Source organism: Fontibacterium abundans (SeqCode) (genome assembly GCF_965235095.1).
In the GTDB taxonomy this organism is placed as follows: Bacteria; Pseudomonadota; Alphaproteobacteria; order Pelagibacterales; family Pelagibacteraceae; genus Fontibacterium; species Fontibacterium abundans.
In genome coordinates this window covers 222,672-681,465 of the sequence record NZ_OZ249405.1, presented here as the reverse complement: position 1 = coordinate 681,465, position 458,794 = coordinate 222,672, and the positions used below count along the sequence as shown (strand labels likewise).

Here is a 458,794-nt window from a genome sequence, read left to right as displayed (position 1 = left end):
AGTCACGGTTTCCGTACTTCATAAAGTAAGTAAAATCAGCGTGTCCTGGTCTAAATTTATCTTTAATACTTTCATAATCTCTAGACTTAGTATCCTCATTAAAGATGATCATTGAAATAGGAGTTCCAGTAGTTTTTCCTTGAAACACTCCAGATAATATTTGCACCTGATCTTTCTCTTTTCTTTGAGTTACGAATTTTGACTGACCAGGTCTTCTTTTGTTTAATTCGATTTGAATGTCTTTTTCAGAAATGGCAATATTTGGAGGACAACCATCAACTACACAACCGATTGCTGGACCATGGGATTCTCCCCATGTAGTAAATCTAAATAGCTTTCCAAAAGTATTAAATGACATTAAATATATTTTATAGGGTATTTTTAGTTATTTATGAATCAAAAAAAATATAAAACAAACAAACTTGGACTGAATACGTGTTTTCTTGATAAGAAAAATCCATTTGAGCTATTCAAGGCATGGATGACTAAAGCAAAAAAAACAGAAATTAATGATCCAAATGCTCTAGCGCTTGCAACAGTGAATCGTAACAAACAACCATCTGTTCGTATGGTTCTTTTAAAGGGATTAACAAATGCAGAGTTTATTTTTTATACAAATTTAAAAAGTAAAAAAAGCAGCGAATTAAAAAGCAATCCAAAAGCTTCTATGTGCTTTCATTGGAAAAGTATAAGAAGACAAATAAGAGTTGATGGAACTATTAAAAAAGTTTCAAATAAAGCTGCTGACCAATATTTTAATACAAGACCTTATGGGAGTAGAATTGGCGCATGGGCATCGATACAATCAACTCCTATGGAATCTAAGTTAGATTTAATTAAAAGAATTGAAGAATATAAAAAAAAGTTTCCAATTCATAAAAAAGTTCCAAGACCCTCCCATTGGTCTGGTTGGGCTCTAAAAGCAAATGAAGTTGAATTTTGGTTAGACGGCAATAATAGAATTCATGAAAGACTTAGATATAAAAAATCTGGGTCTAGATGGATAAAAGAAATTTTATATCCTTAAATTTTTATAGATAAATGCAAAACATACTAGATCCTGCAATTTTATTTTTTATCTTTGGAGTTTTTGCAGGCGCTGTTAAATCTAATTTAGAAATCCCTCCAGCAATTACAAAATTTTTATCATTATATCTTTTAATGGCCCTAGGTTTAAAAGGTGGATTTGCTTTACAAAAATCAGGATTAACAATTGATATAGCAAAAACTTTATCTATTGCTGTTATGCTTGCAATTGTAATTCCCATTCTTGGATATTATTTTCTAAAAAAAAAATTAAATAGTTATGACTCAGCAGCAATTGCAGCAACGTATGGTTCAGTAAGCGCTGTTACTTTCATTACTGCCAGTCAATTTTTAGATCAAAACCAAATTACTTATGGAGGACATATGGCAGCAGCAATGGCGCTAATGGAATCTCCCGCAATTATTCTTGCTGTTATTTTAGCAAGTGCTGCAAAATCTAATAAAAAACAAAACTCCCTAAGTTTGCTGCACAAATCTTTTACTGATGGAGCACAATTACTTTTAATCGGAGCAATGATCGTAGGTCTTTTTGCTGGTGCCACAGGAGAGAGAATTATGGCACCTTTCTCAATTGATTTATTTAAGGGGATGCTTGCATTCTTTTTATTAGATATGGGATTGATGGTTGCTAAAAATTTTAAACAAGTTTTAAACAAACCTATTTATGTTTTGGTCTATGGAGTATTTGCACCGCCTATCCATGCTTTATTAGCTTTATTAATATGCAAGATTGCTGGTGTTGATTTAGGCGAGACAATTCTTTTAATGATTTTATCTGCTAGCGCTTCGTACATTGCGGTACCAGCAGCATTAAAATATGCATTACCACAGGCAAATCCATCACTTTATTTTGGAATGTCACTAGGATTAACATTTCCAATAAATATTATAATTGGAATTCCACTTTACACTTATATTGCTAAATTATTTTTTTAGAAGATAAAATTTTAAGATTATTTAACTCGGATATAAATTTTATCAAAACCTTTATTTAAATTTTTAAATATTCCGGATTTTTTGGCTCTCATTAAAAGTTCTTCGTTAATTCCACCTTTGGTTTGAAATTCTTTAACCATTTTATCTATTGAATAATTAGAATTTTTTAAAAGCTCATTATTTAACGCTCTAAATAAATAATTTATATATTCTTTTGATTTATTTTGATTAATTCCATTTTTTACAAACCATTTATGAGCGGTATTAAATATCTCAAGATATGTTGCCATAAACGAAGTCATTACCCACAACTTTTTATTTTCCTTTTCATTGCTTGTAGAAATAACTTTTCCAAGTTTATTAAAAAATTTTTCAATGGTTTTATTCTTTGGGTATACAATAATAGGTCCAAGATTATATTTAATCATCGGAAGAGGAGCTATTTTAAATATTTGTTTAGCAGGGAATATTATTTTTTTAAGTTCTTGGTTATGAATTGTAGACATAAAGTTCAAAACTATGTGATTTTTTTTAAACTTTAATTTTTTTAATATCTGCTTTCCAACATTTGGAGTGATAGAAAGCACAACCCAATTAGATTTATCTAATACATCTTGATTAGATTTTGCAATTTTGATTTTTTTAAATTTATTTCTTAAAGAGTTAGTATTTTGTCTGTTTTTTGGAGAAAGAATAATCTCTTTAATGTTTATTTTTGTATTAAAAATTCCCTCAATAACTGAAGTTGCTATCTTTCCAACACCAATAAAACCTAATTTCATATTTTTAAAAACTTGTTTAAATTAGATATACTACTCTTAGGTGTAATTATATGATTAGTAAAACTTTTGTTTTCCACAGCATTATATTTATTACTATGATTCAAATTGACTTTTAACATCGCTTAAAGGAATATTGGATTCGTAGGGAAGAGACCTCTCGTAGGCACCGAAGGAGCAACAGCCCAGGAAACTCTCAGGTAAAAGGACCTTACAATTATATAACTCTGGAAAGAAAGTTTGAAACTTCACCGACGGAGCAACACTCTCAGGTAAACATACAGATGGGCCGCTTAAATTAGGAGTTATATAATATTTATGAGTGCGGCTAATACAGAATTAAAACAAACTGGTAAAACTTCGCTATACGAATTTCATAAAAATTCTGGCGCTAAACTTGTAAATTTTGCAGGTTATGAAATGCCCATTCAATATCAAGATGGGATTATTCAAGAGCATACACATACAAGAAATTCTATAGGAATTTTTGACGTTTCGCACATGGGTCAATTAAAGATAGAGTGTAGCAGCAGTATTTTTCCTTATCTTGAAAAAATAATTCCATTAGACTTTTCTGCAATTGAAAATAATCAATCTAAATATTCATTTCTACTAAATGAAAAAGGTGGAATCGAAGATGATTTAATTGTAACCAAGGTTGATACAGGAATTAAGATTGTACTGAATGCAGCATGCAAAGATAATGACGCGAAAATTATTAAAGATTCAATAGGCGAGGGCTTTACTGCCGTTCTAAGAGATGATTTATCGTTAATTGCAATTCAAGGACCCAAAGCAGTAGATGCTATGGAAAAAATTTTTAAAGATATTTCAAAACTTAATTTTATGTACGGAAATTATTTTGAATATAATAAGAAAAAAATTTTTATAACAAGATCAGGGTATACAGGCGAGGATGGTTTTGAAGTTTCTATAAAAAATGAAGATGTTCAAGAATTAACACAAGATATTATGAGAGTGTCTGATGCTAAACTAATAGGACTTGGTGCAAGAGACTCATTAAGATTGGAGGCCGGACTTTGTTTATATGGTCATGATATTGATACCAAAACTACCCCGGTTGAAGGTGCTTTGTCTTGGGCAATTCCTAAAACAAAAAAAGAAAAAGGTGGATTTTTAGGAGACAAAATAATTTTAGATCAAATTAAAAACAAACCTAAAAAAATTAGGGTTGGAATAAAACCAGAAGGTAAAATTATTGCAAGAGAAGGAACAAAAATTTTCTCAAACGATCAAAAAGAAATAGGACATGTGACTAGCGGAGGTTTCGGCCCAAGCGTGAACGGACCGATTGCTATGGGATATGTTGATTATGATCAATCAAAAGAGGGCACAAAAGTAATCTTGAAAGTTAGAGAAAATATGGTGCAAGGAGTTATTAGCAAACTTCCTTTTTATAAAAAAAGTTACGTAAAAAATTGAATATGACTGAAAAAAAATACTCAAAGAAGCATGAATGGCTAGAAGTGAATGGTAGCGTTGCAACAGTTGGAATTACTGCGCATGCAGTTTCTCAGTTAGGAGATATTGTATTTGCAGAAGTTCCTGCTGCAGGAAAATCTTTTAAAAAAGACGATCCAGCTGCAGTTGTTGAATCTGTAAAAGCCGCAAGTGATGTTTACTCGCCACTTACAGGAGATATCAAAGAGTCTAATCAGGCAATAGTTACAGATCCATCACTTGTAAATAAAGATCCAGAAAGTTCAGGTTGGTTTTTTAAAATTACAATAAAAGATCAGAATGAACTTAAAGATCTAATGAACAAGAGTGATTATGAAAAATATGCAACAGAAAACCCAAATTAATGAAAGATCTAACTAATTCCAAAGAATTTATAGGACGCCATATAGGTCCATCAGATGAGCATATAAAGACTATGCTTTCTTATTTAAATGTAAAATCATTAGATGAGCTGATTAAAAAAATTGTCCCAGACAGAATTTTAGAAAAAGAAGAATTAAAATTAGATGAGGCTATTTCAGAAGATAAAGCTCTTAAATTGTTAAAGCAGATTGTTCAAAAGAATAAAATTTATAAAAATTATCTAGGAGCAGGTTATTATGGAACCATCACTCCAAATGTTATTTTAAGAAACATTTTAGAGAACCCAGGCTGGTATACTGCTTATACACCTTATCAGCCAGAAGTTGCTCAAGGAAGATTAGAAATGTTATTAAATTTTCAGCAAATGATTATTGATCTTACAAAAATGGATATTGCAAATGCATCCTTACTTGATGAAGGGACCGCGGCAGCTGAAGCCGTAGGTTTATGTCAAAGAATTAATCCTGATAATTTAAATAAAATTTTTATTTCTAACAAATGTAATATCCAAACAATTGATGTTGTTAAAACTAGAGCTGAACCGTTTGGTCTTGAAATTATTGTAGGAGACAATGATGAGGATCTTACAAAACTAGATAATTTGTTATGCGCAATTGTTCAGTATCCAGATTCTCTTGGCAGTATTTATAACTTAAAAGAAATTATTGATATTATTCATAATAAAAAAGGTAAAGCCATTGTTGTAACTGATTTACTTGCCTTAACATTAATTAAGCCGCCAGGAGAAATGGGTGCTGATATTGTAGTTGGAAATTCACAAAGATTTGGTGTGCCTATGGGTTACGGCGGACCTCATGCAGCTTTTTTTGCAACAAAAGATGAATTTAAAAGAGCAATGCCAGGAAGGATTATTGGCGTATCGGTTGATAGAAAAAATAAACAAGCTTTGAGAATGGCTCTGCAAACTCGTGAGCAACATATAAGAAGAGAAAAAGCAACAAGCAATATTTGCACCGCTCAAGCTTTACTTTCTATTATGGCCGTAGCTTATGGAATTTATCATGGACCGGAAGGTATTAAAAAAATAGCGGAACGTACTGCTGGAATTGCAAATTTATTTGCAGAAGTAATACAAAAAAATAATTTTAAAATAGTTTCTCAAAATTATTTTGATACCGTAACTATATTTACAGGAGATGAAACAGGGGAATTTTATAAAAAAGCTTTAGCTAAAAAAATTAATATTAGAAAATTAAAAGATTTAATAAGTATTTCATTTGATGAAACTTCAGAAATTAGTGATCTAAAGGATTTATTTGAAGTATTTGGGATTAATGAAAAAATATCTAACGAGACTAAAATTGATCAGATTTCAAAAGATTTTTTAAGAACATCAAAATATTTAACACACGAAGTGTTCAATTCTTACCATTCTGAAACTGAAATGCTTCGTTACTTAAAGCGTCTAGAAGATAAGGATATCGCATTAAATAGATCAATGATTGCTTTAGGTTCTTGCACTATGAAATTAAACGCAGTTGCAGAGATGATTCCAGTAACTTGGCCTGAATTTGGAGCGCTTCACCCATTCGCTCCAGTAGATCAGGCGGAAGGTTATCATTTTATGTTTAATGATTTATCAAAAATGCTTTCTGAAATTACAGGTTTTAGCGGGATTTCCCTTCAACCTAATGCAGGCGCTCAAGGAGAATATGCAGGTTTAATGGTTATTAGAAAATATCATTTATCTAGAGGTGAAAAAAATAGAAATGTTTGTCTTATTCCAAGCTCAGCTCACGGTACAAATCCAGCAAGCGCGCAAATGGCTGGAATGAAAGTTGTGGTTATTAATTGCGATAAAGATGGCAATGTTGATTTTGAAGATCTTAAAAAGAAAGCGGCTGAACACTCAAAAGATTTAGCGGCTTTAATGGTAACATACCCATCAACTCATGGAGTGTTCGAAGAACAAATTACTGATATTTGCAAAATTATTCATGACAACGGCGGAAAGGTTTACATGGATGGAGCAAATCTAAATGCACTTGTTGGAATTGCTAAGCCTGGAAAATTTGGACCTGATGTTTGCCATATGAACTTGCACAAAACATTTTGCATTCCTCATGGCGGAGGAGGACCAGGAATGGGTCCTATAGGAGTTAGTAAGCATTTAGAGAAATTTTTACCAAACCATCAGGTTATAAAACAAAATTCAGGACCAAGCACAGGTATGGGCGCAGTGTCAGCTGCTCCATGGGGAAGCGCTAGTATTCTTCCAATCTCATGGATGTATATAAAAATGATGGGGGCAGAAGGCCTTAAAAAAGCAACGCAAGTTGCAATATTAAGTGCAAACTATATGTCAAAAAAATTAGCAGAACAATTTAGCACTTTGTACAAAGGTAAAAATGGTTTTGTTGCTCATGAGTGTATTATTGATTTAAGACCTATTAAGACAGAGACAGGAGTAAGCGAAGAAGATATTGCGAAAAGATTAATTGATTATGGTTTTCATGCACCAACTATGTCTTGGCCAGTTGCTGGAACTTTGATGGTTGAGCCTACAGAGAGTGAGAGCTTAAATGAATTAAATAGATTTTGTGAAGCATTAATTAATATTAAAAAAGAAATTAACATGGTTAAAAATAAATTATTTGATACGAACGACAATCCACTTAAAAATGCCCCACATACATTCCTTGAACTTTCAGCAGATGTTTGGGAGCACAAGTATACAAGGGAACAAGCGGCATTTCCGCTACAGTATTTAAAAGCTAATAAATACTGGTCCCCAGTTTCAAGAGTAGATAATGTTTATGGAGATAGAAATCTTGTTTGTAGTTGTCCAAGTTTAGAGAGTTATAGAGAGGAAGCTGCCTAGTTGAAGCTGGAATTGCTTTATAATCCTGGCAATGTGCTTTGCGATTTTCTCAAAATAAAAGATGATCATAAATTTATTTTAAGAGTTTTTGTAAATTTAACTTATTACGGACATATATTAGCAGCGATTTCATTATTTTACGTTAAGGCAACTAGTTAATAATGAAAAAAAATAAATCAGAATCTAAAGGTTATCTAAGTTTATTTACAATTGTTGTAGCTACTTTTTTAATAACTTTTCCAGCAGGATTTGTAACAAGAGCAGCATTAGATCCTTGGTATTATAATTTAGTAAAACCAGCATTTAATCCTCCCAATTGGATTTTTGGACCAGTGTGGACACTACTTTATATAATGATGTCAGTTGCAGCTTGGCTTGCTTATAAAAAAAGCAAACATTCAAATAAAATTTTAACAGTATATTTTGTTCACTTATTAATTAACGCAAGTTGGAGTTATGTATTTTTTTATTATAAGCAAATTTTTCTTGCGAGCTTTATAATCTCAATCATTATTTTTTTTATTTTATATTTGATGGTTTTGTATTCTAAGTACAGCAAGCCTTCCGTTTTATTAATGCTTCCTTATTTTGCCTGGTCGACGTTTGCTCTATATTTAAATAGCACAATTTATATTCTTAATTCGACCTATTAATTAAATAAAAAGATAGCTCTTGAAGTTTTTTTTTAATATCAGAATCTTTAAATATATTTAAAGAGTCGGATGATACATTTGAAAAATGCTCCGCTCTTTTTTTGCAAATTGTAATCACATCATATTTTTGCATTAATAACAAAACTTTACTTAACTCTTCCGCAGTTCTTATTTCTTGAGTAAAATATTTTTTTATTTGTTCTCTTTCAGTTTCATTTGATTTTTGGAATAAGATAATTATTGGTAAGGTAATTTTGCCTTCATAAAAATCATTACCAATATCTTTCCCAAATACTTTAGTAGAATTGTAGTCTAAAATATCATCACTGATTTGAAATACGATACCAAGATTAACTCCATATGATTGTAATGCTTTTTTTTCATTATCAGATTTATTTGCAAGACAACCACCCACTTTCATTGCTGCTCCAAATAATGAAGCTGTTTTTTGAGTCACGATATTCAAATAAACTTGTTCAGTGATATCTACTTCGTTTTTATGTTGAAGCTGAAGTACTTCACCTTGCGCAATTTCTGCAGATACATTTGATAACAGTTTTAAAATTTCTAAAGAACCAACATCAACCATAATTTCAAAACATCTACTCAAGAAATAATCACCAACTAAAATAGAAGGTTGATTTCCCCAAATAATATTTGAAGTTTTTTTACCTCTTCTTACTGAGCTGTTATCGATAACGTCGTCATGTAGTAAAGTTGCGCTATGAATAAGCTCAACACAAGCAGCTAAATGAATATTGTGTTCACTCTTGTATTCAGTAATTTTAGAGCTTGCTAAAGTCAGTATAGATCTTAATCTTTTTCCTCCAGAACCTAATTGATATAGTGTCATTTTCCCAATTAGATCTACCTCGCTTGATAATTTTAATTTAGTAAATTCTTCAACTTTATCTAAATCATTATTAAATATTTCCTTAAGAGAATCGTAAGGAGTTTTTTTCTGAAATTTTTCTAGTTGTACGATATTATTTTTCACGAGGCGTTTGTAGCATTAATAAATATAAAGTATTATTAAATTTTTACTCTGGAATACTGATAATAAACGTTTAAAAGATATGAAATAAATATGTTTTCTTTTTTTAAATCAAAACCAACAGTTTCTCTAATCAGATTAAATGGAGTTATAGGCAATGTAGGCAGATTTAGCCAAGGCATGAGCTATGCTAGTCAAAGCGATATTATTAAAAAAGCCTTTGCTTTAAAGAATATTAAAGCAGTAGTGATTTCTATTAATTCACCAGGAGGATCGCCAGTTCAGTCCAATCTTTTATATGATCTTATTCGATCCGAAGCTGATGATAAAAAAGTAAAAGTAATTACCTATGCCGAAGATGTGGCGGCTTCAGGTGGATATATGCTGATGTGCGCAGGAGATGAAATTTATGCAAACGCTAATTCTATTGTTGGATCTATTGGAGTAATTTATTCGGCATTTGGATTTCAAGAGTTAATAAAAAAAATTGGTGTGCAAAGAAGAGTGCATACTGCAGGTGAAAGTAAAAGTATTTTAGATCCATTTTTAGAAGAAAAAAAAGAAGATGTAGAAAAGTTAAAATCTTTGCAAAAAGATTTGCATGATGAATTTATTAATTTAGTTAAGAAAAGCAGAAAAGATAAATTAAAATCTGAGAATCATTCAATGTTGTTCTCAGGTGAGTTTTGGTCTGGAAAAAAATCATTACAACTTGGTTTAATTGATGGAGTTGGAACTTTACAAGAAATTTTAAAAGAAAAATTCGGCAAAGATCTTAAAGTTAAAAAATTTGAAGCAGCGCAAAGTTGGTTAAAAAGAAAACTTTCCTCACAATTACCAGGATCGTATTCAGAAGTTATAAATGAACTGGAAGTAAGATCGATCTGGAACAAATATGGCTTATAAAAATGGCTGCTAAAAAGACATTAAATAAAAAAAAAGTTATAACAAAAAAAAAAGTTGTAACTAAAAATAAATCTAAACCACAAGATTTGTCTTTTCAGGAAGTTATATTTAAATTACAAAAATTTTGGTCTGATTATGGTTGTGTTGTGATGCAGCCTTACGATATGGAGGTTGGGGCCGGCACTTTTCATCCTGCAACAACATTAAGATCTTTAGGACCTAAACCTTGGAAAGCAGCTTATGTTCAGCCTTCAAGAAGACCAACAGATGGTCGTTATGGAGACAATCCAAATAGACTTCAACATTATTATCAATTTCAAGTTTTAATCAAACCATCACCGGAGAATGTTCAGAGTCTTTATCTTAGAAGCTTAAGTGCACTTGGAATAAATTATAAAGAGCATGATATTCGTTTTGTAGAAGATGATTGGGAAAGTCCAACATTAGGAGCTTCAGGACTGGGATGGGAAGTCTGGTGTGATGGAATGGAGATTACTCAATTTACTTACTTTCAACAAATGGCAGGTTTTGAATGTAAACCAGTCTCAGCCGAAATTACTTATGGCCTTGAGAGAATTACAATGTTCATTCAAGGAGTAGATAGTGTATTTGACATCAGATGGAATAATGAAGGAGTTAAATATGGAGATGTTTATAAACGTAATGAAAAAGAATTTTCAGCATACAATTTTGAATTTGCAAACACAGACAATCTTCTAAAATCATTTGCGATGGCAGAAGGTGAATGTCAGAATTTATTATCTAAAAATTTAGCTCTGCCTGCTTATGATCAGTGTTTAAAAGCCAGCCATATCTTTAATACTTTAGACGCAAGAGGAGTTATATCAGTTACGGAAAGAGCTGGATTTATTAACAAAATTAGAACTCTTGTTAAGGGTACAGCGGAAGTTTGGTTAAAGAACTCTGACTAATGTCTGACTTATTATTAGAATTATATTCTGAAGAAATACCACCTACATTACAAGAAGATGCCAAGAATAATATCACTGAAAATTTTACTTCGTTTTTCGAAAAGTATGATTTTAAAAAAGTTGTAAGCGAAATTTATTCAACACCAAAAAGATTAATTTTTTATTATAGTAATTTACCAGCAAATATTAAAACTGAAGCCAAAGTTTTAAGAGGTCCAAAAGTTGGAGCACCAGAACAGGCTATACAAGGATTTATTAAATCAAATAATTTAGATCCAAAAGATATTTACGAAGAAGAAACAGACAAGGGAAAGTTTATATTTGCAAAAACGCAAAAAAGAGAAATACCAGTTGTTGAGGAAATTAAGAAAAATATTCCCCATTTTTTAAATGGTCTACAATGGAGAAAAAAAATGCGTTGGGGCAGTCATGATCTTTCTTGGGGCAGGCCTTTAAAATCAATTTTATGTTTATTTGATAAGCAAACTATTCCATTTAATTTTTTTCATTTAACATCAACAAATATAACTTATGTGGATGGTCCATTAGAAGATAAGGCCGTTGTTGTTAAAGATTATAGTCATTTTAAAAAAATATTAACTGATAAAAGAATTACCTTTGATAACGCAGAAAGAGAAAAATTAATTACTAAAAATATTCAATCATTTCTTAAAAAGAATGATTGTGAATTAGAAATTAATAATAAACTACTAAAACAAGTTATTAATCTTGTAGAAGATCCAATTGTTCTAAAAGGATCATTTTTAAAAGATTTTTTAAAATTACCAGAAGAACTTCTTATTTTAACAATGCAGTATCATCAAAGATATTTTCCAATGCGCTCTACTAATAATCATAAATTAATAAATAATTTTATTGTTGTTGCAAATAAAGAAGATATTAAAAATAAAATAATAAAAGGAAATGAGAGAGTCCTTACTGCTCGTTTGTCAGATGCAAAATTTTTCTGGGAAAAAAATAAAGGCCAAAATTTAGTAAAACAAGTAAGTAAACTTAAAGGAATTACTTTTTATCAAAGCCTAGGCTCACTTCATGACAAAACACAAAGAATAAGAGTTTTGGCATCTTTCATTGCAGATATTGTTAATTGTAAAAAAGATGATGCTGAAATAGCAGCTTCAATTTGCAAAGCAGATTTAGTTTCAGATTTAGTCGGAGAATATCCAGAGCTTCAGGGAGTTCTTGGAAAGTATTTTGCAGTAGAGCAAGGTTTTAGTTTAGAAATTGCAAATGCAATCTCTGATCATTATTTACCAGTTGGACCAGAAGATAGAGTACCAAAAGAAAAAATTTCTATTGCCGTTGCGCTTGCTGATAAGATTGACAATTTAGTTGGTTTCTTCGGTATCAATGAAAAACCAACAAGTTCAAAAGATCCTTACGCATTAAGAAGATCAGCCCTTGGTATTCTTAGAATAGTAATAGAAAATAGAATTTCTATCTCATTAAAAGAATTAATTAATAACTCGAAAAACTCATATCTTACACAAAGAGTGAACATGCAAAACCTTAAGTTTACTGAGGAAATTTTAGCTTTTGTGTCAGACCGATTTAAAAACTTACTTAAGGATCAAAAAATTAGACCTGATGTTATTGAATCTGTTTTATTCAACAGTAGATCCGATGATTATTATTCTTTGTTTACTAAAATTAAAAATTTAAACAAAGTAGTTAAAAGTGAAGACGGACAAAATGTTATTGCAGTTTATAAAAGATGTACAAATATTTTAGAGCAATCAAAAAAAGATCTTAAACAAGAATTATTTGGAGATCCCGAGACTGTTTTATTTAAACATAATGAAGAGAATTTTTTATTAGAAAAAATAAATGAAATTAGAGAGCATTATACAACTCCTGCACGATTAAGAACTGTAGAGCAGACGATGGGTTTGTTAGCTGGGACAAAAGGTTTTGTTGATAAGTTTTTTGATAATGTAAAAGTTAATGATGAAAATGAACAGATCAAAAAGAACAGACTAGAGTTATTATTCCTATTATGTAAAACTTTTGATAGTTTTGCTGACTTTTCAAAATTTGAGGTTTAGAAAAAATGCCAAAGTGGGTTTATCAGTTTAATAATTCAAACTGCGAAGGAACTGTATCGCAAAAACCTCTTCTAGGAGGAAAAGGAGCAAATCTTGCGGAGATGGGTAAATTAGGACTGCCTGTTCCTCCGGGATTTACAATTACAACAGAAGTTTGCACTGAGTTTTATAAAAATAATCAAAAATATCCAGACGATCTAAAAATTCAAGTAGAGGATGCCGTAAGAAATATTGAAAAAATTTTAGGAAAAAATTTCGGTGACGTTAATAATCCTTTATTAGTATCAGTCAGATCAGGCGCAAGAGTTTCGATGCCTGGAATGATGGATACTGTTTTAAATTTAGGACTGAATGACAAAACAGTTTTAGGATTAATTAAAAAAACTAATAACGAAACATTTGCTTATGATAGCTACAGACGCTTTATTCAAATGTATAGCAACGTTGTTCTTGAAGTAGATCATCATAATTTTGAGGATTTGCTTGATAATTATAAGTTAACAAAAGGCGTATTATCAGACACAGAACTTAAAGCCGAAGATTGGAAAACAATTGTTGGTAATTATAAAGACATTGTAAAAAAAAATACAAAAAAAGATTTTCCTCAAGACTCCCATGAACAATTATGGGGAGCGATAAGCGCTGTATTTCAATCTTGGCAAAATCAAAGAGCAAAAACATACAGGAGATTAAATAATATTCCTGAGGAGTGGGGCACAGCAGTCAATATTCAATCCATGGTGTTTGGTAATATGGGTAACGATTGTGCAACGGGTGTTGCATTTACAAGAAACCCATCCACAGGAGAAAATAGTTTTTATGGAGAATACTTAATTAATGCTCAAGGTGAAGATGTTGTTGCAGGAATACGGACACCAAGAAATATTACTAAAAAAGCAAGAATGGAGTCATCTTCTGAGGATTTGTCATTAGAAGAAACAATGCCTGAAGCATTTGCAGAACTTACAAAAATTTATAAAAAATTAGAAATTCACTATCGTGATATGCAAGATATTGAATTTACTATTGAGAATAAGAAGCTTTGGATGTTACAGACAAGATCTGGAAAAAGAACTGCAAAAGCTTCAATTAAGATTGCAGTAGATATGGTTAGTGAAAAATTAATCACAAAAGACGAGGCGTTACTTAGAATTGATCCAAAAATTTTAGACACACTTCTTCATCCAACTTTAGATCCAATAGCTAAAAAAAATGTAATAGCAAAGGGACTTCCAGCATCACCGGGAGCTGCAACAGGAAAGGTTACTTTTAATGCAGATGACGCTGAGCAAATGAAGGCAAATAATCAAAATACTATTTTAGTTCGAGTTGAAACATCACCAGAAGATATTCACGGAATGCACGCTGCTGTTGGAATTTTAACTTGCAGAGGAGGAATGACAAGTCATGCCGCCGTTGTTGCAAGAGGTATGGGGAGACCCTGTGTTTCGGGAGCTGGAAATATAAAAATAGATTATGCGGCCAAGTTTTTCAAAGTAGATAACACTGAAGTTAAAGAGGGGGACATTATAACAATCGATGGCTCAACAGGCGAAGTTATGCTTGGAGAAGTTAAGACAATTAATCCAGACATCTCTGGAGATTTTTCTCAGATGATGAAATGGGCAGATGAAGTTAGAACTTTAAAAATTAGAGCAAACGCTGAAACCCCATTAGATTCTCGAACTGCAAGAGGATTTGGTGCAGAAGGAATTGGACTTTGCAGAACAGAACATATGTTTTTTGATGAAGAAAGAATTTTATATGTAAGACAGATGATCCTTTCAAAAACTAAAGAAGATCGTCTAAGAGCTTTAGATAAAATTTTACCTTTTCAAAGAAAAGATTTTGTAGAAATTTTTACAATTATGAAAGGTCTTCCAGTTACGGTTAGATTACTAGACCCGCCATTACATGAATTTTTACCAAAAACGGAAAAAGAAATTGATATTGTTGCAAAATCTTTAAAAATTCATTCAAGTGAAATTAAAAATAGAATTAATTATTTACATGAAGAAAATCCTATGTTGGGTCATAGAGGTTGTCGTTTAGCAATTTCTTTTCCTGAAATTTATGAAATGCAATGTCGAGCAATTTTTGAAGCGTTATATGAGTTACAAAAACAAAAAGTTGAAGCGGTAATTCCAGAAATTATGATTCCACTTGTTGCAACAGAAAGAGAAATTGAAATTTTAAGAGGATTGGTTGATCGCATTGCGCAAGAAGTTCAAAAAAATAATAATTTTAAAGTAGATTATTTAGTAGGTACTATGATTGAGCTTCCAAGAGCCGCTCTTAATGCAAAAAATATTGCAAAACATGCAGATTTTTTTAGTTTTGGAACAAATGATTTAACACAGACAACACTTGGTATATCTAGAGACGACTCTGGTAAATTTCTAGATGACTATGTTGAAAATAAAATATTTAAAATTGACCCATTTGTAAGTATCGATCAAGATGGAGTGGGTGAGCTTATAAAACTTGCATGTTCACGAGGACTTGAGGCAAAAAAAAATATCAAACTTGGAATTTGTGGTGAGCATGGTGGAGATCCAGATTCTATAGATTTTTGTCATAGAGCCGGATTACATTATGTATCTTGTTCGCCATACAGAGTTCCAATTGCAAGATTGTCTGCTGCACAAGCAAGCATAAGGGCTAAAAAATAAATCGAGTCTTATAAATTTAAGATAAATTCTTAACTAACAGAACTACGCATAGGTTAGTTATGTAGTTTGTTTAAAAATCTTTGATTTACTTGGGTATTTAAAAATCTTTATTAAGAATGAAGGCTTTTCCTTGTCAAAAATACATTTACAGAAAGTCTTAAATTAAATACTTTCGCCGCCAATTAACTTAACAACAAGTAAAACAAATGAAAACTATACTAGCAACAATCGTAAGTATGTTCTTATTCGTATCTTTTGCAAACGCTCAAGCTAAATCTTGCGCTGATTTAATAAAAGGTTACGATGTAGCAGTAAAAACAGCAAAATTAGATGCAGCAGCAACTAAAAAAGCTGGTGATCTAAGAAAAAAAGCTGGTGATGCACTAGCAGCTAAAAAAGAAGCTGATTGCGTTAAATCAATCAACGCCGCTTCTGCTGTTCTAGCTCCGGCTAAGAAGTAAGCATTTTTTTTTAAAGTGCTAACTTTTAGTTAGCACTTTAAAAATCTCCCTCCTCTAAATTCCTCAAAATAATAAAGTATCTCAAACTGAAATACAAAAATCGAAATTATTTTAATTTAATTGATAGTTTATTTTTTAGAATTGATATAAATTTTAGTAATGTTCGACATACCAATTCAATTTATAGCTTCATTTATATTTGCTATTGCAATTGTACACACATTTTCAGTAAAATTTTTTAAGAGTTTAGCCCACAAATATTCCAAACATGAAAAAATATTACATATGCTTGGAGAGGTGGAGATTGTATTTGGTTTTTGGGCAATAATTCTTGTTTTATTTTTTTTTATTTCATCTGGTAAAAATGACGTAGTTAATTATTTAAACAACCAAAGTTATGTTGAGCCATTATTTGTTTTTGTAATTATGGTTATTGCTGCCAGCAAACCAATATTAGATTTTTCTTTAACATGCGTTAAACAGATCTCTAAATTATTGCCCATAAACCATTCTCTTCGACTTTTTTTTGTGACAATGACATTTGTGCCTCTTCTAGGTTCTTTTATTACCGAACCTGCCGCAATGACTTTAGCAGCATTAATTCTTAAAGAGCATTTTTATTCAAAGAATATTTCTAATAAATTTAAATACGGAATTATCGGAACTCTATTTGTAAATGTTAGTATAGGAGGTGCAATGACCCCCTTCGCTGCACCACCCATATTAATGGTTGCCGCTAAATGGAATTGGGATTTAATGTTTATGCTGACCACATTTGGCTGGAGAACTGCTCTTGCTGTCTTTGCTAATAGTTTAATTTTGACAATAATATTTAGAAAAGAGTTAATTAAAATTAAAAATTTAAATATAAAAGAAAATAATACTCCTTTTTTTATTTTATTTATTCATTTAATTTTACTAATTGGCGTTATTTTTTTTGTTCATGATTTAATTATTTTTTTAGGAATTTTTATAATTTTTCTTGGAATAGCTTCTTCTTACGATCGGTTTCAGAATAAACTAATTTTAAAAGAGGCTTTTTTAGTTTCTCTATTTTTAGCTGGCTTAGTAATTTTAGGGGGTCTACAAAAATGGTGGTTACAACCCTTGTTAAATAAACTAAGTCCAGATCAAATTTATTATGCAGCAGTTGCTTTGACTGCAATAACAGACAATGCTGCTCTTACTTACCTTGGCTCTTTAGTCGACGGCCTTTCAGATCAATTTAAGTATGCATTGGCTGCAGGAGCAATAACTGGTGGAGGATTAACGGTTATTGCAAACGCTCCTAATCCAGCAGGTTACTCTATTCTAAGTAAAAATTTTTATGGGAATACTATTAGCCCTTTGTATTTGTTTTTATCTGCTTTGGGACCTACGATTGTTGCAATTATTTGTTATAAAATTATATAAATAGCGGAATAATTTTTCTAAGACTTATTATTATAATAAGACAGCCAACAACTGTTAAAATCATTTTAATACTCATTTTTGAAGTAGCTTTTGCAGCATAAGGAGCTATTAAAAAACCACCAATTATAAGGCCAGCTAATGCTTCCCAGTCTGTAATTTTAACAAAAAATAAAAAAGTAGTTGCTGATGCTAAATTAATAAAAAACTCAGAAGCATTAACAGTTCCAATAATTTTTTTTGGCAACATTTTCCCACCCAACAAACTTGTTGTGACAACAGGACCCCAGCCACCTCCACCAGCGCCATCCACAAACCCACCGGTTACCGCAAGAGGAATAACAGCAGAATTTTTTTGTTTAAATTGTAATTTTATTTTTGAATAGGCTTTTGAAATTAGAAATATTCCCATAAATAATAGATAAATAGATATCACGATTGATAAATACGGAATCTTAACTTTAGTTATTATTAAAGCTCCAAGAATAGAGCCAATGATTCCAGGTATTAGAAGTTTTTTAAATAATTTAGTGTCAACATTCCCAATTTTCCAGTGATTTAATCCAGAGGATCCCGAGACAAAAATTTCAGCTATATGAATGTAAGCAACAGCTTTAACAGGTGAAATTCCATAACCTAATAAAAAAGCTGTGCCTGTTACTCCATAAGCCATTCCCAAGCTACCATCAATTAATGCAGCAATCGATCCAAACAATAAAGCCCAGAAAAATAAATCACCATTAAAAGGTGTCGCATCTATTCCTCGATAATAGGTTAACATTGTTATCGCAGAGATAATTAATAGGCCAAATAAAATTTTAAATACTTTATTGCTCATTATATAAATTTATTATTTTCCAAATAATGTTATTAGTTAATAAGTATGTTTCAAGTGTTAGATAAATTTAGGCAGCCAATATTTGTGTTAATTGCAGGTTCAGTTCTACTTGCGCTTGCATTTGGAATTAGACACTCTTTTGGAATTTTTTTAATTCCTGTTAGCGAAAAAAATCTATGGGGTAGAGAAGTGTTTGCAATGGGTCTTGCTTTTCAAAATTTAATGTGGGGAATTTGGCAGCCTTTTACCGGTAGAATTTCTGACAAGGTAGGAGCTGGCGTTGTCGTAGTTGTTGGAAGCATTCTTTATTCTCTAGGTTTATTTTTAATGGGATTTCTTACAACTAAAACAGGATTTGTCATTGCATCGGGCATTTTAGGAATTGGAATATCAGGAGTTACATTTCCAATATTTGGAGCAATAAGCAGATCTGTAACACCAGAGAAAAGAAGTGTTTCAATTGGAATTGCAATGTCGAGCGCATCCCTTGGACAATTTATAATGTTACCCGCATCGTTAGTATTATTGCAAAGTTTTGGACCAGCTTTAGCCTTTGGTATTTTATCTGTGCTTACACTTATAATGTTAGTTCTTGCAGTTCCTATGTTTGAAAAACCAATTCAACAGACAGCCACTCAAGATTTGTCATTAAGAGAAATATTAACAGAGGCCTTTAGTCATAAAGGTTTCTGGTTGTTATGCTTTGGTTTTTTTGTATGTGGTTTTCATATTCTTTTTATTATGACTCATGCACCAGCATTTTTAATTGATAAGGGTCTATCACCACAAATTGGGACTATTGTATTAGCTTTAATAGGACTATTTAATATTTTTGGAACTTATTACGCAGGATTTTTAGGTGCCAAGATTAGAAAGCCTTTACTCTTAAGTTCTATTTATGCATCACGTGCAGTAATTATTTTAATTTTTATTTTATTTCCTGTTTCAAATTTAACAGCTTATGTATTTGCTGCTCTAATGGGAGTGCTTTGGCTTTCAACAATTCCACTAACTCAAGGAACGATTACAACAGTCTTTGGTGTTAAAAATATGAGTATGCTTTATGGAATTGCTTTTTTATTTCATCAAGTTGGAGCTTTTTTAGGTGGTTGGTTGGGAGGCAAAGTTTATGATGTGACAGGCTCTTATGATATTGTTTGGTATATATCAATTGCACTTGGGGTATTAGGGGCAGTCATTAATTATCCAATTGAAGAAAAAACTATAGCAAGATTAGAAAGACAAGCGGCATGAAAAAATCAATATTTTTTATATGGGTAGGTTTTGTTTTATTTCTTTTGGCAGTTACTTATTCTTATCAAACTAAAGGTATGGAGTTGTACTTTTTAATTTCTAAACTTTGTTATTAATTATTTTTTATTATTTTCAACCCAAGATAAAAATATAAAGAATAGAATAGTTCCAACTATTCCAACAACGAAGAGTATAAGCCCTGTAATTAAACTCATAAATTATTTATTATTGTTTCGGTATGAATGTATTTATAATATCTGAATAATTAATTTTTAAATATTCAACAAACTCTTCTAAAAGACTAAAGAAATCAGCAAAGTCAGGATTTTTATTAAGTATATACTCTCTATTTTCAAAGCTAAAAACTATACTAATTATAGAAATAACCATAATAGTTAAAAAAATTTTTGTATAATTTATTTTGCCTTTGTTTTCATATTTAATTGGAACATAGTTTTTGCTAGGCTTTTCTTTTATTGTTTTTTGATTTTTAGCTTTTTCTTCCTCCTCCTCTTGTATTTGGTTTTCTTTTAAAACTTTAAATTCTTCAGAACTTGCTGGTTCCTGAAACCATTTTTGATCACAAACCCCACATTGAACTACTCGACCATTAATACCAATTTCCTCAGCTTTAACTGCAAATTTATATTTTTTACAAGCGCACTCAATAATCATTTAAAAATAATACGGTTTAATATTAAAATATCTTTAGCATTATTTACTACTAATAAATCATATTTTTTTTTCATCTCATTTTCTTTTTTAGATTCTAGATTGTCTACTAATTTTTTTGCACTATCATTTTCTACATAAATTTCATTTATAATTTTTTTTGCTGGGCTTTGAAGAGATTTAACTTTTAAAATATTATCTACAGCACTTAAAATATCTTTTACAGGAATTTCGTTCGCAATTTTTTTATTTGACTCTTGTGCAGATTTAACTTTTAAAATGTCATCTACGGCATTTAAGATGTCTTTTACTGAGTAATCTTGCTTCATATATAAAATACAATTAATTCTTAATAATATTCAAATTTCTAACGTATAATTTTTAATTATTTTTATAACAAATCTTTTTAACACGGGTGTTTATGAACTATTTTTTAGTCTTAGAATGCTTGCTAATGCTTCTGTTCATAATGTAGTCCATCATTGCAAGAAGCACTCCACTAACAACAAAAGTCAGGTGAACGACAACATATAAAATAATAGTATCTTTTGAATATTTATCTAAATTCATAAATATTTTCAGTAAATGAATACCAGAAATAGCAACGATTGAAGAAATTAATTTAATTTTTAAATCTGTAAAATCTACATGACCCATCCATTGAGGTTTATCTTCGTGATCATCTATATGAATTTTAGAAACGAAATTTTCATAGCCTGAAAAAATAACAATAATTAATAAATTTGCAGCAAGTGAAATGTCAACGAGACTTAGTATAAAAAGCAAAACGCCCGCAATATCGGTTTGATGAATGATTGTAAAAAAGTGAACTATTTCTCTACCAAATTCATAAAGCAAAACTAATAAACTTAAAGACAAGCCCAAGTAAAATGGAGCAAGTATCCAGCGTGATGCAAATATTGTTTTTTCTAACAAAACTTCAACTCTTTTCATAAAACTTTTATTTTTATTTAATTTTTTAAGAATTATAACATTAATAAATGCTTGCTAAACTCTTGTATTCATTATTTAATCGGATTTTATAATTTATGCCATCAGTAATTTTAAGAGATACGAAACTACAAGGTAATATTAGTGAAAATAGCAGCATTACTTTAGATGGAGTGCTATTAGGCAATATTAAAGCTGAAGAAGTTATCATTAAAGAAAATGGAAATGTTACAGGCAATATTTCAACAGATCATAATATTGAAGTTGGTGGCCAAGTAACTGGAGATCTTTCATCAGATAAAATTCATTTAAATAGTACCGCTAAAGTTAAAGGAAAATTATTCCATAGAAATTTAGTTATTGATGAGGGCGCTCAATTAGAAATTGCAGCTTCAACAAGAAAAAAAATAACTAGCAACAATAAAAATTAATAATGTTTTTTAAATTAGATAAAAAATTACAAAATCAAATTGATGGCTTTTCGCATTTGGGAGAAACATTGCGTTTCGATGGAGAGATAGATTGCAAAGGTGAAATTGAAATTGCTGGAAAAGTAAAAGGGAATATCAAAGCAAAAATATTAAGAATATTAGAAACCGGAAGCGTTAAAGGTCAAGTCCAGGCAGAAAAAATTGAGATTCTAGGTCATATGGTTGGAAATATAGAATCTGAAAATATCCACGTTGGAGAAAATGGTGTTGTAAGAGGAGATATTCATTTTTTTAATAATTTAAGTGTTGCAAATGGCGCTGATATCTTTGGTCATATTCAAAAAATTAAAAAAGACAAAGTCAAAAGATCAGATACTGACAAAGTTAAGTATCTAGAACATGATAAAAAGGCTTCCTAATCAAATTTTGTGAAACAAAGCCAAATTTATCTTCAATAAAGCTTTAAATAAGCCTGTTAACTGATAAAGGTTATATTTTATTATTAATTAATTTTATTAAATTTTTACTTACAACTTTCCCCAAACTTAAATGATTAACTTTGAAGGCTTTAGCCTTTCACAAAACTTAAAAAATTCATTAGCGCGAATGAATTTTACAGCGCCAACTCCTATTCAAGTAAGTTCTATACCGCTTGCCTTGGAAGGGCGGGACATTTTAGGTTCAGCGCAAACTGGAACTGGAAAAACAGCAGCCTTTAGTATTCCATTAGTTGAGCTGTTGAGTAGATCAAAGCAAGGTTCGGCTCTAGTATTGACACCAACACGTGAGCTTGCAAACCAAGTGATTGCAGTAATTATTCAGTTACTTGGAAAAAGTAATCCAATCAAAGCAGCATGTTTAATTGGAGGAGAGTCGATGCATAAACAATTAGGACAACTTAAATCACGTCCAAGAATTATCGTAGGAACTCCAGGTAGAATTAATGATCACTTAGATAGAAAATCATTAAAATTATCAGATACAGGTTTTTTAGTTTTAGATGAAACAGATCGCATGCTCGATATGGGTTTTGGAATTCAAATTGATAGAATACTAAAATACCTACCAGTAAAAAAACAAACATTAATGTTTTCAGCAACGCTACCTGAAGAGATTGTTAGAATGTCAGCTAAATATTTAAAAAATCCAGAAAGAGTTTCTATGGGAGCAACGAATGTGCCATCCATAAAAATTAAACAAGAAGTTATCCATATAAAACAAGAGCAAAAATATCAGGAATTAATTAAGCAATTACAAGAAAGAACTGGCTCAATTTTAGTATTTGTTAAAACTAAACATAATTCAAAAAATTTAGCAGCTAAGCTTTGTAAAGAAAAATTCAAAGCAGATGCTTTGCATGGAAATCTAAGACAAAGCAAAAGAACAACTGTTATGAGCGCTTTTAGAAATAAGAAATTTACAATACTTGTTGCAACAGATATCGCCGCAAGAGGTCTTGATGTTCCTCACATTGAACATGTTATCAATTACGACCTCCCTCAAGTTGCTGAAGATTATATTCACCGCATGGGCAGAACTGCCAGAGCAGGAGCCGAGGGTTCCTCTTTATCCTTTATTACTAATAGTGATAGAGAAAAATGGAATGCTATTGAGAGATTGTTAGATCCTACTAAAAAGAAAGAAAACTTTTCTAAAGGCAGAAGTGGAAGTGGTGGATTCCAAAGAGATTATAAAAATAAAAGAAGAGGAGGGGGCGGAAGAGACAGAAATAGACGAGGTGGAGGAAGTAGCAGACCAATTTTTGGCGGCAACAGATCATCAGAAGGGTTTAGAGGAGATAAGCCAACAGAAAGATCTCGAGACAATAAGCACGCAGATAGATTTAGAGGAAGTAGACATTCAGAAGGATTTAAGCCTAAAAATATTGAAGCTTTTAAAGAATATAAACCAAGAGAAGGTGGTGAAAAAGATTACAGAAGAAAAAGTGAAAGAGAAAAGCCTAAATTTTTTAGTAAAAAATCAAAAGAATTCAAAGATAGAGATTTCAATACAGGTAATAAAAAAAAATATAAGAATAAAGAATCTTTCAATTAAAAAAAAGTTTAGTCTTATCAATTAATGGACAAATACATAATTTATATTGGGTTCTTTTCTGGCTTTTGTACAACAGTTGCCTTTGTTCCGCAGGCTTATAAAGTTTGGAAAACTAAAAGCACTAAAGATATTTCTTTATGGATGTTTTTAATATTTACAACTGGAGTTGCAAGTTGGTTAGTTTATGGAGTGTTAACTAATAATTTACCTATAATATTTGCAAATATTGTAACTTTATTTTTAGCATTTTTAATTTTAGTTGCAAAAATTAAATTTAATTAAAGTTAAGGGAAATATCTAGATTTTGAGGACTGTGGGTCAGTCTACCAATTGAAATTCTATTAACGCCTGTCTTTGCGTAATCAAGAATATTTTTATCATTAATATTACCAGAAGCTTCAGTTTCATATTTATTACCAACTATACTTAAGGCTTTTTTAATTTCATCTGGTTTCATATTGTCTAATAGCAATCTATTAAAATTAAGCGTTTGAATATTTTCTAATTGACCTAGAGTGTCAACCTCTACTGTTATGATTTTTCCGCTTCTGTTTAATCTCAAAGCACTCTGAACGAGATCAAATATATTTTGTGATGCAGAAATATGATTGTCTTTTATAAAGATTTCATCAAATAAATTAAATCTATTATTCGTACCACCCCCGAGAGTTACAGCGTATTTTTGAATAGCTCTCAGTGTTGGCAGTGTTTTTCTAGTGCAACAAATTTTTGTTTTATATTCTTTAACTAGGTTAACGTAATAATGAGTTTTTGTTGCAATGCCTGATATTAAGCCTAAAAAATTAATTGCTGTTCTTTCTGATTTTAAAATAGAACCAGTTAGTCCTTTAATTTCAGCAATAATATCACCTTTTTTTATAAAAGATCCTTCTTGAATTTTTTTTTTAAATTTTGTCTTTTTATCAATTTGCTTAAAAGCTTCATCTGCAAAATCTAATCCACCAATAATCCCATCTTCATTTGCAATAATTTTTGCAGAAGTAATAGAATTTTTATTTACTAAAAGATCAGTCGTGATGTCTTTTTGCGCTTGATCTTCAAATAAAGAAGCGCCTACAATGCTTTTAATATAACCGCTGGTAATAAGTTTTGATTTAGACATTTGTTTAAGCGACTTTTTCTATGTATTCTTTTTTATTTAAAAATTCCTGCATTTCTTTCAATGTAATTCGTTTTCTAAATAAAAATTTGTCATTTGATTTTGGATAATCACTTCTAAAATGAGCTCCTCTGCTTTCTTTTCTCAAGTAGGCTGAATAAGTAATTAATCTTGATACTAAAATCATATCTTTAAGTTTTGCTGACAAATCTTTCGCTTCTCTTTCTATTCTATCAATTTCAATAAATGCTTTTCTAAGTTTTTGTTCATTTCTATAAACACCTACTAAATCACTCATGATATTTCTAAGCTGCCAAATATATTTTTTTGCTCTAATTCGAGATGATGTTTTTTCTTTTGGTAAATATTTTTGAAAATTAATATTTTTATCTTCGGTGTTATTAAGCACTTCAGAATTAATAGAGTTTGCTATTCTTTTTCCAAAAACAAAAGCCTCAAGCAGTGAATTGGAAGCAAGTCTATTTGCTCCATGAGCGCCAGTTGAAGAAACCTCACCACATGCCCAAAGTCCTTTAATAGATGATTTTCCATTTTCATCAACGAACACACCTCCCATATGATAATGAGCGGCAGGAGTTACAGGTATTTTTTCTTTAGTAAAATCAATATTAGCTTTTTTTAAAAAATTATAAGCACTTGGAAACATTGTTTCTAGTTGCTCATTTGAGAATTTTCGGCAATCCAAGAATGTTGAATGCCCAAGATCTTTTAATCTTTGTAGTTCACGAGCAACAATATCACGTGGAGCAAGATCTCCGCTTGGATGAATTAATTTCATAAACTGACTATCATTTTCATCAACTAATTTAGCACCATCTCCTCTAAGAGCTTCAGTTAACAAAGGAGTTGGATCAAGCCCAACATCCATTCCTGTTGGGTGAAATTGAACAAATTCCATATCAGAGAGAATTGCACCAGCGCGGGCTGCCATTGCAATGCCTTCACCGTAAATATCTCTTGGATTTGTAGTATGTTCATAAATACTACCAAGGCCTCCTGTCGCAAGAACAACATTAGGGGCTTTAAAAAATGTAAAATTATCAACTATATTCTTTCCAATATGACGACCAATTAAACCAATGACTTTATTATTTTCAGTTATAATTTCGTCAACGGTAACATCTTCTAAAATAGTAATGTTTTCTAACTTTTGAATGTTATTTATCAAAGTTTTTATAATTTCTCTTCCTGAACTATCACCGTTTACTTTGAGCACTCTACGTCTGCTATGAGCCGCCTCTTGAGACATTAAAAAATTTTTAAGATGATCTTTGTCAAAATTAACTCCTTTTTCTTCTAGAAATTTAATAATAGAAGAAGCTTCTTCAGTTATAATTTTAACAATTTTTTCATCACTTAATCCTGAACTTGCTTTAATTGTGTCTTCAAAGTGAATTTTTGGACTATCATCTTTACCAACGGCTGCAGCAATCCCTCCTTGCGCCCAAGCACTTGATGAAGCTTCACCTAATTTTTTTTTAGAAATTAAAGTAACTTTTCTAGGATAAAGACATATAGCAGTCATTAATCCAGAAATTCCAGATCCAATAACAATAACGTCAGTAGTATGTAAACTTTCCATTAAGCAAGACTAGATTGGCGACCAACTTTAATCATACGCTCAATAGGAAGTCTTGCTTTATCTATAATAGATTTATTAATCAAAACTTCATTTGTTTCATTCATTAAGCAATCGTAGATTTTTGGCAATTGTATTTTTTTCATATAAGGACATAAATTACATGGTCTAACAAAATTTGTTTCGGGATTTTCTACTTGAACGTTGTCGCTCATTGAGCACTCTGTAACTAAAAATACATTTTTAGGTTTGTTGTTTTTAACATATTGAATCATTCCAGATGTTGAACCAGTAAAATCAGAAGCTTTAATAACATCAGGAGGACATTCAGGATGGGAAACAATAACTAAATCAGGATAATTCTTTCTAAGTTGATTTAATTCTTCAGCTGTAAATTGTTCATGAACCATGCAAGTTCCATGCCAAGGAATAATTTTAACTTTAGTTTGTGAGGCAACATATTTTGCAAGATAGACATCAGGTAAAAATATAACCTCTTTTACCCCTAAAGATTCGACAACTTTTACACCATTAGCTGAAGTGCAGCAGACATCTGTTTCAGCTTTAACCTCAGCAGACGTATTAACATAAGTAACTACTGGAACGCCTGGATATTGTTTTTTTAATTTTCTAACATCTTCTGCAGTAATAGATTCTGCAAGTGAGCATCCTGCATTCATATCTGGAATAAGAACTTTTTTATTAGGAGACATTATTTTTGCAGTCTCAGCCATAAAGTGAACACCTGCCATAATAATAATATCTGCTTTAGTTTTTCCAGCCTCAATTGCTAGGGTTAAAGAGTCACCAATAATATCAGCGACTCCATGATAAATTTCTGGTGTTTGATAGTTGTGCGCTAAAATAACGGCATTCTTCTTTTTTTTAAGTTCATTAATTTTATAAATATAGGGAGCATGCAGAGGCCATTCTAATGCTGGTACAACAGATTTTATTTTTTGGTAAATACCCGCGGTATTTTTTTCAATTTCTTTTGTAAATTCTAACTGAGAACTCATAAATTTTTATAATTTATAAATGATAATTGACTAAGTTATTATAGTAAAATTAATATTTAAATTAGTTAAAACAGCGCTATTTGCTTAGATAACCATCCAGTTTGGGATATTAATTTTTATACAAGCCGTTTCTGTTTTTAACTCTTTGCCTATAATTAAATTTTTACTCTCCTTATTAATTTTGATTAATGCAAAAGGAAATAAATCGTCTATTAAAACTTTTCCAATTTCTTCATTGTCTAAAGTAATTTTTTGACCTTCTATAACTTTTCCATTTACAGTTTGTAATGCAAATAATCTTTTATTGACCTTATTTTTTAAATACATTCGAGCAGTATTTTCCTGACCAATGTAGCATCCCTTTTTTTGATCTATTCCATTTAGTTCTAGAAAGTTAGCCTCAAGAGAAAATAATTGATTTTGCAATTTTTGAATGTCTTTACATGGAACTCCCAAATCAAATAGTTTTTTCTCTAACAAATATTTTTCATTAGATTGCTCAATATTTAAATCACTCAAAAATTCTTTAATTTTAGATTGCTCTATAATTGCTCTTGCTAAAGTATTTTTTATTCTTGGGTCTTCAAAAATTAGGTAATTTTTATAATTTATTAGATTTAATTTATTAACGTTAAGGCTTTTAAATTTTACAAACGGTATATCAATGCTCACTAAATTATTTTCAATTTTAATTTCTACTTTAGATCTTAATTTGTAATTATATAGTTTATTGAATAGTTCTTTTATAAGCTCGCTATTACATTCAATTAAAAAAATATTTTTTGTTTTTAAAATAATAAATTCAAATAAAAATTTTCCTTGGGGGGTTAATAATGAAGCAAATATACTATTATTATCCGTTACTTTTTTAATATCATTAGAAATAATATTTTGAATAAAATCGATGCTATCTTCACCTTTAACAATAATAAAACCTTTTAAAGTTATATAAGCTTTATTTGTTTCCATTATTGTACGTTTATCTACTTTGGTGTATTAAATTTTAGATGTCCAATATATATGATTTAATTATAAAAAACGGCAACTGTTTTATAAATAACAATCTCACCCAAACTGATATTGGAATTAAAGATAATCAAATTATTAAAATAGGCTTAATCAATGAAGGCGCAGATAAAGTTCTTGATGCGAAAGGCCTTACAATTATTCCAGGCGCGATAGACACTCAGGTTCACTTTAGAGAACCAGGCAATCCAGACAAAGAAGATTTAGAGAGTGGTAGCAAGGCTGCAATTTTAGGCGGAATTACATCTGTCTTTGAAATGCCTAACACTAACCCAGCCACTGATAATTTTGAAAGATTTCAAGATAAATTAGATCGAGCAAAAAATAGAATGTATTGCAATTACGCATTTTATTTTGGAGCAACAGAGAATAACTTTGAGTTTATAAAACAAACTACAAACCTAGCAGGATGTTGCGGAATCAAAATGTTTATAGGTTCATCAACTGGAACTTTGCTTGTAAAAAAAGACGAAGCTATTGAAGAAGTTATTAGAATAAGTCCAAGAGTTGTTTCAATCCACTCTGAAGACGATGATTTATTACAAAAGAAAAAAGTTTTAATCGAAAAAGGGAATGTAAAGACCCATCCTGTCTGGAGAGATTCAGAAGTTGCATTAACTTCTACTAAAAAAGTAGTTGGTTTTGCTAACAAACATAAGAAAAGAATACATATTTTACATGTGTCTTCTAAAGAAGAAGCAGATTTTTTAGCAAATAATAAAAAATATGTAACTGTTGAAACAACTCCGCAATTCTTAACTTTATTTGCTCCTGATTGTTATGAGGAGCTTGGAACTTTGGCGCAGATGAATCCTCCAATAAGAACAAAGGACCATCAAGATGTTTTATGGAAACGTCTGTTAGATGGAACCGTTGACGTTCTTGGATCGGATCATGCTCCCCATACATTAAAAGAAAAACAAAAACTATATCCTGAAAGCCCGTCTGGTTTGACAGGTGTTCAGACTATGCTTCCTATTATGCTAGATCATGTAAATAATAAAAAACTTACATTTCAAAGACTAGTCGAATTATTAAGTATTAATCCTTGTAAAATTTTTAATATAAAAAAAAGAGGAGAGATCAAAGAAGGGTATTATGCGGATCTCACTGTTATTGATATGAACTTAAATTTTAAAATTACCAATGATTGGATTGCAAGCAGATGTGGATGGACGCCATTTAATAATAAAACCGTAAAAGGTTTTCCGGTTGGAACTATTGTTAATGGCAAGATTGCTTCTTGGGATCAAAAGATTATTGATACTAAATTTGGCAAACCTTTAGAATTCTAATTTTTAATTATTCCAGCTTCAATCAAAGATGATTTAATTTCATCTAGAATAAGTGGATCATCAATAGTTGCTGGCATTTTATAAGGAACTTGATCAGCTATTTTACCAACCGTTCCTCTTAAAATTTTTCCAGATCTTGTTTTTGGAAGTCTTTTTACAACAACTATATTTTTAAAAGCAGCCACAGGTCCAATTTTATCTCTAATCATTTGAATGCATTCTTTTGAAATATCTTCAGGCTTTTTTGTTACTCCGGATTTTAAAACAATTAAACCAAGAGGTATTTGACCCTTTAAATTATCAGCAATCCCAAGCACCGCACATTCTGCAACACTAGTATTTTCAGATAATATTTCTTCCATTGAACCAGTTGAAAGCCTATGTCCTGCAACGTTAATAATGTCGTCAGTTCTAGACATTATCCACACATATCTATCTTCATCAATGTGTCCCGCATCATAAGTTTTGTAGTAACCCTGATAAGGATCCATGTAGTTTTCTTTATATCTTTTGTCCGCTTTCCATAATGTTGGAAAAGTTCCTGGAGGAAGAGGTAATTTTACTACTACATCACCCATTTCAGATGGTTTAGCTTGTGTTCCGTCAGGTTTTAAAATTTGAATATTATAACCAGGAACTGCTTTGCCGGCAGAACCATATTTTGTTTCAAACAAACCAAAACCTGCGCAATTTGCGCTTATTGCCCATCCAGTTTCGGTTTGCCACCAATGATCTATTACTGGTTTTTTTAATAAATTTTCAGCCCATTTAATTGTATCTGAGTCAGCTCTCTCTCCTGCTAAAAATAATATTTCAAATTTAGATAAATCATATTTTTTAAAAAATTTTCCTTCGGGGTCTTCTTTTTTTATAGCTCTAAAAGCAGTAGGTGCAGTAAATAATGATTTAACTTTATGTTCTGATATTACTCTCCAAAAAGAACCAGCATCAGGAGTTCCGACAGGTTTTCCTTCATATAATATTGTTGTACATCCATGAAACAATGGCCCATAAACAATATAAGAGTGACCGACAACCCAACCTATATCACTTGCTGACCACCAAATATCACCAGAGTTAATATTGTAAATATTTTTCATTGACCATTTTAAGGCAACGATATGACCACCAATATCTCTTACAATGCCTTTTGGAGTTCCTGTTGTTCCAGAAGTATAAAGTATGTAAGCAGGATCGTTAGCGTCCGTATGCTCACAATCAATTTCTTTTGCATTTTTTACAAAATCTTGCCAAGAAATATCATTAACGCCTAATTCAACAGAATTATTTTCTCTTTGAAAAATTACGCACTTTTTTGGTTTAAGGGTTGCAAGTTTTATAGCTTCATCTAAAAGCGGTTTGTACTGAACTGTTCTTCCAGGTTCAAAACCACAGGAAGCAGAAATAATTAATTTTGCTTCACAGTCATTTATTCTTGCAGCAAGTTCGCTTGCCGCAAATCCCCCAAACACAACTGAATGAACAGCGCCTATTCTGGCGCAGGCAAGCATAGCAAAAACTGCCTCAGGGATCATAGGCATATAAATAATTATACGATCACCTTTTTTTATTCCAAAATCTTTTAGTGCTCCCGCAAAAGTAGAGACTATTTTTTTAACCTCAGAATAACTAAATGTAATTTTTTTAGAAGTAACAGGGCTATCATAAATGATAGCTGTTCGAGATCCATTTCCCTCTTCAACATGTCTATCAACCGCATTAAAACATGTATTAATTTTTCCTTCGGGAAACCAACGATAAAAAGGAGGGTTAGAACTGTCTAAAACTTTTTTATAAGGTGAAAACCATCTAACATCTTTTGCAGCCTCATCCCAAAATTTTTCAGGATCTGTAATCGACGCTTTATATAAATTTTCGTATTTATTACTCAATTTTTCCCCAACCATTATTAAATTAATTTAATAGTAAACCAAAAGATATGTAGTTTCAAAGCTAAGAATTTAGAGTTATTAAAGTCTCACTCTTTCGATTTTTGATATTTTAATATTTTCCGCAATGTAATGTAAGATTATATGGGGAAGTGTTAACGAAGCTAAGCCAATAAAAATAATTTTCTCAATCGAGTTTTCAAGAAAGTCGAATTTTATTAAAAAAAAAAAACTAATAAATAAAATAAAAAAAGTTATTAAAGTCAAAAATAATGATTGTTTAATAAATATTTGAAAGCCTCTAAATAAATTTGGATTGAGTTCATTAGAAATTAGAAGAATATTTTTAAGAGAATGCATGAAACAAAAATATAAAGTAAATGCAACAATCGGAGTAAATAAATAAAATATAATTATTATTAAAAAAATTTCAAAAATAATTGAAGAAAAATCATTTCTATTTAATTTTTTTTTAAAATAAAAATATAAATAAAACAGTGACTGCATTAGTAAATTTAGTATTAAAATAAATTTTATATAATTATTAGATAACAGCACGTAATCTTTTGAAAAAAGAATTGTATTAAAAATTAAGTTAGTTTTTTCAAAATTAAAAAATAACGGTAAAAGTATAATTAATGAACCTTTTAAGAAAAAAATAAATAAATTGATCTTGTATTTTTTATCTAAATAGATCTCCAAATCTTCTTTCCCAAAATGCAAAGAAGACACAGTTAAAAAAATTATTAGTGAGATTAATGGATTTAAATACCAAATTAAAAAAACTAAAATAGCTAATGCGATGTAAACAAAATAAAAAATAAATTTCCATTTTTTATATTTATTAAAAAATAATTTTTCACCAGCTTTTCCATCGTATGCTCCGTGAGAGACGCCAACTGTTGCTATTAATAGAAAACAAAAAATATATATGTATGTAGATGGTAAATCTAAAAAAAAATTAATTACAGCTAAAATACAAATTAAGAATAAAAAAAAAAAATTAATGTTATTAAAATATTTTTTTAAATTATAATTCATCTATTAAAAATTTAATAATTTTTTAAAAAAAATTAATTTAGGCATACTTAAAATTATTTTTATATCTTGAATAAAACTACTATTATTAGATAAAAAATTTACAATATCTTTTGCATTGTTTTTTTTAAAAAGTCTAAAAAAAATTTTGTGCATATTTCCTTTTTCCTCAAGCAAAACTTTAATAAATATCTTATCCAAAAAGTTATATTTTGATTGTATTTGAGTATTGCTAATAATTTGATTTTTAATTAACTTTTGTACTAATTCTTTTGTAAATTTTTGAATATTTAGGAATGTGTAACCAGTGCTTTTTCTTGTAAGATTTGCTGCGGCTCCAATTTTTATTACCTTTTTATAGCCTGTCTTTTGCTGATAGTGAAACATTGGTATGGAGCCCATTTCATTGTAGCCAAAAGTATATTCTTTTTTATAATTTAAATTCTTTTGAATATATTCATTAATCTCTGAAATATATTGATCTTTTGTATAGTTTTGTTGATCCGAAATCCAAGTTGTCTCAATAAATATTTTGTTGTCACTCAGAGGCAGAGTGTAAAAAAAATGCGTCCAATTACCTTGCTCACAATTAAAGTCCATAAGAGTAGGGTTTCTATTTAAATTTATATTTTCTTTAAAATTTACTTCGCAACCATAGAAGTGCTGATAGATCTTAGCGTCACTACGGTTGTTAATTTTTAATGAACTGTCAAAAACTAAATTTGTCTTAAATAGCTCATTTTTACTTTTGATTATTATTTGATCATTTTCTTCACTAATTTCATCGACGGTATGGTCTAAAAATAATTTAATATTTTTATTATCACTTATACTTTTTAATATTTTATTATAAAATTTTTCACTATCCACGGATTGATAAGTAAATTCTCTGCAGTCTAAAATTATTTCCTCATTACCTTTAACTATTACCTTATCCCATTGATTTAATAGACAGTCAGAAAATGAATGTTCAAAAACATTCCAATATGACCAAATTTTATCTTTGCTAAATTGCTTTCTTTTGTCAAAAATTGCACAGGTTTTATTTTTTAAAATATTACTTTTATTCATTTCGTATAAAAGAGAAAGGCCAGAACAACCCGCTCCTATAATTATAAAATCGTAGTTATTCATTAAGAATTGTTAATTTAATATTTAAAATTAAAGATAAAAGATGTTTTTAAAGTAATAAATAATTTTTCAAAAAAACCAACATATATTCTAGAATTAAAATATTTATTTAAATTGCTATTAATAATTTTTACTCCAATTCTTTGATATAATGAACTTGCAAGAAATATTGGAAATCTAATTGCCCGTGGTAAATATTTAATTCCATTATTGCCACTTTTATAAAATTTTTCAGACATAATAATAATTTTAGTAATAGCTGCAAACAATTTACTTCGATCAAAATTTTCATTAACTATGTCTTTCACTTTAATATTTTGTCTAAAAAATTTTTGAGGTAAATAAATTCTTCCTAATTTTGCATCTGTAACCACATCTCTTGCAATATTAGTTAATTGCATGGCTATTCCAAGATCAATTGCATGCTTTATTGCTTTAGGATGAGTTGTGCTAAATATATGAGCCATCATTGCCCCCACAGTGCCGGCCACATAATATGAATATTTAATTATTTCTTCTTTAGATTTAATTTTTACAGTTTTTGTATCTAATTTTATTCCGTAAAATAAGTCATTAATAAATTTATTTGGAATATTATATTTAATTTGAATTTTTTTAAATTGATTAATAATTATATTTTTAGATTTTACATTTGAATACTTTTTTATAAATTTATTAATTTTACTCTTTGAATTCTTATTATTATCAACAAGATCATCTGCAATTCTGCAAAAGGCATAAAGAATTGAACAGTCCGCAAATATATCTTTTTTTAAAAATTTACCTGCCCAATAAAATGATTTTCCATAATGTTTTATATAAAATTCTAATTTCATAGAATCTTAGGAACAATTCTGTCTAAAATTTTAGCAGAGGATAAAACACCTGGAATTCCAGCCCCTGGATGCGTTCCTGCACCAACAAAGAATAAGCCTTCATATATTTCAGATTTATTGTGAAATCTAAAGTAGGCAGACTGTGAGAATAGTGGTTGAATTGAAAATCCTGATCCGTGAAGTGTTCTGAGTTCTTTCTCAAAGTAGTCAGGCGTGATGTAAAAATCATTTTCTATATATTCTTCAATATTAGGCAATAAAGTTGAGCTTAATTTTTTTATTATTATTTTTTTAAATTTCTCTGCTTCTTCATTCCATTTTATTTTAGATAAGTTATTTGGAACCGGCACCAATACATAAAAACAATCTCTATCTTTTGGAGCCATAGTAGGATCTGTTGCTGTTGGTCTATGAAGATAATAACTTATATCGTCAGTTAATACTTTTTCTTCAAAAATTTTATTTAATAAATCTTTATACGTATCTCCAAAATAAATTGTGTGGTGCTCAACATCATTATATTTCTTTTTAGATCCAAAATAGTAAACAAATAATCCCATTGAATAATTCATTCTTTTTATTTTTTTTTCAAATAAAAATGTATTTTGTTTTTCATCTAATAAATATTTATACACAAATGGAGGATCCGCATTACAAACAACAATTTCTGCATTAATTGTTTTATTGCTTTTAGTTATAACTCCAGAAATCTTTTTTTTGTCTGTTATTATTTTGATTACCTCATCATTTTTAATAATTTTAACTCCAATTTCATTCATTAGTTTTTCCAGTCCAGTAATAATTTTTCCTGTGCCGCCTAAAGCATAATGAACTCCCCATTTTTTTTCTAAAAATAAAATTAATGCATAAATTGAAGTTGTTGAAAATGGGTTTCCACCAACTAAAAGAGGATGGACACTGAAAATTTTTCTTAACTTTTCGTTTTTTAAAAATTTAGATACAAATTTATATACAGAAAGATAACTCTTAAGAATTAACAAAGCAGGTATTTGTTTTAACATAAAAAAGAAATTAGAGAACGGTTTGTCTGCCAACTCTAAATAGCCTTTATTAAATATTTTCTCTGAAAATTTTAGTAATTTCTCAAATCCAACAATATCTTTAGAATCAACTTTTGATATTTCTGATAAATTGGTTTTATGATTATCAGTATAATTAAATTTGGATAAATCACTGAATATAAATTGGTACCAAGTTTTTAATGGTACAATTTTTACATAATCATTAATATTTTTTTTAAAAAGTAAAAATAGTTCTTCAATAAGATACGGAGCCGTTATTACGGTAGGACCAGCGTCAAATGTGTATCCATTTTTATAAAATGTTCTTGCTCTTCCCCCTAAATCAGAATTTTTTTCAATCAAAGTGACATCATAATTCATGGCTCTCAATCTAATTGCCGATGCAATTCCTCCAAAACCTGAACCTATAATTATTGCTTTTTTGCTCATTTACTTACTGATTCATTAATACTTCTATTTTAACGCTAATTATAACTGTAAAAACGTTTGAAAATCATTGATTTAATTAAATTTAATTTTCTTTTAAAAAATACCAAATTACTTTAGTTTTAGCCTCACTTAAATTAACAAACAGAGGATTTAATGAAAACAACTCTTCTACAATCTAGTGATATTACTGGAATTACATTCTGGTTAATATCAATGGCCTTGTTAGCTAGTACGTTTTTCTTTTTCATAGAAAGAAATTCAGTAAAAGCTTCTTGGAGAACGTCAATGACTTTATCAGGTCTAGTTACAGGTATTGCATTTGTGCATTACATGTACATGAGAGAAGTCTGGGTAAGCACAGGTACATCACCAACAGTATTTAGATATATTGATTGGTTATTAACAGTTCCGTTATTAATGATTGAATTTTACTTTATTCTTTCAGCTGTAAAAAAAGTTTCTTCAGGAATTTTTTGGAGATTATTTTTAGGAACATTAGTTATGTTAGTAGGCGGATATCTTGGCGAAGCTGGATATATGAATATTAACGCTGGTTTTATTATTGGTATGGCCGGATGGATTTTCATTTTATATGAAATTTTCTCAGGTGAAGCTGGTCGTGAAGCAGCAAGACTATCAGGTGCCGCAAAAGATTGTTTTGAATTCTGTAAATGGATTGTAACAATCGGTTGGTCTGTATACCCATTAGGATATCTTTTTGGTTATATGACAGGTTCTGCAAATGAGGTTACTTTAAACCTTGTTTACAACTTGGCAGACTTTATTAATAAAATATTATTTGGTTTAGTTATTTACAAAACTGCAGCAAGCTTAACGCCTGCTGGAAGTAAGTAATAATAATTAACTAATTTTTAAAAAGGCCCTCAAGATTTTCTTGGGGGCCTTTTTTATTTAAGCTAATAAAATTCTTATTTAAAAGCAAATTGCTATCTTTATAAGTAATCCCATTTTTAAAATCTTTTTTTAGGAAATAAGCACCATCAAGATCTAAAAAATTACAATACTTTGCAAGTGTTAAGGCAGGAATAATCGATAACGACGAACTGACCATACATCCTAATAAAATTTTTTTATTTTTTGTTTTTAAAAATTTAATAATTTCAAGACTTTTACTTAAGCCACCAAATTTATCTAATTTTAGGTTTATTACCTGGTAGTACTTTAAAATTTTATTTTTATTGTTAATGTGAAAAGACTCATCGGCGCAAAATAATATTTTTGTTTTAATATTTACAAGTTTATAGTCTAAGCCATATTTAAATGGTTGTTCTATAATAATTACATTTAATTTTTCTAAATCTTTAATAATTTTTTTTAATAGTATAAAATTTAAACCTTCATTAGCATCAATTATTATCTTTGATTTAGGACATTTTTTATTTATAAATTTAATCGTCTTTAAAATGTTATTTTTATTAACTTTTACTTTAATAAAATTAACATTTTTAAATTTATGAATTATTTTCTCAAGCTTTTCTTGGCCAAATATAGGAATGGTAATTGAAGTTTGGTATTTTTTACTTAAATAATTTTTTTCATTTTTTTTTATGTTAAGGTGTTTAAAAGCTAATTCTAGAGCTGTTCTTAAGGATAAATATTTAATTTCTTGAAGTCTATTTTGTCTAATTAGTCGTGTGATCTCATATTCATTGTTTTTTAAATGTAAAAATATTTTTTCTTGAGTTTCTCCATATCTTTTGTAAGGAACGCATTCTGCAAAACCGCTTCTATCGTTTTCTGTAAGCTTTATTATTATCGTTTTTATGAATTTTTTGTTTTCTCTTGATATTCTAAAAGAATCTTTTAAAAAAAATTTTTTTTTAACAAATTGTAATTTTAAAAACATAAATTCACTGTTATATGATCTAAGGTTTTTAATTTAATGCCAAAAATTACTTATATAGAACATAACGGAAAAGAACATCAAATAGAAATGCCAGTTGGTTATTCAATAATGGAAGGGGCCATAAAACATTCTGTTCCAGGTATTGATGCTGATTGCGGTGGTTCTTGCGCTTGTGCAACTTGTCATGTTTATGTTGATGATAATTTTTTAAACAAAATTCCAAAGGCCCAAGAGTCAGAGCAAGATATGATTGATTTTGTTCAAGACGCAGACAAGTCGAGCAGACTAAGTTGCCAGATTATTATTACAAATGATCTTGATGGTATAGTAGTCAGGATGCCAAAAAAACAAAGTTAATATGACAATTAAAACCGACGCTGTAATCATTGGGGCAGGACCTGTTGGATTGTTTTCAGTTTTTGAACTTGGTATTTTAGGTCTTAACGCTCATGTTATTGATAATTTAGATAAAATAGGCGGACAGTGTATAGAGCTTTATCCTGACAAACCCATTTATGACATCCCCGGAGTTCCAGATTGCACAGGAGAGGATCTTATAAAAAATTTATCTGCACAAATAAAACCCTTTAAACCAGAGTTTCATCTTAACCAAAGAGTTAACGAATTAAAAAAAAATAATAAATTATGGCAGGTTATTACAAGCGATAATAAAATTTTTGAAACACCTAATATTATTATAGCTGGTGGAGTTGGGTCTTTCGAGCCTAGAAAAGTAGATATTAAAAATGCTGAGAAATTTGAAGGAAAAGGTTTTTACTATTCCGTTAAAGACAAATCTAAATTTAAAGATCAAACAGTTGCTATATTTGGAGGAGGAGATTCGGCTCTAGATTGGACTTTAGAGTTATCAAATATCGCAAAAAAAGTTTATTTAGTTCATAGAAGAGATGATTTTAAGGGAGCGCCGCATACATTAAATAAGATTAAAGAAATTGCTAAATCAGGAAAAATTGAAATTAAAACCTTTTATCAACTCAAAGGAATTAATGGAGATATAAAATTAGAAAATATTGAAATACAAAAAAATAATGAAGCAATGGAAGTTTTAAAAATAGACTCAGTAATAGCTTTTTTTGGACTTAAGATGGAACTTGGTCCAATTGCAAATTGGGGATTAAATTTAGAAGAGAAATCTATTTTAGTTAATACAAAAAATTTTCAAACTAATGAGGAGGGTATCTTTGCTATTGGAGATATTTGTGCTTATCCCGGAAAGCTTAAGTTAATTCTATCTGGATTTCATGAAGGCGCTTTAGCAGCTAGAGAATGTTTTGCTAGAGCAAGACCAAATGAGAATTTTGTTTTTCAATATACAACATCATCCACCCAGATACATAAACGCTTAGGAATTAAATAGTTCTTTTTTAAGAAGAGTTTTTTTCGTAAAGAAAAAAAAGAGTGAAGATAATTAATGTATTAGCTATAGCCACTGGCAACAAAAGTAATAAAAAAGTGTTTTTAAAAAAATAAAATATCAACGTTGAATATATTAAGAATAATATAGACAATCTAATAGTGACCTCTTTTCTAAAGGTTGAGATGATCAGCAGAGAATGTCTAATAAGTTTTAAAAAACTCATTTTAGTAGGACCGTGATATCTAACTCCTCTTATTGAGGGTATATCTGTTTTGTTTTTTATAAATTTAGCAACAGTTCCAGAAAAACTTATAAAAAGATTTTTATTAGAAACTATTAAATTTAAATCTTGCTTAGGAATGCACATAAAATTTCCAAATTTTATTGAATAACCAGTAAGAACTAGAGTTAAAATTTTATGCAAATGATAAGATAATTTAAAAAATGCACTTTCAGAACGTTTAATGCGATTTGCAGTAATAGTTACAGAAGGAATTTCAATAGATTTTAATATTAATTCTTTTACTTCTTCAGGTCTATCTTCACCATCTCCATCCATAACAATTAGATAATCAAAATCGTTTTTTTTACTTAAATAATTAATTCCACTAGCAATACTTTTGCCATGACCAACATTTTTTGAATTTTTAATTATTTCTATGTCCGCAAATGAATGAAACTCTATTTTTTTATCTAATAATTCCGTCGAACAATCATCAATTATTAAAATCTTTATATGACCAAGATTATTAATTTTTAAATCATGTATCTTGCTTAAAAGATTAAAAAGAGATTCCCAGTCATTAAAAACTGGAATTAAAATTTTATAAGTTTTCATTTATTTAGAAAATAAAACATACATCATGATTGTCTATTTTTTTATATACAATATTTTTAATATTTATATTTTTTCGATTACATAAATTTGGACCAATATCCTTCGCAATAATAACTGCTGGCTTTTTATAAAAATTATTATTCTCTTCCAAAAAGACTTTTGGTCTATTACTTAAGTGATAAGATAAATTTCCAGCATACCATTCTGAAAATCCAACATTAGATATTTCGTCTTTAGAAAAAGCTTTCCAATCTTTTTCAATTTGTAATGCTATTTTTTTCCCTTCATAACCGGTTCTTGAATCATTATATATTGATCTTAAGGAATATAATGTTGGCGATACGATTAAGAATATTATTAATAAAATATTAAAACTTTTTAATTTTTTTAAATTAATACTATCTTGATATAAAAATATAAAAAAAACTCCAACTAAAGAATAAAATGGAATCATCCACATTGTTCTTATTCTAGAGCCCGTAACCATTGAGGTTATTAAAATTAAAAAGAAAGGAAGTAAAAAAGAAAATAATAAAAAAATAAATTTTTGATTATCAAAAGGTAGTTTAATTTTTATTTTTTTTATTAGTAAATAAATTAATAAAAGAAATGGCAATAAGATCAAAATTTGACTCATTAAGAATTTAAAAGGATTTAACAAATGATTGTAAATATTAAATTCATTTAACCCTCCGCGTTTAAGAGCGTAATAAATAGTAGTAAAATCATTTTGGATTAACCACTGAAAATGAGGAGCTGTTATTAAGAAAAAAATTAGTACCGTATATAAAAAATTAAAATTAATTTTTTTTCTAATAAAAAAAATATAAATTAAATAAAAAAATAGAGATATTAATAAATATGCAAAAATATACTTTGTTAAAAAACCAAGAGCAGAAAAAGTGCCTAAGAAAATCCAGTCCGCAATTTTATTATTTTTTATAGATTTAAGAAAAAAATATATCGTCCCAATCCACAAAGGTATTTGGCAAATATTTACGTTAAATTGAGGCGTCTCAAATGTGTAAAAAGCAATACCTTCTATTGTTAAAACAGATAAAAGAATTTGAATTTTTTTTTTTAAAAAAAATGAAGACAGTTTCCATAAAAATATAAAAGAAATGACAATAAATATTTGGCTTAATAAATAATAAACCCAATCTTTGTTCCCAAAAATTTTAAAAAACAAACCTGGAATCCATGCGCTTAAAGGCGGATGTTTATTGTAACCTAAGTCAAAATCTTGTCCCCATGCCAACGCTTCAATTACATCTAAGGGTAAATTTTTATTAGAAAAATACGGTACGAGGGTCCAAATAATTAAATGATAAAGACATAATAGATAAAAAATTTTTTTTTCTTTACCAGGTTGTATCATTAGTGATGATTTAATTGATTCAATGCAACTTGACACTATAAAAAAGGCACTTATATTCACCCATCCTAATGGCTACAAAGTTACCAAAAAATTACACACCCAGCGCTAAAGAAAAGTACATGTGCGCAAAACATAAAGAGTATTTCAGAAGAGTTTTGGAAGAATGGAAGAAAGAGTTAGCTCTTCAAAATGATAAAATACTTTTTAATGAATTGGATGATAACGATACTTCCGCTGATGTTGTTGACCAAGCAACTTCGCAAACAGGTAAAGCTATCGAGATGAGAACAGTAAATCGAAATAAAAAACTTATTTCTAAAATAGATAAAGCTGTTAAAAAAATTAAAGACGATACTTATGGTTACTGTGAAGAGACAGGTGAAGAAATAGGTTTAAAGAGATTAATAGCCAGACCAATAGCAACTTTGACTGTTGAAGCTCAAGAACGACACGAGAGAGAAGAAAAAATATTCGCAGACAGTTAGGAAACTAGAGGAATCTTTTCTCCTAAATTTTCAGGATCATAACCTTTTATAACAGCGGGTCTTTTAGAAATTTCTTCGTACCATCTAGATAAGTTCTTATATTTTTTAATTCCAATCCCATGCCATTCATGACGACATAACCATGGAAAAGTCGCGATATCAGCAATTGTATATTCATCGCATGCTAAATATTTATTCTTACTAAGCTGCACATCTAAATATTCATAAATCTTCTTTGCAAGTTCTAAAAATCTATTTTCAGCATACTCGCTTTTACCTTTGTTAAATTTATAAAAATAATGAAGCTGACCCAACATAGGTCCAACAAAACTTACTTGAACCATTAACCATTCATTAATATTTTTCTCATATTTTTGAGGGTAAAATTTAAAATTATTTTTTTTAGCTAGAAAAATTAATATAGCACCAGATTCAAAAACAGTTTCTTGATTGTCAATTATAACTGGAATTTTATTTAAAGGACTTATTTTTAAAAAGTTTTCTGAGAATTGTTCGTTATTAGTAATATCAATTCTAGTTAATTTATATTTTAACTCTAGTTCCTCTAAAAGAATGGAAATTTTTCTACCATTAGGTGTTGGGTAATAAAACAACTCAATCATATAAGCTATTTGTTTTATTTAAATAGTTTATATAAGTACATATGAAAAAAATTTTGTATTTTTATAGTGTTGCATCTCCATTTGCTTATCTTGGAAACAAAAGATTAATAGAAATTTCAAAGAAATATTCAGCGGAAATTATTGAAAAACCAATTGATTTAGTAGGAAAAGTTTTTGTCGCAACAGGAGGAGTTCCTGTGCCACAGAGACATATTTCAAGACAAAACTATAGACTATTAGAATTAAAAAGATGGGGAGAGTTTTTGAATATAAAAATTAATCAAAAACCAAAATTTTTTCCTCCCAAAGATCCTCACACACCAACACTGTTTTGTTTAGCAAGTATTGATATGGGAATTAAAATGGAATTTGGTTTTAAAGTTTTAGAACAATTGTGGGCACAAGAAAATGATATTTCAAATTTAGAAACACTAAAATTAATAGCAAGTGAGTTAAAAATTAATTTTGAAGATTTAAATAAATTGGCAATGTCAGATAAAATTAAAAAAATTTATGAAGCTAACACCCAAGAAGCTATCAAAATGAATATATTTGGAGTTCCAACTTATGTTTATAATAATGAAATGTTCTGGGGTCAGGATAGACTAGAGTTATTAGAGCATTCTTTAAAAAAAAATTAAAATTCTTTTTTGATGAAGGAAAGTTTAATTAATAAACTTAATAAACTAAAAAATTCTTTTTTTATAAAAGAAAATTTAAATAAAAATTTTAAAAATATTTACTTAAAGATTGCAGAATTAATTTTCCTAAAAAAAGCTTCTTTAAGAAAACCTTTAATTATTGGTTTAGCTGGAGGACAAGGTTCAGGAAAAACAACATTTGCCCAGTTTTTAAAATTAATTTTAGAGGATAGATACAATTTAAAAACAATGTCAGTTTCCATTGATGATATTTATAAAACTAAGAAGGAAAGAATAAAAATATCAAAAAAAATAAATAAACTATTTCTTATAAGAGGAGTTCCGGGAACTCATGACGTTAATTTTTTAAATAAGTTTTTTACTGCAATAAAAAAAAATTCTCTTAATAAATATTTTTTAATTCCAAAATTTGATAAATCCATAGATGATAGATTGCCAAAAAACAAATGGCATTATGTAGATAAAAAAATAGATATATTTATATTAGAAGGATGGTGCGTAGGAGCTAGAGCTGAAGAGAATAATCGTAATTTAAAAAGACCTATTAACAAATTAGAGGCCTCAGAAGATAAAAATTTCAAATGGAGATTTAATGTTAATCATCAATTAAAGAATGATTATAAAGAATTATTTTCATTTATTGATTTAATGATTTATTTAAAAGTTCCAAATTTTAATAAAGTTTTAACCTGGAGAGGTCTGCAAGAGAAAAAATTAGCTTATTCAAGAAAAAATATATCTAAGAATAAAAATAAAATAATGTCAGAGAGTGAAATTAAAAGATTTATAATGTTTTATGAGAGAATAACTAAAAAGATGCTCATAGATATGCCTAAATTTGCTGATATAATTGTACCCATTAGTTCAAACCATCAACCTAAAAAAATTATATTAAACTAGATGAGTTTTTTTAAAAAATTTTATTTTTTAATTTTTTTTATAAGCACGAGTGCTTATGCAGTTGAAAATATTAATAAATCTTTAATAGCTGCCTACTTAAACAATCCAAAACTTAACGCTGAAAGAGAAAGAACTAAAGCTGTTGATGAGAATTTAGTTCAAGCTTTTAGCGCGTTTAAACCAACCGTTACTATCTCTGCTTATAAAAGTGATACTGATAGTTCTAAAATAACAACTTCAACAGGTTCTTCTTCACCTTCAACTAATGCTCAGACAACTGCAAAATCAATTACCATTGAACAAAAAATATTTAATTTTGATGATATGTATAATTATCAAAAAGAAAAAAGTTCCGTTGAAATAGCTAGATATACTTTAAAAAAAGTAGAACAAGATGTTCTTCTAGAAGCAGTGGAAGCTTATACGGGAACACTTCTTGCTCAAAAGAAAGTTATTTTTAGTAAAGAAAATCTAGACTTGTCTGAAAAGCAAGTTGAATTAGATAAAAGTAGGTTGGAGCGAGGCATAATTACAATTTCTGACTTGGCACAATCAGAAAGTTCATTGGCGGCAGCACAATCTAATTTATTAAACGCTGAAAATGAATTGCTGATTACTAAAAAGAATTTTAAAAATATTGTAGGTTATGATCCTGTAGATTTAGAAGAAATAAATAATTTAAATTTAACTTTACCTAAATCTTTAGAAGAAACTTCAGTATTTGCACAAAAAGAAAATCCTATTTTAAAGATTTCCGAATTCTCTCTTAAAAAAGCTGAAGACGAACATAAAATAGCTATAGCTGAACTTTCCCCAACGTTTAGCTTGTCATTGGACATAACTGATTATGACGGCTACAGTTCAAGCGTAGACAAAACAAAACAATCAGTTGCAAAAGCACAAGCTTCAATTCCTCTTTATCAAGGAGGAAAGCAGACCTCATTAATTATACAAAAGAGATCTTTGTTAGATAGCGCTGAATTAGATCTGCAAACTTCTAAAAATATTGTGGATAGAGATTCTTATTCTGCATGGTCTAATTTTAAACTTGCAATTAGTAATTTTGAATTAACAAAGTTAAGAGTAAAAGCATCCGAAATTGCTTACGAAGGTATTATTCAAGAGTATGAGACTGGATCAAGATCAACATTGGATGTCATTACATCAAGATCTACATTGCTTGAATCAAGAGTAAATAATGCAATTTCTGATAAGGACAGAATTGTTTCTCAATTTAAGCTTTTGTCTTCAGTAGGTAATCTTACTGCAAAAAATTTAGCTTTAGAGACAAAACTTTACGATCCTAACAATTATCCAAATAAGAGCTGGATAAGACATATTTTTTAGTAAAAAATACATATATTTCAACTATTTATTAATATAATTGAATAAAAGAACAAAATGTGTACATTTGTTTTATTGAGTCGTTAGACAATAAATTAAATTAAAAAGGAATAAAATGACTAAAAACACACTTAAAGTAGTAAATACAGAGAAGACAGAAGATAAAAAAGAAAAGCAAAAAGCATTAGACGCCGCGATAAGTCAGATAGATCAAAATTACGGAAAAGGCTCTGTAATGAGACTAGGGCAGTCTAGAGTTCTTGATATTGAATCTATATCAACTGGATCATTAGGATTAGATCTTGCACTTGGAATTGGTGGTCTTCCAAAAAGTAGAATTGTCGAAATTTATGGACCAGAGTCATCTGGAAAAACTACTCTATCATTACAGGTTATTGCTGAAGCGCAAAAAAAAGGTGGAATTTGTGCATTCATTGATGCGGAGCACGCTCTTGATCCTGTTTATGCAAAAAAATTAGGTGTTAACACAACTGAATTATTAATTTCTCAACCAGATACAGGCGAACAAGCACTTGAGATCGCAGACACTTTAGTTAGATCGGGATCTATTTCTGTTCTAGTTGTAGATTCTGTGGCCGCTTTAACACCTAGAGCAGAGCTAGAAGGAGAAATGGGAGATCATCATATGGGATTACAAGCTCGATTAATGAGTCAGGCTCTAAGAAAGTTAACAGGCTCAGTTTCTAAGACAAACACTATGATTATTTTTATTAATCAAATAAGAATGAAAATAGGAGTTATGTTTGGTAGCCCAGAAACAACTGCTGGAGGAAACGCGCTTAAATTTTATTCGTCTGTAAGATTAGACATTAGAAGAATAGGAGCAATTAAAGACAAAGAAGAGATAATTGGTAACCAAACACGAGTTAAGGTTGTAAAAAATAAAGTTGCCCCTCCATTTAAAGTAGTTGAGTTTGATATTATGTATGGTGAAGGCATTAGCAAACTGGGAGAAGTTGTTGATTTAGCAGCAAAAGCAAATATTATAGAAAAAGCTGGAGCATGGTATTCCTATAAAGGCGAAAAAGTAGGACAAGGTAGAGAAAATGTTAAGCAATACCTAAAGCTAAATCCAAAGATTGCAGCTGAGATTGAAATGGCAGTTAGAACAAATGCTAAACTAATTTCAGAAAAATTAAGTGATCATTCAGAGAATATTCCTGAAGAAAAAGAAGACAAGAAAGAAGATAATTAAGCTTAGTAAATCTAAAGATAAATATTCCTAATACGTTAATTAAAGGCGCTTTTAAAAAGGCGCCTTTAGCATTCTAGACATATATATAAAAAGTTGTATCTATAAGTAGATGGGTACAAAAACACTTACAGAATGTAGAAGCACTTTTAAGAATTTTTTTGCAAAAAATTCTCATCAGGTAGTAGATTCTAGTCCTTTAGTTCCACAAAACGATCCAACATTAATGTTTACCAACTCAGGAATGGTTCAGTTTAAAAATGTTTTTACAGGTTTAGAAAAACTTCCTTTTAAGAGAGCAACAACTTCTCAAAAATGCGTTAGAGCTGGAGGGAAACATAACGATTTAGAAAATGTAGGTTACACGCCGCGACACCATACTTTTTTTGAGATGCTTGGAAATTTTTCATTTGGAGATTATTTTAAAGAATCCGCAATTAAGTTTGCTTGGGAATTAATTACTAAAGACTATGGAATTTCTAAAGAAAAGCTAACAGTAACGGTTTTTCACGAAGATGATGAGGCATTTAATTTATGGAAAAAAATTGCAGGCTTGCACGATAGTCGAATTATAAGAATTAAAACAAATGATAATTTTTGGTCTATGGGAGACACAGGCCCTTGTGGTCCTTGTTCTGAGATTTTTTATGATCATGGAGAACACCTAAAAGGAGGGCCTCCTGGTTCTGTAGATCAAGATGGAAATAGATTTGTAGAAATTTGGAATCTTGTATTTATGCAATTTGAACAAATTTCAAAAGATAAAAGAGTTAATTTACCAAAACCATCGGTGGATACAGGGATGGGGCTAGAGAGGATCGCAGCAGTATTGCAGGGCACTCATGATAATTATCAAATAGATTTATTTAAAAATATAATTAGGTCAGCAGAAAATTATGTTAATATAAAAGTTTCAGATAAAAATATACCCAGCTACAGAGTTATTGCTGATCACTTAAGAGCAACAGCATTTTTAATAGCAGATGGAGTTCTACCTTCAAATGAAGGAAGAGGATATGTTCTAAGAAGAATTATGCGAAGAGCTATGCGTCATGCATTTACTTTGGGTTCAGATTTACCAGTTCTTTATAAAGTTCTTCCAACTCTTATCTCAGAAATGAGCTCTGAATATCCAGAACTGAAAAGAGCAGATTCTTTAATTTCTGAAAATTTAAAGTTAGAGGAAGAAAGATTTTCTATAATGCTTAAAAACGGAATGAAAATATTAAATACAGAAATTAGTAATATAAAAAATAATAAACTTTCAGGAGAATTAGCTTTTAAATTATATGACACATATGGATTTCCGTTAGATCTTACTCAGGATTTTTTAAAAGATAAAAAGATATCCGTAGATGAAGATCAATTTAATATTTTAATGTTAGAAAGTAAAAAAATTGCTAGAGCTTCATGGAAAGGTTCTGGCTCAGATCAAACTTCAAAAATATGGTTTGAACTTAAGGAAAAGTGCGGTCCTACGGAATTTTTAGGTTACAATTCAGAAGCTTCGCAAGGAGTTATTTTATCAATAGTTAATGTTGATAAAGAAATTGATAGTTCAAATAAAAATTTAGATTTAGCTCTTATCTTAAATCAAACTATATTTTATGGTGAGTCTGGAGGACAGGTCGGAGATAAAGGTTATATTTCTAATAATAATTTTAAATTTGAAGTAACAGATACAAAAAAAATGTTTGGTGATCTTTATATCCACTATGGAAAACTTATTTCAGGAGAGATTAAAAAGGGCGATCAGGCAGATCTTAAGATCGATTCAGTTAAAAGACAGAACATTAGGGCCAATCATTCAGCAACACATTTACTTCATGAATCATTAAGAAGAATCCTTGGAAAGCATGTTGCTCAAAAAGGATCGTACGTTGGTCCAGATAGATTAAGATTTGATTTTAGTCATAACAAACCAATAACCGATGAAGAAATGATCAAGATTAATGATTGCGTTAATAAAATTATTGAACAAAAATCTGATGTTCAAACTAGACTTATGACTCCAAAAGCTGCTGTGACTGAAGGAGCGTTGGCATTATTTGGTGAAAAATACGGAGAAGAGGTAAGAGTTTTAACAATGGGCACTGATGACAATAAAGCTTTTTCCATAGAATTGTGTGGTGGAACACATGTTAAAAATACACATGAAATTGGAAGATTTTCAGTTGTGAGTCAGTCTCCAGTTGCAGCAGGAGTAAGAAGAGTTGAGGCTTTAAGAGATGCTCAATTAGCAGAGTACTTAAAAAACAGAGCAAATGAAAAAGATGAAATCAATCAAAGCAAAATAGCTCAAATAAATGAATTAGAAAAAAAAATAAAAGATTTAGGAGGCAATATTAATGAAATTAAAGAAGAAGATTTTTCAGCAAGAACCATAGTTTTAAAAAAAATTTTAGAGGATTTAGAAGTTAAAAATATATTATTAGATAAGAGTAAAAATACAATTAAAGATATTAACCACAATAAAATTAGCATCAGATTTCAAAAATTATTAGATTATCCAGTAAAAAGAATTCAGAATTTTATTGAAGAACAAAGAAAACAATCAATTAAACAAATCATTATTTTATATTCTGTAAATGATGGAAAAGTTACGGTAGCAGTTGGAGTAACCAATGATTTAATTAATGAATATGATGCTTCAAAATTAGCTAAAGAAATAGGAGTAATTTTAGGTGGAAAAGGTGGAGGCGGAAGAAAAGATTTTGCTCAAGCTAGCGGTGGCGCAAATAGTTCGAAAATCGAAAGTTCTTTTGAAGAAATTTTAAAAAAAATTAATTAATTTAATTCTTTTTTAAGATTAGAATTTATAGTTTCTAAAAATTCAGTTGTAGTTTGATATTTTTCATCTTTATTAATTAAAACAGCAAGATCTTTTGTCATATATCCTTTTTCTACGCTGGCAACACAAACTTTTTCTAAAGTATTAGAAAATTTTATTAATTCGCTATTTCCATCCAACTTTCCTCTATGTGCTAGTCCTCGTGTCCACGCAAAAATAGAAGCTATAGGATTTGTAGATGTTTGTTTTCCTTTTTGATGTTCTCTATAATGTCTAGTTACAGTTCCATGAGCAGCTTCAGCCTCAACAGTTTTTCCATCAGGAGTCATTAATACACTAGTCATTAAACCCAAAGACCCAAAACCTTGAGCAACAGTATCTGACTGAACATCACCATCATAATTTTTACAAGCCCAAACATATTTTCCACTCCACTTCATAGCGCATGCAACCATGTCATCTATTAATCTGTGCTCATAAGTGATTCCGATTTCATTAAATTTTGATTTAAATTCTTTTTCATAAACTTCTTGGAAAAGATCTTTAAATCTCCCATCGTAAGCTTTTAGGATTGTATTCTTTGTAGATAAATAAACTGGCCATTTTCTTAAAATTCCATAATTCATACATGCTCTTGCAAAATCTCTTATTGAATCATCTAAGTTATACATAGCAAGCGCAACACCTGGACTTGTAAAATTAAAAACTTCATGCTCAATTATTTGTTTATTATCTTCTGAAATCCATTGAATTTTAAGTTTACCCTTTCCTGGAACTTTAAAATCTGTTGCTTTGTATTGATCTCCAAAAGAATGTCTTCCAATCACTATAGGATCTGTCCAAGAAGGAACTAATTTTGGAATATTTTTACAAATAATAGGCTCTCTAAATATAGTCCCGCCTAATATATTTCTGATAGTCCCATTTGGAGACTTCCACATTTTTTTAAGATTAAATTCTTTTACTCTTTCTTCATCTGGAGTGATTGTTGCGCACTTAACTCCAACACCATACTTCTTAATTGCATTAGCAGAATCAATTGTTATCTGATCGTCAGTTTTATCTCTACTTTCCATGCCCAAATCAAAATATTTAAGGTCTATATCAAGATAAGGTAGTATTAGTTTTTGCTTAATAAAATCCCAAATAATCCTTGTCATTTCATCGCCATCAAGCTCAACAACAGGATTTTTTACTTTAATTTTTGACATAATTTTTTTGATATTAATAAAAAATATTTTTATATAGTATGTTTTTAACTAATTAAATAATTATGTTAGATATTATTTTTCCACCAATTCATAGAGAAGGTTATAGAATGCTAGTAATAGCAGTGATAGTTACTATGCTATTAATTTTAATTAACAAACTTTTAGGCGTTATTGGATTTATTTTAACAATTTGGGTTTATTATTTTTTTAGAGATCCAGAAAGATATCCTATTAACGATGATAGTTTTTTAGTTAGCCCAGCTGACGGAGTGATAAGTCTAATAGTAAATGTTAGAGGTCCAAAAGAACTTAATATGGAAAATAAAGAATATCAAAGAGTGAGCGTGTTTATGAATGTTTTTAATTGCCATGTTAACAGAGTTCCTATTACCGGAATAATAGATGAAATATTTTATAAACCAGGAAAATTTATTGACGCTTCTTTAGATAAGGCTAGTGAGGACAATGAAAGAAATTTAATTAAATATTCTAATAACTCAGGGAAAACTTTTGCAATTGTTCAGATAGCGGGTTTGGTAGCGCGAAGAATTGTTTGTGAAGTCAAACAAGGTCAAAATTTAAAACAGGGCGATAGAATTGGAATTATAAGATTTGGTAGCAGAGTTGATCTTTATTTTGACAGTGATTACAAACTTTTAGCAAAACAAGGACAGACGGTAGTTGCTGGAGAAAGCTTACTAGCAAAAATTTAGATAATATATTTTTTAAAATGATCCACCCGAGATATGTAATTCCAAGTATTATAAGTATTTTAGGTTTATGTGTTGGTATTAGTTCAATTAAGTTTGCTCTTAATTCTCAATTTGATTATGCGGTAATAGCAATTACTATTGCGTCAATCATCGACACAATAGATGGAAGAATTGCAAGATTAATAAAAGGAACTTCAAAATTTGGTGCCGAATTAGATTCATTAATTGATTTTATTAATTTTGGAGTAGCGCCAGCAATCACAGTTTATATATGGATTTTAAAGGACTTGGGGAATGCTGGTTGGTTATTAGTTTTATTTCACTCAGTTGCATGTTGTTTAAGGTTGGCAAGATTTAATTTAGGATCAAAAACAATTAATGAGAAATGGAGAGAAAATTTCTTTACAGGAGTTCCATCGCCAGCAGGAGCGGGAATATTGCTATTACCATTAATTTTATCATTAAGTGATTTTTCGTCTAATTATGATTATAAAAAAATAGCTATAATTTTTATAATAGCTTCAACTTTTTTAATGATTAGCAAAATTCCAACTTATTCACTAAAGGGAATTAAAGTAAGTAGACCTTTCTTGATTTTTTTATTGTTATTAATTGCTGCCTATTTTGGCTCGTTAATCAATTATCCTTTTAACACCCTTTTAGCCACAGGTTGCTTTTATTTATCATTAATACCAATTAGTTTTGTACATTTTAAAATTATAAAAAAGCGATCTTCAAAAGCCACTGATAGCTTGATTTCTGAAGACTTTATTTAAAGGCAAGTTTTAGATTATTTCTTTTTCAAGCAAGTCAATTTGCTCAATAATAATTTTTGGCGAAATTAAATTTACATTTTTGGAATTGAATAATTTTTGACTACTTAAAATTTTGATATTATTTGCTTTTGGGGCAAATTTATCGGATGAGGTTGGACCAAATATTGTAATCATAGGAATATTAGCTAAAGAGAGTAAATGCATAACGCCATTATCAATTGAGATTGCGTAGTCCATCCTTTTTGCCAATAAGATTAATAAACATGGATCGTTTAAATTGCTATTGAATTCAGGAAAAATAATATCTTTTAATTTGCTTTCCAGTTCTTCTTTAAGTTTGAAATGTTTTTTTTCAATTAAAAAGACAGGTTTTTTGTTAATAGATAAGAGATATTTCGCCACATCTACAATATAACTAAGTGGTAATTTTTTTTCTCTATATAAATTTCCTTGGGTTATAGAAATTCCAACATATTTATTGCTCGGTAACAATCTATTTGCCTCATCAAAGTACAATTTTTTTATTAAATTTATATTATATTTCTTTAAAATAAACTTATTATCATTCAAGACATTTATGTAATTTGCAATTCTGTAAATAATATTTTTTTCTTTATTATCTATTTTAATCTTAGGTTGTAAAAAAAAATTATTAAATGTACTAGAAATAAAAATATTATGAGGTATCTTTTTTAAAATTATCGTATTCCTTAATTTAGATTGCAAATCTATAATTATATCAAAAAAAATATTATTTTCTTTTATTAATGAATTTAATTGAAAATAATGTTTTAACCTAAATCCAAAGTACATCAATTTAATTGGAGTTTTTTTTACAAAATTTAAGTTTAATTCTTTTAAAGTGTTGTCAAATAAATTGTTTTGATGAGCCTGTAGAAGGTAAATTTCATGATCTGTGTAATGTTCATGTAAAGACACTAATAAATTTATAATTTGAATTGTGTCGCCGATTCCCCCGCCAGAATTATATATTAATATTTTTTTCAATTGTTTATTAATTTGTTTTCAAAATATTCTTTTAGTGTAATTGTTTACTCAATTCCATATGGATAAAATACATAATAAAAAATTAAAAAAAAGTTCAAAACTTTGGATATCAAGACAAAATAATGACTTTTATGTTAAAGAAGCAAAAACAAAAGGATACAGATCTAGGTCTGCTTTTAAACTTATAGAAATTAATAAAAAATTTAAGTTTTTAAAGAACAATTTAAATATTATGGACTTGGGGAGTGCACCAGGAGGGTGGTCGCAAGTTTGTTCTGAGTTTAATAAAAATGGGAAAAACCTATCCATAGATATTTTAGCTATGGATAAAATAGATAATATTTTTTTTTATAAGAAAGATTTTAATGAAAATGATTTTTTAGATTTTGTTAATAATTTTTTTGATCAAAATAAAGTTGATATTGTATTGTCAGATATGGCTGTTAATACAACAGGAAACAAAGACTTAGATGCAATTAAAACCAATTCTATAGCTTTAGATGTCGTCAATTTATCTAGAGTTATTTTGAAACCAAAATCTTCTCTATTAGTAAAAATTTTTTGTGGAAAAGATGAAAATATTCTAATTAAAAACGCTAAAGATTCCTTTAAAAATATAGAAAGAATTAAACCAGATTCCAGTAGAAAAGAATCTAGAGAAATGTATTTATTATGTAGAGATTTAAAAACTATTTGACTTCAGGTTTTTAATATAATAAATTTATACATGGAAATCCCCGAAGCATTAACTTTTGATGATGTCTTACTCGAGCCAAGACATTCTTCTGTTTTACCTAAAGAGACTATAGTTTCTACTCAATTATCATCAACTGTATCACTTGGAATACCCCTTATTGCTTCTGCAATGGACACAGTTTCAGAATATAAATTGGCAATAGCTATGGCTCAATCAGGTGGTATGGCATGTATTCATAAAAATATGACTATAGAAGAACAGGTTAACCAAATTAAATTAGTTAAAAGATTTGAATCTGGGATGGTTATAGATCCTATTACGATTGATTCTGAAGCCTCGTTGTTTGAGGCAACAGAGTTAATGAAAAATCATAAAATATCTGGAATCTTAGTTGTTAACAAAAATCTTAAATTAGTTGGAATTTTAACCAATCGAGACGTTAGATTTGTAAATGATAAAAAAATTAAAGTTAAAGATTTAATGACCAAAGAACTGGTTACTGCAAAAGTTGGAACATCCTTAACTGAAGCAAAAAAAATCTTGTTTAAAAACAAAATAGAAAAATTAATCATCGTAGATAATAATTTTAAATGCAAAGGCCTTATTACTGTCAAAGATATTCAGAAATCCCAGATTTATCCTGAGGCAGCCAAAGATAAAAACGGATCATTGGTAGTCGCTGCGGCAGTCGGAACTGGACAAGAAAGTTTTCAAAGAGCAGAGCAGTTAGCAGAAGCCGGAGCAGATGTAATCGTTTTAGATACAGCTCATGGGCATTCAGTTTCTGTTTTAAAAACATTAGAGAGAATAAAAAAAAATATTAAGACAACGATAATAGCTGGAAATATAGCTACAGCTGAAGGAGCAAAAGCATTGGTTGATCATGGAGCTGATGCAGTAAAAGTGGGTATAGGACCAGGATCAATTTGTACTACAAGAATTGTTGCTGGAGTAGGCGTGCCTCAATTTACAGCAATATATAATGTTGCAAAATCAATAAAGAATAAAAAAATTAAAATAATAGCTGATGGTGGAATAAGATATTCCGGTGATATTGCTAAAGCCATAGGCGCAGGAGCGGATGCTGTAATGATAGGATCACTATTTGCAGGAACAGAAGAAAGTCCAGGAGATGTTTTTTATTACCAAGGCAGAAGTTACAAATCTTATAGAGGTATGGGCTCTATTGGAGCGATGTCGAGAGGATCCGCTGATAGATATTTCCAACAAGAAATTAATGATTCATTAAAACTTGTACCAGAGGGAATTGAAGGTAGAGTTCCTTATAAAGGACCTGTGAGAGCAGTTATTCATCAACTTATTGGAGGATTAAAAGCTTCGATGGGCTATGTTGGCGCTAAAAATATTTTAGAGTTAAAGAAAAAAGCAAAATTTGTTAAAATTACAAATTCAGGATTAAAGGAAAGTCATGTGCACGATATACAAATTACAAAGCAGTCGCCCAATTATCCATTTGAAAGTTAATTATGAAAAAATATTTACAATATTTTTTATCCATTTTTATTTGTTCATTAGCCCTAAAAAGTTTTGCTGCAAATCCTGATTATTTTAATCAAGGGATGAAGTTTTTTAATCAAAATAATTATAAGGAAGCAAAATATTATTTCGAAAAAGACATTGTATTTAATACTAAGAATGAGAAATCATATTTACATTTGTCAAAAATATCAGCGATTAATAAAGATAATAATCAACAAAAAAATTATTTAGATACAGTTTTAGTTTTAAATCCAAAAAATGAAGAGGCTTTATATTTAAAAATCTTACTAAATATTGAGGAAGGTGATTTCAAGAAGGCCCAAGAAAGTAATTTAGTTTTCTCAAAAGTATGTAAAGAATTATGTTCGAAGAAGAACGATTTATCGAAAATGATAATAATCGATAAGAAACAATGAAAGATATTTCGTATACAGATAAAATAGTAATAATAGATTTCGGATCACAAACTACACAACTTATTGCTCGAAGAATTAGAGAGCTAGGCGTCTATTGTGAAATTATCAGTTGTTATAAAACTAAAGATTTAAGAAATGAATTTAATTTAAAAGGAATTATTCTATCGGGCGGTCCTTTATCAATTACCAAAACGTCATACTTAGGAATTTCAAAACAAATATTAAATTTTAACAAACCTATTCTAGGTATCTGTTACGGACATCAATTGTTAGCCAAAGAATTTGGAGGCATTGTTAAAAATTACAAAAAAAGTGAATTTGGAAGATGTGATATTTTTAGTAACAAAAATTCAATTTTAACAAAAGATTTTTTTAACAAAGATAAAAAAACGCAAGTATGGATGAATCATACCGACGTAGTAACAAAAATACCCAAGGGTTTTCAAGGAGTTGCCTCAAGTGAAGATTATAAATATACGATTATACAAAATCTAAGTAAAAAAATATTTGGAATTCAATTTCATCCAGAAGTAATTCATACTACTAACGGTAATATTTTATTTAAGAATTTTTTATTTAATATTTGTAAATTAAAGAAAAATTGGAATTCTAAAAATCAGATAAATTATTTAATAAAAAATATTAAAAAAGAGGTTGGTGATCAGAATATTTTATGTGCTTTATCCGGAGGCGTTGATAGCAGTGTTTTAGCTGCCTTACTATACAAGGCTATTGGAAAAAAATTGCATTGTTTTTTCATAAACACAGGACTATTAAGAAAAAATGAAGAATTAGAAGTAATTAATGTCTTTAAAAAAAATTATAAAGTAAAATTAAATTATGTAGATGCGTCTTCAATTTTTTTAAATGCTCTAAAAAATGTTACTGATCCCGAAACCAAGAGAAAAATTATTGGCAAAGTTTTTATAAAAATTTTTGAAAGAGAATCTAAAAAATTTAAAAAAATTAAATATTTAGCGCAAGGAACGTTATACCCTGATGTTATTGAGAGCCAAAGCCACCATGGGGGACCTTCCTCTGTAATTAAATCACATCATAATGTTGGGGGCTTGCCCAAAAAAATCAAATTCAAATTAATTGAACCTTTTAGGGAGCTATTTAAAGATGAGGTCAGAAAAATAGGTCTTAGCCTAAAGTTATCTAAAGAAATCATCTTTAGACATCCTTTTCCAGGTCCTGGTTTAGCAATTAGAATTCCTGGAAAAGTTGATAAGATTAAAGTTAAAATTTTACAAGAGGCCGATATTATTTTTATTAATGAATTAAAAAAAAGAAATCTTTATAAAAAGATTTGGCAAGCCTTTACTGTGCTTTTACCAGTAAAAACGGTAGGGGTGATGGGAGATTCTAAGACATATGAATTTGTCTGTTCATTAAGAGCAGTTACTTCGCAAGACGGAATGACGGCCGATTTTTACAATTTTAAAAATAGAGATCTAGCAGAAATTTCTAATAAAATTATCAACAATGTAAAGGGCATTAATAGAGTTGTTTATGATATTACTTCAAAACCACCAGCAACAATTGAATGGGAGTAAGATTTGTGAAAAAAAAATTAACAGTAAATAATATTAAACTAAAAAAATTTAGAAAACCGCTAGTTTGTTTAACAGCATATACAACGCCAATGGCTGAGATTTTGGATAAATATTGTGATGTAATTCTAGTGGGAGATTCATTAGGAATGGTGTTGCACGGAATGAAATCTACAAGAGAAGTTACATTAGATATGATGATTATGCATGGCAAAGCAGTAAGTAGAGGAGTAAGCAATAGTTTACTAGTCGTAGATATGCCAATTGGAACTTATGAAAAAAATCCTAAGATCGCCTTAAAGAATGCAAAAAAAATTATGAAAGAAACAAATTGTGATGCTGTTAAAGTTGAAGGAGGAGTTAAAGTTTATAAAACCATAAAATATTTGGTTGATAATAATATACCAGTTATGGGGCATGTAGGTTTGTTGCCCCAAAGTGTAAGAAAAAAAAAAGATTATCGAGTTAAAGGAAAAAATAATTTAAGTTTTAATCAAATTATCAAAGATTCTATTTTTATAGAAAAAGCAGGAGCTTTTTCAGTGGTTGTGGAATGTGTCATTAAAAATTTAGCAGATAAAATTAATCAAAGTATAAAAATTCCAACTATAGGAATAGGTGCATCAAATAAATGTGATGGACAAATTTTAGTTACAGAAGATCTTCTGGGATTTTCAGAAAAGCCTCCTAAATTTGTTAAAATGTATGATAATTTTAAGGAAAGAACTGAGATTTGTATAAAAAAATTTGTAAAAGATTTAAAAAATAATAATTTTCCAAATATTAAAAATATGTATCAAATTTCATGAATCAAATCTTTAACGAAATAGACGAAGATTTAAAACAAGATAGATTTATAAATTTTTTCAAAAAATATAAATTTATAATTATTATCATTCTATCTTTAGTTTTATTATCAATAGTTTTTGTAGTTAGTAAAAATATTATTTTTGAAAATAGAGCAAAAAAATATACGCAAGAATATGTAGTAATTTTAAGTCTTATTAATGATAAAAAAATAGATGAAGCTAAAAAAAGACTAGAAATTTTAAAAGATTCTAAAATTAATTTATACAAAGTATTAGCAATTTCCAAATTACTAGAGTTAACGAAAGAAAATAAAAATGAACAAATTTCAATTTTAGATTATGCAATTAAGTCTAATATAGAGAAAAATGATAAAGATTTATTTAAAATTAAGAAAGCCTTGTTAGCTTTTGATAATTTAGACGAACAGCAATTTTTAAACTTATTAAATCCAGCTGATTTTAAAAATTCTCCATGGAGAGTTTTGTCATTAGAAATATTAGGTGATTTTTATTTAAGCAAAGGACAAAAAATTAAAGCAAAAGATATTTATGATCAGGCATTAAAAATTTCAGATATTCCTGAAATTTTTAAAAAAGATCTTGCAAAAAAAATTAAAGAAATAAAATAAATGAAATTATTTTTAATATTTTTATCCCTATTTATTTTTTCTTGTTCAACTAACAAAGATAAAAAAGTTGATCTTGAGATCTTTAAAAAACAAGGAGAAAAAATAAATGTTTTTGAAGTAAGCAATGTTTTTGATAAGGAAGTTGATTCCAAATCTGTATTGCAATTAAATCAACCTCAGCTAAATACAAAATGGTCTTATGAGCATTTTTCTTCTAATAATTTTTATGATCATTTTATTTATGAAGGAAAATTTCAGGATATTTTTAAAAAAAATATAGGCGATTATATAAATAAAAATAATGATAGTGGCTCATTATTAGTATTTCAAAATTTTGTATTTTTTAGTGATGAGAAAGGTAAAATTTATAAATTTGATACGATTAGTCAAAAAATAATTTGGGAACTAAAAATATACGAAAGCACTTATAATAATTATCCTAAAAATATTGCATTGTTTTTAAATGGAGATTTTTTATTTGCAGCTGATAATTTAGGATTTATTTATTCAATTGATACTCAAACAGGAAAAACGATTTGGCAACAAAATTACGGCATTCCATTTTCATCGCATCTCAATTTTCATAAAGGTGTTTTGTATGTTGTAAATCAAAACAGTCGTCTTTATGCTTTTAATCCATTAGATGGTCAAAAAATATGGAGTTTTGAATCATTGTCTGGTTTAATAAAACCAACTAGATCTAGCAATATTTCCTTACATGATAATAAACTATTATTCTCTAATGACATTGGAGATATTACCGCAATTGATTTAAATCAGCAGGTTATTACCTGGACAAAAAATATTTTATCTCAAAATAGTATTTCTAATAATTTAGTTTTTAAAATTTCTAATATTCTAATTGATAAAAAAGATGTTTATGTTTCTTCTAATAGTGGCGATCTGTTTAATTTGAACCTGGAAACAGGAGAAATAAAGTGGTCTCAAAAACTATCTTCAATTCAAAATCACATTAGTACAGATAAATATTTGTTTGTATTAACAGAAAATGGTTTTGTTATTTCTTTTAATAAAATAAATGGAAATATTTTATGGTCCTTAAACCTCACTAAGTTCTCCAAAAATAATAAAGTAGCTCTAGATTATTATGGATTACTATTAGCATCCAATCATTTATATGCGACATCATCAAATGGAGATATTTATAAAATATCAGCAAACGACGGAAAGTATATTTCTCACAAAAAAATTAACAATGACCTATCAAGGGCACCAATTATTGTTGATAATAAATTGTTAATCCTTAATCGTTCTTCAGAATTAATAATACTTAATTAATGGATAAAATATCATCAGGAGTTATTACTCTTGCAATAGTAGGAAAGCCTAATGTAGGTAAATCTACTTTTTTTAATAGAGTTTTAAATAAAGACTTATCACCTGTTAGTGAAATTCCAGGAACAACAAAAGACCTTTTTATAGATAATGTTTCTTATAAAAATAGAACTTTTAAATTAATTGATTCCGGTGGATTAAAAAGAAAAGGAAAATCGAAATCTGATGAACAACAATATATTACAAAAGAAAGCTTAAAGGCAATTTATCTTGCAGATGTCGTTTTGTTTATGATTGAAGCTGATAAAGAGTTTACAAAAACTGACAAACAAATTTGTAGATTAGTATTAGATAAAGGCAAAGGCTTAATTTTTGTTATTAATAAAATTGATTTAGTTGATGAGTTAAAAAAAATCAAAAATGAATATATTTATTATATAAAAAATCTATTTTCTGATGCTTTATTAGCAGATCCATTTAGCATTTGTTCTTTAAAATTAGAATTTCCAAAAAAAATATTTGATGAAGTAATTAGCATACATTCACGTTTAAGAAAAAATTATGACAATAAAGATTTAAATCAAGCTTTGCAGGAGGCATTAAATAAGAACAAAATACCTGTGTATTCAAGATTTCGTCCAAAAATAAAATATATTAAACAAGTAAGCACTAGACCAATTATTTTTAAAATTTTTGGAAATCAAGCCAATAAACTTTCGTTAGATTATCAAAAATATTTAGCAAAAAGCTTAAGTAAAAAATTTAATATTAAGGGTTTTAAAATTTTTTTAAGATTTGTTAGTGCAGAAAATCCTTTTAAATCTAATAAATATTAAACTATCTAATATTACTTAGCAGAGACAATTGATTGTCTTTTACGCTTCTATTTGACTGATCAAGAGGAGGTATTGGATAATCACCTGTAAAATAATGATCCGTAAACTCTGGATTTGCATTGTTACGTTTTTCGTAACCCATTGCTTTGTAAATTCCATCTATAGATAAGAATTTCAAAGTTTTAACGCCAATATACTTAGTCATTTCATCTAACGACATATTAGAAGCTAAAAGCTGATCTTTATCTGGAGTATCAATTCCATAGTAGTCTGGATACATGATAGGAGGGCAAGATATTCTCATATGCACTTCTTTTGCCCCAGCATCGTACATCATCTGAACTATTTTTTTAGACGTATTTCCTCTTACTATTGAATCGTCTATTAAAATTATTCTTTTGTTTTTAACCAAAGATGAGTTTGGATTATGTTTTAATTTAACGCCTAATTGTCGAATTTGTTGCGTAGGCTCAATGAAGGTTCTTCCTACATAGTGATTTCTTATCAATCCTAATTCAAAAGGAATTTTAGATTCTCTTGAATACCCTATTGCAGCAGGGACCCCAGAATCAGGAACTGCAGAAACTATATCGGCTTCTACATGAGATTCTTTTGCTAATTGTTCGCCGAAATTTTTTCTAAATTCATAAACACTTTTTCCAGACATTAAACTGTCTGGTCTTGCAAAGTATATATATTCAAATATGCACGGACGTGCTTTCATTTTAGGGAATGGCTTAATGCTTTCCACTCCATCATTTGTTATAATTACAATTTCTCCATTTTCGATTTCACGAACAAAAGTGGCTCCAATAATATCTAATGCACATGTTTCAGAAGCTAGGACATATGATTTTTTTAATTTACCAAGCACCAAAGGTCTTATTCCATAAGGATCTCTTACGCCGATTAACTTTTTATTTGTTAACATAACAAGGGCATACCCACCTTGTATTTGAAACAAAGAGTCTATTATTTTATCTATAGTTTTTAATCTTTTTGAGCGAGCTATTAGCTGAACTATTGTTTCTGTGTCAGATGTGGTTTGAAATATAGCTCCATCTTTAATCATCTTTTCTCTTAACATTATTGAATTAGTAAGATTTCCATTATGTGCGATGCTAATTCCGCCAGTATATAGGTCTGCAAAGAAGGGCTGTATATTTCTTAAAACAGGTGCACCAGTCGTAGAATAACGATTATGACCTATCGCAAAATTTCCTGGAAGTTTTTCGATAGTAGTTTCTTTTGTGAAGTTGTCACCGACCAGTCCTAATCTTCTTTCAGAAAAATAATTTTTACCATCGTAAGAAACAATACCGCAAGATTCTTGACCTCGATGTTGCAAAGAATGTAGCCCCAGAGCAGTTAAAGCAGAAGCATCAATATGATCAAAGATTCCAAAAACACCACACTCTTCTTTTAATTTGTCAGCGTTTAGATCAATTAACATAAAAATTATTTTTTTAATTTCTTTTTCGTCTTATCGATGTATTCGTCACTAAATAGAATTTTTTCGTCAAATAATTTTCGTCCATATTCAATAGCATTGTAAGAAGACCCGTTTTTGAGATAGGGAGGCCACTTATCATATAGGTAAATATAATTAGATAGACTCAGTATTATAACACAATAAAAGTACCCCGTAATCCCTCCAAAAATAAAACCAAATAATTTATCAATTCCTCCTAAACCGGCCCATTTTAAAGATTTTCCCATCGCTTTGCCCAAGACTATAATTAAGAATAGGCTTAATAAAAATACAGTTACGCCAGCTACTGTTCGAGCTGTCGATTCATTTTCAATTATTTCACTAACATAAGGCAGAGCGTATGGAATTGAAAATTTTGCTATTATAAAAGCAATGATCCATTTTAAAAAATAAATCAAACTCAATACAAATCCTTTTTTAAGTGAAGATATTAAATTAAAGAGAATTATTATAGCTACAATGACATCAAATATATTTATTTTATTGGATTGAAAAAAATTTAAAAAATTATCCATTCTTAAATGGTTTTATAATTGCAATTAACTGTGGCATTAAAGTTAACACAAGCGTCATAGCTGTTAACATTGCTAAACCAGTAAAAATTCCAAAATAAATCGAAGGGATAAAGTTAGAAAATATTAATATTGAAAATCCAAAGACTATAGTTAATGAGGCATTGACTATCGCCTTGCCAACAGATTTGTGACAAATTTCAATAGTTTTTTTATAATTTTTGTTTTTTTTGTATTCTTCTCTAAAGCGATAAATGTAGTGAATGCTATTATCAATAGCTATTCCAACGGTAATAGATGCAATAGTTATTGTCATCATATCCAAAGGAATATTAAATAACCCTAAACTTCCTAAAATAAATAAAGCGGCAGTAAAATTTGGAATCGCAGCCACAATAGACCAAGATAATGATTTAAATAATATTAACAGTAAAATAAAAATCCCCGCAAAGGTTATTCCTAAAGTTTTAATTTGTGAATCAAATAAACTTTGCAGCAAGTTATTAAATATTACTAATATTCCTGTAATTTTAAATTCATCTTTATTAAGCTTTAATTTTTCTTCTAAGTCTTTTTGAATTTTTATTAAAAGTTCTTTTCTATTAAGATTGGGGTTAGAATCTATTATTCTAAGTGAAATTCTTGCTTCATTATTTTCAATTGAAACATAAGGCGTAACTATACTTTTTTTGATATCTTCAGGTAATTTACTATATAAAATTGCCATTTCTAGAGGTCCTAATTTTTTATTATCATTAATCTTTTCACCTAATTGTAAAACTGAATAAAAAGATAAAACTTTCCCTATCTCAGGCAATGTTTCTAAATATTGATGAACATTAATAATGTTATTTACTCTAAAATTAGTAAACCAATAACTATCTTTGTATTCATTTGAGTCAGAGCCTTGAAAAAAATCATCATCATTCTTGTTGCTCTTACTGTCTGAGTCTTTAAATTTTAAAATAATTTCTAAAGGAGTCGTGCCACCTAATTTTTCATCAATTAACTTCATACCTTGATATATTTCAGTTTTTTTATCAAAGTAGTTAATAAAACTATTTTCAACTTTTAATTTTGTCAGTCCATAAATACTTAAAATTAAAATAATTGATGAAAATGCCAAAACTAAAAATCGTTGATTTAAACCTATAGAGCAAAATATCTGTGCTAATTTTGATTCTTTACTTTCGTGAATGGGCGTTGCTTTTGGTTTAAATTTAATAATTAAATAAGGTAGCAAAATCATTGATACAAATAACGAAATAAATAAACCAAGAGTCATCATCCATCCAAAATCTATAACTGGTTTAATATCGCAAAAAATAAGTGATAAGAATGCAAATGCAGTTGTTAAAACCGCATACAGTATTGGGGTAAAAATTTTTGTTGTAGTTAGATAAGTAAGATAATTTTCTTTTTTTTTTGGAAATTCTGCTTGCAGCTGTTTATATCTTTCAACGTAGTGAATATTTATTTCCATTGTAAGAATAAGCATTATCGAAATAAAATTAGAAGATATTACTGTTACCTTCCAATTTAAATAACCTAACATTCCAACCATTATAGCAATAGATAAAAGACAACTTAGAAGCGGGAAGATTACCCATCGAATGTCTCTAAAAATAAACCATAAAGTTATTATAATAAAAATAAAAACACCTGAACCGAAAACAGTGATGTCCTTTTTTATAAAAGATATCAAGTCATCGGCTATCATAGGGATTCCAGAAAGATTAATATCTGCTATGTTTTTATATTTTGAAATATGCGATCTAATCTCAATATTATAAAATTCTAAATTTTTATTATGTTCTTTTTTAAGTTTTTCTAAAATTTTATTGTGGGCCTCAAAGTCTTTTAAATCTTTTTCTGAAAGTTTATTATTCTGTTGTTTGTCTAGAAAATTTTTATTTGTTTTTAGAGCAGATAAATATTCTTTATTATCTTTAATATAGACAACAATACCAAAAGTTGTGGCCTCTTCATTTATTATTAATTTTTTATATACCGGACTATTTTTTAATTCATTTAAAGCTCTATTAATTTCAATGCCTGGTGTAACTATGTATTGAATATTTTTAATCTTTTCTATTAAGGGTAGATCAGAACTTTCAAATAAAGGAGCATTTAAAACACTTATGCTTTTGCTTACCCATTTTATATTATTAATTTCATTAACAAATTTTTTTAATTCATTAAGACTTTCCTCATTAATTTTTTTTTTAGGAGAATATGTAATTACAAAAAAATCTTCAGATGAATAACGTTCATTTACAGATCTTAAGTAATTTAGATCAGGATCATTTTCCAACAACAAAGAATCTGCTGATGCGTCTAACTGAAAATTTTTTGCATTATAAACAGAAAACGAAAATATTATTATTAATGCAACAAGTATTAATTTAGGTCTTTCTAAAAATTTTTTATAAAGTTGATTTATAAAATTCATTTTTAATTAATGTACACTCTTTCACATCTTTCAGAGACGGATGTAATAATATCATAAGGAGAAGTTTCAGACACTTTTGCAAAACCATCTAAATTTAAATTTTTCCCAAACACTTCTAAATAATTCCCAATTTTAATTTTATTTTTAACTCTAGTAACATCAACTATCATTAAATCCATGGATATTCTTGCGATCATTGGAAGTTTGATATTTTTATAAAATACATGGCCTATATTTGATATTTTGATTTTAACACCATCAGCATATCCAAGGGGAATGGTAGCTGTTACTATATTTTTTTTTGCTTTGTAGCTTTGATTGTAACCTGCGGTCTCACCTTTTTTAAGACGATTTATTTGAATAACAGGAGATGTCAAAGAGACTACATTTTTTAATCTTTTATTAAAAAATAATTTTCCACCATATAAAGCAATTCCGGGTCTCACTATATCAAAATGATATTCTTTTCCTAAAAATATCCCCCCTGAAGCAGCTAGACTGAATTTACAATTTGGAAAATTAAACATTGATTTTATTTTTAAAAATCTATTTTTTTGAATCATGTTATATTTACTTTTTTTCTCATCAGCGCTTGCAAGGTGAGTATATATTATAACTTCTTTAAATTTTTTAATTATTGATCGTTCGTTATATATTTTTAAAATTTCTTCATCCTGCATTCCAGATCTGCACATTCCTGTATCAACTTGAATAGCTAATTTATTAAAAGATTTTTTTTTATTTAAAAAATTTGTCCATTTTTTAAATTGTTCATAAGTATTAAGAATAGGTATAAATTTATTTTTAAAGAATATCTGTTCTTCATTTTTGTTTAATCCATTTGCTACATAAATATTAATATTTGATATATTTTTTTTTATTTTTATGGCTTCAGAGATATTTGCAACCCAGAAATCTTTACATTTATTTTTAATTAAAAATTTTGCAATTTGGACATCGCCAAGACCATAAGCATTAGCTTTAATAACTGGACAAATAGACGTTTTTGAAAATTTTTTGATAATATTAAGATTATTTTTAATATTATTTAAATTTATAGTTAATTTTGAATGCGAATATTGCATTCATGGTTAATTATCAAATTTTATATTATTTGCATCTTTAAACTTAGTATAAGCGCTTTCAAACTCTAAATTAATTATACCTGTAGGGCCATGTCTTTGTTTACCAATTATTACTAGTGCCTGATTGTGGACTTGGCTCATTTTTTCTTGCCATGTTATATGTTCTGCCGTTCCAGCTTGAGGTTCGCTTTTCTCTAAATAATATTCTGGTCGATATACAAACATAACTACATCGGCATCTTGCTCGATAGAACCAGACTCTCTTAGATCTGATAGTTGAGGTCGTTTATCATCTCTTTGCTCAACAGCACGAGATAATTGAGACAAAGCTAAAACAGGAACACTTAGTTCCTTTGCTAGAGCTTTTAGACCTTGAGTTATTTCTCCAATTTCTTGAACTCTACCTTCGTATTTAAAATTTCCAGTAGTCATTAGCTGTATATAGTCGACTACAATTAAATCTAAACCATGAAGTCTTTTAATTCTTCGTGCTCTATTTGCTAATGTAGAAATTTTAATTGCAGGGGTTTCATCGATATAAAGTGGAAGATCATTAATATTTTTTGAAGCTTCGATAAATTTTTCTAAATCTTCCTGAGTAATTTTTCCTCTTCTTATATCATTTGATCTAATTCTTGATTGTTCAGCTAATATTCTAGTTGATAATTGCTCAGATGACATTTCTAAAGAAAAAAAAGCAACAGAAGACTTTCCTTCTTTTTTTTCCATAATTTTTTTTGCAGCATGAAAAGCGATGTTAGTTGCAAGAGCAGTCTTTCCCATAGAAGGTCTTCCAGCGATGATAACTAGATCTCCTTTGTGCATTCCACCAAGCCTTTCATCTAAATCACGAAGACCTGTTGGCACTCCAACTATACCTTCGTCATTCTTAAAGGCACGCATGGCCATATCGACAGTTTCGCCAAGAGCTTTTTCAAACGACATATATGATCTGTCAAATTTGCCTCGTTCAGCAAGATCAAAAAGTTTTTTTTCTGTTCCTTCTATTAATTGTTCAGCCGTATATTCTAAATTTTTATTATTAGCCTCTGTTAATGTGTTCTCAGATAATTCAATCAGTTTTCTTCTCAAATGAAGATCATAAATTACTTTAGCATAGTCTTTAGCTTGAAAAGCAGAAGTGGAAAGTCTCGTAAGTTTTGCAATATATTCATTGCCACCTAATTCTTTTAATGACTGTTCATTTTCTAGATAATTTTTTAAAGTGATTGGACTTGCAAGTAACCCCTTGCTGATTAATTTATTTAAATAATGAAATATTTTTTGATGAACTGGATCAAAAAATATATTTTCATTAACAATAGTAGAGATTTCGTCAAATATTTCGTTATTTACTAGGATTGATCCTAATATTATTTGTTCAGCCTCTATATTGTTGGGTAATTCTTTAGTGGTATTTAAAATTCTAATATTTTCCGCGCTCATGGAAACATTTAAATTTATTTAAGTTATGAGTATAGAATAATTTTTTACTCTTATGATGTGGATAAGTTAATAACTTTGCAGTTAAACTATTTTTTCAACCGAAACAACTTTTACTTTTATTGAAGCCTGAACATCTGCATGTAAATTTATTATTACTATATAGTCACCAATTTTTTTAATTTGCTCTTTAAGCTCAATCATATTTGCTGAAATATTTTTAAAATTATGTGTTTCTAAATTTTGGATAATTTCTTTTATCGTTAGAGAACCGTATAAGGCTCCTCCCTCCATTGAATTTTTAGTGATTTTTAATTCAAATTTATCAATTTCTTTTTGAATTTTTACAGCGTCATTTTTTAAATCATTATTTTTTTTGTTTAGTTCATCTTTTCTTTTTTCAAAAATAGCTAAATTTTCTTTTGACGCTACTAGCGCTTTGTTTTTTTTTAAAAGATAATTTCTAGCAAAACCATTAGCAACTTTTACCTTGCTACCAATTTTTCCTAATTTTTTAATATTTTCTAAAAGTATAACTTCCATAATTAATCCGCTACAAATGGTAATAAAGCTAATATTCTAGCTTTTTTTATTTCATTAGATAACTCTTTTTGTTTTGCATAACAAACCGAAGTTATTCTACTAGGTAACATCTTTCCAGTCTCAGATATGTATTTTTGTAATAACTTTAAATTTTTGTAATTAATTACAGGAGCATCTTTCCCACTTAAAGGACAGTCTCTAGTAAATTTAGTGGTCGCTTTTTGAAAAAGCATTAAATTTGAATTATTATTCTTTTTAGTTTTTTTAATATTTTTTCTTTTCATTATTTACTCTCCTCTTTTTGAACTAATTCTGAATTTTCTTCAGGTATATTTTTTATTCTAATAGTCATAAATCTTAAAATATTTGAATCAATTCTTTCAATCTTTTCTAGCTCTTGAATAGCTGTTGGCTCTCCAGAAAAGTATAAATTTGTATAATAACCTTTCTTAAAATTTTTAATCGGGTAAGCTAATTGTCTAAGTCCCCAATTTTCTTTCTTTTCAATCTTTCCTTTATTTTTTTTTATTAGATCTTCAATTTTTTGATGTAGATCAGAAAGGTCTTTATTATTTAAGCTTTGAGAAGCTATGTAGGTATGTTCGTAATAATTCATTCTATCTTTTGGTTGCTTTTAATTAGCATCCCAACCTTAATATTAAAGTCGAGAAAGTCAGGGCAATATATAATTTTTTTTTTTTTAATACAACAGTGTTAATTTTGTTATAATTACTTACTTAATTATGAAAGCAATCGTATTTCCAGGGCAGGGCTCTCAGTATGTTGGTATGGGAAAAGATTTTTATGACACTTTTAGCGAAGCTAAAGAGGTCTTTCATGAGGTTGATGATGCTTTAGGTTTTAAATTATCAAATATTATTTTAAATGGACCTAAAGAAACCTTAGACCTTACGGAAAACACTCAGCCAGCCATAATGACTGTAGGAGTTGCTATTTACAAAACTTTAAAAAAACAAAAAATAAAAGATTTAAAAGACTATAGTTTTTTTGCAGGTCATTCTTTGGGTGAATACACCTCATTGATTTGCTCAAACTCTTTAACTTTAAAAGATGGTGCTAAAATTTTAAAAGAAAGAGGAAAATCGATGCAAGAAGCGGTTCCAGTAAATGTTGGAGTTATGGCAGCTGTATTAGGTGCGGAAGTAGATTTGATAAATGAAGTGATAAATAAAAATAAATCTAGTGATGGAGTTGCTGAAATTTCAAATGATAATTGTCCAGGTCAGATAGTTATAAGCGGAAATAAAGATAAGATTAATAAAATAGTAGAGGATCTTAAAAACACCTATAGTAAAAAAGCAATATTATTACCAGTAAGCGCTCCATTTCATTGTTCTTTAATGCAACCTTCAGCGGATAAGATGAGTCAAATTTTAATAAAAACAAATTTTTCACAGCCAGAAATCAATATTGTTTCTAATGTTACAGCCAAGACAATTGATAACTTTAAAGAAATACCTTCTTTACTTACAAAACAAATTACCCATCACGTTAGATGGAGAGAATCTGTAGATTTTATGGCAAAAAATAGTGTAAAGCATTTTATTGAAATAGGGCCGGGAAAAGCATTAACAGGCATGATAAAAAGAATAGGAAAAGAACTTACAACAACTACAATTGATAATATAATTCAATTCAATGAATTTAATTAATTTAAAAAATAAAAAAGTTTTTATAACTGGAGGCACCGCCGGAATTGGACTGTCTATTTTAGAGAGCTTTTATAAATTAGAAGCTGATATATTTACTATCGGAACAAATGTAGAGAATCTTAAAACTATACAAAGTAATTTTCCAAAAATTAAAACTTCTAATTTTAACTTAGAAAATCATCAAAAGATTGAAGAGTTAGTTAAAGAAGCAAAAGAGAAATTAGGAGGATTGGACATAGTCATTAATAATGCCGGCGTCACAAAAGACAATCTTGCAATTAGAATGTCAGATGAAGAATGGAATAAAGTAATTAACATAAATTTAACTGCTGTTTTTTTGATTTGTAAATATTCTATTAAAGCAATGATGAAACAAGATTCAGGATCTATAATTAATATTAGTTCAATAGTTGGTCATACAGGAAATTTTGGACAGGCTAACTATTCAAGTGCTAAGGCAGGAATAGTAGCAATGTCAAAAAGTCTTGCAAAAGAATATGCGAAAAAAAATATTAGAGTAAATTGCATATCACCAGGTTTTATTGATACAAAGATGACTAAAAATATTAATGAAGAATTTAAAAAAAAACTTATAGAAAATATACCAATGGGAAAATTAGGTACTGGTAACGACATTGCTAATTGCGCTCTTTTCTTAGCTTCTGATCTTTCTAGTTATATTACAGGCGAAACCATCCATGTTAATGGTGGAATGTATATGGCTTGATTTATTTAATTTATTCATTTATTGAAAGAATCATTAATAATTAAGGGAGTTTAAAAAATGAGTGATGTTGCAGTAAAAGTAAAAAAAATTATCGTAGAACACTTAGGTGTTGATGAAGCTAAGGTTACAGATGAAGCTAGTTTTATTGACGATTTGGGCGCAGACAGTTTAGATACCGTAGAGTTAGTAATGGCGTTTGAAGAAGAATTTGGCTCTGAAATATCAGATTCAGAGGCTGAAAAAATACTAACAGTAGGTGACGCAATTAGATTTATTGAGAACAATCCCGCTAAGTAGTTCTTTTGATTTTAAAATCAAAAAGAGGTTTAATTTTAATATTATCCTCCCCTTCAGGGGCGGGGAAAACAACGCTTGCTAAAAAAATTCAAGATAGCGATAGTAATTTTAAAATATCAATTTCTTATACAACCAGAACTCCAAGGCCAAACGAAATAGATGGTGTAGATTATAATTTTGTTGATGTTAATAAATTTCAAGAACTGTCTAATCAAAATAAATTTTTAGAGCAGGCAAAAGTATTTGGAAACTATTACGGCACTTTAAAAGGACCAATAGAAGATAGTTTGGTTCAGGGAAAAGATTATTTATTTGATATTGATTGGCAAGGAACAGAACAGGTTAAAAAAATAATGCCATTAGATATTGTTCCAGTATTTATTTTACCACCCAGCATTATTGATTTAGAAAATAGACTTAAAAAAAGAGAAGAAAAAAATAAAGAATTAGTTGATCAAAGGATGAAAATGGCAAAAGATGAGATTAACCATTGGAAAGATTATAAATATGTTGTGGTAAACAAAGAAGTAGAAAATTGTTTTGAACAAATTACCAAAATAATTAAAATTGAAAGAGAATTAAGATCTACTTTTAATTAAATCCACTAATTTATAGTAAAAACTAAAATCTAGATTTTCTGGTCTTAAATTTTTAATATTATCAAAATCTATAATTTTAAGCTCTTTTTCATTAAGTAATTTTTTAAGAGTTTTAGAAATCATTTTTCTTTTAGTATTAAATATAACTTTTGTTAGATCTGACAAAATGTCTAAATCATTTAATTTAAAATTAGTTTTTTTTTTTGGAGTGAAAGATAGTACTGAAGAATCAACTTTTGGCTCAGGATTAAATTCTTTTTTGGAAATATTAAAATGAAATTTAACATCTAACCTGGCATCAGTTAGTATAGATATTCTTCCATATTTTTTATTATTAGAGGTCGCTACAATTCGCTCTGCAACTTCCTTTTGAAACATTAAAATCATTTGATCATAAAAAGGAGGCCACGGATCAGAGTAAATCCATTTAATTAATAATTTTAGGGAAATGTTATAAGGAAGATTGCCATAAATTATTGAATTTTTTTTAAAAACACTCCTTTCATCAAAAGTTAAAGCGTCAGAAATTTTATAATTAAAATGTTTGTAATTATTTTTAATTTTATCTAAATAATTACTTAAATCTTTATCAAACTCGATTGCAAAAATTTCTTTTGGATTTTTTTTTAGCAATTCTTCAGTTAAATTACCAGTACCGGGTCCTACCTCAATTATATTAGTATTCTTTTCAACGTTACCTATGTCTGCAATTTTTTTTATTATTTCTTTATTAATTAAAAAATTTTGACCAAGTTTCTTTTTATGCTTAAACATTATATTGAGAAAAAAACTTTATTGCTTTCTTAAAGCTTTTTGGATCCGCAACCCCTTTTCCTATAATTTCCGTACCAACCCCATGATCTGGAGAAATTCTTAGAAATGGTAAACCAATTGTAATATTTATAGCATCATAATTAAATTTAGTTTTGAAAGTTGTTAGAATTTGATCATGATAGTGACCGATTAAGACATCAATTTTTAATTTAGCTCTTTGTAAAAAACTAGTATCGGGTGAAAGTGGACCTATTATTGGATATCTTTTTCTAAGTTTTTTTATTGCTGGTATAATTATTCTTTTTTCTTCATTTCCTATATATCCATTTTCTCCATTATGCGGATTTAGACCAAGAATGCCGATTTTAAATTTTTTCCTTTTAATAGTTTTTAAATAAAAATTATTTATATTTTTGCACGCTTTCTCAATTTTTTTATATGTAATATCTTTATAAACTTTTTTTATAGGAATATGGGTTGTTAAAGGTAGAACAGAAAAAGCTTCATTAAACAAAAGCATATTTTCTTTGTTTTTGTTATTAGTTTTATCTGCAATATATTCGGTAATTCCATTGTATCTATTTTTTGTAAATTTCGACTTATTAATTGGGAGGTTAATAAGCCCACAAGCTAATTTTCTTTTAAGCAAGAGCACTGCACATTCAAAGCATTTTTTGACAAATGTATCTGATTTATTAGTTTTTAGATCAAAAGGTTTTGATTGCTTATAATCTATATTAATAAAATTAAATTTTACTTTTGGTAAATTGTCTATTTTAGATAATCTAAAATTTATATTTTTTTTAAAATTTAAATAATTTGCCTGTTTTTTTAATAGTGAATAGTTTCCAATGATTATGAAATTTAATTTTGTCCTTTTTATATAATTAATTGATTTAAGAAAAATTTCAGAGGAAATACTATTAGGCTCTCCTAGAACAATTATAATATTTTTTTTCACAGAAATTTAATTAAATATTTTTTTTTACTCTTTTCTAGATGAGTGGCTGAGTACTTGTTTAAAAGTTTGTTTTGTTCAGTAATAATTAGTTGTCGTTTCAATTTTTCATCATCTACAGAATTGTTTTGTTCTTTTTCTAGTTCTTTGTTAACTTCTGTTAAATTAACATTAAGTCTACTTTCATACATCTGCCTAACTAATTTTGACCACTTCATATCAATTTTTATTATATTTTTTAAATAATCTTTCTCTATTTCATTTTGATTATAGAAAGAATTGAGAATTTCATTATTAATTTTAATTCTTTCTAAGTAATTATATAAGCTAATTTCGATTTCCTTTTCTGAAACTTCAATTTTAAAGTAATTTGTTTCTATATCTTTGATTTTTCTATCTATTAAACTATTAACAATTTCTTTTTTTAATAGCTCTGGATTATTAGCAGTTTGATCTTTGTTAATAAATTTTAAAAAATTAATTTCTTTATTTATATCAAGGTCCGTAATTATTGAATTATCAATAGAAACTATTACGTTATTAGTTAATTGTTTTGCTTTAGAGTTAGTTAAAAAAAATACAAAAAATATTAGTAAAAAAATTTTTTTACCCATTTATTTTTAGAATTATTGTATTCCAGCAATTGAAGGCAATATATTTGATGTTGTATAATTATCTCCAAATGGTAGCAATGTTACTCCAAAAAAGACACTAGTTGCTGGCTTTAAGTCTTTATCTGATGAGTAGTTTTTTTGTAAATAAAAACCATATCTTATGCATTCATTTTCATTCTCAATTCCTAATTTATGAGAATTAGTTAAATCTGTTTTTAGATTTCTATCAGTTGAAATTGTTAATTTAGTGTTATCAGTTAAATACGAAGTCAAATTTGCTTTTGCGTATCTTTCATTTCCAATGTGACTATTTTTTTCATAGAAATTAAAATTAATTTCACCTTGTTTTAAAAAAGTTTTTAAATTTATATCATTATAATAAATATGCTTAAAGCTATTATCTAATGTGTTTTTAAGAGTTACATCAAAATTTCCTGGACTTAAATAAGTTGCCTTGGTTACCAAATCAGAGTTTTTATTTTGAAGAGAAGATTTTGTAGGCATATCAGGATCTTCATTGAATTTTATAACCTGACCTATTGAAATTCCAGCTTCAGCTGGTTTATTTTTATTTATATTTTTTTCTTTCCACACCCAGTCTAAGCCAATGTTAAAAGAGAAGTCTTTTTCAATTAATTCATCTGAGTTCATTCTATTTATTGAGAATAAATTATCAGTATTCAAAGATGTATCGTTAGATTTTGCATTAGTCATTTTTCCAGGAGAATAACGAGTAAGTATTCTAGGTATTAAATATTGTTCAGATTCTTTTGATAACTTGGCAAATGGTAGTGACGTATCAAGACCTACCACTGGATTAATTTGACTATTCAGGTTTTCATTTGGATTTCTGTAATCAGAATAGTAGTTAATATTATTAATTTTTGTAAGAAATTTATATCCAATACCAAGATTTGTATTGTAAGATTCTGCTGTCGAATAATCTAAATTGTTAATAAAAGTTGTTTTATTTTGATTAGTGCTTGTATTTAAACTCTTAAAATTTGTACTAAAATTTAGACCGTTATTATTAAGCAAATTGTATTTTAAATAAATAATTTCCGGCAAAAGATATTCGTATTGGTCAGAAGATTTTGAAGTACTAATATTTTGATACGCAGCTGTTTTGAAATTTAGACTTTCATTTTTTCCAAAAGAATTAAGATATATTTCATTAGTTAATTTTGTTTCATCTTCTTTTACAAGATTTCTTTTAAATCCATCAAAAGTAGAATTTATTTTATTAACTCTTAAATAAGTTGGATTATTTACTCTCTGAAATTTTGCGTTAAATTCACTTTGATCTAAAACTTTGTCTGTAAAATTAAGATTTAAATTACCATATAAATGACGTCTTGAACCGTCAGTTTGTGATGCAGTTATTTCTTTGTAACCTTCGGTAAAGCCAGCTTCAATTGACAAATCTCCGTTTTTATATTTTTCTCTGTACTCGCCTAACAATAAAGGATTTTGTCTAAAATAATAAACAGGACTAACTGTAAAATCAGCTGATTGAGATATTGGATAAAAATAAGGAGTTTTAATTGTAGCTCCAATATCTGAGCTTAACGAAGAAAATGATGGAGCTAAAAAACCAGCCTCTCTTTTTACACTTGGGTCAGGGTGTGAAAAATAAGGAGTATATAAAATTGGAACATTGTTTAAATCTAAAGTTGCATTTTTATAAGTAATTTTTTTATTTTCTTTATCATGAGTTACTAAATTTGCGTTTAGGTTCCAATAAGGACACCCTTCCTTCTCATTTGTAGATTTACATGATGTAAATTTTCCATCTTTAATTATTGTTATATTGTCTTTTATACTTACCTCTTTTCCAGAAAGTCGTGGTTCTATAAATTCATTAAACTTATCCTTAGACTGAAATTTTTCTTTGTTAAGATCAGAGCTAAGATTGTATCCAATGATTTCATTAAATTTATCGTCAGCTTTTAGTTTACTGAAATAATAAATATTTTTATAATTATCTAAAAACTTTACTTTATTTTCAGCAGAAATAATTTTTTTTTCTAAATCGTATTCAAAATTGTCAGCAGTTAGAGTTCTGTTTTTGTTGTCAGAAAATTTCGAATTTCCAAAAGTTTTTAAAAGTTGATTTGCCTTATTATATAAAATTTTATCAGCGGAGATTTGTTTTCCTTCTTGATTTTTAGCTACTACATTTCCTATAGCCTCAATAATATTGTTATCCTGAGAATACGTTAATTTATCTGCAGAAAAATTATAAATATCTTTCTGCTGCGTATAAACAATATTGGCTTTTAAAAAAAATATTCCAAAAAATAATATAAAAACAATTTTATTTTGCATTAACTTGAGTAATTCCAACTAAATTTATTAAAATTATGAGAAATATAGGTATCCATACTGAAAAATCCACAGATATTATCCCTGATTTAGCTATTGTTATTGATAAATCATTTAGAAAATAAATTATTATGCTTATTATTACTCCGTAGCTTCCATATTTGAGGTAATTAGAAGTTTTTCCTAAATTAATAATCATCAATCCAGAAAGTATAGACATGGCTAATAAGTAAATAGGAAAGGATATTAACTTTTGATACCTGATTCTAAGGTCTATAGTTGAGTATCCTTTATCTTCTAATATCGACATCTCTTTGTTGATGTCCAGCAAGGAAGTAGTATCAGTATTTTTGTATACATTTTTTAGTTCGCTAATATTTACATTACTTATGTAATTATAATTATTTAAATAATTCTCTTTATTACTTTTTTTATTTGAAGAGATAATATGAACTTTATTAAGTTGCCAATTTTTATCTTTTATAAATCCCTCAGTGGCATCAATTCTTTTAATGAAATTATTAGAAGAGTCATAGTTATAAATAGTAATTTGACTTACTGCTGAGAAATCTTTATTAATTTTTTCTATTCTTATTATATTTTTTTCTTTTTCATTTTTATCAAGAATCCATATTCCAGTTTCATTAACAAATACTAAATTTTTTGTCTCATTATATTCGGACCTTAAATCTTCATAGTATCTCAACATTGAGGAAGAGAAGGGCACAATTAAAAATACAATTATATATCCAATAACAAATGAAGTTAAAGCAGGGATTAATATAATTTGTATATTTGAATAACCCATCACTCTTAATGAAATAACTTCATTATGATTATAAATTTTTAAATAAAAAACAATTCCGCCAAATAAAACTATAAAAGGAAATAAATTTATTAATACATTGGGTATTTTTAATATTGTAAATATTATAAAAAATATAAATTTAAGATCTTTTTTTGATTTAAAAAAATTAAATTCATCCAGCAAATTAATCAAAAGAACAATTGAAAGCATCACCACTATAACAACTAATAAACTCTTAATATATTCATTGATTATGTACCTGTTTATTGATTTTAGCATTTATGATTTAATATTTTCTCTATTAAGAAAGTAATTTAATAAAACCCAATTTATTATTAAAAATAAAAAAGGAGTGACGTATAAAAATAGACTTGCATATAATTTTTTTGAACTAAGATCCAATAATATTTCACTAATTATTATAATTGCAATCCCATAAGCAAAAATTATTATTTTCAGAAAATTATTATTTATAACCTCTTTGTTTGTTATAATTAAAAAACACGCCAATAAAACTAATGAAGGAATAAATAAAGGCATTATAATTCTATCATTTAGCTCACCAACTATATTAGTGAGCTGTGAATCATTTTTGTTATTGAGTCTTTTTATTAATTCAAAAAAAAACATTTCGTTAAACTTATAATACTCTAATGTTTTTTTATTATATTGACTTAGATCAAGTGTTGTTTTGTCAAAATCTAATATAGAAATTTTTTTATCTTTTCGTTCTTCTTGAATACTACCTTCAACAAGAACAAGTAAATTTTTATTATTCTCATTAACAACAACGCCAGATTTTGCTATTATTGTTTTTTTTATATCTTCACTATCTTCAAATAAAATAATATCTTCAAGTTCATTAATCTGATTTTTTTTCCCGACATAAATAGTTATTTTTTTAAGAGGATTGTTAAAATTATTTTGTTTTAATAAAGGCCCAATGGCCCCAACTCCAGTATTTAAAAGCAGATGTCTTGAATAATTAGAAAAATATGGAACTATAAAACATCTGACAATTACTAGTATTACTATAAGTATAACGGATGATCTTATTAAGTAGTTTATAAATTTCTTTTTTTCTAAACCTGAAAACCAAAGTGCCCGAAGCTCGTTATGATCTTCAAATTTTGAAATTGTTACGACAAAAGATATAAAAAATATTATTAAAGATATTTTTGAAAAATATTTTGGTATTATCGATAAGATGTATAAAAAATAAGTTTTAATTGAATTGCCATCTTCACCAATCAAATCTAGCAGTCTAACAGCTTGAGTGATCCAAATAATAAGTCCAAATGCAAGGAGAATAGAAAAATAGTTCTTTAAAAACTCTTGTATAAAATAGTATCCCAACTTGTTTTTTTTCATTTTGATATGTATATGATCTTATATCACTATGTTAGATTTAAAGATAATTCCAAATGTAAATAATAACTCAGATTTTTATATTTTTTTCTGTGAAAAGAATTTTTCTTTTAATTTTAAAAAACTATCATTCATTGATATAAATTATAAAGAAATTAATTCTCTTTTGTTAAAAAATAAAGATGAAGATTATTTTGTTTTTAATTACCATAGCTCAAAACCAAAAAAAATTATTTTTATAAATCAAAAAGATAATAAAGACGAATTTAAGAATCAAAATATTGGCGGCAAGGTTATTAGCGAAATTAAATCAGCAAAAGAAATTAATGTTATTTTTTCTAATGAAAATAAATCCTTAGAAAATTATTATTTTAATTTTTTTTTAGGGTGTTTTTTAAAAAAATATTCTTTTACAAAATATAAAACAATTTTTAAAAAAAATGAAAATGCAAAAGAAATAATAAATCTCTTAATTACTTCATCAAATAAAAATTTTTTTATTAAGATTAAAAATAATATTGAAAATATTATTAATGGAGTTTTTTTAACAAGAGACCTAGTTTCTGAACCTCCAAATTATTTAAATCCAGAAAGATTTGTTTCTGAAATTAAAAAACTTTCTAAACTAGGTCTTAAAGTAGATGTTTTTGATTATTCAAAAATGAAAAAAATTGGAATGAACGCTTTATTAGGTGTTTCTCAAGGAAGTAAAAATTTACCTTATTTTGTAACTATTGCATGGAAGCCAAGTAATTCAAAAAATAAAAAACCACTTTCTTTTATTGGAAAAGGAGTTTGTTTTGATACCGGTGGCATTTCTTTAAAACCAGCTAAATTCATGGAGGATATGAAATATGATATGGCCGGAGCTGGAGCCGTTGTTGGTTTGATGAAAACTTTAGCTCTTAGAAAGTCAAAATCTTACGTTGTTGGAGCAGTTGCGTTAGTTGAGAATATGCCCGGTGGTTCAGCTCAAAGACCCGGTGATATTGTAAAATCCTACTCTGGCAAAACAATTGAAGTTTTAAATACAGATGCTGAAGGAAGATTAATACTTGCGGATGCAATTTATTATATCGATGAACAGTATAAGCCGGAATTAATAGTTGATTTAGCAACTCTTACAGGAGCGATAGTCGTTTCTTTGGGGAGTGAGTATGCGGGTTTATTTTCTAATAATGATAAGTTGTCAGAAAAATTAATTAAAGCAGGAGAAATCGAAAATGAAAAACTTTGGAGATTTCCATTACATAAAAACTACGACAAGTTAATGGACTCAAAAATTGCAGACATTCAGAATATTAATTATTCAGGAGGAGCGGGGTCTATTACAGCAGCTCAATTTTTACAGAGATTTTTAAAGAACAGTACTCCTTGGGCTCATTTAGATATCGCTGGCATGGCTTGGACAAAGAAAGATTTAGAAACTATACCAACAGGAGCAACTGGTTATGGCGTTAAATTATTAAATAAATTTGTAGAAAAGTATTACGAATAATATGGAAAAGACTTTATCAATAATTAAACCCGATGCTGTTGAAAGAAATGTGATTGGTCAAATAGTCAGTATTTTTGAAAAAAATTCTTTAACAATTCATTCAATTAAGAAAATTAACTTATCTAAAAAAATGGCTGAAGAATTTTATTTTGTTCATAAAGAAAGACCATTTTTTAATGACCTTTGCACTTATATGAGTTCAGGTCCGGTTGTGGTTATGGTGTTAGAAGGTGACAATGCCGTTCTTAAAAATAGAGAAATTATGGGAGCAACAAACCCCAAAGATGCAGCTAAAGGAACTATAAGAAATTTATACGGTATTTCTTTAGATAAAAATTCAGTTCATGGTTCTGATAGTAAAGAAAACGCAAAAATAGAGATCGATTTTTTCTTTAAAGAATAGTTTTTAAACTATTTTACTACAAACGATATCTACTGCTTTTGGATAAATTATATGCTCCGCCTTTAAAACTCTTTTTGCTAGAGAATTTGGTTTGTCTTTTTTAAGAATTTTAACTTTTGTTTGTAATATTTTTTTACCAGAATCAAGTTTTGCGGTTACGTAATGAACGGTAGATCCTGCATATTTATCACCCGCTTTTATAGCTCTTTCATGAGTGTTTAAGCCTTTGTATTTTGGAAGAAGCGAAGGATGAATATTAATAATTTTAAATTTACAATTTTTAATAAACTCTTTTGATAAAATTCTCATAAAGCCTGCTAGGCATAATAAATTAATTTTATTTTTTTTTAGATAGCTAAAAGCTCTTTTTTCAAACTGAGTTTTTTTTTTCTCTATTGCGTAATTTATAATTTTATTTTTTTTAGCATATTTCAATCCTTTGGCTTCTTTTTTATTAGAAATAACTAATTTGATTTTCCAATTAGTATTATTTTTTTTAGAGTATTTAATTAATTCTTTTAAGTTAGAACCTCTACCAGAAATAAAAACGCCAACATTAATATTTCCAGTTAACTTTTTCATTTAATATAATTTTATTATTATTATTACTCTTTATTACGGTTCCTATTTCATAAGGCTTTGACGACTTATTAAAAACATTAAATATTTTTTTATAATTTTTTTTATCTGCAATTATGCAAAAGCCGACACCGCAGTTAAACGTTTTAAGCATTTCATGATCATGAACACCATTTGATTTAATCCATTTTGTAACTTTATTCGGTCTAATTTTTGAAAGATCTATTACTGCGGTATAATTATTAGGAATTACTCTAGGTAAATTCTCAATAATTCCCCCACCCGTGATATGAGCGCAGCCTTTAATTAATTTCATGCTGTGCAGTTTTAATATTTCTTTAACGTAAATTTTAGTAGGTGTTAAAAGTTCTTTGTATAATTTTTTATTATTTTTAACTTTAATTTTTTTATCTTTCAAAATTTTTCTTATTAAAGAATATCCATTAGAATGAGCTCCTGTTGAAGGCACTCCTAATATTATGTCCCCATGTTTAATTGAATTCCCAGTGATAACATTTTGTTTTCCAACAATCCCAACAGCAAAGCCAGCTAAATCAAAAGAATCTCCTGTGTATACCCCAGGCATTTCTGCCGTCTCACCACCGGATAAAGAACAGCCAGCAATTCTGCACCCTTTTGCAATCCCAGATAATATTTGCTTATATTTTTTTTCAATAACTTTTGGAATTGCAATATAGTCTAAAAAGACAACAGGTTTTGCACCTTGTACAATTAAATCATTTACGCACATTGCAACTAAATCAATACCGATCGTCCTAAAATCATTTAGATGATTTGCCATTTCTAGCTTAGTTCCAACCCCATCAGTTGAAGTTACAATAAGAGGGTTTTTAATTTTATACTGCCCTAGATCAAATACTGATCCAAAGCCTCCTATGTTCTTAAAGTTTTTAATTTCACTTCCTTTAATTTTTGTGGATTTTGATAATTTAGAAATAAACTTAACTAGATTTGTGGTTTTTTCGATATCTACACCACTTTTAAGATAGGTAAAATTTGAATTATTCATTAAAAAAATATTAACACTTCAGCAATACACTTGTTTTCTTATTTTACAATCAGTTTTTAAATAAGATTTTTTATAAAAATAATGTAGTTTTATGTTTTTTTATGAAAGATCAAATAGTTTTTAAATTTCCAGATAAAAGTTTTTATTATGAGGAAGATTTTTGTATAGGAGAAAATAATTACGAAGCTTACAAATTAATAAAAGAATGGCCAAATTGGACTTTTAAAGGAATCAATATTTATGGTCCAAAAAAATCAGGTAAATCTTATCTGACAAAAATTTTCTCTGACAAAACTGATTCTAAAGTTTTTGAAGGAGGAAGTATTAATAAAGATAATTTGAACTCAATACTAAATCAAAAAGTTTTGATTATAGAAAATATAGAATTATTTAATGATGAGGTTTTGTTTCAAACGACTTTAAATGATTTTATAAGTAAAAATAAATTTATCTATTTAACTTCAAACAAATTAGCGGGAAGCCTTTCTTTTAAATTAAAAGATTTAATTTCACGCTTAAACTCATTAGTATCGGTTGGAATCACTAATCCTTCCGATGATTTGTTCTCTCAGATTTTAACGAAGATGCTATCTGATAAACAAATTAATATTACTACGAAAGAAGTTAATTTTATTTTAAAAAATATTGAGAGAAGTTATGATGCTGCCTCAAAGTTTGTTAAAAACTTAGATGAATTGTCCTTGTTATATAAAAAAAAAATAAATACAAAAATTATTAATCAAGCATTAGCTAATATCAGTTAACTTTATTAAAAGTTTTTTTAAAATTAGCAATTAGTTTAGTTAAATTTTTAATTTCAATATTATTTAGATTTTTAGAATTAATAAAATTTCCCTCATTTTTTATATTACTTATAATTTCCTTATCAGAAAAAACCCAATTTTTCGGTAGATTTATTTTTTTTGCTATTTTATTTCTAAAATTTATTATTTTAATAAATTTTTTATTTTTTAAAATATCGTTTCCTAATTTCTTCTTAAATATTATAGGATAATCTTCATGAGAAATTTTAAAAATTTCTTTTTTAATAAGTTTATTAAATAATTTTACTTTATTCTTTCTAACTAATTTATTATTTAATTTATTAAAAATTATTTTTAGATAATAAACGTCATTTATTAAGTAATTAATTCTCTCATTATTAATTGGCCTTTTTAGCCAATCTTCTTTCTGTAACGACTTGTCTAAACTAATCTTACAAAAATCTTGGACTAATTTTTTATAAGAAGGAGCCTCATGATAACCATTAAGTAAAGCCGCCATCTGTGTATCAAAAACACTAAATAATATTTTTTTAACTAAAGATAAGAATATTTCTAAATCCTGCCTGCAAGAATGAATTACTAAGGTAATATTTTTTTTATTTAAAAATTTAAATATTTTTTTGAAGTTAATATTTTTTTCTAAACAATCAATAATGCCAATATTTTTTCCATCAAAAATAACTATTACAGATATAATAGCTTTATAAGTTGATCTTCTTTCAAATTCTGTATCAAAGAAAAATTTTTTATTATTTTTAATCTTTGTAATAAAGTGATCTAGTTCTTTATTGTTTTTAATAAATGAGAAATTATGATTGTTTTTTTTGAACATTAACTGTATCTCAATTTATTATTAAAAAGGCTGGTTTGATTTGAATAAATATAGAACTCACAATTGCGCAGAACTTACAATTAATAATATTGGTAAGCAAACTATTCTGTCTGGGTGGATTCATAAAAAGAGAGATCATGGTCATTTATTATTTATTGATTTACGAGATCACTATGGAATGACTCAGTGTGTTATTGATAATAAAAATGAATATTTTTCAGCACTAGAAAAAATAAAATTAGAAACAGTTGTACGAATAGAAGGAGAGGTTGTTGCAAGAACTCCAGAGACGATTAATAAAGAACTTTCAACGGGCTCAATAGAGGTCTTAATTAAAAGTTTTAATGTTTTAGGCTCAACAAAAGAACTCCCTTTGCCCGTTTTTAGTGACCAAGAATATGCAGAAGAAATAAGATTGAAGTATCGTTATTTGGATTTGAGAAGAAAAAAATTACATCAAAATATTATTTTAAGATCTAATGTGATTTCATTTATTAGAAAAAAAATGGAGAGCCTTGGTTTTTTAGAATATCAAACCCCAATTTTAACCTCTTCTAGTCCAGAAGGAGCAAGAGATTTTTTAGTTCCGAGCAGATTAAATCCTGGAAAGTTTTACGCGCTCCCACAAGCGCCTCAACAATTTAAGCAATTAATAATGGTATCTGGTTTTGATAAGTATTTTCAAATTGCACCATGTTTTAGAGATGAAGACGCAAGAGCAGACAGAAGTCCAGGCGAATTTTACCAATTAGATATTGAGATGTCTTTCGTTGAACAAGAAGATGTTTTTCAAGTAGTTGAGCCGTTACTTCATGAGGTTTTTACAAAATTTAACAAAGGTTATTCAGTTAGCAAAACTCCTTTTAAAAGATTTAAATATAAAGATGCAATGTTAAAGTTTGGAACAGATAAGCCAGACTTAAGAAATCCAATTGAAATTAATGACGTCACTGAAATTTTCGAAAGAGAAGATGTTAAATTAGAAATATTTAAAAAGTTAATACAAAAAAAATCAGTTGTAAGATGTATGGTTGCAAAAAATGTATCTTCTAAACCAAGAAGCTTTTTTGATAATTTAGATAAAGGAGCCAAAACCGAAGGGGCTTCAGGATTAGGCTATATTATTCTTGAAAGTAATAATGGGAAATTAGAAGGTAAAGGACCTATAGCTAAATTCTTCTCTGAGGATGCAATAAACACTTTATGTAAAAAAATTAATGCTGTAGGCGGTGATGCTATATTCTTCGTATGTGATGTTAAGAAAAATGCTGAAAAATTTTCAGCGTGGGCAAGAACCGAGATTGCAAAAAATTTAGAATTAATAAAAGATAACGTATTTGAATTTTGCTGGGTCACTGATTATCCAATGTTCGAATATAATGAAATTGATAAGAAAATCGATTTTAGTCATAACCCATTTTCTATGCCACAAACACCCATAGATTTAATCGATAAAACGGACCCATTGGAATTGCTGGCTTACCAGTACGATATTGTTTGTAATGGGATCGAACTCTCATCTGGAGCAATTAGAAACCACGTTCCAGAATTAATGTATAAATTATTTAAAATAGCAGGTTATTCAAAAGAAGAAGTTGATAATAAATTTAGCGGCATGATTAATGCTTTATCTTATGGCGCACCACCACACGGGGGAATAGCACCTGGAATCGATAGAATTATAATGCTGTTGGCTGGTGAGAAAAATATAAGAGAAGTTACTATGTTCCCGTTAAATCAAAATGCTCAAGATTTAATGATGAATGCTCCCTCGGATGTTTCAGAAAAACAATTAAAAGAATTAAATATTAAATTAGTTAAAAAAGACTAATTTATTTTTTTGCTCTTAATATTTAATCTAATATTACTTAGATCTACCAATTTTTCTTTGTACTGATTTCTTAAGAAACCTTTGCTCGTAATATTTTTAAGAACGTCAATAAGCTGAGCATTTTCTTCAGAGTCTTCTGCCTGATCAGTTTTTTTAATAGAAGGAGTGTGCGCAAGATCTTCTCTTCCAAGATAAGAAATTGCAAGTTCTCTAAATAGATAATCTAAAATCGAAGAAGCTGATAAAATTCTATCATTACCTTTAACTTTTCCAGACGGTTCAAATTTAGTGTTAATGAAAGCATCAACATATTCTTCTAGTGGAACCCCATACTGCAAACCCAATGATATTGCGATTGCAAAATTATTCATTAAAGATCTTACAAGTTCACCTTCTTTATTCGTATCAATAAATATTTCACCAACTCTGCCATCGTCATATTCGCCGATATGCAAATAAACTTTATGATCACCAATCATAGCTTTTTGGATATAGCCTTTTCTGCGATCAGGCATTTTTCTTCTTTCACTGAAAGCTTTGTTTTCAATGGACAAAGATGAAGTTTTGTTATCTTTAATATTATTAAAAATAGTAGAAGTTATATCTTCACTAATTTTTTGACTGGAAATTTCCTTAAGTTCCTGCTCTTTGCTTTGAGTTTTATTAGACTGTATTTCAGCTAGTGATTTAGTTTTTCTTTTATTAAATTTAACGTCTAAAACCTCAACTTTTCCGTCTTTTCTACTATCAATCTCTTGAAGAGCTTCGTTAGTTAATTCTTGTAAATTATGTGTAATTTTAAATAAGCAGGTATAAAAACTTTCAGCAATATATTTAGACATTTTTTGATTCTTAAAAAAATTATTGATTTTAAATCACTATTTTAATCTGTAATAAGTGTCTAGTTAAAAACAGACAACTTGAAATAGAAAACTTTTGTGGATATCTTAAAATATAAATTTTTTAATGATTAAATTTCTTAAAATTATTTTTACTTGGTGGAATGGTCAGACTATTGGAACATTTTTAAATACACTTTTTTTTGGAAAACTTGTTGGTATCGATGATTCTAAAAATAAATATTATGTGGATAGTAAAGATAGAAGATGGGTTATCTTTAATACAGAAGTAGAAGCTACCAAAATTCCACCAGAGTGGCATGCATGGATACATCATTTAATTAAAGATGTTCCAACTAAGGCTGAATTTTCAAAATATGAATGGCAGAAAGATCATCAACAAAATAAGACAGGAACTAAAGAAGCCTATAGTCCTAATAAATATAAGGTACAGACAAAAGCCGATTATGAAAGTTGGCGTCCTTAAAACTAATAGAACTTAGTTTTAGATAGCCAATTAACGTCATATTTTGAATTAATAAAATCTTCATTTCTTAATATTTTTTTATGAAGATCTATTGTTGTGCTTACTCCTTCAATAACAAATTCATCTAAAGATCTTTTTAATCTAGAAATCGCAGAGGCTCTATCTCTGCCATGACAAATAAGTTTTGCAACTAAACTGTCATAATAAGGCGGAATTTTACATCCTTGAAACACGCAACTATCAACTCTTGTTCCTGGACCTGAGGGTTGATTATAAGTTTTTATTGTTCCAGCACTTGGTAAAAAATCTTTACTTGGATCTTCAGCATTTATTCTACATTCAATAGCATGACCAAAAAAAATAATATCTTTTTGCTGTAAATTTAATTTACCCGTTGAGGCTATTTCAATTTGTCGTTTAACAAGATCAATTCCAGTTACTTCTTCTGTAACAGGATGTTCTACTTGTAATCTTGTATTCATCTCTAAAAAATAAAATTTTCCTTTGTCATAAATAAATTCAAGAGTTCCAGCTCCTTCATAGCCAAGTTTTGAAATAGCATTTACAGAAACATCCAGTAAGTATTTTCTTTGTTCATCATTAATAACTGGACAAGGACTTTCCTCTATTATTTTTTGATATCTTCTTTGAACGGAGCAGTCTCTTTCTCCTAAATGAACTGTATTATCTTTGCCGTCTGATAAAATTTGAACTTCAATATGTCTTGGGTTTTCAAAAAACTTTTCAATAAAAACTTCGTCATTATTGAAGAATTTCTTAGCTTCTGTTTGTGCAATTTTAATATTTTCTTCTAATTTATCTTCAGAATGAACAATTCTCATCCCTTTACCACCACCACCACCAGCAGCTTTAATAAGTACTGGAAAACCAATTTCTTTAGATATTTTTATTGCTTCACTAATATCTTTTATTCCAGTTTCAGAACCAGACACAATTGGAAGTCCTAAACTTTTTGCTATTTTTTTAGCTTCAATTTTATCACCCATTTTTCTAATAAGCTCAGAGCTTGGACCTATAAACTTTATTTTGTGTTGTTCTAAAATTTCTGCAAATTTATAGTTTTCAGAAAGAAATCCGTAACCAGGATGAACTGCATCAGCGCCCGTGATCTCTATTGCTGATATTAAAGATGGAATATTTAAATAACTATCTTGAGCTTTTTGAGATCCAATACATATACTTTCATCAGCTAACCTTACATGCATAGACTCATTGTCAGCAGTTGAGTGCACAGCAACTGTTGCTATCTCAAGTTCTTTACAAGCTCGTATTACCCGTACGGCTATTTCGCCTCTATTTGCTATAAGTATTTTTTTAATCATTTACTCGACTAGGATTAAGTCCTGATCAAATTCTACCGCTTCACCATCGGTAACTAATATTTTCTTAACCATTCCATCTTTAGTAGATGGAACATGGTTCATAGTTTTCATTGCCTCGATAATAATAATTGTTTGCCCTTTTTTAATATTAGCACCAACTGTTACAAATGGTTTTGCGCCAGGTTCTGGAGCTAAATAAGCAGTTCCAACCATAGGTGATTTTATAATATTAGCTTTATTAATATTGTCAGCAGCAACAGGCGAAGAAACAGAAGAAGATGATCTTGGTTGATTACTAGTAGATACTATCTGTTCATGAACAACACCTTTGCTAGATTTGCTAACTTTATACTTTACGTTATTTTCAGAATATTCAATCTCAGTTAGATTGAATTCATCTAAATAATCAGAAAGTTCTTTAATAATTTTTTTATCTATTTTCATTATTTATTATCTTTAATTATTTTTTTAATAGCGTCTATTGCTAAAATATACCCATAAGATCCTAAACCACAAATTAGACCATTAACAGCTCCGCTAATCAATGATTTATGACGAAATTCCTCTCTGTGAAAGATATTAGAAATATGAATTTCTATTTTAGGTATTTTAACAAGATTTAAAGCGTCTAATATTGCAATAGATGTATGAGTAAAAGCTGCGGCATTAATTATTAGGCCATCAAATTTATCTCTAGATTTTTGAATTTTAGTTACGATCTCACCTTCAATATTAGATTGAAAAAAATCTATTTTAATTTTATTTTTTTTAGCATGCTCTTTACAATTTTTTTCAATCGATTTAAGAGTTTCTTTGCCATAAATCTTTGGTTCTCTTTCGCCTAAAAGATTAAGATTTGGACCGTTAATAATTACTATATTCATAAAAGAAAATGATATGTTATAATTTAAAAATAGCTTAAATCCAACATGATACAAATCATTTTGAATGGAAAACCTCATAATATAAAAGAAAAAACTAATATAATTTCTTTATTAGAGGCATTGTCGCTTTCAGAAAAAAAAGTAGCTATAGAAATTAATGAAGAAGTGTTGCCAAGAGATAATTATGCTAAAAAAATTTTATCAGCTAAAGATCGAGTTGAAATTGTTCATTTTATAGGAGGTGGTTAATTGGAAGATCTAATTATTTCTGGAAAAAAATATAAGTCACGTCTTATTCTTGGCACAGGAAAATATAAAAGTTTTGAAGAAACTGCAAAAGCGATTAAAGCCGCTGAAGTGGAAATTGTAACTGTTGCAGTAAGAAGAGTGAATGTTACAAACCCAAAAGAACCAATGTTGGTTGATTTTTTAGATCCCAAAAAGATTACTTATCTTCCAAATACTGCTGGCTGTTATACAGCTGAAGAAGCCTTGCGAACTTTAAGATTAGCTAGAGATGCCGGAGGTTGGAATCTTATAAAGTTAGAAGTGCTTGGTGATAAAGAAACTTTATATCCAAATATGATTGAAACTATAGAGGCTTTAAAGGTTTTAAAAAAAGAAAATTTTGAAGTTATGGTTTACTCTTCAGACGACCCTATACTTTGTAAACAATTGGAAGATATGGGCGCTGCAGCTATTATGCCTTTAGGATCATTAATAGGATCTGGAAGAGGAATTCAAAATAGATTTAATATCTCAATTATTAAGACCCAGTCTAAAGTGCCAGTTATTGTTGATGCTGGCATAGGGTGTGCATCAGATGCAGCTATAGCAATGGAATTAGGCTGCGATGGAGTTTTAGTTAACACTGCAGTAGCGGAGGCTAAAAATCCAATCTTAATGGCTGAAGCCATGAAGGATGCGGTGATAGCTGGAAGAAAATCCTTTATTGCAGGAAGGATTAAAAAGAAAGTAACCGCAAATCCATCAAGTCCATTTGAAGGACTTATTGAGTAATTAACTTATTTCTTTACCTGGTGAAGCTTCCTTCTTTTTAGGTCTTTTATTGTCTTTAAATCTATTTTTATTAAAGAATTTTTTTCTTTTACCCTTATAGCCATCATGTTTTTTTTTATCGATGCTATCCTCTTTTTTTTCTAAACTCTCTTTAACATCCTGTTTAGTGGAGTTTTCAGTTTTTTCTTTTAGTTCAGTTTTTTCTTTAGGCGAAATATCTTCTTTAACTTCTGTGCCATTAAACTCACTAATTATTTTCTTTTTAGCATCATAAAAACTAAACAAAAATTCTTGGCTTAAAAATTCAGCATTTTGAACTAAATTAATTTTAAATTTATATTTGTCTTTAAAAAATTTAAGTTCAGTTGAATAAGTATTATTTAAAATATCAATTATTTTTTTAGATAAACACACATCTATAATTTTAATTTTTTCATCACTGAATGCTCGTTCTTCTAATAATTTAAGAATTTTAAGCGCAAATGAATCAACGGATAACTGAATTTCCCATTTAATAGAGCTTTCTCTTAATCTTTGTCTTGTCATTTCAAGAAGACCAAAATTACTTATTCTTCCAAATTGAATTCTTGCTTTATCATTTTTTAATGACTCTCTTAATTTTCTTTCAACCAACCTTTTATTGGAATAATTTTCCATATCGATAAAATCGATAACAATAAGACCAGCTAAATCTCTTAACTTAACTTGTCTTGCGATCTCTTCCGCCGCTTCTAGATTGTTTGTTAAAGCTGTTTTTTCAACATTTCTTTCCCTAGTGGATCTACCAGAGTTAATATCGATCGAAACCAAAGCCTCAGTTGGACTTATAATTATATAACCACCGGATTTTAATTCTATTCTAGGTTCAAAAATTGAATTTAAATATTTTTCAATATTGTAATGATGAAATATAGGAATCTTACCTTTATATTTTACAACGTTTTTTACATGAGCACTTGAGATTTTTTTTGCATATTTTTTTGCAGCCTCGAATGCTTTATCACCATCAACAATAATACTATCAATGTCTTTGCTGTAAAAATCTCTAATTGCTCTGGCAATCAAATCTTCTTCTTCATGAATTGCACTTGGAGCAATAGATTTTAAAGTGTTCTTTCTTATCTCTTCCCAAGTGCCTAATAAGTTTGTTAAATCATCTTTAATCTCATTTTTAGTTTTGTTTGCACCAGCGGTTCTAATGATTAATCCCATTGTTTTTGGAAGTTCTATGTCATTAATAATTTCTTTCATTTTTTTTCTATCACTAGAGCTATAAATTTTTCTAGAAATCCCACCACCTTTTGCTGTGTTTGGCATTAACACAATGTATTTGCCAGCAAGTGATATAAAAGTTGTTAAAGCTGCACCTTTTTTTCCACGCTCTTCTTTTACGATTTGAATTAAAACTATTTGTCCAGGCTTAATTACTTCTTGAATACGATATCTTTTAAATCTGTAAAAACTTCTGTTATTTTTAGGCTTGTCTTCAACGTGATTTTCTTCATTTGAATCACTTTCTTCATTAGAAACTTTGTTTCCAATACTCTCTTCATCTTGATCTCCATTAGATGAATATTTATCTTGTAAATTAATATCTTCACCTTGTTCAGCGTGCTCGACAATTTCTTTATCGTTTTCTTCTAAAAGTTTTGCTCTAGCTTCTTCTTCTTCTTTTTTAATACGATCTTTGTCAGCTTGAGGGATTTGATAATAATCTGATTGAATATCGTTAAATGCTAAAAATCCATGTCTTTCGTTTCCGAAATCCACAAACGCAGCTTGCAAAGATGGTTCTATTCTACTTACTTTACCTAAGTAGATGTTTCCTTTTAGATTTTTGCGATGAATATTTTCATATTCATATTCTTCAATTCCATTATTGGACTTGATAGCAATTCTAGTTTCTTCTGGATGCGAAGCATCGATAAGTAATTCCTTAGACATAATAATAAATTCCTAAATTTTTGATTAATTTTTAATGACATAAAATTCATTTGTTTTCTTAACTATTATATAAACATCTTTGTTAAAATATCTATTTAAATCTTAATAATTAAAGCAAATCGATGTAGAAGTTGTTTAGTTATTTAATAAATAAATCGTAAAAACTGATTTTTTAAAATGATAGAAGTTAAAAATATTGCTGAAAAAATAGGAAAATCCTTAGATAACATAAGGGGGTATCTTTGATAAAAATCAGGTTGATAAAAAAATCTCAGATCTAACAACGCAAACAGAGCTTCAAGATTTCTGGAGCAATCAAAAAAATGCAGAAAAAGTAATCAAAGATAGAAATTTTTTATTAGAAATAAAAAATAACTATGATTTTATTTCTAAAGAGCATGTAGATAATAAGGATCTTCTAGATATTGCCATTAAAGAAAATGATGAAGTTTTAGCTAAAGACTTAAATAAATCATTTGAAAGTAATTTAGAAAAATTAAAAAAAATTGAACTTCTTTGTTTTCTATCCAATGAAAATGATACTTTAGACGCGTATGTTGAAATACATGCAGGAGCTGGAGGGACTGAAAGTCAAGATTGGGCCGAAATGTTAAGAAGAATGTATTCAAGATGGGCTGAAAAGAATAATTTTAAAGTTGAACTCATTCATGAAAGCAGAGGAGAAGAAGCAGGAATAAAATCATCAACGATTAAAATAACAGGGCAGTTTATTTACGGATGGTTAAAAGGAGAATCTGGAGTTCATCGTCTAGTTCGAATCTCTCCATTTGATTCAGGCGCAAGAAGACACACAAGTTTTGCAAGTGCATGGATTTACCCTGTCGTAAATGAAGATGTAAATATTGAAATTTTAGAAAAAGACATTCGAATAGATACTTTTAGATCCAGTGGTGCAGGTGGACAGCACGTCAATACAACTGATAGCGCTATTAGAATAACTCATATTGCAACAGGAATAGTTGTTCAGTGTCAAAATGAAAGATCGCAACATAAAAATAAAGAAACAGCAATGAACATGTTAAAAGCTAGGCTTTATGAACTAGAGATGCAGAAAAAACAAAAAGTCTCAGATAATCTAGAAAGCTCTAAAAAAGAAATAGGATGGGGAAGTCAAATTAGAAATTATGTTTTGCAACCTTATCAGCTTGTTAAAGATAATAGAACTAATATTGAAGTAACAAATCCAGAAAAGGTATTAGATGGAGATATTTCTGTATTTTTAGAAGCTTCCGTTTATCAAGGAATTCATTAATGGTTAGAAGAAATAAAATTTTATTAATTATATTAGCAATCTTTATAGCGCTTATTGCTTTTTTATCTTTTGGATTTCAAACTTCTAATTTTAACGATCTTATTCAAAAAAAATTTAATGATCAGTACAAGAAAATTAAATTAGAGTTTAAAGATACAAGAGTAAGTTTAGATATTAGAGATTTTGCTGTTAAGTTTAGTCTTAATGACCCAAAAATTTACCATAAAGGCGATCTTACAAATATTTACCAAACTAATTTTGGCGTTGATATTTTTTCAGCAATTAAAGGTAATTACAATCCAAAATTTATAGAAGTAAAGTTTTCAGAAAATTCATTTGAAAGAAGTATTAATTTAATTCGCGATGTTTTTTTAGAAGATAACCAGAAAAGTTACTTTGATAATAAAGTTAAGAAAGGATTTATCAAAGGCGATTTAAAAATATACAACGAAGATACTGTAAAAATTGAGTTTTTAGGCAGTATTAAAGACACCTCTTTTGTTATCTCAAATGAATTACCTGAGTTTCAAAATATTAATGCAGATATCGAATTTAAAAATAAAGAGTTAAATATTAATATTTCATCAGGATCTGCAGTAGGTTTAAATTTTGATAAGTCTAAAATTTCTATAAATGAAACGTCAGATTCTTATAAAGCCTCTCTTGATCTAAATTTAAATGGAAAATTTAATTCATTAAAAGAATTTAAAAATTTAAAGATAGCAGCCTTAGAGGATATCACTAAAAATATAGAAAAATTATCATTCTCAACTACAGCTAATAATAAAATCGATATTGAGTTTGATAAAAAAGGAAATCTTCTTAATACGTCAGTCAAAGGTAAGGCTGATATTGTAAATCTGGAATTAGATTTGCTACAAAGCGCCTATCCCAATGTCTTAGATGACAAAAATAGAAAGTTTAAAAATGGAAAATTTAAAGCAGAATTTGATAAGACAAATGTTTCTGTTAATGGAATAATTTTTAATCAAAATGATTCATTAGATTTAAAAATAAATTCTGACCTTAATAAAAAAACTTCCAAGATTAATATAATTTCAGATGTAAATTTTGTTAATTGGCAAAAAGTATTTAAACCAGAATATATTAAAGGCTCTTCAAAGTTATATATCCAGTTAAATACTAATAAAGATCAATATTATTTTGATACTCGAATAGATATTAAAAAAAGCTTAATTAATTTTACCCCAATTAATTTTAATAAATTATTAAATGACGACGGTCAGATACTTTTGAAAGGTGAGATTAAAAAAAATACCTCAGTTTTAGAAAAAGTTACAATTAATGCTGGTAAAAATAATATTGAATTATTTGATATAAACTTTGATGAGTATTTTTCTATAACTTCTCTTAATAGTATTACGGTCAATACTGATAAAAGTAATTTTAAAATAACCTCATCAAAAAAAAGCAATATTAATCACATAGAAATTACAGGAAAAAGATTAGATGCGAAATATATTATAGATAGCCTAACAAGCTCTACACCATCAACGTTAGTTTCAAAAAAATTTAACGGAACTATTAGCGCTAATTTAGATACCGTAGACACCGGAACAAATGACGATATTAGAGATTTTAATTTAACCGGCACTATCTTAAAAGGAAAATTTGCAAAGCTAGATGCAAATGGAATTTTTTCTAATAAAGAAAAAATTACCATTAAAATTAGCAAAAATAAAAACGGCAATATTGCAACATATATGCTCTCAGATAGAGCAAGACCGTTTATTGCAGGCTTTAGTTTTATAAAAGGATTTGAAAAAGGAAAATTAGAATTTACATCTGAAGATTTAAGCGCAACTTCATCTAAAGGAAAAATTATTATTACTGATTTTAGAATTAAAGAAATACCTGTACTTGCACAAATATTGTCACTTGCTTCTGTTACAGGAATTTTAGACACATTAAAAGGAGAAGGAATTCGTTTTGACAATACTGTTATCGTTTATGAAAATGATGAAAAATTTTTTACCTTTAAAGATTTTTATGGAACAGGACCGTCTCTTGGATTTATTGTTGAGGGCAGAATTAACAACGAATATCACTTTGTAAGCTTGGATGGAAATATAATTCCTGCCTATGAAGTTAATCGTCTTTTATCAAATATTCCAATACTAGGGCAGATTTTAACTGGTAAAAGTGGTGATGGAGTTTTTGGTGTAAGTTTTAAAATTAAAGGCAAAGATAACAACTTTGAAACTACAATAAATCCAGTTCGGACAATTACACCAAGATTTGTTCAGAGATTTGTAGATATATTTAGATCTTCTAAATAGCTTCAATTAATACGTGCTGCTTTTTTCCAAATGAAACTTTAATAACTTTTTCACCATTAAAATCTTCTTTAGTAACTGTTTTTTTTTCATCAGTTACAATTTCATTATTAATTCGATAGCCTTTATTTGCAATATTCCTTCTGTATTCACCATTCGATTTTGCAAAGTTAATTTTAATAATTAAATCATTAAAAGAAATACCATTACTTAAATCTGATTTTTTAACTTCAATTTTTGGAAGATCATCGCCAAAGGATTTATCTTCAAAAGTCTTTTTAGAAGTAGCTTCAGCATTTGAAGATGCTTTTTCACCATGAAGAATTTTCGTTGCTTCATTTGCAAGGATAACTTTAAAATCATTAATATTTCTGGATTTATTATTTTCAAAATTAGAAATCTCATCTAAGGGAAGCTCAGTGAATAATCTTAAATATTTAAATACATCAGCATCATTTACATTTCTCCAAAACTGCCAGTATTCATAAGGAGAAGTTTGTTTTTCATCTAACCACACAGCGCCTTTTTCAGTTTTACCCATTTTAGCGCCAGAGCTTGTTGTAATAAGCGGTGTAGTTAAACCATAAGATTCTTTTGCATTCACTCTTCTTATTAATTCAATTCCGTTAATAATATTTCCCCATTGATCAGATCCACCTATTTGAAGGATGCAATCATTTTTATTATTAAGCTCAAGAAAGTCATAAGCTTGTAAGATCATGTAATTAAATTCTAAAAAACTTAAAGATTGCTCTCTATCTAGTCTAAGTTTAACGCTATCAAAGGTTAACATTTTATTAATAGTAAAATGTTTTCCGTAATCTCTTAAAAAATTTATATAATTAATTTTAGTGAGCCATTTTTCATTATTTAAAAAAACAAATTTATTACTACCTTTACCGCTTAAAAATTTATTAAAAACTTTTTTAATACCAGAAGTATTTTTCTTAATTTCTGCACTTGTTAGAATTTTTCTACTCTCTTCTTTTCCAGAAGGATCACCGACCATAGTAGTACCTCCTCCTAATAAAACGATTGGTGTGTGACCAAATTGTTGAAACAGTCTAAGACACATGATTTGTACTAAGCTGCCAACATGTAGACTTGGTGAGGTACAATCAAAACCGATATACAATTTAATTTTTTTATTATCTAAGAGTTTATTTAGATTATCTAAATCAGTGCACTGATTAAAATATCCTCGTTGTTGAAAGGTTTTGATAAGATTCTGATTCATTCAATAAGATAGTATTATACAAAATTAAATAATATTAAATCTATATAAAATGAGTAAATACATTTCTTTAGGAACCATGAGTGGTACTTCCATGGATGGAATTGATCTTTCTATTATAAATTCTGATGGAGAAACGAACACTTCTGTTATTGATAATTTTTTTTTCGAATACAGTTCTGATTTTAAAAAAGAATTAATAAATATTAGAAAAGAAGTTTTGCAAAAGGACGATTTAACATTGAAAAAAGCACTTATTAACGACTTATCGAGAAAGATTACATTGCTTCATGTTGAGGCTATTCAGGAATTTTTAAAAAAGAACTCCACAATCAAATTAGATTTAATTGGTTATCATGGTCACACATTGATTCATAAACCTGAGCAGGGGTTTACATTTCAATTAGGAAATCCTGAATTGATGGCACAGTTATTAAAAACTAAAGTTATCTTTAATTTTAGAGATAACGATATTAAAAACAAAGGACAAGGCGCACCCTTAGTCACTCTTTATCATGGACAAATTTTAAAAAATCTAAACTTAATAAATAACGGGGTGATTATAAATATCGGAGGGATTGCAAATGGAAGTTATTTTGAAAATTTAGTTATTCATTCAAATGATATCGGACCTGGAAACTGTCTATTAGATCAATGGATTAGACTAAATTCAAAAGACTTAGAGTTTGATAGGGAAGGAAATATTTCAGAAAAAGGTGAAGTTAATACATTAATGCAAGAAGATTTTCTAAATCATTATATTTATCACGATAAAAAAAAATCATTAGATATTACTGATTTCAACATTGCTCAATTTCGAGGCCTAAAATTAGAAGATGGTGCAGCCACACTTGTAAGCGTAACTGCAAATTTAATTGCAAACTTCATTAAAAATATAAAAGAAAAAAAAGATAAAATTATATTAGCAGGAGGAGGAAGAAAAAATAAAACTTTAATTAAATTTTTATCTAAAATTTTAAATGTTAATGTTGAATCTATAGATCAGTATAAACTTGCTGGTGACTTTATTGAATCACAAGCGTTTGCTTATCTTGCAATAAGAAGTTTAGAGGAAAAACATTTATCACTTCCAACAACAACTGGAGTAAGTAAACCGGTAACAGGTGGGATTGTTTATTCTAATTAAAATCTAGATTCTTTTTTAATATACTTTTCTATAGCACCACAAAATTCCTTATCTTTTCCTGCAAAGAAGTGATTAGCACCTTCTATTTTAACAAAATCTACATTGATACTTTTTTGATTTTTAAGTTTAGTTTCCAAAGTCTTCGTCGCATCGGGTGGAACTAATTGATCATTAGATGAATACAAAACCATACCAGATGATGGACAGGGTGCTAAAAAATTAAAGTCATAAATATTTGGCTGCGGACAAACTGCTATAAATCTATAAATCTCAGGTCTTCTCATTAGTAATTGCATACAAATTAAAGAACCAAATGAAAAACCAACAATCCAACTTTCATTCGTATTAGGATTTTGTCTTTGTATCCAATCTAAAACTGCTGCTGCATCAGATAATTCTCCCTGACCATTATCAAATTTACCTTCACTCTTGCCAACGCCTCTAAAATTAAAACGACATACTGAAAATCCATTTTTAAGAAATGTATGAAACGCATTATAAACAACTTTGTTATTCATAGTTCCGCCGTACTCAGGATGAGGATGAAGAATTAGAACGGTTGGTGCTGTTGAGTTTTTCCCTTGAACGTATTTAGCTTCTAGTTTTCCGTCTGGTCCATTAATAAAAGTTCCTGCTGGATTAACTACGCTCATAGAATTTTGAAGAATTATTATTTTAACAAGCGGCTCTTATACCATAAAAGCAATTGAGTTTTGGTTTTTTTTTAAAGTTGACTAAATTAGTAGGAATAGCTAAATTTATTGAAAATTAATCATTAATTTACAATGAAACTAACAGCAAAAGGTAGATACGCTGTAATGGCGATGGCTGATCTTGCTACTTTTAATAAGCAGCAAAAACCAGTTAGTCTGAACGATATTTCAATGAGACAGGGTATTTCCCTTTCTTTTCTAGAGCAACTTTTTTTAAAATTAAAAAAGAAAGAATTAGTTACGAGCGTTAGAGGAAATCTAGGAGGTTACAAACTTTCAAGAGATCCAAATAAAATTTATCTCTCATCAGTTATTGAAGCAGTAAATGAAGATATAAAAACAACAAAGTGTAAACTAAAATCAAAAAAAGGCTGCACAGGGAAAACAACTAAATGTGTCACACATAACCTTTGGGACGGTCTATCAAAACATATTAATAATTATTTTACATCCGTTACTTTACTAGATGTATTAGAGAATAAAATTCCAAGAAATGTTCCATTTGAAAACTCAATAAATCAATCACAAGGAATGAATAGATGATTTATTTTGATTATAATGCCACAGCACCATTACATAAGAATGTAATTAAAAAAATCCAAAGTTTAAAATTTGAAGAATTTGGCAATCCTTCCTCAGTTCATAAAATCGGCAGAAATTCTAAAAAAATTGTCGAAGAAGTTAGAAGAAATATTTTGTGTATTTTAAAAGCAAAAAATTATGAACTTATTTTTACAAGTGGGGCTACAGAATCTAACAATTTAGCTATTAAAGGGTTTATTAAAAAAAATAATATTAAAACTATTTATTCACTTGAGACCGAGCATGCATCAGTCATCGATGTTGTTAAAAGTTTAGATATAGAAAAGAAATTCTTTAAAACAAATTCGAATGGTACGGTTAATTTAAAAGAAATTGAAGAAGTACTTTCAAAACAAACAAATCCATTTTTAGTTAGTATTATGTTTGCTAATAATGAGTCTGGAATTATTCATCCTATCAATGAAATATCTAAAATTGTTAAAAATTATAAAGGGATTATTCATTGTGACGGAGTTCAAAGTCTTGGTAAAATTGAAATAGATTTAGATACTCTTGATGTAGATTTGTTTTCAATTTCATCTCATAAAATAGGAGGACCTACAGGAATTGGTGCTTTATTAATTAACAATAGAAACAATATAACTCCAGAAATTATAGGTGGTGGCCAAGAAAAGAATTTAAGATCTGGAACAGAGAACTTTCTTGGAATTTTAGGTTTTGGTGAGGCTATCAGTGAAGTTAACAATTTAACTAAAATTTGTAATTCAGAAATTAAAAATAATAGAGATTTATTAGAGACGAATTTAAAAAAATTATCGAATGAAATTAAAATCTTTGGTGAAGATACGGATAGATTAGGAAACACTTGTTACTTTGCTTATCCTTCAATGACGAGTGAAAACCAAGTGATCGCTCTTGATCAAAAAGGAATTTGTGTAAGTTCAGGCGCCGCTTGTTCGTCTGGAAAAGTTGAACCTTCCCATGTTTTAAAAGCAATGAAGGTTGATGATAAATATATTCATTCAGCCATTAGAGTGAGCTTAGGTTGGGATTCTACTAAAGAGCAAATTGAGACTTTCTTTAGTGTTTGGAAATCAGATTGTTTTAAAAATGGAGCATTAAATGTCAGATAATCTAATCCAAGAACAAATTAAGCAGGACTATGCTTATGGATTTGTAACGGATGTTGAATCTGAAAGAGCTCCAAAGGGTCTTAATAAAGAAGTCATTCAGTTTATCTCTAAACAAAAGAAGGAGCCGCAATGGTTGCTTGAGTGGAGATTAAAAGCATTTGAGAGATTACAATCAATGACAGAACCAAACTGGCAAAAACCTCAGTATCCTAAAATTGATTATCAGGCTTTATATTATTACTCAGCTCCAAAAGGTTTTAAAGAAGGACCAAAGTCATTAGATGAAATTGATCCTGAAATTAAAAAGACATATGAAAAATTAGGCATTCCTCTTAATGAACAAAAAAGATTAGCTGGAGTTGCAGTTGATGCCGTATTCGACTCTGTTTCTGTTGCAACAACTTTTAAAAAGAAATTAGAAGATATTGGAATTATTTTCTGTTCAATTTCTGAAGCAGTACAAAAACATCCAGATCTTGTTAAAAAATATTTAGGTTCAGTTATTCCCTTAACAGATCATTACTTTGCAACTTTAAATTCAGCAGTATTTACGGACGGTTCATTTGTATACATTCCAGAAGGCGTTAGATGCCCAATGGAACTATCAACATACTTTAGGATTAATGCATCAAATACAGGTCAGTTTGAAAGAACTTTAATTATTGCAGATAAAGGCAGTTACGTAAGTTATTTAGAAGGCTGCACTGCACCCATGAGAGATGAAAATCAACTTCATGCAGCAAACGTTGAGCTAGTAGCTCTAGATGATGCAGAGATTAAATATTCAACAGTTCAAAACTGGTATCCAGGAGATAAAGAAGGAAAAGGCGGAATTTATAACTTTGTAACAAAAAGAGGAATTTGTAAGGGGAAAAATTCTAAAATTTCTTGGACACAAGTTGAAACGGGTTCAGCAATCACTTGGAAATATCCAAGCTGTATTTTACAAGGCGATAATTCATCTGGTGAATTTTATTCAATTGCAATTACAAATAATTATCAAAAAGCAGATACAGGAACTAAAATGATTCACCTTGGCAAAAACACTAAGAGCAGAATTATTTCAAAGGGAATTTCCGCAGGTCATGCTGATAATACTTACAGAGGTCTTGTAAGCATTCATTCAAAAGCTAGTAATTCTAAAAATTATACTCAGTGTGATTCATTATTAGTTGGAAATTTATGTGGCGCGCACACAGTTCCTTATATTGATAATAAAAATTCAACATCAACAACAGAACATGAGGCAACTACATCTAAGATTAGTGAAGAACAATTATTTTACTGTAAGCAAAGAGGTTTAAATCAAGAAGAGGCTGTAAGTTTAATCGTAAATGGTTTTTGTAAAGAAGTACTACAACAACTTCCTATGGAATTTGCTGTAGAGGCACAAAAATTAGTTAGCATCAGCTTAGAAGGGAGTGTTGGATAATGTTAAGTATTGAAAAATTAAATGTAAGCGTAGGTGATAAAAAAATCTTAGAAGATTTTAATCTTAAGATTGGTAAAGGCGAAGTTCATGCCATTATGGGACCGAATGGATCAGGAAAAAGCACACTTTCATACGTATTAGCAGGTAAAGATGGTTATGAAGTTGATGGAAAGATTATGTTTAAGAACGAAAACATTGTCGAACTTCCAGCCGATGAAAGAGCACAGAAGGGAATATTTTTAGCATTCCAATACCCAATAGAAATCCCAGGGGTATTTATGAATAATTTTTTAAAAACATCTCTAAATGCAGTTAAAAAAGCAAAAGGGCAAAAAGAAGTCGATGTAGTTGAGTTCTTATCTTTAGTTAAACAACACGCTAAAAAACTTGGAATTAAAGATGAGCAATTAGGCAGAGCTTTAAACGTTGGTTTCTCAGGTGGAGAGAAAAAACGCAATGAAGTTTTGCAAATGTCACTACTAGAACCAGATCTTGCAATATTAGATGAAACAGATTCAGGACTAGACATTGATGCGCTAAAAGTTGTTGCAGATGGAGTGAATGCTCTAAGATCACCTAATAGATCTTTCTTAATCATTACTCACTACCAAAGATTATTGGATTATATCAAACCAGATTTTGTGCATGTTATGGTGAATGGGACTATTGTTAAAACGGGTTGTTCTAAACTTGCTCAAGAGCTTGATAAGATTGGTTATAAGGAATTTCAAAAAGCAATCTAACCAACATGAACACTATTACTGACATTAAAGAGGTAAGCGAATTAAGAGCGCTTAGTTTAAACCTTTTTAATAAACATGGTTATCCAACTAGAAAAGATGAGGATTGGAAACAATCTCAACTAAATTATTTTTTAGAAAATAATAAACAACTTGAAATTTATAAAACTAATAACGATTCTATTAATGAAGAAGTTTTTGAAAACTTTAAACATAATAAAATTATTATAGTAAACGGATTGGTTCAAAAAACAGAATTTCAAGAAAAAGATAAAGATAAATTAATCATCACTACAATTGATGAATATTATAAAAAAAATAATAAGCATCTATCAAAATTATTCAGTAATAAAAAAAATCCACTTATAGCCGCTAATAACGCTTTAGCCACATCTGGTTTTTATTTGGAAATTATAGATAATTTATATTTGCCAATTATTATTTATCATCAATACAATTCAAAAGTTGATCAAAAGCAATTGCATCAAAAAAATTACATTTTAATAAATAAAAATTCAAAAGCATCAGTTTTTGAAAAATTTACAAATGAAAACAAAAAAACGTTTATTAGCATCAACACGAATATTGATGTTGAACAAAATTCGCATATTAAAAATTATATTCTAAATTCTAATAACACTGAAAATTGTATTTACAGGTTTAAGAAAGTTAATATTGCAGCAAGCGCCAATTATGAAAGTTTTATATTTTCAAATATTATCAAAACAATCAGAGATGAAGTTGAGATTAATCTAAATAAATCTTTAGCTGAATGTTATTTATACTACACGCAGTTCTTAAAAAATAATGAAGATCATGAGATCAAAGTTAAAATTAATCACTTAGCAGAAAACACACAGAGCTATCAGTTTTCAAAAAGTATTATTGATGGAACTGCCAAAGGTGTTTATCAGGGTAAAATATTTGTCGATCAAATAGCTCAAAAGACTAATGGTTATCAGTTAATTAAAAGTGTTCTTTTGTCTGATCAGTGCACATTTCATTCAAAGCCTGAACTTGAAATTTATGCTGATGACGTCAAATGTAGCCATGGTTCATCATCTACATCGTTAAATAAAGATGAGTTATTTTATTTGATGGCAAGAGGTATTCCAGAAGTCCAAGCTAAAAGATTAATCGTTCAAGGCTTCTTATCTGAAGTAGTTGAAAAAATTTCAGATGAAAATTTTAAGAATTATTTCCTTAAAAAAACTGAAGATATGTTGTCATGAATTTAAAGGATATTAAAAGTCAATTTCCAATATTTAAATCTAATAAAAATTTAATTTATTTTGATACTGCAAATTCAGCGCAAAAACCCATTCAGGTTATTGATGCATTAGAGGATTTTTATAAAAACCATTACGCAAATATTGGCAGAGCCGTTTATGGCCTTGCAGCAAGAGCAACTGCAGACTTTGAAAGCACTAGAGAGACAATTAAAGAATTTGTTAATGGTACAGAAGGTGAGATCGTTTTTACTAAAAATTCAACAGAATCATTGAACTTAGTAGCTCATTGTTTTGGTAAATTTTTAAAAGAGGGGGATGAGATCATATTAACTGAGGCTGAGCATCACTCTAATTATGTTCCTTGGCATTTTTTAAGAAAAAAAAAGGTAAATATAAAATTTATTCCAATCAATGAAGATGGAGAAGTGGAAGTTAATAAATTAACTTCACTCATTACTAATAAGACAAAAATTATTAGTGTTATTCACATATCCAATGTTACAGGCCTTACAACAGATCTTAAAAAAATAATTTCAATTGCCAAAGCTAAAAAGATACCCGTTTGTATCGACGGTACACAAGCAGTTGCTCACAGCCATGTAGATCTTAAAGATTTAGATTGCGATTTTTATGCATTCTCAAGTCATAAAATTTACGGACCAACAGGGGTTGGGATTTTATATATGAAGAATAAATGGATTGAACAATTTGAACCATTCAATGGTGGAGGCGGGATGATTCAAAATGTTGATACTAAAAATATAACTTATGCATCGGGTGTTAGTAAATTTGAAGCTGGGTCTTTAGCATCCGTAGAAGTAATTGCTCTAAAACAAGCAGTCAAATTTGTTAAAGATATAAAAGTTAAAAATATTATAAGTCATGAACAAAGTTTAGCGTCCTATGCACTAGAGAAAATTAGTAAATTTAACGATGTAGAATTTGTTGGCCGTCCTTCAAATAAAGGAAGCGTATTTTCATTTAATATTAAAGGTGTTCACGCTCATGATGCATCAACAGTTTTTGATGAAGATAATATCGCTGTAAGAGCAGGACATCACTGCTGTCAAATTCTTCATAAAAAGATGAAAATTGGATCATCACTTAGAATGTCTTTTGGTGTTTATAATAATAAGCAAGATATTGATGCTTTATGTGAGAGCATCAAGAAGTGTAAAAAAATATTTAAATTAAAATAATGGACTTAACAGAACTTTATCAAGACTTGATATTAGACCACGGTAAAAAGCCAAGAAACTTTGGTAAATGTAATAAATTTAATCATGATGCAGAAGGGCATAATCCTTTGTGCGGAGATAACATTCATGTGTATTTAAGTTTAGATGCTGAAAAAAAAGTAAAAGATATTTCATTTGAAGGTTCAGGTTGCGCCATATCAGTCGCATCTTCCTCTATTATGACAGAGATCGTTAAAGGAAAAACAGAAAAACAAGCTCGTGAATTATTAAATGCATTTTTTAAAATGATTAAAGAAGGACAGGAAATAAAAAAAGCAGGCTTATCCGAAGATGAACATATTAAATTTTCATCACTTGCAGGAGTTGGTAGATTTCCAATGAGAGTAAAATGTGCAACTTTATCTTGGCATACTTTAAAAGCAGCATTAGATGATGAAAAAAAACCAATTAATTCAGAAATAATTGACTAATGGATAATTCTCAAAAAATTGACGAAATAAAAGATAAATTAAAGACCATCTTTGATCCTGAAATACCCGTTGATATTTATGAGTTAGGTCTTATTTATGATGTAAGGCTTAAGGATAAGAATTGCGAAATCGACATGACGCTGACTTCTCCAAATTGCCCTGAAGCTCAAAGTATTCCTAATAATGTCAGGAAAGCTGTTGAAAGTTTAGGACATTACGATGAAGTGGTGGTTCGAATTGTTTGGGATCCGCCGTGGGATAAGAGTAAAATGTCGGAAGTTGCAAAACTAGCTTTAAACGTATGACAAAACAATTAATCACAATTTCAGATAACGCTGCAAAGCGTATTAAAGAAATTCTAAGTAATGCTGAGAGCGGCGTAAAAGGTGTTCGTGTTTCTGTAAAATCTGGAGGATGTGCTGGGATGGAATACGAGATGACTTATCTTAAAGAAACTATTCCAAATGATGAAGTGGTTAAAGATAATAACGTTGAAGTATTTATTGATCCAAAAGCTATTATGTATTTGCTTGGAACTAAGATGGATTACAAAGAAGATAAATTCTCATCATCTTTTGTCTTTAACAATCCTAATGAAACTGAACGTTGTGGCTGCGGAGAATCTTTTAAAATTTAAATTGTTCAGCTAAGTTTCTCTCTTTTAGTCCAAATTTTTTATCGTACAACAGTCTAAAAGTTTTATTTTTATTTAAATAAATATTCACATTTAAAACATGACGAAATTCAACATTGTCGGCAACAACGCTTACTGGCCTTTTTTTAGGATCTAAATTTTTAATAGAAACTTTTGCATTATTGTTAATACTAGCACCACGCCAACCCCTAGGTTTAAAAGGAGAAATAGGTGTAAGTGCTAAAAGATTAGATTCTAAATCTAATACAGGACCTCGTGCTGATAAATTATATGCAGTGCTTCCTGCAGGCGTTGCAACAAGCGTACCATCACAAATAATTTCTTTCATTCTAACTTTGTTATCAATCTTAATTTCAAGCTTTGCAGCCTGACGGGTCTCTCTAAAAACAGATACTTCATTTACAGCAATGGCTGTTTTAATTTTACCATTCTTATTCTTTGCATACATTTCAAGGGGATGAAGTTCTGCAATATTGGCTTTATTAATTTTGTTAATTAGATCTTTCTCATCGAATTTATTTAATAAAAAACCACGATTACCTTTATTCATTCCATAAAAAGGAATTTTATATTTTTGATATTTTTTAAGTGAAGCGAGCATAAAACCATCACCGCCCAGTACAATGAATACATCCGAATCATTGATTGGATAATTTTTATATTTTTTAATAATAGATCTTTTTGCAGCCTGCGCGTTTGGACTTGAGTCCGCAATTACGTGAATTTTATTATACGATCTATGCATTTGTGAAAAATTTAAAATCCTTTAATAACTAAGCTAATGTACCATTTAAATATTACTGAGGCATTTAAAAAATATACTAAGAAACACAGCCTTCAGAAAAACGTAAATCAGGAAGATTTAATCAAAACTTTAGACACTTTAACGGAGCAATTAAAACCATCATTTTTAAAGTCAGTCACTAGTATTTTTCAAAGCAAAAAACCCAAAGGATTTTATCTGTATGGTGATGTAGGTGCTGGAAAAACTATGATTGTTAATTTCTTTTTAGAATATTTAAATCACCCAAGAGTACTTAAGACTCATTTTAATAAGTTTATGGTGGATATTCACAATAAACTTCATAAGTTAAAAAACGAAAGTAATCCCTTACCTAAAATCGTTAAAACTTTTAAAAAAGACTTCGATATTATTTTCTTTGATGAATTTCAAATAACTAACATTGCAGATGCAATGATCCTTGGAAAGTTATTAGAACAATTTTTCTCTAATAATATTTTCATCATTACAACATCTAACGTTAAACCTGATGATTTGTATTTAGGTGGACTACAAAGAGATCAATTTCTTCCATACATTGAAAATATTAAAGATAACACTTTAGTTTACTCATTAAATTCAGGAAAAGATTACCGCGAACTTTATTTAAATAAACAGAATAGGTTTTTTATCGTTAAAGACTCACAAACTAAAAAGAACTTTAACCAAGTACTGTTCAACGTCTTAAGCGGTAAACAATTTAAAACTAAAGAGATAGAAATAAAGGGGAGAAAATTAATCATTGATAATTATGTCTCAGGCATTGCAAAGTTTGATTTTAAAGACTTATGCTTTCAAACTTATGGGTCAGAGGATTACATAGAGATTTGTAAAATTACCAAAATTTTCTTTATTGAAAATATTCCAAATTTTACAGACGAACTGATCAATGAACAGTACCGATTTATAAATCTAATCGATATTATTTATGACAATCAATTAAGCTTAGTTGCAACCGCAACAGTTCCAATCAACCAGCTTACTAGTAGCACAAAACTACAAAAAGTATTTCAAAGAACCCTAAGTCGATTAAATGAATTAACTAGAAGTAATTAGATAATAATTTAAAAGAAATTTACATTAATGCGAAATTTAGTCCTTTTTATAAGCACCTTAATTTGCTGGTCTCCTACTTGGTATTTAATCAAATTTCAGTTTGGGGTCGTAGATCCGTTAATTTCAATTTTTTACCGTTTCTTTATAGCAAGTATTATTGTCTTTATTTTTTTAATACTTTCTAAAAAAAAAATGTCATTCAATCCTCACCAACATTTATCGTTTTTACTTTTAGGGGTAACTTTATTTTCCCTGAACTACATATTCTTCTATCTAGCAAATACATATTTAATTAGTGGAATTGTGACCATCGCTTTTTCAACGATTTTAATAATGAATATACTGGGAGAGAGAATTTATTTTAAAATTAAAAGCTCAAAAGAAACTTTATTTGCTGCAGGATTTGGAATTGTTGGAATTTTAATCATCTTTGGAAATGAATTATTAAATTTTAAATTAGAAGATAAAACTCACATTGGAATTATTTTATCTTTTATTGCAACATTTTGGGCATCGACCGGCAACTTAATTCATCAAAAAAACTCTAAAGATAAAATTCCATTTATTCAGTCTATTGCCTATGGAATGTTTTATGGATCATTATTTACTCTCATCGTTGCAAAATTTAGAGGTGCAGAAATTATTTTTGATAATTCAATTTCTTATATTTTATCATTTTTATATTTATCGATTATCGGTTCAGTTGTTGCTTTTTATTTATATTTAAAATTATTAGACAACATTGGTTCAGCTCGAGCAGGGTACATTGGTGTTATTATGCCAATTATTGCTTTAATTATTTCAACCATTTTTGAAGGTCTACAATGGACTAATAATTTAATTATCGGTCTACCCGTATTGATCTTTGGTTGCGTTCTAATCCTAAATCAAAAATCAAAAAAAATTTCTAGTAGTAACCATTAAACTTTGCGCAAAAAAAGCTATTACTTTACCAAAAACTAAAGATGATTTTTTAACAGCAGGAATTGGTTATGTTGCTAAAAATATAGATGAGAAATCTGATTTAAATTTTAACTTCTTTTACACTCAATCAACAAATAACAGTTTAAATTCAAGTCTGTTTTCAATCTCCTATAATAAAACTTTTTAATTAAAATTATTCCTTAATTTTACCCTTAAATAGTGAGTTTTTGAGTTTTATATAAATTAAATAATGTTTGTTTTTATATTTGAAGTTATGTACTAAAATCTTCTTTTTGCTAAATGCCCTAATAGCTCAATTGGTAGAGCAACTGATTTGTAATCAGTAGGTTTGCGGTTCAAGTCCGTATTAGGGCACCATCTTCAGCGCTTAAACGTAGACCTCATTGCAAATCTAAAACAAAAAGTTCCTAAAATTACACCACCATAGACAATCAGTAGCGGATAAAAATCATGATTAGCTAGCGCTGCATACCAAGGAGCAAGAGCGAGTATGAATGGAAAAAATATTAATCCTAAAAAAGCAATGATGGGACCAAAGACTTCTTTCACTACATCAAAGCAAATAAATAAACCCCAAAACGCAGTAACTACGTAGATTAATATTCCAACAAGAAAAAGTGGGCTTAGGCTTATTGCTTTAAATCGAGGTCTAAATGTTTCGTTATTATTAATTCGTTCAGCTTCTACTTCTTTAACTTCAATAATTTCTTTTTCTTTATTGTCAGACAATTTTAATTAAGGAATTAAAACAGCAGGGCCTGTTAATTTTCTAGCCTCTAATTCTTCATGCGCTGTAACAGCATCTTTAAGTGCAAATTTTTTAAATATTTTAATTTTAAATTTATTTGTTTTGATTGCCTCAAATACAGTGTTTGCACTGTTTACTAATTCTTCTCTAGTAACTGTATAATGAGCAATAGATGGACGTGTGAAAAACAATCCCTTTGGTGCGATATGTTTTTTAGGATCAACTTTATCAACTAATCCTGAGGCATTACCAAAAGAAACCATAGTTCCACGAATTGCTAAACATTCAATAGATTCTTCAAATGTTTTAGCGCCGACACCATCGTAAACAACATCTAACATTTTGCCATTTGTAATTTCTTTAACTTTTTGTGAAAAACTTTCCTTTGAATAATTAATTACAAAATCACATCCATTTTCTTTTGCAATTGCAACTTTTTCTTCTGAACCAACTGTTCCAATAACTTTACATCCTAATGATTTTGCCCACTGACACAATACTTGTCCAACGCCGCCAGCTGCCGCATGATATAAAATAAATTGATCTTTTTTAACTTTATAAGCTCTATGAAGAAGATATTCAGATGTAATTCCTTTAAGCATAATACACGATGCAATTTCATCAGAAATATAATCTGGAATTTTTACTAATTTTTCTTGAGGGTAAACTTGTTTTTCTGAATACGATCCTGGAGGGGCTGCAGCATGAGCAACACGATCGCCAACTTTAAATTCTTTTACATCAGATCCAATTTCCTCAATTACTCCAGCAGCTTCAAGCCCAATACCGTTTGGTAGAGGTAGCGGGTAGGTTCCAGATCTATGATAAACGTCTATGTAATTTAAACCGATTGCTTGATTCTTAATTAAAACTTCATTTGGAGCTAGCTTTTTAAGCTCAACATCAACAAACTTCATTACGTTTGCATTGCCGGTTTCTGTAATTCTGATTGCTTTAACCATTTTTATTATTATTATTAGAACATATTTTTCTTATGATAAAAACAATATTTCTATCACTTTTACTTATATTTTCTTTCAATACTGTTAATGTGAGAGCAGCAGATTCTGGTCCTCCTCCTGAAGTTATAAAAAAAACAAACCCAACTTATGCTGAAGCAAAAACTTTAATTAAAAGTAAGAAGTTTGATAAAGCAGTTGTAATGTTAGAGGAGCTATTAAAAGATAGTAAAAACTCTAGTAACCCTGATATTTTAAATGACTACGCTTATTCATTAAGAAATTTAAAACAATACGATAAAGCTGAAAAATTTTACCTAGCGGCTCTTAAAATTAATCCAAAACATGCTGGTGCTAATGAGTATTTAGGAGAACTTTATCTTCAAACTAAACGACCTGAAGAGGCTAAAAAAAGATTAGAAGTTCTAAAAACTTGTAATTGCGAAGAATATAAAGAATTGAAAGAAAAAATCGAAAAGTACAAATAATTTCCTCTTAATAACCCCTTTAAAAACAATAATTTTTACTTAAAAATCTATTCACAGTTGTGTCAAATTGAATGTTTGGTTGTTTTTATTCTTATTATATAAGAATGGCCAATGTTCTTCGAATACTTACAGAATTACTTAACTATTTTAATCTTTTTGTTCGTAGCAATTGGAATTGGAATAGCCTTCATCGTCGTTAACTTTCTGTGTGCGCCAAGTAAACCCGATGCTGAAAAATTATCAGCATATGAGTGCGGATTTGAACCTTTTGGAGACTCGCGAATGAAGTTTGATGTACGTTTTTATTTAGTTTCTATTCTTTTTATTATTTTTGATCTTGAGGTGGCATTTCTTTTTCCTTGGGCAATTACTTTAGGTCAAATCGGTTCGTTAGGTTTTTGGTCAATGATGCTTTTCATTGGAACGTTAACAGTTGGATTTGTTTATGAGTGGAAAAAAGGAGCTTTAGATTGGGAATGATACAAAATAAATTAGATCAAGTTCCAGAAGAATTTAAAGAGCTCGCAAAGGAGTTTACTGAAAAAGGTTTTATTACCACTTCAAGCGAAAATTTAATTAATTGGGCAAGAACAGGATCATTACACTGGATGACATTCGGTCTTGCATGTTGTGCCGTTGAAATGATGCAAACATCTATGCCTCGATATGATCTTGAGCGTTTTGGAGCAGCTCCTCGAGCGTCCCCAAGACAATCAGATGTTATGATCGTTGCAGGAACTTTAACAAATAAAATGGCTCCAGCTCTTCGTAAAGTTTACGATCAGATGCCAGAACCGCGTTATGTTATTTCAATGGGAAGCTGCGCTAATGGTGGTGGCTATTACCACTATTCTTATGCAGTAGTTAGAGGTTGCGACCGAGTAGTTCCAGTTGATGTCTATGTTCCAGGCTGCCCTCCATCTGCGGAAGCTTTGTTGTATGGAATATTACAATTACAAAAGAAGATTAGAAGAGAAGGGACGATCGAGCGATAATCATGCAAAAAGTAAATCTGGATACAAATTTAAAAAGTGAATTTAAATCTTTAAATATTACTGAAAATTTTTCAGAGCCAGTTTTAGAGGTATCTACAGAGGAGTTACCAGGTTTATTAGTTTATCTAAGAGATAATAAAAATTTAAGATTTAGACAGCTCATAGATATTTTAGGTGTTGATTATCCAAAACGAGTTAACAGATTTGATGTTATCTATTTATTATTAAGTCACGAATTTAATAACCGAATTACAGTTAAGACTTCTGTAAAATTAGATGAGGCTTTACCAAGTGTGGTGCCTATTTTTCCAGTAGCTAATTGGTTTGAAAGAGAAGCTTTTGATATGTACGGGATTAAATTTACAAACCACCCAGATCTTAGAAGAATTCTAACCGACTACGAATTTGAAGGCTATCCACTTAGAAAAGATTTCCCTTTATCTGGTCATACCGAGGTTAGATATGATGATGAGCTTAAAAAAGTTGTCTATGAACCAGTAAAATTATCGCAAGCTTACAGAGATTTTGATTTTGAGTCCCCATGGGAAGGCACAAAATACATTAAAAAAGAAACGGACAAAAGGTAATGGCAAAAGAAACAAAAACCATGAATCTAAACTTTGGTCCACAGCATCCTGCTGCGCACGGAGTATTAAGATTAATTCTTGAGCTAGATGGTGAAGTTATTGAAAGAGCAGATCCACATATTGGATTGCTTCATCGAGGAACAGAAAAATTAATTGAAAACAAAACTTACACTCAAGCCGTTCCTTACTTTGATAGATTAGATTACGTTGCGCCAATGAACCAAGAGCATGCATTCGCTCTTGCGATTGAAAAATTATTAGACATTAAAGTTCCGCCACGAGGAAGTCATATTCGAGTAATTTTTTGTGAGATCGGAAGAATTCTAAGTCACATTTTAAATATTACAACCCAAGCACTGGATGTTGGTGCATTAACTCCTTCTCTTTGGGGATTTGAAGAGAGAGAAAAGTTAATGGTGTTTTATGAAAGAGTTTCAGGATCTCGTTTGCATGCAAACTATTTTAGACCAGGTGGAGTTCACCAAGATTTTCCAGTTGGACTTAAAGAAGATATTTTAGATTTTTGCAAAAATTTTCCAAAAGTAATTGATGATTTGGAAAATCTATTAACTGACAACAGAATTTTTAAACAAAGAAACGTTGATATTGGAATTGTAAGTCCGCAAGACGCGGTTGCACATGGTTTTTCTGGTGTGATGCTAAGAGGATCTGGAATTGCTTGGGATCTAAGAAGATCACAACCTTATGAAGGATATGACAAATTTAAATTCAAAATTCCTATTGGAAAAAATGGAGATTGTTACGATCGTTATCTTTGCAGAATTGAAGAGATGCGCGAGAGTACAAAAATTATAATTGAAGCAATAAAAAGTCTTCCAGAAGGTCCTGTAATGACAACAGATGGTAAAGTATCACCTCCATCAAGAGCTGCTATGAAAAAATCTATGGAAGCTTTAATTCATCACTTTAAATTATTTACAGAAGGTTATCACGTTCCAAAAGGCGAAGTGTATGCTTGTGTTGAGGCACCAAAGGGAGAGTTTGGAGTTTATTTAATTGCAGACGGTTCTAACAAGCCTTATCGATGCAAAATTAAAGCACCAGGTTTTGCGCACTTACAAGCAATGGATTATGTAGTTAAAGGACATATGCTAGCAGACGTTCCTGCCGTACTTGGTTCAATGGACATTGTGTTTGGGGAAATTGATCGATGAGTGGAAAGCACGTTGCAAAAGATCAGCCGACTACATTTGAGTTTAATGAAGTTAATCTGAAACGAATTCAGGAAATTTTAAAAAAATATCCCCCAGAGCGAAAAAAGAGTGCAGTAATGCCACTTTTAGATCTAGCACAAAGACAGCATGATAATTGGATACCAAATGCTGCGATTAAAAAAATAGGTGAGATTTTAGAAGTTCCGTACATAAAAATTTATGAAGTTGCAACTTTCTACACGATGTACAATTTAGCGCCGGTTGGAAAATACTTTATACAGGTTTGCACAACATCTCCATGTATGATCAGAGGATCTGGCAAAATTGTTAACCTTTGTAAAAAACATATTTCAGAAAAAGAAGGAAAACTAAGCGATGATCAAAAAGCATCTTGGATTGAAGTTGAATGTTTAGGTGCATGCGTGAGCGCTCCGATGATGCAAATCAATGATGATTTTTACGAAGATCTAACTGAAGAAACAGCAACTAAAATTTTTGAAGGAATTAAAAGCGATAAATTACCAAAACATGGATCACAAAAAGGTCGAGTAGGTTTCGAGCCAAACAAACGATTAACATTAGTTAAAAATTAAATGCTACAGGATAAAGATAGAATATTTACAAATTTATACGGAGACTTTGGTCGTGATATTAAATCTGCAAAAGCTCGTGGTGATTGGAAAGATACAAAAGAGATTATTGCAAAGGGTAAAGACTGGATCATAAATGAAGTTAAACTTTCAGAACTTCGAGGCCGTGGTGGCGCTGGATTTCCAACAGGAATGAAATGGTCCTTTGCTCCAAAAGAAGTAAAACCAGGTCGACCTCATTATTTAGTTATTAACGCCGATGAGTCAGAGCCTGGAACTTGTAAAGATAGAGATATTTTAAGATTTGAACCACAAAAATTAATTGAGGGTTGTTTAATTGCATCTTACGCTGTGAATGCTAACGCTTGTTACGTTTACATTCGAGGTGAGTATCTTCAAGAAAGTAAAATTTTACAAGAAGCAATTGATGAAGCTTATAATGAAGGTTTACTCGGTAAAAATGCTTGCGGCACTGGTTTTGATTTAGATATTCATATTCATCTTGGTGCAGGTGCTTATATTTGTGGAGAAGAAACTGCATTACTTGAAAGCTTAGAAGGAAATAAAGGTCAGCCAAGATTAAAACCACCTTTTCCAGCTTTAATAGGTCTTTATGGATGTCCAACCATTGTAAACAATGTTGAAACGATTGCAGTGGTTCCAACAATATTAAGAAGAGGCGGAAAATGGTTTGCAGGATTTGGTAGACCTAAAAATACGGGTACAAAAATTTTCTGTATTTCTGGAAACGTAAACAATCCATGTAACGTTGAAGAAGAAATGGGAATTCCTTTAAAAGATTTAATTGAAAAACATGCAGGTGGAGTAATTGGTGGATGGGATAATTTACAAGCAGTCATACCAGGCGGATCATCAATGCCATTACTTAGCAAAAGTATTTGCGAGACTATAAAAATGGATTTTGACTCTTTAGTTGAAGCTAAAAGTGGCCTTGGCACTGCTGGAATTGTCGTAATCGATAAGTCGCAAGATATTGTTAAAGTCATAGCCAGAATTGCGAGATTTTATAAACATGAAAGCTGCGGACAATGTACTCCATGCAGAGAAGGTTCTGGTTGGATGTGGAGAATGTTAGAGAGAATTGCAAAAGGGGATGCGGAGGTTGCTGAATTAGACATGTTAATGGATGTGACTAAACAAATTGAAGGTCACACGATTTGCGCATTTGGTGAAGGATCTTCTTGGCCAGTTCAAGGTTTATTAAGACACTTTAGAACCGAGATGGAAGAAAGATTAACTCATAAGAAAAATATATAGATGCCAAAAGTTAAAGTAGATGGAATTGAAGTAGAAGTGCCACAGGGTGCAACGGTACTGCAAGCTTGTGAAGTTGCTGGAAAAGAAATTCCAAGATTTTGTTATCACGAAAGATTATCTATCGCTGGTAATTGCAGAATGTGTTTAGTGGAGATGGAAAAATCTCCAAAGCCTGTAGCATCTTGTGCAATGCCAGTAGCAGATGGGCAGGTAATTTATACAAATACCGAGTTGGTAAAAAAAGCAAGACAAGGCGTGATGGAGTTTTTGCTTATCAATCACCCTCTAGATTGTCCTATTTGTGATCAAGGTGGTGAGTGCGATCTTCAAGATCAGTCAATGAAGTATGGAGTTGATAAATCTCGATACGAACTAAACAAAAGATCTGTAAAAGAAAAATATATGGGACCGTTAATTAAAACGGTTATGACAAGATGTATTCATTGTACTCGTTGCGTTCGATTTGCAGAAGAGATTGCAGGCGTACCAGAAATTGGTGCGATTAATCGTGGTGAGAATATGGAGATTACAACTTATTTAGAAAAAACTTTAGATTCAGAGTTATCTGCAAACGTAATTGATCTTTGTCCAGTTGGTGCATTAACTTCAAAACCATATGCTTTTGAAGCAAGGCCTTGGGAATTAACAAAGACCGAAAGCATTGATGTAATGGATGCAGTTGGTTCTAATATTCGTGTAGATACAAAAGGTTGGGAAGTTAAAAGAATTTTACCAAGAATAAATGATGAAATTAATGAAGAGTGGCTTAGTGATAAATCTCGTTATGCTTGCGATGGATTATTAAAAAATCGATTAGATACCCCTTACATTAAAGTAGATGGCAAACTTAAAGCTTGTAGCTGGGATGATGCCTTTAAATTTATTGCTGAAAACACAAAAGGTTTTACTGGAGATAAAGTTTTTGGAGCGGTTGGCGATTTAGTTGATGTTGAAACTATGTACATGTTTAAGAAATTCTTCAAAGATGTTTTATCTTCAGACAATATAGATTTTAGACAGACTAATTATTTTATCGACCCGTCACACAAAGTTAACTACTTATTCAACACATCTATTGCTCGTTTAGAGGAAGCTGATTTGGTAGTTTTAGTTGGAACTAATCCAAGATTAGAGGCGACCATCTTAAATGCTAGAATTAGAAAGGCTTATGTAGCTAGAAAAACTAAGGTTTATTCTATTGGTGATGTGGGTGATCTTACTTATCCGCATGAAAATGTTGGTTCATCACTCTCGGCAATCGGTGACATTTTAGCAAAAAATGGAAAAATTTATAACAGTCTTAAATCTGCAAAGAAGCCAGTATTTATTATTGGTGAATCTGGATTAAGTCCAAACGGTGAGTATGTTTTAGAAAGCATAAAGAAGATTTTAAAAGATAATAATTTTTTAAATAAGGATTGGAATGGTTTAAATATTCTTCATCAAAACGCATCAAGTGTTGGAGCGATATATTTAAATTTACTTAAATCTAATTTTTTAGAAGATTTAAATAATGACACTTTAAAAGTAGTTTATCTTTTAGGAGCTGATCAAATTAAAGTTAAACCTGTTAATAAATTTATAATTTATCAAGGAACACATGGTGGATTAAATAGTAAAATTGCAGATGTGATTTTACCAGGAGCTGCTTATACAGAAAAACAAGGTTTGTATGTGAACACTGAAGGCAGAGTTCAAGATGCTAATAAAGCAAGTTTCCCTCCAGGAAATGCTAAAGAAGATTGGAAAATACTTAGAGCATTGTCTGATATTTTCAAAAAAACAATTGATATTAATTCTCATCAAATTTTAAGAGAAAATTTATTCAAAGAGTATCCGATATTTAAAGAAGTAGATGAGTTACCTAAATCTGAAATCGATAGTCTAATTTTTAAAAATGTCACTCCAGTAAATGGCAATATTAAAATTGCTGACTTTGATTTTTATTTCTCAAATATTATTGCAGCTTCATCAAAGACAATGGATGAATGTAAAAAAGCTAAACAAATTTTACAAAAGACAGGAACAGATAATTAATGTTTTTAGAATATTTAAATATAGTCTTGTATGATCTTTTGAAGATTGCAGCTCTTGTCGTTCCAGTTTTAATTGCTGTTGCAATGATTGTTTGGGTTGATCGAAGAGTGTGGGGTGCTGTTCAACTTAGAAAAGGACCTAACGTTGTTGGACCATTTGGTTTATTTCAAACTTTAGCAGATGCACTTAAATATATTTTTAAAGAAGTAATTATTCCAATTCATGCAAACAAAGTAATTTTTATAATTGCTCCAATTGTTACAATGTCGTTAGCACTAATCGCTTGGGCAGTTATTCCTTTTAGTGAGACGCTAGTGCTTGCAAATATTAATGTTGGAATTTTATATATCTTCGCTGTGTCCTCTCTTGGTGTATATGGAATTATTATGGCTGGATGGGCTTCAAACTCTAAGTATCCATTTTTAGGAGCACTAAGATCTGCGGCGCAGATGGTTTCATATGAAGTGTCCATTGGGCTTATAATAATAAATGTGTTGTTGTGCGCGGGTTCTTTAAATTTGGTTGATATCGTTCTTGCTCAAAAGAATATTTGGTACGCCATCCCATTATTCCCAATGTTTGTTATCTTTTTTATCTCCGCATTAGCTGAAACAAACAGACCTCCATTTGATTTACCAGAGGCTGAGGCTGAACTTGTTGCTGGATATCAAACTGAATATTCAGGAATGATGTACGCATTATTCTGGTTAGGTGAATATGCAAATATTTTATTATTATGCGCCCTTGGTTCTGTTTTATTTTTAGGTGGTTGGTTATCTCCAATTGACGCCTATCCTTTTAATGCAATTCCATCACCACTTTGGTTAATTTTTAAAATACTGTTCTTATTTATTTTATTTGCTCTGGTTAAAGCAATTGTGCCACGTTACCGTTATGATCAACTTATGAGATTAGGTTGGAAAGTATTTTTACCATTCTCATTGTTCTGGGTTGTTTTGACGGCGTCGTTTTTATATTTTTTTAACTTATTGCCAAAATGAAAATAAAATTTTCTAGAATATTAAAAATTATTTTTTTATCAGAGTTTGTTAAAAGTCTTTATCTTGCTTTTATTTATATATTTAAAAGAAGAGCAACAGTTAACTATCCTTTTGAAAAAGGTCCTATCAGTCCAAGATTTAGGGGTGAACATGCATTGAGACGATATCCAGATGGCGAAGAGAGATGTATTGCATGTAAATTATGCGAAGCAGTTTGTCCTGCTCAAGCAATCACAATTGAAGCTGAACCTAGAGAAGATGGATCTAGAAGAACAACAAGATACGACATCGATATGTTAAAATGTATTTACTGTGGGCTGTGCCAAGAGTCTTGTCCGGTGGATGCAATTGTTCAAGGGCCTAATTTTGAATTTGCAACAGAGACACGAGAAGAACTTTATTACAATAAAGAAAAACTTTTAGAAAATGGCGACAAGTGGGAAAAAGAATTAGCTCACAACATTAAAGTAGATAAATCTTTCAGATGATAGCGCACGCAATAATATTTTATTTACTTTCCTCAGTAGCTATTCTTTCAAGCCTTATGGTTATTTCTTCAAAAAATACTGTGCATTCCGTTTTCTTTTTAATTTTAGCATTCGTTAATGTTTCTTGTTTATTCATTATGATCGGAGCCGAATTTGTCGGAATGATTTTACTTATTGTTTATGTGGGAGCCGTTGCGGTTTTATTTTTATTCGTCGTGATGATGTTAGAGGGAAATTTTATAAAAGTTAAACAAGGGTTCTTGCAATATATGCCATTTGGTTTTTTTATCGCCTTAGTAATATTTTTTGAATTAATTATTATTATTGGAAGTTGGCAGTTTAGACCTGAATTTATTAAAACTGCAAAAATTGCTTATGATGTAAAAGAAACAAACACTGTTCAGATTGGAAAATTACTTTACACCGATTATTTCTTACCATTCCAACTTTCAGGAATAGTACTTTTAGTTGCTATGATAGGCGCTATTTTACTCACTTTTAGACGTAGAGATAATCTTAAGAGACAAGACATTTTAAAGCAGTCGTCTCGTGAGAGAGAAGACTCAATTGAGCTTGTAGATGTTGAAAGTAACAAGGGAGTAAAAGTTAATGATTGAAATTACTCTAGCTCACTACCTATTTTTATCTGCAAGCATTTTTACCTTAGGAGTGTTTGGGATTTTCGTTAATCGTAAAAACGTAATTGTAATTTTAATGTCTATTGAATTAATTTTGCTTTCAGTAAATATTAATATGGTCGCTTTCTCTGTTTATTTGCAAAATATAACAGGTCAGATTTTTACTCTCTTTATATTAACTGTTGCAGCAGCTGAGGCTGCAATTGGTCTTGCTATTCTTGTGGTTTTCTTCCGAAACAGAGGATCTATCCAGGTAGAAGATATTAATTCAATGAAAGGTTAAATGCTTTATTTAATCTTATTTTTACCTTTACTTGGATCTTTCATTTCAGCTTTTTTTTACAAAAAGATTGGTGATCGAACTTGTCAGATTATAACTTCTGCATTCGTTGTAACTGGAGCAATTCTTTCTTTAATTATTTTACTTGAAACAATTAAAACTGGAAAAGTTTATGAGTATCCAATTCTTAACTGGATTACATCTGGATCATTAAAATTGCATTGGTCTATTTATGTAGATTCACTTACAGCCGTGATGCTTGTTGTTGTAAATTCAGTTTCAGCTTTAGTTCATATTTATTCAATTGGTTATATGAGTCACGATCCTCATAAACCAAGATTTATGTCTTACCTTTCTCTTTTCACATTTATGATGTTATCGCTAATTACGGCTGATAACTTTTTACAACTATTCTTTGGTTGGGAAGGAGTTGGACTTGCATCTTACTTGTTAATTGGTTTCTGGTTTAAAAAAGAATCTGCAAACAATGCTTCCATGAAGGCTTTTATTGTAAACAGAGTAGGGGATCTCGGTTTATTAATTGCAATGTTTTTAATTTTCAAAACTTTTGGAACTTTAAATTTCAGTGAAGTTTTTTCACAAGCAGCAGATCAGTCTAAAAATTCAATTAAGATCTTTGGTGGTGAATACAATTTAATTACAACGATTTGTGTATTCTTATTTATTGGTGCAATGGGCAAATCTGCTCAAATTTTTCTTCATACTTGGCTTCCTGATGCCATGGAAGGACCAACGCCAGTATCGGCATTAATTCATGCCGCGACCATGGTTACAGCTGGTGTTTTCTTAGTTGCAAGATGCTCACCTTTATTTGAGTATTCTCAATACGCTTTAAACTTAGTAGCTTTTGTTGGCGCAACAACTGCAATCTTTGCAGCCTCAATTGCAATCGTTCAAACAGATATAAAGAGAATTATTGCTTACTCTACATGCAGTCAGCTTGGTTATATGTTTTTTGCAGCAGGAATGGGTGCTTATAACGTTGCTATATTTCACTTATTTACGCACGCTTTTTTTAAAGCTCTTTTATTTTTAGGGGCAGGCTCAGTAATTCACGCATTTCATGATGAACAAAATATAGAAAAGATGGGCGGAGTTTGGAAAAAAATTCCTCTAACTTACGCTCTAATGTTAATCGGAACACTTGCTTTAACGGGATTTCCACTGCTTGCAGGATTTTATTCTAAAGATGCAATTATAGAGTCTGCTTATTTTTCTAAAAGTTTGTTTGCAGGTTATGCATTTGTAATTGGCCTTACCACTGCATTTATAACATCCATTTATTCATGGAGATTAATTTTTAAAACTTTCCATGGAAAATATAACAATACAATGAGTTTTGAAAAAGTTCATGAGTCAGGACCGGTAATGCTTATTCCGTTATTCTTGCTTGCGCTTGGCGCAATATTTTCAGGTTATGTGTTTCATGGAATATTTATTGGAGAGAATACACAGTTTTGGGGTAAGGCAATATTTTTCTTAAAACAAACAGCACATGGTCATCCACCGCTGTGGTTACTAATTTTAATTCCAACATTAGTAATTTTAGCAATTCCTCTATCATTTATTTTATTCTTAAAGAGAAAAGATATCGTTGAGGGCTTTATTAACACCAATAGGCCATTTTATAATTTTTTAGTTAAGAAATGGTACTTTGATGAACTTTACGATTTATTGTTTGTTAAAAGTTTTAGAGGCATTGGAACATTCTTGTGGCAAAGGGGTGATGTCAAAATAATTGATGCTTATGGACCAGATGGAGTTGCAAAAGTTGTAAAAAATTTATCAGATAGAGCAAGTAGCATTCAGTCAGGTTACTTATACCACTACGCAACAGTAATTTTAGTTGGCGTAATATTAATCGTATCTTTTTTAATTATTATCTAACATGAATTTTCCAATTTTATCATTCTTAACTTTCTTCCCATTAGTTGGAGTTATTTTTATTTTACTAAGACGAGGAAGTGATGAAGTCGTTGAGCGTTCATCAAAGAATATTTCAATTTTAGTATCAGTTATTAATTTTATTGTTTCATTATTCTTGTGGAGTAAATTTGATCCAACTAATCCTGGTTTTCAATTTGTTGAAGAAACTCAATGGATTAAAAATTTTGTTTCATACAAAATGGGTGTTGATGGAATTTCAATATTTTTAGTTTTGCTTACGACTTTTATTTCCCCACTTTGCATTTTTGCATCGATCAATAGTTTAAAGAAAAGAATTAAAGAATTTTTAATTGCGATCTTGATCATGCAGACTTTTATGATTGGGGTATTCTGTGCTTTAGATTTATTCTTATTCTTCCTATTCTTTGAAGGCGGACTAATTCCAATGTTTTTAATTATTGGCATCTGGGGTGGAGAAAGACGTGTTTATTCTGCTTTAAAGTTCTTTTTATATACGTTTTTAGGCTCAATTTTCATGCTGATTGCAATTATCGCCATCTATTGGAACATGAATACTTTAGATCTGGTTAAATTAACGGAGTTAAAAATTCCTGAAAATTTACAATACTGGATGTGGTTAGGTTTTTTTATTTCTCTAGCCGTTAAACTTCCAATGTGGCCATTCCATACATGGTTACCAGATGCCCACGTTGAGGCGCCAACAGCAGGCTCAGTAATACTTGCTGCAATCTTGCTTAAAATTTCAGGTTATGGATTTATTAGATTTTCACTTGGATTATTTCCAATTGCCTCTCATTATTTTGCGAACTTCGTATTTGTCTTGAGTGTCATTGCAATAATTTATGCATCTTTTGTAGCGCTGATGCAAAAAGATATGAAAAAGCTAATTGCCTATTCATCAGTAGCTCATATGGGTTATGTTACCATTGGAATCTTCTCATTTACTAAACAGGGGATAGATGGCGCGATTTTTCAAATGATTAGCCATGGATTAATTTCTTCATCATTATTCTTGTGTGTTGGCGTTTTGTACGATCGCGTGCACAGCAGATTAATTGAAGACTATTCAGGTGTTGTAAACATTATGCCAAAATTTGCTTTAGTATTTATATTCTCATCCCTTGCAAATGTGGGTCTTCCAGGCACAAGTGGATTTGTCGGAGAGTTTTTAACTTTGATTGGAACTTTTAAAGTAAATTACATTGTGGCCATACTTGCAGCAACAGGAGTAATATTGTCTGCTGCTTATTCATTATGGTTATGCAAACGAGTTGTGTTTGGAGAATTTAAAGTTAACAATCATAGTGAAAAATTATTAGACTTAGATGCAACAGAAATAGTAATTTTATTTATGCTAATGATTTTAACAATTGTATTTGGAGTTTATCCTAATTTAATTTTAGAACCAATTTCATCTTCAGTAGATTTAGTTGTTAAAAATATGGGAGCTATCAAATGAAAAATATTATTCCAGAATTAGTTATATTATTAAGCTCATTCTCTTTATTAATTGCTGGAGTTTTTTCTAAAACTTTTAATAAAATAATAAATTATATTATTATTGTATTGCTAGCCGCTCTAATTTTCGTTGTTTATTTTAACTTTGATTCATCTGTTACCTTGTTCGGTAACAGTTACACTATTGATCCGTTATCGAATTTTATGAAGATTTTAGTTTTGATTTCAGTTTTATTTACAATGTTAATTTCAAACGCTTATCTTGAAAGATTAAAGATTGCGAAATTTGAGTATCCAATCATTCTATTGCTATCCACACTTGGAATGTTTGTAATGATTAGTGCTAACAACTTAATTGTTTTCTATTTAGGACTAGAGCTTCAGTCTTTATGCCTTTATGTGCTTGCAGCCATTAACACTAAGTCTCTCAAATCTTCAGAAGCTGGCTTAAAATACTTTGTTTTAGGCTCTTTATCTTCAGGTCTCTTATTATATGGATGTTCTTTAGTTTACGGATTCACAGGTTCAGTTGATTATTCAGAAATAGCCAAAGTCGCAACCGAGCAGAGTGGTGCTTTAAAATTTGGTTTAGTTTTTATTCTTTGTGGTATTGCATTTAAAATATCAGCAGTACCATTTCATATGTGGGCTCCAGATGTTTATGAAGGATCACCTACATCCGTTACAACATTCTTTGCTATGGCCCCAAAAGTTGCAGCTATTGCAGCATTGATAAAATTTTTAAACGTTCCTTATGCAAACTTCATAAGTGAATGGAGAACAGTTGTTATCGTTCTATCAATTGCATCAATGTTCCTAGGCGCTGTTGCTGCAATAGGTCAAAGCAATTTAAAACGTCTAATGGCTTATAGCTCAATCGGTCATGTCGGTTTTATTCTTGCAGGTCTTGCCATTGCAACACCCGAGTCATTAAGCGCAGTTTTAGTTTATTTAGTTATTTATGTGTTTATGAATATTGGAGTGTTTGCTTGCATTATGTCTTTAAATCGAAATGGAGTTTATTTTGAAAATATTTCTGATCTATCAGGACTTTCAAAACATCATCCACTTATAGCAATTTGTTTAACAATATTAACATTCTCTTTGGCAGGGATTCCTCCTCTTGCAGGATTCTTTGCAAAATTTTATATTTTCTTAGCGATCATACAGCAAAAAATTTATTATCTTGCTGTTGTCGGATTATTATCCGCTGTGATTGCTGCATTTTATTATCTTCGAATTATAAAAGTTATTTATTTCGATGCCGCTAAAGAAAGTTACGATAAAAATTCTAGTTATGGTGTGAAATTTTCACTTATCGTTTCAACAGTTGTTGTATTATTTTATTTCATTGATCCATCCACACTTAATACAATCGTAGAAAGTATTACAAAAAATATAAAATAAATGAGTCTGCCTATTTTTAATTTTACGAAAATAGAGAGCACCAATGATTTTGCTAGATCATTAATTACCAAACATAAAATTTTTAAAGGAATTGTTATTGCTGACGAACAAACAAAAGGTCGAGGCAGATATGGTAATCAATGGAGTTCGCCAAAAGGAAATTTATATTTTACTATTTTCTTTCCAATTTTAAGATCTAATTTAAAAAAAATTCAGTTTCTTGTTCAATTGCAAATTAGAAATATCTTAAAAAGTTATAATATTAAAAACGTTACTTTAAAGTGGCCTAATGACCTTTATATTAATAACAAGAAGGTAAGTGGAATTTTACAAGAAAGTATTGTCTTTGGTAAGTTTTTTTTAATTGTTGGGATTGGTATTAATGTAAAATCTTCTCCAAAGATTAAAAAATATCCAACGACTTATTTAAATAAAGAAACAAAGAAAAAAATTAACTTAAAAGAACTAGTGGAAAACCTTAAAAAAGCTTTTGTAAGTAATATTATTGATAAAAAATTTTCATTAAAAAAAATCGCTAAAGATTGGAATAAATATGCTTTTAATAAAAATAAGTTTATAAATTTCAAAATAAACAATAAGATTTATAAGGGTATCTTTAAGGGTATTAATAACAACGGTGCTTTGATTTTAGAGCACAATAATCACAAAGATTATTTTACGCATGGTAGTTTAGTTTGAATTATTTAATCATCGACATCGGTAATACGAATATTGATTTTGTTAATTTTAATAAATTAACGAATAAGTATTCTAATAAATTTACAATAGATACTTCTGATATATTAGAAGGTCGTCTTGGTTCTATTAATAAGAAAATTAAAAAAAATTTCTATCAAGGCGCTCTATCCTCAAGCGTTGTTCCTAATGCATTTAATAATTTAAAAAAAATGTTAAAGGAAAAAAATATACACCTTAATGAAATTAAAGATCGACATCTTAATCTTCCTATTAAACTTAAACTAAGCAAACCAAAACAAGTTGGTTCAGATAGAGTTGTAAATGCTATTGCTGCATTTAAAATTTATAAAAAAAATTCAATCATTATTGATTTTGGAACAGCGACAACTTTTGATGTTATAGTTCAAAATAGTTACATTGGCGGAATGATTACACCGGGTATTAATTTATCACTAAAAGTTTTAGAAGAAGCAACGGCTAAGCTTCCTTTAATTAAATTAAAGAAAACTAATAAATACATAGGAAAAGATACAGTCAGCGCAATTAATAACGGTATGTATTGGGGCTATATTGGTTTAATTAAGGAACTTGTGCAAAAAATTATTAAAGAAACTAAAAAGAAGTATCTAGTTATTTTTACTGGAGGACTTGCTAATATTTTCTTTTCTTCATTTCCATTCAAAGACAAAGTTATCGATCAGCAGATTACCTTAAAAGGAATAGCTGAAACTTTAAAATTTAATTTAAAAAATATTTAATGGCTAAAGGTGGACAGGAATTAGTATATTGCTCATTAGGTGGAGCAGGTGAGATTGGAATGAATTTGAATTTATTTGGCTATGGAAAGCCAGGTGAATACAAATGGATTATCGTTGATATTGGCGTTACTTTTTCTGATGATAATATTCCAGGTATTGAAGTCATCCTTCCCAATCCAGAGTTTATTGCAAACCAAAAAGAGAATTTATTAGGGATAGTTTTAACACATGCTCATGAGGATCACGTTGGTGCAATTGCGCATTTGTGGCCTATGCTCGAGTGTCCAATTTACGCAACTCCATTTACAGCCGCAATTGTTAGAGAAAAATTTAAAGAAAAAAAAATTAATATCGGGAGTCATTTAAAAATTGTTAAATTAGGTGGTAACGTAAAACTAGGGGCTTTTGATATTGATTACGTTACACTTACTCATTCTATTTTAGAACCTAATGGACTTGCGATCACAACACCTGAAGGTGTTGTTTTACATACAGCAGATTGGAAGATCGATGAGGATCCTTTAATTGGAGAAAAAACTGATGTTAAAAAATTAACAGAGCTTGGAAAAAAAGGTGTACTTGCAATGGTTTGCGACTCCACTAACATTTTTAATCTTGGATCATCAGGCTCAGAAAGCTTAGTAAGAACAGGTCTTTTAACTGTTTTAGAGAAGATGAAAAACAGGATCGTTATTACATCTTTTGCATCGAACGTTGCAAGAATGGAAACAGTTTTCAAAGTTGCAGAAAAAATTGGAAGACATGTTTGTTTAGTTGGAAGATCTATGAATAGAATTTACGAACTAGCAAGACAGTGTAATTATTTACAAGACATTAAAGTTCCAATTGACGTTAGAGATTCAAAAAAAATGCCAAAAAATAAAATGGTATTTCTTTGCACGGGCTCACAAGGCGAGCAAAGAGCAGCTTTAGCAAGAATTGCAAACGGAACTCATCCAGATCTTCACCTTGAAAAAGATGATAACGTTATTTTTTCTTCTCGAATTATTCCTGGAAACGAAAAGAGATTATATAAAATTTTTAATGATTTTTCTAAAAGTGAAATCAATGTTTTATCAGAAGAAAATTCTATGATTCACGTATCAGGTCATCCAGCCCGTGAAGACTTAAAAAAAATGTATAATTGGGTAAAACCCAAAATATTAATTCCAGTTCATGGTGAACAAAGACATATGGCCGAGCATATTAATTTTGCAAAAGAAATGGGGGTCAAGTTTCCAATTAAAGTAAGTAATGGTGAGATTATAAGACTTGCACCAGGTGAACCCCAAGTAGTTGATAAAGTGACATGGGGTAGAGTTTATTTAGATGGTAAAGTTTTAATTGATAATGACTCTCCAGTTTTAAAAGAGAGAAGAAATATGGCTGCAAATGGTTATATGGAGATTACAGTTTTAATTTCTAAGAACGGTCAGATAAAAAATAATCCAATCATTACTTTAAAAGGAATTCCTTTTATCGAAGAAGATGCAAGTGAGATTGAGTATGATTTAGAAGATGTAGTAATGGATACTTGTAAAAGTTTTAATTTAAATAATTCAAAACAAGAAAAGAATTTAATCGATACTTTAAAAGGTAATTGTAGAAAATTAATCAACGATAAATCTGGAAAAAAACCCTTCGTAAATATAAATTTAGTTAGATTTTAGTTTATGTCGATTACAGGTGGCATTATTATTTATGTAAATCTGTGGATGATCATATTTTTTATGGTGTTGCCTTTTGGAATTACTAATCAAATTGATTCTCCAGATTATCAAAAAGGTACTGATCCTGGAGCTCCAGTTGAATCTAGAATGAAAAAAAAGATTTTAATAACCACACTTATATCAACCGTTATTTTCTCTTTAATATTAGTAGTAGACCAATTAGATTTGTTTAAAATTAGAAAAATATTATTTTAATGCTGATTTCAAAGTTATTTTTTCCCGTTCTCAGAGAAGTCTCAGCTGACGCTAAATTAAAATCACATCAAATAATGCTTAAAGCTGGAATGATCAGACAAAGTGCTGCAGGTATTTATTCTTGGCTGCCATTGGGGCTTAAAGTTTTAAAGAAGATTGAACAAGTTGTTAGAGAAGAGCAGAACAACGTAGGCGCACAAGAAATGCTAATGCCAACCATTCAATCAGCAGATATTTGGAAAGAAAGCGGCAGATACAATGATTATGGACAGGAAATGCTTAGAATTAAAGACCGAGGAGATAGAGAGTTATTATACGGACCAACTAACGAAGAACTTGTTACAGAAATTTTTCGAGATAACGTTAAATCCTATAAATCATTACCATTAATTCTTTATCATATTCAGTGGAAGTTTAGAGACGAGATTAGACCAAGATTTGGTGTAATGCGTTGCAGAGAATTCTTAATGAAAGATTCTTACTCTTTTGATCTTACCAAAGAAGATGCAATCAAATCTTATAATAAAATGTTTTATGCATACCTTAGAACGTTTACTAGATTAGAATTAAAAGCATTACCTCTTAGAGCAAGCTCAGGACCAATTGGTGGAGATGCTTCTCATGAATTTATTATCTTAGCAGACACAGGCGAGAGCCAAGTTTATTTAGATAAATCATTACTTGATATAGATGTTAATAGCTTTGATAGTTCTGAAGCTTCAATTAACAAAATGATTACAGCATTTTCAACTCCGTATAGCGCAACAGATGAAAAACATTCTGAAAAAGAATTTAATGAAAAAGTTTCAAAAGACAAACAGTTAGCAACTAAAGGAATAGAAGTAGGTCATATATTTTATTTTGGAAATAAATACTCACAACCCATGAAAGCAAACGTTCTAAACAAAGAAGGCAAGAATGTTAATGTTGAGATGGGATCTTACGGAATTGGAGTTTCAAGACTCGTTGCTGCAGTTATTGAAGCAAAATGTATTGAAGGAGTTATGAAGTGGCCGCTTGTGATTTCTCCATTTGATATTGCAATTATCCCACTTAACAATAAATCTGATACTGTTCCTTTGGATAAAGCTCGTAAAATTTATGAAACTTTAAAGAGCAATTCCATTGATGCTATTTTAGATGACACTTTAGAAAGTCCATCAAGTAAATTTAAAAACTTTGATTTAATGGGCGTTCCTTATCAAATTATTATCGGCTCAAAAAGTAGTGATGATAAATTAGAATTTAAAGAGTTAAATGCAAAAACAGAAATGTTAACAATTGAAGAAATAATTAAAAAAATAAAAAAATTAAAAGGTTAAATTGATTTCCGCTGCTGAGTTATTAATAATAAAAAATTATATTCGATCAAAAAAAAAAGATAGTTTTTTAAAAATTATCTCAATTTTCTCTTTTCTTGGAATATCTATAGGTGTTGCAACTCTGATCATTGTTATGTCAGTAATGAATGGGTTTCGAGCCGAACTGTTTGATAAACTTTTAAAGTTTAATCCTCATATAATTGTTCATTCTGTTGGTAACGATGAATTGAGTATTCCAAAATTAACTCAGTTTTTTAATGAAAGAAAAATTGAAGTTAAAAGCATTAGAAAAGTTATTAAAGCTCAAGGATTGTTAGTTTCAGAAAGAACTAATTCTGGGATTGGAATTATTGGAATTAATAAAGAGGATTTGCTTAAAGACGAGTTTATCAAGGAGCTATCTGGTTATACGAAGGGCTCAGTTATAATTGGAAATGCACTGGCGGATAAGCTTGGGATTGCAAAAAATAATAAGATTAACGTACTTTCGGCTAATAATATTTCAACTCCGTTTGGAAAATTGCCTCAACAATTTACCTTTAAAGTAGCCTCAACATTTTCAAGTGGAGTGTCAGAGTTAGATTATAACTATGTCTTTATTCCCTATAACGATGCTTTAGAATTTATAAAAAATAATAAAAATCTTATTTCAGTAGATATTAAAATTAAGGACGTTAATAACGTTGATCTTTATAAAAAAGATCTACAGAAAAATTTTCAAAATTATTATTTCACAACTTGGATAGATAATAATCAAACATTTTTTGATGCATTGTTAGTTGAGCGTAATGTGATGTTTATTATTTTAACTCTTATTATCATTGTTGCAGCATTTAATATCGTAACGGGCATGACGATCTTGGTTAAAAACAAAACAAAAGAGATTGCAATTTTTAATACCCTTGGAATGTCAAAGTTTTCAATTTCAAAGATTTTTTTTATCATGGGATCTTTTATTGGAATTAGTGGAACAATATTTGGAGTAATTTTGGGTGTAGTTTTTGCTCATAACATTGAAGCCATTAGACAGTTTGTAAGCTTTGTTTTTCAAGTAAGAGTTTTTCCTCCTGAAATTTATTTTTTGAGTAAGATGCCTTCATTGATTGATTACAAGTCCGTTCTTATTATCTGTTTCTTCTCAGTACTAATTACATTCGTTGCAAGTTTATATCCTGCAATTTCAGCATCTAAACTTAATCCAATCAAAGGATTAAAATATGACTGATAATTTTTTAAAGTTAAAAAATATTCAAAAGAAATACATAGACGCTAGTAAAAATATTCAAGTTTTGAATGGTGTTAATTTATCTTTAAGTAAAAATAACATAGTTTCATTAATCGGACCTTCTGGTTCTGGAAAATCAACACTTTTACATATTTTGGGATTACTTGAGACAGTTGATCAGGGTGAGTATTTTTTTAATGATGTTAATTTAATTAATTTGAAGGATGATAAAAAAACAATTTATAGAAGAAAGAGTATTTCAATAGTTTATCAATTTAATAATTTAATTTCTGATCTACGTGCAGTTGATAATGTTATTCTTCCTTTACTAATTAATAATTTAGATAAGAATGAATCTTTTAAAAAAGCAGAAAGTTTACTTACAAAACTTGGGTTAAAAGAAAGATTAAATCATTACCCTCATGAATTGTCAGGCGGGGAACAGCAGCGTGTTGCAATCGCTAGAGCTTTAATAAATGAACCTGAGCTTATTCTAGCAGATGAACCAACTGGTAATTTAGACAGCAAAACTGCAAACGAAGTCTTTGAAATACTTTTAAGTTTAAAATCAAAAGAAAGATTAATTGTTTTTGCAACTCACAATAGAGAATTGTCAGATAAAGCAGATATTCAGTTAGCTATTCAAGATTCTAATGTTAGAATTTTGAAATAGAAAAATGAGTCTCAAAGATATTACTTTTAACCACTTTAAAATTCACACTCAGTACTCAATCTGTGAAGGAGCAGTTAAAATTGAAGAGCTAGCAAAGTATGCAAAACTTTCAAAATTTTTATCCCTTGGGATATCTGACTCTTATAATTTAAGTGGAGCTTTAGAGTTTTCAGAAGAGCTATCAAAAGCAGGTGTTCATCCAATTATTGGCACTCAGCTTAATATAAAGACTGACAATATTATCGGTAAAGTCTCTCTAATTGCAAAGAATGAGATAGGTTACAAAAATTTATTAAAACTTTCCTCTAAATCCTATCTAGATATTAACGCAACTGATGCGCCCCATTGTTCAATTAAAGACTTGTTAGACTATAGTAGTGGGCTCTTTGTTTTGTTAGGTGGAAATCATACTTTAACTTCTCAACTTATTCTTAACAATCAGGATAAAATATTTTTAAATAACGTAAGTAAATTAAAGTCTGTATTTAAAGATAATCTTTTTTTTGAAATACAAAGGCATAATGAAGCTAATGAAGGTAGAATAGAAAATTTTTTAATAGCCAATTCAAAGTCTTTAAAAGTTCCAATTATAGCCTCACAAGAAGTTTTTTATATTCATCAAGACATGTATGAAGCGCATGATGCATATATTTGTATTGGTCAAAAAGCTTATGTGGAGGATAAAAATAGAATTAGTTATTCAGATCAGCATTATCTTAAGAGCAATGAAGAAATGCTTAAATTGTTTGCTGATTTACCTGATGCTTTAGAAAACAATCATAATTTAAGATTTCAATGTCTTTATCGACCACTACCAAGCAAACCTTTACTTCCAAACTTTACATCAACCTCTTCGACTGAAAAAAATGTCGAGGTTGTTCTTCAAGAATTAGCTCAAAAAGGATTAGAGGTTAGATTAAAGGAAGTTATTTTAAAAAATATAAATGATCCTAAACAGATTGAAGAAACAAAGAAGATTTATGTAGATAGATTAAATTACGAAGTGAAAATGATTAACCAGATGAAGTTTTCTGGTTATTTCTTAATTGTTTCTGATTATATTTTGTGGGCTAAAAATAATAACATTCCTGTAGGACCAGGAAGGGGATCGGGAGCCGGATCTTTGGTTGCTTGGGCATTATCTATAACTGAATTAGACCCAATTAAATTTGGATTAATCTTTGAACGTTTTTTAAATCCAGATCGAATTTCAATTCCAGATTTTGATATCGATTTTTGTCAGGAAGATCGAGATAAAGTAATTAATTATGTAAAAAATAAATATAAAGGTGGAGTTGCGCAAATTATTACATTTGGAAAATTACAAGCTAGAATGGCAATCCGTGACATTGGTCGTGTTATTGGCCTTCCTTATAGCGTAGTAGATTCTCTTTCAAAAATGATCCCATTTGATCCGTCACGTCCTCTTTCGTTACAAGAGTCTGTTGCACTTGAGCCAAGAATTCAAGAGGCGCAAAAAAATGATGTTAAGATTGATAAATTAATTAAATTAGCAATTAAACTTGAAGGACTTTATAGAAATATTGCAACACATGCTGCCGGTATAGTTATTGCAGACAGACAAATTGAAGAGATCGTTCCTCTGTATAAAGATTTTGGTTCAGAAAATGATATTCCAGTAACACAATTTGATATGAAGTGGTCTGAGAATGCTGGACTTGTTAAGTTCGATTTTTTAGGTCTCAAAACTCTTACGGTTATTAAAAAAACAGTAAATTCTCTTAAAGAAAATAACATTAATATAAATTTAAAAGATCTCCCTCTTGACGATCCTAAAACTTTTGAACTTTTATGTTCTGGCGAAACTATGGGTGTGTTCCAGTTAGAAAGCGCTGGAATGAGAGAGGTTTTAAAGCAAATGAAGCCTAATAAATTTGAAGATATTATTGCATTAGTTGCTCTTTTTAGGCCAGGTCCGATGCAGAATATTTCCAAATACAATAATTGTAAGCATGGAATAGAAAAGCCTGATTACCTTCATCCTAAAATCGAACATATTCTAAAAGAGACTTACGGAGTTATTATTTATCAAGAACAAGTGATGCAGATTGCTCAATCTCTTTCAGGATTTTCAGCTGGAAAAGCCGATATTTTAAGAAAAGCCATGGGTAAGAAAAAATCAGCAGAAATGGAAAGACAGAAGAAAGATTTTATTGAAGGCGCTGTTAAAAATGGAATTACCAAAGATCAAGCCGTTTACATATTTCAGTTAGTTGAAAAATTTGCACAGTACGGATTTAATAAAAGTCACGCCGCAGCTTATGCATTGATTGCCTATCAAACTGCTTATTTAAAAACTCACTATCCTTTCTACTTTGTAGCGGCTTCAATGAATTTGGATTTAGCTAATACAGATAAATTAAATGAGTTTTACGAAGAGTTAAAACGATTAAAGATTGATGTGGTTTTGCCATCTATCAACGAATCTTTCGCAGACTTTGTTGTAAGAGATAATAAAGTTTATTATGCATTAGCAGCAATTAAAGCAGTGGGCTATGAATCTGTTAATCAAATAATTACTGATAGAAAAAATAACGGTTCATTTAAATCTTTAGAAGACTTTATATTAAGAATTGACTCAAAATTAATTAATAAACTTCAAATGGAGGGATTAATTAAGTCTGGAGCTTTTGATTGTTTAGAGAGTAATCGTAAATTTTTATTCGACGCTGTTCCTGAGATTATTAAGATTTCTAAAAATTATAAAGAATCAAATCTATTACAAGATAGTTTATTTGGTAATGATAAAAATAGTAAACTTCCATCCTTAGAAAATTTTGTAAACAAAAAAGAATTTTGGAATCAAAATGAAAAAATGAAAAATGAGTTTGAATCGATTGGTTTTTTTATTAGCGAACACCCACTATTAAATTATGAAAAAGTTTTAAAAACTTATAATGTTAAAAGATTTTCTGACATTTCTGAAAATGATTTAAATAGAGAGTTTGTTCTTTCGGGCACTTTAATGGCTGTCCAAGAAAAAAAAACTGCCAAAGGACAACCGTTTGCAATTATTAAATTAAGCGACCTTAGTAGAATGTATGAGCTTTTTATTTTTTCAGAAATCTTACTTGCTAATAGAGACAAGATGCTTCCGGGAAATTCTTTCTTAATTAATATTGTTAAAGAAAAAATGACTAATGGAACAACAAGATTAACTACTAGAAAATTAACTGAAATTAATTCTATTAAAGAAGCAAAGATTAATAATGCTGAAATTGTTATTAAAAATTTAGAAAGTATAAATGAGCTGAAGAAAATTTTAAAAGACAGTGGAGATACCAAAGTTTTAATTCGAGTGAATTCTAAAGATAAAAACTATGCGTTTAATCTTAAAACTAACAAATTAATTGATGCTTCTATACTCAGCGTTTTAAATAGCTCAGGTTTTGAGTGTAAAATTCACTAGTATTAACTTGTGTTTTTCCCAGATTTTAATATAAAACCATAAAAAATTCGCACACAGTTGTGGGTAGCAATACCCCCCGGTCCAATAAAGGCAGAAACTGTGGTGGAAATAACCGGAGAAAAAAATGAACATACCTGCTGCGTCTGTAAAAGAGCTTTTAGAAGCTGGCGTACACTTAGGTCACAAGACGTTTAGATGGAACCCAAAAATGAAGAAATTTATTTTTGGAGAAAAAAATTCAATTCACATTATTGATTTACTTCAAACAGTTAAATTACTTAATAATGCAATGCTAGAAATGCACAAGTGTGTAGCTTCTGGTGGTAAAATTTTATTCGTTTCAACAAAGAAACAAGCAAGCGAGTTGATTGCTGAAGTTGCTAAAGAAACTGGACAATTTTTTGTTAATCATAGATGGCCAGGCGGAATGTTGACCAACTGGAAGACTATTAGTAATTCAATTAGAAGATTAAAAAAACTTACCGAAGAACTTAATAAAGAGAATAAAGGCTTTACAAAAAAAGAGCTTATTAAGATGAGCCTTGAGCGTGATAAATTAAATAGATCATTAGGCGGAATAGCAGACATGAGAGGCGTTCCTAATATGTTATTTGTTATAGATACAAATATTGAATCTTTGGCAATTGCAGAGGCTAGAAAATTAAAAATTCCAATCGTTGCTATTGTTGATAGTAATTCAAATCCTGACGATATTGATTTTCCAATCCCGGGTAATGATGATGCAAGAAGATCAATTAATCTTTATTGCGATTTAGCTAAAAAAACTATTTTAGATGCAAAACAGAATATTAAAATAGTTGAGCCAGTTGAGGAAGAAAAACCCAAAAAAGCAGCTAAAGAAACTTCAAAAGTTAAAGTAAAAATAGTTTCTCAGAACAAAGAAGAAGCTTTAAAAAATTAAAAAGTTTATTCAATGTCTGACAATTTAACAAAAGTTAAAGAACTTAGAGAATTAACAGGAGCGGGTATTCAAGATTGCAAAACTGCCTTATCAGAGAATAATTTTGATATTGAAAAGTCAATTGAATATTTACGTAAAAAAGGAATATCAAAAGCCGCTAAAAAATCATCACGAGATGCAGCTGAAGGATTAGCTGTAATTGCATCAAATAACTCTAAAGCTTGTATATTAGAAATTAATTCTGAAACGGACTTTGTTGCAAAGAATAATGAGTTCATAAACTTTTGTTTAGAAGTTTCTAAAATTGCACTAGCGAATAATTTTAATTTAGAAACTTTATCTAATGCAAAAATTAATAATATTTTAATAAAAGATGCATTAGTTAATTTAATCGCAAAGATTGGTGAGAATATTAAAATCAGAAGAATTGCCTACATAGAAAATTCTAAAGGAGTTGTTGCTAATTACATCCACAATCAACAAAGTGAAAATATGGGAAAGATTGGTGTTTTAATTTCAATAGATTGTGAGAATAAAAGTAAAGAAGTTTTAGATTTTTCAAGAAAAGTTTGTATGCATATTGCAGCTATGTCACCAATGTCTCTATCAGAGAAAGACTTGAGTATTGATTTTGTTAATAAAGAAAAAGAAATTTTAAAAGAAGAACTTAAAAATCAGGGTAAAAAAGAAGATATGATTGATAAAATATTAGTTGGAAAATTAAAAAAAGTTATATCTGATAACACTTTAATGGGTCAAAAATGGATACATAATCAAGAAATTACAGTCGAGCAGGCCGTTGTTGATTTTGGAAAAGAAATTAAACAGAGTTTAGTTATTAAATCTTTTATAAAATATAAAGTTGGTGAAGGCATAGAAGTTAAAAAAACTGACTTTAACGAAGAAGTGAAGTCATTAGCAGGAGCTTAAAATGATTATTAAAAAAATAGAAGAGAGAATGAATTTATCTCTCGGTTCATATTCAAAAGAGTTATCGACTATTAGAACAGGTAGAGCAAATCCTAAAATGCTAGATGGTGTTAGGGTAGAAGTTTATGGTCAAAAAATGCCAATAAGCCAACTGGCAACCGTTTCCATTCCAGAACCACAAATGATCAATGTTCAAGTTTGGGATAAAGCAAATGTTAGTGCCGTGGATCAAGCTATTAGAACTTCGGATTTAAACTTAAATCCACTTGTAGATGGACAATTATTGAGAATTGCCATTCCAAAGTTAACAGAAGAAAGAAGAAAAGAATTAATAAAAATCTTAAAAACTATAGCTGAAAAAGCAAAAGTGGCCATAAGAAATATTAGAAGAGATTCTTTAGAAGAGTTAAAAAAAGAACAAAAAGATAATAATTTAAGCGAAGATGATTTAAAGAAAAATTCTAACGAAGTTCAGAAAATTACAGATCTAAAAATTGCTGAAATTGATAAAAAATTAAGTGAAAAAGAAGTTGAAATCTTAAAAGTATGATTTTGCCATCCCATATCGCCATTATCATGGATGGCAATGGTCGTTGGGGTTTAAAAAATTATAATGATCGAAATAAAGGCCATTATCACGGACTTCAAAACATTAATAAAGTAATTGAGCATTGCATTAAGTTAAAAATTAAATATTTAACTCTTTACACTTTTTCAACAGAAAATTGGAATAGACCAAAGAAAGAAATAAATTACCTTTTTTATTTATTTAAATATTTTTACAAAAAAAATTTTAATAAATTAAATAAAAATAATATTAGAATAAAGTTTATTGGAGATTTAATAAATATCCCAAAAGACTTAATACCTATCATCAAAAAGATTCAAGAAAAAACTAAAAAAAATAATGCCATAACAGTTGTTTTTGCTTTTAATTATGGAGCAAAATCTGAATTAGTAAATGCTTTTAAAAATATTTTAAAAAATAAAAATAAAACAATTAACGAAGAGTTAGTTTCCGATAACTTGTACACAAAAAACATACCTGATCCTGACATCCTTATAAGAACTGGTGGAGAAAAAAGATTAAGCAATTTTCTGTTATGGCAACTTTCGTATGCAGAATTATTTTTTTCAGATAAAAATTGGCCTGATTTTAGTTTTTCAGATTTAAAAAGAATTGTTGGAAAATTTACTAGTATAAAAAGAAAATTTGGAGGTTTAAATGAGTAATTTTAAAAAGAGATTTATTATCTCTTTATTGGCATTTCCAATTATTTATAGTCTGCTCTACCAAAAAATATTCTCTAATATATTGATAGTAATAGTTTGTTTATTTTGTGTTTATGAATGGCATAAAATTTTTAAAAAAAAAAATTATATTTACTTATTTGGATTGGTAATTTTATCAGTTTTTTTTCTTTCAATAATAATAATTTATAATTTACAAGATTTTAATTTAAAATTTTTATGGTTAATTCTTATAGCCTGGCTGACGGATATAGGAGGTTATATATTTGGAAAATTATTTGGTGGTCCAAAATTAATTAAAATTAGTCCTAACAAAACATGGTCGGGAGCATTTGGCTCATTAATTTTAAGTCAATTTGCTTGTTTAATTTTTTTCTTAGATTCTAATTATAAATTAAATTTTAATATTTTTTTTTATCAGATTTTATTATCAATCATTGGGCAATTCGGTGATATTTTGATGTCGTATATAAAAAGACTTAATAATAAAAAAGATACTTCTAATTTTATTCCAGGACATGGAGGATTTTTAGATAGAGTAGATGGATTAATCTGGATATTTATTTTTGGATATTTTTTAATATGAGGAAGAAAAAAATTTGTATTTTAGGCTCAACTGGAAGTATAGGTCGAACGACTTTAGAAATTATTTTAAAAAATAAAAAAGACTTTGATGTAGTTTTATTAAGCGGTAATAATAATGTTGAACTACTCATTTCGCAGGCAAAAAAATTTAAGCCAAAATATGTTTATTCAAATAATTTTTTTTTTAAAGAAAAATTAAAAACTTTCTGTAAAAATAATAATATTTATTTTATCGATGATTTAAATTCATTAAAAAAAATAAAATTCGATGTAACAATAGCAGCTATTTCCGGTATGGCTGGTCTCTTACCGACAATTAATATTATTAAATTTTCAAAAAAAATTTTAATTGCAAATAAAGAAAGTATTATTTGTGGATGGAAATTTATTTTAAAAGAATTAAAAAAACATCATTGCAATTTTACACCAATTGACTCAGAACATTTTTCAATACTGAATTTAATTGAGAATAAAAATTTAAATTCTGTTAAATATATTTATCTTACAGCATCCGGTGGACCTTTTTTTGAAAAAAAAGTTAATTTAAATAAAGTTACTCCTGCCCAAGCAGCAAAACATCCAAATTGGAAAATGGGTAAAAAAATATCAATAGACTCAGCTAATCTAATGAATAAAGTCTTAGAGGTAATAGAGGCTTCTTTAATATTTAATCTACCAATTAATAAATTTAAAATAATAATACACCCTCAGTCCTTAATTCATGCAATTATTGAATTCAAAAATGGCCTTTCATCTATGCTGTATCATTACAATGATATGAAAATACCAATTACTAATTCTTTGTATAATAATTTTTATAATTATAAAAATAATGATCATAAATTTTTATCTCAAAATAAATTAACTTTTATTGAAGCGAATTCAAAAAAAAATCCTTCACTTAAAATTTTAAATTTAAATAATGTCCTTAATGAAAATGGTTTTATTTTAATTAATGCCCTTAATGAAATTTTAGTTCAAAAATTTTTGAAAAATAAGATAACTTTTCCTGATATAACCAACAAATTGATAGGAATTTTAAATACTAATAACGTTAAAAATTACTTAAAAAATCATCAGATTCGACATATAAATGACGTCTTTAAAGTGTATAACTTCAGTAGGAGCATAGTAAATTGATAAGATTTATAATTATATTTTTAATAGTATTAACAAACGTTACGTTTGCTGAAATTAAAAAAATTAACATCGTTGGAAATGCAAGAGTTAGTTCAGCTACCATAGAGTCATTAGTTGATAAAAAAATAAGCAATATAGACTCTATCTATATAAATAATCTTACCAAAAAAATTTATGATACGGACTTCTTTGCTGATGTAAAAATTTCATTTAATCAAGATGCACTAACTATAAATGTCATCGAAAATCCTATAGTTAATTTTTTTTATATAAATGGAGTTAAAGATAGTGATTTAGACCAGGTAAATAAAATTATAACTTTAAAAGAAAATAGTATCTTTTCCAGTTCTAAATTAAAAAAAGACATTGAAGCAACTAGAGAATTTTTAAACGCGTCAGGCTATTATCAAGCTTCAATTACTCCTGAAGTAATTAAAATTGATAATAATCAAATAAATTTAATAGTTAATATTGATAAAAAAGAAATTTCAAAAATTAATAATATTTATTTTATAGGGAATAAATATTTCAGCAACAGTCAATTATTAGATGTAATCACTTCGACAGAAGACGGCTGGTGGAAAATTTTTTCATCATCAGCTCTGAGTGAGCAAAGAATTGAGTATGATAAACAACTTCTAAAAGATTTTTATAAGTCAAAATCATTTTATGATGCTCAAATAGAAAGTGCATTCGCAAGTATCGATAAAAATAATAAATTTACTTTAACTTACTCAATTAATTCTGGAAAAAAATATAAGTTTGGTGATTATGATATAAAAGTTTCTGGTCTAGTTCTCAAAGAAGAGGATATTAATGAAGTTAAAAATATTTCTAATAAGTTGTTAAAAAATGAATTTTACTCACCTCTAACAATAAATAAAATTAATAAACAAATAACAGACTTTTTAGAGACTAAAAGGTACGGCAATTTTGAAATTAATATCCAGGATTTAAAAGCAGCCGATGATAAAATTAATATTATTGTACAACTAAACGAGGGCCAAAAATCAATCGTTAATAAAATAAACATTAAAGGCAATACAATTACTGAAGAAAAAGTGATTAGAGATAATTTAATTATTTCAGAAGGAGATCAATTAAATTCATCTAAAGTAAAAAAATCTATTGATAATGTAAAATCAAAACAATTATTTAGTAAAGTTGATTATAAAATAGAAGATTCTGAAAAGAAAAATTTTAAAGATTTAAATTTATTTGTCAAAGAACAGCCAACTGGCAGCATTAGCGCAGGAGTTGGTTACGGTTCAAATGGTGGTTTGTTCGAAGCATCTATAAATGAGAGAAATTTTTTAGGCCAAGGCATCAATTTAAATTTCACCGGAAGACTTTCTAGCGACGAAATAAAGGGAGAACTCTCGTATGTTGATCCAAACTATTTAAATTCTAACAAAGAATTAGCTGCATCACTATTCTCAGTCGTTGATGATTATGAAAACTCAGGCTATCAAAACAAAAGTGCAGGCACTAGATTTGCAACAAAATATGAAATTTATGAAGATATTTTTTTTAGACCAAATTTAGGAGTTCAGTTTGATAGATTAGAAGTAACTGGAAATGCATCTAGTCTACTAAGAAGTAGACAAGGGGATTTTACTACAACTTCACTTGGATATAATTTTTTATATGATCAACGTGATTCAAAATTTAACCCGACATCTGGATCTATAATTTATTTTGATCAAAATATTGCAACTTTTTTTAGTGATATCCCAACAATTCAAACAGGCGTTGGAGCCACTTTTTACAAAGAGTTGTTAAGCGATAAATTTATAGGTTCAGCAAAAGCAAAACTAGCAAATGTTGTGGCGTTTAACGATAAGGATGTTAAATTATCTGATCGAATTTTTTCATCAACGAGCGATTTAAGAGGTTTTGAACAAAGAGGCGTGGGTCCTGTAGATAGCGGTGACCATATCGGAGGAAATAATTTAGCTACTTTAAGTTTAAAATCAACTTTTCCAAATCCAATACCAGAAAACTTAAGAGCTACCACTTTTTTATTTTTAGACATGGGTAACGTTTGGGGAGCGGATTATTCCAGTTTAATTTCTGATAGCTCAAAATTAAGAACATCAACAGGTATTGCTTTGGATTTAGTGAGTCCAATTGGTCCACTAAGTTTTACTTATAGTATTCCATTGTCTAAAGCTACTACCGACAAAGAGCAAAATTTCTTATTTAATATCGGTTCGAGTTTTTAGATTTATTTAAATTTTTAATGAATAAAATTTTTTTTAAAAAATCAAAAAAATTTATTTTTATTAAAGATATTTATAATATTTGTAATTATTCAGAAAATAAATTCTACAATCAAAAAATATTTGGAGTTAATAATATTTACGATGCAAAAGTCGGAGATGTTACTTTTTTTAATGACCTTAAATACGAAAATGATATTAAAATTAGTAAAGCTTCAGCATGTATTGTAAACAAAAAGTTAGCTCAATACTTAAATAAAAACACTATACCAATTATTTCTCAAAATCCATTATTAGACTTCTATAAAACAGTTATTATTTTTTACCCAGATTCATCAACCGACAATGAGAGAGTTATAAATTTAAAAAATAAAAAACAATTTTTAAAAAAAAATATTTCAATAGGAGAAAATTCCTTAATTGACAAAAGCGCAAGCATTGGCAAAGATACAAATGTTGGTAATAACGTTATTATTAAACATAATGTTCACATAGGTAAAAATTGTAAAATCGGATCCAATGTTATAATTGAAAATGCACTTTTAGGAGATAATATAATTATAAAATCAGGTACTTTAATTGGGCAGACAGGTTTTGGTTTTAATTTTGAAAAAAAGAAAAGAATTAAATTTCCTCATATAGGTAGAGTTATTATTGAAAACGATGTTTTGATAGGTTCTTTTTGTACTATTGATAGAGGTTCATTGACCGATACAGTTATTGGCGAATTTACTTCTATTGATAACCAGGTTCAAATTGCACACAATGTTAAAATTGGAAACCATTGTATGATTGCAGCGCAAGCAGGAATAGCCGGGAGCACAATAATTGGTAATAATGTAAAAATAGGAGGACAAACTGGAATTTCAGGTCATTTATCTATAGGCAATAATGTTAAAATAGGTGGAAAAAGCGGTGTCATCGCTGATATTGATGATAATCAAACCGTAATGGGTTATCCAGCTAAAAGTATAAGAGATTTTTTAACTAATAAGAAATAATGAATTTAAAAAAAGAAATAAATAAAGAAGAGATAGAAACCTTAATACCTCATAGAAAACCGTTTTTATTAATTGATAAATTAACAGATATTGTTCCAATGATTTCTGCAACAGGAGTTATGAATATTAAAAAAACGGATTTTTTCTTTAATGGTCATTTCCCAGGACAACCCGTAATGCCAGGCGTTTTAATAGTAGAGGCTTTTGGACAAAGCGCTGCAGCTTTAACTGCTTATAGCCTAGATCCTGCAATTGTTAAAAATAAATTAGTTTATTTGATGACAGTTAATAATGCGAGATTTAGAAATCCTGTAATGCCAGAATGTGAACTAAAACTAAAAGTTGAAGCAATTAGATCAAAAGGAAAAGTTTGGAAATATAAAGGTATAGCAATGGTTAATGATAAAATTATGGCAGACTCAGAGTGGATGGCAACGATAGTTGATAGAAAAGATTGATGATAAGCGATAAGGCAATTATAGATGCAAATTCTAAATTAGAATCTTCAGTAGAAGTTGGGCCTTTTAGTATTGTTGGCAAAGAAGTAAAAATTGGAAAAAATGTAAAAATACTATCTCACGTAGTTATAACAGGAGATACATCTATATCAGATGATTGTAAGATTTATTCTTTTGCTTCTATAGGCAGCGCTCCACAAGATTTAAAATTCAAAGGAGAAAAAACAAAACTTATAATAGGAAAGAAAAATAAAATTAGAGAGCATGTTACAATAAACCCTGGCACCGAACATGGTGGTGGAATTACAAAGATAGGTGATAATTGTTTATTTATGATTTCATCACATATCGCGCATGATTGCAAAATTGGAAATAATGTTATTATCGCAAATAATGTTGCTATAGCTGGTCACGTTGAAATAGACGATGATGTTATAATAGGTGGTAATTCTGCAGTACAACAATTTACCAGAATTGGAAAATTAGCAATGATAGGAGGAATGACAGGAGTTGAAAAAGATGTAATTCCTTACGGTCTTGTTACTGGAAATAGATCACATTTAGATGGAATAAATATAATAGGATTAAAAAGAGCAGGATATTCCTCTGAGGAAATAAATGGACTAAACCAAGCTGTTAAGTTGATTTTTTCAAACACTCTTTTAAAAAAAGGAATAGAAGAATCTAAAAAATTTTCTAATTTTAAAACAGTATGTGACGTTATAAGTTTTCTAGAAAAAAGTGAAAAAAGACCAATTTGCAGACCTCTATAATAAATGCTTGGATTAATAGTTGGAGAATCAGATTTACCTAGATTTTTAATAAATAAATTATTAAAAAAAAAATTAGAATTTTTAATATTAGATTTAACTAAATCTAATATTTATAAAAAATATAAAAATTCTTATAGCTTAAAAATAACAGAACTTGGAAAAGCTATTTCGATATTAAAGAAAAATAATTGCAAAAATATTATTTTTATAGGTAAAGTGAAGAGACCAGAAATTTCGCTTTTAAAATTTGATAGAAAAGCTTTATTCTATCTTCCTAGATTATTTACAGCATTTAAAAAAGGAGATGGAAATATTTTAAAAGAAATTATTAAAATTTTTAATGAGCATAAAATATCTGTTGTAAATAGTATGAAATTTACACCAGAATTAATTTTTCAGGAGAAAAGCATTAATAAAGTAAAAATAAATAATTCGGACAAAAGCAGTATAACCAAAGGAGTTAATATTATTAAGTCGTTAAGTAAATTTGATATTGGACAATCGGTTGTAGTAAATAATGGCTACGTCCTTGCAATAGAAGGACCCGAAGGAACTGACGAAACTATAAAAAGATCATCACATTTGTCAAAAAAATATAAATTAAAAGATAAGTCAATTTTGATTAAATTTCCAAAATCAAACCAAGATCTCAGAGTAGATCTGCCAACAATAGGTTTGGACACTATTAAAAATTGCATTAAAGCAAATATTAAAGGTATTGCTGTAAAAAAATCTCAAAACATTATCTTAAATAAAGATAAAATTATAAATTTAACTAAAAAAAATAATTTTTTTATTATTTCTTTATAAATTGATTAAAAAAATATTTATCATTACCGGAGAATCTTCAGGTGACAAAATTGGGTCTCTAATTATTAAGAAATTGAAGGAAAAAAATTTAGACATTCAATTCTTAGCTATAGGAGGAGAAAATATTAAATCAGAAAAAATTGATTGTATATTTGATATAAAGGACGTTTCTTATATGGGATTTATTGATGTTTTAAAGAATATATTTTCAATCAAAGCTAAAATTAGCTTAACTGTAAAAAAAATATTAGAATTTAATCCTGACATTATTTTTTCAATCGATTCTCCTGATTTTTCTTTTAGGATTTTAAATAAAGTCAAAAATGTTAATAATAAAATTAAAACAATACATTTAGTTGCACCGCAAGTTTGGGCGTGGAGAGAAAATAGAAAAAAAATATTGTACAAATTTATTGATCATTTGCTTTTGCTATTTCCTTTTGAAAAAAAATATTTTGATGGATTTATTAGAAGCTCATTTGTTGGACATCCTTTTTTTGATTTTTCCGTATTTAAAATAGGTAAAGCAGAAGTTAAAAATAAAAAGTATTTTACATTTTGCCCTGGAAGTAGGAATTCGGAATTAAAAACATTTATGCCAATATTTATCGAAGTAATTAAAAAAATAAATTTAAATAATAATTTTACATTTCATATACCGACTTCTGAAAATAATAAGCATTTAATTAATGACTATTTGCAAATGTCTAAAATAGATAATTTTATTATTACTACTAGTGAAAAAGAAAAAAACTTTTATATGAGAGATTCAATTTTAACTATTTCTAAGTCTGGAACAATCACTTTAGATATCTGTAAGAACCAATGTCCATTAATTGTTGTCTACAAAACATCATGGTTTAATTATTTGTTAATTAAACCTTTTGTTAAAACAAAATTTGGTAATATTCTAAATATTATTGCTCAGAAGGAAATAATACCTGAACTAATACAGGAAAAATGTAATTCAAATGAAATCTATAATAAAGCCAAAGAATTTATTGATAACGAGATATTAAGGAAAGATTTAGTCGTTGAATATACTAAAATTTTGCAGACAATAATTGTTCCTGACAGTCTTGAGAAAATATCTAATTATGTAATCGAATAGCCATTATCTTTTAGCAATATCTATAAAATCTCTTTTGTCTTTACCGAGATATAATTGTCTAGGTCTGCTTAATTTATTTGATGGATCAGAGTACATTTCTTTCCAATGAGCAATCCAACCAGAGGTTCTAGCAACAGCGAACAAAACAACAAACATTTCAGTAGAAAACCCCATGGCGCTTAAGGTTATTCCAGAATAAAAATCTATATTAGGATATAATTTTTTTTGAACAAAATAGTCGTCATTTAATGCTATTTTTTCTAGTTCTATAGCCACTTTTAGCAACTCATCATCTTTCTTGCCCATAACCTCAAGAACTTCATGACATGCCTTTTGCATTACTTTAGCTCTTGGATCATAATTTTTATAAACTCTATGTCCAAATCCCATTAATCTGAAATTGTCATTTGGATCTTTTGCTCGTTTTATGAATTCTGGAATATTTTTAACACTACCAATTTTTTTTAACATATTTAAAGCCGCCTCATTAGCCCCACCATGCAAAGGACCCCAAAGAGCTGAAAAGCCAGAAGCTATAGAAGCAAAAGGATTGACACCAGAAGAAGCTGCAAGTCTAACTGTTGAAGTAGAAGCATTTTGTTCATGATCTGCATGAAGTATAAATATTTTTTCTAGCGCATCTGAGATTACTTTATTAACTTTGTATTTCTGAGCTGGGACAGAAAAACACATATTCAAAAAATTCTCACAATAATTCAAATCATTATCAGGATATACAAATGGTTGACCAATTGAATATTTGTAAGCCATAGCAGCTAAAGTTGGAACTTTAGCTATCATTCTTCTTGCTGATATTTCTCTTTCTTTTGGATCGTTAACGTTAGCTGAGTCTGCATAAAAAGCAGATAAAGCTCCCACTACACCAAGCATCATAGCCATAGGATGACCACCACGTCTAAAGCCATTGTAAAAAGATCTGATTTGTTCATGAACCATTGTGTGATTTTTTATGGCATCAGAAAATTCACTGAATTGATCTTTGGTTGGAAGTTCACCTTTGATTAATAGATAAGCAACTTCCAAAAATGAACTTTTTTCAGATAATTTTTCAATTTCATATCCTCTATATAAAAGAGTACCTTTGTCACCATCAATGTAGCAAATATTAGATTGGCAGCTTGCAGTAGAAGTAAAACCGGGATCGAAAGTAAAGTGACCAGTATTTTTATAAAGATCACGAACATCAATTACTGAAGGGCCAACCGTACCTTTTTTAACAGGAAGCTCGTATTTTTTACCGTCTATTTCTATGAAACATTTGTCAGACATAAAATTTAGTTATCAGTTTTTAATATTTTTGTCTATTTTTGAAAAGAATAGCTCTATTCGGTTTAAAAATTCATTTAAACCTAAGGAACTAGCTATATCATATATGGCTGGACCATATTCAGAACCTGTTAATATAATTCTTAAAGGTTGACCAAGATCTTTAAAATTAATTTTTTCAGTTTCTATAATTTTATCAAAAATATTTTTTAAATAATCTTTACTGATATCTTTATCTTTTTTTATTAGAGAGTAGATGTGTTTTATAATAGTTAATTTAGATTTGTCTATTTTTTGCATCTGATCTTCTTTTACTTCATAAGAAAATATATATTTTGAGTTATTATATATATCTTCTAATGATTTTGATTTATTTTTTAAAAAAGATAAATTTATTTTAATTATTTCATGAAATTGTTTTGGAATTTTTTCTTTGTACAATTCAGAATAATGAATTAATTTTTCTAATAATATTTCATCATTAGTTGATTTTATATAAAACTCATTGATAGATTTAATTCTATCAAAATCTAATTTTGATGGAGACTTTCCAATATTTTTTAAATTAAAAAATTCTATACTTTCTTCTTCTGAAAAAATTTCTTTATCTTTATAAGACCATCCTAGTCTCAATAAATAATTTCTTAAAGCCTCTGGTAAAATACCTATTTTTTTATAATCTTCTACAGTCGACGCATCATCTCTTTTTGATAATTTTTTTCCTTCTTTCGAATGAATTAAAGGTATGTGTGCGTATTCTGGTATTTTCCATTCCATGCTTTCAAATATTTGAATTTGTTTAAAAGCATTTATTTTATGATCGTCACCTCTTATTACATGAGAAATTTTCATTTGATAATCGTCAACTGCAGCGGATAAATTATAAGTAGGCTTTTTGTCTTTTCTTAAAATAACAAAATCTTCTATTGTACTATTATTAATTTCAACGTTACCCTGAACTAAATCTTTTAGCATTGTCTTTCCTTCCATCTTTGATTTAAATCTAAGAACAAAAGGTTTGTTACTGACTTCTTCCAGAATATTTCTACATTTTTTACTGTAAGTGTAAGGAATTTTTTTCTCGAGATATAATTTTTTTTCTTCCTCTAGCTCTTTTTCAGTGCAATAGCATTTATAGGCGTGTCCATTTTTCAATAGAATATTAGCGACATTTATATGAGATTCTACGTTTTTTGATTGAATATATGGTTCTTCATCCCAATTTATTTCTAGCCATTTAAGAGTTGAGATGATTTGTTCGTAGTACTCATTTTTTGATCTTTGAACATCAGTATCTTCTATTCTTAATAAGAATTTGCCTTTTTGATTTTTTGAAAATAACCAATTAAATAAAGCTGTTCTCGCTCCTCCAATATGTAAATTTCCAGTCGGTGAGGGTGCAAAACGCGTGATAACTTTTGGAATAATATTCATTAGTTCTAAAGATTACAGAACTAATATTATTTATTTAAATTAGTAAATTAAAATTTTCTATATAAAGAGGCTAAAACACCCTGTATTTTTACTCTTTCATTATTGTAAATTTTTGTCTCATAAGCAGGATTGGCGCTTTCCAAGGCAATTGAAGGTCCTTTTTTTCGCATTCTTTTTAGAGTTGCTTCATGGTCATCAATTAAAGCTACAACTATTTTTCCACTCTCAGCAATATTAGTTTTTTTAATTATAACATAATCTCCAGTATTAATACCGGCCTCTATCATCGAATCTCCTTCAACTTTTAATGCAAAATATTCATTTGATCCTAAGAAACTTTTTGATAAAGGCAAACTCTCAGTTTGATTTTCTAATGCTTCAATAGGGGCTCCAGCTGCAATTTTACCAAGTACAGGTATAAAAACCTCTTCATCTTCTATTTTATTAAGATCTAAGCCACCTTTAATAATCTTAGGAGAAAAATTATTATACAGATCTTGAGCTCCAGCATTTTCAGGAAGTTTAATAACTTCAAGAGCTCTTGCTTTGTGAGGCAATCTTTTAATAAATCCTCTTTCTTCAAGGGCCGAAATAAGTCTATGAATTCCTGATTTTGATTTAAGATTTAATGACATGCGCATTTCGTCATAAGAAGGCGATATGCCAGTACGTTTTAATTTTTCATTAATAAAAATTAATAAATTTTTTTGTTTTTTAGTTAGCATAAGAACAAAACCTAAACATATCTCGTTCTATTTAAGTTCTTATTAAGATACAATGCTGATAAAGTACTGAAATATATGTATATTTTATAAAAAAGATCTTATTTTATTTTTAATATTGTTAGATTTTATTAGTGATTCGCCAATCAAGAAAGTTCTAATATTTGTCTTTTTGCAAATATGAAGAATATCCTTTTTAGAAGCAATACCACTTTCAGATACAACTATCCGATTTTTTAAATTAAATTTTTTGTATAAATTAATCGTATTATTTATGTCTGTAGCAAAAGTTTTTAAATTACGATTATTAATTCCAATGATGCTTTTTTTTAAACTTAAAGCAAAACTCATCTCCCTATCATCATGAACCTCTACTATTGTATCCATTCCACATTTATTAGCAGCATCATATAATTCCTTCGCTAGATTTTCTTTTACAGCAGATAATAAAATTAAAATACAATCTGCTCCATAAAATTTTGCTTCATAAATTTGAAAAGGATCTATAAAAAAGTCTTTAGCTAGAATTGGTATTTTATATTTAGTTTTGATTTGTTTTATAAAATTTTTGTTACCTAAAAAAAATTTATCCTCGGTTAATACCGATAAACACGTTGCGCCTCCCTTAACGTATTGTTTGGCTATATTAATAGGATTAAAGTTTTTTGTTAAAATTCCTTTTGACGGACTAGCTTTTTTTATTTCCGCTATAATTGAAATTTTATTATTTTTAAGATTATTTATTATTTTAGATTTAAAATTAGATTTTTTATTTTGATTTAAAATTAATATATTATTTTTTTTATCAGTAATAATTTTTTTTTTTTTATAATTAATAATTTTATTTAAAATATTCATTATTTATTTAATTGGTTAATCTTCTTAATAACATCACCTGATAGCAAGTAACTTTTTGTCCTATAATAGGCTTTTTGCAAGTTATTTTCCTTTTCAGCAATTACTAGGCCAGCTGCAGCATTTAAAGCTACAATTTCTAAAAAAGCATTATGTTTTCCATTAAAAATTTCAATTATTTTTTTACTATTATAATTTGCATCCTTGCCAAGAATTGATTTAAAACTATATTTTCTTTTAATTAAAGATTTTGGATTAATAACAAAACTTCTTATTTTTTTTTTATTTAATTCATAAACTTTAGTTTTATTAAAAATAGATATTTCATCTAAACCTTCATTACTGTGAAACACCCATGCTTTTTTATGACCTAAACTTTTTAAAACTTTTATGTAAGGAATTAATAAATTTTTATCAAAGATTCCAATAATTTGTCTCTTAACCAACCCTGGATTTATTAGAGGACCTAAAAGATTAAAAATCGTTTTAAAAGGAAGATTTTTTCTAACAGAAGTGACATTTTTCATTGCTAAGTGATAATTTGGCGCAAATAAAAAAATGAAATTATCCTTATTTATTTTATTTTCTAAATTTTTTTTATTTTCTAATATATTAATTCCTAGTTTTTCTAAAACATCTGCTGACCCGCATTTTGACGTTACTGATCTATTTCCATGCTTCACCACATTAACTCCTAAGCCAGCCAATACAATTGCAGCAGCTGTTGAAATATTAAGAGTATGCTTTCCATCGCCTCCTGTACCACAAGTATCCATTGAGTTTTTTGGAACTTTGACCCTAATTAGTTTTTTTCTTAGAATTTTTGCAGCAGATAAAATGGTTTTATAGTTGAAACCATTTCTAGTTATTAAAGTTAATATTGCAGATATTAAATTTTCATTAATTTCAGCATTGATAATTTTATTAAATAAAAGATTTAATTCTGAGTCAGTCAAATCTTTATTAAGAATTAATTTAGTTATTAAATTTTTTATGTTCATTTTATTTTTAAAAAGTTTTTAAAAATTTCATCTCCAAAGCTTGTTTTAATACTTTCAGGATGAAATTGAATACCATAAAGATGATATTCTTTATGATTTATAGCCATAATAACATTATCTTCAGTTTTTGCCGAAATCTCAAAATCTTCATTTAGTGTTTTATTATCAATTATAAGACTATGATATCTAGTTGCATAAAAATTTTTAGGAATTTTATTAAAAAGTTTTGAACCATTGTGAATAATTTTGCTTAATTTTCCATGCATTATAATCTTTGCTTTTTTAATTACACCACCAAAAGCAGCACCTATAATTTGATGGCCAAGACAAATTCCTAAAATAGGAATTTTTTTATAAAATTTTTTGACAACATTTATACAGATGCCGGAACTATTAGGATGGCCTGGACCAGGCGATATAACAATTTTATCAAATTTCTTTTTCGAAATTTGCTCTAAAGATATTTTATCATTTCTGTAAACTTCAACTTTTGAACCTAATTCTGATAAAGAATGAAAAATATTGTAAGTAAAACTATCGTAATTATCTATTAAGAGTATTTTTTTCATTTATTTAGCCGCCTCAAATAATGCTTTAGCTTTATTAACTGTTTCTTTGTATTCATTTAAGGGAATACTATCAGCGACAATTCCAGCTCCTGATTGCACATAGATTTTATTATCAATAATTAAAGCAGTTCTTAAAGCAATGCATGTATCCATTTCTTTATTAGGGGTGAAATATCCAATGCCACCAGCATATAATTTTCTTTTTGACATTTCTAAATCATCAATAATTTCCATCGCTCTGATTTTTGGCGCACCCGAAACAGTGCCTGCTGGAAAACCAGAAAATAAAGTGTCTAATAATGAATTTTTCTTATCAAAATCGCCAACAACATTTGAAACGATATGCATAACATGAGAGTATTTTTCAATTTTAAAACTTTGATCAACTTTTACAGTTCCAATTTTTGAAACTTTACCAACATCATTTCGTCCAAGATCAAGCAACATAAGATGTTCAGAAATTTCTTTTTTATCATTAAGAAGTTCTTTTTGAAATTTATTGTCTTCTTTAAAATTTCTTCCTCTAGGCCTAGTCCCTGCAATAGGTCTAATGGTAATTTTATTATCTCTTACTCTCACTAATATCTCGGGACTACTACCTGCTATTTTAAAATTATCGAAATTAAAAAAGAACATAAAAGGAGATGGATTTAATATTCTTAATTTTTTATAAAAATTAATAGGCGTTTTATTTAATATACTTTTAAATCTTTGACTTAATACAACCTGAAATATCTCTCCATTATTTATTAATTCTTTTGCTTTTGATATAGAATTTAAAAAAGAATTTTTGCTAACATTGCTTATTATTTTATTTTTTTTCTTATTTTTATTTAAATGTTCTTTTGAGTTATAAGTATTATTAATCTTAGCGACAAATTTATTTATTTCATCGCATTTTAATAAATATAATTTTTTTAAATTTTTAATATTTTTTAAACTATAAATATTTTGAATGAAAAATATTTTGTTTTTTTCATTATCGTGAATGATTATTAGTTGTGGACGTATCAATTTTACATCTGGAATTTTTAAGTCGTCTTTACAATTATTTGGAATTTTTTCTTTAAATCTAATGATGTCATAACTAAAATAACCAGCCAACATAGCTGACATCATGGGTAATTTTTTTGAAGTTTTAAAATGAAAATTGTTAATTAATTTATTTAAATAATTGTATGGATTTTTTTTTATTGTTATTTTTCTATTATTTGTGTTTTGAATAATACGATTGTTTTTAGTTTCGATCATAAGATCTGGATTAAAACCAAATATAGTGTACCGACCTCTAATTTTAACTTTTTCAACAGATTCAAATATAAAACTATCTTTATTTAAGGAGACTAATTTAATTAATTTCTCAATTGTTTCTAATTTTGGTTTAGTTTTAATTGCGTAAATTTGTGAAAAATTTTTTTTTTTTAAATTTTTTTTAAATTCATTAAAAGTAGAAAAGATCATTTTTTAAATATCTTTTAGATAATTGTTTAATTGTTTTTCATTAATTGTTATTTTATAATTTTTCCTGAGAAAATCTTCATATAAAATATTTATTTTATTTTGTAATGCTATTTCTGAAATTTTTTTATTATTAGGAATAAATCCAGAAATTGATTCTGTAATTAATTTTTTTTTAATATTTTTATTAATTTGCTCTTCAAGAATTTTTGAATTTATATTTCTCTCTAATAAAAACTTTTCATACTTAGTTCTTGAAAAAACCTCTTTGTCTTTAAATTCTTGACTACTTTTAATCTCTATTGCTATCGTTGTGTCATCAATAAAAACCCCTAGTTTCTTTGCATGAATTTTTAAAAGTTTTTCCGATACAATATTAGATATAGCAAGTATGTGAATATTTTTTTTAATCGCAATTTTTTCAGATTCAATATTATTATTTTTAACTATTTTATTAAATTCTTTTAAGAATTGATTAAAAGATATTTCTTCGCCATCAATTGCTGCAACAGTATTGTTATAACCTGATCTAAAAAAATCATTTATGCCCCAGAATGCAAAGCTTAAAGCAATCAATAATATAAAAAATTTAGCTATTATTGTTTCTGAGAATTTTCTTAAGGATGATAACATTTACTATTTTAAATAATGATTATTTTAGTTTAGATATAACTGATTTATGAACAAAACTATATATTTCATTGCCAATTGGAAAATGAACGGAAATCATAATTCTATTAGTGAAATAGAAAGAGTTCTTAATTTTTTTAAAAAAAATACAATTTATAAATTTAAAAAAATTATATTTTGTCCACCTTCAAATTTATTAACTTTTTTTAGAATAAAAATAAAAAGTAAATTAATAGATTTTGGAGCCCAAGATATTAGCAAGATAAATCTAAACAATGGTCCGTATACAGGACAGTTAAGTGCAAAGATGTTAAAAGATTCAGGAGCCAACTATGTTATTATTGGCCATTCAGAAAAAAGATTAATAGACGAAGATTTTAAAACTATTAAGGAAAAAATAAATATTTCTTTAAAAAATAAGCTAAAAATTATTTTTTGTATTGGTGAAAATCTTTCACAAAAAAATAAAGGATCATCATTGAATGTTTTAAAAAAACAAATTTTAAGTTCTTTGGATGTAAACAAAATTAATTTTAATAATTTAATTATTGCCTACGAACCAATTTGGTCAATTGGAACTGGAATTGTTCCCACCAACAACTATTTAGATAAAATTTATAGAAATTTAAAAAAATTTTTAAAAGAAAAATACAAGGTTAATTCACCTATAATGCTATATGGAGGATCTGTAACCACAGATAATGTTGCAACTTTAGGTAAGATTGGTTTAATATCAGGTTTTTTAATTGGAGGAGCGTCATTAAAAAGCAAAAGCTTTATTAAGATTATAAAAAATTACTTTAAATAATTTATGCAAACTTTATTATTAATAATTCACATTACTATTGCTGTTCTTTTGATTGGATCAGTATTGCTTCAAAAATCAGATGGTGGAGCTTTAGGAATAGGAGGTAATAGCGACAATCTAATGTCATCTAGATCAGCTGGAAATTTTTTGACTAAATTTACTGCAATAGTCGCATTTTTATTTATTTTAACAAGCATTTCTCTTACGCTTATTAATAAAAAAGATATTTCTCAAAAATCTATTATTGATAAGATTGAGCAATTAGATAAAAAAAATAACAATTCTCAACCAAAAATTCCAAATTCAAAATAATTTAGTTTACTATTTTCTTTGTGATTATTGTTAAATAATCTATAATAAACTTCCATGGTCCGTTTTATTTTTGTTACCGGCGGCGTGGTCTCCTCTCTTGGCAAGGGTATTGCTTCTGCTTCTATAGCTACGTTATTACAATCTAGAGGATACAAAGTAAGAATTAGAAAATTAGATCCTTACTTAAATATAGATCCAGGCACAATGAATCCTTATGAACATGGAGAAGTCTATGTAACTGAAGATGGAGCCGAAACTGATCTTGATCTTGGACATTACGAAAGGTTTACAGAAATAAATTCAAAAAAATCAGATAATATTACTACAGGTAAAATTTATCAGAATATAATAACTAAAGAAAGAAATGGTGATTATAAAGGATCAACAGTTCAAATTATTCCGCATGTTACAGATGAAATAAAAAAATTTATTACTAGTGATTTAACTAATGAAAATTTTGTAATTTGCGAAATAGGAGGAACAGTAGGAGATATTGAAAGTCTGCCATTTTTAGAAGCTATAAGGCAGTATTCAAATGAAGTTGGAAGTAAAAATTGTTTATTTATTCATTTGACGTTAGTTCCTTATATTAAAAGTGCAGCTGAATTAAAAACAAAGCCAACACAACATTCCGTAAAAGAATTAAGAAGCATAGGTATTCAGCCTGATATGATTTTATGTCGTTCTGAAAGTTTAATTCCTAATGAGGAAAAAGCTAAAATCGCACTATTTTGCAATGTAGAAAAATCAAATGTATTCCAATCTATTGATGTTAAATCAATTTATGAAGTTCCAATTAAATATCAAGAAGAAGGATTAGATAAAAAAATATTAGACCACTTTGGAATTATTAATAAAAAAACTCCGATATTAGAGAATTGGAAATCTTTTAATAAAAAACTTAGTAGTAAAAAAAATAATGTTAAAATTTCTATTGTAGGTAAATACACGCATTTAAAGGATGCTTATAAATCTTTGAATGAAGCTTTAATTCATGCTTCGGTTTACAATAATATTAATTTAGATCTTAATTGGATTGAGTCTTCTGATATTAAAAATTTAAAAGATTTAGAAAATAAATTAGGAAAAACAAATGGAATTTTGATACCAGGAGGTTTTGGAAAACGTGGTGTTGAAGGTAAAATTTTATCTGTATATTTAGCAAGGACTAAAAAAATTCCTTTTTTCGGAATTTGTTTTGGAATGCAAATAGCAGTTATAGAGCTTGCAAGAAATTTATTGGGTCTAAAAAATTCAAATTCTACAGAATTATCCAAGACTAAACATCCCGTAGTTTGTCTTATGGAAGAATGGATAAAAGGAAAAAAAATTTTAAAAGGGGAAAAGTATAAAATTGGTGGTTCAATGAGATTAGGTTCATACCCTGCAAAAGTTAAAAAAGATTCATTGCTTTATAAAATTTATAGCAACAAGAGCCTAATTCATGAAAGACATAGACATAGATATGAAGTAAATAGTTCATATAAATCAATGTTAGAAAAAAAAGGTGTTATATTTTCAGCTAATTCACCAGACGGAAAGTTACCAGAAGCCATAGAACTTAAAGATCATCCTTGGTTTGTTGGTGTTCAGTTTCATCCGGAGCTAAAATCAAGACCATTTTCCCCTCATAAAATATTTATATCTTTCATTAACGCCGCTATTAAAAATAAAAATTTAAATTGATGAAAAATAAAATTGTTAAAATTAAAAAATTAAATTTGGGTAATGACCTTCCTTTAACTTTAATTGCCGGACCTTGCCAAATTGAAAGCAAAGATCATTGTCATATGATTGCTTCAAAAATTAAAGAAATAACTAGTAAATTGAAGATCGGATTTATTTTTAAGAGTTCTTTCGACAAAGCCAATAGAACAAGTTTAAAATCTAAAAGAGGCGTAGGACTTGATAAATCTTTATCTATATTTGACTACATTTCAAAAGATTTAGATGTTCCTATATTGACCGATGTTCATAATGAAGAACAATGCAAAATAGTTTCCGAAGTTGTTGATGTCATACAAATACCAGCTTTTTTATGCAGACAAACAGACCTATTGGTTGCCGCTGCCAAAACAAATAAAGTAGTTAATGTTAAAAAAGGACAATTCTTAGCTCCTTGGGACATGAAGAATGTTATTAAAAAAATAGAAGAAAGCGGAAATGATAAAATATTAATTACAGAAAGAGGTGTCAGTTTTGGATACAACACATTAGTCTCTGACATGCGTTCATTATCAATTTTAGCAGATTTTGGTTATCCAGTGGTTTATGACGCCACTCATTCCGTTCAACAGCCTGGAGGCAAAGGAGATAGCAGCGGTGGAGAAAGACAATTTGTTAGTTCATTATCAAGAGCTGCCGTTGCAGTTGGAGTTTCTACAATTTTTCTAGAAACACATAATGATCCAGACAAAGCACCTTCTGATGGGGCAAATATGATCCCACTTAGCAGTCTAGAGAACTTGCTTAAGGATTTAATAGGAATAGATAAATTAATTAAGTCAAAATAATAATGTCAGTTATTAAAAAAGTTAAAGCAAGACAGGTTTTTGACAGCAGAGGTTTTCCAACAGTAGAAGCAGAAGTCATATTAGCCAATGGCTCTATAGGCCAATCAATAGTTCCGTCAGGTGCCTCTACTGGATCTTACGAGGCTCATGAACTTAGAGACCAAAGTAAAGAGTATTTAAAAAAAGGTGTTTTAGACGCTGTAAAGAATATTAATATAGAAATTAATAGAGCAATTATAGGCTTATCCGTTTTGGATCAAAAAAAAATAGATAATCTTTTAATTAAACTCGATGGAACTGAAAGTAAAAAAAGATTAGGAGCTAATGCTACTTTGGGAGTTTCTATCGCGAACGCTAAAGCAGCCGCAGCATATAATGATATCCCATTATATAAATATTTAGGTGGTAACAATAAAAACAAATTACCATTTCCAATGTTAAATATAATTAATGGAGGAGCTCACGCAAATAACTCTCTGCAAATACAAGAGTTCATGATTAGGCCTGATGGCGCAAAATCTTTTAAAGACTGTTTAAGAATGTCTTTTTTGGTTATTCAAAATTTAAAAGAAGAATTAAAATTAAAAAAATTTAATACCAATCTTGGCGATGAAGGTGGCTTTGCTCCTTCATTTGATAGCGATGAAAAAGCAATAGAATATATAATTAAAGCAGTTAAAAAATCAGGTTTAAAAATAGGCAGAGATATTAATATATGTTTAGATGTTGCTGCAAACGAGCTTTATAGTTCTGGAAAATATAAAATTAAAGAAGACAAAAAAGCTGTGACTTCAGAAGAATTGATTAATTATTATAAAAAATTATGCAATAAATTTCCAATTGTTTCTATAGAAGATCCAGTTTTTGAAGACGATTGGAATGTTTGGAAAAAATTGACAAAAGAGTTAGGAAAAAAAATTCAGATTGTGGGCGATGATTTATTTGTAACTAATTTAATTCGTTTAAAAAAGGGCGTTAAGGAATTAGCTGCCAATGCAATTTTAATTAAACCAAACCAAATTGGTACAGTTACAGAAACTTTAGAAGTTATCAATTTTGCTAAAAAAAATAATTTTTACACAATCATTTCTCATAGATCTGGGGATAGTGAAGATACTTTCATTGCTGATTTAGCTGTAGCAACTGAATCTTCTCAAATTAAAACCGGATCTTTAGCAAGATCTGAAAGAGTTGCAAAATATAATAGGCTATTAAGAATAGAAGAGGAGATTGGAAAAAAATCTGAAATGTCAAAATTAAAATGAATAATTTAGTTATTTTATTTTCCGAAAAAAAATTTTTTTTTATAATTCTTTTATTAATTTTATATATTGTTTTTAATTTCTTTGGTGGCGATAGAGGTCTTATTGAATACTTTAAAAAGAAAATATTATTAAAAGAGTTTCAAGAAAAAAATTTAGAAATTACAAAAGAAATTAATTTTTTAACAAAAAAAAATGATTTTTTATCTGTGAACATAAATAAAGATTATTTAGATGAAATATATAGAGATTATTTTGTGTTGGGAAAAAAGGGCGAAAAGATTTATATTATTAATCAAAAATGAAAGCCAGACATCCTGAGAAAGTTAATAATATTGACAATCCAATTCAAAAAAAACCAGCCTGGATTAGAGTAAAAGCTAGCTACTCCCAAGAATATATAGAGACTAAAAATATTCTTAAAAAAAATAATCTTATTACAGTTTGTGAAGAAGCTTCCTGTCCTAATATTAATGAATGTTGGAGTAAAAAACATGCCACATTTATGATTATGGGTGATACCTGCACTAGAGCTTGTGCTTTTTGTAATGTTAAAACAGGTATTCCTCAAACATTAGATCTTCTTGAGCCTAAAAAAATTGCACAAAGTGTTAAGGATTTAAATTTATTACATGTAGTTATAACATCAGTTGATAGAGATGATTTAGAAGATGGGGGTGCAAAACATTTCGCAAACGTTATTTCTGAAATTAAGCAATATAACAATAAGACAACAATTGAAGTTTTAACGCCTGATTTTTTAAGAAAAGGGGACGTTTATAAAATTGTTGCAGACGCAAAGCCTGATGTTTTTAATCATAATTTAGAAACTATCCCTCGACTTTATTTAAAAGTAAGACCTGGTTCTCGTTATTTTCAATCTTTAGATTTATTGAAGAAAGTTAAAGATTATGATTCAACAATTTTCACTAAATCAGGTCTAATGGTGGGGTTAGGCGAAACTAAAGAAGAGATCATGCAGGTTATGGATGACTTAAGAGTAGCAGGAGTGGACTTTTTGACTATTGGGCAGTATTTGCAACCGAGCACAAAACATTATCCGATAAAAAATTTTATAACTCCTGAGGAGTTTGAAAGTTATAAATTAATCGCTGAAGGAAAAGGTTTTTTATTAGTTTCCTCAAGTCCATTAACAAGATCCTCTTATCATGCGTCAGAAGATTTTGATGTTTTAAAAAAAAAAAGAATTAACAAACTAATTTAAATTGCCAGTTAAAAAAATTACAAAAAAATTTAATTATTCTAGAAAAGATCTTATAGAATTAGTTTTAAAAATTGATGATTATAAATTTTTTTTACCCTGGTGTATAAATTCAAAAATTTTAACAATTGAAAAAAATAAGGGAGACTTGAAAATTATAGCGGATTTAGATATAGGCTTTAAGTCTTTTAGAGAAATTTATACTAGCGAAGTAATTTATAATAATCAAAATTCAAAAATTGCAGTAACGTCTATAAACGGAAATATTAAAAAATTAATAAATATTTGGGAATTTGAAGAAATTGACAAAAAATCTTGTAATGTAGTTTTTTTTATAGATATCGAATTAAAAAATCCTATTATTAATATTTTATTTAGTAAGTTTTTTAATTATGGTTTTGAAAAAATTTTAAATTCTTTTGAGCAAAGAGCCAAAGAAACTATAAAATTTTAATATGATTTTCTAATAATTTAATAGTTTCTATTAAAGTTTTATTTTGTACATTTGTTCTTGATAAATTTTTATTAAAATTAAACTTTGTTATTTCTATTTTTTTTTGGCTACACATACCTACGTAAACCAGTCCTATTGGTTTTTTTTTAGTACCACCATCTGGACCGGCAATACCTGTTACGGATATTGCAATATTCGTTTTGGAAATTTTAAATAAATTTTTGCACATCTCTTTGCATGTTTCCGCACTTACTGATCCATACTTTGTTAAAGTTTTTCGTTTTACTTTAAGAAAGTTAAGCTTTGATTTATTTGAATAAGTAACGGCCCCAATTTCAAAATATTTTGATGCACCAGAAATTTTAGTTAAGTTATAACTAATTAGCCCGCCTGTGCAGGATTCTGCTACTGAAATTTTAATTTTATTTTTTTTTAGAATTGTTGTTAGGTTTTTTATTTTCTTATTTATATGCATAAATAAATGATTAAAAATGTATATATTCCAGCGATAATATCATCCATTATTACACCAGTCGCATTTTTAATTTTTAAATCAAAATAACTTGCTGGCCATGGTTTGCTAATATCAAAAAGTCTGAATAATAAAAAAGATAGTATTATTAAAAAAAAATTATTTCCACATATAAGAAGGGGTATTGATTGCCCGATTAATTCATCTACAACAATTTCTTTTGGATCCGATGATGAAAAAGATTGATTTAATGTTTTATTTAAAAAGTAGAATGAATAAAATAAAACAAGAATAATAAAAAATAAAAAAAAAATAGTATTAAGATAATTATAAAAGAGATAATAAATAATTATAGTAATAAGTGATGCCATCGTTCCTGGAAGAGGTAAAAAACCAATTCCAAACAAAGTAAAAATTTTTTTATTAAGATTAATTATTTGATACAGATGATATTACCTCGCAAGCAATAGCTTTGTTTTTTCCAATATTACCAAGTCTATCAGTTGTCTTTCCTTTTACACTTATTTGTTTTTCACTGATATCACAAATTTTAGAAAGATTATTTGATATAATTTTTTTATATTTTTTAAGATTTGGTTGTTGAGCAATAATATTAATATCAATATTGTTAATTTTAATATTTTTAATTTTTAGTAGATTAATGATTTCTTTTAAAAAAAAAGTTGATCTTTTATTTTTAAATTTTTTATTATTTGGAAACAGAGTTCCTATATCACCCAACTTTTTAGACCCCAAAAGAGAATCTATTAATGCATGAATCACAGGGTCACCATCAGAATGCCCAACTGTCCCCATTGAATAAGGGATGTGTATTCCTCCTAAGTACAATTTATAATTTTTCTCTAATTTATGAATGTCATAGCCAATTCCATAGGAAATATTTTGATCATTAATTATATCGTGTTTAATAGTAATTTTAATATTATTATGGTCACCCAGAATTTTTTTAACTGCTAAATTTTTATAAAAAAATAAAGAAGACTCGTCACTAAATTTTTTATTTTTATATTCTTTGTGTAAAAAAAATATTTTCTTATAAGAAAAACATTGAGGTGTTTGAATAGAAAGCACTTTTTTTCTGTCTAAAATTTTATTTTTAAAAACTATTGTGTCAGTATTTGATATGCAAGGAATTACAGCTTCATTTTTTTTAGAAAACTTAATAATTTTATTAATTAGTTTTTTTTTTAAAAATGGTCTTGCCGCATCATGTATTAAAACTTTTTTATAATTACCGCTTTTCAATTTTGAAAGAGCAAGAAATACTGAATCCTTCCTTTCTTTTCCACCCTGAATTATTGTAACTTTTTTATTTTTATAAACCTGGTTTTTAAATTTTTTAAATTGTTGCTTGTTAATTACCAAAATTATCTTTTTTATTGAGCTTATTTCAGAAAATATTTTAATAGAGTAATTTATTATTAATTCATTATCAAATAATGTATATTGCTTTGGTACAGTTTTTGAATATCTATGACCTTTGCCAGCAGCTAGAATTATAGCGCAGTAACTCATAAAAAAATGATTAAAAAAATATTAACTTCAAATTTACTTTTATACATTAGTACTTTTCTTTCAATCATTTTTGGAATTTTCACCCTTTATACATTTTCCGGAACAAGTTTTATTCAGTTAAATGAAAATAACATTCAGGTTCTATTAATAATAAACATATTCATCATATGTATTTTGCTTTTCTTAATTATTAGAAAACTCATAGTTTTTTTTTATAAGTCTAAAGAAATCACGGGATTAAGTACAAATTTAAATTTTATAAAATATTTTATTTTTGTAACAGCCGCACCTTCAATTTTTGTAGCTGTATTTTCTTTAATGCTTTTTAACCTTGGTATTGAAAAGTGGTTTGATAAAAAAGTTAATGATGTTGTAAATAATTCAGTTGAAGTTGCTAGAAATTATCTTGAAGAGAATCAGAGCTCTATAAAAGGAGAAATTTTGGCAATGGCAAACGATCTAAATCGTAATTTTAATCTATATTCTGAAAATAAACAAATATTTCAAAATTATTTTGATCAACAAACTAGATTTAGAAAAATTGAAGAATCTTATTTGATAAATAAAGATGGTCTTCTTTTATTTTCAACATCCTTCAGTAATAAGAATAATTTTATTGCACCTTTAAAAACTTTTATTGATATGGCTCAAAATGGACAAACCATATTAATCTCCGATGCAAATAAAAATCAAACTAATGCTTTAGTAAAATTAAGCAATAATGAGAATATTTTTTTATATACAATTAGATATGTTGATCCTGAGACTGTTAATTTTTTAAAAAATACTGGAGAAGCCTCTACATTCTACTATAAATTAAAATCAAACAGCCTTGGACTCCAAATTACTTTCGCTGCTGTTTATATCGTAATAGTTAGTTCGCTAATTTTGTTATCAAGTATGTATGCTATTAACATAGCTAATAAAATTTCAAGACCAATTATTAAATTAATTTTTGCAGCAAAAGAAGTCTCTATTGGAAATTTAGATGTTAAATTAAAAGATGAAGAAGAAGATGATGATTTTAAAAAATTATATCTAACATTTAATATAATGACTCAAGAAATACAGGCGCAAAAAAATAAAATTGCTTTATCAGAAAGATATCAGGCATGGGAAATGGTAGCAAAAAAACTTGCACATGAAATTAAGAATCCGTTAACACCAATTACACTTTCATTAGAGAGAATTAAAGACAGGTACTCTAAACAAATTAATATCGATAAGGCTGATTTTGAAAATTATTTAAATATAATATCTAGGCAAGTTGAGGATATAGGAAAGTTAGCAAATGAGTTTTCAGATTTTGCTAGAATGCCAAATCCCATTAAAAAATCTAATAATTTAAAAAAACTTATAGCAGATAGTATAAGTTTATATAAATTATCTGAAAAAAAAGTAATTTTTAATTTAGATTATAGTAGCACCTATGATGTATTTAAATTCGATCTAAATCAGATTTCTAGGGTTTTGATTAATATTATTAAAAATTCATTAGAATCTATTCATGAAAAACAAGAATTAGATAAAAATTTACAAGGGAAAATAAATATATTGGTCGAAAATAATAATGATTTTATTTATATTATAATTGAAGACAATGGCGTTGGTTTTAAGACAACACCAAAAGATTTAATAGTCCCTTTAACCACAACAAAACAACGTGGATCAGGACTGGGATTATCAATAGTATCTAAAATATTACATGAGCATGGTGGCGATTTAAATTTTATAGAAAAAAGTAATGGAGCTAAAATTAAATTAAGTATTAAGATTAATTAATGAGAAATGAAATTTTATTAATTGACGATGAAAAAGACATAAGATTTGCCGTTCATGAAATCTTAAAAGAAAATAATTTTTTTGTTCGAGAAGCTGACACTGTTGAAAAAGCATTATCGGAAATAAAAAAAAAATTACCAGATTTAGTAATATTGGATGTTTTGTTAGATGAAAAAAATAGAGACGGGATAGACATTTTAAAATTTATCAAATCAATTGATGCTGACGTTCCTGTTATTATGATTTCAGGTCATGCAAATATTAAAATTGCAGTTGATTCAATAAAGCTTGGAGCTTTTGAATTCTTAGAAAAGCCTTTTAATAAAGACAGGTTATTAAATTTTGTTAATAGAGCAATTGAAACCTCTTCTTTAAAAAAAGAAAACAAGTCTTTAAAAAAAAATCTTTATTCATCAAATGAACTAATTGGGAACTCATCTACAATAATAAAATTAAGAAATGCTATAGATAAATTTTCAAAAACAGATAGTCGTATTTTAATCTCTGGACCCGCCGGATCAGGAAAAGAATTGGTTTGCAGACTTATTCATGAAGGCTCGTTAAGATCCGATAATTCATTTAAAGTAATTAATGGAGCTATTTTAGACCCAAGTCATTTTGATTTTGAATTATTTGGTTCAGAAAATAATGACAAAATTGTCACAGGAGTTTTTGAAAAATCAAATAATGGAACATTATTAATTGATAATATTTCTGATGTTCCATTAGAAACTCAAGGTAAAATTTTGAGAGTTTTATCTGATCAAAAATTTCATAGAGTAAATGGAGCCAATGAAATTAGCGTAAACATAAGGGTCATTTGTTCAACTAGCAAAAATTTAAAAGATGAGATTGCGCATGGCAATTTTAGAGAAGATCTTTTTCATAGAATAAATGTCATTCCAATAGAAATTCCTTATTTGAAGGATGTAAAAGAAGATATCCCTTTTTTAATTGAATATTTTGTTAAAAGAATTTCAGTCAGCAACGGTTTAAAACCAATTTTTATAAATTCAAAAAATACAGTTTTTTATGATTATGATTGGCCAGGAAATGTAAGAGAATTAAGAAATTTAATTGAAAGAGTTGTTATATTAGCTTCAGGCAAAGATGAGGATGTAGATAAAATCTTGTCAGAATCTTTAAAAATTTCATCAGTTAAAGAACATAATAATGAAGATGCATTTCAATTTCCATTAAAAGAGGCCAGAGAAAAATTTGAAAAAAATTATCTTGAAATTCAACTCAATAGACATAATGGAAATGTTTCGAAAACTGCAGATTATATTGGTATGGAAAGAAGTGCTTTACATAGAAAACTAAAATCTTTAGGTATTAATTAATCATGACATTTAAAGTTGCAATTAATGGATTTGGTAGAATTGGAAGGACAATTTTAAGAGCTCATTACGAAAATAAAAAAAAACATGGCTTAGAAATTGTCGCAGTAAATGGGTCGGGTAATGCAGAGGATAATGCTCATTTATTAAAATATGATTCTACACATGGAAAGTTTAATGAAGATGTTTCTTCAAAAGAAAATTTTATTTTTATTAATAAAGATAAAATTGAAATTTTAAATAAGAAAGATCCAAAAAATTTACCCTCTTGGAAAGACTTAGATGTCGATTTAGTTTTAGAATGTACAGGTCGCTTTACTTCAAGAGACGATGCTCAATTACATATTAAAGCAGGTGCAAAAAAGGTTCTAATTTCTGGACCTGGATATTCACCGGGAACAGGAAAAGAAGTCGACGCAACAATTGTATATGGGGTTAATCATAAAATATTAAAAAAAAATCATGCAATTATCTCTAATGCTTCTTGCACTACTAATTGTTTGGCTCCAATTGCAAAAGTATTAAATGACAGTATAGGAATTGAATCCGGCATCATGAATACAATTCATGCATATACAAATGATCAAGTATTAAATGACGCTTATCACAATGATTTACGAAGAGCACGAGCTGCAGCTTTATCGATGATACCAACAAAGACTGGTGCCGCAACTTCTATTGGATTGGTTATACCTGAATTAGAAGGTAAATTAGACGGATTGTCAGTAAGAGTTCCAACTAATAATGTTTCTTTAGTAGATCTGACTTTTGTAGCAAAGAAAAAAACATCAGCTAAAGATATTAATGAAATTATTAAAGCCGCAGCAAAGAGTAGGTATGCAGATATTATTCAATACAATACTGAACAATTGGTATCCATAGATTTTAATCACAACCCATATTCTTGTATTTTTGACTCAACTCAAACAAGAGTATCAAGCGACGGTAAACTAGCTAAAGTATTGGCGTGGTATGATAATGAATGGGGTTTTTCAAATCGAATGCTAGATACTTCTATTGCTTTAATGAATGCGTAAATCATTAACAAATTGATTAAAAAAAAATAATTGTTAAAACTACTTTAAATTTAGTTGCGCCCTTAGCTCAGCTGGATAGAGCATCGGTTTTCTAATACTAAATTTTTAAAATCTCGGACGCTCTTCACAACACACCACAACTCCCAACAGCAACAAAATCAACAACAATTCACAAAAGGTGAATCTTTTTTGCATAGTTTATTATATACTTGGATCCATAAAACTACTTGTAAGACTAGAGGATTTAGAAATTATGAATACCATTGAAAAACCCAAGACGGTTGCCGCAATTAAAATATTAAAATTTCAAGATGCTGCAATAGAAAAACTCAATCTAGTTGAGGACGATTTTTCTTATATAGACAGGGAAACTCAAACGATTAAATTTAAAAAACAAATCTATATTCCCTTTGATGTAAGCAAGAACACACATTTAAAAGGTTTAAAGTTATGCATATTTAAAAATACAAATACAAAAAGTTTTGTAGTTCAATTTTGGCAGGATAACAAAGCCAAATATCATGTCCTAGGAAAATATATACCAGGGTTATTTACAACAAAACATTGTTCAGAAAAATTATTTGAATTAGTTAAAGCCCACACTGACAATGGTTTATGGATTAAAAATCCTCTACTTACTGAAAAAGAACGCAGACGAGTAATAAATATTGATCAGATAGAAACAGCGCAAAATAAAACATTATGTGAAGCAATAGAGGAATATCTAAAAGCAGGAATGCCTAAAATAAAAAGAGGTGGATATCTTTCTGCAAGATCAGCTAAAAGTATGGCGGTTTATTTAATTGGATATAATAAAAGGTTTAATGTTTTAAAATTTCAGCCAACATTAAATAATGATTTAGAAATCATCTTTAAGCCAAGAATGTGGGGGAAAAGAGGACAACGAAAGAACTCAAACCCAACAAATTTTGATGAATTGTTTAAGAAATATCCTCCAGGAATAGAGGAACATATACAAAGCAAAAAAGTGTTTGATAGATCAATCTATGACTCTCAATGGGGTAAGAAATTATTAAAAGATTTTACGCATGGAGATATTCGTAGAATGCTTTCTAAATATTCATATGGAACACAAAAACACTTAATAGCTTGTATAAATTATGTATGGGCACATATGGTTAAGAGCGGTTATCTTGGGGATAGTCCTCCAAAGAATCCAACAATAGATTACAATATTAATAAGGAAAGAATTAAGGAAAATCCAAAGACTATTAATAAAAAAGTTATTTATTCTAAAGAGGAATCCAAAATCATTTGGCAGCATTTAGTAAGAGAAGATGTTAGAGCAAAGTTTCCATTTGGTGCTGAATGCCTTGCTTTAATGCTGTTGTCTGGCCTACGGGAGCAAGAGGCCATTCGCATTCGAAAAATAGATGTTCAAAAAAAAGAAAACATAATTGTAATCAAAGTTTCAAAATTAGGCACAGCACAATCAATAATTATCACCCCAAGTATCAGATTAGTTTTGAATATGATTGATGAAATTGCGAAACGACCCGGCTATCAATGGGTAAATTTTGTTCCATGGCTATTTTGTACTCCCAATTTCAGAACAAAAGATTTTGAGGTTTATAAAGACACTGATCAAGGAAAAAACTACATCAATTCAGCTGCAACAGCATTTAAACATACAAGAAGATGTTGGAACTATGTAAAAGCAGAGATATTAAAAATTTATCCAGATTTTAAAGGATCGCCAAAAAACTTTAGAAAAAACTATGCTAGCGCAACACAGAAGATTACAAAAAACTCTAGTGATACAATAAGATTAACAAGACATACACAAGCAGCAACACTAGAGAGATTTTATATTGGAGAAGATCAGTCATATAATGCAGAAATTGCAAACAAGGTAGATTCAGAATTTTTTGATTTTGCAAAACTAGCAGTTGTTTAAATAAGAACCAATATCTGATATTCATAATAGCGATTTAGTTATTATGATGAATAAAGATTTTCTTAAAAGAATTAAAATGCCGTACCCGGCAAAATTAAAACAACAATGGGGAGCTTTTCAAAAATTTTGGTATTATAGTTATTTTAAAAAGAACGAACATTTATTAGGTAAAGTTATACATATTGAGGGCGCTCCAAATCCAAGTAGATTTAATAAAAGAAAATTATGCGCATATATAACTGAACAAGATGATGTCTTTTACAACCAATGGCGTATTCATCACAGTAAAAAAAAGACTTACAACCCCATCGACCAAGCAAGAAAACTTTATATAATTGCAAAACAGAAAAATAAAGCATTAGGACAAGTAGTTTTTCCATTAAAACATTTCATAGGATCAGGTTTGGTTGGAATATTAGCTAGACAAATTCCTAATAACGGTTTTGCTGTGCTGCACAAAAAAGTCGCCAATGGAAAAAAATTCTCATCAGCGACCAAAAAATAAGTCCAATTTTCTGTAAACAAATATTTAGTTGAAATAATATTCAATCAGTAAAAAAAATTTACTAGATTTAGTATTATGAATAGCATTTATATAACCTTAAAGCCGTTAGCAGACAGACTTGGAATAAGTCATCGCACGCTTGAAAAGATTATCATTAAAGAAATTAAAAAATGTAATCAGGCTCCAAGATATCAACTCCCCCACGCTAGGTCCTATTTATATATTTTTGAAGAATTTCACCCTTGGTTTCAGAAGTTATTAAAATTAGCAGAAGTTAAGAAGGTTAAGAAAAAGCAATCATCAAATCCAATAGACCTTTTTAAGCACCAAAAACTTACAAAACTAAATGGAGCTATGCATGGACGACAATAAAAAATTAGCAAAAGAAACTTTAAGGGAACTAAAAGCTGCAAAAGAGCGATACACCAAAGACGGCAATAAATGTCCGGTTGAACTTGATCACAGAATTAAAATGTATGCTGGTGGACTTGTAAAAGATCCAATGGATTTTGATAGAGAGATAAGACACATCACAACAGCATTAATCATAGAAGAAAATGACTATAAATATAATCCAGCAATAGGAAAATTCGTTAATGGAAGAGATGAGACAGCTTCAATGAAAGATGCTGTTAAAGAAAATGATCTTAATGACAAAAAACGAAAAGAACTTGGGTACAAAATCCCGGATTATCGCAAGAAAGATCGTCTAGCCGCTGTAAACATCGTACTAGGTAGACCACCAGAATATATTGAACCAAAACCAGAGATAAAGCTATTTACACCAAGACCTACTGAGGTAGATCCAAGAAGTGTAGATGAAATTATTAGAGAACGAATTCAAATAAAAAATAACTCAAGGGGCCTTGCAGCTTTAGTAGGAAAAAAAATTATATGATTAATTACGCTGAATATTTTAATGAAGAAAATTTAAAAGACTGCACGATTGAAGAATTACGATCAATTATAGATGGTTTAGTTGCGAGATTGGATCATGATCAAATGCTGCATAATGAGTCCTTAATAGATAAGCGGTGGTTTAGAGAAAGATTAAAAGAAGACACACATAAATTTGAATGGAAAGAGCGTTATTGGAAAGATCAAATCAAGTCTCTTCAAGTTGAACTTTCACTAGCAAAAAAAATGACAAGAAACAAAAAGGATACAGTAAATTAAATGAGCATAGATAAAATTTTAAAAGCTTACAAATTTCGGGCAAATCCAAAGTACTTGCGAAAGGATTTCATTGTGCCTCTATTCACCGGAACAGAACCAGAGATTGAGCCAGAAAAACTAGAGGAACATTTGTTAAATGAAAAAAAGAAAAATGAGAGCAAAGAATAAAATGTGCGATGGACGAAAATATATATCAATAAGCATCAAAGCTGATGTTTATGACATACTCTGTCATTTATCTAAAAAAGTAGTGCCGGGTACACAGTTGTCTATTCCTAAAGTTATTGAAGTTATCACCCGAAAAGCAAATCCTGAAAAAATAGAATTTAAGAAGGATGATCAATGATAACAGAATTAGTACAAAGATTTGCAAAAGCTTATCAAAGCAATGATATATTTTATATAGCCGAAAAAAATGGCTTAACTAAAAAAACTCCAGGCGGTACAAAAGAACTCTATGACTACACAAGATTATTTCAAAAGCTCAATGATCAAGATTATGAGAAGCATATTAGAGGTGAGAAATACTTAACTTTAGTCCCATTAAGACCGGATGGAACATGTAATTGGGGCGCAATTGATGTCGATACTTATGATAAATCTTTCATAGATCAAATAATTATAAAGTCAGAAAAAACACCTTTAATTCCTGTAATTTCAGCAAGTGGTGGATTGCATTTATATATTCATTCAAAGCAATTCATTCCAGCAGATCTGATGAGATTAACGTTAAGAAAATTAGCAGCTTCAGTTGGGCTAAATAAAGTTGAAATATTTCCAAAACAAAGTGATTTGAAAAGCGGTAAAAATGTTGGCAATGGAATAAAATTAACTTGCTACAAAACAGATCAAGAAAAATTATCTAAACATTTAAGTTTAATTGAAAGCAAAGCACAGGATGAAGATTACTTTATCTCATTTAAGAATTTAAATAAACCAGAGGAACAGCCCAAAGAGGAGTCCAAAGAAACTAAAGTAGATACGAATGATCTTAATGAAATCATTAAAAACCTTAAAAACAAGAAAGATCATAGTAGAGGCGGGGATGTAGATAATCATTTAGTAGATTTTATATCCGTTGCAGTAGGACTAAATTTTACCGACAAAGAAATTAGAAAAAGATTATCAGTAGTCAAAAGCGAAATTATGCAAGGCAGTAATGCTACTAAATTTGGCAATTTTGAAAAATATATAAATATTAGAATAAATAATTTTAGAAAAAACTATTCTATTCAAGATCCGGATACAGCTAGAAAGGATTTCTTAAATAATGTTGTTTACCTAAAAGATACGACTAACTATTTTGATAAGAAAAATAATAAGATTTATAAGCCCGATGCAATAAAAGTAGGTTTTTCTAAAGAATTAGCTGTTGCAGATGCAATTAAGTTTTTTAAAGATAGCAGGGATAGAGTTCTATGTGAGAATTTTAAATATAGGCCACAACAATACGATCCTAATGAACAAATAATCATAGTAGATAAACTTAAATATATTAACAAATACAGACCTTACGATCTTGAACCAGAATATGATCAAGATGTAAGTTTATTCTTAAAATTAGTTGAGCATGTAATACCAGAAGAAATCGTAAGAGAATTTTTTTTAGATTTTATTTGCTACCATTATCAGTATCCAGGAGAGAAAATTAGATTTGCATTCATATTACAAACAAGTGAATTTCAAATTGGTAAGGGATCAATTTGGTATGGGATTAAAAATACTTTAGGCGATAACGTTAAGAAGGTTGATATTGAAGAGTCATTAGATAAGGCAAAACAATTTCTAACTGATCGACAGCTTGTATTAATTGACGAAATGAAGAGCAAAGGAGACTGGGATGAAAGGGAAGAGATATTAAATAAATTTAAACTATTTATTACAGAAGAAGAGCATAGCAGTAGAAAATTATATGTAGATTATGACACAATCAAAGATAGCTGCACTAATTTTATGTTTTTTACGAATTACAAAGATGCAATTGTACTGCCAGAAAATGAGACTAGATATGCTGTTTATCATAGTAAAGCAAAAAGAACGGATGATGATTTTTATTCTAATTACCATGAATGGATTGCATCAAGTAAAGGCAAGAGAGCTTTATTAGGTTTTTTTAAAAGCAGAAAAATATCAGAAACATTTAATCCTAAAGGCGTTGCACCAAGGTGGGATTCATTGAGAGAAATGTCATTGGCTGGGGAAAAAACTTTAGATCAAGTTTTAAGAAGTTTATATGATCAGATGTTACCCCCATTTGAGGATGATAGAAGAATAATATCTTCCACTTGGTTAGATATGTGGTGTAAAAAAAATCATATTAAAGTCCCACGACTAAATAACATTGCTTACTTTTTAGAAAAAATAGGCGGAATAAATAAAGGCCAGATCACAATAGAATATAATAATAATTACTTTAGACCAACGCTCTGGATCATTAGACATAATGATTTAATTAAAGATTATTCAAACGAACAAATAGGTAAGGAATTTTTAGATAGATATATTACAGATAAGCTAACCTACAAAATTCAAATGTTTGGCGAGGCAGAAGTTAAAGATGGGTGGCAACGATGAAAAAACAATCAGCAGCATCAAAAGGTAGAAGATTACAAAATATTATTAGAAGCAAGATACTCAAGACGTTTAAACACTTACGAAAAAGCGATTTAAGGATTGCAAGAATTGGGGAAACAGGTGCTGATGTTAAATTAAGTAGAGTTGCAGCTAAATTTTTTCCTTATTCAGTAGAGTGCAAATCTCAACAAAAAATGAAACTTGTCTACCAATATTATGCACAAGCAGCAAAACACACAAAAAATCAGCCGGTGTTATTTATTAAAATGAATAAACGACCGATACTAACAATCATTGATGCTAACCACTTTTTCAACTTGGTTAGCGTAGAAAAAGATTAAGGGCTCTAGATAAAGAAAAAACTAACCTGATAAGCTAACTATGCTAATTTATATAAAGTTTTATTTTATGATTGAGGGAGGCAGGCGGCAATAAAAAGTTAGGGAGTTTAGAAAAATAGGTTAGTTAGGTTAGTTAGGTTAGCAGCGTCCGTTTTTGTCTTGTCATTGTTGTTGAAGATTCTTTGAAATGGTAACCTTAAATTATGGATAAAATATTTAAATTCACATCTAAAGAATTTGCTAAAGACCTTGGTATTACTGTTGAATGTTTATATTCCAGGATTAGAAGAGGCAGTTACCAGGGCCAATATATTTCAAAAAATAATAAGCTCTTCTTCAAGAAGATGCGTCCATCTAACCCCGATCAACGTCTCAATGACAACAAATCTCCCGCCGCTAGCCGCCCGTTGCCTGTCAAAAATACTACATTCAGAACACGACGAAGGGGGATTGTAGCAGCAGGTGGCAAGACTAAATATCCAAATTATGCGTTCCAGCAGCATAATGAAATTAAGATGTTAGCCAGATTAAAAGGCAAGGTATCAGAAGAGGTTATTAATGAAATTACTCCAGCAACAATAAAACTGGCTCAAGAAAAGTTATACCAGGATAAACAACGAAGATTTTATGAAAGTGTTAAACCGGTTAGAAACTATGGATCTGGTATTTATAACGCAAAAGCAGCAGCACCCAAATATAAAGCCATTGGTGAACCTATTAGAAGAGATGATGATACAAGGAATTGGGTGCATGATCTGCCTGGAAAACCTAAAACTTATTATTAGCGCTTTACCGTCTGCAAAGGGTTATTAAAATTAAGATAATATTCATTATAAATATTTATGAATATCGTCTTTAAAAAAGGAAAAAAAATGATTTTTAAGATATAATAAGGTAAACTTTATTAAAAATTAATAAAAAAAAAGCAATTTAAATTATTTAATGTTAGTAATGTAATATTAATGAACATAATTAGGATTATTTTATCAATTATTTTTTTGTTATCCGGTGGAGCAAAACTTGCAAGTTTGCAATTTGAAATTCTAGCATTTGAACGCTGGGGTTATCCTTTATGGTTTATGTATTTTATTGGAGCCGTAGAGGTAATCGGTGGAATTTGTTTATTGCTAAATTGGTTAGCAGCTTTAGCTTCTGCAGGATTAGCCGCTATGATGGTTGGCGCTCTAGTAACTCATATCAAATTTAATGAATGGGGCATGCTTGCTGTAGCAACTACTATTTTTATCATGCTAGTTTTTTTCGCAGTGCGTAACAATCAAGATATTTTTAAATTTTTCAAAAAATAAGATGAATTATTTTCATCAATATGGTATTAATAATATTAAAGAATTACTCAAAAAAGCAACTTAATTAATGTTAATACCAAGAACAGCTGTCCCAAATCTAATCTTTCCAACGTTACAACATGGGGAATTTGATCTTAGTAAAAATGCAAAAAATAAATTTAATTTAATAGTTTTTTATCGAGGTCTTCATTGTCCACTTTGTGCAAACTATTTAGCTGAATTATCTAATTTAACTGAAGAATTTAAAAAACGAGATGTTAAAATTATTATTTTATCGTCAGATGAAAAAGATCGAACTCAACAAATGGCTGATAAAATTAAAGTAAATCGTGAATGTGTGTTTGGTTATAATCTTAAATTAACGGATGCTAAAAAATGGGGATTATATATTTCAGAAGGTCGAGGAAAAACATCTATAGGGATCGAAGAGCCTGCAAAATTTTCTGAACCTGGTGTTTTTATTATTAGAGACGATCAAACACTTTATTATGGCAGCACACAAACAATGCCATTTGCACGACCTATATTTAAAGATCTACTAGGTGCAATTGATTTTGCAATTAGCAAGAATTATCCTGCAAGAGGCGAATACACAGGCTCCGTTTAATTTTTAAATTTTTAATTTATGAAAGTTTAAGTTATTCATGAATAAAATTTCTATTCAGTTAAGGAGTAATAAACTTATTATCATAGGTGGTATTTACTCTAATATTGAAGCATTTAATAAATTTTTAAGTATTGCCCAAAAGCCAATTTATAAAAATATTCCAATTATTAATACTGGTGATATCTTTGCTTATTTTTCAGAACCCAATAAAGCAATTGATCTAGTTAGGAAAAATAAAATTATATCGATCATGGGAAACTGTGAAGAATCTATTGCTTTTGATGCAGAGGATTGCGGGTGTGGTTTTAAAAAGAATAGTGCCTGTGATCTACTAACTTCACAGTGGTTTCCATATTCAAAAAATAATATTTCAATAAAAAATAAGCAGTGGCTTAAACAGCTGCCTTATCAAATTGTCCTAAACTATAAATCTAAAAAATATTTGGTATGCCATGGATCTCCAAGAAAGATTAATGAATTCATCTTGCCCTCTACTAGTAAAAATATTATTCAAAATCTATCCATAAACTATGATGGAGTAATAGCTGGACACTGTGGCATTCCATTTACAAGGTATTTAAAAAATAGCTTTTGGCATAACAGCGGAGCAATCGGTTTACCTCCTAATGATGGAACTAAGAAAGGTTGGTTTTCAATAATTGATTTGAGCAACAGCAAAATTGAACATAAATCATTTACTTATAATCACTTAACTACTTTTAAAAAGATGATGAAAATTAAGTTAAATGTACATTATGCTAAAACGTTAAAAACAGGTTACTGGCCAAGTACTGATATTTTTAAAAAGTATGATTTGGAAATTTTAAAAAAACCTATACCTAGTAAAGGAATTATTCAAAATCAAATTTATAATAGTATTCATTAAACTTGCCCCTTAAACTTTTGGAACAAAGGTTAGACCTGCTCCATTATTACAATAACGTTTTCCAGTTGGTGGCGGTCCATCATTAAATACATGGCCTTGATGCCCTTCACAAACTGCACAATGATACTCAGTTCTTGGCAGCAATAACTTAAAATCTAATTTAGTTGCGATAACATTTGGATAGTGTTCAAAGAATGAAGGCCAGCCTGTGCCACTGTCATATTTCATCTTACTATTAAATAAAGCAGTCTTACAGCCAGCACAAAGATATTCACCTTGTCGTTTTTCATTATCTAAAGGACTGGTATAAGGATGTTCCGTTCCCTCTTGTCTTAAGATGTAATATTGATCGGCCGTTAAAATCTTCTTCCATTCCTTATTGGTCTTTATGACTTTGTTAATTTCTTTAGCAAGGGCCTGAAGGGACACAAAGGGTAATAATAAGATAAAAGTAAGTAGCTTTATAAATTTTCTTTTTTTCATTCTAAATGTTAATGTAACTTATGTGGCTTAAGTTTGAAAATAGTCAATTGCCGCTCCTAACTAGGATAATTCTATTCTTCCAAAGAAAGAAGTTTGGTTTTGATCTCAATCCAACAAAGGCGTGGGGTGTGGTGCCAAGACTGATGCTTGGTATGAATTTCTTCTTCAAGTTAATAGCAAGTAAAAGTTCTAAAATCGATGCGAGCTTACGAACACTTATTTCAGTTAGGATTTCACAAATTAATAACTGCGAATTTTGTATTGATATGAATAGTCATTTGTTCTTTGAAAGTAAGGGCGAAACTGAAAAGATTAATCAGTTAAAGAATTGGCAAGAATGTAATGTTTATTCACTAAAAGAAAAGGTCGCTCTTGAATATGCAGAAACTATAACCATTACAGGCCGATCTGTTTCTCAAGAATTACAAACAAAGTTACTGGAACATTTTAAAAAAGAAGAAATTATTGAACTTACAGCAATCATTGCCTATCAAAACCTATCTAGTAAATTTAATAGCGCACTCGATATCAAGCCTAATGGTTTTTGTGAAATTGACAAATCTAAGTAAAAATTTTCTCATTTACTTTTAAAAAATTAAGTAACTTTTTTTGCTCATCGCTTAAACTAGTCTCAGCAATTTTTAACTTCTCATAAACTTTTTGCAAATCTAAAATCACATCAACATCAGTAAAAACTTTCTTTGCAATTTCAATGTTGTAAAGACATTCCGTCAAAGTTTGCATAACGGATGTGGTTGAGGATTTAACTTTGCTCAAACATTCAATTATCTTTTCATCATTACTAATCATAAAGCAAAAGCCACCATCTTTTGTTGAAAAAAAATACGAACCTCTTTCTAATCTTATTGATAATGCCTGATCTAATTCACCAACCTTTAATGATGGAATATCTGATCCGAGTAGAGCAACTTTACCAACGGTCTTTAACGAAAGTTCACTTACTTCACTCATAATTAAGTTTAGGCCTTGATCCTGATTAATAAATTTACCTTTATACATACCACTCAAAGAATTTAACTTTTCTTCATCAACTTCTTTACAAACTTTTATTAAATGAATCTCTTTTTTTTGCTTTAATTGTCTCAAATTTGCATTTGTAATTTCAATAAAATTTTCATTTAATTCATTTACAAATTGATCATTCAACTTTTCTCTCAGCCTTGATTTGCTCTCATTTGACTTTGGATCCTTTAAAAATATTCCAAGAATAATAGTTTTTTTTACTTGGTAAAATTTAATTGCCTGAAGAATTGTCTTCCATAAAGTTTTTAAACTTTGATAAATTTTTTTATTTTCATATTTGATAGCGGAGGTGATAATTTTTTTATTGATGATGTTAAGTTTAATATTTAAGGATTTTATTCGCCAAATAAACTCATGATCTTCACCTAAAGATAAATTCTCATCAAATCCTCCAGCAAAATTAAATAACTTTTTACTCATTAAAAAAGATTGATCGCCAAAGGGAATGCCAAAGGTTTTTGTTCTAAAATTAGCTCCAGCAGCAATCCACCAACAATTTGACTGATCAAACGCAAGTAAAAATGTACTTACACTAAATTCATCAACTCCCATCACATCCATTAATTGAATGTGCTCAATGTTTGAATCTAAATGAAGAAACCATAAGTTTTTACAATTTGAAAGACTTGCTCCTTTATTTAAAGCCTTCGCCCTTGATGAGCTTTTTAATAAATGAAATTGATCAACTTGAAGTTTTGCTGATTTTATAAATTCATTAGTCTCATCGCTAACGATGATGATTTCACAACCTTTAAACTTTTCCTTTAATTGCTTTATAAGTTTGAAATCATTTTCACGTCTTGCAACGGGAATGATGATGCTAAGATCCATTATTTACGAATGAACAAGTCCCTTATCGTTCCAATACTAACAAACCAATAAAGCCTTAATTTATTCCAAAAGCCTTTTCTTTTTTTAAGCAGATAATACTGGTCAATACCACACTCGGTCTTGATGAACTTATTAATTTTGTCTTTTGAATCTTTCATAAATTCTTTTTGTTATTATAGGCAAAAGTCCAAGGGCTGAGAATGAAATAATAACATTTAAAGTTAAGATATCTTTTACATCATTGATTTGTGAAAGCTGAACGCCTGCATTTACAAATAAAATTGTGGCAGGCAACATGCCTAATTGAGAAATCCAATAAAAATTAGTCCACTTCATATGTGTTAAGCCAAAAGTTAAGTTGATGACAAAGAAAGGAAAAATCGGACTTAAGCGCAAAAATAATAAGTAAAGCAATCCTTCATCTTTAATTCCTTGATTAATTTTACCCAAATATTTTTGATATTTTCCTTGGACATAATCTTTAAACAAATACCTTGAGAGTAAAAAACATAATGTTGATCCAATGGTGCTTGCAAATGAAGTTAGGATGACTCCAGGTAAAAGACCAAAAAGCGCTCCAGCAAGTAACGTTTTTAATAATGAAATAGGAAGGGCAAGTGCAGTGACAACAATGTAGGTTATAAAAAAAATAAAATAATAAAAAAATGAGTTTGCGTCGATGAGTAACTGTAATTCCTGATATCGTTGTTTGATTACTTCAAGGCTTAAAACGTCATCATAGTTAAATCCAACAATGACAATAATAAGAAATAAAAATAAAAAAATGATGATCTTTTTGTTTAACTGCAACTTGATCCTCCAAGAACACAAAACTTTGAGCAATGAGGATGATTTAGATAAATTCTTTGCATAGATGATTTTAAAGATGAACCAAGATCAAAAGCTTCATCATAAGGAAGTAAAGTGCAGGCTATTACAGATAGTTTCTCATTTCCTTTTTTCTTCACAATCATTCGAGATGAAGAACACATCACAGTTTTTGGATTTTTATTTAAGATTGACCAACATTCGGTTGTAATCTCTGGGGTATCTTTTTTAACATCCATTTCGGTAAAAGTGACCAGATCCTTCATTGAATAAGCATCCATGGGCAATTGATTTTTTAAAATAAATTTAGCAAATGCTTTTCTGGTATCTTCTTCACTTTCGCCCCACATTAAACGTGTTGCTAAGCTCATCTTAAAACCATTATCCCGCAACCATCTTAATCCTTCCATCATCGGCTCATAACTATTAGCTCCTCTTATCTGTTCATGTTTTAATTGATCAACATGATCGATTGAAATCCTAAAAGTTAATCTATCTCTATCTATCATTAAAATTTCTTTCTTTTTATTTAACATGGGCTTCATGGCATTCGTTAACACCAGTACATCTAATCCTTGTTTAACTGCATGGGTTAACATTTTAGGAAAATCTTTATTCATGAAGGGTTCGCCTCCTGTAAAACCTATTTCAGATAAACAAAATCGCTCTTGTTTTGCCTCATTCATCATCGTTAAATATTCAGCAAAGCTTAAATAAGAAAGACGATCATTAGTTGGGCTGCTTTCGATATAGCAATTTTTGCAAGTTAAATTACATAAAGTTCCGGTATTAAACCAAAGGGTTTTAAGATCTTGTGCTTCGATGAAAGCTCTTGCTTTACCATCTGCAGTTAATTTTAAGTTATTAAATTTCATTTATTTAAAACTCTTCCAGCAATATTAGATAAATTTTTAATTGTCTCTTTTGTCCAAACTTTTTTATCAGTAATGATTGCAACATCTAAACAATGATTGGCAGGATCTTTTGCATCAATATCTTCTTCAAAGGACATTAAAACTTCTGCCACAACTTTTTTTGCTTTTTCTGCATTACTTAATAAAGTTTTAATCACTTGCGCCACCGAAACAGCCTCATGGTCTGGGTGCCAACAATCAAAATCAGTAACCATTGCAATGGTTGCGTAACGAATTTCAGCCTCTCTTGCTAACTTTGCCTCTGGCATATTAGTCATTCCAATAACATCTAACCCCCAGCTTCTATAAAGATTAGATTCTGCAAGGGTTGAAAATTGTGGCCCTTCCATTACCAAATAAGTCCCGCCCTTTTGAAAAGGTATATTTAATTTTTTCAATATTTTCTCACACGTTTTCATAAGGCCTAGACTTGTGGGTTTTGCCATGGAAACGTGGGCGACAATTTCTTTATCAAAAAAAGTGTTAACCCTTGCAAATGTTCTATCAATAAATTGATCAATTATTACAAATTTTCCAGGCTCTAAGCTTTCTTTCAATGAACCAACTGCTGACATGGAAAGAATATCTGTAACGCCCAGTTGTTTTAAAGCATCTATATTTGCTCTAAAATTAATGTTGGATGGATTAATTTTATGCTCTCTGCCATGTCGTGGTAAAAAAAAAATTTCTTTACCCTTCAGTTTTGCTTGTAAAATTTCATCGGAAGGGCTTCCCCATGGCGTATTTACTTTTATCCATTTAGAATCTTCTAGCCCCTCCATATTATAAAGGCCACTTCCACCAATAATTCCTAATTTGCTCATGACTTTTTTTAAAATAAATTATAACATAACTGTCAAGTATTACTAATTATCCAAAAAAAAAGGATCTTGTTCAGAGATACTACTACTTTGCTTGAATATAAAAAAGCTTTTCGATATGCTATTAAAAAAGTACAGATGATTAGCAAAAACATTTCTCTATTTGCTAATATCTTGATTATTAACTTTGTTATTTTTATTAATTTATGAAAGCTTACATCATTCATGAAAATGATGAGTGGACTTTACCACTCAAAGAACAATTGCAAAAACTATCAGTGCCCTTTGAAGATTGGCATATGGCAAAGGTAAATTTAGATACTGCATCTGTTCCACCTGTTGGAGTTTTTTATAATCGTATGAGCGCTTCTTCACATTCCAGAGGTCACCGTTTTGCTCCTGAATATACAGCGGTAATTTTAAATTGGTTATCAGCCCACAATAGAAGAATTATCAATGGTGAAAATGCTTTAGCTTTAGAAATTAGCAAATCTCTTCAGTATAAAAAATTAAATGAGCATAATATTAAAACCCCAAAATCTATTTTCTGTTCAGGAAAAGAAAGCATTTTATCTGCTGCAGATCATTTTACTAAACCTTTCATAACTAAACATAATCGCGCTGGACGAGGCCTTGGAGTTAAACTATTTCAAAATAAAGCTGAATTAGAAAAGTATGTAACTGGAAATCAGTTTGAAGAGTCCATTGACGGGATTACTATTCTGCAAGAGTTTATTGAAGCGGATCCAAAAGTAATTACTCGTATTGAGTTTATTGATTCAAAATTTTATTACGCAGTGCAAGTTGATGCCAGCGATAGCTTTGAATTATGCCCAGCTGATGCATGTAATGTTGAAGAACAGTTTTGCCCGACGAATGCTGACGGTAGTAAATTTATGATCGTTAAAGATTATAAAGATCCAATCATTAAAAAATATGAAAACTTCTTAAAGGCAAACCATATTGAAGTTGCAGGGATTGAATATATCAATGATAGAAATGGCGTTAGTTACACATATGATGTGAATACTAATACTAACTATAATTCGCTTGCTGAGAAAAAAACAACTTTATTGGGAATGAGAATGATTGCAGAACTTCTTAAAGTTGAACTAAATAAATTAAAAAAAAATTTTAATTAAATTTTTTTTAAAGTAAGTCGCGCATATCAACAGCTTATCTTAATTTTTTAATGTAGTATCCTTTTAGTAAGACTTTCAATAACTCCATTTATCCAGCAAAATCAAAGAAAATTGAAATTTTTTTACAAATTAAATAGTTTTTTTAATATTTTATTTTGATAATCATCAATATAACAAAATAATTTACTACTAAACGACCTTAAATTGTTAATTATTAACTTATTTTTCTCTAAATATTGATTTAATTAGAATTAAATACTATTTCAAATCCACTAAAAGCTAAAATAAATTTAACAATAAAAAAGGTAAAAAATGAAAAAAATAATAACAACAATATTCTTTGTCTTCTTTTCAACATCGGTGTTTTCTGCTGAGCCATTGGTTGATGCAACATGGGTAAATAAAAATTTAAATAATAAAAATGTTTTTGTATTAGATATCAGAAATAAAATTGATGGTGGATCGTATGAAACATTCAAAAAAGCACATATACCAGGTTCCGTACATTCAGATTACTTAACAGCTGGATGGAGAGCTACTGTTAATGGTGTGGTTGGACAATTTCCAGGAAAAAAACCATTAGAAAAGTTAGTGGGAGGTCTTGGTATTGATAACACAAAACATGTTATTATTGTTTATGGTGGCGTGGACTCAACTGACTTTGGAAGTGCAGCAAGAATTTATTGGACTTTTAAAACATTAGGCCATGAAAATGTTTCTATTTTAAATGGAGGATTTAAGTCTTGGCAAAAAGCTGGTTACAAGGTTGAGGCTGGAGAAAATATACTTAAACCAAAAACTTATACAGCGACAATTAACAAAAAATATACCGCTTCATACACTGAAGTTAAAAACGCAAAAAAAGAAACAAATGGTATTTGCTTAATTGATGCTCGTCCTAGTGTATTTTTTACAGGTGAAACAAAGCATCCTGATTTAAAAATAGCAGGGAGAATTCCTGATGCAATTAATATAGAAGAGAGCAAAACGATTAGCGATGATGGTTTTATTAAGTCAAAAGAAGAAATTTTGAAATTATATGACCAAGCTCAAATCAAAGATTTCAAAGGTTATATAACTTATTGTAATACAGGTCACTGGGCGGCCACTGTTTGGTTTGCCTTGAATCAAGTTGCAAATATTCCTGATGTCAAAGTATATGACGGTTCTTGGGCTCATTGGGAGCAAAACCCTAAGAATAAAGTTATAAAAGGATAATTTTAATCTTTAAAGAAAATGCGGGCAATTTAGATTTGTCCGCATTATAATTTAACGTACATATCTTTTATGATTGCACAAAGAAGAACTGAAACACCTATTGTTCTATTTGGTTTAATTTTTTCATTATTATTTTCATACCTGACTTATTCAACTATAGGCTTGCGTCACTTCCTAGTCCTCCTAATAGGAATTGGCTTGGGGTTTACTTTATATAAATCTGCCTTTGGATTTACTTGGGGATGGAGAAATTTTATTGAAAAGAAAAATAGCAGTGGTTTACGAGCTCAATTTTTAATGCTTGCATTAGCAGTAATTATTTTCTCTTTTTTTATTGGTAAAAAAAGCTTTTTTTATGATGGATTGATTGTTGGCGCTATTGCACCTGTTAGTCTTTCGGTAGTGATTGGTTCTTTAATGTTTGGTTTTGCTATGCAATTAGGTGGTGGCTGTGGATCTGGAACATTATTCACTGCAGGAAGTGGCAATGTCAAAATGGCTATTACTTTAATTTTTTTTATTATTGGTTCATTAGCGGGAACGTATCATTTTATTTTTTGGTCTTCGTTGCCGTCTCTTGGAACGATTTCTTTATTAAATAATTATACGGTATCAAATACTCTGTTAATTCAATTAAGTTTGCTTACATTTCTTTATGTTGTTGTTTTTACGATAGATAAAAAAAATAATAAAAGTGTTAATCATAATAATATTTTTAAATTTACATCTTCTAACTTATTAAGAGATCCTTGGCCCTTATTTGCAGGATCAGTACTGCTTGTCTTTTTTAGTTTTTTAATGCTGCATGCTGCCGGTCATCCTTGGTCGGTTACTTTTTCTTTTGGCTTGTGGGGAGCAAAAATTGCTTCACTTTTCGGCATTGATATTGCTTCTTGGGATTATTGGCAATTATCATACCCTGCCATTGCTTTGGAAAATAGTTTGCTTGCAGATCCAACTACAGTTTCTAATTTGGGAATTATCTTAGGCGCTTTAATAGCATCCGCTTTAGCTGGAAATTTTATAAATCAAGCCCCCATAAATAAAAAATTAATATACGCAGCAGTTATAGGAGGTTTTTTTATGGGTTATGGAGCAAGACTTTCTTTTGGCTGCAATATTGGAGCTCTTTTTGGTGGCATAGCATCAGGAAGCATGCATGGATGGGTTTGGTTTTTGTTTGCATTTATTGGCTCTTACTTTGGTGTCAAAGCTAGAAAGTTTTTTTACTAATGAAAAATATAATTTATCTTATTGCCTTGGCTACTTTTTTTATCGTGATTATTTATGAGCATAATTACAGAGGTGTTGCATATAACCCATTGTTTCATAAAGAAGGCGAAACTTCTGGATCGACTATAAATGCTATGCCTTGTGGTTTAGGCGGTTCTCACGACCATAAACATTAGAAAACCAAAAAGTCCAGAAGCAGCAAGAGTTAACCTAGTCGCTGAAACCAAATTTCATAACTTATTTTAAGGTATTCCCTGGACTAGATAATCAGTTCTATAATCCATATTATAAAAGACATTCATAATAGTAATAAGTCTCCTGGGAGCGTCTAAATCCGCTCCCAGGTTTAAAATTTATGGCCCAGGAACAAAAGAAAATTAATCCAATAGATGATGCAATAAGCTTGTTCTTAAAACAGCAAAAGGATTACGAAGAATACTTAAAGAAGCTTCGGGAAGATGTTGATAAAGGATCGCCAAGAGAAAAACTCAAAAGTGGTGGTAAAGTTGTTTCAATCGGATCGTTGATGGATCGACCGATGTACACACCAAATCCTAATCAAAATAATATTAATACTGCTAGACAAATCCTCTATGCCCGTCGCTCGTTTCAAAAAGGGGGTAGCACGAACGTAGATGAAAGAATCAAGGAGCTAGAATATACAATCAAGTTGATACTACCGGCTATTAGAGATCAAGAAGGGGCTGATCTTTATGAGAGAGCCAAAGAAGAATTAGAGCTATTAAAGTTACAAAAAAAGTCATTCTAAAAAAATTTTCTACAAAATTTTTAGGTCATCAATTTATTTCAAGATAAGTATTTCATGCCTACCCATGTCTGTTTCTTTGTCTAAAGGTAAGGTTTTAGGTACCATATTTAAAAAAAGGGGGTTTGATGATTGTAAGTGATAGACATTTTAGGATGCCTTTAGGATCCATAAATAAGGCCTTATACAACCTTAACGAGTCAGAACAATAAGCGAATTAGCTACGCAAAAAGCTATGTATTAGATTCAGAAATTGGGTTATTCAACTATGACAAACGCTACATAAAATATTAGAAAAAATATAAGGACTAGAGGAATACTAGAGGAATTTGTATTTTTTTAGTTATTGTTATTACATACAATGCTAATAAGTGGCGGAAATACTAACCAGCGCCCTTAGCTCAGCTGGATAGAGCATCGGTTTTCTAAACCGAGGGTCAGAGGTTCGAATCCTTTAGGGCGCGCCAATTTTATAAATTATGGCTAAAATTTTAATTTTAGGAGCAGGCTCAATGAGCACCGCTTTTGCTTTTCCTTGTAGCGATAATAACCATCAAGTTTCAATTGTAGGCACTCATTTAGAAGATAATTTTATTGATATTATTAAAGCTAATAAGAATGTTCATCCAGCATTAAAATCTAAAATTCCAAGTAATGTTAAACTTTACAAATTTAATAGCTTTAATGATTTGTTAAAAAAAGCTGATCTAATAGTTATAGGTGTTAGCTCAAAAGGGATTCATTGGGCATCTGAGCAATTAACTAGCATTAGAAATAATCAACAAATTTTAATTTTAACAAAAGGATTGCATGTTAATAAAAAAAATCGTTACGAGGTTTATCCAGATACTATTAAAAATTTTTTAATTAAAAAAGGCGTTAAAAGTTTCAAAATTTCTGTTGCAGCAGGACCTTGTTTAGCATCAGACTTATCTAACAGAGTTCTTACAAATGTTATTTTTGCAAACAAAGATATTTCTGTTGTTCGAAATTTATCTAAAATTTTATCTACATCTTATTATAAAATTAAATATTCAAACGACGTAAAGGGCGTTGCTGCTTGCGGGGGGATTAAAAATATTTATGCAATGATAGTTGGAACGTCCATGGGTATTAATTTAAAAAATCAAAATGATAATAAAAATCTTAACACCGCAGCTGCTTTATTTAACCAGTCAGTAAAAGAAATGTGTCATTTTATTAAAAAAATAGGAGGCCAAGAATCTACTGTAATGAATTTAGCCGGCGTTGGTGACTTATATGTCAGCTGCACAGGCGGTAGAAATTCAAAAATGGGAAAATTTATTGGTATGGGCATGACATATAAAAATGCAAAAAAAATTAAAATGCCTAAAGACACAGTTGAAGGAGCTGACTTAATTTTTGATATTGGAAATAAAATTATTAAAGATTTCAAAGTTAAAGAACTACCGTTAATCACTACTTTTATAAAGGCTCTACTTAAAAACACTAAATTTAAAATCGATAAAAAACTTTTTTCATAAGTGTTAGAAAAGTTTTTTGTTTATATGATTGCAAATCTAAGTAATAAAAAAATTATTACTTACGTAGGGTGGACAAATAATTTAAAAAAAAGACTTCAGTTACACAATAGTGGCAAGGGAGCTAAATTTACTCGAGGTAGAAAATGGATCTTAATTTTTAAAAAAAAAATGCTTTCAAAAAAAAATGCTATGCAATTTGAATATAAATTAAAAAAAGATCGTAAAATTCGAAAAGATATAATTACGAAGTATATTCGCACAACCTCTAATTGTTTATTGATATAATACCCTTTTAAGTCAATTTGTAATTAAGTATAAATCCACAATTAAACTTAACTAAAAAAAAAGATGAAAAAAAATAGTATAAATTCATTTGCAGTTTTAGCTTTTGTTGTAACTTTTATTTTTACAACTTTTAATGCTAATGCAAATCAAACTAGAGAAAATGTAATTAAACGTGGATCGCTTAATTGCGGAGTTTCTCAAGGTGTTCCAGGATTTTCTAATGCTGATGCATCAGGAAAATGGGCAGGTATCGACGTTGATTTTTGTAGAGCTATAGCTGCTGCTATACTTGGAGATGCTAATAAAGTTAAATTTACCCCTCTAAGTGCAAAAGATAGATTTGAAGTATTAAAAGCTGGAGATATCGACGTTCTAGCAAGAAATACAACATGGACTCTATCTAGAGATGGTGGACTTGCTTTAGATTTTATTGGAACTAATTTCTACGATGGACAAGGTTTCATGGTTAGAAAAGCCGCTAATATTAATTCAGCAAAAAAACTTAACAACGTAAAAGTTTGCGTAGAAACAGGAACTACTACTGAGTTAAACTTAAGAGATTATTTTAAAGCAAATAAACTTAAGTATGAACCAGTAGCCTTTACAAAGTCTGATGAAGCGGTTGCTGCATATGATGCTGGGCGTTGCGATGTTTACACTACTGACAAATCAGGATTAGCTGCGAATAGAACAAAAACTAAAAATCCCGCTGACCATATAATTTTGCCAGAAACAATTTCTAAAGAACCATTAGGACCTGTTGTAAGAGGTAATGATGAAAACTGGGCAAACATTACAAGATGGACTCTTAACGTAATGATCGAAGCTGAAGAGTTAGGCATTACAAAAGCTAATGTTGATACTTTAAAATCAACTGACAATCCTGCAATCAAAAGATTGTTAGGACTTGAAGGTGAAACTGGTAAAAATCTTAGCTTAAATAATGAGTGGAGCTACAACATAATTAAACAAGTAGGTAATTATGGAGAAAGCTACCAAGCTAACGTTGGTCCAAAAACACCAGTTGGTTTAGCAAGAGGACTGAATCAATTGTGGACAAAGGGTGGTATTTTATACGCACCTCCAGTAAGATAATTTCTTAAAATTTATAAAAGGGCCGGTTAATTATCGGCCCTTTTTTTTTAAGTTAAACATATGTTTTTAAGTTCTGAATTTAAAACTTCTCTTAAAAAAAATTTACAACTACCCAATTTAATTCCTCAAGTTTTATTATTATTATTTTTCTTCTTTGTTATTTATTTTTTCGCAAATAATGCGCAAATGAATATGAAAGCTAGAAATATGAGTTCTGGTTTTGATTTTCTAGGTACTAATTCAGGTTTTGATATTCAATTTAGTCTTATTGATTACGATGGTTCCTCAAGTTATGGCAGGGCTTACCTTGTTGGTTTACTGAACACATTGTTAGTAGCTTTTTTTGGAATATTTTTTGCAACTATACTTGGATTTATTATCGGAGTTTCTAGACTTTCTTCAAATTGGATAATTAATAGATTGTCATTAATATATGTAGAATTATTTAGAAATTTACCCTTAATTTTGCAGATTTTTTTTTGGTATTTTACAGTTTTAAGATCATTACCAAGCACAGAAAAAAGTTTAATAATATTTAATTTTTTAATTATTAATTTACAGGGTTTTTACATTCCAAAATTTATTTTCACTAATTCGCACTATATATTTTATGGAATTATTTTTGCTCTACTTACAATCTTTTTAATCAAGTATTACGCCAATAAAATGTTTTATGAGCAGGCAAAAGTTATTCCTGTTTTTAAAATTTCTTTACTATTAATTGTAGTATTACCTGTAGTTTTTTCTATGATTGGTGGAGTGGTAGTTAACATTGAGTATCCAAAACTAGTTAAAAATTTTGGTATTTTTAATTATTTAGGTGGTGTTAAATTAATTCCAGAATTTTTAGCATTAGTATTTGCTCTTTCCTTATATACCTCTGCATTTATAGCAGAAAATGTTAGAGCTGGAATTTTGGCAGTCAACAAAGGACAAAAAGAAGCAGCTAAATCTTTAGGTCTTAATAACTCGCAATCGCTTAATTTAATAGTAATCCCACAAGCTTTAAGAGTTATTATTCCTCCAACAACTAATCAGTATTTAAATCTTACAAAAAATTCTTCATTAGCTGCAGCTATAGGGTATCCAGATTTAACCGGTGCTTTTGCAGGAACTGCATTGTCACAGACTGGTAAAGCAATTGAAATTATATTTATTGTTATGATGACTTATTTAACGATCAGTTTGTTAATCTCACTTATTTTAAATTGGTATAATAAAAAAATTGCATTAGTTGAAAGATAAAAAATGATTAAAGAAAATATAAAAAATTGGCTAAAAGTAAATTTGTTTTCAAATTGGTATAATTCTATAATTTCATTGTTTGTTTTGTTTTTTATCTTGTCGATAATTCCTTCTTTTATAGATTGGGCAATTATCAAAGCTACTTTTATTGGAAAAACAAAAACAGATTGTAAAGCAGGAGGGGCTTGCTGGGTTTTTATTAGCGTTTGGTTTGAAAAATTTATTTATGGATTTTATCCAGACAAACAGCTTTGGAGAGTTAATTTAGCTTTTGTAATTTTATTTTTAACAGTTATAAGTGCTTTTTTTGTAAAGCCAAAAGTAAAACCATTCATATTATTTTTTTTAATTTTTATTTTTCCAATAATAGGATTTGTTCTAATCCATGGAGGATTTGGTTTGGAGAATGTTGAAACCAGAGTTTGGGGAGGACTTTCTTTGACATTCATGTTGACTTTTTTTGGAATTTTATTCGCATTCCCTTTAGGAGTTTTGTTAGCTTTAGGAAAAAGGTCTGAGTTGCCAGTCATTAAATATTTTTGCATTGCTTTTGTTGAGTTTTGGAGAGGAATACCTTTGATCACTGTTCTTTTTGCTGCTGCAATTATGTTCCCATTGCTTTTACCAGCCAATACTAATGTTGATAAATTATTAAGAGTTGCAATTGGTCTAGCTATATTTGAATCTGCCTATGTGGCTGAGGTAATTAGAGGAGGCCTTCAATCTTTACCAAAAGGTCAGTATGAAGCTGCAAAATCGTTAGGCATGAGTTACTGGAAGATGAACTTTCTAATCATACTGCCTCAAGCTATTAAGACAGTAATCCCAGGTCTTACGAACACTTTTATCGCATTATTTAAGGATACACCTTTAATTATATTAGTTGGTTTGCTCGAACTTTTGGGAATGGTGAATTTAGCAAAATCTAACTCATATTGGCTTGGAATGGCTGTAGAAGGATATATTTTTGTTGGAATAATTTTTTGGTTTTTTTCATATTTATTAAGTAGATATACTCAAAGTTTAGAAAAAAAATTTAGCACGGAAAAACATTAATGAGCGAAAAAATTATAGAATTTAAAAATGTAAATAAATGGTATGGAAAATTTCATGCTCTTAAGGATATAAATTTATTTGTAAATAAAGGAGAAAAAGTAATTATCTGTGGTCCGTCAGGTTCTGGAAAATCAACTTTGATTAGATGCATAAATGGACTTGAGCAGCATCAAGATGGAAGCATAATCGTAGAGGGGATTGAACTAGACAACACATTAAAAAATATTGATAAAATAAGAGGGGATGTTGGAATGGTTTTTCAACAGTTTAATTTATTTCCTCATCTTACAATTTTAGATAATTGCGCATTGGCTCCAGCATGGGTTAAAAAAGTTCCAAAAAAAAAGAGCGAAGAAATCGCTATGGAATATTTAAAAAAAGTTAAAATTTCAGAACAAGCCAATAAATATCCTGGGCAATTGTCAGGAGGGCAACAGCAAAGAGCCGCAATAGCAAGAGCTTTGTGCATGCAACCAAAAATTATGTTGTTTGATGAGCCTACCTCAGCTTTAGATGCCGAAATGATAAAAGAAGTTTTAGATATTATGACTGATCTAGCAAAAGCTGGAATGACAATGGTTGTTGTTTCTCATGAAATGGGATTTGCCAAAACTGTTGCTGACAGAGTTGTCTTTATGGATGAAGGAAAAATAATCGAAACCAAAAAAACAAAAGATTTTTTTGAAAACCCAGAGAATGATAGAACTAAACTTTTTTTAAGCCAAATACTTCGTTGATTTTAATGTTTCGTTTTTTTTTAATATTAATTTTTTCTATATTTTTTTCAGCTAACTTAAACGCTCATGCTGATCATAATAAAGATTTAAATAAAATTGAATTTGATATTTACAGAAATAAAGAAAAAGTTGGCCACCATAAAGTTACTTTTACTAATAAGAATGGTTTTAAAGAGATATCAACAGATGTATTTTTTGACATTAAGTTATTAGGAGTTTCTATTTACAAATATCACTCTCTAGGAAAAGAAATTTATAAAGGTAATAAATTAATTGAATTTAAATCAAAAACAAAAGATGGAAACCATAATGATTATTGCAATATTACAACTGCAACTAATGGCGAGTATAATTTTGATGGTACAACGGAAGGAAAATTTTTTAAATATTCTTCTAAAAAAGATTTTTCGTTAGGAACTTGGTGGAATCATGATGTTTTAATAAATAATAATTTTGTATTAGGCCAAAGCTGTAGAACCACAGAAACAAAAATAACTTTTTTAAATAAAGAAGAAAGACAGATTAATAATAAAAAAAAAATTGTTCAGTTTTTCAATGTCAAAGGAGAAGATATTGATGTTAAAATAGGTTTTACAGACAATACATTTCAATGGGTTTCAATGGATTTTTCTCTTAAAGGAGAATGGAACTATCAGCTAAAGACTTTAAATTAGAGACTTTAAATAATTTTTTTTAAATAAAATTGACTGACGTCAGTATGCCCTGTGTCAAACCCTGTTTCACAATAACTTAAATAATAATTCCATAAATTTTTAAATTTTTCATCAAACCCAATTTTTGAAATATCATTCCAGGAGTTATTGAAATTTTCTTTCCAAATTCTTAATGTTTTTGCATAGTCTTTTCCAAAAGATTTTTCTTCATATAATTCAAAATTATTTTCTTTAAATAATTTATATAAAATTTTTTTTGAGGGAAGTACGCCACCAGGGAAAATATATTTTTGAATAAAATCTACTTGATTAATATAATTTGAATATTCATCATCATTAATTGTTATTATTTGAAAACAAGCTTTGCCATTTTTTTTTAGTACTTGATTTAAAGTTTTAAAATAAATATCCCAATATTTTTTTCCAACAGCTTCAAACATTTCTATAGAAACAATCTTGTCATAATAATTAATAGAATCTAATTTCCTGTAATCTTTAAAAATAATTTTTGAATTATTGTTTAAGTTATTATCTTTTATTAGATTATTAACGTAAGAAAATTGTTGTTCACTAATTGTTAAACCATCGATTTGAGATTTGGTCATTTCATTATTTCTTTTTATAAAACCACCCCATCCTGAACCAACTTCAAGAACGATATCAGAAGACCTGATATCTAAATTTTTTATAATGATATCATATTTATTATTTTGAGATGTTGGTAAATCATTAGTATTGTTAAGAAAAATTCCAGAAGAATAAGTCATAGAAGTGTCTAGCCAGAAAGAATAAAATTTATTACCAAGATCGTAATGGTAATGAATATTCTTTCTTGCTTGATTGATAGAATTTGATTTTAAAATAAATTTTATTTTCTCTACAAATGTTGTAAAATAATTATCAGCCCAATTTTTTTTTTTAATCTGTTGATTTTTTAATAATATTTTTAGTAAATTTGTTAAATTAGAAGTTTCCCATTTATTATTTATGTATGACTCAGCAAATCCAAGCTCACCCCTAAGAAACAAGTCTTTAAAAAAAGAATTATTTTTAATTAAAATATTAGAACTTAAATTTCCTTCTTTAGCTTTAAAAATCTTTTCATAAGAATTTTTGAAATTAACCTTTATTTCACCCCATTTAATATCTTGAAGTTTAAAATCTAAATATCTTTTAAATAAACTATCCATGAAAAGATACTGTATCATTATTTTTTTGTGGTTTAGAAAAAAAAGTTTTTTGTTTATTAAAAATTTTAATTGCCTGATAATGTATAAGTATCATAATTTTTTGTGCAAAAAATACATTCTTAATAAGATTGTAAATTAAGGAAAGACTATTAAGAGCAAAAGTTTTTGAAGAAATACCAGTTTTAAGAATTATTTGATTCTTTTTGTACACATCTATATTTAATAAAAAATTATTTTTATTATTTATTAAATAAAATTTATATCCTAAATTCATTTGTAAAAAAGGGGAAACATAAAATTTTTTTTTTAATTCAGAGTATATTTTGTTTGAATTCTTTTTTATTTTGATAAAATAACAATGTTGTTCATGATGTGTGTTTTTTACTTCATAACAAATATATTTAATTTCTTTTTTATCATTTTTGCATAAATAAATAGAAATTGGATTAAATACGTAACCAAGAAATGAAGGCGTGCAGTATAAGTATACAGTGTAATTTTTTTTATCTTTAAATTTTTTCGCAATATTCCTTAATATAAAGTTTTTTGGATTACTATTTTCATTTCTTTCACCATGATCCTTAAAAAAAAAGCTAAATAGATTGAATGAGTTAATAGAAAATAATAATAACTTATTTATATTATTTATTTCATCTAAATTAATCAGAATTGATAATGTTTTGTACTTAAACTGATGATTATATGGAAAAATCCTATTATGAAATACGCTACCAAGTTGAAGGGAACTTTGCATTACAACAAATAATTTGTAACATTTTTTGCTGACACAACACCGTCTTCATGAAAACCATATCCACACCAGGCACCACAGTAATAAATGTTTTTATGACCTTGGATTTCTTGTAATTTTTTAAAGGTAAACTCTTTGTTATGCTTGAACACAGGATGACTATATTTAATTTTTTTAATTATTTTATTTTTATTTATTAAATTATTTGAATTTATAGAGACGAAATAATCTTTTTTACATTTTAGATTTTGTAAATAATTCATCCAGTAAGTTAATCTTGCAGCATTGTCTTTAGTTTTAATAAAATTCCAACTTGACCAATTATATTTATTTTTTGGCATTAATGATGAATCGGTGTGCAAGCATGCATCATTAACCTGATAATCCACTAAAGATAATATTTTTTTATGTTTTTTAAAATTATTAGGAAGTATTTTGCATATTTCATTAGTGTGGTTAGCAAAGATTAAATAATCATAATTTATTAATTTATTTTTAATGTTAATTTGAATTTTATTTTTATTAATTTTAATCGATTTTAAATTGCTGTTTAAGAAAAATTTAATATCAGATAATTCTATAATTTTTTTAATATATTTATTGCTGCCAAGTTTAATCACTTTCCATTGCGGTCTAAAAAATAAATTAACCAAACCATGGTTAACAAAAAATTTTATCAGAAAATGTGTTTTATAATCCCTAATTTTATTTATAGGGTTAGACCAAATCGATGCACACATTGGGTATAAATAATATTTTTTAAACTCTTCGCTGAAATTAAATTTTTTTAGAAAAGCATCAATTTTTATTTTTAGAAAAGATTTTTCATTAAATTTAGCTAAAATATTAAATTTTATTATACCTATAATAATTTTAAAAAACTTTATGGAAAAAAAATTTCTATTTTTAAAAATAACACTATTAAGATTTTTTCCTGACCATTCAAAATTTTCATAGGGATAATTTACAGAAAAACTCATGTTTGTATTTTCTGAATCTACATTCAGTTCTTTTAACAAGTTTATAAAATTCGGATAGGTTTTGTTATTAAAAACTATAAATCCACTATCAATAAAATATTTTTTATTATTTTCAATTATTTCATGAGTATGAGTGTGGCCACCAATATATGAATTTTTTTCATAAATATGAATTTCATATTTTTTACTCAACTCAAATCCTGCAGTCATACCCGATACGCCGCTTCCTATAATAGCAATTTTTTTTTTCATTTCTTTAGATCTTGAAAAGCTTTTAACGCTGAATTTCTTGCTTCTTCATGTTTAACAATTGGAAATGGATATGTTTTTCCTATTATAATATTTTTTTCCATTTGCAATTCTTCAGGCATTTCCCATGGCTTGTGTAAAAATTCATTAGGTAAATTATTTAATTCAGGACACCATTTTTTTATATAATTACCATTCGAGTCAAATTTTTCACCCTGCAAGATTGGATTAAAAATTCTAAAGTACGGTGCGGCATCAGCTCCTGTTCCAGCAACCCACTGCCAACCAGCGACATTATTTGCAATATTGAAATCTAGAAGTGTATTTCTAAAATGTTTTTCTCCTTCCATCCAATGGATCCTTAAATGTTTTACTAAAAAAGAGGCTACAATCATTCTAACTCTATTATGCATCCATCCAGTTTCGTAAAGTTCTCTCATTCCAGCATCAACAATTGGATATCCCGTTAATCCTTTTTTCCATTTTAATAATAGTTTTTCATTTTTATTCCATTTGAAATTATTAAAATCTTTTCTAAGATTATTCTTTTCCATTTCAGGAAAATTATGAAGTAATGAATGACAAAATTCTCTCCAGCCAATTTCATTAATATATTTTCTATAACCGATTTTTTTATTTTTAATTTCTAAACATTTTTGCATTATTTTATGAACTGAAATTTGTCCAAACTTTAAGTATGGTGATAATTTTGAAGTACCCTCTATTGATGGAATATCTCTATCAATTGCGTAGTTTTCAATGCTTTTATTTATAAAATTATTTAATATTTTTTCTGCATTTTCCTCGCCTGGTTCCCAATATTTTTCAAATTTTTTATACCAATGTTTTTTTGGATATATAGCTTGAATATTTTTATTTTTTTTTAAATCATGATTGCAATTTTTATATTTTTTATCATCAAATTTATGATTATTTCTTAGAAAGTTTTGTTCAGCTTTTTTCCAATAATGAGTAAAGACTTTAAATGGAGTTCCATCGTCTTTTTTAATTTTTTCAACTGGATTAAGTAAATTAGCCTCAAACTCTTTATAAAAAACATTATTTTCTTTTAAGATTTTTTTAATACCCTCTTCGGTAATGTTATCATTCACATGACAAGACTTATTCCAGTAAATACGATTAAAAGAGTTGTTGGATATTAACTTCTTAAAGGTTTTTGATGTATTTTCATGAATTACGTCAAGTGAAATATTTAAATTTACTAATTTTTTTTGAAAAATTTCTAGAGATTTAGCAAGCCACCATTTTTGAGATTCACACGAAAGGTATGTTTCTTCTTCATATATATATATCGCAAGTTTTTCTTTATTATCGTCTTCAATTAAGGCCTTTAAAGCTTGATTATTTGATATTCTAAAATCATCTTTGAGCCAAACAAAAGAACATGACATTATATTTATTTTTTTTAATTTTATGACTTGATTTCTTATTTAAAAATAAGTTTAATCAGATTTTATTATTTAAATAAAGGGATCAATGTCACTAGAATTGAATCAACATTTAGGAAAACAACTAAGAGCAAGAAGATCTTCTCTTGGTCTTACTCAAACTCAAGTTGCAAGAGCAATCAACGTTACATTTCAACAAATTCAAAAATATGAAAAAGGGACTAATGGAGTTAGCTCTAGTAGATTGTTACAATTAGCTAATTTTTTAAAAGTTCCTGTAAAATATTTTTTTGAAGAGTTCAAAGATTTTCAAAATTTAGACTCGCAAGCGAAAGGTGATAATTCTTTAGAGACTTTCGTAAGCAAATTATCAGAAGTTGAAAAAGAAAAACTTTTGCACATTTTAAATTCAAATAAAAAGTTATCAAAAACTGCTTAGTTATTTTTGGCTCCCCGAGCAGGACTCGAACCTGCGACCAATTGATTAACAGTCAACTGCTCTACCAACTGAGCTATCGGGGAATAAAAAAAGCACAATACGATTTTTTTTTTTAAAAACAATATTAATTTGGAGGCCACGCCCAGAATCGAACTGGGATACAAGGATTTGCAGTCCTCTGCGTAACCATTCCGCCACGTGGCCATATTTTTTCTGTATTATTTTATAATAGCTATCGTGTATATATATTTAGTTTTCTAAACTCGCAAATATTATGCAACACAGTACGCGAAAATTAAATATGATTGAGAGCCAATTAAGGCCCAATAATATTATAGATGAAAATTTAATTGCTGCTTTTGAGAAAGTACAACAAGAAGATTTTTTACCAGATTCATTACAAAACTTATCTTATATAGACGATCATATAAAATTCTCTAAAAGTAGTTTTATTTTAAAACCGCTTATCTTCGCAAAATTTTTGAATATTATAAAACCAGATTTGTCAGATGTTATTTTAGAAGTAGGTTCTGGAGGTGGGTACACAACTTCTATTTTGGCTAATTTAGTTAATTCTGTTTATTCAATTGAGCAAGACAAAAACATATACGACTTAACAATAAAAAATATAAAAAATAGTAAAAACACAAATGTTAATGTTTTGTTTTCTAATTATAGGCAACTTAATATTTTGGAGCTTAAATTTAATAAAATTATTGTTAATGGAACAGTAAATGCAGATCCTTTGAATTTATTGGACAAACTAAATGTTAATGGAAAACTAATATGTATTTTAAAAGATGAATCTTCTTCAAATATTTATCTTTTTAACAAAAAACCAATTGGTTATGAAAAATTAAAAATTATGAATGCAAGCTCACCTGTTTTAATTAATTACATCGATAAAGAAGAATTTAATTTTTAATGTTAGAAGAAAATTATAATCATTTAGATATTGAAGATAAAATTTATACTTTTTGGGAAAGTAACAAATTATTCGAGCCTAAAAAAAATAATAAAAAAAAATATTTTTCAATAGTAATACCACCGCCCAATGTAACCGGTAATTTACACATGGGGCATGCTCTTAACAATTCTATTCAAGATTTATTAGTTAGATTTTATAGATTAAAAGGTTATGAAACTTTATGGCAACCAGGAACTGATCATGCGGGCATTGCAACAGAACTTGTTGTTGAAAAAAGACTTAATGAAAAAAACCAATCAAAAAATACATTAGGAAGAGAGAAGTTTCTCAAAGAAGTTTGGAACTGGAAAGAACATTCTGGAAATCTAATCATAAACCAACTTAAAAAATTAGGATCTTCATGCGATTGGTCGCAAACTAGATTTACTATGGACAAAAATATGTCCGAAGCAGTGGTAAAAGTTTTTTTAGAATTACATAAAAAAAAACTTATTTATAAGGATTTTAAACTATCTAATTGGGATCCAGTATTAAAAACTGCAATTTCTGATTTAGAAGTAGTGCAAAAAGAAGTAGAGGGAAAACTTTACTATATTAAATATTTTATTAATAAAAATGACTTTATAATTATAGCCACTACTAGACCAGAAACAATATTTGCCGATACTGCAATTGCTGTTAACCCTAAAGATAAAAAGTTTAAAAAATTAATTAATAAATATGCAAAAATTCCAATTATAGATAGGCAAATTAAAATAATCTCAGATGATTATGCCGATCCAAACCAAGGATCTGGAGCTGTAAAAATTACTCCTGCACATGATTTTAATGATTATGAAGTTGGATTGAGGCATGATTTAGAAAAAATTAATATTTTAGAATCTGACGGAAGATTGAATAAAAATTGTCCTCAAAAGTATCATGGACTAGATCGATTTGAAGCAAGAAAATTAATAATAGAAGATTTAAAATTAATTAATGCTTTAGAGAAAGAAGAAAAAATAAAACATAACGTTCCTTACGGTGATAGATCAAATTCTATTATCGAACCTTATCTTACAGAACAATGGTTTTTAAATGTTAAAAAAATGTCAGTTGAAGCTTTAAAAGCTGTAAAAAATAAAAAAACTATTTTTTTCCCTGACACGTGGACAAAAACTTATAATTTATGGCTAAAAGATATTCGTCCATGGTGCATTTCTAGACAGATTTGGTGGGGTCATCAAATTCCTATTTGGTATGGAAGTGATGGAAGGATTTTTCCAGCAAAGGATCGAAATGACGCTCAAAAACAAGCTGATAAATTTTATAAAAAGAAAAATTGTTCAATTAATCAAGATAACAATGTTTTAGATACTTGGTTTTCATCAGCTTTATGGCCATTTGCAAGTCTAGGTTGGCCTAAAAAAACTTATAATTTTAAAAGATTTTACAAAACTTCAGTTTTAGTAACCGGTTTTGATATTTTATTTTTTTGGGTGGCTAGGATGATGATGATGGGATTGTTTGTGACCAAAAAAGTTCCTTTTGATAAAGTTTATATACATGCTCTGGTTAGAGATGAGCATGGTCAAAAAATGTCCAAATCAAAAGGCAATGTTATTGATCCTTTAGATTTAATAAAAAAATATGGAGCAGACGCTTTAAGATTTACTTTAATGTCGATGGCATCACCAGGTCGAGATGTAAAGCTGTCAGAAGAAAGAGTTAAAGGCTATAGGAATTTTTTAACTAAAATTTGGAACGTATCTAAATTTTGCGATTTTAATAAATGCAATCTTGATATTAAAATTGATAGCAAAGAAGTGAAATTAGAAATTAATCAATGGATTATCAATGAATATATTCATGCAAAAAATAATATCGACAATCATATAAAAAATTTTAGATTTGATGAAGCATCTAAAGAGATTTATAATTTTGTTTGGAATATATTTTGTGACTGGTATTTAGAATTTTCAAAGTCAATTTTTTATTCTGATAATCAAAGTCAAATAAAAGAAACAAAAAAAGTTTTTGGGTTCATATTTTCAAATATTCTTTTAACTCTTCACCCGTTTATACCCTTTATTACTGAAGAACTTTGGAATAGATTGAAATTTTCTGACTTCTATAAAAGTCCTTTAATTAATTTTAATTCTGACAATGAAATTAAGTTAATAAAAAATGATAATATTGAACTCATTAATTGGCTAATTAAACTTGTTGGCTTGATAAGATCCACAAAAGTTATTTTGCAAGTTTCCCCAGGTAATTTTGTAGATGTTTGCATTGATCATCTGCCTAAAGATAAAAAAAATTTTTTAGAAAGAAATTTTTTAATTTTTAAGAAAGCTTCTAGAGTTGAAAATTATTTTAAAAAAGATGATAAAAACGATAATATATTGCCAGCTTATTTAGATGGAGATGCAATTTTAATTAAATTTTCAACAGAAATCTCCTTAAAAGATCAAATTATTAAAGTAAAAGAGAAAATAAATTTAGTAAAAAACACTATCAGTATAACAAAAAATAAACTTTCTAATAAATCTTTTATAAATAAGGCCCCAAAAGATATAGTTGATAAGGAAAAAGATATTTTAAAGAAATTAGTAAATGATTTAAATCAATTAGAAAGTATAATATCTATTAAAAATTAATTATGAAATTTGATAAATCAAAATTACCAAGTCGTCATACTACAGTGGGGCCAGATAGAGCTCCCCATAGATCTTTTTATTATGCAATGAATTTAAAAAAAAGTGACATTGCAAAACCGTTTGTTGGAGTTGTTTCAACTTGGAATGAAGCTGCACCTTGTAATATTACTTTAATGAGACAAGCTCAATCTGCAAAAAAAGGTGTTTTTGATAATAGTGGAACGCCAAGAGAATTTTGTACAATTACAGTAACTGATGGAATTGCAATGGGTCACGAAGGAATGAAGTCATCATTAATATCTAGAGAAATAATTGCAGATTCAACAGAACTAACAGTTAGAGGTCACTGCTATGATGCATTAGTGGGTTTGGCAGGATGCGATAAATCTTTGCCAGGACTAATGATGGCAATGTGTAGATTAAATGTGCCTAGTGTTTTTATTTATGGCGGATCTATATTGCCAGGAAAATTTAAAGGTAAAGATGTAACAGTCGTTGATGTTTTCGAAGCTGTTGGAAAACATTCTAATAAACAAATGTCTGATGAAGATTTAGAGGAATTAGAAATTAATGCATGTCCAAGCGCAGGTGCTTGCGGAGGGCAGTTTACAGCTAATACAATGGCATGCGTTTCTGAAGCTATCGGTTTGGCATTACCATATTCATCAGGAACACCGGCTCCATATGAAGAAAGAGATAAATATGCTTACGCAAGTGGTCAGGCAGTAATGTCTTTATTAAAAAAAAACATCAGACCCAGAGATATTGTTACACTTAAATCATTACAAAATGCCGCAACTATTGTGGCTGCCACCGGCGGATCAACAAACGCCGCTCTTCACCTTCCAGCAATCGCAAATGAATGTGGAATTAAATTTGATCTTATGGATGTAGCAAAAATTTTTAAAAAAACTCCGTACTTAGCAGATTTAAAACCAGGCGGGAAATATGTTGCAAAAGACATGTTCGAAGCCGGAGGAGTTCCTATGTTGCTTAAAACCTTGCTAGATGGAGGCTACTTGCATGGCGATTGTTTGACTGTCACAGGAGAGACAATGAAGAAAAATTTACAAAATGTTAAATTTAACAATAATCAAGATGTAATGAGACCTTATAATAAACCACTTTCAAAAACCGGTGGCGTTGTAGGTCTTAAAGGAAATTTAGCACCTGAAGGAGCAATTGTTAAGGTTGCTGGAATGAAAACATTAAAATTTGAAGGAAAAGCTTTATGCTTTAATAGTGAAGAAGAAGCTTTTAAAGCAGTTCAAAATCGAAAATACAAAGAAGGGGATGTCATAGTTATTAGATATGAAGGGCCAAGAGGAGGTCCTGGAATGCGTGAAATGCTTTCTACTACTGCTGCTATTTACGGTCAGGGAATGGGAGAAAAAGTAGCATTAGTTACTGATGGAAGATTTTCAGGAGCAACTAGAGGCTTTTGTGTTGGGCATGTTGGTCCGGAGGCATTTAATGGCGGTCCATTAGCGTTGTTAAAAAATGGAGATAAAATAATTATTGATGCTAATAAAGGAACTATAGATGTTAAAATTTCTAATTCAGAGTTACAGAAAAGAAAAAAATCTTGGAAAAATATAAAACCTCATTTTACATCAGGAACTCTTTGGAAATATGCTCAGTCTGTTGGATCTACAAAAGATGGAGCAGTAACACATCCAGGTGGTTTTAATGAAAAAAATTGCTACGCAGATATTTGAGGAATAATTGTTTCTAACAATTCTAAATATAATACTTCCAGTCATATTTGTAATTTTTATTGGTTATTTATGGAATATCTATAACAAAGATTTTAATATCGTTGCTGTAACTAAACTTGCTTCAAATATCGCTTTACCTTGTTTAATTTATGATTCTATAACTAGGACTAATTTAACTATAAATATTTTTTTTAAAATTTTTACCTCAGCTTTTTTAGTTTTGGCTCTTGGATTCTTATTTGGATATATCTTTATAAAAATTTTTAAACTCCCATCTGTAAAATTAACAACTCCAATAATGCATCCTAACAGTGGCAATATGGGTCTCCCGCTTGCTTTATTAACCTTCGGCAATGAAGGTCTTGCGTTAGCGGCTGGTTTTGCTTCTATTGTTATGGTTAGTCATTTTACAGCCAATACTGCAATTTCATCAGGAAATTATTCTATAAAAAAAATACTATTAAGTCCTGTTCTATTGTCGTTAATATTTTCACTTATTATTTTATTTTACAAAATTGAAATGCCAAGTTTTATCAATAATTTTACTAAAATTTTGTCAGGACTTGTTATTCCTTTAGTTTTGCTGGCATTAGGAATGTCGCTCACTAAAATTAATATTAAAAATTTAAAAATAGGTTTGTTAATTGGTATTTTTAAAATTATTAGTGGTCCAATTATTGGATTGTTGGTAGTTTATTTATTAAATCTAGATGGCATTGTAGCTAAAGTTGTAATATTACAATCAACTATGCCCGCAGCTATATTGACATACTTAATAGCCTCTGAAAATAATTCATATAGTCAAGAAATTGGCGTAGCTGTTTTTGTATCAACCATTGCTTCCATTATTTCAATACCAGTTATTTTATTTTTTATAATATGATGAAAATTAAACCAATTATTCTATGTGGAGGAGAAGGAACGAGATTATGGCCAGAATCTAGGAAGAAACATCCGAAACAATTTATTAAAATTAATGGAAAAAGCTTATTAAAACATGCGATAGATAGAGTTACAGGAGTAAATTTTGACCCGATTACAATTTGCTCAAATTATAATTTTTTAGACCAAATTAAAGAGGAAACAAAAAATATAAATTGTAAAATTTACGTTGAACCCGATAAGAAAAATACAGCACCAGCAATACTTGCGGCCTTAAATGATGATGATTTAATTTTTTATCAACCCGTATTAATCATTTCATCTGATCACATAATTGAAAAAAAAATAGCATTTCAGAAACAAATAAAAAAACTTTCTAATTATTTGGATATGTATAAAATTTTTATTTTTGGGGTTAAGCCTGATTATCCAGAAACAGGCTATGGTTACTTATATTCAAAAAAAATTAATAAAAGTTTTAACAAAGTTGTTAAGTTTATTGAGAAGCCTAATTTAAATAGAGCAAAAAAATTAATTAAAAATAATAATTATCTTTGGAATTCTGGCATGTTTCTTTCAAATAAATCAGCATTACTAAATGAATTTTCTATTTTACAAAATAAATTGGCTCTACAAGTTTGCGATTCTTATATTAATGCAAAAAATACAAACCACATTGTGAAACTAGATAATAAATACTATTCAAAAATAAAATCTATTTCTTTTGATCATGCCATCTTAGAAAAATCCAAAAATGTCTTCTCTACAAAACTCTTAAGTGATTGGAAAGATGTAGGTAGCTGGATACAAAAATGGGAAATCGAAAAAAAAGATAAAGATAATAATTATATAAAAGGAAATATTTTTAAGGATAATGTTAAAAATTCTTATATTTCTTCTAATAGAACTATTGTGGCTAGTAATTTAAAAAATGTACTTGCGGTTGATAATCATGACGTTCTTTACCTTTCTGATCTTAAAAATAATAATCTTAAAAATCTTTATCCTATAATTAATAAAAAATTTCCAAAAATTACAGACCAGCATACAACAACTCAAAGACCCTGGGGGCAATTTACAAACATATTTGTTAGTAAAAATTTTCAAGTAAAAGAATTAATTGTAAATCCTGGAGCAATTCTTAGTCTTCAAAAACATAAATATAGATCTGAAAATTGGGTTGTAGTTGAGGGTAAAGCCAATGTTACCCTGAATAAGAAAAATATATCTTTAAATAAGTCAGATTCTATTTTTATACCTCAAGGAGCAGTTCATCGAATTGAAAATAGACAAAAAAGTGTTTTAAAAATTATAGAGGTTCAAACAGGTAGCTATTTAGGGGAAGATGATATTATTCGTATCAAAGATATTTACGGTAGAGCCTAAGCTAAAGTTAATTTGATAGGAGCATGATCAGAAGGTCTTTCTAGGGCCCTTAAATATTTATCGATAGTTACGTCTTTGATTAAATAACTAATATTTTTTGATAATAAAAAATGATCAATTCTTAATCCTTTGTTTTTTTCAAATGATCCATATTGATAATCCCAGAATGTATAATTTTTTGGTTCTTTATTAATTAATCTAAAAGCATCTTCATAACCCTCGTTTAATATCTTTCTAAAAAATTTTCTTATTTCGATTCTATACAGAGCATCATTTTCCCAGTCCTCTGGATTGTAAACATCATCCTCATTTGGAATAATATTAAAATCTCCACCGATTATTATCTTATTTTTTAATTTATTTTGATTCACTAAAAATTTTTCAAAAGATTTTAGCCATTTAATTTTGTACTGATATTTATCAGTGTCTACAGGATTTCCATTTGGAACATAGACACAAATAATTTTTATTAATTCTTTTTTATAATTTATATCAACAGAAATAGATCGTGATTGTTCTTGCAAATCATTAACAATATTAAAATTTATATTATTTATTTTCTGATTATAAATAATAGCAACTCCATTGTATGATTTTTGCCCATGCACTTCACTTTCATACCCAATTTCTTTTAATTCTGAGTATGGAAAATTTTTATTTTCAGTTTTAATTTCTTGAAGAAGTAGAAAGTTGGGCTTGTTTTTTTTAAGATATTCAAGAATGTGATTTAATCTTACTCTTACAGAATTAACATTCCAGCTACTTATTATCATTAAACAGAGAAAGAGCTCCCACATCCGCATGACGCTGTGGCTTTAGGATTTATAATTTTAAAAGTATTTTCAATTAATTTCTCAGAGAAATCTAGCATCGATCCTTCAATAAAAGTAAAAGAGGATTTATCTATTAGAACATTTTCAAGAATTATATCATCTTCATTTTTTTTGTTATCTGTCGAGAAATGATATTTGTAACCAGAACAACCTCCGCCTTTGACTTCAATTCTAAAAAACTTATTAATATTTTCTTTCTCTAAAAGATTTTCTATCTTTTTTTTAGCTTTATCTGTAATGGTAAAATTATTGGTCATTCAATTTTATGTTTATTATTAATATATGTCTGGAGTTGATAATTACAATAAGTTATTAGTTAAATTTTCTTCTAATAATTCTAATTATTTAGGAAGACAATTTGGAGACAAAAAAAACTTATACAGATCATTTTATCAAAGAGACAGAGATAGAATTATACACTCAACTTCGTTTAGAAGATTAAAATATAAAACACAGGTTTTTGTATATGATGAAGGAGATCATTACAGAACAAGACTTACTCATACTTTAGAAGTATCACAAATATCAAGATCAATTTCCAGATATTTAAAATTAAATGAAGATTTATCCGAAGCTATAAGTTTAGCTCATGATCTTGGTCATCCACCCTTTGGTCATGCGGGGGAAAAAATTTTAGATTATTGCATTAGAGAGCATGGCGGTTTTAATCATAATATTCATTCGATACGTTTGGTTACAGAATTAGAAAAAGCCTATCAAAAATTTGATGGTTTAAATTTATCCATAAATACAATAGACGGAATTGTTAAGCATAATGGTCCAAATTATTTAGTAAAAGAAAATTTAGATCTTTTGCCAAATTTAAATAAAATTAAAAAAATTAATTTTTATAATCAGTCATCTTTAGAATCTCAGATTAGCGCTTTGTCTGATGATATTGCTTATAATAATCATGATATTGACGATGGTATTAGAGCAGGCTTGTTTTCAATTAATGATATTAAAGATTTGCCTATTATAGGAGAGATTATAAAAAAAAAGAATAAACAATTTAAAAATGAAAAATTATTAAGAAATGAGATTATAAGATCAATAATTAATTTTATGGTTACAGACTTAATTTTAAATACAAATAAAAAAATTAAAAAATTAAAAATTAAAACAATCGAAGATGTTTATAAGTCCACTGATTTTATAGTTAGTTTTTCGCCAAAGCTCATTAATGCAAATAATCAAATTCGTGAATTTTTGAGATTAAATATGTATGAAAATAAATCTGTTAAAGAAATGACAAACAAGGCAGAAAAAATAATAAAAAATTTATACATATATTTAATTAAAAATAATAAAAAATTTATACTTCCTGATCTTAAAAAGAAATGGGGGCTTGAAAGATCAGTATCAGATTTCATTGCCGGTATGACAGATAAATTTGCTATTGATTTATACAATAAAATAAAATGAATATTTTTATTAATTATAAAATAAAACTAAGTGATTTTTTTAAAACTTTAGAAAAAAAAAATATTATTAAATTGCCAAAAAAATTTGATAATTTTTCAGTAGAAATTCCTAAAATAAAAACTCATGGTGATTTTAGCACAAATGCACCAATGATTTTTGCAAAAGAAAATAATCTAAATCCTATTGATCTAGCAACTATTATTAAAAAAGAATTAGAGGGTAAATTTAAAGAGATTATAAAAATTGAGGTAGCCAAACCTGGATTTTTAAATTTTTTTTTTGATAAAACTTTTTGGTATGATTTTATATTATCTATAGATGTTAACTTTGGAAAAAGTCAAAATTTAGAATCTAAAAATATTTTAATTGAATATGTTTCTGCAAATCCAACCGGACCCTTACATGTTGGACACTGTAGAGGTGCTGTATTTGGTGATATTTTAGCAAACCTATTAAGTTTTGTCGGAAATAAAGTTGTTAAAGAATATTACATTAATGATTATGGAAATCAAATTAATCAATTTGTTAAATCAGTTTATTTTAGAGTATTAGAAATAAAAAATAATACTTTATTTCCCAGTGATCAAGATCTCTATCCCGGTGAATATGTTATTGATATAGCTAAAAATATTCTAAAAAAAAATAAATTACCTAATTTTAATAATTACGATTTAATTTTTAATGATCTTAAGAATTTATGCATAGAAGAGGCCATGAATTTAATAAAGAACGATTTAAAAAAACTAGGGATTGTTCATGATAATTTTGTATCTGAAAATTATATTGTTAATCAAAATTTAGTAGAAAAAGCTTTAGATATTCTCAAGAATAAAAATTATGTATATGAAGGAATTTTAGAAAAACCCAAGGGTAATGAAGTTGATGATTGGGAGCCTAGAAAGCAAATCTTATTTCAGTCTACTAAATTTGGAGATGATACAGACAGAGCATTAAAAAAATCAGATGGCACCTGGACTTACTTTGCAAATGATGTTGCTTATCATCTTAATAAAATAGAAAGAAAATTTGATTTACTTATAAACGTACTCGGCGCCGATCATGCTGGTTATTTAAAGAGACAAGCTTCATGTGTTTCTGCTTTATCGGAAAACAAACAGCAAATTATTTCTAAAGTTTGTCAGTTAGTAAAGTTATTTAAATCTGGAAATCAATTAAAGATGTCTAAAAGAGCAGGGGATTTTATAACTGCTAGCGATCTCATAAGTGAAGTTGGTAAAGATTCGGTAAGATTTATGATGATATACAGAAGTAATGACTCTCAGTTGGATTTTGATTTTGATCTAGTTACTGATCATTCAAAAGAAAATCCAGTATTTTATGTCCAATATGCTCACGCTAGAATTTGTTCTTTATTTAGAAAAAATAAATATGAAATTAATAATGAAAAAAAATTGAATTTAGTTTCTCTTAATCAGGAAATTGAAATTGATATAATTAAAAAAATAGCAGAATGGCCAAAATGTTTGGAGTTATCAGCATATCATTTAGAGCCTCACAGAGTACCATTTTACTTGTATGAATTAGCAAGTTTATTTCATACTTACTGGAACTCTGGAAATGAGAATGATAATTTAAAAATTTTAAATGAAAAACAACCTGAGCTTCAGTTTGCAAGATTATTCTTAATTAATAAAATACAATTAGTTTTAAAAAGCGGTTTAGATATTTTAAATGTTACTGCCTCGGTTGAGATGTGATTGATTTAATGAAAAAAAAATTTATTAATTTGATATCTTTTTTTCTTGTTCTTTCTTTTTTAGTTATTTGTTTTGTTTATTATAATTCAAATACATTTGTTAAAAATATAGATAAAAATAGAGAAAATTATTTGATTTATTTAAACTCGTATATTGAAAAATTAGATAAAATTAGCTCATCCTCTGATTTTAAAAAAAGAATAGATAACGAAGAGTTTTTTAAAAAAATTTACAAACAAAAACAATATTGGGAACTAATAAAATAAAATTTTGAAAACACACGCAATTATATTTGGAATTAATGGTTTTAAATTAAATTTAAAAGAAATTTATTTTTTTAAAAAATACAAACCATGGGGAATAATATTATTTTCTAGAAATATTAATAATCTAGATCAAGTTAGAAATTTAACTTCCAGTATAAGAGAACTTTTTAAAGATAAAAATTTTCCAATATTAATCGATCAAGAAGGAGGCAAGGTTAATCGTTTTAGGAAAATTATTAATCTTGATAAATATAATGCCAAGTATTTTGGTGATATTTATAAAAATAATAAAGAATTTTATTCAAAATTTAGTAAATTTCTTAAAATTAATATTTCTATTTTAAAATATTGCGGCATTAATATAAATACAGTTCCAGTTCTTGATTTATTTAATGAAGATAAAAAAAGCGTTATTGGAAATAGAGCTTTTTCAAAAAAATTTAATATTGTTATAAAATTATCAAAATATTTAATAAATTCTTATAAAAATTCAGGACTTGGAACTATTATCAAGCATATCCCTGGACATGGCTGCACCAATATAGATTCTCATTTTCATCTACCGATAGTGAGTTTTTCCTTGGATTATTTAAAAAAAAATGATTTTAGAACATTTAAAAAAGTAAATAGTTATTTAGCAATGACAGCGCATATTGTTTATGAAAAATTAGACTCAGACAAATGCGCCACTCAATCAAAAAAAATAATTAAAGATATAATTAGAAAGTATCTAAATTTTAGAGGAATATTGATGTCCGATGATATTTGTATGAAAGCTTTATCTGGCGGAATTGTTAAAAATGCTAAATTAAGTCTAGATGCAGGCTGCAATTTATTGTTACATTGCAGTGGAAATATAGATGAAATGAAGAAACTGTCTCAAGTTGTGCCAGAAATTGATAATTTTACCTACAAAATAACACAAAAGGTTAAGGCAAATTTTAATAAATTTAACTAAAGAATCAGTTAAATAAATTAAATGGAAAGCATAGTTGAATTAAAACCTCTTTCGGTTGAGCAGCGCGATCAAGTTGGAGATAAATTTAATTTGAACATAGATAATTACGAAGGTCCTTTGGAGCTGCTTTTAGATTTAGCTAAATCTCAAAAAGTTGATCTTATGAAGATTTCCATTGTTCAGTTAGCTGACGAATATTTAAAATTTATTAATAATATAAAAAAAAATTTAGAATTAGCTGCTGATTTTTTAGTTATGGCAACATGGCTTGCTTATTTAAAATCTAGATTGTTATTACCTGATGATTTTGAGGATGATTTTTCAGCTGTTCAAATGGCCGAAAAACTTAAATTGCAATTAAGAAAATTAGAGGCAATTAGATTTCTTTCTGACAAACTTGTTTCGCAGAAACAATTAGGACGAGATATTTTTACAAAAGGTATTCGCGAAGGTATTAAAAAGATTTCCACCTCTAAATATGCGGTTTCTCTTTATGAACTTATCAAATCTTATGCTGAAATAAAAAGAAAACAAAATTTTTCTATTATGAATATTTCAAAGTTGCCTGTCTATACAATGGAAGAGGCTATAAAAAAAATTACAAGTTTACTTAAAGAATTAACCGACTGGAGAGATATTAAAGATGTGGTTCCGGGATCATTCTCAGGTTCAAAAAATTTAAAAAAATCAGGTTTAGCAGGAACATTTGCAGGAAGTTTAGAATTAGTCAGAGAGGGAAAATTATCAATTATGCAAAAAAAAATTTTTGATAAAATATTAATTAAAGCTAGATAATGATGTTGAATAAAAATAAAGATGCAAAAAGATTGGTAGAGGCTATTTTATTTGCAGCTGATGAACCATTAGATATTGAAACAATTAAATCTAAAATTGAACTAAATGTTGATGTTTTAAAAATTTTAAAAGAATTACAATCGGAATTTATTGAAAGAGGTATTAATCTTTATGAAATTTCCAACAAATGGTCTTTTAGAACTGCTGAGAACTTATCAAAAAAAATTGCAAGTGAAGTTATTCAGCAAAGAAAGTTATCAAAAGCAACAATAGAGACTTTAGCAATTATTGCATATCATCAACCGGTTACGCGTTCTGAAATTGAAGAGATTAGAGGGGTTTCATTTAGCACCGGAACTTTAGAAATATTATTTGAACTTGGATGGGTAAAACCACAGGGCCGAAAGGAAATACCTGGAAAACCTTTATTATACGTTACAACAGACAATTTTTTAAGTCATTTTAATTTAAAATCATTATCTGATTTGCCAAACTCTGAAGAGTTGGCTTCAGCCGGTTTAATTGATAGTCGTTTGGATAGATCAATATTTGGAACTAATAAGTTTGCTAAAGATGATTTAGATAAACAATCTAAAGAAGACATTTTTACCAATATAGACGACATGCTTTCTGAAACTTTAAATCAAAAAGATAATTAATTATTTGTAAAAAAATTTATTTAATATATAAATTTACTTATGGGTTTAAGTTTTTGGCACATAATTATCGTTGTAATAGTAGTTGTCCTTTTGTTTGGCAGAGGAAAAATTTCTGACTTAATGGGTGACGTTGCTAAAGGTATTAAAAGTTTTAAAAAAGGCATGTCTGATGATCAGTCATCAGACAATAAAGACCCTAAAGATAAAGATAAAGATCAAAATTCTAAGTCAAATCACTAAAATAATTTATGCCACAAATAGGGTGGTCAGAAATTTTAGTCATCATTCTAGTTGCTATTATAGTTATTGGACCAAAAGATCTTCCTGTCGTTCTTAGAAAATTTATTCAAATAAAAAATGGAATAAAAAATTATGTTAATTCTTTTCAAAAAGGAATTGATGATATTGTTCAGGAACAAGAAAAAGATATAAAAAAAATAATAGATATTAACCCTGAAGAAAAAAATAAAAAGAAAACAGAAAAAATTTAATTTTTATTTTTATGAGTGACAATAATAACGATCAAAATCAATCAAGTGTAACAGAGCATCTTTTAGAACTAAGATCTCGTATAATAAAAAGTCTTATTTTTTTTACGTTAGCTTTTATAATTTCTTACATGAATGCAGATAAAATATATGATTTTTTATTACAACCATACGTTAAGGCTTTAGGAGAGGGGCAGATTGGAACTAAAAGATTAATTTTTACAGCATTACAGGAAACTTTTATTACCTATTTAAAATTATCTTTTTTTTCTGCTCTCTTTTTTTCTTTTCCTGTTTTTTTAATTCAAATTTGGAAATTCATAGCACCTGGATTATATCAAAATGAAAAAAAAGCGATTTTACCTTTTATTGTTGCAACACCAGTTCTTTTTATAACCGGTGCCTTATTGGCGTATTATTTTATAATGCCATTGGCTATTAAGTTTTTTTTATCATTTGAAACTTTAAGCACGCAAACAAGTATGCCAATACAATTAGAAGCAAGAGTAAGCGAGTATCTTTCATTAATAATGGTTTTTATGATTGCCTTTGGCCTTAGTTTTGAATTGCCAGTGTTACTAATTTTACTAGCAACTGTTGGTTTTGTTGATTCCAAATATTTATCCGAAAGAAGAAGATATGTTATTGTTATTATATTTATAGTTGCAGCAGTTATTACACCTCCAGACCCAATTAGTCAGATAGGATTAGCCATTCCATTGATGTTTTTATATGAAATATCTATTTTAATTATAAAATATTTAGAAAAAAGTAAAAAATGATAAATCTTAAAAATTTAAGAGAAAACCCGTCCATCTATAAAAAAAAATATAAAGAAAGATTTATAAAAAATCCAGATCAATTGGTAGATGAAATTATTTCTTTAGATTCTTCTATAAGACAAATTTTAGAAAAACAGCAAAAATTACAAGAAGAGAGAAATAAAATATCTAAGGAATTGTCTAACTCTAAGGATAAGAAGAATGAACAATTCTTATCTTTATCTAAAAAAGTTTTAAATATTAAGAATGATATTGATGGTTATGAGAAAAATCTTTCTGAACAAAAACAAAAAATAAATAATATTCTTCATAATTTGCCAAATATACACTTAGATGATGTTCCAGTTGGTCAAGATAGCAAAAGTAATAAAGAGATAAAAAAATTTGGTAATATTAAAAATTTTAATTTTAAAATTAAGTCCCATGATGAGATTGGTTTAGAGAGAGACCTTATAGACTTTGATACCGCAACTAAAATTTCAGGGGCTAGGTATGTAATAACAAAAGGCAATATTGCTAGATTAGAAAGAGCCTTAATTAATTTTATGATTGATACGCACGTTAAAGAATTTGAATATTTAGAAATGAATGTTCCAATAATTGTTAATGAAGAATCAATGTTTGGAACTGGTCAGTTGCCAAAATTTTCTAAAGAGCAATTTTCTTTAAATGATGGCTCATGGTTAATACCAACGGCTGAAGTGTCCCTTACTAATATTGTTAGAGATAAAATTTTAAATTATGAGGATTTGCCACTTAGATATGTTGCGGCTACACCGTGCTTTAGAGCTGAAGCTGGTGCTGCTGGAAAAGATACAAAGGGCATAATGAGGCAACATCAATTTTACAAAGTTGAACTAGTAAGTATTGTAAAACCGGAAGATAAAAAAAATGAACTTGAAAGACTTACTAATTGCGCAGAAACCATACTCAAAAAATTAGAAATACCCTATAGAGTTGTTTTGCTTTCATCTGGTGATATGGGTTTTAGCGCAGAAAAAACTTATGATCTTGAGGCATGGATACCATCTCAAAATAATTATAGAGAAATATCTAGCTGCTCCTCTTGTGGTCAATTTCAGGCAAATAGGATGATGGCGCGTTTTAAAGATTTAGAAAAAAAAATTGACTATGTTGCTACATTAAATGGTTCTGGACTCGCTATAGGAAGAACATTGATTGCTATAATAGAAAATAATCAAAATGAAGATGGTTCAATTAACATTCCTGCAGTTTTACATAATTATATGAGCGGGATAAAAACAATTTAATTTATATATAAATTCAAAAGCTAAAAAAATTATTGTATTTAATCAGCATCTAGTATAATCAACTGGAATATGTCAGCATCTGGTTTCGCACAATTTATTCCTTTAATATTAATATTTGTAATTTTTTATTTCTTATTAATTAGACCTCAGCAAAAAAGAGTTGCTGAACATAAGTTAATGATTTCAAAGCTGACTAGAGGAGATACAGTTGTTACAGCAGGTGGAATTGTAGGAAAAATTTCACGAATTATTGATGATGAAAAAGCAGAATTAGAAATTGCTGATAACGTTAATGTTAAAATTATAAGATCCACTATCTCACAAGTATTATCTAAATCCGAAACTAAATAAATTAGTAGTGTTAAATTTTTCCAGATTAAAAATTGGATTTATTATTTTTTCGATTTTATTTTTTTTCTATATTTTTTTAGGAAATTTTAACTTTACAAATAAAACTAATTTATTTTTAGATAAAAAAGTAAATCTAGGTCTAGATCTTCAAGGTGGTTCATATTTACTATTAGAAATTGATATGAACCCTCTAATTAATAAAAAATTAGAAGAAAAAGTAGTTGATTTAAAAAAAAAATTTAATGAAAAAAAATTAGATTTTAAAAATTTAAATATTTTAAATAATAAAATTACTTTTGAAATAAAAAATAGCTCTCAAAAAGATATTGCTATTAATATAATTAATAAGACAAATAATGAGGAAAATCTTTTTTCTAGAATTAACAAAAATAATATAGAAAATTCTAATAAAGATTTTGTTTATAAGATTGAAAAAGATGTATTCATTTTACAATTTAATGAAGAGCATATTAAGCTTCTAAAAAAGGATGCAATCAATCAATCTATAGAAATAGTAAGAAAAAGAGTTGACCAACTTGGTACGAAAGAACCGACTATTCAGCAGAAAGGAGAGAATAGAATAATTGTAGAACTACCAGGATTGTCTGACCCATCTACTTTTAAAAATATACTTGGAAAAACTGCACAATTAAATTTTAAGTTTATAAAAACTGGTAACAGCTCTGGTGACAATCTAGGTTTTGAGAAAGTTAAAAATAAATTTGACGGTTTATTTATTGAAGTGGAGAAAAGATTGATTGTGTCTGGTGAAAATTTAACCGATGCACAACCAGGTTTTGATAGACAAACAAATCAATCTATTGTTAGTTTTAAGTTTGATAACATAGGAGCTAAGAAATTTGCTAATGCTACAAAAGATAATGTGGGTAGGCCTCTTGCTATTATTCTAGATAATGAAATTTTAAGTTCACCAGTTATTAGAGAGCCTATACTAACCGGTAGCGGACAAATATCTGGAGGATTTACAGTTGAGGAAGCTAATCAGTTAGCTATTTTATTAAGAGCTGGAGCCTTGCCAGCACCAATGAAGATTATAGAAGAAAGGACAGTAGGTGCCGATCTAGGCAAAGACTCTATTCGTTATGGAATTATATCTTTTATTGCAGGTTTCTTACTTGCGTTTATTTATATGGTGTACGCGTATAAATTATTTGGAATTTTCGCAAATATTTCTCTCTTATTAAATATTGTAATTTTAATTTCAGTTTTATCTATATTTGGATCTACTTTGACTTTGCCTGGTATAGCTGGAATTGTTCTAACTGTTGGTATGGCTATTGATACTAACGTGATAATTTATGAAAGAGCAAAGGAAGAATTAAAAATTGAAAAATCTAATATTATCGCTTTTGATATTGCTTACAAAAAATCATTATTAACTATTATTGATTCAAATTTAACAACATTAATCGCTGGCATTATTTTATTTTATTTAGGTAATGGACCTGTAAAAGGATTTGCTGTTACACTATGTGTTGGATTAATAACTTCATTTTTCACAGCTTTTACTGTTAGCAGATTAATGGTTTCAAAATATCTGATGAACAATAAATTTAAAGTTATAAATATTTAAAATGACTAATTTTAATTTTTTAAAGTATAAAAATTTTTTTCTACTACTTTCTTTTTTTTTAATTTTAGCTTCAATTATCTTAGTATTTACTAAGGGATTAGATTTTGGAGTTGATTTTAAAGGCGGCACGACAATTGAAATCCGACTGGAAAAAAAGATTGAAATAGAAAAGATCAGAAATTCATTATCAAAACTTAAAATTAATAATTATTCAGTTAAAGAATTTGGAACTGAAAATGACTTTTTAATTTCTACTGATAATAGTATTTCGCCAAATGATATAAAAAATTTTATTGAAAAGGATTTAAATGAAAAAATTGCAATTAGAAAAGTAGAAACAGTCGGCCCAAAAGTTGGATCTGAATTGATTAAATCCGCTATTTATTCAGTTTTACTATGTTTTGTTGCAATATTTTTTTATTTATGGTTTCGTTTTGAGTGGCAATTTAGCTTCGGTGGAATAGCTGCTCTTTTTCATGATACAATTATCACTGTAGGAGTATTTTCACTTTTAGGATTGCAATTTGATCTTACTATTGTTGCTGCTTTATTGACTATTATTGGCTACTCAATCAATGACACAGTTATTATTTATGATCGAATTAGAGAGAATTTAAAAAAAGATAGTACTTCCGAATTGTCGATTTTAGTTAATGAATCATTAAACAATACTCTTTCCCGTACATTAAAAACTTCTGGTACAACACTTTTGTCTATTGTTGCTGTATTAATTTTTGGAGGAGAGGTTCTCAGAGGGTTTGCTTTTGCAATAACTTTTGGAATTATAATAGGAACTTATTCTTCAATTTACATAGCATCGCCTATAGTTATGTTTTTTAAAGTCAAAAGAGACTGGTCTGTAAAAGTTGATAATACGCCTTAATAAAGATTTTGCGCTATAACCATTGTCAAAAGCATTGGAATAGACAAGAAAGTGTTTGTTCTAGATACTAGCATTGCAATTCTTGCTGACTTAGCTTTTGTTTCAGGATCGCATTCAACAATTCCTAAAGCTCTTTTTTGATTTGGCCAAATTATAAACCAAACGTTAAAAGCCATAATTATCCCAAGCCACATACCAATTCCTATTGTTATGTTTTTAGGACTTCCTTTAAACACTAATGCTTCATGAACGTAACCATTTAAGTAAGCCGTTATCAATCCTGTAATAATTGTCGATAGGGCAGCCCAACGAAACCAAAATAAAGCTGTTGGAGCAATTACTTTGCCAATGGCAGGTTTTTGTTCGTCAGGAATTTTTGGCATACTAGGTATTTGAACAAAATTAAAATACCACAATAATCCTATCCACATAATTCCAGACACAACGTGTAAATATCTAAATATGGCGCTCCAAAAGTATCTATCATTTGTCCATCCGTCGTTAATATAAAATAGAACACCAAAGAAAATTAAAGTAGCAATAACAGAGCTCAAAATAGTTTTTGGAAGAGACTGAAGAATATTACTGATTCCCATATTTCAACAATAACATAAAAAATAATTTTTTAAGCACTCTTTTTTGAAATATTTTTAGATAGAATTTTCTTTAAAAATTCACCAGTATAACTCCCTTTTACAAGCGAAACGTCTTCCGGAGTACCTTCAGCTATAATTTTTCCACCTTTTACGCCTCCTTCAGGACCCATATCAATGATCCAGTCAGCAGTTTTTATTACATCCAAATTATGTTCTATAACTATAACTGTGTTTCCTTTGTTAACAAAAGTATGAAGAACTTCTAATAATTTTTTAACATCATGAACATGCAAGCCAGTTGTTGGTTCATCAAGTATATAAATAGTTCTTCCTGTTGCTCTTTTTGATAATTCTTTTGCTAGTTTAATTCTTTGAGCTTCTCCACCAGAGAGAGTTGTAGCCTGTTGACCAATTTTTATATAACCAAGCCCAACTTTTTGTAGCGTTAAAAGCTTGTCTCTTATTGAAGATATATTTTCAAAAAAATCTACACCTTCATCAACAGTCATATTTAAAACATCAGCAATATTTTTATCTTTAAATCTTATTTCTAAAGTTTCCCTATTATATCTATTACCTTTACAGACATCACATTGAACATAAACGTCGGGTAAAAAATGCATTTCATAGGTAATTACTCCATCGCCTTCACAGGCTTCGCATCTACCTCCTTTGACGTTAAAAGAAAATCTTCCAGGCTTATAACCTCTTGCTTTCGAATCTGGCAAATTAACAAACCACTCTCTTATAACAGTGAATGCTCCTGAGTATGTTGCAGGATTAGATCTTGGCGTCCTACCGATAGGAGATTGATCAATATCGATTATTTTATCTAAATATTCATAGCCCTGAATACCCTTAAAAGGTTTAGGCATATTTTTTGTTATAGTTTTATTAATCATTAAATTTAATGCTCTATAAAGAGTATGAAGAACAAATGTTGATTTACCGCTTCCAGAAACTCCTGTTACTGCTGTAAAAGTTCCAAGAGGAATTTTTGCTGTAACGTTTTGTAAATTATTTCCAGTTGCTCCGCTCAAAGTTAAATATCTCCCGTCTTTTGCTTTTCTTCTTATTTGTGGGATAGAAATATATTTTTTACCGGATAAATATTGTCCAGTTATGCTATTTTCATTTTGCTTAATTTCAGAAGGGGTTCCCGATGCGATAATTTCTCCTCCTTCAGTTCCAGCTCCTGGTCCAAGATCAATAATATAATCAGAGCTAAGCATTGCCTCTTCATCATGCTCCACAACTATAACTGTATTACCTAGGTCTCTTAATCTTTTGAGAGCATTTAAAAGTTTAATATTATCTTTTTGATGTAATCCTATTGATGGTTCATCTAAAACATAAAGAACACCTGTTAAACCTGAGCCAATTTGTGAAGCTAATCTTATTCTTTGAGATTCCCCACCTGATAATGTTCCAGACGATCTTGACAAATTTAAATAATCAAGACCCACATTTATTAAAAAACTTAATCTTTCATTAATTTCTTTTAAAATATGCACTGAAATTTTATTTTCTTTGTCGGTTAAATGGTTATGAAGATTAGAAAACCAATCATATGCATTTTGAATAGACATCCTAGAAACTTCGCTAATATTTAGTTCTTTTATTTTTACCGATAGGGCCTCTTCTTTAAGTCTCATTCCTTTACATCTTTCGCATTCAGTTTCGTTTTGAAATTGGGAAATTTCTTCTCTTTTCCAGTCACTATCGGTCTCTAGATATTTTCTTTCTAAATTATTTACTACTCCTTCAAAAGATTTTTTGCTTGAATATTTTTCATATCCATCATCATAAGAAAATTTAATTTCTTCTTCTCCCGATCCGTACAAAATAACATCTTGAATTTTTTTTGGTAAATCTCTCCATGGTGTTTCTAAAGAAAAATCATAATGTTTTCCTAATGAAGATAAGGTTTGAGCATAATACAAAGTTGAACTTGACGACCAAGGGATAATAGCTCCATCTATTAAAGTTTTTTTATCATTAGGAACTACTAATTTTGGATCTATATAAAGATCAACTCCAATTCCTTCGCATTCTGGACACGCTCCATAGGGACTATTGAAAGAGAATAGTCTTGGTTCTATTTCTTCTATAGTGAAACCACTTTCTGGACATGCAAATTTTGAAGAAAATACTATTTTTTCATTTTTCCTAAATTCTTTTGGAAGATTTTCATTCGTAAATTCAACATAAACTAGACCGTCGGATAAAGATAAAGTTGTTTCAATACTTTCTGCAATTCTTTGTTGTTCTTTTTTGTCATTAATAAAACCATCAACATATATATCTATATCGTGTTTTATGTTTTTATTTAAAGTAGGCGACTGATCAATTTCATAAATTTTTCCATCGATTCTTGCTTTTTGAAAACCTCTTTTTTTGTATCCAAGTAATTCTTTTTTATATTCACCTTTTCTGCCTCTAACTACAGGCGCATAGATTTGAATCTTAGATTGCTTGGGTAGATCTAAAATTCGGTCTACCATTTCTGAGACTGTTTGTGACTTAATAGGTTTTCCAGTGAACGGTGAATAAGGAATACCAACTCTCGCGTACAAAACGCGCATGTAGTCATAAATTTCAGTAACAGTTGCAACAATTGATCTTGGATTTTTTGAAGTAGTTTTCTGTTCTATAGATATTGCTGGAGAAAGACCTTCAATTAAATCAACATCTGGTTTTCTCATGCGGTCTAAAAATTGACGAGCATAAGCTGACAAACTTTCAACGTATCTTCTTTGTCCTTCAGCATAGATTGTATCAAACGCTAAAGATGACTTTCCAGATCCAGATAATCCAGTAATAGTTATTAATTTATCTCTTGGAATCTCTACTGAAATATTTTTTAAATTATGCTCTCTAGCACCTTTAATAACGATTTTTGTGACAGTATTACTCATCTTTTTAGTAAATTTTATTCTTTTAATTTGATTAGTCTGATATAATAAACATCTAATTCTTAGTTCAAAAAAAGATCTATATTATGGCGGGCAGTTTAAATAAAGTTTTATTAATTGGCAGACTTGGGAACGATCCTGAAATCAAACAAATGCAAAATGGAAAAAGTGTTGCAAGATTAAGCGTTGCAACTTCAGAAAGCTGGAAAGATAAGAATACTGGAGAAAAAAAAGAAAAAACTGAATGGCATCGAGTTGTTATTTTTAATGAAGGTTTAGTAGGTGTTGTTCAGAAATACTTAAAAAAGGGAGCACAAGTTTACATAGAAGGTCAGTTAAATACCAATAAGTATACCGATAGCAGCGGACAGGAAAAATATAGCACGCAAATTGTTCTGCAGGGTTACAGTTCGTCTCTTACAATGCTGGATGGAAAGAATTCTTCATCTGGAGATGGCAAAAAATTAGAAAGTAGCCAGTTACCATCTGATGATATGCCTGACATTTCACAAGATCCAGACGATAAAGTTCCTTTTTAAATTTACTTCATGAGTGAAGATTTAAATAAAGAAAATTCAATAAATAAAAAATACAATTCAGTTCAAATCGTTGATGAGATGAAAACCTCATACTTATCATATGCGATGAGCGTTATCATAAGTAGAGCTTTGCCTGATGCAAGAGATGGATTAAAGCCTGTTCATAGAAGAATTATCTATGCAATGTACAAAGGTGGGTACGACTGGTCTAAACAATTTAGAAAATCAGCAAGAGTAGTTGGAGATGTAATTGGTAAATATCACCCACACGGCGATCAGGCTGTTTATGATGCCTTGGTAAGATTAGCTCAAGATTTTTCAATGAGTGTAAAGTTATTAGATGGACAAGGAAATTTTGGCTCTATGGACGGTGATAGAGCTGCTGCAATGCGTTATACTGAGACAAGGTTAGCAAAAATTTCGGAATATTTAGTTGCTGATATTGAAAAAAATACAATCGATTATCAAAATAATTACGACGATACTGAATTAGAGCCCACTGTGCTACCAGCTCAATTTCCAAATTTATTAGTAAATGGAGCGGGCGGTATAGCTGTTGGAATGGCAACAAATATTCCACCTCATAATCTTGGTGAAATTATCGATGGAACGCTTGCTTACATTGATAACAATGAAATTTCTATTGATGAATTAATTAAACTTATTCCAGGACCTGATTTTCCAACAGGTGGCCTGATAATAGGAAAAGACGTAATCAAAACAGGATATAAAACTGGAAGAGGGTCCATAAAAATAAGAGGAGAGATTGAAACCGAAGAAGAAAAAAAAGACAAAACTTTAGTTGTGATTAAATCAGTGCCATTTCAAACAAACAAATCATTATTAATAGAAAAAATTGCTCTTTTAGTGAGAGAAAAAAAAATTGAAGGCATATCAGACATTAGGGATGAGTCTAATAAAGAGGGTGTAAGAATAGTTATTGATTTAAAAAGAGGAGTATCAAGCGAAGTAATTATTAATCAACTTTACAAATATTCACCTATTGAATCATCTTTTGGATTTAACACTCTTGCAATTCTTAACGGGAAACCAGAACTGTTAAATCTAAAACAATTTATAAAAATTTTTGTAGAGTTTAGAGAAAAAGTTTTAATTAAAAGAACTTTATTTGATTTAAAGAAAGCTAAAGATAGAGTTCATATTTTAATTGGATTGTTTATAGCCATAGAAAACATTGATGAAATTATAGCTATTATTCGTAAATCTAAAAATCCATTTGAGGCAAAAACTACACTTCAAAATAAGTCATGGAGTTTTAAAAAATCAAAAATTAACAAAGATGTTTTAGACGTTAGTGATTTATCTAATAAAGATGAATACCGTCTATCCGATCATCAAGTTAAAGCAATTTTAGAATTAAGACTTCAAAAACTTACAGCAATTGGACATGAAGAGATCAATCTAGAAATTGCAGAGCTTTATAAGCTTATAGTTCAATACAAAAAAATTCTTAATGACCGAAATGCTTTGTTAACCCAGATCAAAGAGGAGCTTAAAGATATAAAGTCAAAGTTTGCAACTCCTAGAAAAACTAAAATTATAAATCAGGTTGGAACTTTTGATATTGAAGATGTGGTTCAGAAAGAAGATGTGATTATTACAATCACTAATAAAGGATATATTAAAAGAAGTCCTTTAAGTTCAATTAGAGTTCAAAAAAGAGGTGGTAAGGGAAAAACAGGAATAACGACAAGAGATGAAGATTTTGTAAGTCAAATATTTACTGCGAATACTCTTACACCAATTCTTTTCTTTTCATCCAAAGGTATCGTTTATAAATTAAAAGCGTGGAAAATTCCTGAGGGTTCTAATCAATCAAAAGGAAAAGCTCTTCATAGTATTCTTCCCTTAAAAGAAGGTCACGTAATCACATCGATTATGCCTTTACCAAGTGATGAGTCTTTATGGGCAAAAATGAAAATTATATTTGCTACTGCTAATGGAAAAATTAGAAAAAATAGCCTTTTAGATTTTGAAAGCATTCAGCAAAGCGGTAAAATTGCAATGAAATTAGAAGATAACGATTCAATTGTTGGTATTAAAATTTTAGATGATGATGATGATTTTTTATTAAGCTCAGAAAAAGGAAAATCATTAAGAGTTCAATCGAAAAAATTAAGATTATTTAAAGGAAGGTCATCTAAAGGAATAAAAGGAATGTCTTTAAAAAAAGATGATAAAATTATTTCATTATCAATTTTAGAGAGTGTAAAAATAACATCTGAAGAAGCAAAGTCATATATAAAAGCATCTAGATTAGAAAAAGACGCTGAGGAAACTCCAGATGATGAAAATGAAACAACTAAAATTGTAGCATTATCAAAAAAACAAATTGAAGAATTTAAAAATAAAGAACAATATATTTTAACCGTAACAGAAAATGGTTATGGAAAACGATCTTCTGCTTATGAATACAGAGTAAGTGGTAGAGGAGGACAGGGAATTATTAATATTATAAGCTCAGAAAGAAATGGTGGTGTTGCCTCAACATTCACAATTAATCACGAAGATCAAATTATGCTGATTACTGATAAAGGACAGATGATTAGATGCAACGTTAAAGATATTAGAATAACTGGTAGAAATACTCAGGGTGTTAGAATTTTTAATCTTTCTGACGATGAAAAAGTTGTTTCTGCTGCCAGAGTAGAAGACTCTTCAGAGGAAAATAATTAATGTTTCAAAGAGCTAAGATTTATCAGCCTGTAAAAACAGCAATGCAATCAGGTAAGGCTAGAACTAAATTTTGGGTTTTAGAATTTACAAAATCTAATTCTAACAAGGATTTTGTAATGGGATGGACGTCATCATCAAATACTGGAGAACAAATTAAGTTAAAATTTGAAACTCAAGAACAGGCTGTTGCTTATGCTAAAGAAAACAATATTTTATTCGATCTAACAAATCATAAAAAAAATAAGCTTATAATCAAAGCTTATGCTGACAATTTTTTAAATAATGTTTAAAAGTTTTTTTTTAAACAAAAAATGGATTTTGTGGTCTTGGGGTGGGGGACTGTTATTAATTTTTTCATTATTAATCCAAGTCTCAATAACCGTTCAAATAAATGAATGGTACAAAGGTTTTTATGATTTATTACAAAATGCTACAAAAAGTAATATTTCAGAATTTTGGAATAAAATTTATGTTTTTTGTTACCTGGCATTTCCGTATGTGATATTGGCAACTTTTACAGGATTTTTTACGAGAGTTTATTCTTTACGTTGGCGTGAGGCTATAACTTTTGACTACATCCCATTATGGAAAAACAGCCTTGAAAACGTAGAAGGTGCCTCACAAAGAATTCAAGAAGATACAAGTAGATTTGCAAAAATTGTAGAAAGTTTAGGTCTTCAAGTAATCAGAGGTATTATGACTTTAATTGCTTTTATACCTATACTTTGGGGGCTTTCTTCTGGAATCCAAATAGATTTTTTAAAACAATTTCCAGGGTCTTTAGTTTGGGTTTCTCTATTTGTTAGTTTAGGAGGATTGATAATTAGCTGGTTTGTTGGAATTAAATTACCAGGTCTTGAATATAATAATCAAAGAGTAGAAGCGTCATTTCGAAAAGAATTAGTATATGGAGAAGATGACAGATTAAAATATGCAAAACCTGACACCGTATTTGAATTATTTTCAGGAATTAAATTTAACTACCACAGACTTTTTTATAATTACGGTTACTTTGATGTATGGGTTAATTTATACGATCAATTTATGGTTATTGTGCCATATTTAGTGATGGCTCCAAGTTTATTTTCAGGTGTAATTACACTTGGTGTTATAGTTCAGGTGTCTAATGCATTTCAAAGAGTACATAATAGTTTTTCCTTATTCATTCATCAATGGACAACAATTACCGAATTAAGATCTATTCATAAAAGATTAGGTGAGTTTGAAATCGCGATTGGTTATAAAAAGAATTAACCAGTATCTATTATATTTAATATTTTATCTTTTTTAAAAAATTTAAGAAGTGTACTAAACTTATCGATTGATAAATTTGCTTGAGTATAAAAATCTGTTTCTTGTTTAGCTAACTCAAAAAGATGAGAGTGGTACATTGGATCCGCTACGATAAAATCTTTTTCACCGCTTTGTTTGTAACCAATAATATCTCCAAATCCTCTTATTTTCAGGTCCTGCTCGGATATATAAAATCCATCATTAGATTCTTTAAGAATTTTAAGTCTTTTTTTACCATTCTCGCTTATTGATTTTGAATATATTAGAATGCATTCACCATCTTCAATTCCTCTTCCGACCCTTCCTCTTAACTGATGCAGTTGAGCAAGCCCAAATCTTTCCGAATTTTCTATTATAATTGTATTTGCGTTTTGATTATCGACGCCAACTTCGACTACAGTTGTTGATATTAATATTGAAAATTGTTTATCTAAAAAATCCTTCATTACTTTAATTTTTTCTTCATTCTTTAAATTTCCATGCATTACGGCAACATTTTCAGGAAAACATTTTTTTAGATATTCAAATCTTTCTAAAACCGGAGTTAGCTTAACTTTTTGACTCTCTTCAATTAAAGGACAAATCCAATAAACTTGCTGCTTATTTTCAATTTTATTTTTTATTAAATTAATTAAATCAGGTATTTTATTTTCAGAAATAATATTTGTTATAATTTTAGTTTTTTTAAATGGTTTTTCTCTAAGAGTAGAAATATCCATGTCCCCATAAGTTGATAAAATTAAAGTTCTAGGTATCGGCGTTGCGCTCATTAACAGCACATCACAGTTCGTTCCTCCTTTTTCCGAAAGATTTATTCTTTGTTTGACACCAAATTTATGCTGCTCATCTATGATGATTAATCCTAAATTATTAAATGAAACGCTTTCTTGAAATAAGGAATGCGTACCTATTAAAAAATTAATTTTTCCATCAAAAAGCTCTTTTTTAATTTCAATTTGTCTTTTTTTATTTACACCGCCACTTAAAATTTCAACTTTTATATCAAGACCTTGAGTAATTGATTTAATCAAATTTAAATGCTGGGTAGCTAATATATCAGTTGGGCACATTAAAGCCACTTGAAAACCAGAGGCCACAACATTTAATCCTGAAATAATTGAAATTATAGTTTTACCAGAACCTACATCGCCCTGAAGCAGTCTTAACATTTTCTTGTCTTTTTTTAGACTATCTTCAATTTCTTCAATAATATCTTGCTGAGCTTTTGTTAGAGTAAAAGATAAATTTTTAATTATTTTTAATTTATATTCTGAAGAGAAAACTTTAGGTTTTTTATAAATAGATAAGTTTTTTTTCTTAATTTGAGAAAAAATTAATAAATTAGAAAATATTTCATCAAAAGATATTCTCTCGTATGCTAAAGAATTTTTATCTAAATCTTCTAATTTTTTTGGATTGTGTAGTTGAATTAGTGAATCTTTAAAACTAGTCCATTTATTATTTTTTATTACAAAGTCTCTGTGCCATTCCAGAACATCAGGAATATCTTTGGTAATATTTTCATAAATTTTATTTATAGTTTTGTTAGATATGCCTTTTAATGAACTATAAGTTGGCATTATTTTGCTAACTTTTTCCTCATTATTGACTGAGGTAATGTAGTCAGGATTAGTTATTTGATACTTATTTTTATAAAAATTTACCTTTCCGCTAATAATGACCTCGCTATTAAGAGGCAATATTTCTTTAACGTAATTTTCTCTTGAATTAAAAAAAACAATATTAATCTCCCCAGTATCATCAAAGCATTGAACGGTATTTGGAAGTCTTCTTATTCTTGGAAAGTTATGTTTTTTTACTTTAACAAAAATTGTACTAATTTTTCCTATTTCTAGGTTGTTTAAATTGGGACAATGAGTTCTATCAATCAAACCATAGGGAAAATTAAAAATTAGATCAATATTAGATTCTATTTTTTTTTCATTAAATAATTTCTGTATTTTTGGTCCTATTCCTTTTATTTTGGAAATTGGATTAAAAAAAAAATTAAAATTTTTTTCGATCATTTAAAGACTTGGTTTCAATTAAGATATATATAGTAGATATGAACAATTTAATAAAAAAACTTTTATATAGATCTAATCACAGAGGAACTAAAGAAATGGATTTACTAATTGGTGGATTTGCTAATGAAAACTTAAAAATATTAAGTCCTGAAGAATTGAAAGAATTCGAACTTATATTAAATTTTACTGATAAAGAATTAAGTTCTTGGTTAGTTGATAATAAGAAAAATATAGATTTGGAAAACTTTTCTATATCCAAAAAAATTAAACAATTTAAGTTACAATTTTAAATTTTTATAGAATCAAATTTGCTAATATTCCAAAAAAATGGCGGAGAGGGTGGGATTTGAACCCACGAACGAGTTGCCCCGTTGCTAGTTTTCAAGACTAGTGCTTTCAACCGCTCAGCCACCTCTCCTTGATTAATGACTTTAAATGTAGGCTATGTTAAAAAAAAGTAATGAATATTTACCTTAAATTTAAAATATTTCTAATTATTTATTTATTTGTAATATTTAATCCCAATATTTCATTAGCAAATGAAAAATTTAATGAATGGTTAGTTGGTTTTAAAGGTAGAGCTATCTCCCAAGGTGTCTCAAAAGAAACAGTTGATACTGCACTAAAAAATGCAAAATTTTTAGAGAGAATTGTTGCATTAGATAGAAAGCAGCCTGAGTTTTTTGAGAAAACTTACGAATATTTAAAAAAAAGAGTGGATGAAAAAAGAATACAGGCAGCAAGAAATCTCTTAAAAGAAAATTCACTTTTACTTGAGAAAGTCAGTGCTAAATTTAAAGTTGATAAAGAAATTCTTGTTTCTTTGTGGGGTATAGAGACAAATTTTGGGGTTAACAAAGGAAAGGTGGATATAATTTCTGCTTTATCGACTCTGTCATTTGATAATCGACGATCGGAATACTTTGAAAAAGAATTAATTATACTTTTAAAATTAATCGATAATAAAACTTTAAAATATGAGAGCTTATATGGCTCGTGGGCTGGAGCAATTGGTAATTTTCAATTCATGCCCTCGACAATTCTAAAGCACGGAATAAATTTTGATGAAGTTGCTGATATTGATTTGATTAACTCATTTCAAGATTCTCTTGCTTCAGCAGCAAATTACTTAAAAACAATAGGATGGATTGAAAAAGATAAATGGGGATTTGAAATTAAAATAAATAAAAATTTTGATAACAGTTTAATTAATTTAGATTCAAGAAATCTTAAAAATAAAATTTCTATTGCTCAATTAAAATTATTAGGTTTTAAAAATAAAAATGATAGTGAGATTGTGTACGAGGATAAAAAAGAAGGTTGGTTGATAAGACCTGATGGTGAAGATGGTCCGATCTACATTGTGTTTGATAATTTTTTAAGGTTATTAGAATGGAATAGATCTTTGCGATTTGCAATAACTGTTGGAACTCTTTCAGACAAAATAAAAAAGTAAAATGAGAAATAAGCTAATAGTTTTATTTTTTATTTTAATTACATCCTGTCAAACTTTCTCAACTTATGAAAACAATAATACTTATGAAAAAATAGGTTTTGCAGAATTTACTAAGAATGACGAAGTAATACATCGAAATATTACGCCAAATAGCAAAGTTAAAATTACTAATTTGTTAACTAAAAAAAGCTTAGTTGTAGAAGTTAATAAAAATTCAAATTTCAAAAAAGAAAGGGAAATTATCATTCCTAGTAAATACATGGATTTATTGGAGTTAAACTATAATTTACCCATAGTAAAAATTGAATCTCTTAGAACAAATAAAACTTTTATGGCCGATATTGCTAAAATTTTTGATGAAGAAAAAAAAATTACTCAAAATGTAGAGATAAAAAATGTTGATATTATCGATTTGTCTAAAAATAATTCTTCAAAAAAAAACAATTTAAATAAATTAATAATTTATTATGGTGATTTTACTTTTAAAAATTCAGCCTTAGATATGGTAAACTTATTAAAAAAAGAAATAAAAAATCTTAATCCAACTGTTATTCAGGTTAATAAAAAATTCAGAGTAAAAGTCGCAACTATTAATGATATCAGTGAATTTGATATTTTTTTTAACAAAATAGTTAATACTAAGTTTGATAATTATAATATAATCGTTGAATGATTTTTAAGAATTTTTTTATTTTAGTATTTATTGTATTAGGTTTTGCCTCAACTTCTTATTCTCAAATAATTATTCCAGATAAAGTTAAGCAAGGAATTGTCATAGATCACTCTAGTGGGGCGGTATTAGCTGAAAAAAATGCTGATCAAAAAATATCTCCTGCTTCTATGACAAAAATCATGACAGCTGTTGTTGTGTTTGACCAACTTAAGAATAAAAAAATTAAACTTACAGATCAATTTACTGTTTCTAAAAAAGCTCGAAATGCAACTAGATCAGGTGAATCTACCATGTTCTTAGTTCCAGGGGATAAAGTTTCAATTGAAGATTTATTAAGAGGGGTAATTATTGTATCAGGCGTTGATGCTTCTATTGTTTTAGCAGAAGGCATATCTGGAACCGAAGAGCAATTTGCAAATTTAATGAATGAAAAAGCTAAACAAATAAATATGGTTAATACAAACTTTAGCAATTCTTCTGGAACATATAGCCAAGATAATTATTCTACGGTAAGGGATATGGCTTTATTGTCGTCTTATTTAATCAATAACTATTCTCAATATTATAAATATTTTAAGGAAAAAGATTTTGCGTGGGCTAGATCAGGTGGCAATCCAGTTAAACAGGAAAATAGAAACGTGTTACTTTCTATGGATGAAGGAGTTGATGGGATAAAAACAGGGCATTTAAAAGATAGCAAGTATTCAATTGCAGTTACAAAGAAAAAAGACAACAGAAGAATAATAGCAGTAATTAGTGGCCTACCCACAATGTTTTCAAGAGCAGAATCTTCGAAACTATTATTGAATGGCGCTTTCAATAAAATTGATCTTGTGAAAATTTCTTATGATAAAGATAAATTTAGAATAAAAATATGGAATGGAAGCTCTTCTTATTTAGATGTTAAGGGCGCAAACAAAGATGGTATTTTTGTTAACCTGCCAAAAAATTTAAAGAATCCAAAAATTAGAATGGAATTAGAATATGAATATCCTGTGCAATTACCTATAAAAAAATTTGAGAAGGTGGCAGTCCTTAGAGTTTATAATAATAAAGAACTTATTGATGCTAAAGATTTATTTGCCCAAAAAGACATAACTGATAAAAATATATTTTTTAAAGGCATTCAAAATATCAATCATTACCTATGGCAATAAAAAAATCGTTTTTTATCTGCTTTGAAGGGGTTGAAGGCTCTGGAAAATCAACACAGGCAAAATTATTATATAAATTTATAAAAAACAAAATTACTAAAAATGTAATTTTAACCAGAGAACCAGGTGGTACCTTATTTTCAGAAAAAATAAGAAATTTAATGTTAGATAAAAAAACAAACATTAGCCCGTTAACAGAATTTTTTTTATTAATGGCGGCTAGAAATGAACATATAATTAGTAAAATAAATTTTTATCTTAAAAAAAATTTTATTATAATTTGCGATAGATTTTTTTACTCAACATTAGCATACCAACATTACTTGGAAGGTATGGATAAAAAATTTATCTTTAGTATTCAAAAGAAAATTTTTAATAAAGTTCATCCAGATATTACTTTTTTGATCGATTTAAATAAAAAAGAATCTAAAGTTAGAATAAATAAACGAGCAAAAAAAACTAATAGATTTGACAAACTTTCAAGTTATCGTTTTAATAAAATCAGGAATGGTTTCATAAAAATTTCAAAAATGTACAAAAATAAAATAGTTTTAATTAAGGGTAACAAGTCTCTTAATGAAATTCAGAATGAAATTAATACAAAAACTTTAAAAATATTAAATGCAAGATTATAATTTTATAAATATTGAAACTCTTAATAAATATCAAAGATTTTTATACGGTCATGACGATTTATTTAAAAAACTTTCTAATCTTTTTGAAAAAAATAAATTACCTAACAAAATTATATTTAATGGTAGTGACGGAGTAGGGAAGGCAACATTTATTTACCATTTAATTAACTACATATTATCTAGTAAAGAAAATGATCCTTACGACTTAAAAGCTAAAGAAATTATAGAAAGTAATAAGAGTTACTTAGATTTAATTAATAATATTAATTTTAACTTTAAACATTTAAAAGTTGATGATTTTAAAAAAATAATCAGCATAGAAGAAACAAGAGAAATTATAAATTTCTTTAACAAATCATCTATAAACAATAAGCCTAAAATATTTTTTTTAGAAGGCGCAGAAAATCTTAATAAAAATTCATCAAATTCAATTTTAAAAGTATTAGAGGAACTTCCTGAAAACAATTATTTTTTTATATCATATCTTGAAAATAAATTCTTACTCGAAACAATTAAATCTAGATGTTTTAATTGTAGGCTTTTTATAAATTCAAAAGAGAATACATCAATTAAAGAAAAATTAATGTCTCAGTTTAATACAAATAATACGATTATTAAAAATTTTACCCCAGGTACAAATCTAAAAATGAATATTCTGTTTAATGAATTGAACATTTATGAGAAAAATTTTTCTACAAAAATTTTAACTATGCAAAATTTTTACTTAGAAGAAAAATATAATAAAATATTGGATTTAATGCACATATATATTGAAAATTATTTTGCTATTAACTTAGAGAGTAATAATTTTTTTAAAAATTTTCGAATAAGAAATAAAATTAACAATATTATTTATAATATCAATTCAATTAACAATGAAATAAAAGCTAGCTTTTATGAAATAAATCTCTTACTTGGCATTAAATAATGAAAAATTATTATCTCACTACTCCTATATATTATCCCTCAGCAAAACCACATATGGGTCATGCGTATTCAAGTATATCTGCAGACGTTATTGCCAGATTTAAAAGGCTAGAAGGTTACAATGTTAATTTTTTAACTGGTACAGATGAACATGGTCTAAAAATACAAAGAGCTGCAGAGCTTCAAAAAAAGAACCCGAAAGATTTTTGTGATGAAATCTCTCAAAACTTTATAGAACTTGCAAAAAAGTTAAATCTTACAAATACAGATTTTATTAGAACCACTGAGAACAGACATAAAGAAACTGTTTCCAAACTATGGAATATTCTTGAAGAGAAAAAAGAAATTTATATTTCTAAATATTCTGGCTGGTATTCCGTATCTGATGAAGCATTTTACGCAGAAGATGAAATAGAAATTAAGTCAGATATTAAAATCTCTAAAATTTCAGGATCAAAAGTTGAATGGATGGAAGAAGAATCTTATTTTTTTAGACTTTCGAAATGGCAAGATCCTTTACTAAAATATTATGCCGATAATCCTGAATTTATTGCTCCAACTAGTAGAAAGAATGAAGTTATTAGCTTTGTTAAAAGCGGCTTAAGAGATCTTTCAATAAGCAGAACATCTTTTAAATGGGGGATACCCGTACCAAATAATAATAAACACATAATTTACGTATGGCTTGATGCTCTAACTAATTACATTAGTGCTTTAGATTATTTTGAGAAGAATAATAAGAATCAATTTTGGCCAGCAGACGTTCATATAATAGGTAAAGATATTATAAGATTTCACTGTGTTTATTGGCCAGCTTTTTTATTAGCAGCTGGGATCAGGCCTCCAAAAAAAGTTTTTGCTCATGGTTGGATACTTTCTGGAGAAGAAAAGATGTCTAAATCAAAGGGAAATATTTTAGATCCTTTGGAAATTATTGAAAGTTATGGATTAGATGAAATTAGATACTATTTAATGAAGGAGGTTATTTATGGAGAGGATGGAAAAATAACTCCAGAAAACTTGATCAATTGCATTAACAGTGATTTGGCTAACAATGTTGGAAATTTATATCAAAGGATAAGTTCAATTGTTCATAATAAATTAAATTCTGTAATTCCAAAGTGCTCCCCTAAAGAAAATGTAGACTTAAAAATATTAAACTTAGTTGAGGAGAATTTAGATTCTTTAATCAAAACATTTAATAATCTTGAAATACATAATTACCTAAAAAATATTATTCAGTTATGTTCAGAAGTTAATAAGTATGTAAATGATTCTGCTCCGTGGTCTATAAAAGAAGATAATATAGAAAAAAGAAACGTTATTATATATGCCGTTTTAGAATTTATAAGAAAAATATCAATTTTACTTCAACCAATCATACCCGAAAAAACTAAAATAATATTAGATTCTTTAAGCATAATTGATGATGAGAGATTTATTAAAAATATAAGTAAAAATTTTTCTTTAAAACAAGATTTAAAAATTGAAAAGATAAATATTCTATTTAAAAAACAATGATTATAGACTCTCATTGTCATCTTGATTATGACCCCTTGGTTAATAATATTGACCAGGTATTATTAAATGCCAAAAAAAATAATATTTCACAACTATTAACTATTGGAACTGGTTTAAAAAGCTCAAAAAAAGTTTTAGAAATAGTTAAAAAGTACGAAAATATTTATGGAGCAATTGGAATTCATCCAAATTCAACTAGTAATAACCTAAATGATCTTAACGAACTTATAAATATTAAGAAAAAAAGTAAAAAGATAATTGCTTTTGGTGAAACTGGTCTAGATTATTTTTACAAAAGAAGTGAAAAAAAAGATCAATTGTACTCATTTGAAAAACATATTCAATTTGCAATTAGTGAAAGAGTTCCTGTTATCATTCACACAAGGGATGCTGACGAAGATACCATTTCAATTATTAAACAGTATCTTGGTAGAACAAAATTTTTAATACACTGCTTTACTGGTAATTTAGATTTTGCAAAAAACTTATTAGATCTTGAGTGTTTAATTTCCTTCAGCGGTATAATCACTTTTAAAAAATCTACAGATCTTAGAAGTGTAGTCAAATATGTTCCTATGGAAAAAATGTTAATTGAAACAGACTCTCCTTATCTTAGCCCCGATCCATTGAGAGGCAAAACTAATGAGCCAGCTAATGTTAAAATTGTTGCTGAAAATATTGCAATTATTAAAGGAATTACTCTAGATGAAGTTGCAAATTTAACAACTAAAAATTTCAAAAACTTTTTCTTTAATGAACAAAACTGAAGTAACTATATTAGGGTGTGGAAGTTCATTGGGAGTTCCACGAATAGACGGTTATTGGGGCAAAGCTAATAAAAAAAATCCTAAAAATTACAGAACAAGATGTTCTATATTTGTAAAATATAAAAATATTAATGTTATTGTCGATACTTCTCCAGACATAAAAAATCAAATGTTGAAGAATGGCATTAAAAAAATTGATGCTGTAATTTACACTCATGAACATGCGGATCAAACTCATGGAATTAATGAATTAAGACCAATATTTTGGTTAAATAAAAAAAAAATAGATGTTTATTCTGACAAAAAGACATCATCTTTTTTATTTAAATCTTTTAATTATCTTTTTTTTAAAAAAAGTAAATATTATGAGCCAATTCTTAATAATAAAATTATTAAAAATAAAATTGTTATAAAAAAAAATAAAAACTCAATTAGATTTGATCCAATAAGAGTTTCTCATGGAGATATTAACGCAAATGGGTATTTATTTAATGGAATTGTCTATATTAGCGACTGCAGCAGTATTTCTAAAGAGAATTTAAAGAAAATATTAAATCCAAATTTACTTATTATTGATTGTTTAAAATTTAAAAAACATGCGACTCATCTTAATTTTAAAAAAAGCTTATTTTATATTAATAAAATTAAACCAAAAAAAACTATATTAACTAATCTACATAGTGATATTGATTATTCTACTTTTAAAAAAAAATTAAAGATGATTTCAAATAAAATAATGCCTGCCTTTGATGGTTTAAAAATTAAAATTTAATCTAATAATGAATATAAATATAATTTTACCTTACAAAGAAACTTATTCTGACAAAATAGCAGGGGCTGTTTCGCTTTTAATAGCTGAGGTTAAAAAAAGAAGTAAATTTAAAAAAAAAATTAAAATATTTGGGTCTATAAATCTAGAAAAACCATTAACTAAAGATTATATCAGCTGCGATCTTTCAAAAAAACCTTTTTATTATATATTTGGTAGAACTTCTTTTTATTTAGAAAATATAAAAAAAAAAATATCAAAAAAAAAATCAATAATTGAAATACACAATAGACCGCAAGCCGCTAATTTTTTTTTAAATAATAATAATAATAATAAAATAATACTATATTATCACAACGATCCCTTAACATTGCGTGGCTCTAAGTATGCTTATCAAAGAATATATTTGTTAAAAAATTTAGATAAATTAATATTTGTAAGTGAATGGACAAAAAGACAATTCTTTAAAGATCTGCAAGTCAAAGATTCTGAAAAATGCTTTGTTATATATCCTGGAACTACTGTCGCAAAAAAAATTCCTAAAAAAAAAAATAATATAATTTTTGCGGGAAAGTTAAATGAATCTAAAGGCTATAATATATTTAAAAATATAATTTCAGAAATTTTAAAAAAAAATAAATCTTGGTCATGTGATATAGTTGGGGACGATCCAAGACATTACAATAAAATAGATCATCCAAAAATTAATTATCATGGATGGTTACCTTATGATAAAACTATGAAAATTTTCGAAAAATCTAAAATCGCAGTTATTCCATCGACCTGGAATGAGCCACTAGGTAGAACTGCTATAGAAGCGGCTTCTAGGGGCTGCGTATCAATAATTTCTAAAAAGGGTGGGTTAATAGAAACTAATAGACATGGTCTGTTCTTAAATTACGTTACTAAAGAAGAGCTTTATAATAAATTACAAAAAATTATAAAATCTCCATCTTTGATAAATATTTACAGTAAAAAAACTTTAAAAGAATTTAAACATTCAATTAATAAAACAATTAACCAGATAAATATTATTTATAAAGAACTTGAATGAAAAATTTAAAAATATTACATATTACAGATTTCCATTTTAGACACAGTTCTAGATTATATTACTCAACAGCAAGAAAATTAAATAATGGTTTTATTAGAAATAATTTTTATGTTAATGAATTAAGCGAAAGAGACTTTGAAAAGAAATTTTTCTTTTTTGATAAAAAAAATTATAATAAAAAAATTATTGAAATTGTAGAAAATCTAGATCCAGCAATTATTATTCTTGGTCATTGTTCAAGAATAAATTTTAAAACGTTTGAATATATTAAAAAAATTCATCCTAATATTAAAATAGCTCAATGGTATGTAGATTCTTTAATTCCAACAGGGCCAGATTACAGCTCACACTTAAATACATTCAATAAGTACGTTCCATTTGTAGACTGTTCCTTTGTTACAAGTGATCCTTTGTCATTAAAATTTTATAATAAAAAAAATAAAAATATTTTTTACATTCCTAATCCAAGCGATATATCAATTGATAATCTTAAAGTTGATCAAATTACTAATAATATTTATGATATATTTGTTGCTTTAAGTCACGGACAGCACAGAGCTACTTTAAAAAAATTTTATAAAGATGAGCGTGAAGATTTTATTATAAAATTAAAAAAAAATTTACCAGATATCATTTTTGATAGTTATGGTACAGATAACAATCAACCTGTTTGGGGTGATCAATATTATAAGAGATTAAGTCAATCAAAAATGGCATTAAATTTAAGTAGAGGTTTGCCCTTCAAATGGTACTCGAGCGATAGAATATCCTCATTTATTCCAAATGGGATTACAACTTTTATTGATAGAGCAACTAAACTTGACGATTTTTTTTCTGATGATGAAGTTGTGTTTTATAAAAATATCAAAGATTTAGGCAATCTATTACATGAATTAAAAAATAATGATAAAAAAAGAAGAAGTATCGGTCAAAAAGGAAGGGTAAAATATAATACTCACTTTAATAGTACCAAGGTTGCAAAATTTATTTTTGAAAAAACTCTAAATTTAAAATTATCTGAAAAATATTATTGGGATAAATAAAATTATATTTTTATATTATTTAAAGCATTATTTTTAAATAAATTTGACTCTTTTATATACCTTCTAACCATAGATGTCGTTTTATGACCGGTCATATTCATAATACTTTTTTCATCGGCTCCATGATCAGCAGCTACAGTTGCAAAACCAGACCTTAAACTATGTCCTGAGTATTTTTTTGGATCAAAGCCAGCTTTTAGTAAATATTTTTTAATTAAGATAGAAACCATTTTATCTGAAATATCAAAAACTAATGAGTTATTTTTATACTTATTCATTTCAATCCATTTTTTTATAGAGACAACTGGGCAAAAATTTTTATCTTTAAAATAGGGGATGGCTTTAGTTATTCCTTCACCTGACTGGTCAGTTTTTGATCGTTTGATAAATATTTTCAATCCTTCTTTTGTGAACTCTAAATCCTCAAACTCAATACTAACTAATTCAGATCTTCTAAATCCTCCTGAAAATCCTATCAGGATTAAAGCTTTGTCTCTAGCTTTTCTATTTTCAGTTTTTTCTATTTTTTCTATTACATTAATAATTTCTTTTAATTCATTAATTAAAATTGGATTTTTAGATTTCTGGAATACACCCTTCTTTCTTTGAATTCCCATTAGGTTTTCAATAATAAGAGGATGTTTAATATCTATATAGTGCCCTTTAATTTTATGGATTACGCTAATAGAAGCTAATCTTCGTTTTAATGTGCTTACCTTTGAATTTGACGAAAGGTGAGTTATATAAAAGGATACAATTTTAGGATCTGCTGGTAATGGCTTAAAATTGTTTTTTTTACAAAAATCTACAAAGTGATTAAAATCAGACTTGTAAGCTCTAATTGTATTTGCTGATTTAGAAGATCTAATATTATCTAAAGTTTCTAATTCTATAGAACTGATATCTTTGACTATATTTGACATAAATTTCCGATAACCATTAATTATCGGAACTATTAATACAACCAAAAATTGATGTCAATATCTCTCAAAACAGTTATTTATCATTATAATGCTCCTTAAATTCAATAACTTTGAACTTAAGCTTAATCTAGATAACTCTCAAACAGCACTCAAATTAGCCAAATTAAGCTCATTTAAAGCCCAAATAAACACTTGGGGAGAAGAGATTTACTTCGAGACCACTAATCTAGGCATTAAACCAGATAAAAACGCTAGAGATATAGTCACTTTTGGTGAAGTTGCTTATTGGTGCGAAGGCAATTCAATAGTTATTGGCTTTGGAAAAACACCAGTTTCCATAGAAAATGAGATAAGACTAGTCTCAAAAGTCAATGTTTTCGCTACTTTTAGCACATCCACAAAAATACTTAATAACATTAAAAAGCTTAATAATAATGATAAGTTAAGTATCATAATTTAATTAGTTAAGTTTTCATAAAAAGATATATAAAACATATATTTAGTTATAGTACTTAAAGTATCACTTTATATTATAGTAACTATTTAAAATACAGTTAATAATAATGTCTTTTTGGTTTTTCTATCCTCCATTCTTGAGTGCTGCCTAATCTGCCCTTATTGATAGGCTCAAAAGGATTAACCCAACCTCCATAAATAGACCAATCTTTCTTAGGTGTTGTAAAGTTGAATTTAATCTCTTTCTTCTTTGACTTTTCAAGCTCATTTTCAAGTTGAGCCTCACGTTCAGCTTCACGCTTCTTTTGGTAAGCATATAAATCATCATAAGAAGTATCAATCTTTTTAACTTCCTCCTTTGATTCAGAAAATTCAAAGACAGGTTTTTTAGCTTTTTTTCCAGTCATTGATTCATACAAAGCAGGATCGTTAACTTCCAAATAAGGTCCCCATTTTTCAATTAATTGATTATGAGTATCTTTTATGAGCTGATTAAAAGTTGGCTTTGTTTTGACACGGCCATCACTTTTATAACGAGGATTGTTTAAAAAACCCCTTCTATTCCGCCCATAATAGCTGATTTTAGAGTCAGATATATTTCTCATTTTTTCTCTCCTTTTCTTCTTCTTTTTTGTACTTTTAAAAGAAGATCTTCAAACAATTGAACTCTACTAATTAATCTTCCCTCAATTGTATTCAACTTCAACAAGGAACTTCCAGCATTGGAATCTCTTGTGAACGCCACACCAATTAAGGATTGATTTTTTAGAACTTTATTCTGATCACCTTCTTTAAAATCAGAATGAGTTATTTTATCTGAGGCTTTAGGTTTGTAAGAGTCTGCATCAAATTCTAGAATTTCATTTCCATAAATTCCTGTTTCAATGACACTTACCCTCCTTAATCTCCATAATAACTCTACAAGCTTTATGAAAATTTCCTCCTCGTACGCTCCAAACGGTTCGTACACTTTAAACATGCTATTTTTGAAAGTATTAAATTCTTCAATACTTTCGCCAATAATCACATGTTTTTCTGCTGTTAAGCCATGAGATAAAGCATTGCCACTAACCTTCTCTTTTCCAGATACAGTTCTAGGGCCAGTACTCTTCTTGGCATTTTCTCTATTAGCTCTAACTTTATTGTTAGAGATTACTTTTAGTTTCGGCATAGTTTCTCCTTAATAATTAAATCCAAACGCGCAACCCACGTGGCTAACGCTTTCGCGATCAAAATGTTTAGTAATTTATGGGCCACCAAAAACTGGCGAAAATTTAAGGCCGCATAGTTTGGAGTAACTATGTAACTAAAGCTAAAAGTAATTTAGCAATAAATTCATGATATACCGCTAACTACCTCTGTGTCAACACCATCAAAAAGTATTAATTTTCAATGATAATTTCAAATATCATATAGGATTTTATAGCATGAAATATTTATCTTAAAATAAATTGATGAACTAAAAAATAATAAAAACTTTTTTAGAATGACTTTTTTATAGCTTTAATAACTCAAATTCCTATTTTGCTATTTCATAAAGATCAGATTTTTTCTTAAGAAATTTTTTACTAAGGATAATCTTCTTCGACTTACGGGAATAGATTTACCATTCGACAACATCAAAACATTTTGTAATTTTTTCTTTATAATTTTCTCAATATATTTGAGGTTAACCCAAAAAGAACGATGTGTTTGAATTCCAATTAAGTCTACTGGTAATTCTGAAATTGCATCTTTTAAGTTATGTAAAATTAGTATTTCACCTTTTAACGTAACAACTCTGATGTAATGCAACTCTGACATTAAATAAATGATTTCTGTACCAATTTTATCAGAGAATTTAGCTAAAAATTCATTTTTGCTTACAGAATCAAATGTTTTCCATAATTTTGGAGTTTGTTCAGATGGTATTAGCTTAACTTGTTCGAAAGCTGGTATTTTTGAAAAATTAAAATTTAATATTCTAGGCGCATTAATTGCTACCCAAGTTAAAATTGCTGTAGGGAAAAGACTACCTATTTCATTAATAACAATCGTATAACTTTCTGATAGGTTTCTAAATTTTGACCAGTCATCAAGACCAGTTACGTAATCAATTGCTAGACCAAAAGGAAGAAAGAAAAAACATCCGATTAATCCGGAAAGTAATATTTTATACCAATCATTGAGGTGATCAAAAATCTGTATTTTCTGAAGTTTTATGTGAATAATAATAAAAGTAGGAACTAGTATGCTAATTTGAACAGTCCATATTAAAAGTCGTAATCCAAACTCAACACCTAGGGTGCCTGCTGGATTAAGAAATGTGAAGAGTAATATTAAAAAAACACTTACCCAAAAAAAATATTTTTGAGTTGATCTATTATTAATAATCATTGTATTTCAAGCTCACAGAGCTTAATAAACATGAATGTAATTTTAACCGATAAATAAGACTAAATACATTATTTTATTTAACCCAGAAAACTATAAGTATACTAGGGGAAATCCCCCATAAAAAATCTTGCTACAGTGCCTTACAAACTATCAAATTAAAATTTATAGCTCAATCCAATTGCCAAGGATAAAGGATCATAATCTACGTTTCTGAGTTCTCCAGAACCATTTTCTCTTTTCAGATTAATACTATCTACTCGTACATAACGAAGACCTGCGTCAAGATCAATTTTTTTTGTAAGAGTGTATGTAATGCCTGTCATAAACTGATATGCCATTTCATTATTTTTGGAATATGAATATTCAACTCCTCCATTTACTAAATCTAAATCAATTTCCTGTACATAGCCCAAACCTGCACCAATGTAAGGACGTAAATTAGTTTGAGGTATAGTGTCAAAAGTATACTTACCATTTACAAAGAAAATATTTGATGCAAAATTTCCATCATTAAAACTAGTTCCATCGGAGAAATTAGTTTTTGAATCATTTGATCTATAATCCCATGCAAGTTCAACTGAAAGATTGTTGGTGTAATTGTAACCCACTGAGCCTCCAGCCATAAAACCATTATCATTATTAATTGTCCCAGTAGTTACACCAGGAACGCCTGTCTGCTCAATAGATTGATCACCCATAGTAGATATTCCACCATAAAGTTTTACGGACCATTTGCCTGTATCGTCAGCAAATGCAACATTAGAAATTAGTGTTGAAATAGTTAAGATTATCCCAATTTTTTTTAACATTAATATAGTTCTTTTAAATTATTAAAATCCAAATTAATGCTAAAGGTTGGAGAAGACAATTCGAAATGCACTAATGGTCAAAGATTTGCACCAACGGACATGCGTAGGTATAAAATACTTATCTTAAAATAAATTTAAGAATATATGGACTATTACCTTTAGTGGGTGTGAAAAACTTTTATCAATTCCTGGCAATTATTTTAACTCGCCTACAGCTCCAGCTGAAATTATAAATTTTATAGCATCCTCAAAATTCATGTTTAAGAAAATTATATCTTTTTTAGGTACTAAAATTAAAAAACCGCTAGTTGGGTTTGGTGTTGTAGGTATAAAAATAACTGATAAATTATCAGTAATCTTTGGTGATATAGGTTTTCCCATTTCATTGGTTGCAAATCCAACTGCCCATGAACCAGGTCTTGGAAATTCAACGAGAACTACTTTTTTATTAGCCGTTCCATCGTCTTGAAAGCTTTTTGTGAGTTGAGTAACTCCTGAATAAATTGAGCGAACAATAGGTATTCTTTCTAGTAAATTTTTACCTAACAGTAAAAACTGTTTTCCAAAATAAGATAAGGAAATCATACCAATAAAAATAGTAATAATAAGGGCTATAAATATTTCTAATCCTGGTATTTGAAATGGAAGATACTTGTTTGGATTTAGAGCATCTGGAACTATCTTTGAAAAAAGATCAATAACAAGAATTGTTAAATATCCAGTAATAAGTATTGGTATTAATGTGACTATTCCTGCTAAAAAATAATTTCTGATCTTTGTAATTATAGACGATTTCATGATAAACTAATTACAATTAACATTTTGTTGTCTAAATTCACAAGTAAAATATTTAAAATTTAATGAATATAAATAGGAGAGACTTTTTATCCCTAACTGGCTGCTGTTGCGGTGGCTTTTTATTAGCAGGCTGTTCTACTGCGCCTATTACAGGAAGACAACAATTTACAATATTGCCCGAGTCTATGATTAACAGCCAAGCTATTGGTGCCTATAAACAAGTTAAAGAAAAAGCCAAATTAATTGAAGATAAAGATCAATTAGGTCCAATTATTTCTGTTGGTCAAAGAATTGAAAAAGCAATTAAACATTATTTTAAGAGTAAAAATTTAAAAGATCCGACGGAAAATTATGCCTGGGAATATATTTTAATAAATGACCCAAAAACATTAAATGCATGGTGTATGCCGGGTGGTAAAATTGCATTTTATTCTGGAATATTAGAAGTAACAAAAGATGAAAACGGATTAGCAGCTGTGATGGGTCATGAAATTGCGCATGCGGTTGCAAGACATTCGCTTGAAAGAGCTAGCGCTGCTCTTGCTGTAAATGTTGGAACATTAGCAGTAGATATTGCATTAGGTGGAGCAATTTCTAGAACGAGAAATACTGTTGGTCAAACAACTGGAATGGATATCGTCCAACTTGGAATTTTTAATCCATTTAGTAGATATCAAGAGTCTGAAGCTGATTACCTTGGGGTCATATTTGCAAACTTAGCTGGTTACGATCCGTCTGGAGCAGTTCAGTTATGGGAGAGAATGCAGGAGAAAATGAAAGGAAAAGAGCCGCCACAATTTTTGAGCACCCACCCTTCTTCTGGTAACAGAATAAATGATCTAAGATTATTAATACCCAAAGTGAAAATTGAGTATCCTAAAATACAAAATCTCTAATTTTTAAAATACAATAAATGGTGAGCCCGACAAGATTTGAACTTGTGACCCATTCCTTAAAAGGGAATTGCTCTACCAACTGAGCTACGGGCCCATTAATGCAAGGTTTTATATAGTTTAAACCGAGTTTGAAAGCAATTTTTTAATTAACTTCATTAAACAATTCGAAGTGTTTTTTATAGAATTCTTCAAATTTATTTTCTTTTATTGCCTGTCTAATTTTCTTCATTAAGTCCTGGTAAAAGGCAATATTATGCCAAGTAAGAAGCATCGACCCAAGTATCTCATTTGAGTTCACTAAATGATTTAAATAATTTTTAGAATAAGAATTGGACGCTGGACAATCAATGGACTTATCTAAAGGATCTTCATCTTTAGCGTACTTAGCATTTCTAATATTTACTTTTCCATTCCAAGTAAATGCAAGCCCTGTCCTCCCCGATCTTGTTGGTAAAACACAATCAAACATATCTATCCCTCTTTTTACTGCTCCTAAAATATCCTGTGGCATACCAACACCCATTAAATAATGAGGTTTATCTTTAGGCAGAATATCTTGTACGGCTTCAACAGCTTCAAACATCTCAGCCTGGTTTTCACCAACAGCAAGACCTCCTAATGCATATCCATCAAAGCCAATATCTATTAATTTTTTTAAACATTCTTTTCTAAGATCTGGAAAAATTCCACCCTGCGTTATTCCAAATAACCATTTGGAATCTTGAGTTCCAAATTTCTTTTTACATCTCTCAGCCCATCTAAGGGATAAATCCATAGATTTCTTTATTTTATCTTTTTCTGCTGAATATTTAGGACATTCATCAAAAACCATTATGATGTCAGAATTTAAATCTAATTGAACCTGAATACTTTCCTCAGGTGTTAAGAAAAATTTCTTACCGTCTATATGTGAACTAAACTCAACTCCATCTTCAGTAACTTTTGAAATTTTTGATAAAGACATAACCTGAAAACCACCAGAATCTGTTAATATAGGCATTGGACAATTCATAAAATTATGAAGCCCTCCAGCCTGTTTTATTCTCTCAACACCAGGCCTTAACATTAGGTGATAAGTGTTACCTAAAATAATCTGAGATCCGCAGTCTTTAACCTGATCTATATACATAGCTTTGACCGTCCCTGCAGTTCCTACAGGCATAAAAGCCGGTGTATCGATATCACCTCTAGGGGTTTTAATTTTTCCTAAACGAGCACCATGACTTTCATTTAATAAATTAAATGAAATTGATTTCATTATTACTTTTTTATTTTGATGATCTTAGACTTACAATGATATCTGGATTATCAACAACTCCTGAACCTGGAGCGCCTTTTTTTAATTTATCAACAAATTCCATGCCGCTAATAACTCTACCGAAAGCAGTGTAATTTCGATCAAGATGTGAATGAGAGTCAAAGCAGATAAAAAATTGGCTATTTGCACTGTCTGGACTTTGTGATCTTGCCATAGATAAAACTCCTCGTTGATGAGGAATATTATTAAATTCCGCTTTTAAATCAGGAAATTCAGACCCACCCGTTCCAACCATTTGTGCATTAAAATCTAATTTTGTATTTCCATATTTTACATCTCCCGTTTGCGCCATAAAGCCATCAATCACTCTATGAAATGCAACGCCGTCATATTTTCCAGAATCTGCTAAAGCTTTTATTCTTTTAACGTGATTTGGAGCTATCTCATCGAAAAGTTCAATTTTAACTTCACCGCCTTTTAATTTCATTATCATAATAGATCTTTCTTTAGATTTAATATTAGTTGAAAAAGAAAATAGAAATAAAGTTAAAATTATAAAAAGTTTTTTAAGCATTATTTAAATTTAGTTTTCAAAGCCTTAATAACAAGGTTTGGTACAAATTGCACCAAATCTCCTTTTAAAGACGCAATTTCTTTAACGAAATTTGATGAAATAATTTGATTTTCTATCTCCGCCATTAAAAAGACCGTTTCAAAATTTTTATTTAATTTATGATTCATTCCCGCTAACTGAAATTCATATTCAAAGTCAGATGCAACTCTCAAACCTCTAAAAATAATATTTGCTGAAATTTTTTTACAATAATTTGTAGTTAAACCTGAAAAAGACACCACTTTAATTTTCTTCTTTATATTTTCGGGAAATGAAGCGACAACTTTTTTTATTAAAGAAACTCGTTCAGTTGTTGAAAAAATTGTTTTTTTCTTATTAGCTAATGGAGTTCCAATATAAAGGTGATCAACAATATTTGCTGCTCTTTTAATAATATCAATATGTCCAAAAGTTATTGGATCAAAAGTACCTGGATATAAACCTATTCTTTTCATTTTTATATGGTCGGGGCAGCAAGATTCGAACTTGCGACCCTCTGGTCCCAAACCAGATGCGCTACCAGACTGCGCTATGCCCCGAAACTGTGCAGTTATACAACTTAATTAATTTATTTAAAAGCAATACTCGCTAAAAAATCTTTCAAATTCATTAGTAATACTTTACTTTTTTAATAAGTGACTCAAATAATATTTTTAAATTAATACACATGAATACATTGCTACTTAAACATGTTGGAGCGTTAAAAAATTATGGAATTTTAAAAAATTTCACACACAAATGTATTTATAAAAATCATACCTGCGGGGATATGGTAATAATTTATCTTAAAATTAATAAAGAAATTATTAAAAAAATCTCATACAAAACAGAATCTTGTCTAATATGCCAAGCTTCATGCAGTATTTTTTCTGATTGTTTAAAAAACAAAAATTTAAATACGGCAATAAATTTCACTAAATTATTTATTAGTTCTGTCTTTAAAAAGAAAATAAATTTAAGCGGGAAATGGAAAAAGTTTAATTTCCTATTAAAGAAAAATTACTTCAACAGAAAAGGCTGTATCTTAGTGCCTTTTAATGCTTTAATTAAATTACAATAAGTAATGAAAAAAAATATAATTTATTTTATTATAATCAGTATGTTTTTCTTTAGTAAAAATATCAACGCCAATGACAAGCGAACGTTACATGAATTTAGTTTCAATGATGTTGATGGAAAAAAATATTTACTATCGCAACATAAAAATAAAGTAGTTTTGTTAGTCAATGTTGCGAGCCAATGTGGCTTTACTAAACAGTATACAGATCTTCAGGCTTTATGGGACAAATATAAAAGTAAAAATTTTGTAATCATTGGTGTGCCATCGAACGATTTTGGAAATCAAGAGCCCGGTTCTAATGCTGAAATAAAGACTTTTTGTGAAACAAATTTTAATATTAATTTCCCAATTATGGAAAAAGTAATTGTTAAAGGTAAAAATGCTCACCCTGTTTATTTATGGGCAAGAGAAAGTTATGGAAGTGCAGCTGAACCTAAGTGGAACTTTCATAAAATATTAATAGATAAAAAGGGAAAAATTAACGACACTTTTATCTCCACAACTAATCCGCAAAGCGAAAAAGTTGTTAAAAAAATTGAAGAATTAATTAAAAATTAATTTATTTAACTGAATGTTTTTGACTGCCTAATTGGTCAATCGTTAGAGTTAAAACATCACCTCTTTTTAAATACGTGGGTGGTTTCATACTGTCCCCTACTCCTGGAGGAGTTCCTGTTGTGATTATATCTCCTGGCATCAAAGTCATAAATTCACTTACATAAGATGTTAAAAAATTCATTTTATGAATCATTTTTGAAGTGTTTCCTGTTTGCATTCTCTTTCCATTGACATCCAAGCTCATATTTAAATTATATAAATCTTTAATCTCATCTTTTGTAACTATGTAAGGACCAATGGGTCCAAAAGTGTCTGCAGATTTTCCTTTAATCCACTGACCACTTCTTTTCTTTTGCCATTCTCTTTCGCTAACATCACACACTAAACAGTAGCCAAAAATATAACTTTCAGCCTCAGCTAATGAAATATTTTTTCCTTTTTTACCTATCACAAAGGCAATCTCAACTTCCCAATCTGTTTTTTGTGAATTTTGAGAAATAATTATTTCATCATTGGGACCACTGATGCAGGTAGTAGCTTTTGTAAAAATAATTGGCTCTATTGGAGGTTCTAAATTTTGCTCTAAGGCATGATCAAGAAAATTTAAGCCAATACCAAGAAATTTACTTGGATTAGAAACACAAGCTCCAATTCTTAAATTGTTATCTAATTGTGGAAGTTTAGAAATATCTAATTTCTTAATAGTGTTAATTAAGTTTTTGCCTATTGTTGTTTGATCAATATCTTTAATAACTGATGATAAATCTCTTATAATATTATTATCTAATAATGCTGGTTTTTCAGATCCAACATTTCCAACTCTTAAAAATTTCATAATTGTTTTGGCGGTCCCTAGGGGAATCGAACCCCTCTTTCATGGATGAAAACCACGTGTCCTAACCGATAGACGAAGGGACCTTAAAGGAAAGTTATTTAGATTGTTTAATAATAATAATCAACAATTATATAATTGAGTATATTTATCTCTGTATTTGTTAATGAGTTAAAGAAATATCTTCAATAACAAATTCAATAACTCTTTGTTTATTCCAGTCATTGCAACTTAGTTTTCCAGCTATGTGAAATTTGTGATTTTTAAAATTTTTAAGATAATCAATTACTTTTTCTTTATTATTTTTAAAACAAATTCCATGCAAATAAAGACCGCTGCTATTTTTAAATAAAACTTTTAATAAGAAATCGTTCTCAAAATTTATTTTAATCATAGATAAATCTTCCACAATAAATTTTGGCTCAGAATTTCCTGATCCAAAAGGTCCTAATTTACTTACTTCTTCATAGGTTTTTTCATTAACGGCATTGGCCGATAAAATACCATCTATCTCTATAAAGTTATTTTGAACAAAGTTTGGTTTAGATGATTTAAATTTAGCTATTAAAAAATTTTTCAAATCGCTAATCTTATTTTCTTCAACACTAAAGCCGGCAGCCATCTTGTGACCACCCCCTTTTATAACAATTCCGTTTTGTTTAGCCGCTAAAATAGCAAGACCAATATCAAATCCAAAAACAGATCGGCACGAGCCTTTTGCAATATTATTAGTAGATGAAATAACTATGGTGGGTTTAAAAAATCTTTCTTTAATTCTACTTGCGATAATACCAATCAACCCTTCATGCCAAAACTTATTAGCTATTACTATTACTTCATTAGCGTTTTCTTTTTCAGCTAATAAATAAGCTTCATTTAAAATATCTTCTTCAATTGATTTTCTTTTTTTATTTAAAGAATCTAAAGTGGTTGCTATTTCGTAACCTTTCTTTGGATCTTCTGTTGTGAGTAAATTTGCACCAAGATCAGATTGGCCTATTCTTCCACCAGCATTAATCCTAGGGCCTAACAAGAAACCAATATGATAAGTACTTGGGCTTTCTTTTATATCAGCAACATCCATTAAGGTTTTAATACCTAAATTTTTTCTCTTCTTTAAGATTTGTATTCCTTGAAAAACAAATGCCCTGTTTAAATCGATTAAAGGAACAACATCGCAAATTGTACCCAAAGCAACCAAATCTAAATAATCATATAAATCTGGTTCGTTAATTTTTTTGTCATTGTAATATTTACTTTCTCTAAGAGAGCGATTTAAAGCGACAATAAATAAAAAAGAAACTCCGGCTGCGCACAAATAACCAAGATTAGATTTATCATCTAATTGATTTGGATTTACTAAAGCTTTACATTTTGGAAGTTTAATTTCTGCTTGATGGTGATCAATAACTAAAACTTCAATATTATTTTGATTGGCATACTCAAGAGCATCGAATGATGTAGTTCCACAATCAACAGTTATTAAGAATTCTCCTTTTCTATCAATAATATTTTTCAATGAATTAACGGATGGTCCATAACCATCAACTTGGCGGTCCGGAATATAAATAAAGAAATTTGAGTAAATATTTTTTAAAAAATTAACAATAATTGCAGTTGATGATGCACCATCCACATCATAGTCCCCTAAAATACAAATTCTCTTATTCTCTTTAATGGCCTTAATAAGAGTATCAACTGCAAGATCCATGTCTTTTAAGACACTTGGATTTGGCATGAACTCTTTAATCTTTGGATTTAAATATGATGGACAGTTCTCGACTGTAATTTTTCTTATAGATAAAAGTTTTGATAAAAAGTTATCAATTCCTAATTTTTGAGAAATTTCTAATGCTAAATTTTCGTTGTAATTGGATAAATTCCATTCTTTACCAGTTACCGACTGGTACTTCATATTTTAAATTTATTAATAATTTTTTTATTAAGTTTAGATGCGTGATGCAAAACGTAGGTTTCTGATTGATAAAAACCATTATCTAAAATCTCAATACCTTGAAGTAAGTCTCCGCCCGTTACTCCTGTTGCACAAAATAAAACGTCATCTTTAACTATATCATTTATATAATATTTTTTTTTCAAATCTTTTATTCCCATTTTTTTAGCCTTATCAATTTCATGATCATTGCTTAATACTAATCTTGCCTGAAACTGACCTCCTAAACATTTAATAGCTGCAGCTGCTAGTACTCCTTCTGGAGCTCCTCCTACGCCTAAATATATATCAACTTTAAATTCCTCTATTCCTGCATAAATAGCACCCGCTACATCTCCATCAGAAATAAATTTAATTTTAGTTCCAAGCTTTTTAGCATCATTAACGATGTGATCGTGCCTCTCTCTTTCTAAAAGACATATTGTTAATTTATCTGGCGTTGTATTTTTAAAATCAGCTAAATTTTTAAGATTTTTGGTAATCCCAAAATCAAGATCTATAACCCCTTCTTTAATATTTTTTCCAACTGCTATTTTCTCCATGTAAGTATCTGGTGCATGTAGCAAATTATCTTTTTTTGACACAGCTAGGACTGACATTGCATTAGGTAAATTTTTAGCTGTTAAATTTGTACCTTCTAATGGATCAACGGCTATATCTAATTCTTCACCAGTTCCAGTTCCAACTAATTCATTAATATAAAGCATTGGTGCTTCATCCATCTCTCCTTCGCCTATGACAATTTTTCCTTTCATAGGAATGTTATTTAGAAACAATCTCATCTTATCGACTGCTGCTTGATCAGCTGCAATTTTATCGCCTTTACCTTTTAATAATGATGATGCGTAAGCTGCTTCGCTAGTAGTTTTTACAAATAAATCTACAAACCCATTGCTGATGTTCATAATTTCTTTTCATTTCTAATTCTGATCATCGTAATTTTTTTACTAATAAAACTTTCTTTTGAAATTTTCTTTAAAGCTAATTTCATATCCTTCTCCTTAGCGTTATGCGTAATAATAACTAAATGAGCAAATTTAGGATTACTTAAAGGTTGTTGCAGTATGCTTTGGATTGAAATCTTATATGTAGATAAAATAGAAGTAATTTTAGATAAAACTCCAGGCTTATCTTTCACAACTATCCTTAAATAAAATTTACAAATGTGATTGTCGAAATCGAACATTTTATACTCTTTTGCATCAGAGTAACTAAAGCCAAATGGTAAAGTTTTATCTCCTTTAAGAATTGAATTTAAATCAGAAACAACAGATGAAGTTGTTGGGCCTTTTCCAGCACCTAGTCCTTGATAAACTATTTTGCCAACTGGATTTCCCTCAACCATAATAGCGTTATTTGCTCCATTGATCTTTGCAAGATCAGAATCTTTTGAAATTAAACAAGGATGAACTCTTTGTTTGATTTTATTATCGATGATTTCAGAAATACCTAACAGTTTAATCTTATACTTAAACTTATGAGCATACTCCACATCTTCTAAATCAATCTGCTCTATTCCTTCAGTTAAAAAACTCTTATTAATTATTTTAGTTTTAAAACAAAGCGCACTTAATATTGATATTTTCGATTTTACATCATCTCCATTAAGATCAAGCTTTGGATTTGCTTCAGCATAACCGAGTTTTTGCGCATTTAATAAAATCTCTTTAAAACTTTTTTTAGTTCTTTCTATTTCAGTTAAAATAAAATTTGTCGTTCCATTTAATACTCCATAAATATGGAATAATTTATTACCAACTAAGCTTTCCTTTATAGATTTGATAATTGGTATTCCGCCGCCAACTGAAGCTTCAAATAGTAGATTAACTGAATTCTTTTCAGCAATTTTTGCAAGTTCATTCCCATGCTTAAAAATTAAAGCTTTATTTGCTGTGATAAAATGTTTGTTATTTTTTAATGCAGCAAATGCTAATTTTTTTGCAACCCCATCCGGCGAACCTATTAATTCGATAATAATATCTACATCGTCTTTTTTAACTAGAGACAAAGGATTTTTAACCCACAATTTTTTTGGAATGCTAAATCCTCTTTTTTTATTAATACTTTTTGCGGAAATATATTTTATTTGATAAGTGGAGTTTGTATTTTTTTCTATAAGTCGTTTGTTCTTAACTAAATGTCTATAAACTTCTGAGCCAACATTACCCAAGCCAACTATTGCAATATTATAATTATCTCTAAAACTCATTATTCTAATCCTAAAGTTTCTTTCAAACCTAATCTTATATTCATATTTTGAACCGCCTGCCCTGCTGCTCCTTTAACTAAATTATCAATAGAACTTACAATAATTAATTGATTTTTATTTCTTCCTGAAAAAACATTAATATTACAATTATTAGTATTGTTAACATCGTTTGTATTTACAAATTTTCCGTAAGGTAAAACTTTTACAAAATAACTTTTTTTGTAAAATTTACTCAAATATTGATGAACTTTTTTCACACTAATATTCTTTTTAAGATCAGCATATATTGTCGTCACAATACCTCTAAAAGTTGGAATTAAATGAGGAGTAAACTCAACTTTTAAATTACCAGAAACTTTTCCAAACATTTTTAAACCATGCTCAATTTCAGGCATATGTCTGTGGTTGCCTACTCCATAAGCAGCGATATTTTTATTAATATTAGGATAAAGTTTTTTATCAGCAGTTTTTTTACCAGCTCCTGAATAACCTGATTTGGAATCTATAATTATTTTTGAAGTTTTAATTATTTTATTTAGCAATAAAGGAATAAGCGCTAACTGAGCTGATGTTGGATAACATCCTGGACAAGAAATTATATTACTTTTTTCAATATCTTTTCTTGCAAATTCAGAAAGTCCGTAAACAGAATGTTTTTGATTATTGGGAGCATAATGTTTTAATCCGTACCATTTTTCATAAACTTTAATATCTGAAAATCTAAAATCAGCTGATAAATCAATTAAAATATGATGGGGAGAAATATTATTAGATAATAATTGTGCTTCTCCATGTGGCAATGCTGAAAAAATTATATCAACATCACTAAAATCAGCTTTATTAATGTCAGATATTAACGGTAATTTTTTTTTAATTTTATTTTTTAAAAAAGAATTAACTGATTTTCCAATAGACCCTCTTGAGCACAAATACTTAAGATTAATAAATTTATGATTACTTAATATTTTAATAAGTTCTAAGCCAACAAAACCTGAGGCTCCATTAATTAAAACGTTATATTTTTCAGACATGCTCTGTATTTATAAGAAGTTGTAAATGACTTAAAGACTAAAATTAGTCTAACTAGACTATCGTTTAGAGAACTGGAATCTTCTTCTAGCTTTTTTCTGTCCGTATTTTTTTCTTTCAACTTTTCTTGAATCTCTTGTTAATAACTTTTCTTTTTTTAATGTTTTTCTTAACGTTCCATCCAAAACATACAAAGCTTTAGATATACCTAAAGACACTGCTCCAGCTTGACCGGTTAAGCCGCCGCCCTTAACAGTGCACATAACATCATAAGCATTATTCTTAGCTATAACATTAAATGGCTTCTCAATGCTTAGTTGTAAAACTGGACGTTTAAAATATTCGTTATATTTTTTTCCATTTACTAAAATAGATCCAGATCCAGCTTTTAGCCAAACTCTAGCTATTGAACTTTTTCTTTTTCCTGTTGCGTAAAATCTATCGTTTGAAACAGCTAAACTTTGAACCATATATTAATTTAATGAATTTTTTTTATTTCTAGATTTAAAATCGAAATCGACTGCTTTTTGAGTTTCATGAGGATGCTTATCATCATTATAAACTTTTAAATTTCCAAGTTGTTTTCTGCCAAGCGGACCTCTTGGTAACATTCTCTTAACAGCTAATTTAATAATTCTAGATGGATCTTTTTGAAGAATTTGATTTGGAGTAGTTTCCTTAATACCACCTGGATAGCCTGTATGTTTATAATAAATTTTATCAACAAACTTTTTTCCAGTAAATTTTATTTTTCTAGCATTAGTTACGATTACGAAATCTCCATCATCCATATTTGGAGTAAAGCTAGTTTTTTTTGTTCCTCTTAAAATTTTAGTTATCTCAGAAGCTAATCTGCCAACAATTAAATTTGTTGCGTCGATCTTGTACCAGTTCTTTTTAACGTCTTTCTTTTTAATAAATTCAGTCATAATGGAACGGAATAAATATATTTTGCCTATAATTATGTCAAATAGATAAAGGCAAATTTTAATATTTTTGAGAGATTGATACTTGGTAAAATAGATAAATTATCGAAAAAAGTAAAAAAATCGAACCTAGTTGATGAAGACTAGCAATATATATTTTATAACCACTGGTTAGAACTAGAATACCAAGCAGCACTTGGAAAATTATTGCGGATAAAACTATGAATAAATACTTCGAGTTAACAATTTTATTTTTAAGTAAAAAATAAAAAATAAAACTAAAAATTAATATTATAAAATAAGCAATAATCCTGTGTAAAAATTGAACATGGGAAGGACTAGAATAAGATTTTGAATTTGAAAATTCTTTAATCAAAACATCCTCTGGTACAAAATTGCCATTCATTAACGGCCAAGTTTGATAGATTTTTGCAGCATCTAATCCTGAAACAAATGCTCCAATTGCGATTTGAAAATAAACAATTATTAAAAAGAAAAGAATTAAATAAGAATAAGAATTTAAGTAAATTTTTTTAACATCTCTAAATAAAATTGAAAAAAATAATAATGATAAAATAATTTGAGCACCTAATAAATGAGCCGACAATCTAAAATGACTCACGTCTGTATTTGAGATTAATCCGCTTTTAACCATATACCACCCTAAAAATCCTTGAAAAAAAAATAGTAAAGAAATTACTGAATAGAGAATAATTTGTTTAAAATTAAAAACTTTTTTTATAAGAAAATAAAGGAACGGTAAGATAAAAGTTAAGGAAGCCAATCTTGCTAATAATCGATGAATATATTCCCACCAAAAAATATATTTAAACTCAGCTAAAGACATACCGAAATTAATTTCTTTGTATTGAGGTATCTGTTTGTATAAAGAAAAATAATCATTCCATTCTTTATCTGAAAGTGGCGGTAAAATTCCGCTAAACAATTCCCAATTAGTTATTGAAAGACCAGATTCTGTTAAACGAGTAAGACCACCAATAAAGATAAGTGCTGAAACTAAAAATAAAGATAAATACAACCAAAAAGCAATATATATATTTTTTTTATTTAGATTATTTGTGTTTAGCATTATAAATTAATACTTAACTTATCCTTATTTTAAAAACGTTTTAATGTCGCAAAAAAATATTCAAAAAATTCGTTCTACTATTGATACTATTGATAATCAAATAATTAGGCTGCTTGGTCTTAGAAAGAAGCAAGTCTTAAAAATTGCAAAGTATAAGAACAAAAGAACTATCGTTGATAAAAAAAGAATTAATCAAATAATGAAAAGAATTAAGGCTGAAGCAAAAAAGAATAAAATTGATTTTATATTAGTGAAAAACTTTTGGAATAAACTAATTCAGTATTCAATAAAATTAGAAAAAAAAATAGTTAAATAACTACTATTTACTATGTGGTGGAAGTTTTTTTTCCACAAACCATTCATGTTTGCGTGTCGAGGGATTATATTTTCTAACTCTTAGTTTATTTTTAACCTTTTCTCCAGCAGTAGGTTTTTTAACATAATAATTAAAAGCACTATTAGGTTTTAACTCTGGAACTAGTCTGACTTTAATTGATGTTTTTTTTGCCATTTTAAGAAAGGTTTTTTAATTCGGTAATAATTTTTTTAATTCTATTTAGCTTTTCTTTTTTATTTAATAAATCGTTAGTGCTTATATCTTTTCTCTCAAAATCGTCAACTTCAATATCATTAATATTATTTTCTATTATTTTTTTTGCACCTTTTATAGTCAGTCCTTTATCTTTTAAAAGATATTGAATTTTTTTCAAAAGCGTAACATTTTCGGCTGTGTAATATCTTCGACCCTTTGCTCTTAGTTTGGGCTTCAATTGAGGAAACTCTTTTTCCCAAAATCTTAAAATGTAAGTCTTTGCTTTTCCCGTTTCTAATTCAATAAGATTTAATTCTTTAGCTACTTCCCCTATTGTTTTTAAAGCTTCAGCTGACTTCTCCGTCATTTATATTTTTATTAATTTTATTTTTTAAAATTTTAGAGGGTTTAAAAGTAACCACTGTCCTACTAGAAATAACTTTTTGCTCCTTTGTCTTTGGATTTCTTCCTATTCTTTCATTTTTATGCCGAATATTAAAAGAACCAAAGTTAGCTATCTTAACCTTATTCTTTTTTTCAAGTTGCAGCGTAATAAACTCAAAAATATCATCAATAAAATTTGAAGCTTCGACTTTAGAAATTCCTAGCTCTTTGTAAACTAGGTCGGACAAATATTGTCTTGTGATTGTAGTTGTCACAAATATTTATTTATAAATTTTTTTGTATTTGTTCCTGCAAATTACCATTTAAAATATTATAGCACAATTTAATAGAGTGATAAAAACCAATATAATCTGTGCCACCGTGACTTTTTACAACCGGTGATGTTAGTCCTAAAAATATTCCACCATTATACTTTCTTGGATCTAAATCATTTTTAATGCTGTTAAAAATTTTAAATGACAATAAATAAATAAATTTCGAATACCAAGAATTTAAGAATTTTTCTTTAACAAGAGCTGCAATATATTTTGCTGTTCCCTCTGCTGTTTTTAAAGCTATGTTTCCTGAAAAACCATCTGTAACAATTACGTCTACATTTCCATCTTTTATATGATTTCCTTCTATGAAACCGCTAAACGAAAAACTGTCACTATTGATCTGTCTTAATTCCAGCAAAGTTTTTTTCAGCAAATCACTTCCTTTACTGTCTTCACTTCCAATATTTAATAACGCAACTGTTGGTTTTTCTTTTTTGAAAACAGCTCTGTACAAGGCTGCGCCTAATTTAGAAAAATCTACTAAATTTTTTGTGCTACAATCAATATTTGCACCTAAATCTAAAACAACACTTAATCCTTTATGAGATGGCCACATAGACGCTAGGGCTGGCTTATCAATTCCCTCAATCGTATCTAAAATTAATCTAGACATAACAAGTAAGGCCGCAGTATTTCCTGCTGATATAGCAATATCTGCATTTTTATTTTTTAATGCTGTCAGAGCCAACCACATGCTAGAATTTTTTCCATTCTTAACCGCTTCTAATGGAGATAAGTTGTCTAATACTTTTTCATTGGTATGAACAATAGTGCTTGAAGGGCCAACTAAAGGATATTTTTCTAAGATAGGATTTATTAAATCTCTATTACCAAAAATTAAAAATTTTAAATCTTGATTGCTTTGTAAAAATAAATCTAAACCTCTAATAACTTTTAAAGGAGATTCATCGCCACCCATTGCATCAACTGCAACTGTAAATTTCATTTAAATAAATTGGTAATTAATTAGATTAAGCTTTAGGCTTAAAAATTTGTTTTCCATTATACATTCCGGTCTTTTCATCAACATGATGCGGAAGTCTGTATTCACCACTTTTTTTATCTTCTATAACATTTGCAAAAGACACAGCGTGGTGTGATCTTCTTAAGTTTCTTCTTGCTTTCGATGTTTTGCGCTTAGGTACTGCCATTTGAATATTATAATAGTTTAAAAATTAGGACACTCAATATCATTTAACCCCAATAAATCAACATAGTTAATAATCGTTGATTAGATGGCAAAATTTTATATTTATATGATAGTGATTTTTAGCATATGAGATTTTCTTTCTATAAATATATCCTGGCATTATTTTTTATAGTTAGCTGCACTACGATCGATGAATTGCACGGTATCGATAATTTAAAAATTAAATCGGAATCTTTGGAAGTAAATATCAATAATACTAATGACGTGTTAAATCTGATTGGTCCGCCTCAAAATATAGGCTTAACTAATAATAATATTTGGTTTTACCATGAGGTTCATCAAACAAGAAATAAGTACGGTACAAAAATAATTACTGACAATAATACTCTTAGATTAGAGTTTGATGATTTAGGTGTTCTAAAAAAAATTAATTTCTTAGATAAAAATTCCTTAAGCAAAAACCCTTTTGATGAATCTTCAACCATCAGTCTTGGTAAAGACTCCAGCTTTCTATCAAGTTTCTTAGCAAGTATGAGACAACGAGCTAAAAACTTTGGTAAGTCTAACGACTAACGAGCAATAATCGCAAGCAATAATAAAGCTACAATATTTGTAATCTTAATCATTGGGTTAACAGCCGGTCCTGCCGTATCTTTATAAGGATCTCCAACTGTATCTCCAGTTACCGCAGCTTTGTGAGCCTCAGAACCTTTTCCGCCATGATGACCATCTTCAATATATTTTTTTGCGTTATCCCATGCGCCACCACCAGCTGTCATAGATACTGCTAAGAAAAATCCAGTAACGATAACACCTAATAACATTGCACCTAAAGCAGACAATGCTGAAGAAGTTCCAGCTATGTAATAAATTATAACGTAAAGAACTATTGGAGATAAAACTGGCAATAAAGAAGGAATGATCATTTCTTTAATTGCAGCTTTAGTTAAAATATCTACAGCGTTTTTATAGTCTGGTTTTTGTTTGTTCTTCATAATACCAGGCCATTTTTTAAACTGTCTTCTAACTTCAATAACCACAGCTCCGCCTGCTCTACCAACTGCTTGCATTCCCATAGAAGCAAACAGATATGGAAGTAAACCACCAATTAATAAACCAATAACAACATATGGATTTGATAAATCAAAATTTACCACAATTCCTTCTAATGCCGATCCTGGAGTTTTGGCAAAATGTTTAATATCTTCTGTGTAAGCAGCAAACAAAACTAGAGCGCCTAGTCCCGCAGAACCAATTGCATATCCTTTTGTAATAGCTTTTGTAGTATTTCCAACTGCATCAAGAGCGTCAGTAACTTTTCTAACGCTTGCAGGTAAGTTACTCATTTGCGCTATTCCGCCAGCGTTATCTGTAACTGGTCCATACGCATCTAAAGCAACTACCATTCCAGTTAATGCTAACATTGTCGTAACTGCAATTGCAATTCCGTATAAGCCAGCAATTAAATAAGTTGATAAAATTCCAACAACAATAATTAAAGCAGGTATTGCTGTTGCTTCCATAGATATAGCCAAACCTTGAATTACGTTTGTACCGTGTCCAGTTGTTGATGATTTAGCGATCGATTTAACAGGGTTGTAAGCTGTACTAGTGTAATACTCTGTAACCCAAATTAATAATCCAGTAATTACAAGACCAATTACTCCGCAGTAATACAATTTAAGTCCAGTAAAACTAATAGCTCCTACTTCATATACTTTAGTTAATCCAACAACGTGTTCAGTAACTGGATATAAAATAGCTAAAGATAAAACTGCTGAAACTATAAAGCCTTTATACAAAGCACCCATAATACTTTTGTTAGCGCCTAATCTTACAAAGTAAGTTCCAATAATAGATGTAATCAAACAGCTACCCGCAATTGCTAATGGGTAAATTAACATGTTTAAATTTCCAGAGAAAAATATTGATGCTAAAACCATTGTAGCAACGATTGTAACGGCATAAGTTTCAAATAAATCCGCAGCCATTCCAGCACAATCTCCAACGTTATCTCCAACGTTATCTGCGATCACTGCAGGGTTTCTAGGATCGTCCTCAGGAATTCCAGCTTCAACTTTTCCAACTAAGTCAGCTCCTACATCCGCCCCTTTAGTAAAAATTCCTCCACCTAATCTTGCAAAAATTGAAATTAATGAAGCACCAAATCCTAAAGCAACAAGTGCATTAGAAATTTCTCTTTCATTAATTTTTAATTCTAAAAGTATTAAGTAATAAACAGCGATAGCCAGTAAAGCTAAACCAGCAACTAACATTCCTGTTAAAGCACCTGATTTAAAAGATATTCTCAAGCCTTCTGCTAAACTTTTTCTTGAAGCTTCAGCAGTTCTTACGTTTGCTTGAACTGAAATTAACATTCCAGCGTATCCTGCTATTCCTGATAAAAAAGCTCCGATAAAATAACCAAGTCCAACCCAAAAATTAAATAAATAAATTACGACAAGGAGAACTAACACCCCAACAATTGCTATAGTTTTATATTGTCGATTTAAAAATGCTCTCGCTCCTATTTGAATGGCACCAGCAATTTCTTTCATCTTTGCATTACCTGCACTTGCTGACAAAATTTGAACGCCAGTTACATAAGCAAAAATAATTGATAAAATTCCACAAAGGATTACTAAATTCAGAACGAAACTTGGATTAAGAAGCATAAATAGACTTTTAGTTAGTTAGGTTAACGAGAACCACGTAGATGCCAAATTACTTCAATAAAATCAACCCTTTATATTGAAAGATCTTTAAATTAAATGAAAAACTTTAAGAAATTAAACACTTTTTGCAATTTTATCCAGAACTGCATTAATGATATTTTTTTGCTTATCATTAAGAAACATTTTAGTAATTTTTAAGTGCTCATCAATGACTACCTTAAAAGGTGTCTTTTTATAAAAGAAAATCTCATAAATTGCAGACTTTAATATAATAGAAAATATTATTTCAAAATTTTTAAGATCAAATTTTTTATCTAAAAAGTTTATTAATTTTTCCTCTAACAATAAGTTATTCTCAATCACACCATTACAGATCTTTTTGATAAATCTTTTATAGGGGTTCTTAAAATCAAATAACAACTTTTCCTGATTTATAAAATAACTATATAGAAGCTGAACAATTATTAATCGTGGGTTGTTTTTAACGTTAGTCATTAAAGTTTATAAATAGAATTATAAACACTCAATGCCCCGAGTACGGCTTCTCCGCCTTTATTTTTTAATTTAGGATCGCTTCTAACTTCTGCTTGTTTAAAATTATAACAATTTAATACGCCGTTAGATACTGGAACATTATATTTAATTGAAATTTCTAACAATTTATCTGATACGGACTGACTAATAATGTCAAAATGCGGAGTTTGGCCTTTGATAATGCAACCAAGTGCTACGCAGAAAGCATATTTCTTATCTTTTAATAAAATATTCAATAATTGCGGTATCTCATAAGCTCCTGAAACAGAAAAATGATTAACATCAAATAATTTTTTATCTATTTTTTTTAAAGCCCCTAATAGAAGTTTTTTCTCTAAATCTTTATAAAAGGATGAACTAATGATTAATATTTTTTTCTTCATTTAATAAACTCTTGTTTGAGAATTTTTATACCGAAACCATCCAGACCTATAATATTCTTTTTTGACTTAGATATTAAAATCATTTTTCTTATCTTTAAATTTCTCAAAATTTGAGCGCCAATACCATAATTTCTTAAACTACTGCCTTTTTTATTATTAAGATTATTTTTAATTAACTCATCTCTAATTATAATCAAAATACAATTCTTGTATTTTTTATAATAATTAAGTGTTTTGTTAATAGATAGATTTTCTTTATTTTGAGATAAAAAACTTGTTACAATATTTGAAGATATAACTCTAACTCTGGGTACAATTTTTTTATCTTGAGTTTTAATTAAAGCAATATGCTCTTTGCCATCTAATTTATTTTCATAAATTTTAACTTGATAGGTGTCGCTTTTTCCAATCTTAACTTGTTCAATTCTTTTAAGCTTTATTAGACTTTCTTTTTTTAATCTGTAAGCAATTAAATCTTCAATTCTTGCAATATTTAAATTAAATTTTTTGGCATAGTTAAGAAGATGTCTTCCCTTTGCCATTGAACCATCTGCGTTCATTATTTCACAAATGACTCCACTTGAACCGCAACCAGAAAGTTTTGCTATATCAACAGCAGCCTCCGTATGACCGGCTCTTTGTAGTACGCCCCCGTCTTTTGCAATTAATGGAAAAATATGTCCGGGTGTCGATATATCTTTTGATCTAACATTTTTTTTAATTGCTGTTTTTATTGTATGCGCTCTATCCTTTGCAGATATTCCTGTTGTGACACCTTTTCTTGCTTCAATTGAAATAGTAAATGCAGTTTGTAATCGAGAAGAGTTTCTGCTCGGCATCAAAGATAGATTCAGTGCTTTAGCTTTATTTTTATCAATAGCTAAACAAATTAAACCTCTGCCATGTGTTGCCATAAAATTAATTTTTTTATGATCAATCTTCGCTGCAGGTATAACAAGATCACCTTCGTTTTCCCTATTTTTATCATCTACTAATATAAAAATTTTTCCTTTTTTTGCATCTTGAATAATTTTTTTAACTGAAGAAAACATGTTTATTTTTTTAATAAAGTTTTAGCTATCAAATCAATCTCAACATTGACGTAATTATTTTTTTGTAATTTTAATAAATTGGTATTTTGAAGTGTATGAGGAATAATCACAACTTTAAATTTATTAGCAAAAATTTCAGCAATGGTTAAAGATACTCCATTAATTGCTATAGATCCTTTTTCAATTAAAAATTTTTTAAATTTTATCGGTATATTAAAAAAAATAGTCCAACTTTTGCTATTATTGGTATTAATATTTAAAACTTTAATTGTTGTATCTACGTGTCCTTGAACAAAATGACCGGCAAACTCATCGCCGTATTTCATGGATTTTTCTAAATTTATTATATCTCCGGATTTTAGATACTTATAAGCAGATGTTAAAATTGTATGCTTTGATAAATAAAAAAATAGTTCATTTTTTTTATTTTTTTTTTTAATTTTAGTTAAAGTTAAACAAACTCCAGAACAGGAAATAGAAGTTCCAATATCTTTTTTAGTAAAATTTAAATTTGAAATAACAGATAAAAAATAACCGTTATTTTTTTTGGTTAATTCTTTAATAACGCCAATATTTTTTATTATACCTGTAAACATAAAATTAACTATTTTTGAAATACTGTTAAAGTATTATCTTTCAAATAAACTTGTTGTAATCTTTTTATATTTTTAAATTTCTTTTTTAAAATCATATAAATATTTTTGAAAGAATGAGATGATTTTTTACTAATAATTTCATTATTTTTAAAAAAATAAAAAATATCTATTAAATTTAAATCAATAAATTTTTTTATAGTATTGTAGCCCCCCTCTATTAAGACATTCTTGTAACCCAATAAACCAATGGTAACTAGGACTTCTTTACAATCAATTTGCTTATTTTTGTTTAGCGGTAAATAAATTGGGTAAATATTTTTATTTTTAAGATAATTAATTTTATTATTATTTTTATCGGAATAAAAAATATAAGTTTTAAATTTCTTAGCAGACATTATTAATTCAGAATTTCTATTAATTCTAAGATTTGGATCGATTATAAAACGAGCAGGACTTAAATGTGTAAGTCCGTTAATACGACAATTTAATAATGGATTGTCGATATTATGAGTATTAACACCGATTAAAATAGCATTAATTTCCGAACGTAAAATATGCGTTATTTTTTTTGAATAAATATTTGTTATTTGAGGTCTGTTTTTAATAAATGAATAATAATTTTTTGTCGTTGCAACTTTTGCATAAACTTTAGGTAAAAAATTTTTATTAAAATTATTATAACTTTTATAAAGATTATTTTTATAAATATTATTAATTTTAATAATTCTTATTTTATTATTTTGTAAAAATTCAAGACCTTTTCCTTGCACTCTAGGATCATTATCTGTTTCGGAATAATAAAGATTCTTTACATTTTTATTAACAATAGACTTTGTGCATGGCGGATTTTTTCCTTGATGATGACAAGGTTCTAAAGAAACATAACAATCTAAATTATTATTTTTTTTTAAATTAACTAAAGCCGAATATTCCGCATGCGGACTCCCTCCAATGCCTGTTAGACCATAAGAAAAAATTTTATCATTTTTACAAACTAGACATCCAACTGATGGATTAGTGCCTGTCATATTATTATGAATGTTGGCTAAATTAAAAGCCAAGTTCATAAAATAAGACTTAATAAACTTACTTTTATTTTTTTGAGGGAACATTAAGTTGGTCTACAAATTGCTCAAAATCTTTTGCCTCTTTAAAGTTAGTATACACAGAAGCAAAACGAACATAGGCAACAGGATCTAGTTCTTTTAGACCTTCCATTACATATTTTCCAATCGTGCTAGATAATATTTCAGCCTGACCAAGATCTTCTAAATTTCTATAAATCTTAGAAATAAATTTTTCTATTGTATCGCTATCTACAGGTCTTTTTCTTAACGCAATGTTAATAGATTTTGCTAATTTTTCTCTGTCGAAAGTAGATTTTCTTCCATTTTTTTTAACAACAATTAGTTCTCTTAATTGAACTCTTTCAAAAGTGGTAAATCTTTGTTTACAGCTACATTCTCTTCTTCTTCTAATAACAGTTCCATCCTCTGTAGGCCTTGAATCGATTACCGAAGTTTCTTTTTCTTTACAAAATGGACAAATCACAAAAATTAAAATTTATAGATTGGAAATGCTGCGCACAAACTTTTTACTTTTTCTTGAACTTCTTTTTCTACTTGGCCACTGTTATTACTAATTAAACCTTTTAAAACCTGATCTATTAAAACACCAACTGTTTTAAACTCATTTGCAGAAAATCCTCTTGTAGTACATGCGGGAGTTCCAAGTCTAATACCCGAAGTAATCCAAGGCTTTTGATCGTCATAAGGAATACCATTCTTATTACATGTTATGTTTGCTCTACCCAATGAATCTGAAGCATCTTTTCCTGTTAGTTTAAAAGGTCTTAAATCTATAAGTATTAAATGCGTATCAGTTCCGCCTGAAAAAATTGTATAGCCTAAATTTTTTAAAGTTTCTGAAAGCGCTCGTGCATTTTCTACAACTGATTTTGCATAAGATTTAAAATTGTCTGATAAGGCTTCTTTAAAACAAACAGCTTTACCGGCTATCACATGCATTAATGGTCCGCCTTGCAAACCTGGAAAAACAGCTGAGTTAAATTTTTTTGCTAATTCTTCATTATTGGTAAGAATTATTCCTCCTCGAGGTCCTCGCAAAACTTTGTGTGTAGTAGATGTGACTACATCTGCATATTCGATTGGGTTTGGATATACTCCTCCGGCAACTAAACCTGAAAAATGCGCCATATCAACTAATAAATAAGCGCCAACTTCTTTTGCAATATCTTTAAAGATTTTAAAATCAATTATTCGTGAATAAGCACTTCCACCTGCAATTATTAATTTTGGTTTGTGTTTAATCGCCAACTCTTTAACTGAATCGTAATCTATTAAGCCATTATCTTTTCTAACTCCGTATGCGATAGCATTAAACCATTTTCCAGACATTGCCGGTGCAGCTCCGTGCGTAAGATGACCACCTTGATCAATACCCATTCCTAAAATTGTATCGCCTGGTTTAATTAATGCTAAAAATACAGCTCCGTTTGCTTGTGCGCCTGAATGCGGTTGAACGTTTGCAAAATTACAATTAAATAATTTTTTTGCTCTCTCAATAGCTAAGTCTTCTGCAATATCAACAAATTCACAACCTCCGTAATATCTTTTGCCACTATAACCTTCGGCATATTTATTTGTTAATACGGATCCTTGAGTTTCTAAAACTGCTCTTGAAACAATATTTTCAGAAGCAATTAATTCAATATGATTTTGCTGACGTGAAAATTCTTTTTGAATTGAATCGTAAACATCTGGATCTGAATTTTTTAAATTAGAATTAAAAAATTGTTCAATATATTTTTTATCTACGCTCATATTTATTTATCTAACTTTTTTACTCTTGCTGTATGTCTTCCACCTTCAAATTTTGTACTCATAAAAGTATTTATAATTTTTTTAGCGTTTTTAAAATGAATTAATCTTGAACCAAGACATAATACATTAGCATTATTGTGCTTTCTAGCTAAAGATGCTGATATTTGATTGTAACAAACAGCTGCTCTTATTTTTTTAAACCTATTTGCCGCAATAGAAACCCCTATCCCAGAACCACAAATTAATATTCCTAAAGAAGATTTTTTCTTAACTAATAAAGCAAGTTTTTTAGCATAATCTGGATAATCAACTCTTTCTTCTGAGAAAGTTCCAACATCGAGTGATTTAATTTTGGATTTATTTAAAAAAATTTTAACTTTTTCTTTCATTAAAAAACCAGCATGATCTGAGGCAATAATGATTGATTTAGTTAATGATTTGGACACAACAGTTAATTACCAACTTCAAAATAGCTTGTATATTAAAAAGATAATTAAAAATTTTTACGTATTAAGCCGCTCTTGAAAGTTTTAATTCTCTCCAAATTTGATCAAGGGCATTAACAAGAAATTCCATTTTAGAATCATCATGTAAAGGAGTCGGAGTGAATCTAAGTCTCTCTAGTCCTCTTGGAACAGTTGGATAATTAATTGGCTGAACATATATTGAATAATCGTTAAGCAAAATATCTGAGATTTCCTTACATCTTACAGGGTCCTTTACTAACAAAGGAACTATATGACTATTATTTTCCATAATTGGTAAATTCTTAGCCAACATCAATTTTTTTAATTTATCCGCTCTTTCATAAAGAGCTTCTCTTAAACTATGATTATTTTTTACATAACGAATACTTGCAACCGCAGCAGCAGCTAAACTTGGTGGCAAAGAAGTTGTAAAAATAAATCCTGGAGCAAAAGATCTTATTACATCAATAATATTAGATTTTGCTGTAATATATCCGCCCATCAGTCCAAAGCCTTTTGCAAGTGTGCCTTCAATAATATCTATTTCTGATGTTAAGCCTAGTTGCTCAGATAACCCTCCACCATTTTTTCCATACAGTCCAACTCCGTGAACTTCATCTAGATAAGTGAGTGCATTATATTTTTTGGAAACTTCAATTATTTTTTTTATTGGAGCAAAATCACCATCCATTGAATAAACGGATTCAAACGCTACAATTTTTGGATGAGCTTTGTTAGAATTTTTTAAAAGATATTCAAGATGATCAACATCATTATGCTTCCAAATAAATTTATCTGAATTTCCTTTTCTAATACCTTCAATCATTGATGCATGATTATTTTCATCTGAAAAAATAATACAATTTGGTAAAAATTTAGCTAACGTGCTCAATGCGCACTCATTTGCAATGTATCCAGAAGTAAAAATTAAAGCTCCATCTTTCTTATGAAATTTTGCTAATTCGTTTTCTAACTCAACGTGATAATTTGATGTCCCAGAAATATTTCTTGTTCCTCCAGCGCCCGCTCCAACTAAATTTACAGCATTTACAAATGCTTCAACTACTAATGGGTTTTGCCCCATTCCTAAATAATCATTGCTACACCAAATAGTTACATCTGATTTAATGCCGTATTGATTATTATAAACAGCTTTTGGAAACTCGCCTTTTTTTCGAGTAATGTTATTGAAAACTCGATAACGACCCTCTTGTCTTAGATCCTTTAATGCACTGTTAAAAATAAGATCGTAATCTATGCTCATAACTAATATTACCCTATAGAAAATACTTTTTTCAAATATATACTTTTGCTGTATTGTCGCATTAAATATTAAATTCTCATGAAATTTCCAAGCACTAGATTAAGAAGAAATAGAAAGTCAGAGTGGTCTAGACGACTAATAAACGACACTTACCTTGATAAATCTGATTTTATCTTACCTATTTTCGTTTGCGAAGGTAAGAACAAGAAGCAAGAAATTAAATCAATGCCTGGAATTTTTAGATATTCCATAGATAGATTAGATGAAATAATTTTAAGAGCTTCAAAAAATCAAATACCTGCTGTTGCAATTTTTCCATTAATTGAGAATTCTAAAAAAAATAACAAAGGAACAGAGGCTTTAAATAAAAATAATATAGTTTGTAATGCCATACACCAAGTAAAAAAATTAAATAAGAATATCGGTGTTATGTGTGATGTAGCCTTAGATCCTTACACTTCTCATGGTCACGATGGTCTCATTATAAAAGATCAAATAGATAATGATGAAACAAACAAAGTTTTAATTAAACAAGCTTTAATACAAGCGCAAGCAGGTTGCGATATTATTGCGCCATCAGACATGATGGACGGAAGAATTGGCTTAATAAGAAATGCTTTAGAAAAAAATAAATTTTTTAATGTTCAAATATTATCTTATGCAGTGAAGTATGCTTCTAATTTTTATTCTCCCTTTAGAGATGCTGTCGGCACATCTTCTACTCTTAAGTCTGATAAAAAAACTTACCAAATGGATTATAGAAATTCTGATGAAGCTTTATTGGAAGTTAAATTAGATTTAGATGAAGGAGCTGATTTTGTAATGGTAAAACCAGCTTTAGCTTATCTTGATATTATTTATAAAATTAAACAAAAATTTAATGTTCCTGTTTTTGCTTACAATGTATCAGGTGAATATAGTTTAATTAAAAATGGCATTAAATCGTCTTTAGCAAAAGAGGATATTATTCTTGAAGTAATTTATAGTTTTAAAAGAGCTGGTGCTAATGCAATTGTTTCATACTTTGCAAACGAAGTAATAGAAAAATACTTATCAAACTAATTTTTTATATTTACTCGCAAAATAGATTAGAGGTTTTTCTTCTTTTTTTAAATTAAATTTAAAAACTTTTGCAACAAAAAATAAATGATCGCCAATGTTTATTTTTTTTATTGTTTTGCAATTAAGTTCTGCAAGATTATTTTTTAGTAAATTTTTAGCTATAATTGAATTTTTTTTTATTTCATTTTTTGATGAAAAATAATTTGAAACTTCAATTTGTTTTGCCGATAAAATATAAATATTAAAAAATTTTAAATTCTTAAATTTTTTAAAACTTGAAGATGTCTTGTCTAAGCTCCAAGAAATATATGAAGGTTTTAGAGATATTGAGACGAAAGAATTAACGGTAATACCTTCAATTAAATTTTTATTATTTTTTTTTGCAACAACTGTAATTCCAGTTGCATATTTTGATAAAACTTTTTTATATGTTGAAATATTCATACTATTGTAAATGACATCTAATATTATTTTCAAAATTTCTATTCATAATCTGATTTTTATAATTCTTAATAACTTTGCCTGACTGAGCTCTTTTTCCATAATTATTCTCAATTGTAGATTTATCAAATAGAGTTTTGTCTACCTGATCCTTGATAACTGACTTAGCATTAAACGCTGTGGCATTAATAACTTTAAGAGATTTACCTTTTACTAAAATAACTCCTCTACCCTTATCTAATTTTGGAAGTTCATTAATATCAAATGCTAACATTTTGTTTTTTCCATCTAAATCACAAATAATTGCAACTGAATCTGAATCTTTTGTGACTTTAGCAACTCCAATAACAACATCATCACCTTTAACATTCATTACTTTTTTTCCAGTTTTTTTATTAGTTTCAAGGTTCTTCTCTTGGGTAATAAAACCATATCCGCTTTTAGTATAAACAAAAATTTCACTCTCATTATCAAATTTAAAACTATCAATAATTTTTTCATTATCAGCAAGTGATAGGTAAGAAGACATCGGTCTTCCGGTTGAAGATCCTGTTAAAATATTATCTGCTTCAATTGTGTAAAATTTACCAAAATTTGATGCCAATATAACTTTATCATTAGAACGAGCATGCATTAATAAAGAGCTATTTTGATTTCCAATTTGTTCTTCTAAATTTTTTACAAATGATTTCTGCGATTTAATAAAGCCATTTTTAAGAATAGTAATTGTAAGAGGATCGTCAGACTTAATCTCATTATCAAAGGTTTCTTCATTAACGCTTCCAAATTTATCTAATTTTGTTCTTCTTTTTCCTAACAGAGGATCATCTTTAAATTTTTTAATTAAAAAATCTATTTCACTATCAATTTCTTTTTTTTGTAAAGATTTAGAAGATAATAATTTTGTTAAAAAGTTTTTTTCAGATAATAAATCTTTATATTCATCCTTAATTTCTTTTTCTTCTAATTTCCTAAGATTTCTTAATCGCATATCTAAAATTGCGTTAACTTGATTTTGCGTAAATTTAAATTTTTTTATTAACTGTAGTTTTGGATCTTCAGCGTTTCTAATAATTTTAATAATTTTATCTAAATTTTGATAAACTTTTATAAACCCAATTAAAATTTCAATTCTATTTTTAATATTCTTTAATCTAAATTCTGATTTTCTAATTAAAACCTCATAACGATGTGATAAAAAATTTACTAAAACTTCTTTAATAGACATTACTTTTGGCTGAAGCTTTGAATTCAAAACGTTCATATTCAAAGGAATTCTTACCTGTAAATCTGTTTGTCTAAACAAACTTTCCATTAGTACTTCAGGTTTAACATTTCTATTTTTTGGACGAATAACAATTCGAACTAATTGGTCAGATTCATCTATAACATTATCAATTAATTTATTTTTTTTACTTATAATTAGATCTGCTATTTTTTCTATTAAAGTTGATTTAGTTACCTGGTAGGGAATTTCATTTATTGAAATCTGATACTGACTTCTGCCCAAATCCTCAATTTTATAAGAAGATCTAAGTTCAAAAAAACCTTTTCCACTAGTGTATGCTTTTAATATTTCAGACTTATTATTATTTAAAATTCCACCTGTTGGAAAATCAGGCGCTGGTAAAACTTTTAATAATTCTTTAATTGAAACATTTTTGTCATGATTAACAATTTTTAGCGCTTCGCAGATTTCAACAATATTGTGTGGAGGAATACTTGTTGCCATTCCAACTGCAATTCCTGATGCTCCATTTGCTAATAGGTTAGGAAATTTAGCAGGAAATACTAATGGCTCTTGTAAATCACCATCGTATGTACTTTTAAAATCTACCGTTTCCTCATCTATATTTTCAAGTAAAAGTTCAGAAATTTCAGTGAGTTTGGCCTCCGTGTATCTCATGGCGGCAGCGTTATCTCCGTCGATATTTCCAAAATTTCCCTGACCATTTATTAACGGATAACGAATTGAAAAATCTTGGGCCAATCTTACTAATGCATCATAAACGGACTGGTCACCATGGGGATGAAATTTACCAATAACATCGCCGACTACTCTTGCAGATTTTTTAGGTTGTAATTTTGAGCCTAAATTTAAAAGATACATCGCATAAAGCAATCTACGATGAACTGGTTTTAATCCATCTCTAACATCGGGTAATGCTCTATGTGTAATAGTTGACAATGCATACGCTAAATACTTTTGGCTAAACTCAGTTGCTAAAGAAGCATTTAAAATATTGTCTTTATTTTTCATTAAAAAAATTCTCTAATTTTATTCTGTAATAAGGAAATTTAACTTTATTTGGTTCAAATATATAATTTAATAACTGATGCTTATTAATTAAAAATCCATTGTAAATGTCATTATCAGTAAAGGCTGCTGAATTGTCATAAAAATATTGTGGATAACTTACATTTTTATTAAATAATTTTAATGAATCTTTATTTTCTAAATCAACGTTATAACCTAATTCGGACAATAGAAATCTTTCCCATAAAACATATTTTTTAAAAAAATCATCAGAACTTAAAGAATTGAATAAGTCTTCAAAAGAATTATAAACAGGCAAATATACATTTCTCTCGGGTAATATTTTTAGACAAATACTTGTTGCTGATAAAATTGCTGTTAATTTTTTATCATTATCAAAATATTTTGGAGCAACTGCATCCATTAATTCAAAATTATAATAACCAATTGCATCTTCTGATTTTGACTTCCATGTAACTTTAATTTTATTTCCAATATGAATTAGTTTTTTTAACTTAGAAGAAGTTCCTCCATAAATTATACCTTTGTGATGACCGTGATCTTTGGAAAGAATACTTATAATAGAAGAGTTTTCACCGTATATATTAACTCCCAATATGTACCCTTCATCACCCCAGGTCATTGCTTAGATGTTTGTACGTCTAAAAATAAACTAACCTTGTGTTTAAATAATTTTTCAATTTCTTTTCTAGCTGAAATACCAATTTTTTTAATATTACTGCCGTTTTTACCTAAAACAATTTTTTTATGATTATCATTTTTCACATAAATAATTTGGTAAATTTTATAATTTCTATTTTCTTTCTCAAATTTATAAGTCTTAACATAAATCTGATATGGTAATTCTTGATTTAAATATTTAAATACTGCTTCACGCGTAAGTTCAGAAAAAAATACATCTTTAGAAATATTTGTTTCAAAGTTAATAGAACTCTCAAAGTCTCCCTCTGGAAGCTTTGCGACAATTCCATCTAAAAGGTTATTAATATTTTTATTTTTTAACGCTGAAACATAATAAATTTCATCAAAATTTTTAACAAATTTAGATTTATTAATTTGTTCAATTGCATATTCCTGTGAAACTTTATCAATTTTATTAAATACTAAAATTTTTGGTTTTTTAGTATTTTTTAAAATCTTTTCTAGAATTTCTTCATAAAATAAATGAATAGAAATATCTAAAATTATAACAATTACATCTGCTCTTTTAACTTCGACATTAACGTCATTTAAAAAATTAGTGTTATTTTTCTTATTATATAATCCCGGGGTATCTATAAAAATAATCTTATTATCCTTGTGATATTTCACAACTTCTATTGCAAAATTAGTAGTTTGAACTTTATGAGAAACTATAGATATTTTTTTTTTAAAAATTGTATTTAATAAAGTTGATTTACCAGCATTAGTTGGTCCAATTATACATGCATAGCCTATTCTCTTTTTATTCATTCTCTAGACTATTCAATAATGAATCTGCTGCTTTTTGCTCAGCATTTCTTTTTGAGGAACCTTCGCCAGTAAATGATTTGGATTTTTTAATACTCACAGAAACTTTAAAAATAGGTTTATGTGCAGGTCCTGAGGTTGATAAATCTTTATATTTAGGAAGTTCTTTATAAAGTTTTAAAGAAAATTCTTGTAGTTTTGTTTTTGCATCAATTTTAATTTCTCCTGATTGTTTCAATTGATCTTTCCATAAATCAAAAATAAAATTTTCAGCAGCTTCAAAACCTCTATCAATGTAAATGGCCCCTATTAATGACTCACACAAATCACCAAAAATTTTAATATTACCTGTTTTAATTTTTTTTTGTGCTTTGCTAACTGATATAAATTTTAATAAATCGTATTTTTCTAAAACTTTAGCGCAAACTTTTTTGTTAATTAGTGAGGCTAATCTTTTATCAAGCTGTCCTTCTTTATCATTCGGGTATAAATTAATTAATTTTTTAGCAAGCACTAATCCTAAAACTCTATCTCCTAAAAATTCTAAAATTTCATTATTATCAGAATTATCGTTTGAAAAACTTTTGTGTACTAAAGCTTGGCTTAAATATTTTTTATTTAAAAATTTAACACCAATGATGCTCTCTACTTCACTGATCTTGTTATCAGAAATCATTTAATAAATTTTAAGACTCTATTAAATCTTATTGATTTGTGCCATTTCCAAAAAGTAAATAAATTTCCTATTTCTTCATTATTTGAAAAAAATAATATTTGCGCCTTTCCTACTAAATTAAGTTTATCTACATAGCCAACACTTGTTAAATATCTGCTGTCTTGTGAACAATCTCTATTATCGCCCATAAAAAAAAATTTATTTTGAGGTATTGAATAAACATCCGTATCTTTTGAAGAATTTTTTTCGGCATAAGCAGCTAAATAAGACTTTCCATTTGGCAGAGTCTCTAGATAAAAATTTGATTTAATTTTAGATCCACCACAAAGTACAAAATCATTTTTAACAAACTCTCTTTTGATAGGTTTATTATTAATATAAAGGACACTATTAACCATTTGAATTTTATCACCCGGTAGTCCTATTAAACGTTTAATATAATCAGTATCGTTATCTTCGGGAGTTTTAAAAACAATTACTTCTCCTCTTTCTGGTGAAGAAAAGAAAATTCTTTTATCAGAAATATCAGGACTAAAAGGTAAAGAATGTTTGCTGTATCCATAGCTAAATTTTGAAACAAACAATCTATCCCCTACTAACAAATTCTCCTCCATTGATGAGGATGGAATGTAAAAAGGTTGAAAGAAAAAACTTCTAATAAATAAGGCGATTAAAAAAGCAAAGACAAGTGTCTTCACATTTTCAATAATAATTTTTTTCATCGTGAAGTAATTAAGGCTGTTGCTACAGCCCAAGGTTTATCATCAGATAAAGTTAAAAAAATATTATACTTTTTTGAAATTTTGCTAAGAGTCGTTTTTGCCTTACCGTTTACATTCGCATAAGGCTTGCCATTTTTGTCATTATATATTTCGATATTTTTAAAATGAATTCCTTTTGAAAAACCATACCCAATAGCTTTGGAAATAGCCTCTTTAGCAGCAAATCTCTTTGCTATAGTTGCAATATTCTTTGATCTAGTAATTTTACCCTCAATTTTTTTTTCAGTTTCTGTTAAAATTTTATCTAAAAAATGATTACCATACTTAGAATAGATTTTTTTTATTCTATTAATATTTACAATATCTGTTCCAAGTCCAATTATATTCATCTTTTTAAAATCTTATTAAACTTCTTAAGGACATTAGCTATACCAAAAAATATCGACTCCGATATAAAAAAATGACCAATATTTAATTCTGAAATTTCATTAATCGCTGATATTTTTTTTGAAGTTTGATAATTCAAACCATGACCAGCATGAACTCCTAGATTTAAGTTAATACCAAGTTTTGCTGAATTTTTAATTTTAAGAAATTCTTTTTTAATAATTAAACTATTTTTCTCTCTAAAAAATTTACAATATTTTCCGGTATGTAGCTCAATGTTATTTGCACCTAATTCTTTGGCTAAATGAACAGTTTTTAAATCGGGTTCTATAAATAATGAAACTTTAATATTTTTATTTTTTAATAAGTTAATAACTTTTTTTAAATAATTTTTTTTATAATTTAAATTTAAACCACCTTCTGTTGTTACTTCTTTTCTTTTTTCAGGAACAATACATACATATTTAGGCTTAAGTTTTAATGCAATTTGCAACATCTCATGGGTTAACGCCATTTCTAAATTGATTGGGATTTTAATTTTTTTCTTTAACTCAACTAAGTCATGATCTCGAATATGTCTGCGATCTTCTCTTAAGTGAACTGTTATTGAATCTGCACCATTATTTTGAGCTATAATTGCAGCTTTTAGGGGTGACGGATAATCATCTCCTCTTGCATTTCTAACTGTTGCCACATGATCAATATTAAAACCTAATCTAATTCTTTTTCTCATTTAGACTAAATTTCTACTACCTGGCTTTATTGCTGGAATAGATTTTAATTTATTAGGAATTTTATCTTCGCGATAGGTTGGAATATCAAAGGTAATTTGCGAAACAATTTTTGCATTAATCGAACTTTGATTATTAGATCGATCTACAATGCATGCAAATCCGACAACATGTCCTTTATGTTTTTTAATTACTTTTGCACATTCCATGCTTGATTTTCCTGTTGTAATAACATCTTCCACAATTAAAACTTTTGCTCCTGCTTTAATTTCAAAACCACGTCTTAACTGAAATTCTCCATCAACTCTCTCTGTAAAAATTGAAGGAACTTTTAAATGTCTAGCAACTTCATACCCAACAATAATACCTCCCATTGCTGGTGCTACAACTAAATCAATTTTTTTAAAAACTTTCTTTATTTTCTGCGCAAGAGATTTACAAATTAATTCTGATTGTTTTGGATGCATTAATAATTTTGCACATTGCAGATATTGTTCGCTTCTCAAGCCCGATGATAAAATAAAATGCCCTTGTAATAGCGCTTTAGTTTTTACAAAAATTTCTTTAGTTTTTTTTTCTGTCAGCATTTGCTTTTCTATTTCTTATAATTTTAAAATTTATTCCTTGTTGTTTGATCTCTGAAACTAAATTAGTAAAATCTTTTAAGTTTTTAATCTCTAAATCAAAAATGAAACTTATAAAATCATCTTTTTTATCGACTAACTCTACGTTAGAAATATTGCATTTATGCTTTCCTATCATAGTACATACTTCACCCAAAGTTCCTGCTTTGTGACTTAAAAGAACCCATAAACTTGTGTCGTAGGCCTTTTCTTCAGATTTATCTGTGTTTCTTAAACTCCAATATCTTCTAACGGCGGCTCTAGCTTTTCCTGTTTTTGCAATTGATGACCAGTACATTGAAGGTGACGGTTTAGAAGATGTAATAATTTGAACTTCATCGCCATTTTGAAGAATACTTTGTAACGGAGATTCCTTTCCATTAATCTTGCAACCAATACATTTATCTCCAATTTCTGTATGCACAGCATAAGCAAAATCAATAGGTGTGGCATTTGCTGGTAAACGAATAAGAGCGCCTTTTGGTGTAAAACAAAAAACCTGATCCTGGAATAATTGAAGTTTTGTATATTCAAAAAAATGTTCTGGATTTTCACCGCTCTCCAACATCTCTACTAAATCTTTTAACCAGTTATAATCTTTGAGAGTATTATCGCTTACTTTTTCATTAGCTTTATAATTCCAATGAGCAGCCACTCCTCTTTCTGCAAACTCATGCATTTCTTGGGTTCTGATTTGGATTTCTATTTTTTGTCTTTTTGGGCCAATTACCGAAGTATGAATTGATTTATAATTATTAGATTTTGGAACAGAAATATAATCTTTAAATCTTCCAGGAACCATTGACCATTCCGTATGAAAAATGCCCAGCGCGCGATAACACATATCAACATTGTCGAGTATAACTCTAAAACCGACAATATCTGTAATTTGTTCTAAAGAAATTCTCTTGCTTTGTATTTTTCTCCAAATTGAAAAAGGGGTTTTTTCTCTACCTGTTACCTTAGCTTTAATATCTTTTCCTTCTAATAACTTTAAAATTTTTTCTGAAATATCTGAAAAAGTAACTCCTAAACTTTCTTTGTTAAAAATTATACGATCAGTGATTAATTTTCTAGCGTCTGGATTTAAAACATTAAAAGCTAAATCTTCAAGTTCATCACGAAAATTATGCATCCCCATTCTTTCAGCCAATGGAGAATAAATTTCCATAGTTTCTTTTGCTATTCTTAATCTTTTGTCAGGATTGGTAATATTACTGATGGTACGCATGTTATGAAGTCTGTCTGCAAGCTTAACTAGTAAAACTCTAATATCTTTTGATGTTGCTAGTATTAATTTTCTAAAATTTTCAGCAACAGAATACTCTTTTGACTTGTCTTCTAATCTTGAAATTTTTGTAACCCCTTCAACAAGATCAGCTATTTCTTTTCCAAATAATTTATTTACTTCGCTATATGTTGCTTCTGTATCTTCAATAGTATCGTGCAACAAAGCTGTGGTAATGGTGGCTGTATCTACTTTTAAATCACACAAAATTGCAGCAACTGCAATTGGATGTGAGATGTACGGATCTCCAGAAAGTCTTTTTTGATTTTTATGAACATCAAACGCAAAATCATAGGCTTTTTTAACAACATTTTCGTCTATGTAGTTATTATAAACCTTAACTTTGTCTAAGAGTTCTTGCTGATTAAGCATGAACAAAAATATATCAAAATTTTATATAATTGTAATGTTCTTCTTAGTTTCAGCGTCTAAATTTTCAATCAATTGATCTATTTTTTTTCCCGATAGTGGGCTTTTCCAATTTTTATCAATTTCTCTAATTGGATATAAAACAAAACTTCTTTGCTCTAAGCGTGGATGAGGAATTTCTAGAGAAATATTTTTATTAAAAATATTTATTATTTCGCCATTAAAATCCACAATGTCTATATCGCATGTTCTTGGTGCATTAATTTGTTCACGCTTTCGATCAAATTTTTCCTCCACATTAAGAATATATTTAATTAGCTCTTCTGCTGAAAATTTTGTCTCAACAGATATAACGCTATTAATAAATTTTGGGTCCAATTTGTTTGGAACTGCAACACTCTCGTAAAAGCTAGATTTTTTTAATATTTTGATATCGCTATTATTAAAAAATTCATAACATTTTAGTAAAGTTTTTTTACTGTCGCCAAACTTTGAAGCGAGATTTGAACCTAGAGAAAGAAGAATCATAATTAACTTTTTCTAAAAACTCTTGATTTTTCTCTTTCCCAGTCTCTTGCTTTTTTAGTGTGACGTTTGTCATGTTGTTTCTTACCTTTAGCAATAGCAATTTGAACTTTAGCTATTCCTTTATGATTAAAATACATCCTTACAGGAACAACAGTTAATCCCTCTTGATTAATCTTTCCAATAATCTTGTTAATTTGTTTTTTGCTTAATAATAACTTTCTGAGTCTTCTTGGGTCATGATTATTATAGGAAGATTGATTATATTCAGGAATGTAAGAATTTTGTAAAAACAGCTCACCACCTAAATCTGCAGCATACGATTCTGCAATATTACCCTTTCCTAAACGTAAAGATTTAACCTCAGAACCTAATAAAACAATCCCAGCCTCAATTGATTCTAAAAGAAAATAATTAAAACTAGCTTTTCTGTTATTTGCAACTACCTGATAATTGCCTTCATCTTTTTTCATTAATTAAATTAATGAAAGTTTTTTTAATAAATTCTTAATTCTAATTTGGTTTTTCTTACTAACTGTGACCATTGGTAAACGTAAATCTTTTGAACATAATCCTAGTAAACTAACCGCATATTTAACTGGCGCTGGATTTGTTTCGATAAACATTAAATCATGCAAAGGTTTCAAAATTTTATTAATTTCTTTTGCTCTTTGAAAAATAAGCTTGTCTGTTTTGTAATCTAATAAAGTTTGCATTTCGGAACAAAGTCTAGGAGCAACATTTGCTGTAACGGATATACAGCCTACCCCACCTCTTAATTTAAATTCTAACGCATTTAAATCTTCTCCAGTAAATTGAATAAAATCTTTTCCTAATTTTTTTCTTTGTTGAACGGCTCTATTAAGATCGCCAGTCGCATCTTTTACGCCTGTAATATTTTTAAGCTCAAACAAACGAGCCATCGTATCAACACTCATGTCAATTACTGAACGACCTGGAATATTATAAATGAAAATTGGTATTCCGCATTTATTATTAATTGCTTTATAATGTTGATACAAACCTTCCTGTGTTGGTTTGTTATAATAAGGAGTTACAATCAATGCTGCGTTTGCTCCTGCTTTTTCTGCAAATCTTGTTAAATGAATTGCTTCTTCTGTAGAATTTGATCCTGTTCCAGCCATAATAGGAATTCTACCTTTTGATTCACGCACGCAAATTTTAATTATTTCTCTATGTTCAGCATGACTTAAGGTTGGAGATTCTCCTGTTGTACCTCCAGGTACCAAACCGTTTGTACCATTATCAATTTGATGATGAATTAGTTTAACGTAAGCAGCTCTATCTAATCGATTGTTTTTAAATGGTGTAATAAGAGCGGTAAATGATCCTTTAAACATTATATAAATATCTATAAAAAAGCTTTTTTATAATACACTGTTTTTTTAAATAATAAAATTAAATGAACTTTAAATTTGTTGTAATTGTTAATTTATTTTTGCTATTGGGTATGAGTTTTTCTGCATACGCAAAAAATATACCTCCAAAATTAAAACCTGAAAAATTTATAGATAGCTCAGCGTATTCATCAAAAACATCCAAGTTTTTAGACAATTTAACAAAAAATAAAAAAAAAGAACAACCAATCCTAAAACCTAAAGAAGAAGTTTTAATCCAGGAAGAAAAAAGTCAAAAAAAAGAAGAGCCGAAAAAGGAAGTTAAAGAAGTTAAAGAGGTTAAAGAAAAAAAAATACCTGAAAAAAAACAAGAAATACCTAAACCTAAAGAAACAAAAGAAATTAAAAAAAAGGATATCGAAAAAGCTGACGGTACTAAAGACGTAGTTCCAAAGGTAAAACCTAGTGACTTTAAAGTTTTTACTCCCGAACCTAAGGGTGCTTTAGCAACAAAAACTCTTAGTGATAAAGATTTTGAAATAACAAAAGTTGTTTTTAATTATGTAGATAGAAAACAATGGAAATTAGCATTATCAGACGCGCAAAAAATGCAAGACAAAACAATTTATACGCTCGTAAATTGGATGTATTTAATCGATACTCAAAGTGGAGCAAGCTTTAATGAATATATTGCGTTTATAAAAAACCATAAAGATTGGCCAAGAATAAATCGTATAAAATATCTAGCAGAACACAAAATTAACTTTGATAACAATTCACCTTCTTCAATTATAGAATATTTTAGTAACAACCCTCCTCTAAGTGGTTTTGGTAGATTGAGATTAGCAGAGGCGTTTTTAGAAAATAATCAAACTGAAAAAGCTAGAAACTTAGTTAAAGATGGTTTTAAAGATGCTGAGTTAAGTAAGAATGATCTAAAATATTTCTCAAAAATATTTAAAAAGTTTTTAACTCATCAGGACTACGTTTTAAGAGCAGATTATTTCGCTTATGAAGCAAAATATAAAGATTTAAAAGATACGATATATTATTTAAATCCTGATTATCAAAAATTATATAATGCTAGGGCCGCGCTATTTACTAAAAGATCAGCTGATAATTTAATATCTCAAGTACCACAATCTTTAAAAGAAGATCCTGGTTTAATTTATGACAGAATTAAATGGCGAAGAAAGAAAGCAAGATTTGATGATGCGCTAACTCTAATGAATCAAAGTGCATCAGACTCTTTGATGAGAAATGAATATCTGGCTAAAGAAAGACTATCAGTTGCAAGAGATAAGATTTCAGACAAAGAATATAAAGTAGCATACGAAATTTTAAAAGATCACAGATTAAATGAAGGTGCAGATTATGCTGAAATTGAATGGCATCTTGGTTGGCTTGCTTTAAGTTTTACTAATCAAGCAGATTTAGCTCTTAATCATTTTTTAAAAATGAATGCGGCGGTTTCTTATCCGATATCTAAAGCAAGAGCGGCTTATTGGATTGGAAGAACGTATAAAAAATTAGGTCAAACAAATCAATCAAACACATGGTTTAGAACGGGTTCTCAATATGGAGCCACATTTTATGGTCAACTTTCACATATAGAATTAAATGAAAAAAGATTTTCAATAAATAATAATTTTAAATTTAGTGAAGATAAATATGAAGAATTTAAAAAAAGTAACCCTCTAGCAAAATCAGTTATCGTATTGAAGGAGTTAAATAGATCTAGATATACAAAGGATATATTGAGACATCTTGGTGATGTTGAACAAAACAGAACCTTTGAAGAAATCTCAATGGCAGGTGTGTTAGCACAAGAAATCGAAAGATTAGATTTTGCAATACAAATTGCAAAGAATGCTTCTTATAAAAATTTAAACTTTTTAGAAATAAGTTTTCCAAGAATAGAAGTTCCTAAACAGGTAAAAAACCAAAAGATATTAGATAGTTCTGTTATTTTAGCTTTAATAAGACAAGAAAGTGAATTTGATACTTCTGCGAACTCTAGAGTTGGTGCAAAAGGTTTAATGCAAATTATGCCGGCAACAGCAAGATTGTTAAGCAAAGTAACCAACGTTGAATTTTCTAGAGAAAAATTAACAAAGAATAAAGACTACAACTTAGCACTTGGCTCATATTATATTTCAGATCTTGATGATCTTTTTGGCTCTCACTATCTGGCGTTTGCAGCCTATAATGCTGGTCCTCATCGTGTTGAAAAATGGATTAAGACATATGGTGATCCAAGAAGAAAACAGATTGATGCAATTGATTTTATTGAACTTATACCATTCCATGAAACAAGAAATTATGTGCAAAGGGTTAGTGAAAATATAAACGTATATGAATATTTAAATGACCCAGGAAACGCTACCAATAAAATTGAAAAAATTTTATATCGATAATTATTTTTTAGTTACCTTATAAGAATAAGATAATGCTGCAAAAACTGCAGCATAATTTAGATAAGAAACAAAAAAAGACATAAAATCAAAAAAAGGTTTTAAAAATTTATAAAAACCTTGCATATTCTCCAATAAATATACTTGTACTGCAAAAATTAAGTAGGTGGGCAAAATAAAAGCTAGAGTAATAATTAAAAATATTACAAATAATTTTCCAGAAAAATCATTAAATTCTTTTCCTGAAAAAATACTAATTGATTTATTTAAAGATATTTTTGGTAAAATTAAAATTAATTTAAAAGCTAGATAAATAGTTGGGATTAATAATAACGCAAGGTACCTACTGTCAACTCCAAACATAGTGCTAATTTCATTTCTATCTAAATAATATTTAAAAAAAGCAGGACTTAATGCTAAAGAAGAAATTAAGGTACTATAGAATAGATATTTAATATTATTTAAGTCAAACATTTTAAACAATGGATTAAATATAGTTTGATTTAACAAAATATCTCTATGAACTTTATAACCAATTGTACTGATAACCAATCCCATAAGAGCGAAAATAATAAAAAATGTAAATTTAGTTGCGATACTTTTTAAAACTAAAAAATACAAAGCATTAAAAATTATTGTAAGGAATAAAACAGTAAAAAAACTTTCTCTAAATATTTTTTTAATATCTTTAAATATGTAAGAAAAAGATTTAGAAACTATTTCGCTTATACTAAGAATATCATTCATATCTTTGGCGGAGAGAGAGGGATTCGAACCCTCGATACGACTTTTCAATCGTATAACGGTTTAGCAAACCGCCGCCTTCAGCCTCTCGGCCATCTCTCCTAATTTTGATAATTTTTATAAATAAGGATATACCTGCTTTGATATATGACTACAACTCACTGGATTTATCTTATTGTTGCAGGCATTTTTGAAATTGGATGGCCCCTTGGATTAAAGCTATCAGCTATTCCATCATATAAAGTATTAGGACCTATTATTTCAGTTTTATCTATGACCATAAGCGGTATTTTATTATGGCTTTCTCTTAAAGGAATATCTATCGGAACAGCTTATGCTGTGTGGACTGGAATTGGAGCTGCTGGAACTTTTATTATTGGAGTTTTGTTCTTTAATGATCCGTCAATTCTTTTAAGGTGGATTGGAGTATCTTTAATCGTTCTTGGAGTTATATTTCTTAAAGTTGCTTAATATAATAATTTTTATTTTGGAGCATCTATTACTAAAACTTCACAATCTTCGTTGGCTTTAATTTTAAATTCATTAATACCTAAAATTTCAGCAGCATCTCCTTTTTCTAATACTTTTTCATCTAAACTAACGCTTCCATAAGAGCATAATAAATAAGCCTGATGTTTAATATTATAAATAATTTCATCCCCTTTATTTATTTTTCCACCATAAATATAAGCATCTTGGTAAATTCCTAATGTTCCTTCTTTGTAATTTTTTCCAAATCCAGAAACTAAAAGATTAAGCTTATTTTTAACAGGATCTTTTGGAAATTGTTTTGCTTCCCATCTAGGTTTAACTCCAGTTTTGTTAGGATTAATCCAGATCTGATAAATATTTGTTTCTTTATCTTCTAAATTATACTCTGAATGAATAACTCCTGTGCCTGCACTCATAACCTGAATATCTCCGGCCTCAGTTCTGCCTTCGTTATTTTGATTGTCTGTATGAGTGATTGCGCCGGAGCGAACATAAGTGATAATTTCCATGTCGTTATGTTGGTGTGGATCAAAGCCTTTTTTAGCTTTTATAATATCGTCATTAATAACTCGAATTGTACCAAAACCCATTCTTTTAGGATTGTAATAAGATGCAAAACTAAAATGATGTTTTGCTTTTAACCAGCCATGGTCAGCTCCGCCTAGATCTTTATACTTAATAACCGAAACCATTATTTATTATGACTTTTGGGCTCTTTTGCGCTCGTGTTCAAGTAAGAATCTTTTTCTTATACGAATGGACTTTGGTGTAACTTCAACAAGTTCATCATCATTAATAAACTGAAGTGAATATTCTAAAGTTGTTTTAATTGGAGGAACAATAACCAAAGCTTCATCAGCAGTAACTGATCTTACATTGGATACTTTTTTTCCAATTAGTGGATTAACTATTAAATCGTTATCTCTATTATGTATTCCAATAACTTGTCCTGCGTAAATTTCATCTCCGTGAGATATGAAGAAACGTCCACGCTCTTGAAGATGAAATATGCCATAAGTAACTGCTTTACCTTGGTCTTTTGAAATTAGAACACCATTATTTCTTTCACCCAACGATTGGTTAATTTTAGGACCATAATGATCGAAGGAATGGTACATCAAACCAGTTCCGGAAGTAGTTGATAAAAAATCTGAACGAAAACCAATTAAACCTCGTGTGGGAATAACGTAATCTAATCTAACTCTGCCTCTACCATCAGAGACCATATTTTTTAAATCCCCTTTTCTCTCGCCAAGTTTTTCCATAATTTTACCTTGATTTTGCTCTTCAATATCAATTGTTAAAGCTTCAAAAGGTTCTTGGTCTTGTCCGTCTACTTTTTTAATAATTACTTCAGGTCTAGAGATTGCAAGCTCATAGCCTTCTCTTCTCATGTTCTCGATTAAAATTGATAAATGCAGTTCTCCTCTTCCTGATACTCTATATTTATCTGGGCTTTCGGTTTCAGTAACTCGAAGGGCAACGTTATGAATAAGTTCTTTATCTAATCTGTCTTTAATGTTTCTTGTTGTAACATATTTTCCTTCTTTGCCAGCAAATGGAGATGTGTTGACTTGAAAAGTCATGCTAATTGTTGGCTCATCAACAACAAGTGGTGGGAGTGCCTCAACTTGTTTTGGATCGCAAACTGTATCAGAAATTTTAACTCCATCGATTCCAGAAAACATAATAATTTCTCCGGCAGATGCTTCTTGTTTTTCAATTCTTGCTAATCCTAAAAATCCTAAAATTTGTAAAATTTTTCCGTTTTTAATTTTTCCTTCTTTATTAATGATTGAAACGTTATCGTTTACTTTAATAGTTCCTCTTTGAATTCTTCCAATTCCAATAACACCAACATAACTTGAATAATCAAGAGAGCTCACTTGCATTCTAAAAGGTCCTTCAAGATCCACTTTTGGATGTGGAACGTTATCAACAACACATTGAAATAAAACACTCATATTATGTTCAGCCTTTTTAGGCTCTTTTGCTGCCCATCCTTGAATTGCCGATGTATAAATAATTGGAAAATCTAGTTGTTCAGAAGTTGCTCCTAATTTATCAAACAGATCAAAAGTTTGATCTAATGCCCAATCAGGTCTTGCTCCATCTCTATCTACTTTATTAATTACTACAATTGGACGTAGTCCAAGTTTTAAAGCTTTTGATGTTACAAATCTTGTTTGTGGCATTGGTCCATCTACTGCATCAACTAGAAGCAAAACAGAATCCACCATAGAAAGACCACGTTCTACTTCTCCACCAAAGTCAGCGTGACCAGGTGTATCAATAATATTTATTTGATAACCATTCCAAGTTAAGGAAGTATTTTTTGCAAGAATTGTAATACCTCTTTCTTTTTCAATTTCATTAGAATCCATTATTCGCTCTTCAGCCATCTCGGATGCTTTTAATGTTCCAGAATCTCTTAATAGTTTATCGAGAAGTGTAGTTTTACCGTGATCGACGTGTGCAATAATTGCGATGTTACGAATTTTTTTAATATCTGTTGCCATGAAGAGTGTCTATCTAAACTAGAATTGTATTTATTCAACTAAAATGTAGATATTTTAATCATCATCAGAAAAGTAAATTCTTTGATTTAGTTGTTTTCTGGAGTTCTCAAATTTTTTTCTATGTTTAATGCTTTGATTATGGGTTCTTTTTCTCCATAATTTAAATGAACTTTCTTTTAAGTTCTTTCTCATTATTTTTATAACTTCAGACTCGGATCTTCCTGTTTTTTCTTTGATATCTTCAAAAGTAATTCGGTCAGCCCAAGCAGCCCAAATAATCCAAGTAATAGAATTTTTATCTGGTGGTTCTGGATTTGCAGTTCGTGTAATAGGTCGAAGACCCTTTTTCATTTATTTTTTTGATTTTAAAAAACTAATCATAGTATTTGAATCGCTTAGATCAAATTTACCATCTGCATCAACAAACATTTTTTCAATTGTTTTATCTTTAACATAGATTGAATATCTTTTTGAACGCTGGCCCATGCCAGCAGCTGATCTATCAGTCACCATTTCCATAGCTTTAGTAAATTCCATATTAGCATCCGGTAACATTTTAACTTTTTTAAGATCTAAATTCTTAGCCCAAGCTTTCATTACAAATGGATCATTGGCACTTAAACAATAAACCTCATCAATGCCTAATTTTTTTAATTCATCATAATTTAACTCATAACCTGGTAGATGATAATCATTGCAGGTTGGTGTGAAAGCTCCAGGAAGAGCAAATAAAACTATATTTTTATTTTTAAAAATATCATCTGTAGTTATTGTAATAAAATCTTTTTCAGGACGAATTACAAATTTAACATTTGGTACTTGTTTGCTCATGCTGATACTCTTTGTAATGAATTTGATTTTAATTTGCCACTTGTTTTTTGTGAAGCTCTCATTCTAAATCTAAATTTTTGTTTATCTGTTAATTTATCAAAACAATTTGGACAGCTTACGTCTTTTTCATATTTTGGAGATTTAATATCTTTCTTTTTCATAGGAGTTCTACAGCCTGCGCAAATTAAGTAACTTCCTTGTTTTGAATTATTTACAACAGTAACTCTTTCATCAAATACAAAGCACTCCCCATTCCATAAAGATTCTTTTTCAGGAACATTATTTAGATAATTTAAAATTCCACCTTTTAATTGGTAAACATTTTTAAATCCTCTTTTAAATAAATAGCTTGCAGCTTTTTCACAACGAATTCCGCCTGTACAAAACATTGCTATTTTTCTGTCTTTGTCATCATGGAGTTTTTCAAAATATTGTGGAAATTTTCTAAAATCATTAATTTTAGGATTTATCGCTTTTTCAAATGTACCGAGCTCACTTTCAAACGATTTTCTAACGTCAACAACAGTGACATCATTTGATAAAATTAATTTATTCCAATCTTCAGGTTCTATTCTATTTTGAAATTTATATTTATCATCATTAAACATTTCGTTTAATGGAACTACTTCATTTTTAATTTTAATTTTTGCTCTTTTAAACGGAACAAAATCAACATCGCATTCATTAATAGTATCAAATTCTTTAAATAAAAATCTTTCTTTTAAGAGCTTAATTAATAAATCAATATTAGATTGTTTTCCTGAAACGCTGCCATTAATTCCTTCTAAAGAAAAAATAATGCTACCTTTTAATTTGTTATCAATAAGAAACTTTTTAAAAGTTAATTTATTATCAATAGGAATTCTAATTTTAACAAATTTATAAAAACTAATTAATCTTAACATTTTATAACTTTCTACAAATAGTCATGCCGTCCGCTATAGATAATATCATACTCTCAGTTCCCTTAAAGTCCTTAACAAATCTATTAAATTCTCTAATAGAATTTGTTTGGTCATCTCTAATATTCTCGTCTGCAACTTTTCCTTTCCAAAGTGTATTATCAACAATAATAATTCCGTCTTTCTCTAAAAGTTCAAGTGATTTTAAAAAATAATTCATGTAATTTTTTTTGTCAGCATCAATAAAAATTAGATCAAAAATCTTATCTTGATTAATAAACTCTTCCATTGTCTCTAACGCTGGCGCTAAAATAAAATCAATTTTTTTACTAACACTATGTTTGCTCCAATATTTTTTCGCAATATCAGTATTTTTTTTATCAATATCTAAACTAACAATAGATCCATTCTCCGGAAGAGCTAATGCCATGGTTAATGCGCTGTAGCCTGTAAAAGTTCCAATTTCTAAACAGTTCTGAATATTTGAACTTTTAATAATAAACTGAAGTAGCGCTCCTTGATCTGGGCTGATTTGCATTGTTGCAGCATTGCCTAGATTTTTTTCTGTATATTCTCGAAGTTCTTTTTGCAAAGGATGTTCATTAATACCTGTTTTAAAAAGGTAATTCTGTAATTCGGGTAAATTTTCAATCGACTTAAACACTTTATGAAAGTTTTTTCTTTAAAATATCATTAACTAAAGCTGGATTAGCTTTGCCTTTGGATTCTTTAATTACAGAACCTACAAAGAAACCAAATAATTTATCTTTACCTGATTTATATTCTTCAACCTTATCACCATTATCTTTTAACACTTTTTCAATAATTTTTTCTAATTCACCAACATTGCTTTCTTGGATAAGCCCCTTTTCTTCAACGATAACTTTTGGATCTCTATTATCGTTAATCATTAATTCAAAAACTTCTTTTGCAATTCTTCCTGAGATCGTATTGTTTTTTATTAAATCTATTAATTTTGCTAAATTTTTAGATGAAATTGGTGAATCTTTAATTGATTTTCCAACTTTATTTAAAGCTGCAAATAAATCACCAATCACCCAATTAATTGCAAGTTTTACATCAGAATTTTTTGCAATATCTTCAAAATAATCTGAAGTGTCTTTATCTGATATTAAAACTCCAGCCTCATAACTTGAAAGTTTATAATCTTTAATTAAACGCTCTTTTTTATCATCCGGTAATTCTGGTAATTTTTGTTTAATTCCATCTACAAAAGATTGATCAAATTTTAAAGGGGGAAGATCTGGATCAGGGAAATATCTATAGTCATGAGCATCTTCTTTGCTACGCATCTGACGAGTTTCGTTTTTTTTAGTGTCAAATAATCTTGTTTCTTGGTCAATTTTTTTACCTTCTTCTAGTAATTCAATTTGTCTTTTTGCTTCATACTGAATGGCTTGCTGCATAAACTTTATTGAATTAACGTTTTTAATTTCACAACGTGTTCCAAAGTCTTTGCTACCTACTTTTCTAACAGATACGTTAACATCTGCTCTTAATGAGCCTTCTTCCATATTCCCATCACAAGTTCCTAAATAACGCATAATTGATCTTAATTTTTTAATATATTCAGCAACCTCTTCTGGTGATCTTAAGTCTGGCTTGCTTACAATTTCCATCAATGCAACGCCTGATCTATTTAAATCAATAAAGGTTTTTGTTGGATCTTGATCGTGTAAACTTTTTCCAGCGTCCTGCTCAAGATGAAGTCTCTCAATTCCAATTTTTTTAGTTCCATAAGGCATATCAAGAATTACTTCTCCTTCGCCAACGATTGGATGTTTAAATTGAGAGATTTGATAACCTTGGGGCAAATCTGCATAAAAATAATTTTTTCTATCAAAAACTGAAAGTAAATTAATCTTAGCTTTCAATCCAAGTCCTGTCTTAACTGCTTGTTCAACGCAAAATTCATTAATCACAGGTAACATTCCTGGCATTGCCGCATCGATTAAACTTACTTGTGAATTTGGCTCTGATCCAAATTTAGTTGCAGAAGATGAAAATAATTTTGCATTTGAACTAACTTGTGCATGCACTTCGAGTCCAATTACGACTTCCCATTTTCCTGTTTCCCCAGAAATATAGTAATTAAATTCTTTATCGTTCATTACATCCACCAATCTTTTACTTGGGATTTAAAATTAACTTGCTGCTCTATCGAATAAGCGGTGTTTAACAATGTTTGTTCATCAAAAGATTTGCCAAATAATTGCAATGCTAAAGGTAGTCCGTCTTTATTATATTTTATTGGTAAAGATATTGCTGGGAGACCCGCTAAGTTTGCGGTTACTGTGAATATATCGTTTAAATACATAGCAATTGGATCATCTGTCTTTTCTCCAAATTTAAAAGCTGGCGTTGGTGTTGTTGGTGTTAAAATAACATCAACATCTTTATATGCATTATCAAAATCCATTTTAATTAAATTTCTAACCTTTTGAGCTTTTAAATAATAAGCATCATAATAACCTGATGATAAAACGTAAGTTCCAATCATAATTCTTCTTTTAACTTCAGTACCAAAACCTTTGGATCTGGTATTTTCATACATCTCAGTTAAATCTTTTCCTTCTGCTCTAAGTCCGTATCTAACACCATCGTATCTTGCTAAATTTGATGAGGCTTCAGCTGGTGCAATAATATAATAAGTCGGAAGAGCATATTTTGTGTGTGGTAATGAAATATCTTTAATAACTGCACCATTATCTTTTAAAATTTTAATTCCTTCTTGCCATAAATCATCAACTTCCTTTGGCATATTATCAACGCGATATTCTTTGGGAACCCCAACTCTTAAACCTTTAACATTATTTTTAATTGAATTTAAAAAAGAACTCTTAGGTTTGTTTGCCGATGTTGAATCTTTTTCATCATAACCAGAAATGACATCGAGCATTAAGGCAGCATCTCGTACATCTTTTGTCATAGGCCCTGCTTGATCTAAAGACGATGCATAGGCAACTATCCCCCATCTAGAACAGCGCCCATAAGTAGGCTTTAAACCTACAATGCCTGTAAATGCAGCGGGTTGTCGAATACTTCCACCAGTATCCGTTCCAACGGTAGCACTTGTTAAATCAGCAGCAACGGCACTAGCACATCCTCCTGATGATCCTCCTGGTACAAGGTTTTCATTATTTAAACGATATGGATTTAAAACATTTCCAAAACTACTAGTCTCATTTGATGAGCCCATTGCAAATTCATCTGAGTTTAATTTTCCAATTAAAATTGCATCTTCATTCCAAAGTTTTTCTGTAACAGTAGATTCATAAGTTGGAATAAAATTTGATAAAATTTTACTTGATGCAGTTGTTTTTATCCCTTTTGTGCAAAATAAGTCCTTAACGGCAATAGGGGCTCCAACTAAAACTTTATCTAATTTTTTACTAGCATCTATTTTTTTAGCTTTATTAACTGCATTTTCTAAATCCTTAGTATTAAAACAGTTTAATTTATCAGACTTTTCTATTCTCTTAACATAAGCGCTGACTAATTCTGCAGCGCTGCATTTTTTTTCTTTAACGTGCTTTATGCTTTCAACTAATGTTAGTTTTGTAAGATCGGTCATATTTATTCGATAACCTTTGGAACAATATAATAATTAGAGTTTTTCTCAGGAGCGTTTTTTAAAATTTCTTCTTTTTCATTAATTTTTATAATCTCATCTTTATTCATTGTAAGAGGTTGATCAGAGACTGAAGCTATAGGAGCAATTTTATCTGTATTAAGTTCTTTTAACTGTTCAACAAATTTTAAAATTGAATTTAAATCTTTCTCAAGTCTATCAGTCTCTTCGTTAGTTACTGATATCCTTGCTAGCTTTGATATTTTCTTAATAGTATCTTTGTTAATTGACATTAGACTTAATGGTAAATCTGGCTAAATTAACATTTTAATGAAAACTTACAACCTATTAGAGAACGATAAATTTGTAGAAATAATAAATAAACAATCCAGATTAATTGGAATTGATCATGGAAAAAAAAATATAGGTATCTCTATTTGTGATGAAAATCATAATATCGCAACTCCTTTAACTACAATAGAATTTACGCAGCTAAAATTTTTTATAATTGAGATAAGAAATATAATTAAAGAAAATAATATTGAAGGAATTGTAGTTGGTAACCCTATTAATATGGACGGTTCTCTTGGTCCAAGAGCTCAATCGGCTAGAGATTTTTCTAAAAACTTAACTGAACAATTATCTATTCCTGTTACACTTTGGGATGAAAGACTCTCCAGTGAAGGCGCTTATAAAGGTATGTCAGAATTATCCATTAATGTGACAAAGAAGCAGAAAAAACTAGATGAGAATTCTGCTGCCTTTATTTTGCAAGGCTTTATTGATTATTATAAAAATCAAACAAAATAAGTAATTTTTATTTAATGCTTGCATGCTTTATAGTTTGCAAGTATAGAGTTGCTTTTAATGGCTATACAAAAAGAAGCTGTTAAATTCAGACACAAACACCTTTTAGGCATTCAATCCCTATCTATTCCCGAAGTTAATTACATTCTCGATGAGTCAATGCAATTTGTTGACTTTAACAAAAGAGAACAAAAAAAATTAAATATTCTTAACGGTAAAACTCAAATTAATTTATTTTTTGAATCTTCTACTAGAACTTTAAGCTCATTCGAGCTTGCAGGAAAAAGATTAGGAGCTGATGTGATGAACATGAATGTTTCAAACTCAGCAATCAAAAAAGGAGAAACTTTAATTGACACAGCAATGACTTTGAATGCAATGCATCCTGATGTTTTAATTATAAGACATCAAGACTCTGGAGCTGCAAATCTTTTGGCACAAAAAGTAAATTGTTCAGTAATTAACGCTGGAGATGGTTGGAGAGAACATCCAACTCAAGCGTTACTAGATGCTCTTACAATCAGAATTAAAAAAGGGAAAATTGAAGGATTAAGAATTGCGATCTGCGGAGACATAATGCACTCAAGAGTTGCAAGATCAAATATCTATTTACTCAATATGTTAGGAGCTGAGGTTAGAGTGATTGCACCGCCTACTCTAATGCCAAAAAATATTGAAAGTCTTGGAGTTAAAGCATTCACGGATATGAACAAAGGTCTTGAAGGATCTGACATTGTTATGATGTTGAGACTTCAAACAGAACGTATGCAAGGATCTTATGTTCCTTCAACAAGAGAATATTACGAATTTTATGGTTTAGATTATAAAAAAATTACTAAAGCACATCCAAACGCGTTGATTATGCACCCAGGTCCTATGAACAGAGGTGTTGAAATTGATACAACATTAGCTGATGACATCAATCGTAGTATTATCAAAGAACAAGTTGAAATGGGAGTTGCGGTTAGAATGGCTTGTTTAAAAATCATATGCGGAAATAACAAATGAAAATGAAACTATTAATTAATACTCGAGTAATTGATCCTCAAAATAATATTGATGAAGTAGGCGGAATTTTAATTGATGAAAATGAAAAAATAAAGGCAGTAGGCAAAAAAGTAACTAAGGATAGCGCGCCTAAAGAATGTGAAATTATAGATTGCAAAGGCAACACTTCAATTCCAGGAATTGTAGACATGAGAGTATTTGTGGGAGAGCCTGGCTTTGAATACAAAGAAAATTTCAGAACATTAAGTGAAGCAGCCTTATCAGGTGGTGTAACCTCTGTTGTAACAATGCCAAATACTATGCCAGTGATTGATAATGGCTCTATATTAGATTTCACAAAAAGAAGAGCGAAAGATAAGTCGCAAATTAAAATTTACCCACTTGCTACTCTTACAAAAAATCTTGATGGCAATGAAATGTCAGAGTTTGGTTTGCTTGGAATTATTGGTGCTATTGGTTTTACAGATGGAATTAAGTGCGTTCAAAATAACAGAGTAATGGATAAAATATTTAATTATTCAAAAAATTTAAACAGCCTAATCATTCAATTTCCTCAAGACAACGAACTATCAGCCAATGGCTCAATTAACGAAGGTGTAATTTCTACAAGATTAGGATTAAAAGGTATTCCTGATATTGCTGAAAAAATTATAATAGAAAGAGACTTGAGTTTATTAGAGCTTTATAAAAACAGATATCATATTTCTACCATATCTTCAAAAGCATCGCTTCCAGTAATTGAAAATTATAAAAAAAAGGGATTAGAATTTACAACTAGCGTTTCAATAAATAACTTATCGTTAAATGAAAATGATATTGGAGATTTTAGAACTTTTCTAAAATTATCCCCTCCTCTTAGAACTGAAAATGACCGTCTAGCTTTAATCGATGCAGTTAAAAATGGATTAATTGATGTTATTGTTTCAGATCACAAACCTGAGGATGAAGAATCAAAACGTTTACCCTTCCAACAGGCAGCAACTGGTGCTTCAGGAATTGAAACTTTATTATCTCTGACATTAGAACTTTATCACAATCAAGCTTGTGAACTAAAAACACTTATAAAAGCATTAACTTGCAATCCTGCAAAAATATTAAATATCAACGCTGGAAATTTATCGATAGGTAGTGATGCCGATATAACAGTTGTTAATCTTGATAAGCCTTGGGTTGTTGAAAAAGAAAAAATTGAATCAAAATCAAAAAATACAGCAATTGAGAAAAGAAAAATGCAAGGTAAGGTTGAAAAAACCTTTATCAATGGAAATTTAGTATTTGAAGCTTAATGGACCTACTTATAGTTACACTCTACTCTTATATATTAGGCTCTATACCGTTTGGTTTAATCCTTACAAAATTTGTAGGTTTGGGAGATGTAAGAAAAATTGGATCTGGAAACATTGGTGCAACTAATGTCCTAAGAACCGGTAATAAATTTATTGCTGCTTTAACTCTACTTCTAGACGGTCTTAAGGGAACTCTATCTGTTTTTTTAACGATGCAGTATTTTCAGGAACTAACTTACTACTCAGCTGTAATTGTTTTTCTTGCTCATATTTTTCCTGTGTGGCTAAAATTTAAAGGAGGAAAAGGTGTTGCGACATTTATAGGAAGTTTATTAGCAATCAATTTTTATTTATCAGGTGTTTTTATAACTGTGTGGTTAATTATGCTTGCTCTTTTTAGAATATCAGCTGTCTCGGCCTTATTAGGATATTTAGTTGCAACGGTTACAGCTCTTATTTTCTTTGATCAAAAAATATTTTTATTAATCTTATTTTATTTTGTCACTTCAGTCTTCACACATAGACAAAACATTGCTTCCTTAATTAAAAGATAATTTCTAAGTAATTAAAGACTTTTTTGTATATATTTTTTCGAAATTTGACAAAGGTCGCAAATTTTGACAGTTCTTCACTTTTTACTAAAAACTTATGAATTTAGTTATCGTTGAAAGTCCAGCAAAAGCAAAAACTATTAATAAATATTTAGGTTCAGATTATAAAGTTTTAGCAAGCTACGGTCACGTTAGAGATCTTCCTTCTAAAAATGGTTCTGTAGATACAGAGCATGATTTTAAAATGATTTGGGAAATTGACCCCGGCTCTAAGAAACATTTAAAAGAAATTACTGATTATGCAATTGATGCTGATAAAATTATTTTAGCAACAGACCCTGATCGTGAAGGAGAAGCTATTGCTTGGCATTTAAAATGTATTTTAGAAGAAAATAAAAAAATTAAAGATAAAAAATTTGAAAGAGTTGTATTTAACGAGATTACTAAAAAAGCTGTTGAGAACGGAATTAGCAATCCTAGAGATATTAATCCTGAGTTAGTAAATGCCTATATGGCAAGACGTGCATTGGATTATTTGGTAGGATTTAATATTTCTCCTATTCTTTGGACAAAACTTCCAGGTTCAAAATCTGCAGGTCGAGTTCAATCCGTTGCTCTTAGAATTATTGTAGATAGAGAGCATGATATTGAATTATTTAAACCACAAGAATATTGGACTTTTGCTTGTACTTTTTTAACTCAACAAAAAAAAGAATTAAATGCACGACTTTATTCTTTCAAAGGAAATAAGATTGAAAAGTTTACATTTAAAAATGAACAAGAAATTAAGAATGTTTTAGAGCAGATAAAAAAAGAAAGCTTCAATATTGCGAGTATTGACAAGAAACCATACAGAAGAAGTCCTTACGCTCCTTTTACTACATCCACTATGCAGCAAGAGGCATCTAAAAAATTAGGTTTTTCAGCATCAAGGACAATGCAAATTGCTCAAAGACTTTACCAAGGAATAGATTTTGAAGGAGATACTGTTGGCTTAATTACTTACATGAGAACTGACGGCACTAATATTTCTCAAGATGCTATTGAAGAATGTAGAAATTACATTGATAAAGAGATTGGTAAAAAATATTTACCAAGTGAAGCTAGAAATTATTCAGGTAAAAAAGCTAAAAATGCTCAAGAAGCGCATGAAGCAATTAGACCAACTGATATTTTAAGAACTCCTGAAAAAATGAGATCTATTTTAGATAAAGATCAAGCAAGATTATATGAACTTATCTGGAATAGAACACTTTCTTCACAGATGGAAAATGCGGAATATGAAAGATGTACCTTGGAAATATTAAATGGATCAAAATCTATCACCTTTAGAGCAACGGGTTCCGTTCAAGTATTCGATGGTTTTTTAAAATTATATCAAGATGTAAAAGAAGAAGATGAAGTGGATAAAGATGAGGAGAATGATCAAAAAATATTACCAGAAGTAAAAATTAATGAAAAATTAGAAAATCCTAAATTTAATACTGAACAGCATTTTACTGAACCCCCTCCTAGATTTTCTGAGGCAAGCTTAGTTAAAAAATTAGAAGAACTTGGAATAGGAAGACCTTCTACTTACGCAAGTATTATTTCAGTATTATCAGCTAGGAACTATGTAGAACTCATAACAAAACGATTTATACCAACCGATAGAGGCAAGCTTATTACGGCTTTCTTGGATAAATTATTTACTAAATATGTAGATTATAATTTTACAGCAACGCTTGAAGATAGTTTAGATGAAATTACTACAGGGAAAATTGAATATCTTAAGGTTTTAGAAAATTTTTGGAAAGAATTTTATAAAAATATTAATGAAGTTAAAGAATTAAGAACAAGAGCAGTCCTTGATTTATTAAATGAAAGTTTAGGAGATATTATTTTTGATAAGGATGAAAATGGAAAAATTTCTAAAAAATGTAAAAACTGCAGCAATGGTGAACTTAGTTTAAAAAATGGAAGATTCGGAGCATTTATTGGTTGTTCAAATTATCCTGAATGTAAATTTACAAGACCTTTATCAAGAGCAAAAGCTGCCGAACAAGATTTCCTTGCTGAACCAAAGGTATTTGGAGAAACCGATAATAATGAAAAGATTGTTTTAAAAAAAGGAAGATTTGGTCCTTATTTACAAATTGGTAATAACGAAAAAAATCTTAGAAACGTCTCTATTCCCAAAGGAATCTCTTTAGATTCATTAGATTTAGATAAATGTAAATTTTTAGCATCGCTTCCTAAAGTTCTTGGGCAATATCCTGAAAACACCCAAGACATTACTTTAAATGTAGGAAGATTTGGACCTTACGTAAAATGTGAAAATAAATCAGCATCTTTAGAAAATCCTGAGGATATATTTTCATTAGGATTAAATAGAGCGATAACTTTAATTGCTGAAGCAAAACCAGGTAGACGTACTTCAAATGAAATAAAAAATCTTGGTGAACATCCTGAAGATAAAAAACCTGTAAAAATTATGAAGGGTCAATATGGTCCTTACATCAAATATAAGACAATTAATGCTACAATCCCTGATGATAAAGATCCTGAAAATATATCTATGGAAGAAGCTCTGGTATTAATAGCAGCACGTATTGCCTACGATGAGACTAAGAGTGGTAAAAAAACTAGAAAAAAAAGCAAAAAAGCTTAAGCTGAAGATGAATAAAATTGAAGAAATATTAAAAAAAATAAATATTAATATACCAAATCCTCCAAAACCCGTTGGGAATTATGCTGCATTCAGTAGATATGAAAAACTTATTTTTATATCAGGACAACTTCCAATTACTGTTGATGGAAAATTAATAACTGGAAAAGTTATGAAAGAAGTTTCTTTAGAGCAGGCACAAAAAGCTGCTGAAATTTCAATTTTAAATGCCCTTGGACAATTAAAAAATGCATGTAATGGTGATCTTAATAAAGTGAAAAGCTGCATTAGAATAAGTGGCTACGTTAATTGTTTAGATAATTTTTCAGACCATGCAAAGGTTGTTAATGGAGCTTCAGACTTAATTGCAAAAATTCTTACAGAAAATTTACATTCAAGGATTGCAATTGGATGTAATTCCCTGCCTTTAAACGCCTGTGTTGAAATAGAAAGTATTTTTGAGATTAACTAAGCTTTTATTTTAACTTTAACTTTATACTCAATTAAGATTTTATCTAAAATTTTCTGTTCTGCTTTAGATAAGACATATTCAGATTTCTTATATTCGTTAGATAATTTGCTAATAAATTCATTAAGATAATCTTTTCCTTTGGTTGCCTCGAGCTCATTATAGAGAGAATTTAACTCTTTAGTCTTGCTCATATGTAAATTTTTATAATTATTTTCATTTGGATAAATAATAATATTTTTTTGAATACTTGCTATTTCAATTGCAAGGTTTGATAGTTTTTCTTCTATTTTTTTTGCCTTACTCGAAAATAAACCAAACATATTTATTGTACCGTTTTGCTAACTGGTTTTTTTGATGTTTTTTCAATTTTATTGATTTCAAAAACAAGAATATCATTTTTTGCATCTACTAAAACATGGCCACCGTTTACTAATTTTCCATGAATAAGTTCGTCCGCTAAGGGTTTTTTAATTTTTTCATCAATAACTCTATTTAATGGTCTGGCACCCATTTTTTCATCAAAACCTAATTTAGAAATTAAATTACTAGCTTTATCTGTTAAATTAATAATTACATCCCTTTCGCCTAACTGAGTTTCAAGTTCTATTACAAATTTTTCAACAATTTTTTTAACTGTATCTTTGTTTAAAATATTAAATTGAACAATAGAATCTAATCTATTCCTAAATTCAGGTGAAAAGATTTTATTAATAGATTCTAAATCGCCGTCTTTATTGCTACTTTTATTGAAACCTATCTGAGATTTTTGCAAATCTTCTGCTCCAGCATTAGTCGTCATAATTAATATAATATTTCTAAAATCAATTTTTTTACCATTTTGATCCGTTAATTTTCCATAATCCATAATTTGTAACAAAACATTATAAATATCTGGATGAGCCTTCTCTATTTCATCAATTAAAAGAACTGCATATGGATTCTTGTCAACTTTCTCAGAAAGTAATCCTCCTTGATCAAAACCAACATATCCTGGAGGGGCGCCAATTAATTTAGAAACTGAATGTCTTTCCATATACTCAGACATATCAAAACGAATAAGTTCAATGCCAAGAACTTTAGCAAGTTGTTTTGCAAGTTCAGTTTTTCCAACTCCTGTCTGACCTGAAAACATATAATTTCCAATAGTACGATTACTATCTCTCAAACCAGATCTTGATAATTTAATTGAGGACACAAGACTATCAATTGCAAGATCTTGGCCAAAAATAACTCTTTTTAAATTTTTATCTAAATCTTTTAAATACATTCTGTCATTAACTGAAATATTTTTTTCTGGAATTTTAGTAATTTGGGAAACTATTCTCTCGATATCTTCAACATCTAATATTTTTTTTCTGTGGTTTTCAGATTTTAAAACTTCTGAAGAACCCAATTCATCAATAATGTCGATAGATTTATCCGGCAACTTTTTATTACCGATATATTTGCTTGATAAATCTACAGAAGCTTTGATTGCAGCATCAGTAAATTTAACATTATGAAATTTTTCATATTTTGATCGAATGCCGTACATAATTTTATACGCCTCTTCTATTGTAGGCTCTGGAACATCTATTTTCTGAAATCTTCTTTGTAGCGCTCTATCTTTCTCAAAAAACAATCTATACTCGTTGTAAGTTGTCGACCCGATGCATCTTATATTTCCGGCCTGTAAAGCAGGCTTAAGCATATTTGAGGCATCCATTGAACTTCCAGATGTTGATCCAGCTCCTACTAATGTGTGAATTTCATCTATAAATAAAATATAATTCTTATTTTTTTCTATTTCCTTAATAATTAATTTAAGACGTTCTTCAAAGTCTCCTCTGTATCTGGTTCCTGCAATTAATGTTCCCATATCAAGAGAAAATATTACATGTGATTTTAAGATTTCAGGAACTTCATTATTAAAAATTTTTAAAGCAAGTCCTTCAACGATTGCTGTTTTACCAACACCCGGATCCCCAACCAATAATGGATTGTTTTTAGTTCTTCTGCATAAAATTTGAGCTAAACGATCTACTTCTACTGTTCTTCCAATTAAACGATCTATTTTATTTTGTTCAGCTTTTTTATTTAAATTAACACAATACATTTCTAAAGGTGAATTAGTAGCTGCTTTATTGTTGTTGGTGGTTGATGAGCTGTCAAATGATCCTCCATAGGCAAAATTATCAACTTTGGTAATTCCATGAGAAATAAAATTAACTACATCGTAACGCGTAACTTCTTGTTCTTGTAAAAAAAATGTAGCGTGACTTTCTCTTTCAGCAAATAATGCAACTAATATATTTGCTCCTGTAACTTCATTTTTTCCTGAAGACTGAACATGAACAATAGATCTTTGAATAACTCTTTGAAAACTTGCTGTTGGCTGTGGTTCTAATTTAGTATCTGAAGTGACTATATTTTCTAATTCATTATCGATATAAAATTCCAGGTTCTCATTTAATAAATCAACGTCTACATTACATGCCTTCATAACGTTACGAGCATCAGTTTCATCTGTTAAAGCAAGTAACAAATGTTCTAAAGTTACATACTGGTGTTTTTTTTCCGTGGCAAATTTAAATGCTTGTGAAATTGCTTGTTCTAAAGATTTAGTAAATGTAGCCATTTAAATAGATTTTTTCATAATACATTTCAAAGGATACTGATTTTGTTTTGCAAAATTTATAACTTCCATAACTTTAGTTTCAGCAACCTCATAGGGATAAACCCCGCAAACAGCGCTACCATCGTTGTGAATTTTAAGCATAATTTTATTAGCTGTTGGCTTAGTCATATTAAAAAATAATTGTAAAACTTTAACAACAAATTCCATCGTTGTAAAATCATCATTTAAAAGAATAACTTCATAAAATTCAGGTTTTTTAATTTTAGCTTGAGTCTTAATTTTTTTAAACTTTATAAGAACTTTAGGCATTTACTGGTCTGCCAATAGAATAATAAGTAATATTATTTTTATTATTAAAAAACTCATTATCGTATAAATTTCTTAGATCATATATAATAACTTTTTTATTATTATTTTTAATTTTAGAAAAATTTAAATTCTTAAACTCGTCCCACTCTGTATGAATAATAATTAAGTCTACTTTTCTAGTTGCTGAATACAAATCATCAAAATAATTTACGTTATTTTGTTTATCTAAAACTTCTTTGCTTCCTGATGGTTCGTAATAGTTAATCTTTGCTCCTTTTTTAATAAGCTTAGCTATTAAATTTATTGCTGAAGAATCTCTCAAATCATCGGTGTTTGCTTTAAATGTTACTCCTAAAAAACAAATAATCTTATTTTTAATTTTATTATTTAAAATTTTATAAATATTTTTTTCAATATCTATTTTTCTTTTTTCATTAAAATTAATGACCGAATTAACAATAGAAAGTGGTGAATTATAATTCTTACCCACTTTTACTAAAGCTTTAGTATCTTTAGGAAAACAAGATCCGCCATATGCGGGTCCAGCTCTTAAAAATCTTGAACCAATTCTTTTATCAAGTCCAATTCCAAGAGCTACATCATCAACATTTACATGAACCTTTTCACATAGATTAGCAACTTCATTAATAAAACTAATTTTAGTAGCTAAAAAAGCATTAGATGCATATTTTATAAGCTCAGCTGCTCTTCTAGAACAAGAAACAAAAGCAGCGCCTTTATTAACTATAGGATGATATAATTCATTAAATATTTTTGTAACTTTTTTATCTTTTGACCCAATCACTACTCTATCTGGATATTTGAAATCTTTAATGGCCTCTCCTTCTCTAAGAAACTCTGGATTAGAAACAATTGTAAATAATCCTTTTTTCTTATTTTTATTTAAAATTTTTTCAATCTTGTCTCCCGTACCAATAGGTACGGTAGATTTTGTAACAATAATTTTATGAGATTTAATTTTTTTTGAAATTAATTGAGCAACAGAAAATACTTGTGAAAGATCTGCTGAAACACCATCTTTTGCTGTTGGTGTGCCCACAGCAATAAAAACAATATCAGATTTGTTAATAGAGCCAATTAAATCATCTGAAAAAATAAGTCTGCCTGCTTCTAAATTTTTTCTAACCATCTCAGACAGGCCAGGTTCAAATATTGGAATATCTCCATTTTGAAGTCTACCTAATTTTTCTTTATCTTTATCAACACAGATAACGTTATTGCCAAGATCAGAAAAGCATACGCCTGAAACTAACCCAACATAACCTGTACCAATAAAACAAATTTTCATATTAGATTTTTTTTAATGAATTATTATATCCATTAATAGTTCCGCAGTCTAAATATGTTCCAGAAAATATATGTGCTACAAATTTATTATTGTCATAAATTAAACTTTTCATTGCATCTGTAATCTGAACTTCTCCTGAGGAACCCTTTTTAGTATTCTTTAGTGAAGAAATTATTTTTGATGGCAAAACATATCTTCCTATAATTGCATAGTTAGATGGAGTATTTTTTAAACTAGGCTTTTCAACCAAATCGCTGATAAATAAATTATTATTAAGCTTTTTTGAATATTTTATAATTCCATATCTTGATACTTCGGAGTTTTTTACTTTTTTAGAAGCTATAACTGAAGAATGATATTTATTATGAATATTAATTATTTTTTTTGAACAATTTTCTTTAATAATAATATCGTCTGGCAAAACTAAAAGAAAAAATTTATTTTTGATTACTGATTTAGCTGCCAGCACGGCATCTCCAAGACCTTTTGGAGAATTTTGATATACAAATGTAAGTTTATTTCTGTAACGATCTAAAATTTTTAGTTTTTGAATTGATTTATAATCTTTTTTTTTTTTTAAATAATTTAATAAATAATGATCAGGTGAAAAGTAATCTTTAATAACTGTTTTCTTTTTCGAAATTACTAAGATAATTTTTTTTATACCCGCATCCAAACATTCATCCAAAATATGTTCCAAAATAGTTTTTTTTCCTAAGGGTAACAGTTCTTTTGGAAGTATTTTGGTAAATGGTAGAAGCCTTGTGCCTAAACCAGCTAATGGTATTATCGCTTCTTTTATCATTAAATATTATAGTTAATTTCTTAAATGAAAATAATTAAAACAGCAAATAAAATAACTTTAGAGTTATTAAATAAAAAAAAAATTGGCTTTATCCCAACTATGGGATGCTTGCATGATGGTCATGTTTCGTTAATAAAAAAATCAAAAGAGAAAAAATTATTAACAATAGTAAGTATATTTGTTAATCCATTTCAATTTAACAATAAAAAAGATTATAAAAAATATCCTAAAACTATTTTAACAGACTTAAAAATTTGTAAAAAAAATAAAGTAGATTATGTTTATTTACCTCAAGAAAAAGATATTTATCCTGAAAAAAAAATAATTATTAAAAATAAAATACATTATTTTAAAAAATTTATGGAAGGAAAATTTAGACCTGGACATTTTGAAGGTGTAATTGAAGTTGTAAAAAGACTATTAAGTCGTATTAAAACTAATTATCTTTTCCTTGGAAAAAAAGACTATCAACAATTAATTATTATTAAAAAATACCTAGAAAGTATTGATTCAAAAATAAAAGTTGTACCCTGTGATACTATTAGAGCTAAAAATGGTGTCGCCTTATCCTCTAGAAATAAACTTTTAGATCAAAAATCATTAAATGTAGCTGGAGATATAATTAATTTTTTAAAAAAAAATAAAAATCAAATTATAAAGTCTAAAAATAACTCACTTTTTATAAATAAAATAAAAGAATTTGGTGCTAAAAAAATAGATTATTTGTCTGCATTTAATTTAAAACAATTAAAAAAAACCAATAAACCATCACTTAGTACCAGGGTATTTATAGCATATCATTTAAATGGAGTAAGATTGATTGATAACTTTTAATGGAAATTAAAATATCACACAAACCTATTGTTTATAAAAATGCAATGGATTTTTTGGAACAAAGGGTAGAAAAAGTTCATGCCAACTTAGAAGAAGAACTTATATGGATATTAGAACATGATTCAGTTTATACAAAAGGTATAAGCGCATCTAATAAAGATTTATTAGAGCCTAATTTATTTCCTGTAGTTGAAACAAATCGAGGAGGAAAATTTACCTACCATGGCCCTGGGCAAAAAATAGTTTATTTTGTTATAAATCTTAATAAACGTGACAAAGAAATAAAAAAATTTGTTCGTAATATTGAAAATTGGATTATTTCTATTCTTAAAGATTTTGATATTTCATCATTTGCTGATCCTAAAAATATCGGCATTTGGGTAAATAATAATAGTGAAGAAAATAAAATTGCCGCTATTGGAATTAAAGTTAAAAAATGGATTGCGTATCATGGGTTTTCTCTTAATGTTAATGTGAATAAAACTGATTATCGTGGAATAGTTCCTTGTGGGATATCAAACAAAGGAATAATTAATATCTCTGATCTACGTTCAATTCCAAGTGACGAAAACATTAATAAATCTATAAAAGATAATTTTTATAAATTATTTAATTCGTAAGTTAATTTCTGTTCCTTGCAAAAATTCTGAAAATACAAAGGAGGTTCAGCATGATGAATTATTTTTTTACTGTTTATTATAAACTCTACTTTACAAGCATGAAGCATTAAATGAAGTTCCTTTGATTTGTTTAAGCCTTTATTCGTATATTTTTTTTCTCCTAAGATAGGATGTTTAATAAAACTTAATTGTCTTCTTAACTGATGTTTTCTGCCTGTTTCTGGGTTTAACAATAACAAAGAGTAGTCTTTTGTCTCAGAAATAACTTTATAATTAGTAATAGATAAATGTATTTTTTCTTTATTATTTTCAACATAACTAAGTTCATTTTTTAAAGTTCCACTTTTATTTTCTAAAACCCCATCTGCTACCGCTAAATAACTTTTTTTTATAGTTTGATTTTTAAAAGTTTCTGAGAAAAATTTTGCACTTTTATGAGTTTTACTAATAATTAAAATTCCCGTTGTTTCCACATCTAATCTGTGAACTAAATGTGGTGTTAGATATTCTGTTTCTGAATAGTTTTTTAATATATCAAAAATATTTTTTCCTGTTTTTGTCCCCGATTGTACAGCTAAGTTGTAAGGTTTGTTTAAGACAAGATAATGCTCATTTTCAAATAAAATATTATTTTTTACTAAATCGTAATCTTTTTTTGATGGTAAATATGAAAATTTTTTTTTAATTATTTTGTCATCATTGTCAATATCCGCATATATCTTAATTTCATCATTTATCTGTATTTTGTAAGAGCTTTTAGCCTTTTTCCCATTAACTAAAATTTTTCCTTTTCTTAAAGTTCTTTCAATTAATGACTGCGGTAATGGTTTAATTTTTTTTTTAAACCATTTATCGAGACGAATATTTTCAAAATCCTCTTCAATTTTAAAAATATGCTTAGGTTCCATTATGAAATAATATGAATAAACTTATCCCCTAAATAAAACGTCAATAAACCAAAAAAAACTGAAATAAAAATATAAATAAAAGCTAATAAATAATTTGAACTATTAATAAGATTAAAAAAATCTTGAGAGAAAGAAGAGAATGTTGTGAAACCTCCTAAAAATCCTATTGTAATATAATTTTTAAAATTTTCATCTATTGATATGAATTTTGTATCTAACGTTCCTGAAACCAAACCAATTAAAAAACATCCTAATAAATTTACTACAAGAGTTCCAATTGGAAAAATAGTTTGAAAAATTTTTGGGGTGATTTGTATAACTGAAAATCTTGCTAACGTTCCGAAAGCACCAAATAAAGCAATTAATAAATAAGACTTCATTAATTGTTTATTTACTTAGCTGCTGAGCTTCTTCCTTTGGTTGCTCAGGTTTTTTTTGAACTGGACCTGAATCTTGTCCTTTTGCATTAAAGTCTTTGTCTACCAATTCAATGTAAGCCATTGTTGAATTATCACCAAAACGATTTCTAGTTCTAATAATTCTAGAATAACCACCTTTTCTATTTTCGTATCTCTTAGATAAAACTGTAATTAATTTTTCTGCTGAATCTTCATCTTGTAATTTTGAAATTAAAGATCTTCTAGCTGATAAATCTTTCTTTTTTCCAATAGTTATAACTTTATCAATTAATGGCTTTAACTCTTTTGCTTTGGGTAGAGTTGTTTTAATTTGCTCATGCTTAATTAAAGAATTAAGCATATTTTTAAACAAAGCTTTTCGGTGCTCTGAAGTTCTGTTTAATTTTCTATGAGCAATTTTGTGTCTCATTGTTGTTAATAGTTATCCTCTAATTTTTTAGAAAGTTCAGCGATATTCTCTGGTGGCCAATTTGGAACTTCCATTCCAAGATACAATGACATTGTTGTAAGAACCTCTTTAATTTCATTCAAAGATTTTCTTCCAAAATTAGGAGTTCTTAGCATTTCACTTTCACTCTTTTGAACTAAATCTCCAATATAAATAATATTGTCATTTTTCAGACAATTCATTGATCTTACAGACAGTTCTAATTCATCAACTCTTCTAAGTAAGTTTCTATTAAATTCTGGCTCTGAAGGTTTTTTCTCTTGAATTGTTGCAACTGGTTCATCAAAGTTTACAAACATTGCTAACTGATCTTGTAAAATTCTAGCTGCAAAAGCAACTGAATCTTCTGCTGTTACAGATCCATTTGTTTCAACTTCCATAGTCAATTTATCATAATCTAATGTTAATCCTTCTCTTGCATTAGATACGTTATAAGAAACTCTCTTAACTGGACTAAAAACAGCGTCAATTGCTATTAATCCTAATGGGGAATTACTAGCTTTATTCCTGTCTGCAGGAACATAACCTTTTCCAGTATTTACCGTTAACTCCATATGAAATTTAGTTTTTTCATCTAAATTGCAAATTACTAAATCAGGATTTAATATTTCAATATCTGAATTTGGAGCGATCATTTTTGCTTTAATCTCACCAGGTCCTTTTGCATCTAAAATTAATTTTTTTGGTCCAGAAGTTTTTAAATTTAAAGCTAAAGCCTTAACGTTAAGAACGATATCAGTAACATCTTCTCTAACGCCGTCAATTGATGAGAATTCATGTAGCACTCCATCAATTTGAATAGCTGTTACAGCTGTACCTTGAACTGAAGACAACAAAACTCTTCTTAATGCATTTCCTAAAGTTAAAGCGTAACCCTTTTCTAAAGGTTCAGCGATAATTTTTGCATGTTTTTTGTCATCACTTTGTGTAATATTTAATTTTGATGGTTTTATAAGTTCTTTCCAATTTTTGTCTATCAAGTTACTTCTCCTATTTAGTTATTGTTAAACACGTCTTTTCTTTGGAGGCCTGCAGCCATTATGCGGCATAGGACTCATATCTTTAATAGAGGTGATCTTAAAACCTCTAGCCTGTAATGCTCTAAGAGCAGTTTCTCGACCTGAACCAGGCCCTTTTACTTCAACTGTAATATTTTTTAATCCATGCTCTAATGCTTTCCCCGCCGCATCATCGGCTGCAACTTGTGCTGCATAGGGAGTTGATTTTCTAGAACCTTTAAATCCTTTTGATCCTGCAGAAGACCACGAAATTACATTACCTTGTTTGTCAGTAATAGTAACAATAGTGTTGTTAAAAGTTGCATTTACGTAAACATTTCCATTTACAACATTCTTTTTCTCTTTTTTCTTAACTTTAATTTTTTTTTTTATTCCACCATCTTGCTTAGCATCTTTTGCTGGTGCTGCAGCACCTTCAGTTTTTGGTTTTTTATCTTTAATATTTTTATCTTCGGCCATTTAATTATTTCATACTAGTTAATTTTTTTCCTGCTATTGCAATGGCCTTACCTTTTCTTGTTCTTGCATTGGAATGTGTTCTTTGTCCTCTAACTGGAAGTCTTTTTCTATGTCTTGATCCTCTGTAAGTTCCTAAGTCTTTTAGTCTTTTAATGTCTAAGGATACGTTTCTTCTAAGATCTCCTTCAACTGAATATTTACTATCAATAAATTCTCTAATTTTTAAAACTTCATCGTCTGTGAGAGCGTTTGTTCTTTTACGTTTGTCAATTTTTAATTCGTTGCAAATGTCATTTGCTATTTTATCACCAATACCATGAATATAAGTAAGAGCTGTTTTAACAACTTTATTTTGAGGAATATTTACTCCAGCTATACGAGCCATAAATTAAAAGTCTATTTTTTGAAAAAATGCGATTATATGAATCAAGCTATCAAAGTCAACTGCGTACGGCACGGATTATTGTAAATAATTGGTCACTTATCGCATTGATTTCCTGCATTCCGTCTATATTTTTCATTATTCCTTTTTTTAAGTAATAATCTAAGACTGGAAAAGTTTTTTCATCATAAGTTTTTAATCTTTTTACAATTGTCTCTTCATTATCATCAGATCTTGTAATAAGTTTTCTTTGTCCACACTCTTTCAAGTCACAATTTTTTGGAGGATCAAAAAAAGTATTAAATGTTCTGTTGCATGCTGAACAAGTAACTCTGCCGGTAATTCTCTTAACTAAAATTTCATTATCTACTTTTAAATTAAGTGCCAAACTCATTTGTTGATTATATTTTTTTAATAAATTGTCTAAGCTTTTTGCTTGTTCAATATTTCTTGGAAAGCCATCAAATATTATTCGGTTTTTATACTCCGGATTAGAAATTTTATTCTCAATTAAATTATTGATAATTTCATCAGAAACCAATCCTCCAGATTTCATAATTTCTTCAATTTTATTACCAAAATCAGTTTTTTTACTTACTTCATCTCTAAGTAAATCGCCTGTTGATAACTGAAATAAATTAAATTCTTTTACTAATTTTGATGACTGTGTTCCTTTTCCTGCGCCTGGAGGGCCAAAAATTACGAGATTCATTAACGATTAAATTTTGTTTTTTTAATTAAGCTCTCATATTGCTGGCTCATTAGTCTAGTTTGTACTTGGGCAACTGTATCCATAGCAACTACAGCAACGATAAGAAGTGAAGTCCCACCTAAATAAAATGGAATTGGATAATTTGCGATAATTAATTCTGGTAATAAACAAATTAAAACTAAATATAAAGATCCAATGGCCGTTAACTTTAAAAGTAATTGATCTATAAATTGTTCTGTCTGCTCTCCTGGTCTTATTCCAGGAACAAACCCGCCATACTTTCTTAAATTTTCTGCTGTCTCTTTTGGATTAAAAATTATCGAAGTATAAAAAAATGAGAAAAATATTATACCAGCCGCATAAATAATCATATACAGCGGCTTTCCTTGACCTAGCATAGAGGTAATTCCAACGACAATTTCATTTGAAGACGAAGTAAAATTTGAAATTGTAATTGGTAAAATTAAAAGTGCTGAAGCAAAAATTGCAGGGATAACGCCGGCCGTATTAACTTTTAAAGGAAGATGAGAAGCATCTCCACCATACAATTTATTCCCTACTTGCCTTTTAGGATAATGAATTAAAATTTTTCTTTGAGCACGTTCTACAAAAACAATAAAGTATATGGCGCCAATAAGAATAGTTATAATAACTAATATAACTCCAGCAGAAATCGCTCCTGTTCTTCCTAGTTCAAAAGTAGAAGCTAATGCTCCTGGAATTTCAGCAACAATTCCTGCAAAAATAATCAATGATATACCATTGCCGATGCCTCTAGCTGTGATTTGTTCTCCAAGCCACATTAAAAGCATTGTTCCTGTTAACAACGTTATTGTGGTTACTAATCTAAAATAAAATCCTGCTTCTAAAACAATCCCTTGAGAATTTTCCAAACTAACAGCTACTCCATATCCTTGCACTAATGCTAAAAGAACTGTGCCATATCTAGTGTATTGAGTGATTTTTTTTCTTCCAATTTCTCCTGAATTTTTTAAATTTTTAAAATAATCTGTGACACCAGTTAATAATTGAATGATAATTGATGAAGAAATGTAAGGCATAATTCCTAATGCAAGAATGGCCATTCTCGATACAGCTCCGCCAGCAAAAAGATTAAACATTCCAAGTAATGATCTTTGATTATCGGATATCAAACCTTTTAATGCCTGCGCGTCAATTCCTGGCAACGGAACGTATGTGCAGAATCTATAAACAATTAAAATAAATAAAGTGTAAAAAATTCTTCTTTTAAGATCGTCTAAAGACGAATTTGGCTTTAAGGATTCTACAGACCCAAAAGAACTAGACATGAAAACTATTTAGCCTCTGCTTGTTTCAATAAATTAACGCTACCGCCTGCTTTTTCAATTTTCGTTTTAGCAGATGCGCTGATTTGATGTGCCTCTATTTGTATTTTTGATTTAATTTCACCATTACCTAAAATTTTTAATCTTTTAAAATTATTTTTAATATTTTTAACTTTTCTAAGACTGTCTAATGTAACTTTAGAACTTGTGTCTAACTTCTTCTTCTCTATTAAATGCTGAATATCATTTAAGTTAATAATCATTTGATCGTAAGAATGTTTCTTTATAATTGCATTAAACCCTCTTTTAGGTAGTCTTCTGTAAAGAGGCATTTGACCTCCTTCAAAACTCTTAATAGATACACCAGATCTTGCTTTCTGACCTTTAACACCTCGTCCAGCAGTCTTTCCTTTTCCAGAGCCTATTCCTCTGCCGTATCTTTTTCCTTTTTTATAAAGTGAAACGTTTAATGTGTTTAATTTCATAATTTTATCTTCTCGCTACAACTTCACTAATTTTTTTACCACGAAGTATAGAAATATCTTTAGGAGATCTTTGTTTTGTTAACGCTAACATACATGCTCTAACAACATTATATGGATTAGATGAACCAATTGATTTTGCAACAACATCTTGCATACCTAACATTTCGCATATTGCTCGAATAGCTCCGCCAGCAATAATTCCTGTTCCAGCCGGAGCACTTCTAAGAAGAACTTTTCCAGCTCCACTTTTGCCATAAGTGTCATGGTGTATTGTCCTTCCTTCTCTTAATGGAATTTTAACTAATGAACTTTTTGCTTCTTCTGATGCTTTTTTAATTGCGTCTGGAACTTGTTTTGCTTTACCATGCCCATAACCTACTAAGCCTTTTTGATTTCCAACAATAACTAATGCTGCAAACCCAAATCTTCTTCCGCCTTTTACTACTTTAGTAATTCGATTAATCGCAACTAATTTTTCTTTAAGTTCTGATTGTGTATTCATAAATTAAAATTTTAATCCTTCTTTTCTTGCAGATTCCGCTACTGCTTTAATACGACCATGATACTTATATCTGCCTCTGTCAAAATAAACTTCTTTAATTCCTTTTTCTAAAGCTCTTTTTGCTACCAATTTTCCAACTTCAATTGATAATTCCATTTTTTTCTTCTTATCCATAGCTTTTTCAACTGAAGACGCTGAAACTAAAGTTTGATTTTTAGCATCATCAATAACTTGAGCGTAAATATTTTTTAAAGATCTAAAAACAGTAAGTCGCAATCCTGTAGGATTGTACTTTTTCATTTTTCCTCTAGTTCTAGTCTGTCTTTTAATATCGCTAGCCATAATTATTTCTTTTTACCTTCTTTTCTTAAAACAAATTGATCAGTAGAAGTTATTCCTTTTCCTTTGTAGGGTTCAACTGGTTTTAAAAATTTAATATCAGCACATACTTTTCCTACTAATTCTTTATCAATACCTTTAACTTTTATTGCTGTTTGTTTGTCTATGGCTATTTCGATGCCTTCTGGAATGTCATAATGAACGTCATGGCTAAATCCTAATTGAAAAATTATCTTTTTGCCTTGCAAGGCAGCTCTAAAACCAACGCCTGTAAGTTTTAAATCTTTTTCAAATCCTTTTGAAACTCCAATAATACCATTATTAATTAAACTTCTATGCAGCCCCCAAGTAACTTTATTTGCATTTTTTTTATCAACGGGCTCAAGAGAAACTTTATTATCAGCAACTAATACTTTTAAAATACTTTGATCTACAACTAGTTCTTTTTTACTTTTAGCGCCTTGAATAATAACTTTATTATTCTCAACTTTAACAGTAACTCCAGATGGTAATATAATAGGTGTTTTTCCGATTTTTGACATATCTTAAGAAACCTTACAAAGGACCTCCCCGCCTAGTTTTTTTTCTCTAGCTTCGTTATCAGAGAAAATTCCTTTTGAAGTAGAAATAATAGATATTCCCAATCCATTTTGAACTTTTTGAATACTTTCTGATCTGGAATATATTCTTCTTCCAGGTCTTGAAACTCTTTCAATCTCTTTAATAACTGGATCCCCGTACATATATTTCAAATTAATTTCTATTGTCTCAAAACTTTTTTCTTTTGAGACAGTATATTCTTGAATAAATCCTTCTTTTTGCAGAACATCTAAAACTGCTTTTCTTAATTTAGAACCAGGAACTGATACTTTTTTTAAGCCGCGCATCTGTCCGTTTCTTATTCTTGTTATCATATCTCCAATGGGATCTGTAATTTTCATATTTCCTCCTTACCAGCTAGCTTTCGTCATGCCTGGAATTTTTCCACTAGAAGCAAATTTTCTAAGTGCAATTCTGGACATTCTTAATTTTCTATAATAACCACGTGATCTTCCTGTTATTTCACATCTATTTTTAACTCTATTTTTTGCTGAATTTCTTGGAACTTTGGAAAGTTTTAAGCTAGCTAAAAATCTCTCATTCAAAGATATAGTTTTATTCATAATAATTTTTTTTAGCTTCGATCTTTTGTTTTCAAATCTCTTAGCCATTTTTACTCTTTTTAAATTTCTCTCGATTGAACTTCTTTTTGCCATTTAATTTAGCTCCTTATTTTTTTCTTTATCTTTTCCTTTTTCATTATCGTCGTCTTTTTTAACTTTTTTCTTATCTGCTGAAAATATTCCAACTTTAGCAAATGGAAAATTAAAACTATCAAGCAACATTTTAGCTTGATCTTTAGTTTTTGCAGTTGTCACAACAGTAATATCTAGACCTCTAATTTTATCTACTTTATCAAAGTTAACTTCTGGAAATATAATATGTTCTTTAACACCAAAACTATAATTAGCTTCACTATCAAAACTATTAGGATTTAAACCTCTGAAGTCTTTAATTCTTGGTAATGCAATATTTACTAAGCGATCTAAAAAGAAATACATTTGATCTTTTCTTAAAGTAACTTTTAAACCTAGAGGAATTCCTACTCTAGTTTTAAAATTAGAAATAGATTTTCTAGATTTTGTAACTTGAGCTTTTTGACCGGCAATAGCGGAAAGATCCTCTTCTGCGCTTTTCAAAATTTTACTATCAGTTCCATCTAATCCAAGGCCCATATTTAAAACAATTTTAACTAATTTTGGGGCTTGCATTTTATTACTAAAAGACAAATTTTTACACAATGTAGGTACTATCTCTTTTATGTACTTCTCTTTTAATCTAGGTATTAACTTCATTTTTTACTCTTTGTTTTTGGTTTTTCGTCTTTTGCAGTCTTTTTTGTTTCTTCTTTTTTTTCAACTTTTTTCTCTACTTTTGCGTCAGATAATTTAACAACGTTTGATATGTCAATTGGTCTTTCAACAGTAATAATTCCACCTTTTTTTTCTCTTGTTGGTTTTTGATGTTTTTTCTTTTCATTAATACCTTTAACTAAAACTTTTCTAACCTCAGGAAATACTTTTATTACATTTCCAGTTTTGCCTTTGTCGTCCCCTGTAATTACTTTTACATTATCTCCTTTTTTAATTTTTAATTTAATCATAAAACCTCCGGCGCTAAAGAAATTATTTTCATAAAGTTTTTATTTCTTAATTCTCTTGTTACTGGTCCAAAAATTCTTGTTCCAATAGGCTCGCCATTTGGCTGCACTAAAACTGCAGCATTGGCATCAAATTTTATTGAAGTACCATCTAATCTTTTAATTTCTTTTCTTGTTCTAACGATTACTGCCTTATGAACATCGCCTTTTTTGACTTTTCCTTTTGGAATAGCGTCTTTAATTGAAACAACAATAATATCTCCTATTGTTGCATATCTTCTCTTGGATCCGCCTAATACTTTAATGCACTCTACTTTTCGAGCTCCCGTATTATCAGCAACAAATAATTCTGTTTGTACCTGAATCATTTATTTATCACCTCCAACAACTGTCCAACGTTTAAGTTTAGATATTGGTTTGCTTTCTACAATAGAAACCATATCGCCAACTTTAGATTTATTTTTTTCATCGTGAGCATGATATTTTTTATAAGTTGTCATTACTTTTTTGTATTTTGGATGAACAAATCTTCTACTAACTTCAACAACGATAGTTTTGTTGCTTTTGTCGCTTACAACTTTTCCTTTTAAAATTCTCTTAACCATTATTTAGCTCTGTTTAAATTAATAAAAGTTTTAACTGTAGCAATAGAGCGTCTATTAGTTTTAATAGACGATGTATTTGTTACTTGACCATTTTTTTTCTTAAATCGGATATTAAATTGTTCTTTTTTTAATTTTTCCAATTCAGAAAATAATTGATCCTGAGTTAATTTTTTTATTTCTTTAGTTTTCATTATTGCGTTCCTAATCTTTTAACCATTTTTGTTTTTATAGATAATTTTGCCTGAGCTCTCTCAAAAGCTTCTTTCGCCACTATCTCATCAACACCATCGATTTCAAAAATAATTCTTCCTGGTTTTACTCTAAATACGTAATACTCTAATCCACCTTTACCTTTACCCATTCTCACTTCTATTGGTTTTTTTGTTACAGGAATATTTGGGAAAATTCTAAGCCAAACTCTACCTGCTCTTTTCATATGTCTAGTTAAAGCAACTCTAGCAGCTTCGATTTCTTTCGAAGTTACTCTGTTAGGTTCTGTTGCTTTCAATCCAAATGATCCGAAATTCAATTCAGCTCCACGTGTAGCGACACCATGAATTTTGCCCTTAAAAGCTTTTCTATATTTTGTTCTAGCTGGCTGTAACATTTTCTTTCTCGTTTATATTTTTAATTTCAGCATCATCTTTTTTTTTCTTATCTTTTTCAAACACGATACCTTTATAAATCCAAACTTTAACTCCTATAATTCCATAAGTAGTTGTAGCTTCTGCTTCTCCATAATCGACATCAGCTCTTAATGTATGAAGTGGTATACTGCCTTCTCTTAACCATTCTGTTCTTGCAATCTCAGTTCCTGCTAATCTTCCAGCAACAGTTACTTTAATTCCTTTAGCGCCCAATCTAAGAGTTGATTGCATCGCTCTTTTCATAGCTTTTCTATATGCAATTCGTTTTTCAAGTTGCTGAGCTACGTTTTCTGCAACTAAATAAGCATCCAATTCCGGCTTTCTGATTTCTTTAATATTTACTGAAACTTCTGAACTTGAGATTTTATTAAGATTATTTTTAATTTTATCAATATCAGAACCTTTTTTTCCAATTACAAAACCTGGTCTTGATGTAAAGATTGTTACGATACATTTTTTAGTTGGTCTTTCGATAAAGATCTTTGAAATACCAGAATTTTTAAGATTTTTGTGAATGTATTCTCTAATTTTAAAGTCTTCGATTAAATATTGTCCATATTCTTTTTTCTTTGCAAACCACATTGAATCCCAGTTTTTATTAATGCTTAATCTAAAGCTAATTGGATTAACTTTCTGTCCCATTATTTAGCGGCCTCCGCCGGAGTTTTTTTGTTTTCCGAAACAATGATTGTTAAATTAGAAAAATGTTTTTTAATTCCTGCAGATCTTCCTCTTGCTCTAGGCATGAAACGTTTTAATGTAATTCCTTTTCCAACGTACGCTTCTTTTACAATCAAATTATCAATATCTAATTGATTGTTATTCTCAGCATTAGCAATTGCTGATTTTAAAGTTTTTTTGATCTCACTAGCTACTCTTTTATCTGTAAATTCTAAATCTCTCATAGCGACATTAGCATTCTTTCCTCTAATGCTTTTTAAGATATTATTAATTTTACGCGGACTTGATCTTAAGTTTCGGTAAATTGCTTTTACTTGATTTAAATCTTTATTTTTTTGCATCTTTTTTCTCAGTTGTTGGAGCAGCTTTTTTATCAGCTGGCGTATGTCCAAAAAATTGTCTTGTAGCAGAAAACTCCCCTAGTTTGTGACCAATCATTTCATCTGTAATAGTCACTGGGAAGAATTTTTTTCCATTATGAACTTCAAAAGTCATTCCAATAAATTCTGGAATAATTGTAGATTTTCTTGACCAAGTTTTAATTGGTTTTTTAATATTTTGATCTTTATGCTTTTGTACTTTTTTCATTAAACTTAATTCAACAAAAGGACCTTTCCAGACTGATCTACTCATAATTAATTAATACCTCTCTTCTTTTTTCTTGAGATAATATACTTGTCTGTATTTTTATTTTTTCTAGTTTTCTTACCTTTAGTTTTGATACCCCAAGGAGTAACAGGATGTCTTCCTCCGTTAGTTCTTCCTCCGTGTGGGTGATCTACAGGGTTCATTGCTATACCTCTTGTTTGTGGTCTAACTCCTAACCATCTGCTTCTTCCAGCTTTACCAATTTTAATATTTTTTTGATCAGGATTTGATACAGCACCAATTGTTGCTTTGCATAAACTTTGTACTCTTCTTACTTCGCCTGAGGCTAATTTTAATGTTGTGTAATCTTGGTCATGACTCATAATTTGGACAGAAGTGCCAGCTGATCTAGCTAATACCGCCCCATTGCCTGGTCTCATTTCAACATTATGAACAACAGTTGCAGGAGGGATATCTATCAAAGGCATGCAATTCCCAATTTCTATATCTTTTTTTCTTCCGGAATGGATTTTGGTACCAACTTTAATGTCTTGTGGAGCAATTAAATAGCTCTGAGTTTTATCTTCATATTCAACAAGCATAATATTAGCTGTTCTATAAGGATCGTATTCAAAACGAATTACTGTAGCGGGCATATCAAACTTATTTCTTTTAAAATCTACAAATCTATATTTTTTCTTATGTCCAGCTGAACGATGTCTAGATGTAATTCTTCCTAAATTATTTCTTCCATATGAGCCATTAATTCCTGAGGTCAGAGATTTAACAGGCTTGCCTTTCCAAAGACCTGTTCTATCCAGGATAATTGTGCCTCGAGTAGATTTTGTATAAGGTTTATATGTTTTTAAAGTCATTTTTATATTCCAGTTGTAATATCAATTAATTGTCCTTTTTTTAAAGTAACAATAGCTTTTTTGTAGCCTGAGGTTCTTGCAACTCTTCCTCTAACCATTTTAAATCTTGGATGAAGATTAATAGTATTCACTTTAATAACGTTAACTTTGAAAAGTTTTTCAATACTTTTTTTAATATTTGCTTTGGTTGCAAAAGGCGCAACTTTAAACACTACTTTATTTAATGAACTTAAATTTGTAGATTTTTCAGTCACTACAGGCTCAAGAATAATATCGTATGAGAAATTATCAGCTCTTTTTTTCATTTTAATAATCTTTCTTGAAGTTTTTTAATTGAAGAATGAGTAAATAAAACATTTTGATATTTTAAAATATCATAAACATTTGTTCCAATCTCAGGAATATTTTTAATGTTCTTAATATTTTTTACGTTATTTAATAAGACTTCATTTTCATTATCATAAATTAACAATGCACTCTTTGAATTAATTTTTGATAAAAATTTACTAAAATCTTTTGTTTTAAAATTTTTAAAATCTTTATCTGATAAAATGTTAATTTTATTGTCTAAAACTTTGCTAGACAAAGCGTGTTTTAACCCTAGCTTTCTAACTTTTTTATTTAATCTTTTAACTCTATGCTTTCCCTTTGCCTTTGGACCGTGCGCAATACCACCGCCAACAAAAATTGGAGCTGTAATATTACCATGTCGTGCTCCTCCAGATCCTTTTTGTGGTCCAATTTTTTTTCTAGATCCGGCAACCTCTCCTCTAGTTTTTGTATAACCAGTTTTTTTTGAGTGACGACTGATTTGCCAATCAACAACCATTTTTATAATGTCTTTTCTAGGTTTTAACGAAAAAATATTGTCAGAAACTTCAATATTCCCAACATCTTTTCCATCAATTCCCAATTCTTTTATTTTCATATAATTACTTTTTCTCCGCTGCAGGCGCTGCTGCTGCTGCTGGTTTGGCATCTTTTTTGTTTGTTTCTGCGCTTTTTTCTTTTTTATTCGATTTCTCTTTTAATCCTTCAGCAATATCATCTTTGAAAGCTTGAATGGTATCTTTCATAGTTCTTTTGTTTCTTTCTTTAACTGCTTTATTAATTTCAACTACAGCATTCTTGGCTCCTGGAACTGAACCTTTAACAAATAATAAATTATTTTCTAAATCCGTTTCAATAATTTCTAATCTTTCAACTGTTCTAAATTTATCACCCATATGACCAGCCATTTTTTTACCTTTAAACACTCTGCCCGGGTCTTGTCTTTGACCGGTAGAACCATGAGATCTATGAGAAACTGAAACACCGTGAGTTGCTCTTAATCCTGCAAAATTATGTCTTTTCATAACTCCGGCAAAACCTCTTCCAATTGTTTTTGATCTAATGTCCACAAAATTTATATCTTTAAAAATATTTAAATCTACGTCTGAGCCTAATTTCAAATCACTATCTGTATCTACTCTAAATTCTTTTAAAATTTTTTTAGGTTCTAAAGATTTTTTTGCAAAAACACCTTTCATTTGCTTTGTTACTTTTGAATTTTTAATATGTCCAAAACCAACTAGTACGGCGCTGTAACCACGTTTTTCTTTAGTGATAACATCAACAACTTTACCTGGTTCAACATGAAGAACAGTTACAGGAACGGATTGACCATTCTCATAAAATCTTCTTGTCATCCCAATTTTTTTACCTATTAAACCTAAAGTCATAATTTAAATTTTAATTTCCACGTCCACTCCTGAAGCTAGATCTAATTTCATTAACGCTTCAACTGTTTGAGGAGTTGGATCTAGAATGTCTATCATTCGTTTATGTGTTCTTGTTTCAAACTGCTCTCTACTTTTTTTATCAATGTGAGGAGATCTTAATACTGTAAAAATTTCTTTTCGTGTTGGAAGTGGAATTGGCCCTCTTACCTGAGCTCCAGTTCTTTTAGCTGTATTTACAATCTCAATAGTAGATTGATCTAAAACTTTATGATCATACGCTCTCAGTTTAATTCTAATATTCTGTTTATCCATAATTTAAGCCATTTTCTTTGTAACTTCGTCCTGAACGTTTTGAGGAACGCGATCATAATGATCAAATTGCATCGTATATTGTGCTCTACCTTGAGACATTGATCTTAAAGTGTTTACGTAACCAAACATGTTTGCAAGTGGAACCATTGCATTAATGACAGCGGCATTTCCTCTTTTATCAGTTGATCCAACTTGACCTCTTCTGCTATTTAAATCACCAATAACATCACCCATGTAATCTTCTGGTGTCACTACTTCAACTTTCATAATTGGTTCTAAAAGTTTTGGATGTGATTGAAGACATAATTCTCTAAAACAATATCTTGCTGCTAATTCAAACGCTAAAGGGCTAGAATCTACTTCGTGATGTAATCCGTCTAAGATTTGAACTTTATAATCTAATAATGGAAAGCCAGCTAACACTCCTGAATCTGCAACGCTTAAAATTCCTTTTTCAACTCCTGGGATAAATTCTCTTGGGATTGATCCACCTTTAATTAAATTCTCAACAATTCTACCTTCCCCTTGAGTAAGAGGTTCAACAGCTAATTTAACTTTAGCAAACTGCCCAGCTCCACCGCTTTGTTTTTTATGAGTGTATTCAAGTTTGCCAGCTGAGGTAATAGTTTCTCTGTAAGCAACTTGAGGAGCTCCAATATTCGCTTCAACTTTAAATTCTCTTTTCATTCTATCCACAATAATTTCGAGGTGTAACTCACCCATTCCTTTAATAATTGTTTGTCCAGATTCATTGTCTGAGGAAACTCTAAATGAAGGGTCTTCTTTTGCTAAACGGTTAAGAGCTTCACCCATTTTTTCTTGGTCATTCTTTGTTTTTGGCTCAACTGCAATTTCAATAACTGGTTCTGGAAAATCCATAGATTCTAATACAATTGGATTATTTTTGTCACAAAGAGTATGTCCTGTAATTGTATTTTTAAGACCGGCTAACGCAACAATATCTCCAGCGCTTGCTGTTTTAATATCTTCTCTATTGTTTGCATGCATTAATAACATACGGCCAATTCTTTCTTCTTTTCCAGTTGTCGCATTCAGAACGCCTGTGCCTGTAGACAATGTTCCTGAGTAAATTCTAATAAATGTTAACGATCCAACAAATGGGTCGTTTGCTATTTTGAATGCCAAAGCAGAAAAAGGCTCTTCATCAGTACATTTTCTAATTAACTCTTCTTCTGTGTCTGGCTTAACACCTTTAACTTGCCCAACATCTTTAGGGCTTGGTAAGAAATCTACTACTGCATCTAAAATTAATTGAACTCCTTTATTTTTAAAAGCAGCTCCACAAATTATTGGAACAAAAGCAAAAGAAATAGTTCCTTTTCTAATACATGCTTTTAATTCTGCTTCCGATGGATCTTTACCGTTAAGATAATTTTCCATTACTTTTTCATCTTGCTCAACAGCAAGCTCTACTAATTCTTTTCTGTACTTTACTGCTTGCTCTTTAAGATCCGCTGGAATTTCAACATAATCAAACTTTGCTCCTAAACTTTCATCTAACCAAACAACACCTTTCATTGTAACAAGATCAACGACTCCTTTGAATGTACTTTCAATGCCGATTGGAAGCTGAAGTACCATAGGAATTGCTCCTAAACGCTCTTTAATCATATCAACACACATGAAAAAATTGGCTCCGGTTCTATCTAATTTATTAACAAAACAAATTCTTGGAACTTTATATTTATCCGCTTGTCTCCATACTGTTTCAGATTGAGGCTCAACACCTGCAACTCCATCGAAACAAGCAACAGCTCCGTCTAAAACTTTTAATGATCTTTCAACTTCAATGGTGAAATCAACGTGTCCTGGCGTATCGATAATATTAATTCTATGACCTTTCCAAAAACAAGTTGTTGCTGCAGAGGTAATTGTAATTCCTCTTTCTTGTTCTTGCTCCATCCAATCCATAGTTGCAGCACCATCGTGCACTTCACCAATTTTATGTGCTTTACCTGTGTAATATAAAATTCTTTCTGTAGTAGTAGTTTTGCCAGCATCAATATGGGCGGCGATACCTATGTTTCTATATTTATCTATTGAATATTTTTCGCTCATAAATTTACCATCTAAAATGCGCAAAAGCTTTATTTGCTTCTGCCATTTTGTGAGTGTCTTCTCTTTTTTTTATTGCTGATCCCTTGTTAGATGCCGCGTCTAATAATTCTTTAAGTAATTTTTCCTGCATGCTTTTATCTGTTCTTTTTCTTGAAGCATCTATTAACCAACGAATTGCTAAAGCTTGCGCTCTATCAGCTCTTACATCTACTGGAACTTGATATGTTGCTCCTCCAACTCTTCTAGATTTAACTTCTAAATTTGGTTTTACATTTTTAAGTGCATCATTAAAAACTTTGATTGGATCATCATTCGTTTTAGCTTTAATTAATTCAAGAGTTTTGTATAAAATTTTTTCAGCTACTGTTTTTTTTCCTTGATACATTAAAGAATTCATAAATTTAGTAACAACTTTAGATTTATAAACGGGATCTGGACTTACATCTCTCTTTGTTTGTTTTCTTCTTCGTGACATAATTATTTAGGTCTCTTTGCTCCGTATTTAGATCTTTGTTGTTTCATTTTTGTAACGCCCTGAGTATCGAGAACTCCTCGAATAGTATGATAACGAACACCTGGTAAATCTTTTACTCTTCCTCCTCTAATCATGACTACTGAGTGCTCTTGTAAATTATGACCTTCTCCTGGAATATAACTAGTAACTTCAAAACCGTTAGACAAACGAACTCTGGCAACTTTTCGTAATGCTGAGTTAGGTTTTTTAGGAGTGGTTGTATAAACTCTAGTGCACACTCCTCTTTTTTGAGGTGATGCTTCTAGTGCAGGAACTTTGTTCCTTACTTTTGGTTTAACTCTTCCTCGTTTTACGAGTTGATTAATCGTTGGCATAAATTTTTAAAAAAATTTTAATAATTTAAGGATAGAAAATAAGGTCGAAACCTAAAATCTGGTAGGAGTTTAAGTGCTCGTGAGCCTTACTTGCTACCTTAAAAAAGTGTGGGCATAATACTTAAATTACGCGAAAGGTCAAATTGTAGTTGTATAAAAAACTGCTTAATTAATATTGAAAAGCTTAGCTAATTGCTACTTAGTAACCTCTAATTGCTCAGGGGCTTTTGCTTTGCTGTTTTGAAGCTCCATGTCTCTTTCACGGGCAATTTTAGAGAATTTAAATGTGCTATCTCCTGTTCCCGCTGGGATTAATCTTCCGACAATAACGTTTTCTTTCAAGCCATGAAGTACGTCAACTTTACCTTTGATTGCTGCCTCAGTAAGAACTCTTGTTGTTTCTTGAAATGAAGCTGCAGAAATAAACGATTTAGTTTGTAATGAAGCTTTTGTAATACCTAGTAATACCGGATCAACTTTGGCCGGAGCTTTACCTTCATTAACTAATTTTTTATTTAATTCATCTAGATCAATTTTATCAACCAACTCTCCAACTAAGAAAGGTGTGTCTCCTGAAGCTTTGATTTCAACTTTTCTTAACATTTGTCTAACGATAACTTCAATGTGTTTATCGTTAATTATAACTCCTTGTAATCTGTAAACTTCCTGAACTTCGTCTATAAAGTAATTTGCAAGAGCTTCTACTCCTAAAATTCTTAAAATGTCATGAGGAGCTGGACTTCCATCTAATAAATACTCTCCTTTTTTAATTTCTTCACCTGGATTGAAGTTAACTTGTTTTCCTTTTGGAATTAAATAAGAAGATTCAATTCCTGCTTTTGATTTAATTGTAATTTTAAGTTTTCCTCTAACTTCTTTTCCGAATTCAATTTTACCATCATTCTCTGCAATGATTGCTCCTTCTTTAGGCTTTCTTGCTTCAAATAATTCAGCGACTCTTGGTAGTCCTCCGGTAATATCTTTTGTTTTAGAAGTTGCTTTGGGTAATCTAGCTAATACATCTCCTGCATTAATTTTATCTCCGTCTTCAACTGATAAAATTGTTTCTGGAACTAAATAATATCTTGCTTCGTTATCGTCTGCTTTTTTAACAACTTTTCCTTTGCTATCTCTTAAAGTAATTCTTGGTTTAAGATCAAGATTCTTAGATTGGCCTCTCCAATCCAAAACAACTTTAGAAGAAATTCCCGTAGCTTCATCAGTGGAATCTGTAATCGACGCTCCATCTATTAAATCTACAAAATTAACGATACCATCGGTTTCTGAAATAACTGGCAGAGTATATGGATCCCACTCACAAATTTTTTGACCTTTTTTAACTGGCTGATCTGGTTTTACAAAAAGTTTAGATCCATATGGAATTTTATACATTGCAACGTTTGTGCCATTTTTTTCAATAATAATTTCAGTATTTCTTCCCATTACTATTAATTCTTTTTTAGAATCTTCAATTAAGTTTTGATTAGAAACTTTTAATACTCCTTCTGAAGGAGCAGTTATTGAAGACTCTTGTTTAATTTGTGCTGTACCTCCAACGTGGAACGTTCTCATTGTAAGCTGTGTTCCTGGCTCTCCAATTGATTGAGCTGCAATCATTCCAACGCATTCTCCTATCGATACTAATCTTCCTCTTGCTAAATCTCTTCCGTAACAAGTTGAACAAATTCCATCTTTTGCCTCGCAAGTAATTGGGGAATAAACATCTATAGATTTAACTCCCGCGGCATCCATTAATTCACATTGTTTTTCTTCAATTAATTGTTTTGCTTTAACGATAACATCTCCAGTGTTTGGAGCTTTAATATCTTTAGCAGCAATTCTTCCTAAAGATCTTTCTGTTAACGATACGATGATATTACCGCCTTCTATAATCTCGCTAATATTAATATGTTTTTTAGTTCCACAGAATTTAAGTCTTACGATGACATCCTGAGAAACATCGCATAATCTTCGTGTTAAATATCCAGAGTTTGCAGTTTTTAAAGCTGTATCCGCTAGTCCTTTTCGTGCTCCGTGAGTAGATGTAAAATATTCCAAGACTGTTAATCCCTCTTTGAAGTTTGAAATAATAGGTGTTTCAATAATCTCTCCAGATGGTTTTGCCATTAATCCTCTCATACCAGCCAATTGCTTCATCTGAGCTGCGGAACCTCTGGCTCCAGAATCTGCCATCATGAATATAGAGTTAGTTGTTATTGAGCCGTCTTCTTTATTGATTTTAGATGCAGAGATATTTTTCATCATCTCGCTTGCAATTTTATCTGTACATTTAGACCATTGGTCTACAACTTTGTTATATTTCTCGCCTTTAGTAATTAAACCTTCAGAATATTGAGTTTCATACTCTTCAACCATTTTTTTAGCTTCTGATATAATTTTTTCTTTTGATTCAGGAATAACTAAATCATCTTTTCCAAATGAAATTCCTGCTTTAAATGCATTAAGAAAACCAATAGTCATTAATTTATCGCAGAAAACGACTGTCTCTTTCTGACCGCAATATCTAAAAATAATATCGATAAGTTCGGAAATTTGCTTTTTAGTTAATAATTTATTTACCAAATCAAATGAAATTTTATGATGTTTTGGAAGAACGTCTGCTAATAAAAATCTACCAACACTACTTTGATAAGTTTTAAAAACTGGCTTACCTTTTTCATCTACCGTTTCAAATCGAGAAACAACTTTAGAATGAACATTTATTGATTTGTTTTCAAGTCCTTGGGCAATTTCATCTAAATTTAGGAAGTAGCCGACTGGTTTAGTGTCTTGATCTCCAAAAAACTGGGACATATAATAAATTCCTAAAACCATGTCTTGAGATGGAACGATAATAGGTTTTCCATTTGATGGACTTAAAATATTATTAGTCGACATCATTAATACTCTTGCCTCTAACTGAGCTTCAATACTTAAAGGAACGTGAACGGCCATTTGATCGCCATCAAAGTCAGCGTTAAAAGCGGCTGTAACTAAAGGATGCAGTTGAATAGCTTTGCCTTCAATTAATAATGGTTCAAAAGCTTGGATACCTAATCTATGAAGTGTTGGAGCTCTATTTAAAAGAATTGGATGTTCTCTAACAACTTCTTCTAAAATATCCCAAACTTCTGATTTTTCTTTTTCTACTATTTTTTTTGCCTGTTTAATTGTTGTAGCAAGACCAAGTTTATCTAATTTTGCATAAATAAATGGCTTAAATAATTCCAGTGCCATTTTTTTTGGAAGACCACACTGATGAAGTTTTAATTCTGGACCTACAACAATTACAGATCTACCTGAATAATCTACTCGTTTTCCTAATAAGTTTTGTCTGAAACGTCCCTGCTTACCTTTAAGCATGTCAGCTAAAGATTTTAGAGGTCTTTTACCAGTTCCAGTTATTACTCTTCCTCTTCTTCCGTTATCAAATAAAGCATCAACTGCTTCTTGCAGCATACGTTTTTCATTTCTAACAATAATGTCTGGAGCTCTTAATTCCATTAATCTCTTTAATCTATTATTTCTATTGATCACTCTGCGATATAGATCGTTAAGATCAGATGTTGCAAATCTTCCACCATCAAGAGGAACTAAAGGTCTAAGTTCCGGTGGAATAACTGGTATAACAGTTAAAATCATCCATTCAGGTTTATTTCCAGAGTTAATAAAATTCTCAACTAATTTTAATCTTTTAATAGTTCTTTCTTCAGCAACTTTAGAGGTTGTTGTTTTCAATACTTCTCTTAATCTTTCTCTTTCAGCTGGTAAATCAATCGCAGCTAATACTTCTCTAATAGCTTCAGCGCCAATACCTGCTGAGAACTGATCTTCTCCGTATTTTTCTTGAGCTTTTAATAATTCTTCTTCTGTAATTAATTGATTTTTCTTAAATTCTGTTAATCCTGGTTCAATAACAATAAAATTTTCAAAATATAAAACTTTTTCAAGGTCTTTAAGCTTCATATCCATTGCAAGAGCTATTCTGCTTGGTAATGATTTTAAAAACCAAATATGAGAAACTGGTGTTGACAGTTCTACGTGACCCATTCGTTCACGTCTTACATTTGCCTTTGTAACTTCAACTCCGCACTTTTCGCAAATAATTCCTCTAAATTTCATACGCTTGTACTTGCCGCACAAACATTCGTAATCTTTTACTGGTCCAAATATTCTAGAACAAAATAATCCATCTTTTTCAGGTTTAAATGTTCTGTAATTAATAGTTTCTGGTTTTTTAATTTCTCCAAATGACCAAGATTTAATCTTTTCAGGACTGGCTAAAGAAATTTTAATATTATTAAAATTTTCTTTATTAATATTTTTTTTAAATAAATTTGTTAATTCTTTACTCATAATTTAATTTGTTAATTCAATATTTAAACCTAGAGATCTAATCTCTTTAATTAAAACGTTAAATGACTCTGGAACTCCTGATTCAAAGTCATCATCACCTTTAACAATAGTTTCATAAACTTTTGTTCTTCCAGCTACATCGTCAGATTTAATTGTTAACATTTCTTGCAATGTATAAGCAGCACCATAAGCTTCCAATGCCCAAACTTCCATTTCTCCAAATCTTTGACCACCAAATTGAGCTTTTCCTCCTAGTGGTTGCTGCGTAACTAAACTGTATGGACCAGTTGAACGAGCATGAATTTTGTCATCAACCATATGCGCTAATTTCAACATGTAAATGATTCCAACAGTAACTTGACGATCAATTTTTTCTCCTGTTCTGCCATCATATAAATCTGTCTGTCCAGATTCAGGTAACCCGCAAAATTTTAACATATCAGTAACATCGTTTACGCTAGCACCATCGAAAACGGGCGTTGCAATAGGAACTCCACTTGATAAATTGTAACTTAATTCACTAAGTTCTGAATCGGATAAATTTTTAATTTCATCACCCAGCTCTCCTTTATAAATTTTTCCTAAATAATTTTTTAATTCTTCTCTTTTAGAGGAGTTTTTTTGAACATCTTCGATTAGTTTTTTAATTTTTTCTCCCATCTCAGAACAGGCCCATCCTAAATGAGTTTCTAAAATTTGACCTACGTTCATACGGCTTGGCACTCCCAATGGATTTAAAACAATGTCAACTGGTCTTCCATCTTTCATGTAAGGCATATCTTCTGCTGGTACAATTCGACTAATAACTCCTTTATTACCATGTCTTCCTGCCATTTTATCTCCGGCCTGAAGTTTTCTTTTCATAGCAACAAAAACTTTTACCATTTTCATAACACCGGGTAATAAATCATCTCCTTTTTGAATTTTATCTACCTGATCTTCAAATCTAGTTTGAATATCTTTTTTAGCTTTAACAAATTGTTCTTTTAAAATTGCTAAGTTGGATTGAACTTTTTTATCTTCTATTTCTAATTTGAATAACTCATTTGCTGTCAATTCAGATAAATTATCTTCTGATAAAACTGTTCCTTTTTTTAAAGATTTGAAATCTTCTTCAACTTTAGCCGAAACTAGTGTGCCTTTAACTCTCGCTTTAATGTTAGATTCTAATATTTCTTCTTCAGCGTTTTTATCATTTTGAACTGACTCAATTTCAGCTCTTTCAATAGAAATTGCTCTTTCGTCTTTTTCAATTCCGTGTCTGTTAAACACTCTTACTTCGACCACAACGCCATTTGTTCCTGAAGGCATTTTTAGAGATGAATCTCTTACATCGATTGCTTTTTCTCCAAAAATTGCTCTTAATAATTTTTCTTCTGCATTAACTGGTGAATCTCCTTTTGGAGTAACTTTTCCAACTAATATATCTCCAGGTTTAACTTCTGCTCCAACATAAACGACGCCAGATTCGTCTAAATTTATTAAATTTTCTTCTGCAGTGCTTGGGATGTCTCTAGTAATTTCTTCAGGACCAAGCTTTGTATCTCTGGCCATAATGCTATATTCTTCAATGTGAATTGAAGTAAAAACATCATCTGTTACACATCTTTCAGAAATTAATATAGAATCTTCAAAATTGTAACCACGCCATGGCATGAATGCTACCATTACGTTTTTACCTAAGGCTAATTCGCCAAATTGAGTTGAAGGACCATCAGCAATAACATCGCCTTTTCTAATTTTATCACCCACTTTAACTAGAGGTCTTTGATTAATGCATGTGTTCTGATTAGATCTTTGAAATTTACTTAAGTTGTAAATATCAACGCCAGATTTTGTAAGATCTTTTTCGGTAGTTACTCTAACGACAATTCTTTTACCGTCAATTTTATCTACAACACCATCTCTTTTTGCAACTAATGTAGCTCCAGAATCTACAGCAACATCTTTTTCTATACCTGTTCCAACTAATGGAGATTCATTTTTGATTAAAGGAACTGCTTGTCTCATCATGTTAGATCCCATCAGGGCTCTATTTGCATCATCGTTTTCTAAAAATGGAATTAAAGCAGCGGCAACCGACACAACTTGTTTTGGTGAAACGTCCATAAAGTCGACATTTTCAGGTTTTGCTAACTCAAAACCTAAAGATTTTCTGCAAGAAACTAAATCATCTACAAAAGTATTTTCTTTACTTAAAGGAGAGTTTGCTTGAGCAATTGTATATTTGCCTTCTTCCATTGCAGATAAATAATGAATCTCTTTTGTAATTTTCCCATTAACAACTTTTCTATATGGGCTTTCAATAAAGCCATATTTATTAATTCTTGAATAAGTTGCTAAACTATTAATTAATCCAATGTTTGGTCCTTCAGGTGTTTCGATGGGACATATTCTTCCATAATGAGTTGGGTGAACATCTCGAACTTCAAATCCTGCTCTCTCTCTATTTAATCCTCCAGGCCCAAGGGCTGACACTCTTCTTTTATGAGTAATTTCTGCTAATGGATTTGTTTGGTCCATAAATTGAGATAATGGAGAAGTTCCAAAAAATTCTTTAAGGCATGCAGCAATTGGTTTTGCGTTAATTAAATCTTGTGGCATTACTGAATCAATTTCAACAGATGCCATTTTTTCTTTAATAGCTCTTTCCATTCGTATTAATCCAATTCTAAATTGATTTTCTACAAGTTCTCCAACAGACCTAAGTCTACGATTTCCAAGATGGTCAATGTCATCTACTTCGCCTTTTCCATCTTTTAGATCCAGCATATGTTTAACGATGGTAACGATATCTTCTTTTCTAAGAACGGTTAATTTTGGATCACAATCAAGGTCCATTCTCGCATTCATTTTTACTCGACCTGTTTCTGAAAGGTCATATCTTGTATGATTAAAGAAAAGGTTTCCAAATAAATTTTTAGCTGTTTCTATAGTTGGTGGCTCCCCTGGTCTTAAAACACGATAAATATCCATACTAGCTTCGTCTTGATTAAGATTTTTATCAATAGTTAAGGTATTTCTTAAAAATGGCCCTCTATTTACGCCATCAATATCAAGTAGATAAATTGTTTTTGTTTTAAGATCTGTAAGTTTAGTAATTAAATCATTAGAAATTTCATCTCCGGACTCAGCAATTACTTCACCTGTTTTTTCATTAATAATATCATTTGCTAAATACTTTCCAAATAAATCAGGTGTCTTAACTAAGTAACTGTTAAGACCTTCTTTTTTTAATTTTAACGCCATTGGATACAAAATTTTTGTATCTTTCTTAATAATAATTTTTTTTGTTTCAGCATTAACCAAATCATTTTTTAACTTATAATTTCTAAAGTTTTCTGGAGTAAATTTTGTTTTCCACTCATCTTCTGAAGTTAAATCATATCTAATGTTTTCGTAAAAAAGATTTAAAATATCATCTCTATTGTAACCAAGGGCCATCAACAATGTTGTTACTGGTAGCTTTCTTTTTCTATCAATTCTAAAATTTAAAATATCTTTTGTGTCATATTCAAAATCTAACCAAGATCCTCTATAAGGAATAACTCTGCAGCTAAATAATAATTTTCCACTTGCATGTGTCTTTCCTTTATCATGATCAAAAAAAACTCCTGGGCTTCTGTGCATTTGATTTACACAAACTCTTTCGATGCCATTCACAACAAATGTTCCTCTTGGAGTCATAAGAGGAATATCACTCATATAAACTTCTTGTTCTTTGGCAGATAAAACTTGTTTAGTTTGTTTTTCTTCGTTGATGTCGTAAGCAACTAATCTAAGTGTTGCTTTTAATGCCGCTGAATATGTAAGCCCTCTTTGATTACATTCCTGAACTGTATACTTGGGTTTTTCAAATCGGTATGAAATATATTCTATAGTTGCAAGTCCTGAAAATTCTTCTATTGGAAAAATATCTTTAAATACTTTTGTAATTCCAGAATCAACTTTATGTTCTGCGTTTGCTTCTAAAAAATTTTTATAAGAGTTAACTTGGACTTCTATTAAATCGGGAATATTAAGTATATTTTCTAATTTACCAAAACTTTTTCGAACTTTTTTTTTATCTGTAAAAGATAACAACATAGTTTATTAACCGAATATTTTATTATCCGGCTCTAAAAAAAATTTAAATTTACTTAAGTTCTACTTTTGCGCCAACTGCTTCAAGTTTCTTTTTAACATCGTCAGCGTCTTTTTTGCTAACTCCAGCTTTAAGTTGTTTTGGTGCACCTTCAACTAAATCTTTAGCTTCTTTTAAACCTAAACCAGTGAACGCTCGTACTTCTTTAATTACTCCAATCTTGTTATCGCCTGATGAAACAAGATTAACTATAAAATCATTTTTTTCTTCTGCAGCTGCGCCCCCTGCTGCTGCTGCTGGAGCTGCTGCTGCAACTGGAGCTGCTGCTGATACTCCCCATTTTTCTTCTAAAGTTTTTGAAAGTTCTGCAGCTTCAACTACAGTTAGTTTTGATAAATCTTCTACAATTTTATTTAAGTCTGACATTTTGAATATCCTAGTGGGTTTAATTTTTTAAATTTTTAGCGTGCATCAAATTAACTATTTTTGCGCTTGGTGCAAGCAAAATACTTACAATTTTTTGAGCTGGGGCTACTAAAATACCTACAATTTTAGCTCTTGCTTCATTTAATGTAGGTAAAGTTGCAATATGAGCAACATCTAATGGCTCTAAAAGCTTCTCGTCCATTAGACCGCCAAGAATTTTTAACTTTTCATTGCTTTTAGAAAAAGTAACTAAAGTCTTTGCAAGAGTAATTGGATCTTTTGAACAGGCAATAGCTGTTGGTCCTTTAAAAAATTTTTCTAACTTTTCAGCTTTTGATCCTTTAAGTGCAATTTTTGCAATTCTATTTTTTGTAATTTTTAAAAATGCTCCGCTTTCTCTCATCTTAGCACGCAGACTTTCTAAATCTTTAACGGTAATACCTTCGTAGTGATAAACTAAAATTCCTTCATTGGCTGCTATGACCGTTTTTAAATCATTCACATATGTAGTTTTTTGCTCTCTATTCATTATATGCTCGCAAGTTGAAGTTTAACTGAAGGTCCCATAGTTGTAGATAAGTAAATTGAATTTATAAAATTTCCTTTAATCCCAGCTGGCTTTTCTTTTGAAACAACTTCATAAACACTTTTAAGATTTTCAGATAATTCTTTGTCGGAAAATTTTACTTTACCAATTGATAAACCTAAATTTCCATCTTTATCACATTTAATTTCAATTCTACCTTTTTTAATTGCTTCGACAGTAGATTTTATATCTTTTGCGACAGTGCCCAATTTTGGATTAGGCATTAATCCTTTTGGTCCCAAAACTTTTCCTAATTTTCCAACTTTTGCCATCATGTCAGGAGTTGAAATTAATACATCAAAATTAATTTTTCCCAAATTAATCTCGTTAATTAAATCTTCTGATCCAGCTATTTCAGCTCCTGAAGATTTAGCTTCGCTAAGTTTGTCGTTGCCGCAAATAACTGCAACTTTAACTTTTCTACCGTTACCATTTGGCAAATCTACTACTGTTCTTAAATTTTGATCTGTTTTAGCTTTATCAATATTTAAAAAGAAAATCGCTTCCATTGATTCAGGAAACTTAGTATTTGATTTTGTTTTTAATAATTTAATAGCCTCAGGTAATGCAAGTTCTTTTGTCTTATCGTGACCCTTGATTAAAGCTAAATACCTTTTTGAATTTTTTTTTGACATTAGTCTTTTACCTCAACTCCCATTGATCTTGCTGAGCCAGCTATAATTTTAATCGCTTGCTCAATATCAAAAGCATTTAAATCTTTCATTTTAATTTCAGCAATTTTTTTAAGCTGAGCCTTAGTTATAGATCCAGCAGCAACTCTTCCTGGTTCTTTAGAGCCACTTTTAAGTTTAATAGCTTCTTTAATTAAAAAAGATGCTGGAGGTGTTTTAATTATAAAATCAAATTTTTTATCTTTATATATGGTAATAACAACTGGAACTGGCTGTCCCATTAACGATTTAGTTTTGTCATTAAATGATTTGCAAAATTCCATTATATTAACTCCTCTTTGTCCAAGAGCGGGCCCAACGGGAGGAGCTGGGTTAGCTTGCCCGCCTTTAATTTGTAATTTTAATATTCCAGAAATTTCTTTAGCCATACTTAAATCTTTTCTACCTGTCCGTATTCTAACTCTACAGGTGTGGGCCTACCAAATATCGAAACGGAAACCTTTAGTCTAGACTTTTCTTCATCAACGCCCTCAACTAAACCACTAAATGATGCAAAAGGTCCATCACATACTCTAACCTGTTCTCCAATGTCGAAACTTATACTAGTTGAAGGTTTGAGAGCTCCATCCTCAATTTTTCCCATAATCTTTGTAACTTCGGCCTCTGAAATTGGTGTTGGTTTTCCTGGAACCCCTAAAAACCCTGTAATTCTTTTTATAGATTTTATTAAGTGATAAACTTGATCATTCATATCTAACTTGGCTAAAAAATAACCTGGAAAGTATTTTTTCTCAGAAGTAGTTCTCTTGCCCTTTTTAACTTCTGTAACTTCATGCGTTGGAACTAGTGTCTCCTCGAAGTGGTGTGCTAAACCTTCTTTTTCAAGTTTTTCAGGAATAAGACTAGCTACTTTCTTTTCTGCTCCTGAATGAGCCTGAATTATATACCATTTCATCATAATTTAAATTCCCAGTAAATAATTTAGACCTAGTTTAAAAATTTGATCTAATAACAAAAAAAATAAAGCAGCTATTACCGACATAACAAAAACTGTAAATGCCCCAATAGTAGTTTCTTTTCTTGTTGGCCAAGATATTTTTAAAGCCTCCTGCTTAACAGATCTTAAAAATTGAATAGGGTTAAACATATTTAATAATCTGTGGCAGGAGTGGAGGGACTTGAACCCGCAACCTCCGGTTTTGGAGACCGGCGCTCTACCAATTGAGCTACACTCCTAAGATTTATTCTATAATCTTAGTAACTACTCCAGCTCCTACGGTTCTTCCTCCTTCTCTAATCGCAAATTTTAAATTATTATCCATAGCGATTGGAGTGATTAAAGTAACAGTCATTTTTGCATCATCACCAGGCATGATCATTTCAACACCAGCTGGCAACAAAACTTCTCCTGTAACGTCTGTAGTTCTAAAGTAAAACTGTGGACGATATTTAGTAAAGAATGGAGTATGTCTTCCACCCTCTTCTTTTTTCAGAATGTAGGCTTGAGCTTCAAATTTAGTGTGAGGCTTAATTGATCCTGGCTTAGCCAAAACTTGTCCTCTTTCTACTTGCTCACGCTCAATACCTCTTAAAAGAATACCAACGTTATCTCCTGCTTCACCTGAGTCTAAAAGTTTTCTAAACATTTCAACTCCGGTACATACAGATTTTTGTGTAGCTTTGATTCCGATGATTTCCATTTCTTCACCTGTCTTAATTACACCAGCTTCAATTCTACCAGTAACAACTGTTCCTCGACCAGAAATCGAAAAAACATCCTCGATAGGCATTAAGAATGGTTTTTCTTTTGGTCTATTTGGTTGTGGAATAAATGAATCAACCGCATCCATTAAAGCAAGAATTGGTTTTTCTCCAAGTTCAATATCGCCTTCGATTGCTTTTAATGCTGATCCTTTAATAATTGGAGTTTTATCTCCTGGATATCCGTAAGAAGTTAGAAGTTCTCTAATTTCCATTTCAACAAGATCTAAAAGTTCTTTGTCATTAACAGTGTCAACTTTATTTAGAAAAACAACTAGAGCCGGAACTCCAACTTGTCTTGCTAAAAGAATATGCTCTCTAGTTTGTGGCATTGGACCGTCAGCTGCATTCACAACTAAAATTGCACCGTCCATTTGTGCGGCACCTGTGATCATGTTTTTTACATAATCAGCGTGTCCTGGACAGTCAACGTGTGCATAGTGACGTTTTGCAGTTTCATATTCAACGTGAGCTGTAGAAATAGTAATACCCCTTGCTTTTTCTTCAGGTGTTTTATCAATCTGATCGTAAGCAACAAATTTTGCTCCTCCAGTTTTTGCAAGAACTTTTGTGATCGCGGCTGTTAAAGTTGTTTTACCATGATCGACGTGACCAATAGTGCCAATATTACAATGGGGTTTCGTTCTTTGAAATTTTTCCTTAGACATTTACTTTTTCTACACCTCTCAGTTTATTATTAATTTTTAATCTGGAGCGGGTGAAGAGAATCGAACTCTCACAACCAGCTTGGAAGGCTGGAGTTCTACCATTGAACTACACCCGCGTAACCAAACCTTACTCCTAATTTTATTTTGTTGCCAACATTTCTTTTCTTTAAACACTCCCTCTTGGTGGAGGGGGAAGGATTCGAACCTTCGTAGGCCGGAGCCAACGGTTTTACAGACCGTCACCTTTAACCACTCGGTCACCCCTCCAATTTTTCACAAAACGACGGAGGTTTTGCTTTGAGTGGCTTTCAAGTGTTCTAAAAAAGAAAAATTTTACAACACAACTTCCTAACCACACTATTGCGATTTTGAAGCTTAAAATTATGCGGAATATAATTAGTGAGCAATATTAATGCAATACATTTTTAATTCAAATTAAGGTAGTTATAAGCATTAAATCAATGAAAACAGGCTCATTTTGGATAGGTGGCAAACATGCAGTTTTATCTGCCATAAAAAACCCTAAAAGAAAAATAAATAAGCTAATTATCACCGAAGAAAACCAAAAAGATTTTGCGCCTAAAAATTTTGATAAAAAAATTTTAATTGAAATTAAGGATAAAAAAGAAATAGATAAAATTTTTATTAGTGAAAATATAGTTCATCAGGGGGTTGCTCTTGAAATAGAAAATATTCCAATTGTTGAATTAAAAGAATATTTAAAGAATAAAAATAACTCAAAAAATACTGTTGTTGTTCTTGATGATATTACAGATCAAAGAAACATAGGGTCAATAATAAGATCATGTAGCGCGTTCAATATTGATGCCGTCATTCTTTTAGAAAAAAATTATAATGCTAAAAATAAAATGATGTACAAAAGTGCCAGTGGAGCTATGGAACTTGTAAATGTTATTCCTGTTTCAAATATTACGAATGCATTAGAAGTTCTTAAAAAGAATAACTATTGGGTTTATGGATTAGATGGTCATGCTAAAGAAAATATTGAAGATCAAAAATGGTCTAATCAAAATGCTTTTGTTTTTGGATCTGAAGGAGAAGGACTTAGAAGGTTGGTAAAAGAAAATTGCGATCATCTTATAAAGATTAAGATCAACAAAGAAATTGAAAGTTTAAATGTTTCCAATGCAGTATCGGTAACTTTGGGTATTTTTAGATTGCTTGAAAGAAAAAATTAAAATCCAAAACTAGATTTTATTCCATCTACAATAAATTGAATTGCTAGAGATGCTAAAATTAAAGCTATAACTCTTGAAAATACATTTAAAATATTTTTGCTAGTATAGTTTGCAAGAATTGCAGAAAATAGCATATGTAAAAAAGTAACAATCATTACTGCAGTTAAGGCTACATAAACCATAATTAATTTTTCGGGTGATTTAGAGCTAGCATTTACTAAAAGCAAAACAGAGGTTAAGGCTGCTGGTCCTGCTATTAAAGGAATAGCAAGTGGAAAAATTGCAATTTCTTCTAATGTTTTTTCATGCAAAACTTTATTGGCACTCTCTTCTCTTCTTAATCTTCTTTTGTCTAACAACATTTCAATTGAAATAATAAATAAAATTATTCCTCCAGCAATCTTCAAAGAATCTATTGAAACGCCAATCCAATTAAAAAAAAATTTGCCGCCGTATGCAAAAATAATCAATACTATAAATGAAATCAAAGATGCTTTGATTGCAATTTTAAACCTTTGTTCTCTTGTTGCCCCCTCAGTTAATAATAAAAATAAAGGACCAATTCCTGCTGCATCAATAGCAACAAACAAAACAGCAAAAGAATTAAAAAAAACTGAACTCATTTAAATATTAATAAATTTATATTCCATGTTTTTATAAGTACTGGCGGGAGTGACGGGACTCGAACCCGCGGCCTCCTGCGTGACAGGCAGGCGCTCTAACCAAACTGAGCTACACCCCCTAAAAAAAGTGATGAAGCCAAAATTATTCTGTCACCACAATTCAAGTTAAGCTTGAAAACAATCTTATATACTGATTTTTTTTGGATGTCCTTTGTAAAATATTGTTAGAGCTATTTTATAAAAACATAAAAAAACTCCGTATAAATTAAGAAGATGGTGGGCGATCAAGGACTCGAACCTAGGACCCTCTCGGTGTAAACGAGATGCTCTACCAACTGAGCTAATCGCCCTTTTATTAAGAAGCTTTGTATAACAATAAAAATAGAAAGTTAAAATAATAATTAACGAGGCAAGTACTTTTTAAATGCAGTAGTTTTTGAAAAGACTCTGCCTTTTAGAAGATTAAAAGTACTCAGGTCTTCTTTTTTAATCTTTGAGCATGTAATTAAACCATACTGGTCTGCAAATTGATTTTTGTAGAATGTTTGTTTGTCCTTAAAATCGCTTACACAGTTCTTTAAATAATCTCTCGGATAAAAATACCAAACTAGTAGTAATATTGGAATTATGTACCAGTATTTTTTAATTTTTTTCATTTTTAAATATTAACTACTATTTATTAACTATAAATATATAAGTTAAGAACATTTTTATGATTGATTGGTCTCAAATATTTTATCTTATAATTGTTATGGTTATAGCAGCCTCTGTTGCGGGTTTTGCAGCAGGACTACTTGGGGTTGGCGGTGGTTTGGTAATGGTACCTGCTCTCTATTATGCATTTACAGTTCTTGGTTTTGAAATGGCAACTAAAATGCATTTAGCTTTAGGAACATCCCTTGCAATTATTATTCCAACATCAATCATGTCAACTAGAACGCATATGAAATTTAATGCGGTTGATTTTGGTCTTATTAAATCTTTTGGTATTTATATAGTTTTAGGAGTTATTATTGGAACTTTCTTAGCTTCAAATCTAAAAACAGCTAACTTGGTTTTATTCTTCGCATTGTTTGCATTTTTAGTAGGTTTATTTTTTTTGTTTTTAAAATCAAAGTTAGAAGAAACAGAAAGAAATATTCCAAAAATTTATAAAATTATAATAGGAAATTTTATTGGCTTTGTTTCTGTTCCGCTCGGTATTGGTGGTGGGTCTTTATCTGTGCCCTTTATGAGATTATTTGGTTATGACATGAGAAAGGCTATTGGAACGTCTGCAGCTATTGGAATTTTAATTGCAATTTCAGGAACTATTAGCATGATTTCTAGTGGCGCATTATTTGCTGAAGTTAACTCGCCTCTTAGTTTTGGTTACTTTAACCTTGCGGGATTTTTAGTTTTTGTTCCAGTTACAATGTTGATGGCTCCGCTTGGAGCAAAAGTTGTTCACAAAGTAAGTAGAAATTTAATTACTAAGGTGTTTGGAATTTATCTGATCCTAATATCTCTTAGAAGCTTTATCGAATACTTAAATATTAAATAATTTAATTTACTGGTCTTTCGCTTGTAAGTTCTTTGCTTTTTTGTGTTTGCGAAAGATCAATTTCTACCCAATCAATTGGTGTTAAAGATTTAATTAAAGCAACTTTTAATACTTCATCCACAGTTTTAACTGGAATAATTTTTAAACCTTCAATTACATTTTTAGGTATTTCAGCTAAATCCTTCTCGTTCTCATCCGGTATTAAAACAGTTTTAATCCCTCCTCTAAGAGCTGCTAATAATTTTTCTTTTAAACCACCAATTGGAAGAACTCTTCCTCTTAAAGTAACCTCTCCAGTCATAGCAACATCTCTCTTAACTGGGATTCCAGTTAAAGATGAAACAATTGAGGTTACCATTGCAATACCAGCTGAAGGTCCATCTTTTGGAGTTGCCCCCTCAGGTACGTGAATGTGGATGTCTTTTTTTTCGAAAACTGGAGGAATAATTCCGTATTCAACACATCTTGATCTTACAAAAGATTTTGCAGCTTTAACCGACTCTTGCATCACCTCCCCAAGCTTTCCAGTAATCTCCATCTTGCCTTTTCCTGGCATAATCACAGACTCGATCGTTAATAACTCGCCACCAACTTCAGTCCAAGCAAGTCCAGTTACAATTCCTGTTCCATCTTTATTTTCAATTTCACCGTATTTAAACTTTTTAATACCAAGATAATCATTAAGATTTTTTTCATCAATTTTAATTATATCTTTAGTTTTTGTAACAATGTCTTTAACACCTTTTCTTGCAAGTTTAGAAATCTCTCTTTCTAAACTTCTAACACCAGATTCTCTTGTGTAATATCTAATAATATCTTTTAAAGCTTCATCTGAGACAGTCCATTCACCTACTTTTAAACCGTTTTCTTTAATTTGTTTGGGTACAAGATATTTTTTAGCTATCTCCATTTTTTCATCTTCTGTGTAACCAGAGATTCTAATAACTTCCATTCTGTCTAATAAAGGACCAGGAATATTTAAAGTATTTGCTGTAGTAACAAACATTACATTCGATAAATCATAATCTACTTCAAGATAATGATCGTTAAATGTTGTGTTTTGCTCAGGATCCAAAGCTTCTAATAATGCTGAAGAAGGATCTCCTCTATAGTCATTACCAATTTTATCAATTTCGTCTAACAAAATTAAAGGATTATTTTTTCCTGATTTTTTCATCATCTGAATTATTTTTCCAGGTAAAGATCCAATATAAGTTCTTCTGTGACCTCTAATTTCAGCTTCATCTCTAATTCCGCCTAAAGACATTCTTACAAATTCTCTACCTGTAGCTTTGGCAATAGATTTACCCAAGGAAGTTTTTCCAACTCCTGGAGCGCCTACTAAACAAAGAATAGGACCTTTGATTTTATTAATTCTGCTCTGTACTGCTAAAAATTCTAAGATTCTGTCTTTTACTTTTTCTAAACCAAAATGATCTTCATCAAGAATTTTTTTAGCATTATTGATATCAGTGTTTACTTTTGAAGTTTTACCCCAAGGCAACGAAACCATCCAATCCAAGTAATTTCTAACTACCGTAGATTCTGCTGACATAGGGCTCATTGATTTTAATTTTTTTAACTCAGCTAACGACTTTTCTTCAGCTTCTTTTGTCATTTTAGCTTTTTTAATAGCCTCTTCTAAATTTTGAATTTCATCTTTACCATCTTCTGTTTCACCTAGTTCTTTTTGAATAGCTTTTAACTGTTCATTTAAATAATATTCTCTTTGAGTTTTTTCCATTTGATTTTTAACTCTGCCTCTAATCTTTTTCTCAACTGACAAAACTTCAATTTCACTTTCAATAAAAGTTAAAAGTGATTCAAGTCTATTTTGCACCGATAAATTTTCTAAAATTTTTTGTTTTTCTACTAAACTGATTTGCAATTGATTAGCCACTGCATCAGCAATTTTTGATGGCTCTTTTGTATCTTTAATTGTCTCAAGACCTTCTTCGGACACTTTTTTTGAAACTTTAACTAATTTATCGAATTTATTTAAAACTGCTTTTGATAATAAAGATAAATCTTCTTTGCCGAGATCGTCGGTTAATTTTGAACAAGAAGCTAATAAATAATTCTTTTCTTCATTGTTATACTGATTAATTTTTACTCTTTCTTTTCCTTCTACTAAAATTTTAACTGTTCCGTCTGGAAGTTTTAATAGCTGTAGTATTTCACCTAAACAGCCAACTTGGTAAATTTCATTATCTTTTGGATCGTCAACATCATGACTTTTTTGGGCGGCAAGGATAATTTTCTTATATTTATCCATTACGCTATTTAGAGCATTAATAGATTTTTCTCTTCCAACAAAAAGAGGAACTACCATTCCTGGAAAAACAACAATATCTCTCAACGGCAACACTGGAAATTGGCCTTGATCGATTATTTGTGGCTCTTTATTCTCCATAAATTAATAATAGTAATAGTTAAGTTTATAACAAGTTTAACTCTATATGGGGACGTTTAATGTTATTTCAACTGTGAATAACTAGCCTATTTTACTCTCTTTATTAATTGGAGTGCTTGAGGTTTGGTTGTTTTTCTTCGAGTAAGTAAGTAGTGGTTTTATTTTTCCATCTACAACGTCTTTATTAATTACAACCTCGCTAATATTAGATTGTGAAGGAAGCTCAAACATAGTTTCAAGCAAAATATCTTCTAAAATTGATCTAAGTCCCCTCGCCCCTGTTTTTCTGATTAAAGCTTTTTTAGCAATAGCTGACAGGGAGTCTTTTGTAAAAGTAAGCTTAGCTCCTTCAATTTCAAAAAGTTTAGCATATTGTTTAAGGAGAGCATTTTTTGGCTCTTGTAAAATTTTAATTAATGCCTCTTCATGCAAGTCATCAAGGGTTGCTACGATTGGAAGCCTTCCTATAAACTCAGGTATTAAACCAAATTTTAATAAATCTTCTGGTTCTAGGTCTTTTAATATCTGACCAATACTTTTATTGTCATGCTCTCTAAGGGTAGCTCCAAATCCCATTGCAGTACCTTTACTTCTTAATGATACAATTTTTTCTAATCCTCCAAAAGCCCCTCCACATATAAAGAGAATATTTGTTGTATTAACTTGTAAAAATTCTTGTTGAGGATGTTTTCTTCCTCCTTGCGGTGGAACGCTTGCAACTGTTCCTTCCATAATTTTTAAAAGAGCTTGTTGAACACCCTCTCCAGATACATCTCTTGTAATAGAAGGGTTTTCTGTTTTTCTGCTAATTTTATCAACTTCATCTATGTACACAATTCCTCTTTGTGCCTTTTCAACGTTATAATCAGCAGCTTGTAATAATTTTAAAATAATATTTTCGACATCTTCTCCAACATAACCAGCCTCTGTTAACGTAGTAGCGTCTGCCATAGTAAATGGTACGTCTAAAATTTTTGCAAGAGTTTGAGCTAATAAAGTTTTTCCACAACCTGTTGGACCTATAAGCAATACGTTGGATTTTGAAATTTCAACATCTTTGCTACTTTTAGAATCTTGATTTAATCTTTTATAATGATTGTGCACGGCAACAGATAAAACTTTTTTTGCTTTGTCTTGGCCAATAACATACTCGTCTAAAACTTTACAAATTTCTTTAGGTGTCGGAACGCCAGCATCATCTTTAACAAAATTACTTTTATTTTCTTCTTTGATGATATCCATACAAAGTTCGACACATTCATCGCATATAAATACTGTGGGACCGGCTATGAGCTTTCTAACTTCATGCTGACTTTTTCCGCAGAAGGAACAATAAAGAGTGTTTTTATTATCTTTGGCCATGTTTAAAATGATCGAATCAGTTAAGTTTTATAAAACAATGACTTGCTTCTAAAAGCAAGTCTAAGTTGAATCTAATGTGTGTATAGTGTGTAAACTATATATATAAGCTGACTAATCGGCTTTCTTTTCTACTACCTTGTCAATTATCCCAAAATCTTTAGCTTCTTCAGGGCTCATAAACTTGTCTCTCTCTAAAGCTTCTTGGATTGACTTAAAATCTTTACCAGTATGCTTTGCATAAATTTCATTAAGGCGTTTTTTCACATAAGAAATTTCATTAGCATGAATTTGAATATCAGTTGCTTGTCCTTGAAAACCTGCTGAAGGTTGATGGACCATTATACGTGCGTTAGGTAAAGAAAACCTATGACCTTTTTCTCCTGCAGCTAACAAAAATGAACCCATGGAAGCAGCTTGTCCGATACAAATTGTTGAAACAGGAGATTTGACATATTGCATGGTGTCATAAATTCCAAGTCCGTCAGTAACTACTCCTCCTGGACTGTTAATATATAAAAAAATTTCTTTCTTAGGATTTTCTGACTCTAAAAAAAGTAATTGAGCACAAACTAAACTTGCGACATGTGAGTGGACTGGTCCTACTAAAAAAATAATTCGTTCTTTTAATAACCTTGAATAAATATCATAAGCTCTTTCCCCTCTGCTGGTTTGTTCAACCACCATTGGAATTAGAGTATTCATTTGAATATCAATCTGATCTTTCATAGAGAATCAGATTCTATAGGCTTTGCTTATTTTTTACTAATCTTTTTTGTGGATTTTGATTTATCCTCTGATTTTGTATCTTTTTTTGATTTGTCATCACCGCTCTTTGCTAACTTAGCTGATGATTTAGACTTAAGATTAGATGATAAATCTTTTACAAGTTCTTCTAATTCTTTTTTATTAACTTGTTTAACAGTAACCTTCGCTTTAGATTTAACTAGTTCAACAATTTTATCTTCATATATAGGTCCTCTGAGTCTTGTAATTTCTGAAGGGTTTTTTTGATAATAATCTCTAATTTGCTTTTCCTGTCCAGGGTACATGCTCATTTGTTTTTGTAATTCCTGCTGAAGTTCCTGTGTAGACACTTGAATTTTATAATCTTCCCCAATTTGATTTAATACTAAAGCAAGTTTTACTCTTCGTTTTGAAATATCTAAAATATCGTCCTCTTCTTCTTTAGTGAGTTTTATATCTGAATGATCATGGCCGTGTTTTTTATCATCATGAGGTTCATCTTTATGAGCTTTTTCATGTATAAAACTATGCTTAACTATTTCTTGTTCATTTTTTACTAAATCTTCAGGTAAATCAAACTTACAATTTTCATCTAAGTGATCTAAAATTTCTTTTCTAACAATTGTTTCTGTAATTGAAGATTGTTCTTTTGACAGTTGCTTTTCTAATAAAGTTTTTAAATCATTTAAATCTTTAGCTCCTAAATTTTTTGCAAATTGATCATCGATAACTACAGATTCTGATTTTTTTACTTCTAATATTTTACAGTTAAATATTGCAGTTTTATTCGCCAACTCTTTATTTGGATAATTTTCAGGTAAATTAATCTTAACATCTTTTTTGTCTCCAGATTTACACGTCAATAATTGTTCATCAAAACCTTTGATAAAAAGTTCTTTTCCTAAAATAATTTGAACCTTTTGACCTTTATTACCTTCAAACGGCTTGGAGTTAACAGTTGCCTCAAAATCAAAAACTACTAGATCGCCTTTAACAGAGCTTTCGCCTTCTTTTTTATTAACATATTTTTTTTGACCTTCTGCTAATAAATTAATTCTATCGTCTAAATCTTTTTTTTCTATTTTTAATTTATAATCAGTTAGAGTTATTTTTTCTAATTCGATTTTTTTTATATCTGGAGTTTTTTCTACAGAAATTGTGTACTCTAAATCTTTATCTTCTCCAGAAGATTTGATCTCAATTTTAGGCTGACTAGCGGGTTTAATTTTATTATCATTTAACGCTTGATAAGTATTGTCCTGTAAAATTTTTTCTAAAACTTCTCCATATAATGCTTGGGCAAATTGTTTTTTTAATAAATCTAGTGGCGCTTTTCCTGGTCGAAAACCTTTAATGTTAATTGTCTTCTGTAATTCAATAACTCTTTCTTCTATTTTTTTATCGATCTCTTGTTTCTTAACCAAAACATTGAGGCTGGTCTTTAAACCTTTAGATTCTGATACTGTTACTTTCATATTCTACATGGTGCGGGAGAAAGGACTTGAACCTTCACATCTTTCGATACCAGTTCCTAAGACTGGCGTGTCTACCGTTCCACCACTCCCGCTTTAATATTAATTAAATTTCGAATGGCGAATATAGCTATATTATTAAATGCTTTCTAGGATTTATTTATAAAATTTAAGATGCAAAAGAATAGGATTTGCTTATATAAAAAGCACATTTGATTATGAAATTCAAACTAGTAATAGGTGATAAAATTTATTCAACATGGTCACTAAGGCCATGGTTATTGTTAAAATATTTTAATATTCCATTTGCTGAAATAAAAATTAAGCTAAGAGATAAAAATACGAAAAAAATTATATTAAAATTTTCTCCTTCTGGAAAAGTACCTTGTTTAATTTACGGAAAGATAAAAATATGGGATTCTTTATCAATCTGCGAATTCTTGGCAGAAAAATTTAAAAATAAAAATTTATGGCCAAAAAATAATATTAATAGGATAAAGGCTAGAAATATTTCTTCCGAACTGCATGGCGGTTTTTCAAGCTTAAGAAAAAACTTAAGCATGAATTTCTTAGGAAAAAATCTCAAATTTAAAAATAACAAAGAAACATCAGCTGAAATAACCAGAGCTAAAAAGATTATTGAAAATTGTCTAAAAAAATCTAAAGGACCATTTATGTTCAAAAAATTTTCTATAGCCGACGCTATGTACGTACCTATAATGTTTAGATTTAAAATTTATAATGTAAAACTATCATTTATTTTAGAAAAATATCTAAATACTCTATTAAACATGAAAGAAATTAAAATCTGGCTTTTAGAAGCAAGAAAAGAACTGAAATGATACGCTACATAATAATTATCACCGCTATTATTCTTCCTTTTGTAATTTACTATTTACTAGTTCGTTTAACTAAAAAAGTTAATAAGAAATTTCCTTTGATAATTTTGTCATTAGCAAGTCTTTTGCTTTTAATTAGTTCTTTAATATATTTTAGGTTTACAAGCGCACAGCCTAAGGGGCTAAATTATACTCCACCAAAATATGAAGATAACAAAGTTGTTCCTTCAAAAATCAAATAAAACTAATTATATTTTTTAGCTAAATATTCTAGCGCTCTTGGCAAATTTTTAATTATATCTTCTGCTATTAATCCTTTTTTGATCATTCTTGCAGCATAAGAATGTAACCATACTCCAGCACAAGCGCCATCAAATGCTGACATTTTATTTTTTCCAATAAGACTTGTAATTATTCCGCTTAAAACATCTCCAGAGCCAATCACAGCTAATTCTTCTGTAGAAATTGTATTGATACAAACCTTTCCATCTGGAGACGCTATTATTGTATCCGGTCCTTTAAATACTAAAACGCAATTTGCTTTTTTTGAAGCTATTATTGATTTTTCAATTTTATTTTTAACATTTTTAAGATCTGAAAAAATTCTATTAAATTCTCCTTCGTGAGGAGTAATAATTTTATTCTTATCCAAAATAGAAAATAATTCTTTTGAATTTTTAGTAAATGAAGTTATTGCATCCGCATCTATAACTACGCTACTAACAAATTTAGTTATTAACTTAACATTATCTATGGTCTGTTGATTAACTCCTGCGCCCGGTCCTATAAGAAAAGAGGTTATTGAAGAATCATTTAAAAAGTTTGCAAGCTCTTCTTTAGAGTTAATTTCAATTTTTAATAATGAAAAAAACCTTTGATTATATTTATCTATAGTGTCTTTGTTAGCCACTACAGTTACCGATCCCGCGCCACAGCGAATAGCTGCACTTGATGATAACAATGATGCTCCTATATAATTTTTTAATGATCCATAAATATAAACTCTACCTCTAGAGTATTTGTGTGAATTATATTTTTTCCAAGGAAACTTTTTATTAATCCATAAATTTGGATTATTTTCTTTAATTCTATTATCTACTATTTTATTTAAAGACTTTCTAATTCCAATATCCAAAACCTTTATTAGGCCTGAAAAATAAACCCCAGGAAAAAGTACATGTCCTATTTTTTTACAATGAAGAGCTAATGTTATGTTGGCTTTTATTGCTTCCCCCATTACTTTTCCGTTATCACTGCCAACTCCTGTGGGGATATCAATTGAATAAATAAATGCTTTTTTCTTATTTATCACTTTAATTATATTCTTAATACTAGAGTTAACATTTTTATTTAAACCAGTACCAAAAATACAATCAACAATGATTGGCTTTGTTTTTTTCTTAAGTTCTTTATATAGATCCTTTAAATTAAAAACTTCACAATCTAATCTTTTAAAAGCTTTGTAATTGTCGTTTTTCTTATTATTTAATGGAAGAGTTAGAAAAATTTTAACTTTATAACCTTTGTTAAGAAGACTTTTGCCAATTATAAAGCCATCGCCTCCATTATTACCTGGGCCACAAATAACTAATACCTCTTTATTTCTTGCAACATTGCTTGATATGTAATTTGCGCATTTTTCTCCTGCTGATTGCATTAAAGAAAAAGAATTTTTTCTTAATTTAAATTCTTTTTGTTCAAGGGCTTTAATTTCTGATGAATTTAAAATCATTTCTTAAAAATCAATCTACAGTTTAATTTTTACTCACACTATTATGCATACCTGACATAACTAAAAAACAATGGAATTTATTGCTTATAATTATAGTACATCTACAATAAAAAAATAAAAACAAGATTAATAATTAATAAAGGGAGAAATTAATGAGTGCTGCATCAGACATACTAAAATTAATTAAAGAAAAAGAAATAGAGTTTGTAGATTTAAGATTTACTGATCCTAGAGGAAAGCTTCAACATATGACTCAGGATTTAACAACTATTGACGAAGATTTTTTAAATGACGGAACTTTTTTTGATGGTTCATCTATAGCTGGATGGAAAGCAATTAATGAATCTGACATGATTTTAAAACCAGACTTATCTAGAACATTTGTTGATCCTTTCACTTCACACAACACACTAGTTATATTCTGTGATATTATGGATCCTATAAAAAATGATTACTACGAGAGAGATCCTAGATCTATTGCAAAAAAAGCAGAAGCATATTTAAAAACTACTGGTATTGGCGATACTATCTATTTTGGACCTGAACCAGAGTTCTTTATTTTTGATGATGTTAAAATTTCTAACACTATGCAAAAAGTATCTTTTCAAGTTGATAGCAACGAAGGTCCTTACAATGGTGATAAAGAATATCCAAACGGGAACATGGGTCATAGACCAGTTGTTAAAGGTGGTTATTTCCCAGTGCCTCCAGTTGATAGCTGTCAGGATTTAAGAGCAGAAGCATTAAAGGCAATGAAAGATATGGGTGTTAAAGTTGAGAAACATCACCATGAAGTTGCTCCTTCGCAGCATGAACTAGGTACAATGTTTGATACAATGGTTCGAAACGCCGACAATATGCAAATTTATAAATATGCCGTTCAGATGGTTGCTCATTCTTTTGGAAAAACTGCAACGTTTATGGCAAAACCAATTAAGGGAGATAATGGATCAGGTATGCATTGTCACCAATCCATTTGGAAAGCTGGCAAGCCACTTTTCGCTGGAGATAAATACGCAGGACTTTCTCAAGAGTGTCTTTATTATATAGGTGGAATTATTAAGCACGCAAAAGCTTTAAATGCTTTTACTAATTCAACTACAAACAGCTACAAAAGATTAATTCCTGGATTTGAAGCTCCGGTTATTCTTGCTTACTCTGCAAGAAATAGATCTGCAAGCTGCAGAATACCTTTTAGTTCAAATCCAAAAGGGAAAAGAGTTGAAGTTAGATTTCCAGATGCTGCAGGAAATCCATATTTAACTTTTGCTTCTATGTTAATGGCTGGTATTGATGGAATTAAAAATAAAATTGATCCTGGAAAACCATTCGATAAAGATTTATATTCTTTATCGGCTGAAGAACTTAAAGGAGTTCCTCAAGTTTGTGGTTCTTTAAGAGAAGCTTTAGAAAACTTAGATAAAGACAGAAGTTTTTTAACTTCTGGCGGAGTGTTCACTGACGATCAGATTGACGCTTACATCGAGTTAAAGATGACGGAAGTATATAATATGGAACACACTCCTCATCCAGTTGAATACCAAATGTATTACAGCTGCTAATTACAATATTTTAAAATTTAAAAACCCCGTATCTAAAAAATACGGGGTTTTTTTTTGCCTTAAATAAAATTAACGTCTGTATTTTTTTATAAATTAATCTAATGCTTGGTGTGTGGTAAAAAATAATAATTATTCAGCTAAGGATATTGAAATTCTAGAGGGCCTAGAACCTGTTAGAAAAAGACCTGGAATGTACATTGGCGGTACAGACGAAACCGCATTTCATCACCTTGCAACTGAAATCATTGATAACTCGATGGATGAAGTTACAGCGGGTCATGCAAAAAATATTTATGTAAAATTAAATAAAGATAAATCGTTAACTGTAACTGATGATGGAAGAGGAATTCCTTTAGATAAACATCCAAAGAAAAATAAAACTGCACTTGAAATAGTAATGACAACATTGCATTCGGGTGGAAAATTTAAAGAAGGAACCTACTCTACTTCTGCTGGATTACATGGTGTTGGTCTTTCGGTTGTAAATGCTTTATCTGAAAAATTAAAGATAGAAATCTTTAAAAACTCTACTATTTTTGAACAAAATTATTCAAAAGGAAAACCTTTAAATAAATTAACTAAAAAAGGGAAATCCAAGATTAAAAATGGAACTCAAGTTACATTTATTCCTGATAAAGAAATTTTTGGAAAAGAACTAAATTTTATTCCAAATAAATTATACAATCTTTGCAAAAGTAAGGCTTATTTAGTCAAAGGCATCACAATACATTGGGAATGCGACAGATCTTTAATCAATAGAAAGGATGACACTCCTAATAGTGCAAAACTTTTTTTTCCAGAAGGTATTGTTGAGTATCTAGATAGTGAGACTAAAAATTTTACTAAAATAAATGACAAAACATGTCATCATAAAAATAATTTTGACGAAGATAAAGGAAAATTTGAATTTGCAATTCAATGGCATAATGAAATTTCTGAATTCAAAATTTCATTTTGTAACTCTGTGCTAACCACCAATGGTGGAACTCACGAACAAGGTTTTAGATCTGGTGTTGCAAAAGCTGTAAGAAAAATTGCAAAATTTAAAAATAACAAGTTAGTCGCAGGTGCAAGTGCAGATGAAATACTGTCTAATGCAAGTTATATTTTATCTATTTTTATTAATAATCCAGAATTTGAAGGACAGACTAAATCAAGATTATCGTCTGCTTATATTCAAAAATATTGTGATACCTCTATAGCAAAGTCAGTTGAAGATTGGTTTAACCAACATCCTAAAGCATCAAATTCTATTCTCGCTTTTATTGAAGGTAAAATAAGAGAAAGAAATCTACTGGATCAAAATCTAGATGTTGGAAGACAAAGCGCTACAAGAAAAATACGTTTACCTGGAAAACTTGCGGACTGCACTAGCTCAAAAGTTGAAGGTACTGAATTATTTATAGTGGAAGGAGATTCTGCTGGAGGCTCAGCAAAACAAGCTCGTGATCGAAATTTTCAAGCTATTCTTCCTTTAAGAGGAAAAATATTAAATGTCAAAAACTCTAATACTGCAAAAATATTAGCTAACACTGAAATATCAAATCTACTTCAAGCGCTCGGCTGCCAAAGAAGAGAAAAGTATATTGATAAAGATTTAAGATATGAAAAAGTAATTATTATGACTGATGCTGATGTTGATGGTGATCACATAGCGAGCTTGCTTTTAACTTTCTTTTTCTTTGAAATGCCAAATTTAATTAAAAATGGACATTTGTATCTCGCTGTTCCCCCACTTTATAAACTTACAATATCTAACCAAATTTATTATGTACGAAACGATATTGAAAAAGACAAATTATTAAAGAATCTTAAAAAGGGATCTAAAATTGAAATAAGTAGATTTAAAGGGTTGGGTGAAATGATGGCTCAACAATTAAAAGAAACAACAATGGACATTAATACAAGATCTTTGATTAGAGTAACCGTTCCAACAAGCGATTATAAAAAAACAAACAAATTAATTTCAAATATTATGGGAAAAAATGCAGAATTAAGACTAAAATTTATAGAAGAAAACGCACCAAAAGTTAAAAATATTGACTTATAATATTATTTAAAGAAATTTATTTTTCTAAGATCTCCACAATTAATTCCATTAAATTGAACAGTAGAATTTACAACTTCATTAGGTTTCGATCTTTTTTCCACAACAAAAGCTTCATATTTTTTATCCGCAAAAGAATAAGCTTCTATTGATAATGAGTTTCTTTTTTCTTCTTTGGAAATGTTTTTGATTTCTAGAGACATTTGACAGACGTCATTATTTTGTCTTGCTAATGTTAATAATGAATATGTAATATCAAACTCATTCTCAATTATAACATTGATTGATTTTGCTGGATCTTTGCTAATAAATGGAACTTTTACATTTTTAGAGCAAGATACTAATAACAAAAGAATAAATAATATTCTCATAATTGTGGTGCCCTCGGCCGGACTTGAACCGGCACTCCCAAAAAGGGCAAGGATTTTAAGTCCTACAGTTCAGCAAATATAGCTATATTTGCTTGGTTAATTCAATATCATTAAAAGGTGTACGAGTAGTGTACGACTTTTAAAAAGCTATTTCACTAATTATTAAACAAAATTTTTACAAAAAAATACATAAAAATTTTCAGCTCTACACCACCGCAGCTAAATACATTCATAACAAATTAATAATATGAATGAAAAAAAAGCATTAATAAAATGGCTTAATAGCTATCAGTGGAATGTATTTGGTACTTTAAATTTTAAGTATCAAATGAATGAGATCGCTGCTGAAAATGCATTAAAATATTTTTGGAATAAAGTTGATAGATATTATTTTGGCAATAAAAGTCATAGAAATAATATCAAAGTAAAACGTATGTGCTTTTTACAAAAAGGCTACTCTAATCAAAACTCACATTTTCACTTTGTTGCCATAACGCCCAACAATGAAACTGATATTAACTTTATAAAAACTTTAAAAAGAATTTGGCAATATGAAGTTAAGGAAAGCGGTTATTTTAGTGAATTTGAAACTATTGAAATAAAAGAGGCTGTAACTAACTATTTAACACACGAATACTATAAATTAGGCTCTGACACATTAAACACTACAACAGCACATTTAAACTAAAAATTTAGGCGCATTTAAAGGCTAATAAGAATAATGGAGCGATGCTTAATTATTCTTTTTTTTTGAAATAAATTAACTGAACTAATTAGCTTTAGTTCTTTATCAGCATAATATTGCCTAAAGTATTCTAACTATGTCTGTCAGTCAGCTTTGGCTAACACACAAATAATTAATATGAATAATAAAAACTACACCTTTTGAATCAAAACCTACACTCTACATATTAAGTTAGTAAGTAAATTTCCATACCCTATCAACTTACCACTACTATCTCTTGTTAGGTTATTTTTTCGATAATAAAAACCCAACAACCTTCCATCTGCTGATCTAAGTTCGATCACATCCATCCTATCTTGTATCAATCCAATCAACCTACCATTTGCATTTCTCAGTTGCTTATACATTTTGGTATAACTTCCTACTCCTTTCTATTTCTCTTTTTTTTCTTTGCCTATCTCTTTCAGCTTGCAGTCTGTGTTTGCTATTATCAACCGCTTTTTTAAGGCTAAGAATAAGACTCTGATCTATTGATTGGGGTTTTTTAGTACCAAAAATAACTTCTTTAACTCTCATAGTTAAAGCTATTTATTTGAATGTGGGAGTTAAAAAATCAAGTGGGTGAAAGGAATACTTAACTATTTGAACTTTTCATATTTTATTTTTTTTAAAATAATCAAAGTATTGCGATATCCCTAAAATATATTCTTTCTGCCACATAATAAATTCATTACTAGTTAATTCTGTTGGTCGAATATTCATGCTTCTTCTATCAATTACATTTTCAGTCTTCATAAAAAAATTTTTTATAATTGCCGTTTCAACGATTTGTTTTACTGTATTTCTTGACCCAAATTTTGGACATACTTCGTTAAATAACTCTTCAAAACCACAAGTATCACTTGTTTTATGCTTTTTTATTACAGTATATAAAATTAATTCAGAAACTAAGTTTCTTTTAAAATAAATTAAAGCAGGATATTTTTTACTACAATTCTTTAAGTCTGTTGCTAAAAAATCACTAATCATTTTTTAAAAAAAAAATTTTTTTTAAATACACTAAGCAAATAAACAATAATTTAAAACTTAATTATGTAGCTGATTTTTGGTTATATAATTTGGACATTTACTTTGGTTTATTTTATCTGAAGCGAACACTGTAGTTGGTTAGTCATTAACTTTTTAAAAAGGAAAAAATAATGACTAAAAAAACAACAACAATTTGTTGCGCCGTTGCAATGCTTGCAACAACTGCAGCAACTCCTGCATTATCGCAGAGTAAAAACTTTGCAGGACCTAGTATCGCTATTGGTGGCGGTTACAGTTCACAAACTTATGATTTGAAGTTTACAGATACAGGCACTGACCCAGTTACAGAACTAAGTTTCAACAATGGAAAAAATGATTTTTCAGCTTTAATAGATTTAGGATACGGTTTTCAAGTAGATAAAAATCTAGCTATAACTATTGGTGGAACTTATGATTTAACTAAATCAAAAGTAACACCAATGAAAGTTGTTGGTCCAGTAGACGATACAGATCCAAGTCTTGGTTCTGAAACAACAAAAATCACTTCTGAATTAAAGGATCATTATTCATTGTATATTCAACCTACATATTTAGTAAATGACAACACTGGATTATTTGCAAAGTTGTCCTATAATTTTGTTAAATCTGTTGGAAAAATATCTGTAGATGATGAATCCGTAAGTAATTCTAAAAACTTAGAGGGATGGGGTTATGGAATTGGAGCAAGAACTTTCTTAGATAAGAATTTATATGCTCAAATAGAAGGTAACTATGTTGAGTATGAAAACCACAAAGTAATTTTCGACTCAGAAAATTCTTCTTCTCATAAACCAAAAGTTTTGTCTGCTTTAGTAAGTATTGGTTATAAGTTTTAACGATTTTAAACCTCCTTATTTCCTTAAGGATGTTTAATTAAACTAAGAAAAGCTCACTAGATATAAAAGTCTAGTGGGCTTTTTTTTATTTCAACTTTATTTAGTTTTAATTAGCAATTTTTAATTGCGTTCTATTAATTTTAGTCAATCTATCAATCAATTCTTCTGTCTGCACGTTATTAGTATAAAACTTGTCAATCATATTAGTAGAAGTGTCTAAATTTTTAGCAATGTCAGTAGTTGAAACTCCATTTTCAATTTGGAATAATATGTGCGTATGTCTAAAGCTTTTGGCATCACGCTTAACGAATTCTTCACCGATTTTTTTTTGTTTTAAATCAGTATTTTTTAACAAATTGTTTAATCCATCCCTTATACTTCTGTTAAGGAAAATATTAGTATTGGGAGCTACTTTAACATTATATTCATTGTATAATTTTAATATATTTTCCAAAGCAAAATAACTATTTCCACCTCCAATATTCTTATTTGCTCTACGTTTTTTACCAAAAACATTGTTAATCGTATAATATCTTTCTAGCCTACCAAAAAAACTATCTACAAAAGTTTTTTTTAAATTAGGATTTAAATTATGCTTATCGATCATCTGTGCATCTTCCCATTTCATATTACTAGCTTCATTAACTCTTAGTCCCGTACCCACCATAAAAATCATATACTCGTGCAATAATCTCCTATCAAAACTAACCCTCTTCCCTCTCGCTTTTTTAATTCTATCACGCGAAGTAGATAATAAATATTGCCACTCTTTTTTCGTAAAATGTGTTCTTTGTGTTCGCTGCTGTCTTAATTTTTTTTCTAATAATTTTGTTGTTAATCCTGGTAACTTTTCTTTCCTATATTTTTTTTCAACACACCAATTAATCAAACTTGATATAGTAATTAAATTTCCGTGTAATGTTTTGCCACTTAAAGTTTTTGATATTAGTTTAGCTTGTTCATTTCTCCATAACAGAAAATCTTTTAAAATATCAAAATTAATCTTATCAATTCTTAATTTGTGGAAAGGTTTATATTTTAAAATAGTATTAAATCTTGTTGTTATACTAGTGCGTGAATTAGGTGCTCTGCTCATATCATTTTTTATAAATTCTATAAATTCTTTTGCACATTGAGCAAATGTTTTTGAATGCACTTGTATTCCTTCATTTTTTTTAAAATGAAGTCTATCGAACCACTGTTCTAATATTATAATTGCTTTATTTTTATTTGAAGTACTTGAACTAGTTTGTGTTTGCTTTCCTTCAATAAAAGTTCTGCCATACCAATTATCAGTTTTAGCATCTTTTCTTTTAAAAATATGAAGGCGATTATTTTTAGTTTTAAATAATGTTTTTTCTTTGTAGTAAGGCATAAGAATTCGTACATTTTTTGAAAAAAGCTTAATCTCAAATGTACGAGTCGTGTACGAGTTTATAATCTTTTAAAAAAAAATAAACTCGTAAAAAAAACCGCTATTTATGGTGCCCTCGAACGGACTTGAACCGTTACTCCCAAAAAGGGCAAGGATTTTAAGTCCTTTGTGTCTACCAATTCCACCACGAGGGCCCTTTAAACGTATTGGTTACCAACCTTTTTAACGATTTAGGATTTAAGTGCAACTGAAAGTTATTCGGTTTGTAAGTGGTGTATACGGTTTTTATACAACTAAAAGATAACCTAGGTGTCTCAAAGTATAAAAAATTGAAAATATAAAAGAGAAAATTAATTCTATATAAAATAAACTACACTTATGTCTAAATAGGCAATATTTTCTTATATTGTTTCTAATAAAATTTTATTTATAGTTTATAAATTTTTTCACGCAGTAATATAAAATTTTCGAAACTTTTTAGCGTTAGTTCTGTTGGTAAAATAAAAATTGATCTTTTGTCTTTATTATTTTTTAAAATTTTGAAATACCCTTTTTTAATTGTTGTATTTATATAGCTGTGTGATGTTACATATGAACGTTCAATAAATTTCAAAAGTTGACTTTTTGATATTGTTTCATTTTTATAATACGAAATTACCACCTTATGAAGCATCATCCAATGCTGAGGGGAAAGGCTAAAAAAACTTAGAATTGGATCTTTAAACCGATCTATAAAATCTTTTAAAGAAGCCTCTGCGAGTTTTATATGTTTTTGATTATTATTAGCCATATTAGTACACTTCTTTTAAAGAAGTATACTAATATAGTTATTTTTAAGAGAAAATAAATAAATTATTTAGTATTCAGAATTGCATCTAAATCTTGCTTACCAAATTTTGATATATATCCATTGTAAACAGGCTTAACTGCTGTTGCGAAAGAATTGTTATCTACTTTGTTTATCTTCATTCCTTTTTGCTCTAATTGTTTTAAAGAATCTTCAACAATTTTTGTAGTAAGATCAATTTCATATGATTGAAGAGCGGCACCTTCTTTTAAAATTACTTTCTTTTGTTGCTCTGTTAATTTATCCCATGTCTTTTTTGATACCACAACAACGCCAGGAGGTCTAAAATGCTGTGTTAAAGAGACAAATTTAGAAACCTCAAAAAATTTGTCATTAAAAATATTTCCTGCAGCGTTTTCAGCTCCGTCTAGGACTCCTTGTTGCAAGGCTGTATATAATTCTCCATATGCCATTGGAACTGCACTACCACCCATTGCATTAATTGTATCAACCATTACAGCACTTTTTATTACTCTTATTTTTAGACCAGATAGATCCGCAGGTTTGTTAATAGGTCTTTTTGAATTAAAAACATGTCTATCACCATTGTCAAACCAGGCAATTAGCACCATTCCTTTTTTTTCTAACATCTTTGAATATTTTTGACCTATAGGTCCGCTTAATACTTTTTTGAAATTATCTGTATTTTTAAAAACGTATGGCAAACTAAAAATATCAAACTCACCAATAAAACTTCCAATTGGACCAGTCGAAACTTGGGCCATCTGTATAGTACCCTGTTCTAATCCCTCTATATATTCTCTTTCGTCATTACCTAATTGCGCTCCGGAGAAAACTTTAAATTCAATTCCAATATTTTGTTTGTTAACTCGTTCCGCAAACCAATTTAATGCAACGTTATGGTGATGGGAAGGTCCAGAGACTGAGGCAATTCTAATTAATGTCTGGGAAAAAGAATTGCTTGATAAATTTATTATTATAAAAAAAATTATCGCACTTAATTTTATGCAGTAGTTTTTCATGTTATTTTTTTTAAAGTTATTAGTTAATATATTTAATTAATATATATAATTTTTTTTATACTTTTTCAATCGGTATTTTATTTAAGAATTGCCCAATCATTTTTTTCTTCTAGTATAAGTTGATTTAATGAATTTGATCCAGAATCTGTAACCAAAACAACCTGCTCTACTCTTAATCCTGAATTTTCTACATCGTGAAGATCAAGCTTTATTGCCAATGTCATTCCAGCTTCTAAAATGAAATCACTAATCTTACTTAAATCTGGAGCCTCAACTACATCTAAGCCTACTCCATGACCCAATCCTCGAGTACCTGACACATAAGGTGAAAAACTTGGTTCAAAACCTGTAGGTTTTAATAAATTATAAAATTGGTCATGAATACTTGAGGCTTTATTATTAGCTTTAATATTCTTAATAACTTCTTTTAAAAATTTATGGGACATTTCTAAGGCTTCAATTTTTTTTTTTGATGCCCCGCTCATTAAAAAAGTAACTCCACCATCATTACAATAATTTTCAATTGTTGGATTAAAATCTACCATTACAAACTCTCCTTTATTAATTTCTTTATTGGTAGCCCTCCATGCTGGAAATTTTGTATTATAACCAGACATAACGACTGTTGCAGATCCTAAGTCAGCTCCTAATTTTCTTCCAAAAAAATCTGCATACGCAACAACTTGTTGCTCAGTCATACCAATTTTAATTTCATCTCTTAACTGTCTTAAAACTTGATCATTAATTTTCGCTGCTTGCTTCATAAGCTTTACTTCTTTTTCAGTTTTAATTTTTCTAAGATCATTTAAAATACTAGTCTGAATACTAAAATTTACATCTGGCATAGCTTCACTTATTAAATCTCTTAAATAAAATGGCATTAGGTGTTCGCCCGCTAAACCAATCCTTAAATTTTTTTTATTATTTTTTTTTAATATTTCAAATATTTCAGTTTCAAATTTATTATGTTGTAAAATATTTTTGATCCATACAGTTTCTTTTGCACTATAGTAATTTAATCTACCTACAACTAAGATAGGGTCGTTATCTTTTATTAATATTAAAGTTTGAGGAGACTCTTCAATTACATTGATTGGTTTATAACCTGTAAAATATGTACAATAACCTGACCTATACTCATCAGAATATATTATTATTCCATCTAAATTTTTTCTTTTGATAATTTTTCTTAGTTCCAAAAGCCTTTTTTCAAAATCATTATTATTCAATATATTAGTCATGATTAAAGTAGTATTTTAAATTTAATGATTATATATAATACTTAAATAAATTTTATGCAATATTTAAAAAAATTTATAATAAACGCTCAGTTGCAAGAAAAAAATACAAACCTTTTTTTTAGTAAAGTTTTCGGACCCGTAATTGCAATTATTTTTTTTGTAATGATAATTGTGGGTGCTCTTCAAATTTTTCTTCGATATTTTTTTAATATTTCTTTAAGTTGGTCGAATGAAATCTTAATTTTTTCTTTCATATGGATTACTTATTTATCTATTACAATCGCCTTATCAAAAAAACTCCATTTAGGTGTAGATATGATAACGAATTTATTTCCAAACTCAGTGCAATTAAAAGTAAAATTATTCTCTAATATACTTATAATTCTTTTTTGTATTATTATTTTTTTTTCATCTATCCCTTTAATTAAAGCAAATTTTTTTCAATTTTCGCCTTCGTTAGGAATAAGAATGTCTTATATATATGCTTCAATTCCAACATCAATGTTATCAATGGCTTTTATAACTTTTAATGAAATTGTTAAAAATAAAAAAGAATAATTAAATATGCTAATTGCTTTATTTGTAATTTTTTTGATTTTACTATTCATCAATATGCCCGTTGGGATAGCTATTGGCTTATCCTCCGTTGCTACTTTATATTTTTTTTCTGATGTTCCATTGAATACTGTGATTACAAGAATGTATTCCGGAGTAGATTCTTTTACTTTATTATCAATACCTTTTTTTATTCTTGCAGGTGAATTAATGAATGAAAGTGGAATAACAGACAAAATAGTTTCATTTGCAAAATCTTTAGTCGGCCACATAAAAGGTGGGCTAGCGCATGTTACGGTCGTAACAAGTATGTTGTTTTCAGGAATTTCTGGATCTGCAACTGCTGATGCTTCTGCAGTTGGATCAGTCCTTATACCTGCAATGAAAAAAGATGGAATAGACTCAGAGTTTGCGGTAGCAGTTACAGCAAGCTCTTCTGCAATTGGACCTATTATACCGCCAAGTATTTTAATGATTATTTATGGTTCAGTTGCAAATGTATCTATAGCTAAATTATTTTTAGGAGGCATATTACCTGGAATTCTAATTGGTTTATCATTAATGATAGTAGTTTTTTATTACGCAAATAAGAGAAATTACAAAGCTGAAAAGAGAGCAAACTTAAAAATTATAATTAATTCGTTTCTAAATTCTTCTTTAGCATTATTTATGCCTATTATTATATTGGGTGGAATCTTTTCTGGAATTTTTACTAGCACAGAGGCCAGTATAGTTGCAGTTGTATATGCCATAATAATAGGTCTTTTTGTCACTAAAAAAATTGAATTTTCCGATCTTGGTAGAATTTTTGTTAAGTCTGCAGTCACATCTTCTACTGCAATGTTAATTATTGCTACGTCGAGTATTTTTGCTTGGATACTCGCTTGGGAAAGTATTGGGGATATTGGTTTAAATTACTTAAGTTCCTTAACCAGTAATCCTCAAACGATAATAATATTAATTCTTCTTTTTGTATTAGTTTTAGGTTTTTTTATAGATGGAATCCCTGTTTTAATAATTTTGGCACCTGTTGTTATTCCAGTCATTAACTCATTTGGAATAGATCCAATCTATTTTGGAGTTTTATTAGTTATCTCAATTGTTTTAGGCTCGGTAACTCCACCCGTTGGAGTTTTAATATTCATTTGTTGTTCAATTGCAAATACATCCGTGTCGAAAACATTCTGGATTTTATGGCCTTTTTGCTTTGCAATGACTTTTGTTTTATTTTTATGTGTTTATTTTCCATCTTTAGTTACTATATTTTACAAATAAAAATTACTACTTTATTATAAAATTTAAATAATTAAATTATATTAAACTTTGAAAAAAAAAATTTTAATTACTGGTGCAGCAGGAAACTTAGGGGGAAGACTATTTAATATCCTTAGTAAAAAATATTTTGTTATAGGGACTGACATAAAAAGAAGCAATAAAAATTTCAAAAATTCAAAATTTATTTTGTGTGATCTTAAAAATTATAAAAAAGTATTAAAAATTACCAAAAAAATTTATGCTATTGTACATTTTGGTTCAATACCTATTGAGGATACATTTAAAAATATTTTAAACAATAATATTTTAGCAACTTATAATGTTTTTGAAGCTGCTAGAATAAATAAAGTTAAAAAAATTATATTTGCTAGTTCCAATCATGTTGTTGGTTTTCACAAAAGAAAAATATTTCTTGATGAAAAATGTATGCAGAGACCAGATACAAATTATGGTTTAAGCAAATGTTTTGGTGAAAATATCGCAAGATTGTATGCAGATAAATTTAATATTAAGGGATTTTGTATTAGAATTGGATCTTGCTTAGATAGACCAACTGATAGACGTCATTTAAGTACATGGATAAGCCCTAATGATTTGGTTCAACTAGTTGATATTGGAATATCAAAAAAATATCATTTTGAAATTGTTTATGGAATTTCCAATAACAATCGATCTTGGTGGAATAATAAAGCGGCTTTTAAATTAGGTTACAAGCCCAAAGATTACGCTGAAAATTATTCAAATAAAAGTCTTAGTAGAAATGAACATGTGAGCAAAATAGCTTTGAGGTTTCAGGGTGGAGTTTTTGTATCTAACGGATTCAAGGGGATTATAGACGATATAAAATAATTTATGTCTATAAAAATAAATAATGCAGAAGCAATTCCATTAAAGATTCCATTTTCAATTGGTTTTAATAAAACTGCAAAATCCGGCGGTCTTGATTGGCCTGCTTTGGAGATTCTTTTAATTAAAATTGAAAGTTCCGAAGGTATTGTCGGTTGGGGTGAAATTTTTAATTATAGTAGCCAATTTGCAGCTGTATCAGCTTTTAACTCAATGATCAGACCTCTTATTTTAAAAAGAAAAATTGAAAGTATTCCAGATTTTTTAATGGAATTACAAAAAACCATACATATATTTGGAAGGTATGGAATTGTAATGCATTGCTTTTCTGGACTAGATATCGCTCTCTACGACATAGAGGCTAAACAAAAAAAATTGCCTCTTTATAAACATTTAAATTCTAATTCCAAAAAAACTAAGCTTAATGGTTACGCGAGTTTATATCGTTATGCAGATCCTGAAATTGTAAAAGATAAATGTTTAGAGTCCATAAAATATGGATACAAATATATTAAATTACATGAAATTAATGAACAAGAGGTCAAAGCGGCTAGAGATGCAATAGGAGACCAAATTCCTCTAATGTTAGATGTAAACTGTTCATGGGATTACAAAAGCGCTTTAAATATTAGCAAAAAATTAAAAAAATATAATCTTTACTTTTTAGAAGAACCAATATTTCCTCCAGAAGATTTTGAAACTTTATTTAAATTGAAATCAAAAATAAGAATACCGTTAGCAGCTGGCGAAAATTGTTATACAGCTTATCAATTTAATCAGATGATTAAATATAAAGCTATTGATTATGTGCAACCAAGTGTAACTAAAGTGGGTGGAATTACAGAATTTATTAAAATAATAAAATTAACAAATAAGAATAAATTAAAGCTGATGCCACACTCTCCTTACTTTGGACCCGGTTGGTTAGCCAATTTACATTTAATAACAGCTTTTTGTCCTTCAGCACTAGTTGAGCGCTTATATGTTTATGAAGAGGCAAGTTTATATAAAGATTCTACCACTCCAGCTAAGGGAATGTTTTCTGTTCCAGATGATATCGGGCTCGGTTTAAATCCAAACCTAGATGTGATAAAAACATATAAAGTTAATTATTAATTTATGAATCAAAAAATTAATTTGTTCAAAAAAAACATTAAAAATAAAAAAAAACAAGTTGGGATTTGGAATACATTATGTAGCAATATAGTGGCAGATTCTTTGTCTGGATCAGATTATGATTGGGTAGTTATAGATATGGAACATGCCCCAAACAATTATCAATCTGTGCTTAGTCAACTGCAAGCATATCAATCATCTAATATAACAACAATTGTAAGACCAATCTGGAATGACTCTGTTTTTATAAAACCTATTCTTGATATGGGTCCACAAGGAATTTTATTTCCTATGATTCAAAATAAAGAACAAGCTGAAAAGGCAGTTTCATCTGTTAATTATCCTCCTGTAGGAATAAGAGGTGTTTCATTAGCGCATAGAGCTAATAATTACGGAAGAGATAAAGATTATTTTAAAAATTTTACTGAAAATTTTTCTATAATTTTGCAATTAGAAACTAAAGAAGCATTATTAAATATAAAAGAGATTGCTTCTGTTAAAGGAGTTGATGGTATTTTTTTTGGTCCTGCAGATTTGTCTGCAGATTATGGAATATTAGGAAATACAACTGATAAAAATTTGTGGGAAAATATACAAAATTGCTTAAAAATCTTACAAGATTTAGGTAAACCTGCTGGCACTTTAGTAGGAGACCCTGACTTTGCTATAGAGTTATTTGAAAAAGGTTTTACTTTTGTTGCATGTAGCTCAGATCAAAATATTTTAGTTAAAAATGCAGATTTACAAATAAAAAAGATTAAATCTTCACTCACTTAATTTTCTTTTAAACTCAAGTAAATCTTCCAATGTGGATTTTTTTTGCGCGGGTTGTCTTAATAAAAATGCAGGATGAAAAGTAGTTAAAATATCAAAATAGGAATTAATAATTTTTATATTTTTCCATTTACCTCTTACTACGCTTAATGGACCAATATGATTTAAAACTGCTAATGCCGCTGTAGCACCAAGTAATAATATGCATTTGGGACTTATAATCTCTATGTGTTTGAAAAGAAGTTTTTTAAATTCATTTATTTCTTCAGTTGTAGGCTTTCTATTCTTATCGGGTCTATAATTTACTACATTCGTGATATAAACTTTTGATCTATTGAGATTAATAGATTCCAAAAGACCGTCCAAGAGTTTGCCTGCTCTGCCCACAAAAGGTTTTTGCAACTTATCTTCAGTTCTGCCAGGAGCCTCGCCTACTATCATAACTTTTGCGTCTTTATTGCCGTCTGAAAAAACCAAATTTTTTCCAGGAAAATTTTTATTGAATTTTAACATTGTGTTTTTTAATTTGGATAACTCGCGATCTTTATCCATTAAGATTTTTTAATTTTCTTTAAAATTTTATCTAGAATAATTTTGCACTGTTGTATTTTTTTTTCAGAATAACCTCTTATAACAAGAGCAGTGCCTATTTTTCCTGATTGAAAGAAAGGGTAACTGCCAAGACTTAAATTTTTAAATTTCTTTTGCAGTTTTCCTAGGTCTTTTCCTATTTTGCTTTCAGGTAAATTTACTTGCACAGTTACGCTATAAACTTTCTCGCCCCTAATTATTAATTTTTCTATAAATGACATCATTGACTGCAGGATTGCGGGAACACCTGGTAGTGTAAAAACATTTTTTACGTAAAAACCAGGCGCTGAACTTGAAGGATTATAAATTAATCCAGCGCCTCTTGGCATCTTTGCCATTTTCTTTCTTGCTTCGTTAAAATAGGAATCTTTATAGTGTCTCTCTAAAATTTGATAAGCTTCTTTGTTATATTCATATTTTCTTTTAAATGCTTTTGAAATTGCAAAGGCCGTAATATCATCATGAGTTGGTCCGATTCCTCCAGTTGTAAATAAATAATCATATTTTTTCCTTAACAAATTCACTGAAGATATAATTGTATCAAGTTTATCAGGAATAATTCTGACTTCTTTTAACTGGACGCCTCTTTCATTTAACCATTTAGCAAGAAAGGATGTGTTGGTGTCTTGAGTTCTGCCGGATAAGATTTCATCCCCAATTATTAAAATAGCTGCGAAAATTCTTTTTTTTTTATTTCGTGTAAGCATCTAAATGATATTAATACTTTTAATGAAATTTGACACTCATCTAATTAAAACAAAATTCATAAAAAGATACAAAAGATTCTTTGTAGATGTGATGTTAAATGATGAAATTCTCACAGCACACTGCCCAAATTCCGGATCAATGATGGGACTTCTTAATGAAGGTGAATATGCATGGATTTCTGAATCAAAAAATACAGAAAGAAAATTAAAATATACTTTAGAAATCTTAGAGCACAATAAAGAGAAAGTTGGTGTTAATACTCACTTAACAAACAGGATCGTAGAAGAAGCGTTGATTAATAAAAAAATAAAAGAACTTGAAAAATTTGATCAAGTTAAAAGAGAAGTAAAATTCAATGATAACACTCGATTTGATTTTTTAATTTCTAATAAAAACGAGCAAGCTTTTGTAGAAGTTAAAAACGTTACTTTAAAAAGAGAAATAGATTACGCAGAATTTCCTGATGCTCCAACTACTAGAGGACAAAAGCATTTATTAGAGCTTATTAACGCTAAAGAAAAAAAATATCAGTCTTATTTGATATTTCTAATACAAAGGGAAGATTGCAATTTTTTTAAAATATCAAAAGATATTGATAAAAAATACTATGAAAATTTTATAAAAGCTAAAAAAAAAGGCGTTAAATTTTTATGCTATTCAAGTAAAGTAACTGATAAAGAAATAATTCTTAACAAAAAAATAGAAATTAAATATTAATGAAAGTAGAAAAAGAGGAATTTTCTTCTGTTAAAATATATAATGAAGTCGATTTTAATGGTTTAAGAAAATCTGGTGAGCTTGCGGCAAGAACTTTGGAATATATAGAAAAACTTATTAAGCCAGGTGTTAAAACAGATTTTATTGATCAAGCTGCAAATAAATATCTAAATGATCATGGGGCATTTTCCGCTCCATTATTCTACAGAGGTTATACAAAATCAATCTGCACCTCTATTAATCATGTGGTTTGCCACGGTATTCCAGGGGATAAAGTTTTAAATGAAGGGGATATTGTTAATGTTGATATCACTTCAATATTAGATGGCTACTATGGTGATACTAGCAAAACATTTTCTGTTGGTAGTATCTCTGTGAAAGCAGAAAAACTTCTTAAGGTCACTTACGAAAGTATGATGGAAGGTATTAAAATTTTAAAACCAGGAATTACTTTAGGCGATATTGGATTTGCGATTCAATCTTATGCTGAATCACATGGTTGTTCCGTTGTTCGAGATTTTTGTGGGCATGGAATTGGCAAAACATTTCATGAAGAGCCTAATATTTTACATTATGGAAAAAAAAGCGAAGGAATGAAGTTAAAAAAAGGCATGGTTTTTACAATTGAGCCAATGATTAATCTAGGAGAATATCATACTAAAGTATTACAAGATGGTTGGACTGCAGTTACAAAAGATAAATCCTTATCAGCACAATTTGAACATACAGTTGGTATAATTGATAATGGATACGAAATTTTTACTTTATAATAAAATAGTGTTAATGAATTATAACGTATCTAAATGATCTCAAGATATTCACGCGAAAAAATCGCAAAAATTTGGCAACCTGAAAATAAATATAAAATCTGGCTAGATATTGAAATCTACGCAGCAGAAGCAATGGAAAAATTTAAAATTATTCCAAAAGGCATTGCTAAAGAAATAAGAAAAAAAGCCAAAATTAATCCTGATAGAATTGATCAAATTGAAAAAAAAGTAAAACATGATGTCATTGCTTTTCTTACTTCGATAACAGAAAAGGTTGGTCAAAAAGCAAAATTCTTACATCAAGGAATGACGTCTTCCGACGTGTTAGATACCTGTTTTAATATTCAACTTTATCAATCAGGAAAAATTATTTTAAAAGACTTAGAAGATCTTTTAAAAATTTTAAAAATAAAATCTATTAAATATAAAAAAACAGTTTGCGTAGGTAGAAGTCATGGAATTCACGCTGAGCCCATAACATTTGGATTAAAACTTCTTACTTATTATGCAGAATTTAAAAGAAACAAAAAAAGAATGGAGCAAGCAATCAATGAAATATCAACTTGCGCAATCTCTGGAGCTGTTGGAACTTTTGCTCATATCAATCCAGGAATTGAACAGTATGTTGCAAAAAAATTAAAATTCAAAGTAGAGCCAATTTCAACACAAGTAATTCCAAGAGATCGTCACGCTTATTTCTTTAGTGTACTGGCAATAATAGCTTCTTCTGCTGAAAGACTAGCTACTGAAATAAGACACCTACAAAGAACTGAAGTTTTAGAAGTTGAAGAATATTTTTCAGCCGGACAAAAAGGCTCTTCAGCAATGCCTCATAAAAGAAACCCAGTTTTGTCTGAAAACATTACAGGACTTGCGAGATTAATTAGAAGTTATGCATACCCAGCTTTAGAAAATGTCATTTTGTGGCACGAGAGAGATATTAGTCATTCAAGCGTTGAGAGAAATATCGGACCAGATGCAACTGTTACATTAGATTTTGTTTTAACAAGACTTGCTAACGTGATTAAAAATTTAGTTGTTTATCCAAAAAATATGCAAAAAAATTTAGAAAAATTTAATGGTCTAATTTTTTCTCAAAATGTTCTGTTAAAATTAACTCAAAAAGGAATGACGAGAGAACTTGCTTATAAAGTTGTTCAAAAAAATGCTATGAAAACATGGTCTGCAAATGAAAGTTTTTTTGATAATTTAAACAACGACAAACAAATTAAATCCAAATTATCCACAGACGATCTTAAAAAACTATTCAACATGAATTCTCATTTAAGATACATTAATACTATCTACGGAAGAGTATTTAAAAGCTAATGGCTAAAGGAAAACAAATATACGAAGGTAAAGCTAAAATATTGTACGAGGGTCCTGAAAAAGGAACTTTAATTCAATATTTCAAAGATGACGCAACAGCCTTTAATAATAAAAAAAAAGCAATTATCGATGGCAAGGGTGTTTTAAACAACAGAATCTCTGAATTTTTATTATCACAGTTAAACCAAATAGGAATTAAAACGCATTTTATAAAAAGATTGAATATGCGTGAACAGCTTATAAAATCCTTAGAAATTATTCCAATTGAAGTAGTAGTTAGAAATATCGCTGCTGGAACTTTTTCAACTAGACTTGGAATTACCGAAGGAACAGATCTTAGTAAACCTATTTTAGAATTTTATTATAAAAATGATGAGCTTGGCGATCCATTGGTTAATGAAGAGCATATTCTTGCTTTGAACTGGGCAACACAAAGTGAATTAATACATATCTCTGAACAGGCTTTAAGAATTAATGATTTTTTAGTTGGATTATTCAGAGGAATTGGAATTAAACTTGTTGATTTTAAATTAGAATTTGGACGTCAATGGAATGGTGATGAAGTTGAAGTTTTTTTGGCTGATGAAATTAGTCCTGACACATGTAGATTGTGGGATGTTAAAGATGAAAGAAAATTAGACAAAGACAGATTCAGAAGAGATCTTGGTGGATTAATAGAGGCATATCAAGAGGTTGCTCGTAGACTTGGAATCATGCCAGAAGGTTCAAATATTAAAGAAATTAAAACTGGTTTATCAAAAAATTTAACCGCGTTAAAAAAAAAATAAAAACTTGAAGTTACAAGTCATTGTTACATTAAAAAAGGATGTTTTGGATCCTCAGGGTTCAGCAATTAAAAGCTCATTGTCTAATATGGGTTTTAAAAATATTGAAAGTTTAAGACAGGGAAAAACATTTGAAATAATTGTAAATGAAAAAGATGAAAAGGTTGCTCTTTCCAAAGCTAAAGATATGTGTGAAAAACTTTTAGCAAATCTGACGATTGAGGACTATTCAGTAAAAGTCATTAAAGAATGAAGGCCAGTGTCATTGTTTTTCCTGGCTCTAATTGTGATCGCGATGTTAAAATTTCCCTTGAAAAATTTGGTATAAAAACCTCAATGGTATGGCATGCAGATGCCAAGCTTCCAAAAACAGATCTTGTTGTTCTTCCAGGAGGATTTTCATATGGAGACTATTTAAGATGCGGAAGTATTGCTTCTAAATCAAGAATTATGAAAGAAGTTACCGCTCACTCAAAAAAAGGTGGGTTAGTAATGGGTATTTGCAATGGTTTCCAAGTTCTCGTTGAATCTCAACTTTTGCCTGGCGTTTTAATAAGAAATATTAATCTTAAATTTATATGCAAAAATATAACTGTAAAAGTAAACAATAATAAAACAAATTTTACATCTAAAACCAACAGAAATTCTGTTCTTGAAATTCCAATAGCTCATAATGAAGGCAATTATTTTGCAAGCAAAGATCTAATTCATGAACTGGAAGATAATAATCAAATTGTACTTCAGTATTGTGATGCTGCTGGAAATATTAATGAACAATCTAACCCCAATGGTTCAATTAAAAATATTGCAGGAATTATAAATAAAAAAGGAAATGTATTTGGTCTTATGCCCCATCCTGAAAGAGCATCAGATGAACTTTTGGGTGGAATGGATGGGTCGCTAATTTTCAAATCTTTAAAATAATTATGCAAAAAGTTAATCAAGAACTTGCAATAAAACACGGTCTTACAGCTGAAGAGTATAATAAAATTATTAAATTAATGGGAAGAAATCCAAATTTAGTAGAGCTTGGAATTTTTTCAGCAATGTGGAATGAACACTGTTCTTATAAATCATCAAGAATTTGGCTTCAGACTTTACCCACAAAAAATAAATATGTAATTCAAGGGCCAGGTGAAAATGCTGGAGTTGTTGATTTTGGTGATGGAGATGTTGTTATTTTTAAAATTGAAAGCCACAACCACCCCTCTTATATAGAGCCCTATCAAGGAGCTGCAACCGGTGTTGGTGGAATATTAAGAGATGTTTTTACAATGGGCGCACGACCCGTTGCTAATTTAAATTCTATAAGATTTGGCTCACCTAATCATGATAAAACAAAATATTTATTAAATGGTGTTGTTTCTGGAATTGGTGGATATGGAAATTGTATAGGCGTTCCAACTGTTGGTGGTGAGACTGAATTCGATGAATGTTATAATGGAAATATTTTAGTCAACGCAATGAACATTGGTGTTGCTAAAAAAAATAAAGTTTTTTATTCAATAGCAAGCGGTGTTGGGAATCCTGTTGTTTATGTTGGTTCTAAAACGGGTAGAGATGGTATCCATGGAGCAACAATGGCATCAGCTGAATTTGATGAAGATTCTGAATCTAAAAAACCAACCGTACAAGTTGGTGATCCTTTTACTGAAAAATTATTGTTAGAAGCATGCTTAGAGTTAATGCAAAAAAAATCTATAGTTTCAATTCAAGATATGGGTGCTGCTGGTCTTACTTCTTCGTCTATAGAAATGGCATCAAAAGGTGACCTTGGAATCAAAATAAATTTAAATTTAATTCCTTGTAGAGAGAATAATATGACTCCTTATGAAATTATGCTCTCTGAAAGTCAGGAGCGAATGTTAATAGTTTTAAAAAAAGGGAAAGAAAAAGAAGCTAGAAAAATATTTGAAAAATGGGGATTAGATTTTGCGATTATAGGAGAATTAACAAATTCAAAAAAACTTGAACTAGAATTTAACAAAAAGAATGTATGTAGTATTCCAATTCATTCATTGGGTGATAATGCGCCTAAATATAAAAGAGATTTTATAACTTATGGTTACCCAAAAATAGTTAATCACGATTCCGATATTGAAAAATTAGATATTAAAAATTCCTTAATTAAAATTTTATCGCATCATAATTATTCAAATAAATCATGGGTATGGGAACAGTACGACCATATGGTAATGACAGATACAATTCAAAAACCAGGTGGAGACTCTGCAGTTGTTCGATATCATGGAAAAAATAAAGGTATCGCTGCTACGGTAGATTGTGTGCCTAGATATTGTAAAGCTCATCCTAAGTCTGGAGCTATGCAAGCTGTATGCGAAACTTGGAGAAATTTAATTTCAGTTGGAGCTCAACCAATTGCTATTACTAATTGTTTGAATTTTGGAAATCCTGAAAAAAAAGAAATCATGGGCCAGTTTGTGGATAGTATTAATGGCATGAAAGAAGCATGCGTAGTACTAAATTATCCTGTGATCTCTGGAAATGTATCTTTGTATAACGAAACAAATGGAGTTGCTATTTATCCAACCCCAACTATTGGCGGAGTTGGTCTTTTAAAAAATATTAACAACATGATGACATTTAATTTTAAAAATACAGAAAATATTATTGCTGTTATTGGAGAAACATCAGGTCATTTAAGTCAAAGTGCTTTAATTTATGATGTTATAGGTGATAAAGAAGGCCCTCCTCCTCAAATTAATTTAAAAGAAGAAAAGAAAAATGGTCTTTTTATTAGCGACCTAATCAAAGGTAAATTAGTGAATGCAGTTCATGATATTTCTCACGGTGGGATAATAGTTACATTGGCTGAAATGTGCATGGCATCTAATATCGGTGCAAAAATTAAAGTTTCTGGATCCAATATTGATAAAATTAAATATTTATTTTCAGAAGATCAGGCTAGATATTTAATTGAAATTAGTAAGAAAAATTTAGAAAAAATAAAAAAAATTGCAAACACAAAAAATGTTAAAATAGATATTATTGGTAAAACTCAAAGTGAGATATTTGAAGTAGAAAATGATTTAAAAGTCAGCGTTAAAGAATTAAAGACAAAAAATGAAAGTTGGTTTAAAAATTATAACAAAAATTAACTATGGCTATTAAACAAGAGGAAATTCATAAATTATTAAAAGAAGGATTTCCAGATGCAGATATTGAAATAAATGATCTAGCTGGTGACGATAATCATTATGCTGCTAAAATTAAATCCTCAAAATTTAAAGGCAAGACTAGAGTTCAGCAGCATCAAATGGTATATGCTTCTCTTAAAGGAAAAATGGGAAATGAATTGCACGCGTTAGCACTAACAACGGAAGAAAAATAATATGACGAATATTAATGAAAAAATAAAAGATATCATAAGTAAAAACGATGTGGTTTTATTTATGAAAGGCACTCCTGAAATGCCTCAATGTGGATTTTCAATGACGGTTGGTAATATTTTAAAAGAACTAAAAGTAAAATTTATTGGGGTTAATGTTTTGGCTGACCCTGAGATAAGACAAGGAATTAAAGATTTTAGTAATTGGCCGACTGTTCCTCAACTTTATGTTAAAGGAGAATTTATTGGTGGCTGCGATATTGCTAAAGAAATGTACGAAAAAGGCGAATTACAAAAAATTCTTAAATAAAAATTATCTAGAATAATATTCAACAACTAATTTAGGTTCCATTTGCACAGGATATGGGATCTGATCATACTTTGGAACTTTATTAAATTTTGCTGTCATTTTTTTATGATCAGCAACAATATATTCAGGAACTTCTCTTTCTTTACTTTGTGTTGCTCCAATAATTGGAATTGATTGCTTGAATGAATCTTTAATTTCTATTTCATCATTTTCAGAAACTAAGTAACTAGAAATATTTACTTTCCTTCCATTCACTTTAACTTTTCCATGATTTATAATTTGTCTTGCGGCAAAAACAGTAATTGCAAATTTTGCTCTATAAATAACTGCATCTAATCTTCTTTCTAACAAACCAACTAAATTTTCACCTGTATCTCCTTTTTTCTTATAAGCTTTTCTAAAAAGATTTCTAAACTGTCTTTCGCTCATATTTCCGTAATAACTTTTTAATTTTTGTTTAGCTTGTAATTGAATATTGTAATCTGAAGGCTTACCCTTATTTCTTTGTCCATGCTGACCTGGACGATATGCTCTTGTGTTAAAGGGACTTTTTGGTCTTCCCCAAAGGTTTACACCAAGTCGTCTATCAACTTTATGAGTAGAATTTATTCTTTTTGTCATATTTTAAAAGTGTTCTGTTATAATAACCCTCATTCTTTTAGTCAATGTTACTCTCGCTCTTTATATTTAATTAAAGAACTAATAACTCCTGATAAAGTTCTGATTTCCTGCGTAGAAAGAGAACTTCGATGAAAAATATTTTTAACACTTCTAATCATTTGTTGTTTTTTTTCCGCTGGTTTCAAAAAACCTACCTTATCTAAATGTGATATTAAAAAATCTAAAAAAGCATTAACTTCTTTCTTCTTTGCATCATCGCTTCTATATAAATTTTTAACGATAGGTTCAAATTTTTTTGAAGCAATAAACAGTTCAAAAGCAAAAAGAGTTACTGCGTGTGATAAATTTAATGACTTAAATTTACTGCTTGTTGGAATATTAACTAAATAATTAGCATTAATTAAATCGTCATTACTTAATCCGGATGCTTCAGGTCCAAAAAAAATCCCACTTTTTTTTTGAAGAATACTCTGTTTTTTTATAATTTTTACAGCTTCATTTAAATCTATAATTTTTTTGTTAACAGATCTGCTTCTTGATGTAGTTGCAAAAACATAATCTAAGTCAGAAACTGCCTGATTATTATTTGAGAATACTTTTGCTTTATGGACAATATCTTTAGCATCCACTGCTGTATATGTTGCGCTTTTGTTTGGCCAGCTATCTCGTGGGGATACTAATCGTAAATTTTCAAAATTAAAATTTTTTAATGATCTTGCAGCAGCTCCTACATTTTCTCCAAGTTGAGGTCTAACTAAAATAAAATGAATATTTTTAAATAACATTACAAATTTGCAGGTGCATTATCTTTGTATAGTTTGTAATCAATGCTATCTATTAATGCTCTAAAAGAAGCTTCAATTATATTTGGGGAAACACCAATGGTAAACCAGACATCTCCTGTATTATCTGTGCTCTCAATTGATACTCGGGTAATAGCATTGGTTCCAGTATTTAAAATTCTAACTTTATAATCTACTAATCTTAAATCTTTTAAATACTCACTATATTTTCCAATTTTATTTACATTGGATCTAATTGCATTATCAATTGCATTCACCGGTCCATTTCCTGATCCTTCACAAATGATATCTTTTTTATCAACCTGCAAAACAACTGTTGCGTAAGAGTTAACGGGATCATTGTCGTTACTTTTGCTAACTTTGACTTCATATTTTTTTATATTTAAATAATTAGGAACCTCACCTAATAATCTTCGTGTTAACAATTCAAATGAAGCATCAGCTCCATCATATGCATATCCAATAAATTCTCTATCTTTAACCTGTTCTAATAATTTTTGAACTTTTGGATCATCTTTATTAATTTTAATATTTAACTTTTCTAATCTTGATAAAATATTTGATCTTCCTGACTGATCAGAAACAACAATATTTCTTTTGTTACCAATAGATTCTGGAACAATATGCTCATATGTTTTTGGATTTTTTTCAACAGCAGAAACATGAAGGCCTCCCTTATGTGAGAAAGCTGAAGCCCCAACATAAGCAGCATGATTATTAGGCTTTCTGTTTAATATTTCATCTAATAATCTGGAACATTCAGTTAAGTATTTAATTTTTGTTTCTTCTACTGAAATTTCAAATTTATCTTTAAAATATTTCTTAAATAATAACGTTGGAATAATAGATACAATATTAGCATTACCACATCTCTCACCTAAACCATTCAATGTTCCCTGAACTTGTCTTGCACCAGATCTGATAGCAGCAAGTGTATTTGCCACTGCATTTTCAGTATCATTATGAGTGTGAATTCCTAAATTCTTTCCAGGAATAATTTGTGCAACATCATTTACAATTTCTTCAATTTCAAATGGTAATGTTCCACCATTAGTATCGCACAGAACAATCCATCTTGCTCCATTATCGTAAGCTGAACGAATACATTTTAGTGCATAATCTTTATTATTTTTATATCCATCAAAAAAATGTTCCGCATCAAACATGTATTCCCTATTATTTTTTACAAAATGCTTTGTGGTATCAGTAATGTTTTCTAGATTTTCTTCCTTTGAAATTCCTAAAGCTACATCTACGTGAAAGTCCCAGGTTTTTCCTACAATACAAACAGACTTAGTATTAGAGTTTAAAATAGCAGAAAGACCTGGATCGTTTTCTGCGCTTCTACCAGATTTCTTTGTCATTCCAAAAGCAACTAAGGTTGAATTGGATAATTTTGGAGGTTTGTTAAAAAAATTAGTATCAGTTGGATTAGCTCCTGGCCATCCTGCCTCAATATAATCAACTCCTAATTTAGATAATGCGTTAGCAATTCGATTTTTTTCATCCATAGAAAAATCGACGCCCTGTGTTTGAGCTCCATCTCTTAAAGTAGTATCAAATATATAAATTTTTTCTTTACTCATTATTTATGCTTCCAATGTGTTTTGTCGTTAAGATCTTCAATTAAAATTCCATTTTTTTCAAGATCCAATCTAATTGTATCAGCTTTTTTAAAATCTTTATCTTTTCTAGCAAGATTTCTTTGTTCTATTAACTTTTCAATCTCACTTAAATCTAGTTTTGTTTTTTTTCTTAGAACATTAAACTGTTCTTCATTTTCATTAAATAAACCAATAAATCTAAGTGCAGAATTTAAATTTTTTCTAGCTTTGGCATCGCCAGTTTTGGCTTTGTTATAAAGACTATGAATGCTTGTTATAAATTTTGGTGTATTTAAATCATCTAATAAAATGTTAAAAATTTCATCACTAATGTGATCTTCATTAGGGGAATAAAAACTGTACCAATTCTCTAATATTTTTTTATTTGTTTCTAAAATTTTTAAATTCCAGTCTAAAGGCTGTCTATAGTGAGTGCCTAAAATAGATAATCTAACCACTTGGCCATTAAAATTATTCTTTAAATTATTAATTGTTATGAAATTTCCATCAGATTTTGACATTTTTTTTCCATCAACAGTTACATAACCATTGTGCATCCAATACTTTGCAAAAAAACTGGAATCATTTGCGCAAATTGATTGCGCTATCTCATTTTCATGATGAGGAAATATAAGATCTAATCCTCCACAATGCAGATCAAATTCTTTGCCTAAATATTTTTCAGACATAGCAGAACATTCTATATGCCAACCAGGCCTTCCTTTTCCCCAGGGTGATTCCCAAAAGGGCTCTTTATCTTTCGATGGTTTCCATAAAACAAAATCTAAAGGGTTATTTTTTAATTCTGAAATTTCTACTCTTGATCCAGAAATTAAATCTTTTGGATTCTTATTAGATAATTTTCCGTAATCTTTAAATTTATTTACATTAAAATAAACATTGCCATCTTTAATATATGCAAATTTTTTAGCTAATAAATTTTCAATCATTTGAATCATGCCAGCTATATTATCAGTAGCTTTAGGCTGATTATTTGGAATTAAACAATTTAAATATTTACAATCTGATAAAAAAATATCTGTGACACTTTTTGTAAGTTCATTAATATTAATTTTTAACTCATTAGCTCTTTGTATAATCTTATCATCTATGTCAGTGATATTTCTGACATAATTAACTTTATTTTTTCCAAAATTTTTTATTAAAATTCTAAATACAAGATCAAAAACAATTAATGGTCTAGCGTTACCAATATGTGGATCATCATAAACAGTTGGACCGCAGACATACATTCCAACTGAATTTTTATTTAAGGGAATAAATTCTTCTTTTCCTCTGCTTAAAGTATTGTAAATTTTTAAATTATTCATTGTTATTAAATTTACAAATTGGGATTAAGTTCATTTTATGAAGATTTCTTTTTCTAATTTTTAAATATTTTTCATAATTTTTATCTTTTGAATTAAGCATAGCTTTTTCTAAGTCTTCATAAGACATTCCTAATTGACGTTCGTCTGTTCTTCCGTCTTCCCATAATCCGTCTGTGGGTGCTGCATTGATAATATCTTCTAGTATTTTAAGTTCTTTACCCATCTCCCATACTTGAGATTTTAGACAATCTGCGATTGGAGAAATATCAACGCCTCCATCTCCATATTTTGTAAAAAACCCAACTCCAAAATCCTCTATTTTATTTCCAGTTCCAACAACAATTCCATTATTTGCGCCCGCAACTTGATAAAGCGTAGCCATTCGTAATCTTGATCTAGAATTTGCAAAAGCAAGTTCATTATTAAATTGTCCTAATGTTTTTTCAAAGCTATTAAAAACTTCATCTAAATTAATAATTACTTCATCTACATTAGGAAATTTATTCTTTAACCACTTTAAATGAGCTCTACTTAAATCATCTTGAAATTTTAATTGTCTAATTGGCATAGATAAGGCTTTGACTTTCATTCCTGTCATTGCTGAAATAGTACTTACTACTGCTGAATCAATTCCTCCTGAAACCCCAACTACTAAGCTATCGGGTTTTTTTTCCATTGAATTACAATAGTTTTTAATCCAGTTTTTAATGAATTGAATTCTATCTGCTGCTGTCATCATAATATTTTTACTTTTTTTTAAGTTTGAAGCAAAAAAATTATTAAAAAATAATTTTAAGAAGCTTTTCTAATGGAATTTATTAAGTATTTAGAATTTTTCTTAATTTCTTCAGAAATAAGGAAAGCCAACTCTATAGCTTGATTTGCATTCAATCTAGGATCACAATGCGTATGGTATCTACTTGATAAATCTTTATCAGTAATATTTTGTGCTCCGCCAATACATTCTGTAACATTTTTTCCTGTCATTTCGATATGAAGTCCGCCAGCGTAAGTTCCTTCGCCTTGATGCACATCAAAGAAACTTTTTACTTCGGTAATTATATCTTTAAATGGTCTAGTTTTAAATCCAGTAGTAGATTTTATAGTATTACCATGCATAGGATCGCATGACCAAATTACTTTTTTATTTGATTTCTTAACAGCCTGAATAAGTTTTGGTAAAAACTTTTCAACTTTATCATGACCAAATCTAGCTATTAAAGTTATTCTTCCAGCTTCATCTTCTGGATTTAATACTTCGATTAACTTAATCAATTCTTTTGGATCTAAACTAGGTCCGCATTTAATTCCTATTGGATTTTTAATTCCTCTACAAAACTCCACGTGTGCGCCATCTATTTGCCTAGTACGATCTCCAATCCATAAAAAATGTGCTGAAGTATCGTGGTGTTCACCCGTTGTCGAATCTACTCGAGTCATTGCTTCTTCATAAGGAAGATGTAAGGCCTCATGACTTGTGTAAAAATTTACTGTTCTTAATCGTCTATTTTGCTCAATAGTTATGCCACAAGCATGCATAAAATTTAAAGCTTCCATAACTTTATTTTGAATCTCTTTGAATTTTTTATCAGCACTTTTGTTTACGAAGTCCATATTCCATAAGTGGACTTTGCTTAAATCGGCAAACCCTCCTTGAGAAAATGCTCTTAATAAATTTAATGTTGAGGCAGATTGTGAATAAGATTTTAATAATCTTGCAGGATCTGGCCTTCTAGACTGTTCATCAAATTTCATACCGTTGATATTATCCCCTAAGTAACTAGGAAGTTCTTTACCGTTTACAACTTCTGTAGAAGAACTTCTTGGTTTAGAGAATTGACCAGCAACTCTACCTATTTTTACTATTGGTAGATGTGATGAAACGGTAAGTATTAAAGAAACCTGTAAAATAACTTTAAATAAATCTCTAATATTATCTGGATGAAATTCTTCAAAACTTTCAGCGCAATCTCCACCTTGAAATAAAAAAGCTTTTCCTTCGCTCACTTCTCCTAGCATATGTTTAAGTGTGCGCGTCTCTCCTGCAAAAACGAGTGGTGGAAATTTAGAAATTTCCTTTAAAACTTCATTTAATTTACCTTCGTTTTCATAAACAGGTAAATGCTTTGCAGTTTTAGCTCTCCAAGAATCTGGTTTCCAATTTTTCATATTCAACCTACAGTATATATATAGAGTGTTCTAAGCCTACAAGAATAAATTATTCAACTGTAACAGATTTAGCTAAATTTCTTGGCTTATCTATATCGTTACCTTTTTTTAAAGCAACATAATAGGCAAGTAATTGTAAAGGAATGTTGCTTAAAAATGGAGAAAGAAATTTGTTAATTTTTGGAATTCTAATTTCTGACCAAATATTTTCACTTGTCCCAACCTCTTTTGCGTGATCAGAAATTAATAAAATTTTTCCACCTCTGGCAATAACTTCCTGCATATTTGAGATTGTTTTTTCATAAAATCTATCTTTTGGAGCAATAACAATAACTGGCATTCCATTTTCAACTAAAGCTAAAGGACCATGCTTCATTTCGCCAGCTGGATAACCTTCTGCGTGTAGATATGTAAGTTCTTTAAATTTGAGAGCGCCTTCTAATGCGATTGGAAAAGAAAGACCTCTACCTAAAAACATAGAACCTTTAATATCTATAAAATCAACCGCTAAATCTTCAATTAACTTTTTATTATTTAAAATTAACGCAACATTAGAATGAATATTTTCTAAATCTTTAATAATATTTAAATATTCTTCTTCTTTTATTTCATTTCTAATTCTTGCAATTTTTAAAATGAATAACAAAAGAACTAAAATCTGTCCTGTAAAAGCTTTTGTTGAGGCTACGCCAACTTCCGGTCCAACATGAATTGGTAAAACCAAATCTGACAATCTTGATAATGAACTTTCAGTAACATTTACAATTGCGCACGTTTTTGCACCTTTTTTTTTACAAAAATCTAAAGCTGCTATCGTATCTGCGGTTTCTCCTGATTGAGAAACGAAAATGTAAAGTTCATTTTCTTTTATTTTATTATTTCTATATCTAAATTCTGAAGCAACATCTACGCAAACATCTATATTGGTAAACTCTTCAAACCAATATTTTCCAACTATACAAGCATGGTATGCTGTTCCGCACCCTATCAAGTTAACTTTTGTTACTTTTTTAGGATCAACTGGAAAATTAACTATATTGATCTCTTTTCTTATTTTATCGAGATATTCATTAATACATTTCTTAATAACTTCTGGTTGCTCAGAAATTTCTTTGGACATAAAATCTCTAAAATTTTCTTTATTATAATTTCCTTCTTCATTAGCTAATTTATGTATTTTTTTTTTAATTTTTTTCTTATTTTTGTCAAAAAATTCAATTTCATCTTTAGTTAAAACACATACATCTCCATCATCCAGATAAGAGACTTCTTTAGTCATAGCGTTTAAAGCATAAGAATCTGAACCAATGTATTTTTCTTTATCTCCATAACCAACTGCAAGTGGACTTCCTCTTCTTGCGCCTACAATTAAATTATTAAATTTCTTAAAAATAATTCCTAATGCAAAACTTCCTTCTAATTTCTTTAATGTTTCAAATACAGAATCTAAATAATTCATTTTCTTTAAATTTTCTGTAATAAGATGAGTCACAACTTCAGTATCTGTTTGAGATTTAAAAATATGGCCTTTTGCAATTAATTCATTTTTAATAATTAAAGAATTTTCAATAATTCCGTTATGAACAACAGATACTTCCTCTGAAGAATGTGGATGTGCGTTTGCTTGATTTGGAACTCCATGAGTGGCCCAACGAACGTGGCCAATTCCAATATTCCCTGACAATGATGTTTTGTTTATTAATTTTTCTAAATCAGAAACTTTACCGGCACATTTATTCTCAACTATTTCTCCATTGTTAATTGTCGATATACCAGCAGAGTCGTAACCTCGATATTCAAGTTTTTTTAATGATTCTAAAATTTCTTTTGAAATATCTTTATAACTGGCAATACCAATAATACCGCACATAAATTATTTTTATTTTTTTATTTTTTTAAACTCTCTTTGAGAAATTCTGCTTAAAGCAAGAGTGTTGTCTTTTACATCTTTGGTAATAGTGGAGCCTGCTCCAATCACTGTGTTCTTTCCTATTTTTACTGGAGCAACTAAAGAACTGTTTGAACCAATAAAAGCATTATCTAAAATTTTAGTTTTATATTTATTTTTACCATCATAGTTACAAGTAATTGTTCCTGCGCCAACATTTACATTTTTTCCTAATATTGAATCTCCAATATAACTCAGGTGATTAACTTTAGAATTTTTTCCAACTCTAGATTTTTTTATTTCAACAAAATTTCCAATTTTAGAATTGTCTTCTAAAACGGTATCAGGTCTTAATCTTGCAAATGGTCCAATCGTTACATTGTTACCAATTTTTGTTTTTTCTATATAAGAAAAACTTAAAATTTTTACATTGTTACCAATTTTAACACCCTTGCCTATAATTACGTATGGTTCGATTAAAACATTTTTACCAAATTTTGTGTCTGAGGATAAATAAATTGAGTCTGAAGAAATTAATTTAACTCCTTTTTTAATTGCTAGTCTTTTGATTTTATTTTGTAATAATTTTTCAGATTCAATCATAATTAAATTTATAAATAACTTTAATTCAAGTTTATGATTTATTGCTATTTGAGTAATGTTACTATAGTAATGATTTTAATAATTTAACTCACAAATTATTTCTTTTAACTACTAATTTTTTTCAATTAACTTATGAACAAAGCAATAGTTTTTGATCTGGATGGAACGCTAGTAGATTCTGCGCCTGATTTAATGGATGCTCATAATTATGTAATGCAAAAATTTGGTTACCATCAAAAACCACTTACAAGTATACGTCATTTAGCTGGTAGAGGGACTGCCAATATGATTTTGAAATCTTTAAAAGAAGATGGAAAAAAATTCGATCAGAATATTCATAAAAAAATGACTGAAGAATTTATTAATTATTATAGAGAAAATATTTCAAAAAAATCACAAATTATTAAAGGTGTTAATGAGTTTCTTGCTTGGGGAAAAACACAAAAAATTAATTTTGCTATTTGTACAAACAAAATGGAATCTTTAGCTAAAAAACTTCTTAAAGAAATTAATCTTATTGAATTTTTTGATTACATCGCGGGAGCTGATACTTTTGAATATAGAAAGCCAGATCCAAGACATTTAACAAATATATTAGAAATTTTAGATGTAAAAAAAGAAGACAGCATTATGGTTGGCGATAGCGAAACTGATGCTGAAACTGCAAGAATAGCAAAGGTAAATTTTATTCTAGTAAAAGGTGGTTATACAGAGAAAGATCAAAATAGCATTTATCACAATCATTTTATTAATGACTTTACCGAAATGAATGGAATATTATCCAAAATGAAATTTTTAAATTAATTATGTATTTTGTTAAAAAGACACCCACAGAAAAAAGAGCTGACTTACAAAAAAAATTAAAAACAGGAAAACTTATTCGCTTTCCGGGAGCTTACAATCCTCTAGTTGCAAAGTTAATTGAAGAAATTGGTTATGATGGCGTTTATATATCAGGCGCAGTTGTGGCTAATGATTTAGGAATTCCTGATATCGGGCTTACAACTTTAACGGAAGTTTCTTATAGAGCAGAACAAATTTCAAGAGTTACAAATTTACCTTCAATTGTTGATGCCGATACAGGATTTGGCGAAGCAATGAACTGTGCGCGAACAATAGAAACTTTTGAAAATTTTGGAATTTCAGGTTGTCATATTGAGGATCAGTTTAACCCTAAAAGATGCGGACACTTAGATAATAAAGATGTGGTTAGCGCTAGTGAGATGGTTAAAAAAATAAAATCAGCAGTTAAAGCTAGAAAAGATAAAAATTTTCTAATTATAGCAAGAACTGACGCTAACGCCGTTGAAGGTTTAGATAAAACAATTTCAAGAATAAAGGCTTATGTTGATGCTGGTGCTGATATGATTTTTCCTGAGGCGCTAAAAGATGAAAAAGAATTTGAAGAAATTAGAAAAGCTACAAAAGCATACTTACTTGCAAACATGACTGAATTTGGAAAGTCAAAATTACTTTCTGCTAAAGAACTTAATAACCTTGGTTATAATTTAGTTATTTATCCAGTAACAACACAAAGATTAGCATTAAAAAATGTTGAAGATGGATTAAGACAGATATTCAAGGATGGTCATCAAAATAATGTAATTGATAAAATGCAGACTAGAAAAAGATTATATGAGTTAGTTGAGTATGAAAAATATAGTGAATTTGACAGTTCTGTATTTAATTTTTCCAAAAAAGGACATGAATAATAATGGCCGAAGTGGAGATTAAGAAAGGACTGGTTGGCGTTATTGCTGATGAAACCAAAGTTTCAGAAGTAATGCCAGACATCAATTCTTTAACCTACAGAGGTTATGCCGTTCAGGATCTCGCTGAAGCATGTGTGTTTGAGGAAGTTGCTTACTTGTTATTAAATGGTGAGCTTCCCAACAAATCACAACTAGCTAAATTTCAAGAAGAAGAAAGAAACAATAGAGAAATTAGTTCTAATTTAAAAAAAGTTATTCAAAGCTATCCTAAAAATGCGCATCCGATGGACACGACTAGAACTTCCGTTAGCCACTTAGGTTTAGAAGACTCTGAAACTACTAAAAATACTATCGAAGCTAATTACAAAAAATTTATAAGAATTTTTGCGAAAACTCCAACAGCAGTTGCTGCAAATTTTAGGACAAGAAAAGGATTAGATATTATTGATCCAAAAAAAGATTTAAGCTTTAGTGAAAATTTTTTTCATATGTGTTTTGGAAAAGTGCCAAGCAAAGATGTTGTTAAAGCATTTGATGTGTCTTTAATTTTATACGCTGAACATAGCTTTAATGCCTCAACTTTTGCATCACGAGTTATAACAAGTACACTTGCTGATATTCACAGTGCAATCGTTGGAGGAATTAGTGCATTAAAAGGACCGCTACATGGCGGTGCGAATGAGGCGGTAATGGAAATGTTCTTTGACATTAAAGAACCTGAAAATGCTGAAAAATATATTCTCAATAAAATAAAAAATAAGGATTTAATTATCGGTTTTGGTCATCGTGTTTATAAAAAAGGAGATTCTAGAGTGCCAACAATGACTAAATATTATTACAAAACGGCAGAATTTTATAAAAATGAGAAATTTCCTAAAATTTCTAAAATATTAGAAGAAACAATGATTAAAGAAAAAAATATATTTCCAAATTTAGATTTTCCATCTGGTCCTACTTATTACTTAATGGGATTTGATGTTGATTTTTTTACTCCAATTTTCGTAATTACAAGAATTACAGGATGGTCAGCTCATGTAAACGAGCAACTAAAAGATAATAGATTGATCAGACCCCTTTCAAAATATACAGGTTCGGTTCATCGAAAAGTTCAACCGATAGATAAAAGGTAATTTTAAATTATTTTGTAAATTCAAAGGCTTCAACCCAAGAACCTTTTGTAGAAGCTTTAGAGTATTCTGTAGCTCTGCCTTCGAAGAAGTTCATGTGTTCAACACCATTTAACATATCGTCTAGCCAAGTTAACGGATTCTCTTTAACCTCATAAATCTCATTCAAACGTAATTGGGATAATCTACGATTTGCAATCCATCTAATATATTCTTTAACTTGCTGAGCTGTTAATCCCTCAATATTACCCATTTCAAATGCTAAATCTATAAAAGCATCTTCATGATGAACAATTGTTCTGCAAGCATCATAAATTTCTTTTTTTAAACTCTCATCAAGTAATCCTGGGTTTTCATCGCAAAAAGTATTAAAAATTTTGATCATTGAATTACAATGAAGCGTCTCATCTCTTACAGACCAAGTAACAATTTGGCCCATGCCTTTCATTTTATTAAATCTAGGAAAATTAAGTAAAATTGCAAAACTTGCAAACAATTGAAGGCCTTCTGTAAAGGCACTAAATACTGCTACTGTTTTAGCAATTTCACGTTTGTTGTTTGTATTGAAATTTTTCATGTAGTCATACTTATCTTTCATTTCTTTATATTTAAGAAATGCGGAATATTCAGAGTCTGGCATTCCTATTGTGTCTAATAAATGTGAGTAAGCAGCGATATGAATTGTTTCCATTGCTGAAAACGCAGTCATCATCATTAAAACTTCGGTTGGTTTAAATACGCTTGTATAATGTCTAAGATAACAATTATTTACCTCAACATCCGCTTGAGTAAAAAATCTAAAAATTTGAGTAAGTAAATTCTTTTCACCTTGTGTTAATTTTTTTTGCCAGTCTCTAATATCTTCTGATAATGGAACCTCTTCTGGCAACCAGTGAATTCTTTGTTGAGTCAACCATGCATCATAGCACCATGGATATCTAAAAGGCTTATAAACAGGATTGTCTTTTAACAAACCATGTGTGTCGCAATAATTTTTATCAATAACTTTTTCTTGAACTTTAAGTGCTACTGACATGACAAACATTCCTCGTAATTTTTAGGTTCTTCATTTTTATTTTTTTCTGTTGGTATTGCAACAAAACTTTTACTTATAACTTCTGCTCTCTGTATAGATTTCGACCTACAGTAGTAAAGACTCTTTAATCCTTTCTTCCAAGACTGGAAGTGTATTTGATGTAAATCTTTTTTATGAACATCTGCTGGAAGAAATATATTTAAAGATTGAGCTTGTGAAATATAAGGCGTTCTATCTGCTGAAAGATCAATTAACCAACGTTGATCAAGTTCAAATGCGGTTTTAAAAACATCTTTTTCTTCTTGAGTCAAAAAGTCTAAATGCTGAACAGATCCTTGGGTTGTAGTAATTGAAGACCAAGTTTCATTATTATTTCTTCCGTATTTATTAAGAACTTCCTCTAAAAATTTATTTCTAACATTAAAAGAACCTGACAATGTTTTGTGTGTGTAGCTATTTCCAGCAATAGGCTCAATTCCTGGCGAAGAACCTCCACAAATAATAGAAATTGAAGCTGTTGGAGCTATTGCCGTTTTATTAGAAAACCTCTCCATAATTCCATAATCTTTAGCATCAGGACACGGTCCTCTTTCTTCAGCAAGTTTTTTTGAAGCTTTGTTAACTTCTTGGTCGATATATTTAAATATTTTTGTATTCCAAACTTTTGCCATTACAGATTCAAATGGAATTGAATTTTTTTGTAAGAATGAATGAAACCCCATAACACCAAGACCAACGCTTCTTTCACGGTGAGCAGAATATTTTGCATCTTTAAAAGAATCTGGAGCTTTTTCTATAAACTCACTTAAAATATTATCTAAAAATCTCATAATATCTTCAACAAAATTTTTATCATCTTTCCACTCTTCGTATGTTTCTAAATTTATTGAAGATAAACAACAAACGGCTGTTCTATCTTTTCCATTTTTATCAATTCCTGTAGGCAAAGTAATTTCAGAACATAAGTTTGAAGTTTTAACAGTTAGACCTGCAAGTTTATGATGTTGTGGAATCATTCTATTAACAGTATCTATAAAAATAATATACGGCTCGCCCGTTTCAACTCTTGCAGTTAAAAGTCTAATCCATAAATTTCTTGCAGAAATAGTTGCTTGAACTGCTCCGTCATAAGGACTCTTAAGTGCCCACTGTTCATCTAACTCTACAGCTCTCATAAACGCATCTGTTACTAGAACACCATGGTGAAGATTTAATGCTTTTCTATTTGGATCTCCTCCTGTTGGTCTTCTCATCTCAATAAATTCTTCAATCTCGGGATGGTCTATTTGTAAATAACAAGCAGCAGATCCTCTACGCAAAGATCCCTGACTAATTGCTAACGTTAAAGAATCCATCACTTTAATAAATGGAATAATTCCAGAAGTTTTTCCAACTCTTCCAATTTTTTCACCGATAGATCTTAAATTTCCCCAGTAACTTCCTATTCCGCCGCCTCTTGCTGCAAGCCAAACGTTTTCCGACCAAAGGTCTAAAATTCCATCCAAGCTATCATTAGCTTCGTTTAAGAAGCAAGATATCGGCAAACCTCTGTCAGTTCCCGCATTTGATAAAACTGGAGTCGCTGGCATAAACCAAAGATTACTAATGTAGTTGTAAATTCTTTGTGCATGCAAATTGTTATCTGAATAATTTGCAGCAACCCTAGCGAATAAATCTTGATAAGATTCGCCATCAGCTAAATATCTATCGTCTAAAGTTGCTTTACCAAAATTTGTTAATTTTGAATCTTTTGAACGATCAATTTTAATTGTGATACCTTTTTCATTTTGAAATAATTCAGTCTCCTTAGTTAGCGAAAATAGATCTGGTTTTTTAAGGTCTTGAACGTTAGATTTTGGATTTGATGCTGGAATATTGATTCCTTTGTCCAAAACGAGATTCTTAATGGCTAAAGCCAAATTGTCTTGCATAACTCTAATTTTATTAGATTTTATTGTTAAAACAACTACATGTTGTGTTACAAAATCATTAATATACCATTAATAAGTATAGTTCAATAGAACATTAATAGAACATTATAAAAAAGTCAATTAAAAAAATTTAATTTTGATAAACCATTAAAAAATAACAATTAATTTTTTAATGAATTCTAAAGATATTAACATAAACAAAAATGGTTTTAGAGAATACGACGCGAGATGGTTGTACCCAAAAGACATTAATCTGGGTGGCATAAAAAATTTAGGAATCGGTCTTGGAACTCAAATCACGAATAGAACTAAAAAAAACCCAAGAGTAATTATTGGGCACGATTATCGATCTTACAGTGAAGAAATAAAAAAATCATTAACGGAAGGATTAATGCTAGCTGGCTGTCAAGTTGAGGATGTAGGCCTATCTCTTTCGCCTATGGTTTATTTTGCTCAATTTGAACTAAATGCTGATGGGGTTGCTATGGTTACAGCTAGTCATAATGAAAATGGTTGGACAGGAGTTAAGATGGGAATTGAAAAAGGATTAACTCATGCACCTGAAGAAATGAATGAACTTAAAGATATTGTTCTAAATCAAAAATTTAAATTTGATAAAGGCTTTTATAAAGAAATCAAGGGATTTAAGGAAGTATATATAAATAATTTAATATCAAAAAATAAAATACAAAAAAAAATTAAAGCTGTTGTTGCATGCGGAAATGGAACTGCTGGAGTGTTTGCTCCTCAAATCTTAAGAGGAATTGGTTGTGAAGTTGTAGAACTAGACTGTAATTTAGATTTTACTTTTCCAAAATACAATCCTAATCCTGAAGACTTAGAAATGCTACATGCAATTGCAAAAGCTGTTAAAGATAATAATGCGGATGTTGGTTTTGGTTTTGATGGAGATGGAGATAGAGTCGGGGTAATTGATAATAAGGGAGAAGAAATATTTTCAGATAAGATTGGGCTTTTAATAGCTCGAAACCTTGCACCAAAATATAAAGGATCTAAATTTATTGTGGATGTTAAATCTACTGGTTTATTTACTAATGATAAAATTTTAAAAGAAAATAACTGCGAAACTATCTATTGGAAGACCGGACATTCTCACATTAAAAGAAAAGTTAACCAAATTAAAGCGCTTGCTGGATTTGAAAAGAGCGGCCACTTCTTTTTTAATAAACCACTAGGATATGGTTATGATGATGGAATTAATTCTGCTCTTCAAGTATGTCATTTACTTAATGATCAAAGTAAAAAAATGAATGAAATAATTAATGATTTACCCAAAACATATCAAACGCCTACTATGGCTCCATTCTGTAAAGATGAAGAAAAATATCAAGTAGTTGAGGATTTAATTAAACAAGTAGAAATATTAAAATTAAAAAATACTAAAATAGATAATCAGTCTATTACAGATATTTTAACAATTAATGGTGTGCGTTTTTCACTAGAAGATGGTTCGTGGGGATTAATAAGAGCCTCATCTAACAAACCTTCTTTAGTTGTGGTAACTGAAAGCCCGACATCAAATGAACGTAAGAAAAAGATCTTTGAGTTTATAGATATTTTACTACAAAAGACTGGAAAAATTGGCGAATACGATCAGAAAATCTAGCTACCTTTAGTCCAATACCCATAAACACAACGAGTGCCATTTCTAGAACAATCAAAAACATCGTTAAGAATACCATCAATAACAACCGTTAAATGTTTAGAGCACGATACGATTAATGTGCCCATAGGTAGTTCTTCTTTTTTTAAATGAACCTTACAACCTTGTCCTACAAACATAGTGGGCGTCCATTTCCATCTTAATTTTTCTAAATATTTATTTAAAACAGCTCTATGAGTCCCTGTTCTTGGACTATCGTGTCTTTGTTTTAAACTTCGAGCTAATTTAGTTTTTGATGTATTTCTAAATTCTTCATTAGCTTTAAATAAATCATCATAAACTTTTTGGTAAGGCATTCCTGTGGCAATCGCAATAGATCTAACTACACAGTCTCCTGCTTGGCCTTTATAACCAGCTGCCGCTCTACCGCCATCATTAACTTTTAATTCTAAATTACTACTTGAAAATAGTCTTTTAAAAAAAAGCATAATAAATTTATTAAAACTTAAAAAAATTAATTATTTTTGACTATGTTAACTGAGTTGTGCTTCACCATATCCAACATATAGTTTACTTTGTTAACATCAGCATCACGCACTAACATATTGTTACTTAAATACTTTTTCCAATAATTGGCTCCACTAATTCCATGAAACAAACCAACAGTATGTCTCATGACCTGATTAACACGAGTTCCCTTTTTAACTTCAGCTAAACAATATTCTACAATTTTTTTGACAACTTCTTCACGTGTTGGAACATCTTCATTGTTAAATATTTCTTTTTCAATTTCTGCTAAAAAATAAGGCGAATGATAAATAGATCTACCAATCATAACCCCATCAACATTATTTAAATGTTCTTTAATTTCTTCTGTTTTAGTAATTCCACCATTAATAATTATTTCTAAATTAGGATTGTTATCTTTAATCTGTTTTACAATTCCATAATTTAGTTTTGGTATTCTCAAATTATCTCTTGGACTCAAACCTTTAAGAATTGCTTTTCTTGCATGTAAAATTACTGTTTTAACTCCTGTGCTTGCGATTTTTTTTATAAATTTATCTAAATATTCAAAATCTTCTACATCATCAAAACCAATTCTAGTTTTAACTGTTACGGGAAGTTTTGTAGCATTCACCATGCTATTTAAACATTCGGCAACTAAATCTGGTTCTTTGATTAAACACGCTCCGATTTTATTTTTTTGAACCTTTTTACTTGGACAACCTAAATTTAAATTAATCTCATCGTAATTATAATCTTCTGCGATTTTTGATGATTCTGCCAACTCTTTAGCTGAAGATCCTCCAAGTTGAAGGGCGACTGGCTTTTCAAATTCACTAAATTCTAAAATATTCCTTTGTTTGCCTTTAAGAATAGCCCCTGTTGCTATCATTTCAGAATAAAGCATGACGTTTTTGCTTATTAATCTTAGGAAATAGCGATCATGTCTGTCTGTACAATCCATCATCGGAGCCACGGAAACTTTTCTATTAACTTTAGACATGCTCTTTTAAATTATCCATTATTGAAATCTTACCCTTATTAACAAAATCTTCATGATTTTTAACTATTTTTCCAAATTCGTAATAATAATTAACCATTATTTCCATTCCAATAGGCAAAAATATATAAACCTTTCCTGGCGTAAAACTCCAAGTAATTGGTGTTTTTAAATATTTAACCTATGTGCGGCTAATTATTTATTTAACTGCTAAAGCTTTAGCGATTAATTTGTCGCCGTCTTTAACTTTTTCTGCAAATTTTTTATATGAAGTTGCTTTTGCTATTTGCATCCAAGCATTAAAGTCAGCTTCAGTCATATAAGTAATCTGAACATTTTTTTCTTTGAATATTTTTTCCATCTTAGTGTCTAAATTAGCAGCTTCTTTCACCATATACTGTTCTGCTTTTCTTCCAGCTACTATTAAAGCTTCTTTTTGCTTCTCATTTAATTTATCGTATGATTTTTGAGACATAAGAATTGGTTGATACATAAACCAAAGAGCAAATTTTCCTGGAGGAGTAATACATTTTACTTGTTCAAAAATTTTAAATGTAACAAAGCTTTCTGAGCTTGTATTAATGCTATTCAAGACACCACTTTGTAAACCTTTGTAGACTTCATTGCTAGACATTGAAGCAATTGATGCTCCTGCGCCTTTTAACATTTCTTCAAACATGCTTCCTTCTACTCTAGTCAATTGTCCTTTTGCAGACTCAGGATTTGTTATACACTTAGTTTTAGATGCAAATCCACCTGCAAACCAAGCGTCAGCCAAAACAACTACTCCTTCTTGTTTTAAAATATTTTTAATGTCTCTCATAAACGGAGAAACATTCATTCTTGCTGCATGAGAGTGATTTTTAACCAATCCAGGCATCAATGTCGCGCCATACTCTGGCTTAAAACCTGATGCGTAGTCTAGTGGCAGAAGAGTTATATCTAGTTGACCTAATGTTAATGCTTTGTACTGTTCTGAACTTTTATAAATTGATGCTCTTGGAAAAATTTTAATATTAACTCCAACTTTAGCTTTTGCAACTTCTGATGATAAAATTTTAAGCATTTCATTTCTTGAATCTCCTTGTCCAGAAAACTGGTGTGATGCTTTTAATATAATGTCTGCTGAATAAGTATTTGCTTCTGATAGTAATAAGAAAATACTAACAAGTGCTGTGAAGTGTACTTTGATTTTCATGATTTCCACTTAAATTTATTTAAGTAGCTATTCTAATTTCAATTTTGTTCTTTGTCTTCTGTAGCTTCTTTTTCAGGAGCCGCCTCTAAAGCTATATCATCATCAAGATCATCGTCATCTACATCGATAGCTTCATTTTCTGCTCCAGCTTTTGGTTCTGGAATTTTTCTAGATCTTTTAGAAGGAAGTATTGCTTGTCCAGATTTTGAAACTTCTCCTTGATATAAATCTTCAAAAGAATCTCCATCTGGGCTATCAAAATCTTCTTGTTCAACAGCATCATCCGGATGATCTCTCATACGATCAATTGTTGATTCTTCTAAATCTTTTACTGAAACTTTTTTTTCTGCAATTTCTCTTAAAGCTAAAACTGTTCGTTTATCATTATCTACTGGTACTTGCGGAGCATCCCCCACTCCCAATTGCAAAGTTCTCTCTTTAGCCAAAATGACTAAATCGTATTGATTATCAACTTGCTGTAAACAGTCCTCTACGGTTACTCGTGCCATAATTTGAATTGACCGTTTTAGTCTTAAAGCTTAAATAAATCAAGTTTTTATAAAGATTTAACAGCAATATATAAGTGATTAATTTAACAAACGATTAATAGGAGCATAAATGGCTAAAGTTACTTTTTTAGGTCTAGGTGTAATGGGTTATCCGATGGCACGTCACATAGCAAAGGCAGGTCATGACGTTACGGTTTATAATCGAACAACTGCAAAAGCTGAAAAATGGGTTAAAGAATTTGGTGGAAAATTTGCAAAAACTCCCAAAGAAGCAAGTAAAGATTCTGATTTTGTATTTTGCTGCGTCGGTAATGATAACGATTTAAAAGAAGTAACATTAGGATCTGAGGGAGCATTTCATTCAGTAAAAAAAGATGCGGTGTTTATTGATAACACTACTGCGTCAGCAAAGATTGCTCGTGAATTATTTAAAGCTGCGAAAGAAAAAGGTTTTGGTTTTTTAGATGCACCTGTTTCTGGTGGTCAAGCTGGAGCTGAAAATGGCCAGTTAACAGTAATGATAGGTGGAGAAAATAAAGATTTTGAAAAAGCTCAAGATGTAATCAAGTGTTATAGCAAAAAAATGAAAGTGTTAGGAGCTGCAGGAAGTGGTCAGCTTGCTAAAATGGTTAATCAAATTTGTATCGTTGGATTAGTTCAGGGTTTATCTGAAGGAATTCGATTTGGTCAAAATGCAGGATTAAACATGGAAGATGTTATTGAAGTAATATCAAAAGGTGCTGCTCAATCTTGGCAAATGGAAAATAGATACAAAACAATGATTCAAGATAAATTTGATTTTGGTTTTGCTGTTGACTGGATGAGAAAAGATTTAGGAATTGCTATGGAAGAGGCCAAAAATAATAATTCTGATCTTCCAATAACTAAAATCATAGACAGTTATTACTCTGAGGTACAAAAGAACGGTGGCAATCGATTTGATACATCAAGTTTAATTACTCGACTTAAAAAAAAGTAAGTTAACAAGAGTGATTAACGATATTCCGGATTACTATAATAATATTGATTTAATATTAAATGAAATCTGGAATCTTTTACAAAAAGGAGTTTCTGAACGAGAAGAAGATTTTAGATTACCCGTTGTAATTGTTAATTCTGATCAAGGTGCTGATGGAAGAATTGTTGTACTCAGAGGCGCGTTTAAAGAAAAAAATATCTTAAGATTTCATACTGATTATAGATCTTCAAAGATTGATTATTTAAAAAATAATAAAAAAATATATTTCGTATTTTATAGTAAAAAAAGAAAAATACAGGTTCGAGCTGAAGGAATTGTAACAATTCACAAAGATAATGAAATTACAAAACAAGCTTGGACTAAAACACAAATGATGAGTAGAAAATGTTACCTATCGCCCCAAGCTCCTGGTGATTTAATTAATGATTCGGCATCTGATTTATCAAAAGATATGGGTGGCACTCTTCCAACACTTGAGCAAAGTGAAATTGGTTATAAAAATTTCTGCGTTGTTGAGAGTAAAATTAAAAGTTTTGAATGGCTATATTTAGCTTCACAAGGACACAGACGAGCTAAGTTTATGCTTGATGCAAACAAAAGTACTTGGTTAGTACCTTAAATTTTCTTAAGGTCTTTTACGTATTTCTTCCAGTTATCTATATAATGCTGAGCGTTTTCAGTAATTGCTTTTTTTTCTTCCTCTGTAATTTGTCTAATTACTTTTCCAGGACTCCCCATAACTAAAGAATTATCTGGAATTATTTTGCCCTCAGTAATTAAACTGTTGGCACCAATAATGCAGTTATTCCCAATAATACTTTTATTTAAAATTGTTGAGCCAATACCAATCAAACTATTATCCATGATAGTGCAGCCGTGTAACATTACCAAATGACCAACAGTTACCATCTTGCCAATTTTTAATGGGCATCCTTTGTCAGTATGCAGAACGCTATTGTCTTGAACATTACTGCCCTCACCCACGGTAATGTTTTCTATATCTCCTCTGATAACAGCATTAAACCAAACGCTAGAATCATTTTTCAAAGTCACATCGCCAATTACATTTGCTGATGGTGCAACCCAATATTTTCCATCCCCTATTAATCTTTTATTACCTAGTTCAAAAATCATGTTATATTCATAACAAATATTCCAAATAGTAAAATAAAATTATGTCTCTCACTGAAACTCCAGTGTGTAATTTTGGAGAAAAGATTAAAGAATTTAAATTATTATCTACTGAAGATACATTCATTTCGTTTAAAGATATTAAAGGTGAAAACGGAATTTTAATTATGTTTATTTGCAATCACTGTCCTTATGTAAAAGCTATAATTAAGGAATTGGTAGATGTGACTAATAAACTGTCAAAGCTTGGGATTAATTCAGTTGCAATAATGTCAAATGATACAAATAATTATCCTGAAGATAGTTTTGAAAATATGAAAAAATTTTCAAAGATTAATAATTTTAAATTTTCATATTTGTATGATGAAACTCAAGAAATTGCCAAAAATTATGGAGCAGTATGCACTCCAGATTTTTTTGGATATAACAAAAATAATGAACTTCAGTATCGAGGTAGAATTAGAGAAATGAAGAATCTCAAACCAACAGAGAACGCAAATGATCTTTTAAATGCAATGGAGTTAATTGCAAAAACTTCAAATGGACCAAAACAACAATATCCAAGCATGGGATGTAACATTAAATGGAAAAAATAATTAAATGATTGTTATAACAACAAGAAGTTACCCTCCTGAACTTGGTGGAATGCAAAGTTTAATGGGTGGTCTTGCAATTCATATAAACAATTTTCATCCAATTAAAGTTTTGGCTAATTCATTTGCTGGCGATGAAAGTTATGACAAAAAAAATAACTTTGAAACTAATAGAATGGGTGGTCTTAAAATATTAAAAAAATATCGAAAATTTAATCTTTTAAAAGAAGTTATTAAAAGTAATTCAGTTAAAGCTATAATTGCTGATCACTGGAAAAGTATTGAATTAATTACTGAAAATATATCAGATAAAATTCCAATTTTATGTCTAATTCACGGAAAAGAAATTAATCATCCCCTTGGAAGTTTTACAAACAAAAGATCTATTAATTCATTAGCGAAAGCTAAATACATAATTGCAAACTCAGAATTTACAAAAAAATTGGCAGCAGAGAAAGGTTGTGATCATGGGAAGATACATGTGATAAATCCTGGCATTAATGAACCTCAAATCATCAGCTCAGAAGCCGATGATGAAGCTAAAGAAATATTTGGAAATTCAGATATTAAAATCATCACTGTTTCAAGATTTGATAAAAGAAAAGGAATTGATTTTTCTTTATTAGCTTTAAAAAATATTCAAGTAATCTATCCAAACTTCAAATATGTCATTGTTGGAAATGGGGATGAGGAAGAAAATTTAAAAAAAACCACTAAAGTTCTTAATTTAGAAAATAATGTGACTTTTCTTAAAAATATTAGCTTTGATTTAAAGAACGCTCTGCTTAAAAATTCAAATATTTTTTTAATGCCTGCAAGGATTGAAGGAACTTCAGTTGAGGGGTTTGGGATTAGTTATATTGAAGCCGCAAGCTACGGAATTCCATCAATTGCTGGAAAAGATGGAGGGGCGCCTGATGCAGTTCAAGATAATAAAACTGGTCTATTGTGTAATGGGTTTGATCACTCTGAAATTTATGATGCATTAAAAAACATAATTCAAAATAAAAAATATTTAGAACTTGGAAAAAATGCAAAAGAATTTTCTAAACAATTTTATTGGAAAGAGATAATTAAAAAATACGAAAATCTTCTTAATTTGTAATAGAGCTCTTGATTAAAGCATAAACTCTATTAGCAAAAAGAGATTTGAGATCCATTGTCTGTAGAGCAATAAACTTTTCTCTCTCAATTGAAACTTTTTGAGGAGTTGTGTGTGGACCAAACAACGTAAAGCCTCTAGCGCCTAGATGCGCAGCCATGTGCGCTGGTCCTGTATCATTAGCAATAACTAAGTGGGATTTTTTAATTAAAGACGCAAGTTCAAAAAAATTTAAAGGTAAATTATTATTTAAAGCAATTTTAATATCTAAACTTTTAGCCTCTTCTATCTCACCTGGCCCAGGAGCAACTACTAATGCATATTGAGGATGATTTTTCTTTATTAAATTGATTAACTCAGAAAAATAAGGCCATCGTTTATGAATTAAATCCTTAGAACAAAAAGGAAAAAATAAAACATATTTTTTATCAGTATCAAGATTATAGCTATTAGTTTTCTCAGCTGCCCAACTAAAATCTGGTTTTAAAGTATAAAGAGTTTGAATATTTGATTTTCTTAATTGTTCATCAAATCTTTGTAACACTGAATTATTATATTTGTTTTCTGGAATATCTTTAGAAGATGACCAGTCTTTTATATTAAAAAGAAATTTTCTATAAAAACTTGTTCTATTGGAGTTTTGCAAATCATAAACTTTATTAAAGTTTAAAGAATTGACAATTTTTCTTAATTTTAAAAGATAAAATATATTATATCTAGGAAGTCTCTCATCTTCTAAACAGTCGTCTACATAAGGACAATTTTTAAATAAATTTAAATATTTAGAAGTGGTTAAGATTGTAATTTTTCCATTCTTATGATGCTCCCTGATGTCTCTTAAAGCTCCAGAAATTTGAACAACATCACCAAGAGAACCAAGTTTTATTATTAAAATATTTGACATATATTATAAAAGAACATTATTGATTAATTATGGAAATTACAAAAAAAATTTATTCTGAGATATCTGCTGGTGAGTTATTTGATAAAATCTCTATTCTTGAGATTAAAAAAAATAAAATTAAAGACAAAAGTAAAAGAAATATTGTCTTAAAAGAACTTGGGTCTCTACAGGAAACTGTAAGTGAAAATGTTGAAAAATCTAAATCACTAACGAAATTATATAAAAAACTTAAATCAGTTAATCTTAAGCTTTGGAAAATCGAGGACGATATTAGAGATTGCGAAAGAAAAAGAAATTTTCAAGATAAATTTATAAAACTCGCAAGGGCAGTTTATTTTACTAATGACGAGAGATCGCGTGTTAAAAATAAGATTAACAACTTAACAAAGTCTAATATTTTTGAAGTAAAAAGCTATAAAAAATATTAGTTTGATTTAAGACTAGGAATTTTAGCTCTTAATTTCTTTGGAAGATTTTCATCTATACTTGCAATAATAAAGCCTTCTCCCTTTTTCTTTTCTTTTAATATCTCGCCGTCTGGAGAAACAATTAAAGAATGACCATATGTTAATCTATCGTTGTAATGTTTTCCTGTTTGTGCGGCTGCAAATATATAAGAAAAATTTTCAATAGCTCTTGCCTTTAACAAAGTATGCCAGTGTTTTTCTCCCGTTGTTTTTGTAAAAGCTGAAGGAACTGCCATAAAAATTGCTCCTTTTTTTGCAAGCTCTCTATATAGGTTAGGGAAACGAACATCATAACAAATACTAAGGCCTAATGAACCCCATGGTAATTTAGCTAAAACTTTTTTTTTACCCGCCAAAAATTTTTTAGACTCTTCATATTTTTCTTTTTTTGAAAGCGTAACATCAAACATATGAATTTTATCATAATAGCTTGCAACTTTTCCATTTGGATTAAAAAGCACAGATCTATTTGCTAATAATTTTTTAGATAATTTTATTGGTAATGATCCAATTAAAATCCATTTTTTATAACTTTTTGAAATTCTACTTATGGATTCTAAAAAAAAATTATTATTCATTTCTTCTGCTTTTTCTAAAAGCTCACTATGATTTAACGTAAATAAAGAAGTATTTTCTGGAGTAATAATTAAATCAGCTTTTTTCTTAATTGAATCAATTATTAAATCTGTTGTTTTTTCTAAATTAGAAAAAATATTATTATCTGATGTGAGTTGAATACAAGAAACGTTGAACATAATTTACAGTATTTGGTAGCGGGAAGTGGGATCGAACCACCGACCTCAGGCTTATGAGTCCTGCGCTCTAACCAACTGAGCTACCCCGCCATTTGTTAAACTCGCAGTTTTACTCTGCTATTAAAGAGCTTTGATTAACATAAGTATAAACTTTTGTGAATAATAGTTATGTTTTACTCTTTGATTACGGTCATACTACGTTATCAAAATTAATATAACTATCTTCTAATTTAATTTAGACGCAGACTTGAGCCATAGAGAATCTATTTCACTTAACTTGGATCGGTCAAATTCGACTGGGGACTCCCAGTATTTTCCTGAAGGAACCATATATGCCAACTCCCCTTCGAGATCTAAAGCTCTTTTTATAGATCTAGAATCCAATTTTAATTCTTGTGAATACAATGATTTTTTTTTATCATTTTTTTTTAAGAGTTTAGTTATAGAAGTACGTGGAAATAATAGTCGTGATTCAGGCAGCTTAGATAGATTAACTACTGAGCAATTATTAATTTGCGCTAACGCCATTAAACGAACAGACTTTGCTTCCAGGGACTGCAATGTAATATCTGAACGTAAAGGGTCAGCTTGGCCATTTCCATAAAAATGACTTGGTGTTTTTTTTTCTGATGGATAGATCATGTCACAACCTAAGTATGCGATAATATCTGGCTTTAAAGCACCCAAGGCCCAATAACCAGCTGTGAAAGCCATCGTGCCGCCACCATAAACAAATCCTCCAAAAAAATTTTGCTCAGGTACATATTCTCGAGCCGTAATTATTTTTTTTTTAGACAAGACTGCATCTGGAGGTAAATTTTTATCTGGAAAGTCTTCAGGATAAATTAAATAATCCCAATCTTTGTTTAATTGCCAAGCATTATTAATAACAACGCAGCTTGAAAATAGAGACAGATCTCGATCTTTGATCATTAAAGCATCAGGTGCGCTACCAACTATTAAAACAATATTTAATGAAGAACTCATGATTATTTTTCTCCAAGAAGATGTAAAAAAAATTTTCTTATCTGCTGTTCAATTCTATGTTCAAATAAATATATCCCCTGCCAAGTTCCAAGAATTAATTTATTATTTTTTATACTCAAAGTTAAATTACTATTGGTTAAAGTGGATTTGATATGAGCTGGCATATCATCCTTTCCTTCAGTATTATGAATATATAAGTTCTCCTCCATAGGTACTAATTTATCGTAAAAATTTAATATATCTTTTTGAACATCATCATCTGCATTTTCTTGGATAATTAATGAAGCGCTTGTATGTAAGATTGATATATTTATTATTCCATTTGAAATTTTGGAACGATCTACAAAATTTAATATTTTTTCTGTAATTTTAATTAACTTATTACCATTTGTTTTAATGCTCAATTCCTCAAAATATTGAGTAAACATTTAATAGATATTGGAAATTTAGAATTATTTAATTAAAGTTAAACCAACTCCAATTATTAAACAGAAAAATAAAATTACAACAATTCTATTTTGGATTTTTTTATCGTATTTATCTCTTGCGTTTTTCTCAAGAACTAAAGTTCTAATATCAGCTTTATTTGTCTTATCAAAATCCGATCGGTAAATAACATCGACTTTATCTTTAAAAATGCCCATCAGCGTTGTTAAATCATAACTGTGAAAAAAATCAAATTCTATTTAAAAAACGCACTTGTGTTTGCTTTTTCTTTTGGTAATTAATTTAAATACAAACTTTTAATATTAAAAAATGGGATACCCAAAAAAACATAGAGGCCGAAGAAAAGTTGGCTCAAAAATAAGAAGAAACAGAAGAAGAAATAAAAAGAAATAATTTCTTTTACTCTGTAGCTCTTATCCAGCCACCACCTAAAACTCTAACGCCTAATTGGTCGGGCTTATAAAATACACAAGCTTGACCTGGCGACACGCCGAACTCTCCCTTTTCAAAAGTAACAGTTCCAGTTTTAACGTCTAATCTAGACTCTATAAGCTTTCCAGTTGATCTTACTTTAACAAATATATTTTCGTTAAAATCATTTTGCTTGTCCGAAAGATAATTAATATCTTCAACTTTTAATTTTTTAATTTCTAATTCTTCTTTTTTTCCAATTACAACTTCTTTTGTTTCAGCATTAATTTTAACTACATAATAAGGAATTTCTCCTGAAATTTTTATTCCCTTTCTTTGTCCAATGGTAAAATTAATAATCCCCTCATGTTTTCCTAAAATATTTCCTTTAGTATCAATAATATTTCCAGGTTCGTGAGCCTCTGGTCTTAAACGCTCAATAACACAAACGTAATTACCATCTGGTACAAAGCAAATATCTTGGCTATCAGGTTTATCAGCAACTTCTAGATTAAGTTGTTTTGCAATATTTCTAGTTTCTTCTTTTGGAAGATCTCCTAATGGAAAATGTAAATAATTTAATTGCTCTTGAGTTGTTGCAAACAAGAAATAAGTCTGATCACGATTTAAATCTTTCGGTCTGTACATTTTAGAAATATTATTATCTATAATTTTTTTTACATAATGACCGGTAATTAAAGCATCGGCTTTTAAATTTTTGGCTGACTCAAATAAATCTCGAAACTTAACTGTTTGATTACAATTTACACAAGGGATTGGTGTTTCTCCTCTTAGATAAGAATCTGCAAATTTTTCTATAACTTCATTCTTAAATTTACTTTCATAATTTAAAACATAATGATCAATTTCTAATTTTTCCGAAACTCTTTTTGCATCGTAAATATCTTGTCCTGCACAACAGGTGCCAGGTTTTTTATTAATTTGAGCATAGTCATAAAGTTGCAAAGTCATGCCAATAACTTGATAACCATTCATTTTCATCAAGCCAGCAACAACCGATGAATCAACGCCCCCCGACATTGCAACCACAACTTTTGTCTCGCTTGGCGGTTTGTTCAGTCCTAATAAATTATTATTTGATTTTGTTTTAAGTATTGTTGTCATGACAATATTCAGACACTCTTATATTATAGAAATAAATAAGTATAAATAAAAAATGATTTTTGATTATGAACCAGGTGACTATGTCATCAATCCTAAAAATAAAGAATGGGGAACTGGTCAAATACAATCTATTATTAAAAACATCGTAACTGTAAACTTTGAAAATGCTGGAAAAAAAACGATTATTGCGGACATTGTGTTGCTAGAAAAAATAAATGCTAAAAATTAATTTAAAAAAAATAGCTGAAGAGCTAATTCCAAGTTTTTATGAGGCTGGCAAAGAAAGTATTAGGCTTTCAGGTAAAAACCTTAAAATTACTATAAAAAAAGATAACACCCCCGTTACCAATGGAGATCTATTGGTAGATGAAATATTGCAAGAAACAATTTCAAACCTAACCCCAAATATTCAAATAGTTTCTGAAGAAAATGTTAATGAAATAAAAAAATTTGATAACAATAATTTCTGGCTAATTGACCCGATCGATGGAACTCGCGAATATATAAAAAACAAAAATGAATACACTTTAAACGCTGCTTTAATTCTAAATAAAAAACCTGTCCTTGGAGTAATTTATGCTCCAAAACTAAAAAGATTATTTTATTCTTTTGGTAAAAATAATGCTTATGAAATTAACAAAAATATTAAAGTAAAATTAAATTGTAAAAAATTATCCAAAGGTAATGAGATCTTGGCTTTGTCTAATAGTCCTGCACCTTCTGATATCATTTTAAATATTCATAAAAAAAACAATGTGACAAAATTTGTTAAATGCTCAAGTTCACTAAAATTTTGCCTAATAGCTGCTGGTGAGTTTGATATTTATGCAGCAAGAGCTAGAGCAAAAGAATGGGATATAGCTGCAGGTCATGCGATAGCAGAACATGCCGGAGCTATACTAACTACCTTTTCTGGAAAAAAAATTATTTATGGAAAAAAAGATTTTGCAAATCCAGCATTACTATTGAAAAGATCAAAGAATCTGATGAAATAATTATTCCCTTTTAAAGCGAATTTACGTAAAATAATATTTGATCATGAAAAAATTATTTCTAGTACTTTCAGTATTGCTATTAAATTCATGTGGAAGTTTAATTTCAGCAAGCTTAACTGAAACAATATTTAATCCAACTTCGATTGCTTCAAACCTTATTGATTATGGAATAAAGAAACATACTGGAAAAAAAATGTCTGAACATGCGCTTTCAAAAGTAACAGATAAAGATTGTGAGATTAACATTGAAAATTTAAGTAACCCTCAATCATTTTGCAAAGATAAAGAGGTCGCAGAAAGTAATATAACAGTACCCAAAATTAAAGTTGCGTCACAAAAACAAAATAACAAATCCTCTTTAGCCTCGATTGCACCAAAATTAAAAACGGTATCTGTAGAAAAATCATCACCGACTAATGAAATCTATCTGTTAACTTTAAATCAAGTTTTGCATAAAGACTTTAATTCCTTGGGAATTAAAAGAATTAATTAGTTACATTTTAAATGAAAACCGATGTAGCGCTAATAATTATTAGTTTTGCTTCTTTATTTGGGGTTATTCTCTTTTTTCTAGTTTCAAATATTCTTAAAAAAAAGATTGATGAATTAGTTTTAAGTGAAAAATTAAAAAAAAAATCTAAATCTTCTTCTCGAAAATCTTAAGTTCTTTTTTATCTAAACCTAAAACATTTTTAGAAGTAGCATAGCTAAAACCAGCTCTAGCAAGTACACCGGTATCTTTCGTATAAAAAATTTCTCTGTTTGCATCAGGACGATACGGACCTATCCTTCTTCTTCTACAAACTCTAATTGCTGCATAAAAATCAGGGTCAACATTATCTTTTTGAATATCGTTCATTGTTTTTTTTAACAAGTCTCCATCGATGCCTTTTTGAGCTAAGTTCATTCTAATTTTGTTTAATGAGTAGCCTTTTTTTAAATAATTCTTTGATTTTATTTCCGAATAAATTGTATCGTTTATAACACCCATGCTCTCAAGGTTATCAATAACCATATCTATTTCTCTTAAAATGCTTTCTTTATCTTTGTCTAAATAGTTAGTATCCAGCACTTTTCTGTATAAATAAATTCTAAGATCTTTTTTTGACGGTTGATATTTATCAAGATATTTTAGAGACAGCTCTTTAATATCTTCTCTGCTATTTATTGATTGTTTTGCAGATTTATTGAATCTCATATAATAATCGTTACTAACACATGCTTAGCACTTTAAAAGATTTTTTTACTCTTGAAATGATTTATCATTTCACAAACATTGGTGTTATTCCATTATGGATTCTTTTAGCTTTTTTACCGGGATGGAACGGGACTAAATTTTTAGTCAACAGTATACTTGTTCCTTTAATATTAGGTCTTACTTATTTTTATGTTTTTTATATTTATATAAATACTTCAGAGGGAATATTTTCTAACATCTTAGATAAAGGAAAAACATTTGAACTTTATTTGGGCATTGATCAACTTAAGAAAGTCTTGAGCGATAAAAATGTATTATTATTATTTTGGATACATTTCTTAACTACAAATCTTGTTCTTGGAGCTTGGATTGCAACAGATGCCGCTAAAAACAAAGCTCTTCAATACATAGTTTTGTTACCTTTGGTGCTTACTTATTTTGTGGGTCCTATAGGACTTGGCGTTTATTTAATTTTAAGACTTCTTGCTGCGCAAAAATTAAAATTATTTGACTAAGTCTTAGTAGCTAATAATTTATTTCAGAGTTATAAATAACTATGAAGAAAATAGATTTCTACTTTGATTTTGGAAGTCCTTATTCGTATCTCGCTCACACACAAATTAAAAAATTTGAAAAAGAAACCGGTGAAAAAGTTAATTATATGCCAACTCTTGTTGGTGGCCTTCATAAATTAGCAGGAATTACTGCACCAGCATTTATTCCTCTTAAAGCAAAATATTTAATTAAAGACTGCAAACTTTGGGCTGATAAATATAAAGTTAAATATCAATTCAATAGATATTTTCCTATTAAGTCTCTTAATCTAATGAGAGCAGCATTAGTTGCTGAGAAGGATAATTTCTTTAGATCTTTTGTTGATAAAGCTTTTAATGCCATTTGGATTGACTCTATGAACATGAATGACGAGGAAGTATTTTTAAAATTTGTAAAAGCACAAGATGTAAATGCTGATTTATTTTCATTAAAATTTAACGATCCTGTAATTAAAAATGATCTTATTAAGAGAACAAATGACTCTTTTAATAAAGGCGTATTTGGTGTTCCGACTTTTATAGTAAATGGAAAAATGTTTTGGGGACAAGACCGATTAGACTTTGTGCTAAATGAAGCAAAGAAATAATTATTTTTTTTTAACTTCAACTACTTTAAAATCAGATTTCTTTAATGCTTCAAATCCACCTTTAATATGAGCTACATTAGTAAAGCCCATATCTTTTAAAGTTTTAGCAGCCAGAGCAGATCTCATTCCTTGAGCGCAAAATAATATCTTTTTTTTGTCGACCGCAAACTCTTCCTTATAATAATGACTACTTGGATCTAACCAAAATTCTAACATGCCTCTAGGTATATGTTTTGAATTCTCAACGGTTCCTTCTCTCCATAATTCCCTAATATCTCTAATATCTATAAAAATAGTATTATCATTACATATTGCCTTGGCTTCTTCGGGGGTAAGGTTTTCAATTTCTAAACTAGCTTCTTCAACTAATTGCTTGTGTGATTTTATCTTCATTAAGATCATTTTATAAAGTATTTTCAATTTTTTAAATATAATATTAATAATGAAAGAAAAAGAATTAGCGCCTAATTTTAAAATTCCATCAAGTAACAATAAGGAATTTGAGCTTAAAAAGAATAAAAATAAGTTTTTAATAATATACTTTTATCCAAGAGATAATACTCCTGGCTGCACTAATGAAGCTAAAGATTTTTCAAAATTATATAAAGAATTTAAAAAATTAAACTGTGAAATCTTTGGAATTTCAAAGGATAGTATTGAAAGTCACAAAAAATTTATTAGTAAATTTAAAATTCCATTTCAGTTATTGTCTGATGAAAAAATTGTGGCTCTTAAAAAATATCAAGCTTGGGGTGAAAAAAGTATGTATGGTAAAAAATTTATGGGGATTAAAAGAACGACTGTTTTAATTAGTCCAAAAGGTAAAATAATTAAAATCTGGAATAATGTAAAAGTTAAAGAGCACGCAAAAGAAGTATTAAGTTGTCTTAAAGAGGCTATTTAGAAAATTCTTTTTCAGTAAATCCTAAATAAAATAAAATAGTTTTAAGGTCAGTAAATTGAATTTGATTATCAACTAATTTTTTTACTATTTGATGAGAATGATAACCTATTCCAAGTCCTGAATTCTGAAGCATTCCTAGATCATTTGCACCATCACCAACAGCAAGGGCATGTTTTAGTTTATCTAATTTTTTTTCCTTACATATCTCATTTAAATAAACTAATTTTGAATTCTGTTTTCCAGTAATCGGAATGTATTCTCCTGTAAATTTATTATTTTTTATAACAAATCTGTTACTGACTACTTTTTTAAAACCCAAAACTTTTCCAACATAAGTTGAGATTGGTTGAAAACCTCCCGTCACTAAACTTGTGTGATAACCATTCTTATTTAAAGTTTTTACTAAAATTTTTGAACCTTCGTTAAATCTGATTTTTTTTATAACTCGTTTTATAAGCTGTGTACTTTTTCCTTTTAAATAACTAACTCTAAATTTTAATGTATCTCTAAGACTAATTTTTCCATCCATTGCAAGTTTACTTAATTTATCAATATCCGCTTTTATTCCTGCAATTTTTACAAGATTGTCCAAAGTTTCATCCTTAATCATAGTTGCATCCATATCTGCTAAAAATATTTTCTTTTTTCTCCATTTTGATTTTTGAATACAAATATCAATCTTATTTTTAAAGCAAAATTGTCTAAGTCTATTTTTATTCTTTTTGCTAATATCCTCACAATAAAGATCAAGGGCTCTATCTGAGAGTATTTTATAATTGTTAGTATTTTGAATGTTTGAGAAAAAATTTATAATTTTTTTATAGTCTAATTTATTTTTAGTTACAAAAGTACAGACTAGTTCAGAAGAACTACTCATACTCTTTATCTTTAAATTGAATATATTTAGCTTGAATCACTAAAGGAATTTTCTTGATACTTTCTATAACGGAATTTTCGATCTTATTATCTGTTGAAATGATCGCAATCGCCTCTCCCCCGCTGCTTAACCTGCCTAAATGAAAAGTTGCTATATTAATTTTATTATCAGCTAAAATTTTTGATAAATCTTTTATAAACCCAGGCTTGTCCTGATTTGTTACGTATAAGTTATGCTCTGATAAATCTGCTTCAATTTTAATACCTTTAACCTCGACTATTCTAGCTCTACCACCAAAAATTGTTCCAGATACTGAACGTGATTGCTTGTCTGTAACAACAGTTAGTTTAATTAAAGACTGATAGTCATTATCTTTTTGATGTTTAACTTCTGAAATTGAAATTGATTTACTTTTAGCAACTAAAACAGAATTAATAACATTAATACTGTCTGTTGTTGGTTTTAATAAACTATAAATAATTGTTTGTGTAAGCGGAACACTATTTACATTTGCAGCCGTTCCTTCAAATTCTATCTGTATTGATTTAATAGCGTTCTCAGTTAATTGACCGGCAAAGCCGCCTAGTAAACTTGATAATTTTAGAAATGGTTTAACTGATTGGTATTCTTTTGCAGTTAAAGAAAAAGTATTCACTGCATTAGTAATAGCTCCTGTTTTTAAATAATCTGATATTTGCTCAGCAATCTGCACCGCTACTTTTTCTTGCGCTTCTGTTGTTGATGCTCCTAAATGTGGCGTAAGAATTAAGTTTTTAGTACCCAATAAAGGACTACCTTTTGGAGGCTCCTCGACAAAAACGTCTAAAGCGGCACTTGCAACATGTCCACTTTCTAAATTTTCTTTTAAAGCAGCTTCATCAACAAGACCACCTCGTGCACAATTAACAACACGGACACCTTTCTTCATTTTTTTGAATGCTTCTTTGTTAACTATATTTTTTGTTTTTTCATTAAGTGGTGTGTGCAATGTAATAAAGTCTGATCTTTTAAATAAATCATCTAAAGCAATTTTTTCCACTCCAAGCTCCAATGCTCTTTTGTCTTGTAAGAATGGATCAAATACAATCACTTTAAACTGAAGACCTAATGCACGTTGTGCAACAATTGTTCCAATGTTTCCACAGCCAATAATTCCTAAAGTCTTACCGGTAACTTCTACTCCTTTAATGGTGGATTTTTCCCATTTACCTTCGTGAGTAGTTTTGTCTGCATAAGGAATTTGTCTTGCTGTTGAAAGTATTAATGTAATTGCATGCTCTGCTGTTGTAATTGAATTTCCAAATGGAGTGTTCATCACAACTTTTCCATTACTTGTCGCAGCATCAAGATCTACGTTATCAACTCCAATTCCAGCTCTACCGATAACCTTAAGTTTCTTACAAGACTCTATTACTTCTTTAGTTGCCTTTGTTGCAGATCTTACAACTAGACCATCACAATCTTGTAATTCTTTTATTAATGATTTGACGTCAAGATCTGTCTTAGTAATAGCTTCAATTCCATTTTCTTTAAAGATGGCTAACGCTTCATTACTAAGTTTATCTGCTATTAAAACTTTATACATTTAAATTCGTTAAATAAGCCCACTTAATCCAGGGAAGTAATTTTTCAATATCGGTTGTCTCAATTGTAGCTCCACCCCAGATTCTAAAACCTGCTGGTGCAGTTCTATAAGAATTTATATCATAAGCAATATTTTCTTTTTCTAATATTTGATTGATAGTCTTTAATTTAGCTGTCTGATCTTCTTTGCTTAATTTTTTAAATTTTGGATCAGTAATTTTTAAACAAATACTAGTTGATGAAATTGTATTTTCTTTCTCCGCTAAAAAATCAATCCAGTCTTTATTTTCTTTAACAAAAAATTTAACTTCTTCTAAATTTTTCTTCGATCTTTTAATAGCTCCTTCTGAACCACCAATAGATTCAATCCATAATAACGCATCAACACAATCTTCAACGCAAAGCATTGATGGAGTGTTAATAGTTTCTCCTTCAAAAACACCCTCGATTACTTTTTTATCTTCAGCTAATCTAAAAATTTTAGGAATTGGCCAGTTAGGCTGATATGTTTTAAGTCTTTCCAAGGCTCTAGGAGACAATGCAATCATTCCATGCGCAGCTTCTCCTCCTAAAACTTTCTGCCATGACCATGTGATAACATCTAGTTTTTTCCAATCCATTGGCATTGCAAAAACCGATGATGTTGCATCACATATCGTAAGGCCTTTTCGATCATCTTTTATCCAATTAGCATCTGGAAGACATACTCCAGAGCTAGTTCCATTCCATGTAAATACAACATCGTTATTAAAATCGACTTTTGTTAAATCAGGAAGCTTTCCATAATCAGCTTTATGAACATTTAAATTTTTTATTTTTAATTGGCTAACAGCATCTTTAACCCAATCGTTACCGAAATTTTCCCAACCCAAAATATCAACTCCTGTAGCTCCAAGTAAACTCCACATAGCCATTTCAATTGCACCCGTGTCTGAACCTGCAACAATTCCAACTTTATAGTCGTTTGGAAGTTTTAATAATGATTTTGATAAAGTGATTAGTTCTTTTAATTTATCTTTAGCGATCTTAGATCGATGCGATCTTCCTAAAGTAAAAGTTGGGAGATTAACAACAGACCAACCAGGTCTTTTAGCGCAAGGACCTGATGAAAAAAAAGCTCTCTCTGGTTTTGAAGATGGTCTTTCAATTGTCATAATTAATATCTTAAACTAATAAAATAAATATCCTGTGGCTAAGTTTGCCACAGGATATTTAAAAAAACTTATTTAGGCTGCTGCTTGAACGCTTAGATTATGTTTTTGAGCTATGCCTGAAAGAAAATTCCACAAATGTTTTGCAGTTTTAAGAGATGCAGTTTCTGCTTTTGCTTGATCTTCTTTAGAAAGATTGTCTAGCAAAACCTCACATTCTTGTCTGTGATATACATCAGCTTTTTTGTGAGTTTCAAAAAATGCAAGTCCAGATTCTGAATCTACACCGTAAAACTTCTTAAGGCCTTCAATCTTAACGTCTGCGATTTCAGGGATTTGTCTTTCGTAAGTGTATAAAGAAGCAAGTCCTTCAGCGTAAGATGATCTTCCTTGTTTAAAGAAGTTATCAATCATCTCTGAAGTAAATTTTTCTAATTTTACTTTCTCGATTTCATTTTTGTCAGCTCCTAAGGCTACAGCAAATTGCTTCCATAGTTTAGGATGATCATTATGTTTATCTTCCTCATCATTTAAATTCTCAAGTAGAATTTTTCTATTAGCAATATCCTCACAAATTGAGTGAGTTGCGCTAATGTAACGAGGGAATGCTTTTACGTGATGATAATATTGTTCAGCGTAATCTTTTATAATTTCTCTACTTAACTTGCCTTCATTCCATGCTTGATAGAATGGATGTTTTAGAAGATGGAATTCATCTAATTTTGCATTTAGTTCTTTAGAAAACATGTTTTTCTCCAAATTGTTTAGTTAAATTATAGATTAATTAAATTTATATACAAACAAGTTAAGGTTGAAAAAATTCAAAAAACAAAAAAATGTTAGTAGTTTTAAATAACTTTTAATTTTAAAATATTTGAAAATTACTTGAGGACTTAAAGATTAATAACTCAGCCAGTAAAGGCTGAGTTATTAAAAACGAAATTATTTATTAAACATCTCTTTTAAAGCTTTTGCTGGCAAAAACTTAACTTTTTGAGAAGCACCAATTTGGATGCTTTCGCCAGTTCTAGGATTTCTTCCAGTTCTAGCTTTTCTTTTTGCAACTTTATACGTACCAAAACCTGCGATTTTTACAGTTTCATCATTCTTCAATGCATCAAGAATGATATCTTGTATTTTATCAAAGGTTTTTTCGGCATCACTTTTGCCCATGTTGCAAGCAGTAGCTATTTTAGCCACTAATTGTTTTTTGTTCATTGTTAACCCTTTTGATTCGTTGATATTTCAATAATGTTTAAAAAACCTAGGAAATCAACATAAATGTAGTATTTGCTCGATTTTTGAACACTACATGTTGATATGATTTATAAGGATTTTTTACTAAAGCTTTGTTTTGTATGACTTTTTAGAAAAGACCTAAGCCTTTAAGATCATTATAGGTCGAAAAAAACATTAAAGTAAAAAGTACAAACAAACCAAATTTAAAGAAGTAAGTTTGCATCTTTTTACTCAAAGGTTTGCCTCTAACAAACTCATAGAAATAAAATAATAAATGGCCACCATCTAATAATGGAATTGGGAACAAATTAATCAACCCTAAACTAATAGAAATGTAAGCCATAATAGAAAGAAACGGAATAATTCCAAGTTCAGCAACTTGTCCTGAGATTTGAGCGATCTTTATAGGTCCGCCCAACTGATCAGCCTTTTCAGTTCCAATAATCATTTTGCCGACATAACTCATAGTGGATGAAATAGTGAACCAAATTTCTTTTAAAGAATAATAAATTGCTTTTGCCGGTCCTAGCTTCTGTCTATTGATTTCATTGTTAAGAGGAATGATTTGAATTCCTATCATCTTACGACTTATATTGTTGCCTAAATTATCTTTTGTATCTTGAACAATTGATTGAACTTGAAAATCATATTCTTTCTTGTCTCTAAGAACTGCAATTTTAATTAAATTTGTGTCAGATAAACTAATAAACTGCGACACTTCCATCATACTAGTAATTTTTTGATCATTAATTCTAATTATTTGATCGCCTTTTTTAATTCCGGCTTTATCAGCTGGGCTATCTATTTTAACATCTTGTATAACTGGTACTGAAAAATCTTTTCCAAAGAACATGTAAACACAAGAAAAGATAACCAAAGCTAAAACAAAATTAGCAATCGGTCCTGCTGAAACTATAATTGCTCGTTGATATAATTTTTTTGTAGCAAGCAAATATGATTTTTCATTTTCAGAAAAAGTAGAATGCTTTTCAGGTTGGCTTGCAGGATTAGTGTCACCAAAGAATTTTACATAACCTCCCAAAGGTATAATACAAACTTTCCAACGTGTTCCATCTTTATCTGTCCAGCCAAATAGTTCTTTACCAAAACCAATTGAAAAATCTGTAACTTTGACACCGTATTTTTTTGCATAATAGTAATGACCATATTCATGCACAAAAACTACAACAGATATTAAAATTATAAATGGGATAATAATATTAATTATAGACATAATTTAAATTTAACTTAGTAATGATAAAATAACAATTGTTCCAAAACCTAAAATAATTAACCCCGAAATAATATTAGATCGTCTTATAAAAGTAGAATTGACTTTATTTTTTAAAAATCTTGCAAATTCAACTAATATTAGCCACCACGCCATTGAACCCACGAATGCCCCTACCGAAAAATTTAAAATTAAATCTGAATTAAAGTTTTTAAAAGTTAAATGCATATAAGAAAGTAAAGCTATAAATCCAATATAAGTTAATGGATTGCTTATAGTAATAATAAACCCTGAAATAATATCTTTTGGCCATTCATTATAATTAACTTTCTTATCTTCAATAGTTACAGGGCCACTAAATAACATTCTAATTGAAATAAAAATTAAGCATAATCCGCCTATAACTCTAAGTATATCTCCATTTTGTAAAAAAATATTTGAGATTGTGCTCAAACTATAAATGGCTATGAATGCGTAGAAAGCATCTGCAAAAGAAGCTCCAAGTCCAACAGCGAGTCCAGATTTAATTCCATATTGCAAAGTTTTATTAATACACATTAATGCGATAGCGCCAACAGGTAAGGCAAGACAAAATCCTGATAAAATTCCAATAAAAAAAGTTAGCATTTAATTAGTTAAAAATTCAAAAAATTAAAAACGCCACTCGTTTACTTTGTCAAAAATAAAATCTCTAAAACTTTTAATACGTGCAACATTTTTTAAAGATTGAGGATAAACAAAATGCGCTTCATATTTTGGACCATCAACATTTGGCAAAACTTTAACAAGAGTACTTTTTTCCTGAACCATATAATCTGGTAATGCTGCAAGACCCACTCCGCTTTCAACAGCAAGTAATAAAGAATAAATGTTGTTCACTCTCATTACTGACTTTCTTTTAGAAGAATCTTTTTTACCAACATTTAAAATCCAATCTGTTTGTGATAATGGTGATGGAGTTCCTTTTCCATAAACAATAAACTTATGTTTATCTAAATCTTTAACGGTATTGGGGTAACCATTTTCTTCTAAATATTTAGGTGAACCATAAATATGATAATTAATATCAATTAATTTTTTCTGAATATAACTTAGCTGAGTTGGTTGTCTCATCCAAATAGCAACGTCGGCTTCACGTGTACTCAAATCTAATTCTTTATCCGTTACGATCACTTCGACTTCCATTTCAGGATATTTATCCATGAACTCTTTAATTCTAGGTGTTAACCAAATGCTTCCAAAGCCAACAACGGTTGTAACTATTAATTTTCCAGATGGTTTTTCTTTTTTTTCCATCAAAGAAGTTTCAACCCCTTTTAAATGAATAATGACTTCATTTGCGGTTTTAAAAAGTATCTCTCCATCTTCCGTAAGCGAAAGGCCTCTAGCGTGTCTTTCAAATAAAGATGTTTTTAAAGTTTGCTCTAAAGATTGAATTTGACGACTAATTGCAGATTGACTTAAATTTAATGTGCCTGATGCTTCAGTAAAACTGCCAGCTTGAGCAACTGCGTGAAATATTTTAAGTTTATCCCAATCCATAATTATTGATTAACGTCGATAACTACTCGACCTGCAACTTCTCCTTTTAATATTTTCTCGTAAGAACTTAAAAGTTTTGACATGTTCCACACTTCTGTAATCTCATCTAATTTTTTCGTATCAATTAAGCTTGCAGCTTGTGACCAAACAAATTCTCTTCTTTTCATTGGTGTATCAACAGAATTAATTCCCCATAGTTTAACACCACGAATGATGAAAGGCATAACGGTCGTTTCTAATTTAAAACTATTAGTAAGTCCGCATGCAGCAACAATTCCATTAGGCTTAGTATGCGTTAAAGCTTTAGCTAAAACTTTGCCACCCACAGTATCAACGACACAATCCCAAAACCCTTTATCTAAAGGTCTTGTTTCACCTTCAAGTTCTGATCTATCAATGACAACACTTGCTCCTAATTTCTTTAAAAAGTCTGTCTTATCTTTCTTTCCTGTTAGGGCATGAACTTTATAACCCATCTTTGACAAAATCATCACGGCCACACTACCAACTCCGCCAGTTGCTCCCGTTACAAGTACATCATTTACTTTTTCACCTAATAATATTGTCTCTCTTGCTTGAACTGCAAAGGAACATAGTAGAGCAGTAAAGCCTGCAGTGCCAATTGCCATGGCATGTTTAGTTGAAATATCTTTTGGAGCTTTTACTAAAAAATTTGCGTCAACTTTAGCATACTGAGAATAGCCACCGTAATAAATCTCACCTACTCTCCAGCCTGTTAAAATAACTTTATCACCTGATTTAAATTTTTCGCTTTTGCTTTCTTCAACGGTCCCTGCAAAATCTATTCCTGGAATATGAGGATAATCTTTAACTAAACTTCCGCCATTCTTTAAAATCATTCCGTCTTTATAATTAAAGTCTGAATAATCAATTTTAACTAAAACATCTCCATGAATTAAAAAGCTTTTGTCTATACTTTTAACTTCTCTTGTAAATTGATCGCCAGTTTTATTTAGAACGATTGCTTTAAAATTACTCATGATTGTTTTTTTTCTTTAAAAATTTTTTTCCACAATAACCGCAAACAACTTCAGATTTTTCACCAAAATTATAATAAACAGTTGGATGCCCAATATCATCGTCTCCTCCATTGCACGATACGGATTCTATATCTGCATCAACAACGACTTGATCTAACATTTATTTCTGACCGATATAGTGTAGGAAACGATTTTGAAGATTATGACTTTCTTTAAATACACCTGTAAAATAATTTGTAACAGTAGTCGCTTCATGTTTTTTAATTCCTCGAGAAGTCATACAATGATGTACAGCATCGATACTTACGGCTGCTCCTTGTGCTTTTAAACCTTTAAATATTGTATTTGCAATTTCCATTGTTAATCTTTCTTGAGTTTGCAATCTTCTAGAATACGCCTCAACTACTCTTGCAAGTTTGCTAAGACCAACAACTTTTTCATGCGGAATATACGCTACATGAGCAATACCAATGATGGGTGCCATATGATGTTCGCAGTGACTGTAAATTGAAATATTTTTCTGAATAACCATATCATCGTACCCCTCAACATCACCGAATGTTTTTTCTAAATCTTTATAAGGATCTATTAAATAGCCTGAAAAATATTCTTCAAAAGCTTTAACTACTCGTTTTGGCGTATCAATCAAACCCTCTCTTTTAGGATTCTCCCCTGCCCAAGCTAGCAAAACTTTAATAGCCTCTTCAGCCTGTTGTCTGGTAACAGTTTTTTCTAACTTCCTTTTTATTAAATCAGTAACGTTCATTAAAAGTGATTATATTTTTTGTTAGGTTATAATATACTAAACGCTTAGAACAAATTAATTTTCATAAATGTTTAAAAAAAGAACCTCAATTAAGCAAGTAGAAGAAGGCAAGTATTTAAGCCCTAAATTCAACAAGGATGGCTTAATACCAGTGATCACTACTGATTATAAAACTAAAGAAGTTCTTATGCACGGATTTATGAACAAACTTGCATTACAAAAAACAATTGAAACTGGTGAAGCTTTCTATTGGAGCAGATCAAGAAAAGCTTTATGGCATAAAGGTGCGACGAGTGGCTTTGTTCAAAAAGTAAAAGATATTAGAATTGATGACGATCAAGATGCGGTGTGGATTACTGTAGACATTGGACAAGGTGCAAGTTGTCATGTAGGTTATAGATCTTGTTTTTATAGATCGGTACCCACTAAAACTAAAAAGAATATTAAATTAAAATTTAAAGAGAAAAGAAAAAAATTTAATCCGAATATTGTTTATAAAGGACAACCTAATCCAACAAAACTATAATGACAAATAATGTAAATGTCTTGGCTCCGTTCGGTCCAAGAATTGCAAGATTAAAAATTCCAAAAAATCTCATTAATAAAATGAATAAAGAGATTGATAGAATTGCAGATAGTCAAAATCTTTCAAAAAAATTTGATTATAGTAAAGAATTAGTCGGACAGGTAAGTCAAGAACTACAGCTTCCAAAAATTTTTGTTAACAAATACTTAAAAAGTTTTTTATTCAAAATTACTAAAAGCTATATTGAAAAATCTACTAACAAAAAAATTACTAAATTTAAAATTAATAATGTTTGGGTAGTTCGACAATTTGAAAATGAATATAACCCCATTCATTATCATGATGGACACATTTCAGGTGTTGGTTATTTAAAAATTCCAAAATCTTTAAATGAAGATACAAGATCTCATAAGCACAATCTTAAAACCCATGGTACAATTGATTTCATTCATGGCTCAAGAGCCTTTTTAAATAAAAGTATTTATAATCATCAACCAAAAGTAGCTGATATGATTTTATTTCCAAATTATTTAATGCACACTGCTTATCCTTTTCAATCTGGTGAGGAACGAAGATCATTCTCGTTTAATGCTGAAATTGATCAAAAAATAGCAAATGTGTTTAAGCATGAATAAAATTCCAAAACAAAAAAATGTCCTTGGTGAAGATATTGAGCCTTGTTCAATGAATCCGGTGACTGGTTGGTTTCGTGACGGTTCATGCAACACAGATAAAACGGATGTAGGTGTGCACTGTGTCTGCGCAAAAGTGAATGGTGACTTTCTAAATTGGTGCAAAGAAAACGGTAATGATTTAATTACACCTCATCCTGAGTTTGGATTTGAAGGATTAAAAGATGGAGACAATTGGTGTGTTTGCGCAAGTTGGGTAAAACGCGCAATTGATGCTGGTCATGGATGTAAGATTTATATTCGCAGAACTCATATGAAGACTTTAGAAATCATACCTATGGAGACTCTAAAGAAATTTGCTGTGGATATCTCGTAATTCGACTTTCCAATGTTCACGTTTTGATTCCCTTTTGATTCCATTTTGAATCAAATTTTCTACTTTTAAGGGTGTATGTGGATATTTATTAAAACTTACTTAATAACTCTTATTCCATCTTTACTAAAGAATACTTTTAAAACTTTTTGAGCGATGTGCTTAGCATTTAGGCCTGCAACGTCGTACATTCTCTCTGGTGTATCTTGGTCAATGAATACATCGGGAAGTATCATTGATCTAAATTTAAGTCCTTTATCAAAGATTCCATTTTCAGCTAATAAATTTGCAACGTGTGAACCAAATCCACCAATAGAACCTTCTTCAATAGTGATTAGAACTTCATGATTTTCTGCAGATTTTAAAATTAACTGTTTGTCTAATGGTTTTGCAAATCTTGCATCAATAATCGTAGTCGAGATTCCTTTATTCTTTAATTCGCTAGCTGCAATTTTACACTCTTCAAGACGTGTTCCTAAACTTAATAGACAAACTTGTTTTCCTTCTTGAATAATTCTTGCTTTTCCAATTTCAATTGTTTCTTTAATACTTGGAAGTTCAACACCATAACCATTTCCTCTTGGATATCTAAATGCAGAGGGTCTATCGTTAATAGTAACTGCAGTATTAATCATTCGAACAAGTTCCGCTTCATCACTTGGTGCCATAACTACAAAGTTTGGCAGTGTTGCAAGATAAGTAATATCAAATGAACCTGCATGAGTTGGTCCATCTGCACCAACTAACCCTGCTCGATCAATTGCAAATCGAACTGGCAGATTTTGAATAGCAACATCGTGCACTACTTGATCGTAAGCTCTTTGTAAAAATGTTGAATAGATCGTTGCAAAAGGTTTATACCCTTCTGTTGCAAGTCCCGCTGCAAATGTAACAGCATGTTGTTCTGCAATTCCAACATCGAAGGTACGTTTTGGGAATTTTTTTGCAAATATATCAACGCCTGTTCCTGATGGCATTGCTCCTGTGATTACAACAATTTTACTATCTAGCTCACCATGTTTAGCAAGTGTATCACCATAAACTTTTGTAAATGCTGGAGTGTTAACCGTTGATTTTACTTGTGCCCCTGTAACAACATCAAATTTAGTAACACCATGATATTTATCATCTGAATTTTCAGCTGGTGTATAACCTTTTCCTTTTTGAGTAATGGCATGAACTAAAAAAGGTCCTTTATGACTTGAGTCTCTGACATTTTTTAATACTGGAATTAGCTGATCAAAATCATGTCCATCAATAGTGCCTACATAGTAAAAACCTAATTCATCAAATAAAGTTCCGCCAACAGCAAGGCCTCTAAAGTATTCTTCAAATCTTGCAGCTCTAGTTTTGATTGATCTTGGAAATAATGAAGCAACTTTTTTTAAAAATCCTCTAAATCCTATATAAGTTTTTCCTGATAATAATTTTGCAAGATACGATCTCATTGCACCAACGGGTGGAGCAATAGACATGTCGTTGTCATTTAGAATAACAATTAATCTTGATTTCATAGAACCTGCATTATTCATGGCCTCATAAGCCATCCCTGCACTCATCGCTCCATCACCAATAACAGCAATTACATTATTATTTCTATCATCTAGATCTCTTGCAACTGCCATTCCTAATGATGCTGATATTGAAGTAGAGCTATGAGCTGTACCAAATGGATCATAAATACTTTCTGATCTTTTAGTAAATCCTGACAGTCCACCTCCTTTTCTTAAAGTTCTAATTCTATCTCTTCGTTCTGTTAAAATTTTATGAGGATAAGCTTGGTGGCCAACATCCCAAACTAATCTGTCTTTTGGAGTGTCAAAAAGATAATGAATTGCAATAGTTAACTCGACAACACCAAGTCCAGCACCGAGATGTCCTCCTGTAACTGAAACTGCATCTATTAGTTCTTCTCTAAGTTCTTTAGCTAGTGTTTTTAATTCTGATACTTGTAATTTTTTTAAATCTTGAGGATTCTTAATCTTATCAAGTAATGGTGTATTTGGCATTAGTGGTCTCTTCTTAATAAAAAGTTTACAGAATCTATCAAGCTATCCGCCCTTGTTCCATATCTATTTTTTAATTTTTCAGTAATACCGTCTGCTAACTGGTAAGAAAATTCAATGGCTTTATTAACTCCAAGATTTTTAATGATTGTAGCTTTACCTTTTTTCTTATCTGCTCTTGTGGGTTTGCCAATTTTTTTCGTATCTCCAAATACATCTAAAAGGTCATCAGTAATTTGAAATAACAAGCCAATATCAAGACCTATTTTTTTTAAAAATTTTCTCTCTGTTTCTTTGCCTGCCAAAATAGCAACACTCTCTAAACAAAAACTAGTCAACTCACCTGTTTTTTTGTTTTGCATATCCACTATTGAATCTTTGCTAACTTTTAATTTTTCAAATTTTAGATCTAAAAATTGTCCTCCTGCAATTCCAGTATAACCAGATGAAGATGCCAATGCATAAACTAAATCAGATTTTGATTTTGGATTTGAAATTATTTTATTAGAAGTTAAAATTTCAAAAGCTAAAGTTAATAAAGAATTACCCGCAAGTATTGCTGTAGATTCTCCAAAAACTTTATGTGTGCTTTTCTTTCCTCTTCTAAAATCATCGTCATCCATACTTGGTAAATCATCATGAATTAGTGAATAAGAATGGATACACTCAACTACCGCACTAATAGTAATTAATTTTCTATAATCTAAATTAAATAATTTTCCTGAAGAAATAATTAAATAAGATCTAAATTTTTTTCCTCCTGAGAATAAACCATATTTCATGGCTTCAAAGAGTTTGTTATTTTGCTGATTTTGCTTTAGAAAGTTTTTTAAAAAAATATCAACGTCTTTAGCAACTTTAGTTATTCTTCTCTCAGTATCTTTCATACTTAAGAATTTTTATTAAATTCTTTAGTTGAAAATTTACCATCTTTATCAATAGTGATTTGCTCTACTTTTAAAGTGGCTTCTTTTAATTTAGTTTCACAGTGATTTTTAAGATGAACGCCGCGAGTGTACTCTTGGATGGACTCTTCTAAATTAATAGAACCGTCTTCTAACTTGCTAACAATATCTTCTAACTGCTCCAACGCTTCTTCAAAAGACAGCTTTGTAATATCTGGAGAAATATTAGATTTTTTCATATAAGTATTATTTTTAAGAATTACTCTTTTATATTAAATAATTAATGAAAAATATCTATTCAAATATTTATAAACCTACAAACAATAATCTAAGCAAAGTCAAGGTTGCCATAGAAATAGGAGACGTAGTTGCGATCCCAACAGAGACTGTATATGGCCTTGCTGCAAATGCTTATAATACCAAGGCTGTAAAAAAGATTTTTTCTTTAAAAAAACGCCCAATTAATAATCCTTTAATCATTCACTTTAAAAATATTGAACAGATAAAAAAAGAGGCGGTTATTAACAAAAATTTTCTGAGACTTGTTAAAAAATTTTCACCTGGTCCTTTAACTTATGTTTTAAAAAAAAGAAGTAGTTCTAAAATATCAAAGCTTGCAAACAAGGGTCTTGCTACAATTGCGGTAAGAATTCCAAGTGAAAAAAATACAATTAAATTATTAAATATTCTGAAATGTCCACTTGCTGCACCGAGCGCCAATAGATCAAAATCTTTAAGTCCAACAACGGCAAAACATGTTGCTGAAGAATTTGGTAGTAGAATTGGAATGATTATTGATGGTGGCGCTTGCAAAATTGGAATTGAGTCAACGGTTATAGATTTAACAACTAAACCAAAAATATTAAGGGAAGGAGGACTTTCTTCTGAAATTATTGGTAAATTTTTAAAAATAAAATTATCTGAGAACCAAAATAAAATTATTAAATCTCCAGGTCAAATTGGTCTTCATTATTCTCCTGGTATGCCTATTTATATGAACAGAGAAAAGGCTACTGAAAATGGAGCTTTAATAACATTTGGTAACAAAAATTATGGTAATCAGAATGCTTTTAACTTAAGTACTGGGGGAAATTTAAAAGAAGCTGCTAAAAATTTCTTTAATACTTTAAGAATTATTAAAAATAAAAAATTTAAATCCATTAGCGTTAATAAAATTCCTAATAAAGATTTGGGCAAAGCAATTAATGAGAGATTAAAAAGAGCTGCATACTATGAGTGAAAATATAATTGAAGTTAGGAACTTATCAAAGAAATTTAGAAATCATCACGCGGTTAAAAATGTTTCCTTTGATCTAAAGCGAGGAGAGATAAAAGGTATCTTAGGAGCAAACGGCGCCGGCAAAACTACAACGATCACAATGTTGTTAGGCTTACTAACACCAACATCAGGAAGTATTAAAATATTATCAACGGATATTTCAAAAGACAGATATAAGATTTTAAATAAAATTAACTTCTCATCTCCTTACGTTGATTTACCAAAAAAATTAACAGTTAGACAAAATCTGTACGTATATGGAATGCTATATGGAATTAAAAATATAAATCAAAAAATTAAAGACGTTGCCAAAGAATTAGATTTTACTGGCTTGCTTGACATTAAAGTTGGAGAATTATCTTCCGGTCAAAAAACAAGAGTATCCTTAGGTAAAGCAGTAATTAATGACCCCGAGATACTATTTCTTGATGAACCCACCGCTTCACTTGATCCAGATACTGCTGATCGAGTTAGAACCTTTTTTGAAAAATTTTGTAAAACTCATAATACAGCAATCATATTAGCAAGTCACAACATGGAAGAGGTTACTAGGCTTTGTAGCTCTGTAATTATGATGAAAGATGGAAGAATTACTGACCAAGGGACTCCTAACAGTCTATTAAAAAAATATGGAAAGAAAAAATTAGAAGACGTCTTTCTTAAAATTGCAAGGGACAAGAATAATTAATGAAATCTTTAGTTAGAATTTTTGCACTGGTCGTTAGATATTTTTATTTAATTAAAACTTCTTTTCCTAGAATTTTAGAACTGATGTATTGGCCAACATTTCAAATGATTTTATGGGGCTTAATTTCAAAACATTTAACAAACTCTAATGACACAATTATTCAAATTGGTGGAGTTTTAATTGCAGGTGTTTTGTTATGGGATATTTTATTTAGAAGCCAATTAGGTTTTTCTATTTCATTTTTGGAAGAGATTTGGTCTAGAAACTTAGGGCAATTATTTGTCAGCCCACTTAGACCATTGGAGTTAGTTTTGTCATTAATGACCATAAGTTTTATAAGAACGACAATTGCAATGATTCCTGCTGCTCTTCTCGCTATACCCCTTTATTCTTTTTCATTATTTCAAATGGGACTTAGTCTTATGTTTTTCTTTACAAGTTTACTAATGACAGGGTGGATACTTGGAATATTTATTATAGCAGCAATTATTCGTTTTGGTGTTGCGGCGGAAAGTTTAGCGTGGGGAGCTATTTTTACTTTAGCTCCATTAAGTGCAGTTTATTATCCCGTTGAGACACTGCCAGAATGGATTAGATGGCTTTCATTATCATTTCCACAAACCTATGTATTTGAGGGAATGCGTGAAGTCTTATTTAGTAATAATTTTAATAGTAACTATTTTATAAAATCAATTATCTTAAATATAATTTATGCAATAATTGCTGTTATCGTTTTTTTAGTATCTTTCGAGGGAGCTAGAAAACGAGGCGGTCTTATTAACACTGGTGAATAAATTAATTATTAATCTAAATTTTTTATAATTTCTTCGACCATTTTTTTAGCATCGGCAAATAACATAAGAGTATTATCTCTATAAAATAATTCATTATCAACTCCAGCGTAGCCTGCCGCCATTCCTCTTTTTACAAATAATACAGACTTTGATTTTTCAACATCAAGAATTGGCATACCAAAAATTGGGCTCTTAGGATCAGTTTTAGCTGCAGGGTTAGTTACATCATTTGCACCAATGACAAATGAAACGTCTGTATTTGAAAAATCATTATTAATATTTTCAAGTTCAAATACTTCATCGTATGGCACGTTAGCTTCCGCCAATAAAACATTCATATGTCCTGGCATTCTTCCTGCTACCGGGTGAATTGCATAGGAAACTTTAACACCTAATTTTTTTAATTTATCACCCATTTCACGAAGCGCATGCTGTGCTTGTGCTACTGCCATTCCGTAACCTGGAACAATAATAACTGAAGATGCATTCTTCATCAAAAAAGCAGCATCATCAGCGCCTCCTTGTTTAACTGGTTTGGCATTTTTTTGAACAGTTGTAGATGACGTATCGCCACCAAATCCACCAAGAATTACATTAAATAATGAACGGTTCATCCCTTTGCACATAATATAAGAAAGAATGGCCCCTGAAGATCCAACTAAAGCTCCTGTAATAATAAGAGCAATATTTTCTAAGGTAAAACCAATTCCAGCAGCAGCCCAACCGGAATAAGAATTTAACATGGAAACCACAACAGGCATATCTGCTCCTCCAATTGGAATAATAATTAAAAAACCAATTAGAATTGAAATAATTATAATGGCCCAAAATAAATTTTCAGATTGTAATTTTGTAAAATAAAATATTAAAAATATTATTAATAACCCTATTAATAAGTTTATAAAATGCTGACCTTTAAATGTTATAGGACTTCCAGACATTAATCCTTGGAGCTTTAAAAATGCAATACAAGAACCAGAGAATGTAATAGCTCCAATTGCAACTCCTAATGACATTTCGATTAAAGATAAAACTTTGATATTTCCAACTTGGCCTATTCCAAATGAAGATGGATTATAAAATGCTACTATCCCTACAAGTACTGCTGAAAGACCAACTAAACTATGAAAGCCAGCGACTAGTTGTGGCATTGCTGTCATTGATACTCTAAATGCAATCAATCCTCCTATCAATCCTCCTATAATGATTGGAATTAAAATATAAAAAATATTTTCTTTAATTTGCTGAATGTCCCCGAGAGATAAAAGAGTAACAACTATAGCAAGTGACATTCCTAGAATTCCAAAAAAGTTTCCTGTTCTTGAAGTTTCTGGAGAAGAAAGTCCTCTTAAGGCCATAATAAACAATATGCCAGTTACTAAATACAATGTTGCTGTAATATTTGCTGAAATCATTTCTTTTTATTTTTTTTATACATTTTCAGCATTCTTTGGGTAACTAAGAAGCCACCAAAAATATTTACTGAGGCAAGTAAAATTCCAAGAATTCCTGGAAACTTTCCAAAAAAGCCTTGTGTGATTGGAGATAAACCTACGGCAACTAAAGCTCCAACTATAATTACTGATGAAATTGCATTGGTCACTGACATTAAGGGAGTATGTAACGCTGGAGTTACGCTCCAAACTACATAATAGCCTACAAAAATAGATAAAATAAAAATCGCAAATCTAAAAATAATTGGATCAATTTCCATTAGCTAATCTCCTTATTAATATAAACTGCTTTAATAATTTCATCATTTTCATCTATCTTTAATTTTTTTTCAACTTTGTCATAAATTATTTCTAAAAAATTTAAAACATTTTTTGCAAATAAAATTGATGCGCTTTCTGAAATTCTACTTGGAAAATTTTTATGTCCTATAATTTTTACTCCATTTATAACTACGATTTTCCCAGGCTCAGAGAAAGCTGAATTACCACCTTGCTCTACAGCTAAATCACAAATAATAGAGCCACTCTTCATTGATTTAACCATTTCCTCTGTAACAATTCTTGGAGCTTTCTTGCCTGGAATTAATGCAGTGCAAATAACAATATCTTGATTTTTAATTGTATTTTTTAGCAATTCTTCCTGTTTCTTTTTGTCTTCTTCATCTAACTCTTTTGCATAACCGCCACTTGTCTCTAAATTTTTTGAACTTTCAGCAAAAACAAACTTTCCACCTAAGCTCTCAACTTGTTCTTTTGAAGCAAGCCTAACATCTGTTGCTGACACAACGCCTCCTAATCTTTTTGCAGTAGCAATAGCTTGTAGTCCAGCAACTCCTGCGCCTATTATAAAGAATTTTGCAGGTGTTATTGTTCCAGCGGCTGTCATCATCATTGGAACTGCTTTGTTATATTCGTAAACGGAATCTACTACCGCTTTGTAGCCAGCTAAATTTGCTTGGGACGACAGAATATCCATAGACTGGGCTCTAGTTATTCTTGGAAGTAATTCTAAAGAAAATATTTTTATATTTCTTTTTAGAAGTTTATTAATTCTATCTTTATTTAGGTAAGGAAAAAAACTACCGATTAATACCGCGCCTTCTTTTATTAGTAAAATTTCAGAATCGCTTGGACAATTAATTTTAACGATGATGTCTGAAGTTTTGTAGATTTCTTCTTTGTTTAAGATTTTGGCTCCTAGTTTTTGTAATTCATTATCATCAATATTAGAATTTTTTCCAAAATCTTTTTCAAGCTGTACTGAAAAACCACTAGTAATATATTTTTTAATTGTATCCGGCGAAATTGCTATTCTTTTTTCGTTTATGTCGCTATCAACTACAGATCCTAATATCATCTTAATTAACTTATAATAAATTAACAAAATCTTCTAGTCCTAGACTCTCAATTTTGCTAATTTATGGTTGAATAATAAACATTAAGTCACGGTCTTGTAGTGAAATGGATATCATCCTAGTCTTCGAAACTAGAGTTCTAGGTTCAAGTCCTAGCAAGACCACCAAAATTACTAATCATGTCTACTAACGAATATAAATTTGAAATAACAGAAGAGAAAAATAATACACGCTTAGATTCTGCTCTGGCTGTTCTAATCCCAGAAATTAGTAGAACAAGAATTAAAAATATTATTAATGAAGGTTTTGTTAAAATTAATAAAATACAAATAACTCAAGCTTCTATTAAAATAAGATCTTCTGATATTGTAGAAGTTTCAATACCTGAGCCTAAGGAAGTTAATATTTCAGCAAAAGATATTAAACTAGATATTCGTTACGAGGATGCTGATTTATTAATTGTTAACAAATCTCCTGAAATGGTTGTTCATCCTGGTGCGGGAAACTTTGATAACACTTTAGTAAATGCTCTTATGTTTCATTGTAAAAATAAACTTTCAACCATTGGTGGAGAATTAAGACCAGGTATAGTTCATAGAATTGATAAAGGAACTAGCGGTCTGTTAGTGGTTGCAAAAAATGATAACTCTCATATTTTTTTATCAAAACAGTTTGCAGAACATACTATCAAACGAGTTTACGAAGTTCTTGTTTACGGAAGAATGAAACCAAGCTCTGGACAAATATCATCTATGATTGGCAGAAGTAAATTTAATAGAAAAAAAATGAGTATCAATACTTCTAGAGGAAAAGATGCTGTTACAAATTACAAAACTATAGAATTTTTCACAGGTAAAAAAATTCCTGATATGAGCTTTCTTGAATGCAGACTAGAGACAGGACGAACTCATCAAATCCGCGTTCATCTTTCATCTCATGGCAATCCTATTATTGGTGATCAAATTTATGGAAAGCAAAATAAATTTATCAGAGATATTGATCCTGAATTTAAAGAACTATTAGAAGGATTTAAAAGACAAGCTTTACATGCAAAATCTATTGGATTTATTCATCCGACCACTAAGAAAGAAATAGAATTTGAATGTGAAAAACCAAAAGATTTTGAGAATCTACTAAAAACAATCAAAAAGCTTAAGTTTTAATATCTTGTTATACGAGTTATAATACCCACATAAATATCATGGAAAAAATTGAAAAAAATTCTAATCTTCCAACTCTTACGCCTGAGGGAAGTTTAAATTCTTATTTATTAAAAATTAGGAAATTTCCAATGTTAGAGCCACAGCAAGAATATATTCTTGCAAAAAATTGGCGTGAAAAAGGAGATAGAGAGTCAGCTCACACTTTAGTTACAAGTCATTTAAGATTAGTTGCGAAAATTGCAATGGGTTACAGGGGTTATGGTCTTCCTGTTGGAGAATTAATATCTGAGGGAAACATTGGTTTAATGCAAGCAGTTAAAAAATTTGATCCTGAAAGAGGATTTAGACTTGCAACATATGCAATGTGGTGGATTAAAGCTTCTATCCAAGAATATATTTTAAGATCTTGGAGTTTGGTTAAAATTGGAACAACTGCTGCCCAAAAAAAATTATTTTTTAATCTTAGAAAATTAAAAAACCAAATTTTTGCCATTGAAAGTGGGGATATGACTCCAGCTCATGTTAAAGAAATAGCAAATCGACTAGATGTGAATGAAGATGAAGTTATTTCAATGAACCGACGAATGGCAGGACAAGAACAATCTTTAAATGCTAAAATTTCAGATGAAGAACAAAGTGGTCAGTGGCAGGATTGGATTGTGGACGAAAATGCTGATCAGGAACTATTGATTTCTCAACGTCAAGAATTAGATCAAAAACATGCATTATTACAAACAGCTTTAAAAGTTTTAGATGAAAGAGAAAAAGAAATTTTATATGACAGAAAACTTATTGATGAGCCAAAAACTTTAGAGGAGCTTAGTCAAAAATATAAAATAAGTAGAGAAAGAGTAAGACAAATCGAAAATAGAGCTTTTGAGAAAGTTCAAAAAGCAATGTTAGAGAATATTAAAACAAAACCTTTCATTACGCATTAAAAGGGTCTTCAACAAAAATCGTGTCATCTCTTTCAGGACTTGTTGAAATGCTTGCAATCTTAACGCCCACAAAATCTTCAATGGCTGCAATATAAATTTTTGCTTTCTCCGGCAATTCTTTGTAATTTCTTATTCCTTTTGTCTCAGACTTCCAGCCTTCAAAAGTTTTATAAATAGGCTCTACTGCAAATTGATCTTCTGATGCACTTGGGAAAAAATCAGTTTCTTTACTGCGTAATTTGTAGCCTACGCAAAATTTAATTTCATCCAATGTATCAAGAACATCTAACTTAGTTAATGCTATACCCGTAATTCCTGAGATAGTTGCGGATTGTTTAACAAGAACTCCATCAAACCAACCACATCTTCTTTTTCTGTTAGTTACAGTTCCAAACTCATGACCTCTTTGACCGATTAATTCGCCTGTTGCATCTTTAAGTTCTGTTGGAAAAGGACCTTCTCCGACTCTTGTCGTGTATGCTTTTGTAATTCCTAGAACATAATCAATTGTTTTTGGACCGCAGCCTGTACCAACTGATGCTGTGCCAGCAACCGTATTTGATGAAGTTACATAAGGATAAGTTCCATGATCTACATCAAGTAATATTCCCTGTGCTCCTTCAAATAATATTTTTTTATTTAATTTTTGATATTCAGCAATTTTTTTCCAAACCGGTTGAGAAAATTTTAATATTTGTGGTGCAATTTTCAATAATTCATTAATTAATTCATCTGATTTATATATCTTCTTTTTTAATCCTTTTCTTATTGCATTATGATGTTCTAAAATAACTTCAAGTCTTTGCTCTAAATTTGTTTTCGAACGTAAATCCATAACTCGAATAGAACGTCTGCCAATCTTATCTTCATACGCAGGTCCTATTCCTCTTCTTGTAGTTCCAATTTTAGATTTTGCTGCATCTTCTCTGATCTCATCCATTTCTTTATGAAAAGGCAGAATTAAAGTTGCAGTATCAGAAATAATTAAATTATTTTCATTAACATCAACTCCCTTTTTTTTAATCTCTTCAATTTCTTCTAGTAGTGCCCAAGGATCAATAACAACTCCATTTCCAATGATTGAAATTTTATCGCCTCTAACTATTCCCGATGGAAGCAACTTTAGTTTAAAAACTTTTCCGTTAATAACTAATGTGTGACCTGCATTATGACCGCCTTGGAATCTAATAACAACATCGGCTTGCTCTGAAAGCCAGTCCACAATCTTCCCTTTGCCCTCATCGCCCCACTGAGAGCCTACAACTACAACGTTTGTCATAAGTAAATTCTTTAAGATCTTTATAAAGATCTAAATTATTTAATTTAATAAAGCCATATGATTAATTGGCCCGTGTCCTCTTCCAAATTTTGGATTTAGTAAAATTGCTTTATGAACATATTGAATAGATCGTCTACACGATTCGTTCATATTGTAATTTTTAGAAATAAAAGAAGCAATCGCGCTAGATAAAGTGCAGCCTGTACCATGTGTATTTTTAGTTTTAATTTTCTTATTTTTAAAAATTTTAATGTTATTTTTTGAAATCAAAACATCTTCGATAAAAGATTTATAAGTGTGCCCTCCTTTTATAAGAACAAACTTGGGTCCAAATTTTAAAATTTCATTTCCAGCTTTAATTACATCTTCTAAAGTTTTAATTTTTTTTTTAATTAGAGTTTCGGCCTCTGGAATATTAGGTGTTACTAATAATGCGTAAGGTAATAATTTTTTTCTTAAATAGTTAATAGAACTATTACTAATTAATCTATGCCCTCCTTTTGCAACCATTACAGGATCTATTACTATATTTTTTAATTTATGTTTTTTGATAGCTCTAATAACTTCTTTGATCACACCCACATTATGCAACATCCCAATTTTTATAGAATTTGGTCGTATATCCTGTACCGAAAATGAAATTTGATTGAAAATTTCTTTTGGTGAAATAGATACAATTGATTTTACACCTGTTGTGTTTTGAGCGGTAATTGCAGTTATTGCTGTCATTGCATAAACACCAAGCGAAGTTGCTGTTTTAATATCTGCTTGAATACCAGCTCCTCCACTAGAATCTGAGCCTGCAATAATTAATAACTTGGACTTTAGTTTCAATGTTATGCGTAATTTATTATTAGTTTTTTAACTTCAGTCACAGTATCTTTGATTAATTTCTTATCTAAACTTTCAACCATTATTCTTACAAGATTTTCCGTTCCTGATTTTCTAACTAATAATCTGCCTTCTTGTTTTAAATTTTTATTAATCAGATTAAGTCTTGCTTTAAGAGATTTATTTTCAACAATATTTTTATTCTTAACTTTAATATTTTCTAAAACTTGAGGAACTTTTTTAAATACTGAAAATACTTTGCTTGCTTTACCATTATTCTTTAAAGAATTTAAAACTTCTAAAGCAACTAATAATCCATCCCCTGTAGTTGCAAGGTTTCCAAGTATAATGTGTCCGGATTGTTCTCCTCCTAAATTATATTTCAAGCTATTCATTTTTTCTTTAACGTACCGATCACCTACGTCTGCTCTATGAAATTTAATATTGTTATTTTTAAAATAATTTTCTAATCCTAAATTAGTCATTAAAGTTCCAACGACACCGCCTTTTAAAATTTTTTTCTTTTTCCAATTTTTTGCAATCATTGCAATAATTTGATCTCCATCAATAATTTCTCCTTTTTCATCGCACATAATGACCCTGTCTGCATCGCCATCAAATGCTATGCCAATATCTGCTTTATGAGTTTTTACCGATTGTTGAATAAGCTCTGGATGCGTTGACCCGCAATTTTTGTTAATATTAAATCCATCCGGATTTATTCCAATGGCGATAACTTCAGCTCCTAATTCTCTAAGTAAGGCTGGTGCTGATTTATAAGAAGCTCCATTTGCGCAATCAAGAAATATTTTTACTCCAGATAAATTAAATGATTTTGGAAAAATATTTTTTAATATTCCTATATAGTTTTCGGTAGCATCTTCTAGTCTTTTAGCTCTGCCTAATAGGTTTGGTTTTACTAAATATTTTTCAACTTTGTCGTCTATTAATTTTTCAATTTGTTTTTCAACTTTATCGGAAAGCTTCATTCCATTGGGGCCAAAAAGTTTTAAGCCATTGTCTGTATGAGGATTATGTGATGCAGTTAGCATAATTCCAAGATCTGCTTTCATAGATTTTGTTAACATAGCAAGTCCGTTTGTTGGTAATGGCCCTAAAAGCAAAACGTCCATGCCAGCAGAAATAAGTCCTGAAACTAAAGCGGGTTCTAGCATGTAGCCTGATAAACGAGTGTCTTTAGCAATGATTGCCTTGTGGCGTTGTTTATTTTGATTGGAAAAATATGTTCCTGCAGCAAGACCAAATCTGAAAAACATTTCTCCAGTAATGTTGCCTTTGTTAACTTCTCCTCTAATGCCGTCAGTTCCAAAATACTTTTTCATTATTATTTCTTTAAAAATTGCGAATAAACTCTAAGAGCTTCGTTCGTTTCTTGTATATCATGAACTCTAAATAGCTGAATACCTTGCAAATAAGAATATAAAACAGAGGCTATTGTGCCTCCTAATCTTTGTGGATTATCTTTTTCGCCCATAATTTTTCCTATAAAACTTTTTCGCGAAGGGCCAACCATAATTGGATAACCAAGACTGTGGAATATTGAAATCTTAGAAATAATTTCTAAATTATGTTCTAAAGTTTTTCCAAAACCTATTCCTGGATCGATAATAATTTGCTCATCCTTAACTCCATTATCTTTTAAAAATTTAATTTTATTTTCAAAATAATCAAAAATATCTAGTAATACATTTTCATAAGTCGGATTATTTTGCATATCTTCGGGTGTGCCCTGTGAATGATTTAAAATAATTTGTTTTCCTGAATCTTTTACAACTTGATAAGATTGCTGATCAAAATCTAATGCTGAGACATCATTTAATATATCCACTCCTATACTTATGCCGTGTTGCATTACTTTGGATTTTCTTGTGTCTAATGAAATTAATTGATTTGGATATTTTTTTTTTATCAATTGAATTGTGTCTGATACCCTTGTAATTTCATCTTGTACACTAACAGATTTTGCGCCCGGTCTTGTCGATTCTCCGCCAACATCAATAATATGAGCTCCTGAATCAATCATGCTCTTAACATGATCAATTGCTCTAAAAGTGGTATTATATTTTCCCCCATCAGAAAAACTATCCGGTGTAACATTTAAAACTCCCATCAAAATAGGATCGTTAAAATTTAAATTAAAAATATTATTTCTTTTTGAACTTATTTTATTTAAATCACTCTCAATTTCATTTCTAAAATCTAATTTTTCTAATTCTAGAACGCTATATTCTTCAACTGTATGTCCGTCAGATTGTCTTTTTAAAATTTCTACTGATAAAAAACCCACATCTTCCAATCCACAAAGGCTTTTAGCAGTTTCTTCTTGAATAAAATAATTAGCCCTTTGACCAAAGACAACATTGGTTGGCCTTATATAAATACTCTTCATGAAAGAAAAGTTAGATTAACTTTGCGTGTTAGGCTTTAAACCTATTGCTCCTAAGGCGCTACCTAGTTTTTTCTTTGTAGAACTGGCCTCTTCTTTTCCAGATAGGCGTTTTGGATAAACATTTTCAAATACTATTTTTTTAATTTCTTCACCTGATAATGTTTCATAAGTTAATAAAGCTTTTGAAACTTTATGAAGTTCGTCAACTTTCTCTGCTAATATTTTTTTAGCTCTTGCATAACCAGCTTCAACAATTTTTTTAACTTCTGAATCAATTTTCTTAGCAGTTTCTTCGGAAACATTCTGCGTTCTTGATACAGATCTTCCTAAAAATACCTCTTCTTCATTTTCTTGATAAGCAATAGGTCCTAACTGATCACTCATTCCATATCTGGTAACCATATTTTTTGCCATTTTTGTAACCATTTCAATGTCAGATGAAGCTCCAGAGGTTACATTGTCATAACCAAATATCATTTCTTCTGCAATTCTACCTCCCATAGCAACAGAGATATTACCAAACATTTTTTCTCTAGTTATAGATAACTGATCTCTTTCTGGCAGTCTCATGACCATTCCTAAAGCCCTACCTCTTGGAATAATTGTTGCTTTATGAATTGGATCTGATGTTGGCTCATACAAAGCAACAACTGCATGTCCGCCTTCATGGTAAGCAGTTAATGTTTTTTCTTCTTCCGTCATAACCATAGATCTTCTTTCAGCTCCCATCATGACTTTGTCTTTAGCTTCTTCAAGATCAGACATGGTAACAATTCTTTTGTTTTTTCTTGCAGCAAGTAATGCTGACTCGTTTACAATATTTGCAAGATCAGCACCTGAAAAACCTGGTGTACCTCTAGCAATAACTTTAGGATTTACATCTGGCCCAGTTGTAATTTTCTTAAGATGCACTTTTAAAATAGCTTCTCTACCAATGATGTCTGGATTGGATACAACAACTTGTCTATCAAAACGACCTGGTCTTAATAGAGCAGGATCTAAAACGTCTGGTCTGTTAGTTGCTGCAATTAAAATCACGCCTTCATTAGTTTCAAACCCATCCATCTCAACAAGTAACTGATTTAACGTCTGCTCTCTTTCATCGTTACCTCCACCTAAGCCAGCTCCTCTACTTCTGCCGACAGCATCAATTTCATCTATAAATATTATACAAGGAGCACTTTTCTTTGCTTGCTCAAACATGTCTCTAACTCTAGACGCTCCAACTCCAACGAACATCTCAACGAAATCTGATCCTGAAATTGTAAAGAAAGGAACATTTGCCTCTCCTGCAATCGCTCTTGCTAATAAAGTCTTACCTGTGCCTGGAGGTCCAACAAGCAAAGCTCCTTTTGGAATTCTTCCTCCTAATTTTTGAAATTTTCTAGGATCTTTTAAAAAATGAACAATCTCTTCTAATTCTTCTTTTGCCTCTTCAACTCCAGCAACATCTTGGAATGTAACTCTGCCATGAGCTTCGGTGAGTAATTTTGCTTTTGATCTTCCAAATCCCATAGCTCCACCTTTGCCGCCTTGCATCTGACGCATGAAAAATATCCATACACCAATAAGCAGCAACATGGGAAACCATGACAATATTATTCCCCACAACGAAGGTCCTTTTTCTTCTCTAGGCCCCGCTGTGATTGCGACTCCTTTTGCTGATAATTTTTCAACTAGATTTGGGTAATTTGGTGAATAAGTTTTGAAACCTTTGCCGTCTCTAAAATTTCCAGAAATTTCACTTCCTCTAATATCAACTGAAACTACATTTCCTTTATCTACTTCCGTTAAAAAAGTAGAAAAAGGCATTTCAGTTTTTCCAGTGACTGAACCTGGATTTTGGAAAAGATTATATAAGCCTAAAACGAGTAGAACGATTACGCCCCACATCATTAAATTACGCAAATTCATAATTTAAAAGTAACCATTATTATAGAATAAACAAGTGGTATTCTCAAATAAATCTAAGAAAACACACTGTAAAACTATCGTTTTTAATGTTGTATTTCTTATTCTTAAAATTAACAAAAGGAACAAATAACAACTGCCCTTCATTATTCCAAAAAGACGGTAACGTTTTTTTTGCATGAACTGGAATTTTATTACCATAATCATTAAATTTATTTTTTCTTAAATATTCAATTCCATGATTGCCTAATTTTTTAACAACAAATTGTTGTTGGTTATTAAAATTTTTATTAACTAAAAAACGATCGTCCCAATTTGTTTTTTGTTTTGTTTTATTTAAAGTTTCGACCGCAACATTTCTGTCTTCTCTATAAAATGAAATTATATTTTTATTTGTCTCAATTAAACATCCACCCAAAGTGGAAGATTTAAAAGATTTTGCTAATAAATTTTTCATTAAACCTTTTAAACTATCTGATCGTGGCGGATAATACTCTCCTGAGACAAAATGAATTGCTTTAATAATAACTCTAAAGATTACTTCTTGTGCTTCATTATTAAAAATAGAAGACTTTAACGTTGCATAACCTTCTTTATAAAAGTTTAAATATTTTTTCTCAGACTTAAAAATATAAAAATCTAATGAATTTTTTGCAGTATTTAGGTTATCAATAGTTTTAATAATACGTTTAGGATCAAACCCTTCTTTCTGTAACTTTGTCTGCATTTTTCTAATTCTAACTCTTAAAAATTTATCATTCTTATTTGATGGATCTTCAATCCAAGATGAATAAGATTTTTTAGTTACACTTAACAGTTCCTGTTTATTAAAATTTAATAAGGGTCTTAAAAGATAAAAATTTTTATTATATTCAAAAATATTTTGTAAGGAGGTTAAGCCTTTAATGCCGCTGCCTCTAATTAATCTTATGTAAAAATTTTCAATTAAATCGTCTTGATGATGCGCAAGAATTAAAAATTTGATTTTATTTTTTGCACAATATTTTTCAAATAAATCATATCTTAGATCTCTTGCTTTTTTTTGAATATTAGAAGAAAATTTTTCACCTTGATAAGTTAAAATCTTAGCCTTGATTTTGTTCTGAGTTAAATTTTTATAAGTTACTCTTGCTTCTTCAGCAGATTCTTTTCTTAGTTTATGATCAATAATTAAAGATACAAAATCATTATCATTTTCTAATGAATATAACTTTGCAAGTACACTTAGAGCTAGACTATCGCTACCTCCTGATACTGCGATTGCAAATTTTTCTTTGCCAATAAAAGATGAAATTTTTTCTCTGAAACTAAAATAAATATGATTTACTTTTTTATCTTCTAATAATTTAAGACTAACTGCAGTTAAATCTTTTCTTTTCATAAGATGATTTTTGTAAGATTGAAGCATCAGTCTTAGGATAGGCCTTTTTTAAATTAATGATCATCTTACAACCTTGTTCAATTTCGCCAAGCTCCGCAAGTGTTACACCTAATTTTAACAAATTTTCAGGAGCTTTTGGGCTGTTGGGATATTTTTGGTAACCCTCTAGGAATGCTGCAGCTGCATCTTCATAAAGCTGTCTAATATAAAAAGTTTCTCCATACCAAAATTGTGCGCTTCCTGCGAGTTCATGCTTTGAATGAGTGTCTACAAATTCTTTAAAAGCAATTTCTGCTTTTTCAAAATCTCCACTTTTCATAATATTCGTTGCATATTTATATTGCTCTGCGATTGAAACTTTTGGCAAAACTTTTGTTTTAGGTTTGTTAACTTTTTCTTTTAATTTAATATTTTCTGACTTGGTTGGCTGTTCCTGAATAACATTTTCTTCTTCTTTGTTAACTTCTTCAGAATTTAAAATATTAGTTTCATTTTTTTTTACCGTCTGAGCTTTTTCTAAAATCACTTCTTTAGGAGCGCTAACTTTTTCACTAATAGCTCTGTTACTTTCTAATTGCTGAAATCTTAATTGACTATCATTTGAAATTTTGTTTAATCTATCTGATAACTGTTGAAGTTTATAATTATTTTCTTCAAATTTTGATGTTGCTTGTTGAATTTGTTTTTCTAATTCTGAAATTTTAGCTAACTGTCTAGTTAAAGCTTCATTCACGACAACATTGTCTGATGGTAGAGCGGCGTTCTTGCTATAAACAGCTTTTTCTAAAGTTTGAATATCTTTTTGGATTTTTTCTAATCTATCTATTAATTCATTCGTCTTGTCTTGTTGTGCAAAAGACATGTTTGCAAAAAAAATAATAACTAAGATTTGTAATAAGAATCTATTTTTAAAAAACATATTTACTCATTTTATTTAATTTAAATGGCAAAAAAAAGACCCTAATGAATTTCTCATTAGGGTCTTTTATGAAGTTTTTAGTATTAATTAGTTTTAACTGTTACAGTTCTTCGGTTTTGTGACCAAGCTAAAACATTTGATGCTGGATTAGCAGGTTTTTCTTTACCATAACTAAGAACTTTAATTCTATTAGCAGCAACACCATTGCTGATTAAATAGTTTTTAGCAGCTGTCGCTCTTCTTTCGCCAAGGGCTAAGTTATATTCTCTTGTTCCTCTTTCATCGGCATGACCTTCAAGAACTACATTTAAAGTTGGATTTGCTTTTAAATAAGTAGCTTGTTTGCCAAGAGTTGTTGTTGCAGCTGATGTTAGTTCTGATTTGTTAGTTGAAAAAAATACTCTATCTGGAACTCCATCCGCTAAGAATTTAACTGTTTCTGTTCCAGTATAAGCATCGTCGCCTTTTGTAGTTGCTTGTTGTGTTGCGCAAGCACCCAAGAATAAAGTCATTACTAGAGCTAGTGAAACTTTATTTAGATTTTTAAATAACATTATTATTCCTTTGTTTATTAATTTTCTGAATTTACGTTGATATTTGAATAAGATGAATAATGCAACTAATAAGTTAGTTTTCTATTTTCCAGATAATAATCCTGACCAAGATGGGTCTGAAGCATCCGTTGGAGTTTGAATTAATCTCTCATTATAACCTGTTAAATCAATAGACCATAATTTTGCCCCACCTCCTCTTCCGCTGTTATCAGAGGCCGTCTCTCTATAAAATACAAGAACCCTTCCATTTGGCGCCCAAGATGGTGCTTCTTGATAATAGTTTTCAGTCAATAATCTTTCACCAGAACCATCGGATCTCATAACTCCAATATAAAATTTATTTCTATATAATTTAGTAAAAGCTATTAAATCACCTCTTGGTGACCAAACTGGTGTTCCATAAAGTCCCTCACCGAAGGATATTCTTTTTACATTCGTGCCATCACTTTTCATTGTGTAGATTTGTTGGAATCCACTACGGTCAGAATTAAATGTAATGGAAGAACCGTCTGGAGAGTAAGAAGGCGAAGTATCTATTGAAGGATGATCTGTTAATTTTTCAACAACTCTTGTTTTAATATCCATTGTATAAATATCAGAGTTACCTTCCTGCGCAAAACTCATAATTATCTTTTTTCCATCAGGAGAAAAACGTGGAGCAAAAGTCATTCCTGGAAAATCTCCAACTAAATCTTGAATTCCTGTTTCAATATTTAATAAATAAACTCTAGGTAAATTTTTAAAATAGGACATATAAGTTACGTGCTGACTTGTGGGGCTAAATCGAGGAGTTAAAACTAATTCATTGCCTAGTGTTAAATATTTTACTCCATAACCATCCTGATCCATTACTGCTAATCTTTTTTTTTTATCTACTTTTGGTCCAGTTTCAGAGACATAAATTATTCTAGAATCAAAATAACCTTTCTCTCCCGTTAACCTTTCGTAAATTTTATCTGAGATCATATGAGATACTCTTCTCCAATTATCAGGCGTAGTATAAAAAGCTAAAGCTGATAATTCCGTTGCTGATACAACGTCCCATAATTTAAATTCAACCCTAAGTCTGCCTTCTTTTTCTAACGAAATTTTTCCTGTAACAAGAACTTGGGTTTTTATAAAAGCCCAATCTTCAAATCTTGGTTTGTTATGGGCTGGTTCTGGTCTTTGAATAAAAGATTTTTTCTCTAATGCAAAAAACAAACCTGATCTTGAAAGATTATTTTGTATAAGTTCAGGAATTTTACTCTCAAGTTTTAAATTTTTTATGTTATCACCTAATTTAGAATCTAAATAAAAATCAGAAATAGCTGTTGGTAAAGGATCTAAATTTCCCCTTGTTATATCAACCGAAACAAGCGCAAATGACTTTGTTGTTAAAATAAAAAATAATGCAAAAATTGTAAAAATTTTATATTTCATATTACCCCTTTAACATTTCTTTAGCGTCAAAGTTTAATTGCATTTCTTTCCACTTTTCGTAACCAGTTGATGGTACTTTTAGAGGATTGCACAACTTAACGGCCCTCAATGCACTCTCTGCTAATATCTTATAATAAGTTTGTCCAGCTGTATTCATTCTTGCTAAATCTAAAATCTCGCTACTTACTAATGAACCATCGGGATTAAGTTTGATTTTTATTCTAACAGTTAAATTTTCATTATACGGAAGTCCGATTGGTATATTCCAGCATTTAAATATTTGAGCTTTAATCGCATCTTCCTGAGTTATTGTAAGTTTAGAAGTAACAACATTTTTTTGTTGACTTTGGGTAGCTTCTAAACTTGGCTTATTATTAGCTTCTGCATTGTCTTTTTTGGACTTGTCTATAAGTGCAGAAATCTTATTAGGGTCAAAAATCTCTTTTTTCTCAAATTCAGATGTTTGTTTTGTTAAGTCTTCAACTTTAACTGGGTTTTGTCTTTTTTCTAATAATTCTTTAATTTGTTTTATGTTTTCTGGCAAAGGTACAGCATCTGGTTTTTCTTTTGGAACAATTTTTGGTGGTGCTTGTTCCGTTACAACTCTATCTTTAATTTTTTTGTCAGTTTTTGCACCATCAGAAACTTTGGGAGCGTAAGGTATATTTGTTCTTTCCCCAATCTGAACAAGATCTACGGACATAACTAAAGGTGCCTGCACTCTTCCCATTAAGAAAGGTAGGGTTATGCTACTAATAATAAGAATAACTGTGTGAGCTATAAAAGAAATCTTAAGGCTCTTTTGCATGACATTATTTTTTGCTTTTAGAAAGTGCTGGTCCTGAAATTAAAGCAACTTTCGTAAAACCCGCTCTTGAAAGCAATCCCATTACTTCCATAACTCTTCCATAATCAATTGCCTTATCACCTCTTACATAAATTCTAGTATCAGTTCTATTTTTTGACATTGCTAAAATTTTAGGAACCAATTGGCTCGTTTCAACTTGTGTTTCTTGAATAAAAGTCTCTCCTTTTGCATTAATACTAAGAGTCAATGGCTCTTTATCATCAGGCAATGAATTTGCAGAACTGTCAGGCAAATTAACTGATACACCAGCTGTTAACATCGGTGCTGTGACCATAAAAATAATTAATAAAACCAACATTACATCCACAAAGGGCGTAACATTTATCTCACTCATAGGTTCTCGTTTTCGAGATCTATTGTTCTGAATTTTAAAAGCCATTTATGTAATAGAAATAAATGATTGGCTAAAATTTTCTAAACGAGTTGAATATCTTCTAGAGTCACTAGTAAACTTATTATAAGCAACAACTGCTGGTATCGCTGCTAGCAATCCTAACGCTGTTGCAAATAATGCCTCTGCTATACCAGGAGCTACGATTGCAAGACTTGTATTTTTTGAAATAGCTATAGATTGAAACGAATTCATAATTCCCCATACAGTTCCGAATAAACCAATAAAAGGAGCTGTTGACCCAACAGTTGCTAAAAAAGTTAATTTTTTTTCTACAACTTCCATCTCTTTGTCTATTGAGCCGCTCAAGGCTTGTAAAACTCTTTCTTGGGTTGATGCAGATCTAGATTTATTTTTTATCATAAAATCCATGCCTGCTTTAAATACATTGGCCATAGGGTCTTCATTATAGCCTTCTAATTTCTTATATAAACTGTCAGCTGACTTTGAGGACCAAAACTGATCTTCAAAAAATGAAGATGAACCGTTAATTTTTTTAAATAACTTATATTTCTCGATTATGATTGCCCAAGAATAAATTGAAGCTGCAATTAAAATAATAATTACAAATTTAACTACAAAATCCGCTTTTAAAAATAATGAGAAAAAAGAAAAATTACTTGCTGCAAAATTCATATATTTTATTTTGTTTTGTTTAGTTGTTTTGTATTTTTAAAACTTGTCATTTATTTGTCTTCGCAACAAAGATCTAGTTCTTTGTTATATGCAGGAGCTTAATTTTACCTTTAAATCCTCAGGAATTATTTTTGGTTTTCCGGTATTGTCAATGGTCACCAGTTCAACTATCGCCTCAGCTAAAACTTCTTTATCTCTTAGAACGTTTTGCGACATCTCAATTCTTAAGTTTGATACGTTTCTTACAAAGCTCTCAACAATAATTTTATCTTCAAAAAATAGAGGTTTTTTATAAGTAATGCTAAATTTATGAACAACAATTTTGATATCAAACTTATCATTTAATTCTTTATGATTATAACCAAGAGAATAGATAAGTTCAGTTCTCGCTCTTTCAAAATACTTTAAATAATTCGCGTAATAAACTATTCCACCGGCGTCAGTATCTTCGTAATAGACTTTAGTTTGGTAGATAAATTTTTTTAATACGCTAGCCATGAAAACTATCGTTTTTATAATTATCTATAAAATACTTTCCGATTAAAATGGCATCCGCTTTATTAGAATCTTTTTTTCTAGCTAATTTTGGGGATATAGTTGGATAAATTTCTATTACCTTTGTTCTACTTGCATCTTTAACTGATCCAATCAAATTAAAATGCTTCTTCCACTTTGCGGGTCTTACAAAGTATATTGGAAAACTTAATGCCGCACATATTCCCTTAATAATTCCAAAAGACTGTCCAAAATTAAACATGCTAGTCACTCCCTGCCCTGGCATAGCATTCACTTGTTCGACTATTACCGAAACTTTATCACTTTCATGTAAAAAACTTTTAAAGATGTGGGTGACCTGAGCTGAATTAATTTGTCTTTTATTTTTTTTTCCATCAACCATTGTTGGAACATCATATATTTCTAAAATATCTTTATTTTTAAAAACACAAATTGCTCCACTTACTCCAGGGTCAATAGAAAAAACTAACAATTTTTTAATTCGCTCCTTCTAATAATTTTTCATCAACTTCAAAATTAGTAAAAACATTTTGAACATCGTCATCATCTTCTATTTGCTCTAAAAAATTTACAACTTTAGTAAACGCTTCTTTATCCAAATTAACTTTGCTAAGAGGATTCCAAATTAAACCAGCAAAACTTAAATCTTTAATTTTTTTCTCTATTTGCTCTCTAACAGAATTAAATTCTTCTTTCTTACAATTAATTTCATGATGAAGATCTGTTGTAACACAATCTTCTGCTCCTGAATTAATAGCGATTTCTAAAGCATCGTTTGTATTCATTAACTCTTTCTTTATCTTGATTTGCCCTATCTGTTCAAATTGATAACTAACAGATCCTGTCTCGCCTAAGGTTCCTCCAAATTTTTGAAATATTGTTCTAATATTTGATACTGAACGATTTTTATTATCAGTTAACACTTCTATAATAACTCCCGTTCTGCCTGGGCCAAAGCCCTCATATCTTGAAAATTCATAACTATTATCGATATTACCTTGAGATTTTTTAATGGCTCTTTCAATATTATCTTTGGGCATATTTGCTGCTCTTGCTGCTTGAACCGCAGCTCTCAATCTTGGGTTCATCTCCGGATCCGGCGTTCCAAGTTTTGCTGAAACAGTTATTTCTCTTGAAAGTTTAGTAAACAGTTTGGAACGTATTTTGTCAGCACGTCCTTTTCTGTGCATCATATTTTTAAAATGCGAATGACCTGCCATGCTATTAAAATGATCTTTGATTAAAATGAGCGCCAATTGTGATGGGTTTTATATCCTTTGCAAGGCCCGTTTTTTCATCAGCAATAACCTTAATTCCGGATAATGTTCCTTTACCTAATGCTGGAGACAAACGTTCTAAATTTGGCTGTTTTAAAAATTTTTTTAAAGCTGCATCTTTATTCATTCCTATAACTGAATCATAATCACCACACATGCCGGCATCAGTTTGATATGCTGTTCCATGATTTAGAATTCTAAAATCAAAAGTAGGAACGTGACTGTGCGTTCCAACAACTAATGTTACCTGACCATCAAGATAATGACCCATTGCTACTTTTTCACTAGTTATTTCGGCATGAATATCCACAATAATAAAGTCTGCTTCTTTGCCTAATTTTAATGATTGTAATTTCAGAGCAATACAATTGAAAACATCATCTGTTTTTTTCATATAAATATTTCCCATAATATTAATTACAGCAACTTTTTTATTATTTTTTAAAGAATAAATTTCACAACCTGATCCTGGAGTGCCTTGCATAAAATTTAATGGTCTTAATAATCTTTTTTCCTCGGATATAAAATCTGCTGTCTCTTTTTGATCCCAAATATGATTTCCTGAGGTAATTACATCAACGCCAACTGAAAATAATTCATTGCATATCTTTTTTGTAATTCCATAGCCACCCGCTGCATTTTCTCCATTCACAATAACAAAATCTATTTCTTCATTAGCTTTTACTTTTGGTAATTCAGATAAAACTATATCCCTACCGGATCTGCCTACGATGTCTCCTAAAAATAAAAAATTCATTGAATATTTAAAAAACCTTTTTCTGTGAAAACAGCATCCAAACAAAAATCTGTTTTTAATGTTTTTAGTTTATCTTTTTTTTGAAATGAAAAACCAATTCCGATTGTTCTAAATTTTTTTTTAGCTTTATTTAACATGTTAAAATATTTATCATAATATCCAGATCCATAGCCGAGCCTATTACCATATTTATCAAAAGCTAACAGTGGAACTAAAAAAATATCGGGTACTAAAGTTTTAGAATCTATAAAAGTTTGTGGTATTCCATATTTATTTAATTGCAAAACATCCTTCGAATTCCATTCTTTAAACTCCATCAATTTATTATATTTATGAATAAATGGTAGCGATAATGAGAGTCCTTCTTTAAATAATAATGTATTTAAAATTTTTAAGTCTAATTCAAAGTTTATAGAATAATAAGTGCCTACAGTACTGTTCTTATATCTCGCAATCTCTAAGAGTAAGGGGCTAAAATCTTTTTCTTTTAAGTTAAAATATTTTTTTTTTCTTAAGGAAAAAAAATACTTCCTTAACTTTTCTTTCATTAAAATTAATTAATCTTTTCTAGAAAATTATTTATTGAATTTGAAACTTTTTCTAAAGACTCCGAATAATTTTGCTCATTATCCGATATTTTGCTTTTGAGTTCCTGTAATTCAGATTGAATATTCTGAATCTCTCTCTCTTTATCTTCTTTATATAAAATTGATAAACTTTTAATTTCTTTAAATTTTTCAAGTAAAGTTTTATTATGGTTTTTAAGTTTTTCTATAGATTCTTTAATAGTAAACATCTCGTCAATAACTTGTATTGAACTAATTAATAAGAGTTTGCTTTCGCCAATATTTCCAAGGTCATTTTTAAGTTGTTCAAATTTCTCATTTAAATGTAGGGATAATTTTTCTAACTCCTGCTCCTGTCCATCTTCGCAAGAGAGGATATAATCTCGATTATTAAATTTAACAGTAACGTTTACCATTTTTCAAATTCTCCTAACATTGCATCTGTCTCTTGGCTTAATTCGTCAATTTTTTTTACAAACATTTTTTTGTTTTTTAATATTTCTTCTAACTGTTCTTTTGTTGACTGTAATTCATTTTGTACAGAATTTACTTCTTCTTTTAAATTTTTATTAATACTTTCAGTTTCTGTAATCTTATATCTAGACTCTTCTAATTCAACTTCCATTTTATGTAATTGATCATTTATGGTTTGATTTTCTTTTTCTATTAAATCAATTTTATTTAATAATTCCTGATTTCCTGAGTCTTGATTATTTAGTTTTTGTTCAAAAACTTTTAACTCATGAATAATACTGTCTTTTTCTACTTCTAAATTTTTTGACTTTAGATGCAGTTCATCTTTTTCTTTTTCTAATTGAGAGCTTAGCTTTTTTAGATAACTGCTTTCTTCCTTAGAGTTTTTAATTAAATCTGCGATTGAATCTAGTTTATTTAAAGTTTCGAATAGCTGTGTTTCTTTATTTTTTAAATTCATTAAACTGAAAAAAATTGTTTAATTTGCATCTTAAACATAATAATAATTCCTGCAATCCAAGTCTATCTATGTTTCATGGCAAAAAATAATTACTCAGATCTAGCTAATGCAATAAGATTTCTGTCAATTGACGCAGTTCAAAAAGCAAATTCAGGTCACCCTGGTATGCCTATGGGCATGGCTGATGTAACAACGATTCTTTTTAATAAATTTTTAAAGTTTAATCCTCATAATCCTTCTTGGTTTAATCGAGATAGATTTGTTTTATCGGCAGGTCATGGATCGATGTTACTTTACTCTGCTTTATATTTGTCCGGCTACAAAACTATTAATATTGAAGATATTAAAAATTTTAGACAATTAAATTCTATTTGTGCTGGGCATCCTGAGTATGAAAAAGATTCTGGAATAGAAACAACTACTGGTCCTTTAGGTCAAGGTATAGCTAATGCCGTTGGTTTTGCTTTAGCTGAGGAAATTAATAGAGAAAAATTTGGTGATAAAGTTTGTAATCACAAAACTTATGTTATTGCAGGCGACGGTTGTTTGATGGAAGGCATTAGTCATGAAGCGATGAGTCTTGCCGGACATCTAAAGCTTAAAAACTTAATATTATTTTTTGATAACAACTCTATTTCTATAGATGGAAATACAAATCTTAGTATTTCTGATGATTATAAAAAAAGATTTGCTTCTTATAATTGGGATTTAATTGAAATTAATGGTCATGATCATAATCAAATTTCAAAAGCCATTAATAAAGCGCAAACAGCAAAAAAACCGACTGTCATATCTTGCAAAACTATTATTGGTTATGGCTCTCCAAACAAAAGTAATACAGCGTCTGTTCATGGAAGTCCTTTGGGAGGAACTGAAATTGAGTTGGTTAGAAAAAAATTGAAATGGTCATCACTACCATTTGAAGTGCCTGAAAATATTTTAAAAGAATGGAGAAAATTGATTATTAGCGGAAAAAAACATGAAGAAAATTGGAAAAATAATTTTGATAAATTAGAGAAAAATAAAAAAGAAGAACTTTTAAGAATTAAGTCTGGTAGCTTACCAAAAAATTTTAATGATAAAATTGCTCAAATTAAAGATAAATTTTTTGAAAACTCAAAACCGACAGCTACAAGAAAATCGTCAGAGGCATGCCTTGAAGCAATTACAACATTTATTCCAGAGCTTATAGGAGGTTCTGCAGATTTAACTGGTTCGAACAATACAAAATCATCGTCACAAAAAATAATTAAAGCCAATAATTTTAACGGGACATACATTCACTATGGAATAAGAGAGCATGGTATGTGCGGTGTAATGAATGGTTTAGCTCTAGATCAAAGCACCATTCCTTATGGTGGAACATTTTTAATATTCTCAGATTATTGCAAGCCTTCAATTAGATTGGCCGCTTTAATGAAACAAAGAGTTATATATGTATTAACACATGACTCTATCGGCCTTGGAGAAGATGGTCCAACACATCAACCAATAGAACAGCTCCTTAGTTTAAGATCAATTCCAAATTTAAATGTATTTAGACCAGCTGACTCAATAGAAACTTTGGAGGCTTGGGAATTGGCTTTGAAATCAAATTCCACTCCTAGCGTTCTTGCTCTTACAAGACAAGATTTACCAATGGTAAGAAAAAAAGAATCTAAAGAAAATTTAACTCAATACGGCGGTTACATAATAAGTGACTCAAAAAAAGATAATTGTAATCTAACAATAATTGCGACTGGATCGGAAGTAGAGATTGCCTTGGACGTTCAAAAAAAATTACATGAGCAAAATATAGAATCAAAAGTTATTTCTATGCCTTGTTTAGAATTATTTGAAAAACAATCTCAAGAATATAAAAATAAAATTTTAGGAAAAAACTCTTTTAGAGTAACTATCGAAGCCGGGGTTACAATGGGTTGGGAAAAATATACGTCTAATGGGATTTCTTTTGGCATTAATTCATTCGGAAAAAGTGCTCCTTACAAGCAAATATATAAACATTTTGGTCTTACTCCTGAAAATATTACCTCTGAAATCAAGAAAAATTATAAATAATCAACCTTATTCATGAACAATCTAAATACGCTTTCAAGCAACGAAGATATTAAAGATAAAATTATTTTTTTAAGAGTAGATTTTAATATTCCAATAAAAGACGGAAAAGTAATTGACGATACAAAAATCGTTAATATGAAAGATATTATTAATAAGTTGTTATCTAAAAAAACTAAAATTATTTTATGCTCTCATTTAGGAAGACCTCAAAAAAATGGCAAACAAGGACTGTCTTTAGATCAGGTTAAAAATAAATTAGAAAATATTTTTAAAAAAAACATAGTTTTTTTAAATAATTATTTAAACAAAGAGACTAAAAACAATATAAGACAATCAGATAAAGAATTGTTTCTTCTAGAAAATATTAGGTTCTATAAAGAAGAAGAAAAAAATGATCCTGAATTTGCTAAACAATTAGCAAGTCTTGCAGATATTTATATAAATGAAGCGTTTTCATGCTCTCATCGAGCTCACGCTTCTGTAACTGGAATAACTAAATTTATTAAATCTTACGCCGGGGAAACAATTGTTAATGAATTAAATTCTTTAGAAAAAATTTTTAATAAATCAAACAAGCCTGTTACTTGTATTATTGGTGGATCAAAAATATCTACAAAAATTGATTTAATTTCTAACTTAATCAAAAAAGTAGATTTTATGATTATTGGTGGAGCAATGGCTAATAATTTTATAAAATACAACAATTTTGAGATTGGAAAATCCTTATTTGAGCCCAATAAGGAAGAAACTATAAAGCAAATTATTTCTGCGGCTAATGAAAATAACTGCAAATTAATAATTCCTAACGATGTTGTTGTTTCGATTAATGAAAGTACTGCTGGTAAAAATAAAAGTTTATCTGAGATAGAATCTGGTGATATTATTTTTGATATTGGTGTTGATACTATAAAAAATATTAGTGAAATTATTAATCTATCAAAAACCTTGCTATGGAATGGTCCGCTAGGATTTTTTGAAAAAGACTTTTTTGCTAACGGAAGTAACGAAGTCGCAAAATTAATTAAAATAAATACTCAAAAAAAATTATTAATTTCCATAGCTGGTGGCGGCGATACTGCAGCAGCAATCAAAAAAGCAAAAGCTGAAGATGGATTTAGCTACATCTCAACTGCAGGTGGTGCTTTTTTAGAATGGCTTGAAGGGAAAATACTTCCAGGACTAAAAGTCCTTGAAAAATAATTTTTAAATAACTAAAAGATTAGTACTATGAACAGTATCGAGTCTATTGCTCTTGCAATGGTACAAAAAGGCAAAGGAATTTTAGCTGCTGACGAAAGCAACAGCACAATGACTAAAAGGTTAGATTCTGTAAAAATTCCCTCTACAGAAGACAATAGATTAAATTTTCGAGAAGCTCTTTTTACATCAAAAAAAATTAAAGATTTTATAAGTGGGATAATCTTGTTTGACGAAACAATAAAGCAAACTGCTTCTAATGGTAAAACTATTTCGAAATTATTGAGTGACCAAGAAATTATTCCTGGAATTAAAGTTGATAAAGGAGTGAAACCACTTGCTCTGTCAAATGATGAAAAAATTACTGAAGGACTGGATGATCTTAAAGAAAGATTAATTGAATATTATAAATTAGGTGCGAGATTTACTAAATGGAGAGCTGTTTACGACATATCAAATATCTATCCATCAAAAACTTCTATAGTTGCAAACGCGCACGCTCTAGCGAGATACGCAGCCATTGTTCAAGAAGCAAATATGGTTCCAATTGTTGAGCCCGAAGTTTTAATGGATGGTAATCATGATATTAAAAAATGCTACGACGTAACTACTGCAGTATTAAATGAATGTTTTAATCAGCTAGCTATTCATAAAGTAAATTTGAAAGGAATAGTGTTAAAACCAAACATGATATTAAATGGTTCTGAATCTGGAAAAAAAAATATAACTAATGAGGTTGCTGAAAAAACCCTTGATTGTATAAAAAGAAATGTTCCAAAAGAAGTTCCTGGAATAGCTTTTCTTTCAGGCGGACAAAGTGAACTTGAAGCAACTGAAAACCTAAATTCTATTAATAAAATTAATGATACAAAATTTGCATTTACATTTTCCTACGGTAGAGCTCTGCAGCAAAGTGCATTAAAAACTTGGGCAAAAAATATTAATGACAAAACTATCGTGCAAGCTGTATTTGATGCAAGATCTGAGATGAATAGTCTTGCCTCACTTGGTAAGTGGAAATTAGATTTAGAAAAAAGAGCGGCTTAGTTTATTGAGTAAATTTCTTTACTTAATTTCTCCTGAAAAAATTACTAATCATAAAATATTTCTTAAAAAATTAGAACTTGTTTTCACAAGTAATATTATAAAATTTTTTCAACTTAGAATTAAGAATCAAAAAAGAGAAAAAATTATGTCGCTTGGAAAAAAAATTATAAAACTTACTAGAAAATATAAAGTTAATTTTATTATAAATGACGATCCTTACATTGCAAAAATATTAAAAGCTGACGGCTGTCATCTTGGTCAGCAAGACATGTCTATTAACTTTGCAAAAAAAATATTAAAAAAAAATTCAATTATTGGAATAACTTGTCACAACTCTAAAATACTTGCTTCTAAAGCTTTTACTAATAAAGCAAGTTATGTAGCTTTTGGTGCTTTTTATCCAACAAAAACTAAGAAAGTAAAGTACAGAGCCAAATTGAGTTTAATTAGATGGGCCAGAAAGAATATTAAAAAACCTATTGTTGCCATAGGAGGAATTAATCAAAATAATTATAAAAAAATATTAAATGCTGGTGCAAATTATATAGCTTGTTCAGCTAGTATATGGAAAAGTGGCATGAAAAATCCATTAACTGCTGTAAACATGTTTAAAAAATAGATATACGTTCTCAGAATAAATATGAAAATTTTAGGATCAGATATCAGAGTTGGTAATATCATTGAATATAAAAATGATCTTTGGAAGTGCCTTAAAAACCAAACGTCAAATCGTGGAAACCTTCGATCACACAATCAAGTAGAGCTTAAAAGCATTACTAAAGGCACAAAATTAAATGAAAGATTTAGAGCAGACGAAACAGTGGAAAAGGCAAGTCTAGAAGAAAAAAAATTTCAATTTTTATATTCAGCAAACGATGAATTCTTTTTTATGGATAGTGAAAATTTTGAACAAATTTCAATCAACAAAACACTTGTTGAAAATTGCGAGAAATTATTAAAAGAAAATTTAGAAGTTATTATTGAATTTTATCAAGAAAAACCATTAAGTGTTATTTTGCCTAGATCTGTAGAATATGAAATTCTTGAAACAGACTCTGTTGTTAAAGGACAAACTGCTTCCAGCTCTTTTAAACCAGCTATTATCCAAAACGGTGTTAAAATAATGGTCCCTCCATTTATAGATCAGGGTGATAAGATAATTGTTGATACTGAAACTCAAGAGTATTTAAAAAAAGTTAGCTAATGCCTTTATTATCGGCAAATCTAAACATTATGGAGAAGGCTTGTAAAAAAGCATCTAAACTCCTAATTCGTGATTTTGGCGAAGTTGAAAAATTACAAGTATCAAAAAAAGGTCCTGGAGATTTTGTTACAAATTCAGACAAGAGAACTGAAAAGATAATTATAAACGAACTATCTCTTGCTAGACCAGATTATTCATTTCTAGCTGAAGAAAGTGGCTCATCTGGAAAAAACACTGAATTTAGATGGATTATTGATCCAATCGATGGAACGACAAATTTTTTACATGGCATCCCTTATTTTGCAATCTCCATAGGGCTAGAAAAAAATAAAGAAATTATATGTGGCATGATCTTTAATCCTATAACTAATGAAATGTTTTATGCTGAAAAAGGCAAAGGTGCTTATTTAAATAATTCAAGAATTCGCGTTTCATCAAGAAAAAATATTGATGAATGCGTTCTTCTTACTGGAGGACCTATTCTTTCTTATAAAAATAAAGAAATATTTTTTAAAGAGTATGAATCTGTCAACAGAAGAGTTGCTGCGACTAGGAAATTTGGTAGCTCAGCGCTGGATCTTGCTTATCTTGCTAGCGGAAGATGTGATGCGGTATGGGAAAGAAACTTAAATTACTGGGATGTTGCTGCTGGAATTGTAATTGTTAAAGAAGCAGGTGGTACAGTAACTGATTTTAAAGGTGGAGACAAATATATTGAAGATGGAAATCTGTTAGCTACAAATTCAAAAATAGATAAAGACCTTATTGCATTGCTTGCATAAATTCTTAAATGTTAAAAATCCTAATTTTTTTATTTCTTGATGTTCTTGCTTTTAGTGGAGTTTTAATCTCAACTTTACCTTTTCTAATTCATGAGTATGGAGGTAATATTCTTTTAATAACAATAATTTTTGGATCATTTTCATTTTTTCAATTCTTTACATCTCCGTTTTGGGGAAGTTTATCAGATAGATTTGGTAGAAAACCACTTATCATCTTAAATTGTTTTGCAGAAATTTTAGCTAATATAATTTTGGCAATTAGTGGAAGTTTATTAATGATATTTTTATCAAGAATTATTGCAGGTTTATTTAAAAATAATGTATCTGTAGGAACTGCTTATATCGCAGATATTACCACTAAGAAAAACCGTGCTAAAGGAATGGGTTTGTTCGGTGTTGCCTTTGGTTTAGGATTTACAGCGGGTCCATTGCTTGGTGGATTAGTTGCTGGGTCTAATTTTACTATTATGACGCTTGCAAATGTTGCTTGGATTGCATGTGCAATTAACATTTTTAATTTATTATTTGTAACTTTTTTTTTAAAAGAATCTAAAAAATCTTTCAATAATTTTTCAATAAAAAATTCTTTTAGTAAAATTTATTTACAATTTAAATTAATGAAAAAAAAATTATTACTTCCATTCTTTTTAATTATATTCATAGTTTATTTTGGATTCTCTGGAATGGAGGGAATATTTGCGATCTGGATAAAGGAAACTTTTACATGGGGTCCAAAAGAAGTTGGAATAGTTATGCTGTATGCTGGCTTAAGTCAGATTTTGGTACAAGGATTTATTTTAAGAGTATTATTAAAATTTTTTAATGAATCGCAATTAATAAAAAGTGGAATTTTATTTTTAATCTTTGGTTTTTTGTTAATTCCAACCTCTAATATTTATTTGGTACCAGTTGCAATATTTTTTTTATGTTATGGAATTGGTGTAACAAATCCTTGTTTGAATAGTTTGGTTTCTAAAAAATGTTCTAAAAATGAAAGAGGTTTTGCTTTGGGTGCTGCTTATTCTGCTCAATCGATCTCTAGATTTATTGGTCAGCCAACGGCTGGTATTTTATTTTTATTTTTTGGCAAAGACATGCCTTTTTATGTAAACTCAACAATTCTTGTTCTTGCAATAATACTGTATTTATCTTTGATTAAAAAAGTTAGCAAATAAGGACTTTATTCACTAAGAAGTGTTGTCTATTTATCTAATTTTGTTATAAAAACTTTCTTCTAAAATTATGAAAGAAAAAATACACCCAAAAACACATAAGATAAAAGTTGTAATGACTGATGGAAGTCAGTTTGAAACTTTGTCGACTTGGGGGAAAGAAAACGACGTTATGAAATTAGATATTGATCCAATATCTCATCCTGCTTGGACAGGTGGTTCGCAAAAAATTATTGATAAAGGAAGAATAAGTAAATTTAATAAAAAATTTGAAAATCTTACAATTAAAACACCTAAAAAATAAATATCTATGCTAGACAAACCCTTAATGCCAAAAGCTACGGCGGTATGGTTGCTTGAGAACACAAGTCTTACTTTCAAACAAATTGCAGATTTTTGTCAACTTCATGAATTAGAAATTAAAGGAATAGCAGATGGTGATGTTGCTGTTGGAATAAAAGCATACAATCCAATACTTGCAAATCAGTTAACAAGAGAAGAAATCGAAGAATGCAGTAAAGATCCTAACAAGTCATTATCGATAAATAAAAAAGTATTAGATTACGAAATCAAAACTGTTGTTGGTCCAAAATATACACCTCTTTCAAAGAGGCAGGATAGACCAGACGCAATTGCTTGGTTGATTAAAAATTACCCACAAGTATCTGAGGGACAAATTTCAAAACTTGTTGGTACTACAAAAAATACTGTGGAATCTGTTAAAAGTAGAAAACATTGGAACACTTCAAACATATCACCTAAAGATCCTGTAGCTTTAAACTTATGCACTCAAAGTGATCTACAAAAAGCAGTAGAAAAAGCTAATAGAAAAGTTGAGAATCTAAAAAAAGCGAAATTGAAACTAGAAGCCAATAAGTAATTTAACTTATTTTATAACTAAATATGTCTTTTAATCTAAAAAATAAATCTATTGTTTCTATAATTATGGGTAGCAAATCAGATTGGAGCTCTCTTAAAAAATCTGCAGAGATCTTAAAAAAATTAAAAATTAAATACAACGTAAAAATCGTGTCAGCTCACAGAACTCCTATGAGGCTAGTAGAATTCGCTAAATCTGCAAAAAAAAATAAAATTTCAGTAATTATTGCTGGAGCTGGTGGCTCTGCTCATTTACCTGGAATGGTTGCAGCGATAACGGACTTACCCGTTATTGGTGTTCCTATGGAAACAAAATCTTTAAAAGGGTTAGATAGTTTATTGTCAATTGTTCAAATGCCTTTTGGGATTCCAGTTGGAACTGTTGCTATCGGAGAAACAGGAGCAAAAAATGCTGCACTGTATGCCGCTTCAATCTTAAGTCTTAATGATAAAAAAATTGCAAACAACTTAAGAATATGGAGAAACAAACAAACTTTATCAGTAAAGCATAGTCCTAAGAAATGAAGAAAAAAACCTTTACCCTTGGAATATTTGGGGGTGGTCAATTAGGAAAATTCTTAGTTCAGTCTGCAAAAAAACTTAATATTAAAACATTTGTATTTACTGACAGCGCTGACTCTCCTGCTATCTATTATTGTGATAATTTTATCATTTCAAATTACGAGGATAAAAAAAAATTAGACTTTTTTATAAAAAATATTGATTTTGCAACTTTTGAATTTGAAAATATTCCTTTTAAAACACTTGATTATATTGAAAAAAAAATCAATGTCACTCCAAAACCTTCTATAATAAAAATTCTTCAGGATAGATTAAAAGAAAAAACCTTTTTAAATTCAATAGGAATAAAAACAACTGAATTCCATTATTTAAAAAAAGTTAATAAAAAAAAATTAAATAATAATATTTTTCCAGCATTAGTAAAAACAATACGACTTGGATATGATGGTAAAGGCCAAATATTTTTTAAAAATAAGAAAAGTTTTTTAAAATATTCTTTTAAAAATAAAGAATACATAATTGAAAAATTAATTGATTTTAAAAAAGAAATTTCTATTGTTATAAGCAGATACAAAACAAAAAGTGTTTCATATGATGCTTTCGAGAATCTTCATAAAAATCAAATACTACAGAAATCTCATATTCCAGCAAACATTAGTCCAAAATTAAATAATCAAGCAAAACAAATTGCAAAAAAAATTGCAGATAAATTAAATTATATCGGAACTATGTGCGTTGAATTTTTTGTGACAAAAAAAAATGAATTATTAGTAAATGAAATAGCTCCAAGAGTTCACAATTCTGGGCATTTAACAATGAACGCACATAATGTAAGTCAATTTGATAATCATATAAGAGCAGTATGTAATCTTAAATTAAAAAAACCTAAAAGAATTCATAAAGCAATCATGTTTAATATTCTAGGCCATGATATTAAAAAATACAGATCAAAAGAAACTATCGGTAATGAATTCTTTTACGATTATGGAAAAAAAGAGATTGAAGATAAAAGAAAAATGGGTCATCTAACTAAAATATTTTAATAACCACGACCTGCTTTTTGTATAGAAAAAAAACTAAAAAATTCTTTTAAATTTTTAAAAAAATCTAATTTGATTTTAAATTGAGATATTAATTTTACATGTTCCAATGATTTTGAAATTTCTTCATTAAGATCTTTCGGTGTCAAATTATCTTTATAAAAACTCAATATCAAAATTTTTAAATACACTGAGGATAATATTAATCTTTTTGTATAAAAATTAAAATCTACTGAACGATCATTGGCATGCTTCCACATAATATCAGAAACAGAATATATGTAAGTTAGAACTTTATTTGAGTTATTGTCTTTGATTAAGTGAATAAAAATTTTCTTAAATAAATCTTTATTCTTTTTTTCTATCTGCAATCTTTTATTTAATAAAAAAGATATTTTTTCATTAGTTTTAGTAATTTTATTAACCTTGGATTTAACTTCGTTCAAAAATCTTTCATCTAAATCCTCAAAAAACAAACTACTAATTTTAAGTAATAATTCTTTTTTATCAAAAAAATCTAAATCACCTATTTTTTTAAAAAAAATATCTTGATCAATATTATCAAAATCTATTTTTTTAAAATTTTTATATAAATGATTTAAAATTTTATTTTTTTGTAACTTAGTAAAATCAGACATTAAAAATTTAATAATAATAAAATACTTTGAGAAAAGTTCTTATAACTGGGTAAAAAATAAGACTTACGATTATATTAATGGCTAATAATAAATATTCAAAAGGAGCTTGAGAAAAATAACTTATGATAATGACTGATACAATTTGTGTAACCAATAATGATATAGCAAAAGCTATAAATTCATTTTGAAAATTTGTCTGCGTTCTTCTTTGTTTTAGATAAGAAGCTAATTTACTTAAAAGAATAAAACAAATTGGTGTCATTCCAAAAGGCATTCCTTGTAGTGAGTCAAAAATTAATCCTACAAAAAATAGAAAAGTAATTGAAAAACGTCCTTTATCAAAAAAAGAAATGTAAAAAACTAATATATATTTAATATTTATAATTGGCCCTGGCGCAATCCAAGTATTTATAAAAATACTATCATTAATGCAAATAAGCGTAAAAATAATGTGCGCCGAATAAAATTTAATTTTTTCTACATAAGAGTTCATTATTTTTTAACCTTCAAAATTGAAACATAATTCAATTGATGCTCCTTAAAACCAAGATCAACAGAATACTTTCTTTTTTTAATATCCTTTTTATTGTCAGTAATTATTTTTCCAACGTATAAACCTTCCTTAATAATCCCATCTGAACCAGAGGTATAAATTTGATCGTTATTTTCAAAAACAGCATTTTGAGGAAGAAAAAGTAATTGCGCCCCTCCAAGACCATTGCCTTTTAAAATTGCATTAACTCCTCTTGATGGAATGACTACAGGAATTCTACTATTAAGATCCGTGATCACCATAGCTTTTGAGCTGAACAAATTAACTTCTGAAATTTTTCCAAGATAAACATTATTTCTTACAATGGCTTGTCCTAATTGTGCGCCCTCATTAGATCCTATTGTTAAAATTAAATTTTTAGCAAATTCATTTGTGTCTTCATGAATTATTTTTGCATAAACAGATATATAGTCATCTCTATTCTTAATTCCTAAAACTCTTTTTAAATTATCATTTTCATTTTTAAAAAATTGCAATTCTCGTTTTTCTGCATTTAATTGTTCGATTTCGTCTTTGAGTTTTTTATTTTCTAAAACAATATTAAAATTAAAGTATTGTCTGGCTGAGCTACCAAGGTTAGAAACAAGCTTAACTGGAGTATTAACTACATAAATACTGTAAGTAATTCCATCATTTATTAAAGCTTTTAAAAATCTAATAGCTTTAAAATCACTTTTTTCTGAAAATAAGAATAAAAAAGAAATTATAAGATAAGTAGGAAGAAGAAATTTTTTACTAATCGTTTTTTGTAATGCTGATACGCCTGGAGTTGAGCTTCTTGCAAGCCGATTTTGACTCATATTAGATTAATATAACTTTTTAATATGAAGTTAGCATAGAAGAAAATATTCCTTCTTGCTCTAAAGCCTTACCTGTTCCAATCGCAACACATGATAATGCATCCTCTGCAATAGTAACTGGTAATCCTGTTTCTTTTTTAATAAGTTTATCTAGATTTTTTAAATATGCACCACCACCTGCTAGAACCATTCCAGAATCAACTAAATCTGAAGATAATTCTGGTGGAGTATTTTCTAAAGCATGTTTAACGGCATTGACAATTTGATTAACTACCCCTTCTAAAGCCTCAGCGGTATCTTTTTCTGTTAAAATAACTTCTTTTGGTGTTCCCGTTCTGATGTCTCTTCCTTTCATTAAAAAAGTTTTTTCAGAACCTGTTGGGATTGCAGATCCAATTTCTTTTTTAATTCTCTCTGCTGTTGAATCTCCAATTAGTAAATTAAATTTTTTCTTCATAAAACTAATAATTGCACTATCCATTGCATCACCAGCGACTCTTAAAGAATGAGAGTAAACAATTCCGCCTAATGACATGACTGCGATTTCAGTAGTTCCTCCTCCAATATCAACAATCATAGATGCTTGAGGCTCTGAAATTGGAAGTCCTGCACCAATAGCCGCTGCCACCGGTTCTTCTATAAGTTGTACTTTTCTTGCTCCAGCTGCATAACCGGCTTCTTGAATAGCTCTTCTTTCAACTGGCGTCGATCCAGTTGGAACGCAAATAATAATTCTAGGGTTTGCAAAAGCATTTCGTTTATGAATTTTTCTAATAAAGTGTTTGATCATTTCCTCTGTAACTATGAAATCTGCAATCACTCCATCTTTCATAGGTCTAATCGCTGTAATATTTCCAGGTGTACGTCCTAACATTTGTTTTGCTTCTTCACCAACAGCCAAAACTTCATTTCGTCCGTTTCGAGATATCACTGCAACAACAGATGGTTCATTTAGTACAATTCCTTTTCCACGAACATAAACTAAAGTGTTTGCTGTTCCTAAATCGATCGCCATATCTGTCGACCAAAATCCGAATAATTTATCAAACATTTTTTTCTTTCTTAATTAAGCAGAGGCACTCAAGTCTGGGCTTGGTGCAGTTCTTTTTCTCTTAATAATTAATTTATTTAGTGCATTTATATACGCTTTTGCCGAAGCAACAAGAGTATCCGTGTCTGCGGCCTGACCTACAGAAATCTTGCCTTTTTCTTCAATTCTTACACTCACTGTTGCTTGCGCATCAGTTCCTTCTGTTACCGCTTGTACTTGGTAAAGCTGAAGATTAACATTATGTGGGTAGATTTTTTTTATTGCTTTAAATATCGCGTCCACAGGACCATCTCCTTCTGACTCGGTTTTTTTAATTTCGTCATAAATCATAAGTTCAATTTTTGCTTTTTGTGGTCCTTTAGTTCCAGCAATAACTTCTAATGAGGATAAACTAATAGCATTATTATGCTTCATTAAATCATCATCGATTAATGCAATAATATCTTCATCAAAGACGTGTTTTTTTTTATCTGCTAAATCCTTAAATTTTTTAAAAGCATTATTTATTAATTCATCAGTTAAATCTGGATAACCTAATTCGGCGGCTTTATCCTTGAATGCATTTCTACCGGAATGTTTACCCATAACTAAAGAAGATTTTGTAACTCCAACACTTTCTGGAGTCATAATCTCATAAGTTTTTTTATTTTTTAACATCCCGTCCTGATGAATTCCCGACTCATGCGCAAAAGCATTTTTTCCAACAATTGCTTTATTAAATTGAACTGGGAAGCCCGTTACATTTGCAACTAATTTTGAACAGCTACTAATTTTTTTTGTATTAATATTTGTTTTATAAGGCATCAAATCACTTCGTGTTTTCATTGCCATTACAATTTCTTCTAAAGCTGCATTTCCTGCTCTTTCGCCAATACCATTAATCGTACATTCAATTTGTCGCGCTCCAGCTTTTACCCCAGCTAAAGAATTTGCAACTGCAAGTCCAAGATCATTATGACAATGAGTTGAAACAATTGCCTTGTCTATATTTGGAACTTTATCAAATAATAATTTAATTGTTTTAAAATATTCATCTGGAATTGTATAACCAACAGTATCTGGAATATTAATTGTTCTTGCTCCACATTTGATTGCAAGCTCTACTGTTTTGCATAAAAAATCAGGCGCAGTTCTGGTGCCATCTTCTGGTGACCATTCAACATCATCTGTAAATCTTCTCGCTAAAGTAACGCTATCTTTAATTAATTCCAAAACTTCTTTTGGAGTTTTTTTTAATTTATGCTTCATATGCAAAGGAGAAGTTGAAAGAAAGGTATGAATTCTGAAACGTTTTGCATATTTTAACGCATCTTTACATCTTTCAATATCTGCTTTGACTGCTCTGGCTAATCCACAAGGAATAGTTTTTTTTAAAATTTTTGCAATTTCTGATACGGCCTCGAAATCACCGTTAGAAGCAGCTGGAAATCCAGCTTCCATAACGTCAACTCCTAAATCTTCAAATGCTCTTGCGATTTGAATCTTTTCTTCAAGACTCATTGAGGCTCCTGGAGACTGCTCCCCATCTCTTAATGTAGTGTCAAAAATGATGATTTGATTATTACTTTTTGCCATATTTTCTAAACTTAATTTAGCTAAAATTAAAAATCTACTGATAAATATTTTTCAATATTTGGTCGATTTTAAACTATTAAGAAAGCTTAACTTTATTAAACAATCTTAATTTTTGCTCTTATCTACGAGCTTATTTTTGCCAATCCATGGCATCATGGCTCTGAGTTTTTCACCAACTTTTTCTATTGGATGCTCAGATAATTCTTTTCTCATTCTTAAAAAGTTTTTTTGACCAATCTTATTTTCATCCATCCAAAGTTTAGTAAATTTTCCAGATTGAATATCTTTTAAAACTTCTTTCATTCTATCTTTAGTTTTGTCATCAATAATTTTTGGTCCCGAAATATATTCTCCATATTCAGCTGTATTTGAAATTGAATAATTCATGTTAGCAATTCCACCTTCGTAAATTAAATCTACAATCAGTTTTACTTCATGCAAACATTCAAAATAAGCCATCTCAGGTGTGTATCCAGCTTCAACTAAAGTTTCATAACCCTTTTTGATTAACTCAACCAAACCTCCACACAAAACAGCCTGTTCTCCAAATAAATCTGTTTCGCATTCTTCTCTAAATGTTGTCTCAATTACTCCAGATTTTCCACCTCCAATAGCGCTAGCATATGACAAAGCGAGCTCTCTTGCTTTCCCTGATCCATCTTGATGAACAGCCATCAAACATGGAACTCCACCGCCTTTTTGAAATTCACTTCTAACTAAATGACCAGGTCCTTTTGGAGCAATCATAAAAACATCTAGATCTTTTCTTGCACTAATAAGATCAAAATGAATATTCAATCCATGAGCAAAAGCTAAGGTTGTTCCTTGTCTCATTCTTTGTTCGATATGATTTTTATAAATTTGAGATTGTAATTCATCAGGAGTTAAAATCATCGCAACATCTGCCCACTCTGCAGCATCTGATAATGACATAACTTTTAGTCCGCTAGCTTCGGCTTTTTTTCGACTAGGAGAATCTTCTCTTAAAGCAACGACAAGTTCTTTAACACCACTGTCTTTTAAATTTAGAGCATGAGCATGTCCCTGACTACCAAAGCCAAAAATTGCAACTTTTTTATTTTTAATTAAATCTTGATTAGCATCTTTTTCGTAAAAAATTTTCATATAACTTTTCCTTTGTTTGTCTCTGTTATCTCAGCTCCTTTTGCCATTGCTAAAGGACCTGTTCTTGCAACACTCGCAATTCCGTAAGGCTTTAATTCCTTAATAAAACTATCTATTTCTCGTCTTGTTGAATGAAATTCTACAATAAAAGAAGCGCTTGTTGTATCAAGATATTGCGCCTTATAAGAATTGCAAATTTCTTTAGCTTTTTCAAGATTTTTTTTCTCAGCTATTACTTTAATAAGAGCTAGCTCTCTAAAAATAGACTTGTCATCTACAGGAAAGGAGGCAACTTTATAAACTGGAATAAGTTTTAATAACTGAGCTTTGATTTGCTCTATAACTGAATTTGTTCCATTTGTTGCAATAGTAATTCTTGATATATTTTTTTCTTCGTCCACTTGGGCAACGGTTAATGATTCAATATTATAACCTCGTCCAGAAAAAAGACCCGAAACTCTTGCTAACACTCCAGCTTCGTTATCAACCCAAACAACCATAATATGCCTTTCTAATTCTTCTTTTGTAGTAGCTTCTGAATATGCAGATAATGATTTTTTCATACCAAGGTCTTTCCTGCTTTAGAAATTTTAGTTTCTCTTTCGTCTTCTGGACTTAAAATCATTTCATTATGCGCTTTTCCTGATGGTATCATTGGAAAACAATTTTCAACTCTATCTACAACGCAATCAAAAAGTACTGGTTTATCTGATTTAATCATTTGTTTGATTTTTGCATCTAACTCATCAGGAGTTGTTGCCCTAATTCCAACAGCACCATAAGCTTCCGCTAGTTTAACAAAATCTGGCAAAGCCTCTGTATAGCTTTCTGCATAGTTTTTTTCATGCAGCAATTCTTGCCACTGTCTAACCATTCCCATGTACTGATTATTTATAATAAATATTTTAACAGGAAGTCTGTATTGAACTGCAGTAGATAATTCTTGTATATTCATCAAGATCGAAGCTTCACCAGCAACATCAACAACTAACTTTCCAGGATTTGCTAATTGAACTCCAATTGCTGCCGGAAGACCAAAGCCCATTGTTCCAAGACCGCCTGAAGTCATCCATCTTTTTGGTTTGTTAAATTTATAATATTGGGCTGCCCACATTTGGTGCTGCCCAACTTCAGTTGTAATAAAAGTATCTTGATCTTTTGTTAATTCATACAATCTTTCGATTGCATATTGTGGCTTAATAGTTTTTTTTCCTTGAACAAATGACAGGCATTTTTTTTCTCTCCATTTATTAATTTGTTTCCACCATTCACTAATATTTTCTTTATTTGAATTTTTAAAATTTGGATATTTTTTCTTAAAAACTGTAATTAGTTTATTTAAAACATTTTCAACGTCGCCAACAATTGCATGATCAACTTTTATAATTTTATTTATAGATGATGGATCAATATCAATATGAATTTTTTTAGATCCTGGTGAAAATTTATCAATTTTTCCTGTGATACGATCGTCAAAACGAGCTCCAATATTTATCATCAAATCGCAATCATGCATGGCATTATTTGCCTCATATGTTCCGTGCATTCCTAACATGCCAAGAAATTGCTGATCATCCCCTGGAAAAGCTCCTAGTCCTTGCAGTGTTGAGGTAATAGGAAAACCAGTCATGCGAACTAAATCTTGAAGAAGCGCTGAAGCTTTATCTCCAGAATTTACAACTCCTCCACCAGAATAAATGATTGGTTTTTTTGATTTATAAATTAATTCAACAATTTTATCTAATTCTGAAGATTCAACTTCTGTTACAACTTTATTAATCTTTTGTATTACATCTTCTTTTTTTATGTATTCAGTTTTCTGAAACTGAATATCTTTTGGAATATCAACTAAAACCGGTCCTGGTCGTCCACTTGTTGCGATGTGAAATGCTTTATGCATAATAATTGGAAGATCTTTAATATTTTTTACTAACCAATTATGTTTTGTGCATGGTCTTGTAATTCCAGTCGTATCACATTCTTGAAAAGCATCCGTTCCTATTAAATGAGTTGGTACTTGGCCGGTAACACAAACTAAAGGAATTGAGTCCATGTAAGCATCTGTTAACGCTGTAACCATATTTGTTGCGCCTGGACCTGATGTAACTAAAACCACTCCTGGTTTTCCTGATGATCTTGCATAACCTTCTGCTGCATGTCCTGCTCCTTGCTCATGTCTGACAAGAATATGTTTAATTTTTTTATGATTTCGTAACTCATCATACAAAGGAAGGATGGCACCTCCTGGATAACCAAAAATATATTCAACGCCATGATCGGCGAAAGCTTTGAATACGATTTCTGCTCCAGTTATTTGTGACATATAAATTTTCCGAAAAAATCAATCTAAACTAGTTAATTTATCGGTCAAGATGAAGTCACTAAATTTATAATTTTTTTAGTTAAAATATCAAAATTAGGGTTAAAAATACTTGTCCATTCCTTCATCTGTCCCCTAAACCAAGTTCGCTGTC

At 29.3% G+C, this 458,794-nt stretch carries 501 protein-coding genes, 18 tRNA genes and 1 riboswitch (2 of these 520 only partly in view); of the genes, 245 read left to right on the top strand and 274 right to left on the bottom strand.

The genetic code is table 11. From position 1 onward, the window contains the following. On the bottom strand, positions 1 to 358 hold the start of the coding sequence (gene aroC, locus AC8GER_RS03835) for a chorismate synthase (RefSeq protein WP_506597551.1). The gene continues 728 nt to the left of window position 1, outside the view; the window shows 358 of its 1,086 coding nt (coding positions 1-358); the start codon lies at positions 356 to 358; its stop codon lies beyond the left edge, outside the window. A gap of 33 nt (positions 359 to 391) precedes the next feature. Between aroC and pdxH the strand changes: the two genes are divergently transcribed. Then, a complete protein-coding gene (gene pdxH / locus AC8GER_RS03830) occupies positions 392 to 1,027 on the top strand; it encodes a pyridoxamine 5'-phosphate oxidase (RefSeq protein ID WP_506597550.1) in 636 nt (211 codons plus the stop codon). Positions 1,028 to 1,041: 14 nt separating this feature from the next. Beyond that, complete coding sequence (locus AC8GER_RS03825) at positions 1,042 to 1,983, top strand: sodium-dependent bicarbonate transport family permease (RefSeq protein ID WP_506597549.1); 942 nt, start codon at positions 1,042 to 1,044, stop codon at positions 1,981 to 1,983. A gap of 17 nt (positions 1,984 to 2,000) precedes the next feature. On the opposite strand, the gene AC8GER_RS03820 is transcribed toward AC8GER_RS03825, so the two are convergent. Continuing rightward, the gene (locus AC8GER_RS03820; protein WP_506597548.1) at positions 2,001 to 2,765 is read right to left on the bottom strand and encodes a pyrroline-5-carboxylate reductase; all 765 of its coding nucleotides are present in this window, start codon (positions 2,763 to 2,765) and stop codon (positions 2,001 to 2,003) included. A 134-nt stretch (positions 2,766 to 2,899) separates the two neighbouring features. Continuing rightward, a riboswitch (glycine riboswitch) is annotated at positions 2,900 to 2,984 on the top strand. 96 nt (positions 2,985 to 3,080) lie between these two features. On the opposite strand from AC8GER_RS03820, the gene gcvT reads away from it, so the two are divergent. The 4 genes from gcvT (at position 3,081) to AC8GER_RS03800 (ending at position 8,102) form a co-directional block, all read left to right on the top strand. Beyond that, entirely contained in the window at positions 3,081 to 4,205 is a 1,125-nt protein-coding gene (gene gcvT, locus AC8GER_RS03815) for a glycine cleavage system aminomethyltransferase GcvT (protein ID WP_506597547.1), read from the top strand. Positions 4,206 to 4,207: 2 nt separating this feature from the next. Then, positions 4,208 to 4,588, top strand: coding sequence for a glycine cleavage system protein GcvH (gene gcvH, locus AC8GER_RS03810; protein ID WP_506597546.1), 381 nt, complete (start codon positions 4,208 to 4,210; stop codon positions 4,586 to 4,588). Then, entirely contained in the window at positions 4,588 to 7,449 is a 2,862-nt protein-coding gene (gene gcvP / locus AC8GER_RS03805) for an aminomethyl-transferring glycine dehydrogenase (protein WP_506597545.1), read from the top strand. Before gcvH ends, gcvP begins: the two co-directional genes overlap by 1 nt. A 161-nt stretch (positions 7,450 to 7,610) precedes the next feature. Next, complete coding sequence (locus tag AC8GER_RS03800) at positions 7,611 to 8,102, top strand: TspO/MBR family protein (protein ID WP_506597544.1); 492 nt, start codon at positions 7,611 to 7,613, stop codon at positions 8,100 to 8,102. On the opposite strand, the gene AC8GER_RS03795 is transcribed toward AC8GER_RS03800, so the two are convergent. Next, entirely contained in the window at positions 8,086 to 9,099 is a 1,014-nt protein-coding gene (locus AC8GER_RS03795; RefSeq protein ID WP_506597543.1) for a polyprenyl synthetase family protein, read from the bottom strand. The two genes, AC8GER_RS03800 and AC8GER_RS03795, sit on opposite strands and share 17 nt — an antisense overlap. 90 nt (positions 9,100 to 9,189) lie before the next feature. On the opposite strand from AC8GER_RS03795, the gene AC8GER_RS03790 reads away from it, so the two are divergent. The 6 genes from AC8GER_RS03790 to AC8GER_RS03765 all read left to right on the top strand — a co-directional run bounded on the left by AC8GER_RS03790 (position 9,190) and on the right by AC8GER_RS03765 (position 17,546). Further along, positions 9,190 to 10,002, top strand: a complete 813-nt coding sequence (locus AC8GER_RS03790; protein WP_506597542.1) for a S49 family peptidase — start codon at positions 9,190 to 9,192, stop codon at positions 10,000 to 10,002. A 2-nt stretch (positions 10,003 to 10,004) separates the two neighbouring features. Beyond that, on the top strand, positions 10,005 to 10,934 hold the full coding sequence (locus AC8GER_RS03785) for a glycine--tRNA ligase subunit alpha (RefSeq protein WP_029167071.1): 930 nt from the start codon (positions 10,005 to 10,007) through the stop codon (positions 10,932 to 10,934). Continuing rightward, positions 10,934 to 13,000, top strand: coding sequence for a glycine--tRNA ligase subunit beta (glyS, locus tag AC8GER_RS03780; protein ID WP_506597541.1), 2,067 nt, complete (start codon positions 10,934 to 10,936; stop codon positions 12,998 to 13,000). Before AC8GER_RS03785 ends, glyS begins: the two co-directional genes overlap by 1 nt. A gap of 5 nt (positions 13,001 to 13,005) precedes the next feature. Continuing rightward, on the top strand, positions 13,006 to 15,672 hold the full coding sequence (ppdK, locus tag AC8GER_RS03775; RefSeq protein ID WP_506597540.1) for a pyruvate, phosphate dikinase: 2,667 nt from the start codon (positions 13,006 to 13,008) through the stop codon (positions 15,670 to 15,672). 206 nt (positions 15,673 to 15,878) lie between these two features. Then, complete coding sequence (locus AC8GER_RS03770) at positions 15,879 to 16,133, top strand: hypothetical protein (protein WP_506597539.1); 255 nt, start codon at positions 15,879 to 15,881, stop codon at positions 16,131 to 16,133. A gap of 159 nt (positions 16,134 to 16,292) precedes the next feature. Next, positions 16,293 to 17,546 (top strand): putative Na+/H+ antiporter, encoded by a 1,254-nt coding sequence (locus AC8GER_RS03765; RefSeq protein ID WP_506597538.1) that lies wholly within the window; start codon positions 16,293 to 16,295, stop codon positions 17,544 to 17,546. Here AC8GER_RS03765 and AC8GER_RS03760 read toward each other — a convergent pair. After that, complete coding sequence (locus AC8GER_RS03760; protein ID WP_506597537.1) at positions 17,539 to 18,381, bottom strand: sulfite exporter TauE/SafE family protein; 843 nt, start codon at positions 18,379 to 18,381, stop codon at positions 17,539 to 17,541. The genes AC8GER_RS03765 and AC8GER_RS03760 overlap by 8 nt on opposite strands. Before the next feature lie 45 nt (positions 18,382 to 18,426). On the opposite strand from AC8GER_RS03760, the gene AC8GER_RS03755 reads away from it, so the two are divergent. After that, the gene (locus AC8GER_RS03755; protein WP_506597536.1) at positions 18,427 to 19,635 is read left to right on the top strand and encodes an MFS transporter; all 1,209 of its coding nucleotides are present in this window, start codon (positions 18,427 to 18,429) and stop codon (positions 19,633 to 19,635) included. Between the two features lie 225 nt (positions 19,636 to 19,860). Here the strand turns inward: AC8GER_RS03755 and AC8GER_RS03750 are convergent, their stop codons facing one another. The 3 genes from AC8GER_RS03750 to AC8GER_RS03740 all read right to left on the bottom strand — a co-directional run bounded on the left by AC8GER_RS03750 (position 19,861) and on the right by AC8GER_RS03740 (position 21,261). Further along, entirely contained in the window at positions 19,861 to 20,310 is a 450-nt protein-coding gene (locus AC8GER_RS03750) for an MJ0042-type zinc finger domain-containing protein (protein WP_506597535.1), read from the bottom strand. Continuing rightward, the gene (locus AC8GER_RS03745) at positions 20,307 to 20,636 is read right to left on the bottom strand and encodes a hypothetical protein (RefSeq protein WP_506597534.1); all 330 of its coding nucleotides are present in this window, start codon (positions 20,634 to 20,636) and stop codon (positions 20,307 to 20,309) included. The genes AC8GER_RS03750 and AC8GER_RS03745 overlap by 4 nt, the downstream gene beginning before the upstream one ends. Before the next feature lie 97 nt (positions 20,637 to 20,733). Then, positions 20,734 to 21,261, bottom strand: a complete 528-nt coding sequence (locus AC8GER_RS03740) for a TIGR00645 family protein (RefSeq protein WP_029167079.1) — start codon at positions 21,259 to 21,261, stop codon at positions 20,734 to 20,736. A gap of 95 nt (positions 21,262 to 21,356) precedes the next feature. Here AC8GER_RS03740 and AC8GER_RS03735 point away from each other — a divergent pair, with 95 nt between their 5' ends. From AC8GER_RS03735 to AC8GER_RS03720, 4 genes are all read left to right on the top strand, one after another. Next, positions 21,357 to 21,689, top strand: a complete 333-nt coding sequence (locus AC8GER_RS03735) for a bactofilin family protein (protein ID WP_029167080.1) — start codon at positions 21,357 to 21,359, stop codon at positions 21,687 to 21,689. Between the two features lie 2 nt (positions 21,690 to 21,691). After that, on the top strand, positions 21,692 to 22,108 hold the full coding sequence (locus AC8GER_RS03730) for a bactofilin family protein (RefSeq protein WP_506597533.1): 417 nt from the start codon (positions 21,692 to 21,694) through the stop codon (positions 22,106 to 22,108). Between the two features lie 130 nt (positions 22,109 to 22,238). Next, positions 22,239 to 23,744: a DEAD/DEAH box helicase gene (locus AC8GER_RS03725; protein WP_506597532.1), complete on the top strand. Its 1,506-nt coding sequence runs from the start codon at positions 22,239 to 22,241 to the stop codon at positions 23,742 to 23,744. Between the two features lie 24 nt (positions 23,745 to 23,768). After that, positions 23,769 to 24,026 (top strand): SemiSWEET transporter, encoded by a 258-nt coding sequence (locus AC8GER_RS03720; protein WP_506597531.1) that lies wholly within the window; start codon positions 23,769 to 23,771, stop codon positions 24,024 to 24,026. Here the strand turns inward: AC8GER_RS03720 and nadC are convergent. The 4 genes from nadC to ygfZ all read right to left on the bottom strand — a co-directional run bounded on the left by nadC (position 24,019) and on the right by ygfZ (position 28,452). Then, positions 24,019 to 24,867, bottom strand: coding sequence for a carboxylating nicotinate-nucleotide diphosphorylase (nadC, locus tag AC8GER_RS03715; protein ID WP_506597530.1), 849 nt, complete (start codon positions 24,865 to 24,867; stop codon positions 24,019 to 24,021). The two genes, AC8GER_RS03720 and nadC, sit on opposite strands and share 8 nt — an antisense overlap. A gap of 4 nt (positions 24,868 to 24,871) precedes the next feature. After that, positions 24,872 to 26,467, bottom strand: coding sequence for an L-aspartate oxidase (locus tag AC8GER_RS03710; protein ID WP_506597529.1), 1,596 nt, complete (start codon positions 26,465 to 26,467; stop codon positions 24,872 to 24,874). Continuing rightward, a complete protein-coding gene (nadA, locus tag AC8GER_RS03705; protein ID WP_506597528.1) occupies positions 26,467 to 27,483 on the bottom strand; it encodes a quinolinate synthase NadA in 1,017 nt (338 codons plus the stop codon). Before nadA ends, AC8GER_RS03710 begins: the two co-directional genes overlap by 1 nt. 84 nt (positions 27,484 to 27,567) lie before the next feature. Then, on the bottom strand, positions 27,568 to 28,452 hold the full coding sequence (gene ygfZ / locus AC8GER_RS03700; protein ID WP_506597527.1) for a CAF17-like 4Fe-4S cluster assembly/insertion protein YgfZ: 885 nt from the start codon (positions 28,450 to 28,452) through the stop codon (positions 27,568 to 27,570). A 38-nt stretch (positions 28,453 to 28,490) separates the two neighbouring features. Between ygfZ and AC8GER_RS03695 the strand changes: the two genes are divergently transcribed. After that, entirely contained in the window at positions 28,491 to 29,804 is a 1,314-nt protein-coding gene (locus AC8GER_RS03695; RefSeq protein ID WP_506597526.1) for a dihydroorotase, read from the top strand. Here the strand turns inward: AC8GER_RS03695 and AC8GER_RS03690 are convergent. From AC8GER_RS03690 to crtI, 5 genes are all read right to left on the bottom strand, one after another. Further along, positions 29,801 to 31,696, bottom strand: a complete 1,896-nt coding sequence (locus tag AC8GER_RS03690) for a propionyl-CoA synthetase (RefSeq protein ID WP_506598496.1) — start codon at positions 31,694 to 31,696, stop codon at positions 29,801 to 29,803. The two genes, AC8GER_RS03695 and AC8GER_RS03690, sit on opposite strands and share 4 nt — an antisense overlap. A 78-nt stretch (positions 31,697 to 31,774) precedes the next feature. Beyond that, positions 31,775 to 32,734 (bottom strand): Brp/Blh family beta-carotene 15,15'-dioxygenase, encoded by a 960-nt coding sequence (locus AC8GER_RS03685; protein ID WP_506597525.1) that lies wholly within the window; start codon positions 32,732 to 32,734, stop codon positions 31,775 to 31,777. A gap of 3 nt (positions 32,735 to 32,737) precedes the next feature. Beyond that, complete coding sequence (locus AC8GER_RS03680; RefSeq protein WP_506597524.1) at positions 32,738 to 33,865, bottom strand: lycopene cyclase family protein; 1,128 nt, start codon at positions 33,863 to 33,865, stop codon at positions 32,738 to 32,740. Between the two features lie 14 nt (positions 33,866 to 33,879). Beyond that, the gene (locus AC8GER_RS03675) at positions 33,880 to 34,698 is read right to left on the bottom strand and encodes a phytoene/squalene synthase family protein (RefSeq protein WP_506597523.1); all 819 of its coding nucleotides are present in this window, start codon (positions 34,696 to 34,698) and stop codon (positions 33,880 to 33,882) included. Beyond that, positions 34,695 to 36,170: a phytoene desaturase family protein gene (crtI, locus tag AC8GER_RS03670; RefSeq protein WP_506597522.1), complete on the bottom strand. Its 1,476-nt coding sequence runs from the start codon at positions 36,168 to 36,170 to the stop codon at positions 34,695 to 34,697. The genes AC8GER_RS03675 and crtI overlap by 4 nt, the downstream gene beginning before the upstream one ends. Before the next feature lie 153 nt (positions 36,171 to 36,323). On the opposite strand from crtI, the gene AC8GER_RS03665 reads away from it, so the two are divergent. Beyond that, complete coding sequence (locus AC8GER_RS03665; RefSeq protein WP_029168127.1) at positions 36,324 to 37,025, top strand: bacteriorhodopsin-like; 702 nt, start codon at positions 36,324 to 36,326, stop codon at positions 37,023 to 37,025. A 10-nt stretch (positions 37,026 to 37,035) separates the two neighbouring features. Here the strand turns inward: AC8GER_RS03665 and AC8GER_RS03660 are convergent, their stop codons facing one another. Next, positions 37,036 to 38,037, bottom strand: a complete 1,002-nt coding sequence (locus AC8GER_RS03660; RefSeq protein WP_506597521.1) for an enolase C-terminal domain-like protein — start codon at positions 38,035 to 38,037, stop codon at positions 37,036 to 37,038. A 36-nt stretch (positions 38,038 to 38,073) separates the two neighbouring features. Here AC8GER_RS03660 and AC8GER_RS03655 point away from each other — a divergent pair, with 36 nt between their 5' ends. Next, a complete protein-coding gene (locus AC8GER_RS03655) occupies positions 38,074 to 38,394 on the top strand; it encodes a 2Fe-2S iron-sulfur cluster-binding protein (protein WP_506597520.1) in 321 nt (106 codons plus the stop codon). A 1-nt stretch (position 38,395) separates the two neighbouring features. After that, on the top strand, positions 38,396 to 39,415 hold the full coding sequence (locus AC8GER_RS03650; protein WP_506597519.1) for an NAD(P)/FAD-dependent oxidoreductase: 1,020 nt from the start codon (positions 38,396 to 38,398) through the stop codon (positions 39,413 to 39,415). Between the two features lie 7 nt (positions 39,416 to 39,422). Here AC8GER_RS03650 and AC8GER_RS03645 read toward each other — a convergent pair whose 3' ends face one another. Together AC8GER_RS03645 and AC8GER_RS03640 are read right to left on the bottom strand one after the other, a co-directional pair. Then, positions 39,423 to 40,253: a glycosyltransferase gene (locus AC8GER_RS03645; protein WP_506597518.1), complete on the bottom strand. Its 831-nt coding sequence runs from the start codon at positions 40,251 to 40,253 to the stop codon at positions 39,423 to 39,425. A 4-nt stretch (positions 40,254 to 40,257) separates the two neighbouring features. Then, positions 40,258 to 41,631 (bottom strand): glycosyltransferase family 39 protein, encoded by a 1,374-nt coding sequence (locus tag AC8GER_RS03640; RefSeq protein WP_506597517.1) that lies wholly within the window; start codon positions 41,629 to 41,631, stop codon positions 40,258 to 40,260. A 68-nt stretch (positions 41,632 to 41,699) separates the two neighbouring features. Between AC8GER_RS03640 and dksA the strand changes: the two genes are divergently transcribed. Continuing rightward, entirely contained in the window at positions 41,700 to 42,116 is a 417-nt protein-coding gene (dksA, locus tag AC8GER_RS03635) for an RNA polymerase-binding protein DksA (protein ID WP_017969539.1), read from the top strand. Here the strand turns inward: dksA and AC8GER_RS03630 are convergent. Beyond that, positions 42,113 to 42,739, bottom strand: coding sequence for a glutathione S-transferase family protein (locus AC8GER_RS03630; RefSeq protein WP_506597516.1), 627 nt, complete (start codon positions 42,737 to 42,739; stop codon positions 42,113 to 42,115). The two genes, dksA and AC8GER_RS03630, sit on opposite strands and share 4 nt — an antisense overlap. Positions 42,740 to 42,780: 41 nt before the next feature. Between AC8GER_RS03630 and AC8GER_RS03625 the strand changes: the two genes are divergently transcribed. The 5 genes from AC8GER_RS03625 (at position 42,781) to alaS (ending at position 49,649) form a co-directional block, all read left to right on the top strand. Continuing rightward, positions 42,781 to 43,380, top strand: a complete 600-nt coding sequence (locus AC8GER_RS03625; RefSeq protein ID WP_506597515.1) for a 2-hydroxychromene-2-carboxylate isomerase — start codon at positions 42,781 to 42,783, stop codon at positions 43,378 to 43,380. A 12-nt stretch (positions 43,381 to 43,392) separates the two neighbouring features. Beyond that, positions 43,393 to 44,301, top strand: a complete 909-nt coding sequence (locus AC8GER_RS03620; RefSeq protein ID WP_506597514.1) for a P-loop NTPase fold protein — start codon at positions 43,393 to 43,395, stop codon at positions 44,299 to 44,301. Beyond that, entirely contained in the window at positions 44,302 to 45,648 is a 1,347-nt protein-coding gene (locus tag AC8GER_RS03615) for a TolC family outer membrane protein (protein ID WP_506597513.1), read from the top strand. A 112-nt stretch (positions 45,649 to 45,760) separates the two neighbouring features. Then, a complete protein-coding gene (recA, locus tag AC8GER_RS03610) occupies positions 45,761 to 46,861 on the top strand; it encodes a recombinase RecA (RefSeq protein ID WP_506597512.1) in 1,101 nt (366 codons plus the stop codon). Positions 46,862 to 46,970: 109 nt separating this feature from the next. Next, complete coding sequence (alaS, locus tag AC8GER_RS03605) at positions 46,971 to 49,649, top strand: alanine--tRNA ligase (protein ID WP_506597511.1); 2,679 nt, start codon at positions 46,971 to 46,973, stop codon at positions 49,647 to 49,649. Here the strand turns inward: alaS and AC8GER_RS03600 are convergent. Then, positions 49,646 to 50,860, bottom strand: a complete 1,215-nt coding sequence (locus AC8GER_RS03600; RefSeq protein ID WP_506597510.1) for an NADP-dependent isocitrate dehydrogenase — start codon at positions 50,858 to 50,860, stop codon at positions 49,646 to 49,648. The two genes, alaS and AC8GER_RS03600, sit on opposite strands and share 4 nt — an antisense overlap. A 62-nt stretch (positions 50,861 to 50,922) precedes the next feature. On the opposite strand from AC8GER_RS03600, the gene AC8GER_RS03595 reads away from it, so the two are divergent. Both AC8GER_RS03595 and AC8GER_RS03590 read left to right on the top strand, forming a co-directional pair. Beyond that, positions 50,923 to 51,573: a phosphatidylserine decarboxylase gene (locus tag AC8GER_RS03595; RefSeq protein ID WP_506597509.1), complete on the top strand. Its 651-nt coding sequence runs from the start codon at positions 50,923 to 50,925 to the stop codon at positions 51,571 to 51,573. A gap of 17 nt (positions 51,574 to 51,590) precedes the next feature. After that, positions 51,591 to 52,349, top strand: a complete 759-nt coding sequence (locus AC8GER_RS03590) for a CDP-alcohol phosphatidyltransferase family protein (protein ID WP_506597508.1) — start codon at positions 51,591 to 51,593, stop codon at positions 52,347 to 52,349. A gap of 9 nt (positions 52,350 to 52,358) precedes the next feature. On the opposite strand, the gene AC8GER_RS03585 is transcribed toward AC8GER_RS03590, so the two are convergent. Then, a complete protein-coding gene (locus AC8GER_RS03585) occupies positions 52,359 to 53,357 on the bottom strand; it encodes a glycosyltransferase family 9 protein (RefSeq protein ID WP_506597507.1) in 999 nt (332 codons plus the stop codon). 58 nt (positions 53,358 to 53,415) lie between these two features. Between AC8GER_RS03585 and AC8GER_RS03580 the strand changes: the two genes are divergently transcribed. Genes AC8GER_RS03580 through AC8GER_RS03545 form a run of 8 tightly spaced genes read left to right on the top strand, consistent with a single transcriptional unit; the run spans position 53,416 to position 61,096 of the window. After that, complete coding sequence (locus AC8GER_RS03580) at positions 53,416 to 54,054, top strand: RlmE family RNA methyltransferase (RefSeq protein ID WP_506597506.1); 639 nt, start codon at positions 53,416 to 53,418, stop codon at positions 54,052 to 54,054. A gap of 30 nt (positions 54,055 to 54,084) precedes the next feature. Continuing rightward, entirely contained in the window at positions 54,085 to 55,539 is a 1,455-nt protein-coding gene (gene guaB / locus AC8GER_RS03575; protein ID WP_506597505.1) for an IMP dehydrogenase, read from the top strand. Positions 55,540 to 55,541: 2 nt separating this feature from the next. Beyond that, entirely contained in the window at positions 55,542 to 55,970 is a 429-nt protein-coding gene (locus tag AC8GER_RS03570) for a tetratricopeptide repeat protein (RefSeq protein ID WP_506597504.1), read from the top strand. After that, entirely contained in the window at positions 55,967 to 57,529 is a 1,563-nt protein-coding gene (guaA, locus tag AC8GER_RS03565) for a glutamine-hydrolyzing GMP synthase (protein WP_506597503.1), read from the top strand. The genes AC8GER_RS03570 and guaA overlap by 4 nt, the downstream gene beginning before the upstream one ends. After that, positions 57,520 to 58,335, top strand: coding sequence for a 3-methyl-2-oxobutanoate hydroxymethyltransferase (panB, locus tag AC8GER_RS03560; RefSeq protein WP_506597502.1), 816 nt, complete (start codon positions 57,520 to 57,522; stop codon positions 58,333 to 58,335). The genes guaA and panB overlap by 10 nt, the downstream gene beginning before the upstream one ends. After that, the gene (locus AC8GER_RS03555) at positions 58,332 to 58,964 is read left to right on the top strand and encodes a tetratricopeptide repeat protein (protein ID WP_506597501.1); all 633 of its coding nucleotides are present in this window, start codon (positions 58,332 to 58,334) and stop codon (positions 58,962 to 58,964) included. The genes panB and AC8GER_RS03555 overlap by 4 nt, the downstream gene beginning before the upstream one ends. Further along, positions 58,965 to 60,263, top strand: a complete 1,299-nt coding sequence (locus tag AC8GER_RS03550; protein WP_506597500.1) for an outer membrane protein assembly factor BamB family protein — start codon at positions 58,965 to 58,967, stop codon at positions 60,261 to 60,263. Continuing rightward, positions 60,263 to 61,096 (top strand): GTPase, encoded by an 834-nt coding sequence (locus tag AC8GER_RS03545; protein ID WP_506597499.1) that lies wholly within the window; start codon positions 60,263 to 60,265, stop codon positions 61,094 to 61,096. Before AC8GER_RS03550 ends, AC8GER_RS03545 begins: the two co-directional genes overlap by 1 nt. Position 61,097: 1 nt before the next feature. Here the strand turns inward: AC8GER_RS03545 and purF are convergent, their stop codons facing one another. The 8 genes from purF to rpsF form a co-directional block, all read right to left on the bottom strand. Next, entirely contained in the window at positions 61,098 to 62,549 is a 1,452-nt protein-coding gene (purF, locus tag AC8GER_RS03540) for an amidophosphoribosyltransferase (protein WP_506597498.1), read from the bottom strand. A 5-nt stretch (positions 62,550 to 62,554) separates the two neighbouring features. Beyond that, positions 62,555 to 63,103 (bottom strand): CvpA family protein, encoded by a 549-nt coding sequence (locus AC8GER_RS03535; protein ID WP_506597497.1) that lies wholly within the window; start codon positions 63,101 to 63,103, stop codon positions 62,555 to 62,557. After that, entirely contained in the window at positions 63,096 to 65,552 is a 2,457-nt protein-coding gene (locus tag AC8GER_RS03530; RefSeq protein ID WP_506597496.1) for an efflux RND transporter permease subunit, read from the bottom strand. Before AC8GER_RS03530 ends, AC8GER_RS03535 begins: the two co-directional genes overlap by 8 nt. 2 nt (positions 65,553 to 65,554) lie before the next feature. Continuing rightward, positions 65,555 to 66,637 (bottom strand): alanine racemase, encoded by a 1,083-nt coding sequence (alr, locus tag AC8GER_RS03525; RefSeq protein ID WP_506597495.1) that lies wholly within the window; start codon positions 66,635 to 66,637, stop codon positions 65,555 to 65,557. 6 nt (positions 66,638 to 66,643) lie between these two features. After that, positions 66,644 to 68,083 carry a replicative DNA helicase gene (locus AC8GER_RS03520; protein ID WP_506597494.1) on the bottom strand — a complete coding sequence of 480 codons (1,440 nt, stop codon included), beginning with the start codon at positions 68,081 to 68,083 and terminating at the stop codon, positions 66,644 to 66,646. Positions 68,084 to 68,164: 81 nt separating this feature from the next. Continuing rightward, positions 68,165 to 68,623 carry a 50S ribosomal protein L9 gene (gene rplI / locus AC8GER_RS03515; protein ID WP_506597493.1) on the bottom strand — a complete coding sequence of 153 codons (459 nt, stop codon included), beginning with the start codon at positions 68,621 to 68,623 and terminating at the stop codon, positions 68,165 to 68,167. A gap of 2 nt (positions 68,624 to 68,625) precedes the next feature. Further along, positions 68,626 to 68,907: a 30S ribosomal protein S18 gene (gene rpsR / locus AC8GER_RS03510; RefSeq protein WP_018207521.1), complete on the bottom strand. Its 282-nt coding sequence runs from the start codon at positions 68,905 to 68,907 to the stop codon at positions 68,626 to 68,628. Then, positions 68,907 to 69,239 carry a 30S ribosomal protein S6 gene (gene rpsF / locus AC8GER_RS03505; RefSeq protein ID WP_506597492.1) on the bottom strand — a complete coding sequence of 111 codons (333 nt, stop codon included), beginning with the start codon at positions 69,237 to 69,239 and terminating at the stop codon, positions 68,907 to 68,909. The genes rpsR and rpsF overlap by 1 nt, the downstream gene beginning before the upstream one ends. 127 nt (positions 69,240 to 69,366) lie before the next feature. On the opposite strand from rpsF, the gene fabD reads away from it, so the two are divergent. The 4 genes from fabD to gmk are packed head-to-tail and all read left to right on the top strand — an operon-like array spanning position 69,367 to position 71,919. Next, positions 69,367 to 70,296 (top strand): ACP S-malonyltransferase, encoded by a 930-nt coding sequence (fabD, locus tag AC8GER_RS03500; RefSeq protein WP_506597491.1) that lies wholly within the window; start codon positions 69,367 to 69,369, stop codon positions 70,294 to 70,296. Continuing rightward, positions 70,283 to 71,023, top strand: a complete 741-nt coding sequence (gene fabG / locus AC8GER_RS03495) for a 3-oxoacyl-ACP reductase FabG (RefSeq protein ID WP_506597490.1) — start codon at positions 70,283 to 70,285, stop codon at positions 71,021 to 71,023. The genes fabD and fabG overlap by 14 nt, the downstream gene beginning before the upstream one ends. 57 nt (positions 71,024 to 71,080) lie before the next feature. Beyond that, positions 71,081 to 71,320: an acyl carrier protein gene (locus tag AC8GER_RS03490; RefSeq protein WP_029167127.1), complete on the top strand. Its 240-nt coding sequence runs from the start codon at positions 71,081 to 71,083 to the stop codon at positions 71,318 to 71,320. Positions 71,321 to 71,325: 5 nt separating this feature from the next. Next, complete coding sequence (gene gmk / locus AC8GER_RS03485) at positions 71,326 to 71,919, top strand: guanylate kinase (RefSeq protein WP_506597489.1); 594 nt, start codon at positions 71,326 to 71,328, stop codon at positions 71,917 to 71,919. On the opposite strand, the gene rsmA is transcribed toward gmk, so the two are convergent. From rsmA to AC8GER_RS03455, 6 genes are read right to left on the bottom strand one after another with little or no spacing between them, the layout of a single operon-like run. Then, complete coding sequence (gene rsmA / locus AC8GER_RS03480; protein ID WP_506597488.1) at positions 71,899 to 72,693, bottom strand: 16S rRNA (adenine(1518)-N(6)/adenine(1519)-N(6))-dimethyltransferase RsmA; 795 nt, start codon at positions 72,691 to 72,693, stop codon at positions 71,899 to 71,901. The genes gmk and rsmA overlap by 21 nt on opposite strands. After that, complete coding sequence (locus tag AC8GER_RS03475) at positions 72,686 to 73,654, bottom strand: PdxA family dehydrogenase (protein ID WP_506597487.1); 969 nt, start codon at positions 73,652 to 73,654, stop codon at positions 72,686 to 72,688. The genes rsmA and AC8GER_RS03475 overlap by 8 nt, the downstream gene beginning before the upstream one ends. Continuing rightward, positions 73,651 to 74,265: a SurA N-terminal domain-containing protein gene (locus AC8GER_RS03470; RefSeq protein WP_506597486.1), complete on the bottom strand. Its 615-nt coding sequence runs from the start codon at positions 74,263 to 74,265 to the stop codon at positions 73,651 to 73,653. Before AC8GER_RS03470 ends, AC8GER_RS03475 begins: the two co-directional genes overlap by 4 nt. 12 nt (positions 74,266 to 74,277) lie before the next feature. After that, complete coding sequence (locus tag AC8GER_RS03465) at positions 74,278 to 76,593, bottom strand: LPS-assembly protein LptD (RefSeq protein ID WP_506597485.1); 2,316 nt, start codon at positions 76,591 to 76,593, stop codon at positions 74,278 to 74,280. Further along, entirely contained in the window at positions 76,583 to 77,677 is a 1,095-nt protein-coding gene (locus AC8GER_RS03460; RefSeq protein ID WP_506597484.1) for an LptF/LptG family permease, read from the bottom strand. Before AC8GER_RS03460 ends, AC8GER_RS03465 begins: the two co-directional genes overlap by 11 nt. After that, positions 77,678 to 78,769: an LptF/LptG family permease gene (locus tag AC8GER_RS03455; RefSeq protein WP_506597483.1), complete on the bottom strand. Its 1,092-nt coding sequence runs from the start codon at positions 78,767 to 78,769 to the stop codon at positions 77,678 to 77,680. It lies immediately after the preceding gene. A gap of 28 nt (positions 78,770 to 78,797) precedes the next feature. Between AC8GER_RS03455 and AC8GER_RS03450 the strand changes: the two genes are divergently transcribed. Together AC8GER_RS03450 and ndk are read left to right on the top strand one after the other, a co-directional pair. Then, positions 78,798 to 80,264, top strand: a complete 1,467-nt coding sequence (locus AC8GER_RS03450; RefSeq protein ID WP_506597482.1) for a leucyl aminopeptidase — start codon at positions 78,798 to 78,800, stop codon at positions 80,262 to 80,264. Position 80,265: 1 nt separating this feature from the next. Further along, positions 80,266 to 80,667, top strand: coding sequence for a nucleoside-diphosphate kinase (gene ndk, locus AC8GER_RS03445; protein WP_506597481.1), 402 nt, complete (start codon positions 80,266 to 80,268; stop codon positions 80,665 to 80,667). A gap of 3 nt (positions 80,668 to 80,670) precedes the next feature. Here the strand turns inward: ndk and purN are convergent, their stop codons facing one another. Next, the gene (purN, locus tag AC8GER_RS03440) at positions 80,671 to 81,249 is read right to left on the bottom strand and encodes a phosphoribosylglycinamide formyltransferase (protein ID WP_506597480.1); all 579 of its coding nucleotides are present in this window, start codon (positions 81,247 to 81,249) and stop codon (positions 80,671 to 80,673) included. After that, the gene (gene purM / locus AC8GER_RS03435; RefSeq protein WP_506597479.1) at positions 81,224 to 82,276 is read right to left on the bottom strand and encodes a phosphoribosylformylglycinamidine cyclo-ligase; all 1,053 of its coding nucleotides are present in this window, start codon (positions 82,274 to 82,276) and stop codon (positions 81,224 to 81,226) included. Before purM ends, purN begins: the two co-directional genes overlap by 26 nt. A 101-nt stretch (positions 82,277 to 82,377) precedes the next feature. Between purM and AC8GER_RS03430 the strand changes: the two genes are divergently transcribed. Next, positions 82,378 to 83,040 carry a P-loop NTPase family protein gene (locus AC8GER_RS03430; protein WP_506597478.1) on the top strand — a complete coding sequence of 221 codons (663 nt, stop codon included), beginning with the start codon at positions 82,378 to 82,380 and terminating at the stop codon, positions 83,038 to 83,040. On the opposite strand, the gene AC8GER_RS03425 is transcribed toward AC8GER_RS03430, so the two are convergent. Next, on the bottom strand, positions 83,033 to 83,893 hold the full coding sequence (locus AC8GER_RS03425) for a ribonuclease D (RefSeq protein ID WP_506597477.1): 861 nt from the start codon (positions 83,891 to 83,893) through the stop codon (positions 83,033 to 83,035). The genes AC8GER_RS03430 and AC8GER_RS03425 overlap by 8 nt on opposite strands. A gap of 40 nt (positions 83,894 to 83,933) precedes the next feature. Between AC8GER_RS03425 and aspS the strand changes: the two genes are divergently transcribed. Further along, the gene (aspS, locus tag AC8GER_RS03420; RefSeq protein ID WP_506597476.1) at positions 83,934 to 85,724 is read left to right on the top strand and encodes an aspartate--tRNA ligase; all 1,791 of its coding nucleotides are present in this window, start codon (positions 83,934 to 83,936) and stop codon (positions 85,722 to 85,724) included. Here the strand turns inward: aspS and AC8GER_RS03415 are convergent. Further along, entirely contained in the window at positions 85,721 to 86,566 is an 846-nt protein-coding gene (locus AC8GER_RS03415; RefSeq protein ID WP_029167142.1) for a TSCPD domain-containing protein, read from the bottom strand. The two genes, aspS and AC8GER_RS03415, sit on opposite strands and share 4 nt — an antisense overlap. Before the next feature lie 124 nt (positions 86,567 to 86,690). Here AC8GER_RS03415 and AC8GER_RS03410 point away from each other — a divergent pair, with 124 nt between their 5' ends. Then, positions 86,691 to 87,050 carry an NADH:ubiquinone oxidoreductase subunit NDUFA12 gene (locus tag AC8GER_RS03410; RefSeq protein WP_506597475.1) on the top strand — a complete coding sequence of 120 codons (360 nt, stop codon included), beginning with the start codon at positions 86,691 to 86,693 and terminating at the stop codon, positions 87,048 to 87,050. 2 nt (positions 87,051 to 87,052) lie between these two features. Here AC8GER_RS03410 and accC read toward each other — a convergent pair whose 3' ends face one another. Genes accC through aroQ form a run of 3 tightly spaced genes read right to left on the bottom strand, consistent with a single transcriptional unit; the run spans position 87,053 to position 89,277 of the window. After that, the gene (gene accC, locus AC8GER_RS03405) at positions 87,053 to 88,393 is read right to left on the bottom strand and encodes an acetyl-CoA carboxylase biotin carboxylase subunit (RefSeq protein ID WP_029167144.1); all 1,341 of its coding nucleotides are present in this window, start codon (positions 88,391 to 88,393) and stop codon (positions 87,053 to 87,055) included. Beyond that, entirely contained in the window at positions 88,394 to 88,837 is a 444-nt protein-coding gene (gene accB, locus AC8GER_RS03400; protein ID WP_506597474.1) for an acetyl-CoA carboxylase biotin carboxyl carrier protein, read from the bottom strand. Next, the gene (gene aroQ / locus AC8GER_RS03395; RefSeq protein ID WP_506597473.1) at positions 88,837 to 89,277 is read right to left on the bottom strand and encodes a type II 3-dehydroquinate dehydratase; all 441 of its coding nucleotides are present in this window, start codon (positions 89,275 to 89,277) and stop codon (positions 88,837 to 88,839) included. Before aroQ ends, accB begins: the two co-directional genes overlap by 1 nt. A gap of 45 nt (positions 89,278 to 89,322) precedes the next feature. Here aroQ and thiS point away from each other — a divergent pair, with 45 nt between their 5' ends. Beyond that, on the top strand, positions 89,323 to 89,526 hold the full coding sequence (thiS, locus tag AC8GER_RS03390) for a sulfur carrier protein ThiS (RefSeq protein ID WP_506597472.1): 204 nt from the start codon (positions 89,323 to 89,325) through the stop codon (positions 89,524 to 89,526). Next, a complete protein-coding gene (locus AC8GER_RS03385) occupies positions 89,527 to 90,297 on the top strand; it encodes a thiazole synthase (RefSeq protein ID WP_506597471.1) in 771 nt (256 codons plus the stop codon). Here AC8GER_RS03385 and AC8GER_RS03380 read toward each other — a convergent pair whose 3' ends face one another. Next, positions 90,298 to 92,241: an Rne/Rng family ribonuclease gene (locus AC8GER_RS03380; RefSeq protein ID WP_506597470.1), complete on the bottom strand. Its 1,944-nt coding sequence runs from the start codon at positions 92,239 to 92,241 to the stop codon at positions 90,298 to 90,300. It lies immediately after the preceding gene. 177 nt (positions 92,242 to 92,418) lie between these two features. Between AC8GER_RS03380 and prfB the strand changes: the two genes are divergently transcribed. Both prfB and AC8GER_RS03370 read left to right on the top strand, forming a co-directional pair. Continuing rightward, positions 92,419 to 93,514, top strand: a protein-coding gene (prfB, locus tag AC8GER_RS03375) for a peptide chain release factor 2 (RefSeq protein WP_506597469.1) whose coding sequence is annotated in 2 segments (ribosomal slippage) — positions 92,419 to 92,484 and positions 92,486 to 93,514 — 1,095 coding nt in all. Because the reading frame shifts where the segments join, the coding sequence is not laid out codon by codon here. After that, the gene (locus AC8GER_RS03370; protein ID WP_506597468.1) at positions 93,514 to 95,814 is read left to right on the top strand and encodes an AsmA-like C-terminal domain-containing protein; all 2,301 of its coding nucleotides are present in this window, start codon (positions 93,514 to 93,516) and stop codon (positions 95,812 to 95,814) included. The genes prfB and AC8GER_RS03370 overlap by 1 nt, the downstream gene beginning before the upstream one ends. Here the strand turns inward: AC8GER_RS03370 and tyrS are convergent. Further along, positions 95,807 to 97,048: a tyrosine--tRNA ligase gene (tyrS, locus tag AC8GER_RS03365; RefSeq protein ID WP_506597467.1), complete on the bottom strand. Its 1,242-nt coding sequence runs from the start codon at positions 97,046 to 97,048 to the stop codon at positions 95,807 to 95,809. The two genes, AC8GER_RS03370 and tyrS, sit on opposite strands and share 8 nt — an antisense overlap. A gap of 49 nt (positions 97,049 to 97,097) precedes the next feature. Between tyrS and AC8GER_RS03360 the strand changes: the two genes are divergently transcribed. Beyond that, entirely contained in the window at positions 97,098 to 98,192 is a 1,095-nt protein-coding gene (locus tag AC8GER_RS03360; protein ID WP_506597466.1) for an anhydro-N-acetylmuramic acid kinase, read from the top strand. On the opposite strand, the gene AC8GER_RS03355 is transcribed toward AC8GER_RS03360, so the two are convergent. Beyond that, positions 98,189 to 98,845, bottom strand: a complete 657-nt coding sequence (locus AC8GER_RS03355; RefSeq protein ID WP_506597465.1) for an alpha/beta hydrolase — start codon at positions 98,843 to 98,845, stop codon at positions 98,189 to 98,191. The two genes, AC8GER_RS03360 and AC8GER_RS03355, sit on opposite strands and share 4 nt — an antisense overlap. Before the next feature lie 132 nt (positions 98,846 to 98,977). Here AC8GER_RS03355 and AC8GER_RS03350 point away from each other — a divergent pair, with 132 nt between their 5' ends. The 9 genes from AC8GER_RS03350 to AC8GER_RS03310 are packed head-to-tail and all read left to right on the top strand — an operon-like array spanning position 98,978 to position 106,291. Then, positions 98,978 to 99,448 (top strand): Rrf2 family transcriptional regulator, encoded by a 471-nt coding sequence (locus AC8GER_RS03350; protein ID WP_029015930.1) that lies wholly within the window; start codon positions 98,978 to 98,980, stop codon positions 99,446 to 99,448. Continuing rightward, the gene (locus AC8GER_RS03345) at positions 99,445 to 100,581 is read left to right on the top strand and encodes a cysteine desulfurase family protein (RefSeq protein ID WP_506597464.1); all 1,137 of its coding nucleotides are present in this window, start codon (positions 99,445 to 99,447) and stop codon (positions 100,579 to 100,581) included. Before AC8GER_RS03350 ends, AC8GER_RS03345 begins: the two co-directional genes overlap by 4 nt. Next, entirely contained in the window at positions 100,571 to 102,013 is a 1,443-nt protein-coding gene (sufB, locus tag AC8GER_RS03340; protein WP_506597463.1) for a Fe-S cluster assembly protein SufB, read from the top strand. The genes AC8GER_RS03345 and sufB overlap by 11 nt, the downstream gene beginning before the upstream one ends. Then, on the top strand, positions 102,013 to 102,756 hold the full coding sequence (gene sufC / locus AC8GER_RS03335; RefSeq protein ID WP_506597462.1) for a Fe-S cluster assembly ATPase SufC: 744 nt from the start codon (positions 102,013 to 102,015) through the stop codon (positions 102,754 to 102,756). Before sufB ends, sufC begins: the two co-directional genes overlap by 1 nt. Positions 102,757 to 102,761: 5 nt before the next feature. Next, a complete protein-coding gene (locus AC8GER_RS03330; RefSeq protein WP_506597461.1) occupies positions 102,762 to 103,985 on the top strand; it encodes a SufB/SufD family protein in 1,224 nt (407 codons plus the stop codon). Beyond that, positions 103,982 to 105,184, top strand: coding sequence for an aminotransferase class V-fold PLP-dependent enzyme (locus tag AC8GER_RS03325; RefSeq protein ID WP_506597460.1), 1,203 nt, complete (start codon positions 103,982 to 103,984; stop codon positions 105,182 to 105,184). The genes AC8GER_RS03330 and AC8GER_RS03325 overlap by 4 nt, the downstream gene beginning before the upstream one ends. Next, a complete protein-coding gene (sufU, locus tag AC8GER_RS03320; RefSeq protein ID WP_506597459.1) occupies positions 105,184 to 105,654 on the top strand; it encodes a Fe-S cluster assembly sulfur transfer protein SufU in 471 nt (156 codons plus the stop codon). Before AC8GER_RS03325 ends, sufU begins: the two co-directional genes overlap by 1 nt. After that, complete coding sequence (locus tag AC8GER_RS03315; RefSeq protein ID WP_017971201.1) at positions 105,654 to 105,959, top strand: iron-sulfur cluster assembly protein; 306 nt, start codon at positions 105,654 to 105,656, stop codon at positions 105,957 to 105,959. The genes sufU and AC8GER_RS03315 overlap by 1 nt, the downstream gene beginning before the upstream one ends. Beyond that, a complete protein-coding gene (locus AC8GER_RS03310) occupies positions 105,956 to 106,291 on the top strand; it encodes a HesB/IscA family protein (protein WP_017971202.1) in 336 nt (111 codons plus the stop codon). Before AC8GER_RS03315 ends, AC8GER_RS03310 begins: the two co-directional genes overlap by 4 nt. Here the strand turns inward: AC8GER_RS03310 and AC8GER_RS03305 are convergent. Further along, positions 106,281 to 107,054, bottom strand: a complete 774-nt coding sequence (locus tag AC8GER_RS03305) for an NAD kinase (protein ID WP_506597458.1) — start codon at positions 107,052 to 107,054, stop codon at positions 106,281 to 106,283. The two genes, AC8GER_RS03310 and AC8GER_RS03305, sit on opposite strands and share 11 nt — an antisense overlap. A gap of 36 nt (positions 107,055 to 107,090) precedes the next feature. Here AC8GER_RS03305 and zapE point away from each other — a divergent pair, with 36 nt between their 5' ends. The 3 genes from zapE (at position 107,091) to AC8GER_RS03290 (ending at position 109,448) form a co-directional block, all read left to right on the top strand. Beyond that, positions 107,091 to 108,146, top strand: coding sequence for a cell division protein ZapE (gene zapE / locus AC8GER_RS03300; RefSeq protein ID WP_506597457.1), 1,056 nt, complete (start codon positions 107,091 to 107,093; stop codon positions 108,144 to 108,146). Positions 108,147 to 108,173: 27 nt separating this feature from the next. Next, the gene (locus AC8GER_RS03295) at positions 108,174 to 109,070 is read left to right on the top strand and encodes a DMT family transporter (RefSeq protein ID WP_506597456.1); all 897 of its coding nucleotides are present in this window, start codon (positions 108,174 to 108,176) and stop codon (positions 109,068 to 109,070) included. Between the two features lie 302 nt (positions 109,071 to 109,372). Next, positions 109,373 to 109,448: transfer RNA gene (locus tag AC8GER_RS03290), tRNA-Thr, on the top strand. A gap of 3 nt (positions 109,449 to 109,451) precedes the next feature. On the opposite strand, the gene AC8GER_RS03285 is transcribed toward AC8GER_RS03290, so the two are convergent. Continuing rightward, positions 109,452 to 109,820 carry a hypothetical protein gene (locus AC8GER_RS03285; protein WP_506597455.1) on the bottom strand — a complete coding sequence of 123 codons (369 nt, stop codon included), beginning with the start codon at positions 109,818 to 109,820 and terminating at the stop codon, positions 109,452 to 109,454. A gap of 6 nt (positions 109,821 to 109,826) precedes the next feature. Beyond that, complete coding sequence (locus AC8GER_RS03280) at positions 109,827 to 110,801, bottom strand: quinone oxidoreductase family protein (protein ID WP_506597454.1); 975 nt, start codon at positions 110,799 to 110,801, stop codon at positions 109,827 to 109,829. A gap of 32 nt (positions 110,802 to 110,833) precedes the next feature. Here AC8GER_RS03280 and AC8GER_RS03275 point away from each other — a divergent pair, with 32 nt between their 5' ends. From AC8GER_RS03275 to lpxB, 35 genes are all read left to right on the top strand, one after another. Next, the gene (locus tag AC8GER_RS03275; protein ID WP_506597453.1) at positions 110,834 to 111,286 is read left to right on the top strand and encodes a tetratricopeptide repeat protein; all 453 of its coding nucleotides are present in this window, start codon (positions 110,834 to 110,836) and stop codon (positions 111,284 to 111,286) included. Between the two features lie 111 nt (positions 111,287 to 111,397). Then, complete coding sequence (locus AC8GER_RS03270) at positions 111,398 to 111,766, top strand: NADH-quinone oxidoreductase subunit A (RefSeq protein WP_026371128.1); 369 nt, start codon at positions 111,398 to 111,400, stop codon at positions 111,764 to 111,766. Continuing rightward, the gene (locus AC8GER_RS03265) at positions 111,763 to 112,281 is read left to right on the top strand and encodes a NuoB/complex I 20 kDa subunit family protein (protein WP_017943448.1); all 519 of its coding nucleotides are present in this window, start codon (positions 111,763 to 111,765) and stop codon (positions 112,279 to 112,281) included. The genes AC8GER_RS03270 and AC8GER_RS03265 overlap by 4 nt, the downstream gene beginning before the upstream one ends. A 2-nt stretch (positions 112,282 to 112,283) precedes the next feature. Beyond that, positions 112,284 to 112,868: an NADH-quinone oxidoreductase subunit C gene (locus AC8GER_RS03260; RefSeq protein WP_017971216.1), complete on the top strand. Its 585-nt coding sequence runs from the start codon at positions 112,284 to 112,286 to the stop codon at positions 112,866 to 112,868. Beyond that, the gene (locus AC8GER_RS03255; RefSeq protein WP_506597452.1) at positions 112,868 to 114,043 is read left to right on the top strand and encodes an NADH-quinone oxidoreductase subunit D; all 1,176 of its coding nucleotides are present in this window, start codon (positions 112,868 to 112,870) and stop codon (positions 114,041 to 114,043) included. The genes AC8GER_RS03260 and AC8GER_RS03255 overlap by 1 nt, the downstream gene beginning before the upstream one ends. Further along, entirely contained in the window at positions 114,040 to 114,636 is a 597-nt protein-coding gene (gene nuoE / locus AC8GER_RS03250) for an NADH-quinone oxidoreductase subunit NuoE (RefSeq protein WP_506597451.1), read from the top strand. The genes AC8GER_RS03255 and nuoE overlap by 4 nt, the downstream gene beginning before the upstream one ends. Then, positions 114,637 to 115,911 (top strand): NADH-quinone oxidoreductase subunit NuoF, encoded by a 1,275-nt coding sequence (nuoF, locus tag AC8GER_RS03245; protein WP_506597450.1) that lies wholly within the window; start codon positions 114,637 to 114,639, stop codon positions 115,909 to 115,911. Beyond that, the gene (gene nuoG / locus AC8GER_RS03240; RefSeq protein ID WP_506597449.1) at positions 115,912 to 117,948 is read left to right on the top strand and encodes an NADH-quinone oxidoreductase subunit NuoG; all 2,037 of its coding nucleotides are present in this window, start codon (positions 115,912 to 115,914) and stop codon (positions 117,946 to 117,948) included. It abuts the gene before it with no gap. After that, positions 117,948 to 118,949, top strand: coding sequence for an NADH-quinone oxidoreductase subunit NuoH (gene nuoH / locus AC8GER_RS03235; RefSeq protein ID WP_029167750.1), 1,002 nt, complete (start codon positions 117,948 to 117,950; stop codon positions 118,947 to 118,949). Before nuoG ends, nuoH begins: the two co-directional genes overlap by 1 nt. Before the next feature lie 2 nt (positions 118,950 to 118,951). Beyond that, the gene (gene nuoI, locus AC8GER_RS03230) at positions 118,952 to 119,437 is read left to right on the top strand and encodes an NADH-quinone oxidoreductase subunit NuoI (protein WP_029015954.1); all 486 of its coding nucleotides are present in this window, start codon (positions 118,952 to 118,954) and stop codon (positions 119,435 to 119,437) included. Continuing rightward, entirely contained in the window at positions 119,434 to 120,054 is a 621-nt protein-coding gene (locus AC8GER_RS03225) for an NADH-quinone oxidoreductase subunit J (protein WP_506597448.1), read from the top strand. Before nuoI ends, AC8GER_RS03225 begins: the two co-directional genes overlap by 4 nt. Further along, positions 120,050 to 120,358, top strand: a complete 309-nt coding sequence (gene nuoK, locus AC8GER_RS03220; protein WP_026371129.1) for an NADH-quinone oxidoreductase subunit NuoK — start codon at positions 120,050 to 120,052, stop codon at positions 120,356 to 120,358. Before AC8GER_RS03225 ends, nuoK begins: the two co-directional genes overlap by 5 nt. After that, positions 120,359 to 122,263, top strand: coding sequence for an NADH-quinone oxidoreductase subunit L (gene nuoL / locus AC8GER_RS03215; RefSeq protein WP_506597447.1), 1,905 nt, complete (start codon positions 120,359 to 120,361; stop codon positions 122,261 to 122,263). 1 nt (position 122,264) lies between these two features. Further along, a complete protein-coding gene (locus tag AC8GER_RS03210; RefSeq protein WP_506597446.1) occupies positions 122,265 to 123,743 on the top strand; it encodes an NADH-quinone oxidoreductase subunit M in 1,479 nt (492 codons plus the stop codon). Continuing rightward, on the top strand, positions 123,740 to 125,149 hold the full coding sequence (gene nuoN, locus AC8GER_RS03205; RefSeq protein WP_506597445.1) for an NADH-quinone oxidoreductase subunit NuoN: 1,410 nt from the start codon (positions 123,740 to 123,742) through the stop codon (positions 125,147 to 125,149). The genes AC8GER_RS03210 and nuoN overlap by 4 nt, the downstream gene beginning before the upstream one ends. Next, complete coding sequence (locus AC8GER_RS03200; protein ID WP_506597444.1) at positions 125,150 to 125,848, top strand: biotin--[acetyl-CoA-carboxylase] ligase; 699 nt, start codon at positions 125,150 to 125,152, stop codon at positions 125,846 to 125,848. Continuing rightward, positions 125,845 to 126,606, top strand: a complete 762-nt coding sequence (locus tag AC8GER_RS03195) for a type III pantothenate kinase (RefSeq protein WP_506597443.1) — start codon at positions 125,845 to 125,847, stop codon at positions 126,604 to 126,606. Before AC8GER_RS03200 ends, AC8GER_RS03195 begins: the two co-directional genes overlap by 4 nt. Beyond that, entirely contained in the window at positions 126,606 to 128,276 is a 1,671-nt protein-coding gene (locus tag AC8GER_RS03190; protein WP_506598490.1) for a ribonuclease J, read from the top strand. Before AC8GER_RS03195 ends, AC8GER_RS03190 begins: the two co-directional genes overlap by 1 nt. Before the next feature lie 3 nt (positions 128,277 to 128,279). Then, entirely contained in the window at positions 128,280 to 128,531 is a 252-nt protein-coding gene (locus tag AC8GER_RS03185) for a DUF1467 family protein (protein WP_506598489.1), read from the top strand. After that, a complete protein-coding gene (gene proS, locus AC8GER_RS03180; RefSeq protein WP_506598488.1) occupies positions 128,531 to 129,853 on the top strand; it encodes a proline--tRNA ligase in 1,323 nt (440 codons plus the stop codon). The genes AC8GER_RS03185 and proS overlap by 1 nt, the downstream gene beginning before the upstream one ends. 1 nt (position 129,854) lies before the next feature. Next, positions 129,855 to 131,078: a lipoprotein-releasing ABC transporter permease subunit gene (locus AC8GER_RS03175; protein ID WP_506598487.1), complete on the top strand. Its 1,224-nt coding sequence runs from the start codon at positions 129,855 to 129,857 to the stop codon at positions 131,076 to 131,078. After that, positions 131,071 to 131,751, top strand: coding sequence for an ABC transporter ATP-binding protein (locus AC8GER_RS03170; protein WP_506598486.1), 681 nt, complete (start codon positions 131,071 to 131,073; stop codon positions 131,749 to 131,751). Before AC8GER_RS03175 ends, AC8GER_RS03170 begins: the two co-directional genes overlap by 8 nt. 4 nt (positions 131,752 to 131,755) lie before the next feature. Further along, positions 131,756 to 135,181: a DNA polymerase III subunit alpha gene (gene dnaE, locus AC8GER_RS03165; RefSeq protein ID WP_506598485.1), complete on the top strand. Its 3,426-nt coding sequence runs from the start codon at positions 131,756 to 131,758 to the stop codon at positions 135,179 to 135,181. 124 nt (positions 135,182 to 135,305) lie between these two features. Further along, positions 135,306 to 136,103 (top strand): 30S ribosomal protein S2, encoded by a 798-nt coding sequence (rpsB, locus tag AC8GER_RS03160; RefSeq protein WP_506598484.1) that lies wholly within the window; start codon positions 135,306 to 135,308, stop codon positions 136,101 to 136,103. A 12-nt stretch (positions 136,104 to 136,115) separates the two neighbouring features. Continuing rightward, the gene (tsf, locus tag AC8GER_RS03155) at positions 136,116 to 137,033 is read left to right on the top strand and encodes a translation elongation factor Ts (protein WP_506598483.1); all 918 of its coding nucleotides are present in this window, start codon (positions 136,116 to 136,118) and stop codon (positions 137,031 to 137,033) included. A 1-nt stretch (position 137,034) separates the two neighbouring features. Next, the gene (gene frr / locus AC8GER_RS03150) at positions 137,035 to 137,583 is read left to right on the top strand and encodes a ribosome recycling factor (protein ID WP_506598482.1); all 549 of its coding nucleotides are present in this window, start codon (positions 137,035 to 137,037) and stop codon (positions 137,581 to 137,583) included. Further along, complete coding sequence (uppS, locus tag AC8GER_RS03145) at positions 137,580 to 138,266, top strand: polyprenyl diphosphate synthase (RefSeq protein WP_506598481.1); 687 nt, start codon at positions 137,580 to 137,582, stop codon at positions 138,264 to 138,266. Before frr ends, uppS begins: the two co-directional genes overlap by 4 nt. Continuing rightward, positions 138,259 to 138,870, top strand: a complete 612-nt coding sequence (locus tag AC8GER_RS03140) for a phosphatidate cytidylyltransferase (RefSeq protein WP_506598480.1) — start codon at positions 138,259 to 138,261, stop codon at positions 138,868 to 138,870. The genes uppS and AC8GER_RS03140 overlap by 8 nt, the downstream gene beginning before the upstream one ends. Next, entirely contained in the window at positions 138,867 to 140,009 is a 1,143-nt protein-coding gene (locus AC8GER_RS03135; RefSeq protein ID WP_506598479.1) for a hypothetical protein, read from the top strand. Before AC8GER_RS03140 ends, AC8GER_RS03135 begins: the two co-directional genes overlap by 4 nt. Beyond that, entirely contained in the window at positions 140,006 to 142,234 is a 2,229-nt protein-coding gene (gene bamA / locus AC8GER_RS03130; RefSeq protein WP_506598478.1) for an outer membrane protein assembly factor BamA, read from the top strand. Before AC8GER_RS03135 ends, bamA begins: the two co-directional genes overlap by 4 nt. A 17-nt stretch (positions 142,235 to 142,251) precedes the next feature. Further along, positions 142,252 to 143,232: a UDP-3-O-(3-hydroxymyristoyl)glucosamine N-acyltransferase gene (gene lpxD / locus AC8GER_RS03125; protein ID WP_506598477.1), complete on the top strand. Its 981-nt coding sequence runs from the start codon at positions 142,252 to 142,254 to the stop codon at positions 143,230 to 143,232. Further along, positions 143,232 to 143,690, top strand: coding sequence for a 3-hydroxyacyl-ACP dehydratase FabZ (gene fabZ, locus AC8GER_RS03120; RefSeq protein ID WP_506598476.1), 459 nt, complete (start codon positions 143,232 to 143,234; stop codon positions 143,688 to 143,690). Before lpxD ends, fabZ begins: the two co-directional genes overlap by 1 nt. Then, positions 143,690 to 144,463 (top strand): acyl-ACP--UDP-N-acetylglucosamine O-acyltransferase, encoded by a 774-nt coding sequence (lpxA, locus tag AC8GER_RS03115; RefSeq protein ID WP_506598475.1) that lies wholly within the window; start codon positions 143,690 to 143,692, stop codon positions 144,461 to 144,463. The genes fabZ and lpxA overlap by 1 nt, the downstream gene beginning before the upstream one ends. A 3-nt stretch (positions 144,464 to 144,466) precedes the next feature. Next, entirely contained in the window at positions 144,467 to 145,273 is an 807-nt protein-coding gene (locus AC8GER_RS03110; protein ID WP_506598474.1) for an LpxI family protein, read from the top strand. A gap of 1 nt (position 145,274) precedes the next feature. Next, positions 145,275 to 146,384, top strand: a complete 1,110-nt coding sequence (gene lpxB / locus AC8GER_RS03105; RefSeq protein ID WP_506598473.1) for a lipid-A-disaccharide synthase — start codon at positions 145,275 to 145,277, stop codon at positions 146,382 to 146,384. 3 nt (positions 146,385 to 146,387) lie between these two features. Here the strand turns inward: lpxB and gltA are convergent, their stop codons facing one another. From gltA to AC8GER_RS03065, 8 genes are all read right to left on the bottom strand, one after another. Beyond that, positions 146,388 to 147,674 carry a citrate synthase gene (gltA, locus tag AC8GER_RS03100; protein ID WP_506598472.1) on the bottom strand — a complete coding sequence of 429 codons (1,287 nt, stop codon included), beginning with the start codon at positions 147,672 to 147,674 and terminating at the stop codon, positions 146,388 to 146,390. Between the two features lie 12 nt (positions 147,675 to 147,686). Beyond that, positions 147,687 to 149,105 carry a glutamate--tRNA ligase gene (gltX, locus tag AC8GER_RS03095; protein WP_506598471.1) on the bottom strand — a complete coding sequence of 473 codons (1,419 nt, stop codon included), beginning with the start codon at positions 149,103 to 149,105 and terminating at the stop codon, positions 147,687 to 147,689. A gap of 47 nt (positions 149,106 to 149,152) precedes the next feature. Further along, a complete protein-coding gene (gene lexA / locus AC8GER_RS03090) occupies positions 149,153 to 149,830 on the bottom strand; it encodes a transcriptional repressor LexA (RefSeq protein WP_506598470.1) in 678 nt (225 codons plus the stop codon). A gap of 84 nt (positions 149,831 to 149,914) precedes the next feature. Then, positions 149,915 to 150,685: an indole-3-glycerol phosphate synthase TrpC gene (trpC, locus tag AC8GER_RS03085; RefSeq protein WP_506598469.1), complete on the bottom strand. Its 771-nt coding sequence runs from the start codon at positions 150,683 to 150,685 to the stop codon at positions 149,915 to 149,917. Continuing rightward, complete coding sequence (gene trpD / locus AC8GER_RS03080) at positions 150,685 to 151,683, bottom strand: anthranilate phosphoribosyltransferase (protein WP_506598468.1); 999 nt, start codon at positions 151,681 to 151,683, stop codon at positions 150,685 to 150,687. The genes trpC and trpD overlap by 1 nt, the downstream gene beginning before the upstream one ends. Further along, the gene (locus AC8GER_RS03075; RefSeq protein WP_506598467.1) at positions 151,680 to 152,252 is read right to left on the bottom strand and encodes an anthranilate synthase component II; all 573 of its coding nucleotides are present in this window, start codon (positions 152,250 to 152,252) and stop codon (positions 151,680 to 151,682) included. The genes trpD and AC8GER_RS03075 overlap by 4 nt, the downstream gene beginning before the upstream one ends. Then, positions 152,253 to 153,713, bottom strand: a complete 1,461-nt coding sequence (trpE, locus tag AC8GER_RS03070) for an anthranilate synthase component I (RefSeq protein ID WP_506598466.1) — start codon at positions 153,711 to 153,713, stop codon at positions 152,253 to 152,255. It abuts the gene before it with no gap. Between the two features lie 3 nt (positions 153,714 to 153,716). Continuing rightward, positions 153,717 to 154,343: a SurA N-terminal domain-containing protein gene (locus AC8GER_RS03065; RefSeq protein WP_506598465.1), complete on the bottom strand. Its 627-nt coding sequence runs from the start codon at positions 154,341 to 154,343 to the stop codon at positions 153,717 to 153,719. A 46-nt stretch (positions 154,344 to 154,389) separates the two neighbouring features. Here AC8GER_RS03065 and tpiA point away from each other — a divergent pair, with 46 nt between their 5' ends. The 8 genes from tpiA to AC8GER_RS03025 are packed head-to-tail and all read left to right on the top strand — an operon-like array spanning position 154,390 to position 160,911. Further along, positions 154,390 to 155,148: a triose-phosphate isomerase gene (gene tpiA / locus AC8GER_RS03060; RefSeq protein ID WP_506598464.1), complete on the top strand. Its 759-nt coding sequence runs from the start codon at positions 154,390 to 154,392 to the stop codon at positions 155,146 to 155,148. A gap of 3 nt (positions 155,149 to 155,151) precedes the next feature. Next, positions 155,152 to 155,460 carry a preprotein translocase subunit SecG gene (secG, locus tag AC8GER_RS03055; RefSeq protein WP_029167667.1) on the top strand — a complete coding sequence of 103 codons (309 nt, stop codon included), beginning with the start codon at positions 155,152 to 155,154 and terminating at the stop codon, positions 155,458 to 155,460. A 54-nt stretch (positions 155,461 to 155,514) separates the two neighbouring features. Further along, a complete protein-coding gene (gene pyrG, locus AC8GER_RS03050; protein WP_506598463.1) occupies positions 155,515 to 157,146 on the top strand; it encodes a CTP synthase in 1,632 nt (543 codons plus the stop codon). After that, positions 157,146 to 157,973, top strand: coding sequence for a 3-deoxy-8-phosphooctulonate synthase (gene kdsA, locus AC8GER_RS03045; RefSeq protein ID WP_506598462.1), 828 nt, complete (start codon positions 157,146 to 157,148; stop codon positions 157,971 to 157,973). Before pyrG ends, kdsA begins: the two co-directional genes overlap by 1 nt. A gap of 2 nt (positions 157,974 to 157,975) precedes the next feature. Then, positions 157,976 to 159,238, top strand: coding sequence for a phosphopyruvate hydratase (gene eno, locus AC8GER_RS03040; RefSeq protein ID WP_506598461.1), 1,263 nt, complete (start codon positions 157,976 to 157,978; stop codon positions 159,236 to 159,238). After that, the gene (locus tag AC8GER_RS03035; RefSeq protein WP_506598460.1) at positions 159,235 to 159,540 is read left to right on the top strand and encodes a septum formation initiator family protein; all 306 of its coding nucleotides are present in this window, start codon (positions 159,235 to 159,237) and stop codon (positions 159,538 to 159,540) included. The genes eno and AC8GER_RS03035 overlap by 4 nt, the downstream gene beginning before the upstream one ends. Next, positions 159,537 to 160,460: a lipoyl synthase gene (lipA, locus tag AC8GER_RS03030; RefSeq protein ID WP_506598459.1), complete on the top strand. Its 924-nt coding sequence runs from the start codon at positions 159,537 to 159,539 to the stop codon at positions 160,458 to 160,460. The genes AC8GER_RS03035 and lipA overlap by 4 nt, the downstream gene beginning before the upstream one ends. Before the next feature lies 1 nt (position 160,461). Next, positions 160,462 to 160,911 carry a type II toxin-antitoxin system RatA family toxin gene (locus AC8GER_RS03025; protein WP_506598458.1) on the top strand — a complete coding sequence of 150 codons (450 nt, stop codon included), beginning with the start codon at positions 160,462 to 160,464 and terminating at the stop codon, positions 160,909 to 160,911. Here AC8GER_RS03025 and AC8GER_RS03020 read toward each other — a convergent pair. The 3 genes from AC8GER_RS03020 to ispF are packed head-to-tail and all read right to left on the bottom strand — an operon-like array spanning position 160,898 to position 162,919. Further along, positions 160,898 to 161,386, bottom strand: a complete 489-nt coding sequence (locus AC8GER_RS03020; protein ID WP_506598457.1) for a CinA family protein — start codon at positions 161,384 to 161,386, stop codon at positions 160,898 to 160,900. The two genes, AC8GER_RS03025 and AC8GER_RS03020, sit on opposite strands and share 14 nt — an antisense overlap. After that, positions 161,377 to 161,790, bottom strand: coding sequence for a phosphatidylglycerophosphatase A family protein (locus AC8GER_RS03015; RefSeq protein ID WP_506598456.1), 414 nt, complete (start codon positions 161,788 to 161,790; stop codon positions 161,377 to 161,379). The genes AC8GER_RS03020 and AC8GER_RS03015 overlap by 10 nt, the downstream gene beginning before the upstream one ends. Before the next feature lie 22 nt (positions 161,791 to 161,812). Then, positions 161,813 to 162,919, bottom strand: coding sequence for a 2-C-methyl-D-erythritol 2,4-cyclodiphosphate synthase (ispF, locus tag AC8GER_RS03010; RefSeq protein ID WP_506598455.1), 1,107 nt, complete (start codon positions 162,917 to 162,919; stop codon positions 161,813 to 161,815). 6 nt (positions 162,920 to 162,925) lie between these two features. Between ispF and AC8GER_RS03005 the strand changes: the two genes are divergently transcribed. From AC8GER_RS03005 to AC8GER_RS02930, 16 genes are all read left to right on the top strand, one after another. Continuing rightward, positions 162,926 to 164,701 carry a sensor histidine kinase NtrY-like gene (locus tag AC8GER_RS03005; protein ID WP_506598454.1) on the top strand — a complete coding sequence of 592 codons (1,776 nt, stop codon included), beginning with the start codon at positions 162,926 to 162,928 and terminating at the stop codon, positions 164,699 to 164,701. Next, positions 164,701 to 166,044 carry a sigma-54-dependent transcriptional regulator gene (locus AC8GER_RS03000; protein ID WP_506598453.1) on the top strand — a complete coding sequence of 448 codons (1,344 nt, stop codon included), beginning with the start codon at positions 164,701 to 164,703 and terminating at the stop codon, positions 166,042 to 166,044. Before AC8GER_RS03005 ends, AC8GER_RS03000 begins: the two co-directional genes overlap by 1 nt. Before the next feature lie 2 nt (positions 166,045 to 166,046). After that, positions 166,047 to 167,078 carry a type I glyceraldehyde-3-phosphate dehydrogenase gene (gene gap, locus AC8GER_RS02995; protein WP_506598452.1) on the top strand — a complete coding sequence of 344 codons (1,032 nt, stop codon included), beginning with the start codon at positions 166,047 to 166,049 and terminating at the stop codon, positions 167,076 to 167,078. 253 nt (positions 167,079 to 167,331) lie between these two features. Further along, positions 167,332 to 168,996, top strand: coding sequence for a site-specific integrase (locus tag AC8GER_RS02990; RefSeq protein ID WP_506598451.1), 1,665 nt, complete (start codon positions 167,332 to 167,334; stop codon positions 168,994 to 168,996). 43 nt (positions 168,997 to 169,039) lie between these two features. Then, positions 169,040 to 169,501 carry a hypothetical protein gene (locus tag AC8GER_RS02985; RefSeq protein WP_506598450.1) on the top strand — a complete coding sequence of 154 codons (462 nt, stop codon included), beginning with the start codon at positions 169,040 to 169,042 and terminating at the stop codon, positions 169,499 to 169,501. Between the two features lie 75 nt (positions 169,502 to 169,576). After that, the gene (locus AC8GER_RS02980) at positions 169,577 to 169,873 is read left to right on the top strand and encodes a hypothetical protein (RefSeq protein ID WP_506598449.1); all 297 of its coding nucleotides are present in this window, start codon (positions 169,577 to 169,579) and stop codon (positions 169,871 to 169,873) included. Further along, positions 169,860 to 170,399, top strand: coding sequence for a hypothetical protein (locus AC8GER_RS02975; protein WP_506598448.1), 540 nt, complete (start codon positions 169,860 to 169,862; stop codon positions 170,397 to 170,399). The genes AC8GER_RS02980 and AC8GER_RS02975 overlap by 14 nt, the downstream gene beginning before the upstream one ends. Then, the gene (locus AC8GER_RS02970) at positions 170,396 to 170,677 is read left to right on the top strand and encodes a hypothetical protein (protein WP_506598447.1); all 282 of its coding nucleotides are present in this window, start codon (positions 170,396 to 170,398) and stop codon (positions 170,675 to 170,677) included. The genes AC8GER_RS02975 and AC8GER_RS02970 overlap by 4 nt, the downstream gene beginning before the upstream one ends. Further along, positions 170,678 to 170,845 carry a hypothetical protein gene (locus AC8GER_RS02965; RefSeq protein WP_506598446.1) on the top strand — a complete coding sequence of 56 codons (168 nt, stop codon included), beginning with the start codon at positions 170,678 to 170,680 and terminating at the stop codon, positions 170,843 to 170,845. After that, the gene (locus tag AC8GER_RS02960) at positions 170,814 to 171,023 is read left to right on the top strand and encodes a hypothetical protein (protein ID WP_506598445.1); all 210 of its coding nucleotides are present in this window, start codon (positions 170,814 to 170,816) and stop codon (positions 171,021 to 171,023) included. The genes AC8GER_RS02965 and AC8GER_RS02960 overlap by 32 nt, the downstream gene beginning before the upstream one ends. Further along, complete coding sequence (locus AC8GER_RS02955; protein ID WP_506598444.1) at positions 171,020 to 173,251, top strand: primase-helicase family protein; 2,232 nt, start codon at positions 171,020 to 171,022, stop codon at positions 173,249 to 173,251. Before AC8GER_RS02960 ends, AC8GER_RS02955 begins: the two co-directional genes overlap by 4 nt. Further along, positions 173,248 to 173,592, top strand: coding sequence for a hypothetical protein (locus AC8GER_RS02950; protein WP_506598443.1), 345 nt, complete (start codon positions 173,248 to 173,250; stop codon positions 173,590 to 173,592). The genes AC8GER_RS02955 and AC8GER_RS02950 overlap by 4 nt, the downstream gene beginning before the upstream one ends. Before the next feature lie 203 nt (positions 173,593 to 173,795). Further along, positions 173,796 to 174,377: a hypothetical protein gene (locus tag AC8GER_RS02945; RefSeq protein ID WP_506598442.1), complete on the top strand. Its 582-nt coding sequence runs from the start codon at positions 173,796 to 173,798 to the stop codon at positions 174,375 to 174,377. A 177-nt stretch (positions 174,378 to 174,554) separates the two neighbouring features. Beyond that, on the top strand, positions 174,555 to 174,899 hold the full coding sequence (locus tag AC8GER_RS02940; RefSeq protein WP_506598441.1) for a DoxX family protein: 345 nt from the start codon (positions 174,555 to 174,557) through the stop codon (positions 174,897 to 174,899). Between the two features lie 67 nt (positions 174,900 to 174,966). After that, complete coding sequence (locus AC8GER_RS02935) at positions 174,967 to 175,506, top strand: redoxin domain-containing protein (protein WP_506598440.1); 540 nt, start codon at positions 174,967 to 174,969, stop codon at positions 175,504 to 175,506. Between the two features lie 37 nt (positions 175,507 to 175,543). Then, on the top strand, positions 175,544 to 176,392 hold the full coding sequence (locus AC8GER_RS02930; protein ID WP_506598439.1) for a metallophosphoesterase family protein: 849 nt from the start codon (positions 175,544 to 175,546) through the stop codon (positions 176,390 to 176,392). Positions 176,393 to 176,401: 9 nt separating this feature from the next. Here AC8GER_RS02930 and msrB read toward each other — a convergent pair whose 3' ends face one another. Beyond that, positions 176,402 to 176,875, bottom strand: coding sequence for a peptide-methionine (R)-S-oxide reductase MsrB (gene msrB / locus AC8GER_RS02925; RefSeq protein WP_506598438.1), 474 nt, complete (start codon positions 176,873 to 176,875; stop codon positions 176,402 to 176,404). Positions 176,876 to 176,895: 20 nt separating this feature from the next. On the opposite strand from msrB, the gene AC8GER_RS02920 reads away from it, so the two are divergent. Next, a complete protein-coding gene (locus AC8GER_RS02920; protein WP_506598437.1) occupies positions 176,896 to 177,444 on the top strand; it encodes a carboxymuconolactone decarboxylase family protein in 549 nt (182 codons plus the stop codon). Here AC8GER_RS02920 and AC8GER_RS02915 read toward each other — a convergent pair. The 4 genes from AC8GER_RS02915 to AC8GER_RS02900 all read right to left on the bottom strand — a co-directional run bounded on the left by AC8GER_RS02915 (position 177,437) and on the right by AC8GER_RS02900 (position 181,316). Then, a complete protein-coding gene (locus AC8GER_RS02915; protein WP_506598436.1) occupies positions 177,437 to 178,750 on the bottom strand; it encodes a hypothetical protein in 1,314 nt (437 codons plus the stop codon). The genes AC8GER_RS02920 and AC8GER_RS02915 overlap by 8 nt on opposite strands. A gap of 132 nt (positions 178,751 to 178,882) precedes the next feature. Next, positions 178,883 to 179,560: a TVP38/TMEM64 family protein gene (locus AC8GER_RS02910; RefSeq protein ID WP_506598435.1), complete on the bottom strand. Its 678-nt coding sequence runs from the start codon at positions 179,558 to 179,560 to the stop codon at positions 178,883 to 178,885. Further along, a complete protein-coding gene (locus AC8GER_RS02905; protein ID WP_506598434.1) occupies positions 179,551 to 180,453 on the bottom strand; it encodes a radical SAM protein in 903 nt (300 codons plus the stop codon). The genes AC8GER_RS02910 and AC8GER_RS02905 overlap by 10 nt, the downstream gene beginning before the upstream one ends. Then, positions 180,450 to 181,316 (bottom strand): S-methyl-5'-thioadenosine phosphorylase, encoded by an 867-nt coding sequence (locus AC8GER_RS02900; RefSeq protein WP_506598433.1) that lies wholly within the window; start codon positions 181,314 to 181,316, stop codon positions 180,450 to 180,452. The genes AC8GER_RS02905 and AC8GER_RS02900 overlap by 4 nt, the downstream gene beginning before the upstream one ends. Positions 181,317 to 181,519: 203 nt before the next feature. Here AC8GER_RS02900 and AC8GER_RS02895 point away from each other — a divergent pair, with 203 nt between their 5' ends. The 13 genes from AC8GER_RS02895 (at position 181,520) to AC8GER_RS02835 (ending at position 192,269) form a co-directional block, all read left to right on the top strand. Continuing rightward, complete coding sequence (locus AC8GER_RS02895; protein WP_506598432.1) at positions 181,520 to 182,455, top strand: ATP-grasp domain-containing protein; 936 nt, start codon at positions 181,520 to 181,522, stop codon at positions 182,453 to 182,455. A 312-nt stretch (positions 182,456 to 182,767) separates the two neighbouring features. Further along, positions 182,768 to 183,673, top strand: coding sequence for a sulfurtransferase (locus AC8GER_RS02890; RefSeq protein ID WP_506598431.1), 906 nt, complete (start codon positions 182,768 to 182,770; stop codon positions 183,671 to 183,673). A 69-nt stretch (positions 183,674 to 183,742) separates the two neighbouring features. Continuing rightward, positions 183,743 to 184,906, top strand: a complete 1,164-nt coding sequence (locus tag AC8GER_RS02885; RefSeq protein WP_506598430.1) for a YeeE/YedE family protein — start codon at positions 183,743 to 183,745, stop codon at positions 184,904 to 184,906. 26 nt (positions 184,907 to 184,932) lie between these two features. Continuing rightward, the gene (locus AC8GER_RS02880; RefSeq protein WP_506598429.1) at positions 184,933 to 185,082 is read left to right on the top strand and encodes a transporter; all 150 of its coding nucleotides are present in this window, start codon (positions 184,933 to 184,935) and stop codon (positions 185,080 to 185,082) included. Between the two features lie 179 nt (positions 185,083 to 185,261). Continuing rightward, the gene (locus AC8GER_RS02875; protein WP_506598428.1) at positions 185,262 to 185,675 is read left to right on the top strand and encodes a hypothetical protein; all 414 of its coding nucleotides are present in this window, start codon (positions 185,262 to 185,264) and stop codon (positions 185,673 to 185,675) included. A gap of 387 nt (positions 185,676 to 186,062) precedes the next feature. Beyond that, positions 186,063 to 186,139, top strand: a tRNA-Arg gene (locus AC8GER_RS02870). Positions 186,140 to 186,151: 12 nt separating this feature from the next. Next, entirely contained in the window at positions 186,152 to 187,177 is a 1,026-nt protein-coding gene (locus tag AC8GER_RS02865) for a glycerol-3-phosphate dehydrogenase (protein WP_506598427.1), read from the top strand. Then, positions 187,178 to 187,462: a GIY-YIG nuclease family protein gene (locus AC8GER_RS02860; RefSeq protein ID WP_506598426.1), complete on the top strand. Its 285-nt coding sequence runs from the start codon at positions 187,178 to 187,180 to the stop codon at positions 187,460 to 187,462. Between the two features lie 63 nt (positions 187,463 to 187,525). After that, complete coding sequence (locus AC8GER_RS02855) at positions 187,526 to 188,557, top strand: amino acid ABC transporter substrate-binding protein (RefSeq protein ID WP_506598425.1); 1,032 nt, start codon at positions 187,526 to 187,528, stop codon at positions 188,555 to 188,557. Positions 188,558 to 188,617: 60 nt separating this feature from the next. Further along, on the top strand, positions 188,618 to 189,802 hold the full coding sequence (locus AC8GER_RS02850; protein ID WP_506598424.1) for an amino acid ABC transporter permease: 1,185 nt from the start codon (positions 188,618 to 188,620) through the stop codon (positions 189,800 to 189,802). A gap of 3 nt (positions 189,803 to 189,805) precedes the next feature. Further along, positions 189,806 to 190,858: an amino acid ABC transporter permease gene (locus AC8GER_RS02845; protein WP_506598423.1), complete on the top strand. Its 1,053-nt coding sequence runs from the start codon at positions 189,806 to 189,808 to the stop codon at positions 190,856 to 190,858. After that, positions 190,858 to 191,595 (top strand): amino acid ABC transporter ATP-binding protein, encoded by a 738-nt coding sequence (locus AC8GER_RS02840; RefSeq protein ID WP_506598422.1) that lies wholly within the window; start codon positions 190,858 to 190,860, stop codon positions 191,593 to 191,595. Before AC8GER_RS02845 ends, AC8GER_RS02840 begins: the two co-directional genes overlap by 1 nt. Positions 191,596 to 191,600: 5 nt before the next feature. After that, the gene (locus tag AC8GER_RS02835) at positions 191,601 to 192,269 is read left to right on the top strand and encodes a DUF6134 family protein (RefSeq protein WP_506598421.1); all 669 of its coding nucleotides are present in this window, start codon (positions 191,601 to 191,603) and stop codon (positions 192,267 to 192,269) included. 5 nt (positions 192,270 to 192,274) lie between these two features. Here the strand turns inward: AC8GER_RS02835 and AC8GER_RS02830 are convergent, their stop codons facing one another. Genes AC8GER_RS02830 through AC8GER_RS02815 form a run of 4 tightly spaced genes read right to left on the bottom strand, consistent with a single transcriptional unit; the run spans position 192,275 to position 196,851 of the window. Then, positions 192,275 to 193,459 carry a class I SAM-dependent methyltransferase gene (locus AC8GER_RS02830; RefSeq protein WP_506598420.1) on the bottom strand — a complete coding sequence of 395 codons (1,185 nt, stop codon included), beginning with the start codon at positions 193,457 to 193,459 and terminating at the stop codon, positions 192,275 to 192,277. Then, entirely contained in the window at positions 193,452 to 194,213 is a 762-nt protein-coding gene (locus AC8GER_RS02825) for a DUF1365 domain-containing protein (RefSeq protein ID WP_506598419.1), read from the bottom strand. Before AC8GER_RS02825 ends, AC8GER_RS02830 begins: the two co-directional genes overlap by 8 nt. Beyond that, entirely contained in the window at positions 194,213 to 195,442 is a 1,230-nt protein-coding gene (locus AC8GER_RS02820) for an NAD(P)/FAD-dependent oxidoreductase (protein ID WP_506598418.1), read from the bottom strand. The genes AC8GER_RS02825 and AC8GER_RS02820 overlap by 1 nt, the downstream gene beginning before the upstream one ends. Further along, the gene (locus AC8GER_RS02815) at positions 195,439 to 196,851 is read right to left on the bottom strand and encodes a cryptochrome/photolyase family protein (RefSeq protein ID WP_506598417.1); all 1,413 of its coding nucleotides are present in this window, start codon (positions 196,849 to 196,851) and stop codon (positions 195,439 to 195,441) included. Before AC8GER_RS02815 ends, AC8GER_RS02820 begins: the two co-directional genes overlap by 4 nt. A gap of 85 nt (positions 196,852 to 196,936) precedes the next feature. Between AC8GER_RS02815 and AC8GER_RS02810 the strand changes: the two genes are divergently transcribed. Further along, positions 196,937 to 197,287 (top strand): helix-turn-helix domain-containing protein, encoded by a 351-nt coding sequence (locus AC8GER_RS02810; protein WP_029167730.1) that lies wholly within the window; start codon positions 196,937 to 196,939, stop codon positions 197,285 to 197,287. Positions 197,288 to 197,294: 7 nt separating this feature from the next. Here the strand turns inward: AC8GER_RS02810 and AC8GER_RS02805 are convergent. Together AC8GER_RS02805 and AC8GER_RS02800 are read right to left on the bottom strand one after the other, a co-directional pair. Further along, positions 197,295 to 197,370, bottom strand: a tRNA-Asn gene (locus AC8GER_RS02805). A 47-nt stretch (positions 197,371 to 197,417) separates the two neighbouring features. Further along, a tRNA-Cys gene (locus tag AC8GER_RS02800) sits at positions 197,418 to 197,491 on the bottom strand. A gap of 97 nt (positions 197,492 to 197,588) precedes the next feature. Here AC8GER_RS02800 and AC8GER_RS02795 point away from each other — a divergent pair. The 5 genes from AC8GER_RS02795 to AC8GER_RS02775 are packed head-to-tail and all read left to right on the top strand — an operon-like array spanning position 197,589 to position 204,840. Next, positions 197,589 to 198,212, top strand: a complete 624-nt coding sequence (locus tag AC8GER_RS02795; RefSeq protein WP_029167729.1) for an rRNA adenine N-6-methyltransferase family protein — start codon at positions 197,589 to 197,591, stop codon at positions 198,210 to 198,212. Further along, positions 198,212 to 200,854: a valine--tRNA ligase gene (locus AC8GER_RS02790; protein WP_029167728.1), complete on the top strand. Its 2,643-nt coding sequence runs from the start codon at positions 198,212 to 198,214 to the stop codon at positions 200,852 to 200,854. Before AC8GER_RS02795 ends, AC8GER_RS02790 begins: the two co-directional genes overlap by 1 nt. 2 nt (positions 200,855 to 200,856) lie before the next feature. Further along, positions 200,857 to 202,572, top strand: a complete 1,716-nt coding sequence (ilvD, locus tag AC8GER_RS02785; protein ID WP_506598416.1) for a dihydroxy-acid dehydratase — start codon at positions 200,857 to 200,859, stop codon at positions 202,570 to 202,572. Between the two features lie 7 nt (positions 202,573 to 202,579). Beyond that, positions 202,580 to 203,455 carry an AEC family transporter gene (locus AC8GER_RS02780; RefSeq protein ID WP_029167726.1) on the top strand — a complete coding sequence of 292 codons (876 nt, stop codon included), beginning with the start codon at positions 202,580 to 202,582 and terminating at the stop codon, positions 203,453 to 203,455. Next, complete coding sequence (locus tag AC8GER_RS02775; protein ID WP_506598415.1) at positions 203,452 to 204,840, top strand: mannose-1-phosphate guanylyltransferase/mannose-6-phosphate isomerase; 1,389 nt, start codon at positions 203,452 to 203,454, stop codon at positions 204,838 to 204,840. The genes AC8GER_RS02780 and AC8GER_RS02775 overlap by 4 nt, the downstream gene beginning before the upstream one ends. Here the strand turns inward: AC8GER_RS02775 and xth are convergent. Beyond that, positions 204,837 to 205,613, bottom strand: a complete 777-nt coding sequence (gene xth, locus AC8GER_RS02770) for an exodeoxyribonuclease III (protein WP_029167724.1) — start codon at positions 205,611 to 205,613, stop codon at positions 204,837 to 204,839. The genes AC8GER_RS02775 and xth overlap by 4 nt on opposite strands. Then, positions 205,613 to 205,930, bottom strand: a complete 318-nt coding sequence (locus AC8GER_RS02765) for a HesB/IscA family protein (protein WP_029167723.1) — start codon at positions 205,928 to 205,930, stop codon at positions 205,613 to 205,615. Before AC8GER_RS02765 ends, xth begins: the two co-directional genes overlap by 1 nt. A 25-nt stretch (positions 205,931 to 205,955) precedes the next feature. Between AC8GER_RS02765 and AC8GER_RS02760 the strand changes: the two genes are divergently transcribed. From AC8GER_RS02760 to secF, 13 genes are all read left to right on the top strand, one after another. Beyond that, complete coding sequence (locus AC8GER_RS02760; RefSeq protein ID WP_029167722.1) at positions 205,956 to 207,098, top strand: deoxyguanosinetriphosphate triphosphohydrolase; 1,143 nt, start codon at positions 205,956 to 205,958, stop codon at positions 207,096 to 207,098. Further along, positions 207,095 to 208,816 carry an arginine--tRNA ligase gene (argS, locus tag AC8GER_RS02755; protein WP_506598414.1) on the top strand — a complete coding sequence of 574 codons (1,722 nt, stop codon included), beginning with the start codon at positions 207,095 to 207,097 and terminating at the stop codon, positions 208,814 to 208,816. Before AC8GER_RS02760 ends, argS begins: the two co-directional genes overlap by 4 nt. An 8-nt stretch (positions 208,817 to 208,824) precedes the next feature. Further along, the gene (locus AC8GER_RS02750) at positions 208,825 to 209,082 is read left to right on the top strand and encodes a hypothetical protein (RefSeq protein WP_029167720.1); all 258 of its coding nucleotides are present in this window, start codon (positions 208,825 to 208,827) and stop codon (positions 209,080 to 209,082) included. Positions 209,083 to 209,086: 4 nt separating this feature from the next. Continuing rightward, complete coding sequence (locus AC8GER_RS02745; RefSeq protein ID WP_029167719.1) at positions 209,087 to 210,040, top strand: glycoside hydrolase family 3 N-terminal domain-containing protein; 954 nt, start codon at positions 209,087 to 209,089, stop codon at positions 210,038 to 210,040. Between the two features lie 21 nt (positions 210,041 to 210,061). After that, complete coding sequence (locus AC8GER_RS02740) at positions 210,062 to 210,835, top strand: segregation and condensation protein A (RefSeq protein WP_506598413.1); 774 nt, start codon at positions 210,062 to 210,064, stop codon at positions 210,833 to 210,835. A gap of 2 nt (positions 210,836 to 210,837) precedes the next feature. Then, positions 210,838 to 211,494, top strand: a complete 657-nt coding sequence (gene scpB / locus AC8GER_RS02735; RefSeq protein WP_506598495.1) for an SMC-Scp complex subunit ScpB — start codon at positions 210,838 to 210,840, stop codon at positions 211,492 to 211,494. Positions 211,495 to 211,533: 39 nt separating this feature from the next. Next, a complete protein-coding gene (locus AC8GER_RS02730) occupies positions 211,534 to 211,734 on the top strand; it encodes a twin-arginine translocase TatA/TatE family subunit (RefSeq protein WP_017943762.1) in 201 nt (66 codons plus the stop codon). Positions 211,735 to 211,742: 8 nt separating this feature from the next. Then, positions 211,743 to 211,985, top strand: coding sequence for a Sec-independent protein translocase protein TatB (gene tatB, locus AC8GER_RS02725; RefSeq protein WP_506598412.1), 243 nt, complete (start codon positions 211,743 to 211,745; stop codon positions 211,983 to 211,985). An 11-nt stretch (positions 211,986 to 211,996) separates the two neighbouring features. Next, entirely contained in the window at positions 211,997 to 212,764 is a 768-nt protein-coding gene (tatC, locus tag AC8GER_RS02720) for a twin-arginine translocase subunit TatC (protein ID WP_506598411.1), read from the top strand. Beyond that, positions 212,761 to 214,035 (top strand): serine--tRNA ligase, encoded by a 1,275-nt coding sequence (serS, locus tag AC8GER_RS02715; protein WP_506598410.1) that lies wholly within the window; start codon positions 212,761 to 212,763, stop codon positions 214,033 to 214,035. Before tatC ends, serS begins: the two co-directional genes overlap by 4 nt. A gap of 69 nt (positions 214,036 to 214,104) precedes the next feature. Beyond that, positions 214,105 to 214,386, top strand: a complete 282-nt coding sequence (gene yajC / locus AC8GER_RS02710; RefSeq protein ID WP_506598409.1) for a preprotein translocase subunit YajC — start codon at positions 214,105 to 214,107, stop codon at positions 214,384 to 214,386. A 7-nt stretch (positions 214,387 to 214,393) separates the two neighbouring features. Next, positions 214,394 to 215,980 (top strand): protein translocase subunit SecD, encoded by a 1,587-nt coding sequence (gene secD / locus AC8GER_RS02705; RefSeq protein WP_506598408.1) that lies wholly within the window; start codon positions 214,394 to 214,396, stop codon positions 215,978 to 215,980. A gap of 1 nt (position 215,981) precedes the next feature. Further along, a complete protein-coding gene (gene secF, locus AC8GER_RS02700; protein WP_506598407.1) occupies positions 215,982 to 216,863 on the top strand; it encodes a protein translocase subunit SecF in 882 nt (293 codons plus the stop codon). Here the strand turns inward: secF and AC8GER_RS02695 are convergent. Together AC8GER_RS02695 and uvrA are read right to left on the bottom strand one after the other, a co-directional pair. After that, complete coding sequence (locus AC8GER_RS02695) at positions 216,860 to 217,459, bottom strand: urate hydroxylase PuuD (RefSeq protein WP_506598406.1); 600 nt, start codon at positions 217,457 to 217,459, stop codon at positions 216,860 to 216,862. The genes secF and AC8GER_RS02695 overlap by 4 nt on opposite strands. A gap of 29 nt (positions 217,460 to 217,488) precedes the next feature. Continuing rightward, positions 217,489 to 220,377: an excinuclease ABC subunit UvrA gene (uvrA, locus tag AC8GER_RS02690; RefSeq protein ID WP_506598405.1), complete on the bottom strand. Its 2,889-nt coding sequence runs from the start codon at positions 220,375 to 220,377 to the stop codon at positions 217,489 to 217,491. Positions 220,378 to 220,460: 83 nt separating this feature from the next. On the opposite strand from uvrA, the gene ssb reads away from it, so the two are divergent. From ssb to AC8GER_RS02670, 4 genes are read left to right on the top strand one after another with little or no spacing between them, the layout of a single operon-like run. After that, on the top strand, positions 220,461 to 220,913 hold the full coding sequence (gene ssb / locus AC8GER_RS02685) for a single-stranded DNA-binding protein (RefSeq protein WP_506598404.1): 453 nt from the start codon (positions 220,461 to 220,463) through the stop codon (positions 220,911 to 220,913). Between the two features lie 9 nt (positions 220,914 to 220,922). Further along, positions 220,923 to 223,610 carry a DNA gyrase subunit A gene (gene gyrA / locus AC8GER_RS02680; protein ID WP_506598403.1) on the top strand — a complete coding sequence of 896 codons (2,688 nt, stop codon included), beginning with the start codon at positions 220,923 to 220,925 and terminating at the stop codon, positions 223,608 to 223,610. Beyond that, entirely contained in the window at positions 223,610 to 223,900 is a 291-nt protein-coding gene (locus AC8GER_RS02675) for an NADH dehydrogenase ubiquinone Fe-S protein 4 (RefSeq protein WP_506598402.1), read from the top strand. The genes gyrA and AC8GER_RS02675 overlap by 1 nt, the downstream gene beginning before the upstream one ends. Beyond that, entirely contained in the window at positions 223,893 to 224,864 is a 972-nt protein-coding gene (locus AC8GER_RS02670; RefSeq protein WP_506598401.1) for a putative transporter, read from the top strand. The genes AC8GER_RS02675 and AC8GER_RS02670 overlap by 8 nt, the downstream gene beginning before the upstream one ends. Here AC8GER_RS02670 and AC8GER_RS02665 read toward each other — a convergent pair. Beyond that, positions 224,861 to 226,930, bottom strand: coding sequence for an ATP-dependent DNA helicase RecG (locus tag AC8GER_RS02665; protein WP_506598400.1), 2,070 nt, complete (start codon positions 226,928 to 226,930; stop codon positions 224,861 to 224,863). The genes AC8GER_RS02670 and AC8GER_RS02665 overlap by 4 nt on opposite strands. 38 nt (positions 226,931 to 226,968) lie before the next feature. On the opposite strand from AC8GER_RS02665, the gene AC8GER_RS02660 reads away from it, so the two are divergent. Next, positions 226,969 to 227,220: a succinate dehydrogenase assembly factor 2 gene (locus AC8GER_RS02660; RefSeq protein WP_506598399.1), complete on the top strand. Its 252-nt coding sequence runs from the start codon at positions 226,969 to 226,971 to the stop codon at positions 227,218 to 227,220. Between the two features lie 38 nt (positions 227,221 to 227,258). Here the strand turns inward: AC8GER_RS02660 and AC8GER_RS02655 are convergent. Further along, a tRNA-Ser gene (locus tag AC8GER_RS02655) sits at positions 227,259 to 227,348 on the bottom strand. Positions 227,349 to 227,390: 42 nt separating this feature from the next. Between AC8GER_RS02655 and AC8GER_RS02650 the strand changes: the two genes are divergently transcribed. From AC8GER_RS02650 to AC8GER_RS02605, 10 genes are read left to right on the top strand one after another with little or no spacing between them, the layout of a single operon-like run. Next, on the top strand, positions 227,391 to 228,386 hold the full coding sequence (locus tag AC8GER_RS02650) for a lytic murein transglycosylase (RefSeq protein ID WP_506598398.1): 996 nt from the start codon (positions 227,391 to 227,393) through the stop codon (positions 228,384 to 228,386). Between the two features lies 1 nt (position 228,387). After that, entirely contained in the window at positions 228,388 to 229,059 is a 672-nt protein-coding gene (locus AC8GER_RS02645) for a hypothetical protein (RefSeq protein ID WP_506598397.1), read from the top strand. After that, complete coding sequence (locus AC8GER_RS02640; RefSeq protein ID WP_506598396.1) at positions 229,056 to 230,216, top strand: D-alanyl-D-alanine carboxypeptidase family protein; 1,161 nt, start codon at positions 229,056 to 229,058, stop codon at positions 230,214 to 230,216. The genes AC8GER_RS02645 and AC8GER_RS02640 overlap by 4 nt, the downstream gene beginning before the upstream one ends. Beyond that, positions 230,207 to 230,848 (top strand): dTMP kinase, encoded by a 642-nt coding sequence (gene tmk, locus AC8GER_RS02635; RefSeq protein WP_506598395.1) that lies wholly within the window; start codon positions 230,207 to 230,209, stop codon positions 230,846 to 230,848. The genes AC8GER_RS02640 and tmk overlap by 10 nt, the downstream gene beginning before the upstream one ends. Next, positions 230,835 to 231,776 (top strand): DNA polymerase III delta subunit-related protein, encoded by a 942-nt coding sequence (locus tag AC8GER_RS02630; RefSeq protein ID WP_506598394.1) that lies wholly within the window; start codon positions 230,835 to 230,837, stop codon positions 231,774 to 231,776. The genes tmk and AC8GER_RS02630 overlap by 14 nt, the downstream gene beginning before the upstream one ends. Then, the gene (gene metG / locus AC8GER_RS02625; RefSeq protein ID WP_506598393.1) at positions 231,776 to 233,296 is read left to right on the top strand and encodes a methionine--tRNA ligase; all 1,521 of its coding nucleotides are present in this window, start codon (positions 231,776 to 231,778) and stop codon (positions 233,294 to 233,296) included. Before AC8GER_RS02630 ends, metG begins: the two co-directional genes overlap by 1 nt. Beyond that, positions 233,293 to 234,063, top strand: coding sequence for a TatD family hydrolase (locus AC8GER_RS02620; RefSeq protein ID WP_506598392.1), 771 nt, complete (start codon positions 233,293 to 233,295; stop codon positions 234,061 to 234,063). Before metG ends, AC8GER_RS02620 begins: the two co-directional genes overlap by 4 nt. Further along, a complete protein-coding gene (locus AC8GER_RS02615) occupies positions 234,050 to 234,835 on the top strand; it encodes an MBL fold metallo-hydrolase (RefSeq protein WP_506598391.1) in 786 nt (261 codons plus the stop codon). Before AC8GER_RS02620 ends, AC8GER_RS02615 begins: the two co-directional genes overlap by 14 nt. Positions 234,836 to 234,842: 7 nt before the next feature. After that, entirely contained in the window at positions 234,843 to 235,886 is a 1,044-nt protein-coding gene (locus AC8GER_RS02610; protein WP_506598390.1) for a glycosyltransferase family 4 protein, read from the top strand. Further along, the gene (locus AC8GER_RS02605; protein ID WP_506598389.1) at positions 235,883 to 236,929 is read left to right on the top strand and encodes a glycosyltransferase; all 1,047 of its coding nucleotides are present in this window, start codon (positions 235,883 to 235,885) and stop codon (positions 236,927 to 236,929) included. The genes AC8GER_RS02610 and AC8GER_RS02605 overlap by 4 nt, the downstream gene beginning before the upstream one ends. 2 nt (positions 236,930 to 236,931) lie before the next feature. Here AC8GER_RS02605 and AC8GER_RS02600 read toward each other — a convergent pair whose 3' ends face one another. Beyond that, complete coding sequence (locus AC8GER_RS02600) at positions 236,932 to 237,852, bottom strand: site-specific integrase (RefSeq protein WP_506598388.1); 921 nt, start codon at positions 237,850 to 237,852, stop codon at positions 236,932 to 236,934. Positions 237,853 to 237,940: 88 nt separating this feature from the next. On the opposite strand from AC8GER_RS02600, the gene AC8GER_RS02595 reads away from it, so the two are divergent. Beyond that, complete coding sequence (locus AC8GER_RS02595; RefSeq protein WP_506598387.1) at positions 237,941 to 238,312, top strand: cyclophilin-like family protein; 372 nt, start codon at positions 237,941 to 237,943, stop codon at positions 238,310 to 238,312. A gap of 94 nt (positions 238,313 to 238,406) precedes the next feature. Here AC8GER_RS02595 and AC8GER_RS02590 read toward each other — a convergent pair whose 3' ends face one another. From AC8GER_RS02590 to AC8GER_RS02570, 5 genes are all read right to left on the bottom strand, one after another. Further along, positions 238,407 to 238,913: a hypothetical protein gene (locus AC8GER_RS02590; RefSeq protein WP_506598386.1), complete on the bottom strand. Its 507-nt coding sequence runs from the start codon at positions 238,911 to 238,913 to the stop codon at positions 238,407 to 238,409. Then, positions 238,910 to 239,479, bottom strand: coding sequence for a hypothetical protein (locus AC8GER_RS02585; RefSeq protein ID WP_506598385.1), 570 nt, complete (start codon positions 239,477 to 239,479; stop codon positions 238,910 to 238,912). Before AC8GER_RS02585 ends, AC8GER_RS02590 begins: the two co-directional genes overlap by 4 nt. A gap of 356 nt (positions 239,480 to 239,835) precedes the next feature. Further along, positions 239,836 to 240,684: a LytTR family DNA-binding domain-containing protein gene (locus AC8GER_RS02580; protein ID WP_506598384.1), complete on the bottom strand. Its 849-nt coding sequence runs from the start codon at positions 240,682 to 240,684 to the stop codon at positions 239,836 to 239,838. A 155-nt stretch (positions 240,685 to 240,839) separates the two neighbouring features. Then, entirely contained in the window at positions 240,840 to 241,493 is a 654-nt protein-coding gene (locus AC8GER_RS02575; RefSeq protein ID WP_506598383.1) for an OmpW family outer membrane protein, read from the bottom strand. Positions 241,494 to 241,688: 195 nt separating this feature from the next. Next, positions 241,689 to 242,291 (bottom strand): DUF502 domain-containing protein, encoded by a 603-nt coding sequence (locus tag AC8GER_RS02570; protein ID WP_506598382.1) that lies wholly within the window; start codon positions 242,289 to 242,291, stop codon positions 241,689 to 241,691. Positions 242,292 to 242,353: 62 nt separating this feature from the next. On the opposite strand from AC8GER_RS02570, the gene AC8GER_RS02565 reads away from it, so the two are divergent. After that, on the top strand, positions 242,354 to 243,187 hold the full coding sequence (locus AC8GER_RS02565; RefSeq protein WP_506598381.1) for a M48 family metallopeptidase: 834 nt from the start codon (positions 242,354 to 242,356) through the stop codon (positions 243,185 to 243,187). Between the two features lie 18 nt (positions 243,188 to 243,205). On the opposite strand, the gene AC8GER_RS02560 is transcribed toward AC8GER_RS02565, so the two are convergent. The 5 genes from AC8GER_RS02560 to AC8GER_RS02540 form a co-directional block, all read right to left on the bottom strand. Then, positions 243,206 to 243,281, bottom strand: a tRNA-Lys gene (locus AC8GER_RS02560). Between the two features lie 48 nt (positions 243,282 to 243,329). Beyond that, positions 243,330 to 244,445, bottom strand: coding sequence for a tRNA guanosine(34) transglycosylase Tgt (tgt, locus tag AC8GER_RS02555; protein ID WP_506598380.1), 1,116 nt, complete (start codon positions 244,443 to 244,445; stop codon positions 243,330 to 243,332). Positions 244,446 to 244,455: 10 nt separating this feature from the next. Next, a complete protein-coding gene (locus AC8GER_RS02550; RefSeq protein WP_506598379.1) occupies positions 244,456 to 245,019 on the bottom strand; it encodes a peptidylprolyl isomerase in 564 nt (187 codons plus the stop codon). Beyond that, positions 245,019 to 245,513 (bottom strand): pantetheine-phosphate adenylyltransferase, encoded by a 495-nt coding sequence (gene coaD, locus AC8GER_RS02545; protein ID WP_506598378.1) that lies wholly within the window; start codon positions 245,511 to 245,513, stop codon positions 245,019 to 245,021. Before coaD ends, AC8GER_RS02550 begins: the two co-directional genes overlap by 1 nt. 7 nt (positions 245,514 to 245,520) lie before the next feature. Next, positions 245,521 to 245,597: transfer RNA gene (locus tag AC8GER_RS02540), tRNA-Pro, on the bottom strand. A 128-nt stretch (positions 245,598 to 245,725) separates the two neighbouring features. Here AC8GER_RS02540 and AC8GER_RS02535 point away from each other — a divergent pair. Beyond that, on the top strand, positions 245,726 to 246,118 hold the full coding sequence (locus AC8GER_RS02535; RefSeq protein ID WP_506598377.1) for an iron-sulfur cluster assembly scaffold protein: 393 nt from the start codon (positions 245,726 to 245,728) through the stop codon (positions 246,116 to 246,118). Positions 246,119 to 246,121: 3 nt separating this feature from the next. Continuing rightward, a complete protein-coding gene (locus AC8GER_RS02530) occupies positions 246,122 to 246,676 on the top strand; it encodes a glutathione peroxidase (protein ID WP_506598376.1) in 555 nt (184 codons plus the stop codon). 1 nt (position 246,677) lies between these two features. Here the strand turns inward: AC8GER_RS02530 and AC8GER_RS02525 are convergent, their stop codons facing one another. The 9 genes from AC8GER_RS02525 to AC8GER_RS02485 all read right to left on the bottom strand — a co-directional run bounded on the left by AC8GER_RS02525 (position 246,678) and on the right by AC8GER_RS02485 (position 254,716). Beyond that, the gene (locus tag AC8GER_RS02525) at positions 246,678 to 247,511 is read right to left on the bottom strand and encodes a fumarylacetoacetate hydrolase family protein (protein WP_506598375.1); all 834 of its coding nucleotides are present in this window, start codon (positions 247,509 to 247,511) and stop codon (positions 246,678 to 246,680) included. An 8-nt stretch (positions 247,512 to 247,519) separates the two neighbouring features. Beyond that, a tRNA-Glu gene (locus AC8GER_RS02520) sits at positions 247,520 to 247,594 on the bottom strand. Positions 247,595 to 247,671: 77 nt separating this feature from the next. Further along, positions 247,672 to 249,423 carry a single-stranded-DNA-specific exonuclease RecJ gene (gene recJ, locus AC8GER_RS02515; protein WP_506598374.1) on the bottom strand — a complete coding sequence of 584 codons (1,752 nt, stop codon included), beginning with the start codon at positions 249,421 to 249,423 and terminating at the stop codon, positions 247,672 to 247,674. Beyond that, positions 249,420 to 250,367 carry a class II fructose-bisphosphatase gene (gene glpX / locus AC8GER_RS02510; RefSeq protein WP_506598373.1) on the bottom strand — a complete coding sequence of 316 codons (948 nt, stop codon included), beginning with the start codon at positions 250,365 to 250,367 and terminating at the stop codon, positions 249,420 to 249,422. Before glpX ends, recJ begins: the two co-directional genes overlap by 4 nt. Next, positions 250,364 to 251,671 (bottom strand): homoserine dehydrogenase, encoded by a 1,308-nt coding sequence (locus AC8GER_RS02505; protein WP_506598372.1) that lies wholly within the window; start codon positions 251,669 to 251,671, stop codon positions 250,364 to 250,366. The genes glpX and AC8GER_RS02505 overlap by 4 nt, the downstream gene beginning before the upstream one ends. Next, positions 251,671 to 252,702 carry an N-acetyl-gamma-glutamyl-phosphate reductase gene (gene argC / locus AC8GER_RS02500; RefSeq protein ID WP_506598371.1) on the bottom strand — a complete coding sequence of 344 codons (1,032 nt, stop codon included), beginning with the start codon at positions 252,700 to 252,702 and terminating at the stop codon, positions 251,671 to 251,673. The genes AC8GER_RS02505 and argC overlap by 1 nt, the downstream gene beginning before the upstream one ends. A 57-nt stretch (positions 252,703 to 252,759) precedes the next feature. Continuing rightward, positions 252,760 to 253,170, bottom strand: coding sequence for a 30S ribosomal protein S9 (gene rpsI / locus AC8GER_RS02495; RefSeq protein ID WP_506598370.1), 411 nt, complete (start codon positions 253,168 to 253,170; stop codon positions 252,760 to 252,762). Between the two features lie 3 nt (positions 253,171 to 253,173). Further along, positions 253,174 to 253,629: a 50S ribosomal protein L13 gene (rplM, locus tag AC8GER_RS02490; RefSeq protein ID WP_506598369.1), complete on the bottom strand. Its 456-nt coding sequence runs from the start codon at positions 253,627 to 253,629 to the stop codon at positions 253,174 to 253,176. A 58-nt stretch (positions 253,630 to 253,687) separates the two neighbouring features. Further along, complete coding sequence (locus AC8GER_RS02485) at positions 253,688 to 254,716, bottom strand: COX15/CtaA family protein (RefSeq protein ID WP_506598368.1); 1,029 nt, start codon at positions 254,714 to 254,716, stop codon at positions 253,688 to 253,690. Positions 254,717 to 254,759: 43 nt separating this feature from the next. Here AC8GER_RS02485 and AC8GER_RS02480 point away from each other — a divergent pair, with 43 nt between their 5' ends. Then, positions 254,760 to 255,032 (top strand): chorismate mutase, encoded by a 273-nt coding sequence (locus AC8GER_RS02480; RefSeq protein WP_506598367.1) that lies wholly within the window; start codon positions 254,760 to 254,762, stop codon positions 255,030 to 255,032. Positions 255,033 to 255,035: 3 nt separating this feature from the next. Here the strand turns inward: AC8GER_RS02480 and AC8GER_RS02475 are convergent, their stop codons facing one another. Genes AC8GER_RS02475 through rpmF form a run of 5 tightly spaced genes read right to left on the bottom strand, consistent with a single transcriptional unit; the run spans position 255,036 to position 257,121 of the window. Then, positions 255,036 to 255,227, bottom strand: a complete 192-nt coding sequence (locus AC8GER_RS02475; protein WP_506598366.1) for a 50S ribosomal protein L33 — start codon at positions 255,225 to 255,227, stop codon at positions 255,036 to 255,038. A gap of 1 nt (position 255,228) precedes the next feature. Continuing rightward, positions 255,229 to 255,615: a MerR family transcriptional regulator gene (locus AC8GER_RS02470; RefSeq protein ID WP_506598365.1), complete on the bottom strand. Its 387-nt coding sequence runs from the start codon at positions 255,613 to 255,615 to the stop codon at positions 255,229 to 255,231. Further along, positions 255,596 to 255,907 carry an integration host factor subunit alpha gene (locus tag AC8GER_RS02465; RefSeq protein WP_506598364.1) on the bottom strand — a complete coding sequence of 104 codons (312 nt, stop codon included), beginning with the start codon at positions 255,905 to 255,907 and terminating at the stop codon, positions 255,596 to 255,598. Before AC8GER_RS02465 ends, AC8GER_RS02470 begins: the two co-directional genes overlap by 20 nt. Before the next feature lie 10 nt (positions 255,908 to 255,917). Then, positions 255,918 to 256,916 carry a phosphate acyltransferase PlsX gene (gene plsX / locus AC8GER_RS02460; RefSeq protein WP_506598363.1) on the bottom strand — a complete coding sequence of 333 codons (999 nt, stop codon included), beginning with the start codon at positions 256,914 to 256,916 and terminating at the stop codon, positions 255,918 to 255,920. Positions 256,917 to 256,941: 25 nt separating this feature from the next. Next, the gene (gene rpmF, locus AC8GER_RS02455; RefSeq protein WP_017970077.1) at positions 256,942 to 257,121 is read right to left on the bottom strand and encodes a 50S ribosomal protein L32; all 180 of its coding nucleotides are present in this window, start codon (positions 257,119 to 257,121) and stop codon (positions 256,942 to 256,944) included. Positions 257,122 to 257,246: 125 nt separating this feature from the next. Here rpmF and AC8GER_RS02450 point away from each other — a divergent pair, with 125 nt between their 5' ends. Next, positions 257,247 to 257,693, top strand: coding sequence for a hypothetical protein (locus tag AC8GER_RS02450; protein ID WP_506598362.1), 447 nt, complete (start codon positions 257,247 to 257,249; stop codon positions 257,691 to 257,693). Here the strand turns inward: AC8GER_RS02450 and AC8GER_RS02445 are convergent. From AC8GER_RS02445 to hemA, 10 genes are all read right to left on the bottom strand, one after another. Beyond that, on the bottom strand, positions 257,690 to 259,795 hold the full coding sequence (locus AC8GER_RS02445) for a sodium-translocating pyrophosphatase (RefSeq protein WP_506598361.1): 2,106 nt from the start codon (positions 259,793 to 259,795) through the stop codon (positions 257,690 to 257,692). The two genes, AC8GER_RS02450 and AC8GER_RS02445, sit on opposite strands and share 4 nt — an antisense overlap. A 114-nt stretch (positions 259,796 to 259,909) precedes the next feature. Next, entirely contained in the window at positions 259,910 to 260,290 is a 381-nt protein-coding gene (locus AC8GER_RS02440) for a transcription antitermination protein NusB (RefSeq protein WP_506598360.1), read from the bottom strand. After that, a complete protein-coding gene (ribH, locus tag AC8GER_RS02435) occupies positions 260,290 to 260,712 on the bottom strand; it encodes a 6,7-dimethyl-8-ribityllumazine synthase (protein ID WP_506598359.1) in 423 nt (140 codons plus the stop codon). Before ribH ends, AC8GER_RS02440 begins: the two co-directional genes overlap by 1 nt. Next, positions 260,709 to 261,764 carry a 3,4-dihydroxy-2-butanone-4-phosphate synthase gene (ribB, locus tag AC8GER_RS02430; protein ID WP_506598358.1) on the bottom strand — a complete coding sequence of 352 codons (1,056 nt, stop codon included), beginning with the start codon at positions 261,762 to 261,764 and terminating at the stop codon, positions 260,709 to 260,711. The genes ribH and ribB overlap by 4 nt, the downstream gene beginning before the upstream one ends. Before the next feature lie 2 nt (positions 261,765 to 261,766). Continuing rightward, on the bottom strand, positions 261,767 to 262,360 hold the full coding sequence (locus AC8GER_RS02425; protein WP_506598357.1) for a riboflavin synthase: 594 nt from the start codon (positions 262,358 to 262,360) through the stop codon (positions 261,767 to 261,769). An 8-nt stretch (positions 262,361 to 262,368) separates the two neighbouring features. After that, positions 262,369 to 263,427 (bottom strand): bifunctional diaminohydroxyphosphoribosylaminopyrimidine deaminase/5-amino-6-(5-phosphoribosylamino)uracil reductase RibD, encoded by a 1,059-nt coding sequence (gene ribD, locus AC8GER_RS02420; RefSeq protein WP_506598356.1) that lies wholly within the window; start codon positions 263,425 to 263,427, stop codon positions 262,369 to 262,371. Positions 263,428 to 263,452: 25 nt separating this feature from the next. Then, positions 263,453 to 263,911, bottom strand: a complete 459-nt coding sequence (gene nrdR / locus AC8GER_RS02415; RefSeq protein ID WP_017969362.1) for a transcriptional regulator NrdR — start codon at positions 263,909 to 263,911, stop codon at positions 263,453 to 263,455. A 5-nt stretch (positions 263,912 to 263,916) separates the two neighbouring features. Next, positions 263,917 to 265,203 carry a serine hydroxymethyltransferase gene (gene glyA, locus AC8GER_RS02410; protein ID WP_506598355.1) on the bottom strand — a complete coding sequence of 429 codons (1,287 nt, stop codon included), beginning with the start codon at positions 265,201 to 265,203 and terminating at the stop codon, positions 263,917 to 263,919. Between the two features lie 2 nt (positions 265,204 to 265,205). Beyond that, positions 265,206 to 265,649: a ribose 5-phosphate isomerase B gene (gene rpiB, locus AC8GER_RS02405; protein WP_506598354.1), complete on the bottom strand. Its 444-nt coding sequence runs from the start codon at positions 265,647 to 265,649 to the stop codon at positions 265,206 to 265,208. A gap of 64 nt (positions 265,650 to 265,713) precedes the next feature. Beyond that, a complete protein-coding gene (hemA, locus tag AC8GER_RS02400) occupies positions 265,714 to 266,934 on the bottom strand; it encodes a 5-aminolevulinate synthase (protein ID WP_506598353.1) in 1,221 nt (406 codons plus the stop codon). Positions 266,935 to 267,012: 78 nt separating this feature from the next. On the opposite strand from hemA, the gene hemB reads away from it, so the two are divergent. Continuing rightward, positions 267,013 to 267,996 carry a porphobilinogen synthase gene (hemB, locus tag AC8GER_RS02395; protein ID WP_506598352.1) on the top strand — a complete coding sequence of 328 codons (984 nt, stop codon included), beginning with the start codon at positions 267,013 to 267,015 and terminating at the stop codon, positions 267,994 to 267,996. Here the strand turns inward: hemB and AC8GER_RS02390 are convergent. From AC8GER_RS02390 to dapA, 13 genes are read right to left on the bottom strand one after another with little or no spacing between them, the layout of a single operon-like run. Beyond that, on the bottom strand, positions 267,988 to 268,440 hold the full coding sequence (locus tag AC8GER_RS02390; RefSeq protein WP_506598351.1) for a flavin reductase family protein: 453 nt from the start codon (positions 268,438 to 268,440) through the stop codon (positions 267,988 to 267,990). The genes hemB and AC8GER_RS02390 overlap by 9 nt on opposite strands. 1 nt (position 268,441) lies before the next feature. Then, entirely contained in the window at positions 268,442 to 270,697 is a 2,256-nt protein-coding gene (gene parC, locus AC8GER_RS02385) for a DNA topoisomerase IV subunit A (RefSeq protein WP_506598350.1), read from the bottom strand. Next, positions 270,687 to 271,337: a DNA repair protein RecO gene (recO, locus tag AC8GER_RS02380; RefSeq protein ID WP_506598349.1), complete on the bottom strand. Its 651-nt coding sequence runs from the start codon at positions 271,335 to 271,337 to the stop codon at positions 270,687 to 270,689. The genes parC and recO overlap by 11 nt, the downstream gene beginning before the upstream one ends. Further along, complete coding sequence (era, locus tag AC8GER_RS02375; protein ID WP_506598348.1) at positions 271,334 to 272,167, bottom strand: GTPase Era; 834 nt, start codon at positions 272,165 to 272,167, stop codon at positions 271,334 to 271,336. Before era ends, recO begins: the two co-directional genes overlap by 4 nt. Beyond that, entirely contained in the window at positions 272,160 to 272,840 is a 681-nt protein-coding gene (gene rnc, locus AC8GER_RS02370) for a ribonuclease III (RefSeq protein ID WP_506598347.1), read from the bottom strand. Before rnc ends, era begins: the two co-directional genes overlap by 8 nt. Further along, entirely contained in the window at positions 272,837 to 273,562 is a 726-nt protein-coding gene (gene lepB / locus AC8GER_RS02365) for a signal peptidase I (protein WP_506598346.1), read from the bottom strand. Before lepB ends, rnc begins: the two co-directional genes overlap by 4 nt. Further along, positions 273,559 to 273,951, bottom strand: a complete 393-nt coding sequence (gene acpS / locus AC8GER_RS02360) for a holo-ACP synthase (RefSeq protein ID WP_506598345.1) — start codon at positions 273,949 to 273,951, stop codon at positions 273,559 to 273,561. Before acpS ends, lepB begins: the two co-directional genes overlap by 4 nt. After that, positions 273,948 to 274,682 carry a pyridoxine 5'-phosphate synthase gene (locus AC8GER_RS02355; protein WP_506598344.1) on the bottom strand — a complete coding sequence of 245 codons (735 nt, stop codon included), beginning with the start codon at positions 274,680 to 274,682 and terminating at the stop codon, positions 273,948 to 273,950. Before AC8GER_RS02355 ends, acpS begins: the two co-directional genes overlap by 4 nt. Further along, complete coding sequence (pyrE, locus tag AC8GER_RS02350) at positions 274,683 to 275,267, bottom strand: orotate phosphoribosyltransferase (RefSeq protein ID WP_506598343.1); 585 nt, start codon at positions 275,265 to 275,267, stop codon at positions 274,683 to 274,685. It lies immediately after the preceding gene. Then, positions 275,245 to 276,963 (bottom strand): bifunctional (p)ppGpp synthetase/guanosine-3',5'-bis(diphosphate) 3'-pyrophosphohydrolase, encoded by a 1,719-nt coding sequence (locus AC8GER_RS02345; RefSeq protein WP_506598342.1) that lies wholly within the window; start codon positions 276,961 to 276,963, stop codon positions 275,245 to 275,247. Before AC8GER_RS02345 ends, pyrE begins: the two co-directional genes overlap by 23 nt. 21 nt (positions 276,964 to 276,984) lie before the next feature. Continuing rightward, positions 276,985 to 277,488 (bottom strand): 2-amino-4-hydroxy-6-hydroxymethyldihydropteridine diphosphokinase, encoded by a 504-nt coding sequence (folK, locus tag AC8GER_RS02340; RefSeq protein ID WP_506598341.1) that lies wholly within the window; start codon positions 277,486 to 277,488, stop codon positions 276,985 to 276,987. A 2-nt stretch (positions 277,489 to 277,490) separates the two neighbouring features. Further along, on the bottom strand, positions 277,491 to 277,958 hold the full coding sequence (gene smpB / locus AC8GER_RS02335; protein WP_506598340.1) for an SsrA-binding protein SmpB: 468 nt from the start codon (positions 277,956 to 277,958) through the stop codon (positions 277,491 to 277,493). Between the two features lie 3 nt (positions 277,959 to 277,961). Then, positions 277,962 to 278,846, bottom strand: coding sequence for a 4-hydroxy-tetrahydrodipicolinate synthase (dapA, locus tag AC8GER_RS02330; RefSeq protein WP_506598339.1), 885 nt, complete (start codon positions 278,844 to 278,846; stop codon positions 277,962 to 277,964). A 62-nt stretch (positions 278,847 to 278,908) separates the two neighbouring features. Here dapA and AC8GER_RS02325 point away from each other — a divergent pair, with 62 nt between their 5' ends. Then, positions 278,909 to 281,260, top strand: a complete 2,352-nt coding sequence (locus AC8GER_RS02325; RefSeq protein ID WP_506598338.1) for a lytic transglycosylase domain-containing protein — start codon at positions 278,909 to 278,911, stop codon at positions 281,258 to 281,260. Here the strand turns inward: AC8GER_RS02325 and AC8GER_RS02320 are convergent, their stop codons facing one another. Together AC8GER_RS02320 and AC8GER_RS02315 are read right to left on the bottom strand one after the other, a co-directional pair. Then, positions 281,261 to 282,004 carry a hypothetical protein gene (locus AC8GER_RS02320; RefSeq protein ID WP_506598337.1) on the bottom strand — a complete coding sequence of 248 codons (744 nt, stop codon included), beginning with the start codon at positions 282,002 to 282,004 and terminating at the stop codon, positions 281,261 to 281,263. A gap of 5 nt (positions 282,005 to 282,009) precedes the next feature. After that, positions 282,010 to 282,103, bottom strand: a tRNA-Ser gene (locus AC8GER_RS02315). Between the two features lie 45 nt (positions 282,104 to 282,148). Here AC8GER_RS02315 and AC8GER_RS02310 point away from each other — a divergent pair. Next, on the top strand, positions 282,149 to 282,472 hold the full coding sequence (locus tag AC8GER_RS02310) for a DMT family transporter (RefSeq protein ID WP_506598336.1): 324 nt from the start codon (positions 282,149 to 282,151) through the stop codon (positions 282,470 to 282,472). A gap of 11 nt (positions 282,473 to 282,483) precedes the next feature. Here AC8GER_RS02310 and AC8GER_RS02305 read toward each other — a convergent pair whose 3' ends face one another. The 9 genes from AC8GER_RS02305 to gatC are packed head-to-tail and all read right to left on the bottom strand — an operon-like array spanning position 282,484 to position 290,630. Next, complete coding sequence (locus tag AC8GER_RS02305; RefSeq protein WP_506598335.1) at positions 282,484 to 283,185, bottom strand: pirin family protein; 702 nt, start codon at positions 283,183 to 283,185, stop codon at positions 282,484 to 282,486. 6 nt (positions 283,186 to 283,191) lie between these two features. Next, complete coding sequence (gene typA / locus AC8GER_RS02300) at positions 283,192 to 285,012, bottom strand: translational GTPase TypA (protein WP_506598334.1); 1,821 nt, start codon at positions 285,010 to 285,012, stop codon at positions 283,192 to 283,194. Positions 285,013 to 285,066: 54 nt separating this feature from the next. Then, a complete protein-coding gene (locus tag AC8GER_RS02295; protein WP_506598333.1) occupies positions 285,067 to 285,363 on the bottom strand; it encodes a TIGR03643 family protein in 297 nt (98 codons plus the stop codon). Continuing rightward, positions 285,364 to 285,843, bottom strand: coding sequence for a peroxiredoxin (locus tag AC8GER_RS02290; protein ID WP_506598332.1), 480 nt, complete (start codon positions 285,841 to 285,843; stop codon positions 285,364 to 285,366). After that, positions 285,840 to 286,748 carry an oxygen-dependent tRNA uridine(34) hydroxylase TrhO gene (gene trhO / locus AC8GER_RS02285; RefSeq protein ID WP_506598331.1) on the bottom strand — a complete coding sequence of 303 codons (909 nt, stop codon included), beginning with the start codon at positions 286,746 to 286,748 and terminating at the stop codon, positions 285,840 to 285,842. Before trhO ends, AC8GER_RS02290 begins: the two co-directional genes overlap by 4 nt. Before the next feature lies 1 nt (position 286,749). Further along, positions 286,750 to 287,409: an O-methyltransferase gene (locus tag AC8GER_RS02280; RefSeq protein WP_506598330.1), complete on the bottom strand. Its 660-nt coding sequence runs from the start codon at positions 287,407 to 287,409 to the stop codon at positions 286,750 to 286,752. Between the two features lies 1 nt (position 287,410). Beyond that, complete coding sequence (gatB, locus tag AC8GER_RS02275; protein ID WP_506598329.1) at positions 287,411 to 288,877, bottom strand: Asp-tRNA(Asn)/Glu-tRNA(Gln) amidotransferase subunit GatB; 1,467 nt, start codon at positions 288,875 to 288,877, stop codon at positions 287,411 to 287,413. Further along, complete coding sequence (gene gatA / locus AC8GER_RS02270) at positions 288,877 to 290,340, bottom strand: Asp-tRNA(Asn)/Glu-tRNA(Gln) amidotransferase subunit GatA (RefSeq protein WP_506598328.1); 1,464 nt, start codon at positions 290,338 to 290,340, stop codon at positions 288,877 to 288,879. Before gatA ends, gatB begins: the two co-directional genes overlap by 1 nt. A 2-nt stretch (positions 290,341 to 290,342) precedes the next feature. After that, on the bottom strand, positions 290,343 to 290,630 hold the full coding sequence (gene gatC, locus AC8GER_RS02265) for an Asp-tRNA(Asn)/Glu-tRNA(Gln) amidotransferase subunit GatC (protein WP_506598327.1): 288 nt from the start codon (positions 290,628 to 290,630) through the stop codon (positions 290,343 to 290,345). A gap of 37 nt (positions 290,631 to 290,667) precedes the next feature. Between gatC and ruvX the strand changes: the two genes are divergently transcribed. The 6 genes from ruvX to AC8GER_RS02235 all read left to right on the top strand — a co-directional run bounded on the left by ruvX (position 290,668) and on the right by AC8GER_RS02235 (position 297,108). Then, positions 290,668 to 291,147, top strand: coding sequence for a Holliday junction resolvase RuvX (gene ruvX, locus AC8GER_RS02260; RefSeq protein ID WP_506598326.1), 480 nt, complete (start codon positions 290,668 to 290,670; stop codon positions 291,145 to 291,147). Between the two features lie 57 nt (positions 291,148 to 291,204). Further along, entirely contained in the window at positions 291,205 to 292,152 is a 948-nt protein-coding gene (locus AC8GER_RS02255; RefSeq protein ID WP_506598325.1) for an aspartate carbamoyltransferase catalytic subunit, read from the top strand. Then, positions 292,149 to 293,438 (top strand): dihydroorotase, encoded by a 1,290-nt coding sequence (pyrC, locus tag AC8GER_RS02250; RefSeq protein ID WP_506598324.1) that lies wholly within the window; start codon positions 292,149 to 292,151, stop codon positions 293,436 to 293,438. Before AC8GER_RS02255 ends, pyrC begins: the two co-directional genes overlap by 4 nt. Beyond that, complete coding sequence (gene plsY / locus AC8GER_RS02245) at positions 293,438 to 293,992, top strand: glycerol-3-phosphate 1-O-acyltransferase PlsY (protein WP_506598323.1); 555 nt, start codon at positions 293,438 to 293,440, stop codon at positions 293,990 to 293,992. The genes pyrC and plsY overlap by 1 nt, the downstream gene beginning before the upstream one ends. A 94-nt stretch (positions 293,993 to 294,086) precedes the next feature. Then, entirely contained in the window at positions 294,087 to 296,639 is a 2,553-nt protein-coding gene (gene topA, locus AC8GER_RS02240) for a type I DNA topoisomerase (protein WP_506598322.1), read from the top strand. Positions 296,640 to 296,646: 7 nt separating this feature from the next. After that, a complete protein-coding gene (locus tag AC8GER_RS02235; RefSeq protein WP_506598321.1) occupies positions 296,647 to 297,108 on the top strand; it encodes a RidA family protein in 462 nt (153 codons plus the stop codon). Here the strand turns inward: AC8GER_RS02235 and AC8GER_RS02230 are convergent. The 5 genes from AC8GER_RS02230 to AC8GER_RS02210 are packed head-to-tail and all read right to left on the bottom strand — an operon-like array spanning position 297,105 to position 302,148. Further along, positions 297,105 to 297,428, bottom strand: coding sequence for a hypothetical protein (locus tag AC8GER_RS02230; RefSeq protein WP_506598320.1), 324 nt, complete (start codon positions 297,426 to 297,428; stop codon positions 297,105 to 297,107). The two genes, AC8GER_RS02235 and AC8GER_RS02230, sit on opposite strands and share 4 nt — an antisense overlap. A 2-nt stretch (positions 297,429 to 297,430) precedes the next feature. Beyond that, positions 297,431 to 299,725, bottom strand: a complete 2,295-nt coding sequence (clpA, locus tag AC8GER_RS02225) for an ATP-dependent Clp protease ATP-binding subunit ClpA (RefSeq protein ID WP_506598319.1) — start codon at positions 299,723 to 299,725, stop codon at positions 297,431 to 297,433. After that, positions 299,726 to 300,034, bottom strand: a complete 309-nt coding sequence (gene clpS / locus AC8GER_RS02220; protein ID WP_506598318.1) for an ATP-dependent Clp protease adapter ClpS — start codon at positions 300,032 to 300,034, stop codon at positions 299,726 to 299,728. It abuts the gene before it with no gap. After that, positions 300,027 to 301,343, bottom strand: coding sequence for a UDP-glucose dehydrogenase family protein (locus tag AC8GER_RS02215; RefSeq protein ID WP_506598317.1), 1,317 nt, complete (start codon positions 301,341 to 301,343; stop codon positions 300,027 to 300,029). Before AC8GER_RS02215 ends, clpS begins: the two co-directional genes overlap by 8 nt. Position 301,344: 1 nt before the next feature. Next, positions 301,345 to 302,148 (bottom strand): sugar phosphate nucleotidyltransferase, encoded by an 804-nt coding sequence (locus AC8GER_RS02210; protein WP_506598316.1) that lies wholly within the window; start codon positions 302,146 to 302,148, stop codon positions 301,345 to 301,347. A 24-nt stretch (positions 302,149 to 302,172) separates the two neighbouring features. Here AC8GER_RS02210 and panC point away from each other — a divergent pair, with 24 nt between their 5' ends. Then, complete coding sequence (gene panC, locus AC8GER_RS02205) at positions 302,173 to 302,982, top strand: pantoate--beta-alanine ligase (RefSeq protein WP_506598315.1); 810 nt, start codon at positions 302,173 to 302,175, stop codon at positions 302,980 to 302,982. Beyond that, on the top strand, positions 302,982 to 303,602 hold the full coding sequence (gene lipB, locus AC8GER_RS02200) for a lipoyl(octanoyl) transferase LipB (protein WP_506598314.1): 621 nt from the start codon (positions 302,982 to 302,984) through the stop codon (positions 303,600 to 303,602). Before panC ends, lipB begins: the two co-directional genes overlap by 1 nt. On the opposite strand, the gene AC8GER_RS02195 is transcribed toward lipB, so the two are convergent. From AC8GER_RS02195 to AC8GER_RS01985, 43 genes are all read right to left on the bottom strand, one after another. Then, the gene (locus tag AC8GER_RS02195; RefSeq protein ID WP_506598313.1) at positions 303,581 to 304,510 is read right to left on the bottom strand and encodes an RluA family pseudouridine synthase; all 930 of its coding nucleotides are present in this window, start codon (positions 304,508 to 304,510) and stop codon (positions 303,581 to 303,583) included. The genes lipB and AC8GER_RS02195 overlap by 22 nt on opposite strands. Then, positions 304,510 to 304,890 carry a fluoride efflux transporter CrcB gene (crcB, locus tag AC8GER_RS02190; protein WP_506598312.1) on the bottom strand — a complete coding sequence of 127 codons (381 nt, stop codon included), beginning with the start codon at positions 304,888 to 304,890 and terminating at the stop codon, positions 304,510 to 304,512. Before crcB ends, AC8GER_RS02195 begins: the two co-directional genes overlap by 1 nt. A gap of 7 nt (positions 304,891 to 304,897) precedes the next feature. Next, positions 304,898 to 305,338, bottom strand: coding sequence for a 50S ribosomal protein L17 (gene rplQ / locus AC8GER_RS02185; protein WP_017969411.1), 441 nt, complete (start codon positions 305,336 to 305,338; stop codon positions 304,898 to 304,900). A gap of 5 nt (positions 305,339 to 305,343) precedes the next feature. Next, positions 305,344 to 306,357 (bottom strand): DNA-directed RNA polymerase subunit alpha, encoded by a 1,014-nt coding sequence (locus AC8GER_RS02180; protein WP_029167763.1) that lies wholly within the window; start codon positions 306,355 to 306,357, stop codon positions 305,344 to 305,346. A 24-nt stretch (positions 306,358 to 306,381) separates the two neighbouring features. After that, entirely contained in the window at positions 306,382 to 306,855 is a 474-nt protein-coding gene (gene rpsK, locus AC8GER_RS02175; RefSeq protein ID WP_506598311.1) for a 30S ribosomal protein S11, read from the bottom strand. Between the two features lie 4 nt (positions 306,856 to 306,859). After that, positions 306,860 to 307,240, bottom strand: a complete 381-nt coding sequence (gene rpsM, locus AC8GER_RS02170; protein ID WP_029167761.1) for a 30S ribosomal protein S13 — start codon at positions 307,238 to 307,240, stop codon at positions 306,860 to 306,862. A 55-nt stretch (positions 307,241 to 307,295) separates the two neighbouring features. Next, entirely contained in the window at positions 307,296 to 307,949 is a 654-nt protein-coding gene (locus AC8GER_RS02165; RefSeq protein ID WP_506598310.1) for an adenylate kinase, read from the bottom strand. After that, on the bottom strand, positions 307,949 to 309,259 hold the full coding sequence (secY, locus tag AC8GER_RS02160) for a preprotein translocase subunit SecY (RefSeq protein ID WP_506598309.1): 1,311 nt from the start codon (positions 309,257 to 309,259) through the stop codon (positions 307,949 to 307,951). Before secY ends, AC8GER_RS02165 begins: the two co-directional genes overlap by 1 nt. A 5-nt stretch (positions 309,260 to 309,264) precedes the next feature. Beyond that, positions 309,265 to 309,741, bottom strand: coding sequence for a 50S ribosomal protein L15 (gene rplO / locus AC8GER_RS02155; protein WP_506598308.1), 477 nt, complete (start codon positions 309,739 to 309,741; stop codon positions 309,265 to 309,267). A 4-nt stretch (positions 309,742 to 309,745) separates the two neighbouring features. Beyond that, entirely contained in the window at positions 309,746 to 310,243 is a 498-nt protein-coding gene (gene rpsE / locus AC8GER_RS02150) for a 30S ribosomal protein S5 (RefSeq protein ID WP_506598307.1), read from the bottom strand. A 3-nt stretch (positions 310,244 to 310,246) separates the two neighbouring features. Further along, positions 310,247 to 310,585, bottom strand: coding sequence for a 50S ribosomal protein L18 (gene rplR, locus AC8GER_RS02145; protein ID WP_506598306.1), 339 nt, complete (start codon positions 310,583 to 310,585; stop codon positions 310,247 to 310,249). Positions 310,586 to 310,587: 2 nt separating this feature from the next. Then, positions 310,588 to 311,124, bottom strand: a complete 537-nt coding sequence (gene rplF, locus AC8GER_RS02140; RefSeq protein ID WP_506598305.1) for a 50S ribosomal protein L6 — start codon at positions 311,122 to 311,124, stop codon at positions 310,588 to 310,590. Between the two features lie 3 nt (positions 311,125 to 311,127). After that, entirely contained in the window at positions 311,128 to 311,523 is a 396-nt protein-coding gene (gene rpsH / locus AC8GER_RS02135) for a 30S ribosomal protein S8 (protein WP_506598304.1), read from the bottom strand. Between the two features lie 9 nt (positions 311,524 to 311,532). Further along, the gene (rpsN, locus tag AC8GER_RS02130; protein WP_506598303.1) at positions 311,533 to 311,838 is read right to left on the bottom strand and encodes a 30S ribosomal protein S14; all 306 of its coding nucleotides are present in this window, start codon (positions 311,836 to 311,838) and stop codon (positions 311,533 to 311,535) included. Beyond that, on the bottom strand, positions 311,839 to 312,477 hold the full coding sequence (gene rplE, locus AC8GER_RS02125; RefSeq protein ID WP_506598302.1) for a 50S ribosomal protein L5: 639 nt from the start codon (positions 312,475 to 312,477) through the stop codon (positions 311,839 to 311,841). After that, on the bottom strand, positions 312,474 to 312,785 hold the full coding sequence (rplX, locus tag AC8GER_RS02120; RefSeq protein ID WP_506598301.1) for a 50S ribosomal protein L24: 312 nt from the start codon (positions 312,783 to 312,785) through the stop codon (positions 312,474 to 312,476). The genes rplE and rplX overlap by 4 nt, the downstream gene beginning before the upstream one ends. Continuing rightward, complete coding sequence (rplN, locus tag AC8GER_RS02115) at positions 312,782 to 313,150, bottom strand: 50S ribosomal protein L14 (protein WP_017943915.1); 369 nt, start codon at positions 313,148 to 313,150, stop codon at positions 312,782 to 312,784. The genes rplX and rplN overlap by 4 nt, the downstream gene beginning before the upstream one ends. Further along, complete coding sequence (gene rpsQ, locus AC8GER_RS02110; protein ID WP_506598300.1) at positions 313,151 to 313,387, bottom strand: 30S ribosomal protein S17; 237 nt, start codon at positions 313,385 to 313,387, stop codon at positions 313,151 to 313,153. Continuing rightward, a complete protein-coding gene (rpmC, locus tag AC8GER_RS02105; RefSeq protein ID WP_029016565.1) occupies positions 313,387 to 313,578 on the bottom strand; it encodes a 50S ribosomal protein L29 in 192 nt (63 codons plus the stop codon). Before rpmC ends, rpsQ begins: the two co-directional genes overlap by 1 nt. Further along, the gene (rplP, locus tag AC8GER_RS02100) at positions 313,578 to 313,994 is read right to left on the bottom strand and encodes a 50S ribosomal protein L16 (RefSeq protein ID WP_017943912.1); all 417 of its coding nucleotides are present in this window, start codon (positions 313,992 to 313,994) and stop codon (positions 313,578 to 313,580) included. The genes rpmC and rplP overlap by 1 nt, the downstream gene beginning before the upstream one ends. Then, positions 313,978 to 314,676, bottom strand: a complete 699-nt coding sequence (gene rpsC / locus AC8GER_RS02095; protein WP_506598299.1) for a 30S ribosomal protein S3 — start codon at positions 314,674 to 314,676, stop codon at positions 313,978 to 313,980. Before rpsC ends, rplP begins: the two co-directional genes overlap by 17 nt. Continuing rightward, positions 314,676 to 315,056 carry a 50S ribosomal protein L22 gene (rplV, locus tag AC8GER_RS02090; protein ID WP_506598298.1) on the bottom strand — a complete coding sequence of 127 codons (381 nt, stop codon included), beginning with the start codon at positions 315,054 to 315,056 and terminating at the stop codon, positions 314,676 to 314,678. Before rplV ends, rpsC begins: the two co-directional genes overlap by 1 nt. Further along, the gene (gene rpsS / locus AC8GER_RS02085; protein WP_506598297.1) at positions 315,043 to 315,348 is read right to left on the bottom strand and encodes a 30S ribosomal protein S19; all 306 of its coding nucleotides are present in this window, start codon (positions 315,346 to 315,348) and stop codon (positions 315,043 to 315,045) included. Before rpsS ends, rplV begins: the two co-directional genes overlap by 14 nt. Positions 315,349 to 315,350: 2 nt before the next feature. Then, the gene (gene rplB / locus AC8GER_RS02080; protein WP_017969429.1) at positions 315,351 to 316,178 is read right to left on the bottom strand and encodes a 50S ribosomal protein L2; all 828 of its coding nucleotides are present in this window, start codon (positions 316,176 to 316,178) and stop codon (positions 315,351 to 315,353) included. Positions 316,179 to 316,180: 2 nt separating this feature from the next. Next, positions 316,181 to 316,483, bottom strand: coding sequence for a 50S ribosomal protein L23 (rplW, locus tag AC8GER_RS02075; protein ID WP_506598296.1), 303 nt, complete (start codon positions 316,481 to 316,483; stop codon positions 316,181 to 316,183). Next, entirely contained in the window at positions 316,480 to 317,106 is a 627-nt protein-coding gene (gene rplD / locus AC8GER_RS02070; protein ID WP_029167800.1) for a 50S ribosomal protein L4, read from the bottom strand. Before rplD ends, rplW begins: the two co-directional genes overlap by 4 nt. 4 nt (positions 317,107 to 317,110) lie before the next feature. Beyond that, entirely contained in the window at positions 317,111 to 317,899 is a 789-nt protein-coding gene (gene rplC, locus AC8GER_RS02065; RefSeq protein ID WP_506598295.1) for a 50S ribosomal protein L3, read from the bottom strand. A 3-nt stretch (positions 317,900 to 317,902) separates the two neighbouring features. Then, positions 317,903 to 318,211: a 30S ribosomal protein S10 gene (gene rpsJ, locus AC8GER_RS02060; RefSeq protein WP_017943904.1), complete on the bottom strand. Its 309-nt coding sequence runs from the start codon at positions 318,209 to 318,211 to the stop codon at positions 317,903 to 317,905. A gap of 3 nt (positions 318,212 to 318,214) precedes the next feature. Next, positions 318,215 to 320,290: an elongation factor G gene (fusA, locus tag AC8GER_RS02055; RefSeq protein WP_506598294.1), complete on the bottom strand. Its 2,076-nt coding sequence runs from the start codon at positions 320,288 to 320,290 to the stop codon at positions 318,215 to 318,217. Between the two features lie 4 nt (positions 320,291 to 320,294). Continuing rightward, positions 320,295 to 320,765, bottom strand: coding sequence for a 30S ribosomal protein S7 (rpsG, locus tag AC8GER_RS02050; protein ID WP_017943902.1), 471 nt, complete (start codon positions 320,763 to 320,765; stop codon positions 320,295 to 320,297). 2 nt (positions 320,766 to 320,767) lie between these two features. Continuing rightward, entirely contained in the window at positions 320,768 to 321,139 is a 372-nt protein-coding gene (rpsL, locus tag AC8GER_RS02045) for a 30S ribosomal protein S12 (RefSeq protein ID WP_017943901.1), read from the bottom strand. A gap of 195 nt (positions 321,140 to 321,334) precedes the next feature. Further along, positions 321,335 to 325,495 carry a DNA-directed RNA polymerase subunit beta' gene (gene rpoC / locus AC8GER_RS02040; RefSeq protein WP_506598293.1) on the bottom strand — a complete coding sequence of 1,387 codons (4,161 nt, stop codon included), beginning with the start codon at positions 325,493 to 325,495 and terminating at the stop codon, positions 321,335 to 321,337. 3 nt (positions 325,496 to 325,498) lie between these two features. Further along, a complete protein-coding gene (gene rpoB / locus AC8GER_RS02035; RefSeq protein ID WP_506598292.1) occupies positions 325,499 to 329,581 on the bottom strand; it encodes a DNA-directed RNA polymerase subunit beta in 4,083 nt (1,360 codons plus the stop codon). Between the two features lie 49 nt (positions 329,582 to 329,630). Beyond that, positions 329,631 to 330,005 carry a 50S ribosomal protein L7/L12 gene (gene rplL, locus AC8GER_RS02030; RefSeq protein ID WP_506598291.1) on the bottom strand — a complete coding sequence of 125 codons (375 nt, stop codon included), beginning with the start codon at positions 330,003 to 330,005 and terminating at the stop codon, positions 329,631 to 329,633. A gap of 19 nt (positions 330,006 to 330,024) precedes the next feature. Continuing rightward, entirely contained in the window at positions 330,025 to 330,534 is a 510-nt protein-coding gene (rplJ, locus tag AC8GER_RS02025) for a 50S ribosomal protein L10 (RefSeq protein WP_506598290.1), read from the bottom strand. After that, entirely contained in the window at positions 330,534 to 331,226 is a 693-nt protein-coding gene (gene rplA / locus AC8GER_RS02020; RefSeq protein ID WP_506598289.1) for a 50S ribosomal protein L1, read from the bottom strand. The genes rplJ and rplA overlap by 1 nt, the downstream gene beginning before the upstream one ends. After that, complete coding sequence (rplK, locus tag AC8GER_RS02015) at positions 331,226 to 331,651, bottom strand: 50S ribosomal protein L11 (protein ID WP_506598288.1); 426 nt, start codon at positions 331,649 to 331,651, stop codon at positions 331,226 to 331,228. The genes rplA and rplK overlap by 1 nt, the downstream gene beginning before the upstream one ends. Before the next feature lie 2 nt (positions 331,652 to 331,653). After that, entirely contained in the window at positions 331,654 to 332,184 is a 531-nt protein-coding gene (gene nusG, locus AC8GER_RS02010; RefSeq protein WP_506598494.1) for a transcription termination/antitermination protein NusG, read from the bottom strand. Then, positions 332,185 to 332,370, bottom strand: coding sequence for a preprotein translocase subunit SecE (gene secE / locus AC8GER_RS02005; RefSeq protein WP_017969441.1), 186 nt, complete (start codon positions 332,368 to 332,370; stop codon positions 332,185 to 332,187). Positions 332,371 to 332,383: 13 nt separating this feature from the next. Then, positions 332,384 to 332,459: transfer RNA gene (locus AC8GER_RS02000), tRNA-Trp, on the bottom strand. 5 nt (positions 332,460 to 332,464) lie between these two features. Continuing rightward, complete coding sequence (gene tuf / locus AC8GER_RS01995; protein WP_506598287.1) at positions 332,465 to 333,652, bottom strand: elongation factor Tu; 1,188 nt, start codon at positions 333,650 to 333,652, stop codon at positions 332,465 to 332,467. Between the two features lie 42 nt (positions 333,653 to 333,694). Further along, positions 333,695 to 333,768, bottom strand: a tRNA-Gly gene (locus tag AC8GER_RS01990). Positions 333,769 to 333,833: 65 nt separating this feature from the next. Further along, positions 333,834 to 333,919, bottom strand: a tRNA-Tyr gene (locus AC8GER_RS01985). Between the two features lie 194 nt (positions 333,920 to 334,113). On the opposite strand from AC8GER_RS01985, the gene rlmB reads away from it, so the two are divergent. Next, positions 334,114 to 334,851: a 23S rRNA (guanosine(2251)-2'-O)-methyltransferase RlmB gene (rlmB, locus tag AC8GER_RS01980; RefSeq protein WP_506598286.1), complete on the top strand. Its 738-nt coding sequence runs from the start codon at positions 334,114 to 334,116 to the stop codon at positions 334,849 to 334,851. Here rlmB and AC8GER_RS01975 read toward each other — a convergent pair. The 4 genes from AC8GER_RS01975 to AC8GER_RS01960 form a co-directional block, all read right to left on the bottom strand. Beyond that, the gene (locus tag AC8GER_RS01975) at positions 334,848 to 335,474 is read right to left on the bottom strand and encodes a MarC family protein (protein ID WP_506598285.1); all 627 of its coding nucleotides are present in this window, start codon (positions 335,472 to 335,474) and stop codon (positions 334,848 to 334,850) included. The genes rlmB and AC8GER_RS01975 overlap by 4 nt on opposite strands. A gap of 41 nt (positions 335,475 to 335,515) precedes the next feature. Continuing rightward, positions 335,516 to 335,593, bottom strand: a tRNA-Asp gene (locus AC8GER_RS01970). A gap of 155 nt (positions 335,594 to 335,748) precedes the next feature. Next, positions 335,749 to 335,824: transfer RNA gene (locus tag AC8GER_RS01965), tRNA-Val, on the bottom strand. A 51-nt stretch (positions 335,825 to 335,875) separates the two neighbouring features. Beyond that, positions 335,876 to 336,130: a hypothetical protein gene (locus AC8GER_RS01960; RefSeq protein ID WP_506598284.1), complete on the bottom strand. Its 255-nt coding sequence runs from the start codon at positions 336,128 to 336,130 to the stop codon at positions 335,876 to 335,878. A gap of 56 nt (positions 336,131 to 336,186) precedes the next feature. On the opposite strand from AC8GER_RS01960, the gene AC8GER_RS01955 reads away from it, so the two are divergent. Continuing rightward, on the top strand, positions 336,187 to 337,017 hold the full coding sequence (locus AC8GER_RS01955) for a sulfite exporter TauE/SafE family protein (RefSeq protein WP_506598283.1): 831 nt from the start codon (positions 336,187 to 336,189) through the stop codon (positions 337,015 to 337,017). A 1-nt stretch (position 337,018) separates the two neighbouring features. On the opposite strand, the gene lon is transcribed toward AC8GER_RS01955, so the two are convergent. The 5 genes from lon to AC8GER_RS01930 all read right to left on the bottom strand — a co-directional run bounded on the left by lon (position 337,019) and on the right by AC8GER_RS01930 (position 343,103). Further along, a complete protein-coding gene (lon, locus tag AC8GER_RS01950) occupies positions 337,019 to 339,430 on the bottom strand; it encodes an endopeptidase La (protein ID WP_506598282.1) in 2,412 nt (803 codons plus the stop codon). A gap of 81 nt (positions 339,431 to 339,511) precedes the next feature. Next, positions 339,512 to 340,792 carry an ATP-dependent Clp protease ATP-binding subunit ClpX gene (gene clpX / locus AC8GER_RS01945; protein ID WP_506598281.1) on the bottom strand — a complete coding sequence of 427 codons (1,281 nt, stop codon included), beginning with the start codon at positions 340,790 to 340,792 and terminating at the stop codon, positions 339,512 to 339,514. A 111-nt stretch (positions 340,793 to 340,903) separates the two neighbouring features. Continuing rightward, positions 340,904 to 341,518, bottom strand: coding sequence for an ATP-dependent Clp protease proteolytic subunit (locus AC8GER_RS01940; RefSeq protein WP_506598280.1), 615 nt, complete (start codon positions 341,516 to 341,518; stop codon positions 340,904 to 340,906). Positions 341,519 to 341,544: 26 nt separating this feature from the next. Next, positions 341,545 to 343,011, bottom strand: a complete 1,467-nt coding sequence (tig, locus tag AC8GER_RS01935) for a trigger factor (RefSeq protein ID WP_506598279.1) — start codon at positions 343,009 to 343,011, stop codon at positions 341,545 to 341,547. A gap of 8 nt (positions 343,012 to 343,019) precedes the next feature. Next, positions 343,020 to 343,103 (bottom strand) — tRNA-Leu (locus AC8GER_RS01930). A gap of 123 nt (positions 343,104 to 343,226) precedes the next feature. On the opposite strand from AC8GER_RS01930, the gene AC8GER_RS01925 reads away from it, so the two are divergent. Together AC8GER_RS01925 and AC8GER_RS01920 are read left to right on the top strand one after the other, a co-directional pair. Then, positions 343,227 to 343,850, top strand: coding sequence for a glutathione S-transferase (locus AC8GER_RS01925; RefSeq protein WP_506598278.1), 624 nt, complete (start codon positions 343,227 to 343,229; stop codon positions 343,848 to 343,850). Further along, positions 343,847 to 344,089 carry a DUF6111 family protein gene (locus AC8GER_RS01920; RefSeq protein ID WP_506598277.1) on the top strand — a complete coding sequence of 81 codons (243 nt, stop codon included), beginning with the start codon at positions 343,847 to 343,849 and terminating at the stop codon, positions 344,087 to 344,089. The genes AC8GER_RS01925 and AC8GER_RS01920 overlap by 4 nt, the downstream gene beginning before the upstream one ends. 2 nt (positions 344,090 to 344,091) lie before the next feature. Here AC8GER_RS01920 and AC8GER_RS01915 read toward each other — a convergent pair whose 3' ends face one another. After that, positions 344,092 to 345,579 carry an NAD(P)H-hydrate dehydratase gene (locus AC8GER_RS01915; RefSeq protein ID WP_506598276.1) on the bottom strand — a complete coding sequence of 496 codons (1,488 nt, stop codon included), beginning with the start codon at positions 345,577 to 345,579 and terminating at the stop codon, positions 344,092 to 344,094. Positions 345,580 to 345,731: 152 nt separating this feature from the next. Between AC8GER_RS01915 and glnA the strand changes: the two genes are divergently transcribed. Both glnA and AC8GER_RS01905 read left to right on the top strand, forming a co-directional pair. Then, positions 345,732 to 347,141, top strand: coding sequence for a type I glutamate--ammonia ligase (glnA, locus tag AC8GER_RS01910; protein ID WP_017970529.1), 1,410 nt, complete (start codon positions 345,732 to 345,734; stop codon positions 347,139 to 347,141). Positions 347,142 to 347,253: 112 nt separating this feature from the next. Beyond that, a complete protein-coding gene (locus AC8GER_RS01905; RefSeq protein WP_506598275.1) occupies positions 347,254 to 349,191 on the top strand; it encodes a DNA gyrase/topoisomerase IV subunit B in 1,938 nt (645 codons plus the stop codon). Positions 349,192 to 349,193: 2 nt separating this feature from the next. Here AC8GER_RS01905 and AC8GER_RS01900 read toward each other — a convergent pair whose 3' ends face one another. Further along, positions 349,194 to 349,559, bottom strand: coding sequence for a hypothetical protein (locus AC8GER_RS01900; RefSeq protein WP_506598274.1), 366 nt, complete (start codon positions 349,557 to 349,559; stop codon positions 349,194 to 349,196). A 247-nt stretch (positions 349,560 to 349,806) separates the two neighbouring features. Between AC8GER_RS01900 and AC8GER_RS01895 the strand changes: the two genes are divergently transcribed. After that, positions 349,807 to 350,247: a hypothetical protein gene (locus AC8GER_RS01895; RefSeq protein WP_506598273.1), complete on the top strand. Its 441-nt coding sequence runs from the start codon at positions 349,807 to 349,809 to the stop codon at positions 350,245 to 350,247. Positions 350,248 to 350,456: 209 nt separating this feature from the next. Here AC8GER_RS01895 and AC8GER_RS01890 read toward each other — a convergent pair whose 3' ends face one another. Together AC8GER_RS01890 and AC8GER_RS01885 are read right to left on the bottom strand one after the other, a co-directional pair. Next, positions 350,457 to 350,651, bottom strand: a complete 195-nt coding sequence (locus AC8GER_RS01890) for a hypothetical protein (protein ID WP_506598272.1) — start codon at positions 350,649 to 350,651, stop codon at positions 350,457 to 350,459. A gap of 244 nt (positions 350,652 to 350,895) precedes the next feature. Next, the gene (locus AC8GER_RS01885; protein WP_506598271.1) at positions 350,896 to 351,273 is read right to left on the bottom strand and encodes a hypothetical protein; all 378 of its coding nucleotides are present in this window, start codon (positions 351,271 to 351,273) and stop codon (positions 350,896 to 350,898) included. A 170-nt stretch (positions 351,274 to 351,443) separates the two neighbouring features. Between AC8GER_RS01885 and AC8GER_RS01880 the strand changes: the two genes are divergently transcribed. Next, positions 351,444 to 352,148: an outer membrane beta-barrel protein gene (locus AC8GER_RS01880; protein ID WP_506598270.1), complete on the top strand. Its 705-nt coding sequence runs from the start codon at positions 351,444 to 351,446 to the stop codon at positions 352,146 to 352,148. A 106-nt stretch (positions 352,149 to 352,254) separates the two neighbouring features. Here the strand turns inward: AC8GER_RS01880 and AC8GER_RS01875 are convergent, their stop codons facing one another. The 5 genes from AC8GER_RS01875 to AC8GER_RS01855 all read right to left on the bottom strand — a co-directional run bounded on the left by AC8GER_RS01875 (position 352,255) and on the right by AC8GER_RS01855 (position 356,594). Then, entirely contained in the window at positions 352,255 to 353,523 is a 1,269-nt protein-coding gene (locus tag AC8GER_RS01875) for a tyrosine-type recombinase/integrase (protein ID WP_506598269.1), read from the bottom strand. 107 nt (positions 353,524 to 353,630) lie between these two features. Further along, a tRNA-Leu gene (locus AC8GER_RS01870) sits at positions 353,631 to 353,717 on the bottom strand. Positions 353,718 to 353,950: 233 nt separating this feature from the next. Then, positions 353,951 to 354,313 (bottom strand): hypothetical protein, encoded by a 363-nt coding sequence (locus AC8GER_RS01865; RefSeq protein ID WP_506598268.1) that lies wholly within the window; start codon positions 354,311 to 354,313, stop codon positions 353,951 to 353,953. A 62-nt stretch (positions 354,314 to 354,375) separates the two neighbouring features. Beyond that, entirely contained in the window at positions 354,376 to 355,353 is a 978-nt protein-coding gene (locus tag AC8GER_RS01860; RefSeq protein WP_506598267.1) for a TRAP transporter substrate-binding protein, read from the bottom strand. Positions 355,354 to 355,430: 77 nt separating this feature from the next. Beyond that, positions 355,431 to 356,594, bottom strand: a complete 1,164-nt coding sequence (locus AC8GER_RS01855) for a M24 family metallopeptidase (protein WP_506598266.1) — start codon at positions 356,592 to 356,594, stop codon at positions 355,431 to 355,433. A gap of 54 nt (positions 356,595 to 356,648) precedes the next feature. On the opposite strand from AC8GER_RS01855, the gene AC8GER_RS01850 reads away from it, so the two are divergent. Genes AC8GER_RS01850 through AC8GER_RS01830 form a run of 5 tightly spaced genes read left to right on the top strand, consistent with a single transcriptional unit; the run spans position 356,649 to position 361,163 of the window. Continuing rightward, complete coding sequence (locus AC8GER_RS01850; protein ID WP_506598265.1) at positions 356,649 to 357,152, top strand: TRAP transporter small permease; 504 nt, start codon at positions 356,649 to 356,651, stop codon at positions 357,150 to 357,152. 6 nt (positions 357,153 to 357,158) lie between these two features. Then, the gene (locus AC8GER_RS01845) at positions 357,159 to 358,424 is read left to right on the top strand and encodes a TRAP transporter large permease (protein WP_506598264.1); all 1,266 of its coding nucleotides are present in this window, start codon (positions 357,159 to 357,161) and stop codon (positions 358,422 to 358,424) included. A 48-nt stretch (positions 358,425 to 358,472) separates the two neighbouring features. Beyond that, positions 358,473 to 359,273, top strand: coding sequence for an NAD-dependent epimerase/dehydratase family protein (locus AC8GER_RS01840; RefSeq protein WP_506598263.1), 801 nt, complete (start codon positions 358,473 to 358,475; stop codon positions 359,271 to 359,273). A 3-nt stretch (positions 359,274 to 359,276) separates the two neighbouring features. Continuing rightward, the gene (locus AC8GER_RS01835; RefSeq protein ID WP_506598262.1) at positions 359,277 to 360,386 is read left to right on the top strand and encodes a mandelate racemase/muconate lactonizing enzyme family protein; all 1,110 of its coding nucleotides are present in this window, start codon (positions 359,277 to 359,279) and stop codon (positions 360,384 to 360,386) included. A gap of 3 nt (positions 360,387 to 360,389) precedes the next feature. Continuing rightward, positions 360,390 to 361,163, top strand: coding sequence for an HpcH/HpaI aldolase family protein (locus tag AC8GER_RS01830; RefSeq protein ID WP_506598261.1), 774 nt, complete (start codon positions 360,390 to 360,392; stop codon positions 361,161 to 361,163). On the opposite strand, the gene AC8GER_RS01825 is transcribed toward AC8GER_RS01830, so the two are convergent. Both AC8GER_RS01825 and AC8GER_RS01820 read right to left on the bottom strand, forming a co-directional pair. Further along, positions 361,152 to 361,712, bottom strand: coding sequence for a uracil-DNA glycosylase (locus AC8GER_RS01825; protein WP_506598260.1), 561 nt, complete (start codon positions 361,710 to 361,712; stop codon positions 361,152 to 361,154). The two genes, AC8GER_RS01830 and AC8GER_RS01825, sit on opposite strands and share 12 nt — an antisense overlap. Next, positions 361,712 to 362,458, bottom strand: a complete 747-nt coding sequence (locus AC8GER_RS01820) for a competence/damage-inducible protein A (protein ID WP_506598259.1) — start codon at positions 362,456 to 362,458, stop codon at positions 361,712 to 361,714. Before AC8GER_RS01820 ends, AC8GER_RS01825 begins: the two co-directional genes overlap by 1 nt. A 22-nt stretch (positions 362,459 to 362,480) precedes the next feature. Here AC8GER_RS01820 and sfsA point away from each other — a divergent pair, with 22 nt between their 5' ends. From sfsA to grxD, 9 genes are read left to right on the top strand one after another with little or no spacing between them, the layout of a single operon-like run. After that, positions 362,481 to 363,176: a DNA/RNA nuclease SfsA gene (sfsA, locus tag AC8GER_RS01815; protein ID WP_506598258.1), complete on the top strand. Its 696-nt coding sequence runs from the start codon at positions 362,481 to 362,483 to the stop codon at positions 363,174 to 363,176. After that, a complete protein-coding gene (gene map / locus AC8GER_RS01810; protein WP_506598257.1) occupies positions 363,176 to 363,946 on the top strand; it encodes a type I methionyl aminopeptidase in 771 nt (256 codons plus the stop codon). The genes sfsA and map overlap by 1 nt, the downstream gene beginning before the upstream one ends. Before the next feature lie 33 nt (positions 363,947 to 363,979). Then, positions 363,980 to 365,275, top strand: a complete 1,296-nt coding sequence (gene purB, locus AC8GER_RS01805; RefSeq protein ID WP_506598256.1) for an adenylosuccinate lyase — start codon at positions 363,980 to 363,982, stop codon at positions 365,273 to 365,275. Continuing rightward, positions 365,275 to 366,063, top strand: coding sequence for a phosphoribosylaminoimidazolesuccinocarboxamide synthase (gene purC, locus AC8GER_RS01800; protein ID WP_506598255.1), 789 nt, complete (start codon positions 365,275 to 365,277; stop codon positions 366,061 to 366,063). The genes purB and purC overlap by 1 nt, the downstream gene beginning before the upstream one ends. A 4-nt stretch (positions 366,064 to 366,067) precedes the next feature. Next, the gene (gene purS, locus AC8GER_RS01795) at positions 366,068 to 366,313 is read left to right on the top strand and encodes a phosphoribosylformylglycinamidine synthase subunit PurS (RefSeq protein ID WP_506598254.1); all 246 of its coding nucleotides are present in this window, start codon (positions 366,068 to 366,070) and stop codon (positions 366,311 to 366,313) included. Beyond that, on the top strand, positions 366,310 to 366,984 hold the full coding sequence (gene purQ / locus AC8GER_RS01790; RefSeq protein WP_506598253.1) for a phosphoribosylformylglycinamidine synthase subunit PurQ: 675 nt from the start codon (positions 366,310 to 366,312) through the stop codon (positions 366,982 to 366,984). The genes purS and purQ overlap by 4 nt, the downstream gene beginning before the upstream one ends. Before the next feature lie 2 nt (positions 366,985 to 366,986). Further along, the gene (gene purL, locus AC8GER_RS01785; RefSeq protein ID WP_506598252.1) at positions 366,987 to 369,179 is read left to right on the top strand and encodes a phosphoribosylformylglycinamidine synthase subunit PurL; all 2,193 of its coding nucleotides are present in this window, start codon (positions 366,987 to 366,989) and stop codon (positions 369,177 to 369,179) included. 2 nt (positions 369,180 to 369,181) lie between these two features. After that, positions 369,182 to 369,412, top strand: coding sequence for a BolA/IbaG family iron-sulfur metabolism protein (locus AC8GER_RS01780; protein WP_017970913.1), 231 nt, complete (start codon positions 369,182 to 369,184; stop codon positions 369,410 to 369,412). A gap of 1 nt (position 369,413) precedes the next feature. Continuing rightward, positions 369,414 to 369,719 (top strand): Grx4 family monothiol glutaredoxin, encoded by a 306-nt coding sequence (gene grxD, locus AC8GER_RS01775; protein WP_506598251.1) that lies wholly within the window; start codon positions 369,414 to 369,416, stop codon positions 369,717 to 369,719. A 3-nt stretch (positions 369,720 to 369,722) separates the two neighbouring features. Here the strand turns inward: grxD and rpsD are convergent, their stop codons facing one another. From rpsD to AC8GER_RS01735, 8 genes are read right to left on the bottom strand one after another with little or no spacing between them, the layout of a single operon-like run. Then, on the bottom strand, positions 369,723 to 370,340 hold the full coding sequence (rpsD, locus tag AC8GER_RS01770) for a 30S ribosomal protein S4 (protein ID WP_029206029.1): 618 nt from the start codon (positions 370,338 to 370,340) through the stop codon (positions 369,723 to 369,725). 47 nt (positions 370,341 to 370,387) lie between these two features. Next, positions 370,388 to 371,125 (bottom strand): RNA methyltransferase, encoded by a 738-nt coding sequence (locus AC8GER_RS01765; RefSeq protein ID WP_506598250.1) that lies wholly within the window; start codon positions 371,123 to 371,125, stop codon positions 370,388 to 370,390. Further along, positions 371,125 to 372,729: a citramalate synthase gene (gene cimA / locus AC8GER_RS01760; RefSeq protein ID WP_506598249.1), complete on the bottom strand. Its 1,605-nt coding sequence runs from the start codon at positions 372,727 to 372,729 to the stop codon at positions 371,125 to 371,127. The genes AC8GER_RS01765 and cimA overlap by 1 nt, the downstream gene beginning before the upstream one ends. After that, complete coding sequence (gene cysS, locus AC8GER_RS01755) at positions 372,729 to 374,078, bottom strand: cysteine--tRNA ligase (protein WP_506598248.1); 1,350 nt, start codon at positions 374,076 to 374,078, stop codon at positions 372,729 to 372,731. Before cysS ends, cimA begins: the two co-directional genes overlap by 1 nt. After that, the gene (nadE, locus tag AC8GER_RS01750) at positions 374,071 to 374,814 is read right to left on the bottom strand and encodes an NAD(+) synthase (protein WP_506598493.1); all 744 of its coding nucleotides are present in this window, start codon (positions 374,812 to 374,814) and stop codon (positions 374,071 to 374,073) included. Before nadE ends, cysS begins: the two co-directional genes overlap by 8 nt. A gap of 56 nt (positions 374,815 to 374,870) precedes the next feature. Further along, the gene (locus AC8GER_RS01745; RefSeq protein WP_506598247.1) at positions 374,871 to 376,247 is read right to left on the bottom strand and encodes a class II 3-deoxy-7-phosphoheptulonate synthase; all 1,377 of its coding nucleotides are present in this window, start codon (positions 376,245 to 376,247) and stop codon (positions 374,871 to 374,873) included. A 49-nt stretch (positions 376,248 to 376,296) separates the two neighbouring features. Beyond that, the gene (gene glmS / locus AC8GER_RS01740) at positions 376,297 to 378,117 is read right to left on the bottom strand and encodes a glutamine--fructose-6-phosphate transaminase (isomerizing) (RefSeq protein ID WP_506598246.1); all 1,821 of its coding nucleotides are present in this window, start codon (positions 378,115 to 378,117) and stop codon (positions 376,297 to 376,299) included. Between the two features lie 9 nt (positions 378,118 to 378,126). Continuing rightward, positions 378,127 to 378,738 (bottom strand): DapH/DapD/GlmU-related protein, encoded by a 612-nt coding sequence (locus AC8GER_RS01735; protein ID WP_506598245.1) that lies wholly within the window; start codon positions 378,736 to 378,738, stop codon positions 378,127 to 378,129. 132 nt (positions 378,739 to 378,870) lie between these two features. Between AC8GER_RS01735 and AC8GER_RS01730 the strand changes: the two genes are divergently transcribed. The 3 genes from AC8GER_RS01730 to AC8GER_RS01720 are packed head-to-tail and all read left to right on the top strand — an operon-like array spanning position 378,871 to position 381,580. After that, the gene (locus tag AC8GER_RS01730; RefSeq protein ID WP_506598244.1) at positions 378,871 to 379,542 is read left to right on the top strand and encodes an HAD family hydrolase; all 672 of its coding nucleotides are present in this window, start codon (positions 378,871 to 378,873) and stop codon (positions 379,540 to 379,542) included. 2 nt (positions 379,543 to 379,544) lie between these two features. Continuing rightward, the gene (gene prpB, locus AC8GER_RS01725) at positions 379,545 to 380,450 is read left to right on the top strand and encodes a methylisocitrate lyase (RefSeq protein WP_506598243.1); all 906 of its coding nucleotides are present in this window, start codon (positions 379,545 to 379,547) and stop codon (positions 380,448 to 380,450) included. Between the two features lie 2 nt (positions 380,451 to 380,452). Further along, complete coding sequence (locus tag AC8GER_RS01720; RefSeq protein ID WP_506598242.1) at positions 380,453 to 381,580, top strand: bifunctional 2-methylcitrate synthase/citrate synthase; 1,128 nt, start codon at positions 380,453 to 380,455, stop codon at positions 381,578 to 381,580. Between the two features lie 7 nt (positions 381,581 to 381,587). Here AC8GER_RS01720 and AC8GER_RS01715 read toward each other — a convergent pair whose 3' ends face one another. Both AC8GER_RS01715 and AC8GER_RS01710 read right to left on the bottom strand, forming a co-directional pair. Beyond that, positions 381,588 to 382,613 carry a ribonucleotide-diphosphate reductase subunit beta gene (locus AC8GER_RS01715; RefSeq protein WP_506598241.1) on the bottom strand — a complete coding sequence of 342 codons (1,026 nt, stop codon included), beginning with the start codon at positions 382,611 to 382,613 and terminating at the stop codon, positions 381,588 to 381,590. Beyond that, positions 382,604 to 384,544, bottom strand: a complete 1,941-nt coding sequence (locus tag AC8GER_RS01710; RefSeq protein ID WP_506598240.1) for a ribonucleoside-diphosphate reductase subunit alpha — start codon at positions 384,542 to 384,544, stop codon at positions 382,604 to 382,606. Before AC8GER_RS01710 ends, AC8GER_RS01715 begins: the two co-directional genes overlap by 10 nt. 172 nt (positions 384,545 to 384,716) lie before the next feature. Between AC8GER_RS01710 and AC8GER_RS01705 the strand changes: the two genes are divergently transcribed. Further along, a complete protein-coding gene (locus AC8GER_RS01705) occupies positions 384,717 to 386,171 on the top strand; it encodes a phosphomannomutase/phosphoglucomutase (protein WP_506598239.1) in 1,455 nt (484 codons plus the stop codon). Here the strand turns inward: AC8GER_RS01705 and AC8GER_RS01700 are convergent. The 5 genes from AC8GER_RS01700 to rpoZ form a co-directional block, all read right to left on the bottom strand. Further along, a complete protein-coding gene (locus AC8GER_RS01700; RefSeq protein ID WP_506598238.1) occupies positions 386,168 to 386,656 on the bottom strand; it encodes a hypothetical protein in 489 nt (162 codons plus the stop codon). The genes AC8GER_RS01705 and AC8GER_RS01700 overlap by 4 nt on opposite strands. Before the next feature lie 26 nt (positions 386,657 to 386,682). Further along, the gene (dusA, locus tag AC8GER_RS01695) at positions 386,683 to 387,678 is read right to left on the bottom strand and encodes a tRNA dihydrouridine(20/20a) synthase DusA (RefSeq protein ID WP_506598237.1); all 996 of its coding nucleotides are present in this window, start codon (positions 387,676 to 387,678) and stop codon (positions 386,683 to 386,685) included. Continuing rightward, positions 387,671 to 387,775 (bottom strand): malonyl-CoA decarboxylase domain-containing protein, encoded by a 105-nt coding sequence (locus tag AC8GER_RS01690; RefSeq protein ID WP_506598236.1) that lies wholly within the window; start codon positions 387,773 to 387,775, stop codon positions 387,671 to 387,673. Before AC8GER_RS01690 ends, dusA begins: the two co-directional genes overlap by 8 nt. Positions 387,776 to 387,874: 99 nt before the next feature. Beyond that, on the bottom strand, positions 387,875 to 388,873 hold the full coding sequence (dctP, locus tag AC8GER_RS01685; RefSeq protein WP_506598235.1) for a TRAP transporter substrate-binding protein DctP: 999 nt from the start codon (positions 388,871 to 388,873) through the stop codon (positions 387,875 to 387,877). 38 nt (positions 388,874 to 388,911) lie between these two features. Further along, complete coding sequence (rpoZ, locus tag AC8GER_RS01680; protein WP_506598234.1) at positions 388,912 to 389,382, bottom strand: DNA-directed RNA polymerase subunit omega; 471 nt, start codon at positions 389,380 to 389,382, stop codon at positions 388,912 to 388,914. Positions 389,383 to 389,491: 109 nt separating this feature from the next. Here rpoZ and AC8GER_RS01675 point away from each other — a divergent pair, with 109 nt between their 5' ends. Together AC8GER_RS01675 and AC8GER_RS01670 are read left to right on the top strand one after the other, a co-directional pair. Next, positions 389,492 to 390,361, top strand: coding sequence for an NAD(P)-dependent oxidoreductase (locus AC8GER_RS01675; protein ID WP_506598233.1), 870 nt, complete (start codon positions 389,492 to 389,494; stop codon positions 390,359 to 390,361). Between the two features lie 10 nt (positions 390,362 to 390,371). Beyond that, positions 390,372 to 390,980 (top strand): pyridoxamine 5'-phosphate oxidase family protein, encoded by a 609-nt coding sequence (locus AC8GER_RS01670; RefSeq protein ID WP_506598232.1) that lies wholly within the window; start codon positions 390,372 to 390,374, stop codon positions 390,978 to 390,980. On the opposite strand, the gene AC8GER_RS01665 is transcribed toward AC8GER_RS01670, so the two are convergent. Beyond that, entirely contained in the window at positions 390,977 to 391,495 is a 519-nt protein-coding gene (locus AC8GER_RS01665) for a gamma carbonic anhydrase family protein (protein ID WP_506598231.1), read from the bottom strand. The genes AC8GER_RS01670 and AC8GER_RS01665 overlap by 4 nt on opposite strands. Positions 391,496 to 391,536: 41 nt before the next feature. Here AC8GER_RS01665 and AC8GER_RS01660 point away from each other — a divergent pair, with 41 nt between their 5' ends. Further along, on the top strand, positions 391,537 to 392,088 hold the full coding sequence (locus AC8GER_RS01660) for a thioredoxin family protein (RefSeq protein ID WP_506598230.1): 552 nt from the start codon (positions 391,537 to 391,539) through the stop codon (positions 392,086 to 392,088). 4 nt (positions 392,089 to 392,092) lie between these two features. Then, entirely contained in the window at positions 392,093 to 393,190 is a 1,098-nt protein-coding gene (locus AC8GER_RS01655) for a glycosyltransferase family 4 protein (RefSeq protein ID WP_506598229.1), read from the top strand. On the opposite strand, the gene AC8GER_RS01650 is transcribed toward AC8GER_RS01655, so the two are convergent. Then, entirely contained in the window at positions 393,180 to 394,091 is a 912-nt protein-coding gene (locus AC8GER_RS01650) for a glycosyltransferase family 9 protein (protein WP_506598228.1), read from the bottom strand. The two genes, AC8GER_RS01655 and AC8GER_RS01650, sit on opposite strands and share 11 nt — an antisense overlap. Positions 394,092 to 394,120: 29 nt before the next feature. Between AC8GER_RS01650 and AC8GER_RS01645 the strand changes: the two genes are divergently transcribed. Then, positions 394,121 to 394,519, top strand: a complete 399-nt coding sequence (locus AC8GER_RS01645; protein ID WP_506598227.1) for a DUF6165 family protein — start codon at positions 394,121 to 394,123, stop codon at positions 394,517 to 394,519. Here AC8GER_RS01645 and AC8GER_RS01640 read toward each other — a convergent pair. The 6 genes from AC8GER_RS01640 to mnmA form a co-directional block, all read right to left on the bottom strand. Further along, positions 394,516 to 395,313, bottom strand: a complete 798-nt coding sequence (locus AC8GER_RS01640) for a nitrilase-related carbon-nitrogen hydrolase (RefSeq protein ID WP_506598226.1) — start codon at positions 395,311 to 395,313, stop codon at positions 394,516 to 394,518. The genes AC8GER_RS01645 and AC8GER_RS01640 overlap by 4 nt on opposite strands. Positions 395,314 to 395,326: 13 nt before the next feature. Next, positions 395,327 to 395,403: transfer RNA gene (locus tag AC8GER_RS01635), tRNA-Met, on the bottom strand. Between the two features lie 135 nt (positions 395,404 to 395,538). Then, positions 395,539 to 396,300, bottom strand: a complete 762-nt coding sequence (locus AC8GER_RS01630) for a hypothetical protein (protein WP_506598225.1) — start codon at positions 396,298 to 396,300, stop codon at positions 395,539 to 395,541. Between the two features lie 2 nt (positions 396,301 to 396,302). After that, positions 396,303 to 396,728 carry a secondary thiamine-phosphate synthase enzyme YjbQ gene (locus AC8GER_RS01625; protein ID WP_506598224.1) on the bottom strand — a complete coding sequence of 142 codons (426 nt, stop codon included), beginning with the start codon at positions 396,726 to 396,728 and terminating at the stop codon, positions 396,303 to 396,305. 24 nt (positions 396,729 to 396,752) lie between these two features. Continuing rightward, positions 396,753 to 396,944 (bottom strand): hypothetical protein, encoded by a 192-nt coding sequence (locus AC8GER_RS01620; RefSeq protein ID WP_029167535.1) that lies wholly within the window; start codon positions 396,942 to 396,944, stop codon positions 396,753 to 396,755. A 202-nt stretch (positions 396,945 to 397,146) separates the two neighbouring features. After that, positions 397,147 to 398,283 (bottom strand): tRNA 2-thiouridine(34) synthase MnmA, encoded by a 1,137-nt coding sequence (gene mnmA / locus AC8GER_RS01615; RefSeq protein ID WP_506598223.1) that lies wholly within the window; start codon positions 398,281 to 398,283, stop codon positions 397,147 to 397,149. 52 nt (positions 398,284 to 398,335) lie between these two features. On the opposite strand from mnmA, the gene AC8GER_RS01610 reads away from it, so the two are divergent. From AC8GER_RS01610 to AC8GER_RS01595, 4 genes are read left to right on the top strand one after another with little or no spacing between them, the layout of a single operon-like run. After that, positions 398,336 to 398,512, top strand: coding sequence for a DUF3553 domain-containing protein (locus AC8GER_RS01610; protein WP_506598222.1), 177 nt, complete (start codon positions 398,336 to 398,338; stop codon positions 398,510 to 398,512). Then, positions 398,499 to 399,278: a 3'(2'),5'-bisphosphate nucleotidase CysQ family protein gene (locus AC8GER_RS01605; RefSeq protein ID WP_506598221.1), complete on the top strand. Its 780-nt coding sequence runs from the start codon at positions 398,499 to 398,501 to the stop codon at positions 399,276 to 399,278. The genes AC8GER_RS01610 and AC8GER_RS01605 overlap by 14 nt, the downstream gene beginning before the upstream one ends. A 43-nt stretch (positions 399,279 to 399,321) precedes the next feature. After that, positions 399,322 to 399,771 carry a hypothetical protein gene (locus AC8GER_RS01600; protein WP_506598220.1) on the top strand — a complete coding sequence of 150 codons (450 nt, stop codon included), beginning with the start codon at positions 399,322 to 399,324 and terminating at the stop codon, positions 399,769 to 399,771. A gap of 11 nt (positions 399,772 to 399,782) precedes the next feature. Further along, entirely contained in the window at positions 399,783 to 399,941 is a 159-nt protein-coding gene (locus AC8GER_RS01595) for a hypothetical protein (protein WP_506598219.1), read from the top strand. Here the strand turns inward: AC8GER_RS01595 and AC8GER_RS01590 are convergent. Then, the gene (locus AC8GER_RS01590) at positions 399,916 to 400,476 is read right to left on the bottom strand and encodes a regulatory protein RecX (RefSeq protein WP_506598218.1); all 561 of its coding nucleotides are present in this window, start codon (positions 400,474 to 400,476) and stop codon (positions 399,916 to 399,918) included. The two genes, AC8GER_RS01595 and AC8GER_RS01590, sit on opposite strands and share 26 nt — an antisense overlap. 20 nt (positions 400,477 to 400,496) lie before the next feature. Between AC8GER_RS01590 and AC8GER_RS01585 the strand changes: the two genes are divergently transcribed. Continuing rightward, positions 400,497 to 400,991 (top strand): ABA4-like family protein, encoded by a 495-nt coding sequence (locus tag AC8GER_RS01585; RefSeq protein ID WP_506598217.1) that lies wholly within the window; start codon positions 400,497 to 400,499, stop codon positions 400,989 to 400,991. 41 nt (positions 400,992 to 401,032) lie between these two features. Continuing rightward, the gene (locus AC8GER_RS01580) at positions 401,033 to 401,617 is read left to right on the top strand and encodes a 2-hydroxychromene-2-carboxylate isomerase (RefSeq protein WP_506598216.1); all 585 of its coding nucleotides are present in this window, start codon (positions 401,033 to 401,035) and stop codon (positions 401,615 to 401,617) included. On the opposite strand, the gene AC8GER_RS01575 is transcribed toward AC8GER_RS01580, so the two are convergent. After that, entirely contained in the window at positions 401,618 to 402,010 is a 393-nt protein-coding gene (locus tag AC8GER_RS01575; protein ID WP_506598215.1) for a rhodanese-like domain-containing protein, read from the bottom strand. A gap of 49 nt (positions 402,011 to 402,059) precedes the next feature. Between AC8GER_RS01575 and AC8GER_RS01570 the strand changes: the two genes are divergently transcribed. Continuing rightward, positions 402,060 to 402,521: a peroxiredoxin gene (locus AC8GER_RS01570; RefSeq protein WP_506598214.1), complete on the top strand. Its 462-nt coding sequence runs from the start codon at positions 402,060 to 402,062 to the stop codon at positions 402,519 to 402,521. Here the strand turns inward: AC8GER_RS01570 and serB are convergent. The 11 genes from serB to folE form a co-directional block, all read right to left on the bottom strand. Next, the gene (gene serB / locus AC8GER_RS01565; RefSeq protein ID WP_506598213.1) at positions 402,514 to 403,398 is read right to left on the bottom strand and encodes a phosphoserine phosphatase SerB; all 885 of its coding nucleotides are present in this window, start codon (positions 403,396 to 403,398) and stop codon (positions 402,514 to 402,516) included. The two genes, AC8GER_RS01570 and serB, sit on opposite strands and share 8 nt — an antisense overlap. Next, on the bottom strand, positions 403,391 to 404,983 hold the full coding sequence (serA, locus tag AC8GER_RS01560; RefSeq protein ID WP_506598212.1) for a phosphoglycerate dehydrogenase: 1,593 nt from the start codon (positions 404,981 to 404,983) through the stop codon (positions 403,391 to 403,393). The genes serB and serA overlap by 8 nt, the downstream gene beginning before the upstream one ends. Next, positions 404,976 to 406,136, bottom strand: coding sequence for a phosphoserine transaminase (locus AC8GER_RS01555; RefSeq protein WP_506598211.1), 1,161 nt, complete (start codon positions 406,134 to 406,136; stop codon positions 404,976 to 404,978). The genes serA and AC8GER_RS01555 overlap by 8 nt, the downstream gene beginning before the upstream one ends. A 72-nt stretch (positions 406,137 to 406,208) precedes the next feature. Continuing rightward, on the bottom strand, positions 406,209 to 406,880 hold the full coding sequence (locus AC8GER_RS01550) for a CADD family putative folate metabolism protein (protein ID WP_506598210.1): 672 nt from the start codon (positions 406,878 to 406,880) through the stop codon (positions 406,209 to 406,211). A 195-nt stretch (positions 406,881 to 407,075) separates the two neighbouring features. After that, on the bottom strand, positions 407,076 to 407,351 hold the full coding sequence (locus AC8GER_RS01545; protein ID WP_017943847.1) for an HU family DNA-binding protein: 276 nt from the start codon (positions 407,349 to 407,351) through the stop codon (positions 407,076 to 407,078). A gap of 148 nt (positions 407,352 to 407,499) precedes the next feature. Continuing rightward, positions 407,500 to 408,606 carry an RIP metalloprotease RseP gene (rseP, locus tag AC8GER_RS01540; RefSeq protein WP_506598209.1) on the bottom strand — a complete coding sequence of 369 codons (1,107 nt, stop codon included), beginning with the start codon at positions 408,604 to 408,606 and terminating at the stop codon, positions 407,500 to 407,502. A gap of 9 nt (positions 408,607 to 408,615) precedes the next feature. Further along, on the bottom strand, positions 408,616 to 409,230 hold the full coding sequence (locus tag AC8GER_RS01535; protein ID WP_506598208.1) for a LysE family translocator: 615 nt from the start codon (positions 409,228 to 409,230) through the stop codon (positions 408,616 to 408,618). A 24-nt stretch (positions 409,231 to 409,254) separates the two neighbouring features. Further along, positions 409,255 to 410,145, bottom strand: coding sequence for a LysR family transcriptional regulator (locus AC8GER_RS01530; RefSeq protein ID WP_506598207.1), 891 nt, complete (start codon positions 410,143 to 410,145; stop codon positions 409,255 to 409,257). A gap of 2 nt (positions 410,146 to 410,147) precedes the next feature. Further along, a complete protein-coding gene (locus AC8GER_RS01525) occupies positions 410,148 to 411,146 on the bottom strand; it encodes an MDR family oxidoreductase (RefSeq protein WP_506598206.1) in 999 nt (332 codons plus the stop codon). Then, positions 411,139 to 411,306 carry a zinc-finger domain-containing protein gene (locus AC8GER_RS01520; protein WP_017970265.1) on the bottom strand — a complete coding sequence of 56 codons (168 nt, stop codon included), beginning with the start codon at positions 411,304 to 411,306 and terminating at the stop codon, positions 411,139 to 411,141. Before AC8GER_RS01520 ends, AC8GER_RS01525 begins: the two co-directional genes overlap by 8 nt. Beyond that, on the bottom strand, positions 411,307 to 411,912 hold the full coding sequence (folE, locus tag AC8GER_RS01515) for a GTP cyclohydrolase I FolE (protein WP_506598205.1): 606 nt from the start codon (positions 411,910 to 411,912) through the stop codon (positions 411,307 to 411,309). A 67-nt stretch (positions 411,913 to 411,979) separates the two neighbouring features. On the opposite strand from folE, the gene hisI reads away from it, so the two are divergent. From hisI to AC8GER_RS01500, 3 genes are read left to right on the top strand one after another with little or no spacing between them, the layout of a single operon-like run. Continuing rightward, positions 411,980 to 412,438, top strand: a complete 459-nt coding sequence (gene hisI, locus AC8GER_RS01510; protein WP_017970263.1) for a phosphoribosyl-AMP cyclohydrolase — start codon at positions 411,980 to 411,982, stop codon at positions 412,436 to 412,438. Then, a complete protein-coding gene (locus AC8GER_RS01505) occupies positions 412,438 to 413,073 on the top strand; it encodes a putative 2OG-Fe(II) oxygenase (RefSeq protein ID WP_506598204.1) in 636 nt (211 codons plus the stop codon). The genes hisI and AC8GER_RS01505 overlap by 1 nt, the downstream gene beginning before the upstream one ends. Beyond that, complete coding sequence (locus AC8GER_RS01500; protein WP_506598203.1) at positions 413,066 to 413,446, top strand: DUF2237 family protein; 381 nt, start codon at positions 413,066 to 413,068, stop codon at positions 413,444 to 413,446. The genes AC8GER_RS01505 and AC8GER_RS01500 overlap by 8 nt, the downstream gene beginning before the upstream one ends. A gap of 95 nt (positions 413,447 to 413,541) precedes the next feature. Here the strand turns inward: AC8GER_RS01500 and dxs are convergent, their stop codons facing one another. The 3 genes from dxs to AC8GER_RS01485 are packed head-to-tail and all read right to left on the bottom strand — an operon-like array spanning position 413,542 to position 416,593. Further along, entirely contained in the window at positions 413,542 to 415,452 is a 1,911-nt protein-coding gene (gene dxs, locus AC8GER_RS01495) for a 1-deoxy-D-xylulose-5-phosphate synthase (RefSeq protein WP_506598202.1), read from the bottom strand. Then, positions 415,452 to 416,336, bottom strand: a complete 885-nt coding sequence (locus tag AC8GER_RS01490) for a polyprenyl synthetase family protein (protein WP_506598201.1) — start codon at positions 416,334 to 416,336, stop codon at positions 415,452 to 415,454. Before AC8GER_RS01490 ends, dxs begins: the two co-directional genes overlap by 1 nt. Before the next feature lie 2 nt (positions 416,337 to 416,338). Then, entirely contained in the window at positions 416,339 to 416,593 is a 255-nt protein-coding gene (locus AC8GER_RS01485) for an exodeoxyribonuclease VII small subunit (RefSeq protein ID WP_506598200.1), read from the bottom strand. 44 nt (positions 416,594 to 416,637) lie between these two features. Here AC8GER_RS01485 and AC8GER_RS01480 point away from each other — a divergent pair, with 44 nt between their 5' ends. The 3 genes from AC8GER_RS01480 to AC8GER_RS01470 are packed head-to-tail and all read left to right on the top strand — an operon-like array spanning position 416,638 to position 419,115. Then, positions 416,638 to 417,594, top strand: coding sequence for an L-threonylcarbamoyladenylate synthase (locus AC8GER_RS01480; protein ID WP_506598199.1), 957 nt, complete (start codon positions 416,638 to 416,640; stop codon positions 417,592 to 417,594). Continuing rightward, complete coding sequence (locus AC8GER_RS01475) at positions 417,587 to 418,321, top strand: ABC transporter ATP-binding protein (protein ID WP_506598198.1); 735 nt, start codon at positions 417,587 to 417,589, stop codon at positions 418,319 to 418,321. Before AC8GER_RS01480 ends, AC8GER_RS01475 begins: the two co-directional genes overlap by 8 nt. Further along, complete coding sequence (locus tag AC8GER_RS01470) at positions 418,321 to 419,115, top strand: ABC transporter permease (RefSeq protein WP_029167509.1); 795 nt, start codon at positions 418,321 to 418,323, stop codon at positions 419,113 to 419,115. Before AC8GER_RS01475 ends, AC8GER_RS01470 begins: the two co-directional genes overlap by 1 nt. Before the next feature lie 8 nt (positions 419,116 to 419,123). On the opposite strand, the gene AC8GER_RS01465 is transcribed toward AC8GER_RS01470, so the two are convergent. Genes AC8GER_RS01465 through AC8GER_RS01455 form a run of 3 tightly spaced genes read right to left on the bottom strand, consistent with a single transcriptional unit; the run spans position 419,124 to position 421,926 of the window. Next, on the bottom strand, positions 419,124 to 420,527 hold the full coding sequence (locus AC8GER_RS01465; RefSeq protein ID WP_506598492.1) for an NAD(P)(+) transhydrogenase (Re/Si-specific) subunit beta: 1,404 nt from the start codon (positions 420,525 to 420,527) through the stop codon (positions 419,124 to 419,126). After that, positions 420,527 to 420,829 (bottom strand): proton-translocating transhydrogenase family protein, encoded by a 303-nt coding sequence (locus AC8GER_RS01460; protein WP_017969508.1) that lies wholly within the window; start codon positions 420,827 to 420,829, stop codon positions 420,527 to 420,529. Before AC8GER_RS01460 ends, AC8GER_RS01465 begins: the two co-directional genes overlap by 1 nt. Beyond that, positions 420,829 to 421,926, bottom strand: coding sequence for a Re/Si-specific NAD(P)(+) transhydrogenase subunit alpha (locus tag AC8GER_RS01455; protein WP_506598197.1), 1,098 nt, complete (start codon positions 421,924 to 421,926; stop codon positions 420,829 to 420,831). Before AC8GER_RS01455 ends, AC8GER_RS01460 begins: the two co-directional genes overlap by 1 nt. A 90-nt stretch (positions 421,927 to 422,016) precedes the next feature. Here AC8GER_RS01455 and AC8GER_RS01450 point away from each other — a divergent pair. The 3 genes from AC8GER_RS01450 to rpoH all read left to right on the top strand — a co-directional run bounded on the left by AC8GER_RS01450 (position 422,017) and on the right by rpoH (position 424,025). Further along, positions 422,017 to 422,091: transfer RNA gene (locus AC8GER_RS01450), tRNA-Arg, on the top strand. Between the two features lie 12 nt (positions 422,092 to 422,103). Then, positions 422,104 to 423,087, top strand: a complete 984-nt coding sequence (locus AC8GER_RS01445) for an RluA family pseudouridine synthase (RefSeq protein WP_506598196.1) — start codon at positions 422,104 to 422,106, stop codon at positions 423,085 to 423,087. Between the two features lie 38 nt (positions 423,088 to 423,125). Then, the gene (gene rpoH / locus AC8GER_RS01440) at positions 423,126 to 424,025 is read left to right on the top strand and encodes an RNA polymerase sigma factor RpoH (RefSeq protein ID WP_506598195.1); all 900 of its coding nucleotides are present in this window, start codon (positions 423,126 to 423,128) and stop codon (positions 424,023 to 424,025) included. Here rpoH and AC8GER_RS01435 read toward each other — a convergent pair. The 19 genes from AC8GER_RS01435 to AC8GER_RS01345 all read right to left on the bottom strand — a co-directional run bounded on the left by AC8GER_RS01435 (position 424,015) and on the right by AC8GER_RS01345 (position 440,677). Beyond that, the gene (locus tag AC8GER_RS01435) at positions 424,015 to 425,304 is read right to left on the bottom strand and encodes an adenylosuccinate synthase (protein WP_506598194.1); all 1,290 of its coding nucleotides are present in this window, start codon (positions 425,302 to 425,304) and stop codon (positions 424,015 to 424,017) included. The genes rpoH and AC8GER_RS01435 overlap by 11 nt on opposite strands. Before the next feature lie 39 nt (positions 425,305 to 425,343). Further along, entirely contained in the window at positions 425,344 to 426,138 is a 795-nt protein-coding gene (gene thiD / locus AC8GER_RS01430; protein WP_506598193.1) for a bifunctional hydroxymethylpyrimidine kinase/phosphomethylpyrimidine kinase, read from the bottom strand. A 2-nt stretch (positions 426,139 to 426,140) separates the two neighbouring features. Then, a complete protein-coding gene (gene glmM, locus AC8GER_RS01425; RefSeq protein ID WP_506598192.1) occupies positions 426,141 to 427,478 on the bottom strand; it encodes a phosphoglucosamine mutase in 1,338 nt (445 codons plus the stop codon). 2 nt (positions 427,479 to 427,480) lie between these two features. Next, positions 427,481 to 428,545 carry a dihydropteroate synthase gene (gene folP / locus AC8GER_RS01420; RefSeq protein ID WP_506598191.1) on the bottom strand — a complete coding sequence of 355 codons (1,065 nt, stop codon included), beginning with the start codon at positions 428,543 to 428,545 and terminating at the stop codon, positions 427,481 to 427,483. A 15-nt stretch (positions 428,546 to 428,560) separates the two neighbouring features. Beyond that, entirely contained in the window at positions 428,561 to 430,459 is a 1,899-nt protein-coding gene (gene ftsH / locus AC8GER_RS01415; protein ID WP_506598190.1) for an ATP-dependent zinc metalloprotease FtsH, read from the bottom strand. Positions 430,460 to 430,502: 43 nt separating this feature from the next. Continuing rightward, positions 430,503 to 431,837 carry a tRNA lysidine(34) synthetase TilS gene (tilS, locus tag AC8GER_RS01410; RefSeq protein ID WP_506598189.1) on the bottom strand — a complete coding sequence of 445 codons (1,335 nt, stop codon included), beginning with the start codon at positions 431,835 to 431,837 and terminating at the stop codon, positions 430,503 to 430,505. Then, the gene (gene ybgF / locus AC8GER_RS01405; RefSeq protein WP_506598188.1) at positions 431,809 to 432,756 is read right to left on the bottom strand and encodes a tol-pal system protein YbgF; all 948 of its coding nucleotides are present in this window, start codon (positions 432,754 to 432,756) and stop codon (positions 431,809 to 431,811) included. The genes tilS and ybgF overlap by 29 nt, the downstream gene beginning before the upstream one ends. 83 nt (positions 432,757 to 432,839) lie before the next feature. Further along, complete coding sequence (gene pal / locus AC8GER_RS01400; RefSeq protein ID WP_506598187.1) at positions 432,840 to 433,310, bottom strand: peptidoglycan-associated lipoprotein Pal; 471 nt, start codon at positions 433,308 to 433,310, stop codon at positions 432,840 to 432,842. A gap of 81 nt (positions 433,311 to 433,391) precedes the next feature. Beyond that, positions 433,392 to 434,732 (bottom strand): Tol-Pal system beta propeller repeat protein TolB, encoded by a 1,341-nt coding sequence (tolB, locus tag AC8GER_RS01395; RefSeq protein WP_506598186.1) that lies wholly within the window; start codon positions 434,730 to 434,732, stop codon positions 433,392 to 433,394. Between the two features lies 1 nt (position 434,733). After that, entirely contained in the window at positions 434,734 to 435,540 is an 807-nt protein-coding gene (gene tolA / locus AC8GER_RS01390; protein ID WP_029167495.1) for a cell envelope integrity protein TolA, read from the bottom strand. A gap of 4 nt (positions 435,541 to 435,544) precedes the next feature. Then, entirely contained in the window at positions 435,545 to 435,979 is a 435-nt protein-coding gene (tolR, locus tag AC8GER_RS01385; RefSeq protein WP_029167494.1) for a protein TolR, read from the bottom strand. Beyond that, the gene (tolQ, locus tag AC8GER_RS01380) at positions 435,980 to 436,627 is read right to left on the bottom strand and encodes a protein TolQ (RefSeq protein WP_029167493.1); all 648 of its coding nucleotides are present in this window, start codon (positions 436,625 to 436,627) and stop codon (positions 435,980 to 435,982) included. An 84-nt stretch (positions 436,628 to 436,711) separates the two neighbouring features. Then, positions 436,712 to 437,125, bottom strand: a complete 414-nt coding sequence (locus AC8GER_RS01375) for a YbgC/FadM family acyl-CoA thioesterase (protein ID WP_506598185.1) — start codon at positions 437,123 to 437,125, stop codon at positions 436,712 to 436,714. Further along, on the bottom strand, positions 437,118 to 437,615 hold the full coding sequence (locus AC8GER_RS01370; protein WP_017970836.1) for a RuvC family protein: 498 nt from the start codon (positions 437,613 to 437,615) through the stop codon (positions 437,118 to 437,120). The genes AC8GER_RS01375 and AC8GER_RS01370 overlap by 8 nt, the downstream gene beginning before the upstream one ends. Positions 437,616 to 437,619: 4 nt before the next feature. Continuing rightward, a complete protein-coding gene (locus AC8GER_RS01365; RefSeq protein ID WP_029167491.1) occupies positions 437,620 to 438,363 on the bottom strand; it encodes a YebC/PmpR family DNA-binding transcriptional regulator in 744 nt (247 codons plus the stop codon). A 4-nt stretch (positions 438,364 to 438,367) separates the two neighbouring features. Beyond that, positions 438,368 to 439,177 carry a TIGR00282 family metallophosphoesterase gene (locus tag AC8GER_RS01360; protein ID WP_506598184.1) on the bottom strand — a complete coding sequence of 270 codons (810 nt, stop codon included), beginning with the start codon at positions 439,175 to 439,177 and terminating at the stop codon, positions 438,368 to 438,370. Continuing rightward, positions 439,174 to 439,725, bottom strand: a complete 552-nt coding sequence (locus tag AC8GER_RS01355; RefSeq protein WP_506598183.1) for a 5-formyltetrahydrofolate cyclo-ligase — start codon at positions 439,723 to 439,725, stop codon at positions 439,174 to 439,176. Before AC8GER_RS01355 ends, AC8GER_RS01360 begins: the two co-directional genes overlap by 4 nt. A gap of 5 nt (positions 439,726 to 439,730) precedes the next feature. Then, a complete protein-coding gene (locus tag AC8GER_RS01350; protein WP_029167488.1) occupies positions 439,731 to 440,159 on the bottom strand; it encodes a cell division protein ZapA in 429 nt (142 codons plus the stop codon). Then, complete coding sequence (locus tag AC8GER_RS01345; protein WP_506598182.1) at positions 440,153 to 440,677, bottom strand: hypothetical protein; 525 nt, start codon at positions 440,675 to 440,677, stop codon at positions 440,153 to 440,155. Before AC8GER_RS01345 ends, AC8GER_RS01350 begins: the two co-directional genes overlap by 7 nt. Positions 440,678 to 440,752: 75 nt before the next feature. Between AC8GER_RS01345 and tkt the strand changes: the two genes are divergently transcribed. The 11 genes from tkt (at position 440,753) to AC8GER_RS01290 (ending at position 450,581) form a co-directional block, all read left to right on the top strand. Further along, positions 440,753 to 442,735 carry a transketolase gene (gene tkt / locus AC8GER_RS01340; RefSeq protein WP_506598181.1) on the top strand — a complete coding sequence of 661 codons (1,983 nt, stop codon included), beginning with the start codon at positions 440,753 to 440,755 and terminating at the stop codon, positions 442,733 to 442,735. Positions 442,736 to 442,747: 12 nt separating this feature from the next. After that, positions 442,748 to 443,935 (top strand): phosphoglycerate kinase, encoded by a 1,188-nt coding sequence (locus tag AC8GER_RS01335; protein ID WP_506598180.1) that lies wholly within the window; start codon positions 442,748 to 442,750, stop codon positions 443,933 to 443,935. 27 nt (positions 443,936 to 443,962) lie between these two features. Further along, positions 443,963 to 444,979 (top strand): class I fructose-bisphosphate aldolase, encoded by a 1,017-nt coding sequence (locus AC8GER_RS01330; RefSeq protein ID WP_506598179.1) that lies wholly within the window; start codon positions 443,963 to 443,965, stop codon positions 444,977 to 444,979. Between the two features lie 4 nt (positions 444,980 to 444,983). Further along, positions 444,984 to 445,598: a thiamine phosphate synthase gene (gene thiE, locus AC8GER_RS01325; protein ID WP_506598178.1), complete on the top strand. Its 615-nt coding sequence runs from the start codon at positions 444,984 to 444,986 to the stop codon at positions 445,596 to 445,598. 21 nt (positions 445,599 to 445,619) lie between these two features. Continuing rightward, positions 445,620 to 446,183: an elongation factor P gene (gene efp / locus AC8GER_RS01320; protein ID WP_029167482.1), complete on the top strand. Its 564-nt coding sequence runs from the start codon at positions 445,620 to 445,622 to the stop codon at positions 446,181 to 446,183. After that, positions 446,183 to 446,965, top strand: a complete 783-nt coding sequence (locus tag AC8GER_RS01315; protein WP_506598177.1) for an inositol monophosphatase family protein — start codon at positions 446,183 to 446,185, stop codon at positions 446,963 to 446,965. The genes efp and AC8GER_RS01315 overlap by 1 nt, the downstream gene beginning before the upstream one ends. Before the next feature lie 8 nt (positions 446,966 to 446,973). Further along, positions 446,974 to 448,140, top strand: a complete 1,167-nt coding sequence (locus AC8GER_RS01310) for an MFS transporter (protein ID WP_506598176.1) — start codon at positions 446,974 to 446,976, stop codon at positions 448,138 to 448,140. A gap of 67 nt (positions 448,141 to 448,207) precedes the next feature. Next, complete coding sequence (gene rpmE / locus AC8GER_RS01305) at positions 448,208 to 448,441, top strand: 50S ribosomal protein L31 (RefSeq protein ID WP_017969737.1); 234 nt, start codon at positions 448,208 to 448,210, stop codon at positions 448,439 to 448,441. 6 nt (positions 448,442 to 448,447) lie between these two features. Next, positions 448,448 to 449,017: a cell cycle transcriptional regulator TrcR gene (locus AC8GER_RS01300; protein ID WP_029167479.1), complete on the top strand. Its 570-nt coding sequence runs from the start codon at positions 448,448 to 448,450 to the stop codon at positions 449,015 to 449,017. 23 nt (positions 449,018 to 449,040) lie between these two features. Continuing rightward, positions 449,041 to 449,541 carry a 5-(carboxyamino)imidazole ribonucleotide mutase gene (purE, locus tag AC8GER_RS01295; RefSeq protein ID WP_506598175.1) on the top strand — a complete coding sequence of 167 codons (501 nt, stop codon included), beginning with the start codon at positions 449,041 to 449,043 and terminating at the stop codon, positions 449,539 to 449,541. Continuing rightward, a complete protein-coding gene (locus AC8GER_RS01290; protein WP_506598174.1) occupies positions 449,538 to 450,581 on the top strand; it encodes a 5-(carboxyamino)imidazole ribonucleotide synthase in 1,044 nt (347 codons plus the stop codon). Before purE ends, AC8GER_RS01290 begins: the two co-directional genes overlap by 4 nt. Here AC8GER_RS01290 and AC8GER_RS01285 read toward each other — a convergent pair. The 9 genes from AC8GER_RS01285 to miaA all read right to left on the bottom strand — a co-directional run. Further along, positions 450,578 to 451,216: a ubiquinone biosynthesis protein COQ9 gene (locus tag AC8GER_RS01285; protein ID WP_506598173.1), complete on the bottom strand. Its 639-nt coding sequence runs from the start codon at positions 451,214 to 451,216 to the stop codon at positions 450,578 to 450,580. The two genes, AC8GER_RS01290 and AC8GER_RS01285, sit on opposite strands and share 4 nt — an antisense overlap. Positions 451,217 to 451,223: 7 nt before the next feature. Then, entirely contained in the window at positions 451,224 to 451,709 is a 486-nt protein-coding gene (locus tag AC8GER_RS01280) for a hypothetical protein (RefSeq protein WP_506598172.1), read from the bottom strand. Then, the gene (gene mreC, locus AC8GER_RS01275; RefSeq protein WP_506598171.1) at positions 451,709 to 452,569 is read right to left on the bottom strand and encodes a rod shape-determining protein MreC; all 861 of its coding nucleotides are present in this window, start codon (positions 452,567 to 452,569) and stop codon (positions 451,709 to 451,711) included. Before mreC ends, AC8GER_RS01280 begins: the two co-directional genes overlap by 1 nt. A 19-nt stretch (positions 452,570 to 452,588) precedes the next feature. Continuing rightward, on the bottom strand, positions 452,589 to 453,620 hold the full coding sequence (locus tag AC8GER_RS01270) for a rod shape-determining protein (protein ID WP_506598170.1): 1,032 nt from the start codon (positions 453,618 to 453,620) through the stop codon (positions 452,589 to 452,591). Between the two features lie 15 nt (positions 453,621 to 453,635). After that, entirely contained in the window at positions 453,636 to 455,195 is a 1,560-nt protein-coding gene (locus tag AC8GER_RS01265) for a 2-isopropylmalate synthase (protein WP_506598169.1), read from the bottom strand. Between the two features lie 105 nt (positions 455,196 to 455,300). After that, positions 455,301 to 456,320 carry a ketol-acid reductoisomerase gene (ilvC, locus tag AC8GER_RS01260; RefSeq protein WP_506598168.1) on the bottom strand — a complete coding sequence of 340 codons (1,020 nt, stop codon included), beginning with the start codon at positions 456,318 to 456,320 and terminating at the stop codon, positions 455,301 to 455,303. After that, complete coding sequence (gene ilvN / locus AC8GER_RS01255; protein ID WP_506598167.1) at positions 456,317 to 456,883, bottom strand: acetolactate synthase small subunit; 567 nt, start codon at positions 456,881 to 456,883, stop codon at positions 456,317 to 456,319. The genes ilvC and ilvN overlap by 4 nt, the downstream gene beginning before the upstream one ends. Beyond that, the gene (locus AC8GER_RS01250) at positions 456,880 to 458,643 is read right to left on the bottom strand and encodes an acetolactate synthase 3 large subunit (RefSeq protein WP_506598166.1); all 1,764 of its coding nucleotides are present in this window, start codon (positions 458,641 to 458,643) and stop codon (positions 456,880 to 456,882) included. Before AC8GER_RS01250 ends, ilvN begins: the two co-directional genes overlap by 4 nt. A 44-nt stretch (positions 458,644 to 458,687) precedes the next feature. Then, positions 458,688 to 458,794 carry the 3' end of a tRNA (adenosine(37)-N6)-dimethylallyltransferase MiaA gene (miaA, locus tag AC8GER_RS01245; protein ID WP_506598165.1) on the bottom strand. 808 nt of this gene lie beyond the right edge of the window, so only the last 107 of its 915 coding nucleotides appear in the window; the start codon falls outside the window, past its right edge; it ends in the stop codon at positions 458,688 to 458,690.

Coding starts and splice junctions, on each gene's coding strand:
- pdxH (WP_506597550.1), top strand. CDS start 392: ATGAATCAAAAAAAATATAAAACAAACAAACTTGGACTGAATACGTGT.
- AC8GER_RS03825 (WP_506597549.1), top strand. CDS start 1,042: ATGCAAAACATACTAGATCCTGCAATTTTATTTTTTATCTTTGGAGTT.
- AC8GER_RS03820 (WP_506597548.1), bottom strand. CDS start 2,765: ATGAAATTAGGTTTTATTGGTGTTGGAAAGATAGCAACTTCAGTTATT.
- gcvT (WP_506597547.1), top strand. CDS start 3,081: ATGAGTGCGGCTAATACAGAATTAAAACAAACTGGTAAAACTTCGCTA.
- gcvH (WP_506597546.1), top strand. CDS start 4,208: ATGACTGAAAAAAAATACTCAAAGAAGCATGAATGGCTAGAAGTGAAT.
- gcvP (WP_506597545.1), top strand. CDS start 4,588: ATGAAAGATCTAACTAATTCCAAAGAATTTATAGGACGCCATATAGGT.
- AC8GER_RS03800 (WP_506597544.1), top strand. CDS start 7,611: ATGAAAAAAAATAAATCAGAATCTAAAGGTTATCTAAGTTTATTTACA.
- AC8GER_RS03790 (WP_506597542.1), top strand. CDS start 9,190: ATGTTTTCTTTTTTTAAATCAAAACCAACAGTTTCTCTAATCAGATTA.
- AC8GER_RS03785 (WP_029167071.1), top strand. CDS start 10,005: ATGGCTGCTAAAAAGACATTAAATAAAAAAAAAGTTATAACAAAAAAA.
- glyS (WP_506597541.1), top strand. CDS start 10,934: ATGTCTGACTTATTATTAGAATTATATTCTGAAGAAATACCACCTACA.
- ppdK (WP_506597540.1), top strand. CDS start 13,006: ATGCCAAAGTGGGTTTATCAGTTTAATAATTCAAACTGCGAAGGAACT.
- AC8GER_RS03770 (WP_506597539.1), top strand. CDS start 15,879: ATGAAAACTATACTAGCAACAATCGTAAGTATGTTCTTATTCGTATCT.
- AC8GER_RS03765 (WP_506597538.1), top strand. CDS start 16,293: ATGTTCGACATACCAATTCAATTTATAGCTTCATTTATATTTGCTATT.
- AC8GER_RS03760 (WP_506597537.1), bottom strand. CDS start 18,381: ATGAGCAATAAAGTATTTAAAATTTTATTTGGCCTATTAATTATCTCT.
- AC8GER_RS03755 (WP_506597536.1), top strand. CDS start 18,427: ATGTTTCAAGTGTTAGATAAATTTAGGCAGCCAATATTTGTGTTAATT.
- AC8GER_RS03750 (WP_506597535.1), bottom strand. CDS start 20,310: ATGATTATTGAGTGCGCTTGTAAAAAATATAAATTTGCAGTTAAAGCT.
- AC8GER_RS03745 (WP_506597534.1), bottom strand. CDS start 20,636: ATGAAGCAAGATTACTCAGTAAAAGACATCTTAAATGCCGTAGATGAC.
- AC8GER_RS03740 (WP_029167079.1), bottom strand. CDS start 21,261: ATGAAAAGAGTTGAAGTTTTGTTAGAAAAAACAATATTTGCATCACGC.
- AC8GER_RS03735 (WP_029167080.1), top strand. CDS start 21,357: ATGCCATCAGTAATTTTAAGAGATACGAAACTACAAGGTAATATTAGT.
- AC8GER_RS03730 (WP_506597533.1), top strand. CDS start 21,692: ATGTTTTTTAAATTAGATAAAAAATTACAAAATCAAATTGATGGCTTT.
- AC8GER_RS03725 (WP_506597532.1), top strand. CDS start 22,239: ATGATTAACTTTGAAGGCTTTAGCCTTTCACAAAACTTAAAAAATTCA.
- AC8GER_RS03720 (WP_506597531.1), top strand. CDS start 23,769: ATGGACAAATACATAATTTATATTGGGTTCTTTTCTGGCTTTTGTACA.
- nadC (WP_506597530.1), bottom strand. CDS start 24,867: ATGTCTAAATCAAAACTTATTACCAGCGGTTATATTAAAAGCATTGTA.
- AC8GER_RS03710 (WP_506597529.1), bottom strand. CDS start 26,467: ATGGAAAGTTTACATACTACTGACGTTATTGTTATTGGATCTGGAATT.
- nadA (WP_506597528.1), bottom strand. CDS start 27,483: ATGAGTTCTCAGTTAGAATTTACAAAAGAAATTGAAAAAAATACCGCG.
- ygfZ (WP_506597527.1), bottom strand. CDS start 28,452: ATGGAAACAAATAAAGCTTATATAACTTTAAAAGGTTTTATTATTGTT.
- AC8GER_RS03695 (WP_506597526.1), top strand. CDS start 28,491: ATGTCCAATATATATGATTTAATTATAAAAAACGGCAACTGTTTTATA.
- AC8GER_RS03685 (WP_506597525.1), bottom strand. CDS start 32,734: ATGAATTATAATTTAAAAAAATATTTTAATAACATTAATTTTTTTTTT.
- AC8GER_RS03680 (WP_506597524.1), bottom strand. CDS start 33,865: ATGAATAACTACGATTTTATAATTATAGGAGCGGGTTGTTCTGGCCTT.
- AC8GER_RS03675 (WP_506597523.1), bottom strand. CDS start 34,698: ATGAAATTAGAATTTTATATAAAACATTATGGAAAATCATTTTATTGG.
- crtI (WP_506597522.1), bottom strand. CDS start 36,170: ATGAGCAAAAAAGCAATAATTATAGGTTCAGGTTTTGGAGGAATTGCA.
- AC8GER_RS03665 (WP_029168127.1), top strand. CDS start 36,324: ATGAAAACAACTCTTCTACAATCTAGTGATATTACTGGAATTACATTC.
- AC8GER_RS03660 (WP_506597521.1), bottom strand. CDS start 38,037: ATGTTTTTAAAATTACAATTTGTTAAAAAAAAATTTTTTTTAAAAGAT.
- AC8GER_RS03655 (WP_506597520.1), top strand. CDS start 38,074: ATGCCAAAAATTACTTATATAGAACATAACGGAAAAGAACATCAAATA.
- AC8GER_RS03650 (WP_506597519.1), top strand. CDS start 38,396: ATGACAATTAAAACCGACGCTGTAATCATTGGGGCAGGACCTGTTGGA.
- AC8GER_RS03645 (WP_506597518.1), bottom strand. CDS start 40,253: ATGAAAACTTATAAAATTTTAATTCCAGTTTTTAATGACTGGGAATCT.
- AC8GER_RS03640 (WP_506597517.1), bottom strand. CDS start 41,631: ATGATACAACCTGGTAAAGAAAAAAAAATTTTTTATCTATTATGTCTT.
- dksA (WP_017969539.1), top strand. CDS start 41,700: ATGGCTACAAAGTTACCAAAAAATTACACACCCAGCGCTAAAGAAAAG.
- AC8GER_RS03630 (WP_506597516.1), bottom strand. CDS start 42,739: ATGATTGAGTTGTTTTATTACCCAACACCTAATGGTAGAAAAATTTCC.
- AC8GER_RS03625 (WP_506597515.1), top strand. CDS start 42,781: ATGAAAAAAATTTTGTATTTTTATAGTGTTGCATCTCCATTTGCTTAT.
- AC8GER_RS03620 (WP_506597514.1), top strand. CDS start 43,393: ATGAAGGAAAGTTTAATTAATAAACTTAATAAACTAAAAAATTCTTTT.
- AC8GER_RS03615 (WP_506597513.1), top strand. CDS start 44,302: ATGAGTTTTTTTAAAAAATTTTATTTTTTAATTTTTTTTATAAGCACG.
- recA (WP_506597512.1), top strand. CDS start 45,761: ATGACTAAAAACACACTTAAAGTAGTAAATACAGAGAAGACAGAAGAT.
- alaS (WP_506597511.1), top strand. CDS start 46,971: ATGGGTACAAAAACACTTACAGAATGTAGAAGCACTTTTAAGAATTTT.
- AC8GER_RS03600 (WP_506597510.1), bottom strand. CDS start 50,860: ATGTCAAAAATTAAAGTAAAAAATCCTGTTGTTGAGCTTGATGGCGAT.
- AC8GER_RS03595 (WP_506597509.1), top strand. CDS start 50,923: ATGTTAGATATTATTTTTCCACCAATTCATAGAGAAGGTTATAGAATG.
- AC8GER_RS03590 (WP_506597508.1), top strand. CDS start 51,591: ATGATCCACCCGAGATATGTAATTCCAAGTATTATAAGTATTTTAGGT.
- AC8GER_RS03580 (WP_506597506.1), top strand. CDS start 53,416: ATGGATAAAATACATAATAAAAAATTAAAAAAAAGTTCAAAACTTTGG.
- guaB (WP_506597505.1), top strand. CDS start 54,085: ATGGAAATCCCCGAAGCATTAACTTTTGATGATGTCTTACTCGAGCCA.
- AC8GER_RS03570 (WP_506597504.1), top strand. CDS start 55,542: ATGAAAAAATATTTACAATATTTTTTATCCATTTTTATTTGTTCATTA.
- guaA (WP_506597503.1), top strand. CDS start 55,967: ATGAAAGATATTTCGTATACAGATAAAATAGTAATAATAGATTTCGGA.
- panB (WP_506597502.1), top strand. CDS start 57,520: ATGGGAGTAAGATTTGTGAAAAAAAAATTAACAGTAAATAATATTAAA.
- AC8GER_RS03555 (WP_506597501.1), top strand. CDS start 58,332: ATGAATCAAATCTTTAACGAAATAGACGAAGATTTAAAACAAGATAGA.
- AC8GER_RS03550 (WP_506597500.1), top strand. CDS start 58,965: ATGAAATTATTTTTAATATTTTTATCCCTATTTATTTTTTCTTGTTCA.
- AC8GER_RS03545 (WP_506597499.1), top strand. CDS start 60,263: ATGGATAAAATATCATCAGGAGTTATTACTCTTGCAATAGTAGGAAAG.
- purF (WP_506597498.1), bottom strand. CDS start 62,549: ATGTTAATTGATCTAAACGCTGACAAATTAAAAGAAGAGTGTGGTGTT.
- AC8GER_RS03535 (WP_506597497.1), bottom strand. CDS start 63,103: ATGGATAATTTTTTAAATTTTTTTCAATCCAATAAAATAAATATATTT.
- AC8GER_RS03530 (WP_506597496.1), bottom strand. CDS start 65,552: ATGAATTTTATAAATCAACTTTATAAAAAATTTTTAGAAAGACCTAAA.
- alr (WP_506597495.1), bottom strand. CDS start 66,637: ATGCAATATTCGCATTCAAAATTAACTATAAATTTAAATAATATTAAA.
- AC8GER_RS03520 (WP_506597494.1), bottom strand. CDS start 68,083: ATGAGCGCGGAAAATATTAGAATTTTAAATACCACTAAAGAATTACCC.
- rplI (WP_506597493.1), bottom strand. CDS start 68,623: ATGGAAGTTATACTTTTAGAAAATATTAAAAAATTAGGAAAAATTGGT.
- rpsR (WP_018207521.1), bottom strand. CDS start 68,907: ATGAAAAGAAAAAATATTAAAAAAACTAAAAAGAATAATAATTCAAAT.
- rpsF (WP_506597492.1), bottom strand. CDS start 69,239: ATGAATTATTACGAACATACCTACATAGCTTCTCAAAGCTTAAATAAT.
- fabD (WP_506597491.1), top strand. CDS start 69,367: ATGAAAGCAATCGTATTTCCAGGGCAGGGCTCTCAGTATGTTGGTATG.
- fabG (WP_506597490.1), top strand. CDS start 70,283: ATGAATTTAATTAATTTAAAAAATAAAAAAGTTTTTATAACTGGAGGC.
- AC8GER_RS03490 (WP_029167127.1), top strand. CDS start 71,081: ATGAGTGATGTTGCAGTAAAAGTAAAAAAAATTATCGTAGAACACTTA.
- rsmA (WP_506597488.1), bottom strand. CDS start 72,693: ATGTTTAAGCATAAAAAGAAACTTGGTCAAAATTTTTTAATTAATAAA.
- AC8GER_RS03470 (WP_506597486.1), bottom strand. CDS start 74,265: ATGGGTAAAAAAATTTTTTTACTAATATTTTTTGTATTTTTTTTAACT.
- AC8GER_RS03465 (WP_506597485.1), bottom strand. CDS start 76,593: ATGCAAAATAAAATTGTTTTTATATTATTTTTTGGAATATTTTTTTTA.
- AC8GER_RS03460 (WP_506597484.1), bottom strand. CDS start 77,677: ATGCTAAAATCAATAAACAGGTACATAATCAATGAATATATTAAGAGT.
- AC8GER_RS03455 (WP_506597483.1), bottom strand. CDS start 78,769: ATGAAAAAAAACAAGTTGGGATACTATTTTATACAAGAGTTTTTAAAG.
- AC8GER_RS03450 (WP_506597482.1), top strand. CDS start 78,798: ATGTTAGATTTAAAGATAATTCCAAATGTAAATAATAACTCAGATTTT.
- ndk (WP_506597481.1), top strand. CDS start 80,266: ATGGAAAAGACTTTATCAATAATTAAACCCGATGCTGTTGAAAGAAAT.
- purN (WP_506597480.1), bottom strand. CDS start 81,249: ATGAAAAAGTTAACTGGAAATATTAATGTTGGCGTTTTTATTTCTGGT.
- purM (WP_506597479.1), bottom strand. CDS start 82,276: ATGAATAATTCAAATTTTACCTATCTTAAAAGTGGTGTAGATATCGAA.
- AC8GER_RS03430 (WP_506597478.1), top strand. CDS start 82,378: ATGAAAGATCAAATAGTTTTTAAATTTCCAGATAAAAGTTTTTATTAT.
- AC8GER_RS03425 (WP_506597477.1), bottom strand. CDS start 83,893: ATGTTCAAAAAAAACAATCATAATTTCTCATTTATTAAAAACAATAAA.
- AC8GER_RS03415 (WP_029167142.1), bottom strand. CDS start 86,566: ATGTCTAAATATATTGCTGAAAGTTTTTATACCTGCTTATTTAAAATT.
- AC8GER_RS03410 (WP_506597475.1), top strand. CDS start 86,691: ATGATTAAATTTCTTAAAATTATTTTTACTTGGTGGAATGGTCAGACT.
- accC (WP_029167144.1), bottom strand. CDS start 88,393: ATGATTAAAAAAATACTTATAGCAAATAGAGGCGAAATAGCCGTACGG.
- accB (WP_506597474.1), bottom strand. CDS start 88,837: ATGAAAATAGATAAAAAAATTATTAAAGAACTTTCTGATTATTTAGAT.
- aroQ (WP_506597473.1), bottom strand. CDS start 89,277: ATGAATATAGTAATTATTAACGGTCCAAATCTTAATCTTTTAGGCGAA.
- thiS (WP_506597472.1), top strand. CDS start 89,323: ATGATACAAATCATTTTGAATGGAAAACCTCATAATATAAAAGAAAAA.
- AC8GER_RS03380 (WP_506597470.1), bottom strand. CDS start 92,241: ATGTCTAAGGAATTACTTATCGATGCTTCGCATCCAGAAGAAACTAGA.
- AC8GER_RS03370 (WP_506597468.1), top strand. CDS start 93,514: ATGGTTAGAAGAAATAAAATTTTATTAATTATATTAGCAATCTTTATA.
- tyrS (WP_506597467.1), bottom strand. CDS start 97,048: ATGAATCAGAATCTTATCAAAACCTTTCAACAACGAGGATATTTTAAT.
- AC8GER_RS03360 (WP_506597466.1), top strand. CDS start 97,098: ATGAGTAAATACATTTCTTTAGGAACCATGAGTGGTACTTCCATGGAT.
- AC8GER_RS03355 (WP_506597465.1), bottom strand. CDS start 98,845: ATGAGCGTAGTTAATCCAGCAGGAACTTTTATTAATGGACCAGACGGA.
- AC8GER_RS03350 (WP_029015930.1), top strand. CDS start 98,978: ATGAAACTAACAGCAAAAGGTAGATACGCTGTAATGGCGATGGCTGAT.
- AC8GER_RS03345 (WP_506597464.1), top strand. CDS start 99,445: ATGATTTATTTTGATTATAATGCCACAGCACCATTACATAAGAATGTA.
- sufB (WP_506597463.1), top strand. CDS start 100,571: ATGTCAGATAATCTAATCCAAGAACAAATTAAGCAGGACTATGCTTAT.
- sufC (WP_506597462.1), top strand. CDS start 102,013: ATGTTAAGTATTGAAAAATTAAATGTAAGCGTAGGTGATAAAAAAATC.
- AC8GER_RS03330 (WP_506597461.1), top strand. CDS start 102,762: ATGAACACTATTACTGACATTAAAGAGGTAAGCGAATTAAGAGCGCTT.
- AC8GER_RS03325 (WP_506597460.1), top strand. CDS start 103,982: ATGAATTTAAAGGATATTAAAAGTCAATTTCCAATATTTAAATCTAAT.
- sufU (WP_506597459.1), top strand. CDS start 105,184: ATGGACTTAACAGAACTTTATCAAGACTTGATATTAGACCACGGTAAA.
- AC8GER_RS03315 (WP_017971201.1), top strand. CDS start 105,654: ATGGATAATTCTCAAAAAATTGACGAAATAAAAGATAAATTAAAGACC.
- AC8GER_RS03310 (WP_017971202.1), top strand. CDS start 105,956: ATGACAAAACAATTAATCACAATTTCAGATAACGCTGCAAAGCGTATT.
- AC8GER_RS03305 (WP_506597458.1), bottom strand. CDS start 107,054: ATGCATAGATCGTATAATAAAATTCACGTAATTGCGGACTCAAGTCCA.
- zapE (WP_506597457.1), top strand. CDS start 107,091: ATGTACCATTTAAATATTACTGAGGCATTTAAAAAATATACTAAGAAA.
- AC8GER_RS03295 (WP_506597456.1), top strand. CDS start 108,174: ATGCGAAATTTAGTCCTTTTTATAAGCACCTTAATTTGCTGGTCTCCT.
- AC8GER_RS03280 (WP_506597454.1), bottom strand. CDS start 110,801: ATGGTTAAAGCAATCAGAATTACAGAAACCGGCAATGCAAACGTAATG.
- AC8GER_RS03275 (WP_506597453.1), top strand. CDS start 110,834: ATGATAAAAACAATATTTCTATCACTTTTACTTATATTTTCTTTCAAT.
- AC8GER_RS03270 (WP_026371128.1), top strand. CDS start 111,398: ATGTTCTTCGAATACTTACAGAATTACTTAACTATTTTAATCTTTTTG.
- AC8GER_RS03265 (WP_017943448.1), top strand. CDS start 111,763: ATGATACAAAATAAATTAGATCAAGTTCCAGAAGAATTTAAAGAGCTC.
- AC8GER_RS03260 (WP_017971216.1), top strand. CDS start 112,284: ATGCAAAAAGTAAATCTGGATACAAATTTAAAAAGTGAATTTAAATCT.
- AC8GER_RS03255 (WP_506597452.1), top strand. CDS start 112,868: ATGGCAAAAGAAACAAAAACCATGAATCTAAACTTTGGTCCACAGCAT.
- nuoE (WP_506597451.1), top strand. CDS start 114,040: ATGAGTGGAAAGCACGTTGCAAAAGATCAGCCGACTACATTTGAGTTT.
- nuoF (WP_506597450.1), top strand. CDS start 114,637: ATGCTACAGGATAAAGATAGAATATTTACAAATTTATACGGAGACTTT.
- nuoG (WP_506597449.1), top strand. CDS start 115,912: ATGCCAAAAGTTAAAGTAGATGGAATTGAAGTAGAAGTGCCACAGGGT.
- nuoH (WP_029167750.1), top strand. CDS start 117,948: ATGTTTTTAGAATATTTAAATATAGTCTTGTATGATCTTTTGAAGATT.
- AC8GER_RS03225 (WP_506597448.1), top strand. CDS start 119,434: ATGATAGCGCACGCAATAATATTTTATTTACTTTCCTCAGTAGCTATT.
- nuoL (WP_506597447.1), top strand. CDS start 120,359: ATGCTTTATTTAATCTTATTTTTACCTTTACTTGGATCTTTCATTTCA.
- AC8GER_RS03210 (WP_506597446.1), top strand. CDS start 122,265: ATGAATTTTCCAATTTTATCATTCTTAACTTTCTTCCCATTAGTTGGA.
- nuoN (WP_506597445.1), top strand. CDS start 123,740: ATGAAAAATATTATTCCAGAATTAGTTATATTATTAAGCTCATTCTCT.
- AC8GER_RS03200 (WP_506597444.1), top strand. CDS start 125,150: ATGAGTCTGCCTATTTTTAATTTTACGAAAATAGAGAGCACCAATGAT.
- AC8GER_RS03190 (WP_506598490.1), top strand. CDS start 126,606: ATGGCTAAAGGTGGACAGGAATTAGTATATTGCTCATTAGGTGGAGCA.
- AC8GER_RS03185 (WP_506598489.1), top strand. CDS start 128,280: ATGTCGATTACAGGTGGCATTATTATTTATGTAAATCTGTGGATGATC.
- proS (WP_506598488.1), top strand. CDS start 128,531: ATGCTGATTTCAAAGTTATTTTTTCCCGTTCTCAGAGAAGTCTCAGCT.
- AC8GER_RS03170 (WP_506598486.1), top strand. CDS start 131,071: ATGACTGATAATTTTTTAAAGTTAAAAAATATTCAAAAGAAATACATA.
- dnaE (WP_506598485.1), top strand. CDS start 131,756: ATGAGTCTCAAAGATATTACTTTTAACCACTTTAAAATTCACACTCAG.
- rpsB (WP_506598484.1), top strand. CDS start 135,306: ATGAACATACCTGCTGCGTCTGTAAAAGAGCTTTTAGAAGCTGGCGTA.
- tsf (WP_506598483.1), top strand. CDS start 136,116: ATGTCTGACAATTTAACAAAAGTTAAAGAACTTAGAGAATTAACAGGA.
- frr (WP_506598482.1), top strand. CDS start 137,035: ATGATTATTAAAAAAATAGAAGAGAGAATGAATTTATCTCTCGGTTCA.
- uppS (WP_506598481.1), top strand. CDS start 137,580: ATGATTTTGCCATCCCATATCGCCATTATCATGGATGGCAATGGTCGT.
- AC8GER_RS03140 (WP_506598480.1), top strand. CDS start 138,259: ATGAGTAATTTTAAAAAGAGATTTATTATCTCTTTATTGGCATTTCCA.
- AC8GER_RS03135 (WP_506598479.1), top strand. CDS start 138,867: ATGAGGAAGAAAAAAATTTGTATTTTAGGCTCAACTGGAAGTATAGGT.
- lpxD (WP_506598477.1), top strand. CDS start 142,252: ATGAATAAAATTTTTTTTAAAAAATCAAAAAAATTTATTTTTATTAAA.
- fabZ (WP_506598476.1), top strand. CDS start 143,232: ATGAATTTAAAAAAAGAAATAAATAAAGAAGAGATAGAAACCTTAATA.
- lpxA (WP_506598475.1), top strand. CDS start 143,690: ATGATAAGCGATAAGGCAATTATAGATGCAAATTCTAAATTAGAATCT.
- AC8GER_RS03110 (WP_506598474.1), top strand. CDS start 144,467: ATGCTTGGATTAATAGTTGGAGAATCAGATTTACCTAGATTTTTAATA.
- gltA (WP_506598472.1), bottom strand. CDS start 147,674: ATGTCTGACAAATGTTTCATAGAAATAGACGGTAAAAAATACGAGCTT.
- gltX (WP_506598471.1), bottom strand. CDS start 149,105: ATGAATATTATTCCAAAAGTTATCACGCGTTTTGCACCCTCACCGACT.
- lexA (WP_506598470.1), bottom strand. CDS start 149,830: ATGCTAACTAAAAAACAAAAAAATTTATTAATTTTTATTAATGAAAAA.
- trpC (WP_506598469.1), bottom strand. CDS start 150,685: ATGAATATTTTAAATAAAATTATTAATTATAAAAAAAAAAAAATTATT.
- trpD (WP_506598468.1), bottom strand. CDS start 151,683: ATGAACATAAAAAATTTAATAACTAAATTAATTCTTAATAAAGATTTG.
- AC8GER_RS03075 (WP_506598467.1), bottom strand. CDS start 152,252: ATGAAAAAAATACTCTTAATAGATAATTACGATAGTTTTACTTACAAT.
- trpE (WP_506598466.1), bottom strand. CDS start 153,713: ATGATCTTTTCTACTTTTAATGAATTTAAAAAAAATTTAAAAAAAAAA.
- AC8GER_RS03065 (WP_506598465.1), bottom strand. CDS start 154,343: ATGTTATCATCCTTAAGAAAATTCTCAGAAACAATAATAGCTAAATTT.
- tpiA (WP_506598464.1), top strand. CDS start 154,390: ATGAACAAAACTATATATTTCATTGCCAATTGGAAAATGAACGGAAAT.
- secG (WP_029167667.1), top strand. CDS start 155,152: ATGCAAACTTTATTATTAATAATTCACATTACTATTGCTGTTCTTTTG.
- pyrG (WP_506598463.1), top strand. CDS start 155,515: ATGGTCCGTTTTATTTTTGTTACCGGCGGCGTGGTCTCCTCTCTTGGC.
- kdsA (WP_506598462.1), top strand. CDS start 157,146: ATGAAAAATAAAATTGTTAAAATTAAAAAATTAAATTTGGGTAATGAC.
- eno (WP_506598461.1), top strand. CDS start 157,976: ATGTCAGTTATTAAAAAAGTTAAAGCAAGACAGGTTTTTGACAGCAGA.
- AC8GER_RS03035 (WP_506598460.1), top strand. CDS start 159,235: ATGAATAATTTAGTTATTTTATTTTCCGAAAAAAAATTTTTTTTTATA.
- lipA (WP_506598459.1), top strand. CDS start 159,537: ATGAAAGCCAGACATCCTGAGAAAGTTAATAATATTGACAATCCAATT.
- AC8GER_RS03020 (WP_506598457.1), bottom strand. CDS start 161,386: ATGCATATAAATAAGAAAATAAAAAACCTAACAACAATTCTAAAAAAA.
- ispF (WP_506598455.1), bottom strand. CDS start 162,919: ATGAGTTACTGCGCTATAATTCTAGCTGCTGGCAAAGGTCATAGATAT.
- AC8GER_RS03005 (WP_506598454.1), top strand. CDS start 162,926: ATGATTAAAAAAATATTAACTTCAAATTTACTTTTATACATTAGTACT.
- AC8GER_RS03000 (WP_506598453.1), top strand. CDS start 164,701: ATGAGAAATGAAATTTTATTAATTGACGATGAAAAAGACATAAGATTT.
- gap (WP_506598452.1), top strand. CDS start 166,047: ATGACATTTAAAGTTGCAATTAATGGATTTGGTAGAATTGGAAGGACA.
- AC8GER_RS02990 (WP_506598451.1), top strand. CDS start 167,332: ATGAATACCATTGAAAAACCCAAGACGGTTGCCGCAATTAAAATATTA.
- AC8GER_RS02985 (WP_506598450.1), top strand. CDS start 169,040: ATGATGAATAAAGATTTTCTTAAAAGAATTAAAATGCCGTACCCGGCA.
- AC8GER_RS02980 (WP_506598449.1), top strand. CDS start 169,577: ATGAATAGCATTTATATAACCTTAAAGCCGTTAGCAGACAGACTTGGA.
- AC8GER_RS02975 (WP_506598448.1), top strand. CDS start 169,860: ATGGACGACAATAAAAAATTAGCAAAAGAAACTTTAAGGGAACTAAAA.
- AC8GER_RS02970 (WP_506598447.1), top strand. CDS start 170,396: ATGATTAATTACGCTGAATATTTTAATGAAGAAAATTTAAAAGACTGC.
- AC8GER_RS02965 (WP_506598446.1), top strand. CDS start 170,678: ATGAGCATAGATAAAATTTTAAAAGCTTACAAATTTCGGGCAAATCCA.
- AC8GER_RS02960 (WP_506598445.1), top strand. CDS start 170,814: ATGAAAAAAAGAAAAATGAGAGCAAAGAATAAAATGTGCGATGGACGA.
- AC8GER_RS02955 (WP_506598444.1), top strand. CDS start 171,020: ATGATAACAGAATTAGTACAAAGATTTGCAAAAGCTTATCAAAGCAAT.
- AC8GER_RS02950 (WP_506598443.1), top strand. CDS start 173,248: ATGAAAAAACAATCAGCAGCATCAAAAGGTAGAAGATTACAAAATATT.
- AC8GER_RS02945 (WP_506598442.1), top strand. CDS start 173,796: ATGGATAAAATATTTAAATTCACATCTAAAGAATTTGCTAAAGACCTT.
- AC8GER_RS02940 (WP_506598441.1), top strand. CDS start 174,555: ATGAACATAATTAGGATTATTTTATCAATTATTTTTTTGTTATCCGGT.
- AC8GER_RS02935 (WP_506598440.1), top strand. CDS start 174,967: ATGTTAATACCAAGAACAGCTGTCCCAAATCTAATCTTTCCAACGTTA.
- AC8GER_RS02930 (WP_506598439.1), top strand. CDS start 175,544: ATGAATAAAATTTCTATTCAGTTAAGGAGTAATAAACTTATTATCATA.
- msrB (WP_506598438.1), bottom strand. CDS start 176,875: ATGAAAAAAAGAAAATTTATAAAGCTACTTACTTTTATCTTATTATTA.
- AC8GER_RS02920 (WP_506598437.1), top strand. CDS start 176,896: ATGTGGCTTAAGTTTGAAAATAGTCAATTGCCGCTCCTAACTAGGATA.
- AC8GER_RS02915 (WP_506598436.1), bottom strand. CDS start 178,750: ATGGATCTTAGCATCATCATTCCCGTTGCAAGACGTGAAAATGATTTC.
- AC8GER_RS02905 (WP_506598434.1), bottom strand. CDS start 180,453: ATGAAATTTAATAACTTAAAATTAACTGCAGATGGTAAAGCAAGAGCT.
- AC8GER_RS02900 (WP_506598433.1), bottom strand. CDS start 181,316: ATGAGCAAATTAGGAATTATTGGTGGAAGTGGCCTTTATAATATGGAG.
- AC8GER_RS02895 (WP_506598432.1), top strand. CDS start 181,520: ATGAAAGCTTACATCATTCATGAAAATGATGAGTGGACTTTACCACTC.
- AC8GER_RS02890 (WP_506598431.1), top strand. CDS start 182,768: ATGAAAAAAATAATAACAACAATATTCTTTGTCTTCTTTTCAACATCG.
- AC8GER_RS02885 (WP_506598430.1), top strand. CDS start 183,743: ATGATTGCACAAAGAAGAACTGAAACACCTATTGTTCTATTTGGTTTA.
- AC8GER_RS02875 (WP_506598428.1), top strand. CDS start 185,262: ATGGCCCAGGAACAAAAGAAAATTAATCCAATAGATGATGCAATAAGC.
- AC8GER_RS02865 (WP_506598427.1), top strand. CDS start 186,152: ATGGCTAAAATTTTAATTTTAGGAGCAGGCTCAATGAGCACCGCTTTT.
- AC8GER_RS02855 (WP_506598425.1), top strand. CDS start 187,526: ATGAAAAAAAATAGTATAAATTCATTTGCAGTTTTAGCTTTTGTTGTA.
- AC8GER_RS02850 (WP_506598424.1), top strand. CDS start 188,618: ATGTTTTTAAGTTCTGAATTTAAAACTTCTCTTAAAAAAAATTTACAA.
- AC8GER_RS02845 (WP_506598423.1), top strand. CDS start 189,806: ATGATTAAAGAAAATATAAAAAATTGGCTAAAAGTAAATTTGTTTTCA.
- AC8GER_RS02840 (WP_506598422.1), top strand. CDS start 190,858: ATGAGCGAAAAAATTATAGAATTTAAAAATGTAAATAAATGGTATGGA.
- AC8GER_RS02835 (WP_506598421.1), top strand. CDS start 191,601: ATGTTTCGTTTTTTTTTAATATTAATTTTTTCTATATTTTTTTCAGCT.
- AC8GER_RS02830 (WP_506598420.1), bottom strand. CDS start 193,459: ATGGATAGTTTATTTAAAAGATATTTAGATTTTAAACTTCAAGATATT.
- AC8GER_RS02825 (WP_506598419.1), bottom strand. CDS start 194,213: ATGCAAAGTTCCCTTCAACTTGGTAGCGTATTTCATAATAGGATTTTT.
- AC8GER_RS02820 (WP_506598418.1), bottom strand. CDS start 195,442: ATGAAAAAAAAAATTGCTATTATAGGAAGCGGCGTATCGGGTATGACT.
- AC8GER_RS02815 (WP_506598417.1), bottom strand. CDS start 196,851: ATGTCATGTTCTTTTGTTTGGCTCAAAGATGATTTTAGAATATCAAAT.
- AC8GER_RS02810 (WP_029167730.1), top strand. CDS start 196,937: ATGTCACTAGAATTGAATCAACATTTAGGAAAACAACTAAGAGCAAGA.
- AC8GER_RS02795 (WP_029167729.1), top strand. CDS start 197,589: ATGATTGAGAGCCAATTAAGGCCCAATAATATTATAGATGAAAATTTA.
- AC8GER_RS02790 (WP_029167728.1), top strand. CDS start 198,212: ATGTTAGAAGAAAATTATAATCATTTAGATATTGAAGATAAAATTTAT.
- ilvD (WP_506598416.1), top strand. CDS start 200,857: ATGAAATTTGATAAATCAAAATTACCAAGTCGTCATACTACAGTGGGG.
- AC8GER_RS02775 (WP_506598415.1), top strand. CDS start 203,452: ATGATGAAAATTAAACCAATTATTCTATGTGGAGGAGAAGGAACGAGA.
- xth (WP_029167724.1), bottom strand. CDS start 205,613: ATGATAATAAGTAGCTGGAATGTTAATTCTGTAAGAGTAAGATTAAAT.
- AC8GER_RS02765 (WP_029167723.1), bottom strand. CDS start 205,930: ATGACCAATAATTTTACCATTACAGATAAAGCTAAAAAAAAGATAGAA.
- AC8GER_RS02760 (WP_029167722.1), top strand. CDS start 205,956: ATGTCTGGAGTTGATAATTACAATAAGTTATTAGTTAAATTTTCTTCT.
- argS (WP_506598414.1), top strand. CDS start 207,095: ATGAATATTTTTATTAATTATAAAATAAAACTAAGTGATTTTTTTAAA.
- AC8GER_RS02750 (WP_029167720.1), top strand. CDS start 208,825: ATGAAAAAAAAATTTATTAATTTGATATCTTTTTTTCTTGTTCTTTCT.
- AC8GER_RS02740 (WP_506598413.1), top strand. CDS start 210,062: ATGGAAAGCATAGTTGAATTAAAACCTCTTTCGGTTGAGCAGCGCGAT.
- scpB (WP_506598495.1), top strand. CDS start 210,838: ATGTTGAATAAAAATAAAGATGCAAAAAGATTGGTAGAGGCTATTTTA.
- AC8GER_RS02730 (WP_017943762.1), top strand. CDS start 211,534: ATGGGTTTAAGTTTTTGGCACATAATTATCGTTGTAATAGTAGTTGTC.
- tatB (WP_506598412.1), top strand. CDS start 211,743: ATGCCACAAATAGGGTGGTCAGAAATTTTAGTCATCATTCTAGTTGCT.
- tatC (WP_506598411.1), top strand. CDS start 211,997: ATGAGTGACAATAATAACGATCAAAATCAATCAAGTGTAACAGAGCAT.
- serS (WP_506598410.1), top strand. CDS start 212,761: ATGATAAATCTTAAAAATTTAAGAGAAAACCCGTCCATCTATAAAAAA.
- yajC (WP_506598409.1), top strand. CDS start 214,105: ATGTCAGCATCTGGTTTCGCACAATTTATTCCTTTAATATTAATATTT.
- secF (WP_506598407.1), top strand. CDS start 215,982: ATGACTAATTTTAATTTTTTAAAGTATAAAAATTTTTTTCTACTACTT.
- AC8GER_RS02695 (WP_506598406.1), bottom strand. CDS start 217,459: ATGGGAATCAGTAATATTCTTCAGTCTCTTCCAAAAACTATTTTGAGC.
- uvrA (WP_506598405.1), bottom strand. CDS start 220,377: ATGAGTAATACTGTCACAAAAATCGTTATTAAAGGTGCTAGAGAGCAT.
- ssb (WP_506598404.1), top strand. CDS start 220,461: ATGGCGGGCAGTTTAAATAAAGTTTTATTAATTGGCAGACTTGGGAAC.
- gyrA (WP_506598403.1), top strand. CDS start 220,923: ATGAGTGAAGATTTAAATAAAGAAAATTCAATAAATAAAAAATACAAT.
- AC8GER_RS02675 (WP_506598402.1), top strand. CDS start 223,610: ATGTTTCAAAGAGCTAAGATTTATCAGCCTGTAAAAACAGCAATGCAA.
- AC8GER_RS02670 (WP_506598401.1), top strand. CDS start 223,893: ATGTTTAAAAGTTTTTTTTTAAACAAAAAATGGATTTTGTGGTCTTGG.
- AC8GER_RS02665 (WP_506598400.1), bottom strand. CDS start 226,930: ATGATCGAAAAAAATTTTAATTTTTTTTTTAATCCAATTTCCAAAATA.
- AC8GER_RS02660 (WP_506598399.1), top strand. CDS start 226,969: ATGAACAATTTAATAAAAAAACTTTTATATAGATCTAATCACAGAGGA.
- AC8GER_RS02650 (WP_506598398.1), top strand. CDS start 227,391: ATGAATATTTACCTTAAATTTAAAATATTTCTAATTATTTATTTATTT.
- AC8GER_RS02645 (WP_506598397.1), top strand. CDS start 228,388: ATGAGAAATAAGCTAATAGTTTTATTTTTTATTTTAATTACATCCTGT.
- AC8GER_RS02640 (WP_506598396.1), top strand. CDS start 229,056: ATGATTTTTAAGAATTTTTTTATTTTAGTATTTATTGTATTAGGTTTT.
- tmk (WP_506598395.1), top strand. CDS start 230,207: ATGGCAATAAAAAAATCGTTTTTTATCTGCTTTGAAGGGGTTGAAGGC.
- AC8GER_RS02630 (WP_506598394.1), top strand. CDS start 230,835: ATGCAAGATTATAATTTTATAAATATTGAAACTCTTAATAAATATCAA.
- metG (WP_506598393.1), top strand. CDS start 231,776: ATGAAAAATTATTATCTCACTACTCCTATATATTATCCCTCAGCAAAA.
- AC8GER_RS02620 (WP_506598392.1), top strand. CDS start 233,293: ATGATTATAGACTCTCATTGTCATCTTGATTATGACCCCTTGGTTAAT.
- AC8GER_RS02615 (WP_506598391.1), top strand. CDS start 234,050: ATGAACAAAACTGAAGTAACTATATTAGGGTGTGGAAGTTCATTGGGA.
- AC8GER_RS02610 (WP_506598390.1), top strand. CDS start 234,843: ATGAATATAAATATAATTTTACCTTACAAAGAAACTTATTCTGACAAA.
- AC8GER_RS02605 (WP_506598389.1), top strand. CDS start 235,883: ATGAAAAATTTAAAAATATTACATATTACAGATTTCCATTTTAGACAC.
- AC8GER_RS02600 (WP_506598388.1), bottom strand. CDS start 237,852: ATGTCAAATATAGTCAAAGATATCAGTTCTATAGAATTAGAAACTTTA.
- AC8GER_RS02595 (WP_506598387.1), top strand. CDS start 237,941: ATGCTCCTTAAATTCAATAACTTTGAACTTAAGCTTAATCTAGATAAC.
- AC8GER_RS02590 (WP_506598386.1), bottom strand. CDS start 238,913: ATGAGAAATATATCTGACTCTAAAATCAGCTATTATGGGCGGAATAGA.
- AC8GER_RS02585 (WP_506598385.1), bottom strand. CDS start 239,479: ATGCCGAAACTAAAAGTAATCTCTAACAATAAAGTTAGAGCTAATAGA.
- AC8GER_RS02580 (WP_506598384.1), bottom strand. CDS start 240,684: ATGATTATTAATAATAGATCAACTCAAAAATATTTTTTTTGGGTAAGT.
- AC8GER_RS02575 (WP_506598383.1), bottom strand. CDS start 241,493: ATGTTAAAAAAAATTGGGATAATCTTAACTATTTCAACACTAATTTCT.
- AC8GER_RS02570 (WP_506598382.1), bottom strand. CDS start 242,291: ATGAAATCGTCTATAATTACAAAGATCAGAAATTATTTTTTAGCAGGA.
- AC8GER_RS02565 (WP_506598381.1), top strand. CDS start 242,354: ATGAATATAAATAGGAGAGACTTTTTATCCCTAACTGGCTGCTGTTGC.
- tgt (WP_506598380.1), bottom strand. CDS start 244,445: ATGAAATCAATTTCATTTAATTTATTAAATGAAAGTCATGGTGCTCGT.
- AC8GER_RS02550 (WP_506598379.1), bottom strand. CDS start 245,019: ATGCTTAAAAAACTTTTTATAATTTTAACTTTATTTCTATTTTCTTTT.
- coaD (WP_506598378.1), bottom strand. CDS start 245,513: ATGAAAAGAATAGGTTTATATCCAGGTACTTTTGATCCAATAACTTTT.
- AC8GER_RS02535 (WP_506598377.1), top strand. CDS start 245,726: ATGAATACATTGCTACTTAAACATGTTGGAGCGTTAAAAAATTATGGA.
- AC8GER_RS02530 (WP_506598376.1), top strand. CDS start 246,122: ATGAAAAAAAATATAATTTATTTTATTATAATCAGTATGTTTTTCTTT.
- AC8GER_RS02525 (WP_506598375.1), bottom strand. CDS start 247,511: ATGAAATTTTTAAGAGTTGGAAATGTTGGATCTGAAAAACCAGCATTA.
- recJ (WP_506598374.1), bottom strand. CDS start 249,423: ATGAAGTACCAGTCGGTAACTGGTAAAGAATGGAATTTATCCAATTAC.
- glpX (WP_506598373.1), bottom strand. CDS start 250,367: ATGAACATCAGCAATGGGTTTGTAGATTTATTTGTAAAAACTACTAGC.
- AC8GER_RS02505 (WP_506598372.1), bottom strand. CDS start 251,671: ATGAGTTTTAGAGATAATTATAATATTGCAATAGTTGGCTTGGGTAAT.
- argC (WP_506598371.1), bottom strand. CDS start 252,702: ATGTCTGAAAAATATAACGTTTTAATTAATGGAGCCTCAGGTTTTGTT.
- rpsI (WP_506598370.1), bottom strand. CDS start 253,170: ATGGTTCAAAGTTTAGCTGTTTCAAACGATAGATTTTACGCAACAGGA.
- rplM (WP_506598369.1), bottom strand. CDS start 253,629: ATGACTGAATTTATTAAAAAGAAAGACGTTAAAAAGAACTGGTACAAG.
- AC8GER_RS02485 (WP_506598368.1), bottom strand. CDS start 254,716: ATGCTAAACACAAATAATCTAAATAAAAAAAATATATATATTGCTTTT.
- AC8GER_RS02480 (WP_506598367.1), top strand. CDS start 254,760: ATGTCGCAAAAAAATATTCAAAAAATTCGTTCTACTATTGATACTATT.
- AC8GER_RS02475 (WP_506598366.1), bottom strand. CDS start 255,227: ATGGCAAAAAAAACATCAATTAAAGTCAGACTAGTTCCAGAGTTAAAA.
- AC8GER_RS02470 (WP_506598365.1), bottom strand. CDS start 255,615: ATGACGGAGAAGTCAGCTGAAGCTTTAAAAACAATAGGGGAAGTAGCT.
- plsX (WP_506598363.1), bottom strand. CDS start 256,916: ATGAAATTTACAGTTGCAGTTGATGCAATGGGTGGCGATGAATCTCCT.
- rpmF (WP_017970077.1), bottom strand. CDS start 257,121: ATGGCAGTACCTAAGCGCAAAACATCGAAAGCAAGAAGAAACTTAAGA.
- AC8GER_RS02450 (WP_506598362.1), top strand. CDS start 257,247: ATGAGATTTTCTTTCTATAAATATATCCTGGCATTATTTTTTATAGTT.
- AC8GER_RS02445 (WP_506598361.1), bottom strand. CDS start 259,795: ATGCTTCTTAATCCAAGTTTCGTTCTGAATTTAGTAATCCTTTGTGGA.
- AC8GER_RS02440 (WP_506598360.1), bottom strand. CDS start 260,290: ATGACTAACGTTAAAAACAACCCACGATTAATAATTGTTCAGCTTCTA.
- ribH (WP_506598359.1), bottom strand. CDS start 260,712: ATGAAGAAAAAAATATTAATCATTAGTTCATCCTTTTATAAAGATTTA.
- ribB (WP_506598358.1), bottom strand. CDS start 261,764: ATGTTTTCTTCAGTTAAAAAAATTATTCAAGATGCAAAAAAAGGAAAA.
- AC8GER_RS02425 (WP_506598357.1), bottom strand. CDS start 262,360: ATGTTTACAGGTATAATAAAAAATATTGGCGTTATTAAAGAATTAACC.
- ribD (WP_506598356.1), bottom strand. CDS start 263,427: ATGAACTTGGCTTTTAATTTAGCCAACATTCATAATAATATGACAGGC.
- glyA (WP_506598355.1), bottom strand. CDS start 265,203: ATGAGCGTAGATAAAAAATATATTGAACAATTTTTTAATTCTAATTTA.
- hemA (WP_506598353.1), bottom strand. CDS start 266,934: ATGAGCATAGATTACGATCTTATTTTTAACAGTGCATTAAAGGATCTA.
- hemB (WP_506598352.1), top strand. CDS start 267,013: ATGAAATTTCCAAGCACTAGATTAAGAAGAAATAGAAAGTCAGAGTGG.
- AC8GER_RS02390 (WP_506598351.1), bottom strand. CDS start 268,440: ATGAATATTTCAACATATAAAAAAGTTTTATCAAAATATGCAACTGGA.
- parC (WP_506598350.1), bottom strand. CDS start 270,697: ATGAAAAATAAAGACAATATTTTAAATGCTTCTTTAGCAACTGAGTTT.
- recO (WP_506598349.1), bottom strand. CDS start 271,337: ATGACCTGGGGTGATGAAGGGTACATATTGGGAGTTAATATATACGGT.
- era (WP_506598348.1), bottom strand. CDS start 272,167: ATGAATAAAAAGAGAATAGGCTATGCATGTATAATTGGACCAACTAAT.
- rnc (WP_506598347.1), bottom strand. CDS start 272,840: ATGATTTCTGATAACAAGATCAGTGAAGTAGAGAGCATCATTGGTGTT.
- lepB (WP_506598346.1), bottom strand. CDS start 273,562: ATGAAAAAAATTATTATTGAAAATGTGAAGACACTTGTCTTTGCTTTT.
- acpS (WP_506598345.1), bottom strand. CDS start 273,951: ATGAATATAATTGGACTTGGAACAGATATTGTAAATATTAATAGAATA.
- AC8GER_RS02355 (WP_506598344.1), bottom strand. CDS start 274,682: ATGAGAAAAAGAATTAGATTAGGTTTTAATATTGATCATGTGGCAACA.
- pyrE (WP_506598343.1), bottom strand. CDS start 275,267: ATGCTGACAGAAAAAAAAACTAAAGAAATTTTTGTAAAAACTAAAGCG.
- AC8GER_RS02345 (WP_506598342.1), bottom strand. CDS start 276,963: ATGCTTAATCAGCAAGAACTCTTAGACAAAGTTAAGGTTTATAATAAC.
- folK (WP_506598341.1), bottom strand. CDS start 277,488: ATGATTCTTCTTTCTCTAGGTTCAAATCTCGCTTCAAAGTTTGGCGAC.
- smpB (WP_506598340.1), bottom strand. CDS start 277,958: ATGAAAAAAGATGAAGGCAATTATCAGGTAGTTGCAAATAACAGAAAA.
- dapA (WP_506598339.1), bottom strand. CDS start 278,846: ATGTTTAAAGGATCATTTACCGCTCTTATTACACCATTTAAAAACAAT.
- AC8GER_RS02325 (WP_506598338.1), top strand. CDS start 278,909: ATGAACTTTAAATTTGTTGTAATTGTTAATTTATTTTTGCTATTGGGT.
- AC8GER_RS02320 (WP_506598337.1), bottom strand. CDS start 282,004: ATGAATGATATTCTTAGTATAAGCGAAATAGTTTCTAAATCTTTTTCT.
- AC8GER_RS02310 (WP_506598336.1), top strand. CDS start 282,149: ATGACTACAACTCACTGGATTTATCTTATTGTTGCAGGCATTTTTGAA.
- AC8GER_RS02305 (WP_506598335.1), bottom strand. CDS start 283,185: ATGGTTTCGGTTATTAAGTATAAAGATCTAGGCGGAGCTGACCATGGC.
- typA (WP_506598334.1), bottom strand. CDS start 285,012: ATGGCAACAGATATTAAAAAAATTCGTAACATCGCAATTATTGCACAC.
- AC8GER_RS02295 (WP_506598333.1), bottom strand. CDS start 285,363: ATGAAAAAGGGTCTTCGACCTATTACACGAACTGCAAATCCAGAACCA.
- AC8GER_RS02290 (WP_506598332.1), bottom strand. CDS start 285,843: ATGAGCAAACAAGTACCAAATGTTAAATTTGTAATTCGTCCTGAAAAA.
- trhO (WP_506598331.1), bottom strand. CDS start 286,748: ATGTTAAGATTAATTAGTTTTTATAAATTTGTTAAAATTAGAATTCCT.
- gatB (WP_506598329.1), bottom strand. CDS start 288,877: ATGAACGATAAAGAATTTAATTACTATATTTCTGGGGAAACAGGAAAA.
- gatA (WP_506598328.1), bottom strand. CDS start 290,340: ATGACCGATCTTACAAAACTAACATTAGTTGAAAGCATAAAGCACGTT.
- gatC (WP_506598327.1), bottom strand. CDS start 290,630: ATGTCAATTAACAAAGATACTATTAAGAAAATATCAAAGCTAGCAAGG.
- ruvX (WP_506598326.1), top strand. CDS start 290,668: ATGAAAACTTACAACCTATTAGAGAACGATAAATTTGTAGAAATAATA.
- AC8GER_RS02255 (WP_506598325.1), top strand. CDS start 291,205: ATGGCTATACAAAAAGAAGCTGTTAAATTCAGACACAAACACCTTTTA.
- pyrC (WP_506598324.1), top strand. CDS start 292,149: ATGAAAATGAAACTATTAATTAATACTCGAGTAATTGATCCTCAAAAT.
- plsY (WP_506598323.1), top strand. CDS start 293,438: ATGGACCTACTTATAGTTACACTCTACTCTTATATATTAGGCTCTATA.
- topA (WP_506598322.1), top strand. CDS start 294,087: ATGAATTTAGTTATCGTTGAAAGTCCAGCAAAAGCAAAAACTATTAAT.
- AC8GER_RS02235 (WP_506598321.1), top strand. CDS start 296,647: ATGAATAAAATTGAAGAAATATTAAAAAAAATAAATATTAATATACCA.
- AC8GER_RS02230 (WP_506598320.1), bottom strand. CDS start 297,428: ATGTTTGGTTTATTTTCGAGTAAGGCAAAAAAAATAGAAGAAAAACTA.
- clpA (WP_506598319.1), bottom strand. CDS start 299,725: ATGGCTACATTTACTAAATCTTTAGAACAAGCAATTTCACAAGCATTT.
- clpS (WP_506598318.1), bottom strand. CDS start 300,034: ATGCCTAAAGTTCTTATAAAGTTTAAAAAAATTAAGACTCAAGCTAAA.
- AC8GER_RS02215 (WP_506598317.1), bottom strand. CDS start 301,343: ATGAAAATTTGTTTTATTGGTACAGGTTATGTTGGGTTAGTTTCAGGC.
- AC8GER_RS02210 (WP_506598316.1), bottom strand. CDS start 302,148: ATGATAAAAGAAGCGATAATACCATTAGCTGGTTTAGGCACAAGGCTT.
- panC (WP_506598315.1), top strand. CDS start 302,173: ATGAAAATAATTAAAACAGCAAATAAAATAACTTTAGAGTTATTAAAT.
- lipB (WP_506598314.1), top strand. CDS start 302,982: ATGGAAATTAAAATATCACACAAACCTATTGTTTATAAAAATGCAATG.
- AC8GER_RS02195 (WP_506598313.1), bottom strand. CDS start 304,510: ATGGAACCTAAGCATATTTTTAAAATTGAAGAGGATTTTGAAAATATT.
- crcB (WP_506598312.1), bottom strand. CDS start 304,890: ATGAAGTCTTATTTATTAATTGCTTTATTTGGTGCTTTCGGAACGTTA.
- rplQ (WP_017969411.1), bottom strand. CDS start 305,338: ATGAGACACAAAATTGCTCATAGAAAATTAAACAGAACTTCAGAGCAC.
- rpsK (WP_506598311.1), bottom strand. CDS start 306,855: ATGGCCGAAGATAAAAATATTAAAGATAAAAAACCAAAAACTGAAGGT.
- rpsM (WP_029167761.1), bottom strand. CDS start 307,240: ATGGCTCGTATAGCTGGAGTAAATATTCCTCAAAATAAAGTTGTTAAA.
- AC8GER_RS02165 (WP_506598310.1), bottom strand. CDS start 307,949: ATGAATCTCGTAATTTTTGGCCCTCCAGGCGCAGGAAAAGGAACACAG.
- secY (WP_506598309.1), bottom strand. CDS start 309,259: ATGTCTAGTTCTTTTGGGTCTGTAGAATCCTTAAAGCCAAATTCGTCT.
- rplO (WP_506598308.1), bottom strand. CDS start 309,741: ATGAAATTAAACACATTAAACGTTTCACTTTATAAAAAAGGAAAAAGA.
- rpsE (WP_506598307.1), bottom strand. CDS start 310,243: ATGAATACACAATCAGAACTTAAAGAAAAATTAGTTGCGATTAATCGA.
- rplR (WP_506598306.1), bottom strand. CDS start 310,585: ATGGCTAGCGATATTAAAAGACAGACTAGAACTAGAGGAAAAATGAAA.
- rplF (WP_506598305.1), bottom strand. CDS start 311,124: ATGTCAAAAATCGGAAAAACACCTATTATATTACCATCTGGAGTTACT.
- rpsH (WP_506598304.1), bottom strand. CDS start 311,523: ATGAAAATTACAGATCCCATTGGAGATATGATAACAAGAATAAGAAAC.
- rpsN (WP_506598303.1), bottom strand. CDS start 311,838: ATGGCAAAAAGAAGTTCAATCGAGAGAAATTTAAAAAGAGTAAAAATG.
- rplE (WP_506598302.1), bottom strand. CDS start 312,477: ATGAAGTTAATACCTAGATTAAAAGAGAAGTACATAAAAGAGATAGTA.
- rplX (WP_506598301.1), bottom strand. CDS start 312,785: ATGATTAAATTAAAAATTAAAAAAGGAGATAATGTAAAAGTAATTACA.
- rplN (WP_017943915.1), bottom strand. CDS start 313,150: ATGATTCAGGTACAAACAGAATTATTTGTTGCTGATAATACGGGAGCT.
- rpsQ (WP_506598300.1), bottom strand. CDS start 313,387: ATGGTTAAGAGAATTTTAAAAGGAAAAGTTGTAAGCGACAAAAGCAAC.
- rpmC (WP_029016565.1), bottom strand. CDS start 313,578: ATGAAAACTAAAGAAATAAAAAAATTAACTCAGGATCAATTATTTTCT.
- rplP (WP_017943912.1), bottom strand. CDS start 313,994: ATGTTACAGCCAGCTAGAACAAAATATAGAAAAGCTTTTAAGGGCAAA.
- rpsC (WP_506598299.1), bottom strand. CDS start 314,676: ATGGGACAGAAAGTTAATCCAATTAGCTTTAGATTAAGCATTAATAAA.
- rplV (WP_506598298.1), bottom strand. CDS start 315,056: ATGCAAAAAAATAAAGATTTAAATCAAGTAAAAGCAATTTACCGAAAC.
- rpsS (WP_506598297.1), bottom strand. CDS start 315,348: ATGAGTAGATCAGTCTGGAAAGGTCCTTTTGTTGAATTAAGTTTAATG.
- rplB (WP_017969429.1), bottom strand. CDS start 316,178: ATGACTTTAAAAACATATAAACCTTATACAAAATCTACTCGAGGCACA.
- rplW (WP_506598296.1), bottom strand. CDS start 316,483: ATGAAAAAAAGAGCTGATAATTTCTCATACGATATTATTCTTGAGCCT.
- rplD (WP_029167800.1), bottom strand. CDS start 317,106: ATGAAAATAAAAGAATTGGGAATTGATGGAAAAGATGTTGGGAATATT.
- rplC (WP_506598295.1), bottom strand. CDS start 317,899: ATGACTTTAGGTTTAATAGGTAAAAAAATTGGGATGACAAGAAGATTT.
- rpsJ (WP_017943904.1), bottom strand. CDS start 318,211: ATGGATAAACAGAATATTAGAATTAAACTGAGAGCGTATGATCATAAA.
- fusA (WP_506598294.1), bottom strand. CDS start 320,290: ATGAGCGAAAAATATTCAATAGATAAATATAGAAACATAGGTATCGCC.
- rpsG (WP_017943902.1), bottom strand. CDS start 320,765: ATGTCACGAAGAAGAAAACAAACAAAGAGAGATGTAAGTCCAGATCCC.
- rpsL (WP_017943901.1), bottom strand. CDS start 321,139: ATGCCAACGATTAATCAACTCGTAAAACGAGGAAGAGTTAAACCAAAA.
- rpoC (WP_506598293.1), bottom strand. CDS start 325,495: ATGAGTAAAGAATTAACAAATTTATTTAAAAAAAATATTAATAAAGAA.
- rpoB (WP_506598292.1), bottom strand. CDS start 329,581: ATGTTGTTATCTTTTACAGATAAAAAAAAAGTTCGAAAAAGTTTTGGT.
- rplL (WP_506598291.1), bottom strand. CDS start 330,005: ATGTCAGACTTAAATAAAATTGTAGAAGATTTATCAAAACTAACTGTA.
- rplJ (WP_506598290.1), bottom strand. CDS start 330,534: ATGAATAGAGAGCAAAAAACTACATATGTGAATGATTTAAAAACGGTC.
- rplA (WP_506598289.1), bottom strand. CDS start 331,226: ATGTCAAAAAAAAATTCAAAAAGGTATTTAGCTTTAATCAAGGGTCAC.
- rplK (WP_506598288.1), bottom strand. CDS start 331,651: ATGGCTAAAGAAATTTCTGGAATATTAAAATTACAAATTAAAGGCGGG.
- secE (WP_017969441.1), bottom strand. CDS start 332,370: ATGTTTAACCCTATTCAATTTTTAAGATCTGTTAAGCAGGAGGCTTTA.
- tuf (WP_506598287.1), bottom strand. CDS start 333,652: ATGTCTAAGGAAAAATTTCAAAGAACGAAACCCCATTGTAATATTGGC.
- rlmB (WP_506598286.1), top strand. CDS start 334,114: ATGAAAACAGGCTCATTTTGGATAGGTGGCAAACATGCAGTTTTATCT.
- AC8GER_RS01975 (WP_506598285.1), bottom strand. CDS start 335,474: ATGAGTTCAGTTTTTTTTAATTCTTTTGCTGTTTTGTTTGTTGCTATT.
- AC8GER_RS01960 (WP_506598284.1), bottom strand. CDS start 336,130: ATGAAAAAAATTAAAAAATACTGGTACATAATTCCAATATTACTACTA.
- AC8GER_RS01955 (WP_506598283.1), top strand. CDS start 336,187: ATGATTGATTGGTCTCAAATATTTTATCTTATAATTGTTATGGTTATA.
- lon (WP_506598282.1), bottom strand. CDS start 339,430: ATGGAGAATAAAGAGCCACAAATAATCGATCAAGGCCAATTTCCAGTG.
- clpX (WP_506598281.1), bottom strand. CDS start 340,792: ATGGCCAAAGATAATAAAAACACTCTTTATTGTTCCTTCTGCGGAAAA.
- AC8GER_RS01940 (WP_506598280.1), bottom strand. CDS start 341,518: ATGAAAGATCAGATTGATATTCAAATGAATACTCTAATTCCAATGGTG.
- tig (WP_506598279.1), bottom strand. CDS start 343,011: ATGAAAGTAACAGTATCAGAATCTAAAGGTTTAAAGACCAGCCTCAAT.
- AC8GER_RS01925 (WP_506598278.1), top strand. CDS start 343,227: ATGAAATTCAAACTAGTAATAGGTGATAAAATTTATTCAACATGGTCA.
- AC8GER_RS01920 (WP_506598277.1), top strand. CDS start 343,847: ATGATACGCTACATAATAATTATCACCGCTATTATTCTTCCTTTTGTA.
- AC8GER_RS01915 (WP_506598276.1), bottom strand. CDS start 345,579: ATGATTTTAAATTCATCAGAAATTAAAGCCCTTGAACAAAAAGAATTT.
- glnA (WP_017970529.1), top strand. CDS start 345,732: ATGAGTGCTGCATCAGACATACTAAAATTAATTAAAGAAAAAGAAATA.
- AC8GER_RS01900 (WP_506598274.1), bottom strand. CDS start 349,559: ATGAGAATATTATTTATTCTTTTGTTATTAGTATCTTGCTCTAAAAAT.
- AC8GER_RS01895 (WP_506598273.1), top strand. CDS start 349,807: ATGAATGAAAAAAAAGCATTAATAAAATGGCTTAATAGCTATCAGTGG.
- AC8GER_RS01890 (WP_506598272.1), bottom strand. CDS start 350,651: ATGTATAAGCAACTGAGAAATGCAAATGGTAGGTTGATTGGATTGATA.
- AC8GER_RS01885 (WP_506598271.1), bottom strand. CDS start 351,273: ATGATTAGTGATTTTTTAGCAACAGACTTAAAGAATTGTAGTAAAAAA.
- AC8GER_RS01880 (WP_506598270.1), top strand. CDS start 351,444: ATGACTAAAAAAACAACAACAATTTGTTGCGCCGTTGCAATGCTTGCA.
- AC8GER_RS01875 (WP_506598269.1), bottom strand. CDS start 353,523: ATGCCTTACTACAAAGAAAAAACATTATTTAAAACTAAAAATAATCGC.
- AC8GER_RS01865 (WP_506598268.1), bottom strand. CDS start 354,313: ATGGCTAATAATAATCAAAAACATATAAAACTCGCAGAGGCTTCTTTA.
- AC8GER_RS01860 (WP_506598267.1), bottom strand. CDS start 355,353: ATGAAAAACTACTGCATAAAATTAAGTGCGATAATTTTTTTTATAATA.
- AC8GER_RS01855 (WP_506598266.1), bottom strand. CDS start 356,594: ATGACTAATATATTGAATAATAATGATTTTGAAAAAAGGCTTTTGGAA.
- AC8GER_RS01850 (WP_506598265.1), top strand. CDS start 356,649: ATGCAATATTTAAAAAAATTTATAATAAACGCTCAGTTGCAAGAAAAA.
- AC8GER_RS01845 (WP_506598264.1), top strand. CDS start 357,159: ATGCTAATTGCTTTATTTGTAATTTTTTTGATTTTACTATTCATCAAT.
- AC8GER_RS01835 (WP_506598262.1), top strand. CDS start 359,277: ATGTCTATAAAAATAAATAATGCAGAAGCAATTCCATTAAAGATTCCA.
- AC8GER_RS01830 (WP_506598261.1), top strand. CDS start 360,390: ATGAATCAAAAAATTAATTTGTTCAAAAAAAACATTAAAAATAAAAAA.
- AC8GER_RS01825 (WP_506598260.1), bottom strand. CDS start 361,712: ATGGATAAAGATCGCGAGTTATCCAAATTAAAAAACACAATGTTAAAA.
- AC8GER_RS01820 (WP_506598259.1), bottom strand. CDS start 362,458: ATGCTTACACGAAATAAAAAAAAAAGAATTTTCGCAGCTATTTTAATA.
- sfsA (WP_506598258.1), top strand. CDS start 362,481: ATGAAATTTGACACTCATCTAATTAAAACAAAATTCATAAAAAGATAC.
- map (WP_506598257.1), top strand. CDS start 363,176: ATGAAAGTAGAAAAAGAGGAATTTTCTTCTGTTAAAATATATAATGAA.
- purB (WP_506598256.1), top strand. CDS start 363,980: ATGATCTCAAGATATTCACGCGAAAAAATCGCAAAAATTTGGCAACCT.
- purC (WP_506598255.1), top strand. CDS start 365,275: ATGGCTAAAGGAAAACAAATATACGAAGGTAAAGCTAAAATATTGTAC.
- purQ (WP_506598253.1), top strand. CDS start 366,310: ATGAAGGCCAGTGTCATTGTTTTTCCTGGCTCTAATTGTGATCGCGAT.
- purL (WP_506598252.1), top strand. CDS start 366,987: ATGCAAAAAGTTAATCAAGAACTTGCAATAAAACACGGTCTTACAGCT.
- AC8GER_RS01780 (WP_017970913.1), top strand. CDS start 369,182: ATGGCTATTAAACAAGAGGAAATTCATAAATTATTAAAAGAAGGATTT.
- grxD (WP_506598251.1), top strand. CDS start 369,414: ATGACGAATATTAATGAAAAAATAAAAGATATCATAAGTAAAAACGAT.
- rpsD (WP_029206029.1), bottom strand. CDS start 370,340: ATGACAAAAAGAATAAATTCTACTCATAAAGTTGATAGACGACTTGGT.
- AC8GER_RS01765 (WP_506598250.1), bottom strand. CDS start 371,125: ATGTTATTTAAAAATATTCATTTTATTTTAGTTAGACCTCAACTTGGA.
- cimA (WP_506598249.1), bottom strand. CDS start 372,729: ATGAGTAAAGAAAAAATTTATATATTTGATACTACTTTAAGAGATGGA.
- cysS (WP_506598248.1), bottom strand. CDS start 374,078: ATGAATAATTTAAAAATTTACAATACTTTAAGCAGAGGAAAAGAAGAA.
- nadE (WP_506598493.1), bottom strand. CDS start 374,814: ATGACAGCAGCAGATAGAATTCAATTCATTAAAAACTGGATTAAAAAC.
- AC8GER_RS01745 (WP_506598247.1), bottom strand. CDS start 376,247: ATGAAAAATTGGAAACCAGATTCTTGGAGAGCTAAAACTGCAAAGCAT.
- glmS (WP_506598246.1), bottom strand. CDS start 378,117: ATGTGCGGTATTATTGGTATTGCCAGTTATAAAGATATTTCAAAAGAA.
- AC8GER_RS01735 (WP_506598245.1), bottom strand. CDS start 378,738: ATGATTGAATCTGAAAAATTATTACAAAATAAAATCAAAAGACTAGCA.
- AC8GER_RS01730 (WP_506598244.1), top strand. CDS start 378,871: ATGAACAAAGCAATAGTTTTTGATCTGGATGGAACGCTAGTAGATTCT.
- prpB (WP_506598243.1), top strand. CDS start 379,545: ATGTATTTTGTTAAAAAGACACCCACAGAAAAAAGAGCTGACTTACAA.
- AC8GER_RS01720 (WP_506598242.1), top strand. CDS start 380,453: ATGGCCGAAGTGGAGATTAAGAAAGGACTGGTTGGCGTTATTGCTGAT.
- AC8GER_RS01715 (WP_506598241.1), bottom strand. CDS start 382,613: ATGTCAGTAGCACTTAAAGTTCAAGAAAAAGTTATTGATAAAAATTAT.
- AC8GER_RS01710 (WP_506598240.1), bottom strand. CDS start 384,544: ATGCAAGACAATTTGGCTTTAGCCATTAAGAATCTCGTTTTGGACAAA.
- AC8GER_RS01705 (WP_506598239.1), top strand. CDS start 384,717: ATGAATTCTAAAGATATTAACATAAACAAAAATGGTTTTAGAGAATAC.
- AC8GER_RS01700 (WP_506598238.1), bottom strand. CDS start 386,656: ATGCTTTTTTTTAAAAGACTATTTTCAAGTAGTAATTTAGAATTAAAA.
- dusA (WP_506598237.1), bottom strand. CDS start 387,678: ATGTCTAAAGTTAATAGAAAAGTTTCCGTGGCTCCGATGATGGATTGT.
- AC8GER_RS01690 (WP_506598236.1), bottom strand. CDS start 387,775: ATGGTTAATTATTATTACGAATTTGGAAAAATAGTTAAAAATCATGAA.
- dctP (WP_506598235.1), bottom strand. CDS start 388,873: ATGAAAATCAAAGTACACTTCACAGCACTTGTTAGTATTTTCTTATTA.
- rpoZ (WP_506598234.1), bottom strand. CDS start 389,382: ATGGCACGAGTAACCGTAGAGGACTGTTTACAGCAAGTTGATAATCAA.
- AC8GER_RS01675 (WP_506598233.1), top strand. CDS start 389,492: ATGGCTAAAGTTACTTTTTTAGGTCTAGGTGTAATGGGTTATCCGATG.
- AC8GER_RS01665 (WP_506598231.1), bottom strand. CDS start 391,495: ATGATTTTTGAACTAGGTAATAAAAGATTAATAGGGGATGGAAAATAT.
- AC8GER_RS01660 (WP_506598230.1), top strand. CDS start 391,537: ATGTCTCTCACTGAAACTCCAGTGTGTAATTTTGGAGAAAAGATTAAA.
- AC8GER_RS01655 (WP_506598229.1), top strand. CDS start 392,093: ATGATTGTTATAACAACAAGAAGTTACCCTCCTGAACTTGGTGGAATG.
- AC8GER_RS01650 (WP_506598228.1), bottom strand. CDS start 394,091: ATGTCAAATATTTTAATAATAAAACTTGGTTCTCTTGGTGATGTTGTT.
- AC8GER_RS01645 (WP_506598227.1), top strand. CDS start 394,121: ATGGAAATTACAAAAAAAATTTATTCTGAGATATCTGCTGGTGAGTTA.
- AC8GER_RS01640 (WP_506598226.1), bottom strand. CDS start 395,313: ATGTTCAACGTTTCTTGTATTCAACTCACATCAGATAATAATATTTTT.
- AC8GER_RS01630 (WP_506598225.1), bottom strand. CDS start 396,300: ATGAGTTCTTCATTAAATATTGTTTTAATAGTTGGTAGCGCACCTGAT.
- AC8GER_RS01625 (WP_506598224.1), bottom strand. CDS start 396,728: ATGTTTACTCAATATTTTGAGGAATTGAGCATTAAAACAAATGGTAAT.
- AC8GER_RS01620 (WP_029167535.1), bottom strand. CDS start 396,944: ATGGGCATTTTTAAAGATAAAGTCGATGTTATTTACCGATCGGATTTT.
- mnmA (WP_506598223.1), bottom strand. CDS start 398,283: ATGACAACAATACTTAAAACAAAATCAAATAATAATTTATTAGGACTG.
- AC8GER_RS01610 (WP_506598222.1), top strand. CDS start 398,336: ATGATTTTTGATTATGAACCAGGTGACTATGTCATCAATCCTAAAAAT.
- AC8GER_RS01605 (WP_506598221.1), top strand. CDS start 398,499: ATGCTAAAAATTAATTTAAAAAAAATAGCTGAAGAGCTAATTCCAAGT.
- AC8GER_RS01600 (WP_506598220.1), top strand. CDS start 399,322: ATGAAAAAATTATTTCTAGTACTTTCAGTATTGCTATTAAATTCATGT.
- AC8GER_RS01595 (WP_506598219.1), top strand. CDS start 399,783: ATGAAAACCGATGTAGCGCTAATAATTATTAGTTTTGCTTCTTTATTT.
- AC8GER_RS01590 (WP_506598218.1), bottom strand. CDS start 400,476: ATGAGATTCAATAAATCTGCAAAACAATCAATAAATAGCAGAGAAGAT.
- AC8GER_RS01585 (WP_506598217.1), top strand. CDS start 400,497: ATGCTTAGCACTTTAAAAGATTTTTTTACTCTTGAAATGATTTATCAT.
- AC8GER_RS01580 (WP_506598216.1), top strand. CDS start 401,033: ATGAAGAAAATAGATTTCTACTTTGATTTTGGAAGTCCTTATTCGTAT.
- AC8GER_RS01575 (WP_506598215.1), bottom strand. CDS start 402,010: ATGAAGATAAAATCACACAAGCAATTAGTTGAAGAAGCTAGTTTAGAA.
- AC8GER_RS01570 (WP_506598214.1), top strand. CDS start 402,060: ATGAAAGAAAAAGAATTAGCGCCTAATTTTAAAATTCCATCAAGTAAC.
- serB (WP_506598213.1), bottom strand. CDS start 403,398: ATGAGTAGTTCTTCTGAACTAGTCTGTACTTTTGTAACTAAAAATAAA.
- serA (WP_506598212.1), bottom strand. CDS start 404,983: ATGTATAAAGTTTTAATAGCAGATAAACTTAGTAATGAAGCGTTAGCC.
- AC8GER_RS01555 (WP_506598211.1), bottom strand. CDS start 406,136: ATGACAATTGAAAGACCATCTTCAAAACCAGAGAGAGCTTTTTTTTCA.
- AC8GER_RS01550 (WP_506598210.1), bottom strand. CDS start 406,880: ATGTTTTCTAAAGAACTAAATGCAAAATTAGATGAATTCCATCTTCTA.
- AC8GER_RS01545 (WP_017943847.1), bottom strand. CDS start 407,351: ATGAACAAAAAACAATTAGTGGCTAAAATAGCTACTGCTTGCAACATG.
- rseP (WP_506598209.1), bottom strand. CDS start 408,606: ATGTCTATAATTAATATTATTATCCCATTTATAATTTTAATATCTGTT.
- AC8GER_RS01535 (WP_506598208.1), bottom strand. CDS start 409,230: ATGCTAACTTTTTTTATTGGAATTTTATCAGGATTTTGTCTTGCCTTA.
- AC8GER_RS01530 (WP_506598207.1), bottom strand. CDS start 410,145: ATGGATTGGGATAAACTTAAAATATTTCACGCAGTTGCTCAAGCTGGC.
- AC8GER_RS01525 (WP_506598206.1), bottom strand. CDS start 411,146: ATGAGTAATTTTAAAGCAATCGTTCTAAATAAAACTGGCGATCAATTT.
- AC8GER_RS01520 (WP_017970265.1), bottom strand. CDS start 411,306: ATGTTAGATCAAGTCGTTGTTGATGCAGATATAGAATCCGTATCGTGC.
- folE (WP_506598205.1), bottom strand. CDS start 411,912: ATGAACGTTACTGATTTAATAAAAAGGAAGTTAGAAAAAACTGTTACC.
- hisI (WP_017970263.1), top strand. CDS start 411,980: ATGTTTAAAAAAAGAACCTCAATTAAGCAAGTAGAAGAAGGCAAGTAT.
- AC8GER_RS01505 (WP_506598204.1), top strand. CDS start 412,438: ATGACAAATAATGTAAATGTCTTGGCTCCGTTCGGTCCAAGAATTGCA.
- AC8GER_RS01500 (WP_506598203.1), top strand. CDS start 413,066: ATGAATAAAATTCCAAAACAAAAAAATGTCCTTGGTGAAGATATTGAG.
- dxs (WP_506598202.1), bottom strand. CDS start 415,452: ATGCCAAATACACCATTACTTGATAAGATTAAGAATCCTCAAGATTTA.
- AC8GER_RS01490 (WP_506598201.1), bottom strand. CDS start 416,336: ATGAAAGATACTGAGAGAAGAATAACTAAAGTTGCTAAAGACGTTGAT.
- AC8GER_RS01485 (WP_506598200.1), bottom strand. CDS start 416,593: ATGAAAAAATCTAATATTTCTCCAGATATTACAAAGCTGTCTTTTGAA.
- AC8GER_RS01480 (WP_506598199.1), top strand. CDS start 416,638: ATGAAAAATATCTATTCAAATATTTATAAACCTACAAACAATAATCTA.
- AC8GER_RS01475 (WP_506598198.1), top strand. CDS start 417,587: ATGAGTGAAAATATAATTGAAGTTAGGAACTTATCAAAGAAATTTAGA.
- AC8GER_RS01470 (WP_029167509.1), top strand. CDS start 418,321: ATGAAATCTTTAGTTAGAATTTTTGCACTGGTCGTTAGATATTTTTAT.
- AC8GER_RS01460 (WP_017969508.1), bottom strand. CDS start 420,829: ATGGAAATTGATCCAATTATTTTTAGATTTGCGATTTTTATTTTATCT.
- AC8GER_RS01455 (WP_506598197.1), bottom strand. CDS start 421,926: ATGATATTAGGATCTGTAGTTGATAGCGACATAAACGAAAAAAGAATA.
- AC8GER_RS01445 (WP_506598196.1), top strand. CDS start 422,104: ATGTCTACTAACGAATATAAATTTGAAATAACAGAAGAGAAAAATAAT.
- rpoH (WP_506598195.1), top strand. CDS start 423,126: ATGGAAAAAATTGAAAAAAATTCTAATCTTCCAACTCTTACGCCTGAG.
- AC8GER_RS01435 (WP_506598194.1), bottom strand. CDS start 425,304: ATGACAAACGTTGTAGTTGTAGGCTCTCAGTGGGGCGATGAGGGCAAA.
- glmM (WP_506598192.1), bottom strand. CDS start 427,478: ATGAAAAAGTATTTTGGAACTGACGGCATTAGAGGAGAAGTTAACAAA.
- folP (WP_506598191.1), bottom strand. CDS start 428,545: ATGAAGAGTATTTATATAAGGCCAACCAATGTTGTCTTTGGTCAAAGG.
- ftsH (WP_506598190.1), bottom strand. CDS start 430,459: ATGAATTTGCGTAATTTAATGATGTGGGGCGTAATCGTTCTACTCGTT.
- tilS (WP_506598189.1), bottom strand. CDS start 431,837: ATGAAAAGAAAAGATTTAACTGCAGTTAGTCTTAAATTATTAGAAGAT.
- ybgF (WP_506598188.1), bottom strand. CDS start 432,756: ATGTTTTTTAAAAATAGATTCTTATTACAAATCTTAGTTATTATTTTT.
- pal (WP_506598187.1), bottom strand. CDS start 433,310: ATGTTATTTAAAAATCTAAATAAAGTTTCACTAGCTCTAGTAATGACT.
- tolB (WP_506598186.1), bottom strand. CDS start 434,732: ATGAAATATAAAATTTTTACAATTTTTGCATTATTTTTTATTTTAACA.
- tolA (WP_029167495.1), bottom strand. CDS start 435,540: ATGCAAAAGAGCCTTAAGATTTCTTTTATAGCTCACACAGTTATTCTT.
- tolR (WP_029167494.1), bottom strand. CDS start 435,979: ATGGCTTTTAAAATTCAGAACAATAGATCTCGAAAACGAGAACCTATG.
- tolQ (WP_029167493.1), bottom strand. CDS start 436,627: ATGAATTTTGCAGCAAGTAATTTTTCTTTTTTCTCATTATTTTTAAAA.
- AC8GER_RS01375 (WP_506598185.1), bottom strand. CDS start 437,125: ATGGCTAGCGTATTAAAAAAATTTATCTACCAAACTAAAGTCTATTAC.
- AC8GER_RS01365 (WP_029167491.1), bottom strand. CDS start 438,363: ATGGCAGGTCATTCGCATTTTAAAAATATGATGCACAGAAAAGGACGT.
- AC8GER_RS01360 (WP_506598184.1), bottom strand. CDS start 439,177: ATGAATTTTTTATTTTTAGGAGACATCGTAGGCAGATCCGGTAGGGAT.
- AC8GER_RS01355 (WP_506598183.1), bottom strand. CDS start 439,725: ATGAAAGAAAAGTTAAGGAAGTATTTTTTTTCCTTAAGAAAAAAAAAA.
- AC8GER_RS01350 (WP_029167488.1), bottom strand. CDS start 440,159: ATGGTAAACGTTACTGTTAAATTTAATAATCGAGATTATATCCTCTCT.
- AC8GER_RS01345 (WP_506598182.1), bottom strand. CDS start 440,677: ATGAATTTAAAAAATAAAGAAACACAGCTATTCGAAACTTTAAATAAA.
- tkt (WP_506598181.1), top strand. CDS start 440,753: ATGGCAAAAAATAATTACTCAGATCTAGCTAATGCAATAAGATTTCTG.
- AC8GER_RS01335 (WP_506598180.1), top strand. CDS start 442,748: ATGAACAATCTAAATACGCTTTCAAGCAACGAAGATATTAAAGATAAA.
- AC8GER_RS01330 (WP_506598179.1), top strand. CDS start 443,963: ATGAACAGTATCGAGTCTATTGCTCTTGCAATGGTACAAAAAGGCAAA.
- efp (WP_029167482.1), top strand. CDS start 445,620: ATGAAAATTTTAGGATCAGATATCAGAGTTGGTAATATCATTGAATAT.
- AC8GER_RS01315 (WP_506598177.1), top strand. CDS start 446,183: ATGCCTTTATTATCGGCAAATCTAAACATTATGGAGAAGGCTTGTAAA.
- AC8GER_RS01310 (WP_506598176.1), top strand. CDS start 446,974: ATGTTAAAAATCCTAATTTTTTTATTTCTTGATGTTCTTGCTTTTAGT.
- rpmE (WP_017969737.1), top strand. CDS start 448,208: ATGAAAGAAAAAATACACCCAAAAACACATAAGATAAAAGTTGTAATG.
- AC8GER_RS01300 (WP_029167479.1), top strand. CDS start 448,448: ATGCTAGACAAACCCTTAATGCCAAAAGCTACGGCGGTATGGTTGCTT.
- purE (WP_506598175.1), top strand. CDS start 449,041: ATGTCTTTTAATCTAAAAAATAAATCTATTGTTTCTATAATTATGGGT.
- AC8GER_RS01290 (WP_506598174.1), top strand. CDS start 449,538: ATGAAGAAAAAAACCTTTACCCTTGGAATATTTGGGGGTGGTCAATTA.
- AC8GER_RS01285 (WP_506598173.1), bottom strand. CDS start 451,216: ATGTCTGATTTTACTAAGTTACAAAAAAATAAAATTTTAAATCATTTA.
- AC8GER_RS01280 (WP_506598172.1), bottom strand. CDS start 451,709: ATGAACTCTTATGTAGAAAAAATTAAATTTTATTCGGCGCACATTATT.
- mreC (WP_506598171.1), bottom strand. CDS start 452,569: ATGAGTCAAAATCGGCTTGCAAGAAGCTCAACTCCAGGCGTATCAGCA.
- AC8GER_RS01270 (WP_506598170.1), bottom strand. CDS start 453,620: ATGTTTGATAAATTATTCGGATTTTGGTCGACAGATATGGCGATCGAT.
- AC8GER_RS01265 (WP_506598169.1), bottom strand. CDS start 455,195: ATGGCAAAAAGTAATAATCAAATCATCATTTTTGACACTACATTAAGA.
- ilvC (WP_506598168.1), bottom strand. CDS start 456,320: ATGAAAATTTTTTACGAAAAAGATGCTAATCAAGATTTAATTAAAAAT.
- ilvN (WP_506598167.1), bottom strand. CDS start 456,883: ATGAAAAAATCATTATCTGCATATTCAGAAGCTACTACAAAAGAAGAA.
- AC8GER_RS01250 (WP_506598166.1), bottom strand. CDS start 458,643: ATGTCACAAATAACTGGAGCAGAAATCGTATTCAAAGCTTTCGCCGAT.